The organism is Amedibacillus sp. YH-ame6 (assembly GCF_053848845.1).
Genome location: NZ_JBSPEZ010000002.1, coordinates 1 through 348,382, shown reverse-complemented (window position 1 = coordinate 348,382; position 348,382 = coordinate 1). Strand labels below are relative to the sequence as shown.

At 34.2% G+C, this 348,382-nt stretch carries 336 protein-coding genes, 1 other RNA gene, 1 pseudogene and 2 other annotated features; of the genes and pseudogenes, 255 read left to right on the top strand and 83 right to left on the bottom strand.

The window, feature by feature from the left end; genetic code table 11:
• Positions 1-200: 200 nt before the first annotated feature.
• The 6 genes from ACWG0P_RS03395 to ACWG0P_RS03370 form a co-directional block, all read right to left on the bottom strand.
• Positions 201-1,496 (bottom strand): RNA-binding domain-containing protein, encoded by a 1,296-nt coding sequence (locus tag ACWG0P_RS03395; RefSeq protein ID WP_455800486.1) that lies wholly within the window; start codon positions 1,494-1,496, stop codon positions 201-203.
• A gap of 96 nt (positions 1,497-1,592) precedes the next feature.
• Positions 1,593-2,450 (bottom strand): 16S rRNA (cytidine(1402)-2'-O)-methyltransferase, encoded by an 858-nt coding sequence (rsmI, locus tag ACWG0P_RS03390; protein ID WP_455800485.1) that lies wholly within the window; start codon positions 2,448-2,450, stop codon positions 1,593-1,595.
• A 9-nt stretch (positions 2,451-2,459) separates the two neighbouring features.
• Positions 2,460-3,344, bottom strand: a complete 885-nt coding sequence (gene ricT / locus ACWG0P_RS03385; protein ID WP_455792344.1) for a regulatory iron-sulfur-containing complex subunit RicT — start codon at positions 3,342-3,344, stop codon at positions 2,460-2,462.
• Positions 3,341-4,318: a DNA polymerase III subunit delta gene (locus tag ACWG0P_RS03380; RefSeq protein ID WP_455800484.1), complete on the bottom strand. Its 978-nt coding sequence runs from the start codon at positions 4,316-4,318 to the stop codon at positions 3,341-3,343. Before ACWG0P_RS03380 ends, ricT begins: the two co-directional genes overlap by 4 nt.
• Positions 4,311-4,943, bottom strand: coding sequence for a dTMP kinase (gene tmk / locus ACWG0P_RS03375; RefSeq protein ID WP_455792340.1), 633 nt, complete (start codon positions 4,941-4,943; stop codon positions 4,311-4,313). Before tmk ends, ACWG0P_RS03380 begins: the two co-directional genes overlap by 8 nt.
• A gap of 218 nt (positions 4,944-5,161) precedes the next feature.
• Positions 5,162-6,478, bottom strand: a complete 1,317-nt coding sequence (locus ACWG0P_RS03370; RefSeq protein ID WP_455800483.1) for an esterase/lipase family protein — start codon at positions 6,476-6,478, stop codon at positions 5,162-5,164.
• A gap of 153 nt (positions 6,479-6,631) precedes the next feature.
• Between ACWG0P_RS03370 and ACWG0P_RS03365 the strand changes: the two genes are divergently transcribed.
• The 4 genes from ACWG0P_RS03365 to ACWG0P_RS03350 all read left to right on the top strand — a co-directional run bounded on the left by ACWG0P_RS03365 (position 6,632) and on the right by ACWG0P_RS03350 (position 9,816).
• Entirely contained in the window at positions 6,632-7,615 is a 984-nt protein-coding gene (locus tag ACWG0P_RS03365; RefSeq protein ID WP_455792336.1) for a diaminopimelate dehydrogenase, read from the top strand.
• Between the two features lie 91 nt (positions 7,616-7,706).
• Positions 7,707-8,309 carry a peptidylprolyl isomerase gene (locus ACWG0P_RS03360; RefSeq protein ID WP_455800482.1) on the top strand — a complete coding sequence of 201 codons (603 nt, stop codon included), beginning with the start codon at positions 7,707-7,709 and terminating at the stop codon, positions 8,307-8,309.
• Between the two features lie 16 nt (positions 8,310-8,325).
• Positions 8,326-9,144, top strand: a complete 819-nt coding sequence (locus ACWG0P_RS03355; protein WP_455800481.1) for a pseudouridine synthase — start codon at positions 8,326-8,328, stop codon at positions 9,142-9,144.
• Positions 9,145-9,171: 27 nt separating this feature from the next.
• Positions 9,172-9,816: a YggS family pyridoxal phosphate-dependent enzyme gene (locus ACWG0P_RS03350; protein WP_455792330.1), complete on the top strand. Its 645-nt coding sequence runs from the start codon at positions 9,172-9,174 to the stop codon at positions 9,814-9,816.
• Positions 9,817-9,862: 46 nt separating this feature from the next.
• Here ACWG0P_RS03350 and ACWG0P_RS03345 read toward each other — a convergent pair whose 3' ends face one another.
• The 10 genes from ACWG0P_RS03345 to mutS all read right to left on the bottom strand — a co-directional run bounded on the left by ACWG0P_RS03345 (position 9,863) and on the right by mutS (position 21,167).
• Positions 9,863-10,633 carry a MurR/RpiR family transcriptional regulator gene (locus ACWG0P_RS03345; RefSeq protein WP_455792328.1) on the bottom strand — a complete coding sequence of 257 codons (771 nt, stop codon included), beginning with the start codon at positions 10,631-10,633 and terminating at the stop codon, positions 9,863-9,865.
• Between the two features lie 93 nt (positions 10,634-10,726).
• Positions 10,727-12,052 carry a 6-phospho-alpha-glucosidase gene (locus tag ACWG0P_RS03340; protein ID WP_455792694.1) on the bottom strand — a complete coding sequence of 442 codons (1,326 nt, stop codon included), beginning with the start codon at positions 12,050-12,052 and terminating at the stop codon, positions 10,727-10,729.
• A gap of 25 nt (positions 12,053-12,077) precedes the next feature.
• Entirely contained in the window at positions 12,078-13,646 is a 1,569-nt protein-coding gene (locus tag ACWG0P_RS03335) for an alpha-glucoside-specific PTS transporter subunit IIBC (protein ID WP_455800480.1), read from the bottom strand.
• Between the two features lie 187 nt (positions 13,647-13,833).
• Positions 13,834-14,151: a zinc-ribbon domain-containing protein gene (locus tag ACWG0P_RS03330; protein ID WP_455800479.1), complete on the bottom strand. Its 318-nt coding sequence runs from the start codon at positions 14,149-14,151 to the stop codon at positions 13,834-13,836.
• Between the two features lie 20 nt (positions 14,152-14,171).
• Complete coding sequence (locus tag ACWG0P_RS03325; protein ID WP_455800478.1) at positions 14,172-14,543, bottom strand: DUF2085 domain-containing protein; 372 nt, start codon at positions 14,541-14,543, stop codon at positions 14,172-14,174.
• Between the two features lie 6 nt (positions 14,544-14,549).
• Positions 14,550-14,855 carry a zinc-ribbon domain-containing protein gene (locus tag ACWG0P_RS03320; protein ID WP_455800477.1) on the bottom strand — a complete coding sequence of 102 codons (306 nt, stop codon included), beginning with the start codon at positions 14,853-14,855 and terminating at the stop codon, positions 14,550-14,552.
• Between the two features lie 153 nt (positions 14,856-15,008).
• Positions 15,009-15,734, bottom strand: coding sequence for a tRNA threonylcarbamoyladenosine dehydratase (locus tag ACWG0P_RS03315; protein WP_455800476.1), 726 nt, complete (start codon positions 15,732-15,734; stop codon positions 15,009-15,011).
• Position 15,735: 1 nt separating this feature from the next.
• Positions 15,736-16,647: a tRNA (adenosine(37)-N6)-dimethylallyltransferase MiaA gene (gene miaA / locus ACWG0P_RS03310; protein WP_455800475.1), complete on the bottom strand. Its 912-nt coding sequence runs from the start codon at positions 16,645-16,647 to the stop codon at positions 15,736-15,738.
• A 1-nt stretch (position 16,648) separates the two neighbouring features.
• Positions 16,649-18,619 (bottom strand): DNA mismatch repair endonuclease MutL, encoded by a 1,971-nt coding sequence (gene mutL, locus ACWG0P_RS03305; protein WP_455800474.1) that lies wholly within the window; start codon positions 18,617-18,619, stop codon positions 16,649-16,651.
• 19 nt (positions 18,620-18,638) lie between these two features.
• Positions 18,639-21,167: a DNA mismatch repair protein MutS gene (gene mutS / locus ACWG0P_RS03300; RefSeq protein ID WP_455800473.1), complete on the bottom strand. Its 2,529-nt coding sequence runs from the start codon at positions 21,165-21,167 to the stop codon at positions 18,639-18,641.
• A gap of 190 nt (positions 21,168-21,357) precedes the next feature.
• On the opposite strand from mutS, the gene ACWG0P_RS03295 reads away from it, so the two are divergent.
• The gene (locus ACWG0P_RS03295; protein WP_455800472.1) at positions 21,358-22,572 is read left to right on the top strand and encodes an FtsW/RodA/SpoVE family cell cycle protein; all 1,215 of its coding nucleotides are present in this window, start codon (positions 21,358-21,360) and stop codon (positions 22,570-22,572) included.
• A gap of 22 nt (positions 22,573-22,594) precedes the next feature.
• Here ACWG0P_RS03295 and ACWG0P_RS03290 read toward each other — a convergent pair whose 3' ends face one another.
• The gene (locus ACWG0P_RS03290) at positions 22,595-23,392 is read right to left on the bottom strand and encodes an NAD kinase (RefSeq protein ID WP_455800471.1); all 798 of its coding nucleotides are present in this window, start codon (positions 23,390-23,392) and stop codon (positions 22,595-22,597) included.
• A gap of 36 nt (positions 23,393-23,428) precedes the next feature.
• Between ACWG0P_RS03290 and ACWG0P_RS03285 the strand changes: the two genes are divergently transcribed.
• Positions 23,429-23,977: a CYTH domain-containing protein gene (locus ACWG0P_RS03285; RefSeq protein WP_455800470.1), complete on the top strand. Its 549-nt coding sequence runs from the start codon at positions 23,429-23,431 to the stop codon at positions 23,975-23,977.
• Positions 23,974-24,222, top strand: coding sequence for a DUF1294 domain-containing protein (locus ACWG0P_RS03280; RefSeq protein ID WP_455800469.1), 249 nt, complete (start codon positions 23,974-23,976; stop codon positions 24,220-24,222). The genes ACWG0P_RS03285 and ACWG0P_RS03280 overlap by 4 nt, the downstream gene beginning before the upstream one ends.
• Here ACWG0P_RS03280 and ACWG0P_RS03275 read toward each other — a convergent pair.
• From ACWG0P_RS03275 to dnaA, 23 genes are all read right to left on the bottom strand, one after another.
• Positions 24,214-25,158, bottom strand: coding sequence for a hypothetical protein (locus ACWG0P_RS03275; protein WP_455800468.1), 945 nt, complete (start codon positions 25,156-25,158; stop codon positions 24,214-24,216). The two genes, ACWG0P_RS03280 and ACWG0P_RS03275, sit on opposite strands and share 9 nt — an antisense overlap.
• An 82-nt stretch (positions 25,159-25,240) precedes the next feature.
• Positions 25,241-26,344 (bottom strand): mannitol dehydrogenase family protein, encoded by a 1,104-nt coding sequence (locus tag ACWG0P_RS03270; protein ID WP_455800467.1) that lies wholly within the window; start codon positions 26,342-26,344, stop codon positions 25,241-25,243.
• 10 nt (positions 26,345-26,354) lie between these two features.
• Entirely contained in the window at positions 26,355-27,131 is a 777-nt protein-coding gene (locus ACWG0P_RS03265; RefSeq protein ID WP_455800466.1) for a glucose-6-phosphate isomerase family protein, read from the bottom strand.
• Positions 27,132-27,140: 9 nt separating this feature from the next.
• The gene (locus ACWG0P_RS03260; RefSeq protein WP_455800465.1) at positions 27,141-28,904 is read right to left on the bottom strand and encodes a class I mannose-6-phosphate isomerase; all 1,764 of its coding nucleotides are present in this window, start codon (positions 28,902-28,904) and stop codon (positions 27,141-27,143) included.
• A 75-nt stretch (positions 28,905-28,979) separates the two neighbouring features.
• Complete coding sequence (locus ACWG0P_RS03255; RefSeq protein ID WP_455800464.1) at positions 28,980-29,996, bottom strand: zinc-dependent alcohol dehydrogenase; 1,017 nt, start codon at positions 29,994-29,996, stop codon at positions 28,980-28,982.
• Position 29,997: 1 nt separating this feature from the next.
• The gene (locus ACWG0P_RS03250; protein WP_455800463.1) at positions 29,998-31,269 is read right to left on the bottom strand and encodes a PTS transporter subunit IIC; all 1,272 of its coding nucleotides are present in this window, start codon (positions 31,267-31,269) and stop codon (positions 29,998-30,000) included.
• A 17-nt stretch (positions 31,270-31,286) separates the two neighbouring features.
• Complete coding sequence (locus ACWG0P_RS03245) at positions 31,287-31,592, bottom strand: hypothetical protein (RefSeq protein ID WP_455800462.1); 306 nt, start codon at positions 31,590-31,592, stop codon at positions 31,287-31,289.
• Position 31,593: 1 nt separating this feature from the next.
• The gene (locus ACWG0P_RS03240) at positions 31,594-32,067 is read right to left on the bottom strand and encodes a PTS sugar transporter subunit IIA (protein ID WP_455800461.1); all 474 of its coding nucleotides are present in this window, start codon (positions 32,065-32,067) and stop codon (positions 31,594-31,596) included.
• 71 nt (positions 32,068-32,138) lie between these two features.
• Complete coding sequence (locus tag ACWG0P_RS03235; RefSeq protein WP_455800460.1) at positions 32,139-35,012, bottom strand: sigma 54-interacting transcriptional regulator; 2,874 nt, start codon at positions 35,010-35,012, stop codon at positions 32,139-32,141.
• Between the two features lie 139 nt (positions 35,013-35,151).
• Entirely contained in the window at positions 35,152-35,742 is a 591-nt protein-coding gene (gene recR / locus ACWG0P_RS03230) for a recombination mediator RecR (protein WP_455800459.1), read from the bottom strand.
• Complete coding sequence (locus ACWG0P_RS03225) at positions 35,743-36,051, bottom strand: YbaB/EbfC family nucleoid-associated protein (RefSeq protein WP_455792660.1); 309 nt, start codon at positions 36,049-36,051, stop codon at positions 35,743-35,745.
• A 4-nt stretch (positions 36,052-36,055) separates the two neighbouring features.
• Positions 36,056-37,843 carry a DNA polymerase III subunit gamma/tau gene (gene dnaX, locus ACWG0P_RS03220; RefSeq protein ID WP_455800458.1) on the bottom strand — a complete coding sequence of 596 codons (1,788 nt, stop codon included), beginning with the start codon at positions 37,841-37,843 and terminating at the stop codon, positions 36,056-36,058.
• Positions 37,844-37,924: 81 nt separating this feature from the next.
• Positions 37,925-38,380: a tRNA adenosine(34) deaminase TadA gene (tadA, locus tag ACWG0P_RS03215; RefSeq protein WP_455800457.1), complete on the bottom strand. Its 456-nt coding sequence runs from the start codon at positions 38,378-38,380 to the stop codon at positions 37,925-37,927.
• A 13-nt stretch (positions 38,381-38,393) separates the two neighbouring features.
• Positions 38,394-38,492, bottom strand: an RNA gene (gene ffs, locus ACWG0P_RS03210) — signal recognition particle sRNA small type.
• A 275-nt stretch (positions 38,493-38,767) separates the two neighbouring features.
• Positions 38,768-40,054 carry a serine--tRNA ligase gene (serS, locus tag ACWG0P_RS03205; protein WP_455792657.1) on the bottom strand — a complete coding sequence of 429 codons (1,287 nt, stop codon included), beginning with the start codon at positions 40,052-40,054 and terminating at the stop codon, positions 38,768-38,770.
• A 40-nt stretch (positions 40,055-40,094) separates the two neighbouring features.
• Positions 40,095-40,307: a binding site (T-box leader), on the bottom strand.
• A gap of 8 nt (positions 40,308-40,315) precedes the next feature.
• Positions 40,316-42,835, bottom strand: coding sequence for a DNA gyrase subunit A (gene gyrA / locus ACWG0P_RS03200; protein WP_455800456.1), 2,520 nt, complete (start codon positions 42,833-42,835; stop codon positions 40,316-40,318).
• A gap of 18 nt (positions 42,836-42,853) precedes the next feature.
• A complete protein-coding gene (gene gyrB / locus ACWG0P_RS03195; protein WP_455800455.1) occupies positions 42,854-44,797 on the bottom strand; it encodes a DNA topoisomerase (ATP-hydrolyzing) subunit B in 1,944 nt (647 codons plus the stop codon).
• A gap of 13 nt (positions 44,798-44,810) precedes the next feature.
• Positions 44,811-45,911: a DNA replication/repair protein RecF gene (recF, locus tag ACWG0P_RS03190; protein WP_455800454.1), complete on the bottom strand. Its 1,101-nt coding sequence runs from the start codon at positions 45,909-45,911 to the stop codon at positions 44,811-44,813.
• A complete protein-coding gene (yaaA, locus tag ACWG0P_RS03185) occupies positions 45,908-46,111 on the bottom strand; it encodes a S4 domain-containing protein YaaA (RefSeq protein ID WP_455800453.1) in 204 nt (67 codons plus the stop codon). Before yaaA ends, recF begins: the two co-directional genes overlap by 4 nt.
• Positions 46,112-46,535: 424 nt before the next feature.
• A complete protein-coding gene (locus ACWG0P_RS03180; RefSeq protein WP_455800452.1) occupies positions 46,536-47,159 on the bottom strand; it encodes an alkaline phosphatase family protein in 624 nt (207 codons plus the stop codon).
• A 29-nt stretch (positions 47,160-47,188) separates the two neighbouring features.
• Entirely contained in the window at positions 47,189-47,443 is a 255-nt protein-coding gene (locus ACWG0P_RS03175) for a hypothetical protein (protein WP_455800451.1), read from the bottom strand.
• Between the two features lie 39 nt (positions 47,444-47,482).
• On the bottom strand, positions 47,483-48,601 hold the full coding sequence (dnaN, locus tag ACWG0P_RS03170; protein ID WP_455792649.1) for a DNA polymerase III subunit beta: 1,119 nt from the start codon (positions 48,599-48,601) through the stop codon (positions 47,483-47,485).
• Positions 48,602-48,745: 144 nt separating this feature from the next.
• Positions 48,746-50,101 (bottom strand): chromosomal replication initiator protein DnaA, encoded by a 1,356-nt coding sequence (dnaA, locus tag ACWG0P_RS03165; protein WP_455800450.1) that lies wholly within the window; start codon positions 50,099-50,101, stop codon positions 48,746-48,748.
• A 612-nt stretch (positions 50,102-50,713) separates the two neighbouring features.
• On the opposite strand from dnaA, the gene rpmH reads away from it, so the two are divergent.
• The 6 genes from rpmH to mfd all read left to right on the top strand — a co-directional run bounded on the left by rpmH (position 50,714) and on the right by mfd (position 57,009).
• The gene (gene rpmH, locus ACWG0P_RS03160; RefSeq protein ID WP_083781332.1) at positions 50,714-50,848 is read left to right on the top strand and encodes a 50S ribosomal protein L34; all 135 of its coding nucleotides are present in this window, start codon (positions 50,714-50,716) and stop codon (positions 50,846-50,848) included.
• A gap of 79 nt (positions 50,849-50,927) precedes the next feature.
• Complete coding sequence (gene rnpA, locus ACWG0P_RS03155; RefSeq protein ID WP_455792696.1) at positions 50,928-51,254, top strand: ribonuclease P protein component; 327 nt, start codon at positions 50,928-50,930, stop codon at positions 51,252-51,254.
• Between the two features lie 35 nt (positions 51,255-51,289).
• On the top strand, positions 51,290-52,282 hold the full coding sequence (locus ACWG0P_RS03150) for a YidC/Oxa1 family membrane protein insertase (RefSeq protein ID WP_455792698.1): 993 nt from the start codon (positions 51,290-51,292) through the stop codon (positions 52,280-52,282).
• 11 nt (positions 52,283-52,293) lie between these two features.
• Entirely contained in the window at positions 52,294-52,902 is a 609-nt protein-coding gene (locus ACWG0P_RS03145; protein ID WP_455792700.1) for a Jag family protein, read from the top strand.
• Between the two features lie 106 nt (positions 52,903-53,008).
• Positions 53,009-53,569: an aminoacyl-tRNA hydrolase gene (gene pth, locus ACWG0P_RS03140; RefSeq protein ID WP_455800449.1), complete on the top strand. Its 561-nt coding sequence runs from the start codon at positions 53,009-53,011 to the stop codon at positions 53,567-53,569.
• A gap of 8 nt (positions 53,570-53,577) precedes the next feature.
• Positions 53,578-57,009 (top strand): transcription-repair coupling factor, encoded by a 3,432-nt coding sequence (mfd, locus tag ACWG0P_RS03135; RefSeq protein ID WP_455800448.1) that lies wholly within the window; start codon positions 53,578-53,580, stop codon positions 57,007-57,009.
• Between the two features lie 37 nt (positions 57,010-57,046).
• On the opposite strand, the gene ACWG0P_RS03130 is transcribed toward mfd, so the two are convergent.
• A complete protein-coding gene (locus ACWG0P_RS03130; protein ID WP_455800447.1) occupies positions 57,047-57,772 on the bottom strand; it encodes a GntR family transcriptional regulator in 726 nt (241 codons plus the stop codon).
• Positions 57,773-57,915: 143 nt separating this feature from the next.
• On the opposite strand from ACWG0P_RS03130, the gene ACWG0P_RS03125 reads away from it, so the two are divergent.
• Genes ACWG0P_RS03125 through ACWG0P_RS03100 form a run of 6 tightly spaced genes read left to right on the top strand, consistent with a single transcriptional unit; the run spans position 57,916 to position 62,260 of the window.
• On the top strand, positions 57,916-58,329 hold the full coding sequence (locus ACWG0P_RS03125) for a PTS sugar transporter subunit IIA (protein WP_455800446.1): 414 nt from the start codon (positions 57,916-57,918) through the stop codon (positions 58,327-58,329).
• A 13-nt stretch (positions 58,330-58,342) separates the two neighbouring features.
• Positions 58,343-59,086: a BtpA/SgcQ family protein gene (locus ACWG0P_RS03120; RefSeq protein WP_455800445.1), complete on the top strand. Its 744-nt coding sequence runs from the start codon at positions 58,343-58,345 to the stop codon at positions 59,084-59,086.
• Positions 59,083-59,553, top strand: coding sequence for a PTS sugar transporter subunit IIB (locus ACWG0P_RS03115; RefSeq protein WP_455792708.1), 471 nt, complete (start codon positions 59,083-59,085; stop codon positions 59,551-59,553). The genes ACWG0P_RS03120 and ACWG0P_RS03115 overlap by 4 nt, the downstream gene beginning before the upstream one ends.
• A gap of 12 nt (positions 59,554-59,565) precedes the next feature.
• Positions 59,566-60,336: a PTS mannose/fructose/sorbose/N-acetylgalactosamine transporter subunit IIC gene (locus ACWG0P_RS03110; protein WP_455792709.1), complete on the top strand. Its 771-nt coding sequence runs from the start codon at positions 59,566-59,568 to the stop codon at positions 60,334-60,336.
• A complete protein-coding gene (locus ACWG0P_RS03105; RefSeq protein WP_455800444.1) occupies positions 60,320-61,144 on the top strand; it encodes a PTS system mannose/fructose/sorbose family transporter subunit IID in 825 nt (274 codons plus the stop codon). The genes ACWG0P_RS03110 and ACWG0P_RS03105 overlap by 17 nt, the downstream gene beginning before the upstream one ends.
• A 3-nt stretch (positions 61,145-61,147) precedes the next feature.
• On the top strand, positions 61,148-62,260 hold the full coding sequence (locus tag ACWG0P_RS03100) for an S-methyl thiohydantoin desulfurase domain-containing protein (protein ID WP_455800443.1): 1,113 nt from the start codon (positions 61,148-61,150) through the stop codon (positions 62,258-62,260).
• Between the two features lie 68 nt (positions 62,261-62,328).
• Here ACWG0P_RS03100 and ACWG0P_RS03095 read toward each other — a convergent pair whose 3' ends face one another.
• Positions 62,329-62,985, bottom strand: coding sequence for a GyrI-like domain-containing protein (locus tag ACWG0P_RS03095; protein ID WP_455800442.1), 657 nt, complete (start codon positions 62,983-62,985; stop codon positions 62,329-62,331).
• A gap of 131 nt (positions 62,986-63,116) precedes the next feature.
• Here ACWG0P_RS03095 and ACWG0P_RS03090 point away from each other — a divergent pair, with 131 nt between their 5' ends.
• From ACWG0P_RS03090 to ACWG0P_RS03065, 6 genes are all read left to right on the top strand, one after another.
• Positions 63,117-63,947 carry a PRD domain-containing protein gene (locus ACWG0P_RS03090; RefSeq protein ID WP_455800441.1) on the top strand — a complete coding sequence of 277 codons (831 nt, stop codon included), beginning with the start codon at positions 63,117-63,119 and terminating at the stop codon, positions 63,945-63,947.
• Between the two features lie 128 nt (positions 63,948-64,075).
• Positions 64,076-66,010 carry a beta-glucoside-specific PTS transporter subunit IIABC gene (locus tag ACWG0P_RS03085; protein ID WP_455800440.1) on the top strand — a complete coding sequence of 645 codons (1,935 nt, stop codon included), beginning with the start codon at positions 64,076-64,078 and terminating at the stop codon, positions 66,008-66,010.
• Entirely contained in the window at positions 66,000-66,983 is a 984-nt protein-coding gene (locus ACWG0P_RS03080) for an ADP-ribosylglycohydrolase family protein (protein WP_455800439.1), read from the top strand. Before ACWG0P_RS03085 ends, ACWG0P_RS03080 begins: the two co-directional genes overlap by 11 nt.
• Before the next feature lie 112 nt (positions 66,984-67,095).
• Positions 67,096-68,268 carry a methionine adenosyltransferase gene (metK, locus tag ACWG0P_RS03075; RefSeq protein WP_455800490.1) on the top strand — a complete coding sequence of 391 codons (1,173 nt, stop codon included), beginning with the start codon at positions 67,096-67,098 and terminating at the stop codon, positions 68,266-68,268.
• A 98-nt stretch (positions 68,269-68,366) separates the two neighbouring features.
• Positions 68,367-68,861 carry an AbrB/MazE/SpoVT family DNA-binding domain-containing protein gene (locus ACWG0P_RS03070; RefSeq protein ID WP_455800438.1) on the top strand — a complete coding sequence of 165 codons (495 nt, stop codon included), beginning with the start codon at positions 68,367-68,369 and terminating at the stop codon, positions 68,859-68,861.
• A gap of 30 nt (positions 68,862-68,891) precedes the next feature.
• Positions 68,892-69,170, top strand: a complete 279-nt coding sequence (locus ACWG0P_RS03065) for an RNA-binding S4 domain-containing protein (RefSeq protein ID WP_455800437.1) — start codon at positions 68,892-68,894, stop codon at positions 69,168-69,170.
• A gap of 39 nt (positions 69,171-69,209) precedes the next feature.
• Here ACWG0P_RS03065 and ACWG0P_RS03060 read toward each other — a convergent pair whose 3' ends face one another.
• Positions 69,210-70,097: a DMT family transporter gene (locus tag ACWG0P_RS03060; protein WP_455800436.1), complete on the bottom strand. Its 888-nt coding sequence runs from the start codon at positions 70,095-70,097 to the stop codon at positions 69,210-69,212.
• Positions 70,094-70,924: an AraC family transcriptional regulator gene (locus ACWG0P_RS03055; protein ID WP_455800435.1), complete on the bottom strand. Its 831-nt coding sequence runs from the start codon at positions 70,922-70,924 to the stop codon at positions 70,094-70,096. The genes ACWG0P_RS03060 and ACWG0P_RS03055 overlap by 4 nt, the downstream gene beginning before the upstream one ends.
• Before the next feature lie 144 nt (positions 70,925-71,068).
• Here ACWG0P_RS03055 and ACWG0P_RS03050 point away from each other — a divergent pair, with 144 nt between their 5' ends.
• The 11 genes from ACWG0P_RS03050 (at position 71,069) to ACWG0P_RS03000 (ending at position 79,723) form a co-directional block, all read left to right on the top strand.
• Positions 71,069-72,808, top strand: coding sequence for an ABC transporter ATP-binding protein/permease (locus ACWG0P_RS03050; RefSeq protein ID WP_455800434.1), 1,740 nt, complete (start codon positions 71,069-71,071; stop codon positions 72,806-72,808).
• Entirely contained in the window at positions 72,801-74,456 is a 1,656-nt protein-coding gene (locus ACWG0P_RS03045; protein ID WP_455800433.1) for an amino acid ABC transporter ATP-binding/permease protein, read from the top strand. Before ACWG0P_RS03050 ends, ACWG0P_RS03045 begins: the two co-directional genes overlap by 8 nt.
• Positions 74,440-74,769, top strand: a complete 330-nt coding sequence (locus tag ACWG0P_RS03040; RefSeq protein WP_455800432.1) for a nitrous oxide-stimulated promoter family protein — start codon at positions 74,440-74,442, stop codon at positions 74,767-74,769. Before ACWG0P_RS03045 ends, ACWG0P_RS03040 begins: the two co-directional genes overlap by 17 nt.
• Positions 74,766-75,125 (top strand): YbaN family protein, encoded by a 360-nt coding sequence (locus tag ACWG0P_RS03035; RefSeq protein WP_455800431.1) that lies wholly within the window; start codon positions 74,766-74,768, stop codon positions 75,123-75,125. The genes ACWG0P_RS03040 and ACWG0P_RS03035 overlap by 4 nt, the downstream gene beginning before the upstream one ends.
• 94 nt (positions 75,126-75,219) lie before the next feature.
• Positions 75,220-75,879 carry a response regulator transcription factor gene (locus tag ACWG0P_RS03030; RefSeq protein ID WP_455792730.1) on the top strand — a complete coding sequence of 220 codons (660 nt, stop codon included), beginning with the start codon at positions 75,220-75,222 and terminating at the stop codon, positions 75,877-75,879.
• Between the two features lie 81 nt (positions 75,880-75,960).
• Positions 75,961-76,881 carry an ABC transporter ATP-binding protein gene (locus ACWG0P_RS03025; RefSeq protein WP_455800430.1) on the top strand — a complete coding sequence of 307 codons (921 nt, stop codon included), beginning with the start codon at positions 75,961-75,963 and terminating at the stop codon, positions 76,879-76,881.
• Positions 76,871-77,623, top strand: a complete 753-nt coding sequence (locus ACWG0P_RS03020) for a hypothetical protein (protein ID WP_455800429.1) — start codon at positions 76,871-76,873, stop codon at positions 77,621-77,623. Before ACWG0P_RS03025 ends, ACWG0P_RS03020 begins: the two co-directional genes overlap by 11 nt.
• Positions 77,624-77,642: 19 nt before the next feature.
• On the top strand, positions 77,643-78,545 hold the full coding sequence (locus ACWG0P_RS03015; RefSeq protein WP_455800428.1) for a sensor histidine kinase: 903 nt from the start codon (positions 77,643-77,645) through the stop codon (positions 78,543-78,545).
• A gap of 137 nt (positions 78,546-78,682) precedes the next feature.
• Positions 78,683-78,985 carry a sporulation protein YabP gene (gene yabP / locus ACWG0P_RS03010; RefSeq protein ID WP_455792737.1) on the top strand — a complete coding sequence of 101 codons (303 nt, stop codon included), beginning with the start codon at positions 78,683-78,685 and terminating at the stop codon, positions 78,983-78,985.
• On the top strand, positions 78,985-79,455 hold the full coding sequence (gene yabQ, locus ACWG0P_RS03005) for a spore cortex biosynthesis protein YabQ (protein ID WP_455800427.1): 471 nt from the start codon (positions 78,985-78,987) through the stop codon (positions 79,453-79,455). Before yabP ends, yabQ begins: the two co-directional genes overlap by 1 nt.
• A complete protein-coding gene (locus ACWG0P_RS03000; RefSeq protein ID WP_455792741.1) occupies positions 79,379-79,723 on the top strand; it encodes an FtsB family cell division protein in 345 nt (114 codons plus the stop codon). Before yabQ ends, ACWG0P_RS03000 begins: the two co-directional genes overlap by 77 nt.
• A gap of 19 nt (positions 79,724-79,742) precedes the next feature.
• Here the strand turns inward: ACWG0P_RS03000 and ACWG0P_RS02995 are convergent, their stop codons facing one another.
• On the bottom strand, positions 79,743-80,789 hold the full coding sequence (locus tag ACWG0P_RS02995) for an HNH endonuclease (protein ID WP_455800426.1): 1,047 nt from the start codon (positions 80,787-80,789) through the stop codon (positions 79,743-79,745).
• Between the two features lie 125 nt (positions 80,790-80,914).
• Here ACWG0P_RS02995 and ACWG0P_RS02990 point away from each other — a divergent pair, with 125 nt between their 5' ends.
• From ACWG0P_RS02990 to ACWG0P_RS02970, 5 genes are all read left to right on the top strand, one after another.
• Positions 80,915-81,601, top strand: a complete 687-nt coding sequence (locus ACWG0P_RS02990; RefSeq protein WP_455792743.1) for an AT hook domain-containing protein — start codon at positions 80,915-80,917, stop codon at positions 81,599-81,601.
• 126 nt (positions 81,602-81,727) lie between these two features.
• Positions 81,728-82,345: a manganese efflux pump gene (locus tag ACWG0P_RS02985; RefSeq protein WP_455800425.1), complete on the top strand. Its 618-nt coding sequence runs from the start codon at positions 81,728-81,730 to the stop codon at positions 82,343-82,345.
• A 298-nt stretch (positions 82,346-82,643) separates the two neighbouring features.
• Positions 82,644-84,470: a beta-glucoside-specific PTS transporter subunit IIABC gene (locus ACWG0P_RS02980; RefSeq protein WP_455800424.1), complete on the top strand. Its 1,827-nt coding sequence runs from the start codon at positions 82,644-82,646 to the stop codon at positions 84,468-84,470.
• Position 84,471: 1 nt separating this feature from the next.
• Positions 84,472-85,935 carry a glycoside hydrolase family 1 protein gene (locus ACWG0P_RS02975; RefSeq protein WP_455800423.1) on the top strand — a complete coding sequence of 488 codons (1,464 nt, stop codon included), beginning with the start codon at positions 84,472-84,474 and terminating at the stop codon, positions 85,933-85,935.
• Positions 85,936-85,949: 14 nt separating this feature from the next.
• Entirely contained in the window at positions 85,950-86,789 is an 840-nt protein-coding gene (locus tag ACWG0P_RS02970; protein ID WP_455792750.1) for a PRD domain-containing protein, read from the top strand.
• Positions 86,790-86,817: 28 nt separating this feature from the next.
• Here the strand turns inward: ACWG0P_RS02970 and ACWG0P_RS02965 are convergent, their stop codons facing one another.
• Both ACWG0P_RS02965 and ACWG0P_RS02960 read right to left on the bottom strand, forming a co-directional pair.
• Positions 86,818-87,195, bottom strand: a complete 378-nt coding sequence (locus tag ACWG0P_RS02965; protein WP_455800422.1) for a Fur family transcriptional regulator — start codon at positions 87,193-87,195, stop codon at positions 86,818-86,820.
• A 104-nt stretch (positions 87,196-87,299) separates the two neighbouring features.
• Positions 87,300-88,793: a catalase gene (locus tag ACWG0P_RS02960; protein ID WP_455789765.1), complete on the bottom strand. Its 1,494-nt coding sequence runs from the start codon at positions 88,791-88,793 to the stop codon at positions 87,300-87,302.
• A gap of 162 nt (positions 88,794-88,955) precedes the next feature.
• Between ACWG0P_RS02960 and ACWG0P_RS02955 the strand changes: the two genes are divergently transcribed.
• The 4 genes from ACWG0P_RS02955 to gpmI all read left to right on the top strand — a co-directional run bounded on the left by ACWG0P_RS02955 (position 88,956) and on the right by gpmI (position 92,093).
• Positions 88,956-89,564, top strand: a complete 609-nt coding sequence (locus ACWG0P_RS02955; RefSeq protein WP_455800421.1) for a TetR/AcrR family transcriptional regulator — start codon at positions 88,956-88,958, stop codon at positions 89,562-89,564.
• Positions 89,565-89,690: 126 nt separating this feature from the next.
• Positions 89,691-90,167 (top strand): hypothetical protein, encoded by a 477-nt coding sequence (locus tag ACWG0P_RS02950; protein WP_455800420.1) that lies wholly within the window; start codon positions 89,691-89,693, stop codon positions 90,165-90,167.
• 2 nt (positions 90,168-90,169) lie between these two features.
• The gene (locus ACWG0P_RS02945; RefSeq protein WP_455800419.1) at positions 90,170-90,391 is read left to right on the top strand and encodes a hypothetical protein; all 222 of its coding nucleotides are present in this window, start codon (positions 90,170-90,172) and stop codon (positions 90,389-90,391) included.
• Positions 90,392-90,518: 127 nt separating this feature from the next.
• Positions 90,519-92,093: a 2,3-bisphosphoglycerate-independent phosphoglycerate mutase gene (gpmI, locus tag ACWG0P_RS02940; RefSeq protein WP_455800418.1), complete on the top strand. Its 1,575-nt coding sequence runs from the start codon at positions 90,519-90,521 to the stop codon at positions 92,091-92,093.
• Between the two features lie 43 nt (positions 92,094-92,136).
• Here gpmI and ACWG0P_RS02935 read toward each other — a convergent pair whose 3' ends face one another.
• Together ACWG0P_RS02935 and ACWG0P_RS02930 are read right to left on the bottom strand one after the other, a co-directional pair.
• Positions 92,137-92,427: a Dabb family protein gene (locus ACWG0P_RS02935; protein ID WP_455789770.1), complete on the bottom strand. Its 291-nt coding sequence runs from the start codon at positions 92,425-92,427 to the stop codon at positions 92,137-92,139.
• Between the two features lie 106 nt (positions 92,428-92,533).
• Positions 92,534-94,930: a PRD domain-containing protein gene (locus ACWG0P_RS02930; RefSeq protein ID WP_455800417.1), complete on the bottom strand. Its 2,397-nt coding sequence runs from the start codon at positions 94,928-94,930 to the stop codon at positions 92,534-92,536.
• 351 nt (positions 94,931-95,281) lie between these two features.
• Here ACWG0P_RS02930 and ACWG0P_RS02925 point away from each other — a divergent pair, with 351 nt between their 5' ends.
• The 34 genes from ACWG0P_RS02925 (at position 95,282) to ACWG0P_RS02760 (ending at position 125,317) form a co-directional block, all read left to right on the top strand.
• Positions 95,282-96,325, top strand: coding sequence for a zinc-dependent alcohol dehydrogenase (locus ACWG0P_RS02925; protein ID WP_455800416.1), 1,044 nt, complete (start codon positions 95,282-95,284; stop codon positions 96,323-96,325).
• 39 nt (positions 96,326-96,364) lie between these two features.
• Complete coding sequence (locus ACWG0P_RS02920; RefSeq protein WP_455789773.1) at positions 96,365-97,195, top strand: class II fructose-bisphosphate aldolase; 831 nt, start codon at positions 96,365-96,367, stop codon at positions 97,193-97,195.
• On the top strand, positions 97,195-98,034 hold the full coding sequence (locus ACWG0P_RS02915; RefSeq protein WP_455800415.1) for a Cof-type HAD-IIB family hydrolase: 840 nt from the start codon (positions 97,195-97,197) through the stop codon (positions 98,032-98,034). Before ACWG0P_RS02920 ends, ACWG0P_RS02915 begins: the two co-directional genes overlap by 1 nt.
• 5 nt (positions 98,035-98,039) lie before the next feature.
• Positions 98,040-98,831 carry an HpcH/HpaI aldolase family protein gene (locus tag ACWG0P_RS02910; protein ID WP_455800414.1) on the top strand — a complete coding sequence of 264 codons (792 nt, stop codon included), beginning with the start codon at positions 98,040-98,042 and terminating at the stop codon, positions 98,829-98,831.
• 1 nt (position 98,832) lies between these two features.
• Positions 98,833-99,762 (top strand): phosphoglycerate dehydrogenase, encoded by a 930-nt coding sequence (locus tag ACWG0P_RS02905; protein WP_455800413.1) that lies wholly within the window; start codon positions 98,833-98,835, stop codon positions 99,760-99,762.
• A gap of 5 nt (positions 99,763-99,767) precedes the next feature.
• Positions 99,768-100,751 (top strand): NAD(P)-dependent oxidoreductase, encoded by a 984-nt coding sequence (locus tag ACWG0P_RS02900; protein ID WP_455789777.1) that lies wholly within the window; start codon positions 99,768-99,770, stop codon positions 100,749-100,751.
• A gap of 12 nt (positions 100,752-100,763) precedes the next feature.
• Entirely contained in the window at positions 100,764-101,471 is a 708-nt protein-coding gene (locus ACWG0P_RS02895; protein ID WP_455800412.1) for an RraA family protein, read from the top strand.
• Between the two features lie 9 nt (positions 101,472-101,480).
• Entirely contained in the window at positions 101,481-102,434 is a 954-nt protein-coding gene (locus tag ACWG0P_RS02890; protein WP_455789779.1) for a D-2-hydroxyacid dehydrogenase, read from the top strand.
• A gap of 66 nt (positions 102,435-102,500) precedes the next feature.
• Positions 102,501-103,670: an iron-containing alcohol dehydrogenase gene (locus tag ACWG0P_RS02885; protein WP_455800411.1), complete on the top strand. Its 1,170-nt coding sequence runs from the start codon at positions 102,501-102,503 to the stop codon at positions 103,668-103,670.
• A gap of 23 nt (positions 103,671-103,693) precedes the next feature.
• Positions 103,694-104,371 carry a fructose-6-phosphate aldolase gene (locus ACWG0P_RS02880; protein ID WP_455800410.1) on the top strand — a complete coding sequence of 226 codons (678 nt, stop codon included), beginning with the start codon at positions 103,694-103,696 and terminating at the stop codon, positions 104,369-104,371.
• Positions 104,372-104,841: 470 nt separating this feature from the next.
• Positions 104,842-105,825, top strand: a complete 984-nt coding sequence (locus tag ACWG0P_RS02875) for an NAD(P)-dependent oxidoreductase (RefSeq protein ID WP_455800409.1) — start codon at positions 104,842-104,844, stop codon at positions 105,823-105,825.
• Positions 105,826-105,854: 29 nt separating this feature from the next.
• Positions 105,855-106,514: a bifunctional 4-hydroxy-2-oxoglutarate aldolase/2-dehydro-3-deoxy-phosphogluconate aldolase gene (locus ACWG0P_RS02870; RefSeq protein WP_455800408.1), complete on the top strand. Its 660-nt coding sequence runs from the start codon at positions 105,855-105,857 to the stop codon at positions 106,512-106,514.
• Between the two features lie 62 nt (positions 106,515-106,576).
• Positions 106,577-107,062, top strand: coding sequence for a PTS system mannose/fructose/N-acetylgalactosamine-transporter subunit IIB (locus ACWG0P_RS02865; RefSeq protein WP_455800407.1), 486 nt, complete (start codon positions 106,577-106,579; stop codon positions 107,060-107,062).
• A gap of 107 nt (positions 107,063-107,169) precedes the next feature.
• Positions 107,170-107,925, top strand: a complete 756-nt coding sequence (locus ACWG0P_RS02860; RefSeq protein ID WP_455800406.1) for a PTS mannose/fructose/sorbose/N-acetylgalactosamine transporter subunit IIC — start codon at positions 107,170-107,172, stop codon at positions 107,923-107,925.
• A gap of 1 nt (position 107,926) precedes the next feature.
• Positions 107,927-108,754 (top strand): PTS system mannose/fructose/sorbose family transporter subunit IID, encoded by an 828-nt coding sequence (locus ACWG0P_RS02855; protein WP_455800405.1) that lies wholly within the window; start codon positions 107,927-107,929, stop codon positions 108,752-108,754.
• Between the two features lie 63 nt (positions 108,755-108,817).
• Positions 108,818-109,231: a PTS sugar transporter subunit IIA gene (locus ACWG0P_RS02850; protein ID WP_455789787.1), complete on the top strand. Its 414-nt coding sequence runs from the start codon at positions 108,818-108,820 to the stop codon at positions 109,229-109,231.
• Positions 109,232-109,252: 21 nt separating this feature from the next.
• On the top strand, positions 109,253-109,759 hold the full coding sequence (locus ACWG0P_RS02845) for a hypothetical protein (RefSeq protein ID WP_455789788.1): 507 nt from the start codon (positions 109,253-109,255) through the stop codon (positions 109,757-109,759).
• Positions 109,760-109,808: 49 nt separating this feature from the next.
• Positions 109,809-110,441 carry a ketohydroxyglutarate aldolase gene (locus ACWG0P_RS02840; RefSeq protein WP_455800404.1) on the top strand — a complete coding sequence of 211 codons (633 nt, stop codon included), beginning with the start codon at positions 109,809-109,811 and terminating at the stop codon, positions 110,439-110,441.
• A 1-nt stretch (position 110,442) separates the two neighbouring features.
• Positions 110,443-111,393 (top strand): phosphoglycerate dehydrogenase, encoded by a 951-nt coding sequence (locus tag ACWG0P_RS02835; protein ID WP_455800403.1) that lies wholly within the window; start codon positions 110,443-110,445, stop codon positions 111,391-111,393.
• 152 nt (positions 111,394-111,545) lie between these two features.
• Positions 111,546-112,724 (top strand): mannitol dehydrogenase family protein, encoded by a 1,179-nt coding sequence (locus tag ACWG0P_RS02830; RefSeq protein ID WP_455800402.1) that lies wholly within the window; start codon positions 111,546-111,548, stop codon positions 112,722-112,724.
• Between the two features lie 11 nt (positions 112,725-112,735).
• On the top strand, positions 112,736-113,878 hold the full coding sequence (locus ACWG0P_RS02825; protein ID WP_455800401.1) for a mannitol dehydrogenase family protein: 1,143 nt from the start codon (positions 112,736-112,738) through the stop codon (positions 113,876-113,878).
• Positions 113,859-114,560, top strand: a complete 702-nt coding sequence (locus tag ACWG0P_RS02820) for a ribulose-phosphate 3-epimerase (protein ID WP_455800400.1) — start codon at positions 113,859-113,861, stop codon at positions 114,558-114,560. Before ACWG0P_RS02825 ends, ACWG0P_RS02820 begins: the two co-directional genes overlap by 20 nt.
• Positions 114,557-115,204 (top strand): ribulose-phosphate 3-epimerase, encoded by a 648-nt coding sequence (rpe, locus tag ACWG0P_RS02815; RefSeq protein WP_455789794.1) that lies wholly within the window; start codon positions 114,557-114,559, stop codon positions 115,202-115,204. Before ACWG0P_RS02820 ends, rpe begins: the two co-directional genes overlap by 4 nt.
• A 44-nt stretch (positions 115,205-115,248) precedes the next feature.
• Complete coding sequence (locus ACWG0P_RS02810) at positions 115,249-116,376, top strand: CdaR family transcriptional regulator (protein WP_455800399.1); 1,128 nt, start codon at positions 115,249-115,251, stop codon at positions 116,374-116,376.
• Positions 116,377-116,493: 117 nt separating this feature from the next.
• Positions 116,494-117,477 carry a mannitol dehydrogenase family protein gene (locus ACWG0P_RS02805; RefSeq protein WP_455800398.1) on the top strand — a complete coding sequence of 328 codons (984 nt, stop codon included), beginning with the start codon at positions 116,494-116,496 and terminating at the stop codon, positions 117,475-117,477.
• A 9-nt stretch (positions 117,478-117,486) separates the two neighbouring features.
• Complete coding sequence (locus ACWG0P_RS02800) at positions 117,487-118,065, top strand: histidine phosphatase family protein (RefSeq protein ID WP_455800397.1); 579 nt, start codon at positions 117,487-117,489, stop codon at positions 118,063-118,065.
• Between the two features lie 185 nt (positions 118,066-118,250).
• The gene (locus ACWG0P_RS02795; protein ID WP_455800396.1) at positions 118,251-118,739 is read left to right on the top strand and encodes a PTS system mannose/fructose/N-acetylgalactosamine-transporter subunit IIB; all 489 of its coding nucleotides are present in this window, start codon (positions 118,251-118,253) and stop codon (positions 118,737-118,739) included.
• A 41-nt stretch (positions 118,740-118,780) separates the two neighbouring features.
• Positions 118,781-119,548, top strand: coding sequence for a PTS mannose/fructose/sorbose/N-acetylgalactosamine transporter subunit IIC (locus tag ACWG0P_RS02790; protein ID WP_455800395.1), 768 nt, complete (start codon positions 118,781-118,783; stop codon positions 119,546-119,548).
• The gene (locus ACWG0P_RS02785; RefSeq protein WP_455800394.1) at positions 119,535-120,398 is read left to right on the top strand and encodes a PTS system mannose/fructose/sorbose family transporter subunit IID; all 864 of its coding nucleotides are present in this window, start codon (positions 119,535-119,537) and stop codon (positions 120,396-120,398) included. The genes ACWG0P_RS02790 and ACWG0P_RS02785 overlap by 14 nt, the downstream gene beginning before the upstream one ends.
• A gap of 105 nt (positions 120,399-120,503) precedes the next feature.
• Complete coding sequence (locus ACWG0P_RS02780; RefSeq protein WP_455800393.1) at positions 120,504-121,484, top strand: NAD(P)-dependent oxidoreductase; 981 nt, start codon at positions 120,504-120,506, stop codon at positions 121,482-121,484.
• Positions 121,485-121,499: 15 nt separating this feature from the next.
• On the top strand, positions 121,500-122,207 hold the full coding sequence (locus ACWG0P_RS02775; RefSeq protein WP_455800392.1) for an RraA family protein: 708 nt from the start codon (positions 121,500-121,502) through the stop codon (positions 122,205-122,207).
• An 8-nt stretch (positions 122,208-122,215) separates the two neighbouring features.
• A complete protein-coding gene (locus ACWG0P_RS02770) occupies positions 122,216-123,082 on the top strand; it encodes a class II fructose-bisphosphate aldolase (RefSeq protein WP_455800391.1) in 867 nt (288 codons plus the stop codon).
• A 20-nt stretch (positions 123,083-123,102) separates the two neighbouring features.
• The gene (locus ACWG0P_RS02765; protein ID WP_455800390.1) at positions 123,103-124,260 is read left to right on the top strand and encodes an iron-containing alcohol dehydrogenase; all 1,158 of its coding nucleotides are present in this window, start codon (positions 123,103-123,105) and stop codon (positions 124,258-124,260) included.
• 13 nt (positions 124,261-124,273) lie between these two features.
• A complete protein-coding gene (locus ACWG0P_RS02760; RefSeq protein WP_455800389.1) occupies positions 124,274-125,317 on the top strand; it encodes a zinc-dependent alcohol dehydrogenase in 1,044 nt (347 codons plus the stop codon).
• A 54-nt stretch (positions 125,318-125,371) separates the two neighbouring features.
• Here the strand turns inward: ACWG0P_RS02760 and ACWG0P_RS02755 are convergent, their stop codons facing one another.
• Complete coding sequence (locus tag ACWG0P_RS02755; protein ID WP_455800388.1) at positions 125,372-126,295, bottom strand: hypothetical protein; 924 nt, start codon at positions 126,293-126,295, stop codon at positions 125,372-125,374.
• A 211-nt stretch (positions 126,296-126,506) separates the two neighbouring features.
• Here ACWG0P_RS02755 and ACWG0P_RS02750 point away from each other — a divergent pair, with 211 nt between their 5' ends.
• Genes ACWG0P_RS02750 through dapA form a run of 6 tightly spaced genes read left to right on the top strand, consistent with a single transcriptional unit; the run spans position 126,507 to position 131,162 of the window.
• Positions 126,507-126,938 carry a PTS sugar transporter subunit IIA gene (locus ACWG0P_RS02750; protein WP_455800387.1) on the top strand — a complete coding sequence of 144 codons (432 nt, stop codon included), beginning with the start codon at positions 126,507-126,509 and terminating at the stop codon, positions 126,936-126,938.
• Positions 126,939-126,958: 20 nt separating this feature from the next.
• Positions 126,959-127,567, top strand: coding sequence for an SIS domain-containing protein (locus ACWG0P_RS02745; RefSeq protein ID WP_455800386.1), 609 nt, complete (start codon positions 126,959-126,961; stop codon positions 127,565-127,567).
• 14 nt (positions 127,568-127,581) lie between these two features.
• Positions 127,582-128,532 (top strand): phosphoglycerate dehydrogenase, encoded by a 951-nt coding sequence (locus ACWG0P_RS02740; protein ID WP_455800385.1) that lies wholly within the window; start codon positions 127,582-127,584, stop codon positions 128,530-128,532.
• Complete coding sequence (locus ACWG0P_RS02735; protein WP_455800384.1) at positions 128,522-129,310, top strand: HpcH/HpaI aldolase family protein; 789 nt, start codon at positions 128,522-128,524, stop codon at positions 129,308-129,310. The genes ACWG0P_RS02740 and ACWG0P_RS02735 overlap by 11 nt, the downstream gene beginning before the upstream one ends.
• A gap of 1 nt (position 129,311) precedes the next feature.
• On the top strand, positions 129,312-130,262 hold the full coding sequence (locus tag ACWG0P_RS02730) for a D-2-hydroxyacid dehydrogenase (RefSeq protein ID WP_455800383.1): 951 nt from the start codon (positions 129,312-129,314) through the stop codon (positions 130,260-130,262).
• A 12-nt stretch (positions 130,263-130,274) separates the two neighbouring features.
• Entirely contained in the window at positions 130,275-131,162 is an 888-nt protein-coding gene (dapA, locus tag ACWG0P_RS02725; protein WP_455800382.1) for a 4-hydroxy-tetrahydrodipicolinate synthase, read from the top strand.
• 25 nt (positions 131,163-131,187) lie between these two features.
• Here dapA and ACWG0P_RS02720 read toward each other — a convergent pair whose 3' ends face one another.
• Positions 131,188-132,039 (bottom strand): MurR/RpiR family transcriptional regulator, encoded by an 852-nt coding sequence (locus tag ACWG0P_RS02720; RefSeq protein ID WP_455800381.1) that lies wholly within the window; start codon positions 132,037-132,039, stop codon positions 131,188-131,190.
• A gap of 189 nt (positions 132,040-132,228) precedes the next feature.
• On the opposite strand from ACWG0P_RS02720, the gene ACWG0P_RS02715 reads away from it, so the two are divergent.
• Positions 132,229-133,356 (top strand): CdaR family transcriptional regulator, encoded by a 1,128-nt coding sequence (locus ACWG0P_RS02715; RefSeq protein WP_455800380.1) that lies wholly within the window; start codon positions 132,229-132,231, stop codon positions 133,354-133,356.
• A 162-nt stretch (positions 133,357-133,518) separates the two neighbouring features.
• Complete coding sequence (locus ACWG0P_RS02710) at positions 133,519-134,649, top strand: glycerate kinase family protein (protein ID WP_455800379.1); 1,131 nt, start codon at positions 133,519-133,521, stop codon at positions 134,647-134,649.
• A 94-nt stretch (positions 134,650-134,743) separates the two neighbouring features.
• Here ACWG0P_RS02710 and ACWG0P_RS02705 read toward each other — a convergent pair whose 3' ends face one another.
• Both ACWG0P_RS02705 and ACWG0P_RS02700 read right to left on the bottom strand, forming a co-directional pair.
• Positions 134,744-135,466, bottom strand: coding sequence for a PD-(D/E)XK nuclease domain-containing protein (locus tag ACWG0P_RS02705; RefSeq protein ID WP_455800378.1), 723 nt, complete (start codon positions 135,464-135,466; stop codon positions 134,744-134,746).
• Positions 135,467-135,470: 4 nt separating this feature from the next.
• Entirely contained in the window at positions 135,471-136,655 is a 1,185-nt protein-coding gene (locus ACWG0P_RS02700) for an AAA family ATPase (protein WP_455800377.1), read from the bottom strand.
• A gap of 296 nt (positions 136,656-136,951) precedes the next feature.
• Here ACWG0P_RS02700 and ACWG0P_RS02695 point away from each other — a divergent pair, with 296 nt between their 5' ends.
• The 41 genes from ACWG0P_RS02695 to ACWG0P_RS02495 all read left to right on the top strand — a co-directional run bounded on the left by ACWG0P_RS02695 (position 136,952) and on the right by ACWG0P_RS02495 (position 176,198).
• Positions 136,952-138,919: a BglG family transcription antiterminator gene (locus ACWG0P_RS02695; protein WP_455800376.1), complete on the top strand. Its 1,968-nt coding sequence runs from the start codon at positions 136,952-136,954 to the stop codon at positions 138,917-138,919.
• 15 nt (positions 138,920-138,934) lie between these two features.
• Positions 138,935-139,384, top strand: a complete 450-nt coding sequence (locus tag ACWG0P_RS02690) for a fructose PTS transporter subunit IIA (RefSeq protein ID WP_455800375.1) — start codon at positions 138,935-138,937, stop codon at positions 139,382-139,384.
• A gap of 134 nt (positions 139,385-139,518) precedes the next feature.
• A complete protein-coding gene (locus ACWG0P_RS02685; RefSeq protein WP_455800374.1) occupies positions 139,519-139,830 on the top strand; it encodes a PTS fructose transporter subunit IIB in 312 nt (103 codons plus the stop codon).
• Between the two features lie 12 nt (positions 139,831-139,842).
• Positions 139,843-140,937 carry a PTS fructose transporter subunit IIC gene (locus ACWG0P_RS02680; RefSeq protein ID WP_455800373.1) on the top strand — a complete coding sequence of 365 codons (1,095 nt, stop codon included), beginning with the start codon at positions 139,843-139,845 and terminating at the stop codon, positions 140,935-140,937.
• 35 nt (positions 140,938-140,972) lie between these two features.
• A complete protein-coding gene (locus ACWG0P_RS02675) occupies positions 140,973-141,827 on the top strand; it encodes a class II fructose-bisphosphate aldolase (protein ID WP_455800372.1) in 855 nt (284 codons plus the stop codon).
• Between the two features lie 19 nt (positions 141,828-141,846).
• Positions 141,847-142,716 carry a ketose-bisphosphate aldolase gene (locus ACWG0P_RS02670; protein ID WP_455800371.1) on the top strand — a complete coding sequence of 290 codons (870 nt, stop codon included), beginning with the start codon at positions 141,847-141,849 and terminating at the stop codon, positions 142,714-142,716.
• Between the two features lie 135 nt (positions 142,717-142,851).
• Entirely contained in the window at positions 142,852-143,748 is an 897-nt protein-coding gene (locus ACWG0P_RS02665) for an ROK family protein (protein WP_455800370.1), read from the top strand.
• Positions 143,749-143,972: 224 nt separating this feature from the next.
• A complete protein-coding gene (locus ACWG0P_RS02660; RefSeq protein ID WP_455800369.1) occupies positions 143,973-144,656 on the top strand; it encodes a Fic family protein in 684 nt (227 codons plus the stop codon).
• A gap of 156 nt (positions 144,657-144,812) precedes the next feature.
• Complete coding sequence (locus ACWG0P_RS02655; protein WP_455800368.1) at positions 144,813-148,358, top strand: SpaA isopeptide-forming pilin-related protein; 3,546 nt, start codon at positions 144,813-144,815, stop codon at positions 148,356-148,358.
• A gap of 251 nt (positions 148,359-148,609) precedes the next feature.
• Positions 148,610-148,924 (top strand): YdcP family protein, encoded by a 315-nt coding sequence (locus tag ACWG0P_RS02650; RefSeq protein WP_455800367.1) that lies wholly within the window; start codon positions 148,610-148,612, stop codon positions 148,922-148,924.
• 19 nt (positions 148,925-148,943) lie between these two features.
• The gene (locus ACWG0P_RS02645) at positions 148,944-149,321 is read left to right on the top strand and encodes a YdcP family protein (protein ID WP_455800366.1); all 378 of its coding nucleotides are present in this window, start codon (positions 148,944-148,946) and stop codon (positions 149,319-149,321) included.
• Between the two features lie 64 nt (positions 149,322-149,385).
• A complete protein-coding gene (locus ACWG0P_RS02640) occupies positions 149,386-149,733 on the top strand; it encodes a hypothetical protein (protein WP_262067479.1) in 348 nt (115 codons plus the stop codon).
• Positions 149,734-149,809: 76 nt separating this feature from the next.
• The gene (locus ACWG0P_RS02635; protein WP_455800365.1) at positions 149,810-151,207 is read left to right on the top strand and encodes an FtsK/SpoIIIE domain-containing protein; all 1,398 of its coding nucleotides are present in this window, start codon (positions 149,810-149,812) and stop codon (positions 151,205-151,207) included.
• A gap of 191 nt (positions 151,208-151,398) precedes the next feature.
• Positions 151,399-152,607: a MobT family relaxase gene (gene mobT / locus ACWG0P_RS02630; protein WP_455800364.1), complete on the top strand. Its 1,209-nt coding sequence runs from the start codon at positions 151,399-151,401 to the stop codon at positions 152,605-152,607.
• A 4-nt stretch (positions 152,608-152,611) separates the two neighbouring features.
• Complete coding sequence (locus tag ACWG0P_RS02625) at positions 152,612-152,752, top strand: DUF3789 domain-containing protein (protein ID WP_455800363.1); 141 nt, start codon at positions 152,612-152,614, stop codon at positions 152,750-152,752.
• Positions 152,749-152,970: a hypothetical protein gene (locus tag ACWG0P_RS02620; protein WP_455800362.1), complete on the top strand. Its 222-nt coding sequence runs from the start codon at positions 152,749-152,751 to the stop codon at positions 152,968-152,970. Before ACWG0P_RS02625 ends, ACWG0P_RS02620 begins: the two co-directional genes overlap by 4 nt.
• Before the next feature lie 118 nt (positions 152,971-153,088).
• Positions 153,089-153,592, top strand: coding sequence for an antirestriction protein ArdA (locus ACWG0P_RS02615; RefSeq protein WP_455800361.1), 504 nt, complete (start codon positions 153,089-153,091; stop codon positions 153,590-153,592).
• A gap of 216 nt (positions 153,593-153,808) precedes the next feature.
• Positions 153,809-154,801, top strand: a complete 993-nt coding sequence (locus tag ACWG0P_RS02610; protein WP_455800360.1) for an AbiH family protein — start codon at positions 153,809-153,811, stop codon at positions 154,799-154,801.
• Positions 154,802-154,868: 67 nt separating this feature from the next.
• On the top strand, positions 154,869-155,267 hold the full coding sequence (locus ACWG0P_RS02605) for a conjugal transfer protein (RefSeq protein WP_455800359.1): 399 nt from the start codon (positions 154,869-154,871) through the stop codon (positions 155,265-155,267).
• Complete coding sequence (gene tcpF, locus ACWG0P_RS02600) at positions 155,245-157,695, top strand: conjugal transfer ATPase TcpF (RefSeq protein ID WP_455800358.1); 2,451 nt, start codon at positions 155,245-155,247, stop codon at positions 157,693-157,695. The genes ACWG0P_RS02605 and tcpF overlap by 23 nt, the downstream gene beginning before the upstream one ends.
• Complete coding sequence (locus tag ACWG0P_RS02595; protein WP_455800357.1) at positions 157,695-159,848, top strand: CD3337/EF1877 family mobilome membrane protein; 2,154 nt, start codon at positions 157,695-157,697, stop codon at positions 159,846-159,848. The genes tcpF and ACWG0P_RS02595 overlap by 1 nt, the downstream gene beginning before the upstream one ends.
• Entirely contained in the window at positions 159,845-160,852 is a 1,008-nt protein-coding gene (locus tag ACWG0P_RS02590; protein ID WP_455800356.1) for a bifunctional lytic transglycosylase/C40 family peptidase, read from the top strand. Before ACWG0P_RS02595 ends, ACWG0P_RS02590 begins: the two co-directional genes overlap by 4 nt.
• 15 nt (positions 160,853-160,867) lie before the next feature.
• Entirely contained in the window at positions 160,868-161,761 is an 894-nt protein-coding gene (locus ACWG0P_RS02585) for a conjugal transfer protein (RefSeq protein WP_455800355.1), read from the top strand.
• 143 nt (positions 161,762-161,904) lie between these two features.
• On the top strand, positions 161,905-162,615 hold the full coding sequence (locus ACWG0P_RS02580; RefSeq protein ID WP_455800354.1) for a response regulator transcription factor: 711 nt from the start codon (positions 161,905-161,907) through the stop codon (positions 162,613-162,615).
• A 1-nt stretch (position 162,616) separates the two neighbouring features.
• Entirely contained in the window at positions 162,617-164,044 is a 1,428-nt protein-coding gene (locus tag ACWG0P_RS02575; protein ID WP_455800353.1) for a sensor histidine kinase, read from the top strand.
• Between the two features lie 126 nt (positions 164,045-164,170).
• Positions 164,171-164,782, top strand: coding sequence for a methyltransferase family protein (locus tag ACWG0P_RS02570; protein WP_455800352.1), 612 nt, complete (start codon positions 164,171-164,173; stop codon positions 164,780-164,782).
• A gap of 144 nt (positions 164,783-164,926) precedes the next feature.
• Positions 164,927-165,589, top strand: coding sequence for a phage head-tail adapter protein (locus tag ACWG0P_RS02565; protein WP_455800351.1), 663 nt, complete (start codon positions 164,927-164,929; stop codon positions 165,587-165,589).
• Positions 165,590-165,810: 221 nt separating this feature from the next.
• Positions 165,811-166,245, top strand: coding sequence for an RNA polymerase sigma factor (locus ACWG0P_RS02560; RefSeq protein ID WP_455800350.1), 435 nt, complete (start codon positions 165,811-165,813; stop codon positions 166,243-166,245).
• Complete coding sequence (locus ACWG0P_RS02555) at positions 166,232-166,480, top strand: helix-turn-helix domain-containing protein (protein ID WP_455800349.1); 249 nt, start codon at positions 166,232-166,234, stop codon at positions 166,478-166,480. The genes ACWG0P_RS02560 and ACWG0P_RS02555 overlap by 14 nt, the downstream gene beginning before the upstream one ends.
• 480 nt (positions 166,481-166,960) lie before the next feature.
• Entirely contained in the window at positions 166,961-167,812 is an 852-nt protein-coding gene (locus ACWG0P_RS02550; RefSeq protein WP_455800348.1) for a metallophosphoesterase family protein, read from the top strand.
• A 59-nt stretch (positions 167,813-167,871) separates the two neighbouring features.
• Entirely contained in the window at positions 167,872-168,030 is a 159-nt protein-coding gene (locus tag ACWG0P_RS02545; protein ID WP_455800347.1) for a hypothetical protein, read from the top strand.
• An 85-nt stretch (positions 168,031-168,115) separates the two neighbouring features.
• A complete protein-coding gene (locus ACWG0P_RS02540; RefSeq protein ID WP_455800346.1) occupies positions 168,116-169,729 on the top strand; it encodes a recombinase family protein in 1,614 nt (537 codons plus the stop codon).
• Positions 169,680-170,225 carry a Fic family protein gene (locus ACWG0P_RS02535; protein ID WP_455800345.1) on the top strand — a complete coding sequence of 182 codons (546 nt, stop codon included), beginning with the start codon at positions 169,680-169,682 and terminating at the stop codon, positions 170,223-170,225. The genes ACWG0P_RS02540 and ACWG0P_RS02535 overlap by 50 nt, the downstream gene beginning before the upstream one ends.
• A gap of 240 nt (positions 170,226-170,465) precedes the next feature.
• Complete coding sequence (locus ACWG0P_RS02530) at positions 170,466-171,488, top strand: Gfo/Idh/MocA family protein (protein WP_455800344.1); 1,023 nt, start codon at positions 170,466-170,468, stop codon at positions 171,486-171,488.
• Between the two features lie 40 nt (positions 171,489-171,528).
• Positions 171,529-172,005, top strand: coding sequence for a PTS sugar transporter subunit IIB (locus ACWG0P_RS02525; RefSeq protein WP_455789800.1), 477 nt, complete (start codon positions 171,529-171,531; stop codon positions 172,003-172,005).
• A 21-nt stretch (positions 172,006-172,026) separates the two neighbouring features.
• The gene (locus ACWG0P_RS02520; protein WP_455800343.1) at positions 172,027-172,791 is read left to right on the top strand and encodes a PTS mannose/fructose/sorbose/N-acetylgalactosamine transporter subunit IIC; all 765 of its coding nucleotides are present in this window, start codon (positions 172,027-172,029) and stop codon (positions 172,789-172,791) included.
• Between the two features lies 1 nt (position 172,792).
• On the top strand, positions 172,793-173,614 hold the full coding sequence (locus ACWG0P_RS02515; RefSeq protein ID WP_455800342.1) for a PTS system mannose/fructose/sorbose family transporter subunit IID: 822 nt from the start codon (positions 172,793-172,795) through the stop codon (positions 173,612-173,614).
• Positions 173,615-173,678: 64 nt separating this feature from the next.
• Positions 173,679-174,089: a PTS sugar transporter subunit IIA gene (locus ACWG0P_RS02510; protein ID WP_455789803.1), complete on the top strand. Its 411-nt coding sequence runs from the start codon at positions 173,679-173,681 to the stop codon at positions 174,087-174,089.
• Between the two features lie 11 nt (positions 174,090-174,100).
• On the top strand, positions 174,101-174,499 hold the full coding sequence (locus ACWG0P_RS02505; protein ID WP_455800341.1) for a hypothetical protein: 399 nt from the start codon (positions 174,101-174,103) through the stop codon (positions 174,497-174,499).
• Between the two features lie 8 nt (positions 174,500-174,507).
• Complete coding sequence (locus tag ACWG0P_RS02500) at positions 174,508-175,158, top strand: HAD family hydrolase (RefSeq protein ID WP_455800340.1); 651 nt, start codon at positions 174,508-174,510, stop codon at positions 175,156-175,158.
• A gap of 146 nt (positions 175,159-175,304) precedes the next feature.
• Positions 175,305-176,198, top strand: coding sequence for a MurR/RpiR family transcriptional regulator (locus ACWG0P_RS02495; protein WP_455800339.1), 894 nt, complete (start codon positions 175,305-175,307; stop codon positions 176,196-176,198).
• A gap of 79 nt (positions 176,199-176,277) precedes the next feature.
• Here ACWG0P_RS02495 and msrB read toward each other — a convergent pair whose 3' ends face one another.
• Entirely contained in the window at positions 176,278-177,264 is a 987-nt protein-coding gene (msrB, locus tag ACWG0P_RS02490; protein ID WP_455800338.1) for a peptide-methionine (R)-S-oxide reductase MsrB, read from the bottom strand.
• Between the two features lie 132 nt (positions 177,265-177,396).
• Between msrB and ACWG0P_RS02485 the strand changes: the two genes are divergently transcribed.
• Entirely contained in the window at positions 177,397-177,705 is a 309-nt protein-coding gene (locus tag ACWG0P_RS02485) for a hypothetical protein (protein WP_455800337.1), read from the top strand.
• Between the two features lie 150 nt (positions 177,706-177,855).
• Here the strand turns inward: ACWG0P_RS02485 and ACWG0P_RS02480 are convergent, their stop codons facing one another.
• Complete coding sequence (locus ACWG0P_RS02480; protein WP_455800336.1) at positions 177,856-179,130, bottom strand: replication-associated recombination protein A; 1,275 nt, start codon at positions 179,128-179,130, stop codon at positions 177,856-177,858.
• A gap of 164 nt (positions 179,131-179,294) precedes the next feature.
• Here ACWG0P_RS02480 and ACWG0P_RS02475 point away from each other — a divergent pair, with 164 nt between their 5' ends.
• The 6 genes from ACWG0P_RS02475 (at position 179,295) to ACWG0P_RS02450 (ending at position 185,088) form a co-directional block, all read left to right on the top strand.
• Entirely contained in the window at positions 179,295-180,152 is an 858-nt protein-coding gene (locus ACWG0P_RS02475) for a hypothetical protein (protein ID WP_455800335.1), read from the top strand.
• 144 nt (positions 180,153-180,296) lie between these two features.
• Complete coding sequence (locus ACWG0P_RS02470) at positions 180,297-180,716, top strand: GNAT family N-acetyltransferase (protein ID WP_455800334.1); 420 nt, start codon at positions 180,297-180,299, stop codon at positions 180,714-180,716.
• 4 nt (positions 180,717-180,720) lie between these two features.
• Positions 180,721-181,653 carry a ribokinase gene (rbsK, locus tag ACWG0P_RS02465; protein WP_455800333.1) on the top strand — a complete coding sequence of 311 codons (933 nt, stop codon included), beginning with the start codon at positions 180,721-180,723 and terminating at the stop codon, positions 181,651-181,653.
• Positions 181,650-182,570, top strand: a complete 921-nt coding sequence (gene rihC / locus ACWG0P_RS02460; protein WP_455800332.1) for a ribonucleoside hydrolase RihC — start codon at positions 181,650-181,652, stop codon at positions 182,568-182,570. Before rbsK ends, rihC begins: the two co-directional genes overlap by 4 nt.
• Before the next feature lie 18 nt (positions 182,571-182,588).
• Positions 182,589-184,004, top strand: coding sequence for a C4-dicarboxylate transporter DcuC (gene dcuC, locus ACWG0P_RS02455; RefSeq protein WP_455800331.1), 1,416 nt, complete (start codon positions 182,589-182,591; stop codon positions 184,002-184,004).
• 67 nt (positions 184,005-184,071) lie between these two features.
• The gene (locus ACWG0P_RS02450) at positions 184,072-185,088 is read left to right on the top strand and encodes a LacI family DNA-binding transcriptional regulator (protein WP_455800330.1); all 1,017 of its coding nucleotides are present in this window, start codon (positions 184,072-184,074) and stop codon (positions 185,086-185,088) included.
• A 36-nt stretch (positions 185,089-185,124) separates the two neighbouring features.
• Here ACWG0P_RS02450 and ACWG0P_RS02445 read toward each other — a convergent pair whose 3' ends face one another.
• On the bottom strand, positions 185,125-185,688 hold the full coding sequence (locus tag ACWG0P_RS02445) for a manganese efflux pump MntP (RefSeq protein WP_455800329.1): 564 nt from the start codon (positions 185,686-185,688) through the stop codon (positions 185,125-185,127).
• 222 nt (positions 185,689-185,910) lie between these two features.
• The gene (locus tag ACWG0P_RS02440) at positions 185,911-186,684 is read right to left on the bottom strand and encodes a DUF6612 family protein (RefSeq protein WP_455800328.1); all 774 of its coding nucleotides are present in this window, start codon (positions 186,682-186,684) and stop codon (positions 185,911-185,913) included.
• Between the two features lie 317 nt (positions 186,685-187,001).
• On the opposite strand from ACWG0P_RS02440, the gene ispF reads away from it, so the two are divergent.
• From ispF to ACWG0P_RS02380, 12 genes are all read left to right on the top strand, one after another.
• Entirely contained in the window at positions 187,002-187,478 is a 477-nt protein-coding gene (gene ispF, locus ACWG0P_RS02435) for a 2-C-methyl-D-erythritol 2,4-cyclodiphosphate synthase (RefSeq protein WP_455800327.1), read from the top strand.
• Positions 187,479-187,490: 12 nt separating this feature from the next.
• Positions 187,491-188,420: a CPBP family intramembrane glutamic endopeptidase gene (locus ACWG0P_RS02430; RefSeq protein ID WP_455800326.1), complete on the top strand. Its 930-nt coding sequence runs from the start codon at positions 187,491-187,493 to the stop codon at positions 188,418-188,420.
• Between the two features lie 226 nt (positions 188,421-188,646).
• A complete protein-coding gene (locus ACWG0P_RS02425) occupies positions 188,647-189,036 on the top strand; it encodes a Fur family transcriptional regulator (RefSeq protein ID WP_455800325.1) in 390 nt (129 codons plus the stop codon).
• Positions 189,037-189,081: 45 nt separating this feature from the next.
• Positions 189,082-189,621: a rubrerythrin gene (gene rbr / locus ACWG0P_RS02420; RefSeq protein ID WP_455800324.1), complete on the top strand. Its 540-nt coding sequence runs from the start codon at positions 189,082-189,084 to the stop codon at positions 189,619-189,621.
• 187 nt (positions 189,622-189,808) lie between these two features.
• Positions 189,809-191,719 (top strand): BglG family transcription antiterminator, encoded by a 1,911-nt coding sequence (locus ACWG0P_RS02415; RefSeq protein ID WP_455800323.1) that lies wholly within the window; start codon positions 189,809-189,811, stop codon positions 191,717-191,719.
• Entirely contained in the window at positions 191,716-192,768 is a 1,053-nt protein-coding gene (gene ypdE / locus ACWG0P_RS02410; RefSeq protein WP_455800322.1) for an aminopeptidase, read from the top strand. Before ACWG0P_RS02415 ends, ypdE begins: the two co-directional genes overlap by 4 nt.
• Before the next feature lies 1 nt (position 192,769).
• Complete coding sequence (locus ACWG0P_RS02405) at positions 192,770-193,093, top strand: PTS lactose/cellobiose transporter subunit IIA (protein ID WP_455800321.1); 324 nt, start codon at positions 192,770-192,772, stop codon at positions 193,091-193,093.
• Positions 193,090-193,425: a PTS sugar transporter subunit IIB gene (locus tag ACWG0P_RS02400; protein ID WP_455800320.1), complete on the top strand. Its 336-nt coding sequence runs from the start codon at positions 193,090-193,092 to the stop codon at positions 193,423-193,425. The genes ACWG0P_RS02405 and ACWG0P_RS02400 overlap by 4 nt, the downstream gene beginning before the upstream one ends.
• A gap of 30 nt (positions 193,426-193,455) precedes the next feature.
• Positions 193,456-194,787, top strand: coding sequence for a PTS sugar transporter subunit IIC (locus ACWG0P_RS02395; protein ID WP_455800319.1), 1,332 nt, complete (start codon positions 193,456-193,458; stop codon positions 194,785-194,787).
• A 124-nt stretch (positions 194,788-194,911) separates the two neighbouring features.
• Positions 194,912-196,108 (top strand): MalY/PatB family protein, encoded by a 1,197-nt coding sequence (locus ACWG0P_RS02390; protein ID WP_455800318.1) that lies wholly within the window; start codon positions 194,912-194,914, stop codon positions 196,106-196,108.
• Positions 196,105-196,797, top strand: coding sequence for an RDD family protein (locus ACWG0P_RS02385; RefSeq protein WP_455800317.1), 693 nt, complete (start codon positions 196,105-196,107; stop codon positions 196,795-196,797). Before ACWG0P_RS02390 ends, ACWG0P_RS02385 begins: the two co-directional genes overlap by 4 nt.
• Positions 196,798-196,810: 13 nt before the next feature.
• On the top strand, positions 196,811-197,029 hold the full coding sequence (locus tag ACWG0P_RS02380; protein WP_455800316.1) for a hypothetical protein: 219 nt from the start codon (positions 196,811-196,813) through the stop codon (positions 197,027-197,029).
• A gap of 932 nt (positions 197,030-197,961) precedes the next feature.
• Here the strand turns inward: ACWG0P_RS02380 and ACWG0P_RS02375 are convergent.
• A complete protein-coding gene (locus tag ACWG0P_RS02375) occupies positions 197,962-198,585 on the bottom strand; it encodes a hypothetical protein (protein WP_455800315.1) in 624 nt (207 codons plus the stop codon).
• Between the two features lie 284 nt (positions 198,586-198,869).
• On the opposite strand from ACWG0P_RS02375, the gene ACWG0P_RS02370 reads away from it, so the two are divergent.
• Entirely contained in the window at positions 198,870-199,361 is a 492-nt protein-coding gene (locus ACWG0P_RS02370) for a helix-turn-helix domain-containing protein (protein ID WP_455800314.1), read from the top strand.
• 51 nt (positions 199,362-199,412) lie between these two features.
• On the top strand, positions 199,413-199,889 hold the full coding sequence (locus ACWG0P_RS02365) for a DUF5626 family protein (RefSeq protein WP_455800313.1): 477 nt from the start codon (positions 199,413-199,415) through the stop codon (positions 199,887-199,889).
• A gap of 1,336 nt (positions 199,890-201,225) precedes the next feature.
• Here the strand turns inward: ACWG0P_RS02365 and ACWG0P_RS02360 are convergent.
• A complete protein-coding gene (locus tag ACWG0P_RS02360) occupies positions 201,226-201,762 on the bottom strand; it encodes a GNAT family N-acetyltransferase (protein WP_455800312.1) in 537 nt (178 codons plus the stop codon).
• Between the two features lie 25 nt (positions 201,763-201,787).
• Positions 201,788-202,495, bottom strand: a complete 708-nt coding sequence (locus ACWG0P_RS02355; protein ID WP_455800311.1) for an ATP-binding protein — start codon at positions 202,493-202,495, stop codon at positions 201,788-201,790.
• A gap of 85 nt (positions 202,496-202,580) precedes the next feature.
• Between ACWG0P_RS02355 and ACWG0P_RS02350 the strand changes: the two genes are divergently transcribed.
• Positions 202,581-203,231, top strand: coding sequence for a Crp/Fnr family transcriptional regulator (locus ACWG0P_RS02350; protein WP_455800310.1), 651 nt, complete (start codon positions 202,581-202,583; stop codon positions 203,229-203,231).
• Between the two features lie 240 nt (positions 203,232-203,471).
• Here the strand turns inward: ACWG0P_RS02350 and ACWG0P_RS02345 are convergent, their stop codons facing one another.
• Positions 203,472-204,146 carry an HAD family hydrolase gene (locus tag ACWG0P_RS02345; RefSeq protein WP_455800309.1) on the bottom strand — a complete coding sequence of 225 codons (675 nt, stop codon included), beginning with the start codon at positions 204,144-204,146 and terminating at the stop codon, positions 203,472-203,474.
• 143 nt (positions 204,147-204,289) lie between these two features.
• On the opposite strand from ACWG0P_RS02345, the gene ACWG0P_RS02340 reads away from it, so the two are divergent.
• From ACWG0P_RS02340 to ACWG0P_RS02315, 6 genes are all read left to right on the top strand, one after another.
• The gene (locus ACWG0P_RS02340) at positions 204,290-205,594 is read left to right on the top strand and encodes an Mbeg1-like protein (RefSeq protein ID WP_455800308.1); all 1,305 of its coding nucleotides are present in this window, start codon (positions 204,290-204,292) and stop codon (positions 205,592-205,594) included.
• Between the two features lie 70 nt (positions 205,595-205,664).
• Positions 205,665-206,216, top strand: coding sequence for a PadR family transcriptional regulator (locus ACWG0P_RS02335; protein WP_455789839.1), 552 nt, complete (start codon positions 205,665-205,667; stop codon positions 206,214-206,216).
• Between the two features lie 42 nt (positions 206,217-206,258).
• Entirely contained in the window at positions 206,259-206,708 is a 450-nt protein-coding gene (locus ACWG0P_RS02330; RefSeq protein WP_455800307.1) for a DUF3784 domain-containing protein, read from the top strand.
• Between the two features lie 430 nt (positions 206,709-207,138).
• Positions 207,139-207,432, top strand: a complete 294-nt coding sequence (locus tag ACWG0P_RS02325) for a hypothetical protein (protein WP_455789841.1) — start codon at positions 207,139-207,141, stop codon at positions 207,430-207,432.
• A gap of 74 nt (positions 207,433-207,506) precedes the next feature.
• Entirely contained in the window at positions 207,507-207,968 is a 462-nt protein-coding gene (locus tag ACWG0P_RS02320; RefSeq protein ID WP_455800306.1) for an S-ribosylhomocysteine lyase, read from the top strand.
• 225 nt (positions 207,969-208,193) lie between these two features.
• Positions 208,194-209,453, top strand: a complete 1,260-nt coding sequence (locus ACWG0P_RS02315; protein ID WP_455800305.1) for a S8 family serine peptidase — start codon at positions 208,194-208,196, stop codon at positions 209,451-209,453.
• A gap of 51 nt (positions 209,454-209,504) precedes the next feature.
• Here the strand turns inward: ACWG0P_RS02315 and ACWG0P_RS02310 are convergent, their stop codons facing one another.
• From ACWG0P_RS02310 to ACWG0P_RS02300, 3 genes are all read right to left on the bottom strand, one after another.
• Positions 209,505-210,002: a hypothetical protein gene (locus ACWG0P_RS02310; RefSeq protein ID WP_455800304.1), complete on the bottom strand. Its 498-nt coding sequence runs from the start codon at positions 210,000-210,002 to the stop codon at positions 209,505-209,507.
• 136 nt (positions 210,003-210,138) lie between these two features.
• Positions 210,139-210,507 (bottom strand): hypothetical protein, encoded by a 369-nt coding sequence (locus ACWG0P_RS02305; protein ID WP_455800303.1) that lies wholly within the window; start codon positions 210,505-210,507, stop codon positions 210,139-210,141.
• A 5-nt stretch (positions 210,508-210,512) separates the two neighbouring features.
• The gene (locus tag ACWG0P_RS02300) at positions 210,513-210,722 is read right to left on the bottom strand and encodes a hypothetical protein (protein ID WP_455800302.1); all 210 of its coding nucleotides are present in this window, start codon (positions 210,720-210,722) and stop codon (positions 210,513-210,515) included.
• Between the two features lie 120 nt (positions 210,723-210,842).
• Between ACWG0P_RS02300 and ACWG0P_RS02295 the strand changes: the two genes are divergently transcribed.
• Positions 210,843-211,367 (top strand): TetR/AcrR family transcriptional regulator, encoded by a 525-nt coding sequence (locus ACWG0P_RS02295; RefSeq protein WP_455800301.1) that lies wholly within the window; start codon positions 210,843-210,845, stop codon positions 211,365-211,367.
• Positions 211,368-211,406: 39 nt separating this feature from the next.
• On the opposite strand, the gene ACWG0P_RS02290 is transcribed toward ACWG0P_RS02295, so the two are convergent.
• Both ACWG0P_RS02290 and ACWG0P_RS02285 read right to left on the bottom strand, forming a co-directional pair.
• Positions 211,407-211,772 (bottom strand): DUF6483 family protein, encoded by a 366-nt coding sequence (locus tag ACWG0P_RS02290; protein ID WP_455789848.1) that lies wholly within the window; start codon positions 211,770-211,772, stop codon positions 211,407-211,409.
• A 12-nt stretch (positions 211,773-211,784) separates the two neighbouring features.
• A complete protein-coding gene (locus tag ACWG0P_RS02285) occupies positions 211,785-212,765 on the bottom strand; it encodes a Gfo/Idh/MocA family protein (protein WP_455800300.1) in 981 nt (326 codons plus the stop codon).
• A gap of 118 nt (positions 212,766-212,883) precedes the next feature.
• Between ACWG0P_RS02285 and ACWG0P_RS02280 the strand changes: the two genes are divergently transcribed.
• The 18 genes from ACWG0P_RS02280 (at position 212,884) to ACWG0P_RS02195 (ending at position 231,462) form a co-directional block, all read left to right on the top strand.
• Positions 212,884-213,678, top strand: coding sequence for a Tim44 domain-containing protein (locus tag ACWG0P_RS02280; protein ID WP_455800299.1), 795 nt, complete (start codon positions 212,884-212,886; stop codon positions 213,676-213,678).
• Positions 213,644-214,033, top strand: coding sequence for a (deoxy)nucleoside triphosphate pyrophosphohydrolase (locus tag ACWG0P_RS02275; protein ID WP_455800298.1), 390 nt, complete (start codon positions 213,644-213,646; stop codon positions 214,031-214,033). The genes ACWG0P_RS02280 and ACWG0P_RS02275 overlap by 35 nt, the downstream gene beginning before the upstream one ends.
• A gap of 16 nt (positions 214,034-214,049) precedes the next feature.
• Positions 214,050-214,679, top strand: a complete 630-nt coding sequence (locus tag ACWG0P_RS02270; protein ID WP_455800297.1) for a hypothetical protein — start codon at positions 214,050-214,052, stop codon at positions 214,677-214,679.
• Positions 214,680-214,793: 114 nt separating this feature from the next.
• Complete coding sequence (locus ACWG0P_RS02265) at positions 214,794-215,975, top strand: PstS family phosphate ABC transporter substrate-binding protein (RefSeq protein ID WP_455800296.1); 1,182 nt, start codon at positions 214,794-214,796, stop codon at positions 215,973-215,975.
• A 35-nt stretch (positions 215,976-216,010) separates the two neighbouring features.
• Positions 216,011-217,240 carry an HD domain-containing protein gene (locus tag ACWG0P_RS02260; protein ID WP_455800295.1) on the top strand — a complete coding sequence of 410 codons (1,230 nt, stop codon included), beginning with the start codon at positions 216,011-216,013 and terminating at the stop codon, positions 217,238-217,240.
• Positions 217,241-217,307: 67 nt separating this feature from the next.
• Complete coding sequence (locus tag ACWG0P_RS02255) at positions 217,308-217,628, top strand: PTS lactose/cellobiose transporter subunit IIA (protein ID WP_455789854.1); 321 nt, start codon at positions 217,308-217,310, stop codon at positions 217,626-217,628.
• A gap of 201 nt (positions 217,629-217,829) precedes the next feature.
• Positions 217,830-220,586, top strand: a complete 2,757-nt coding sequence (locus ACWG0P_RS02250) for a sigma 54-interacting transcriptional regulator (protein WP_455800294.1) — start codon at positions 217,830-217,832, stop codon at positions 220,584-220,586.
• Positions 220,587-220,690: 104 nt separating this feature from the next.
• Complete coding sequence (locus tag ACWG0P_RS02245; protein WP_455800293.1) at positions 220,691-221,092, top strand: PTS sugar transporter subunit IIA; 402 nt, start codon at positions 220,691-220,693, stop codon at positions 221,090-221,092.
• Positions 221,093-221,101: 9 nt separating this feature from the next.
• Entirely contained in the window at positions 221,102-221,599 is a 498-nt protein-coding gene (locus ACWG0P_RS02240) for a PTS system mannose/fructose/N-acetylgalactosamine-transporter subunit IIB (protein ID WP_455800292.1), read from the top strand.
• Positions 221,600-221,609: 10 nt separating this feature from the next.
• Positions 221,610-222,365, top strand: a complete 756-nt coding sequence (locus ACWG0P_RS02235) for a PTS mannose/fructose/sorbose/N-acetylgalactosamine transporter subunit IIC (protein WP_455789858.1) — start codon at positions 221,610-221,612, stop codon at positions 222,363-222,365.
• Positions 222,366-222,367: 2 nt separating this feature from the next.
• On the top strand, positions 222,368-223,195 hold the full coding sequence (locus ACWG0P_RS02230) for a PTS system mannose/fructose/sorbose family transporter subunit IID (RefSeq protein ID WP_455800291.1): 828 nt from the start codon (positions 222,368-222,370) through the stop codon (positions 223,193-223,195).
• A gap of 14 nt (positions 223,196-223,209) precedes the next feature.
• A complete protein-coding gene (locus ACWG0P_RS02225) occupies positions 223,210-224,418 on the top strand; it encodes an amidohydrolase (protein WP_455800290.1) in 1,209 nt (402 codons plus the stop codon).
• Positions 224,408-225,787, top strand: coding sequence for an NADP-dependent phosphogluconate dehydrogenase (gndA, locus tag ACWG0P_RS02220; protein ID WP_455800289.1), 1,380 nt, complete (start codon positions 224,408-224,410; stop codon positions 225,785-225,787). The genes ACWG0P_RS02225 and gndA overlap by 11 nt, the downstream gene beginning before the upstream one ends.
• A gap of 214 nt (positions 225,788-226,001) precedes the next feature.
• On the top strand, positions 226,002-226,466 hold the full coding sequence (locus tag ACWG0P_RS02215) for a DUF2798 domain-containing protein (protein WP_455800288.1): 465 nt from the start codon (positions 226,002-226,004) through the stop codon (positions 226,464-226,466).
• A 94-nt stretch (positions 226,467-226,560) separates the two neighbouring features.
• Positions 226,561-227,118: a TetR/AcrR family transcriptional regulator gene (locus tag ACWG0P_RS02210; RefSeq protein WP_455800287.1), complete on the top strand. Its 558-nt coding sequence runs from the start codon at positions 226,561-226,563 to the stop codon at positions 227,116-227,118.
• Between the two features lie 252 nt (positions 227,119-227,370).
• Positions 227,371-228,603, top strand: a complete 1,233-nt coding sequence (gene purD / locus ACWG0P_RS02205) for a phosphoribosylamine--glycine ligase (RefSeq protein ID WP_455800286.1) — start codon at positions 227,371-227,373, stop codon at positions 228,601-228,603.
• Between the two features lie 11 nt (positions 228,604-228,614).
• Entirely contained in the window at positions 228,615-230,285 is a 1,671-nt protein-coding gene (locus ACWG0P_RS02200; protein WP_455800285.1) for a formate--tetrahydrofolate ligase, read from the top strand.
• A gap of 124 nt (positions 230,286-230,409) precedes the next feature.
• Positions 230,410-231,462: a PD-(D/E)XK nuclease family transposase gene (locus tag ACWG0P_RS02195; RefSeq protein ID WP_455800284.1), complete on the top strand. Its 1,053-nt coding sequence runs from the start codon at positions 230,410-230,412 to the stop codon at positions 231,460-231,462.
• Between the two features lie 32 nt (positions 231,463-231,494).
• Here the strand turns inward: ACWG0P_RS02195 and ACWG0P_RS02190 are convergent, their stop codons facing one another.
• Positions 231,495-232,385, bottom strand: coding sequence for a LysR family transcriptional regulator (locus tag ACWG0P_RS02190; RefSeq protein WP_455800283.1), 891 nt, complete (start codon positions 232,383-232,385; stop codon positions 231,495-231,497).
• A 165-nt stretch (positions 232,386-232,550) separates the two neighbouring features.
• On the opposite strand from ACWG0P_RS02190, the gene ACWG0P_RS02185 reads away from it, so the two are divergent.
• The 4 genes from ACWG0P_RS02185 to ACWG0P_RS02170 all read left to right on the top strand — a co-directional run bounded on the left by ACWG0P_RS02185 (position 232,551) and on the right by ACWG0P_RS02170 (position 241,168).
• A complete protein-coding gene (locus ACWG0P_RS02185; protein WP_455800282.1) occupies positions 232,551-234,290 on the top strand; it encodes an ABC transporter ATP-binding protein in 1,740 nt (579 codons plus the stop codon).
• Positions 234,287-236,155, top strand: coding sequence for an ABC transporter ATP-binding protein (locus tag ACWG0P_RS02180; RefSeq protein WP_455800281.1), 1,869 nt, complete (start codon positions 234,287-234,289; stop codon positions 236,153-236,155). Before ACWG0P_RS02185 ends, ACWG0P_RS02180 begins: the two co-directional genes overlap by 4 nt.
• Before the next feature lie 440 nt (positions 236,156-236,595).
• A complete protein-coding gene (locus tag ACWG0P_RS02175) occupies positions 236,596-236,769 on the top strand; it encodes a hypothetical protein (RefSeq protein WP_455800280.1) in 174 nt (57 codons plus the stop codon).
• 742 nt (positions 236,770-237,511) lie between these two features.
• Positions 237,512-241,168: a DUF7507 domain-containing protein gene (locus ACWG0P_RS02170; RefSeq protein ID WP_455800279.1), complete on the top strand. Its 3,657-nt coding sequence runs from the start codon at positions 237,512-237,514 to the stop codon at positions 241,166-241,168.
• A 181-nt stretch (positions 241,169-241,349) separates the two neighbouring features.
• On the opposite strand, the gene ACWG0P_RS02165 is transcribed toward ACWG0P_RS02170, so the two are convergent.
• Both ACWG0P_RS02165 and ACWG0P_RS02160 read right to left on the bottom strand, forming a co-directional pair.
• Positions 241,350-243,020 (bottom strand): aryl-sulfate sulfotransferase, encoded by a 1,671-nt coding sequence (locus tag ACWG0P_RS02165; protein WP_455800278.1) that lies wholly within the window; start codon positions 243,018-243,020, stop codon positions 241,350-241,352.
• Positions 243,021-243,040: 20 nt separating this feature from the next.
• Positions 243,041-244,525 carry a DUF1846 domain-containing protein gene (locus ACWG0P_RS02160; protein WP_455789880.1) on the bottom strand — a complete coding sequence of 495 codons (1,485 nt, stop codon included), beginning with the start codon at positions 244,523-244,525 and terminating at the stop codon, positions 243,041-243,043.
• A 265-nt stretch (positions 244,526-244,790) separates the two neighbouring features.
• On the opposite strand from ACWG0P_RS02160, the gene ACWG0P_RS02155 reads away from it, so the two are divergent.
• The gene (locus ACWG0P_RS02155; protein WP_455800277.1) at positions 244,791-246,053 is read left to right on the top strand and encodes a UDP-N-acetylglucosamine 1-carboxyvinyltransferase; all 1,263 of its coding nucleotides are present in this window, start codon (positions 244,791-244,793) and stop codon (positions 246,051-246,053) included.
• A 272-nt stretch (positions 246,054-246,325) separates the two neighbouring features.
• Here ACWG0P_RS02155 and ACWG0P_RS02150 read toward each other — a convergent pair whose 3' ends face one another.
• Both ACWG0P_RS02150 and ACWG0P_RS02145 read right to left on the bottom strand, forming a co-directional pair.
• Entirely contained in the window at positions 246,326-247,447 is a 1,122-nt protein-coding gene (locus tag ACWG0P_RS02150; protein ID WP_455800276.1) for an NlpC/P60 family protein, read from the bottom strand.
• 254 nt (positions 247,448-247,701) lie between these two features.
• Positions 247,702-249,561: a transglycosylase domain-containing protein gene (locus tag ACWG0P_RS02145; RefSeq protein ID WP_455800275.1), complete on the bottom strand. Its 1,860-nt coding sequence runs from the start codon at positions 249,559-249,561 to the stop codon at positions 247,702-247,704.
• Positions 249,562-250,392: 831 nt separating this feature from the next.
• On the opposite strand from ACWG0P_RS02145, the gene ACWG0P_RS02140 reads away from it, so the two are divergent.
• The 5 genes from ACWG0P_RS02140 (at position 250,393) to fba (ending at position 255,458) form a co-directional block, all read left to right on the top strand.
• Entirely contained in the window at positions 250,393-250,803 is a 411-nt protein-coding gene (locus tag ACWG0P_RS02140; RefSeq protein WP_455800274.1) for a DUF1934 domain-containing protein, read from the top strand.
• Entirely contained in the window at positions 250,800-252,443 is a 1,644-nt protein-coding gene (argS, locus tag ACWG0P_RS02135) for an arginine--tRNA ligase (RefSeq protein WP_455800273.1), read from the top strand. Before ACWG0P_RS02140 ends, argS begins: the two co-directional genes overlap by 4 nt.
• Before the next feature lie 14 nt (positions 252,444-252,457).
• Entirely contained in the window at positions 252,458-252,793 is a 336-nt protein-coding gene (rpoE, locus tag ACWG0P_RS02130) for a DNA-directed RNA polymerase subunit delta (RefSeq protein WP_455800272.1), read from the top strand.
• 615 nt (positions 252,794-253,408) lie between these two features.
• Positions 253,409-254,410, top strand: coding sequence for an Rpn family recombination-promoting nuclease/putative transposase (locus ACWG0P_RS02125; RefSeq protein WP_455800271.1), 1,002 nt, complete (start codon positions 253,409-253,411; stop codon positions 254,408-254,410).
• A gap of 181 nt (positions 254,411-254,591) precedes the next feature.
• Positions 254,592-255,458 (top strand): class II fructose-1,6-bisphosphate aldolase, encoded by an 867-nt coding sequence (fba, locus tag ACWG0P_RS02120; RefSeq protein ID WP_455800270.1) that lies wholly within the window; start codon positions 254,592-254,594, stop codon positions 255,456-255,458.
• A 45-nt stretch (positions 255,459-255,503) separates the two neighbouring features.
• Here the strand turns inward: fba and ACWG0P_RS02115 are convergent, their stop codons facing one another.
• A complete protein-coding gene (locus ACWG0P_RS02115) occupies positions 255,504-256,190 on the bottom strand; it encodes a VanZ family protein (RefSeq protein ID WP_455800269.1) in 687 nt (228 codons plus the stop codon).
• A gap of 199 nt (positions 256,191-256,389) precedes the next feature.
• Here ACWG0P_RS02115 and ACWG0P_RS02110 point away from each other — a divergent pair, with 199 nt between their 5' ends.
• The 9 genes from ACWG0P_RS02110 to ACWG0P_RS02070 all read left to right on the top strand — a co-directional run bounded on the left by ACWG0P_RS02110 (position 256,390) and on the right by ACWG0P_RS02070 (position 266,343).
• On the top strand, positions 256,390-257,877 hold the full coding sequence (locus ACWG0P_RS02110) for an RDD family protein (protein WP_455800268.1): 1,488 nt from the start codon (positions 256,390-256,392) through the stop codon (positions 257,875-257,877).
• Positions 257,878-257,977: 100 nt separating this feature from the next.
• A complete protein-coding gene (locus ACWG0P_RS02105) occupies positions 257,978-259,222 on the top strand; it encodes an MFS transporter (RefSeq protein WP_455800267.1) in 1,245 nt (414 codons plus the stop codon).
• Between the two features lie 13 nt (positions 259,223-259,235).
• Positions 259,236-260,291, top strand: coding sequence for an ArsR/SmtB family transcription factor (locus tag ACWG0P_RS02100; RefSeq protein ID WP_455800266.1), 1,056 nt, complete (start codon positions 259,236-259,238; stop codon positions 260,289-260,291).
• Between the two features lie 55 nt (positions 260,292-260,346).
• Positions 260,347-260,546: a binding site (T-box leader), on the top strand.
• A gap of 37 nt (positions 260,547-260,583) precedes the next feature.
• The gene (gene metG / locus ACWG0P_RS02095) at positions 260,584-262,536 is read left to right on the top strand and encodes a methionine--tRNA ligase (protein ID WP_455800265.1); all 1,953 of its coding nucleotides are present in this window, start codon (positions 260,584-260,586) and stop codon (positions 262,534-262,536) included.
• A gap of 153 nt (positions 262,537-262,689) precedes the next feature.
• Positions 262,690-263,064: a GntR family transcriptional regulator gene (locus ACWG0P_RS02090; RefSeq protein WP_455791119.1), complete on the top strand. Its 375-nt coding sequence runs from the start codon at positions 262,690-262,692 to the stop codon at positions 263,062-263,064.
• Positions 263,057-263,950, top strand: a complete 894-nt coding sequence (locus ACWG0P_RS02085; protein WP_455791120.1) for an ABC transporter ATP-binding protein — start codon at positions 263,057-263,059, stop codon at positions 263,948-263,950. The genes ACWG0P_RS02090 and ACWG0P_RS02085 overlap by 8 nt, the downstream gene beginning before the upstream one ends.
• The gene (locus tag ACWG0P_RS02080; RefSeq protein ID WP_455800264.1) at positions 263,931-265,310 is read left to right on the top strand and encodes a hypothetical protein; all 1,380 of its coding nucleotides are present in this window, start codon (positions 263,931-263,933) and stop codon (positions 265,308-265,310) included. Before ACWG0P_RS02085 ends, ACWG0P_RS02080 begins: the two co-directional genes overlap by 20 nt.
• Before the next feature lie 120 nt (positions 265,311-265,430).
• Complete coding sequence (gene rpmE, locus ACWG0P_RS02075) at positions 265,431-265,634, top strand: 50S ribosomal protein L31 (protein WP_455791122.1); 204 nt, start codon at positions 265,431-265,433, stop codon at positions 265,632-265,634.
• Between the two features lie 115 nt (positions 265,635-265,749).
• Positions 265,750-266,343, top strand: coding sequence for a thymidine kinase (locus ACWG0P_RS02070; protein ID WP_455791123.1), 594 nt, complete (start codon positions 265,750-265,752; stop codon positions 266,341-266,343).
• Positions 266,344-266,358: 15 nt separating this feature from the next.
• Here ACWG0P_RS02070 and ACWG0P_RS02065 read toward each other — a convergent pair whose 3' ends face one another.
• Entirely contained in the window at positions 266,359-266,994 is a 636-nt protein-coding gene (locus ACWG0P_RS02065) for a transaldolase family protein (RefSeq protein WP_455800263.1), read from the bottom strand.
• 204 nt (positions 266,995-267,198) lie between these two features.
• Between ACWG0P_RS02065 and ACWG0P_RS02060 the strand changes: the two genes are divergently transcribed.
• Positions 267,199-268,317, top strand: coding sequence for an iron-containing alcohol dehydrogenase (locus ACWG0P_RS02060; protein WP_455800262.1), 1,119 nt, complete (start codon positions 267,199-267,201; stop codon positions 268,315-268,317).
• On the top strand, positions 268,307-269,125 hold the full coding sequence (locus ACWG0P_RS02055; protein ID WP_455800261.1) for a Cof-type HAD-IIB family hydrolase: 819 nt from the start codon (positions 268,307-268,309) through the stop codon (positions 269,123-269,125). The genes ACWG0P_RS02060 and ACWG0P_RS02055 overlap by 11 nt, the downstream gene beginning before the upstream one ends.
• Before the next feature lie 96 nt (positions 269,126-269,221).
• Here ACWG0P_RS02055 and ACWG0P_RS02050 read toward each other — a convergent pair whose 3' ends face one another.
• Positions 269,222-270,712: a BglG family transcription antiterminator gene (locus tag ACWG0P_RS02050; protein ID WP_455800260.1), complete on the bottom strand. Its 1,491-nt coding sequence runs from the start codon at positions 270,710-270,712 to the stop codon at positions 269,222-269,224.
• A 170-nt stretch (positions 270,713-270,882) separates the two neighbouring features.
• On the opposite strand from ACWG0P_RS02050, the gene ACWG0P_RS02045 reads away from it, so the two are divergent.
• The 3 genes from ACWG0P_RS02045 to ACWG0P_RS02035 all read left to right on the top strand — a co-directional run bounded on the left by ACWG0P_RS02045 (position 270,883) and on the right by ACWG0P_RS02035 (position 274,241).
• Positions 270,883-272,478, top strand: a complete 1,596-nt coding sequence (locus tag ACWG0P_RS02045; RefSeq protein ID WP_455800259.1) for a PTS transporter subunit EIIC — start codon at positions 270,883-270,885, stop codon at positions 272,476-272,478.
• 10 nt (positions 272,479-272,488) lie between these two features.
• Positions 272,489-273,652, top strand: coding sequence for an amidohydrolase family protein (locus ACWG0P_RS02040; protein ID WP_455800258.1), 1,164 nt, complete (start codon positions 272,489-272,491; stop codon positions 273,650-273,652).
• 229 nt (positions 273,653-273,881) lie between these two features.
• On the top strand, positions 273,882-274,241 hold the full coding sequence (locus ACWG0P_RS02035; protein ID WP_455800489.1) for an Arm DNA-binding domain-containing protein: 360 nt from the start codon (positions 273,882-273,884) through the stop codon (positions 274,239-274,241).
• 508 nt (positions 274,242-274,749) lie between these two features.
• On the opposite strand, the gene ACWG0P_RS02030 is transcribed toward ACWG0P_RS02035, so the two are convergent.
• The 4 genes from ACWG0P_RS02030 to ACWG0P_RS02015 form a co-directional block, all read right to left on the bottom strand.
• Positions 274,750-275,433: a Fic/DOC family protein gene (locus ACWG0P_RS02030; protein WP_455800257.1), complete on the bottom strand. Its 684-nt coding sequence runs from the start codon at positions 275,431-275,433 to the stop codon at positions 274,750-274,752.
• Positions 275,433-275,603: an antitoxin VbhA family protein gene (locus tag ACWG0P_RS02025; RefSeq protein ID WP_455800256.1), complete on the bottom strand. Its 171-nt coding sequence runs from the start codon at positions 275,601-275,603 to the stop codon at positions 275,433-275,435. Before ACWG0P_RS02025 ends, ACWG0P_RS02030 begins: the two co-directional genes overlap by 1 nt.
• Before the next feature lie 565 nt (positions 275,604-276,168).
• On the bottom strand, positions 276,169-276,855 hold the full coding sequence (locus tag ACWG0P_RS02020) for a YitT family protein (RefSeq protein ID WP_455800255.1): 687 nt from the start codon (positions 276,853-276,855) through the stop codon (positions 276,169-276,171).
• Positions 276,827-277,540 carry a ribulose-phosphate 3-epimerase gene (locus tag ACWG0P_RS02015; RefSeq protein WP_455800254.1) on the bottom strand — a complete coding sequence of 238 codons (714 nt, stop codon included), beginning with the start codon at positions 277,538-277,540 and terminating at the stop codon, positions 276,827-276,829. The genes ACWG0P_RS02020 and ACWG0P_RS02015 overlap by 29 nt, the downstream gene beginning before the upstream one ends.
• A 219-nt stretch (positions 277,541-277,759) precedes the next feature.
• Between ACWG0P_RS02015 and ACWG0P_RS02010 the strand changes: the two genes are divergently transcribed.
• Positions 277,760-278,245, top strand: a complete 486-nt coding sequence (locus ACWG0P_RS02010) for a PTS sugar transporter subunit IIA (protein WP_455800253.1) — start codon at positions 277,760-277,762, stop codon at positions 278,243-278,245.
• A gap of 16 nt (positions 278,246-278,261) precedes the next feature.
• Here the strand turns inward: ACWG0P_RS02010 and ACWG0P_RS02005 are convergent, their stop codons facing one another.
• Positions 278,262-279,800, bottom strand: a complete 1,539-nt coding sequence (locus ACWG0P_RS02005) for a BglG family transcription antiterminator (protein WP_455800252.1) — start codon at positions 279,798-279,800, stop codon at positions 278,262-278,264.
• A 91-nt stretch (positions 279,801-279,891) separates the two neighbouring features.
• Here ACWG0P_RS02005 and ACWG0P_RS02000 point away from each other — a divergent pair, with 91 nt between their 5' ends.
• The 15 genes from ACWG0P_RS02000 (at position 279,892) to ACWG0P_RS01930 (ending at position 296,457) form a co-directional block, all read left to right on the top strand.
• Positions 279,892-281,184 (top strand): Sapep family Mn(2+)-dependent dipeptidase, encoded by a 1,293-nt coding sequence (locus ACWG0P_RS02000; protein ID WP_455800251.1) that lies wholly within the window; start codon positions 279,892-279,894, stop codon positions 281,182-281,184.
• A 109-nt stretch (positions 281,185-281,293) separates the two neighbouring features.
• Positions 281,294-282,883, top strand: a complete 1,590-nt coding sequence (locus ACWG0P_RS01995; RefSeq protein ID WP_455800250.1) for a PTS transporter subunit EIIC — start codon at positions 281,294-281,296, stop codon at positions 282,881-282,883.
• Between the two features lie 40 nt (positions 282,884-282,923).
• The gene (locus ACWG0P_RS01990) at positions 282,924-283,436 is read left to right on the top strand and encodes a hypothetical protein (RefSeq protein WP_455800249.1); all 513 of its coding nucleotides are present in this window, start codon (positions 282,924-282,926) and stop codon (positions 283,434-283,436) included.
• 161 nt (positions 283,437-283,597) lie between these two features.
• A complete protein-coding gene (locus ACWG0P_RS01985) occupies positions 283,598-284,527 on the top strand; it encodes a hypothetical protein (protein ID WP_455800248.1) in 930 nt (309 codons plus the stop codon).
• A gap of 111 nt (positions 284,528-284,638) precedes the next feature.
• Positions 284,639-285,190 carry a helix-turn-helix domain-containing protein gene (locus ACWG0P_RS01980; protein WP_455800247.1) on the top strand — a complete coding sequence of 184 codons (552 nt, stop codon included), beginning with the start codon at positions 284,639-284,641 and terminating at the stop codon, positions 285,188-285,190.
• 17 nt (positions 285,191-285,207) lie between these two features.
• Positions 285,208-285,345: a hypothetical protein gene (locus ACWG0P_RS01975; RefSeq protein ID WP_455800246.1), complete on the top strand. Its 138-nt coding sequence runs from the start codon at positions 285,208-285,210 to the stop codon at positions 285,343-285,345.
• 785 nt (positions 285,346-286,130) lie between these two features.
• Positions 286,131-287,204 (top strand): peptide chain release factor 1, encoded by a 1,074-nt coding sequence (gene prfA, locus ACWG0P_RS01970; RefSeq protein ID WP_455800245.1) that lies wholly within the window; start codon positions 286,131-286,133, stop codon positions 287,202-287,204.
• Positions 287,204-288,058, top strand: a complete 855-nt coding sequence (gene prmC, locus ACWG0P_RS01965; RefSeq protein WP_455800244.1) for a peptide chain release factor N(5)-glutamine methyltransferase — start codon at positions 287,204-287,206, stop codon at positions 288,056-288,058. The genes prfA and prmC overlap by 1 nt, the downstream gene beginning before the upstream one ends.
• Positions 288,059-288,241: 183 nt before the next feature.
• Positions 288,242-289,222, top strand: a complete 981-nt coding sequence (locus ACWG0P_RS01960) for a hypothetical protein (RefSeq protein WP_455800243.1) — start codon at positions 288,242-288,244, stop codon at positions 289,220-289,222.
• A gap of 19 nt (positions 289,223-289,241) precedes the next feature.
• Positions 289,242-290,969 (top strand): Hsp70 family protein, encoded by a 1,728-nt coding sequence (locus ACWG0P_RS01955; protein WP_455800242.1) that lies wholly within the window; start codon positions 289,242-289,244, stop codon positions 290,967-290,969.
• Positions 290,966-292,288, top strand: a complete 1,323-nt coding sequence (locus ACWG0P_RS01950) for a J domain-containing protein (RefSeq protein ID WP_455800241.1) — start codon at positions 290,966-290,968, stop codon at positions 292,286-292,288. Before ACWG0P_RS01955 ends, ACWG0P_RS01950 begins: the two co-directional genes overlap by 4 nt.
• A 75-nt stretch (positions 292,289-292,363) precedes the next feature.
• Positions 292,364-293,116, top strand: a complete 753-nt coding sequence (locus ACWG0P_RS01945; protein ID WP_455800240.1) for an inositol monophosphatase family protein — start codon at positions 292,364-292,366, stop codon at positions 293,114-293,116.
• A gap of 31 nt (positions 293,117-293,147) precedes the next feature.
• On the top strand, positions 293,148-295,007 hold the full coding sequence (gene mnmG / locus ACWG0P_RS01940) for a tRNA uridine-5-carboxymethylaminomethyl(34) synthesis enzyme MnmG (RefSeq protein WP_455800239.1): 1,860 nt from the start codon (positions 293,148-293,150) through the stop codon (positions 295,005-295,007).
• 81 nt (positions 295,008-295,088) lie between these two features.
• Positions 295,089-295,709 (top strand): cytidylate kinase-like family protein, encoded by a 621-nt coding sequence (locus tag ACWG0P_RS01935; RefSeq protein WP_455800238.1) that lies wholly within the window; start codon positions 295,089-295,091, stop codon positions 295,707-295,709.
• Positions 295,710-295,896: 187 nt separating this feature from the next.
• Positions 295,897-296,457: a beta-glucosidase gene (locus tag ACWG0P_RS01930; RefSeq protein WP_455800237.1), complete on the top strand. Its 561-nt coding sequence runs from the start codon at positions 295,897-295,899 to the stop codon at positions 296,455-296,457.
• Positions 296,458-296,496: 39 nt separating this feature from the next.
• Here the strand turns inward: ACWG0P_RS01930 and ACWG0P_RS01925 are convergent, their stop codons facing one another.
• Positions 296,497-297,351, bottom strand: coding sequence for a MurR/RpiR family transcriptional regulator (locus ACWG0P_RS01925; RefSeq protein WP_455791172.1), 855 nt, complete (start codon positions 297,349-297,351; stop codon positions 296,497-296,499).
• 255 nt (positions 297,352-297,606) lie between these two features.
• Here ACWG0P_RS01925 and gnd point away from each other — a divergent pair, with 255 nt between their 5' ends.
• The 10 genes from gnd to ltrA (ACWG0P_RS01875) all read left to right on the top strand — a co-directional run bounded on the left by gnd (position 297,607) and on the right by ltrA (ACWG0P_RS01875) (position 309,286).
• A complete protein-coding gene (gnd, locus tag ACWG0P_RS01920) occupies positions 297,607-298,512 on the top strand; it encodes a phosphogluconate dehydrogenase (NAD(+)-dependent, decarboxylating) (protein ID WP_455791173.1) in 906 nt (301 codons plus the stop codon).
• 17 nt (positions 298,513-298,529) lie between these two features.
• Positions 298,530-299,291, top strand: a complete 762-nt coding sequence (locus tag ACWG0P_RS01915) for a PTS mannose/fructose/sorbose/N-acetylgalactosamine transporter subunit IIC (RefSeq protein ID WP_455791174.1) — start codon at positions 298,530-298,532, stop codon at positions 299,289-299,291.
• A 16-nt stretch (positions 299,292-299,307) separates the two neighbouring features.
• The gene (locus tag ACWG0P_RS01910) at positions 299,308-300,237 is read left to right on the top strand and encodes a PTS system mannose/fructose/sorbose family transporter subunit IID (RefSeq protein WP_455791175.1); all 930 of its coding nucleotides are present in this window, start codon (positions 299,308-299,310) and stop codon (positions 300,235-300,237) included.
• Positions 300,238-300,251: 14 nt separating this feature from the next.
• Positions 300,252-300,668: a PTS sugar transporter subunit IIA gene (locus ACWG0P_RS01905; protein ID WP_455800236.1), complete on the top strand. Its 417-nt coding sequence runs from the start codon at positions 300,252-300,254 to the stop codon at positions 300,666-300,668.
• A gap of 21 nt (positions 300,669-300,689) precedes the next feature.
• Positions 300,690-301,178, top strand: coding sequence for a PTS system mannose/fructose/N-acetylgalactosamine-transporter subunit IIB (locus ACWG0P_RS01900; RefSeq protein WP_455791178.1), 489 nt, complete (start codon positions 300,690-300,692; stop codon positions 301,176-301,178).
• Positions 301,179-301,190: 12 nt separating this feature from the next.
• Positions 301,191-302,168 (top strand): D-isomer specific 2-hydroxyacid dehydrogenase family protein, encoded by a 978-nt coding sequence (locus ACWG0P_RS01895; RefSeq protein WP_455791179.1) that lies wholly within the window; start codon positions 301,191-301,193, stop codon positions 302,166-302,168.
• Positions 302,169-302,873 (top strand): HAD family hydrolase, encoded by a 705-nt coding sequence (locus ACWG0P_RS01890; RefSeq protein WP_455800235.1) that lies wholly within the window; start codon positions 302,169-302,171, stop codon positions 302,871-302,873.
• Between the two features lie 15 nt (positions 302,874-302,888).
• Positions 302,889-303,470 carry a hypothetical protein gene (locus tag ACWG0P_RS01885; protein WP_455800234.1) on the top strand — a complete coding sequence of 194 codons (582 nt, stop codon included), beginning with the start codon at positions 302,889-302,891 and terminating at the stop codon, positions 303,468-303,470.
• A 325-nt stretch (positions 303,471-303,795) separates the two neighbouring features.
• Entirely contained in the window at positions 303,796-307,089 is a 3,294-nt protein-coding gene (locus ACWG0P_RS01880; RefSeq protein WP_455800233.1) for a LamG-like jellyroll fold domain-containing protein, read from the top strand.
• Between the two features lie 805 nt (positions 307,090-307,894).
• Positions 307,895-309,286, top strand: a complete 1,392-nt coding sequence (ltrA, locus tag ACWG0P_RS01875; protein ID WP_455800232.1) for a group II intron reverse transcriptase/maturase — start codon at positions 307,895-307,897, stop codon at positions 309,284-309,286.
• A gap of 70 nt (positions 309,287-309,356) precedes the next feature.
• On the opposite strand, the gene ACWG0P_RS01870 is transcribed toward ltrA (ACWG0P_RS01875), so the two are convergent.
• From ACWG0P_RS01870 to galU, 3 genes are all read right to left on the bottom strand, one after another.
• Positions 309,357-312,557 carry a UvrD-helicase domain-containing protein gene (locus tag ACWG0P_RS01870; RefSeq protein ID WP_455800231.1) on the bottom strand — a complete coding sequence of 1,067 codons (3,201 nt, stop codon included), beginning with the start codon at positions 312,555-312,557 and terminating at the stop codon, positions 309,357-309,359.
• Positions 312,550-315,213, bottom strand: a complete 2,664-nt coding sequence (locus ACWG0P_RS01865; protein WP_455800230.1) for a PD-(D/E)XK nuclease family protein — start codon at positions 315,211-315,213, stop codon at positions 312,550-312,552. The genes ACWG0P_RS01870 and ACWG0P_RS01865 overlap by 8 nt, the downstream gene beginning before the upstream one ends.
• Before the next feature lie 77 nt (positions 315,214-315,290).
• Complete coding sequence (gene galU, locus ACWG0P_RS01860) at positions 315,291-316,166, bottom strand: UTP--glucose-1-phosphate uridylyltransferase GalU (protein ID WP_455800229.1); 876 nt, start codon at positions 316,164-316,166, stop codon at positions 315,291-315,293.
• Positions 316,167-316,424: 258 nt separating this feature from the next.
• Between galU and galE the strand changes: the two genes are divergently transcribed.
• From galE to ltrA (ACWG0P_RS01710), 30 genes and pseudogenes are all read left to right on the top strand, one after another.
• Positions 316,425-317,429 (top strand): UDP-glucose 4-epimerase GalE, encoded by a 1,005-nt coding sequence (galE, locus tag ACWG0P_RS01855; protein ID WP_455800228.1) that lies wholly within the window; start codon positions 316,425-316,427, stop codon positions 317,427-317,429.
• 512 nt (positions 317,430-317,941) lie between these two features.
• Positions 317,942-318,916: a hypothetical protein gene (locus ACWG0P_RS01850; RefSeq protein ID WP_455800227.1), complete on the top strand. Its 975-nt coding sequence runs from the start codon at positions 317,942-317,944 to the stop codon at positions 318,914-318,916.
• A 12-nt stretch (positions 318,917-318,928) separates the two neighbouring features.
• Positions 318,929-319,303 (top strand): annotated as a pseudogene (locus tag ACWG0P_RS01845) (phage tail sheath subtilisin-like domain-containing protein); the annotation flags it as partial.
• Positions 319,304-319,312: 9 nt separating this feature from the next.
• Positions 319,313-319,660, top strand: a complete 348-nt coding sequence (locus ACWG0P_RS01840) for a phage tail sheath C-terminal domain-containing protein (protein WP_455800488.1) — start codon at positions 319,313-319,315, stop codon at positions 319,658-319,660.
• Positions 319,661-319,680: 20 nt separating this feature from the next.
• Entirely contained in the window at positions 319,681-320,115 is a 435-nt protein-coding gene (locus ACWG0P_RS01835) for a phage tail protein (protein WP_455800226.1), read from the top strand.
• 319 nt (positions 320,116-320,434) lie between these two features.
• Positions 320,435-321,604, top strand: coding sequence for a MerR family transcriptional regulator (locus ACWG0P_RS01830; RefSeq protein ID WP_455800225.1), 1,170 nt, complete (start codon positions 320,435-320,437; stop codon positions 321,602-321,604).
• A 59-nt stretch (positions 321,605-321,663) separates the two neighbouring features.
• Entirely contained in the window at positions 321,664-322,554 is an 891-nt protein-coding gene (gene rfbA, locus ACWG0P_RS01825) for a glucose-1-phosphate thymidylyltransferase RfbA (protein ID WP_455800224.1), read from the top strand.
• Positions 322,554-323,126 carry a dTDP-4-dehydrorhamnose 3,5-epimerase gene (gene rfbC, locus ACWG0P_RS01820; protein WP_455800223.1) on the top strand — a complete coding sequence of 191 codons (573 nt, stop codon included), beginning with the start codon at positions 322,554-322,556 and terminating at the stop codon, positions 323,124-323,126. Before rfbA ends, rfbC begins: the two co-directional genes overlap by 1 nt.
• A gap of 6 nt (positions 323,127-323,132) precedes the next feature.
• Complete coding sequence (rfbB, locus tag ACWG0P_RS01815; RefSeq protein WP_455800222.1) at positions 323,133-324,161, top strand: dTDP-glucose 4,6-dehydratase; 1,029 nt, start codon at positions 323,133-323,135, stop codon at positions 324,159-324,161.
• 36 nt (positions 324,162-324,197) lie between these two features.
• Positions 324,198-325,049: a dTDP-4-dehydrorhamnose reductase gene (gene rfbD, locus ACWG0P_RS01810; protein ID WP_455800221.1), complete on the top strand. Its 852-nt coding sequence runs from the start codon at positions 324,198-324,200 to the stop codon at positions 325,047-325,049.
• 109 nt (positions 325,050-325,158) lie between these two features.
• Positions 325,159-326,559: an MBOAT family O-acyltransferase gene (locus ACWG0P_RS01805; RefSeq protein ID WP_455800220.1), complete on the top strand. Its 1,401-nt coding sequence runs from the start codon at positions 325,159-325,161 to the stop codon at positions 326,557-326,559.
• A gap of 11 nt (positions 326,560-326,570) precedes the next feature.
• Positions 326,571-327,704: an alginate O-acetyltransferase AlgX-related protein gene (locus tag ACWG0P_RS01800; RefSeq protein WP_455800219.1), complete on the top strand. Its 1,134-nt coding sequence runs from the start codon at positions 326,571-326,573 to the stop codon at positions 327,702-327,704.
• Positions 327,705-327,974: 270 nt separating this feature from the next.
• Positions 327,975-328,883 carry a glycosyltransferase gene (locus ACWG0P_RS01795; RefSeq protein ID WP_455800218.1) on the top strand — a complete coding sequence of 303 codons (909 nt, stop codon included), beginning with the start codon at positions 327,975-327,977 and terminating at the stop codon, positions 328,881-328,883.
• 74 nt (positions 328,884-328,957) lie between these two features.
• Positions 328,958-330,310 carry an exopolysaccharide biosynthesis polyprenyl glycosylphosphotransferase gene (locus ACWG0P_RS01790; protein WP_455800217.1) on the top strand — a complete coding sequence of 451 codons (1,353 nt, stop codon included), beginning with the start codon at positions 328,958-328,960 and terminating at the stop codon, positions 330,308-330,310.
• Positions 330,311-330,514: 204 nt separating this feature from the next.
• Entirely contained in the window at positions 330,515-332,401 is a 1,887-nt protein-coding gene (locus ACWG0P_RS01785; RefSeq protein ID WP_455800216.1) for a polysaccharide biosynthesis protein, read from the top strand.
• The gene (locus ACWG0P_RS01780; RefSeq protein WP_455800215.1) at positions 332,394-333,002 is read left to right on the top strand and encodes a sugar transferase; all 609 of its coding nucleotides are present in this window, start codon (positions 332,394-332,396) and stop codon (positions 333,000-333,002) included. The genes ACWG0P_RS01785 and ACWG0P_RS01780 overlap by 8 nt, the downstream gene beginning before the upstream one ends.
• Positions 333,002-333,652 (top strand): acetyltransferase, encoded by a 651-nt coding sequence (locus ACWG0P_RS01775; protein ID WP_455800214.1) that lies wholly within the window; start codon positions 333,002-333,004, stop codon positions 333,650-333,652. Before ACWG0P_RS01780 ends, ACWG0P_RS01775 begins: the two co-directional genes overlap by 1 nt.
• The gene (locus tag ACWG0P_RS01770) at positions 333,652-334,779 is read left to right on the top strand and encodes a DegT/DnrJ/EryC1/StrS family aminotransferase (protein ID WP_455800213.1); all 1,128 of its coding nucleotides are present in this window, start codon (positions 333,652-333,654) and stop codon (positions 334,777-334,779) included. Before ACWG0P_RS01775 ends, ACWG0P_RS01770 begins: the two co-directional genes overlap by 1 nt.
• A 5-nt stretch (positions 334,780-334,784) precedes the next feature.
• Positions 334,785-335,957 carry a glycosyltransferase family 4 protein gene (locus ACWG0P_RS01765; RefSeq protein WP_455800212.1) on the top strand — a complete coding sequence of 391 codons (1,173 nt, stop codon included), beginning with the start codon at positions 334,785-334,787 and terminating at the stop codon, positions 335,955-335,957.
• Complete coding sequence (locus ACWG0P_RS01760) at positions 335,944-336,987, top strand: polysaccharide biosynthesis protein (RefSeq protein ID WP_455800487.1); 1,044 nt, start codon at positions 335,944-335,946, stop codon at positions 336,985-336,987. Before ACWG0P_RS01765 ends, ACWG0P_RS01760 begins: the two co-directional genes overlap by 14 nt.
• Positions 336,987-338,141 carry a polysaccharide biosynthesis C-terminal domain-containing protein gene (locus ACWG0P_RS01755; protein ID WP_455800211.1) on the top strand — a complete coding sequence of 385 codons (1,155 nt, stop codon included), beginning with the start codon at positions 336,987-336,989 and terminating at the stop codon, positions 338,139-338,141. The genes ACWG0P_RS01760 and ACWG0P_RS01755 overlap by 1 nt, the downstream gene beginning before the upstream one ends.
• Positions 338,134-339,258, top strand: coding sequence for a non-hydrolyzing UDP-N-acetylglucosamine 2-epimerase (gene wecB / locus ACWG0P_RS01750; RefSeq protein WP_455800210.1), 1,125 nt, complete (start codon positions 338,134-338,136; stop codon positions 339,256-339,258). Before ACWG0P_RS01755 ends, wecB begins: the two co-directional genes overlap by 8 nt.
• Entirely contained in the window at positions 339,259-340,455 is a 1,197-nt protein-coding gene (locus ACWG0P_RS01745; RefSeq protein WP_455800209.1) for a hypothetical protein, read from the top strand.
• 77 nt (positions 340,456-340,532) lie between these two features.
• Positions 340,533-341,693: a glycosyltransferase gene (locus ACWG0P_RS01740; RefSeq protein WP_455800208.1), complete on the top strand. Its 1,161-nt coding sequence runs from the start codon at positions 340,533-340,535 to the stop codon at positions 341,691-341,693.
• Positions 341,690-342,748: an EpsG family protein gene (locus tag ACWG0P_RS01735; protein WP_455800207.1), complete on the top strand. Its 1,059-nt coding sequence runs from the start codon at positions 341,690-341,692 to the stop codon at positions 342,746-342,748. The genes ACWG0P_RS01740 and ACWG0P_RS01735 overlap by 4 nt, the downstream gene beginning before the upstream one ends.
• A gap of 90 nt (positions 342,749-342,838) precedes the next feature.
• A complete protein-coding gene (locus ACWG0P_RS01730; RefSeq protein WP_455800206.1) occupies positions 342,839-343,774 on the top strand; it encodes a glycosyltransferase family 2 protein in 936 nt (311 codons plus the stop codon).
• Between the two features lie 12 nt (positions 343,775-343,786).
• Complete coding sequence (locus tag ACWG0P_RS01725) at positions 343,787-345,232, top strand: lipopolysaccharide biosynthesis protein (protein ID WP_455800205.1); 1,446 nt, start codon at positions 343,787-343,789, stop codon at positions 345,230-345,232.
• A complete protein-coding gene (locus ACWG0P_RS01720) occupies positions 345,232-346,338 on the top strand; it encodes a DegT/DnrJ/EryC1/StrS family aminotransferase (protein WP_455800204.1) in 1,107 nt (368 codons plus the stop codon). Before ACWG0P_RS01725 ends, ACWG0P_RS01720 begins: the two co-directional genes overlap by 1 nt.
• A 41-nt stretch (positions 346,339-346,379) precedes the next feature.
• Positions 346,380-346,952 (top strand): acyltransferase, encoded by a 573-nt coding sequence (locus tag ACWG0P_RS01715; protein WP_455800203.1) that lies wholly within the window; start codon positions 346,380-346,382, stop codon positions 346,950-346,952.
• Positions 346,953-347,584: 632 nt separating this feature from the next.
• Positions 347,585-348,382 (top strand): group II intron reverse transcriptase/maturase (ltrA, locus tag ACWG0P_RS01710; RefSeq protein WP_455800202.1); only part of this gene is annotated, 798 nt, incomplete at its 3' end.

The window sequence follows — 348,382 nt, the reverse complement described above, 5'->3', positions numbered from 1 at the left end:
GATTCCCTCATCACCGATTACTGATAATGCCTTTATCTATGATGATCTGCCATTTTAGTGAGAGATTTTATTTTCGCTTATGTTTCATCTTTTTTGAGACATTTTCAAAAACGGTTGACACAATTTTTTTGAAATTTCTTGAATGAAATTTTTACAAAACTACAGAAACACGCATAAACAAAGGCTTATTTATATATAATTTATCCAATAAAATACACCGTTTGTTTTCCTTTACCCTTTTTATTTATAACATTTCGTTCGATTAAACTTCTTAAATTATTGATTACAGTTGCTTGTGATACCTGCAAGAAATCCTGAATATCTTTCCGCCGCATTTCCTTAGATTCTAATAAGAGCTTCACGATTTCGCTTTCATACTCATTCAGATTTTGTTGCGTTATGATGGTATTATTTCTGTTTGGTAATGTTATTTTGAATGCATTTTCACTAAGTTCAATAAAAGGTTTTACATTTGAATTTCGATAGCTCTCCTCAATTTTAGGTATACCAGTTCCGTATGCTTCCACCCATTGTAAACGATAGAATAAGTTTGATAAATATTCGTTTCTTAATAAAGATACTCCTACTCTTAAATCATCTTTACTAATCCCTTTCATCAAACATCCTAATGAAACTATCTCTATTCGATCATCAAAAATAGAAAGTAGTGTACTTCCTCCTAAAGAATAATCACGATGCACAATAGCATTAATGATAGCCTCACGTATTGCGACTTCTGGATAATCGAAAGTATCTATCCTTTTTAAACTGTCATAGGTAGATTTCTTTTTATTATACTGTTGTACATACTGCATTGTCTTCTTCATTTGATTTATAATAGAGCCCTCAAAAATTTGGTGATCCAAGAAGTTTATTTTTGATTTTCCTTCAAAAACAGCACATTTTGTTGTAGTAGGGCATTGATCTGATATCAAATAAGCTAGATTACTATAGATACTATCGTTTGTATAGAAATGTAGAGTTTTCATCTGATTTTCTTTCATTGGAAGTTCCATATCTTCGCAAGCTGTCATGAACGATGTGAATGATAGCTCTTGATTTAAGGAACGTTTCTTTTCAAAACTTTCACCATCAGATTCCACAATCATCTTCTTTATCATAAGCTCGCTTGCACACACACTTGACGCTCCTTGACGAACATAAACACCGTTAGACTTAAGACCCTTATTTTTTAAATAGTAAGGTTTTGAATCTCCCTCTTGAACAAGGATTTCTATTATCATTTTCGAATCCATTTCTTTTATCAAACATTTCGTGTACATAGTCGCATCTGGTGAAATACTTTCTCGAATAGAATTCGTTATTTTTAACATGACATCATCTATTTCTTCTTTTTTAACACCACTAACACTGCCATCATCTTCCATACCAACAAATATGGTTCCACCCTCACTATTAGCAAAGGCTACAATCGTCTTTTTCAAATCGTCTACGTATTCTCTTTTAAATTCTGTGTACATATCTTCTTTTTTCATGAATTCACCTTTCTAATACTTTCTAATATTATTATAATAATTCTAATATTAGAAAGCAAGAGAAAAGGCAGAGTATTTCTACCCTACCTATTTATACTAATTTAGTCCATGATATTCTTTATAAATATCATTCTTCGATAAGCCTCTTTCTTTAGCGACTCTTTTTATTGCTTCATTGGTTGTCAAACCATCTTCTACATAGGTATTAATTTGATCATGTAACAAAGGCATAGCAGACAGTTCTATATCCGCTCTATCTTCTCCACAACCTTCTACAACAATCACCATTTCTCCCTTTAAGTCGTCCACAATTTCAAGGACTTCTTCTATGGTACCACGAATAAATTCCTCATGTTTCTTAGTAAGTTCTCTAGCAAGGCAAATCTGACGATTCCCAAGCACTTCTAAGGCACTATTCAACATCTTTTTGATACGATGTGGAGCTTCATAAAAAACCATGGTAAATGGATAATATTTCAAATCAAAGAGTTCTTTAATTCTCTCTTTTTCTCCTGATTTCAAAAAACCATAAAACAGAAAATGCTCTGTAGACAATCCACTAGATACAAGTGCATTTAACATTGCATTACATCCTGATATAGGAACTACATTAAACCCTGCTTCCATAACTTTCTTAGAGACAATAGAACCAGGATCTGATATCAAAGGATATCCGGCATCACTTACAAGGGCTACATCATTTCCCTTTTGTAATAATTCCAACAATCCATTTGCACTCTGCGCTTCGTTATGTTGATGATGCGCTATCAATCGTGTCTTAATACCAAAATGAGATAATAGCTTCATGGTATTTCTCGTATCTTCTGCCGCAATCACATCAACGCTTTCAAGTATACGAATAGCACGTGGTGTCATCTCACCAAGGTTTCCAATGGGAGTTGCGACAACATACAATGTTGGTTGTTCATTTTCAAAACTTTTTTGACGAATCATGCTTTTCACCTACCGATCAGAAAAATCCATATCCGGCCATAATTCTTTAAAGCTTAAAAACTGTACATCTTCTCTATTTTCAATTTTGACCTGTTGAAGAAGTACATTCATACTTGTAATACGATATCTATTCCCTTTATATTCAATTTGTGAATTCATTTTAGGAAGACCATCTCTTAAGCGTTTGTATTGTTCATCTTCAAATTTTAAACAACACATTAATTTTCCACATTGTCCACTCAACTTTTGAATGTTCAATGCCAATAGCTGGTTCTTCGCCATATTAATAGAAACAACATCAAAATCATTTAAGAATCTTGAACAACATGTTTCCATTCCACAACTTCCTAGTCCTCCAATGATCTTAGATTTATTACGAGGTCCAATCTGACGAAGTTCGATACGACACTTAAAGATACCTGCTAATTCTTTTAGTAATTCTCTGAAGTCTACACGTTCATCCGCTACATAAACAAAGATAATTTTACTACAGTCTAGTGTGTATTCTGCTTCGATAAGATTCATATCTAACTTGTACTTTTCAATACAGTCATTGCATATCTTCATTGCTTTCTTTGCTTTTTCTTCATTCTCCGCAACTTGTTTTAAGTCTTTTTCACTTGCTTTACGAAGAACGGGTTTTATTTCCATTCCATTGGAGAAGAAAGCTTCACTTTCTTTTACAATTTCACCAAGTTCTAATCCACGCACAGTTTCCACTACGACTAAATCACCTACATGGTAATCATCGTGATCTGTACCAAACGTATAGATTTTCTTGGATTCTTTAAATGAAACAAACGCTACAAATTTATACATACGAGGAGGTTTTTTATCCTCGTGGCGTGTGTCATTTTTATGATCTTGAAATTTCTGTTTATTTTCCTGACTCATCTTGTCACCTCTTTCATTTGATACAGCATCTTATCCAACAATAGCTGTATATTTACAGAACGCAATAATGTATCTTTGGTCTGCATAAGTATTTGCAATAGTTTTACATAATCCATGTGTTTGCTTTGTATGACACTCATTTGCTTCAAGTACCATTCATCACTTGTCTCACGATTATCTTTCATACAATCTTTGAAAAGCAAGTGCAACATATCTACGATATATACAAGCGATTGTTTTCCATATTTTTTCTGTTTCGCAGGAAACCCGTCAACTTGCATGAATAGCAATGCTTTATCTGGTGATACGCAAAATCTTTCTACCATACCCTTGAACACATAAAGTGAATGTTGGTAATCTTCGGATTCACTCGCTTCTAGTATATCTTGTTTTGCACGAATCAAATTGCTAAGTATATAAGCGTCTAGTTCACTGACTTCTTCGTGCACTGCTTGATAGCATTGTTTCGCGTTCAAAGCAGTAAAAGGAATGTTTTGACATCTTGAAACAATGGTAGGTAATACTCTATCAATTTGTTCCACAATAAGGATTGCGATCATGTCGTTGGTTGGTTCTTCCAAAAACTTTAATAAACTATTTAACGCATCTGGAGTAGCATTCTCCGCATGATCAAGAACATAAATTTTCTTACCTTTTGTTTCCAATCCAGTTTTATTAAATGCGACCTGTAGCTTTAGGATTGCATCTTTCTTTATAGAAACGCTTGTTCCATCGATGTATATCATATCTGCATATTCATTATGCAATACGCGCATACAAGTATCGCATGTTTCACAAGCAAATCCTGTTTCATCACATAGTATACTTTGCGCTAACAAGTATGCAGTTTCTTTCTTTGGTGTTCCACTTGGTCCACTAAACATATATGCATGTGCAAGCTTATCACTTTCTAGAGCATTCTTTAATGTGTGATATACCACAGGTTGCTGTTCCTTCAAAACATCTTTAAACATGAGGTTCAATAATCTCCAATAAAGCATTTACAGTATCTGTTAATACCGTATCAATATCTTTATTTGCATCAATCACATGCATACGATCTTTGAATTTTTCTTTTACGATTTCATATCCTTCCGCAACTTTCTTATGAAATTCATTGCTTTCGTTATCTAATCGATCAAGATTACCACGATTGCTAACTCTAGATAATCCTGTCTCTAAACTAACGGATAAGAAAATTGTTGCGTTTGGGATATGTCCTTCAATTGCAAATTCATTGATTTGATAGACTTCATCAAAACCAATTCCTCTTGCGATTCCTTGATATACTAAAGAACTATCTACAAAACGATCGCATAATACGATTTTATTTTCTGCTAATGCAGGAAGAACTTTTTCTATCAAATGTTGACGACGACTTGCCGCATACAACAAAGCTTCACATCTAGGATCCATTGCTGTATTTTTTGGATCAAGGATGACATGGCGTATTTGCTCGGCAATATCAATTCCTCCAGGTTCTCTTGTATATATTACAGGATATCCTGCTTCTTTTAATTTTTCATATGCTAATTTAGAAATGGTTGTTTTACCACTTCCATCATTTCCTTCAAATGTAATAAATAGACCGTTGCGCATCTTCAACACTCCTAACCAATCTAACATATTATATCATAATCAAAGGGTATCACACAAAGATTTTAATGTTTAGAACACTTGTGAACTACGCAAAATGTATACCTTTTCAAGATATATCATATACTACCAATAGGGAATTGCTTCATTCCCTTCTATATACAGGTGGTTTTCCACATAAAAAGGAACGATTTCTATGTGAGTCGTTCCTTTTTATATGTTTAAAATCCTTTTTCTTTTAACTCGTGTACAAGTTCTACATAGAACTCACGCACATCAAAATCATCTATATTTTCTCGGTTCAAATCAATCATATCACCATGTGATATACCCCTGTTTCCTTTTGTTGTAAGAAAGCGGAAGTTTTCTCCCCATGGAAACGAAGTTTCTGCGACTAATCCATCGTTAGGTCCATCAAAGTAGGATACCAATTGCATTGAGAAGTTTAAGGGAAAGCGACCATCTCTTGCTCGATTTAACTTAGAACCTACACTTTGATAATACACATTTTCCTTATCTACTACAAGTTCATTAAAATTTGTACATGAGGAAGCCGTTAAATCGTTTACGGAAGATAAGAAATCGGGATTAAAATCGCCCATCTTTTTTAATGTTGCGTTGTACATATCCGCTACTTGTTCTTTCACTTTCACTGGTATTTTATGTAATAGATAGTCCGCAAACACACATCCCTTATGTGGTGTATTTATGGTCGTTAAAGAAGCTACATAGGGGGCCATACCCAACTGTGATATCGCATATCTACTATCTAATCCACCTTTTGAATGTGCAATAATATTTACTTTTTTACTCCCTGTTTCTTTTCGTATTGCCTGAATCCTATCTGCCAATTCCTTTCCACTATCCGCAATAGCTGCGGCGGATTGATGGTTTCCATAATATAGGATTGCGCCATTACGCTCTAATTCTTTTGGAATCCTCCCCCAATAGTTAAAGTATTTGAAATCCCTAAAAAAGACACCGTGTACCATAAGAATTGGATATTTTGTTTCGCAAATTTTATCTTTTGATCGCTCTTTGTTGATGATCATCTTTTTACTTTCGAAGATGCTTTCCTTATATGTAATACGAATGATATAGTACAAGGCAATGAATTGCGCAATTGGAATCCAACCACATATGATTCCAATCACACGCCATTTTAGCTTCAATTGATATGAGGTCGTATACACACGTATAATTCCATTCCAGAAAACTACCGCTTCTATTATAAATACACATAATAAATGAAGAAGCCAGCCTCTCCAATCTGTACGTTGAAGATCATAAATTAGATACATCGTACTTGCGATTGTAGATAATAGAAACACAATCAAAAGCTCACATCCATCTGCACAGATTCTTAATCGCCATGTTGTCATCCAACGATTCGTAAATGTTGGAAAGATATTAATCCATACAAAAAGTAGTACAAAAAGAAACAACACTACGTTGCGATTATCAAATAGTGGGAAACAAATAAAATTGGCGACACAGAATATAACACTCGCGTCTATGATTCGCATACAATATTTCATATAAATACCCCTTGTTTAGATTTATTTTATCATAAATAGTCACTTTAATGCTTACACTTATAAAAATTATATAAATATTGGAACAAATTAAGTGCATTTTCAGAAAATAAATGATAAAATATGAAAGAATTTATAAAACAAGGAGGCTTATATATGATTAGAGTTGGAATTATCGGATATGGTAACCTCGGTCGAGGTGTAGAATGTGCTTTAGCAAAAGCAAAAGACATGGAATTAGTTGGAATTTTCTCAAGACGTGATCCAGCCACTGTAACACCTCATGACAGCGCGACTCCTGTATATACAATGGAAGATGCAATGAACATGAAAGATCAAATTGATGTCATGATTCTTTGCGGAGGTAGTGCAAATGATCTTCCTGAACAAACAAAGGAAATGGCAAAGTATTTCAATGTAATTGATAGTTTTGATACGCATGCTAAAATTCCTGCACATTTTGAAAATGTGGATGCTTCTAGTAAAGCAGCAAAGAAAATCTCTATTATTTCTTGCGGTTGGGATCCAGGAATGTTCTCCTTAAACCGTTTATACGCTAGTGCAATCCTTACAGAAGGTAAAGATTATACATTCTGGGGAAAAGGTGTATCTCAAGGACACTCTGATGCTGTACGACGCATCGAGGGTGTGAAAGACGCAAAACAATATACAATTCCTGTGGAAGCTGCATTAGATGCAGTACGTAGTGGAACAAACCCTGAACTAACAACACGTCAAAAACATACAAGAGAATGTTTTGTAGTTGCTAAAGAAGGTGCAGACTTAGCACAAATCGAGCGTGATATTGTGACTATGCCAAACTACTTTGATGAATATGATACAACAGTACATTTCATTGATGAAGAAGAGTTCAAGCGTGATCATAGTGGAATTCCACATGGTGGATTCGTTATTCGTAGCGGAAGCACTGGTTGGAACAATGAACATAAACATGTGATTGAATATCAATTAAAGTTGGATTCCAATCCAGAATTCACATCTAGTGTATTAGTTGCTTATGCAAGAGCAGCATATCGCATGCACCAAGAAGGAATGAGTGGATGTAAAACCGTATTTGATATTGCACCTGCTTATCTACACCCTGAATCAAGCGAAGAACTACGTAAACATATGTTATAAAACAGACCCACAGGAGCCAACTCTTGTGGGTTTTTATTGTCGTTTCATGGGGTTTGCGTTACAATAGATACATACGCAAAAGGAGATATTTATGAAGAAGATTATAAAGACTATGTTTATACTAACATGCATGATTACACTAGCTGCATGTGGAAGCGATAAGGAAGAAACAAAACCAAAAGATGAAAACTTATTAAGTGGAAAGCATAACGTAGAGATCGTTGTAAAAGATATGGGAACTATGAAAGTTGAATTAGATGCGGATACAGCTCCTATTACAGTTACAAATTTTATAGACTTGGTAAATCAAAAGTTCTATGATGGATTAACGTTCCATCGTATTATTGATGGATTTATGATTCAGGGTGGAGACCCAAATGGAAATGGGACAGGTGGCTCTGATAAAAATATCACTGGAGAATTTGCGAACAATTCCATTGAAAACAATATCAAACATGAACGTGGAGTACTTTCTATGGCTCGCTCAAATGATAATGATTCCGCTAGTTCACAATTCTTTATTATGCACGCAACTGCACCACATCTTGATGGTGACTATGCAGCATTTGGACATGTAACAGAAGGTATGGATATTGTAGATAAAATTGTAAGTGAAACATCTGTATTAGATGAAAATGGAACTGTTGCGAAAGCAGATCAACCTGTAATTGAAACTATCCGTGTCATAAAATAGGAAGGAACTATTTCCAATGAAGAAAGCATTCCAGATTGAAAAAGATCGAAAAGAAGATACATCTGGCATTATCCAACACGAAAAAAAAGAAGCTATTCGTTTAAACAAATACATCAGTAGTTCTGGATACTGTTCTAGAAGAGAAGCAGATCGATTGATAGAAGCACACAAGGTTACCATTGATGGAGAAATCGCAACACTTGCGACGAAAGTCGAAGCACATCAAAAAGTTATGGTTGAACATACATTGATCGAACATAAACAAGAGATGTTGTATATTGTTTTGCATAAACCTGTTGGTATCACGTGTACAACAGACACTGCAATTGATGGGAATATGGTTGATTTTATGAACCATAAAGAGTCTATCTTTCCAATTGGTCGTTTAGATAAAGAATCCAGTGGTTTAATACTACTCACCAATGATGGAGATATTGTAAACAAAATATTGCGTTCTGTAAATCAACATGAGAAAGAATATATTGTAAAAGTAGATAAGCCTATTCAGGAAGAGTTCGTACAAGAATTACGCAAGGGCGTTAAAATCTATAATGCTGTTGCGAATACTTATCAAATAACAAAGCCTGCAATTGTAGAACAAATTGACACCTTATCTTTTCGTATTATTTTAACAGAAGGATTAAATCGTCAGATTCGAAGAATGTGTACTGCATTTCAATATAAGGTTGTAAAACTAGTACGTGTTCGAATCATGAATATACATTTAGAACCGCTCAAAGTTGGACAATGGAGATATTTGCACGCAGATGAATTGCGTACCTTAAACAGTTTAATACAAGATAGCAAATCCTTTGATGAGGATATTGAAGAATAGATTTATAAAAAGAAAAAGGGTGAGCGTATGAATAAGAAAAAATTAAATGAAATACGAAATGGATTACCAGAAAATGTAACTCTCATTGCAGTTAGTAAGATGCATACAAAAGAAGAAATAGCAGAAGCTTATGCATGTGGTTGTACCATCTTTGGTGAAAATAAAGCACAAGAAATGGTACAGAAGTATCATCCAGATTATGAATGGCATTTTATTGGTCACCTACAAAGAAATAAGGTCAAAGATGTTGTTCCTTTAGCAAGTATGATTCAAAGTTTGGATAGCTTACGTTTAGCAGAAGAAATTGAAAAACAATGTGCAAAAATTGATAAAGTAATGCCAGTACTTGTAGAAATAAATATTTCACGTGAAGTAAATAAAACTGGAATTTTATTCGAAGAATGCTCTAGTTTTATCAAACACTGTATGCAATATCCTCATATAGATATTCAAGGCTTGATGTGTGTAGGACCACTTGAAAAACCCGAAACTACAGAAGAATGTTTTGAAAAGATGAATGTTCTTTATCGTAAGATGCAAAGTGAATATGGAGAAGATAAAATCCATACCTTATCTATGGGGATGAGCTCTGATTATCAACTTGCCATTCAGCACGGTTCTAATATGATACGATTAGGAACTATTATCTTCGGAAATCGTAATTATAACTAAATCATTAGTTCATGAAGCCTTATAAAAAGTAAGTGAGAAAATTCACTTACTTTTTTGCATCTTCTTTTTCTTTGTATTGAGAGTATCTTAGGAATAAAATCTCCGCAAGTATAAAAAATAAGTTGGCTGCTTCGTGTAAAATATGTTCTCCAATCATTACCTTTGATGTGGTGATATAAATGCTTTTCGTACACACTTGTGCCAAATCATTATTTTTCAGTCTTGTTATCGAGATGGTAGATACATTTTTAGATCGTAATCTAGATGCGAAATCTGTAATAAGATCTCCTTCTCCACGGAGTGAAATAAGAATCACAACATCACTAGATTCTAAAAACGGTAAAACCATTTCTGTTTCTTTCTCACCAGAAAGTACATATACTAATTCCCCACAATATAAAAACATCCGTTGTAATTCATTGGCAACTGAATTCTGTAGTGCACCTGTACCATAAACAAAGATTCGCTTTGAACGATATAACAAAGCGCAGATATCTGTAAAATCACGTTCTCTTATCTCATCAATAGCATACTTACACGTATCACAAACCTTATCCACAAGTTCAGGATCAATTGTCGTGGTTTGTGTTGGTCTTTGTTCCCAATTTAGATACACCTTTAATTCACTGTATCCCTTTAAGGAAAGCTTCTGTGCAAAACGAAGTATGGTCGTCTTAGAAACATGACAGCGATCTGCTAATTCATTGATGGATAAATTAGCACATTCTTTTTGATGTTCTTGTATGTAATTCCAGATATAAATATCGTTTGATGATAATTCATTATAATGTGCATTTACCAGTTCTGCAATTTTCATGTTGTTCACCTCAGTATTTTGATTATAACACGAAATTAAGATACTTTGATACGATGTAAAAAAAAACTGTATGTTTTGACATACAATTTTTTCTTATTTAAGAACTGGCCAAAAGTCTTTGTTTGCTTCGATTAAATCATCTAAAATGGCTTTCGCAACACCTGCACTAGGTACTGTTTTACTTAACGTAAGTGCTTGCCAAAGTTTCAAATAACTTTGTTCTGCCCATGCATCTACAACTAATTTCTCAACAGATACTTGTTGTTCCATAAGACCTTTTTGAAATTGAGGGATACTTCCAACACAAATTCTTTCAGGTCCATTTTTACCTACGATACAAGGAATTTCTACCATTGCGCTCGGATCAAAATTCTCAACTGCACCATTGTTTTCTACAATCAATAACATTTTTTCTTTTGTATTATATGCCAATGCACATGCTAAATCTACGATATAAGAAGCATGTTCATCAATGTGTAAATCTGCACCTTCACTGCTTTGGTTTTCTGCTATTTTTTTACACTCTCCAAATACAAATTTTTCTCTTCCATCCATAACTTGATTTGCTCGTGTATAGGTAGGATCTGTATGTTCTACTACATAATCTGGATATAAATAGTATTTCAAATACGTGTTTGGTAATGTTTCAGGATCAAGGGCATACACATCTCTTGCCTTAAGGAACGTATCGTTCCAACTTGGATCTGAGTGCTGATACATTTGTGTATCTACATTATATCCGTTTTTAGAGATATGTTTCTTTAATTCAGGCATTAAATCATTTCCATCTAAATCTTTAACACTTGTCCACCAACCGAAATGATTTAAACCATAATATGTAATATCTAGTTTTTTACGATCTTTGATTCCTAATATTTCTGCCATATGACGTTCAATACCAATTGGCATATCACAGATATTTAAGATTTTTGCGTTTGGACGTAGTTTACGTGTAGCTTCTGCAACGATTGCTGCTGGATTTGAGTAGTTTAACATCCAAGCATTTGGAGAGTATTGTTCCATATAATCTACAAGTTCTAACATAGCACCAATAGAACGCATACCATAAGCAATCCCACCAGGTCCACATGTTTCTTGTCCAACTACATTATATTTCATTGGAATTTTTTCATCTAATTCACGCATTGCATATTTACCTGCACGAATATGTGCCATTACAAAGTCAACATCTTCAAATGCTGTTTTTGGATCTGTTGTAGCCATGAATTCAATTTCTGGGTTACGTTCTCTAATAAGCACTTCACATGCATCCGCAACTATTTTTTGACGCTGTGCATCGTTATCATAAAACTTAATAGAACGAAGTGGAAAACGCTCTAAGTGTGACAATAACATTAAGACGATACCTGGAGTATATGTACTTCCTCCTCCAGCAATTAAAACTGAAAATTTCTTCATATTAAGTTCCTTTCTAAGATAGATTTTATATTCTACCTAATGTAAGTTCCATGCTTTCTCTAACCTTTGGAACATCTAACCCAATGATTACTTGGATAGAATCTCCATTTTTTACTAAACCAATTGCTCCATATTTCTTAAATTCATCTAAACTTTGAATTTCTTTTTCATCTTTTACAAGCAATCTTAATCTCGTTGCACAGTTACTAATTTCAAGAATGTTGTCTCCACCACCAAGGCAAAGAATCAAACCATCAACATCATATTTATCTTTTGATTTAACTTCCCCATCTTTTAACATTTGATATTCGTCTTTGGTAAGTAGTTTTACATCTTCATCAATTTCGCGTCCTGGTGTTTTATAATCAAACTTTAGGATCATGAACTTAAACACATAGTAATAAATGAAGATAAATGCAATACCTACCACAAACATCATAACGTACATCATGACATTGTTTTTAAATAATGGGACAAGGTTCAAGAATATAATGTTTGGAATTCCTTGACCGAAGTTACCAACAACCCCAACCGCAAGCATTGCGACTGCAAGTACAGCAGATAACACAGAGTAAACGATATAAAGCATAGGCGCAACAAATAGGAATGTAAATTCTAATGGTTCTGTAATTCCAGTCATCATCGAAGTAAGACATGCAGGAATCATTAATGCGATAACCATTTTACGTTTCTTTGGATTTGCTGTTTTATAGAAGGCTAACGCGACTCCAATAACACCGAAGATTTTCGCAAGTTCACCATTTGAGAAACCACCTAATGGATACACTTCTACAAGTGGTTTTGTTGAGTTTACAAACTCTGGAAGGTGTTGTGCCCAATATCCGATAGTTCCACCCTCTACCAATACATTATCAAATAGTACTGGTGCATATATAAAGTGGTGAACCCCGAAAGGTAATAATAATTTTTGTAGTATATTATAAGAGAACAAACCAAAGTAACCAGATTCTTTAAAGAATCCCTGTACACCTAGTAATAGCGTTTGAAAATGTGGCCATATCATCGCTACTAAGATAGCAACAGGTATCATCACAAAGAATCCAATCATAACAACGAAAGCAGATCCTTTAAAGACACCTAAATAATCTGGCAAGTCTTTTTCATAGTATCTATTGTGTAAGAAAATTGCTAAACCAGCGATAATAATTGCACCTATCATACCAGTATCTAATGTTTTGATACCTGCAATCATAGCTAGACCACTCGTTCCACCAACATCTGCAGTAAAGTCTACACCAATATTTGTACCAAATTGATTTAAGAACTCACTTAAGAAATAGTTGAATGTGATATAGATTACGAAGGTTTCCATACAAGCTCTTGCATTTTGTTTCTTAGCTAATGCAATTGGTAAGGATATGGCAAATAATAATGGTAGTTGATTGAATACAGTGTTTGCTCCTGCACTAATCATGGACCAAAATTTAAACCAAATGGATTCTGGATTTGCTAAGTCTCCTACAATTTGCGGATTCATACAAGTTGTTGCTAAACCAACCATGATACCAGCAAATGCAAACAGTAGAACTGGAGTGAACATTGCACCTCCAAATTTCTGAATTTTCTGTTTCATAATACTTCCTTTCTCTCCCTGAATGTAATGGGTTTCAATTACATATTTTATTATAGATACCCCTATGTATGAAAACAAGATAGATGGTCACTTCTGTCCCAATATCCTTGTTTGGTACATTTTCCCTTTTTGTGGACTTTTTCCCATAAGAAAAGAATCGAGAGTTTCCTTCCGATTCTTTCGTTTCTTAATAGTAATAATACATGCTTGATCTTGCCATACCAAGTGCAAATAGAAAGAAGAACACATAGAGTGCTACAATACTTAACACCCCTACGATTGCTCCTATACCTGCATTTTTTGATGATTTAGGCTTTGTATCTTTCCATACAAGAAAAAGTATTAAACCAACAACTGGAATACAGCATCCTAAAACGCCCCATCCGAAATTACCATCATCTTGGCTTTGTGTTTTAGTCAATTCATTTTGTGAAATTGCCACTCCGCAATTAGGGCAGATTACTGCTTTATCATCTATCTCTTTACCACAATTTCTACAGTACATAAAAATCTCCCTTTTCTAAACTATGCTTTCTTTGCTTGCTCTACTCCATATGCATAACCTAAGCCATAAACATAGGCTACACTTTTGAAAAACAAACAGCATAGCGCGTATCCAAATAAGAACCCTGTAATAAATCTACGCCAATTCTTACTCTCATACTTCGTCAGTAATTGTATAAAACCATCCAACAACATTGGAACCATTAGACATACTAATATAAGTATAGATGGTACAAAAAACCAATAGGATACAATAGCTACTAAAATGCCGACCAATTCACCAGTACATCTTGCACAAATAGGAAATTTCTTTCCATGATAATGAAATGATCGTTCATCTCTTCCATGGCATCCAAAAATAATTGGAAGCCATTTATAAAGAAATTTTAACATTGACTATTAATAATAACCTGAACTTCCTTCGCTAATTCCTACCATAAATAAGAATGCGTAGAATATTACGATAAGAATAACAGATATAAGTGCTCCTATTCCTGCTGCTTTTGATGTTCTTGGTTTTGTTTCTTTCCACACTAGGAACAAAATTAAACCTACTAATGGAATACAACATCCAAGAAGACCCCATCCAAATCCACCGTTGTCAATAACACCAGGTGTTGCTGCTTTCGTTTCCTGAGAAACTCCACAATTAGGGCAGATTACTGCCTGATCATCAATCTCTTTACCACAATTTTTACAATACATAATTCTTCTCCTTTTCAAAACTGGTTATTCTTTACGACCCTTCCCAGTAGGTAAATTTTAACACGTATTGCAAAGATTGTCTATTCTGCATAGATTTTGAATAGACAATTGGAAATTTAATTGATTTTTTTTAAAATTTAAAGGGAATTTGTCTCATATCCGTTTTAAGAGGATTTTAACAGCATAAGAGGCAATCGCAATCCCCGCTGCTGTTGGTACAAATGGAGAACTTGCTGGTGGCATTTTCTGTTTTCTAGTAACACCATCTTCATTGATAATACTTGTTTGTACACTTGGATGTTCACTTGAATATACCACTGGTATCTTTCCTTTGATGCTATTCTTGCGTACAAGATTACGCATCACTTTCGCTACTGGATCATAGCTAGTTTTCATAAGTTCTGTAATTTCAATCTTTGTAGGGTCCATGCGATTTGCCATTCCCATACTAGATATAAAGTTAATCTTATGTTCTAAACAATAACGGATTAGTGCTAACTTAGATGTCATTGTGTCAATCGCATCTACTACAAAATCCACATGTTCTTGAAACAATTGTTCATTTTTACTTTCATCATAAAACATATCATATCGTACAATCTCACAATCCTTACGATACGTTTCAATACGTTCTTTCATCACTTCAGTTTTTGAACGACCTACTGTTTGAAAAGTCGCATGTATTTGACGATTCAAATTACTTAACGCAACTTGATCTCCATCCACAAGAATCAATTTTCCTACTCCACAACGAGCTAGTGATTCTGCACTATAAGAGCCAACACCGCCAACACCTACCACCATAACACACGCATTTTGAAGTGTATCAATTCCTTCTTTTCCAATCAATAATTCCATTCTTTGTAATGGTGTTTCCATATCAGTTTTCTAACCACTCTTTCACATCTGAAACTACACATTCAGGATACCCATTCGCTTCGATATCATACCAATGCACTTGCATTTGATTTCGAAACCAAGTATATTGACGTTTCGCAAAATTACGTGAGTTCTTCTTGATTTTTTCTACACATTCTTCGATTGTCGCAGAACCCTCAAAGTATTCTTTCCATTCTTTATATCCAATCCCCTGGAAACTTTGTAGTTCCCATATATTTTCATGAGAGGATACAAGCATTTTTATTTCCTCCAACAAATCCTCTTCCATCATTTGATCTACCCTTTGATTAATGCGTTCATACAGGCGCTCACGATCCATTGTCAACCCTATGATATATGCATCATAAAGCATTGTGTGTTCTTGAGACTCTATAATATCGCTCTTTTTTTCACCTGTATGTGCCATATATAAAGCACGTACAATACGTTGACGATTATTCTGATGAATGCTTTCACATACTTTAGGGTCTACTACCTTTAACATACCCCATAGCTCATCGTTACTTCTTTCATTTAAAAAACTCATAAATTCTTCATCTTTTTCCTGTTCAAGAAAACGATAATCATAAATAGCTGATTTGATATATAACCCTGTTCCTCCACATATGATTGGAACACAACCCTTGTCATGTATTTCTTTTACATGCTTTCGTGCAATTTCTTGAAACATCATAACGTTATAATCGTCTATGAACGAAAAACAATCCACAAGAAAATGAGGAACATCCCTCATTTCCTCTTTCTTTATTTTTGCGGTACCAATGTCCATGTTTTTATATACTTGCATGGAATCTCCGCTAATAATTTCACCATGAAATGTTTGTGCCATAGAAATACTTAGGCTTGTTTTTCCTACTCCTGTAGGTCCAGCTATGATTAACACTTTCTCCATATTAACCTCTTTCAAACTCTTTAATCAATGCTTTATCTTCCATACAAATCAAAGTAGGTCTTCCATGTGGACAATGAAATGGTTGTTCACATTTACCTAAATCATCAATTACCTGCTTCATTTCTTCAAGTGTTAGAGACCGATTAAAGCGTATGGAACTATGACAAGCCATTGTCGCAATCGCATGTTTTCGTAGTTTATCAATACTGATTTCAGCGTCTCTTTCCCAAATATCAATCATATCTGTAAGAAATGCTTCTTCTGCGATATCTTTCATCCAAATAGGCAGTTCTCGACATACCAATGTCGTGTTACCAAATGCCTCTAAATGTATTCCTAATTGTTCTAACAATGCATTTAGTTCGTCAATTTGTGAAACTGCAGAGATGGTACTTTCAATTGTAATCGGTAACAATAATGGTTGTGCATCCGTAATACCTTTTAAAATCTGTTCTCGTATAATTTCATAATGATATCGTTCTTGTGCTGCGTGTTGATCAATAATATAAAGTCCTTTTTCTCCTTCCGCTAAAATATAACAGTTGTGAAACTGTCCTATTACACGAAGCTGAGGTAGACTTGGATGGATTGGTTTCTTAACGACTATTGCTTCTTCTTGAGCAGGTATTATAAGTTCTTCTGATACAACCTCATCTTTGAAAAGAGTCTCGCTTTTTTGCGTTTCTTCTTTTGTAGTCACTTCATAATTGGAAGGTGTATCTTCTACTTGATTCTGTTTAATCTCTATGGTATATTCCTGTCTTGGTAAATCTATCGTTTGTTGTTTTAATTCTTGTTTCTTTTCTTCAATCTTTACTTTTAACTCTTCCATATCTAGAGGTGCTTGTTTTTCTGGTTGTGTAAAAGTTTCGTTTACTTCATCGTGAAGTTCTTTAACTTTTTCTTCTCTATCGTAAGTAAATTGTAAAGAAGGCATTTCTATTTTTTCTTTAATGGTATCCTTTTTTATATCTACATTTGGTATTTCCATTTGTTGCATCAACGCTTGACGAATGGTTTCATATACCAATTTTTCTAATTGTTTTTCTTTTGATAAACGAATTTCCCATTTTGATGGATGTACGTTTACATCTACAAGTTGTGCATCCATAATCATATCAACAATGACAATTGGATAGCGATCCTTTGGCATATAGGGTGAATACGCATCTAAAATGGCTTTCTGTAAATGAAAGTTACGTACCATTCTTCCATTGATATATAAAAGCATATAATATTTTGTAGCACGTTGAAATTGCGGCTGCATTGCATATCCGACAATTCTATAATCGCTATCTTCATTATCTAATTTAATTGCGGTTTTCGCAGTTTCTCTTCCGTATATTTGCATCAACACTTCTAGTAAGTTTCCACTACCTTTGGTTTTAAATATTTCTCTTCCATCGTGTGATAGATTGAAACTGATATCCGGATGGGATAATGCAAACTTTTGTACTACATCTGATATCAAAGAAAACTCATATTGTGGACTTTTCAAATGTTTAAAACGAGCTGGTGTTTTTTGAAATAGGTTCTTGATTTCAATCATGGTTCCTTTAGGAGAACCCGCTGGTTTTGCCTTCACGAGTGTACCATATGATATTTCTACTTCACTACTATCGGCACCATTGTTCGTCCTCATTAACACATGAGAAACAGAGGCTATTGAAGGTAATGCCTCCCCACGAAACCCCATTGTATTAATTTTCCAAAGATCATCTACATCTTTGATTTTACTAGTTGCGTGTCGTTCAAAAGCCAAGGTTGCATCCTGTGCATCCATGCCATCCCCATCATCAATAATTGTAATCGTATCGATTCCACCTTGTGCTATTTGTATTTCTACATGATGTGCATTCGCATCAATACAGTTTTCTACAAGTTCTTTTACAATACCTGCTGGTCTTTCAACCACTTCACCTGCTGCGATCATATTTGATAAATGCTCATCTAATTGATGAATACGTCCCATGAATCAACACCTCCTTTATTTATAGCTTATCTTTGATTTCATATAAGAATTGCATTGCTTCAATTGGTGTCATCTTATTTACATCTACTTCTTGTATTTTATGGACGATACCTTGATACAATGGATTCTCTTTTTCAATTACTACTGGTTGTTCAATTTGTGCAACCATATTCGGTTGTAATTCTAAATTATCTAAGATTTGCTTCGCACGATCTAGTACAGAATTTGGAAGATGAGCAAGTCTAGCAACGTTGATACCATAAGACTTATCTGCTTTTCCATCAACTACACGATATAAGAAAGTAACCTTGTCATCTTCTTCGTGTACTTCTACATGAACATTACGAATACTTGGGTTCTTTTCCTCCATCTCAGTTAATTCATGATAATGAGTAGAGAATAAAGTTTTTGCTTTAATGTTACGGATAATATATTCTAACATTGCTTGTGCTAGTGCCATTCCATCATATGTAGATGTCCCTCTACCTATTTCATCGAATAAGATAAGTGAATTTTCAGTAGCATTTTGTAATGCATTATTTGCTTCTATCATTTCCACCATAAATGTTGATTGTCCAGACATGATATCATCACTTGCTCCAATACGTGTAAAGATTTGATCAAAAATTGGCATGTGAACACTCTTTGCAGGAACGAAACAACCAATTTGTGCCATAATCACAAGAAGTGCAGTTTGACGCATATAGGTTGATTTACCACCCATGTTAGGTCCCGTAATCATAAGGACATCATTTTCTTTATTCATGGTTAAATTGTTTGATACATAACGTGTAGTTTTCATAACACGATCCAATATTGGATGTCTTGCCTCTTCCATATGAATTGCATGTTCTTCATCAAACATAGGTCTAGTATAGCCATTTTCACTTGAAATATCAGCTAAGGCATATAACGCATCGATTGTTGCCAAGGTAGTTGCCACATCATGAAGTTTTGGTAAGTATACTTTGATATGGTTCAATAGATTGTTAAACAACTCTACCTCTAAACGTATACTTCTTTCTTGTGCATGTAAAATTGCATCTTCTTTTTCTTTTAATTCTTGCGTAATAAATCGTTCTGCATTTGATAATGTTTGTTTACGAACATATCCAAATTCTTCTTTTATCTGTTCAAGATGCGCATTCGTTACTTCGATATAATATCCAAATACACGATTGTATCCAATCTTTAAGGATTTAACCCCTGTTCTTTCTCTTTCTTTATTTTCTAATTCAAGAATCCAGTTCTTGCCATTCTTTCCAATAGAACGAACTTGATCCAGTTCTTCATTATAGCCTTCTACAAAAATTCCACCATCTTTTAATGTCAATGGAGGTTCCTCTACGATAGCGCCATTGATCATATCATACAATTCTTGGCAAGGGTCTACATTTTGAAACTGCGCATAGGCACTACAATCTTTGAATAGTTCAAAAATGATAGGAGCATGTTCTAATGTTTTGATCAAACGAAGGATATCTCTTGGATTTGCACTACCATATGCAACACGTGCAGATAAACGTTCCATATCATATACGAAAGATAGATGTTCCCGTAGTTCATCTTTCGTAATAAAATTATCATTCAAGTACTCAATTGCGTCTAATCGTTGATTGATAGCTTTAGGATTTACCAAAGGATACTCAATCCATTTACGTAACAAACGAGAACCCATTGAACTACGACATTTATCTAGGAAGTTCCATAATGTCATAGAACGTGAATGATTACGAATACTCTGTGTTAACTCAAGGTTTTGTTTCGTAGAAAAATCCATTTGTAAGAACTCGTTCTCATACACCATTTCCACATGATTCAAATGTGCCATACTTCTTTTTTGAGTTTCATTTAAGTAGTTTGTTAAAATACCAAACGCATGTTGGATTCTTTCGTCTTCTACATCATGAATCAAATGATTATACTCTTCTTTAATTGCACTTTCATTTTCATATGAAATCGTGATAACCTGCATTTCTTCAATCATCTTCACAATTTTTTTATCAAACTTTTCTTGTAAGACAATTTCACGTACGTTATTCCCAAGTAATACTTTCTGTATCGCCATAACTTGTTTATCAATTAATTGTGCGCGCATTTCTCCTGTTGTCATTTCACATAAAACAACAGCAAGACCAAATTGGTAATCATGCATACTAGCGATATACACAGTTGCCTTTTCATCTCCAACTTCATCCATAATTGTTCCAGGAGTAACTATTTTAATTACATCTCTTTTCACAAGACCTTTCGCAAGAGAGGCATCTTCCAACTGTTCAACAATCGCAACTTTATATCCCTTTTGGATCAATCTTTGAATATATCCATTTGCTGCATGATGAGGAATTCCACACATTGGAACTTTCTCCTCTACACCTGCACTTCTTCCCGTTAAAACTAAATCTAATTCGCTTGATGCTGTTTTTGCATCCTCAAAAAACATTTCATAAAAATCACCTAGACGATAAAAAATGATCGCATCTTCATTCCTTGCTTTCACTTCTAAGTAATGGTTCATCATCGGTGTATAAGTAGCATTTTTTGCCATAATATCAACTCCTGCTTCTAAGTATATATTATAACAAAATTTTCTATCTTATTGTAGGATTTTCACTGTTAAACCTGAAGATTTCCTGACAATTCGATTTATGGTAACATAAGAATCCTATTACGTGTTATAATAAATACGACTTTGTATACAATCGCAAAATTGCGATAAAATAAATGGAGTGATGCTAATGAAAATGGGATTATCGAAAGCGAAAAATCCTGCAAAAATTGATTTCCTTTTACTGATATTATTACTACTTATGGCAGCCGCTAGTTTATTATCAATTTATTCAACTTTTGGGTTGACTGGTGCAGATGGTCCAGGATACTTGATACGTCAAGTTATGTGGTATGTTATTGGATTTATTGCCATTGCCTTTATGGTGTATCTTGGAAATGATAGTATTATGGATTTCGCAAAAATTGCATATTGGATTTTAATGGTTTGTTTAATAGCGTTGTTGATGGGTCAGATTTATTATCGACTTAGAGGTGAAACTATATTTTTAAAAATTATCGCAACGAGAAACGGGGCAACCTCATGGTTTGAATTCCCTTCACCACTTGGACAATTTCAACCAAGCGAGTTTATGAAAATTGTCTTAATTATCATTACTGCAGGCATCATCGATAAACATAACAAAAACAAAACCACTGAATCTTATGAAATGGATTTCTCTTTATTCGTAGAAGTTGCGAAATGGGCAATTCCTCCTATCATTCTGATTTTACTTCAACCTGATACTGGTGTTGTTATTATTATAGGACTATCCTTATTGGCTATGATTATATGCTCTGGAATAAAGCGGGAGTGGTTGATCATACTTGGTGTTACGATTACAGTAGCACTACTTCTATTCTTCTATATGTATTACTTTCATTTTGATGTATTAAACAATATGATTGGTGGAACAAATGGTTATAAATTAAAACGTGTTACAACCTGGTTAAATCCAGAAACCGATATTAGTGGAGATGGTATGCAATTATATACTGCACTTATGGTGATGGGTTCTGCTGGGCTTACAGGACATGGTGCCGGAATGAGTTTAGTAGCAATTCCTGAAGCGCATACTGACTTTATATATGCGATTGTTGGGCAAAGCTGGGGTCTTATTGGATGTCTTGTTATTCTATTTCTTTGTTTAATGTTAGATATTTATTTATGTAGGATTGCGGCCAATTGTAAGAATATGTTTGAGAAGTATCTCATCTGTGGAATATTGGGTATGCTGCTTTATCAACAAATACAAAATATTGGTATGATTGTTGGACTTATTCCTATTACTGGAATTACACTTCCTTTGATTTCTTATGGTGGTTCTTCTATGTTATCTTATATGGTTGCATTTGGAATCATAATGAATGCTAGTGCGAAAAATAAAGCAAATGAATTCACATAAAAAAGGAACTTTCGTTCCTTTTTTAGTATAAATTTTTCAATCTCTTTAGATAACTATATTCTTTATAACGTGCAAACTTTACTTTTAGAGTAGACATTTCACAAACAATCTCTTGTGTGTTCTCTAATGAGAAATTTAAATGATCATAACATAATACTGCGGTATCAAATGTATCACTGCGCATTTTTATTACACGATTATCCATCATAACATATGGATTTGCTAATGAGCGGTGTTTTGAGTGCTGTATTGGGGTGATTTCTGCTAATTGCAATAAGGATAATCCACTATCAATCACGGCACCATCCAAGCTTCTATTGTATGCAGTAGAGCCTGCTTGCGTAGATAAACAAACACCCGATCCTCGACATGTCTCAAAGAACTCATCATCAATATATACATCCACTCTTTGTGATTTTATAATATTTTCTATACGCATTTCATTTAATGCATAAAAAGGCTCTTTTACATTATCCAATTGAATCCTCAACAACTTTGATTCAAATGTTACATGTTGTTTGTGAAGCAAGTCTTGGATAAAGTCTTCAATTTGTGATTCTGTATAATCGGTAAAGAATCCTAGCGTTCCTGTATGCACACCTATAAAATGAATCTCATTGATGCAACGTAAATATTGATGCACCGCATAAAGAAGTGTTCCATCTCCACCTACACAAATAACTAGTTTTGGTTTTTCTTTATCATAAACCCAACCCTCTGCGTTCAAGCGTTCTTTTACGATATTCTCAATTTCATAAGATTTCTCATCTTTTTTTGCCACTATGGAATAATTCATCGCAAAATCACTTCCTTTTATCATGTACCTATTGTATCATATCTTAAAGGGTGATGAAAGATGAATGAGAATATTGAATTAGAATACAAAGTTCTTTTAAATAAGAACCAGTTTGAAAAGCTTACTTCTAGATATCCAAGCTTGAAATTTAAGAAACAAGTAAATACCTATTATGATACAAAAGATATGCAAATACGATCAAAAAAGGGTGCTATGCGTATTCGAGAAATCGATGACACTTGTATCTTTACTTTGAAAATGCATAAGGGAAATGATTTGTTGGAGTATGAGTGCAAGGTACCAGAAAACAGTACAAAGGCTCTATCTTCAGAGGAAATTATATCCCTATTAAATAAGTATGAATTAAGTGGTCCTTTTCATGTACTTACAAGCCTTACCACCTATCGTGCTATGATAATTACGGAATATGCAGAAATCTGTTTTGATAAGAATCATTATGGAAATAACGTTGATTATGAAATAGAATACGAATATAAAAAAGATCATGGTGGTTTAAAAGAGTTTCAAACGATTCTTGATTTTATTGGAGTTACTTATACACAGAATTGTGATTCTAAAATCAAGCGTGCACTTGATCAACTATTATGATGATGTTCCTAATCGTATGGAATATCATAACCTTTACTATGATGGGAATAGATAAATGGAAAGCAATTCATAAAGGAATGAGAATATCAGAAAAAATGTTATTGTCTTGTTCTTTGCTTCTTGGATCCTTAGGTACTCTTTTAGGAATGATTGTTTTTCGTCATAAAATAAGAAAACCTTTATTCTACATCAGTGTTCCTGTGATGATTATTGTCCATAGTTTGATAATTTTAAGGCTAGTCTAAATCGACTAGCCTTATTTCATATCGTATATGCATTGCGTCTAATACTTCTTTTATTTCATGTGAAATCTCTTGATTAAACAACATGATTGCGATTATTTCATCCCCATACATACTCTTTTCTAAATAACCATGATATAACATATAATGTCCTAGTACATACTGAAGTTTCTTTTGAAAATCATTTGAATTTACAATGCATGGAAGATAGATTTTTATAATACTATCTTCTATTTGTATATACTCACTTTTAGCATCACTGATTGTTCTTGTATTCGAATTATCCTTCATACAAATTTGTATATACTTATATAGTCTTGACTCATCATAGCTACTATAGTAACTAGAACGAATTTTTTCATAGATGTTTTGTATCGTTTGAATTTGCGCATCCTTCATAAACGTAACTTCTTTTTGTTCTTGGAATAAATTTGACCACATATCTACTCCAAAGTTTTCTGCTACTTTTAAAATCTTACTAGTATTTAACATATCTTCTTTATCAATATAAATATAACTTTCTATTTTATTAGAAATTTCCATTCCAATTTCACTTAGGTATACAGGGTATTGGAAGAACACAACTTCTTCCAATAATAGACAGTTTAAATAGTCTGGTATTTTATGATTCTTTGTGACTTTCATTATCGCTTCTTGTAATGCATCTTTTGTGGGATAACCATTTTGTGTGCCATACTTTGTCCACATCTGTGAAAAGGATAAGGTATAACTCTTTTTAAACTTTCCATACCCTATCAATCCCTTTTCCTTTTTACTTCCCATTTCACTACCTTTTGCTAGAAAGAAAAGTAAATCTCCAGCATTAAGTGAACTTATTTTCTTTGCATTACTTGGTTTCCAAAAGTTGATAGAATGGTTTCCATTTAAGCGATGAAACTCAATCATATTTTTATCTGTTACATATGCAATTGATGCCATTCATATCCCTCTTTTCTATATGTATATTGTACCATGCTTCTTCTCTAGCTACAAAACAAAGAAACGCCAAAATAGCGTTTCTCTATAACCAATTATCTTTGCATGTTTTAAATAATGCTTCTCCTTCAGTATTCACACACCAAATATCTTTTAATCGACTCATAGTCTCTTCTTTTGATAATCCTTCTTTGACTGATTGACTGAAAATGAGTTCATATAAAATTGGTATACCTCCTTGTATATCAACATCATATTTCATTAATTCTAAAAGTGGACATACAAAGCGTTCGCCTATGTTTAATTTTTCCCACAAATTACGTGCTACAGTATCTAGATTTCTAGGAATTTTACTATTACATAACCTATTTCTATAAACATCAAACCATTCCTGAGATTCTTGATATGAAACATCAAATTGATAGTAAAGTACGTCCATTAACAACTTGATATATGGTTGGATTTGTAACTGTAATTCTTTATCTTTAGCACACTCATATAAATATGTATGTCCTTTATTTTTTCCAATGAATGCTATCGCATCTGCATATGTGTTTAATAGATATCGTTTACGATAGAAGTGTGCTTTAATGTGTTGAACAGCTGGAATCATTTCCAAATTTGTATTTAAAACCATTTCTCCATCTACACTGCATTCATGAAATTTTTCACTCACAATCTCTTCTATATTTTCTTTAACAGCACAAATTCTATCTACGATAGTATCTGGAATAAGTAAAGGAGAAAAATGAGCTTTTTTATCTTCATCTACATTTTCTAATAATAAACTTTTGAAATATGAGCCTATACCTTCAACATTTTCACAACATACCACCATCTTCTCGGAAACATCTACATCATTCCACGCCTTTGCTAATACTTTAGCAACATGAATTAAATTCTCTTTACGTACTGATGTTGAAACTATTGAACATTCTTTCAAATATTTGATTAATTTTTCTTCATCCTCAAGAGGTGATATAACATCTTCGATAGGGATAATTTCAACTGGTCTTTTTTCATCATCGCTAATTTGTAGTTTATAACTTCTTTGATTCTTCAGATAGGAAATTAGTCTTTTATCTGTATCAGCCACTACTACTTGGCAATGACTATAGTAAAACATAGGGATTACCAAACCTCTACCAAGCGCCCCAGCACCAAAATGCACAACTATTTTTCTTTTCATTTTTATTCTCCTACGGTTGAAAATTTTCCCAAATTTTATTTGCAGTAGCTGGTTTCGTAACAAATGTGAATTTATCTGGATCTTCTTCATATTGTGTATAAATAGGTATTCCCTTTTTTAAGCCAAATTCAGGATATTCTCTGGCTTCTTTGATTTTAATTTCACCTGAGCAATACATTGGATTCTTCACGAATTTTATTTTATTATTCTCTACTTTTGGGAAATACGCAACTCCCTTATGACTTCTTACACCATTATAATTAAAACCAAAATCTCTTATACACCATGCACCAAATAGCATAGGTTGTGATGGATCTGCATTAATTGTACAATGCGCCCAACTCGGTGGCACAATTACAACATCCCCAGCTTTTGCATGTACCGCAACACATTGTCCCGGATTGTCTTCTGCAGTTTCTTGCATATATATGTATGCTTCGCCAGACCATATTTCATACACTTCACATGTTGAGGAATTACAGCTTTTTGATATCGCATGAATATGACCTTGTGATCGTACTGGTTCCTCTCCAACAAAACCTTTTTCAAAAATCATAGCACCGTACAGAAGATTACGTTCTTTTAGATCATCTAAATCTTTTTCCTTACCTACATCCATCGCAACAGAATATACTATACTTGGACCATTTACAGAAGGATCACTCAAACTTCCTCGGATATCATCCAATTTGCGTTTCTCACTTTTTGGCCCAAAGCAACCTTCTGGATATATAAATTCAAGTTTTTCTAAATCAACCTCTAAATTTAATCCTGTATACATTTTCATAGATTCCTCCTATACTCTTACAGATGCTTTAATAAGACCTATCTGTTTTCCTTCTGACTTTCCATATGGTTCAACTGCATACTTCTTAACACTCTCTGGTAGAATAAATGTCTCTGCATAATGAACTATAAATGGATCAAAGCTATTATCTAAAGATAAGATTCTTGCCTCTTCTCCTTCTATTAGATTTAGCATATTTACAGATTCATCACAGGTGAATTCAGTATATGTATCAAACCAATATCTTCTTGTTTCTATAAATTCTAATTCATGTAATCCGGTTCTCTCAACTTTAATATGTTCTTCTTCTTTTATCGTTTGAATATTTTCTATTAATTGTTTTTTACACCATTCACTCGTTCGATCATAACGAATAGATGCAGCACCCCTTTCCACATTAATTGGTCTTGGTTTACCATCTAAACCAACTCTTCCCCAATCCCATAATTTCATTGTAAAGATATAAGGTGTAGCACTGATTTCTAATACCATCGCACCACTTCCTGAACAATGTATTGTGCCTGCTGGAATGAGCACATGATCATGTTTTTTTATCGGAAAACAATTTATGTATCTTGAGTCATCAAAGATTTCTTCTCCATTTTGAGCTTTTTGTAGTGCTGGAATTAAAGTATCATTTGTTATCCCATCTTTTACACCCAAATATACACATGCATCATCTGTAGCATCTAAGATATAATAACTTTCATCTTGTGTATACTGCATACCAAAGTTCTGTTTGATATACTCTGTTGATGGATGAACTTGAAGGGATAAATTTCCACCTCCCATTGTATCTAGAAAATCAAATCGTATCGGAAACTCAGCACCAAATCTTGAGAACACTTTTTCGCCCAATAATTCTACAGGTTTCATTTTCACTAGATTCATAGCAGGTAACTCTACACTGATACCATTGACCTCTGCACGAATTGAATTTTCTTCAGGCACTCCATCAAAACACCAAGCATAGTTATGTTCTTTCTTTTTCAAATCACAAACTTCTTCCATCCATCTACCTCCCCATATTCCTTCGTCAAAATAGGGAACAAGTCTAAATGGTTGACTTGAAAATTTATTTAAAATTTGATCCAATGCTTTCTTAGAAATCATTTTAGGCTCATTTTTAATATTTGTATCAATCAAATAATCAATATCGTCAAAAATATTTACTTTATGACGATCTAGCATTCTCCATTCTACAAAGTATCCTCTTTTATATTTTCGAAGGATGTCTTCTTCGTAATTGCCAACACCCCAATTATCTAGTTCCTTTGAACGATAACGTAATTGTATTTCCCATCTACTTAAATCACCATATACCAATAGATCCCCTTTTGTTACCAAAGAAGCACCAACACCATAAATAACAATTACCCCTTTGATTTTCTTTACTTCGTCCTGTAATTTATTTAATTTTTCTTCATCATAAAAATCTGTCATTGTTCTTGTACTTAAAACACCAAAAACTCTATCCTCACTAATTTCATGTTTCATCTTTTCATATAAAATGTTTTCTGGTAATTTAGCAACTTCTGAAAATATAATTCTATCTGCGCAAAGAGGCTCGATTAAATTTTTTAAAAGTTCCACACTTCTAGTTCCATGGTAATAATCGATAACAATTTTAAAAGATTCATTCTTATTCTGAGAAATCTTATGTTTTAAATGCCGAACGATATGTTCATATCCATCATAAGCTTGTCCATCCTCGCATTCAATTTTTAATGTCGGAATTTTATCATAATTACTTCGTCTATTTTCAAAATACATTCTTTCATCCTTCCTTTCCTTTGAAAAATAAACCTGTGAACGAAAACATTCACATCTTCCTCCACAGGTTCTCATTTACTCAAACATAATAGCAATTTTTATATTGTGTTTTGTATCCATCGCTTCAATAAAAGCCTTTTGTGATTCAACAAATGGATAATATTTTGTAATAATTTGTTTAAAACGCAATCCGTTGTCCTTATAGATTTTCAACAACTTTTCATATGTATTTGTATATCGATAAGACCCTATAAGTTCTACTCCTTTGTAAACAATATCTTTACAACTTAACGAGATTTCTTGATTACTAACTCCAACTAGAACAACTCTTACTCCATATACACTATGATTGATATATCTCTTTATAACATCAGCGACACCAGTAGTATCTATGATATGAGTAAATTCTTGTATTGCTTTCAAGTCATATGCAGATCCTATCAAGAAGTTCTTTTTATCGATTCCTGCTACTACCCCTAATTGCATCTTTTCGTCAAACTGATCAATGAGATGATATTGTATATCTGGATATATACTTTTCACCAATAACCCTATCAATATTCCTATTGATCCAGCTCCTAATATAGCTAGATGAGAATCTTTTGATAAATCAAGTTTTTCTATGGCGCTATATGCTACAGATAGTGGTTCTAACAATGCTCCTTCTTCATAAGTCATATTATCATATATCTTATAAACATTTTCTGCAGGCCAATGAATATATTCTTGCATAGCTCCATCCAACCCTTTGCTAGCCATAAATTTCAAGGATTCACAAAAATTATACTCTCCTCTTTCGCAGTAATTACAAGTGTGGCAATATTGATTGGGTTCTATTGCAACTCGATCTCCGATACTAAATTTAGTAATATTTTTACCAACCTTAACGATTTTCCCAGCAACTTCATGACCCAATATCAACGGATAATTTAAGTTGTGAGGCAGTGATTCTGCTCTATAATAGCTGATATCAGAACCACATATGGTCACAGCTTTTACTTGTATTAATACTTCATCATCATTAAACAACTCTATATCTTTTGAATTATTGATTACTAAAGATTCACGATTTTCTAAGATAACTTGTTTCATCTTAGCCTATTCCAAAGAATTGTCCTACTTGTACAAATACCCATAATAAGATATTTCCGCCTTCATCCCAGTTTGTAAACATTGCACCATTTTTGATTTGTTCAACAAATAATCCAGTGTTATTACATAAATCTGTACAAATTCCTGCAAGTGAAGAAGCAATCAAGGTTGCCGGGATAATCCATAGAGTTGCGCATATTACTGTATGTACAATATTCCCTTTTGTATATGGTACCATACCACCTATCCAATAAGGTAATGCTGCAAGTGATGCTATCGGTAAAAAGTTCGCCCCTGGTAGAATTGCTGCAATCATTACTGAAATTGGATACATTAAGATTACTGTCGACATTACAGATGGATCTCCTAGCAAGATTGCTGGATCAACTGCAATATATAATTCACGATCTGGAAATTTTTCTCGCATAAATTTTGACAATGCATTTGAAATTGGAATAATACCTTCTGCAATAATTGATAACATTTTAGGAAGAATTACTAATACAGCAGCTAATTTAATTGCAAGCTGAGAAGTATTGATGATATCAAAACCAGCTACAACTCCCATTACGATACCCATGATTGCTCCGATTACAGACATTTCTCCAAAGATACCGAATTTTTCTTTGATCTGTTCACTTGATGCTTTAATATCTCTTAGGCCAGGAATCTTATTGATTATCCACATAACGCCTTGTGCCCATGATGCAGTAAATGTACCAGATGTAGCTACAACAGATATACCTTCTAATCCATTGAATTCTTGTATTTTCTTCGCATGATAATCCGCAAGTTTCATATTGATTACTAATAACGCAAGTCCACTTGCGACTCCGATATACACATTACCTGTAAATGCCCACATCATTCCTGCAACAAATTCTCCATGCCAGATATTCCACATATCAACCCACAGTGTTTTTGTCCATTTTAACATAACAAGTACGAAATTGATTACAATGATTCCTATAATTACCCATACTACACCAGGCCATGCCCATGCTGCACTAACATTACCATAACCTATGTCAATTACATTAAAATTTAGTCCAAGATTATTACATAATGCTTCAGTAACAGGCGTCATTGCTGCTACAGAATAATCAACTATCAATCCTAAACCAACAAGCCCCACACCCATATATAATGCACTACGTAAACTCTTTGTTAACCCACCTTTAAAAACCATACATAATGTAAACATGATAAGAGGTACAAACACACTGCTTCCTAATGCGAAGAACCAATCAAAAAAACTTTGTAATGTTTCCATATTTTTCTCCTTTTCTATTATTTATTATTTTCTTCGTTCAATATTTCTGCTACTTTATCGATGACACGATTTTGACCATCTTCATCTCCAGTTAAAAATGAAATAGCATTCAAAACTGGAAAGTCGTAAGTTTGTCTAACATTCATAGATGCCACAAGAACAGTGATTCTATCTGCATATCTTCCAATGTCATCCAATCTTCCAACTTTTATTTCATAATCTTTAACTCCTCTTTTTTTCAAACCTTCTTCAACGCCTTGACTTGCAACTACAGATGTTAAAGTTCCTGCGCCACACACAACAAGCACCAATGCTTTACTCATTTTAATCTCCTCCCGATATACGTTTTTTCACTATATCTACAATTTTTTCTTCACTTTTGGCTTGTATCAACTCGTCAATTACCTTTTCATCTTGACACATGGATATAATTTTACTTAATATCTCTACATGTGTATGTGATTGATTCAAAGCCAGAAGCAACACAATATCTACGTCTACAATCTCTTCGCAATTATCCATACGATAAAATGGAACTTTTCTTTTTAAAGTCGCAATTGCAATACTTGGAACATTTACATATTGTGGTTCGGTATGAGGAATAGCAATGTTATACTTTCCAATTTTTAAACCAGTTGGAAATTTTTCCTCTCTTTTCAAAACTTCCTCTTTATACTCATTTTTTACATATCCATAATTTTTTAACTTTTCACTTAATGCGCAAATGATTTCTTCTTTTTCATTTGATTCTGTTTGTATGAGTATACATTCTTTTTGAATTTGAATTTCTCCTCGCAAGTGATACACCTCCCTTCTTTATCAATTTGTGAAGTTGTCCTTCACCCTTTATATAGCAAAAACCGTGCCAACTAAGTGGACGGTTTTGTATGTTTTTTTATTTCCTGGATTACATCTTCTGGATTTTCGCAATGCGATAATGATTGTATCAGCTCTTTATTAGAACAAATCTGGAAAATACCATTTGAGTAATTTATGTTCTCTTCCTGTAAGGCAGGCATCATAATAATTTTAGTTTTAAAATCTTCTTCCCACACTATTGGTTCATTTAGAGTTAACAATGCAATGGCAGGTTTTGTGACATGTTCTGTAAAACCATGCGGGATAGCAACATACTTCATGATTGTTCCACCCATCGCCTCTCGTTTATATACATCCAAGAGATATTCTTCACTTACATATCCCCCATCAATCAACATTTTCACAAGCATTTCCAAGATATCATTTTTATTTAATACATCTTTATTACAACAACAAATTAAATTTTTATCTAGTAACTCTATAATTGGATTATTTTTAGAAACTATTTTTTCTTTTATTAATGAAATTAGGTGCTCTTGAGTTTCCTTATTCATAAACTGCGAAGTAGATAAAAATGGAACTTCGCAATATTCAACTTTAAAGTTACTAACAATGGCTAATATATTATAATTTCTTTGAAGTTGATCTAATTCAAATGCAACTCCTTTTTCATTTATAATTCCTAGTGTAATTATTCGTATTGATAGTTTTGCTGCATTTAATATTTTTTGAATTTCTGACTGGATTAAGATAGCACTTCCTTTTCCTGTGAGACAAATAGAGACAATTACATTCTCTTTTTCCTTTAGTTCAATGTTCCCGTGGAAATTTATTTCCTTTTCTGCATTTAAAGCACATTCCAATTCTTCTAATGTAGTCTCATCTAAAAGAGCTCTTCTAATTGCTTCAATCACCATAACAGTATCTACTCTTGAAATAGTTCTAACATCAATTCCTGTTCTTTGGGTTATTATTTGACCAAATGTTACAAGAGATCCCATATCTGTTAAAAGTAAACAGCCTTTCTCTTGATTCAAATATTCAACAGCTCTTTGTACTTTTTCTAAAGCATCGCTTGGTGCTTCATCCAAATCACATTTCATTCCAATTGCATAATTTGTATTTAACAATTCATTTGCAACTTTAACCATTTCCATTCCTACATTGCCATGTGTTAATACAATAATTCCTATACGTCCTTGATTTTGCTTTTCTTCATTTGAAAAAGTTTTTATATACATAGCAATAAACGCAATTTCATCTTCTAAAAGATTTACATTCAACTCACTTTGTAATTCCTCAGCAATTCTTTTAGCTGCTAAAAATTCTTTAGGATACCCGTTTTTTATTTTGTTTAATTGTGGATTTATGATTGCTTTACCTATTTTTAATCTCTCATAGCTTGCACTGATATGTAAACATAATGGATAAATAATATTTGCACTGATACCTGGAATATCCTTTACAATGGTTTTCAAAGAAGAACGAACAACTTTTATTATACGTTCTCCTACAATTTCCTCAAGACGTTTCATATCGTAATTTTTATATTTCATATTCTCGAAATAATTTTCCATTTCATGATCAAGCTCTTTACCAAGTAAATTATATATTTCTTTTTCATCATCTAGATTTTCTTTCAGTTCTTCGTATCTTCCTTCAACGAACTGATATACATTTGGTTCAGTGTTGTTTTGTTTTTCCTTGTTCTGAATATTTGAAATAATCAAATCACTCTCATAGTATTTTCTAATTGAATTCAATCTATTATTTTCAATATATTCAAATGCATGTGCTGGTACATCGTCCTTACTAACTATCAATTGCTCTTCTCTTGCGGTAATACATTTTAAAAAACTCTTTGCGCATGAAACTTGTATATCACTTCTAAGCTGCCCAATATTGCCTGGGCATGAATAACTCAGCAATAACTTTAATGCCTCTTTTTCAATTACTATTCTACGATCCAATCGTAATGCTTCTTTATGAAAAAATGATTTCATAATAAAATATCTTTCACTTATTGGCCTTTCACTTAATGGAGGTAAATCAATTACCATTGGTATCCTTCTGCGAAAGGTAGTTAAAAGATAGGAATTCAAATCCTCTGTTGTTGCTGCAATAATTAATAGCTGTGCTTTTCTAGTAGATTCACTGTCTCCTAGTTTTCTATACAATCCATGATCAATTAAATAGAATAACATTTCTTGTCCTTCACTAGGTAATCTGTGAACTTCATCAAGGAACAAGATACCACCATTTGCTTTTTCTACTAAGCCTGCTTTTTCACCAACCGCACCTGTAAAAGCCCCATTTACATAACCGAATAACTGCGACATTAGTAACTCTGAATTATCAGCATAATCAGCACAATTAAAAATTATAAAAGGACTGTCCTTCCTCAAAATTCCAGATTCCACTGCAAAATTATGCATTGATTCTGCAAGTTGACTTTTACCTACACCACTTGGACCATGAATTAGTGTATGTAAACCTCTTGGAGGATATAAAACTGCAGCTTGTGCTTGAGATATTTGTAATTTCATACTACCATCATAACCAATAAGATGACGGAAATAAATATCAGGTTCGATATCTAATTTTGGGGCATCTTTTTCAATTTCTTTAAATCCTATTATTTCTGACTTGATTGCGTGTGCGACAAATCTAGATATATCATATCCTCTTTCGTTTAATATTTGTGTTAGTTTTCGATCTGAAATTTCTCCCTTTTCCCTTAATATTTCTTTTATTTCAGGGATCAATATTATTCTTCTTCTCTCTCTTGAATCTACTATCCCTTGTTGTTGTCTCAGTATTGTAACTTCCTCACGACTCAAATTACAGATTTCTGCAATTTTCTCATCTGTATAAGGATTTTTCTTATCTTCATTATCAATGAGATGCGAAATATCATATCTCATAACCTTCTCCTAACTCCCCATATTTCCCCAAGTATGTAAAGTTGTTCCATGTATCATTATATCTTCCTTTCTCATGAAAAGATAGTACGAAATTATGGAAAAATATATCAAATAAAAAAGAAGCATGAAATTCATACTTCTACATTTTCTTTCTACCTTCGAATGCTTTGATTAATGTTAGTTCATCAGCGTAATCCAAATGCCCTCCCATTGGTAAACCATGTGCTATTCTTGTAACGTTTACTTCATGTTTTTCAAGAAGCTTTGATAAATACAAAGCCGTTGTTTCTCCTTCAACTGTTGGATTAGTTGCGATAATAACTTCTGATGTATGTTTATCTATACGATTTAATAAACTTTCTATATTGATATCCTCAGGAAGTATCCCTTTTGATGTTGATATAACACCGTTTAGGACATGATATACACCTGAGTACTCACGCATCTTTTCCATCGCAATAACATCTTTAGCGCTCTGCACTACACAAATCATACCTGTATTTCTAGATGAATCCTTGCATATATCACAAAGTTCATCTTCTGCTAGGTTACCACATATATCGCATTTTCTTATACCGTCTTTCACATTGACTAGAGCATCAATAAATTCTGTAATAGTTTCTCCGCTCCATTCAATTGACTCAAAAGCATAACGTTCTGCAGTTTTTAATCCTACACCAGGTAAACGGCGATAAGCTTCTACTAATGATTCAAACTTCTTTGGATACATTTAGAAGCCTCCAGGCATCTTAATTCCACCAGTAATTGCATTCATTGTTTTTTCTTTATCTTCGTTTGCCTTTGCAAGAACTTCATTGAATGCTGAGATTAACATATCTTCTAAATCCTCTTTACTATCTTTTTCAAGTAAATCCTCATTAATCTGTATAGATTCAACAGTAAAATCACCTTTTACAACAACCTTCACAGCTCCTCCGCCCATGCTAGTTTCATAAGTCTTGCTACTTAGTTCTTGTTCTTTTTCTGCCATATCTTTCTGCATTTTCTGCGCTTGTTTTAATAATGCTTGCATATTCATAATTTTATTCCTCCGTAATAGTTATGTTTTCTTCTCCAAAGAGACTCAATATTGTTTCTTCTTGCGTTGGTTCTACAACCGTCTTATCTTCAACTGCTACATCTTCTATTTTCAATGGTTCAGGTAATGTTCCATTGATCATTCTATCTTTGAATTCTTGAATAACAACATTTTGTTGTGCTTTTGAAATACCAAATATTTTTTTGTTCTTTCCAAGTAATTCAACGATAAACTCTTGGAATTCATTGTTACTATCTACTTCATTGATTTCGTTTGCTTCTGCTTTACTATCTACACCAATAACAATGTAGTTATTTCCACTACCTACGATTGTAGCATTTCTTAATAAGCTTGCAAATCTAGCCCACTTTAAATCCACTAGATAGTCCGATATCGTGCTAAATTTGTCCATATCATATGCTTTTTCAGGCTTTGTTGCACCAACTAATAGTCCAAGCACAAAATCATTATCTAATGATTTCATAATTTTTGATGTACTTGGGATTACTTCTGTAGCTGGTTTACTTTCTTGTTTCGCCACCTGAGCTACAGGCTCTGGCTTAACTTCTTCGATAATCATTGGAATATCTACTTCTTCTGTAGTATTAGTAGCCTCGAATGTTTCACGTGAAACATTTTGAGGTTGCGGAATCTCTTTGACAGGTTCCTTTTTGGTAATAACAGGCTCTGCTACAACTTTTTCAGTAGTATTTGTAGTACTTACATCTAACATCTCTAGAAGACACACTTCAAAATACGAACCCACATTAGCTGCAAATCTATATTTATCATATGCTCCCATCAGTAAATCTATCATTTTAAATTGAGTTTTTATAGTACAACCCTTTATAATCATAGAGGCTTCTTCATTACTTAAATCATGCAACAAGCTTGCATCTTTAGTATATTCAAATATGATAGATTCCTTCAATAGTTCGATTAGATCCTCTGTTAATCGCTTTATATCAACGCCTTTTTCAATGAAATCATCAACTTTATCAAGTAATACTACTGGCTCTTTATTAAATATACTATGGAATAGTTCTAGTTTTTCCTGCACGGTAGTTATTCCATAAATTTCATTGATATGATGAAGTTCTACATGGTCTTTTGCATATGCAATACATTGATCAAGTATAGATAGAGCATCTCTTAATCCCCCATCAGCTAACTGTGCAATCAACTTAATAACATCCTCATCACATTGTATATTCTCTGCTTTTAATACAGTATGTATACGCTCAACTATTTCTGGTCTAGAAACTTTTGTAAAATCGAATCTTTGGCATCTAGATATAATTGTAGGTAATACCTTATGTGGTTCAGTTGTCGCTAAAATGAAGATTACATGTGCTGGAGGTTCTTCGATAGTTTTTAATAGAGCATTGAATGCACCTGTTGACATCATATGAACCTCATCAATAATATAAACTTTATATTTACCCTTTAAAGGAGCATATTTAACTTTCTCTATCAGAGTACGTACTTCTTCAACACCATTGTTACTAGCCGCATCTATTTCTATAATGTCTGGATGTGATCCTTCTTGTACAGATAGACAGTTATCACATTTCAAACAAGGTTTAACTTCCTCATTTTCACAATTTATAGTCTTCGCAAATATCTTTGCAATTGAAGTTTTACCAGTACCTCTAGGGCCGCTAAATAAATATGCATGAGCAATTTTGTTCTGTTCAACTGCATTTTGAAGAGTTTGAACAACATGTTTTTGTCCTGCAACTTCTTCAAAACTATTAGGTCGATATGTACGATAAAGTGCTTTATATCCCATATGACACCTACTTTCTCTATTGATAATTATATCATGCTTTCATAATAAAAAAACAAATACTTTCACTTAAAGAAGTATTTGTTATCTGTTTTTCTTACGCTTTTCTTTGAAAAAATTAGTAAGCATCAGCCCACATTCTTCTTCCATAATACCGCTCGTTATTTCAGGATAATGATTGAATCCTTTGATATTATACATATTCATACAACTTCCCATACATCCACCTTTTGGATCCTTAGCACCAAATACAACCCTCTTAATTCTTGATTGTAAAATAGCACCACTGCACATTGGGCATGGTTCTAAAGTAACATATAATGTACAGTCTTCTAATCTCCATGATCCAACTTTCTTACAAGCCTTTTGTATAGTTATAATTTCTGCGTGAGCAATCGATTGTTGTTTCTTTTCTCTTAGATTATATCCTCTTGCGATTATCTTGTCATCTTTTACAATTACACAACCAATAGGAACTTCATCTTTGGCTAATGCTTTTTTTGCTTCTTTGATTGCCTCTAACATAAATCGTTTATCCACAAGATTTACCTCCGAATATAATAAAAGCTACCACACATGATAGAGCTCCCTTAAGGCTGCTTCGTTCCCAATCTGACCTAATTCAGTAGATACCATTGTAGTAGCTATTATATTATAACATAGATTATAATTTTTTCAACTATTTCCTGAAGAACCTACTAACTCAAAATGTTTCACGTGAAACATTCTAAAATTAAAAAACAATCGTTTTGTGAAATGCTTCGAGATTAGTAAGTATCTGTCTTTTTATTTCTCATTGCAAATTAGAAAACACTATTTTTATATAAAACAGTCATAAAATACGATAAATAAAGGATATTTTCAACATATATACTGAACTGAAATAGGTGTCTGAAATTAAAAAAAAATGATGAAATTCATCATTTTTTACTGTTTTGGCATTAAAATTTTTGTTCCACCCATATATGGTTGTAAAACCTCAGGAATGTTCACACTTCCATCTTCATTTAAATTATTTTCTAAAAATGCAATCAACATTCTTGGTGGAGCAACAACCGTATTGTTTAATGTGTGCGCAAAATATTTTCCGTCTTCACCTTTTACACGAATTCCTAATCTTCTTGCTTGAGCATCAGTTAAATTTGAACAACTTCCAACTTCAAAATATTTTTGTTGACGTGGGCTCCATGCTTCAACATCAACTGATTTACATTTTAAATCCGCAAGATCACCAGAACAACATTCTAAAGCACGAACTGGAATATCTAAACTTCTAAATAAATCAATTGTATTTGTATATAATTTTGTAAACCATTCTTTACTTTCTTCTGGTTTACATACAACAATCATTTCTTGTTTTTCAAATTGATGAATACGGTACACTCCGCGCTCTTCAATACCATGTGCTCCTTTTTCCTTACGGAAACATGGAGAATAACTTGTATAAGTATATGGAAGTTTCTTTTCGTCTAAAATTGTATCAATAAACTTTCCAATCATAGAATGTTCACTAGTACCAATCAAATATAAATCTTCTCCCTCAATTTTATACATCATTCCTTCCATTTCCGCAAAACTCATAACTCCGGTAACTACATCACTGCGAATCATGAAAGGTGGAATTACATAAGTGAATCCTCTGTTAATCATAAAGTCACGAGCATAAGAAATAACTGCAGAATGAATTCTAGCAATATCACCCATTAAGTAATAAAAGCCGTTTCCTGCAACTTTTCTAGCTCCATCTAGGTCAATTCCATCAAAACGTTCCATAATATCTGTATGATATGGAATTTCAAAAGAAGGAACAACAGGCTCTCCAAACTTCTCTAGTTCTACATTTTCACTATCATCTTTTCCAATAGGAACACTATCATCTATGATATTTGGAATCTGCATCATAATGTTCTTTATTTTAGAAGTTAATTCCGACTCTTTTTCTTCGGTTAACTTCATTTCATCAGCCATAGCTTGAACTTTTTCTTTTATAGCTTGTGCTTCATCTTTTTGGCCTTTTGCCATAAGGGCACCAATTTCTTTACTTAAAGTATTGCGTTGTTGTCTTAAATCATCACCTTTTTGTTTTAATGAACGATTTTCAACATCAAGAGCAATTACTTCATCTACCAAAGGTAATTTCTTATCCTGAAACTTCTTCTTCATATTCTCTTTTACAATTTCAGGATTTTCTCTCAAAAATTTCATATCTAGCATGTTATTTTCCTCCAAAGAAATAAAAAAGAGGTATTGTCCATAAAGGGACGATACCTCGTGTTGCCACCCTTTTTAATTTATGAATAATAAATTCATAAACTATCTCTAAGCGATAACGGGTCTACCGGAATGCATTACTCAATTCATACATTCACTCCAAGGTTGATTTCATATTGTTCTATTGATAACTTCCACCATCTGTTATCTCTCTATAAATAGAAACAATATTACTTATCCTTTTCAACGATTTACTATTTTATATCATTCTTCATCTTTGTTGTCAATGATTTCTTCTTTTGCTTCATCTACAACAGTTTCTTCGGCTGTATTTTCTACAACTGGAACTTCGTCTTCAATTTCTTCTTTTTCAACGATTGCAACCTTAGCTACAGATTCTTCATCACCAACATTAATTAACTTAACACCTTGCGTATTTCTGCTATAAATACCAATCTTATCAACAGCAATACGTATGATAATTCCAGTGTTTGTCACAATCATCGCATCTTCTTCACCAGTTACTGCACGAACAGATACAAGTTCTCCTGTTTTTGGAGTAATATTGATAGTCTTAACACCTTTTGCTCCACGTGTTGTTAATCGATATTCATCAATCGGTGTTCTCTTACCATATCCATTCTCACTAACAGATAATAAGTATGATCCATCTCTTGATGTCGCAATACCAACAACGATAGCACCATCTACATTAAATCCTTTAACTCCACTAGCTGTTCTTCCCATTGGACGAACACCATCTTCATGGAATCTTACGGCTTTACCATTTGAACCAGCAATGATAATTTCATCATCACCAGTAGTTTCTTTCACACCTACTAATTCATCATCTTCACGAAGTGTAATCGCAATTTTTCCATTTTGACGAATAGAATCAAATTCTGAAGATGCAACACGTTTTACTAAACCATTTTTAGTAACGAACATCAAATATTCTGATTCACTCTCTTGTTTAACAGGAACAAGTGCTTTTACTTTCTCTTCTTTATCCAAATTCAATAGATTGACTACTGGAAGTCCCTTCGCTGTTCTTGAAGCATTTGGAATTCTATATCCCTTAATACGATATACTTTACCAACATTCGTAAACAACAATAAGAAATCATGTGTAGACATTGGAACGAGCATTTCTACGATATCATCCTCGTTTGTTGTCATTCCCTTGATTCCTCTACCTCCACGGTTTTGTGTACGATAAGTATCTGTAGGAATACGTTTAATATAACCATTTGTTGTCATAGTAATAACGATATCTTCTACTGGTATTAAATCTTCATCATCCATACCAAAATCAGCTTCACTAATTTCCGTACGTCTTTCATCACCAAATCTATTTTTCACTTCGCTTAATTCATCACGAATAATTTGTAGAACTCGATCATGATTAGCTAGAATATCTCTTAAATCAAGGATAAGCGTCATTAACTCATTATACTCATTCTCAATTTTATCTCTCTCTAATCCAGTTAATCTACGCAATCTCATTTCTAGGATTGCATTTGCCTGAATTTCAGATAACTTATACTCTTCCATTAAACGTGATTTAGCGATTGCATCAGTTTCACTAGAACGAATAATATGAATAATTTCATCAATGTGATCTAACGCAATACGTAAACCTTCTAATATATGAGCACGATCTTCTGCTTTTTTTAGTTCAAACTTTGTTCTTCTTACTGTAACTTCAATCTGATGATCAATGTAATATTGAAGCATCTCCTTCAATCCCATTTGTTTTGGTGCACGATCATGCAAGGCAAGCATATTTACACCAAATGAAGTTTGAAGAGATGTCATTCTAAATAATTGATTTAAGATAACATCTACTTGAACATCTTTTCTTAATTCAATTACAATACGAATTCCTTCACGATTAGATTCATCATTTAGATATGTAATACCATCAATTTGTTTATCTCTTACTAAATCCGCAATCTTAGTAATAAGGTTTGCTTTATTTACTTGATATGGAACTTCAGTAACAACAATTCTAGTCTTACCATTATCCATTTCTTCTATATGATGTTTACATCTTATAAGTACAGATCCACGCCCTGTTTCAAATGCTTGACGTATACCAGATCTACCTAAAATGATACCACCTGTTGGAAAGTCTGGACCCATAATATAGTTTTCCATCAATTCCATAATAGAAATTTCGGGATTATCCATTACCGCAAGTGCAGCATCAATTGTCTCTGATAAATTATGTGGAGGAATGTTTGTTGCCATACCAACCGCAATACCCACAGAACCATTCACTAAAAGATTTGGAAAACGAGATGGCATTACTGCTGGCTCACGTTCTTCACCATCATAGTTATCAATAAAATCAACAGTATCTTTATTAATATCTTTGATCATTTCCATGGCAATTTTACTCATACGTGCTTCCGTATAACGCATAGCCGCAGCTCCATCACCATCCATAGAACCAAAGTTTCCATGACCTTGAACTAACATATAACGATAACTAAAATCTTGTGCCATACGAACCATGGCATCATATACAGCTGTATCCCCATGAGGATGATACTTACCAATAACTTCTCCGACGATACGTGCGGATTTTTTGAACGGCTTACTAGCAACAATACCTAATTCGTTCATTGCATGTAGAATACGTCTATGAACTGGTTTCAATCCATCACGTACATCAGGTAAAGCACGTTCCACAATTACTGACATAGAATAATCAAGGAATGATGTTTTCATTTCCTTAGAAATATCTACTTGAATCAACTTATCTCTATTGATATCCATTTTGAAAACACCTCTCTCTTAAACATCCAATGTTGCATATTTTGCATTTTCTTGTATAAAATCTCTTCTTGGTTCTACTTCTTCACCCATTAACATTTCAAATATAGAATCCGCTTCTAAAGCATCTTCAATATTTACTTGTTTTAATGTTCTAAACGCTGGGTCCATGGTTGTCTCCCATAACTGCTCAGGATTCATTTCCCCAAGACCTTTATAACGCTGTACATTCACGTTATCACCCATTTCAGAGCGCACACGTTCCATTTCTTCTTCTTTATATACATATTCTATACGATTACCTTTTGCTACCTTAAACAAAGGTGGCATAGCGATATATACATATCCACCTTCAATGATAGGTCTCAAATAACGATAGAAGAAGGTTAACATCAATGTACAGATATGAGCACCATCGACATCGGCATCGGTCATGATTACAATTTTATGGTAACGTAGCTTACTAACATCCATTTCATCACCAATACCACAACCAAATGCAGTAATCATAGAACGTATTTCATTGTTTTCAAAAATTCTTTGTAATCTTGCTTTTTCAACGTTTAAGATTTTTCCGCGTAATGGCAATATCGCTTGAAACTTAGAATTTCTTCCTTGTTTTGCACTACCACCGGCAGAATCCCCTTCGACAATATAAATTTCGCATTCACTTGCGTCTTTTGAAGAACAGTCTGCTAATTTACCTGGCAACGATGTTATTTCAAGAGCACTCTTACGTCTAGTAAGTTCACGTGCTTTTTTCGCAGCCATACGAGCTTTACTTGCTATAATTGCTTTATCAACAATAATCTTTGCTGTATTTGGATTTTCCATGAAGAAACGTTCCAATTGATCTCCTAAGATTCCAGATACAATTCTACGAACTTCAGAATTTCCTAATTTTGTTTTTGTTTGTCCTTCATATTGAGGATCTGGATGTTTTACAGAAATGATTGCTGTCAATCCTTCTCTTACATCATCTCCAGCTAGTGTTTCATCTTTTTTAATCATATTTTGCTCTCTAGCATATGAATTAATAATTCTAGTTAATGCAAGACGGAATCCATCTTCATGTGTTCCACCTTCCATCGTATTAATATTATTACAGAAAGAATAAATATTAGGAATATATCCATCATTATATTGCATCGCTATTTCTGTTAAAATACCATCTTCCAATCCTTCTACATAAACAACTTCCTCATGTAAAGAAGATTTATTTTTATTAAGATATTCTACATATTGACGGATACCACCATCATATTTGTAATCTATTCTTCTTGGTTTTTCTTCTCTTTCATCAATCAATACAAGACGAATTCCCTTATTTAAGAATGCAAGTTGGCGAATACGAGTATTTAATGTATCAAAATCATATACTTGAGTTTCCGTAAAGATTGTAGAATCAGCTTTAAACCTTACCATAGAACCATGTGTGTCACTACTATCTACAACTTTCAAAGAATCAACAGCATTTCCACCATTTTCAAAGCGTAAAAAATGCTTCTTACCATCTTGATTAACATATACTTCTAACCATTCTGACAAAGCGTTTACAACACTGGCACCTACACCATGCAAACCACCAGAAACTTTATATGCTCCTCCACCAAATTTACCACCTGCATGAAGAACAGTAAAGATAGTTTCAACACCAGAAATACCAGTCTTTTCAACGATACCTACAGGCATACCACGACCGTTATCCTCAACACGAATAATATTATCTTTTTCAATTGCAATTTCAATATCTGTAGCAAATCCAGCAAGTGCCTCATCTATTGAATTATCTACAATTTCCCATACTAAGTGATGAAGCCCTCTTTCACTCGTAGATCCGATATACATACCTGGTCTTTTACGTACGGCTTCTAATCCCTCTAATACCTGAATGTCATCTGCAGTATAAGAGTGGTCCACTTTATTTTCCATCTCTTCTATCGCCTTCATCTGTTTTTCATCCATTGGCAAATCCTCCTTACATTTCCTTTATAATTCCATCTTCCACATTCCATATTGACACTTTTCTATCAGTATCTATATTTACAAATTCTTCGATATCTGTAGTAGATATAAATATTTGTACAATCTGTGGAAGAGAATATAACAGCTCTTTTCTTCTATAAGAATCTAATTCAGAAAATACATCATCTAATAATAATACTGGATATTCTCCAATAATATCTTTTATCATATAAATCATACCAATCTTCAAAGCTAACAAGATACTCCTTTTTTGCCCCTGTGAGGCATACGTAGCAACTTCTTTATCATTCATCTTAAATACATAATCTTCTTTGTGTATTCCAACCGTCGTTTGTTTTAAAAACATATCACGATCCAATGACTTTTTATATTTTTCTTTCAACTCATTCTTCCACAACTCTTCATCTTCATAAAAAGGAACACAACTTTCATACTGTACAGATATTTTTGTATGATCACTTGATAACCTTTCATAAAATGTTTGAGATTTTTCAACCAATTGTTGAAGGAAGAAATATCGTTGTTTCATTACAATGATTTGAGACTCCACTATCTGATCTGTTAGAACATCAAGATATTCTCTATTTACACTTTCACTTTTTAAACATGCATTACGCTCTTTTAAGAGCTTTTGAGCAATAAACAAAGTATTCATATACTTCTTACTTACTTTACTCAATTCCATATCTATAAAGCGTCTTCTGACTCTTGGAGAGGCATTAAATAATGTCATATCATCTGGACAAAACATAACTGCATTAAATTCCCCAATAAAATCACTTACTCTATTCACAGGATTCTTAAACAAAAACAAATTTTTACCTTTATCATTTACAGTTATTTGCAATTCCTTTTTCCTACCTTGTTTTTCAATGGTAGCTCTCAAAAAGAAAGCATCACAACCTTCTTTTATCAAGTCTTCATCATCATTGGTACGATGAGATCGAGTTGTCGATAAATAAAGGATAGATTCTAAAATATTTGTTTTTCCTTGAGCATTCTTTCCAGATAAAATATGAATTCCCTCTTGGAAAGATAAATCAAGATTCTCATAATTACGATAATTATGTAATCTGATATTTTTTAATATCATGAAATCTTAATCGAAGTTCCTTCTATCACGAGTTCATCCCCTTTATAGAGTTTCCGTCCTCTGCGATTTTCAGGCTCTCCATTCACATTAATACTCATTGATTTAACAGCAAATTTTGCTTCTCCACCACTTTGAATAAAGTCTGCTTTTTTTAGCAATTGCCCTAATGTTATGTATTCTCCAGTTATCTTTATATTCATAGAAAAACCTCTTTCATATACTTTTCTATTATATCATAAATTCTACCTTTTTTATAGTTTTTTAGTGTCTTATTTCCCTTTTTTTCGACCTTGTTTTACTTTATTTTTTACAATTCAAAATGTAAATTTTATTTTTTATTTTATGTGAATATAAAATAAAAACATCCTCTAGTAAAGTAGTTAGATTTATTGCTTTGTTAAGTGCTATAAACAACCACACATTTGGATGTAATTTATATATTATTCTGTTGGATATAGTATCAATGGTATTTCAATTTCTTCATCACTCATACCAGCATGATTACCTTTTAGTTTTAAATCTTTATCATACTCAATTTGAATATTATGAAAAGCACATGCTATAAAATCACCAATTAAAGAATCAAACTTATCGTTCTTTTCACCTATACCAAATAAATTACTTTTATATACTTCCTCTTTTGATAATAAATAAAAGTCTTCTCCAAAATACTTTTATAAATAATTTTTCAAATAATTTTTTCTTATCTTCTTTTATAAAAAAGTTAATCGTCCTTGGTTCAAAAGAAGGAAGTACCCTTAGACAATCTATGATATCAGGATAATCAATCAAAAACTTACATTCTACATCAATATGACCGTGATCCGCTATGATCATCAATCCCGTTCCTTCTTCTAAATCTTGCATTGTATTTTCTAATATTTTATCAAATCTATTTAACATTTTTATACTCTCGTTATGTGATGCTCCATAATCGTGCATACAGGCATCATATTCATCCCAATATGCATATATAAATTTATTATTTTTATGCTTACTCTCTTTTACAATTCTATTGCATAAATCTTGAAAATCAACTGCTCCATTTTTTCTCCAGGACGGAAATATAGAATCTGCTTTTATTCCTTTTTTATTACATTCATCAATCATAGTAGATATAGGAAATTCTTCATAAGAAAAATTTCTTTTAATTTTTTTATTATTATCATAAAAATCTTTATTAGAAAACATCTGTACATGAAAATCATATTCAGATATATATTGTTGCCAACCAGTACTACAAGGCATTCTTCCTGTTAATATAGATGTCGTTTCCGCTACTGTTGTAGGAGGATAAAATGTATCAATTTTTTTATTCTATGTGTGTTTAGAAAACCATTTTCATCACAATATTTATGGATTTGGTAATCTCCCATACCATCTATCAATAATACTATGATTTGATCAAAGGTATGTTGATCAATCCAATTTTCTATATCATTATCAAAAGTATGATATGTAGTAATACCATAATTTTTCCTAATTGTATTCATCACTTGCACAATACTATGCTCATAATTAGGAATTCTCATATTATCCTCCATTCAAAAAAAAGCGAAACTTAATTCGCTTTATGCATATGTTCTTACTGGTAAAACTAATTGTAAAATTTTATCATCATCCAAAGATGTAATAATAAATGGTTTCATTTCACCACATAAGCTAAATTTTACTAAATTTCCATTAATGGCCTTAATTGCTTCAAATACATAACGTCCATTACAGCTTATTTCAAGAGAATTCCCTTTAAATTCAGCGCTATTTAATACTTCTGTAGAAGATCCAACTTCAACAGATTTACTTGATAATACACATTCATTTTCACTTAAAGTAAATTTAATGACACTTACACCATCATTTTTGATGAAACTAGCACGATCGATTGCACTTAATAAATCTCTTGAATCAATTGTTAATTCATAATCAAACTGTAAAGGGATTAAACGATTTGTTTCAGGATATGCTCCATCAATTAATCTTGTTTGAATAATCGTATCATGTATAATAAACTGCGCTTTTTTATCATTTACAGCAATTTCTACATTACCTTCTCCTTCTAAAGTTTTCACAACTTCCTGTAAAGATTTAGAAGGTATTGTAATATTAAAATTTAAACTTTCGTTAATCATAATAGATTTTTTTGCTAAACGGTAAGAATCGGTTGCTACACAATGAAGTTCATTTCCTTCACAATGAAAATTAACACCTGTTAATACAGGTCTTGTTTCTTTATCACTTGTCGCAAAACTAGTTTGTGTAATTACTTTTTTTAGATTTTCTTCAGATATTGTAAAAATTTCTTTTGGTTTTGAAAAATCAATAGAAGGATATTCATTTGATTTCATACCATTAATTCTAAATTCTGCAGTATTACCTGAAATTTTAGATAAAGAACCATCCATCATTTCAAATTCAATTTCTTCTGCATCTGTTTTACGAACAATCTCAAGTATATATTTTGCTTCAATAACAATAGATCCCATATCTCTAATTTCTAATACACAATCATCTGACTTCTTTAATGTAGTTTGAATAGATACATCGGAATCACTTCCTGTTAATACAAGGCTATTCTCATTTGCATCAATCTTAATTCCTGAAAAAGCAGGTAAAGGTGAGAATGTTGAAATAGCTCTAGAAGCTACTGATAAAGCGTTATAGAAATTTTTTTTAGATACTTTGAAATACATGGATAAAACCCCTTTCTTTTATATTTATTTAAAATAAATAATAATAAGTATGTGGAAAATGTGGAAAACTCATGAAACTCCTTTATTCATACATATATTTTAACAATTTTTAGTGTGTATGAAAAGTGGAAAGATGTTGAAAACTTATTTTATTCCTAAATTGTTTTCAATTTGAAAGAGTGCTTGTTGGAAAATTTCTTTTTCTTTTAGAAACTTTACCATTTTTTCATAAGAGGACATTACAGTGGAATGATCTCTATTACCAAACTCTAATCCAATCTTTGCAAAAGGCATATCTAAATGCTTTCTACATAAATAAATAGCAATATGTCGTGCATTTGCGATGTTTTGTGTTCTAGACTTAGATTCAATCTGTGTTTTAGTAAGTCCATAAAATTCGCAAACCTCTTTTTTTATTCGTTTTACGGTAAGTTCATCATCTCGTTGTATTAACGGATTTTCTTTGAATATTTCTCTCGCAAACTTTAAATCTATTTTTTCTGGATTATATAATATTGATTTGAAGAATAATTCATTTAATGCTCCTTCTAATTTACGAACATCTTTAGAAAATCTTGTTGCTATGTAATCTAAAACATCATCTTCTATTAGAATATCATCTTCTCTACCTTCCATCTTTTTTTGAAGGATAGCTTTTGAAGTCTCAAATTCAGGAGATCCGATAGAAACGGATAAACCACTACTAAATCTTGATATTAATCGGTTTTCTATACCTTTTAATTCAGATGGATGAATATCACTGGTAATGACAATTTGTTTATTATCATTGATCAATTTGTTATACATGTTAAAGAATAATTCTTGTGAAGTACTCTGTTTAAGCCTTTGTATATCATCTATTAATAGAAAATCTACGGAACAAATTTTTTCTTTCACTTCTTCAACCGTCTTATTTTTCATAGCTTCAATTAATAAAGTTACAAAATCCTCACTATAAATATATAAGACTTTATCATCAGGACGGTTTTGTTTAATATAATTTCCAATTGCATGTAACAAATGGGTTTTACCTAAGCCGGAATTACCAAATATAAACAAAGGATTATTAAATTTACCAGGATAATAACATGTGGATAAAGCCGCTGCATGAGCTTCTCTATTATTCTTACCTACTACATAACTATCGAATGTATAATCATCTTTAATTTTATCTTCAAATAATAAATCATTTCTTCTATTCACAGCCATTGTGGTTTGTATCATATCCACTTCACTGTTTAATAAGATTTGACAATCCACTTGATGATCCAGTACAGATGATAATTTTTCCTTTATGATATCGATAGAATCCATCATAATTTGTTTATTTATTTTATATGGGACGATAATAATTGCTAAATCATCTTTTATATCATATAAATGAGAATCTTCCTTAAACCACGCATTAAAAACTGCGTCATCGAAGTGAGCACTTTCATTAATTAATGTTAATGTTCTTTGCCAAATTTGATCTAATTGTAATGCTGCGTAATTGGACATATCTAAACTCCTTAGTTGCAAGTTATATTTTACTATAAATTGTGGAAAATTTCTATGTGAAAAATAAATAGGATGACTTTTCCACCATGAAAATATGAATGTAAGCGTTAATTCTACTATAATAATAAAGTTTTCCACATCTTTTGTGTTGAAAATGATAGGTGTTTTCCACAGACTACTTTTTCCATATGTGGAAAAGTAGAAAACATAAGTATTATAGAGATGTTTTAAACAATAATAAAACCTTAAATATATGATAAATAAAGGATTATAATAGGTTTTCAACGCTTTCAACAGTCGGTGGAAAACTATATGATTTTGGGTGTGGAAAAACGGTGGAAAGTTGCAATCCAACTAAACAAGTATGAATATGTGGAAAGATTTGTCACAAATTTTAAATAAATACTATAAAATCATCATACTTTTCCACAATTCCACTATAAATTGTTGAAAACTTTATGAATTTTCATATATTATAAAGATAGAAAGAAATAAAGTGTGGCTAATTTTGAATATAGATAAACTCGTTATTGACTTTAATTATGAATTTATGTATAATTTACAAGCAATGCTCAATTTGTATAAAGTAAAAAAGAAGTGGAGGTGGCTCTTGTGAAAAGAACATATCAACCGAGCAAAAGAAAACACCAGAAAACTCATGGATTCAGAGCCCGTATGGCTACTGTTGGAGGACGTCGCGTTTTAGCACGTCGTCGTAGTAAAGGTAGAAAAGTGTTATCAGCTTAAAAAATCGCCTTCGGGCGATTTTTTTGTCGTAATGAAGTAGTAACAAACATTCATAATCTGAAAAGTCAGGAGGTAGAGCATGAAGAAAGAATATCGTATTAAGAAAAATGATGAATTCGCCAAAATCATGAACTACAAGAAATTTTATACATGTCCTTCCTTTTCTGTTTATGTAAAACCAAGAATTGAAGAGCACGCGAGAGTTGGAATTTCTGTTGGAAAAAAATTAGGAAATGCAGTTGCACGTAATAAAGTAAAGCGCCAGGTACGCGAAATGGTTCACGATATTTACAGTTTTCAGGAGAAATTTGACACAATTATCCTAGTTCGAGTGAAATATCATGAAGAAAGTTATGTAAACAACAAAAAACTCTTGGAAAGATTGGTTAAAAACGTTAGAATATAAAGGTAAACAAAATTTAGCGAGGAGAGAAGTGCAAGATGAAAAATTTTTTAAGAAGTAAAAAGAAATTTCTTGCGGTAATCATGGTTATGGTATTTGTCTTAACTGGTTGTAGTAACCCACGTGGTGAAAACGGTAAGACATATGTAAATTCTATTATTGCTGTTAAGGATGAAACTGTTAAGCGTAAAGAAGTAGATATTCCTAATGACAAAAAAATTCAGGAAAAATATAAAGGTCTAAAGGACGATGATACAATCTCCATTAAAAAGACATCTTTTTCTGAAGCACTAGATGAAGGATGGTTCAATGGTTTAATTGTATGGCCAATTGCACAGTTGATCAATATTACATCTTCATGGACGGATGCAGGTATGGGTATCATTATTACTACGTTCCTTATCCAGTTATTGATTTTCTTATTTTCTATTAAGTCTCAGGTGGCTAGCCAGAGAATGCAATCGATTCAACCAGAAATCAATAAAATTCAGGCAAAATATGCAGGTAAGAGCGATGATCGTTCAAAAATGATGCAAGCACAAGAAATGCAAGCAATCTATAAGAAATATAAAATTAATCCATTTGGGACATTGTTAACAACATTTATCCAATTCCCAGTTATCTTCGGTATGTACTATGCAACGATGAGAGCATTCGCTGTTGTAAGTGGTACATTCTTTGGAGTAAAACTAACATTAACACCTTTGGAAGGATTTAATGAAGGAAGCGTTTGGCATGTTGTTGTATTCTTATTGATGGTTGTGTTCCAACTTCTATCATTCAAGATGCCACAATGGTTACAAGCACACAAGAAGAAAAAAGATAACGTTAAAGAAAAGAAATATGCAGAACCTACGAAAAAAGCAAGTGGTATGATGGGTTCTATGAATATGATGATGTATATGAGTACAGCAATGATTACGATCTTCGCAATCAACTGGCCTCTAGCTATGTCTTTCTATTGGTTAGTAAACTCAGTTTTCCGTGTAATACAAAATATTGTTATTCACAAGTTCTTTATTAAAGACTAGGAGAAATGACTATGAAGACATATACAGGAAAAAATTTAGAGGAAGCTTTAAAAGTAGCAGCTGAAGATAAAAATGTAAATGTTGAGAATCTAACATATACAGTAACAGAAGAAATTTCAGGATTCCTAGGACTAGGTAGTAAAGTAACCTTAACTGCTTATTGTACAAAGGATATCGAGGATTTCATGAAATCTTATATGGATGCATATTTTGCAAATATTGATATGCAGGCAACTGTAGAAGTAGTTGAAGATGCAGGATTCTTTCACGTAAATATCGATGCAGATAACAATGCTATTTTGATTGGTAAAAATGGTCAAACATTACAATCTATGAATATGGTATTGAAATCAGCAGCATCTAGTGAATTTAAGAAAAGAGTTGGTGTCTTAATTGATATTAATGGTTATAAAGAAGAGAAATATCAGAAAGTTTGTTTATTGGCGAAACGTGTTGCGAAAACCGTACAACGTACAAAAACAGACGCAACTCTTGATCCAATGCCAGCAGATGAGCGTAAAGCTATCCACAACTGTTTAACAGATATGAAAAATGTCGTAACAGTTAGTGAAGGTGAAGGAAATCAGAGAAGACTCAAAATTTGTTACAAAGCAGACTAACAAGTAAGACAGGAAGAAATTCCTGTCTTTCCTTTCTAATAAATAAGCATTCCGTTATTTTATTCTAAAATTTGGTATAATAGTAAACGTAAGTGAGAGTGATTGTATGAAATTAATAGTAGGATTAGGAAATCCAGGAAAACAATATGAAAATACCAGACATAATTCTGGTTTTAAAGTTTTAGATGCCATTGCGAAGGATAACAATGTAGATATTACACAGAATAAGTTTAAATCTTTGATTGCACAAACTAGAATTGGAAATGAAAGTGTATTATTAATGAAGCCACAGACATACATGAATTTGTCAGGTGAAGCGCTTATTCAAGCGGTGAACTTTTATAACATAGAAACTAAAGATATTCTTGTGATTTATGATGATTTAGATTTACCTGTGGGTAAAATAAGATTAAGAGAAAAGGGAAGTGCTGGTGGACAAAATGGTATGAAAAACATTATTCAACACCTACACACACAAGAATTTCCACGTATACGAGTTGGTATTGATAAAAATCCTAGAGTTCCAGTTGTAGATTGGGTACTTGGTAAAATTAGAAAAGAAGATGTAGAAAACTATGAGAAAGCAATACAAGACGCAAGAGATGCGGCTATTTACAGTTGTTCCCATAGTTTTACGGATACCATGAGTCATTTTAATAAAAAATAGGAGAATCCATGAAGCTAATACTAAATGAGTTAAAAGAAAATGAAGCATTACAAAGCATACTAAAAAAACAAAGTGTTCTAGGTAATCTATCATTAACAGAAGAAGCTTTATTATTAGCAAGCGCATTTCAACAATCCCCGCGTAGCATGCTTGTAATAAAAAACACTTCCTATTCAGCACAAAAACTATATGAAAGAGTATATTCTTTTGTAGAGGATGATGTGTTGCTTTTTAACGTGGAAGAATCATTACGAGTAGAAGCTATCGCTTCATCTCCTGAAATAAAGGCAACCCAAATGGAAGTAATGGCGAAATTACAAGAACATAAGCCATGTATATGTATCTTAAACACAGCTGCAGCTATGCGCTTACTTCCAAAACCAGAAATCTTTAAAGAATATTGTATACACATTCAACAGGATCAAGAAGTTCATTATGAATCCTTAAAGACACGACTGTTTGAGGCTGGATATTCACATGTAAATCGAGTAGACCAACCATTATGTTATGCAGCACGTGGTGGAATCATCGATGTTTATTCTATGAATTATGAATATCCTTTGAGAATTGAATTCTTTGATAATGAAATTGATAGTATACGTTTCTTTGATATATCAACACAACGTACAATACAAATAGTAAACGAAGCCACCATCATTCCAGCTACAGATTTGTTATTTACAAATGAAGAAATTAAAACGATTGTAGAGAAAGCAAATGAGGAATTAGGACATACTAGTGCGTTATCAAAACAAGCCAAGGAGAGATTAGAAGAAACTATCAATGAAGAGTTGGATGCGATTTCTAATCGTCGTATGGAAAGCAAATTTTATCGCTATCATGCACTCTTACACCAACATCATACAATCTTAGATTATGTAGATGATGCAATTGTATTTGTCTCCAGTAAAGAAGAAGTAAACGATGCACAAAAACATATCCAAGAAGAAACAATCTCTTATATTCAAGAATTATTCCAAGAAGGATTAGGATTATGTAAGTTCGCTGTATTCGCTGATATTTCGCATACTCTTGGAAAACAAGAAGTCGTGGAATTTGGAATGTTTGTTGATTATAAGAAACCTATATCATCACAGATTTTAACGATGTCTCTAGGAGATATCAACCTAGAAAGAACCATTCATGAAATTATTGAGGAGGCACGAAAACGTAAAGTTTTATTATGTCTTGAAGAGAGTGAATGTAAACAAGTAAAAGAATTATTAAATAATGAGAATATACATTTTCGTACCATACAGGAAGAGGATACTCTAGAAGTAGGAATACAATTTACACATCATAAACTAGTGGAAGGTTTTACTTGTGTAAAAGAAAACATCAGTGTTTATACAAGTAAAGAACTATTCCATACACGCCAACAAGCAGTTCGTTATAGTAATAAATTTAAAGAAGCAGAAGTGCTTCATGATTATCAGGAACTGCATATTGGAGATTATGTTGTGCATAATCAACATGGGATAGGAAAATATCTAGGAATTGTTAATAAAGTAATTGATGGAGTACATAAAGATTTCTTACATATAGCATATAAAGGTGATGATATCCTATTGGTTCCTCTGGAACAATTCCGATTGATCCGCAAATTCGTATCGAAAGAGGGAGCTTCTCCTAAGTTAAGTAAATTAGGTAGTGGTGAATGGGAAAAAACAAAACGTAAAGTCAGTGAAAAAATTGCGGAATTGGCAGATCGTTTGATACACCTATACGCAAATAGAGATGAAAACATAGGATTTGCTTATCAAAAAGATAGTGAAATGCAACAGCAATTTGAAAATGACTTTGACTATGAACTTACGCTAGATCAAGCACAGGCAGTAAAAGAAATTAAGCAGGATATGGAAAAAGCGAAACCAATGGATCGTTTATTATGTGGAGATGTAGGTTTTGGTAAAACTGAAGTTGCGGCACGTGCTGCTTTTAAAGCAGTAATAGATTCAAAACAAGTTGCTTTCTTATGTCCAACGACCATCTTATCTTTACAACACCATAAAACCTTTATAAAGAGGTTTCGTAACTTTCCAGTACGTGTAGAGGTTGTTAATCGTTTTATAACACCGGCAGATCAAAAAAGAATCCTTCAAGATTTAAAGGATGGAAACATAGATATCTTGATTGGTACCCATCGTTTATTATCAAAAGATGTCGTATTCAAAGACCTTGGATTTCTAGTAATTGATGAGGAACAACGCTTCGGAGTGGAACATAAAGAAAAAATTAAAGAGTTAAAAAATAGTGTGGATGTATTATCTTTAAGTGCAACACCTATTCCAAGAACGTTACAGATGTCTTTGATTGGAATTCGCTCTTTATCACAATTAAATACGCCTCCTATGAATCGTATGCCAGTACAAACCTATGTCATCGAAAAAAACTTCTCTATGGTAAAGGAAATAATCCAGCGAGAACTTGGACGTAATGGACAAGTATTTTATCTCTACAACAACGTAAAAGAAATATACAATGTTGCTAGGAAATTAAGAGAAGCTCTTCCAGATATTGAAATTGGGGTAGCTCATGGGCAGATGGCTAGAGATGATATCGAAGATGTTATGATGCAGTTTACACAAAATACATATCAAGTTTTAGTTTGTACGACCATCATTGAAACAGGGATAGATATACCTAATGCCAATACCATCCTAATTGATGGTGCAAATCATTTTGGTTTATCTCAACTCTATCAGATTAAGGGACGTGTAGGTCGAAGTGATCGATTAGCCTATGCATATTTGATGTATTCTCCAAATCGACAATTAAGTGAAATCGCAATGAAACGACTTAAATCTATCAAAGAGTTTACACAACTTGGAAGTGGATATAAAATCGCAATGCGTGATTTAACAATCCGTGGTGCAGGAGATATGCTAGGACCCCAACAAGCTGGATTCATCGATACCGTTGGTATTGATATGTACATTGAAATGTTGAATTCCGCAATTATGGAGAAAAAGGGTATCAAAGTTGAAGAAAAAATAGAACTTGCAAAGGCAAATATAAAAGTAGATGCGTATATTCCAAGTAAATTTGCGACAGAGGACTATGAGAAAATCACGTTGTATCAAAGAATGGATGCCATCACTACAAAGAAAGAACTGTTAGCGATGATGGAAGAAATCAAAGATAATTATGGTAAACTTCCTAAAGCAGTACAACTCTTATTTGAGAAAAAGAGATTGGATATCTTCATTAATGAACCACATGTGGAATCCTTTAAAGAATTACAAAATGAGGTTGAAATTACATTTAGTGATACATGGTCAAATTCTATTGATGGTGTAAAATTATTTGAAATGATGACCACAATTTCTAAAGACATCGTAATACGTTATAAAAACAATCGCATTACGATGCGATTATCAAAAATTAAAGATTGGTTATATATCATTCTAGAAGTATTAGAAAGAACAGAGAAGTTTTAAAAAAATAGTGATGGAGAAATATTCTCTTTCACTATTTTTATTTGGCAGATCTTACTGCATAAACGTATTTCGTTGTAAGGATGTACTGCTTGTTAATATAAATCACAGTATCATCTTCGCACATAACACTTTGCGTTACTTCAAGAAGTGGTGTACTGGTTGGAGTATTTAATAATTTAGCATATTGTTTGTCCGCAAAACTTATTTGAAAATGATCTTCAAATTTCGAAGGTATTAAATTGGCTTCTTGTTGAACCAATTTTAATAAAGATTTATGTTCTAAGTTTTCCTGCATCAAAAAAGTGAAACTTGCAGGGAAATAATCAACTTCAACGATACAAGGAACTTCATCCACTAGGCGAACGCGTGTAATTTCGATAAGCATTTCACTGTCTGTCTGAAGTTTTTTTATGAGTTCACTATCACCCTTACATAATCGACATTCAACGATTTTTGTAGAAGGTTTCGCATGCATACGAAGGCAGGTATCTGTAAAACTACCGCCAGAGAATATCTCTTCTGTATGAATTGGTGTTTTTACAAACGTGCCTTTCCCATGTTTTTTAATTAGGATGTGCTCATCTACAAGTTGTTGAATGGCATGTCGTACAGTTACTCGACTAATGTGGTAGATTTCACTTAATTGTAATTCTGGTGGGATACGATCTCCAGGTTTATACTTTCCTGATTTAATTTGTTTATATAGTTCTTGATATAACTGTTCCTGTAAGGTAACAGCACTTAACTGTTTAAAGGTTTCCATAAAATTTCTTCCTTTCCCAAATACTACTACTGTTATTATAGGTAAAATAATCCTTATTGGCAACCATAGTTTGACAACGCTTTCATGTTGTGTTACTATGTATTTAGTTAATACAAGTTAATACAACACGAAAGGAGAGAGGAATGGAAAGAAAAATCATTGTGGCAACTCATGGAGATGCGGCAAATGGTATCACAGATTCAGTTCGTATGATATTGGGAGAAATAAAAGTTCAAATTGAAACATTCACTTTGAAGCCAGGGGAGAATACGAGAGATTTTGTAGAAACTATCAAAACAGAGATTGAACAAAATAAAAACACGGAATATGTAATCTTAACAGATCTTTATGGCGCAAGTGTATGTTCTTCTATGTATTCATTGGTGGTGTTTGAGAATGTATGGTTATTCTCAGGCGTAAATGTAGGTATGTTGTTACTGATTTGCGTTGATTATCCAAACAAGTTATCAAGTAGCGATGCGGATAAAATTGTTAAAGATACTTGTAATGGAATTCGTTATTTAAAACATGAAAAAGAAATCGAAGAGGATTTCTAAAGGAGGAATTATATTGGAACGAAAATTTTTAGATTTATTCGCGCATAAGAAACCTATTCTAGCGATGCTTCATCTTAAGGGAGAAAATGATGAAGACATTATGAATCGTTTAAAAAAAGAAGTTGAAACCTATGTACAAGGGGGAGTTGATGCAATTATTGTAGAGAATTATTTTGGAAAGTATGATCAATTAGAGAAAGCTCTGGCCTATGTGAAAAGCTTACAACTTTCTATTCCTTATGGTGTAAACTGTTTAAATGTAGATACTATGGGATTTGAATTAGCAATACGATATCAAGCTTCTTTTGTACAATTGGATTCTGTTGTAGGACACGTACGTCCACGTGATGAACAAACCTTGGAAGCATTCTTTAAAATGTATCGTGAACGATATGATGGATGCATTCTAGGAGGAGTGAGGTTTAAATATCAACCTGTATTGTCGGAAAACAGTGTAGAAGAAGATCTGAAAATCGCAGAAACAAGATGTGATGCAATTTGTGTAACACAAGATGCTACTGGACAAGAGACATCCTTAGAAAAAATAAAACAGTTTAAAGATACACTTTGTGATTTTCCACTTATCGTTGGTGCTGGCATAACACCAGAAAACATTGAAGAACAATTTAAGATTGCTGATGGAGCAATCGTTGGAAGTTATTTCAAAGATAGTTATAAGGATGATGGTGAAGTAAGTAAAGAGCATGTAGAAAATATTATGAACGCAGTACGAAAAATCAGAGGTGAAGAAAAATGATAAAAGCAGTTCGTGTGGATCATCGATTACTTCATGGACAAGTAGCATTTGCTTGGACAAAAGTATTACAAACAGACTGTATTTTAATTGCAAATGACGCTGTTTCTAAAGATCAATTGAGAATGTCTGCACTGCGCATGGCGAAACCAGATAGCGTAAAATTAGTAATGAAAAACATCGAGGATTCTATACTTGCTTTGAATAGCGGAGTAACTGATAAATACAACTTATTTATCATTGTTGAAACGATCGAAGATGTATATCGTCTTACAAAAGGATTTGCAAGTATCAAAGAAGTTAATCTAGGTGGTACAAAATCAACAGAAGAGCGAAAACAAATTTCAAAAGCCGTTTTTGTCTCTGAAACAGACTGCGAAAGAATAAAAGAAATGAATGATCATGGTATAAAAGTTACAGTGCAAATGGTACCAGATGAACCAGCACAAAATGCCATAGATTTAATTTAGGAGGGATAGCATATGATGCTACAAACATTATTGATATTTTTGGTTGCGATTATTGGATATTTAAATAGTTTCTTAGCAAGTTCTATGATCTGTCGTCCTATGGTTATGGGAATGCTTGTTGGGGTTGTTCTTGGGGATATTGAAACAGGTGTTAAAGTAGGTGCTACATTAGAACTTGTATGGCTGGGAGCGATGGCAATAGGTGCTAGCAATCCACCAGATATGATATCAGGCTCTATCATTGGTACTGCTTATGTAATTGTTACTGGTTCTAATATTTCAAACTCAGTAGCACTTGCTGTTCCTGTATCTATGCTTATGCAAACTCTTTGGAACTTTATGATGATGGTAATTGTTCCAGTACTTGCTGCGAAAGCTGATCATTATGCACTAAATAATCAACCTAAAAAAGTTGATGCAATGCATTATTTAGCAATTGGAATACAAGTTAGTATTTTATCTGTGTTAACGGCAATTGGCTTCTATGTAGGTTCTGCAGTCATGGAATCTTTCGTAAATAGCATTCCAACATTTATTACAAGTGGTTTGAATTATGCAATGGGTATTATTCCAGCAATTGGTTTTGCAATGTTAGTACGTATGATTGTAAACAAGAAATTGGCTTGTTTCTTATTCTTAGGATTCTTATTGGTAGCGTATTTCCAATTAAGTATTGTCGGCGTAACTTGTATTGCAATTGTACTTGTGGCAATCCTTCTACTTAATGTAAATCAAGGTGTCACAATGAATAAGGAGGTTCTTGAAGATGACAACGAATTCTAATACAAAAAAGTTAACAAACAAAGAACTACGACAAGTTTTCTGGAGATCATGTCAACTTGATGTATCATGGAACTATGAAAGACAACAAAATCTTGGATACTCTTATGCAATGACACCAGTTGTTCGTAAATTGCTTCATGACGATCCTGAAAAGGAAAAAAGAGCGCTTCAACGTGGATTAGATTTTATGGCAATAACACCTCAATTATCAACATTATTGATGGGAATCAATGCTGCAATGGAAGAAGAGAACGCAAACAATCCTGATTTTGATGATACCACAATTGCTGCTGTAAAAACATCTCTTATGGGACCCTTAGCAGGAATTGGAGATTCTTTGATTGCTGGTACTTTACGTATTATCGCAACAGGAATCGCGATTAGCTTTGCATCAAAAGGGAATATCCTTGGTCCTATTTTATTCCTATTGATTTATAATGTACCAGGATTCTTGATTCGTTATTTTTCATTAAAATTCGGATATAAATATGGCGCAAGCTTTATTACAAACGCAGAGAAAAATGGCTTCATGGAGAAAGTCACATATGCTGCAGGAATTATCGGTCTTATGGCAATCGGAGGTATGATTGCAAGCTTTGTTTATTTTGATTTATCTTTCATTACAATTGGTTCAGGAAAATTTGCAGAATCTATTACAAACTATCTAGATATGGTAATGCCTTGTCTTGTACAATTAAGTTTATTTGGATTTATGTATTGGTTGTTAGGAAAGAAGGTAAAAACAACCTATATCCTCATAGGAACGGTTGTGTTCTGTATTGCATTCTGTTGGATCTTTGGTTTGTAGAAGATGAAGTTAAAAGAAAAGGATATCTTAGCCATACTAGAAGGAGCTTCTTTTCTTGCTGGAGGAGGTGGGGGAGCTTGTAAAGATGCACATATTCTTCTAGAAGCATTTAAGGAGAAATACCCAAAGGAACCTATTGAAATAGATTTGATTTCTATAGAAGAAATGGAAGATGAAAAGAAAACAGCGGGAATTGCAGTAATGGGTGCCCCGACAGGAGGTACAAGCTTAGATATTACTCCATGTATTGTAAATGCGTTTGAGAAATTAAAATCCTATGAAAAAGAGGTTACAATTTCTTATACTTTACCTCTAGAATTAGGAGGGTTCAATACATTTGTACCAATCCTAATTTCACTGATAGAGAAAATCCCAATGATAGATGCGGACTGTTGTGGTAGAGCGGTACCAGGTCTAGATACAACGATTGCGTATATTAATGGTTGTACAACAGGTCCTATTGTTATGGCTGATACAGATAATAATACAGTTATATTAGATATACAAGACAACCATGATGCAAAAAAGTTGGAACAACTAGCTCTACCAATTGTTGAACAATTTCATCAAAATGCAGGTATTGCAGGATGGATGTACACCAAGAAAGATATGCAAGGAAACATCCCAAAAAAAACAATTTCACTATGTTTGCGTATCGGCAGGATCATAATGGAAAAAGAAGAAGATATTTTTCAAGTATTACAAATACAAATGGGGATAAAATCAAGGTGCATTGCGAATAAATTTCAAATAAAAGATTTTCATTCTGAACAGTCTGGTGGATGGGATATTGGTACTATTGAGTTGAGTAATGATAAAGAGGTTTATTTTGTAGCATTCACGAATGAGAATCTAGCATTATTTAAATCTGTAGAGGGAAAGAAACAGATAGTAGCTACAGTACCAGATATTATTACCTTGTATGATACTAATGAACATAAAGTCTTAACAAATGAAGATCTTATGGAGCTATATCATAAGAATACGTTATTTGCACATACTGTATCTGTTGGAGTTGTAAGAGCGGATGAATTATGGTATCAAAAGAATACAGAGGAAATATGGGATACATATTTTGATTTAATACATTATCAAGAAGGTGTTTTCACTATTTAAGAGTACTCAAATACATATAAAAAGATGAAAGGAATAGAGATTCTGATTAGCTCCCTTTCATCTTTCTTTTACTGTTTCTTAATAGGATGACGAATGACTGTTTTTAGGTTCTCAGGTTTGCATTTACGAGGATCACATAGGTATATTTCATGATGCATACGATTTTGCCCAGTTATCATCTTGGAATGAAAATCCAAAACGTATCCTTGTTCTTTTATATAGGAATGCATTTTCTCTACACTTGCTGGTTCATCATCATAAGAACCCTTATGCATGATTTGTACACAAAAACCTTCCTCTACTTCCATATAGGTAGTGCTGGATACATCCATTTCTGGATGTTTTTCATGATAGGATGTACATGCCCAATCAAATACCTCTTTGTTTACAAATTCAGGAAGACGAATCATGGATATCCAAGAAAATGTATCCTTATGTAAAAAATCAGGCATTTCATAACCATCCATCCACCAAAAACCTTCCAGAGGAGGTACTACATAATCAAAGTATCCATCAAGGGATTGTTTTGATAATTTACTCATCTTAATGGTAAAACTTATCCCATAAAGAATTTGCATTGCGCGTTGATATTCACCACCTTCTTCATTTGGATTGCCTTTCCCTTTCACTGTCACATAAAACATTCTAGGTACTTCAATGATCATCGGTGAGGTCTTGGGAAGATATAAATCCTTGTATGCTTTTTTGTAATCTAACTTTTCCATAATGTCCCTTCTTTCATAGAAATCATAGCATAGTTAATATGACAGCAATGTGTCATATTAAATTAACCTTGACTTTTGATATTTATAGTTTAGAATGTAAGGGGTAACACAATTGAAGTTAGGTGGTTAACTTGTTTCAAATAAAAAAGGTATTTAATAACAATGTAGTATTAGTGAATGATTCTAAAAATCTTGAAAGAATTCTTATTGGAAGAGGCATTGCTTTTAAAAAAAACGCTGGGGAATATGTAGACTTAGATAAAATAGAGAAAACATATATTGTGGAATCTAGTGAAATTACAGAGCGATTCGTTCAATTGGCTAATGAAGTGCCTATAAATCATTTGGAGTTGGTAACAAAAATTGTAAATGATGCGGAAAAAGAATTAAGGTATAAGTTTGATCAAATAACTTATATTGGGTTGGCAGACCATATTAATTACGCATTAAGTAGGTATAAAAAAGGCTATAAAATTCAAAACGCTTTACTACATGAGATTAAAAGACTTTATCCATCACAGTTCAAAGCAGCAATGAAAGCTCTAGAAACAATTGCTTATTATGAATCTGTAGAACTTATGGAGGATGAAGCAGGGTTTATTGCATTGCACTTTGTAAATGGGGAACAAAATGGGGATATAGATTATACAATGAAAATAACCGAGACATTACAAAAAATTATTCTTTTATTGGAGGATAATTTGATGTTGGAGTTGAATGAAAACTCATTGAATTACCAACGGTTTATAACGCATTTAAGATTCTTTATGAAAAGAATTTCAAATGAAACAGATCGTGACGATGAATTTCCAGAGATGTATGATTTAATTATTCAATCGTATCCTAAAGCAACATCATGTGTAAATACCATTATTGAGTATTTACAGGAAACAATGCATTGTCAAATATATCCTGAAGAAAAAATGTACTTGATATTGCATGTGCAACGATTAATTAAATAAAAGGGATTGTAACTGGTAAGCAGGCAACACCCAAGTAGGAGAAGCTTTGTTCTCTTATTTTGGATGTGTCTGCTTTTTTGTTTTAAAAACCACTGACTTCATACACAAAGCAGGAAAGGAAGATATACATGAAGAAATATCAAAAACTCGTCGAATTTATCGTACAAAATGTTGGAGATAAAGAAAATATTCTAAGCGTTACACATTGTATGACAAGACTTCGTTTTACATTAAAAGAGGATAAAAAAGTAAATGAAAAAGAACTCCTTACTTCATCAGAAATTATGACCGCGCAATATGCTGGAGGTCGATTTCAAGTAGTTGTAGGGACACATGTAGCAGATGTTTTTCAAGAACTCCAAGACTTTATAGGAAATCAAAATGAACTATTCGAAGAAAAGAAAAAAGGTATTAATGGTCTTATAGAAATCATCACAAAAGTAATTACACCTATACTAGGCATCTTAACAGCATCAGGTTTATTGCAAGGTATTTTAGCAATATTAACGGTTACAAATGTGTTGAATACAAATGATGGTGCCTACATTGTATTGCATGCGATGGGTCAAACAGCATTTTATTTCTTACCTGTTGTATTGGGATATACAAGTGCAAAAGCGTTCAAATTAAACCCTTTTGTTGGAATGATGTTAGGAGCTTCTTTAATTATTCCAGAACTACTTAGTAATTTAACAACAGAAGAAGCGCTTTACACACTATTTCAAGGGACAATTTTTGAAACTCCAGTATATAAGACCTTCTTTGGAATTCCAATGCTATTTCCAGCGAATGGATATCAATATACAGTTATTCCGATTATCCTTATCACATATGTAGGATCAAAAGTAGATCGTTTATTAAAGCATATCATACCAGATTTACTTGCGCATAATCTAAACGCGTTTCTTACAATTCTTATTACTGTGCCCTTATCTATTCTTGCGATTGGGCCTATTACCAATGTGTTAAGTGCCATTATTGGCGCTACTGTTTCTGGTTTATATACAATCTCTCCTATGATTACATCGGTGGTTGTCGCACTGTTATACCAACCATTAGTAATTTTTGGGTTGCATTGGCCAATATCAGCGATTGGTATTAGTAATCTAGCAATGCATGGTTCTGATTATATCTTTCCAATGTCTTTTACAGCAAACTTTGCACAAACAGCTGTTGTACTTGCGATATTTTTAAGAACAAAGTCTAAGCAACAAAAAGCGTTAGCAATTCCAGCAATGGTTTCAGGAATTTTCTGTATTATTGAACCAGCAATATACGGATTTAGCTTGCCAATCAAAAAGAGGTTTGCATTTTCTATGATAGGTGGTGCAGTCGGTTCTATTATTATCGCAATTTTTTCCGCGAGAATGTATACATTCTCCTTTGGTGTACTAGGGTTTGTATCTTTTATTGATCCAAAAACAGGAAGTATGAGTGGCCTATTTGTGGCAATTATTGCCACAATTGCTACAAGTGTGGTAGCATTCTTACTTACTTATCTAACATTCAAAAAAGAAGATGATATAGAAGATCAAGAGAAAAGCAAATTAATCATAACGGAAGATATCGTTTCTCCTATGAAGGGAACCTTATTAGCGATAGAACAATGTAATGACAAAACATTTGCTTCCGGGAAAGTAGGAATGGGTATTGTAATACATCCCGATGAAGATGAAGTATATTCTCCTATAACAGGAATTGTAGAAACAGTTTTTCCTACTGGTCATGCGATTGGTATTATTAGTGATTCAGGTATCGAAGTGTTAGTACATATTGGAGTTGATACAGTAGAATTACAAGGCAAAGGGTTTCAATTACATGTAGAAAAGGGTCAAAAAGTAAAACAAGGAGACATTTTAGCTAGCGTAGATTTGAAGTCCATTGAAAAAGCAGGATATTCTACAGAGACGATAGTAGTGATTACAAATACAAAAAACTATTTAGATATTATTCCTGAACAAAAGGATCATATCAATGTTGGTGAAAAAATACTAACTGTAATGCCATTTAGAAATACCAAGAATCAAGAGGTATTTTTGGAGGAAGAATTGTATGAGAGATAACATATGGGGAGTCCTTGTTGGAGGGGCATTGGGAGATGCGATGGGAATGCCAACAGAATGTTGTACACAAGAGACTATAAGACAGAATTTTCCAGATGGTGTCACCAAACTATATCCATCAAATGATCAGGATGTGTTTGCTAGAAGATTAGAAGCTGGATCAATCACTGATGATACTATTAATACATTGATGATCCTAGATATGATTATAAATAATAAAGGTGTCGTAAAAGTTCAAGAGTATGTTGATAAATTAAGAGATTGGAACACAAATTCAGGTGTTTCCGCTTATGTTTCTGGTCCATCGACTTTAAAGGCATTGGAGAAAATAGAAAATGGCGTACCAATAGAAGAGACAGGAATAAGTGGAACAACCAATGGCGCTGCAATGAAAATAGGTCCCATAGGATTGGTTAGTAATTACATGAAGATGGATGAACTTGTAAGAAATGTGCATCAAATTTGTATGCCTACCCACAATACAAAAATTGCCATCGCAGGAGCTAGCGCAGTAGCCGCGGCAATCAGTTATGTGATACATGGAGGTTCTTCTATTGAAGAAATTTGGAATTTGGCATATAAAGCAATTGAAGCATCGGCTCCATATGGATATGATTTCCCTAGTGCTTCCTTAGCATATCGGATGAAACAAACACAGAACATAATTGCAGAAGAAAAAGATGAAAAAGTCATCTTAAAGCGGTTATATCAAGAAATAGGTTCAGGTATGGAGTCCATTGAAACAATTCCTTGTGTTTTCGCAATTGTTGAACTCGCAGATAAAAATCCATTAAAAGCTGCACAATTGAGTGCTGAAATAGGTTGGGACACAGATACAATAGGTGCGATAAGCTGTAGTATTTGTGGAGGAATGAATCCGGAATTTCCAGAAGATTATATTCAATTAATAGAAAAAGTAAATGGTCTTGACTTTCATAAATTTACGGAAGATATCTATCCATATGTAAAATAAGAAAGGAAAAACATATCTTATTTTGATGATGTCTAACACCCGCATTTGTTTTAGTTGTAAATTGTAGTAAAACACGCTAAAATAAACATATCAAAAAGTGAGGTATAAGATGATGTTACATAAACAATTTTTTACTTCCGAATCAGTTACGGAAGGACATCCAGATAAAATTTGTGATCAGATCAGTGATGCAGTATTAGATGCGATACTGGCACAAGATCCAACAGCACGTGTAGCGTGTGAAACTTGTTGTACAACAGGTATGGTTATGATTATGGGAGAAATCTCAACAAATTGTTATGTGGATATAGCAAGTATCGCAAGAAATGTAGTACTTGATATAGGATACGATCGTGCAAAATATGGATTTGATGGAACAACTTGTTCTGTATTAACATCCATCGATGAACAATCCAAAGATATCGCATTAGGTGTTGACCATTCATTTGAATCGAAAGCAGGTGGAGAAGACAACCATGGTGCAGGGGATCAAGGAATGATGTTTGGATATGCAAGTGATGAGACTCCAGAATATATGCCATTACCAATTTCTTTAGCGCATCGTTTATCAAAACAATTAACAAAAGTGCGTAAAGATGGTACGTTAGAGTATTTACGTCCAGATGGAAAAACACAGGTTACGATTGAATATGAAAATGGAGAACCAAAACGAGTAGATGCTATCGTTATTTCTACACAACATTCGGAAACAGTAGAGTTAGATACCATTCGTGAAGATCTAAAGAAACATGTTATCGATGTAATTGTAGATGTGAACTTAATGGATGAAGATACAAAAATCTTTATCAATCCAACAGGTCGCTTTGTAATTGGTGGACCTCAAGGAGATAGTGGACTAACAGGACGTAAAATCATTGTAGATACGTATGGTGGAATGTCGCGTCATGGAGGAGGAGCTTTCTCTGGAAAAGACCCAACGAAAGTTGATCGTAGTGCAGCGTATGCAGCTCGTTATGTAGCAAAAAATATTGTTGCGGCAGGACTTGCGAAAAAATGTGAAGTACAACTTGCGTATGCGATTGGAGTTGCGCAACCAGTAAGCTTACTGGTGGATACATTTGGTACAGGAAAACTGGAAGATGACGCAATCGCGGAAATCGTTCGTAAAGAGTTTGACTTAAGACCAACAGCAATTATCAAAGAATTGGATTTACGTAAACCAATTTATCGTCAATTAGCATCTTATGGCCATTTTGGTAGAGATGATTTGAATGTAAAATGGGAAAGTCTAGAACCAGCAGAAAGATTGAAAAAATATTTATAATCCTGTGAAATTTGCAGGATTTTTTATGTTTATTATTAGTTAATCATGTATAATCCAATGCCTGTTGACAATACTATCATTAGTAAAGGAGTGTCTATATGAAAGCAACAGGAATCGTACGAAGACTTGATGATTTGGGAAGGTTGGTAATTCCCAAGGAAATTCGAAAACAATACCGTTTAAAAGAGGGAGACTCTATTGAATTCTTTATAGATAACGATAAGATTGTAATACAGAAATTTGATATGATGTCACGACATATGGAAGAAATTAATATCATGTGTGAGACATTAACCGCAATCTATCAAAACACAGTGCTTTTCATTCAAGAAGAGTGGTTAGAGCGATATGATCGTAAAATACGTGAAGAATTTATAGAGTTAACACATATTCATAGAATGAGAATGTTTGAAAAAGAAGTTGTATTTCAAGATAGTGAGGATGCATCAAAAGGGATTATATATCCAATTACTGCATATGGAGACTGGTATGGTGCTTTTGTGGTAGTTTATGATAAAAAGGATTTAGAAAAAGAAGAACTCTATGCATTAGAAGCGTTTGTACAACTTTTATCTCGCCAACAACAACAATAAATGGTAAACTTATTGGTAGAGGTGAACATCATGCGTTTAGATAAATATTTAAAAACAGCACGTATACTGAAAAGAAGAACAGTATCAAAAGAACTCGCGGATAATGAACGAGTTTACGTGAATGATAAAATCGCAAAACCATCTACCGATGTAAAGATAGGAGATATCATTAAAGTAATATTTGGGTATCGAGAACTTACGGTTCGTGTATTGATGTTGTCAAAGCAAGTGAATAAAAATGATGCGGCTTTGATGTTTGAAGTGATAGAAGAAAAATTGATAAAAAAAGAAGATACGGCTATCCTATAAGGAAATGGTATCTTCTTTTTTGTATTGATAGATTGTGTTTTATTTTTTTCTAAAACAAGTACTCTCTGATAGAAATAGACCTAAAATTGTTAAACCTGCTCCTATCCAAGTGATATAGGTCACATTCTCTCTTAAAATTAGAAATGATGTAACAATGGTAACCACTGGTACTAAATAAATATAAATGCTAGTTTTTAAAGCGCCTAATGTTTTCACAGCGAAATTCCAAGTGACAAAGCATGTCGCAGAGGCACCTAATCCAAGATAGATAAAATTAAAAGTATTCGTGATATTAAAAAAGGCATCTATATTTGGTGAAAAATCCAAGAAGAACAATGCAGGAATAATACAGATAAGTCCATACGTAAAGATTCTTCTAGTCATTGGTATGGTAGCATATTCATACGTGCTTAACTTCTTTGTGAGTAAGGAGTAACATGCCCATACAAAGGAAGCACCCAATGCAAGTAAATCACCCGTTATATCAAAATGCAAACTAGAACCATTGAAACTAATAATACAAATACCAGCCATGGCACAAAGAAACCCTATAAAAAAATTCGCATGTAAGGATTTATCCGTAGGGAAAAAGATTCTAGATAGAATTGCGGTGAAGAATGGTGCGATGGAAATAATGACTCCAATATTCGATGCGAGAGTATAGGTAAGGGCAATGTTTTCCATTAAAAAATACAAACAAATACCACAAAGTCCTGCCAAGAAAAATAAAAGTTCTTGTTTCTTATCTTTGACATGTAGAAGGCGTGGATAAGCAATCCATAGGGAAATAAACCCAATGACAAAACGAATAAACAAGATTTCAACAGGAGTGAAATCGCTTAGTAATACTTTTGTTGAAATAAAGGTTGTACCCCATAGCACAATGGTGAAAAAGGCCGCAATATGGCCTGTTGTTGATTGTTTCATAAATCGTTCTCCTTGTCTTGGTGGAAGATGTTACGATAGGCTCCAGGAGATATACCAAGAAATGTGCGAAAGAAATTTGTAAAATGACTTTGATCAAAAAAGCCAGATGCACTAGATGCCTCTAAGACACTAGCACCCTTTTCTAAAAGCTCTTTTGCCTTATTTACACGGATAACTTCTAAATATCGATAGGGTGTAATCCCTTTTTCTTTTGTAAATGCACGTAATAAGGTAGAAGAACTCATAGAACTAAGATCACATAGTTGTTTTAAGCGAATCTGTTCACGATAATGAAGTTGCATATAGTCACATACAACTGCGAGTTCTTGACTATGATTTTCTTCATGATAGGTATAAGGGGAGCTGTTCTTATCAAGTAATTCTGTAATTAGGAACAACAAGGTTTCTTCTTTTTCAAATTCTTTGCTGTTTTCTACAATCATGCGATGTACATTATGTAGGTACGTAGCGATTTCTTCATCTTTTAGTACATTTTTATGGAATTGAGGAAGACGATCTACGCCACTGATATCTTTTGCGATAGAACGCATGGTTTCTTTTGGTATATTTAATGCTCGATAATCTAGTAATTCATTATCCAAAGGTGCGCAGTCATGATTTTCTCCTGGATTGAAGATAATAATATCCTGTGCCACCAGATGATATTCTACATTTTTACAAAGGAGACGACGTTGTCCATGCTCGATAAAACCAATCACATAGTATTCATGGAAATGGTTCGGAAAAGGTTGCATGATACCTTTAAATTGATAGGCTTCTAATTGCAAATCCTCATCATAATAAAATTCACGGCTTTCAGTTTTCATATAGGCACTCCTTTTGAGTATTATTTTACTACAAAAGTACTCAAAAGACTTGTATAAAATCGTCAGGAATATGCTTGACGCAATAAGTTAACTATGGTAAACTTCTCGTGTGTTAAGTTAGACTAAACTAACTAAGGAGCTATTATGATTGATAAAAGATTACTAAAAGAAATGTCAGAAGCAAAAAAATACGTAGTAAGACAGGTTGCTATGCAATGGATTTCCCTATTGTGTAACATTGGATTTGTCATGCTCATTGCATGGGTACTTGTTTGTCTATTTGATAATGCAATACAGATTCAACAATTATGGTTTATGGTAGGTGGATCTATCGTATTGTTAACGATTCGCATGTATTGTACGAAGAAAGCAAGTGACTATGCACATCTTGCCTCATCGCAAGTAAAAGATCATCTTCGGAAACGTTTATATGAGAAATTACTTTCTATGAAAAATGCTTACCAAGACTATATTTCAACAAGTGAACTTGTGCAGTTAAATGTAGAAGGTGTTGAACAACTAGAAACTTATTTTGGGCGATATCTCCCTCAATTTTTCTATAGTATGCTAGCACCAATTACTTTGTTTTTAGTTTTGGTATGGATGGATGTACAAAGCTCTCTTGTATTATTGATATGTGTTCCACTTATTCCTCTTTCTATTATCGCTGTTCAAAAATTTGCGAAAAAACTATTATCGAAGTACTGGAAAAGTTATACAACTCTTGGAAATAGTTTTTTGGAGAATTTACAAGGTTTGACCACATTAAAAATCTATCAAGCAGACGAATATAAAAATGTGAAAATGAATGAAGAAGCAGAAAATTTCCGCAAGATAACAATGAAAGTCTTAACGATGCAACTCAATTCTGTTAGTGTTATGGACCTCATTGCATATGGAGGTGCAGCGATTGGAAGCATTGTTGCAATCCTTGGTTTTACCAATGGCAGAGTAAGTTTATTTGCTGTACTTTGTATTATTTTGTTATCTTCAGAATTTTTTATCCCGTTGCGACTTTTAGGATCCTTCTTCCATATCGCAATGAACGGTATTGCGGCAAGCTCTAAAATATTTAAAATTTTAGATATGCCAATTGAAGAAGAAGGTAAAGAATGGTTTAACGAACAAGAAATTGATATATCTTTTCAAAACTTAAACTTCTCATACGATTCAAAACGCCAAATTTTACATGATATTACGCTGAACGTGCAACCAAAACAGTTTATAGGAATTGTTGGAGAAAGTGGTTCAGGCAAGAGTACCATTGCGAAGATATTAGCTGGTTTTACTAGTACCTATGAAGGCTCTATCACTATGCAGGGTATCGAACGTAAACATATGAATGATAAAAGCTTTTATGATCGAGTGCTATATGTAACACACAAACCAATGATTTTTAAAGGAAGTGTAAAAGAGAACTTGTGTATCGCAAAAGAAAACGCAAGCGATGATGAATGTTGGGAAGTTCTTAAGAAAACCTGTTTAAAGGAATTTATTCTTGAACAAGGTGGATTACATATGAAACTATTAGAGAATGGTTCTAATCTTTCTGGAGGACAAAAACAACGCTTATCTATAGCACGTGCACTTTTGGCAGATCGAGAAATTTATATTTTTGATGAAGCCACTAGTAACATTGATGTAGAGAGTGAAGAAGCAATCTTACAAGTTATTTTACAACTAGCAAAAACCAAAACGATTCTTATGATTACCCATCGTTTACATAATATCGAACAAAGTGATCAAATCTATGTACTTGATCAAGGACATTGTGTAGAACATGGTACTCATATAGAGTTGATGAAACATCATCATAAATATTATGAAATGTATACCACACAATCGCAATTAGAACAAATGGAAGGAGATGTTGCATATGCGTAAAGATAGTAATCTAAGGATTATGTTGAAGATGTCTTACCTTGTAAAACCACTTGCCTTTCCTATGCTCGTGGCAGTGGTACTAGGCGTCGTTGGGTTTCTATGCGCTATATTTATACCATATTTTTGTGCCTTGTTAATTAGTCATATTGCCATTCGTGCGAATAATTTCCCCATCCAAGTATTCTTTGTGATGTTGGTAGTACTTGCTGTTTTAAGAGGAGTTCTACACTATGGAGAACAGGCATGTAATCATTATATCGCCTTTAAATTATTAGCCCTTATACGAGATAAAGTATTTAAAACATTAAGACGTTTAGCTCCAGCAAAATTAGAAGGAAGAGATGCAGGAGATTTAATCTATCTTATCACAAGTGATATTGAGGCATTAGAAGTATTTTATGCACATACCATTTCTCCAATATTGATTGCGATTATAACCTCCATCATTCTATTATTTCAATTCTATAGTATGCATCCAATATTTCTTATCATTGCTCTTGTCGCTTATATATTTACAGGGGTCTGTATTCCTTATGTAATAACTAGAATAGGAAAAGAAGATGGAAAAATAGCAAAAGAATCCTTTGGAGATATGAGCAGTTATACATTAGAATCTCTTCGTAATCTACAAGATATTTTACAATACAAAAACGGAGATATACGCCTATCCCAAATGCAACAAAAAAGTGCACGTGTCAATGAACACCAGAAAAAACTAAAGGAACACGAGGGAACAAGTTCTTCACTAGGAACCTTTGCGGTAATGATATTCTCTCTTGTTATGTTTGTGAGTGGAAGTATACTGTACATCCAAGGAAGTGTATCCTTTACAACCGTATGTATGTCTACGGTATTGATGTTATCAAGTTTTGGTCCAGTATTAGCTCTATCTTCTTTATCAAATCACTTACTACTTACTATGGCAAGCGCTAGAAGAGTATTGGGACTGTTAAGTGAAAAAGAAAGCGTAGAAGATCTTCATGGGAAAGAAGAAACAGTTTTTGAAGACCTTTGTGTGGATGGTGTCCACTTTGCATATGAAGATGAAAAGATTCTACAAGATATCAACTATGAATTCAAAAAAGGTGAAATCACAGGGATATTAGGAAAGAGTGGTAGTGGGAAAAGTACTCTTTTGAAATTGATGATGCGTTTCTTCCACAACGATGAAGGTACGATTAAAATTGGGGATAAATCCCTCCAACAAATAAACACAACCAACCTACGTGATATGCAAAGTTATGTAACACAAGATACCGTGTTATTTCAAGATACCATATTCAATAACGTACATATCGCAAACTTACAGGCTTCAATAATCGATGTTGAAAAGGCATGTAAACAAGCAAATATCCATGATTTCATTATGTCTTTACCCAAAGACTACGCTACTCCAGTATCGGAATTAGGAGATTCCTTATCCGGAGGAGAAAAACAAAGAATTGCATTGGCTCGTGCGTTCTTACACAACGCAAACTGTATCTTACTAGATGAACCAACAAGTAACTTAGATGCATTAAATGAGGCTATGATTTTAAGAAGTCTTCAACAACAAAAAGATAAAACCATTGTATTAGTATCTCATCGACCAGGTACTTTAAAAATTGCAAACAGAATTTTATCTTTGGAGAATGGACGTGCCTGTTAAAGTACAACAGAAGCGTGCACAAGAAAAAGAAACCATTGAGTATATGATTGCCTACTATTGTCATAAAAAGCATAAACAAAAAACCCTCTGTGAAGAATGCAATACTTTACTAGAATATGCTAAACAACGCATTGATTATTGTCCTTTTATGGAAAGTAAAACATTTTGTTCCAATTGTAGTGTACACTGTTATCAAAAGGAAAGGCGTATACAAATACGTAATGTAATGCGTTTCTCAGGACCAAGAATGTTATTTCATAAACCAATCATGGCATTACGCCATGTCTACTATGAAAGAAAGGAGAGAAAATGAGACTTTTATATTTTATAATTGCGTGTATCTTTATGTTATTAGGAATGATTGGAGTCATTCTACCCGTATTACCTACTACACCTTTTCTTCTCGTATCCGCATATTGTTTTGCGAAAAGCTCAGAAAGATTCCATCAATGGTTTATCCATACTTCATTATATCGAAACCATTTAGAGTCTTTTGTGAATCATCGAGAAATGACAAAGAAAACAAAAGTACGATTATTGTCATTTGCTAGTACGATGATTTTATTAGCCATGTATTTTATGGATTCTATACATTTAAGAATATTTCTATTTGTACTTATGGTTTTTAAATATTACTATTTTATATTTAGAATTAAGACAATATCCTAGGAGCGATGATAGCTCCTTTTTCTATGCTGTAGGAAAGCACCATTTTTATTTCAAATAAATTGTGATACTATAGTATATGAAATGAGGGGATAGTATGGCTTTAATTTTACTTGTAGAAGATGATATGAGTATTCATCAAATGATGAAAGAATATTTAGAAAAACAAAGAGAAGAATGTTTGAGTGCTTTTTCTGGTACAGAAGCTTTATTACAATTACAACTACATACACCAGATGTAGTTATTTTAGATTTGATGTTACCAGGAATGAATGGGGAAGATTTAATTGTTAAGATAAAAGAGCAGTATTCCAACTTACCTGTTATTATTGTTTCTGCGAAAAGCAATTTAAGTGATAAAGTAGAACTATTAAACAAAGGTGCGGATGACTATGTATGCAAACCCTTTGCATTAGAAGAACTATATGCTCGTATACAAGTACAATTACGAAAAACAACCACACGTCCTTCCAATGAACTTACCTATAAGCACATCAAGTTAATGAACGATCAAAGAACACTTAAAGTAAACGATACAGATATTATTCTTACAAAACATGAATATCGAATAATGGAATTATTAATGTCCCATCCACATCAAGGATTTACAAAAAAAGAAATCTATGAATATGCATGGGAGGATTTTTATGCGGCAGATGATAAAACCATTCACGTGCATATTAGTAATATACGCAACAAATGCAAAGAAGATATCATCGAAACAATATGGGGTATCGGATTTAAGTTAAAATCATAATCTTTAAACTTTCTTTACCTTTTCTTTGCTGTTTCTAAAAGCTTAAGAGGTAAACTATGGTTGTAAGAAAGGAATGAGAGTATGGTAGAAAATATTATTGAATGTAACCAACTTAGTAAAGTTTATAAGAAACAAAGAGCTTTGGATTCTTTAAACTTAAATATTACGAAGGGGGAAATATTCGGACTTATTGGACAAAATGGTGCAGGTAAGTCTACAATGATGAAATTATTAGCTGGTTTGATTCATCCAAGTGAGGGAACCTTTAAATTATTTGGAAAAGACCCTATAGAGGATCCATATATTTATCGAAGAATCGGAACCTTAATTGAACAACCTGGTTTATATGGAAATATGACAGGAATTCAAAACATGCATATCAAGGCATTAGCAATGGGATGCGACAATGAAGAAGAATTAAGTGCATTAATGCAAATTTGTGGATTGGACGCAAAGTTAAAAAAGAAAGTTAAATCTTATTCATTAGGAATGAAACAACGTTTAGGACTTGCGTTATCTATGATTGGAGACCCAGAACTCTTAATACTTGATGAACCAGTGAATGGATTAGATCCACAAGGGATTACAGATATTCGTAATGCAATCTTACGCGTCAATCAAGAACGCAATGTAACAATACTATTAAGTTCTCACATTTTAGAAGAACTTAGTAAAATTGCGACATCTTATGGCATCATAAAAGACGGTGTCTTGATTCAACAAATGAGTCGTGAAGAATTGGATCAAAGCTGTAAAGATTATTGTTTACTACAAGTTCATGATGTGAAAAAGGCAGCTGTTGTCTTAGAAGAAACATGCCACATTAAAGAATTCAAAACAATCGATCAAAATTGTATCCATATATATGAACAAGTAGATACAAGTGAAGTAAATGAAATATTAGTAAAACATGGAGTTCGTGTGTCAGAAATTATGATGCATAAGCAAAATTTAGAAGCTTACTTCCTAAGTATTACAGGGGGTGAATCTCATGTGGAATAATCTAAAGAGTGATTTGTATAGAACCTTTCATATGAAAGCATTCTATGTAACGTTGATATTAGCGGTAGCTGCGTTTATGATGATATTAGGAGAATTTGGATTACAAAGCAATACTCCATTTGCAACTTTTCATAGGGGAAAAGATACCTTTGTACAGTTTCTATATTACACACCAAAATCAATGATGTATTCTTTACTAGTATTGATTTTTGTAGGAATTTTCTCTACTGATGAGTATAACTGTGGGTATGTAAAAAATACGTATCCATTACAATCTCATAAATCCACATTAGCGATAGCTCGTTATTTCTATTGTGTCATCATATGTACGATATTTCTAATAGCGATCCTTGTAGGAACTTGTTTATTACAAATAATTATCCCTATTTCTGTGGGTAGTTTCAATCTCTTAGATTATCTTCCATTTGCGATAGTGCAAGTGTTGACGATGGCTGCGGCATCCTCTTTCTCGATGTTGTTGTCAAATATCACAAAGAGTAAAGTGCTTGTAATCTTATATTCCATTGGATATGGTATGATAATTTATATGACAGTCTGTATGATGTTGGGATTTATGTTTCACGATATAAGTGCCTCAGAATGGATGATGTATGTATTATCCTCAAAATTACCTTATACTTTCCAAATGGAAGCCTATCGAGGCGCAATTCTTGTGTTGATCGGGAATACATTGTTGTATAATGGAATCAGTTATTTAATACTTAAAAAACAAGACATCTAAAAAGGAAGGAGGTAAATGTATGGCATATCTTGTGATAATTTTAACTGTGCTATTATTTATCTCCTTATTTCTATATTTACAACTTCGTAAGGAAGTAAAAGAAGTCGCAAAACAATTACGCTATACAAGAGATGAAAAAAGTTCGTTTCATTTCTTCACCACCTCTTCGGATCGTTATATGAAAGAGATTGTTGAAGAAGTAAATATCATACGTGAAGAAAATCAAAAGAATAAGTGTGGTTTTTTAGATAGTGAACGTAAGAGTGAAGAGATGATTGCGAATATATCACATGATATTAGGACACCTTTAACATCTATTCAAGGCTATGTAGAAATGATGCAAACTAGCAATGACGCTACAGAAAGAGAACGATACTATCAAATTGTTACCAATCGTTTACATGATTTAGAAACCATGTTGGATGAATTCTTCGTGTATACCAAATTGATTAATATGCATGAAGATTTGATTATGGAAGAAAAAGCAATCTATCCTATTCTTTGTAAATCATTATTGAATTATATCGATCTATTGAAGGCGAATGAATTAGAACCAGAAGTTATTTGTGAAGATGAAAGTATTTGTACACTTGTACATGAGGAATCTTTACAAAGAATTTGTATGAATTTAATTATTAACACGATTCGTTATGGGAAAGCTCCTTATCGAATAGAACTTAAAAGAAAAGAGAATGAAATTGAACTTGTTTTCAATAATACATGTGGACGTGGAGAAGAGATAGATACACAACACATGTTTGATCGCTTCTATAAGGGCAACCAAGCAAGAACACAGAAGGGAAGTGGATTGGGGTTAGCCATTGTATCTGAGCTGACACAACGGATGAATGGAAGCTGTGAAGCCTCCTATAAAGAGGATGTACTAAGCATTACCATTCATCTTCCTATACACCATGAGTAGAAAGAGAGAATTTCAAAGTTCTCTCTTTTTTTCGCTCACTTATGAAAAGGATTCTTTATCTAGTACAATTGCATGGAAATACGTTCTAATGAGTCTTGTCGAATCATAAAGTATAGTGTAAAAAAGGAGGTATTTATATGGAAGAAAATACAGTGAATCCACTTCGATTCGAAACGAATCCGTACCATAATGTAGTGATAAAAGATCGTAAGGTGATGGAATTAACAGGCGTAAAACAAATCGATAGTTTTGATGCGAATGAATTTTTATTAGAGACAGCACAAGGATGGATGTTGATTCAAGGGAAAGACTTAAAACTTGGTAAGTTGGATACTGATCGAGGAGATGTTGTCATCAATGGCGTTATTGAAGCCTTGTCTTATGTATCAAATAAAAAGGGGAATGGAAAGGAATCCATGATGTCTAAAATCTTTAAATAATGTTGTTGCCAGTACAGATACAATCTATCTTATACCACTTTATGATGGGATGGATGTATGGATTGGGATTTAGTTTTCTTGTTACGTTCATTAAGTATCTGCGCTTTCCACTCATCAAAGGATTCTTAGAAATCCTTTATCATGTTCTTTTCACATTCCTTATGTTTTATGGCTTGTATAACATCAACGGTGGTATCACTAATCTTTATTTAGTCGTTATCTTTATGATTGGAGTACTTATATATTATGCTTTCTATTTGCATGTCTTTATAGGCTTATTCTCAAGTATAAAAAAATTTTTGCGTCCATTTCTTAAGAAACTCAGGGTTGTAAAACAGAAAATACTTGCTATAATAAGAGTACCAAAGAAGAAAATGCAAAGGAGGAGAGCAAATGTCAGAAAACGAAAACTTGAAACGCACGACCACAAAAAAAAGACGCAAGAAACGTCCATTGAAAACAGCGTTTAGTGTATTTGTAATATTTATTGCTTGCTTCCTAATTTATACAGCAGCACAAGATGTATTAATGACTATCAAGTTAAGAAAAGAAATTTCTGCATCACAAGAAATGGTAGACGAATTAGAAAGCCAAAAGGCTTCTTTGACAAAAGAAAAAGCGAATCTAGAAAATCCGGATTATGTAAAACGATTTGTTAGAGGTAGATATTTAGTTAGTAAACCAGGTGAACAAGTATTTATTTTACCATCAAAAAATGATAAAGACGGTGAAGAATAAGCAGCCATTTGGCTGCTTTTTACATGCTCTTCTTTAGGATGTGTTCTCTGTGGTATTGTAAGAATAAACGCCTATTCTTTGTAAGATAGATTTCGTTCAATCGATAATTCTTATGTATGACAAAGGATGTTTCTAGATTGTTCATATTAAGTAGTTCTTCACTGATAATAATGTACCCACGATCATCAAAAGAAATATAGCCTTGGTCAAATAAGTAATCATGATTACGACATAACAATAAACCATTGTTATGGTCGATAGCTTCAAAGATGTGGGCACAATCTCTAAAAGGTTTTATATGCGAAGCGATTAACATATGAGCAATGGATATATTGCATATAGGACACGCATGATCAAACTCATGGAAAAGGGTATCTTTATAGAAAGATTGTAGTGCTTTTGTTTCATCACGATCATGAGGAATTCCCTTTCTAGGAATAATACTTAAGATAACATGCTTTGCCTCATAATCAATCATCTTTGCATTTGTGTTTTTATAATCAATACGTAAATCTTCATGTGCTACGATAGTCGATGTATAAAGTGCGGTAAGTGTTACAGAGACAAGAGGTGGTTCTTCATTACGGTACTCTTCTACTATATCTTGTATGCCTCTCATTAGTTTTGGATGGAAGCGAATTTGATCTTGTTCATATTCAAAAAGGGAAGTCTGTGTCATAAATTGAAAGCTTTCATGATCAATATAACGAAGAACTTCATCTCGATTTATGAACTTATTCTCTTTTGCTTGTATTTGATAAAATGAGAAAATTTGTTCATCATGAATAAAGGATTCAAAGATCGACAATGCCTCTAATCCAGAATTTTGATTACTCTTAGCATATACAGTCGCAGCTGGGGATAAATCAATTCCATTACTAGAATCTTTAAGTAGTTTTTTCTGTTTGAGAAAATCTAATATTTGTTTTATCTCCTCCATCTTCATAGAGAAGTACTCATTTGCTAGTGCATCATATACTTTAACAGCCGCATCCTTATAGGCGATTCCCTGTATTTCAATCGCATCTAATATGGAAAGAATTTTCTTGAATTGTAACTTTCTCATGCCTTCACCACTTTCTATACTTTTATTATACACGAATTTTTGATTTTTTATTGAATCAGTCAAATTCTGCGTGCATTCGACAAAACAAAACATTTACAATGTAGGCAATAAAAGGAGAGTGTAAAATGAAAGGACCAGGAATTAAAGATTACTTACAAGTAATTGAGACGTTAAAAAAAGATGCAAAGAAAGATGGTAAAGCATTTGTTGAGGTAAACTCAAAGGAGTTACATGCCAGTGTATCTCCAAATCATGCAACGATGCCAACATGTTGCCAAGCAATTTACAAATTGATGTTGGATGGAGATGAAATATTACGTAAACCTAAAGGGAATACAGGGTTTGGTTCTCATTTAACTGTTCGTTTTTACATAGAGCAAATGGAAGGCAGAGAAAGAATGTTCCCAAATAAAAAAAGAGGTAGACCTGCAAAGAGTGAAGAAGAAAAATTAGCCGCAAGAAGAGCTAAGATGAAGCGCAATACAGAAGATTTATCAAATCTTATCAAATCTTGGTTGGCAGAACATGGTTGGGAATATATTGAAAATAAAGAAGTCATTGATGCTCATAATGAAAATCAAAGATGGGTAATCAATGTACAAGGAATAAGAAGAGGAAGAAAGCAAACACTACCGGTGAAGTTAAGTGAAGTCATTAAACATATCGATGATACAAAGACACACTATAGTCTTGCGTTCAATGATTCTTTAGCATATCGTAGACAATGGAATGAGATCCCAGAAGCTGTGAAAAGCAGTTTGAATATGAGTGTAATATTAGCTGATAAAAAGGGTAATATTGTAGAATTATAAAAAGATGAAAAAGGATGATACCAATGTAGAAATAGGTGTTATTCTTTTTTTATCGAAAAAGGATTTCAACTAGACAATGAACCTTTCGTGTATGTGCGAATACACTGATAAAGGGGAGTTGGTAGAATGTTTCAGTCTTTGTTGTTGGTAATTGCTTTAAGTATTGATAGCTTTTTAGCATCATTAGCCTATGGTACAGAAAACATACGTATCCCTTTACGTTCCGCTATTTTAATTGCGAGTATCGGTGTATTATTTTTAGGAATTTCTTTATATACAGCTACATTTATTCAATTGTTTATTCCAAAAGACGTGTGTAAATGGATATCTTTTACGATCTTTTTTATAGTTGGAATGGGTTCTATATTTCAAGGAACAATCAAACGGTTTTTAAGGAAATCAAAACAAAAACAACTCACATTTGCATATAGTGGAATCTCTTTTGTAATTGATGTTTATTTGGATGAAACAAAGGCCGATGTCGATCATAGTAAATACTTGTCTTTGAAAGAGGCTATCTATTTAGCAATCGCTTTATCCATTGATTCCTTAGGGAGTGGGTTTGCCTTAGGGGTTAGTATTCATAATCCAATATCAGTTTTAATCATAAGTTTTTGTGTAGGAGTTTTAGCGGTACTTGGAGGTTCTTTATGTGGAGAGCATTTTATTTCTAAAGCAGATTATGACTTCTCTTGGGTGAGTGGGATTTTGTTTATTTTCCTAGGTTTTAGCAGGATTTTATAAGGGATAAGGTGAATGTTTATAACCTAAACGAAGTATAAGATATGTTGTAATATGATGTTATACGATATCGTCTTGGTTTTTGTTTGTAAGAAAATTTATTTTATTTTGTGTGTTGACAAAGCGCTTACACTTGTGTATTATAGGAATTGTTAAAAGACATGTAACTGGTAATGCAGGCAGGATCTTACAATATATTCAAACGAAGGTTTATACCTTATTTTGGATTTTGTAATGTCCTGCCTTTTTTGTGATATTGGCCAATCAGTGATACCGAAACGTGTAAGAGAGGAGAATCGTTATGGATTTTAAAAAAAGTGCTTCTGAAATACTAAATTGTATAGGAGGAGAAGCAAACATCGTCAACTTGGAACATTGTTCAACAAGACTTCGCTTTAGTTTGGTAGATAAAGAAAAAGTAAATGAAGCAGAATTAAAAAAGATACCTGGAGTAATGGGTGTAATTATGAATGCTCAGGTACAGATTGTAATTGGAAATTCAGTTATTGAAATGTATGATGAATTAATAAAAATTTGTAATCCAAAAGGAGTAAGTAGTGCAACATCAGAAAAGAAGAAAATAGGGATGCTAGTACTTGAATTCGTCGTTGGCATTTTCCAACCTCTTGTTCCTGCAATTGCGGGCGCTGGGGTATTAAAATCTTTATTGATTTTATTATCAACATTTGGAATTGTATCTGCAACGGACGGATTATATGTAATATTAGCTTCTATTAGTGATGCGACATTCTATTTCTTGCCATTAATGGTGGCAGTAACAACTGCATCAAAAATGAATGCGAATAAATTGGTTGCGCTTGTTGCAGTGGGCGTGTTACTACTCCCTGCCAATGTAGCACTATTACAAGAGAACTTCACAATACTTGGGATTACCGTTAAAAATGTAGCCTACAACTCACAAGTATTTCCTGCAATTCTTGTTGTATTATTCTTAAGTTTTATGGAAAAAGGCTTAAACAAAGTTTCCCCTAAAGCAATTCGTGTATTCTTTGTACCTATGGTTGCATTAGCAATTACAATTCCAGTTGCGTTCTTATTGTTAGGCCCACTTGGTTATACACTTGGTGAATACTTAACAACAGCGATTTTATTCTTATACGATAAATTAGGGTTCTTAGGAATTGCTCTTCTATCTGGTATCCTTCCATTTATGATTGCGACTGGAATGCACAAGGCAATGGTTCCATATGCAGTCTCTACATATGGAAAACTAGGATATGAAATGATGTATTTACCTGCATCTTTGGCACACAATATCTCTGAATCAGGTGCTTGTTTTGCAGTAGCGATTAAAGCAAAAGACAAACAAACAAAATCTGTAGCAGCATCTGCTGGTATATCTGCTCTTATGGGGATTACAGAACCTTCATTATATGGTGTTACACTTCTAAATAAAAAAGTCTTATATAGTGTAGTAATTAGTAGTTTTATCACTGGTGGATTTGTAGGCTTGATGGCATTAAAGAGTTTTGTTATTGCTGGACCTGGTTTAGCAAATATTACAATGTTTATCGACCCAGATAACAGTATGAATTTGATCTATGGTATTGCGGGGTTTGGTATTGCACTTGTACTTTCCTTTGTATGTACATTGATTCTTTGGAAAGAAGAATCAACAGAACAAACGAGTGTTATGAATGATCAAGAAGAATCTGTAATTATGAGTCCTTTAAAGGGAGTTGCAATTTCTTTAGGTGAAGTTAAAGATGAAATGTTTTCAAATAAAGCTTTAGGTGATGGTGTAGCCATCATTCCTGAAATTGGTGAACTAAGAGCACCAGCAGATGGTGTAATAAAAATGGTATTCGAAACAAAACATGCGATAGGAATGGAAACAACAAATGGTACAGAATTATTATTCCATGTAGGTATTGATACAGTAGAATTAAATGGAAAATGTTTTGAAGCTCACGTGACTTCTGGAGATCATGTAAAACGCGGTGATTTATTATTATCATTTGATATAGAAGAAATAAAAAAACTAGGTTATGATGTGACAACTCCTGTGATTGTAACAAATACAACAGATTATGAAGTAGTTCATGGAGAAGTTGGAGTTTTAAATGAACAAAGTGTCTTGATGAAATCAGAAAGGAAAATAGCTTAATATGAAGAAATTTCCAGATGGATTTTTATGGGGTGGTGCTACAGCAGCAAACCAGTTTGAAGGTGGTTGGAATGAAGGTGGAAAAGGATGGAGTGTATCAGATTGTGCCAGAGCGAAGTTTGATGTAAGTGTACAAAACTACGATAAGCATAATGAAATACATACAAGTGATATTGAAGAAGCATTGGCACATCCAGAAGATATTACAAACTATCCAAAACGTCATGGGAGTAATTTTTATCACCGTTATAAAGAAGATATTGCTTTGATGGCAGAGATGGGATTTAAAGTGTTCCGTATGTCAATCGCGTGGAGTAGAATCTTTCCAAATGGTGATGATCAAGAACCTAATGAAGCAGGACTGCAGTTTTATGATGATGTATTTGATGAACTGCATAAGTATGGAATTGAACCTTTAGTAACCATGTCTCACTATGAACCACCATTAAACTTAGTTTTAAACTATGATGGATGGTATTCTAGAGAAGTAGTATCGTTTTTTGAACGATATGTTAAGGTTATTTGTGAGCGATATAAGAACAAAGTAAAGTACTGGTTAACATTTAATGAAATTGATAGTATCATTCGTCATCCTTATACAACAGGAGGTTTGATTGAAGATCGTTTCCCAAATAAAAACTTCGAGGAAGTATGTTATCAAGCAATGCATCATCAATTTGTCGCAAGTGCATTAGCTACGAAAATATGTCATGAAATTATTCCTGATTCTAAGGTAGGCTGTATGATTACAAAATTATCTTACTATCCTATGACTTGTAAACCTGAAGATATTTTGAAGGCACAACAAAAAATGCGTAATATTTACGCATACTCTGATACACAAGTATTTGGAGAATATCCATCTTATCTATTAAGTTATTATAAAAATCATGATATTCATATTCATAAAGAAGAAAATGATGATAAAATTATGAGAGAGTATCCTGTTGATTTCGTTTCCTTTAGTTACTATATGTCTAGTTGTGTGGCAGATGATGAAACGGGTATGGAAACAACAGCAGGGAATACCGTTATGGGATTAAAAAATCCATATTTGAAATCCAGTGATTGGGGATGGCAAATAGATCCAATTGGACTTCGTATCTCTATGGTAGAACTATATGATCGTTATCGTAAACCATTGTTCATAGTAGAAAATGGGTTAGGTGCAAAAGATGAATTGATGGATGGAAAAGTACATGATGAATATCGTATTGATTACTATCGCCAACATTTCAAAAGCATGCTTGATGGTATCGTAGAAGACGGTGTAGAGTTAATGGGATATACTTCTTGGGCTTGTATCGATTTGATTAGTGAGTCCACAAAACAGATTTCAAAACGTTATGGGTTTGTTTATGTAGATATCGACGATAATGGAAATGGAAGTTATGATCGTTATCGTAAGGATTCCTTCTATTGGTATAAGAAAGTAATTGAGAATAATCATCTAAATTTTGAATGAACGGAGGTGAGTGCATGATTAAAATTAAAAAGGTATTAAATTCTAGCGTTGTCTTAGCGGAAGATGCAAATAACAAAGAATTTATCCTTTTGGGAAAAGGGATTGGTTATAATCGCAAACAAGGTGAAGAAATAAAAGAGGATCATGCACAATATCAACAGTTCATTCCTGTTAGCAATACAAAGTCTTTACAGATTGCGGAAATGCTAGGTTCTATTACGGAGGAAGTGTTAGAAGTTACAAGTGAAGTAATTCAGCTAGCAAAGAAAGAATTATCAACTAGTTTCAATGATAACTTATACTTTTTGATGGCGGACCACTTGAACTTTGCAATCGAGCGTTTTCAAAAGAATATGGTGATTACAAATCGATTAAGTTGGGAAATACAAAACTTTTATCCGAAAGAATATCAAGTCGCCTTAGAATGTTTGAATTATATAAATGAAAGATTAAAGATCAGTTTATCAGAAGATGAGGCTGTGAATATTGCCTTTCATCTTGTAAATGCACAAGCTACGAACAATCCAGAGTACGATAGTGCACGCTATTCAAAATTGATTGGCGATATTGTAAGTCTTGTACGCTATTCTTTGAATAAAGACTTTCATAAAGATAGTATTCATTATTTGCGTTTTGTAACACATATACGCTTCTTCGTAGAACGTTTCTTTACGGATAAAATGTTAGAAGATACAGAACATAACTTCTATATGAATCAAAAGAATGTATACCATAAAGAAGCAGAAGTTGCGAATAAAATTAAAAACTTCTTATATGATAAATATCAGATGTTGATAACGGATGAAGAAATGTCATTTCTAATCATTCATATCAATCGATTGATGAGAGAATAGAAAAGAGCAGGTTATTGACTAACCTGCTCTATATTTTTGATTTGCACTCTTTGCATATTCCGCGAAAAATCATATCCTTACTAAGGATGACACCATGGGTTGTTTCTTCCACTTCTTTATTTATATTTTTTAGTGTGTCTAAAGAAAAGTTTTGAATAGTTTCACAGGTTTCGCATATAAAATGATAGTGTTCATAATCAATTAAATCATAACGTACACCTTGTTTTTCAACACTGATTTCACGAAGATGATTCATTTTCACCAAGCTTTTTAAATTGCGATATACAGTTGCGATACCAACCTTATCATCTAATGTTTTTAGATAAGTATAGATTTCTTCTGCTGTAGGATGCGCATTTGGATGGTTTATAAAATATTCGTAAATGAGTTGTCCACGTTTTGTCATAGTTGTACATTCCTCTCTTTATTAGTTGTAATCGTATCATATTTCATGATTTGAATCAATTCTACAAAGAGAGGAAATGCACATGTTTTTACTTAGTTTTTGGCTTAGACTAAATCTTTGCCTTCATTTTCTAAATAAGATTTGTAATCGTCCATAGAAATTCCAAGGGCATTACGAACACCCTCTCCATAGGCTTCATCACACTTGTAGCAATGCATTACATGGCGAAGTTTAATATGTAGTGGGGCATCTCCCATTGCACGTCCAGTATTGCCAAATAATACTTCTTTTTGATCATCTTTCATAATATGGAATAAAGCTGCTGCTTGTGAGAAGTAATCACTATCATCTTCAGCGAAATCATATTCATACGCATGTCCAACAACCTCAAATGCTGGTTCTTTTACATTGTGATCATCTTCCCATTCTCCATAAGAGTTTGGTGAATATCCAGTTGTTGCGCCATAGTTTCCATCAACACGCATAGCACCATCACGATGGAATGAGTGAACAGGGCACTTAGGAGCGTTTACAGGTATAGAGTTATGATTAACTCCTAAACGATAGCGTTGAGCATCTCCATAAGCAAACAATCTTCCTTGTAACATACGATCTGGTGACAATGAAATACCTGGAACTAAATGAGATGGTGAGAATGCGGCTTGTTCAACATCTGCAAAATAGTTTTCTGGATTACGATTTAATTCTAATACACCAACTTCAATCAATGGGAAGTCTTTTTGTGACCATGTCTTTGTTAAATCAAATGGGTTGAAAGGCATTTTCTCAGCAGTTTCTTCACTCATTAATTGTACAGCCATTGTCCATTTTGGAAAATCTTTGCGTTCAATCGCATCAAATAAATCACGTTGATGACTTTCACGATCTTTTCCAACCAATTCTTCTGCTTCCATATCTGTAAGGTTCTTAATTCCTTGTTGAGTTTTAAAGTGAAATTTACACCAAATACGTTTATTATCTTGATCTAGGAAGCTATACGCATGACTTCCAAATCCATGCATATGACGATAGCTCGCTGGAATACCACGATCACTCATAGTGATGGTGATTTGATGAAATGCTTCTGGTAAGCATGTCCAAAAATCCCAATTATTTTTAGCACTACGCATATTTGTTTTTGGATCACGTTTTACGGCATGGTTTAAGTCTGGGAAGTTCTTAGGATCTCGTAAAAAGAATACTGGTGTATTATTACCAACTAAATCCCAATTTCCTTCTTCTGTATAAAACTTCATTGCGAAACCACGAATATCACGTTCTGCATCTGCAGCTCCACGTTCTCCAGCAACCGTAGAGAAACGAACAAAGACAGGAGTTTTCTTGCCTACTTCTTGGAATAGTTTTGCTCTTGTATATTTTGTGATTTCTGTGTTTGTTACTGTAAAATCTCCAAATGCACCACTACCTTTAGCATGCATTCTTCTTTCTGGAATTACTTCACGATCAAAGTGCGCTAGTTTTTCCATGAACCAATGATCTTGTAACATCATAGGGCCACGTTTACCAGCTGTTTGTGAGTTCATGTTGTCGCCAACTGGGGCTCCAACTTCATTCGTTAGCTTTTTGTTATCTTTCATTTAATTTCCTCCGTATGATAATGATTATCATTTTCAATTCAATCTTACGCCTTTCTAGATGCTTATGCAAGTAAAATGATAAAAGGTACTAATATATGCACAACAAAAAGAAGAAGCGTGATATAATGTGAAAAGCTAAATTGGAAAAAGGAAGTGTGTGTTATGCCATTAAAATCTTACTCAAAAGAACAACGGGAAGAGTTAAAAATTCAATTGTTAGAGAATGCTTTAAGTTTGTATTCTAAACATGGAATTAAAAATGTACGCTTGATGGATATTTTAAAAACAGTGGGGATATCAAAGCCTTTTTTCTATACATTTTACGATAGTGTACAAGATTTTGTAATTCAAGTGATCGATTTTCAATGGAGGAAAATTGATGCAATTGTGGAAACATTAATAAATTCAAAAGGATATACTCCAGAGGAAAAAATGAGAAAGTTGCTTTATCAGGTATTGAATTATAAAGATCATGGACTCTTGGTTATGACACAAGAAGAAGAGGTTTGGGTTCGAGAACGTATTCGTGATGAAGAGTATATAACATTTATGGAATCGCAAATTAATTTCTTTGAGAAATTATTAGTAATGTGTGAAGTAGCTCAAGAAAAAATAAATGTAAAAGCATTTGGAAATATGATTATCACGACAATATTAATACATAATTCCGCTAAAAAATCGTTGCCATTTATATATTTAGATGTGCTTGATGAAACTGCAGACTTACAAATTGAAAGCTTACTTACATATTTGAATACATTGAAAGGGTAATCACGAACGTTGTGATTGCTTTTTTTGTTGAAGTAAATTATGAGTTATGATACTATATATTTGAAATAATTACTTTTGTTGTGTGAAAAGTAATTATTATATAACAAAAGAGAAAGGATGTACACTATGGGATTATTTGGTATAGGAAAAAAGAAGGAATGGGATTTAGAAAAAAGTAATGAGAACAAAAAAAGAATGCATACCTTGTTTCATCAAGTCGTAGAAGACGCGGATACATATGAAATTTTATATGCATATACATCTGATGTGAAAACATCGAATTATGTAATTGCGCGAAAGACTACGTATTTATATGGTAGCTTGATCTTAGGTTATCGTTCGAGCGATATGAGTATAGTATTGGTTGATACATCTCCAGAATTAGATGGATGTGGTGAACCAAGGATTTATAAAAGAAATGATTTGAAAAAAGTAAAAATTGTACAAGGACAATTCACATTGTACAATCAAGGTGGCATTATGGCTGGTTACACACAATTTTGTGTTGCGAACAATTACGATGAAGATTATTTTGCGTATGTTGAACAAACTGAGGAAGCCGCAAAATTTGATGAATTTTGGCCAGTTTATATGAAGGGATAAATATGGATATCGTTTTATACTTCATAGGAGGTATTATAATTAGCTTCATAGGTGTACATTTATGGGTGTGGATAGTTGACACTTTTTTCAAAGGATTGAAGATGTTAATTCCTTGGCGAAAGAAAAAAACACAAGCATGGCATACATTAAATGAAGAAGGCACAAAAGATGTAACAAAAGACACAAGAATCAAAGATGATCACATCTATGAAAATGTAGAATAGTAGAAAAGGGATGATAAAATCTCTTTTTTCTTTTGAAATACTGTTTTATCGCGTATTTTGAACAAAACAGTTTCTAAAAATCTTAATTAGTGTTATATTTATAAGGTAAAATCAGGAGGTAACCTTTATGAGTAAAAGACCAGTAGTATTAGTAGTAATGGATGGAGTTGGACTTAGCGATTCACAGTTTGGAAACGCTGTGAAAGCTGCATATACACCTACATTAGACAACTTGTGGAACAATCATCCACACACAGAAATCAAAGCACATGGATTGGCTGTAGGGCTTCCTAGTGATGAAGACATGGGGAATAGTGAAGTAGGACACAACGCATTAGGTTGTGGACAAATTTACTCACAAGGAGCTATGTTAGTAAATGAAAATATTGAATCTGGAGAATTGTTTAAAAACGATACTTGGAAAGGTTTAGTAAAAAATTGTGAAGGTGGAAAAATGCATTTCATGGGATTGTTATCTGATGGAAATGTTCACTCTCATATTAACCATTTAAAAGCATTGGTAAAAAATGCAAAAGAAGATGGAGTAAAAGAAGTTCGTCTTCATATCTTATTAGATGGTCGTGATGTACCAGAAACAAGCGCATTGATTTATGTAGAAGATATTGAAAACTACATGGCAGAATTAAACGATGATAACTTCCACGCATGTATCGCAAGTGGTGGTGGTCGTATGAATATTACGATGGACCGTTATGAAGCAAACTGGTCTATGGTTGAAAAAGGATGGCACATCCATGTACTAGGTGAAGGTAGAATGTTTGCTAGTGCAAAAGAAGCTATCGAAACTTACCGTAATGAAACTGGAGTTGTAGATCAAGATCTTCCAGGTTTCGTTATTGAAAAAGATGGAAAAGCAGTGGGAACAATTGAAGATGGAGATAGCGTTGTGCTATTCAACTTTAGAGGGGACCGTGCACAGGAAATTTCTTTGGCATTTGATCATGCGGACTTTGATAAGTTTGATCGTGTTCGTACACCAAAGGTTATGTATGCAGGTATGCTTCAATATGATGCAGACTTAAATATTCCAAACAACTTCTTAACTTATCCACCAAAAATCAAACACACATTAACTGAAGAATTGTGTAAATATGGAATTCGTGAGTATGCAATTAGTGAAACTCAAAAATTTGGTCACGTGACATATTTCTGGAATGGAAACCGTTCTGAAAAATTTGATGACAAATTAGAAGACTATGTAGAAATCAAGTCTGATGTAATTCCATTCGAACAACGTCCTTGGATGAAATCTGCAGAAATTACAGATGTATTAATGGCTGCGATCGAATCAGGAAACTATGACTTCATTCGTACAAACTATCCAAATGGAGATATGGTTGGACACACTGGGAACTATGAAGCAACAATCATCGGTGTAGAATCTGTAGACTTACAATTGGCTCGCGTTAAGAAAGCTGTTGATGCAGTAAATGGTATTATGATTGTTACTGCAGACCATGGTAACGCAGATGAAATGTATGAAAAACAGAAAAAAGAAGATTCACCTATTAGAGCAAAAACTTCTCATACATTAAATAAAGTTCCATTTATTGTTTATGGTGCAGATGTAACATTAAAACAAGAAGCTGATTTAGGACTATCTAATGTGGCTGCTACAGTAGCTGATTTATTAGAAGTTGCGCCTAATGAAAATTGGAACGCAAGCATTATTAAAAAATAGTAATATAAAAGCATGTTCTTAGAGAGAGCATGCTTTTTGTATATTAAAATTCGTAATCTACAGTTGCGGAACCGCTTCTAACTTCATGGATGTATGGTTTCACTACATCTGCGTGATATGGGTTGCTTTGGTAACGTTCTAGATCAGCTGGGCTATCTACTGTAAGTTCCAATACGATATCATAAGAACGATCGGAATGTAAGTAATCGATTCCTACTTGTAAATCCCTAACAAAATCAATACGTTCCTTCATTGTTAGAAATAATGCTTTTACCTTTTCACAAGCTTCAGGACTGTTGTCTTTCATTTTCACAAATAAAACATGCTTTACCATTTGTTATTTCCTTTCCGTACATAGGTACATTTTAAATCTTTTTATATGATACATGGATAATAATTTTTATGCAAGCATACACACAAATTACACTCTTAATAGTGTGTTAGTTAGTGTGTTTCGCTTCTTCAATTGTTTGGAATTCTAAGTAGTTATAAAAGATTTGTGATAGTACTGCGATTTCTTCATCCGCTATGGAGAGGGTCAAGAAGTCTCGTACTTGATGTAATCGATTTTTAATACATGTAAATAAATAGTCATAGGTTTCTAGATATTGATCTAAAAGGTGAAAATGAATTTTTTGTTTTGTAGTGCATCGCTCTAACATACAGTTTCCATGAAATAAGAAAGAGATGATTAAATCATTCGTTACAGAAATATTTAAAGTTCCACAAACATCTACCAGAACTTGATACAACGATTCATTTGATTTCGCGGTATTGATATGTGGAAATGATTTTATAAACTTAGCTAAAATTGGACTATTAGAACGCTCTGATTTACTCATATACGTTGATTCTTTTAGAAATTGTTTATGTTCTCGTTTATTGTTAATGACTTTTGTAAGCAGAATACCAAGATGCATCGTTTTTAAGTTCACCAATTCACTTGTATCATATAAGAGTGGTAAAGAGAGTGGGTATAAAGAGAACGCAGGAATATTTGTTTCTGCCACAATGGATTTATCCAAGGTAGTAAGAGGATCATAGTCACCAATCAATAATACACCTTTTCCTAAATCAATATAGTTCATCAGCTTATAAATTTTTTCATTGAATTCTTTTATATCGTGCTGTTGATAGTAGAGATTATAATCAAAGGAGAAGAAAGAACGATTTTGAATCACCCTATTTAAATGTTGGGCATAGTTCTCCGCAAGTCGTTCTCCATGCGCAATAATCAGTGTTGTAATACTATCATAGCGAATCGATTTCAATGCATAGTAAATATAATTTCTGATATAGCTCGCATATACATCTAGCATGTGTATTTGAAATTTATTCTCAATAATTGCGATGATATTATTGGAGACCTCCATGGATTGGGTGCTTTCTTTATAGCTTAAATCGTCCAATGAAAAATTATAAGCGAAAGTATTGTCCAGCATGTTCTGGATTTTTTTATACAACAAACTCATCAATTGCTTGTCATATTTCATCTTAGTTTTTGCAAATACAGGAGTCAATACCTGGTACAGTCTTGAATGCATTTCAATACTGGAAGAATCCAATAATTTTGTACGTGCATTTTCAACGTCTTCACTTGCTTTTTCAGTGATGGTAGAAAGCTTAGGAGTAATAAACATCGTGCTTGCTAACTGTGTATTTCGTAGTGTTTTCAATGGTTCACATTCTTTTCCTGGATAAAAATCAATGATTTCTGGAATGAGTTGTGATAAGGATGTCTGTACTTGTTCATAGAAAGAAACATCCGACGAACTATTATTTTTCATGATGTTTTTTGATACATTTTCATGCGTTAAAATAATAGGATCATGACCACTTAAAGATGCTGAATATAAGTTATTAGAGATGGAGTAAATAATCTCATTCCTTAATTGAAATAAATTGTATGTATATTCTGCACATATAAAGGATGCAATCGCATTGCTTGTAACTTTTATTTGGAAGTTGATGTTATCTGCTTCTTCTTGAATAAAGGTCAAGACAAGTTCAATCATTTCCTTGGCAGTACGTTCGCGTATGTTTGGGTATTGTACAAAGTAAGGCGTCAATTGCGAGAAGTACGCAAAATTATCGACACTCTTATCGACAAGAAACATAAGAATCGGCATCTGCCGGTTTTCATTTCTAAACATATGAAAGATATCATTCCTTAATCGGTAGATATCATTCTCTGAGAACTTTGTGAAGATTTCAATCACAATAATAGATATACTTCGTAGACTAATTTGTTCTTTAAAACCCTCTAAGTTTTCACAAACACTACGATAATCTATGGTATAAATTTTATTTTTTTTTGGGAATCGTTTTGTTTTGATTCCTAAATCAAATAGTCTTGAACAAAAGTATTTTTTACCAACACCCTTTTCCCCTTGTATCGCAATCAATAAAGGATTGCTTTGATGAAAATAAATCGCTGGTGAAAGTTTCCCGATGAGGGAGGATAAAGATTCCTCAAATCCATTTCCAATGATATCAAGATCATTACGCAACACGGGTTCCTCACTAGGCGTGTTGAAAACAAATAGATTTTTCAGACTTTCGCGATTTGTGATTATCTGAGGGATATTATTGAAGTGAAACTGTCCACTTATAATTTCCTTCGATAAGTAAAGCGTAGGTCTACCTTCTACTTTAATAAGCAAAAATTCGTTAAAAAGCTGATTCAGTATTCTGGATACATTTGATCGATCAAGCTTGTGATCTAAGGCAATGTCAAACGCATTACACTGATCAAAGTTGAACGTGTTGTTTAGAATGCCTTCGCTGGTATACTTGCGAACAGATTCTAAAATTAAATCTCTCCTCGTTTTTTCCATTTCCTTCGCCCCTTCTTAGAAATTATATACATTTTGGTGTCAAATCACGTGTTTTTTATGACACACTATGCAGATTTATTCTATCACAATTAGAATAAATGTACACTCTATGTTACACAATGAAGTAAAAATATAAAATTCTATAAAAATCTTGTAAAAACCCTCTTACATCGCGAACACGTGTGTGACACACAGGAACAGTTTTTGTCAATTTGACTATGAAACCGTTTTCTATATGATTATAAATGAACAGAACACGAATTACAACTGGAAAAATATGAATTAGTATCTCAACGGTAAGAACCGTTTCATAGGGATATAGCGTTTGTGAAATGAGAGGAGGAAAACGGAATGAAAAAAGCAAAGACGCTACTGATTAAAAACAAAGATGAATTGGAGTTTGTAGATTTACAGATGCCAGTACTAAATGACTACGAGGTATTGTTTAAAACAAAGTATTGTTCATTGTGCACAGTGGATCGAAGAACTTACAAAGGGACAAGGAATTATGGATATCCATTTCTAGGAGGACATGAATGTAGTGGTGTAGTAGAAGCAGTTGGAAAAGGTGTCGTAGAAATAAACCCTGGGGATCATGTGATTTTCACATCTGGATATTGTAACCAATGTGAACTCGACCGAAGTGGAAGAGGAACACAGTGTAAAAACAAAAAGCAAATGCCTAAACGTGCGAATGTAGATGGAAATATATTAGGTGGAGGTTTGAGTGAATATCTAGCAATACCGGCATGGCAAGTGATCAAACTTCCTGAGGATGTTAATATGGCACATGCTGCATTAACAGAACCCCTTGCATGTTGTATTCACAGTATTGAAAAGGCCAGAATTGAATTAGGAGATACGGTTGTGATTATAGGTATGGGAATTATGGGTTATTTTCAATTGAAGCTTGCTCAAATGAAAGGCGCAAGAGTGATTGTGTCTGAAATGGATGAAGCGCGGAAAAGAAAAGCAATTGGACATGGAGCTGCTTATGTTTTAGATCCATCAAAAGAAAATGTTGTAGAACGTGTGAAAGAGCTAACCAATGGTTTAGGGGCCGAGGTAGTCATTAATACAATTCCTACAGCATCTGTTTGGGGAGATGCCATTGATATGTTAGCACCTTATGGGCGATTGATTGCCTATAGTTCACAAGATAGCAAAGATAAGATTGGAGTAGATTTTGGTCTTATCCATAGTAAGGAAATTGAATTGATTGGAACATTAAATCCAAATATTGATGATAATGAACGAGCAACACGTTTGATACGTTATCAAATGATTAATATGGATGAAGTAATTGATGAAACTTATACATTTGAAGACGGTATGAAGGCATTTGAAAAAGCATGTGAGCCTAATACATATCGTGTCATGATTCGTTACGACTAAATCAGAAAGGACGATGAAGAATCGCTTAGGGAAAAGAAAATGTTAGTTACACTTCAAGATGTTTTAACAAATGCAAAGAAAGAAGGTTATGCAGTACCAGCTACGAATATCGACAATGAACATAATCTTCGCGCTGCCATAGAGGCAGCAGAGGAGATGAAATCTCCTCTCATTTTAAACACAACGCCTATTGCCAATCCAGATATTGTAGCATTTGGACAAAGTGTGATAGCCATGGCTAGTAATGCAAGTGTTCCAGTTGTGTGGAACTTAGATCATGGAAAGACGTTTGAAGAATGCATGTTAGGATTACGTGCAGGATGTACGAGTATTATGATTGATCGATCACTTTGTGAATATGAAGACAATATTGCTCAGGTCAAAGAAATGGTACGTATCGCTCATGCACTTGGTGTAAATGTAGAGGCAGAATTAGGTCATGTTGGTTTTGGTGAACAATATGTAATTGATGGTTCACAAGCACTTACACAAGTAAAAGAAGCAAAAGAATTTGTAGAAAGAACAGGTGTAGATGCACTTGCAGTTGCGATTGGAACAGCACATGGAGTATACAAAGGAACTCCAAATATTCGTTTTGATTTACTACATGAACTCCGTGATGCATTAAATATTCCATTGGTGTTACATGGAGGAAGTGGTACAGGAGATGAAAACTTAGCACGTTGTGCACGAGAAGGTATCAACAAGATTAACTTGTCGAACGATTTAAAACGCGCTGCAATTGAGAATTTAACAAATCGCGATTTAAGTGGAAATGCTGTATATGATATGTATCCATTATTGGCTGAGGGTTTTAAAGATAAAATCATGCATTATATAGCACTGATAGGTTGTGCGGGGAAAAAATAATGGACATTAAGCAAATAAAATACGTCTTCGTTGATTTGGATGGAACTTTATTACAAGATGATAAAAAACTCCCTCCTACAGTGATCGAAACGATCAAAAGATTTCGTACGATGTATCATATCCCATTTGGTATTGCGACAGGTCGTGCGTTAAGTTCCTTGTTACCACTTCTTAAGGCAAAGGGTTTATTAGATTACATAGATGTTATCGTTGCAAATAACGGTGTAGATCTTTATATTCCAGCACAACAAAAGCTAGAAAGAAAGTATATGTTGGATAAGACGGTGATAGAAAAGGTCCTAAAAGCTTTTGAAGGAGAAGAAGATGTGAATGTTTGCTTTCATAATCCAGGTCTATTCTATGCTCAAAAAGTAACAAAGCGGGTATCCAATATTTTAAAGATCAATCAAATCGATGTAGTATTTCATCCAAACTATTGTAACGATTATACACAAACTCCAAGAGTCATGTTGCTCTTTGATCCAGCGAATAGGGAAAAAATCAATACGCTGATTGAGAAGGTTCATATTGATGGAGTGCGTGGTATACAAAGTGAACCTGATATTTATGAGTATGTGGATGAACGTGTCTCTAAGGTTGTAGGAATACAAGAGTATGTAGAATCTTTCCAAGATACACTAGATCAAGTCTTGGTTATAGGAGATTCCTATAATGATATCGAAATGCTTCAACATTGTGGCATTGGAGTCGCAATGAAAAATGCAGATGAACAGGTAAAACAGTATGCAGATATGATCAGTGAATACACCAATAATGAAGATGGTGTTGCACATATCCTGTCATCTTGTTGGAATCTTGATACGAAAGAAAGAGGATAAATGAAATGAAAAACACAATTAGAGAAGCTTTAGACAACAAAGAATTTGTAATCGCAACACGAGTGAATGCAACTTGGCCACTAATCGAAGAAGTGGTAGGTTGTGCTGGTGCTTATGATTATGTTGAGTTTTTAGGGGAGTATGCTCCTTTTGATCAGTACGATATGGAAAATATGTGCCGAGCTGCAGAGTTGCATAATATTGGAATGATTATCAAAGCTGATTATTACAATCGCACGTATGTTTCTCAAAAGGCTATGGCAGCAGGTTTTCAAGGGATTTTATTTACTGACCATACCACTGCAGAGGAAGTAGAAGAAACGATTCGCTCTATTACTCCTGCAACTCCTCAATTAGGTGGGAAGATGGGATTTGTAAATCGTCGTTGGATTCGCAATGCAGATTTATCTTCTCAAATGGAATATGCTGCGGATGTAAACAAAACAGTCAAAGGTTTTATGATTGAAAAAGTCGAGGCTGTAGAAAATATTGATGCAATTTGTTCCGTACCTGGTGTAGATTTTATCCAGTTTGGAGGAGCAGATTTCTCAATGAACTGTGGTGTAGATCGTAAAAATCAAGAAGCATATGTAAAAGAAGTAGAAAAGAAAGTGATTGAAACTGCAATTAAACATGGTGTAAGTGTTCGTGTAGAAATAAAGACTGCAAAAGAAGCTGATTATTATTTAGCAATGGGTGTAAAACACTTTGCTTTAGGAACTGACTTGCGTATCTTAAAAGACTTCTATAAAAAAGAAGGGGAAGAACTTTTAGACGCATGTACAGGAGGTAAATAATATGAAGGTGCTAGTAACATCAAAATCTTTTGCTTCATGTAGTGATGAAGCGCTTCATATCTTAAAAGATAAAGGGTTTGAAATTATTCCCAATCCCAAAGGTAGATTATTAACAGAAGAAGAAATGATGGAATATATCCAAGGAGTTGACGCAGTCATTTTAGGCACAGATGTATTTAGTCAAAAGGTTATTGATTGTGCAGATAAATTAAAGATTGTATCTCGTTATGGTGTTGGCTTGGATAAAGTAGATTGTGAATATCTGAAAGAAAAAGGGATAGAGTTGAAGATTGCGGCAAATGCAAATACCAATTCTGTTGCGGATCATGCAGTAGGTTTGATGTTATCTGTTTGTCATAATATTACACGTTGTGATCGATATATTCATAATGGTGAATGGAAGAAACCAATGGGAAAAGATTTGTATCAAAGTACGGTTGGGATTCTTGGACTTGGTGCTATTGGTAAGAGTGTAGCTCGAAGATTACATGGCTTTGATTGTAAAATATTAGCATTCGATAAATTTTACGATGATGCTTTTGTAGAGGAATATGGAATTCAAAAGGCAAGTATTGATGAAATATTCGAACAAGCAGATTTCATTACCTTACATATGCCTGCATTACCAGAATTTACACCACTTATCACAAAAGAGACCTTTGCTAAGATGAAGGATGATGCAGTATTAATCAATACTGCAAGAGCAAAACTTATTGATCAAGAAGCCTTATATGAAGCGATTGAAAAGAATCAGATTTATGGATTTGGTAGTGATGTACATTACCAAGAACCTAACATCGATGAAAAGTTAATGCAGAGTGAAAATGTAGTTGTTACTCCACATATCGCTGCTTCTTCTATTGATTCTATAAATAATATGTCAAGAATTGCAGCACAAAACATAGTTGATTACTTTGAAGGGAAGGAATAAAAAGTATGAGTAAAATTGCCGTTGTAAATGTAAACAGTTTTGCGAAACGCTATCCAGAGCATGTTACAGAATTAGAAATGAAAATAGGAAAAGTAGATCGTTTTAAAGTGGATGAACACATTGATAGTATTGAGTTAGCAAATATGCTACAAGGATACCAATACATTATCTTGGGAACAACTCCTCCGATTACAGAAGAATTCTTTGAGCACCAAAAAGATGTACGCTTGATTACACGTCATGGAATTGGATATAATCACATCGATTTAGAGGCAGCACGAAATCATAATGTGTTTGTTTGTAAAGAACTTGGCATCATCGAACGTGATGCCGTTGCGGAACAAGCTGTGTGTTTATTAGGGACAGTTGCGAAACGCATTGATCAAGGAAATTGGATGGTACATAACAAAGAATGGTCTATACGAAGAGAACGTGTTATGGGATATCAAATGTCCAATAAGACGACAGGTATTATCGGGTATGGAAATATTGGAAGTCGCTTTGCAGAGATTATGAAGTTTGGTTTCCGTAATCGCATCCTTGCCTATGATCCTTTCTTAACACAGGAACAAGCAGATTCTTATAATATCGAAAAAGTATCTTTGGAAGAACTTCTAAAAGAATCTGATTTTATATCTATCCATGCAAATTATACAGAAGAGGCACATAATTTAATCAATGAACAAACCTTAAAACTCATGAAACCAGAAGCTATCTTAATCAACACAGCACGTGGGAAATTCATTGATGAGAATGCTTTGGCATGTGCACTACGTAAACGTCATTTAGCTGGATTTGGTGCTGATGTTATGGTAGAAGAACCAATGCTGGATGATCACCCATTGTTGGAATGTGAATATGCAGTATTTACACCACATGTTGGAGTATATAATGAAATTTGTCTTAGAAATATGGATTTAAAAGTTATGGATGATATCTATCTAGTAGAAGATGGACAACGTCCTTTGGAAATTGTGAACGGACTATAGGAGGAGAAAAAAATGAAAAAAGATGAACGATTAGAGGAACTTAAGAAATTTGATACACCATCCATTACCAATGTAGTGGCAACCTATCCTGAAAAGGATTACTGTTTAGGATTATATCACCCTTGGCTTGGGCAATGGTATACCGATGAAAAAGCAAAAGTTATGTATCCAGAGCTTGGCAGAACCGTAGGATATGCAGTAACATGTACCTATGGAATGCCAGACCCTAACTTTGAATGTTTAAAATTTGCAGATGTATTGCGTGCAGTTGCGGAAATGGATAAACCCGTTGTTCTTGTGTTAAAACAGGATTTTCCAGAAGAAGTGAAATGTCGCAATGGTTTGTTAGGGGGAAATATGATGACAGCTTTACGTTCTGTTGGTGTGGTGGGGGTTATTAGCGATGGACCATCTCGTGATGTCGATGAGATTCGTCCTTTAGGAATGCAATATATGTTGAGTGGAGTAACTGCAGGTCATGGAAAATGGGCAGTGCAATCTGTAAATACAGGTGTTGAAGTATTTGGAATGCAGGTTACACCTGGAGAAATTATTCATATGGATGAAAATGGTGCAGTGAAATTTCCTGCGAAGCATATTGATGATGTAATTGAAAAATGTAATCATTTAGCTGAGTTTGAAGAGAAGAGACAACGTCTTATGCGCGAGAGTGATGATGTTGAGGAAATCATTCGTATCATGAGTGGAATTTACGACTAGGAGGTTGTTATGGAAATCGTTATATTAGATGGGTATTGCGAAAACCCAGGAGATCTTACTTGGGAAGGATTTGAAAAGATTGGAAAAGTGACCTATTATGATCGTACAAAGGATGAAGATGTTATTGATCGTATAGGAAATGCACAATGCATCATTATCAATAAGACTAGAATTACAAAGGAAGTAATGGAAGCTTGTCCTGCGTTAAGATACATTGGTGTTCTTGCGACGGGGTATGATGTTGTTGATGTAGAGGCAGCAAAAGCCAAAGGAATCGCATGTACCAATGTGCCAGGGTATGGAACAGATACCGTTTCACAGTATGCAATCGCAATGTTGTTGGAAGTGTGTAATCGCGTTGGTCATCACAATGATGAAGTAAAAAAACAACGTTGGTCAAATAGTGAGGACTGGTGTTTTTGGGATTACCCACTAATTGAGTTGGCAGGAAAAACAATGGGTATTGTTGGTTTTGGTAGAATTGGTCAGGCAACTGGAAATATTGCTCGTGCATTAGGAATGAACGTTGTGTATTATGATGCGTACGTAAAACCAGAATGTGTTCCAGGATACACTTCATTATCGCTTGAAGAATTACTCGCAAGTAGTGATGTAGTTGCGCTTCATTGTCCGCTTACAAAGGATAATGAACAAATGATGAATAAGAATACATTTGCACTCATGAAGAAAAATGCTATCTTAATCAATAATGCGAGAGGTCGATTAATCCATGAAGAAGATTTGGCACAGGCATTGCGTGATGGCGTTATTTATGCGGCAGCACTTGATGTAATGTACACTGAACCAGTGGCTTTTGATAATCCATTATTGTCTTGTGATAATTGCATTATCACACCACATATTTCTTGGGCTACGAAAGAAGCAAGAAGTCGTATTATGAATTGTGCACAAGACAATTTACAAGCATTTTTAAATAATGAATCTGTAAATCGTATCGTTTAATGAAACTGCGTAAGGTAATCCTTGCGCTTTCGTATTATAATAGAAAGGTAAATAGGAGGTAGAAACATGAGTTTTAAAATGCATATACCAACAAATTTGTTATTTGGTGAGGGTACTTTGTCACAACTTCATGAACAGAAGATGCCAGGAAAACATGCATTAATCCTTATCACGAATGGGAAATCCACTAGAGTTAACGGTTATCTAGATCGTCTTTCGATGGAATTAGATAAAGCAGAAGTTACATATGATATCTTCGATAAAATACAGGCTAACCCATTAAAGTCAACCGTTATGGAAGGTGCAGCCTTCGCAAGAGAACATCGTAGCGAATTTGTTGTGGCACTAGGTGGAGGAAGCGTTATGGATGCAGGTAAAGCAATCTGCGCGATGGCAACAAATGAAGGTGATCTTTGGGATTATATAGGGAATGGCACCGGCAAAGGAATGCCACTACAACATAATCCGCTTCCACTAATTGCAATTTCTACAACTGCAGGAACAGGCTCTGAAATTGATATGGGTGCAGTAATTACCAATGAAGAAACCTATGAAAAAGCTGGATTCATCCACCCATTAAACTTTCCTGTGTTATCTATCGTTGATCCCTCCCTAATGTGTAGCGTTCCACCAAAGTTTACTGCATTTCAAGGATTTGATGCTTTGTTTCATAGTTTGGAAGGATACATTTCCAACAAAGCAAATCTATTAAGTGATATGTATGCACTTACTGCAATTGAAAAGGTAGCAAAATACTTACCAGCTGCAGTCCATGAAGGAAAGAATATGGAAGCAAGAGAGAATATTGCTTTTGCGAACACATTGTCGGGTATCGTTATGGTTGTGGGATCCACTACCAGTGAACACTCTTTAGAGCATGCATTGTCCGCATATCACCAAGAGTTGCCACATGGAGCTGGTTTGATTATGATAAGCAAGGCATACTTTACCCATTTCATTCAACAACATGTGTGTGATGAACGATTTATTAAAATGGCACAAGCTATGGGGAAAAGTGATGCTAGTGATCCTATGGATTTCATAGAGGTATTGGATCAATTACAAAAAGCATGTTATGTAGACGATTTGAAAATGTCGGATTATGGTATTAAACGCGAAGAATTTGATACCTTCGTGAAAAATGCAAAATCTGCGATGAGTAGATTATTTGCGAATGATCGTGTAGCATTATCCGATGAAGATTGCAAAGCAATCTATGAAGCATCTTATAAGTAAATAAGTTAGGAAGGAAATAGAATATGAAAATTTTAATTGATCATGCAGATATAAATGAAATTAAACGTTTGTATGATATATACCCAATTGATGGAGTAACTTGTAATCCAACGATTTTAAAAGCAGGAGGTAAACCTCCCTATGATGTACTAAAGGAAATACGTGAGTTTATAGGGGATGATGCTCAGCTTCATGTACAAGTTATTTCAAGTAAAGCAGAGGATATGGTAGAAGAAGCACATCATATTCAAGAAGTATTAGGAAAGAATACATATATTAAAATTCCTGTAATACCTCAGGGCTTGAAGGCTATGAAAATATTATCTAAAGAAGGCGCGAATATTACAGGTACTGCGATATATAATCAAATGCAAGGGTTCCTGGCAGCGAAAGCAGGTGCACATTATGTGGCACCATATGTAAATCGTATCGATAATATGGGGTATGATGGTGTCAAAGTCGCAAAAGATATTCATGATGTATTGACAAAGTCAGGTTTGAAATGTGATTTGTTGGCAGCGAGCTTTAAGAACTCTCAACAAGTATTAGAACTTGCTACTTATGGTGCAGGAGCTTGCACCATTGCGCCAGATGTTATCGATGGTTTGATTCGCATGGATGCTGTTACTGCGGCAGTGGAAGCATTCACAAAAGATTTTGAGACCTTATGTGGTGAACATAAGACAATGAACAACATTTAATAAATAGACTAAAAAGGAAAACGCAAATGTTCTCCTTTTTTTTGTTATAGAATAGAAAACATAAGAAAAGAACAAATTCAAGGGTAATAACTTACCAATATTTACCAAGTTAAAATTATGAAAATACATGCTATACTCAAAGAAATTAGAAATATGTAGAAAATATCAAATATTATAGTGTCAAAAAATTTAAATACATAACACATTGATGACACGAATCGTTGTGAAATGTGTTTTTTTTATAACACACATCCATATTTTTAAATCTTATTAGAAATTACAAAGAAGCAAAAAATTTATAGAAGATGAATAAAACCCTTAAAACAAGGGCTTTCTATTATTTTGCAGTGTGACACACAAGAGGTATTTGTGTCAGTTTGACATAGAAAGCGTTTTCATTAAGATGATAAGTGTAACGAGTGATAGGGCTTACATATGTTTACACGAGTCACTTATTTTGGAGGGATGAAATGGAGAAAATAGCAGTCATCAATATTACGAGCTTTGGCCGAGAGTTCCCAGAGTATATAGAAGAACTCGAATCAAAAGTTGGTAAGGTTGATAAATTCTTACTTCCAGCGGATATGGATGGGGCTACACTCGCTGAAAGGTTGGATGGTTACTCCTATATATTATTAGGCAACTATCCTCAACTTGACGAAACATTCTTCTCATTACAAAAAGATGTAAAACTCATCGCAAGACATGGAATTGGTTACAACAACATTGATTTGGAAAGTGCAAAGCGTCATGGTGTATTTGTAACAGTGATTCCACATGTAGTAGAAGAAGATGCAGTCGCAGAACAAGCAGCGGCATTATTAATGGCAGTATCTAAGAATATTGTACGTGCGGATCAAAAAGTGCACATTGGGCAGTGGAACATCAACCGCCAAGAAATCATGGGATATCAGTTGCGGGATGGTGTAACAGGAATTATAGGTTGTGGACACATAGGAAAACGTATGGCACAAATTATGAAATATGGATTCCATAATAGAATACTTGCATATGATCCTTATTTGAGTAAGGAAGATGCAGATCTTCTGGGTGTTGAACTTTGTGACCTCATAACGTTATTACAGACTTCCGACTTTATAAGTCTACATGCAAATCTAAATGAAAATAGTAGACATCTTATCAATGCGGAAACATTACAACATGTTTCCAAACATGCCATTTTGATCAATACAGGGCGAGGTGGTTTGATAGATGAAGAAGCACTTGCGGACGTATTAGAACAAGGACAGTTAGCAGGATATGGCGCAGATGTTGCAGGGTATGAACCAATGGATGTAAATTCAAGACTGCTAAAGATGGCAAATGTTACCATCACACCACATTCGGCAATTTACAATCGTACTTGCATGTCTCATATGAATCGTAAAGTCATGGAAGATGTGTACTTGGTTGCAAGTGGGAAGCGACCAAATGAAATTATCAATGGATTATAGAATGAATAGAAAGCGTAGGGAAAACACATATGAAGAAAGAACAAGTAATTCAGACAATTGAAAACGAAAAAATTGTAGTTATCACTAGAGGTATCCTAGGAGAAGATTTAATGAAGTTGGCAAAAGCATTATATAAAGGAGGCATTCGTTGTTTTGAAATAACGTATGATCCTGCAGATCCAAATACTTGTGAAAGCGTAAAAGAAAACATTCAAGCATTAGATGCCGAGTTCAAAGGCGATTTGATGTTGGGTGTAGGAACTGTACTTACAAAAGAACAGGTTCAAAATGCGAAAGATGCTGGTGCGAAATTCATCGTATCTCCAAACTTTGATCCAGAAATTGTGGCAGAGACAAAAGCACTTGGATTGGTATCCATGCCAGGATGTATCACACCTTCAGAAATATGTGCAGCAGATAAAGCGGGAGCGGACTTCATCAAATTGTTTCCTGCAGGAACCCTTGGTATTAAATACTGTAAAGACGTATACGCTCCCATCCATCATGTGAAATATATCGCAACGGTAGGTGTAAGTGAAGAAACCTTTAAGGAATATTTAGACTTAGGATTCAGTGGAGCTGGTATTAGTTCACAATTAGTAGATAAAAAATGTCGAGATGCAGGGAACTATGAAGAGTTGACAAGAAGAGCACAACGCTTTGTAGACATTGCTAAATCATATAAGTAAGTACACGCAGATAGACGTGTAACATACACTCGCTGATGCAAAGCGAAAAAGGAGATCATAATATGGAAAATTTAAAGCTTACAAGAATTGACTTTCGTCTCATTCACGGTCAAGTAATGACTCGTTGGGTAGCAAAGTACAACATTGAAGACATCGTTGTTATCGATGATCGTTCTTCAAAAAGTCCGATCTTAAAGAAAATCTTATTAGGGGCAGCACCTGCAGGTGTAAAAGTAGAAGTAGACTCTATTGAAGAGGCTGCGGCTAAATGGGCAGATGGGAAATTACCAAAACGTAATCTTCTTATCCTATTTAAGAACACGACGCAAGCACTTACTGCATGGAATGCAGGAATCAAATTCCCTGCTTTACAAGTAGGTGGAATCGAAGGAAGTGGCGACAAGAAAAACATTTATAAAAATGTAGTTATGTCAAAAGCGGAAATGGAAGAACTAAAGGTTATGAACGATGGCGGTGTTGAAGTCTTCATGCAACCTATTCCAGAAGACAACCCATATCCGTTTAAAGATGTAGTTTCAAAATTCTAGAAGCTACACATATAAATAAGAAAGTGAGTGGTGTAGAAAGAACAAAATGTAAAGGGAAAAAGAATGATTTAAACAAAGATTTGTACATATAAGGAGGAAAATAAAATATGGTACAAGCACTATTAATGGGTCTGCTTGCATTTGTAAACGGTATTCAAGGACCTTACCACTGGTATTTCTTTAGAGAACCAGTTATGGCAGGTTTCTGGGTAGGTTTAATCTATGGAGATCCTGTTCAGGGGACAATTATTGGGGCAACAATCAACGTTTCATACTTAGGATGGATTTCAGCTGGTGGAGCAAATGCTTCTGACTTATATTGGGCTGGTCTATTAGGAACATTCGTAGCAATCAAAGCAGGTATGTCCATAGAGACTTCCGTAGCATTTGCTGTTCCAATTGGATTATTAGGTAACTACGTACATGTTGCGTACATGACAGTGGCTTCTATTTGGCCAGTACGAATGGATGCTCTGGCTGCCAAAGGTAACTGGAGAGGAATCCGTAGAATTCAGTTCTTAGGTGGTCCAGCAATCGTACTATGCTTACGTGCTATTCCAGTATTCTTAATTGCATTATATGGTAGTGAATATATTCAAACATTGATCAACTCTATCCCTACATGGGCAATGAGTGGATTAGGGGCTGTTGGTAAATTATTACCTGCATTAGGTATGTCAATGCTTATGAAGTTTATGTACAAGAAATCATTATTACCATTCTTTGTACTTGGATTTGGTATAGCAGCTTACTCTGGAATGACGGACTTATTGCTATATGCATTGATCGGTGTATGTTTGGCATTCATCTTAATCAAATTAGGATTCAATAAAGAAACAGAAGAAAGTGAAGGAGCTGAATAGTATGGCAGAAAATAAAAGAGCACTAACTAAAAGAGATGTCCAGAAAACAGCCTTCTTCTGGCACATGACATCACATATGACGTATAACTACCAGCGTTTACAGGCAGGATCACTTGCATCTATCATGGGTCCGTTATTTGAAAAATTATATCCAAATAATCAAGAAAAAATGATTGAAGGTTTACAACGTCATATGTTGTACTTCAACACAGAACCACGTTGGGGAGCAGTACTTCCGGGTATCGTAGTAGCATTGGAAGAAGGTCTTGCAAATGATGAAAGTGGCGATATGGATGCTTTTATCATCACAGAAATTAAAACAGCGTTAATGGGTCCTTTGGCAGGAATCGGTGATACGGTTTGGGCAGGACTTGTAAAACCTATCATTCTAAGTGTTACCCTTGGTTGGGCAATGCAAGGATATGTATGGGGTGCATGGGTATATGGTATCGGAGTTACCTTATTAGATTTTGCAGTTACATACTTTATGTTTATGCGCGGTTACCAATTAGGTATGGATTCTATCGATAAGTTCTTAGAAAGTGGATTCGTTAAGAAAATTACAACGTTCCTCGGTATTGTCGGTCTATTCTGTCTTGGCGCAATGATTGTAAAATACGTTAGCATCAATGCCGTGTTAGAAATAACAATGAAAACAGGTACCTTGAAACTCGGAGAAATTATGAACAAAATCTTCCCTTGTTTAGTACCATTGTCAGTTACATTATTTGCATATTGGTTGCAAGTAAAAGGTAAAAAAATAACAACTGTATTAATTGCATTATTTATCATCGGATTTATCGGTGGAGCAATTGGACTGTTAGGTTAGTAAACATCAATGGAGAAACCTAAAGTAAAGGTTTCTCCATATTTAAAAAAAGGAGATATTTATATGATCAAGTTAATGATAGTAACACATGGGCCATTAGCAGATGCCTTGAAGGAAAGCTCTGCCATGTTTTTTGGAAGTATGTCAAACGATGTAGAAACAATTGGACTATATCCAACGGAAAATCCAGAAGAATTAAAAGAAAAAATCTGTGAAAAAGTAGAAAGTTTGGATGATGGAGATGGTGTCATGATTTTCGTGGATATCTTTGCAGGATCTCCATTCAATATGACAGCGTTGGCAATTGATGAATTAAAAGGTGCACATAAAATACAATGTTTTACAGGAGTGAATATGCCATTTTTAATGGAGGCATTATCTAGCTGCCAAAGTATGAAGATGGAAGAATTGACAAAACACTTAACTTCGATTGCGAAAGATACAATCGTAGATTTAAGACTTGCTCTAGATTTATAAAAAGAAAAGGAAGTACACATTATGGTAAACGGATGGAACGTAGAAGCTTTTCATGATAAACGAAATAGACGACTTTTACATCTTAAGAAACAAGATATATATTATCAGTTGAATGAGAAAGATGAGAAGTTTGTTACGCTACTAAAAAACAACGAGATCAATGCAGTATCTATAGCAGCAATTGCTGGATATTTTTTGAAACTGCATCCAGTATGGTGGATCGTGATTATGGCAGTCATATATGGAGCGTATTTATGGTTCTTTAATGCAAAAGTGTTACCAAAGCTATCCACCGTTAAGAACAAAAAAATAGAAAAGAAATTGGAGAAATCATCATCTTCTAAAAGTACATTATTCTTTGGAATAGGATTTTTCGTAATAGCGATTGGTCTTGTTCTATGTATTTTCCTTGACCAAGTACAAAATGATTTTGAAATGTACATGGTCATAGGATTCTCAATCTTTGCCTTTGTTATGGGGGCAATGCAAGTACGAAAATATTTCAGTACAAGAACAGTAAAAGCATAACAACAGAATAGGAAAATAGAATGTCGATTGACATTAGGAGGATATACAAATGTTCAAAGCAGAAACAATCTGTAGAATTAAAAACACAGGAATCATGGGAATTGTTCGTGTAGAAACGATTGAACGTGGGATTGAAATTGCAAAAGGATGCATTGAAGGTGGTGTTGATGTATTGGAAATTAGTTACACCAACAACAATGCAGGAGAGGTTATTCGCGCATTGAAGAAAGAATTTGGAGATAAATTATTGGTTGGCGCAGGAACTGTTTTAGATCCTACAACAGCACGATTAGCAATCATGGATGGTGCAGAATTTATCATTGCGCCTACATTCGATAAAGCAGTACAAGAAATGTCGAATTTATATCAGATTCCTTATGCACCAGGGTGTACTTCTTATTCAGAAATGATGGATGCTTTAAAAGCTGGAGCCTCTTTCATTAAAGCATTCCCAATATCAAATTATTATGGACCAGATTTGGCTAAAACATTTAAAGTACCTGTTCCATTTATGCCGATTTTAGCAAGTGGAGGAGCTACTTTTGATAACCTTCACCAATGGTATGAAAATGGAGTGGATAGTGTTGGAATTGGTGGGTTACTAACAAAAGGAAGCAGTGAAGATATCGCTAAAAATGCGAAAAAGTTGCGTGAAATCGCTGTAAAGACAAGAGGATACTAATATGAGCAAAGGTAGTATTTTAGTAACGCCTAGAGGATATGCGAAATACGGAGAAGAAGCAGAAAAACGTCTCGTTGCATTAGGATATGAAATGAATGTAAATCGTACGGGAAAACCAGTCTCAAGAGAAGATTTTGTACGTATGGCGAAAGAGTCTACAGGAATCATTGTAGGAGTGGATGAACTAGATGGTGATTTACTTAGAGAATGTAAACGATTAAAAGCAGTTGTTAAATTTGGTGTAGGAACTGATAACATCGATTTAGATGTCGCAAAAGAGTGCAATATTAAAGTAGGACGTTGTGTTGGTTCTAATTCCAATGCAGTTGCGGAATTAACGATTGGGATGATGTTTGCGGCTGCGAAATGGATTGTTTCAACCAATGTGGATATACGTCAAGGTGGTTGGGGAAAACCAACTGGATATGAATTGTATGGAAAAACGATTGGTATTATTGGATTTGGAAATATTGGGAAACATGTTGCACGTATTGCACGTGGGATTGGAATGCAAGTACTTGCATTTGATGTGTTTGATATAGATGCCAAAGTATTAGATGAATATGGCGCTAAACAAACCAGCGTAGATGAAATTCTAAAGACCGCTGATTTCATATCTTTACATACGCCACTTACAGAAGAAACAAAAGATATGATCCATACTGAACAATTTAAAATGATGAAGCCTACCGCAATCCTAGTGAATGCTGCGCGTGGTGGAATTGTAAATGAAAAAGCGCTTTATGAAGCACTAAAGAACAAAGAAATATTTGCGGCAGCATCGGATGTATTTACAAGTGAACCTCCAATAATGGAAGAGGAATGGGTGAATGAATTGATACATATGGATAACTTCATCTTAACTTCACACATCGCTTCTAGAAGTGTAGAGGCAGAAGCAAATACAGTCAATATTGCGACAGAACAAATGATTCAATTATTAGAGGACTAGCGTGATGATCTCCAAGATACGATTGACCATACAATCGTATCGCTAGCACACTACAGATGAAGCAGTGTTCTACACTGCCCATCTGTTTTGTACATGAAGGAAGACGATGCGCAATATATCGTCATGAAGATATGACAGAAAGTAGGTATATTATGAATGTAATGATTTTAGGGGCAGGACGTATAGGACGCGGATTTATTGCGGAGTTGATGACATTGAATGGAGAAGATATCACATTCTTTGACGCAAGTCAGGCAATGGCAGATAAACTGAATGAAAAGAAAGAATATATGATTCATGTCCTAGGTAATGAAGACATGAATGTAGAGATGCACAATGTAAAAGCAAACTTCTTCTATGATGGAGAAATGTTAGCTGATTGTTGGGCAAAGAGTGATTTTATCTTTACTGCTTGTGGTGGTAAAAACATGGCTAATGTTGGAGAAACTTTAGCTAAAGCATTTAAAGTAATGGTGAAAAACAATTCCGTACATACAGCAAATATTGTTACTTGTGAAAACTGGATTGATCCAGCGAAAGATTTAAAAGACAATATCGTAAAAAATTTAACTCCAGAAGAAGTAGAGCTATTTGAGAAGTATATCGGAGTAAGTGAATCCGTTATTATGTGTACAGGAACAGGCGCACCTGATCCTAGCAAAGTAACGAATGAGATGGATACATGGGTACAAAATCTTCGCTATTTACCAATTGATTTTGACCGCATGAAAGGAGAGGTACCAAATTGGCAATATATTGAATTTGTACGTGACTTTGGTGATCTATTAAAACAAAAAATCTATACAAACAATACCAGTGTTGCGACAGTATCCTACCTTGGTAAATTAAAAGGATTAACATATGTTGCGGATTCTTCTAATGATCCTGAAATTGAACCAATTTTAGATCAAGTATATGAAGAAATAAATGGTGCATTGATCAAAGGGATGGGAATTGATGAAGCAAGTCAATTGAAATTCTCTAAAACAGCAAAAGCAAAATATACGGATCGTGCGATTGTAGACTTAGTGGATCGTATCGCTCGTGATCCAATTCGTAAACTCGGACCAGAAGATCGCTTCATTGGACCAATGAGCATTGCTTTACAAGCAGGTGTAACACCTAAAGCAATTGCACTAGGTGCAGCTGCCGCATTATATTTTGATAACCCAGAAGATGAAGATGCGAAGAAGTTGAAACTTATGCGTGAAAGTAAAGGCGTAGATTATGTATTAGAAAACATATCCAAAATTGATCCAAATGGAGACGTTGCGCTTTTGATTAAGGAAGCCATTAAAGAATTAAAAGCCAAGGGCTGGATCAAAGAATAGGAGGAGAATACATGAAAAAAGCAGTTGTTATAGGTGCAGGTCAAACAGGGAGAGGATATGTAGCACGCTTCCTTTTCCAAAGAGATTATGAGATTACCTTTATTGATAAAAATGAAGAACTTGTACGTATGTTGGATGAAGATAAAGCATTCTGTATTCACTTTTACAAAAGAGATCGTACCCCTATCTATATCCATGATTTCAAAGCATATACTACATATTCAAGCGAGGCAACACAAGCAATCAAAGAAGCAGATTTCATCTTTACTTCTACAGGAGAACAAAACCTAGGTGATGTGGCAAATCAAGTGAAAGATGCGATGAAAGGGAAAACGAAAAAAACAGTATTCCTTACTGCAGAAAATGGTATCAATCCTGCACGCGTCCTTCGTAACCATTTGATAGATGCTGGTATAGATAGCGAATACACAGTAACGCAAACAGCTGTCTTTACCTCTACTGTAAGTATTCATGATACACGCTTAGATACGCTATCCATGAATGAATCTTATTTCCCATATGATGCGGATGAATTGGATGAATTAGATTTTGAAGGTGCATTACCAGTTCATAACTTTGAAAAATTCTTTAAACGTAAAATTTATACTTATAACTGTTTAGCAGGTCTTATTTCTTATTGTGGATACATCAAAGGATATGAAGTGTATGGAGATGCAGCATGTGATTCAGATGTAGATGAAACCATGATGCGTTTGATGGAAGAATTAAATCCAGCACTACAAGACTATTTCCAAATCACTAAGGAAGACCAAGAAGCATTTACAGAGCGTGCTTTAGCAAAATTCAGAGATAAGAGTATCCTAGACTACAATATAAAAAATGGACGTGCACCAATGCGTAAATTAGGTCCAACGGAACGCATCATGTCACCAATGCAAATTCTATTAGATCACGATAAAGATCCACGTATCCTAGAATTTGTTGCGGCAGCAGCACTCGTATATTGGGAAGAATTACAAGGAAAGAGCGAACCTAAACTAGAAAAAGACTTAATCACAACCTTCTGTGAAATCAATGATTTAAGTGGTGATGAAGATGTCGTAAAACATGTAAAAGAATACTTATACGAAATCAAAAAACATCGTGATAACATCAATATCATAGATATTGTGTTTGGGAAAAAACATGCATAGTGTAAACTATGATCACCCCATTTTAGTAAGCGGTTCTTTATCTTGTATCAATGTAATGAACATAGAAAAAGCGATACAAGAAATCAATGAAAGTGAACTATCTTTTCTACATTATGATGTTGTCGATGGACGCTTTAACAATTGCTTTGTATTTGGTGATTTGATTCTAGAGAAGCTACGTCCACATACCGATAAACCAATCGAAGTACATTTGGCGGTAGAAAACGTTGAAGTTTATATCGAACCATTTATCAAAGCAGGAGCTGACTATATCGCCGTACACTATGAGACAAAATGCAATCATAAAGAAGTATTCGCGAAGATACGTGAACTTGGCGCAAAACCAATATTAGCATTTCGTTGTGATAGCGAAGTACCTGAAAATTTTATTTCCCTAGCAAAAGAAGTGGAGTGGATTTTAAAGCTTACCGTAAATCCAGGATATGCAGGACAGAAGATACAACCACAGGCAATTCAACATATCAAAGTTATGCGTCAACAGCTACAACAACATGGATTAACTACAAAAATACAAGCAGATGGAAATATCAATTCTGAAACGATACCACTTGTGGTAAAAGCAGGTGCAGATATTTTAACTGGTGGTACATCAGGATTATTCCAAAAAGGAAAAACTGTTCAAGAGAACTTAGATAATATGAGAAAGGCGGCGATTTTATGAGTTTGTTGTGTCCAAGCATGATGTGTGCAGATTATGGCGCATTGAAACAACAGATTATAGAGTTAGATGAAGCCGGGTGCGATATCTTTCATTGTGATGTTATGGATGGTTCATTTGTACCCAATATGACAATGGGTATTATGGATATAAGTACCATTCGTAAGTACACAAAAAAGATGGTGGATGTGCACTTGATGATTGAACAACCATCTACCAAAATAGATTGGTTTATAGAAGCCGGTGTAGATTTAATTTATATTCATCCAGAGGCAGAACGATACCCAATTAAAACCTTGTCTTATATCAGAGAAAAAGGAAGACTTGCAGGAATTGCGATCAATCCAGATACGAGTATTACCATGATTGAAGAAGTACTTCATGTATGTGATTATATTTTGGTAATGAGTGTAAACCCTGGTTTTGCAGGTCAAAAATTTATTGACTTTACAGATGATAAAATCAAAAGACTCATTGAAATGAAAAACACATATGGCTTTAAGATCGTGTTAGATGGAGCTTGTTCACCAGACATTATTCAAACATATTCAAAACTAGGAGTCGATGGTTTTGTATTAGGAACTAGTGCACTCTTTAAAGAAAACGTGAGCTATAAAGAAGCAATCGATCAATTAAGAACATTATAATTCTATATGGTTGATGAGGAACCATATAGTGCGAGGGACTATCTATGCAAATATCTACGAAGACAGCAGCACAGATCATTTCAGAAATAAATAAGGTAATTCCTTATAAAATCAACATCATGAACCATGATGGTTTGATTATCGCAAGCAGTGACACATTGCGCATCCATGAGATTCATATGGGTGCGCGTTATCTGGTGGAACACCACCTAGAAGAACTACCCGTAACACAAGATAACGAATACGATGGAGGAAAACCAGGGACCAATCTTCCCATCGTTGTACGCAATGAAATCGTAGGTGTCATTGGGATAACAGGTGAATATGAAAAGATACGTCCCTACGCACAGATTATCAAGCGTATGACAGAAATCCTCGTTATGGACGATCTGTTAAAAAGTGAACAAATGCGCAAGACCTATCAAATGAATAGTTATCTGTATGAATGGATACATTCACAATCCTCTGTACAAGAAAAAGAACTCTATGAAAGAGGCCTCTTAATTGGTATTAACATACGATGCAAACGTAGATTCTTGCAAATGAAACCAAGTCATTCACTCTTTGAAGAACAGATGCAAATACTAGAACAAATCCTACAACAGAAATTATATGGGGATCATGATGCCTTTTTCTTAAGAATGTCATCTTCCTATTTAATTGGTGTACATGAATGTACAGATAAAGGAGTGGAAGCATGGATTCAAATGTTACATATGGAAATACAGGATAAATTAGGATGTGGAATCTATGTAGGAATTGATCAAAAAAACAACAAACAAAAACTTGTATATGAACAATATAAACAAGCGAAAAGAGCTTTACGAGCAGGCATTGCACAAGAGAAAACAATATATTTCTATAAAGATATTTCAATGGATATCTTCATGGAAGAAATCGCATCCACTACGAAGAAGGAATTTATTCAAAAGGTATTTAGAGACTATGAGAAAAGTGAACTAGCAGATATTATTCCGTTACTTGAATGTTATTATCGATGGAATGGTTCTATTCAACAAGCGAGTCAAGAGATGTATCTACACAAAAACACCTTACAGAATAGATTGAATAAAATAAAAGATCGAACTGGATATGATCCACGTTCATTAAGTGATATCCCTCTGTTTGTAATGGCGATTCATTTCTATCGGTTTCTAGAGACAAAAATATAAAAGTGACGATAGCACGATTGATATAAAATCGTGCTTTTCTTATTATTAATAAAATAAAATGATATAAAATTCCACATTATATATTGATAAAGCAGAAAAATATGCTAATATAATGATATGAAAAATACATTGATAATTGGCGCAGGTGCCATTGGTAAAGGTGTAATTGTACCTTTGTTTCAGAATCATGATATGAATATTGTATTGGCTAATCGTACAAAAGGAACCATTGTAAATCCTGAAACAAACTCATATCGTATATATTCACAAGAAACATGGAAAGAGATGAGTGGCTTTATATATTGTGAAATAAATAATTCTATTTTTATCGATTCATTAGATTCTGTTGATATCATTGTTTTAACACTACAAGAGGAAGCATTCATAGAGATTACAAAACATATTGCAAAAGAGATTTTGAAACGTTATACGTGCGGAAGTATGAAGAAGTTAACGATAATTATTTGTAGTAATAGTAAGAATGCAAAAAAAAATTTAGTGTATGCACTGCAAGAAAAAGTAGATAATGATTGGCTGAAAAATCATGTAGAAGTACTGCATATGTTAGTTTTTGTAGGCGCTCGCCGCTATAGTTCAAATCCTTATGATATTGAATTAAATTCGAAGTACTCTTTTCTAGAAATGGAAAAATCATCATATAGCAATATATCGAATTGGAAGGAAATTAGATCAATAAAGAATGCAGAGCATCGATTGCTAATCAAGCTTTCTTTAATCAATCGTGTCCAGCTCTATCTTGCTTTATTAGGAGATCAGGCAGGTTATACAACCTTTGAAGAGTGCTTTGTGGATCATGATATTCTGTATAGGGCAAGGATGTCCTATGTTGAATGCTTCCGTTGCTTAGAGAAATATTTTATTGGTGAAATCGATGAAGAATTTGTTGAACTTTTATGGCAGCGTGTACTCTATGGAGATAAGGAAAATATTAATAGATTTCTTAAAAATATTGAAAAAAAGCTGTTACCAGAGGAAAGGATATGTTTCCCATTAGGAATTGCTAGAGAATATAATATGCCATGTAAATTTATGGAAGAGGGATATCGACTAGCAATCGAGTTTTTAGAAAAAAGAAAGTGAGATGATAGTATGTACATGTATATTGTACGTCATGGAGAGACTGAATGGAATTGTACTGGACGTGTACAAGGAATTTCAAATAATCCAATAAACGAAAATGGGATAAGGCAAGCTCAATCAGTTTCAAGTTTTTTTGATGGCTTTGAGTTTGAAGCTGTAATCACTTCGCCATTAGAGAGAACAAAACAAACTGCAGATATTCTTTGTGAACATGCCTCCGTCATGTTCTACAGAGAAGATGCAAGGGTTATTGAGAAAAATTTTGGTATTTGTGAAGGCATGATAATTGAACAACGCCATAGAGAATACCCCTTTGGTCATGCCGAGGGAGAAGAATCCTATAAGGAAGTGCGTAAACGTATGTTTCAAGCTATACGCGATTATGCAATGGAGTACAAAAAAGATATTTTAATCGTTTCACATGGAGGAGCAATTGCAGCATTATTGAAGGAATTGGATAAAAGTTATGAAAATGAGTTTGTAAGAATGGATAATTTATCTATTACTATCGTAGATGAAAACCTAAAACTTCACGGTGTAAATCTTAATCTTGATGAAGCAATGAAATGGAAAATAAGCAATAAATAAAGGTTTATTATGATTTTAGGGCGATTAATTTCGTCTTTTTTTCTGCTATAGAGAAAGAAATATATTATTTAAATGAAAAAATATTCTAAAATAATAAAAAATATATTGACATTTTATTCCGCTTGCAATATGATTGAGTTAGTAAATGAAAGCGCTTTGTTAGTGCTTCGTAAGGAGGAATATATATGGCAGATGTTAAACTCGTTCGTGTCGATTTTAGACTTATGCATGGGCAGGTTATTGCTAACTGGATGAATCAAGTAGATGGAGATTCAATCATGATTATCAATAAAAAACTTGCAAATGATCCATTTATGGGGAATGTTTACAAAATGGCAGCTCCAAAGGGTGTCAAGGTTAATATTATGGATCTTGATAAAGCAATGGAACGAATTCAAAGTGAAAAGTATGCAACAAGAAAATTGGTAGTTTTATTTAAATCTGTAAAGGATGCAAAGGAAGCATTTGAACGAGGGTTTCCTATGAAAGAACTTCAAATCGGAGGTTTAGGATCTGGTGAGAATCGCGTCCAAATTACAAATCAGATTTATTTAAATAGAGCTGACACAGACATGCTTCTAGATATCAGCGGGAAAGGAGTGAAGGTGTATTTACAGGCAGTGCCAAAAGAGGCAGCCATAGGGATTGATAAAGCAGCGTCTAAATTGGGATAAATGTGTTAGAAAAAAGAAAATAAAAAAGGAGAAAATTAAGTATGGACAATTTGGTTCAAGCATTATTGATCGGTATCGTCTATTGGATCGGAACGAATCGTCTCTGGTATGGTACGACAACCGTTATACGACAGCCAATCGTTATGGCAGTTCCTCTAGGACTTATCATGGGAGATCCTGCAAAAGCAATGATTATTGGTGGAACATTACAGCTTATTTACTTAGGGGCAATTGCACCTGGTGGAAACATTCCAGCGGATGAAGCATTTGCATCATGTGTAGCAATCCCTATTGCAATTAAAACAGGCATTAGTGCAGAAGTAGCAGTTTCTTTAGCGGTTCCAGTTGGATTGCTAGGAGTATTGTTGGATACAGTTCGTAGAACATATGCATCAGCGTTTGTTCGATTAGCTGATAAAGCAGCATCAACAAATGATCGAAAAGGTTATCGAAGAGCATGTTTCTGGTATCCATTTATCTGTGCAATTCCATTACGTATTGGTCCTGCGTTTGTTGCAGCATACTTCGGGGCAGATGCAGTTCAGGCATTTATGTCAGCAATACCTACTTGGGTTACGAATGGATTGAGCGTTGCTGGTGGGCTTCTTCCGGCCTTGGGATTTGCGGTTACGATGATAGTTATTGGTAAGAGAAACTTATTACCTTATTTCATGGTAGGTTTCCTTGTTATGGCATATTCAGGAATTAGTACAATTGGTATTGCAGCATTAGGTTTATGTATTGCATTATTACAAAGTAATTTTGCACCGATGATGGCTATGAGCGGAGGTGACGATGATGACGACTAATGAAAATACAGCTCGTAAATTATCTAAAAAAGAAGTTGTTAAGGCGTGGACTCGTTATTATACAGTAACAGAAGTAGGGAATAGTTACGAACGATTAACAGCTTTAGCATTTGGTTTTGGGATGTCTCCAATTTTGGAAAAATTATATGGAGATAATGAAGAAGAACTTCGCGCGGCATATACTCGTCATTGTTCATTTTATAATTCAGAGGGAACATGGGGATCATTGATATTGGGGATTTCAATGGCACTTGAGGAAGAACATGCAAATGAAGTAGCAAAACCAGATTATGATCCAGAAGATACAGCTGAATTCACAGATATGGTTACAAATATCAAAATCGGTTTGATGGGACCTTTAGCTGGTATCGGAGATTCAATCGATATGGGGACTGTACGTCCAATCATCTTATCACTATTTGTACCAGTTGCAGCAGCAGGAAATATTCTAGGTGGAATTGGACCATTAATTCTATTTGGAGCATATATGTCATTTCTTGCGTATTTCCTTGTTCGACAAGGCTATTCATTAGGACGTGACTCAGTAGCAAATGTTTTACAAACTGGAGCAATCAGCAAATTGATAGACTCAGCAGGCGTTATGGGATTGTTTATGATGGGGGCGCTAAGTGCATCTTATGTAAAATTAGCAACGAAACTAGTTATTACAACAGATGGTGGTGAATGGGCAATTCAAAATACATTAGATGGCATGATGCCTAAACTCTTGTCACTAGGAGTAGTATTCCTGATTTATTTCTACATTAAAAAGAGAGGTCCAAAATACCTTCGTATTGTTGGGGCAATTATAGGATTGTCATTATTATTCTCCTTCTTGGGAGTTGTATAGAATACGCAACAGAATGTGAGATAAAAAAAGACATAATAAAAGAAAAACAGGTATATGTCTCTGACATATACCTGTTTTAAGATAACTAACTAGAGAGGAAATAGAATGAGAAAAATAGCGATTGTAAATGCAAATAGTTTTGCTCGTTATTATCCAGAATTTATTACAAAACTGGAAAACGAAGTAGGGGAAGTTAAAAGATTTACTGTAGGAATTCATATTCAGGCAAAAGAATTAGCGAAAGAACTTCAAGGATATTCATATTTAGTTGTAGGGACTACACCTATATTCAATGAAGAATTCTTTAAAGAGTGTCCTAGTATTGAATATATTGCACGTTTTGGGATTGGGTATAACAATGTCGATGTTCTAGGTGCAAAAAAATATGGAGTTGTAGCATCAAATATACCTGGATATTTAGAAAAGGAAGATGTTGCAGAACAGGCAATTGGATTATTGATGTCTTTAGCAAAACATACTCCTGATGGTAATATGGCGGTTCATAATGATGAATGGAATACAGATCGAGGCAGATTTTTAGGGACTAGGTTAAAAGGAAAAAAAGTAGGTATCTGTGGCATGGGAAACATAGGATCAACATTTGCGAGAATTATGAAACATGGATTTGAATGTGATGTATTAGCGTATGATCCTTATCTTAATGAAGATGAGATAAAAGCTCGAGGAGCAAAGAAATGTGAGTTAGATGAGCTTTTAAGTTGTAGTGATGTTGTTTCATTGCATATCAATTTAACCAAAGAAAATTATCATATGATATCAAAGGAACGTTTGACTAAAATGAAAAGCACAGCGTATCTAATTAATACTGCAAGAGGTGAACTTGTAGACGAAGTGGCAGTAGCAAAAGCCCTTGAAAAAGGAAAATTGGGTGGCTATGGTGCAGATGTTATAGAAGATGAACCTATCAAAATGAATCATCCTTTATTAGAACAAAAGAAAGCGATAATCACACCACATCTAGGGACATACAATTACGAATGTAATCATCAAATGTGTCAAAGTATAGTAGATGATATTATCCGTGTTTATCACAATGAAAAACCAAGTGTTGTACTTGAAAAATAAAAGGAGACCAAACATATGAACGATATGAAAAAGTTAGAAAAATTAAAAGAATTTGATACACCTAGCATTACTAATGTTGTTGCTACTTATCCAGATAAAGATTATTGCTTAGGTTTATATCATCCATGGAAGGGAAAATGGTATACAGATGAAACACTAAAATGTATGTATCCAGAATTAGGAAGAGTGGCTGGATATGCAGTAACATGTACATATGGACTACCTGATCCTAACTTTCCAAATCTAAAATTTGCTGATGTATTGAGGGCAGTTAGCAAAATGAAAAAACCAGTGGTATTAGTTTTGAAACAAAATATGCCTGATGAAATTAAGAAAATAAATGGACTACTGGGTGGAAATATGATGACGGCCTTAAAATCTGCTGGAGTCGTTGGTGTGATTTCTGATGGTCCTTCAAGAGATGTAGATGAAATTCGTCCATTAGGAATGCAATATATGTTAACTGGAGTTACAGCAGGTCATGGTAAATTTGCAGTTGAAACTGTAAATACACCTGTTGAGGTTTGTGGTATGCAAGTCGCTCCTGGAGATATCATTCACATGGATGAAAATGGAGCGGTTAAATTTCCAGAAGAATATTTAGATGAAGTTATTACAAAGGTAACAGGATTACAAGAGATTGAAGCGAAGCGTCAAGAATTAATGAGAAATACAGACGATATAGAAGAACTAATAAAAATTATGAATGGGCTGTATGATTAGGTGCCTATATGCTAGTACAATTAAGTGAAATACTAAAGGAAGCACAACGTAAACATATCGCAGTAGGAGCGTTCAATATAGGAAATCTAGATATTTTTGAAGTTATTGTTCAAGCGGCAGAAGATGAGGTCTGCCCTACAATTATAGAGTGTTCTGTACCAGAATATCGTTATTTAGGAAAAGAGTTTTTTAGCTATGTTAAGAAACGCTTAGAAGATTCCCATGTTCCTTTTGTTCTTCACCTAGATCATGGTAATGATTTGGATATCATCAAAGAAGCGATATCAGCTGGATTCAATTCAGTAATGATCGATACATCATCGAAACCCTTTCAAGAAAATGTTGCATATACAAAAGAAGTAGTTTCCTATTCCTATGCACACCAAGTAAATGTAGAGGCAGAATTAGGGACTATTGGTAGTACAGAGAGTTCTAGCTGTTGTGATGGAACGGATACAAAAATAATTTATACAGATCCGGTAAAAGCAAAAGAGTTTGTTGAACTCACAGGTATTGATGCATTAGCAATTGCAATTGGCACGTCACATGGGATGTATGCACATGGACAATATCCTAAATTAAGGTTAGATATTTTAGACAAGATACGAGAGTTAACATCTGTTCCATTGGTTTTACATGGTGGATCTGGAAATGCTGATGAAGAAATCAAGGAAGCCATAGCACATGGAATTTCAAAGATTAACATATCAAGCGAAGTTAAGGAAGCATATTTTTGTAGTCTTAAAGAATACATGGAAAGTCATCCAAAAGAATGCAAAACACAAATTATTTTCGCGCCTGCAAGAAAAGCTGCATATGAAGTTGTAAAGAATAAAATGTTGCTCTTCAAATCAAACGCAACTCAAAATGCATAGGATGCTTTAGAGGAGGAAGAATGGAAAATTTTATTTATGATATACCTACGAAAGTATACTTTGGGAAAGATCAATTAAAATCTTTGGGTCACGAGATTCATCCTTACGGAAAAAGGGTTTTACTTATTTATGGTGGAGAAAGTATACGTCGTAATGGTATTTATAATGATGTATGTGAAATTCTTGAGAATGAAAATATATTATATTGTGAACTTTCGGGTGTCAACGCAAATCCAAGAATAGAAACAGTACGTGAAGGTGTTAAACTTTGTGAAGAGAACGATATTGATGTGGTGTTACCAGTAGGTGGAGGTAGTGTGATAGATTGTGCAAAAGCAATCGCTGCATCTTTTGCCTCAAAGGTAGATGCATGGGAGTTATTAGACGATTTTAATAAGATTTCAAAAGTCTTGCCCATCATTGCTGTGTTGACGATAGCGGCAACAGGAAGTGAAATGGATGGGATTGCAGTTATTTCAGATTTAAATACGCGTGAAAAACGACCATTAAAACATCCCAAATTACGACCACAAATAGCAATCTTAGATCCCACATATACATTTACAGTTTCCATGGATCAGACTGCTGCAGGAATCGCCGATATCTTGTCGCACTTAATGGAAACCTATTTCTCTAATGTTGAAGGATATATGCAAGAGAAGCTTTGTGAAGGGCTTATGAAAACCTGTATACATTGTGGAAAACAAGCATATATTGATGGCACGAATTATGAAGCTAGATCTAATTTGATGTGGTGCGCATCTTGGGCAATAAATGATTTCTTAAAGATGGGAAGACCTGTTACATGGTCAGTTCATGCGATAGAACATCAGCTTAGCGCCGTATATGATATTACACATGGTGTAGGACTAGCAATTTTGACTCCTCACTGGATGGAGCATGTTTTGAATGAAAAGACAGCTCCTAAGTTTGCTCAATTTGCAAGAGAAGTATGGGATGTTAATGAAGCTTCAGATGTAGAAGCAGCGAAAATAGGAATACAGTGTATAAAAGATTTCTTTAGGTATTTACAACTTCCAACAACGTTAAGAGAAGTTGGTATTCATGAGGATCTTTACTACGAAGAAATGGCGAATAAAGCATTGCCATATTTGAATGGAGTATTTTTCCCAATCAATAAAAACGATATCATTGAAATTTATAAAAAAAGCTCATAGGAGGGTGATACATATGATAAAATCAAATCTCGCAGTTGTTTTAACAGGAGAAGGACAAGTTGAATTACAAAACAAACCATTACCTGATATATGTGATGATGAGGTATTGGTTCAGGTTAAAGCATGTAATCTGTGTACATCAGAATATGGAATTTATACGGGCGCTAGAAAAGCAGATTTCCCTTATATGTTTGGACACGAGTGGTCTGGTATAGTGATAGACACAGGAAGTAGAGTTACTCGTTTTCAAAAAGGAGATTTTGTTGTAGGTTGTTATGAATATGACGCTTCTTCCTTAGAGGCACAACTAGGAAATAGTAGTTGTGCTCCGAGATTATATGCATTCGATAAAATGAATCCAGACGGCTTTTATGGACGTTTTAGAGCTTGTGCTCAGTATGTTACACAGAAAGAAGTCTCTACCTTTCATATGTCTTCAAAGATTGATGCAAGTGAGGCAGCTTTCTTAGAACCTCTAGCAACAGTAGTCTCTGGTATACATAAATTACAATTAAAACCGAGCGATAAAGTCCTTGTCATCGGAGCAGGAACAATGGGGATTTTAAATGCACTAGTAGCCAAAGTGTATGGATGTAGTGTATATCAAAGTGAAATGATGGAGAAAAAAATAAAAACAGCTAAAGAACTAGGTATTCAAGTTATTGACGTCTCAAAAGGAAATAGTGTTGAAACTATCAAGAGAGAAAGTGGTGTTGATGGATTTGATGTAGTTATTGTAGCGGTTGGTGTTAGTGCAGCCTACAAGCAAGCCTTTGAATTATTAAAAGAAAAAGAAGGAACAGTGCTATTCTTTGCTGCTGGTTTCCCTGAACCAGAAATAAATATAGGACCTAACGAAATACATTACCGCAAAATGACAATTGTAGGGACTTATACTGCAAACTTTCAAGATTTTGAAGAAGCTACGATGTTGTTAAGTGAACGCAAAATTGATGTTTCAAAACTAGTAGAGAAGAAAATCGACTTTGAACGTTGTAAGGATGCATTTGAAGAAGCTTCAATTCCTGGTGCATTCCGTGTTAGTATGATATTTTAAAAAAGCCACTATGAAGTGGCATGAAGGAGTTTGCACATTTGTGTAGACTCTTTTTTAAAGTATATTGCATATTTGATCGCTGATATATTGAATTCTATCTGGGTCTATATTCATGTCTTGGCGTGTATTTACATGTGGGACTATAAGTGACTCATTTTTTACTAGTCCATTGCTAAAAACGATTGTATTTGGATAAAGATGAGCAATATTGTTTTCATTACTCATTGGGAAACGGTGAATTTGTTTATCTAACTTACAAGCAGTAGATTCTAACGATGGACTATAACATACTCCCATATCTTCATTATTACCAATGCATTCAAGAAGGATAAACTCCTTTTTGTCATATGTATTTAAATACGCCTTAAGCATTTGATCACCTAAATGATTTATACACCCAAAGTCTGTTAAGACAAATGCAGTTTTTTCCTTTTGCGCATCATCCAATGATTTTGCTAGATTCAATACTGCTAAAACTCCGGAGGAATTTCTATCCAGATTTCTACCATTAGGAATTCCCCTAGCGTAGCGAACGATGAAGATGATACCAAGTAAATAAACAAGTATAAGGGCAATATCACTCCAATGAAATATCCCTTTCATCCATTCGATTTTTAAATACATGGTAGAGAAAACAAAACACAGAGTAGATACTACAAGAAGAGGAACGGCTGTAGTTAGGAGATAATAAATATTTCGCTTGCGCAAATCAAAAGGCTTATATGAGTACAAATAAAAACTTTTAACTGGAGTATCGTAAGAGCTAATGATGATTTTTTTTGCTGTTTTTACATCTCCGATTAAAAGGTCTATTGCTTTTCCTTTTGATCCCCGCGGAGATAATATCTTAGTTGCATATCCCATAGTTTTAAATTCTTGTTCGATATTTTTTATAAAACGTATCTTTTCTTTGCGATAAAACCTACGTCTAGCAATGATCCCATAATCTAATATCCAATTTTTGAAATATTTTTCCATTAATAATCTCTCCTTATAGACAAATTATATCATCTTATAGAGTATAAATAAAGGAAAATTACTTGAAAAACGATATAAAATTCTATTTTATATAAATTTATATTGAAAAATAATTTCATTTGCAGTAAGATGAGGGTGGATGTAAACGCTTTGAATTAATCTTTCCAAAAGGAGCGTTGCGTCGATCATGAAAAAAGAAAGGAGGATTTTTATGATTGGTGTATTAATTGTTACACATGGAAAATTGGCAGAGGGTTTTGTGGATAGTGCAAGTATGATTATGGGTGATCAAGAGCAACTAGAATGTATCGGATTATTCCCTGACTCAGATCTTGAATCTTTTGCTACAACGGTCAAAGATGGAATGCTAAAAGTTGATAGTGGTGATGGCATTCTTGTATTCGTTGATATGTTTGGTGCTTCTCCATGTAATTTTGCTGCAGCAAATATTGCAGAACTGATCGAAGAAGACAGAAGAGTTCGTATTGTTACAGGATTGAATTTAGCTATGTTAATTGAATCTTTAAGTATGCGCACATTTATTGATGAACTTGATGAGTTGTATCGTAAAACACTTGTAACTGGAAAAGATGGAATCAAAGAACTTTTAGATACTTTAAGCTCACAAGAAGATGATGAATAAAAATTCTACAGGAGGATAGAATGGATAGAAAAAAACTAGAAGGGTCACTAAATCAGTTTAAATCATTGACTGAAATTGAATTGAAAGAATTTGTTAATGATTTATCACTCGATGTTTATCAGAAAGCATTTGGATACATAAAAGATGCAAAAGAAAAAGGAAATCGTTTGCACATCACAGGTATTGGTAAACCATCCTATGTTGCAGGATATATAGCATCTTTATTCTCATCCACGGGAACTCCAGCATATGTGTTGCATGGAACTGAAGCAATACATGGTTCAAGTGGGCAAGTAAAAGCGGGGGATGTAGTAATAGCTATTTCAAATAGTGGGGAAACCGAGGAACTTAAGAAGACAGTTGTAACGCTAAAAAATAATGGGGCATTTATAATTGCTGTAACTGGGGGAAAGGATTCTTGGCTTGTGAAGAATGCAGATGCATTCTTATATGCAGGAGTAGTCGAAGAAGGTGGTCCTTTAAATAAGGCACCTAGAATATCTTATCTTGCAGAGACGATTGTGCTACAAGGACTCTCTATACTGTTACAAGTAGATGAAGATATTACGTTAAAAGAATACAAGTGTTGGCATCCTGGAGGCGCATTAGGGGCGTCTATTAAGGATTAAAGAGGAGGAATATTATGTTAGGTAAAATATTAGTAACACCTAGGGCATTTGCAAAGAGTGGAATGCAACAAATAGAAAATTTAAGAAAGAGTGGATGGGATGTACATGTAAATGAAACAGGTAAATCTTATACACGTGAAGAATTTTTGGAACTTGCAAAAGATGTAGATGGAATTATCATTGGAGTTGATATTGCAGATAAGGAAATGTTGAACTCTTGCAAAAATTTAAAAGCAATTGCGAAATATGGTGTTGGTGTAGACAATATTGATATGAAAGTTGCAAAAAAGAATGGTATTAAAGTATCAAGAACAATTGGTTCTAATTCAGTATCGGTGGCTGAGCATGCAATGGGATTGTTATTCAGTATTGCAAAAAATGTTTGTGCTGCAAATGCCGAAGTAAAAAATGGTGAATGGAACAAAAATTATGGATTTGAATTAAATAATAAAACTTTAGGAATTATAGGGTTTGGAAACATTGGAAAACTTATTGCGAAAATGGCACAAGGAATGAATATGAAGATTATGGCACATGATGTATTTCCTATTGATGAAGCATATGCGAAAGAACATAATATTCAGATTGCATCATTTGAGGAATTGATATGCAGTAGTGATGCAATCACGGTTCATCTTCCATTAACAGAAGATACGAAAGATTTAATCAATAAGGATGTGTTTGAAAAAATGAAGAAATCTGCTGTATTAATAAATGCTGCAAGAGGCGGAATTGTAAATGAAGAGGATTTATATGATGCATTAAAAAACAAAACTATTGCTGCTGCTGGGTTTGATGTATTCTCAAGTGAACCACCAAAGAAGGGTGAAATACTTTTAACACTTGATAATTTTATTTTGACACCACACACAGCTAGTAAAACGAAAGAAGCGGATGCAAATACGATTCAGATGTCTGTGGATAATATTTTAAAAGACTTGGGAGGATCTACATATGAAAAATAGACTACGAGAATGTTTAGAAAATAAAACTGAAATAATGGCAACACGAATCAATAGTGCCTGGCCTATGGTGGCTGAAGTTGTTGGTGCTACAAATAAATACGACTATATTGAATTTTTAGGAGAATATGCTCCATACAATCAATATGATCTTGAGAATATCGCAAGAGCATGTGAGTTGCACGACATGTCTTGTATTATCAAAACAGATTGGGCAAATCGTGAATATGTTGCTCAAAAGGCTTTAGCATCAGGTTTTCAAGGAATCTTGTTTACGGATCATACAACAGCAGATGAAGTGAGAGAAACATTAAAAATGGTAAAACCAGCAACTCCAAGTCATGGTGGTAAACTAGGGTTTGTAAATAGACGTTGGTATAAAAACGAAGGATTCGCAAATCAACTTTCTTATGCAGACGATGTATCAAAATGTGTTATGGGTTTTATGATTGAAAAAGCAGCAGCAGTTGAAAATATTGAGGATATTTGCCAAGTTGAAGGTGTTGATTTTGTTCAATTTGGTCCAGCAGATTTCTCTATGAATTCAGGATTTAATTCAAAGGATGAAAAAGAGAAAGTGAAAGCTGCAGAAGAGAAAGTGATTAAAACTGCATTAAAATACGGAGTTAGCCCACGTGTCGAATTGAATAGCGCAAAAGAAGCACAACGTTATTTAGATTTAGGTGTTACGCACTTTGCTTTAGGTTCGGAATTACGTATTGAGAAAGTTTATTGGAGCGAAGAAGGAAAAGAACTTCGTGAGATGATGCAGGAGAAATAAGATGAAAATCGTTGTATTGGATGGTTATACTGAAAACCCTGGTGATCTAAGCTGGGATAAACTGAAATCATTAGGCGAACTAACGGTATACGATCGTACTCCTTTGAAGGAACGTGTATCTCGTATTGGAGATGCAGAAATCGTCATCGTCAATAAAACTCCAATTGACAAGAATGTCTTTGAGGAGTGTACGAATATAAAATGTATTAGTGTTTTAGCAACAGGATATGATGTTGTGGATATAAAAGAAGCCCAAAAAAGAGGAATACCAGTATGTAATGTACCAGCATATGGGCCGTATTCCGTAGCACAATTCGCAATATCTTTATTACTAGAAGTATGTAATCACATCGGACATCATAATCAAGCAGTCCATGAAGGTGCTTGGGAGAATTGTCCAGATTGGTGTTTCTGGGAAAAGCCACTTATGGAATTGCAAAATAAAACTATGGGTATTATTGGGTATGGAAGAATTGGACAAACTACGGGAACTATTGCTCGCGCATTAGGTATGAGAGTTGTTGCATATGATGCATATCCCAATTTGGATTTAAAAGATGTAGCATATGTATCTTTTGATGAACTATGCAAACATAGTGATGTTGTCGTATTGCATTGTTCTTTAAATGAAAGCAATAGAGAAATGATCAATAAAGAATCCATTTCATTGATGAAAAAACATGCCATTATCATAAATAATGCCAGAGGGCCACTTATCAACGAATCAGATTTGGCTAAAGCATTAAATGAAGGTGATATTTATGCTGCAGCAGTAGATGTTGTAACAAGTGAGCCAATTCATAAGGATAATCCTTTATTAACTGCTAGAAACTGTATTATCACACCACACATGTCTTGGGGATCTTTAGAAGCTCGTTCAAGAATTATGGAAATGACTTTTGAAAATATTAAATCATTCTTAGATAACAACATTATAAACAGAGTAAATTAGGAGGAAACTAAAATGAAAATAGAAGGAATTATAACTCCGATTGTCACTCCATTTCATAGAGATGATGATCAAACAATAAATTATGAAGCATTAAAAACCTTAATTGATCAGTTGATTGAAAAAGGGGTCAATGGTATCTTCATACTTGGAAGTAATGGTGAATTTCATGTTGTAAGCCATGAAGAAACAGTTGAATTTACAAAAAAGACAGTAGAAATTGTTAATCATCGTGTTCCTGTATATGTTGGAACAGGAGGAAATAGCACGCAAGAGGTCATAAGATTATCTAAAGAAGTTGAAATGGCCGGCGCGGATGCACTATCTGTTATCACACCATTCTTTATCTCGCCTACCCAAGAAGAACTCGTGGATCATTATAAAAAAATTGCAGAATCTACATCATTACCGATTGTTTTGTATAATATTCCAAAATCTACTAAGATTAACCTATCGAAAGAAACAGTTGCAAAACTAGCTAAGATTGAGAATATAAAAGCGATCAAAGATAGTTCTGGCGACATGCAAAATTTAAAAGATTATGTTGATGCAGTACAAGGTAGTGATACCGTTGTACTTGTTGGTTCAGATTCAAAGATTGCTCCAGCAATTCGTTTAGGGGCAGTTGGGGCAATTGCGGGAACAAGTAATGTAATCACGGATCATGTTGTTGGTTTATATCAAGACTTGATGAACGGTAATGATAAAGCAGCGGATGAAAAACAGGCAGATATAGAACATATCCGTAATGTAATTACATTAGGAACAGTTCCATCTGTTATGAAAAGAGCTGTAGAATTGCTTGGCATCTCTGTAGGACCAGCGCGCCTACCTGTGAAAGAATTAGACAGAAAAGAAGATGAAAAAATCATAAAAATGCTGCAAGCTTATGGTTTACAATAAACCAATCAACCTACAGCATTTAAGACTATTGCTTTTTCAATTCTTTTAAGAGTTTTCTAGCTTGTATTACACGGGTTTTGATTTGTTCAATGTCACCCTGAATAGTACCTAGATAAAGTAGATCGGTGATGATGGTACAGGAAGTTCTGGATGCCAATGAGCCGATCTTTCTTTCGTTTTCCAACGCTGGTACAAAGAGAGGAACCGTTGATTTTTTTGTAAGGTATGAATTTGCATTTTGAGATATTGAAATGGAAGGAACATTTAATTGATTTGCTCTTTTCAATGCCAATGTAGCAAGTTCAGTCAAACCAGAATAAGTGATTGAAATAATACAATCCTCTGGAGTTAAGTTGTTCACTTGTGTTAATTGTGTATGCGCATCGTCATAACAACATGAGTCCAGTCCCACAATGATAAACTTATGACATAAATCTTGTCCAACTAGCAAGGAAGTTCCTTCTCCAACAATACAGATTTTTTTAGCACTTGTTAATATTTGAATTGCTTTTTCTAATTTCTTTAAATCTAAATATTCAAATGTTTTATTGATAGTATTGATATAAAAATTACGCATAGTAGATATCATATCTGGTAGCGCATCATATTTACTAATATCATCGATTAATTGATCAGAATCTAAAAAATCTGTTTCAGATTCCTTTGCAAGATCAATACGAAATTGTGTATAACTTTCGTACCCTATTTTCTTGGTGAATCGCATAATACAAGATGGCGTTGTTCCAGAAAGTTCTGCTAAATCCTTTACAGCCAAATCATATACATCAAGATTATTCTCGAAGATGTAATCCGCTATTTTTTTCTCATTCTTGCTTAATGTTGTGTAACTTTCCCTAATTCTTAATAAGCAGCTCATTTTATGTAAGCCCCCTTTTCTTTAGATGTTTATGTATATAAAAGTAGAGTATTATATAAATACATTATATATGGAAATGGTGTTTTATACAACTTTTCACAAATAATAACAGTAAAAAAAAGGAAATATTTAAAATAAGATTTTATATGTATAGTTTCTAAGATTTATATCATATAGGAGAAGATGTCCATGAATATTTCAAAACAGATGGCAGCACAGATCATTTCAGAAATAAATAAGGTAATTCCTTATAAAATCAACATCATGAACCATGATGGTTTGATTATCGCAAGCAGTGATACATTGCGCATCCATGAGATTCATACGGGTGCGCGTTATCTGGTGGAACACCACCTAGAAGAACTACCCGTAACACAAGATAACGAATACGATGGAGGAAAACCAGGGACCAATCTTCCTATCGTTGTACGCAATGAAATCGTAGGTGTCATTGGGATAACAGGTGAATATGAAAAGATACGTCCCTATGCACAGATTATCAAGCGTATGACAGAAATCCTCGTTATGGATGATCTATTAAAAAGTGAACAAATGCGTAAAACCTATCAAATGAATAGCTATCTGTATGAATGGATACATTCACAATCCTCTGTACAAGAAAAAGAACTCTATGAAAGAGGTCTCTTAATTGGTATTAACATACGATGCAAACGTAGATTCTTACAAATGAAACCAAGTCATCCACTCTTTGAAGAACAGATGCAAGTACTGGAACAAATCCTACAACAGAAATTATATGGTGATCATGATGCCTTTTTCTTAAGAATGTCATCTTCCTATTTAATTGGTGTACATGAATGTAGCGATAAAGAAGTAGAAGCATGGATTCAAATGTTACATATGGAAATACAGGATAAATTAGGATGTGAAATCTATGTAGGAATTGATCAAAAAAACAACAAACAAAAACTTGTATATGAACAATATAAACAAGCGAAAAGAGCTTTACGAGCAGGCATTGCACAAGAGAAAACAATATATTTCTATAAAGATATTTCAATGGATATCTTCATGGAAGAAATCGCATCCACTACGAAGAAGGAATTTATTCAAAAGGTATTTAGAGACTATGAGAAAAGTGAACTAGCAGATATTATTCCGTTACTTGAATGTTATTATCGATGGAATGGTTCTATTCAACAAGCGAGTCAAGAGATGTATCTACACAAGAACACCTTACAGAATAGATTGAATAAAATAAAAGATCGAACTGGATATGATCCACGTTCATTAAGTGATATCCCTCTGTTTGTAATGGCGATTCATTTCTATCGGTTTCTAGAAACAAAAATATAATCATATAAGAGCGCAATCTGTTAGGTTGTGCTTTTATATGATGTTATCTAACACAAATAGATGTGTTGATATGTGTTTTCTGTAACCTAGGCTACTACAAGGCAATACCTTATAATTTTATTAGGATAGAGTGAAGATACAATTGTATCTAAGAGGTGAGGTATGAAAGTTGTTGTTTCTGTGGATTCCTTCAAAGGAAGCTTATCATCCATGCAGGCAGGAAATGCGATCAAAGAAGGTATTGAGAAGTGTTCCAATGCAGAGGTAGTGATTTATCCATTATCTGATGGTGGCGAAGGCTTTGTAGAAAGCTATATGTCTTATAGGGAAGGCGTTAAGCGATTTGTAGAAGTAAAAGATGCGATGAATAGGGATATCAGTACATCTTATATGCTACAAGAGAATCCACAGATGGCGATCATGGAAATGGCGAGTATGTGCGGTATTGATCGTATCGATAAAGCAAAAAAAGAGGTATTATATGCGACGACGTATGGTCTTGGACAGATGATATTGGATGCGTTAGATCAAGGATGTCGAAGCTTTGTAATTGGAATCGGTGGAAGTGGAAGTAATGATGGTGGTAGTGGCATGCTACAAGCACTAGGGTATGAGTTGTTGGATGCGCAAGGGAAAGATATTCCATTGGGGGCGATTGGGTTATCTCAATTACACCGTATTCAAATAGAAAAAGCGGATGACCGATTGAAAGAATGCGAGTTTAAAATAGCATGTGATGTGAAAAATCCTTTGGTAGGAATTAATGGATGCAGTGCAATCTTTGGACCACAAAAAGGTGCAGATAAAGACATGGTCATAGAAATGGATACATGGATGAAATCTTATGGTGATATCGTTTCACAGACAATTGTTGGTGGAGATTCAAAAACGCAAGGAAGTGGTGCTGCTGGAGGTTTAGGGTTTGCTTTTTTATCCTTCCTAAAGGCAGATTTGATATCTGGAATACAATTGATTATGGAGAAGCAACATATCCGAGATTCCATTAAAAACAGTGATTATGTAGTAACTGGAGAGGGTTGTTTGGATGCACAAAGTGTGATGGGAAAGGCTCCTACAGGAATTGCGAAATTGGCTAAGATGTTCCATAAACCAGTTATTGCATTTGCGGGAAATGTATCCAGTGATGCAGATCTTTGCAATACGCAAGGAATTGATGCTTTCTTTTGTATACAAAGTGGACCATGTACATTGGAAGATGCTATGTGCACAGATAATGCATATCGTAATTTATCCAAAACAGCAGAACAAGTATTTCGATTGCTAGAAAAATAGGAATGCATTATAAAAGCAATGAACTCAGCATATTTTGTGCGCGATGTTCATTGCTTTTATTAATTTCATAGTGAAGATATTCTTTCTTATAGGTTTATGGTTGATACACAATGGTACATATATGCTTTCCATCAAAATCTCGATTAAAGTTTTTTAAAAAGGTATAGGAATCCTTTATTTTTCTCTCTTTATCATAGATGTAAAAGTATATAAAACTCGTCCTATAATGAACGATATCAGCTTCTATTTCTTCAATAAGTTTTTTATAGGACATGTTCTCTCGAGTACATTTCATTTCAATAATGCCATCCATTTCAGGCAACTTAATATCACTCCTAATGGTAGCTACACCTGAGTCTTCACTCACTTCCTTTCTTGCATCTTTAAAAATAGGCTTTAGAGTAGCATAAAGGATATGCTGCAAATCATATTCGTTTTTAATTTTTAATTCTTGCAACTTAGAGGATGTAAGAGATGCTCTTTTATCAGGTTCAATTTCTTTCAATAATTTGAAGAATAAATGAAACTCGTTTAAATATTGTTTTAAGAAAGCTTGGGGAGAGTTTCCTAAAAATATGCATTGATTAGTATTATACAGTTTTAAATGATCAATTATACGTTCTTTTGCACTACGCATATTTTCCAATGTAGATTCATCAGAAAATTTATTTTTTATATATTTTCCTTTTTCCTTTACAGCGTGAACTAGTGATAAATCAAAATTATCTTTTATCAAAAATTCGGGTAAGCTCAAAACATATTCATCATATTCACTAATAGTATCAATCATTGCTAATTCTTTGATATATTTATCCACTGTATTATTCATTTTTCATACCCCATCTCAAGAAAAACAAAAATAGAGGGTCTACAATATATAACTTGCCATCTTTCCATTCGATAGCTCTATATATTTCTTCTTTACCACTTATCAAACCATGCAAATTATTTAAATGATTTTTAACAGATTGTTTATCAGGGATATCTTTTTTTTCTGTAATAAGACCATTGATTCTGTCAAGAACCATTTCGAAATCTAATTCCATATTCGGCGGATTTTTAGCAATTGCCCCTACTATTAGCCCATATAAATCAAGCTCTCTTCCATCTCTTGTTTTATATAAATTTCTTTTTTTACCACGTGGATTGGGTCCTTTTAACATGACATTTGTAACGTCATGATAATTTAGATTTATAGTTGTAAATTTATATGCCTTTTCCAATATTTTAGATTGCACAGAATTTTCTGAATTTGCTTCAAGTAATGTACAAATGCTAAGACATATATATTGCATTAACTGTGGAGAAGTTAAACACTCGACTGCTAATTTTTCTGCTACTTCATCAGTGATATTATAATTGAGTTTCGCAAAGCCCATAATTGCAATTTCTTTTAAATCTTCTTTTTTCCATGTTTCAATATTGATTAGACTTAATCTTCCAGATAAATCTGCATTTTGCCGTATTGCATCATCTGATCTATGAGGAAGGGAGACCACGACCACTTTCATTTCTCTACGTATTGCGTCTTTCAATTGATGAGCTATCTTTATTTGCATATCATGAGTAGCATAGTGAAAATCATCGATAACTAAAACTTTCCCTTTTTCTTTATAATGTTGAATAATTTTATCTTTTGTAAGCATATACTTTTCGTTTACACTATCTTTTTCTTGATGTTGTTCTAGTAGAGTTTCTCTTTCTTTGGTAATTTCACCTGCATAAGGAATTCCAACCTTAGCAGCAACTACTGACCAAAAATCTGTTTCTCCATTGAAATCGGCTCCTGATACTTCAACGATATTATCAAATCCAATGACCTTTTCGCATAATATTGTTTTTCCCATTTTAGAAGGACCAATTAATGAAGTCAAACAACCTGAGGTTCTTAACGCTTGTTGTAAGCGTAATTCATAAGATATTCCAGTATCTTGGTAATTTCTAGATACATATGTATACTCAGGATATGCACCTGGTTTAAACACATTCTCTGATTTTAATGTCATTATAATACCTCCTCGTATTCTATATTGTAATTATAGCACATTTGTCTAATTTTTATACAGTTTCGCATAATTTTATATATATTGTTATATATTGTCCATAATTGATATAAATTATATGTCTATATTAATTTTTATAATATTTTAGTAATTAACAATATTATATGTATAAAAAATACCTTATTTATCTTCCCTTAATTTTAACAAGGGAAGATTTATCATATGGTACACTTGAACTGTAAAAGGAGGAATGTATGAATATCAAAAACAATATATGAGTGGGGAGTAAGGAGAACTAAATGAAGTCTACAAAAGAAAATTATTACATTAGGATTATTTTAAAAATTCTTCTTGAACGAGAAATTGTTGCGACGAGTGAGATTGCACAAATGATATCATTATCTGAAAAAGCAACTCGTAATAAACTCGAACATATTCAACAATATCTTCTAGAAAATGATTTGGGTTCAATTGAAAAGAAACCTCGTATCGGTCTTAAACTGAAAGTTGATGAACAACAAAAAGAAAAGATACTACATATCATTCACCAAAGTGAACATGTAAATATTGGCTATAACAGTACAGAGAGAACTAGAGAAGCTCTTCGTATCATGTTTAAGTTAATGCCAAGAGAAAGCATTACTACACAAAATATGGCAGATGATCTTTATTTAAGTACACCCACCGTTTTGAAAGTTATTAAAGATTGCGAAGAATGGTTGAAGCCTTATCATGTGCAAATTATCAATGAACGCAATCGTGGATATGCATTGGGGTGTGAAGAAACAAATTATCGCATCGCCTTAAAGGATTATATGATGGCAAATGGGAATATGGAGGATACAAGAAAAAATACACAGTATTTTTTCTCCAATATCGATATAGACCTTATTAAAAAAGCGATTATAGAAACAGAGAATGAATGGAATTATCGTTTTACGGATACCTCATTCTATGAGATATTGATTTATTGTTGTCTGGCGTATCAACGCAAGGATTTCAGTATTCCAGCGCGAATCAATAAGGAAGACCAGGAAATTCTAGAACGATATAATGAATATCCATTTACCATTGCTATTTTTAAGAAGTTACATGATAAGTTACACGTAATATTTTCAAATGAAGATGTTTTGTTTCTTGCGACACAAATTTTATGTTCAAAATTTATAGGAGTAGATAACAGCGATGATGTAATATCTAATATCTCAAAATATGATCAAAAGATATTAGATTTTATAGATGAAATGCTCTTGAATTTAGGACACATTCTTGAAGTTGATCTAACGAAAGATAGAAAGTTAAGGGAAAGTCTAATCTTTCATTTAAGACCTACGATCTTCCGTCTTCGTTATGGATCACCACAATCAAATTCTTTGGTGAATTTTATTAAGAATGAATATAAAAATGTATTCCGTGCAGCATGGTCGATATCCATCATGTTTGAGAAATATTTTGGCTTACAGATTACAGAAGATGAATTAGGATATATCGTACTTTATATTCAATCTTCCCTCGAAAGAAGAGATCACAATTATAAGGCCGTATTATTAGCAGAATCGAATTTAGGACACGCTCAACTATTGAGTGAACGTATTCATAAAATGGTTCCAGAGATTGAAAAGCTAGATGTCATAAGCCATCATGATTTTAAACTATATGAACATATAGAGGCAGATATCATAATTACATCTATACCACTTATTGAAAAAGATAAACGAATCGTTGTAATTCCAAATTTATTAAGCGAAGGAGGTATTCAAACTCTACGCAATTTCATGGATCATTTGAACTTAGGAAAAAGTGAAGATAAGAATCCATTCGCACCGATTTGTTTCCAATTATTCTCGCCTGAACTTATTTTCATGCATCAATCTTTTGCATCTAAAGATGAAGTGCTTCAATACATGTGTGAGCGTATGGAGTCAAAAGGATATGTAACTGCAAGATTTTATGATTCCGTTATGGAACGAGAAAAAGCGACAACAACAAGTATTGGCAATCAAGTTGCTTTACCACATGGTGCAATGGGAGAAGTAAATGAAAACCATGTCGCTATTGCGATACTTAATGAACCGATTTTATGGGATGACGATGAAAAAGTAGATGTTGTTTTCTTATTAGGATTTAAGATGGGAACACATGAAGAAATAAAACGTATTCAAACATTTTATAAGCAGTATATTGCGTTAATTGAAACAGATGAAAAAGTAAAAATCATTCGTAGTAAAACATCAAACATTGAACTGTATCGTTATTTGATACAGTAGCAGGAGGAAAAATATATGCAAGTCATAGATGTATTAGATGAAAGAATTATTGATTTACATGCACAGGCTAAAAACAAAGAAGAAGTATTGACGTATTTAGCAACAAAATTAAAAGAGGCTGGATACATTGGTGATATCGAAGAGTTTAAAAAAGATATTTATCAAAGAGAAAGCGAGGGCTTGACTGGTATTGGTAATTATATCGCAATACCGCATGGGAAAAGTGATTCTGTAACACAAGTAGGAATTGCGATAGCAAAATTAGAGAACGAAATAGAATGGGAAACCTTGGATGAAAAAGGAGTTCGTCTAGTGTTCTTATTTGCCGTATCAAATGACCATGAGTACGCAAGAAATCATATGTTGTTGTTAGCAGATATTGCAAGGCGTTTAGGAAATGATGAAGCAGTTGAAGAATTGTTAAAGGTTACTACGATAGAAGAACTGAAAAAAGTATTCATTTAAAAAATACCATATTTATCTTCCCATTATATTAATGTAGGAATTAAAAAGTGCCGTTTTAAAAAGCCCATTATTAATCCGTAGAAGGAATGATCTTCCTCTACAATATAGATAGATGAAGAGAAAGGAGACATAGTATGAAGATTGTTGCAGTAGCAGCGTGTACCTCAGGAATTGCGCATACGTATATAGCGAAAGAAAAGCTAATTCGTGCAGCACAAGCTCTAGGTCATAGCATCCATGTGGAGACACAAGGTACCATCGGAACAGAAGATGAATTGAGTGCTGAACAGATTAAACAAGCAGATGTCGTGATTTTTGCGATCGATATTGCGATTACTGGCACAGAGCGATTCAAAGATAAAAAAATAATTCAGGTACCAACAAATGTTTGTGTAAAAGCACCAAAACAATTATTACAAAAAATAGAAAGTGAACTTGAAAAATAGGAGAATAAGTTTATGAAAAAGATGAAAATAGGGGCAGAATTAAAACGTCATGCATTAACCGCAATTTCTTATATGTTGCCATTGGTAGTGGCATCAGGCTTATTAATAGCAGTTGGAAATCTAATGGGTGGAGAAAACCTTACCTCATTAGACAATATGACAATTCCTAGTGCATTAACTTCATTAGGGGTTATGGGTATGGGATTGTTACCATCCTTTATCGCAGGATATATTTCATATTCTATCGCAGATCGTCCAGGTATTGCGCCAGGGTTCTTGATGGGACAGATTGCTTCCTTCTTAGGTGCTGGTTTCCTTGGAGGAATGATTGGTGGTTATATCGTTGGTTATATTGCTCTATGGTTAAGAAAAACATTAAAGGTTCCTCACTGGGCAGAAGCATTGATGCCTATGATGATTATTCCAACATTGTCCGCAATCGTTGCAGGATTATTGATGTTCTTTGTAGTAGGTACACCAATTGTTTGGTTAACAGATGGACTTACAAACTTTATTACTGGATTAGATAGTTCTTCAAAAGGTTTATATGGGTTTATTATTGGAGCGTTAGGGTGTCTAGATTTTGGTGGACCAATTAGTAAGGTGCCAAACTTAATTTGTGATGGATTGTTATTAGAAGGGATTTTAGAGCCAGAAGCAATTAAAGTTTTAGCCGCAATGGTTCCTCCACTAGGCATCACACTATCATTGGTACTATCTATGTTTATGAAAAAGAAAATCTATACAAAAACGGAAGTAGAAAATATCAAAGTCGCATTCCCAATGGGATTATGTATGATTTCAGAAGGTGTTATTCCAATTGCGATGAATGACCTTATCCGTACGGTTATTTGTACAGCTACAGGGTGTGGAGTTACAGGTGCTGTAAGCTTTATGTTGAATGTAGGAAGCTCTGTACCAAGTGGTGGAGTCTTCGTAATCCCTGCTATGACTGCTCCATTATCTGCTGTAATTGCTTTACTTGCAGGAACATGTGTCACTGCAGTTATGTTGGTTTTGATTAAGAAAAGAAAAACAGATAAAGATGATGAACCTGTGGAAGAAGTAGAAGAAGAAATGGACCTATCTGGTTTAAGTTTTAAATAATCATTATATAAATTGGGAAAGAAGGAACTGAATACATGTATGTATCAATGAAAGGTATGCTAACAAGGGGTCATGAAGGAAATTATGCAGTACTAGCAATCAATTGTTTCAATATGGAAACAGCAAGGGCAGTGATAGATGCAGCACAAGAATTGCGTGCTCCTATCATTGTCAATATCGTACAAGAACATATGGTAAATCATTGTGATAGTGAACTGATTGCACCGATTGTTAAGATGTTGGCCAATCGTGCTAGTGTGGAAGTTGCGTTGAACTTTGATCATGGAGAAGAAATTGGTTTACTAAAGAAAGCGTTACATGATGGTTATTCTAGTGTAATGGTGGATGCCTCTCGTTTTGATTTGGAAGGCAATATCAAAATGACAAAGGAAATCGTAGAATTTGCGAAGCAGTTTGATGCATCTGTAGAAGGAGAAATAGGGTGTATGGGTGGTAGCGAAGGTGGCAACTATACAAACGAGCAAATGAAAAGTGATCCCCAACAAGCATTACGTTTTGCATTAGAAACAGGAATAGACGCATTGGCGATTTCCTTCGGCTCCTCTCATGGAAATTACCCTGAAGGATATGTACCAGAGTTTGATTTCGAGCGGTTGAAAGAAATAAAGTCTCTCACAAATATGCCATTGGTATTACATGGTGGAAGTGGTTCTGGAGATGATAATATTCGAAAATGCGTTGCATATGGCATCAATAAAATCAATATAGGTTGTGATTTTATGAATGCCAATGTAAGAAGTATAAAAAAACATTTAAAGGATAATCCAGATATCAACTATTGGGTTATGATGCATCAAGTGGAAATAGATAGTCGTGAAGAAATAAAACGTTATATTGAACTATCAAAATCTGCAGGGAAATCGTTATAAATAAAAGGAGAACATGAACATGTTAATGAATATGAAGGATTTACTAGAAGTAGCACAAAAGCATCACTTTGCTGTACCAGCATTCAATATAGGATCTGATCAGTTATTAAAGGCCGTAATGAAAAAGGTGAAAGAGTGTAAATCACCAGTTATTTTAGAAATGAGTCCAGATGAATTTAATTTCGTTGGTAATGCACAAATTCAAGCTATGATTTATGAGGCAGCACATACAGATGTGCCAGTTTGTATCCACTTAGATCATGGTGATACATATGAAACAGTAGTACGTGCTATTCAAGCAGGAATGACTTCTGTTATGATCGATGCTTCTCGTTTGCCATATGAAGAAAACGTTGCTATTACTAAAAAAGTAGTTGAATCTGCTCATATCGCAAATGTTTCAGTAGAGTCTGAACTTGGTACGATTGGAACTACAGGAAACTCTATCGAAGGGGGAACTGAAGGTATTATTTATACAAAACCAGAAGAAGCAAAAGCTTTTATCGAAGATACTGGAATTGACACATTTGCAGTTGCGATTGGAACGGCGCATGGAATTTATCCTAAAGATATGAAGCCTAAATTACGTATCGATATTCTAAAAGATATCACAAAAGAGATAAAAGTGCCTTTGGTACTTCATGGCGGTTCAAGCAATAAAGATGAAGAAATTGCTTCTGCTGTAGAGAACGGAATTTGTAAAATTAATATCTCTAGTGATATTAAAGTTGCATTCTATACAAAATGTCGTGAGATTTTAGAAAAAAATCCTGGTTATCGTGAACCATTGGAAATTTATCCAGAGTGTATGGAAGCCTGTGGTAAGGTCGTTGAAGAAAAAATGCGTTTATTCAATTCAAATGATAAAGTTAAATATTACTACGAGTAACCTATAAAAGAGTTCTCCTATGAATCGTTCGATGGTACGCATAGGAGAACTTTTTCTTAATTTGAAATTACATAATGTATTTGGCAAGGCGTTCAAATACATGGTATGCTTATCCTATAGACAAGGAGCAATTATATGACATATACAGTAGGAATTGATGTAGGTGGTACAAATACACGAATCGCACTTATTAACGATGAATATCATATTGAAAATAGAGTGCAGTTTTCAACAGATACACAAGATCCAATAAGTACTATTCAAAGAATAAAAGAAGCGATAGATTCTTTCGGTGTCGATATACAAGGCGTAGGCTTATCTTGTCCTGGACCATTAGATTTAATTAATGGGGTAGTTTTAACCACACCTAATTTATCGGGGAAATGGCATGGTTTTGCGGTTAGTGAAGAATTACATAAAGCATTAGGTGTTCCTGTATACTTAGAAAACGATGCCAATTTAGCCTGTCTAGCAGAAGCTGTTTTAGGACAAGGTAAAGATTATAGATACGTACAGTTTATGACGATTTCAACGGGTGTTGGATCAGGCTTTGTAATCGATAAACAAATTTATCAAGGGGCACATGGGTTTGCGCATGAAATAGCCAATATACCTTTGTGGAAAGATGGACCAACGCATGGAAGTATTTATCCAGGTGGGGTAGAAGCAATCTGCAGTGGAACTGCGATTACATCTAGGGCAAACCAAAAAGGATTGCAAGTAAGCCATGCGGGAGAAGTACATGATCTTGCGAGTAAAGGAAATGAAATGGCAGTGCAAATCATGGATGATGCAATGGAGTACCTAGCCAATACAATTTCTATTATATATGCATTTATGGATCCTGAAATTGTTATTTTAGGAGGAAGTGTTGCGTTAAAAATTGATGGTTTTGTGGAAGAAGTAAAAAAACGAGTGATTGATAAAGTGTATCCAAATGTAAAAGAATTGGTACATATCGTTCGTACGGATTTAGATGAAGATAGTGGACTTTTAGGAGCTGCCTGTTTAGCATTTTTAAAAGAAAAGTAGGATAAATAAAATTTAAAGTGTCAAACAACTTTATCAAAATTAAGTGCTCATAAATTATTTGAGTGCTTTTTTTTATGGGGAAAGAAAATGATGGAAATTCATGGTAAAATAAAAGAATTAATTGAAATAACGAGCGCATTTTTTAAATGTTATTTCAACAAAACGTTGATTAGTTGAAATAAGAGGCATATAATAGACTTATAATTTCAAAATGAGGTGAAGTCATGAATCTTTCAGGAACTTATAAATCAAATCTATCCGGTGAAATGATGTATACATCATTTTTACCTAACGTTTTACCACCAAATCCGCCACTTTTATTAGATGAAACTCTTTTGGAGTTGTTGGTAAAAGCGAATATTTCTATTGCAAAACTGGAAGCAATTAGCTCTAGATTGCCAAGTGTTCCTTTGTTTGTGTCTATGTATGTACGAAAAGAAGCCCTTCTATCCTCTCAAATCGAAGGCACACAGGCAACTCTTGATGATATACTAGATCCACATATAGAAAAAAATATCAATCAAAATATATCAGAAGTAATAAACTATATCAAGGCAACGGATTTTGCGATAGAAAGACTTAAAACATTACCCCTATGTTGTCGCCTTTTATTAGAAACTCATGAGATACTTTTGAGCGATGGGAGAGGAAGAGAAAAGAATCCTGGTGAATTTCGCCGAAGTCAAAACTGGATAGGGTCACAAGGAAGTACATTAAAGAGCGCAAGGTATATTCCACCATCGCCAGAGGATATGAAAAACGCAATGTCAGATTTAGAAAAGTATATCAATGAAATTGACAAAACCGATCCATTGATTAAGATTGCGTTAATTCATTATCAGTTTGAAACAATTCATCCATTCTTAGATGGGAATGCCACACAGAGATACCAAGTAAATATGGCATAACAGCAACAAACAACTTCATATCACACTCTTTATACAAAAATTGAATAGAATAAATAGATATAAGAACACGAAAAATACATTGTGTTCTTTTTTTGTTGCCAGCCGTTCAGAAATGGACGGCTATTTTAATACCCAAAATGAAAGGAACTTTTATATATGAAGAAAATACTTAAAAGGTTGCTCACTGCCACAATGACACTAGCAACCCTTTTCACTTCTTTACCAGCTACACAGGTGCAGGCTTCCTCAAACAGCGTTGTCCGTTTGGAAAAGCACCCACAATATGGTTATCAGTTTGACAATAGTTATCCTGCACCGTTTTCAAGCTCCACCGCATACAAGGACTGGTGGACGTTCCATATGAATGTCAATGGCAGTGGAACAGAAAAGATTGTGTATTGTATTCAGTATCATATCCCCTGTAATACAGGCGATAGATACAATCACCAAGATACACACCCAGACATAAGTCCAGCACAACAGAAGCTATTACAGCGTGCTTTAGTGTTTGGATATAACGAGAATACAGGCAACTTATACGGTGGCTCATGGCTCGATAACGCTATGGCAACACAAGCAATGGTTTGGGTCATTACTGGCGGTCAATATGGTACGTCATGGGAAACACAGATTGCAGACAATCTTTTACAAGACAATCCAACCGCACGCAGTATCTACAATCAAATCCGTAACAACATGGAAAGTTACAGCACTATCCCCAGCTTTACAGCTCCCAGTGCTTCCCGTGCCAAAGATTATGAAATGAAGTACAACATGAACTCCGGCAAGTTTGAGCTTACTTTAGAGGACGGCGACAATGCTTTGAAATACTTTGACTTCTCCGCTTCTGGTGTAAGTGTTCAGCGAAATGGTAACAAGCTGACCTTATCTGCACCAACCGAAAAGCAATTTGACACTATCACATTAAAGGCAAATAAGAACCTGCCTAAAGATGTATTGCCGTCTTTGATTTCTGGTACTCCCGAATTTTGGCTAAACCCTACACAACAGAACTTTGCTTCCTTAGATGTTAGCGGTTCTCGTGAAGCCGTACCAGCCTATTTCAAGCTACACACAGAAAAAATCGGACATATCAAGCTAAAGAAAACGTCCGAAGATGGCAATGTAAGCGGATTGCGTTTTCAGATTACAGGAAACGGCATTGACCGTGTTTACACCACCGATACAGACGGCAACCTACCTATCAAAAATCTTGTTGCTGGAGAATACATCATCAAAGAGGTAGACACTCCCAACAAATATGTACAGCCACAGACGCAGGTGGTCTATGTGAAGCCTGCCGAAACGACCGCCGTTGATTTCAGTAATATCTTAAAGAAATTCAATATCAATATTACAAAATCGGACGAAGAAACAGGAAATACCTCACAAGGTGACGCTACCCTTGATGGTGCAGAATATGATATTTACGACAGTCAAGGCAATCTTGCAGACCATATGAAAGCGGACGGCAAAACCGCTACAAGTAAATTGCTGGTATTAGGCACATATAAGATTTATGAAACCGTACCGCCAACAGGCTACTCCATAAACAATGAGCCTGCCACGGTCACTGGTGACTTTGAGGGGCAGACCGTAGAAATCGGACGAGCTGACACAGGTATCACCGATAGAGTGATAAAAGGTCAAGTGGCTGTTACAAAATTTGCAGACAAGCCATTGACTGGAAGCAGTGAGGACGGCGGTATCAAACAGCCGTTAGAGGGTATCGAGTTCACCTTGACCCTAAAAAGCACAGGTGTAGAAGCCTGCAAAATTATCACAGACGTAGACGGTTATGCAATTACTCCGTTACTTCCTTATGGTGTCTATCATATCGAGGAAACCAAAGGTGCAGAGGGTTACAGAAAGATTGAGCCTTTTGACATCAAGATTGACAGTAACGGCAAGATTTACAAATATATCTTAGAAAATACAGTCTATGAAACAGACGTAAAAATTGTCAAGAAAGACGCTGAAACAGGCAAGGTCATTCCTTTAGCTGGTACACAGTTTAAAATCAAGGACAGCTCCGGCAACTGGGTAACACAGAAATATAACTATCCGAAGCCAACGACCATTGACACCTTTTCTACTGCCGAAGATGGAACGCTGGTACTGCCACAGTCTTTACCTGCTGGCAATTATGAACTTTACGAAGTAAAAGCACCATACGGCTATACGATTTCAAAAGACCCTATCCCATTCACGGTATCAGCCATTGAACCATCAACCATGCTGGAAGTCGCAAGCAAAAACAAACCAGCGAAAGGCAACGTCACGATTGAGAAGCAAGGCGAACGCTTTGTTGCCAGTGACAATATCGGTACAGAATTAGGTGTACTGTACTCACCTATTTACGAGTTACAGAATTTAGAGGGCGTGACCTTTGATATAGTCGCAGTTGAGGACATTAAAACACAGGACGGCACAATCCGTTATAAAAAAGGTGAAACCGTTGATACCATTACCACTGGAAAAAACGGTAAAGCCACATCAAAAGCACTGTACTTAGGAAAGTATCAAGCCATAGAAATAAGTACCTTAAATGGCTTTGTATTAGATGGTACGGCTCACCCATTCGAGCTTACTTATAAAGACCAAGATACAGAAATCGTTACACCGTCCATGACCCTTGAAAATGCAAGACAGAAAGCAAACGTATCATTGTTCAAAGAATATGAAACGGTAAGCGGTCAAGAATACAATCCGTTATCAGAAATCAAGTTCGGATTGTATGCAAGAGAACATATCCTTACTGCCAGTGGTGATGTTGGTATTGAAAAAGGTTCATTGATAGAGGTCATTTCCCTTGATGAATTAGGAAATGGAGCTATCAAAACTGACTTGCCAGCAGGTAGCTACACGATTAAAGAGGTGGCAACTGGAAAAGGGTATCTGCTTACTGAAAAAGCCTATGACTTTGATTTTAATTACATGGGGCAGGACGCTCCCTATATTCCTATCCACATCAATGACGGCAAGCCTATTTTAAATAAGCTCATGCGTGGAAATTTTGAAATCACAAAAACTAGTGAGGACAAAAAGATTGAGGGTATCAGCTTTAAAGTGACTGGTACAACTGAAATCGGTACGGCATATGAAGAAATCTTCAAGACAGACGAGGACGGAAAAATCGTAATCAAAGACCTGCTAATTGGTACATATGAAGTATCAGAGGTCGTAAACGATTTGACAGTCGGATATATCACACCAGAAAATCAGTCCGTTACAGTAACGCATGATGAAACTGCACAGGTGGAAATGGAAAATAAACTGATTCACGGTGGCTTCAAACTGCTAAAAACAGGCGAGGACAAGAAGCCATTAGCTGGTGTCAAATTTGGTTTATACAAGGAAGACGGCACACAGATAACAGAGTTTATCACAGGCGAAGATGGTACATACAGTATGACAGATTTATTGTATGGTGACTATTACCTTAAAGAGCTGGAAACCGTGAAAGGCTATGCGTTTGACAAAGAAGCGGTCTATGCGTTCAGTGTTTCAAAAGACGGTGAAATCGTGAAAATAACAGCCGTAAACAACAAGATACCAGAACAGCCAAAAGTACCACAAGATACACCGAAAACAGGCGACACAAGCAATCTCGCAACAATGTTAGCGTTGTTAGGAGTATCGGCGGTATCTCTTGCTGGTATTGGTATCATGCAGTACCGCAAAAAGAAAAAACCTGAATAGCAAGCGGTGAGAATATGAACCCTACACGCTCCCCACCCAAAAGAACTGAAAAGCACAGCCACACATGGCTGGTAACACCCTTACTTCTGCTTAGTGACCGCCTTTCAGTATGACGGTAGCTTGTCAAGGGTGCTGAAAGCACAACGCTTGCCCTTGATAAGATACAGGCAGACCGGTACTCTCCGTCACGCAGAAGAAAGAAACACAACTAAATATTACAATCCAATATAGAAAGAAAAGAGGAAATTTATATGCAATTAAAATATGTAACACCCAATATGAAAGAAACATTCGGAACATTAGAATATGCAGGTGAAGCAAAGGTTGAACAGCGTAGGATCAACGGACGCTTGACGGCAGTTACCCGAAGCTTCAACCTGTATTCTGATATTCAAAGAGCAGACGACATTATTGTTATTTTGCCAGCCGAAGCAGGCGAAAAACACTTTGCCTTTGAGGAAAAAGTACGCCTTGTCAATCCTCGTATTGTCGCAGAGGGTTACAAGATTGGCACTAGAGGATTCACAAACTATATCCTGCACGCAGACGATATGGTAAAAGCATAAGGAAAGAGAGGAAAAAAACATGAGATTAGCAAACGGAATTATTACAGACAAAGAAAAGACATTTGGGAAATTAAAGTTTTCTGCATTAAGACGTGAGGTGTTCGTCCAGAATGAGGACGGTACAGCCAGTACAGAGGTGAAAGAAAGAACCTATGATTTGAAATGCAAAGAGCAAGGCTGTATGATACAGGTTTCCATACCTGCCAGCGTTCCATTAAAGGAATATGATTACAATGCAGAAGTGGAAATCATCAATCCTGTGGCAGATACGGTGGCGAGTGCTACCTATATGGGTGCAGATGTTGACTGGTATATCAAGGCTGATGATATTGTTTTGAAGAATGGCAAACAGCCAACAACTCAACCGCACCAAAATAAAAATGGCGAGAACAAATAAGATTGTGAATTGCCTATGATTGAGGTATAATATCCCTATAAATTAGAATTTGTGGAGGTGCTTTATGTTTAATGAAATATGCATATATGAGGCAAAACTGACCAAGTTAGATGAAATTGAAGAACTGATGAGGGAAGTAGCGGAATTTTACTTGGAGCAAGATGGTGTTATTGATGTACACTATATAAAACGTACTCACCGACAAAAAGATTTCAATGCAGTTAAAGAGGGAGAATTACCTGTTCGTCTTACAAGAAATGTAGGTAAGGTAACATATGTCTTGTATTGGGTGCTGGAAAATGAAGAAGTTCATGCAAGAGTTGGAAAACTTGGTATAGAAAAATTCTATAAACGTTGGAATAGGTGTTTAACCACAATGCCCAAAATAATCTTAGGTGAGAATATTGTTTGATTTACAAATTCCAGTTTGTCGAGCAGTTAGTCTTAAAGGATTGACTGCTTTTTCTATACCCTCGAAAGGAGCATAAATGAAATATTATAATTATAAAGGTAAGCGGATAAGAGCCAGTGATAAATCACTGGTTTTTCGCTTCTATACTGGTACACTCCTATCTCTCTTTACAGTGGTTTTATTACTGCTAAACAGCGGACAGCTCATGCGTACCGATTGGGAAGCTATCAGCTTGCGAAACGGCATGACATTTACACTAACACCCTACCATGTGTTTACGGTCATTGCTTCCAGCTTAGTATGTTGCTTACTGGCATACCTGTATTGTCGCTTTTGCTTCGATTACAGAAAACAGATACAGCATCGTCAAAAGCTGGCACGTATGATACTGGATAATCGCTGGTATGAGTTTGAAAGCGTACAAGGAAACAGTTTTTTTACTGACCTGCCATCAAGCAAGACAAAAGAGAAAATCACCTATTTTCCCAAACTCTACTACCGCATGGAAAAAGGCTTGCTTCATATCCAGTGTGAAATCACATTAGGAAAATATCAAGACCAGCTTTTGAACCTAGAAAAGAAGCTGGAAAGTGGCTTGTACTGTGAATTGACTGACAAGATACTACATGACAGCTTTGTGGAATACACGCTACTCTATGATACAATCGCAAACCGTATCAGTATTGAGGACGTAAAGGCTGAAAATGGAAAGCTCCAGCTTATGAAAAATGTGCATTGGGAATATGATAGCTTACCACATATGCTGATTGCTGGTGGTACTGGTGGCGGTAAGACCTACTATATACTTACCATTATTGAAGCACTGTTACACACCAATGCAAAGTTGTACATTTTAGACCCTAAAAATGCCGATTTGGCTGACTTACAGACCATCATGGCAGACGTTTACTATCGCAAAGAAGATATGACTTCCTGCATAGATAAATTTTATGATGATATGATGGCACGTTCCGAAGCAATGAAGCTCATGCACAACTACAAAACAGGTGAAAACTATGCCTATCTTGGACTTGCACCACATTTCTTGATATTTGATGAATACGTGGCATTTATGGAAATGCTCGGCAACAAAGAAAATATCGCAGTTTTAAACAAGCTGAAACAGATAATCATGCTAGGACGACAGGTAGGTTTTTTCTTGATACTTGCCTGCCAACGACCAGACGCAAAATACTTAGGTGACGGTATTCGTGACCAGTTTAATTTTAGAGTTGCACTAGGTCGTATGTCGGAGCTTGGTTATTCCATGATGTTTGGTGAAACAGCAAAACAATTTTTCTTAAAGCCCATCAAAGGGCGTGGCTATGTTGATGTAGGAACAAGCGTCATATCAGAATTTTATACTCCCTTAGTGCCAAAAGGTCATGATTTCTTACAGACCATAGGTGAACTGGCACAAAGCAGGCAGGACGAACAGGTGGCGTGCGAAGCGAAAGCCACAGGTACGGACTAGCCTTGCGTTGGTGTGGCGAAGCCACGCCAACACGATAAACCCCTCGTATCTAACAGAGGGGTACAAACAGACAAATATCACACGCAAAAATCAAATAAACCCTTTATCTCATAAGGGATTTTCAAGATTTATGGCGGTTGTCCGATTTCATCAAAAATCCGACAATCGCCTTTTTGATTGGAGGAATGTAATTGAATGAAGAAACAAGCTCATTTGCGGACGCGCTGAAAAACAAGCGTAAGGCATATGGGATTTCACAAAACAAGCTGGCTGTTACAGCTTCACTCCCTCGCCAGTATATCAGTGAGGTTGAAACAGGTAAGACCATACCGCCAGCAGATAAGCAGGAGCTAATCAATACCGCACTGGAAAAGCTCAACCCAGAAGCACCGCTCACCATGTTGTTTGATTATGTACGCATACGCTTTCCCACACTGGACGTAATGCATATTGTACAAGATGTGCTGAAACTTAATCTTGATTATATGCTCCATGAGGACTACGGTTTTTACTCCTATACAGAGCATTACGTCATGGGTGACATCTTTGTACTGGCTTCACCCGACCTTGAAAAAGGTGTCCTGTTGGAATTAAAAGGACAAGGGTGCAGACAGATGGAAAGCTACCTAGAAGCACAAGAGCGTTCATGGTACGACTTCCTACTGGATTGTCTGGTTGAGGGTGGTGTAATGAAGCGTCTTGACCTTGCAATCAATGATATGGCAGGTATCTTGAATATCCCAGAGCTGACAGAAAAAGGCATGAATGAGGAATGTGTTTCTGTATTCCGCACATTCAAGTCCTATCGCTCGGGCGAACTGGTAAAGTCCAGAGAACAGGACAAGCTGGGTATGGGTAACACGCTATATATTGGCTCATTAAAAAGTGAGGTCTATTTCTGTATCTATGAAAAGGACTATGAGCAGTATGTTAAATATGGCATACCCATTGAGGACACACCTGTCAAAAATCGGTTTGAAATCCGATTGAAAAATGACAGAGCCTATTATGCGGTCAAAGACCTGCTGACCTATCAAGACGCAGAACGTACCGCTTTTGACATTATCAACCGCTATATTCGTTTTGCGGATAAGGACGAAAGCAAGGAACGCTCCGACTGGGAAACGTCCGCAAGCTGGCAGTGGTTTCTTGGTACTGACCGTGGGCGGTTACGGTTAACCACGAAGCCAGAGCCTTATACCTATCAGCGTACCTTGCACTGGTTAAACAGGCAGGTAGCACCGACCTTAAAAATGGCTATGAAGCTGGATAAGCTCAACGGTACAGATTACATTGATTCCATGCTGGAACAGGCAAAACTGACCGAAAAACATGAAAAAATTCTGCAACAGCAATCTGCCCAAATGCAGGACATCATCACCAAAGAAAGCGAGGAATAAAAAAATGTGGTATCTCATAAAAGATTTGCTTCTGATAAGCCTTGGTGCTGGGATTGGCATTGTGCTAATAGCAATCGTACAGGCTGGAAGCATGGCAGACAAAAGAATGGAAGAACTAAAAACAGAAAGGAATGAAGAAAAATGAACTTCGGACAAAATTTATATACATGGTTTTTAAGCAATGCACAATCATTGGTACTTATGGCGATTGTCGTTATTGGTATTTACTTAGGATTTAAACGAGAGTTTTCAAAACTAATCGGCTTTTTGGTCGTTGCACTGGTTGCCGTAGGTCTTGTATTTAATGCTGGCGGTGTGAAAGATATTCTTCTTGAATTATTCAATAAAATCATTGGAGCTTAATCAAAGAGTTTGCACCGCAAACTTTCCTATCCCCCTGTGGGAGTTCGGGCATAGGGGGAATGACAAGGGGGTCAAGGAATGGTACAGGAATAAGGAAAACGAAAGGACGTGAAAAAATATGGAAAATATGCGTGTTTACATAGAATGTTACAGTGAACACAGAAAAACAGAAAATGCAGGTGCATGGTTTACGCTTCCCATTGATGAAGATGAATTTCTGGAACTCTTAGGTGTAGACGCTTATTCAAACGATTATACAATCAAAGAAAGTGATATGCCTATTGATGTTGATTTAGACAACTACCCGACCATTGAGGATATAAACATTCTCTTTGACAACGTGCAGGAATTACCAGAAGAAATACAGGAAGAAATATCAGAACTAAAACATTATTTCGGAAGCATTGAGGAACTGTGCAACCATGCAGACGACATTATTCTATACTCGCATTGTGACGATATGGCAGACGTGGCTCAATATTATATCGAAGAAACAGGAGCATTAGGGGAAATCCCCTCTTATCTGCAAAACTACATTGATTATGAAGCCTTTGGACGTGCCCTCTACATAGAGGGAAATTTCCTAGAAACACGCCATGGCATATTTGAAATCTTGTATTAACAATCTTGTTGAAAGAAGCCTGTCGGATCTAAATACGGCAACGCATTTTTCCGGTAGGCTATCCAATTAGGATAGTGTAAGAATTTATTTATAGTTGTCACCAGTATTAAATAACTGTATAATATTTCTATACATTTACGGTGATTTTTTGTCTCCCACAGCATTATCAAAATAATGTAAATGCTAAATCACTATTTTTGCGCTAGGAGGAAGTCAATGAATGGAAATACTTTATATATAATTGGTAATGGGTTTGATTGTTTTCATGGATTAGATACAGGAGTAGATAGGTTTAAAGCGATATTACGAACATATGATATTTATAATGAAATCGAAAACGCTGAAGTGATTTTTGAAGGATATGGTGTACTCTGGGGTAATTATGAAGATTCATTATCAGAAATTGATTTGGACAGTATTGCTGAAGAGAATATAATTGCACCAGATTACACGTCTGACCATGAATATGACAGAGATGGTGGTATATTCAATATGAATGAATATACCAATAGTTTACACTCCGCAGTTCAAAACAGTTTAGCAACGATGGTTGAGCAGGCAAATGAAGAATTAATAAATATTAATTCTAAGTCAATTAATTTTTTAAATTCTGGAGATGCGGTATTAAATTTTAATTATACATCTACTTTGGAATATCTATATAACATACCAAAAGATGTACCAGTATTACATATACATGGATGCTATGAGTTAGGAACCCCCTTGCTATTTGGCTTTTCTAATGGCATGAGTTATGAGGAGTTTAATAATAAAGAAGATATAAATAGATTACAGAAAAAAATCAAAGAAATTGAAGAAAGCAGAGATTTATCTGATGCAGATAAATCGGAGGAAATATTTTACTACAAGCAATGTTATGATGATTTGACTAGTGACTGTGATTTTTATATAGAGTCACAGAAAGAAACTATTTACGACTTTTATAAATCATTGAAAAAAGAACTTCAATTGCAAAAACTTAAATATTTTTTGAACGATTTTCAAAAAATAGAAAATGTTGTTGTTATGGGGCATTCAATGAGTGTTGTTGATAGTGAGTATATGGAAATAATAGATAAAATACTTCATCCTCAAAGATGGCTCATTTCTCAGTTTGATGGCGACCCCTCACAGCATACTATCAACAAATATTCTTTTGCCAATAGAGTTATGTTTTATTCATTAAATTCCATTTTATCAAGCAGTTAGTCTATATGATTGACTGCTTTTTTAATACCTAGAAATAGGCGTTTATTAAAGAAAGGAGCAATCCAGCTTGAAGAAAATAAAAAGCTATACAGGTATCTGGAATGTAGAAAAAGTATTGTACAGCATTAACGATTTCAACCTACCATTTCCGATTACCTTTACACAAATGGCATGGTTTGTCATGACAGAATTTATCATCATTCTGTTTGGAGATTTGCCACCATTGAACATGATAGAGGGTGCATTTTTGAAATACCTCGGTATTCCTGTTGCTCTCACATGGTTTGTATCGCAAAAGACCTTTGATGGAAAGAAGCCTTACAGTTTCCTAAAGTCAATGGTTACTTATGCACTACGCCCTAAAATCACTTATGCAGGTAACGCCGTGAAACTGCATACACAGTCTATGACTGAAACCATCACGGCAGTTAGGAGTGAAATTTATGTACCCGATACGATACATTGAAAATAACCTTGTTTGGAACAAAGACGGTGAAGTATTCGCCTATTATGAGCTGATTCCCTACAATTACAGCTTTCTAAGTGCAGAACAGAAATTCATTGTACACGATAATTTCAGACAGTTGATTGCACAGAGCCGTGAGGGGAAATTGCACGCATTACAGATAGCAACGGAAAGCTCTATCCGTGCCACACAGGAAAAAGCAAAGAAGCTGGTGACTGGCAAGCTCCGTGATGTGGCTATTCAAAAGATTGATGAACAGAGCGAAGCACTGGTTTCCATGATAGGTGATAATCAAGTCGATTATCGCTTTTTTATTGGCTTCAAACTCATGGTAACAGAAAATGATTTAAGCCTTAAAAGCATGAAAAAATCTGCTTTTGTGAGTTTTAAGGAATTTTTAAATGAAGTCAATCACACTTTGATGAATGATTTTGTTTCCATGAGCAATGATGAAACCAGCCGTTATATGAAAATGGAAAAACTGCTGGAAAATAAAATATCCAGGCGTTTCAAGGTTCGCCGTTTGGATAAAAATGATTTTGGTTATTTAATCGAACACCTCTATGGCAAAGACGGTGTGGCATATGAAGATTATGAATATATACTGCCTAAGAAAAAGTTAAAAAAGGAAACATTGTTAAAACGTTATGACCTTATTCGTCCGACACGTTGCTTGATTGAGGAAAGCCAGCGACATATTCGTTTGGAGCATGAGGAAACAGAAAACTATGTGACCTATTTTACGGTCAATGCCATTGTAGGTGAATTAGACTTTCCGTCCTCTGAAATCTTTTACTTTCAGCAACAACAATTCACCTTTCCCATTGATACATCAATGAATGTGGAAATCGTGGCAAATAAAAAAGCTCTTACCACAGTAAGAAATAAGAAAAAGGAATTGAAAGATTTAGATAATCACGCCTATCAAGCTGGAAGTGAAACCAGCAGTAATGTAGTAGACGCATTAGACAGCGTAGACGAACTGGAAATCGATTTAGACCAGACAAAGGAAAGTATGTATAAGTTAAGCTATGTTATTCGGGTGTCCGCTCCCGACCATGACGAGCTGAAACGCCGTTGTGATGAAGTTAAAGATTTTTACGATGACCTCAACGTAAAGCTGGTGCGACCTGCTGGCGATATGCTGGGATTGCATGGCGAATTTCTACCAGCCAGCAAACGCTATATCAATGACTATGTGCAGTATGTCAAAAGTGATTTTCTGGCAGGTCTTGGATTTGGTGCAACTCAACAACTCGGTGAAAGTACAGGTATCTATATTGGCTATTCCGTAGACACAGGACGCAATGTTTATCTACAACCCGCTCTTGCCAGTCAAGGGGTCAAAGGTTCTGTTACCAATGCGTTAGCTTCTGCTTTTGTGGGTTCACTTGGTGGCGGTAAATCCTTTTCAAATAACATGATTGTTTACTATTCTGTATTATTCGGTGGACAGGCAGTTATCCTTGACCCAAAAAGCGAACGTGGAAACTGGAAAGAAACACTGCCAGAAATCGCTCATGAAATCAATATTGTGAACCTTACCAGCGATAAGGAAAATGCAGGACTACTTGACCCATTCGTGATTATGAAAAATGAAAAAGACGCAGAAAGTCTGGCAATCGACATACTCACCTTTTTAACAGGTATCAGCAGTCGTGACGGTGAAAAATTCCCAGTATTAAGAAAAGCAATCCGTTCTGTAACACAAGGTGAGCGTAAAGGGTTGCTTCTTGTAATTGATGAATTACGAAAAGAAGATACCCCTACTTCACGCAATATCGCAGAACATATCCAAAGTTTCACTGATTACGATTTTGCACACCTACTTTTTTCTAATGGCAACGTACAGAATGCTATCAGTCTTGAAAAGCAGTTGAATATCATACAGGTTGCGGATTTGGTACTTCCCGATAAGGACACAACATTTGAGGAATATACGACCATAGAACTACTGTCTGTTTCCATGTTGATTGTCATTAGTACCTTTGCATTGGATTTTATTCATAGCGACCGCAGTATCTTTAAAATTGTTGACCTTGACGAAGCATGGGCGTTTCTTAATGTGGCACAAGGTGAAACATTATCTAATAAATTGGTGCGTGCTGGACGAGCCATGAATGCAGGTGTTTACTTCGTTACACAATCTTCTGGTGATGTGGCAAAAGACAGCTTGAAGAATAATATCGGTTTGAAGTTTGCATTTCGTAGTACGGATATAAACGAGATAAAGCAGACCCTTGAATTTTTCGGAATTGATAAGGAGGACGAAAACAATCAGAAGCGATTGCGTGACCTAGAAAATGGACAATGCTTACTTCAAGACCTTTACGGTCGTATCGGCGTGGTACAGATACACCCTGTCTTTGAAGAATTATTGACAGCCTTTGACACCAGACCACCAGTACAGAGAAATGAGGTGGAATGATGGACTGGAAACGTGCAGGCAAAAAACTGCTCCGCTTCTTAGGAATTGCTGTTGTGGTAATTATCGTTGCCATTATCCTGCTTGCATTAACTGGCACAGTGGCACATGCAGCAGGATTGGTTGACGACACCATAGACGCTGGAAATCTGTATTCAAAATATCCACTTTCCAATTATCAGCTTGATTTTTATGTTGATAATTCATGGGGGTGGTTGCCGTGGAACTGGGCGGACGGTATCGGAAAATCCGTGCAATATGGCTTATATGCAATCACCAATTTTGTATGGACAATAAGCCTTTATCTATCCAATGCCACAGGGTACGTGATACAGGAAGCATACAAATTAAATTTCATCAATGATATGGCAGACAGTATCGGCAAAAGCATTCAGACCTTAGCAGGTGTCACGAAAAGCGGATTTTCCAGCAGTGGCTTTTATGTGGGCTTCCTGCTTCTCATTATCCTAGTAGTGGGTATCTATGTTGCTTATACAGGACTGATAAAGCGAGAAACAAGCAAGGCACTTCATGCAGTTATCAACTTTGTGGTGGTGTTTCTGTTATCTGCTTCCTTTATCGCCTACGCTCCCGATTACATCAAAAAGATAAATGATTTTTCAAGTGACATCAGCACCGCTTCACTGGATTTAGGTACTAAGATTTTAATACCCAATTCAGACAGTCAAGGCAAGGACAGTGTGGACTTGATACGTGACAGCTTATTTGCCATACAGGTTCAGCAACCGTGGCTACTGTTGCAATTTGGTAATTCCAATGTGGAGGAAATCGGTGCAGACCGTGTGGAAGCTCTGGTATCAGCCAATCCCTCTGACGAAGATGGTGCAACCAGAGAGAACATTGTAAAAGCAGAAATCGAGGATAAGGACAATGACAATCTAACAATACCACAGGTCATTAACCGCTTGGGTATGGTGTTCTTCTTATTGATATTCAATCTTGGTATAACAATTTTTGTATTCCTACTTACTGCCATGATGATATTTTCGCAAATATTATTTATCATTTTCGCTATGTTCCTGCCTATCAGCTTCTTGCTTAGTATGATACCAAGTTATGAGAGCATGGCGAAGCAGGCTATCGTTCGGGTATTCAACACCATTATGACACGTGCTGGTATCACACTCATTGTAACCGTGGCATTTTCCATATCCAGTATGTTCTACAACCTATCTGGCACGTATCCATTCTTTATGGTCGCATTCTTGCAGATAGTGACATTTGCAGGAATTTATATGAAGCTGGGTGACCTTATGAGTATGTTCAGTTTAAATGCTGGGGATAGCCAGAGCATGGGGCGTAGAATGTTCCGCCGTCCATATATGTTCATGCGACACCGTGCAAGACGCATGGAGCGTAGGGTTGCAAAAGCGGTGGGTGCTGGCAGTGCCAGTGGAAGCAAGGCAGGTGCAGTGGCAAATTCTCTACTAAATAATACCAAAGCAAAACAGAGTTCAGCAACTAAACAAACCAGAGAAAATACGGCTACTTCCAGTATAGGAAGCCGTGCAGGTGCTTCTGTTGGGGCATTTGTGGACACAAAGAATCGTATTAAGGACAAAGCAACTGAGGTCAAAGATAACATCAAAGATATGCCGACACAGGCAAGTTATGCTTTACATTCTGCCAAAGAAAAGGTAAAAGAAAATGCTTCTGACTTCCAGCGTGGTATCGTGCAGGAACAAACGACCAGACAAACTGGACGTAAGGAAAAGCAACATCAGCACAGACAAAGTGTAGCAGATAAGCGTATGGCACTTCAAAAGGCACAGGAAGCAAAACAGTCTGAACGAAAACAGAATGGATCAGCAACGAAGTCCATGGACGCAGGTGCTACCCATTCTCATGAAAGACCAGTTGCAACTTCTAAGCCTGCACTAAAAAGTAAATCCATGACGCAGGATAAAGTACGACCTGCCACTACTAGTAAGACAGTACAAGTACCAGAGCAAAAGCATACCATACAACGACAATCTGTTAAGGGTGCAGAGAAAACACCTGCCATCAAGCCATTGGAAACAAGGCAGAATGTAAGGACGGAGCAAACGAAAAAAAATCAGCAGACCCGCCAGCAAAGTAATCATATTTCAGCAAAGAAAATCACAATCAATAAAAAGAAAGGACGTAAAAAATGAGAATAAGGAATATTGCTATCATTGGTAGCCTGTTTCCTATTCTCTTTGCCATCGTGCTGTTTTTTGGAATTATTGTTTCCAGTGCGGAGGAAGACGATACTGCCGGTAATGGTGGTTCATTAGTTACAGGCATGAACCTGTCAGCCGAAGTCCTCAAGCACCAGCCTATGGTAGAAAAATATGCAAAGGAATATGGCGTATCCGATTATGTAACCTATCTGCTTGCGATAATGCAGGTAGAAAGCGGTGGTACTGCTGTGGACGTTATGCAGTCCTCGGAAAGCCTTGGATTGCCACCGAATACCCTAGATACGGAAAGTTCCATCAAGCAAGGCTGTAAATACTTCTCGGAATTACTGAAATCCGCAGAAGCAAAAGGCTGTGATATAAACAGTGTGGTACAGTCTTACAACTATGGCGGTGGCTATATCGGTTATGTGGCTGGAAATGGAAAAAAGCATAGCTTTAGCCTTGCGGAAAACTTTTCTAGGGATAAGGCAGGCGGAATAAAAGTCACTTATACCAATCCAATCGCCGTAGCAAAAAATGGTGGTTGGCGTTACAACTATGGCAATATGTTTTATGTGGAGCTTGTAAACCAGTATCTTACTGTTACAAACTTTGATGATGAAACCGTCCAAACGATTATGGACGAAGCATTGAAGTATCAAGGCTGGAAGTATGTGTTTGGTGGAAGCAACCCCAATACCAGCTTCGATTGCAGTGGTTTGACACAATGGTGCTTTGCAAAAGCTGGAATCAACCTGCCACGTGTCGCACAGGCACAATATGATGTTACCCAGCATATACCACTTTCGCAGGCAAAAGCTGGCGACCTCATATTTTTCCATTCTACATATGACAGTGGAAGTTATGTAAGTCATGTGGGTATTTATGTTGGTGACAATAAAATGTTCCATGCCGGTGACCCCATAGGTTATGCAGATTTAACCAATGCTTACTGGCAACAGCACTTAATCGGTGCAGGACGAATTACAAAATAGAAAGGATTTGAAACTATGTTCAAGAATAAAGAAAAATTACCTAAAGAGAAAAAAGTGCGTACTGTAAAAATCGGTACGCATAAGAAAGCGGTCATTGCCCTATGGATGGTACTTATAAGCAGTATCAGCTTTGGCGTATATAAAAATTTTACCGCTATTGACCAGCACACCACCCATGAAAAGGAAATAATCGAGCTACGGCTCAATGACACCAACGGTATAGAAAATTTCGTCAAGAACTTTGCGAGGTCTTACTATACATGGGATAACAGCAAAGAAAGCCTTGAAAAGCGTACTGATTCTATCAATCAGTATCTTACAAAGGAATTACAGGACTTGAATGTCAATACGATACGTTCAGATATACCGACCAGCTCTAGCGTGAGTGATGTACAGATTTGGAGCGTGGAACAGTCTGGAACGGACGAATTTATCGCTACCTACGAAGTAGATCAACAGATAAAAGAGAACGACCAGACGAAAGCGGTCAAAGCAACATACCTTGTCCGTGTCCATGTGGACGCAGACAATAAGTTGATTATCGTACAGAACCCTACTCTAGCAAAAACACCAGATAAATCAACTTATGAACCAAAAGCACCAGAAGCAAACGGAAACGTTACTGCTGATACAATCACAGACGCAACCGCCTTTCTGGAAACATTCTTCAAGCTATATCCAAACGCAACCGAAAAGGAACTTGCCTATTATGTACAGGACAATGCTCTTGAAGTGATAAATGGTGATTATTTATATTCAGAATTGTTAAATCCTATATTCACACAGGACGGTGAAAATGTGAAAGTCAATGTATCAGTGAAATACATAGATAATCAGACAAAGGCTATACAGATTTCACAGTATGAATTGAACTTGCAGAAAGGTGATAACTGGAAAATTATAGAATAATTAACACATTATAAACTTCAATCTACATCACAAAATTTCATAACAATAAACATCATATTGTGATTACTCATTTAAACATATATAATAACCTTAAGTGAAGAAATACAAATTCATTTTTTATATTATGATAGGAGAAGATACCAATGAATATTTTGATTGCTGAGGATGAATTAGACCTTTTGGATTTATTAAATGACAATCTTATACGTGAGGGACATACTGTTTATACTGCGGAGAATGGAAAGTATGCATGGGACATTTTTTTAAATGAAGAAATAGATTTATGTATTCTTGATGTTATGATGCCAGAAATAAATGGTTTAGAGTTAGTACAAAAAATTCGTGAAAGAAGCAAAACACCTGTGATTTTTTTAACTGCACGTGGCGATGAAATAGATCGTGTGCTCGGGCTTTCACTAGGCGGAGATGACTATTTAGTTAAACCATTTAGTATGGCTGAATTAAAAGCAAGAATTCAAGTTCAAAATCGTCATATTCAAAATAATAAACAAAGTCAATCAGCGGACAATGAAAAGAGTAACATTTTATTATGTGGTAATTTAAAGTTAAATGTTAATAATGTAGAATGCATGAAGAATGGAACACTCATTTCATTAAATGCGAAAGAATTTCTCCTGTTAAAATTCTTTATGGAAAATCAAGGACGAGTATTTACAAAGAAACAACTTTATAGCGCAGTATGGGAAGATAGTTATCTTTATGATGATAATACAGTTACTGTTCATCTTAGTCGATTACGTTCAAAGATTGAAGATGACCCAAAACATCCTAATTATTTGATAACTATTAAAGGAATCGGCTATAAGTTAGCGTCATTTGAGGAAGTAAGCTAGTATGAGTAGGACAAAGAACAATAAGGGTAGTATATCGAAACAATTAGTAAAAAGTTACCTTTTCTTATTCCCTTTTTTTCTATTATTGATAGGTGCTATTGCTATAATTGGCTCAATTATAAGTCATAGCTTGTTAGCGCCTCTTTTACCTACTCATGAATTTAATCTTGAAGAATATATGAAAGATGATATTTCTAAAATTGATATAGCAAGTCTTATAGATTCAGATGGTGGAGGAGCGATTGTTTTTGGCGATGGTGGTATCAAAGAATTAGTTGGAGATAGTATTTTTGATAAAACACACATTACAAAAAAAGAATGGACAGAATTTCTAACAGATATTTCTGACCCAACTAATAAAGAAATTTATAGCATTGCATATAATGAGAAAGAAGATTTTTGGCTGGTTGTTTCTACCCCTGTTCCATTGCGACTATACATATCATTGACAGGAAACACAAATTCTTCAAACTTTATAACAGCCTTAATCTTTTACTCTGTTTTAATAATAGCAATTTTCCTATTGCTTTTGGTTGGCATCTTATTATATGCAAAGAAATCATCGAATTCTTTTGTAGTACCACTTAGAAAGTTGTGCGAAGTAGTAAATAATATTTCCAATGGAAAATACGATAATGAAACAGATAACAATTATAGTGGTGAGTTTCTTTCATTAAGTAATGATATATATAAGCTATCAGCTGAATTGAGGCAAGAAAAAATCTTGCGTGAAAAATTAGAAAGTGATAAAAAACAAATTCTTTTAGATATCTCGCATGATTTGCGTAATCCTCTTGCAACTATTATGGGATATGCAGAAACCCTTAAAGATGCCAATGTGACTGAAACAAGTAAACAGGCGCACTACTTAGAAGTGATATACAATAATAGCATTCGCGCAAACCATTTAATGGATGAGTTATTCGTGTATACAAAATTAGATGCTCCTACGTTTAATCTTGTATTGGAAGAATATGACATAAGTGAATTTTTAAGAGAACAAATATCCTTATTCTTACCTCAATTTGAGCTAAATGGTATAAATACAAGATTTGAAATTCCAGACAAAGAAATATATATCAAAATAGATAAAGTTTTATTATCACGAGCTTTTTCAAATCTTATTGGTAACTGTATTAAGTATAATAAAGCACCAATTACATTTACATTGTTGTTAGAGGATAAAAACGAAGAAATACAAATCATTCTGATTGATGATGGAATTGGTATTGATGAGAAATTTAAAGAAATAATTTTTGAACCATTTATTAGAGCAGACGCATCTAGAAATTCAAAGACTGGAGGAAGTGGACTTGGACTTGCAATTGTTAAAAAGATAATAACTGCCCACAAAGGAAGTATTGCCCTTGATACAAAGCTTGGTAAAGGATGTATATTTACAATAAAGCTTAAAAAGGAATCGTCATGATTTCAATATGACACTATATTAAAAGTAACCAATTATTATTTAAGGTTAATTTAATGTTTAGAAAAGTTCTCTGTAATGTTGAAGATTTATAATATGAACGTAATATATTACAGGAGGAACAAAATAATGGAAACTTTAGAAAGTCATTTTCACAATTGGTTTGGCGTTATATTCTTTATGTTTTTGTATGGTTTAATCTTGTTTTTCATCCCCTTTTATAAAAAAATGGGAAATAAACCGAAAGGAACATATTTAGCATTTGTATTAGCATTTGCAATCGAAATGCATGGAATACCATTTTCTATGTATATACTTTCATGGGTACTTGGTAAAAATCTACCTGAAGGTATCCTATGGGGACATACATTATTCCCGTATATTGGATATTGGGGTATGTATATTAACATCCTTTGTGCCATCATCGCTGTCATTATGATTATGAATGGTTGGTATCATATTCATCATAATTACTGGTCTAAAGAAAGTGGACAAGGTGCTTTAGTTACAAAAGGAATTTATAAGTATATTCGACATCCACAGTATACTGGACTGTTACTTCTCTCTTTAGGGATGTTGATTGAATGGGCAACACTACCATTGATTATTTTCTACCCTATTATGATTATAGTATATCTAAAACTTGCAAAGCGTGAAGAAAACGATATGTTAGCTGAGTTTGGAGATGAATACATCCAGTATAAAAAACGCACAAAAATGTTTATTCCATTTATTGTGTAAAAGGTAAAGGCTACAAAATGAGCAAATCGAAAATAACAGATGCAAAAAACTATCTTTATCTTTCATTAATTCATTTTGCCAGACTAAGGTAAATAGAGTAAGCAAAGCAAGAAACTGTTACATTAGAATTTTAGGAGGCTATATATGCTTAATAAGGAATGGTCAGAAGCCAACAAATTAATACAAATACAAATAAAAAAAGAAGCAACCTTTAACGAAGGGATTGCTACACTTTTGAAATTACGCGAAACCTTATTTAATGAATTGCTTCGTTTTAAAAACGAATTAACAAGAGAAGAGTTTAATTTAATCCCTTTTATCAACGCTGATGGTTATCATAATAAAACAATTGCTTATTCTATTTGGCATACTTTTCGTATTGAGGACATTGTAGCACATACACTTATTGCACAAGATGAGCAAATTTTCTTTTTGGGTAATTATCAAAAAATAATAAAGTCGCCTATTATCACAACTGGGAATGAACTTAGAAAACAACAAATTGCTGATTTTTCAAAAACATTAAATATAGATGCATTATATCAATATGTTAAGGCTGTAAAAGATAGTACAGACGACATATTAAAAAGACTTACATTTGCAGATATAAAGAGAAAAATAAATGATAAAAATAAGGAGCTATTAAAATCATTAAGAGTAGTTAAAGAAGATATACATGCTTACTGGTTGATAGATTACTGGTGCAATAAGGATGTAAAAGGACTTATTCAAATGCCATTATCACGCCATTGGATAATGCATGTTGCAGCAAGTATACGTATTGAAGAAAAACTACATAAAGGATAATAAATTTGATTTTATATATAGTATAGGAAACAGATAATCTTCATGTATAAATATATTTAGAGAAACTCAAAAAGGGTCATTCCTTATTTGAGTTTTTTTAATGCCTATAAACTTTTTTTCCAAACATTGCCAAACCACCACCTGCCATTCGTACTAATGGCGGAAAGGGGGAAGGAATGGTTGAAATCACCGCCTTTTGAAAAACGGAAGGAGGTGAAAACGTGAAAAAAGCCACTTCCCTTGAAGAAGAAAAACAGTTTACTTTTGACTGCTACTGTAAAAGAGTTCTGAAACATGAAGCGATTGATATACAAAGGAATAATCAATTCCTTTTATCTACGCAGGTATCAATTTCAGAGCTTACACCAGAACAGCTTAGTGAACTTTGTACCTATGATGTCTATTCCACAGATTACAGCAATTTCAAGGTATTAGAGTATGACATTGCTGTAAAGGACGAATTGCTGGCAGAAGCACTGCAACAGCTTCCAGAAAAGAAGCGTGATATTGTCCTGCTGTCTTACTTTCTTGATTACAGTGACGTTGAAATATCTGAATTACTTAATATCGTCCGCAGAACAGTAAACGACCAGCGAAACAAAGCACTAAATGATTTAAAAAAGAGAATGGAGGAAAGCCAGTATGATAAAGAATAAAGCCGTACATAAGGGAAATGGACTACTTCCATATCCTGTCATTGTATCAGCTTCACTAGGCGATATTATGGCTATGGATATTGTTTTAAGCCACTATGAGCCATATATTGCAAGGTTGTCAATTAGAACCGTCTTTGACGACTATGGAAATCCGCACACCCGTGTTGATGATGATATGCGTCGTCGATTAGAAACGAAACTGATTTCAAGTATTCTTGAATTTCAGGTTGCGTAATTTGTAATTCTGCTCTTTCAGAGTGACACACAATACCCCTTTCCTGTGTCCTCTGTCTGCGCTGTTTTATCACTCTGTCAAAGTCTATTTGAAATCAAATGGATTTTGATAGGCTGATAAGCCGTTATGTTCTTTGACAACAGAATAAAGCAGACAAACACGTTTGTTATACAGTGAGCCAGCGATATTGCACGCCATGACCTTTCCAATGGAAAGTGAGCGAGTTCATGCAATGATCAGCGAGCGACTATTGGAACAGTCGCCAGCCATGACCTGCTATAACAGAATAATGATACATTCGCATGGTGCGGTTCTCTCATAGGTATGAGGAATGGTGGAAGTCCAATGGAGCTTGTCCAAAGCCGTTTATCTGCTTAGAAATATGCTTTCTACTGATAACTGCTATATGACGTGATATAATGAGTTTATTATTGCATGAAAAGCGGATTTGAATAGAAAGTTAAAGGAGTGAGAAGTTTTATGAAGTTATTGTATGTGACAGATTTACATGGTGATAAGGATAAATATAGTAAACTTTTGGAAGTTGCTGTTGATGGCGGTATAAAACTTATAGTGAATGGTGGCGATATGCTACCAAAACAATGCGACAGGCATAAAGCACAACCAATATTCATCAATGAATTTCTAAGAGAGTATTTCCATAAATTAGAACAAAACGATATTGATTATTTGGTAATGCTGGGAAATGATGATTTGCTAACCTTAGACGATTTGTTTGCTGATGTCTGTAATGAGTTTGGCAATGTTTATAATATTGCAGGAACTAAAGCAATTATGAATGGATATGAGTTTATAGGCATGAATTATATTTTAGACCACCCTTTTGGGTGCAAGGATAGAGTTGTAACGGAAAAGCATTATATACCTCAACAACAACTTAGTGCTGTAGCTGGAATATCGAATAGAATTGACTATGATAGAATCTACAACTGGCTGGAATATTCCACAACAAAGTTACCACAGATGTGTGATATTCTAAAGCGGTTACCAATACCCAAGAATCCAAACAAAACAATTTATATTACACATATGCCACCAGCCGGACTACGATTGGGTCAATTACGTTATCAAGACCTTGATATAGGGTCAGTAGATATTTATGAGTTTTTAAAACAAATGCAACCATTATTGTCATTACATGGACATATACATGAAAGTCCAGATACACAAAAAGGTAGGTGGATAAATCAGATACTTAATACCACGTGCATTCAGACAGGACAAACAGAATTACACGACAATGTATTGATTTATGCTGAAATTGATTTGATAAGCAGAACATATGAACGCAAGACAATTTGTATAAGATAAAGATTTTTAGAAAACACCAGAGATGGTGTTTTTTTGATAAGTGAAGTGGAGGTGGACGAGTGTCAAAAGTAGAGCAAAGAAACATGATTTATATTGGTAATACATCATTTTATGTTATTTCAAAATTCACTGGTACAGTGGAATTACAACACTTAATTAAAAGGTTGATTCAACAAGAAATAAGGCAGAAATGCTTTGAATTTATTAAGGAACAGTAGAGAAAATAGCTGAAATCTCCATCAAAATATGGTATAATTATATTATGATATAAGTTGTTTGTTTGCTGTTGGAGAGGAGAACAAAATGTCAAAACAGCAAGCAAAATTAAGAGTTAGATTATATGCAAGATTATCAAAAGATGATGGAGATGCAGATAAAGAAAGTAATAGTATCAGTAATCAGCTTCAAATGTTGAGGTATCATTCAAAAGAAAATGGATTTGAGGTTATTGATGAGTATGTTGATGATGGTTACTCTGGAACGACATTTAATCGACCAGACCTAAACCGAATGATTGAGGAAGCTCTGGCAGATACAGAGCCAAGCGGAATTATCGTAAAGGATATGTCACGATTTGGACGTAACAATGCTATGTTCATGTATTATGTAGAAGAAATCTTCCCTAATAGCAATATTCAGTTTATAGCGTTGAATGATGATGTTGATACGAGATATGATGACAATGAAATGATGCCTTTTAAGTCTATCATGAATGAGTATTATGCTCGTGATACATCTAAGAAAATCCGAAGCGTGAAGAAAACAACAGCATTAAGCGGTGGCTTCTGTGGTTCGTTTGCACCATATGGGTATGTTGTAAATCCAGATAACAAACGACAATTACTGATTAACCTAGAAACCGCACCTACTGTTAAGCGTATTTTTGAATTATCTCTGCAAGGAAACAGTGTTCATCAAATTGCCAGAACGTTGTGCGAAGATGGGATTTTAATACCTAGAGCATATCGGGCAATGAAAAATGGCACACTTGAAAAAAGTACAGGCTTTAAATATCCTACGGATTGGGTTGGAAAAAATGTAAAGATGATTTTAGAAAATCAAGTTTATCTAGGTCATATGGTGTCGCATAAATCTCAAACAAAGTCATTCAAAAACAAGAAACTTGTGAGTATACCAAAAGAGGATTGGATTGTGGTAAAAAATACCCATGAAGCAATCATAGATGAAGAAACCTTTTCACTGGTACAAAAATTCATCAGCGTAAAAAAGCGACCAAACAAAACAGGGAAACCGAATATGTTTGTAGGTCTGGTAAAGTGTCCTGATTGTGGACGTAACATGGCATACTCAAATCCTAATGGTAGAGAGCCTAGATTTCGTTGCAGAACATATGTAAGGAATAGTAATCTTTGTACAACACATGCGATTTCATATGACGCATTAACCAGTATTGTCATGAATGATATTCAAAGGCACATTCAAAACATGGAAGCGTTAGGCGACCAGTTCCTTGAGGAAATGCGAGAGTTAAGCGAAACAGGTGGAAATGAGAAAATCCATCAATTTAAGAAAGAGCTGGCAATAGTAGAAAAACGTTTTGATGAACTTGATAGTATTATCATGAAACTCTTTGAACAAAATGCGTTAGGTATAATTACAGATGAACGATTTGTGAAAATGTCTGCTACTTATGAAGATGAACAATCAGAAATAGGTAAAAGGTATGAAAACTTAAAATCTAAGATAGAAGCCGAAGAAATAAAAAGTCAAAACACCAACCAGTTTTTAGATACTATTCGTAAATACCAGAATGTAACAGAATTAAATCGTACTATGCTTTGTGAACTCATTGATTGCATTTATGTATATCAAGCAGAGGGAATAGGCAAAGAACGGCAACAAAAAGTTGAAATCAATTACAGATTTCTGGCAGGGTCTCAATGTGGTATTGCCTGATGGGAATGGTAGAATTGGGCGATTGATGATCAATCTGTTTTTAAAGGAAAATAGAGTACTTACTTTTCCAACCCTTTATATCTCATATTATTTAAAACGTAATCGCATCGAATATTACGATAGGTTGAGTGAGGTAAGAGAAAAAGGCACTTTCGAACAATGGGTTATATTCTTTTTACAAGGCATCTATGAATCCGCAGAGGATTCCATTGAAACTATTGATGCGTTGGTGGAATTGCATGAAAATAATCTAGCGATTATAAAAGAAACAGATACACGAACAGGGATTTTGAAAAAACTCTTTTATTACTTAGAGCAAACTCCTATTATCGATATCAAAAAAACTGCCATCGCACTTGGAAGTTCATATAACACAACCTCAACTGCGGTGAAAAAACTTATGGAACAAGGTATCCTTGTTCAAGTAGATAATAGTAAGCGGGAACGTTGTTTCGCATATGAAAAATATTTGGCAATTTTACGTAAGGATACGTAATGCTGAAATCATTTGATTAAATAAGATTAGTAAAATAATATGTAATTCTATTGAATAGTTCTTCTATGTGTTTCTTAAAGTACATCTAGAAGAGCTTTTTTTGTATCCTTTTTTACAGTTTTTGCTATGATTACTACGACAAAAAGAAGTAAAACTACAAAAATACAAAAAACTATTGAAGTATTACTTCTTATATGTTATATTCAATGTAGCAATACTACAAAAGGAAGGAGAGGTTTTATGAAGAAACTAAATGTTGCGGTTGTAGGTGCTGGTATCTATGGGAAAAATCATCTTGATGCCTACACATGCAATCCTAATGTAAACCTTGTCGCAGTATGTGATTTAAAGAAAGAAATAACAGATAAGGTTGCAGAAGAATATCATGTGAAAACTTACAATGATATCGATGAAATGTTAAACAATGAGGAGGTTGATGCAGTATCTGTTGCGACACCGGATCCATATCACAAAGATCCAGTGATGGCCGCAATACGACACAAAAAAGATGTATTGGTAGAAAAACCACTTGCGACATCTTCTGTAGATGCTTATGAAATCATCGAAGCTGCAGAAAAAGCAGGTGTTCGTGTTATGGTTGATTACCATAAAAGATGGGATATGGCCAGCATTGCGGTTAAGAATAAATTAGCAGATCCTACGACAGGAAAGCCGGTACGTGGATATATGCGCATGGATAATATTTATGATGTAGCATTAAATTGGCTAAATTGGTCTGCCGATTCAAGTCCAGTGCATTTTGTAGGAACACATTGTTACGATTTGATTCGCTGGTATATGGGGTGTGAAGTTGTACAAGTATATGCAGTTGGACACAAAGGAATTTTAAAATCAAAAGGTGTAGATACTTATGATAGTATTACGGCAATCTTAGAATTTGAAAATGGATGTACTTGGACGGTTGAAAATGCTTGGATTTTACCGAATGGGTTTGCGAAAGCAGATGATGGATGCTCAGAAATTCTTTGCGAAAACACGTTGATTCGAGTAGATTCTCAAAAACGAGGAGTTGAATTCTTCGATGAACATAAACAACATACGCCAAATGTTAATTTTATACAAAATCATAATGGAAGAGCTATCGGGTTTGGTATTGATCCATTGAATGACTTTGTACGTTGTATACAAAATAATGAGCCTTTTATTGCAAACTTAAACGATGGTTTAGAAGCAGAGTTGATTGCGGAAGCTGTACATAAGAGTGCGGATACTAGACAAGTAGTGAAAATTCAAAGAAAATAAGGAAGGTCATTGACCCTAAATATAGAAAGGAGGAGTTATTATGGGTAAATTAAATATGGTACGTATCGATTATCGTATGGTACATGGACAGATTGTCGCAAAATGGATAAAGTTTCGACCAGTAGATCGCTTGATTTTAGCTGATAATGCATTGGTGGATGATCCATTTATGGGAGATATCTATCGAATGGCAGTTCCTGATCGTGATGTGGATATCGTGAAAGTAGACGAAATTCAAACTGCAATTGATCGTAAAGATGATACAGTCTTATTGATTTTTAAAGATGTGGATACGGCTTATACTGCATATAAAAATGGGTTGCAGTTACCAGAATTAAATGCAGGGGCAATTCAAAATAGTGCACAACGCAAATCTGTTGTTCAAGGTGTATCTCTATCAGCGGAAGAGTTTGATAAATTAAAAGAGATGAAAGCTGCTGGTGTACATGTCTTTTTACAACCGATTCCGGAGAACGATCCAGTTAGTTTAGAATCAATTGAAAAGAAAATAAAATAAAAGGAAAGAGGAGTAAATTCTATGAGTGGTACACAATTAATAGTTATGGCATTAGCTATGGGGATCATGTATTGGGTGGCTCGTGGTATGATTGGTGGATATTTTGCATTCTTCTTCATCGCAAGTCCGATTGTTGTTGGGGTAGTTGCAGGTTTAATTTATGGAGATTTAACGAAGGGATTGATCATTGGTGGAGGTATTGCCGCTGCATTCGCTGGTATTATAGCGCCAGGTGGAAACTTACCTACCGATTCTGCACTGGCCGCGACCACGGTGATTCCGATTGCATTGGCGACTGGTCTTACTGCGGAACAAGCAATCGCGTTCGCAGTACCTATGGGATTATTAGGATCTTTTGTTACAAATCTTCGTAAGATGGTAAACGTTATTTTCGTACATAGAGCAGATGAATTTGCACAAAAAGGAAACTTAGCAGGAATTACAAGATGTGCAATTATTTATCCTCCATTGATTGAGATTCCATTATTATTCTTACCAGTTTTCTTAATTGTTATGTTTGGACAAGACGCAATGCTCACCTTTATGAATTCGGTTCCTGCATGGGTAATGCATGGATTAGAAGTAGCAGGTGGTGTTATGCCTGCCATTGGATTTGCATTGATTATGAATATGATTGGAAAACCAAAAATGATTCCATTTACAGTGTTAGGTTTTATCATTGTAAAAGCAGTTGGATTGAATACATTAACGGCTGGTTTAGTGGCAGCTTGTGTAGCAGTACTAATTATTTTAGAGAAACGTGATCGAGAAAAGGAGACTGCATAGTATGGCTGAGGAAAGAAAAGTATCACTAACAAAAAAAGATGTCAATAAAGTAATTGCTAGATGGTATATTACTACCGAAATGTCTTTGAACTATGAACGTATGCAGTCAATTGCATATACCTATTCTATGATTCCAGCATTTAAAAAGCTTTATCCAAATAAGGAAGATATGATTCCTGCGCTACAAAGACATTTAGAACTATTTAATACAAATGCTACAGCTGGCGGTTTGATCCTAGGTACAACGTTAGCGATGGAAGAAGAAAAAGCAAATAATCCAGAAGCAATTCCTTCAGAATCCATCGTTGCAGTAAAAACAGGGTTGATGGGACCAGTAGCAGCTTTAGGAGATTCCTTTAGTGCTGGTACAATTACTACTTTATTTATTCTAGCTTCTTGTTCACTAGCGCAATCTGGTTCCATAGCGGGATTCTGGTTATTGTTGTTAGGGACTATGTATACATTAGGAGAATTGATCGTCTTTACAAAATTGACATATTCTAAAGGAAGATCTGCAATCAAAGATATTATGTCTTCTAAATTGATGTCAAATATTATTGAAGGTGCGAATATTCTTGGTATGGCGATGATGGGAGCATTGACTGCTTCTATGGTAAGCTTAAGTGTTGCGCTTACTGCTAACTTTGATGAAGCTACTTTGAGTGTACAAGAAAAAATTGATGGAATCATGCCAGGCATTTTATCCATTGGAGTACTATTTATCTATTACTATTTAATCAATAAAAAACACGTAAGTGTCGCAAAATTAGTATTCTTTACTATCGTTATTGCTTTGCTATGTGCAGCAGTTGGATTGTTCTAAATAAAAGAATACAACACTATGGGCATCGTAAGATGCCCATAAAGTGTATACACAGGAGGTTAAAATGAAAGGAATTATAATAGCGAGCCATGGTCGCTTGGCAGAGGGGATGTTGGATACCCTACAAATATTTTCAGGAGAGCAAAAACAAGTAAAAGCGTTATGTTTATTACCTGAAGAGGATGTGCAAGAATTCCTAGGGAAACTACAAAGTGCACTTCAAGAAGTGGATACAGGAGAAGGGGCTATCATATTCTGTGATTTATTGTTTGGGACACCTTGTAATTGTGGTGCTAGAATTTTAAGTGATCCATTGAATACTGATAAGATAGGTGTTATTACAGGAATGAACTTACCAATGATAATGGAATATATGGGTGCTAGAGAAGTAGGGATGGAACGAGAAGCATTAGTAGAAACAGGAAAAGCAGGTATTGTAGATTTTAATAAAATGTTGGCTGAACGCAATCAGTAAGAGGTAGAGGTATGAAAGAAAATGATATCCGAGCACTTGTGCTAAAACAACACATGAACTTTGCTCAACATGGAACTATATGGGCAACCATCATTCCAGATGTGGGAGCTTATCATCACGGATTTGGGAATATGATGTATACAATGAAAGATCATATTTTACATATCAATCAAGAAGGTATTGCAATATTTGCAGTGGATGATATGAAGGGTGTGGCAAAAGAGGATACTCTTATTTTTATACCGCGTGGTGAAATAAAAACATCCAACATACAGGCAAAGCTAACAAAATTTATTTTTACAATGGAAACTGATAAGGGCAGAATTCGATATAAAATTAGAAAAAGTATTTTAGGCTGTCCTTGGCATAAAGAAAATTTATCATTTTTACTATTGGGAACAGGAGGCTAATGTATACTATGAAAAAAGGTGCGATTTTCGATATGGACGGGTTACTGTTTGATACGGAATTGGTGTACAACCAAGCATGGCATGAAGTAGCAAAACAACATAAGCTTTCTATTCATCCTGAAATGTTAGATGCAATACGTGGAACAAATGGTGTTTTCATGCAACAGATTGTAAATTCTTATTGGCCAGAAGTGCATGCTGAAAAGCTCATAGATGAAGTTTTTGAAAACTCAAGAATTATCTTATCACAAAGTGTTCCAATGAAACCTGGTGTACACGAACTTCTAGACTATATGAAGAGTAAGAATATAGTACTCGCACTCGCAAGCAGTGCACCTCTAGATTTTATCTACAGCAATTTGAAGATAGCAAATATCTTTTCTTATTTTGATATTATTGTGAGTGGTGAACAGGTAACTTGCGGAAAACCTGCACCAGATATCTTTTTGTTGGCTGCAGAGAAATTGCGTCTTAACCCAGAAGATTGTTATGTGTTTGAAGATGGGTTGCATGGTGTTCATGCGGGCATACAAGCAGGGTGTGCTACGATTATGGTTCCAGATCTTGTAGCGCCTACAGAGGACCTTTATGAATCTTGTATCGGAATCTATGACAGCTTAGTAGATGTAAAAAAAGCCATGGAAAATGGTAAATGCTGAATTCCTATAGGGAAATAGACGCAATCCATGTTTTTCCATGGAAATCATTGCAATTTCACCATTCCGTTGGTAGAATGAGGTATAATAGGACTTAGATAATGTTCATAATCATAACAATTATGTATAGATCATAGTGAGGAGGACTTATGCAGGCAGTTAATATTATTCTGAATATAGAATCGCTCATGCCGTTTCTATCTGCAAAAGAAAAAAAACTTGGGGAGTTTATTTTAAATAATCGAAAAGAAATTCTTTCATTAACTTTAAAAGATTTGTCTTTACGTGCTGAAGTGAGTGAAGCAACAGTGATTCGTTTTGCACGCAAGCTAGGCTGTGAAGGATATTCTGATTTTAAACTTTCATTATCCGCAAATCTATCCGTTGATCAATACAACGAAAATTCTGATTTGATTCTTAATGAAATTTTACCATCGGATACACCTGAATCGGTCCTAAAAAAATTAAGTGCATTTATTATTACTTCTATTCAATCTACTGTGGATATTGTAAATCCTGTAGAATTAGATAAGGCAATAAAAATGATACGTAAAGCAAATGAAAAAAACCACAAGATTTACTTGAGTGGTTCTGGAGCAAGTAGCACATTAGTAAAACAGCTACAGATTAAACTCATGCGTTTGAATATTCCTGTCATTTATTATGAGGATGCCCATTTGCAACTAGAATCTACTTTGAATATGGAAAAAGATGACCTACTTATTTGCTTCACCACGTTAGGGAAATCTGTTCAATCTCATCAGTTTATCGATATTGCGAATCAGAAAAAAGCCAAAATCATTTTGATAACTCAATTTGGTAATCAAGAATTAGCAAGTAAATCAACGGTAACACTATTTGTATCTGCAGTTGAAAACAACTTGCGTTTAGCAAGCCACGCTGCACTAATTGTACAATCATTTATCGTCGATACAATCTTCTTGTCATTGGCTCTTGGTGAGTTGTCAAATATTCAAAAGGGTGTAGCAGAAAAGAATCGAATCTTTTCAGAACTTGGTTATTCAGCCAACGACTATAAATAAAAATGAGCGATAGATAGAAATATCTAGCACTCAATTTTTTTAATTATAAGAAGATGTTTGTATCCAAAATAGAAAAGAATTACTTATCCATAAGATATAGATAGTCGCCATATCCATATTCTTTCATTTTATCTTTAGGAATGAAGGTTAAGGAAGCACTATTGATACAATAACGTAATCCACCCTCTTCAATAGGACCATCATTGAACACATGACCTAGATGGGCATCACCTAGTGAACTTCTTACTTCTATTCTTTCCATACCATGACTTTGATCACGTTTTCCTTTGATTGCTTTTCTTTGTATAGGCTTTGAAAAACTAGGCCATCCACATCCTGCATCAAATTTATCACTTGATACAAATAAAGGTTCTCCAGTGGTGATGTCGATATAAATTCCCTCTTGAAATTCATTCCAATAGTCATTTTCAAAAGGATGTTCTGTCATGCTTAATTGAGTAACTTTATATTGCTCATCTGTTAAGATATGACGTAATTCTTCATCACTTCGCTTTTGAAAACGTTGTTCATTGTCATGTTGTAAACAACATTTCGCAGACTTTGCGCTTTCAAATTTTGTAGTAGGGATATGACAATATCCATTTGGATTCACATCTAAATATTTTTGATGATAATCTTCTGCTAAATAAAAGTTTTTTAATGGAGATACCTCAATTGCTAGTTTTTCTGAATACTTCTCTTGTAGCTTTTTCAAAGATTCTTCGATTACCAACACATCTAGTTTTCTTGTGTAATAGATTCCACTTCGATATTGTGTTCCTCTATCGTTTCCTTGTTTATTAATAGAAGTTGGATCCACTACCTCATAAAACATATTCAATAAAAAATTTAAAGATACTATGGAAGGGTCATATACAATGTGTACACACTCTACAAAATTTGTTGTGCCTTCACATACTTGTTCATATGTTGGATCTACTCCATTCCCATTCGCATATCCAACTTCAGTTCTACGGACGCCTGAAATACAAGAGAAATATTTTTCAACTCCCCAAAAACATCCGCCTGCTAAATAAATATCATGTTCACGACTTACATTACACATAGAATCACTCCATTTCTATTTTTATTATAACTTCATGTAGTCGCTTTCATCCACTCATATACCCTTTTTTAGGGGGATACTCGAAAAGGTAAATTTTCCCAAATCTTTTATTACAAGATTGTATCTTGTTTTATGAATGCTAAAAGATATAATGAAGACATAAAAATAGCAAATGATATTTCTCTTGGAAAACATATCAATTGCAGCGCAAAGATGGCATTTATGCGATTTAGAAACAGCAATAGAATGGGTATACAATGCTCCATGGATAATTACAAAATGATTGAAATTGTAAAATACGTTGCGGCTATTATGGTGATTATCATTAGCATTGCTGTATGGATAGTTTCATATTGGAACTTATTATCATCTTTGGTATATCCCGGCAAGGATACTATCAATATTTTTGCTGGATTATTTACTAAAATATGTTTCCTATAAACGGTTGTTTTTCCTTTTGAAAGCAAATGATGTATTGATTAAATTTGAGCTGATACCATGCCTGTGGGTTTGTTTTAGTATCGTGATATGGGGAAGCATTGTGAACGTACTGTATAAGAGAAAATATATAGCATGATGAAAAAAAAGAACTTATTTCTTATGTTCTTTTTTTAGTTGTGCAAGATTGTTTGTGCGTTTCACACTGCGTATTTTTTCTAGATTTTTAGCAAGAACAGATTCATAACTTGAATTTGTTTGTGCTTCATAAAAAGTTTCATTTCGTAATTTGTTTGGAAGATATTGAATTTTGTTCCAAAGATCTGGACGATTATAATCATATTTATCTTCCTCCTTCATAGAGACAGGGGTAAATCTTAAATAATCTGGAACACTATAGGAACTCATATGTAGCTTTTGCATAACAGAATCGATTGCATTTTCTGCACTTTTCGATTTAGGAGATAACGTTAAATCAATGACTGCAACAGCAAGTGGAATCCTTCCTTCTGGAAATCCAACGCGCTTTGCGACATCTATGGCTTGTACACAACGAGCAACAGCAGCAGGGTTTCCCAAACCTACATCTTCATAAGCAGTCACAAGAAGTCTTCTTTCAATACTATCTATATCGTTGGCTTCTATCATGATACCAAGATAATAGAGGGCCGCATCTACATCACTACCACGGATCGATTTTTGAAATCCACTTAGTACATCATAGTAACCATCTCCACTACTATCCATTCCCATATTCGGTATCTGAGAATATTGTGATACAAGATCTTTTGTGATATGTCCAGTAGAAGCAATCGCACATATTTCTAAAATGTTTAAGGAATAGCGAATATCTCCATTGCTATGTCTTGCGATAATATCCAAGGCATCTTCATCAATGCTTACTTCATTTCGTAATCCTTTTTCAGAATGAATGGCATTCATCAAAGCTTTTTTTATATCGTTTTCCGTTAATGCTTTCACTTCAAATAAATGACAACGAGAACGTATAGCTGGATTGATGGCATGAAGTGGATTAGAAGTAGTCGCACCAATCATCACAATGGAGCCATCTTCTATATGAGGCAACAACAAATCTTGCTTATCTTTGTTTAAGCGATGTACCTCATCCACAATTACAATTAAGCCTGGAAAATATTTTGATTCTTCAAAGATGATATCTAAGTCTTTTTTATTTCCACTTACTGCGTTGAATAAACGATAAGGTTTATTGAGTGTATTCGCTAGTACCATGGCTAGAGTTGTTTTTCCTGTACCAGGTGGACCATAAAAAATCATAGAAAATATTATTTCATTTTCTACGCATTTACGTAATACATTTCCTTCTCCTATTAGATGTTCTTGTCCAATCACTTCTTCAAAAGAGGTAGGACGCATGGAGAATGCTAGGGGTTCTGTTCTTTTTTCCATAGTACTATTTTACCATATTTGTTCCATCTATATATACAATATTATTTCTTCTTACACAGAACGTAATGTTATCTGTCATAAGTGGGATAAATGTTGCTTTTATAAAAGAACTCCCTTTTTTGAATGAAAAATGATACACTAGTCTTACGAAAGAAGGGGTTGTAATGAAGAAGTTATGGAATTCTATTTTGGCAAGCGTGTTAATAGTGTTTTGTATGTTGACTTGTATGAGTCATCTAGCGAATAAATTTTTCATAAAAGATATAGGAACGATCGTAATTGGAGAGATAAATCTAAAGCAACATATCCAAACATTATTTGAACAAATAGAGACTTATGTGCCGGATTTAGATCGAGATGCATTCCTTAATTTGAAAGATGAAATTGAAAACAATGCAGAAGCAAATCGTATAGTGGGTGAAGCTAGTAAAGATATGCTCAATGATATCGTAAATGGTTCAACAACAAACCAAGATATGAAAGCAGTCTTAAAGGATTTGCTGTATAGTTATGATAATGAAATTGAAAAAGTGCTCGAGCCACTTGTGACGAAGGGGCAAGTACATGAGTTTATTGATCAAGGAATTACATACACTCCTATTCAAGAAGTATATGATATAACCGTCAATTCTTTTCAAGAAAGCATTCCAACGAGCTATATGAAAATGATGAAGTTCGTAAACTTTATTTCCCAAGAAATAATTTTTATAGGTTCTGCGATAGGCGCAATCCTTATTGTTATGGTGTTGATGCTATTGAATCGCCATCGATTCAAGTGGTGTTTTTCAGTTGGAATGGGTGGCGTGATAAGCGGTGTTGCCTTATTGATAGTAGGACAAATCGTTCCACGTGTTTATCATGGGATGTTACAACAACTGGATTATGTGTTGTCAGAAGTAAGCGCAAGTGATTTCAGTATGATTACGAATTATGGGGTTTCCTACTTTGTAATTGGATTGTGTCTTTGCGTTGGCGCGTTTGTAATTGCACGCAGTGAGAAAAATAACAATATTATCAAGTAGCTAGAATGAGCAGCGGAAGACGTTGCTTTTTTTAATTTTCAAAAAGATAAAACGTTTTATCAAATTATTGTTGACAACGCTTACATCGCATGATAAAGTAATATTGTAAAGTTGGTAAAACGTTTTATCATGTGGAGGTATCTGATGGTTTCTGTTGTGGATAACAGCTTAAATGAAAACATTTATCGTCATTTAAGAAGTAAAGTTAATTTCAAAGAGTATAGTGATGAGGATGTTACCATCGCGATTGAGAACTCTTTATATACCGTCGTTGTTTATGATGAAGAAGTTCCAATAGGAATGGCACGTTTGGTTGGAGATGATCGCGTTTGCTTCTTTTTAAAGGATGTGGTTGTCGATCCACTTTACCAAAAACTCAAAATTGGAAAGATGATTATGGAGCATTTATTTGCGTACATTGATACAAAAGCTTGTGATGGTGCGTATATAGGGTTATTGTCTACACCAACATGTGTATCTTTCTATGAAAAGTTTGGATTTTTAGAAAGACCTTGTGAGAATATGGGGCCTGGAATGATAAAGTTTTATGAGAAAAAGAGGTGAAGGAATGAAGAAAGTAATTGTATTAGGAAGTTTGAATATGGATTTAACAATTTGTGCAGATTGTATGCCACAACAAGGGGAAACGATGAATGGATATGACTTTTTTATCAACCCAGGTGGTAAAGGAGCTAACCAAGCTGTTGCTGCAGCAAAATTGGATGCTCAAACATATATGATTGGAAATGTTGGAATGGATATGTTTGGAGAATTATTGTTAGATGCATTAAAAGAATATGGGGTTCATGCGGAAGAGGTGTGTCAAGAGGAACATGTCGCTAGTGGAGTAGCAATGGTTTTGCGTAGTGAGGGTGATAATCGTATCATTTTAGGGAATGGAGCGAATCATACCTTACGAATTCAAAATGCAAAACAAGCAATGGATCGATTGGTGAATCCAGAAGATATATTTCTAACACAGCTTGAGAACTCGTATGAAGTTGTTAAAGAAGCGTTGTTATATGCGAAACAAAAGAAGATGTACACTATTTTAAATCCTGCACCAGCTAGAGCATTGGATGATCAAATTTATGCAGCTGTAGATATGCTTGTTGTAAATCAAAGTGAGTGTGAAATGCTTTCCGGCATATATCCTAAAGATTTAGAAAGCTATGAAAAGGCAATCGCTTATTTTGAAACAAAGAAGGTGCAAGTTATTATTACGTTAGGAAAAGAAGGAAGTGTCTTCAAAGAGAATGATGAGACCATACTAATTTCATCACCGAACGTAAAAACAGTGGATTCTACTGCAGCAGGCGATTCTTACATTGGAGCGTTATGTGCAGAATTATCAAAAGGTAGCAGTTTACATGAAGCATTGATGTTTGCAAGTGATGTTGCGGCACTCTGTGTTACAAGAAAAGGTGCACAAGTATCCATACCTTACCGACAAGAAGTATACGACACATTTCATAACAAATATAAAGGAGAAGGCAAATGAAAAAAAGACCGATTATAATTGACACAGATCCAGGAATTGATGACGCACTCGCCATTGCCATTGCACTATTTGATGAAACATTAGATGTAAAGTTAATCACAACTGTTGCTGGTAATGTAGGAGTAGACAAAGTTACATACAATACGCTTCGCTTGTTGAAATACTTTCAAAGAGAAGATGTATCAGTAGCTGTTGGTGCCGAATGCCCACTCATTCGAGACTATGAAGATGCATCAAGCGTTCATGGGAAAAGTGGTATGGAAGGTTTCGACTTTGAAGAACCTACGCAAACCCCGTTAAAAGAAAATGCAGTAGACGCAATGCGTCGTGTGCTTATGGAAAGCGAAGAACCAGTAACTATTATTCCAATTGCACCATTAACAAACATTGCTTTATTATTAAAGACTTATCCTGAGACAAAAAGCAAAATTAAAGAAATCATTCTTATGGGTGGAAGTGCAAGTAGAGGAAATAAAGGCGTTATGTCGGAATTTAATATTGCTCTAGATCCAGAAGCAGCTCATATCGTATTCCATAGTGGACTTAAGCTAACAATGGTAGGTTTGGATGTTGGATTAAAAGCACTTGTATATCCACAAGATAGTGAAGAAATTAAAGATATGAATAAAACAGGATATATGGCGTATTCTTTATTCAAACGTTATCGTGGTGGAAGCTTTCAAACAGGATTAAAGATGTATGATGCTACAGCTATTGCATATCTATTAAATCCAGAGCTTTTTGAAAGTGAGTATACAACATTGGATGTAGAATTATCCGGAAGTATGACTGCAGGTTGTACACTGGTTGACTTACGTGGTTATCTAGGGAAAGAAAAAAATGCTACCGTATGTCTTGATATCGATGGGGATCGATTCCGCGAATGGTTTAAAAATGCAATTCGCAAATGTATATAAAATAGAGGAGAATAAAATATGAATTCAATTATTATGTATGGGTCTGCAATCATTGCTGTATTCATTGTAGGCTGGATGTTAATTAAGAAAATGGATATTAAGATTACGTTATTTTCGATTGGTATTGTATTGATGTATGTAGCAGTACTTATGGGAAATGAAATTGCAATAGTAGATTTTCAATCTACAGGAGTTGTTTGGTTTGATCCATTAAAGGCAGTCATAGATCAGTTCAAACAAATGATGCCTGCGGCAGGGTTTATCATTATGATTTTAGGTGGTTATTCTGCTTATATGTCAAGTATTGGTGCGAATGAAGTAACGGTGAATGTATTAACAAAACCGATAGCAAAAATTAAGTCTGTATATATTCTAGTAGCAATTGTATTTATTTTAGGAAATGTTTTATCATTAGTTATTCCAAGCGCATCTAATTTAGCAATCATTTTACTAGCAACTTTATACCCAGTACTTCGTAAAGCTGGTATGTCTACACTTACAGCTGCGGCAGTTATTGCGACAACAGCAACCGTTATGCCAACACCTCTTGGTAGTGATAATGTAGCAATCGCTGAAGCATTGGCAAAAAGCACAGAGTACGCAGGAATTACGGTAACACAATACGTGTTCAACTATCATGCTATTGTATCTATTCCAACTATTCTAGTAATGGCAGTCGCACATTCTCTATGGCAAAAGTTCATGGATAAAAAATCAAAAGCAGTAGAAGTGGATAATATAGAATTAAAAGAAGTGAAAGAAATTAAAGGTGGAAACTTCTATAAAACGATTTATACCTTATTGACAATCTTCCCAATCATTCTTGTAGTTATCGTTTACTTATTAGATATGTTTGCGGGTGTTACAATCAACTTAAGTGTAGAAGTAGCAACTATTATCTCTTTCATTCTTGCAGTTATTTGTGAATTGTTCCGTACCAAAGGGGATAAAAAAGTATTGGTTCAAACAGAAGATTTCTTCAAAGGAATGGGGAATGCATTCCCTATCGTAGCATTAACTGTAGCAGCATCTGTATTCGTAGTTGGATTACAATCATTAGGTTTAATTCAAGAACTACAAAGCGCAATGTTAGGAATTCAAGGTTCAGGTTTAGGATTTGTACTACCATTGATTCTTGTATTGTTATCTATCGCGATTGTACTATTAAGTGGTTCAGGAACTTCTTTGTTCTTTGCTATGGTACCATTGGTAGTTCCATTAGCAACCGCTGCAGGAATCTCTGCAATCGCAATAAGTGTACCTATGGGTATGGCTGGAAACTTGATTCGTGCAGTATCACCAGTTGCAGCCGTTGTCATGATTGTCGCTGGTTCAACAAAACAAAATCCATTGGATATCGTAAAACGTACATCTGTACCAATGTTCGTAGGTGTTATATTTATGTTCATTGTTAGTATGATCGTGTTCCTGTAAGATTGTATTTGTGATAAAATAAAGGTGATTATTTAGGTAATCATCTTTTTCTACAAAGGGGGTAATCATGAAGGTTACTATTAAAGATATCGCAAAAGAAGTGAATGTAAGTGTAAGCACTGTTTCACTTGTACTAAATGAAAAGCCATGTAGGGTATCTAAGGATACCAGAACTGCAATTTTAAATGTGGCAAAGAAGTATAATTATCAAGTGAATCAAGCTGCGAGAAGTTTAGTCACAAAGCGATCTAATATCATTGGTATTATCATACCAGACATCGAGAACTTATTCTTTTCTTCACTGTGTAAAAAATTAGAAGAATGTTGCTTAGCAAAAGGCTATATGTTAATTATTGTAAACTCCAATGATAAAGAAGAAGAGGATTTACGTTTATTAAATATGTTAGTTTCAAGAGGGGTGGATGGCATATTTATTACTCCTAGTAATGAAGCTTTGGTAAGAGGTGAACGTTTACCTCAAGCTTTAGAAAATTTAACGACTCCTTATGTTGTAGTCGATCGACCTTTTGAAAACATGGATGCCTGTAGTGTCTCTTTTGATAATAAAGAGGGGGCACAATTAGCAATTGCATATCTAATTGAAAAAGGACATACAAAGATTGGTTGTATTGGTAGTCGTGTATCTGCGAATCACAATGGCTCAACAAGGGTACAAGGATATCTTGAAGCGATGAAACATGCAGGTCTAGAAGTTTATGACCGTTATATCTTTGAAGGAAATTATCGACATCAAGATGGCTATGAAGCAGGTGTTAAAATTATGGAGAGTGATTTAACTGCAGTCTTTATATGTAATGATATGATGACACTTGGGTTTATACAATGTTTAAGTGATTATCAAAAAACATATCCTAAAGATTACTCCATTATAAGTTATGATAATATGATTAACCCTTATATTGTAGGAGATAAAATAACAGCTGTTTCTCAGAATGTAATGAACTTAGCACAGACCTCTTGTGAATTGATGTTTGATTTAATCAAGCACAAAGAAGTGAATAAAAAGAACTATAAATTAAAACCTGAATTGATTGAGGGAAAAAGTGTTTTAAAAAGGAAATAAGCTATAAAAAACTCGCAAGTTGTTCTGCGAGTTTTTCTATCCCAATAAATGTTCTACTAAAATTTTTAAACCTATGAAAATCAAAATACAACCACCTAGAATACCAGCATATTTCTCTAGTAAGTCTCCTAGTTTATTGCCTATAAAGGTTGCGATAAAACTAAATACAAACGTTGTACAACCAATAATCAGAATCGCTTGTAAAATATCTACCTTTAAAAATGCAAAGCTAATTCCTACTGCCAATGCATCAATACTAGTCGCAATCGCAAGAATGGTAATAGCTTTTATGGTAAGTGAGGAAGAGTCACTCTCTTCTTTTTCAGGATGTAAAGATTCTTTGATCATATTGAAACCAATTAGACCTAATAAGATAAACGCAATCCAGTGATCGATGCTAGAGATAAGAGATTGAAAATAACTGCCAAACCACCAACCTAGTAGTGGCATCCCAGCTTGAAATACTCCAAAAAACAATCCAAACAACAAGGCATATTTTAATACCTCATGTTTTTTTAACGACATACCTTTCGCGATACTCACTGCAAATGCATCCATGCTTAATCCAATACCTAATAAAAATAAAGACCAAATATTCATACGTTCCTCCTAAGAAATAAAAAGAGACCATATACGAAAAAATCGCATATAAGTCTCGCCATTTCATGCATAAGCCAGATTCCAATGGAATCATTATGTTGACTTATCAACTCCTATTTGAGCCGACTACTCCCTTACATAATGTAATTATTTTATCAAATAATACTATGTAATTCAAGTGTTTTTTAGAAATGAAAAGGTATCCGAAGATACCTTGATGGATTACATAAATCCATCTAATAAACTTGTTTCAGTTTCAATATAATCACTAAAGTCTGGGAATTTTATTGGAGTAGTCTTGTTAATATTTTTGAATTCGATATCGATATCTGCTGAAGTGGTTTCCTTTTCTCCTGCAACTGTCTGCGTAATATCCATAGAAATCGTTGTTTTCTTCATTACATCATCCTTTAGTTCCATTACAAGATTCAACTTGTTAATGGTTGTGTTTGCGGATAATTGGCTTGTTGAGGAACCAGACTCTTTAGAGACATCCATAATTTTTTTACAATCAAATACCATTGTTAATGTATCGCCTTTTAAGGATGCTTCTTTAAGATATTTTTTTAATTCATCTTTTGGAAGTTTAAAAGTATCTGCAGCAGTATCAAGAGGTGGTAATTCTTCTGTAGGTAACATTCCCGCTAAAGATTGCTTTTGTTTCATAAATTCCATTAAATTAAGATACATATAATCTCCATCAATATAGAATTGAATAGCATCTTCCTGTTTTTCATTGTCCATTTCCATAGACAAACTAGCACTTAGTAAAGGTTTTGCATTTTGAAGGTTGTAGGAACCTTCTAATGTCATCTTTTGATCCCCTTCTTTATTTGTTGCGTCCATCGTTAATACATAATCTGCAGATTTCATTTTTGCCATGTTTTGAATGACAGCTTCAAATGCATCTAGTGCATCATCGCTAACCTTTGAACCACATGCTGTTAATGAAAATAGCATAGCAATACAAAATAATAAACTAGTTAATTTTTTCATAATATTCTCCCTCTATAATATATACATAAATGGTATCATGAAATAGTGCTTTTGTAGATATTTTATGAAAATTTTAGAAATTATTCCTATATTTTTTGTTTTCAATCTTAAATATGGGGGAGTTTAGTCGCATTTCGTGTTATGTTCATATAGAATGCCCTATCTTATAGAAGAGAGTTTCAAAAATGAGTAAGTATTTGGCGATTTTTATATGGTAAAACATAGTTGTTTTAAAGTCAAAGGAAGTAGATTATTCGCAAGACAAAACATATGAAGTGTGTTACACTTTTCGTATATGATTGTAAAGGAGAATGCATATGTTTAGAATAGGACAATCCACTGATATTCATCAGCTAGTAGAGGGTAGAAAATTAGTCTTAGGTGGTGTTCATATCGAACACGATAAAGGATTATTGGGTCATAGTGATGCGGATGCGCTTCTCCATGCTGTTGCGGAAAGTATTTTAGGTGCTTTAGCATTAGGTGATTTAGGAAAACATTTTCCAGATACAGATCCAACATTCAAAGATATGGATTCTTTATGGATGTTGAAAGAAGTATATAAAAAAATGGATGAAAAAGGTTATCGTATCAATAATTTGGATGCTTTGATTTTGATTGAACGACCTAAAATGGCGCCTCATATTGAAACTATGCGAAACAATATTGCACAAGCAATGCACTGTGAAGTTGATCAAGTAAGCGTAAAAGCAACCAGAGGAGAAAAGATGGGGTTTGTTGGAAAGGAAGAAGGCGTACAGGCGCAATGTATCGTATTATTGTCTGACAAATAAGGAGGGAAAATTATGTTTGAACTGTTTCGTAAAGAAACAAAGATGCTCAAAGAAACAATGAATTGTAAAAGAAACATAAGTGTATCGGCTATGGTGCTTGTCACTTTGTTGATTTTATTATGTACTGAGATTGTATCTGCTCTTGTAATGATATTTATTCTAGCCTTACAAGGTGTAGAGTCAAACTCATTAGATATTATATTAAGCAATCCTACGGATTCATCACAGATTTTACAGCTGTTCATGACAGCAATTCCTATCATAGGTTTCTTATTTGCTAGTAAGCATCTCTTCAAACGTTCAAGAGTCTCTTTAGGACTTACGAAGGAACACCTACTGAGAGATTACCTCAAAGGTTTGGGCATAGGTTTTGTGATGATGAGCAGTGTGGTGTTGACTGCTTATTTCATGAATGGTTTACGTTTTGAAGGGTTTAATAATTTTTCAATCATTGTAATATTTGCTTATTTTATTGGCTTTATGGTTCAGGGGTTTAATGAAGAACTGATGTTAAGAGGTTTCTTTATGAACGCAATAGCCGCTAGAAAGACGACGGTATATGCCGTACTGTTAAATTCCATCCTATTTGCCTTGTTGCATTTATTAAACGATGGAATATCCGTGATAGCATTTATTAACTTGATTCTAGCAGGCGTTACATTTTCACTTATGGCCCTTTACCATGATAATATCATTGTATGTAGTGCAGCTCATACCATATGGAATTTTGCACAAGGAAACCTATTTGGAGTACTTGTGAGTGGAATGTTTTTACCAACGAGTGTAGCGCGATTTGCAAGTGTAGAAAATTTAGCATTTATCAATGGTGGTAATTTTGGTTTAGAAGGTGGAATAGCAGTTTCCATTGTAGAAATAGTTACGATAGGAATCTATTGTTATTTATATAAAAGAAAAAACAATCATAATTGTTATGATCATTAGATAGCAAAACACGCTCATCAATTAGATGTATGTATTTTGCTTTTTATATGTGATTTAGGTGGGGATTTTTTGTGTAGAATTTATAGAGTGTATTTACTATACATTTGCCAGATGAATTTACATAGGAAGGTTCTTACTCAAAATAAAAAAAGTATAGGAAAAGGTATTGACAAAACAGAAACTAAGAAGTATACTAAGAATAGTTCTTAAGATTGGAGGTGAAACTATGATTCGTAAATCTTCGAAACAACGTGATATGATTATGGATTACATGAGAGGTATTGACGGTCATGTGACACCTGAACAGGTCTATCAGGATTTGAATAAGGATGGAAGTTCTATCTCGCTAGCTACGGTTTATCGTAATTTAAATATTTTGTCTGAGATGAATGAAATAAAAAAAATTGCCCATCCTATAGAAGGATATCAATACGATAAAACATGTATGCCTCATTATCATCTACATTGTACAAAGTGTGATAAGATATTGGATTTAAACATACCTTATGATGAAAGCCTAAATGAAATGATTACTAAAAAAACTGGCCTTCAAGTGAACACACACACAATGATGGTAGAGGGTATATGTGAAGACTGTACGAGAAAACAATCTTAAAAATGGTTTGGTTGAACACTTAAATAGAAAACGGAGGAAATTACAATGGAATTAAAAGGATCAAAAACAGAACAAAACTTAATGGCAGCTTTCGCAGGTGAATCACAGGCAAGAGGAAAATATACTTACTATGCTCAAATGGCACGTGAAGAAGGTATGGAACAAATCGCAGATATCTTCGAAGAAACTGCACGTAATGAACAAGAACATGCTAAATTATGGTTCAAAGCACTTCACGGTGATAAAGTACCAACAACTGCAGTTAACTTAGAAGATGCTGCTGCTGGCGAAAACTATGAGTGGACTGATATGTATAAAGGATTTGCAGAAACTGCAAAAGAAGAAGGTTTTGCAAAAATCGCATTCCAGATGGAACAAGTAGCAAAAATCGAAAAACATCATGAAGAACGTTACTTAGCATTATTAGACAACGTTAAAAATGGTAAAGTATTTGAAAAAGCAGAACCAACTACATGGATTTGTGATATCTGTGGATATCGTCACGAAGGTACTTCAGCGCCTAAAGCATGTCCAGTATGTGGTTACTCTGGAGCTCACTTCGCAGAAGAAGCTACAAACTACTAAAATTTTAACTTAGTAAATTAAAGCACTGATTTCGTTCAGTGCTTTTTTTGGTCGAAAAGATACTCCTTTATAAATAGAAAAATTTATTAAGTTCTAAATTGCGCGTATTTATGAAATTGTTAATCTTTTCTTAAATATAGGTGCATTATATAATGAAGCCACAATACAACATAAAAAGGAGGAAAGTATGAGATTATATCAGATTATAGAAGAATTACTTCAAGCACATGATTACTTATCTCTTTATTATCTAATGAAGAAAACAGATGTATCAAAGAGAACCTTACAAAATGATATTTCATATCTCATGCAAGTATCCTCAAGAAAAGGTTATCAAATACATATGCGTAGGGGAAGTGGTTACCTTTTAGAAGTCACAAATCATGAATTATTCTCTGAATTTATTACGGAATTGAAAGAAGATAGCGGGTATGCCACGAAAAATAGAGCAAATGATATTCTTGCGTACTTAGCAATACAGGATGGCTACATAACAATGGATATGATTGCGAATGAAATGTCTATTAGTCGAACTTCTGTAAAAAACTATATGAACGATGTAGAGCAAATTGCCCATCACTACCATGTTCAATTAGAACGCAAAAGTCACTATGGAGTGCGCTTGGATGGAGATAGTTTACACTTTAAAGGAATGTTGTGCGAATTGTATTTCAATGAAAATACATTCATAGTAAAACAAATGGAAGACATCGAGAAAAATTTTGATTTTGTTAAAGATATTTTGATTCGTGAAATAACGAAAGAAAAATTGAATATTAATTATAATGAACTTAGAAATGTTATGGTATGGCTTCAAGTAAATGTGTTTTATATCACCCATTTAAATAAGGGTGAAAAGAAGTCTGGAATTCTAGATATAAAAATTAACCAATCAGTGAGTAATATTGCAAAAGCGGTTAAGGAAGCTATGGAAACTATTTATGATATCCAAATAAAAGAAACTTGCCTATGTGAAATGAAAGAAATTTTACAGAAAAACTTGCGGTTAAGAGAATCTAGAATTATCTTTGGTGATCGACTTGAAGAGGATGTACGCCAATTTTTAAAAGAAGTGGATACTATCTATAACACTAATTTTCAAAAAGATGAGGACTTTTGTAAGCTTCTATTGGTTCATGTATCTTTGCTTATTGATCGATTACATCAGAAAATTTCTTACAAGAATACGTTGGCTGATGAAATCTGTATACGGTATCCAATGATCTTCAATCTAGCAATACAATTTGCGGATATGTTGAAAGAAAAATATGGAGTCGTTGCAACTCATGATGAAATTGGTTTTGTAGCAACTCATTTTGCAGCCCATATGGAAAGAGAATCAATTAACAAAATACGACGATTCAATAAAATAGGAGTTGTTTGTTCTAGTGGAGGTGGCGGTGCATATTTGATTAAAATGCAGATACAATCCATATTCCCAAATGCAGAAGTAGAAACATTCAGCTTTCTCAACTTGAACTTATTGGAAGAGTTTCATCCAGATTTGATTTTCACAATTATGCCTTTGATTCAGGAAATTGATGCACCTATCATTTACATAAAAGAGCTATTAAATGAAGATGATTTGATGCGTATAAGGCAAATCCTTCAGTATGATAATTACAATACAATATCCATAAAAGATGCAAATGATTATATATTCAAAATATTTCAACGTGAGCATTTTTCGATGGTGGATAAGGGGGAATATAGGGATATCATCAAAGAAATGGCTGAGCAAATTGAGCGTGAAGGATATGGTGGAGAGCACTATGTGGACTATGTACTAGAACGTGAATCTTACATGAGTACCGTGTATCTAAATGGAGTTGCGATTCCACATCCTATTCAAATGTGTTCGAAGAAAAATCTTGTATCTGTGGTGATTCCAAAGCATGAAGTATATGTGAACGATAAAAGAGTAAATATTATTTTTATGATTGCTCTTACAAAAGATGATTATGAAATGCATAAGGATATTACAAAGCGGTTATATCAACTTATGCAAAATGAAGTACAGTTGCAACGCGTAATATCTGTTAATACATTTGAAGAATTGATTATTGTCCTAAATGAAACGAATGGAGGAACTGTATGAGTTTTGAACTACTAAAAGATTTATGTAATGCAGATTCAATAGCTTCTAAAGAAGAAGAGGTTAGAGGACTCTTGAGGAATGTTTGGAAAGAGTACAGTGATGAAGTTTTCTATGATACCTTAGGCAGTATGATAGCAAAGAAAAAAGGTGTAGATGACAATTCATTAAACATTATGTTTTGCGCACACATGGATGAAGTTGGATTTGAAGTACGTCATATCTCTGATATAGGGTTTCTATATTTGATTGCGATTGGTGGAGTGCAGGATCGAAGCAAACATATGCAAAAAGTAAAAGTTACTACACAATCAGGTAAAAAAATATATGGAATATTAAATGCAGTTATGGATGGAGCAAATATCAAAGATGTGTATGTTGATGTCGGGTGTGAAACAAGAGCAGAAGTAGAAGCGTTGGGTATACAAATAGGAGATATGGTTACATTTGCGAGTGAAGCGTTTTCTATGGAAAATGAAAAGATTATTGCGGGTAAAGCAATGGATGATCGCAGTGGTTGTTATGTATTGAGTGAGGCACTTAAAAGATTGCAGTCTTTAAAGCATAAACACAATGTATATATGGCTTTAACGAGTAGTGAAGAAGTTGGGGTGCGCGGTGGAAAACTAGTTGCTCATAAAGTACAACCTGATATCGTATTCGCTATTGATGTAGCAAATCATCCAGAACTCGATAGAGGGTATACCAATCATCGTAAAATCGGACAAGGGTTTATGATTGTGCATTATGATAAAACATTAGCAGTTAATGAAAAGTTATTGGAATATGTAAAATCACTCGCGAATGATTTGGGTTTGCATTTCCAAAGCGATATGTTTAGCGGTGGTGGAACGGATGCAGGCAATGCGCATTTAGAAGCTGGAGGAAGACTAGCAATGGTGCTAGGAATTCCTTTAAGGATGTGTCATGGTGCCTATTCACTTGCACATAAAGATGACATCAATGGAGTCATAGAGTTTATTTTGAAGTTTGTGCAAACTATAGAAAAAGAAGATTATATATCGTTTATAAATTTTACAGGAGGAAAATGATATGACAGAAATCGAACAAAAAATTGTAAGTATGATTTCATCTGCGGGTGAATCAAAGGCGAAGGCATTTGAAGCTTTAAAATATGTGAGGGAGAGTCGTTATGATGAGGCAAGAAAAGTATTAGATGAAGCCCGTGAAATTGACTTAGCCGCACATAAAGTACAGACACAGCTTATTACGGCTGAGATGTCTGGCGGTGAAGACCGTCCTGAAATTGGGTTATTAATGGTTCATGCGCAGGACCATTATATGACTTCTCAATTAGCTAGAGACTTAATTGAGGAATTAATATCCGTGTTTGAAGCAAAGGAGGTAAGAAAATGAAAATTGTATTATGTTGTGCTGGTGGCTTCTCTACCACTATGTTGATGGACAGTATGAAAAAAACGATTAAAGAAAGTAAAGCATTGAATGCTGAAGATTTCAATATTATGGCAATTCCAGTAGATGTTTTACAAAGCGAAGTAGAAGATACAGACGTTTTAGTGATTGGTCCACAGATTGCACACCGATTAGAGTACATCAAGCCAATGATAGACCCATTTCAAATACCATACGTTATAGTTGATCAAGATACTTATGGGAAAATGGATGGTGCTACTGTTGTGAAAATGGCATTGATTGCTCGTCGTAAAGCAGATTTGGATAAGAAATAAGTAGTAATAAAAGAAAGGAAGAAAAATTTTATGTTTAATAAGTTTGAAGTATTTATGAACAAATATTTAACTCCAATCGCAAATAAGATGGATAAACAAGTTCATCTAAGTGCAATTAAAAAAGCGATGGTAGCAATGACTCCATTGTTAATTATTGGTAGTTTCTGTTTGATTCCTGAGGCAATACCTAATATGATCGGTGTTGATAACCCGATTTCTCAATGGATTTTAGCAAACCTTGATATTATTTATATTCCATTTAATGTTGGTATGAACTTAATGTCTGTATATGTAACAGTAATCATTGCATATCACTTAGCTAATTCCTATAAACTGGATGTGCCAGGTTGTGTTTCCATGGGGTTGATTTCATTTTTAATGATGGCTATAGAATATACAGAAGATGGTGGTATTTCAGGGAAGTTTCTAGGAACAAAAGGATTGTTTGCGGCAATGTTTGCAACTTTGATTGCTGTAGAATTGTATCGTTGGTGTAAAAAGAAAAAAATTACAATCAAAATGCCAGAATCAGTACCTGATTTTGTATCAAGATCATTTGAAATGATTCCTATTTCTGTAATTATTATTGGATTCTTCTTAATTATCCGTGTAGTTTGTGTAAATGTACTTCATACGATTCCACCGATGATTTTTACAAATATGTTAGCTCCACTTGTAGGTTCTATGGATAATCCATTAGCGTTTACTTTCCTACAGATGGTTTCATGTTTATTGTTCTTCTTTGGGATTCATCCTTCTGTATTGAGTCCTATCACAAGTCCTATTTCTACACAGTTCTTAGCAGAAAACTTAGCAAACTATCAGGCGAAACTACCTCTTGAACATTTCTATACAGGAGGAGCTATCTCTGCGTTTGCAAACTTTACCGGAACAGGTGTAACGATTGGTCTTGTATTCTGGTGTCTACTATCTAAATCAGTAGCTCAGAAGAAAGTTGGTCGTGTAGCAATTATTCCAGCATTATTCGGTATCAACGAACCGATCTTATTTGGGGCACCTATTGTATTGAATCCAATCTTCATAATTCCTTATGTTATTGGTGGTGCAATCCTAGGTACTTTCCCACATTGGTTAATGAGTATGGGATTATTAAACATGCCAGTATTCAATCCTCCATATGTAGGTGTTTTCTTAGAAGGATGGTTGGTAAACCTTGACTGGAGAACAATTGTTGTAAATGCAGCACAGATGATTGGCTCTATCTTATTGTGGTATCCATTCTTTAAGATTTACGAAAAACGTGAATTAGAAAATGAGAGACGAATGGAAAACAAAATAACGAACGAGAAAAAATCATTAGAGGGCGAAGATTTAATCAATGATTTAGGTCTAGATTTCTAAAAATACATACTTTATCCAAGACAGATTATCTGTCTTGGATAATTCTATAAATGATTATGAATTGTTCTATATCTTAATCCTTTAGGATATAGAAGAGGTACATAATTAGACAAGGAGAAAATATATGAAGCATAATTTTGATGAAGTAGTTAACAGAATGGGAACATATTGTACACAATGGGATTATATCCAAGATCGTTTTGGCGAAAAAGATGTATTACCATTTTCTATTTCTGATACAGATTTTAAAATACCAGAAGTAATTACACAAAAAATTATCGACCTTGCTAAACACGAGGTATACGGATATACAAGATGGAATCATCATGATTTCAAAAGCTCGATCACTACTTATTATGCAAGACGTTTTCATTGCATAGTTAAGATGGATTGGATTTTATATAGCCCATCTGTTATGTATTCTGTATCTTTATTAATTCGTCTACTGAGCAATAAAGGAGATAGAGTTCTAACGTTTAATCCGATGTATGATGCATTCTTTGATGTAATTCAAGAAAATGAACGAGAGTTATGCAGTGTAGATTTGAATAAGGATAAGGACTCTTTCTTCATCGATTTTGAAAAAGTGAGAAAAGAATTGAAAAGCTGTAAGATTTTGCTTCTGTGTTCTCCACACAATCCTACGGGAAGAATTTGGAGTGAAGAAGAGCTTAAGAAACTGCTTGCGTTATGTAAAGAAAATAATGTATATGTCATTAGTGACGAAATACATATGGACATTCAACTGCGTGGACAACATTTACCTATTTTGAAATATTACGAAGAGTATCAACATTTGTATTTGGTGTCATCTTGTAGTAAGACATTGAATGTACCGGGATTGATTGGTTCCTATGCAATCGTGCCAAATAAGGAAATATATGAAGCATTTTTGAAACAAACACGAAAGAAAGATTTTTTAAATTCCGCTAGTATCTTTGGAATGTACGCAACGATGATTGGATATAGTGAATGTGACTACTATATTGACCAATTAAATGATTACATTAAAGAGAATATGAAAATAGTGGAGAGTTTTATTAAGACAGAGTTGAAAGATGTAAAATTCAAAATGCCTGAGGCAACTTATCTAGCGTGGATCGATATGCGTGATGTACCATTTACTAGTGTAGAAATTCAGGATGCGTTAGTGCATGTAGGGAAGGTTGCGATTATGAAAGGGGAAACCTATGGTGAAAATGGAAATAAATTTTTGCGTTTGAACTGTGGTTGTCCTAAATCGAAGTTAGAAGATGGATTACAACGCTTTAAAAAAGCGATGGAGTATTTATATACCAATAAAGGAGGAAATACAAAATGAGTTCAAAGCTAACAAGCTTATATTTTAAACTTTATAGTATAACGGATCATACACCATGTGATGTAGATCATCCAAAGAGGATTTGGGGTTATATCTTGGATTGGGTCATAGGAGGAATTTTAACAGGACTTCCAGCAGTATTTATGTATGGAGGGGTGACTGGAAGGAATGATATGTTTTCAGATTTATACGTATTTCAGGCATTAGGGTTTTCAAAAAGCTATGGTGTGATTGCGGGAATATTATGTATACTATGTGCCATGTTTTATTATATTTATGTTCCATTTAAAATTTACCCAGGACAAACATTAGGAAAACATTTAGCAGGATTCAAAATTGTAAAGAAAAATAATGAACCTGTTGATTTAAAGACCTTGGTAGTAAGACAAGTGTTAGGGATTTTCTTGATTGAAGGAGCTGCACTTATCGTTTCCAATTATATTCGCCAGCTGATTTCCCTATCTTTAAATTTCTACGTAGATTATTACTGGGCGTTGATAGGAATGGTGATTACACTAATTTCGGTTATTTTGGTGATAAAAACGGATTCTCATCGTGCATTACACGATTATCTAGCGAAGACAAAACTGGTTCTTGTGGAAGCTAAAGAAAGTGATGCTACTTCATCTACAACAAAAGAAAAAGTAACTCCTAAATATAAAAATAATAAAAAATCAAAGAAAAGATAAAAGAGGGATATTTATGAAAATTCTTGTAGGAAGTGTTTTAAAAGCAGACGTGATCAAAGATACAATGCTATCGATTGAATCTATTGAATTTGTGTATGAAGGTAAGCAGGGGATGAATATGGTGTTCTCCTGTGATTGTGTAGATGAAAAAGCGACTGTTCGTCTTGTCAAAGACATCTTAAAAGAAAGAGACGAATTAGGAGGATTATTCTATAACGTATCGGTTGAATAAGTAGCGTATAAAAAAAGGCTTACGCCTTTCAAACTGTTGACAAAATCGAAAGAATAGGTTGGTAGTTGGTTCTTTAACATCTTGTATTCGTAGATAAAAATCAATACTGCAAGAGCAAAACTGATTGCCTGAAAAAATTTTGTTTAACAATCCTCCAACAATAGAATGAAGAAAACTATCAAAGGAGGACTTTTATATCTATTAATACTATGTGCTATGCGCGTGGTCAGACTTTAAGTGAAAGAAAGGTATCTAAAAATGAAAAAACACCACCATGTTATAATTCAATAGGTTTGGCGACCACAGAAAATAACAGGAGGTGCTGTTTACGAAAGAAACAGAAACATTATCACATACAAGCTACGTTTGTAAATATCACGTTGTGATATTATCAAAATATAGTTAAATGGTAATTTACACCAGTCTATGAAAAGACATAGGAAACACCATATTTTCAAAGCCTAATCACGATAATTGCAATACTATAGATCAGTTAATGTTGCCAATAGATATTTCAAAAAAATAATAAAAATAATTCAGATGTATTCTTTGGCAAAGCTAAGAAAGGTTTGACCTTACATTCGTGTGTGGAAAAAGTATGTATAGGAGCAATCAACCAAGGGTGTTTTTTGAAATCTCGGTATATATCGCAAACCTTATGGGATTAAATTAGTATAGTGCATTGGCGAGTCAAAATTTGAAGCAAATGCATATAAACTTCCATTTGAAAAGGAGATCTACAAAAAACCATGAGTTCTCCTATTTGTACTTTTTAAAAATACTAGGAGAAACAACTCCAACTGCAATTAATATAGACCCTAAGATGAAGGTATGCCTAATTATGAGAAGCCATAATCCAATGATCAATAAGGCCAAAGAAATTCTATGATTTTCAAAATAAGCATTAAATGCTTTCCATAATCTCTTAATCATTATACAACTGTGTGTAGTTTCTGTGGAGATGTCCATACAGATTTAGTTCCTGGAACTACAGTAGTATAACCTGAATTTGTATAGTAAGTTGTCTTCCATCTTTGTTCTACCCATCCATGCCATATTCTAGTTTGCCATTCTCCAATATAATAAGCTTCAGGGATCATTCTGCCTGCAATCCATGAGGCAACGGTTACCAAAACACCGGTAACTGGAGATAATTTTGAAATTGCTGCTATAACACCAACAATCATTCCTGCATCTCCAATAGTAACTGATCCCTTCCCTTTTCCTTTTTGATTCGTTTTCCAAGCAGTTTCTGACGGAATATTATATCTAGGTGATGCTGAAATAGCAATAGCTTCTCCCTCTGAAATTTCTGTATTTTGGACCTCTCCTGTAGTTTCATTTTTGATTGTCAGCTCATTCATGTCAGCATTAATGGTATAGTCGCCATCTTCCGTTTCCACATGGACCGTATGTTGTTCTGCACTCATGTTCTCATAGGTCAGTGTTGACAGGGAATCATCTAAATCTGTAACTTGATATTTATTCTCTCCTATTTGAATTACCTTAATTTCTTGTTGCTCTGTTGCATTTACAGGAAGGGTAAGTCCTCCCATTAATAACAGAGTTGTTAATATTGAACATACTATTCTTTTCATGTGATATCCTCGCTTTCTTCTGTTCACTCTATGAATCGAATATTACCAAACTACCAAGCAATTTTAAACCTCTGTGATAGTCACCTCCTGAGAATACTATTACACGAAACAAGCAAACATGAAAGCATCAATCAGTTTACATTGTAACTTTTTAGTTTACATTATAAAATAATTCGTATTAAATATGAAGTTGAAATCGCTAAATATTTTTGTTATACTGTCCAGGGAATGGGGTGGCACTAATGCATGGTGAGAAGTTAAAGGAAGCTAGAATAAGTAAAAATATGTCGCAGAGCGATGTAGCTAAAGAATTAAACATATCAAGGCAATCAATTTCGAAGTGGGAAAATAATAAAAATACTCCAGATTTGGAGAATTTAATACTTCTTGGGAAGTTATATCAAATACCTATAGATAAACTGATAAATGGAAATAATGAGTTAGATATAGAAGACAAGCTTAATAAAGCAGAAATTACAATTGATAACAGTAAAACCGAGAATTTTCTATGGGTTTTATTATTATTCTTATGTTGTTTCACAGTGATTATTGCACCGCTGGGATTAATTTTAATTCCTTTTATTATATATAAAAACAGAAATAATAAAACTTTCAAAATTCTAATTTTTTCTATAAGTATCTTCTGTACAATAATCAATATTTATCAATTATGTATGATTTATGGAGATCATCAGAAATCAGAGCAAATGATAATGATTGAAGAGATCGAATGAAGTTTGCTTTATTTGCCTTAATACTTTTAAAATAACATCGAGGAGAAATCTATGAAAAAGAAATTTATTAAAATTATAATAGCAGTTTTCACAATATTTGCAAATATAGGGATTATATCTGCAAATGATAGTTTGAATGATAAAGAAATGGAGGTTAAATTTAACTTATCGCAAGATGGCTTAAATACTGAAATATTTGTAGATAAAGAAGGTATACCCGTTACAATAAAGGTTGAAGAAATAATTGGAATACCGAGGTCTATAGAAAATAAAACATATAAAATTTCTACTCAAAGGTCAGGATCATGGAGTGCAAGTTATTATGTCACAGTTTATAACTATAAATTTACTTCTGTGAGTAACGCCACGTCAATTGCATACACTGGTTCATTTGTAAGTAAGAATTTAGTTGTCAATTCATCTCAAATGGTCACTTATTATCTTAAGAGAAAGATAGGCATAGTGATTACGAATTTGTATGTGAGAACGGAAATAGTTAATAAAAATCTGATTGTATCTGTAAAATAAGATGAGTTTTGTAAATTCCTTGTGTTCTTTGGAAGTCTAAAATAAATTGGTATTCCCATAAAAATAGAATAGAATTGAAATAGGGATAGCGTACTCCAATTCACTTTTACGGGAGATGTATTTCATGGCGTTTTAAAAAGGTAATATAATAGAGTGGTTAATCAACAGAAAAAACAGGGAAATGAGTACTATGAATCAACCATAGAATGCTCAGATACCTGTTTTTTTATATGCCGAGAAATAAATATGCACTATGTTATTTAGATTTGTAATTATCTTTTACTTTTTTATCTCGTTAGTCAATTTTAAGACAATTGTTTTTCGAATAAAACACATGTGGATTTAAAGCTAAAACACATCTTGTTCTGAACTGAGAGAAGTTATTGATTCCATTCGAAATATTGAGATACGAACGGATTTGTCCGTTTATGTTTTCACAAAGTGCATTACTTAGTTTTTGTTATCAAATGGGCGCTTAAAAGAATTGAAATTTTAATTCTCCAATTTATCAACATAGATACAAACTCATTATATTCAGATATTCCAGATTTATTAAAAGCAACAATGATTGAATCTATCCAATCCATACGATCATTTTCTTTAGTAGTTTTATTAAAATGCAAATACATTTCTTTAAGATGAAATCAAAAAACTAAAGATTCACTAATCTTAAGAATCATATCCAGCAACTGCCGTTTATCCATTTTTTCAATAAGACCATTCCAAGATTTTAAGAATCTATAGCTATGACTTCCATATTCTACTTGATACATTATATTTAAACAAATACGACGAAAAGCATCCATCAGATATTTCATCACATGGAATGAATCTACAGCGATTATTGCGTTCTTCTAAAGGGATTTTATTAAAGTAATTAGATAAATCTACTTTGGAGCGGTATGGAAGAATTTTAAACAAGGAGCGCTACTTATTGTCAACTAACACACATAAGTAAGCAGAACCTGATCTTCTAGTCATCTTAAAGTGGATTTCATCGCTGCCATTCAATCTAATATTTCCTATGAGCATTCTCTCGGGTTGTGCTGTATTTCTTCTTGTAAATGCACATCATAAACAAATAAATCGCTAGAATTAACATCATAAGATGCAGAGACGGATATATGAAAAGTTGCGTGCGCTATCTCAGTATTAATGAATAACATACAGATAAGAAGAATAATAATTCTTAGTTTCTTAAATATCGGCATAGATACAACTCTTATGTTTATAAATGTAAGTGCTTGTTAATATGATTATAGTTTTATGTATAAATTAGAAAGTGTCTAGTAAAAAAATGAAACCCTTTCATATGAGAAGAGTTTCGTTTATTTTTCTATTTCTGCGATTGTTCAAATGTCAAACAGTTTATATGTTCTGTTTTTATTTCATTCAATAGTTTACAATCTACATTCTCAATGGTGCGTACATATTGAAAACCGCATTTTTCTTGTGTACGTTTTGATTTTTCATTTCCATCATAATAACCACACCATACTTTTTTCATATGGAGATCTACAAATGAATAACGTAACAACTCTTTCACTGCTTCTGGAATATATCCTTTTCCCCAATGTGGACTACCAATCCAGAATCCTATTTCTGCTTCATCCTCAGGGATTGAAATATGACTGTTTTTCCCGATCATCAATCCGATACTTCCAATAACTTGTTTTGTTTCTTTTAAAACAACTGCATAAGTTTCTGGAACCGCAAGTATATTACGGATGATTTCAAGGCTGTTTTCTACACTTGTATGAACTGGCCATCCAGCACTAGGACCAACGAGTGGATCTTTGGCATATTCATATAAATCCTGTGCATCACTATCTAACCATGGACGTAATATCAACCTTTCTGTTTCAAAGTTCATAAATATCCCTCCTTTATTAGGGTGATTATACCATAGAGGAATCTAGAATACTACCATCGGTAGATATGGTTACCACACTCCATGGGATGAATTTACCACTTGTTTGTAAAGCGGTTTTTACTGCGTGTTCAATTCCACCACAACATGGTACTTCCATTCGTACAACACAAACACTTTGAATGTCGTTGTTGTGAATGATTTCTGTTAATTTTTCTGCGTACTCGATTTGATCTAATTTAGGACATCCTATGAATGTAATTCTATTTTTCATAAAACGGTTATGGAAATCTCCATACGCATAGGCAGTACAATCTGCCGCAATCAATAGATTGCTGTTTTTAAAATATGGGGCTTGTATAGGTGCTAACTGTATTTGCACAGGCCATTGTTGTAAAGCTGAAGAGGCTGGAGCAAGTGCTTTTTCACTTGGACTTCTTTGAAACTGTTGTGCATGTGTGGAAGGACATCCACATGGAAGAGGTTCCTGTTGTTTCTTTGTTTCCATATGTTTACGAACGGATACTTCATCATATGCCAAAGCTTCTCGTTCGACAAAAGAAATTGCTCCTGTTGGACATGTAGGCAAACAATCTCCTAACCCATCACAATAATCATCACGCAGTAGTGTGGCGATTCCATCCACCATGCCAATGGCACCTTCATGACATGCATCTACACAAATTCCACATCCATTGCATGCTGCTTTATCTATCTGAATAATTTTTCTTAACATTGTTGTATCCTCCTTGTGATTACAACACAATCTTACTATACTATTAGGGAAAGATATGTTGTAACTACAACATATTGGTGAAATTATGAAAACTTCAATGATAGAATCCTTTGCATTATTTCAACATATTCAAGAAACAGAGTTGGAACATGTACTACAAAACTTACAAGCATACACTAAGAGTTACGAGAAAGGGGATTTTATTCTGTATACAGGCGATTATGCACCTTCTATGGGGATTGTGTTGTCTGGTGATGTTTCTGTCGTACAGAGGGATGTATGGGGGAAAGAAAATATATTCCATCAAATTCATGAAGGAGGTATGTTTGCGGAAACCTATGCATATCTAGAACACGAACCCCTTATGGTAGATGTAATTGCCAATTGTAAAAGCGAAATCCTCTTCCTAAATATACGTGCGCTATGGGAATTACCAATGAATAAGACAAATGCAAGTTTGATGAAGAATCTAACTCATATACTTGCGCAAAAGAATTTACATCTATCAAGAAAAATAGAACATATTACACCAAGAACGATACGAGAACGTGTATTCTCTTATTTACAAGATCAAAGCATTAAACAAAATACAACCCATGTTCATATTTCATTTGATCGTCAACAGCTTGCGGATTATCTTTGTGTAGAACGAAGTGCATTATCGCATGAACTTAGCAAGCTACAAAAGGAAGGAAAAATCAAATTAGAGAAACATTTTATAGATTTGATTATATAAAAAAATATCCATCTATTTGACGGATATCTAGAAAATATAAAAAAAGTGTTAATGCTATCGATCTGGGGGAAGATATACTGACTTACCTATATGGGTGGGGGAAGAAAGAATAAGCCAGCTGATAGCATTAACATAATAAATATACAGTATAATTCCAAAGAAATCAATACATTTCACCAGAAATTGAATCTTTTTATTTTGTATACCACTTTTATTTACAAATAATGTATAAATTTCTAATTATTCTTTGAAAATCGACATATCAAATGAACGATAATCTGTAATCACTTGATTTACACCAGCTAAGTTTTCATATTCCTCAATTTTTTCTAAGCTAGTAATCGCGATGATGTTTGCGGCATGTACTGCATGTGCATATTTTATACCTGATAAAGAATCTTCAATAATCAAACATTCTTCTACAGGAACTTGTATAGCTTTTGCGCCATCTTGGAACATGCTAATTTTATTTGCATGTGTTCCATCATCGTAAATGATATTATCTATACAAAACCAACGCCCCAATTGAAATCTTTGAATAAAGAATTCGATATTCTCCTTTATAGAAGCAGAACAAATCGTCATTGGAATATTTCGTGCTTTCAATTCATCTAAGACCTCTTCAAGACCTTCTACTAAATGATAGTCATCTTTTAAGTTTGTACATATTTCACGATAAAGAGCTTCTTTATCTTTTGATAATTGTTCATTCTCTTCATCACTTACACTATCTTTTAATAGTAACTCTATAATTGTTTTATTGGTTCTACCATGCATTTGTTCCATTTCTTCTTCACTAATATCAATTCCACGATATTTCTTTGAGAAGACACCCCATGCTTTTTTATGTTGTGGACTATCAAATACCATAGTTCCATTAAAATCAAATAAAACACCCTTTACATTATGTACCATATCCTATTCCTCCATTGTACCCATTGTATTGCGAGTTACAAAAAAAGACAAGAACTTCCTTACAAAAATGATATCTCTATTCATATGAAGTTCCTTGTAATTTTGATGAAAAGATTTATAATGATTCATAAAAGGGTGAGAGTATGCTAAACGAAAAAACATTTTATGATGTATCCTTGTTATCGTATTTTGATTGTTATGAAATTGGTGAAAGTGTTGCGGATTTCATAGATTATATTTTACAAGATGAACAGTTAAGAAAAGATTATGAAAGTATGATTGATTTTTCTTGTAACTTACAAATGGTAGAAAATATACAACGCGATTTATACGAAACGATGTATGTAAAAGAATGCTTCAATGACAATGCACAAAGTGGTGTAGTTTACTATGTGTTTGAATGCGAAGAAGCACTTATCTTTGCGATTCGAGGTAGCGAAGCATTGGATCATGTTCACCAGACATGTGGATGGGAAGATTGGATGGATAATTTCAGAATGTTTTTGAAGAATCCTACTTACCAACAAGTACTCACTTTACATCATATTCAAAATACAACGATAGATAAGCCATTTTATTTATGTGGGCACTCCAAGGGTGGAAATCTAGCTTTGTTTTGTGCATTAACGATGAAGGATGCTTTGGAAGAGAAATTGATGGGTGTTTGTAGCTTTAATGCGCCTGGAATTACTCGTTCCATTTTATCGGTATATCAACGTCGTGCGAAGGATCCACAATTTCTAAAGAAACTTACTATTTTTGAGAATGAAAATGATACTATCTCTTCTTTCTTCGAACATCTGAAAGAACCAAATTATATAAAATCATGTTATCCATGTAACAATTTGATCCAGCTTTATCACAATCATAATTTATATGCGATGGATTTTGAAGAAAATCTATATTTATTAGCTGAAAAGAAAACAGGTATGCCAAAACTGGTATATCATTTTGTGAATGATTTCTTTGTGAATCTGAAACAAGAACGTTTGGAATCGATTGTTCATCATATGGATGATTATTTTATGAGTGGTTTATCGATGAATGAATTATATAAAGTGCTAATTTATCATATAAGTAAGTATACTTCTTTATTTGAAGATATTAGTTATGAAGAAGTAGGGAATATCTCCTTCCAGGATTTAATTGATCGAAGAAAAACAAAATTACTCACAGCGAAAATCAAGGATTTACAACCAATGGATTCTATTTCTAAAATGGCAACTGAGTTAAAGGCAAATAATCCAATTGCTAAGTTAAATGAAATAGATGTGAAGGAAGTTACATTAGGAATCATAGAGAATTATGAACTGTTAATGAAAGAAAAAGCGAAAGATATTCAAAACTTCGTAGTAGAAAATAATGAAAAAATTATACAAGCGATTAAGTCTATAAGAAATAGAGAAACACCTAGTGAAATTGAACAAGAAGCAGAAGAACTGGAGTAGGGTTGCATAATTTTGTCATCTGATGTATTCTAATAGTAGAATATCACAACATTAGAAAAGAGGAAATGATATGCCTTTAAAACATGCAATTTTGGGTTTATTAAATTACACGGATATGACAGGCTATGATATTGATCGCTATTTCAAATCATCGATAGCGTTCTTTTGGCATTCCCAGACATCACAAATTTATAAAGAATTAAATACGTTGAGTGATTTGCATTGGGTTACTAGTGACATTGTGTATCAAAGCGATAAACCAAATAAGAAACTTTTCCATATTAGTGAAGAAGGGAAAGTAGAACTTCACCGTTGGTTGGCAGATGCCAATTTAGAAGATATCATGAAATATAAGAATCCATTGTTAATTAAGATTTTCTTCTCTAGCAATATTGATATCGATCAAACAATGCGTTTATTAGAGAAATATATTCGTAATTGTTCAGACATTATCGATGAAATGAATGAGGATATCAATAGAATCCCTGAGTTTGAAGAGAAGATTCATAAAGATAATGAATCCTTCTTTTGGGGAATGACTATGACGTATGGCTTTATGTATTATCAAAATGAAATTAAATGGGCAAACTGGTGTATTGATAAACTAAAAGAAAAAATTTAATCTAAACTTAAAAAAAATAAAGATGATCTAGGAGGCGCGCATATGGCACTCATGTGGATACTTGTAGTTGTATTTGCTATTATGACTGTGATATTTTATATGGGAAAAGGTGCATTTTTAATCGCAGGATATAATACTAGTTCTCAAGAAGAAAAAAATAAAATCGATGAAAAAAAATTGTGTCATGTAGTGGGAAATGGAACATGTGTTATTACATTAACAATACTTGCGCAAATTCTTTTAGAAGATGTTCTTCCTGTCTGGTTCTTTATGGCAGTCATGGCAATAGATATCGTATATATATTAGTGGCAGGAAACACAAGGTGCAAACGTGATTCCTCTGAGCCATTACCAGAAACAAATACCAAAAGCAAGAAGATATCCATAACAGTAAGTATCATAATTGGTGTTGCGACTTTGCTCATCGTAGCGTTCTTTTTGATGAGTGGAAATGTTAGCATCGAAGTAACAGATACCAATTTAATTGCGTAAGCAACCCTGGTAGAAAGTAAAAAAGTTAAATTTAGCGATATTCAAAAAATAGAACTAAAAGAAGACTTAGATTTAGGCAGTAGAAAAAATGGTCTAGGTGATTTCAAAGTAAGTGCTGGACACTTTAAAAATGAAGCATATGGACGATATATGTTATACATCTTTAAGGATTGTAAAACAAACATACATTGTTCTCACTCTAAAGGATCATTCTATCCTTGTGGTAAATGAAAAAACAGAAAAAGAGACAAAGCAGCTATACAATACATTAGAAAAGAGGATTCCATAACCATTCATTAAGTTCCTATTGAACCTAACTTGCTGCCAATATGTTCCATGGCTGAAATCTTTATATTTTTTCTAAGGTATTTTGACTATCGAACAAATAGTGCTATAATAAAAGTGTAAATTAACGAAAAGGAGAAGTACCATGGCAAAATTACAGATGCAGGATTACTTGGATTGTTTACAGGCTAAAAAACAGGAAGCGCATGATAAACAATGGTTGTACATTGAAGTAAATGCAAAAGATTTACTTGAAGAATGTGAACCAGGGATTAAAAATCAAAATGTATGTTGTAAAGCAATGCTAGATGCAATGCTAGAAGGTGATGGTTTTATCGTAGAACCAAAAAACAAAAGCAAATGTGCAGCTAGTCTAACTGTTCGTTATTATGTAGATAACCTTAGCCCTGAACGTAGAAAATACGCAGAGGTAAACTAATGTAGTAAGTGAGGCAACCATTGAGGTGGTTGTTTTTCTTTGTTTTATGGTAAACTATAGAGGAGGTGAAAGAAATGAATAAAATAACAAGCTTTTGTATTGATCATGATATATTAAAGAAAGGAATGTATGTATCTAGAATCGATGGAGATGTCATAACTTATGATTTGCGCATGGTAGTACCTAATGCTGGAACATATCTAGAAAATGATGGACTACATACCTTTGAACATTTGTTTGCGACTTACGTTCGTAATTCAAAATATAGTGATGCAATTGTATATGCAGGTCCAATGGGATGTCGTACAGGGTTTTATTTTCTTACAAGAGATAGCATTTCAAAGGAAGAAGCAATTCAACTTATCAAGGATACGATGAATTTTATTAGGGATTTTGAAGGTGATATACCTGGTGCACAAGAATCAAAAGAATGTGGAAATTACTTAGATCATAATCTAGCAAAGGCAAAGGCATATGCAAAAGATTATGCGAATGTACTTCGTAACTGGAAGGTTGGGCAATTGGCATATAAATAATAAAAAGATTCAGTTCATAGTTAAAATTATGGATTGATTTTTTTATTTCTAAGTGAGTGTATTTTATAGTTGATGTACGATATGTATAAAACACGCGATAGTATTTGACAACTTTTTAAATAGGTTTACTATAGTAAGTAAAGATGAAGTTATAAAAAGAGTTTTGAAATAATATGAAGTTTGTATAATTAATAAAGAAAACTAAAGAAAGAGGGAGGGTATTTTATGAAACGTTTCTTTATGAAACTGCTTAGTTTATGTACATGTATTGCACTTGTTGGTTGCCAAAATACAGTAGATAGCGAAGATTTGAAAGGGTATAGTGCACAGGTTGATTTGAAAAAATTAGCAGAAGGGACACCACAGTTTGCAGTGGATAATGTATTGCCTTATCAATGGGAAGTAGAAAAACCAGATACATTGCCAGAAATTGAAGAAGATGGTATGGGATGGGATTTACGTCATAAAGATCTTCGTGCATTTGATTTACGTGATAACAATAATTTTTCGTATGTTACATACGATTTAGCTACCTTATGGCCTCAACAACTTCCTGATAACTATGATCCAAAAAGCATTATGGAAATAGGAAAAAATCCAGGATTAGGAATACGTGCTCTTCATACGCAAGGAATCACTGGGAAAGGTGTTAATATTGCGATTATTGATCAAAATTTACTTTTGGACCATATTGAATATAAAGAAAACATTCAAATGTACGAAACCATTAATTCTTATGAAGAAAAGAGTGCTTCGATGCATGGACCAGCAGTAACTAGTATTGCGGTAGGAAAAACAACTGGTGTTGCGCCTGATGCAAAGGTCTATTATATTGCGACAAGTTTAAGTGATTTAAAAAAAGATAGTAATGGAGAAACTGTATATGATACGAATTTAAGCTATATGGCAAAAGGTATTGAGCGTGTGCTAGAAATTAATAAAGCATTGCCTGAAAAGGACAAAATTCGTGTGATTTCTATTTCTAGAGGGTTTGCGGATTTAAGTAAAGAAGATGAAAAAATGGTGTATGATGCAATTGAAAAGGCAAAAAAAGAAAACGTCCTTGTGATTACAACAAGCATGGAGATGAATTATGGTATTGGATTATTTGGGTTAAATCGTTTACCAATGGGGGATGCAGATGATACAAATACATATAGTTTAGGTTCTTGGATGAATCCTCGTTATATTAATAACTTCAATACTATTTATGCACCTATGGATTGTAGAACATATGCAGGATTTACTTCAAATGATGACTATAGTTATGGAGCAGTAGGTGGTTTGAGTTGGACATGTCCTTGGTTAGCTGGAATGTATGCATTATGTTTACAAGTGAATCCCAATCTAACACCTGATACATTTTTATCCTTAGCAAGTAAAACAAGCATAGAGCTATTGGATGAAAATGATTCTACAAAGATATTGAAATTAAATGTTGTAAATCCTGAGGCACTTATAGAAAAAGTAAAAGCAATGAAATGATAAAAGCAACTCCTTTGTTCATGTAGAATGTTACATGATGAGGAGTTGTTTTTATGTAGTGAACCTTTTAAATATCATATAGATGCCAAATGTTATGAAACAAAGACTTACGACCATACCAAGAAGCGAACTGCTTGTGGAAGCATAAGTAGATTTTTGCATAGTTAGTAATGCACATTGTATTGCGACAATCGATACGCAAGCATCCGCAAAATTAATGATTTTAATAACAGAAAACACTGGTTGTTTTTTACCTCGTGCTTGAAGGACTCCATAAATCGCAAAGCCGATTTTATAAAAAGCGATTGCAGCAACACCAAACACAATATACTGCGGATAGGCGATTACTTGATTATAGGTATACATCCAAATACAGCATAAGAGATAAGAGATCCCTAGTGCACCCATAAAATAGCCGCTATGATGATATATTTGAATTTGTTTATCGTAAGAAGAGGATTCTCCTTGATTACGCATGAACTTAGCACAACGATGTAATACATGTGCTTTACTTATACAAATGGTTAGGTAGTAAAGAGAAGTTATCATGAACCAATAAGATGATAACAAAAGACCGATCCATAACTTAACAATCGCAATTCCTAGGTTCAATAACGTGGAACATAAGGTGAATGAAAAGGTTCTATGGGATGAATACTTTTTTAACAAGAACAACATGTGTAGCTTATTTTATTTTGACGCAGAAAGGCAACAAGCCTAATAATAGTAGGATTCCTACTATACCAATACAACTTCCTAGAAGTATTTGTTCATACACCATAGATATACTCATACCAGCACCAAAGCATAGGATGCCAAAAATACATAAGATGAAAAGTAAAATTGCTTTTCCATTTATGTGTATGGGTGTCATTTGTTCCATTCTGCGATAGACAAGAATCATAATGAATAAGACGATAAGTCCAACCACACCCATTACGATACCTTGGTTGAAAAGGTTCCACTCAGGTAGTAAACACATACACATTCCTAAACCTAACAACAAAATTCCAAGCGTACCTAATATTAAGGATACATACGTACTTTTCTTCATATCTTCTACCTACTTTCCTCTTTGTTCTGTTTTTCTTTCTTTAATCGTTCTTTTGCGTCTTCAATAGATTCGCCATCATGCGTTAAATAGTTGTCCACAAATTTATCTTCAATTTTTGTGTAACCTTCCACTACTTCAGATTCAATTTTTTTATAGCAATTGATCACGGCCTTTTCGATTTTTTTGTTTGCTTGAATAAGTTTTGATTTTGCCATATAAATATACCTCCTATAAACCAACACTTGTTGTAATATTACAATTACAGTATAATTTCATTAAGCGTAGGTTTCAATCATCAAAAACGCAACATTTGTTGGAATAATGGAGGATATGTTATGAATATAGCGAACAACGCAAGACGAAAAGCATCTCAAAAGAAAATTGAAAATGCTTTTATTGAGTTGATTCAGGATAAAAAAGTAGAGGATGTATCAATTACTGACATTTGTTCGATTGCAAAAGTTAATCGTTCTACGTTTTATGCAAATTATGTAGATATATATGATTTAGTGGAAAAGATACGAGAAAGAATGTTGAATGATTTCTTTTCATTATATGAGGATGAAATGAACCATAAGTATAATTCAAATGACTTTTTAAAACTATTTCAGCATATCAAAGAAAACCAAATGTTTTATCATACGTATTTCCATTTAAACTTTGATTTGGACAATATAATTACTGCCTATGATACTGATGCTGCAAAGAGGTACTATAACAATGAGTTTATAGAGTATCATATGAATTTTTTTAGAGGGGGAATTACCTCTATTATCAAAATGTGGTTAGCAAACGGCTGTGATTTGAGTTGTGAGGAAATGTTCCGTATTATTAAATCGGAGTATCAATATAAGGGATGAAAAAAGCATCTTCTTCTCAATCGAGAAGAGGATGCTTTTCTATAATTGAATACCAAATTGATCAGTGATAAATGATAAATCGTTATATAACTGATTTCTAGAATATCCACTGTTTGTTAATTCGCTTTCTGTTCTTGCGTTGATTTGATCAAAACAAGATAGGGCAACAGATAAGAACTCCATATTTCCATCTTCAAAATCATCTTTGATTAAGGTCACAGCTTCTTTATATTTCCCTTCATCAATTAGCTTTCTTAATTTACGAAGATAGTTTTTTGCTTTTTCGTCACTTAATTCTTCTTCTTGCACTTCTTTTGATGCTTGTCTATGGAGAAACACTTTCCCTATCATTCCAGTGATATCTTCAATTTGACGCATGATAAAATCATTTTCAAATATGCTCATAGGGTTGCCATATTAGTTTTCATCTGTTGGAAATACAATATTTCCATCTTTACGTAAAGCAGTGTATACTTCCATAACATTACGACTATAAACAAGATGTTCATGACATTCTTCTAGAGCATTTTCTTCAAATTGTTTTTTGAAGTCTTGTAATTCATAGAAGAGTGAAATTTCATTTTGTTTCACAGATATTTCTTCATCAGTACCATTTACATGAATGGTAAAGCTAGCACATTTGCTTGTTTCAGAATGTAATGTGATATATCCTTTTTCACCTTGTATTTGTGAAATGCATTTACTCTTAGTATCTTTACATCCTACACATACTGCTTTAAAACCATCGTATTCTAGAATGGATACGCCACTTGTATCGATTCCATTAGGATGTTTATTAGGGAAGTAGTGAAGGTCTTGTGGTTTTCCAAATAGACCAATTACAAAATGTAAGTTATAAATCCCAATATCCGCTAATGCACCACCTGAAAAAGCAGGGTTAAATACATTTGGAGTTTCACCAGCAAGTAGTTTATCATAACGACTAGAGTACTGTGAAAAATTACACTGTACCATACGAATGGTTCCTAATCGTTTGATTTGTTCCTTAATTAGTTTATAGTTTGGCATATGTGCAGTAACGATTGCTTCATGTAAGAATAAAGAATGTTCTTTTGCATATGCAAACAGAGTATCAAATTCTTTTAGAGTAGAAGCGAAAGGTTTTTCACAAATGACGTGTTTCCCAGCCTTCATTGCTTTGAAGGAATGTTCATAATGTAAACTGTTTGGGGATGCGACATAAATAAAATCAATATCTTCCCTAGATAACATCTCATCCAAATTCGTATAAATATCCGTAATATGATATTTTTCCGCAAGATTTTTTGCATTTTCTTTGTTACGTGAATACATTGCCACACATTCTATATCGTTTTGTGTAGCGGCATTTAAGAACCAGTCAACAATCATACCAGTCCCAATTGTTGCGACTTTCATAAAAACACCTCCTAGTACCAATACTATAGCATATTTTAAGTTAAGAATATAGTAAGGATTGTTTCATTTACATACTGGAAAGGCTTCGTTATAATGTAAGTAGACAAAGGGGAAAGTTATGAAGAAAGTAAACAAAATAATATATTGTATCATCATGATGTTGTTATGTATCGTTCCAATCCAAGGTAGAGCAGGAGGTGGAGGCTCTGGAGGAAGCGGTGGAAGTGGTGGCTCAGGAGGATCAGGGAGTTCATCGTCTTCTGGATCTTCATCTTATGGTGATTCAAGGGATGGAATATTTATTAGTATAGGATTTGTTGGACTTATGATTTTTGGGGCAGGATCTTCTGCTTATTATTTTCGTTATCAAGTTTATAAAAAGAAAAGAATAAGTGGAAAACTTTTAAAAGAACTGGACGATATAGATGAATTCTGGGATGAACGTCGTATACAAAAACAAGTGGAAGAAATTTTCTATCAAGCACAAAGTGCATGGACAAATAAGAATATAGAGATTTTAAAACCATATGTAAGCGAAGACTTGTTTGAGAATTGGCGTATGAAAATTGATTGGATGGATATACGCAAAGAACGCAATATATTAGATAAGGTAAAACTATTATCAAGCCATGTTGTAAGTATTTATGATTCCAAAGTAAATGAACATGATATGTTTTGGGTGTGTATTAGAGGGAAGATGGTAGATTTTAAAATCGATGAAGTAGAGGAGGTTATCATCGAAGGAGATAAAAGATCACACGAGTTTTTTGAATATTGGAAGTTCATTAGAAAGGATAATACAATTTTATTAGATGAAGTACGACAAAAAGATGAATTAGATCTTCATACGCTAGTTGATCTTAGTGAGGAGTTACATGATGAAGACGATACAAGTAGTTTGCGGAATCATTAAACAAAATGGTAAATATTTGATCGCAAGAAGAGGAAAAGGTGTACGTGAAAATATATGGGAATTTCCAGGTGGTAAAGTAGAGGCAAATGAATCTCTTGAAGAAGCAGTTCAAAGAGAAATCAAGGAAGAACTAGAAATCGATGTGAATGTAATGCGTCATGTACTAGATATTATAGATGAAAGGGAAGATATGATACTACAGGTATCTGCATTTCTTTGTGAGTTTGTATCTGGTGAGATAAAGTTACACGCTCATCATGAAGCTTGTTTTGTACGGGCGAATGAACTTACTGCGTATTCATTTGAAGAAGCAGATCAACCAATCTTGCAGGCAATTATAGAGAGTTCATATTGAAGTAGGGAGAAAGAATATGGGAATGATAAAAAAAGTTTTTCGGTTTCAAAAAGATGTATTATCAATTAAGCCTGATATGTATATAGGTGGAAGAGAGTGGTTATTCTGTTTCATGTTTTGTTTTATTAATTTACCAGTTGCGCTAGTTGTGTGCGTTTGTATTTTTATGTTCAAAATATATGATACTGAAGACTCTGTATTTTTAAAAGCTTCAAAAAAATTTAAAATATTCAATGTTTATTTAAGTGGTTATATTTTGTTTGGACTTACTATGTTGGTTTTCTTTTGTATATTTATGCTTATTGGATTACCATTGCGCTTAATTACTACAGGAAACCTGGATGGTGTATTTTCCGAAATGTTTATGTTCACAATGAAAGATAGTATAGAAATACTATTTTGTATTTGTCTTTATCAGTTTTCAGTGTTTTATATGCTTGTGATGAAGAATAAAAAGGATTTTACAAATACCTGGAAACTAAGGTTATTTATGATGCTATTAAGTTGTTGTGGACTCGTATTCTTTTTTGCTAGGATATGGATTTTAGAAAATGATGTAGCACTAAATATGATGTATGCACTTGTTTGTGTAAGTGTTTTCGCCTTACCAATAACAGCCTGTACATTCAATGATAAAATCGTTTGATATCTTAGTAAAGTCCAAATTATCATTCGTATAAATTTATCTGAAATGCTTCAATGTTTTAAATAACCAAGGTATCATGAATATAGAGAAGATCACTCTATTGAAGGAGAATCTATGAAGAAAAATACAAAAATTAATATTGCATTGATTGTAGTAACATTTATATTAACTATAATATCGCTTCCCCAAACAATAATATTTTTGCTATATTCAGCGTGGTCTTCTACCCATGTGTATATGCAATATGTAGCCGTTATCCTAAGTGTATCTGTTTATGGAATCGTTTGGTTAATGGTTATAAATTATGTTGTTCATCAAAAGATGGCAAAGTTTAAAATTCTGGCTGTTTTCCTATTCCCTTTGATTTTGAGTGGAGCTACTTATGCAGGTACACTTGCATATGATGCATATCAAGATCGTTATGTGAAGGTTTCAACAGAAGTTGATTTAGAACAATATAGACCATTTCAAAGTAAGCTATTAGCCACGTTAGATCAAAAGGCAAGTCTTCAAATAGAAGAACCAGTGATTACATTGGATGGAGCTACTGCATTTTATCCTGTATATGCATCGTTTGCACAGGCAATCTATCCTGAAAAAGAATATCCTTTATATGATGGGGATGTTACTTGTTATACAACCCCTGATGCTTATCGACGATTGTTAGAAAAAGAAAGAGATATGATTTTTGTATTTGAACCAAGTAAAGAACAACAAAGTGATTTTGACAATGCGAATGAAACGATGGTGAAAACACCAATCGGTAAAGAAAGTTTTGTATTTTTCGTGAATGCGGCTAATCCAATAGATTCCTTAACAAGCGAACAGATACGCGATATTTATAGTGGAAAGATAACAAACTGGAAAGAGGTCGGTGGTAAGGACGAAACCATCAAAGCATATCAACGACCAGAAGGTAGTGGTTCTCAAACAGCATTGTTAAGTATGATGAAGGATACACCAGTGATGCAGCCCATAGAAGAAAATGTGGTACAAGGAATGGGGGGAATCATTTCACAAACCGCAGATTATCAAAATCGTGAAAATGCGATTGGGTATTCATTTCGATACTTTGCAAAGGAAATGGTAAATAATAAAGAAATAAAACTTTTGAAAATTGATGGAATATCACCAGATAAAGAAAATGTACGTAATGATAGTTATCCGTTTATATTTCCATTCTACGCGATCCACTTAGAATCCAATCAAAACGAAAGAATAGATACGTTATTACAATGGATTACTTCCTCACAGGGAAAAGAGCTGATTGAAGAAAGTGGCTATGTTACGTACTAAAAACGTAGTATACTATAGAAAAGGGGCGTGAGATTATGTTAAAGACGAATGAAACCAAGGTCATGAGAGATCCAATTCACGGATATATCCATGTGGACTTACAAGTGATATGGGATTGTATCAATGCTAAGGAGATGCAAAGATTACGCCGGATTCATCAATTAGGTGGAGATTTTCAGGTATATCATACTGCAGAACATTCACGTTTTTCACATTCTTTAGGGGTGTATGAAATTGTACGACGTATGGTAGAGGAAATTGATTCCTTAAGTAAAGAATTAACGGAATATGAAAAAGCTTGTGCAATGTTAGCTGGACTTTTACACGATATAGGACATGGACCTTTTTCTCATGCATTTGAAGGCATCAGTGTATATAAGCATGAAGAATATACAGTAAAGATAATTATGGAAGATAGTGAGATTCATGATATTCTAATGCGTTATGACCCTAAACTTCCTTCTGATGTCGCAAGTATTATTTTGTATCAACATCCTAAAGAATGTATGAACCAATTGGTAAGTGGACAATTGGATGCGGATCGTATGGATTATTTATTACGTGATGCTTATTTTACGGGTACAAGTTATGGGAATTTTGATTTGGAAAGAATCCTAAGAACAATCCGTGTGAAAGATGGAAGAATTGTTGTGAAAGAAAGTGGTATTCATAGTGTCGAGGATTATATTATGGCGCGATACCATATGTATTGGCAAGTTTATTTACATCCTGTAGCACGTAGTTATGAAGCTCTTTTATCCATTATGTTTCAACGTATGAAAGATGTCTATACGCTTCACCCAGAAATCTTGAAGGATGTGCCAATGTTTGAACCATTCTTAGCTGGTGAAGAGGCTAGTATTCATGACTTACATCGTCTTGATGAATCTGCAGCTTTATATGGATTTGCATTACTCCAAAACTGTGAGGACTTCACATTAAGTGATCTGGCTTATCGATTATTGAATCGTCATCTGTTTGAATATATTAGTAGTAATGATCCTGCGGATGTGGAAAGAATCCGTGAAAAAGTAAGAGAAATGGGATACGATGATACGTATTATGTATTTCAAGATGCTGTTTCACAAAAGCCATATTCACCATATGCAGGAAAAGAAGGAACACATAATATTTGGGTATTAAGTGATAGTGGAGAAGTGAAAGAGTTATCGAGTGCGAGTGATATTGTACAAGCTTTAACAAAGGTAGATTTGAAAGAAGAGGCAAAAATTTACTTCCCAAAGGAAAAAATATCTATTTCCTAAATTCGTAGTAAAATGTTTTCTTAAAGTATGATACAATAGGGACACAGATTGACGCGAGGTGAGAGCGATGGTAAGTTCAGAATTAGAGATTTTGGAAATCATTTCTTCTGTAGGGCAAGCACGAAATTCTTATATTCAAGCTATACAGGAGGCAAAGAGTCATAACTATGAAATGTGCAATACATTGGTTAGGCAAGGGAATGAAATGTATGCGAAAGGACATCGTATTCATCAACAGTTAATTCAACAAGAAGCTGGTGGTGAAAAGGTTGAATTGAATATTTTATTAACCCATGCGCAAGATCAATTGATGAGTGCAGAATGTTTTAAAATTCTTTGCGATGAGTTTATGGATTTATATCGCCGATTGGATGAAATGCACGCTTAAACACTTCATTAATTTTGGAGTGTTTTTTTTACATCTTGTAATTCACATGAATTAGACAGAGCGAATATGTATGAATAACCAATATTTGGAAGTGCTTTATTTTGACATTTATACATATATCATCTATAATCGGAAGTTAGAAGATATATGTATGATGATGATTGTGAATAAGCGTAAAAAAAGAAAATTGGGGTGCATGAAATGTTAAGAAAATCTAGGATTTACGACTGTTTAAAACGTCTCTGTCAGGATATTACACAGCAGCAAATAGAGCAAGGATTCGATGGTATTACTGCTGCTGAGATTGCACAAATACTTGATCTTGATCGAGCAAACACAAGTAAGGAATTAAATCAGCTACAGCAGGATAAAATGGTTATCAAAACAATGGGTCGTCCTGTTTATTATTTCGATGTAGAATGTATGGAGCAACTATTGCGTAAGAAAATTACCCAATTTGAAACAGACTCTCTACATGATTTATTAGGGTTAGATTCGAATAGTGTAGATGATTTTTATCATGTAATTGGTAGTGAAGAAAGTCTGAAAACAGTGATTAAGAAAGCAAAAGCAGCAATGATTTATCCTCCTTTTGGATTGCACACATTGTTAGTAGGACCGACGGGTTCAGGGAAAACGATGTTTGCGGAAATTATGTTTCATTATGCAGTTTCATATGGAGTATTAGATAAGGGAGCACAGTTTGTTATTTTTAATTGTGCGGAATATGCAGATAATCCTCAGCTATTGTTGAGTCAACTATTTGGATATGTAAAAGGTGCCTATACAGGAGCTGATGTATCCAGTGATGGATTGGTGGAAAAAGCTCGTGGTGGTGTTCTCTTTTTGGATGAAGTACACCGTTTACCTCCAGAAGGACAAGAAATGTTATTCATGTTAATGGATCGTGGAGAGTATCGAAAATTAGGGGCGAATGAGAATGTAGAACTTAAAAAGATATTAATCATAGCCGCAACTACAGAAAATTTAGAGAGTTCTTTATTGCAAACGTTTTTAAGACGAATTCCAATGAATATTACAATGCCCTCCTTGGATGAACGTTCCATGCAGGAACGTTATGATTTAATTGAGAAATTTTTCCGCCAAGAATATAATCAGGTACGTATTCCTATCCATGTGAATCATAAAGTTATATGTGCTTTACTTTCCTATGAATGCAAAGGTAATATTGGGCAGCTAAAAGCAGATATTCGCTTATTGTGTGCAAATGGTTTTTTAGCATTTAAAATGAAGGATTATGAAGAAATCAAAATTACAACGAATATCTTACAAGATCATATATATAGAGGATTGTTAAATTCAACAAAGCAGAAAGAAATTAAGGGATTTTTAAAGTTGCATGATAGTACTACTTTGATATACGATAAAGAAACATCTGAAGAAAATTATGATCGTAAATTTCAAGATATTTACAAAGAAATCAATCATAAATTTCATGAATATGAAATTCATGGAGTAAGCGCAAAAGAAGCAAATGATAACATCCAGTACTACATCAACCAATATACACAGTCTTTGTTTGATAAAGCACAAGCAGAAGAGGAAGAAGATGTTTTGCATAAAATTATTCCTTTACATATTTATCATGCGACTGAAATAGCTTTACAATTAGCTGGTCAAAAACTACGTAGGACGATTTCACAAAGAGTTTGTATTGCAATGGCTCTTCATATATCAGCACTTATGGAACATAAGAGAGGAAGTAGCGAACTTACATCTAATGTTCAAGAAGTGTTGCGTGAAAATCCAAATGAGTATATCGTAGCAAAAGAAATACGTGCATATTTGGAAAAAGAATTAGAAATAATGTTTGATGAACAAGAATTAATTTTCTTTACTATGTTCTTATGTATCGGAAAAGAAGAAAAGATATCACAAAACATAGCATTACTTGTAATTGCTCATGGCAATGGTGTTGCGCGTAATATGGTAGATGTTGCAAATACCCTTTTACATACAAGACATGGACATGCACTCGATATGAGTTTACATCAAAATGTAGATGAATTTTTGACAATCGTTACGGATAAGGTAAAAGAAATCGATGAAGGTAAAGGTGTTTTGTTATTAGTAGACATGGGGTCTTTGTTGTCGTTTGGTGAGATGATTATGAAAAATACTGGAATTGCTATTCGTACTATAGATATGGCAACAACACCATTTGTTTTGGAAGCTTTGCGTAAGACAATGTTAAGTGAATATGAATTAGATGCGCTATATAAAGAGCTTAGAAGCTATACACCCTATATTGGAAAATTGTACACCAAAGAGAAAAGAACAAAAGAAAAATTCGCCATTATCACAACGTGTATCACTGGCGAAGGTGCTGCTATAAAATTAGGAGACTTGATTCGCTCTGCGTTACCATTAATCAAAGATTATCTGATAGAAATCATTCCATGCAATAAGGAAACATTTTATCAAAAAGATATTCTAAATAAGACGATACTAGCGGTTGTAGGGGCAATCGATTTGCAATTACAAGATGTTATATATATTTCTAGTGATCGATTAATTCTTGAAGATGGATTGCCTCAACTGAATCAAATCCTACAGACAACAATTGGAGTGGAAGCTGATAATTTGATTCCACCAAATTTTATGACCAATAATTTTCTAAAAGAGTCCTTAATTTTTCTTGATCCTTCGAAAGCAGATGTATCCATTCGTAAATCCTTCAAAATGATTTCAAAAATGTATCAAGTGGATGATTATAATCGTGTATTGATTGGATATATGCTACATGTTGGCTGTATGATTGAAAGATGTGTCCGTAGACAAGAAATGGAGTATGATGACTATAAAACAAGAATTCAAAGAAATGAAAAATTATATAGAATAATTCGCACAGGGATGAAAGTTATTGAAGACGAGTTCCAAATTGTGATTTCTGACACAGAAGTAACATATATTATGGACATCTTTGACACAGAATAACACGCTATAAAATAAAGTGTAAAAAACGCCGTAACTATGGCGTTTTTTATTTTGGCACGGAATTTGCTATAAGAAGGGTGAGTTGGCTTGAAAGGAGATTAAGCATGAAAGATATCAAAATATTTGTTTGCTCTCATGGAAAGTTTTGTGAAGAACTTATAAAATCAGCTGAAATGATTGCAGGCAAAGTAGAAAATGTGTTTGCATTTCCATTGCTACAAGGGATGCCACCAGAAGATTACAAAATGCTGCTAGAGGAAGAACTGAAGAAGGGCCCATCAAAAGTTCTATGTCTAGTTGATTTGTTTGGAGGTACGCCCTGCAACACCTGTGCAATATTGTCAAAAACATATGACATGGAAGCTATCACAGGTTTGAACTTAGCAATGTATTTAGAAGTAACATCACAGATGATGCAAGTACCATTTAAGGAATTAAAAGAGATTGGTATTTGTACACTTCAAGAAAGTGGAAAAGATGTATTAAAGATTTTAAAAGAAAGGTAAGTGAAATGTATGGCAGATATCAAATTGATTAGAATTGACTTCCGTTTAATTCATGGACAAGTAGTAACAAAGTGGGTGAAAGAAGCAAATGCAAATCGTATTGTCATTGTAAATGATGCATTAGCAAAGGATGATTTTCTAGGAAGCGTTTATAAAATGGCTGCACCTTCCAATGTGAAAGTTGATATTTATACGGTTCAAGAAATGGCTACAAGTTGGAAAGAAAACCAGCTTGGAGAAGGAAATGTGCTTTTATTGTTTAAAGGAGTTAGTGATTGTAGAGCCTTACAAAAACTAAATTTTCCAATGAGTCAAATTCAAATAGGTGGATTAGGTGGTGGAGCGGGACGTGTCGGTACATCATCTGGAATTTCTTTTGATGCTTATGACGTAAGCCTAATAAAAGAAATGTGTGCAGAAGATAAACATGTGTATATCCATGTAGTTCCGACACAACAAAAAATTGAAATAGAGAAAGTAATCGAAAAGTTACAATTCGATAATTAGGAGGAAAATGATGGATACAAATTTAATTATGATTGCCTTGTTCTGTGGATTATGGCAGTTTGTTTCTACGACAGACTTTGGATACACGCTAAGTGATACTTTAGGACAACCTGTACTGGTTGGTGCATTATTAGGTATATTAACTGGTCAAGTAAAAGAAGGGTTATTAATTGGGGGATCTTTGGAGCTAATGTATTTGGGAATTATCTATCCAGGGGGAACTGTTCCTGCATGTGCATCAAGTGCAGCATTAGTAGCAATTCCAATTGCATTAAGGACAGGCTTAGATGCTCACGCTGCGACTGTACTTGCTGTTCCATTTGGTATTTTAGGATCAGTTTTATGGAATTTAAAATATTCAATTAACTCAACGTTTACTATACGTGCAGAACGTGCTGTAAAGAAAGGAAACTACAAAGGATTAAATAGAAATGCTACCATATATCCATTACTACTAACGTTTCTATTAACCGCTGTTCCTATTTTCTTAGCGAATATTTTAGCACCAACAATTGTGCAAAGTGCAATCGAGGCAATTCCAGATTGGGCAATGCATGGTGTTGAAGTTGCCGGAGGTACTTTACCTGCAATAGGTTTTGCGATGGCTGTTTATACAATTGGAAAAAGAGAATTTCTACCATTCTTTGTAATCGGTTTCTTCACAGTAATTTACTTGAATGTACCGACGATGGGGATTGCTGTATTCGGAGTATGTATTGCTGTTTTATATTTATTCTTAATGACGAAAAAGAAAAATGAGGTGTAATTATGGCAGAGGTTAAAAAAACAGGTAAATTAACTAATAAAGATTTATTTCGCGCATACAACACATGGTATTGGATTTGTGAAGTATCGCATTGTTATGATCGTATGCAGTCCTTATCATTTTGTGCAAGTATTCAGAATGCGTTACGTAAAATTTATCCAAATGATGAGGATTACCAAAAAGCATTATTACGACATCTACAATTTTTCAATACAGAGGGAACTATAGGTTCTGTCATTCAAGGTATATCATTGTCTTTAGAAGAAGAAATGGCAATCAATGAAGAAGAGATGTCGGATGAAATGATTGTCGCATTAAAGACAGGACTTATGGGGCCTATTGCGGGTATTGGAGATACGCTGATTTGGGGAACAATAAAACCAATTTGTTTGGCATTAGCCACAACTTTAGCATTATCAAACAACTTACTTGGTGCATTCTTTGTACTACTGTTTCCAATTTCAGGGTACTTTATTGGCCTGTACATGAGTAAACTAGGGTATACATTAGGAAGATCTGCCATTAGCAAGCTTATTCAAAGCGGATTAATGAATCATATCATCGATGCATGTAGTATTTTGGGATTAATGATGATGGGAGCACTTTCCGCTGGATATGTATCTTTGACAACTACAGCAGGATTCAAACTGGAAAATAGTGATCCAATCTTATTACAAGATATTCTTGATGGCATTTTACCAGGGTTATTACCGTTTGCACTTATTTGTGGGATTTACTTTTACATGAAGAAAAAAGGGCAAAAATATGGAGGAATTTTAATTGGAATTATCATTGCAAGTTTAATCTTATCTTTCTTTAAAATTGTTTAAGGTGTCATTTGCTTATGAAACTTAAAGATATCAAGCAGCTATGCACAGAGACAATCGACCAAGAATTTGAAGGGTTATGGAACATTGCGAACTATCTGTTTGAGAATCCTGAAGTAGCCTTTGCAGAAAAAAAAGCTTGTGCAGCACTATGTGAGGAATTAGAGAATCATGGGTTTGCGATTGATAAGAACGTTGGAAAATTACCAACCGCATTCCGTGCTCGTTTTGAAAAAGGAAATGGTCCTCATATTGCCGTTTTTGCGGAATATGATGCACTTGAACATATGGGACATGCTTGTGGACATCATTTGATTGCAAGTAGTGCGCTAGGGTGTGCTTATGCTGTAAAAAAAGCATTAGAAAATAGTGATTTAAAGGGAACCATTGAAGTATATGGTACACCTGCTGAAGAAGATGGCGGTGGAAAAATCATCATGTTAGAGCATGGCGAATTTGATCACCTAGATGCAGTATTTCTTATGCATCCAACGAGTGCTATGACACGAATTGGCGGATCATGTGCAAGCTTCTGTGATCTTTCGATATCGTTTGAAGGGAAAAGTGCACATGCGCAGAGTCATCCAGAGGATGGCATCAATGCTCTTGATGCTGCATCGTTATTTTATCAAGCGATTGGATTACTTCGTCAGCAACTTCGCGATGATGTACACATTTGCTGTATTATAAGTGAAACAAATACTGACCTCGGCAGAATAAGTGATCACGCAAAATTAGAAGTTGAAATTTCAACGATGGTTGCATCTAATATATCTATGATAAAAACAAAGATTCGAAATATAGCAAAAGGGATGGGATTAGCAACGGGCTGTCGAGTATTTATGGAAGAGTTAGGTGGATACCTTGGTAGAACACCTAATGCTGTACTTGGTGATTTGAGTCGAAACGAACTGCTCGCACTTCATGAAGGAGTGATGGATGGTATGCCTAGTGATGCTGGTGGAGAGGATCTAGGGAATGTATCACGTGTTATTCCTTCCTGTAATATATATGGAACCATATTACCTGAAAAAAAGATTTCAGGACATACGGAACAATTTCGAGAATTATCTATTAGTGAAAATGGAAAGCATTGCTTGGATGTAACTTCAAAAGCTATGGCAAATGCTATTGTTGAGCTTTTTAACAATCCATCATTAATCGAAGATGCAAAAATAGAATTAAAGAAAAGAATAAAAGAAGAGGAAATGATGTATGGGAAATAAAATAGGCTTATATGGCTTAGGTGTCATGGGTCAATCTTTGGCAAGGAATATTCACTCTAAAAATCATAGCATCAGTGTCTATAATCGAAATAAAGAGGTACTTCATACGTTTGTAAACACATATCAGGGAATAGAAGGGTTCGATACATTAGAAGAGTTTGTGCAAAGCCTTGAAAAACCGCGAAAAATTATACTTATGGTAGCGGATTTTGCGGTAGATGATGTTATCAAAGCTTTGATTCCTCTACTGCAAAGGGGAGATATTTTATTGGATTGTGGAAATACGTTCTATAAAGAAACGCAACGGCGTCAAGACGAACTTGAATCGGTTGGAATTCATTTTATAGGAAGTGGAGTGTCAGGTGGAGAAATGGGGGCTTTGTTAGGGCCAAGTATCATGCCTTCTGGAAATGCAGAAGCATATCAATCAGTAAAAGAAATTTTGGAGAGCATAGCTGCTCATAATGAAGATGGAAGTGCATGTTGCACTTATATAGGGAAAGGCGGATCTGGTCATTTTGTAAAAATGGTACATAATGGAATCGAATACGCTGATATGCAAGTTATTGCGGAAGCTTATGAAATACTAAAAGACAATCTTCAGTCGCAAGAGGAAATAATTCAAGCATGGGACGTTTTGCGAAGTGGTAAATTAAAATCATATCTAATGGATATTACATATGAAATTCTTTGCCATAAAGAAGAGGGTGAGTATTTATTACCATATATAAGCGATCTTGCTCGACAGAAAGGGACAGGAAAGTGGACATCACAAATTTCTTTTGATTTTGCTCTTGCAATACCGAGTTTAACTGAAGCAGTTCAAGTTCGCTTTCTATCGAGTGAAAAGTTAATACGTGAACAACTAAGCGAGCACTATAAAAAAGATGCTTATATACCCTATGAAGGAGATTTATTGCAAGATTTAGAAGATGCTTTATATACGGCTAGGATTTCTACATATGCACAAGGACTTCACTTGATTCATAAGGTATCATTAGAAAATGATTATCAAATTGATATGAAGGAAGTTGCACGTATTTGGCAAAATGGCTGTATTATCAAATCGGTGTTTCTTCAAGAAATTATTAGGGCTTATATGAAAGATGCAAAGCTTGAACATTTATTATTATCAGATGTACTTTCAAAAGAAATCAAACAATGTAATGATGGGGCTAGACGAGTACTTTTACATGCTATAAAAAACAAGTGTTTTACACCTGTGTTAAGTAGTTCTGTTCAATACTTAGATGGAATGTGTACAAAGTATTTAAGTACAAATCTATTGCAAGCTCAACGTGATTTCTTTGGCGCTCATACATATGAAAGAACCGATAAAGAGGGAACCTTTCATACAAAATGGGAATAAGAAGCAATACAGTGCTCTTTGCAATTCTTTATCATGTACATTCATGATTGAGAAGGGCCTTGAGCACTTTTTATATAATGTAAAATAAATACTTACATAGAATAAAAAAATATGATATTATCTACGACGGTGTATAAAAGTATTTTGGTATAAATTAGAAACCGCACAAGTTGCGTGAAACAACACAATATACGGTACAATAGGAGGTTTCTTTATGCCAAAAACAAAATTACAAAGCTTTATTTTTACGCTTGCCATGGCGTTTATCATGGTGTACGCAATGATATGTTATAATATTTCCCTTGCACTTGGTGGAATGTCAAATCAAGTATTCATACTTGCGTTTCATGAAATGATGATTATGTGGCCGATTGCGATTATACTTGAGTTCTTTATCATTGAAAAACTAGCAACTCACATTACGTTCAAACTTGTAGACCCTAAACAAGATCGTCCATTTTTTATTCGTTTGGTGTTATGTTCTGTAATCGTATGTCTTATGTGTCCCATCATGAGCTTTATCGCAACGCTTTTATTTAAGAATGCAGGTGTAGAAATCATTGGTGTGTGGCTACAAACAACCGCAATGAATTTTCCAATGGCGTTAGGATGGCAAATATTTTTTGGTGGAGCATTCGTTCGATGGATGTTTCAAAAGATTTCCCAAGCAAAAGCATAAGATACAAACAGATTGTGGATAAAACATTCCTACTATACTTCAATCTTAAGTGTGCTATACTATATGCATATTTCAGGAACAAGGAGATGGTTCAATGTCCACAACTACCAAAAAAGCACTAGCTTCATCATTGAAAAACAAGCTCATAGAGAAGCCATTAGATAAAATTACAATCACAGACTTATGCGAAGAATGTGGAGTCAATCGACAAACGTTTTATTATCACTTTCAAGATATATACGATTTGATTGAATGGATATATACCGATGAAGCTAGTAGAGTGATTGCGGATAAAAAATCTTATCGTAACTGGGAAGAAGGATATCTACGTATTTTTGAATATGCACTAGAAGAGAAAGATTTTGCGATAAGCACATATCACTCAATCAGTCGTGAACATTTAGAAAACTTTTTATATCGTGAAACGTATCAAGTTCTTTATCATGTGATAGAAGAAATGAGCAAACATCTTTCTATACGCGAAGAGGACAAAGCGTTTATTGCGAACTTTTATAAGTATGCTTTTGTTGGAATTATACTTGATTGGGTGAGACGGGGAATGGTAGAAAATCCACAATATATTGTGAAAGAAACTGCTATACTTATGGATGGGAATGTTGCTCAAGCAATCAAACGGTTTTGTACGAAATAAATGCTTTTTATGAACATAGTAAAGTCTTTGTAGAATTTGTACAGGGACTTTTTTTAATCATAGGAGTAAAAAAGTGTATAGGGTATTTGTCTTAGAGAAAAGAAGATTTCTAGCTTCTATTAGATAAATGTGATAGGAATGCATTTACCTTATCCGATTTCATTGTAAAGTTTCATGAAATAAAGTAAAATAATAATGTATTTTGAATTGAAACTATATAAACTAAAATGAATTGGAAAGGATATGAGGCAAATGAAAGTATTGGTAATTGGTAAGGGCGGAAGAGAACATGCTCTTGTTCATGCAGTTAGTAGAAGTGCACGTGTAAAGAAAATTTATGCAGCTCCTGGAAATCCAGGAATGGCAAATTTGGCAGAGTGTGTTAATATCGCGGATAATGATATCGAAGGATTAACAAAATTTGCGAAAGAAAATGAAATTGATTTGACCATTGTTGGTCCTGAACATACCCTATCGTTAGGTGTTGTAGATGCGTTCCAAAAAGAGGGGTTAAAGATTTTTGGACCTACGAAGGATGCTGCACAAGTAGAATCAAGCAAAGATTTCTCAAAACAAATTATGGATAAATACGGAATTCCAACAGCAGCATATCAAACGTTCCATAACAAAGCAGATGCTATTTGCTATGTGGAAAAACATGGAGCTCCAATTGTTATAAAAGAAGATGGATTGAAAGCGGGAAAAGGTGTAACCGTTGCGCAGGATATTCAAGAAGCAATTGAAGCACTTGATATTGCTTTTGATATTCCAGGAAATAAGGTAGTATTAGAAGAATGTTTAGTAGGGTTTGAATTTTCTTTAATTTGTTTCGTATGTGATGATTTAGTACTTCCTTGTGAAATTGCACAAGATCATAAATGTGCATATGATGGAGATAAAGGACCTAATACTGGGGGTATGGGAGTATATTCACCAGTCAAAAAGATTACTGAGGACATCATTGATGAAGCTATGAATAATGTTATGATTCCAATGGCAAAAGCAATGGTGAAAGAAGGACATCCATTCACAGGGTTCTTGTATGGTGGAATGATGTTAACTAAACACGGTGTAAAAACGATTGAATTTAATGCTCGCTTTGGAGACCCTGAGGCAGAAGTTATCTTGCCTCGTTTAAAAACAGATATATGTGATGCAATTGAAAATATCATGAATCATAGTAAAACAGAATTAGAATGGGATAAAAATGTAACGCTTGGCGTTGTTATGGCAAGTGAGGGATATCCTGCTAGTTCAACAAAAGGTGCTGTTATTGAAGGCTTAGATAAGATAGATTCTATGGTCTTCCATATGGGAACCTCAATGCATGATGGAAAGATTGTAACGGATGGAGGGCGTGTATTAACAATAACTGCTAGTGCACCTACATTAGAAGAAGCGTATGATAAAGCATATGCAGATGTTCACGCTATAGCATGTGATAAATTATTCTATCGTAATGATATCGGAAAGAAAGATATGTAGGAGGGGCTTTTATGTTTAAGACAGATTTAGAAATTGCGCAAGAATGCAAGTTAGAAAACATCAAGGATGTTGCCGCAAAAATTGGCGTAGAAGAAAGTGATTTAGAATACTATGGAAATTATAAAGCTAAAGTTTCTTTAGATTTATTGAATCGCAATGTGGATAAAGAAGATGGGAAATTGATTTTAGTAACTGCAATCAATCCAACAAAGGCTGGAGAAGGAAAATCTACAACAACCGTTGGATTGGGAGATGCTTTAAATAAAATTGGTAAAAAGACAATGATTGCCTTACGTGAACCTTCTTTAGGACCTGTTTTTGGTCTAAAGGGTGGAGCTGCAGGTGGAGGATATGCACAAGTAGTTCCAATGGAAGATATCAACCTTCACTTTACAGGAGATATGCATGCGATTACTACTACAAACAACTTAATAAGTGCATGTTTAGATAATCATATTCATCAAGGAAATGAATTGGATATCGATATTGAAAATATTACTTGGAAACGTTGTTTAGATATGAACGATCGCTCACTTCGCTCTATTGAAATAGGACAAGGGCCAAAAGCAAATGGTGTAGAACGTCATGATGGATTTAATATTACAGTAGCTTCTGAAGTAATGGCTGTATTGTGTTTATCAACATCTTTGATGGATTTAAAAAGACGCTTAAGTAATATGTTGATTGCTTATAATAGCAAAGGTGAACCTATTTATGTAAAAGATTTAGGAATCGAAGGGGCACTTGCGATGGTATTGAAAGATGCTATTAAACCGAATATGGTACAAACATTAGAACACAACCCAGTGTTGATTCATGGTGGACCATTCGCAAATATAGCACATGGATGTAATTCTATCCTAGCAACAAAAACTTGTTTAAAGTTAGCAGATTATACAGTAACAGAAGCTGGATTTGGTGCAGATTTAGGTGCAGAAAAATTCTTAGATATTAAATGTCGTTTCGGTGGTTTAAAACCAAGTGCAGTTGTGATAGTTGCGACCATTCGTGCATTGAAACAACATGGTAATGTTGCATATGAAGATTTAAAAGAAGAAAATGTAGAAGCAATGTTAGAAGGATGTTCCAACTTAGCAAAACATATCGATACTGTGAAACAATTCGGATTGCCTTATATTATCGCAATCAATGAATTCGCAACAGATACAGCAAAAGAAGTGGAAGCGTTAGAAAATTGGTGTAAAGAAAACAACCATCCAATGTCATTGTCTCAAGTTTGGGCAAAAGGTGGAGATGGCGCGATTGATTTAGCGAACCAATTGATTGAACTATGCGATAAAGAAAATAGTTTCGCTCCATTGTATGATGTTGAACAATCTATTGAAGAGAAAATAGAAACCATTGTAAAAACAGTATATGGTGGAGATGGTGTTGAGTTTAGTGAAGAAGCAAAAGCACAAATTGAACTTTATAATTCCCTTGGTTGGAATAAGATGCCAATTTGTATGGCTAAGACGCAAATGTCTTTAAGTGATAATGATAAATTATATGGAGCACCTACAGGATTTATAATTACAGTTCGTGAACTTCGTCCATCACTTGGTGCAGGATTTATTGTTGCTTTGACTGGAAGAGTGTTAACGATGCCAGGGCTTCCAAAGCAACCAGCAGCATTAAACATGGATATCAACGAAGAAGGACACATTGTAGGATTATTCTAGGCGGATCGAAAGATTCGTCTTTTTTTTGAATTAATTTAACAAATACGTAAAAATTTTAGGATTTTTGGAATTTATTTCGTATATACCTATGGAAGGGGTATATCCTTTCCAAGGAGGAATCATAATGATGATTACAAAAACTAAAGAAGTAAATTTTCGTAATGATGTATTTTTCAAGTATGCATTAAGCGCAGATGATGAAACATCGAAATTCATTCGTCATACCATCATTGAAGAACTTACGGGAATTCATCCCAAAGAGAGCAAAGTTTTAAATCCGATTATGGATGCGAAAATTATCGGTAAGAAGGGAGTGATATTGGATGTTCATGTGAAAGATGAACAAGGGAACGAATATGATATCGAAATGCAGACAACGTATATCGGATCCGTGGATAATAAAAGATTTCAATTGTATTTGAGTAGAATGTTATCAAATCAGTTGAGAAAAGGCGATAATTACAAAAAACTAAAACATGTATATCAAATAGTGTTTGTAGATGCAATTGCCTTATGTAACGAGAATTTAATTAATAAGTATGAATTAATGAATAAAGATGGATATCCTATGGGTGGTGATTCTCTTTTAAAAAGCATTTTTATTCATTTACCAGTCATTAATCGTATAGCGAAAGAAAAAGGAACTTTACATATGAGTGGATTTGAACAGCTTTGTTATCTATTTAAAAATAGTAGAAATCGTGATATACTGAAATCAGATGAAAGGTTGGTGAAAGCAATCGTGGAAAAATATCAACATATGCAAGATGATGAAGATCTTTGGTCTGTCGCAATGGCAATTGAAATGGGAGAAATGAGAGTTGAAAACCAATTAGAAGAAAGAACACAGATAGCTCTAGAGCAAGGTATGAAAAAGGGAATGAAAAAGGGAATGAAAAAGGGAATGGAAAAGGGAATGGAAAAGGGAATGGAAAAGGGAATGAGGGAAGGACTTGAAAAGGGTGTAGAGATGGGAGTTCAACAAGGCATTGAGATTGGTTCTCGTAAAGGTAAAGAGGAAGCATACCTTGTTATTGTTGCGGATTTGATTATGCAAAAATATGAAACTGATGAAACTGCATGGTTGTCTACATTAACCTATGAACAATTATTAGAAATAACAAAAGTGTTTATATCTTGTGAAACACTATCTGAATTAAAAGGGAAAATCATGTAATACACACGTGCGGCAACTAGCTTTTTTAGTGGTTACTGCACTTTTTTTATAGCTAAATTTTTTACGAAATACTTGATATAGTCCTCTTTTACACCACTGCGATAAAGAACACCATATTCGATTGTGGTTTCTTCGACAATTGGTAAAATAGCCATATCCTTCATAGGAGCTGGAATACAAAAATCAGGTAATATCGCGATTCCATAGCCACTTCGAGCAAGTAAAATAGCAGCCTGATCATTTTCACAACGGATATTGAAGTGGGATTGAGAATGTAATGCTATCTGTTCTTGAAGCTTATTGCCGTATTGAAATGGAATGAAACGAGGGTGAAGTGTAATAAGCTGGTAATCTTTTAGTAGAGAAAAATTGATCGGTTGTTGCGTTTGTGCTAGGATGTGGTCTGTTGTCATAAGGGCATAAGATGACACATCTTTTATTTTTTTAAACACACCCTGTTGAATGTCTTTGGTCATTTCCTTAGAAGCGAGTAATACATCGAGTTGATGCTCGTTGAAAAGCGTCTTTAGTCTAAAAAAATCATGAATAGATATATGTGGTAGTACTTGAGGAAAAGTATGGTGTAGTTGTGTCAAACAGTCTTGGATTGTTAAAAGCTCCGTATTACTAGTACAGCCAATTCGCAAGATGGAGACTTTTTGTTTTTCTACTTTTTGTGCTCTTTTTTGAGATAAATCTATCTTAGATAGGATTTCCTTTGCATCACTATAAAATGAACTACCAGACTCTGTCAATTTTACCAGTTTGGATGTACGAATAAACAAAGTCACTTGTAGCTCTTCCTCAAGTGATTTTATATGGTGAGATACAGTTGGTGTGGATAAAAATAAAATTTCTGCAGCCTTTGTAAAGTTCAGTGTATCGGCGACACAGACGAAGCATTGTAATTGCTGAGTGTTCATAAAATTTCTCCTTTAATAGATCTATATAAATTCATGAATCATTTCGCACTTTCGTTAGAATTTATCTAATGACGTTGCGATTTTTGTAATTCCATTGTAAAGCATTTAGTGATAAAATGCGACTATTATTTCAAATAAATGAAGTAATTTAAGGAGGAATGAAAGATGATAAAAACATTATCAAAATCTATTCGCGAATATAAGAAATCAAGTCTTCTTACACCTGTATTTGTAATATTAGAAGTATTGATGGAAATTTTAATACCTATGATTATGGCGATAATGATTGATGTGGGAATCGGTGAGAAAGATGAACAGATACTTACAAGTTATGGAATGATATTGCTTGCTTGTGTGTTGTTGGGTTTGTTGTTTGGTGTATTATCAGGAGGGTTTTGTGCAAAAGCATCATCTGGGTATGCCCAAAATCTAAGGAAAGATATGTACTATAAAATTCAAGACTATGCATTCGCAAATATTGATAAGTTTTCTACTTCAAGTATTGTAACTCGTTTAACAACAGACGTTACAAATGTACAAAATGCATACATGATGATTATACGTGTTGCGGTAAGAGCTCCAATTATGTTGGTATTCTCACTTGAGGCTGCTTTTATGGTAAATACACAACTCTCGCTTTTCTTTTTAATCGCTATACCAGTGCTAGGAGTTGGTCTGTACATTATCGTAAAGAGATCTCACCCTTATTTTGAAAAAGTATTCACAATATATGACGACTTAAATGGTGTTGTGCAGGAAAATTTAACTGGAATACGCGTTGTAAAGTCATTTGTACGAGAAGATTTTGAGAAAAAGAAATTTAAGAAAGTTTCGAACAAAATATATCAGGTATTTCAATCGGCTGAAAAAATAGTGGCATGTAATATGCCTCTTATGCAGTTTGTTGTGTATGCGTGTTTGTTAATGCTAAGTTGGTTTGGAGCTAAAATGATTGTGATGAGTGGAGCTACTACCTTAACAACAGGAGAACTCTCTAGCTTAATAGCATATGCAATGAATATATTGAACTGTTTGATGATGTTGTCGATGGTTTTAGTTATGATTAATATGGCAAGAGCTTCAGCGGAAAGAATCGTAGAAATTTTAAATGAAGAAAGTGCATTGAAAAACAATGAACATCCAATTTACGCAATCCATAATGGAGATGTGGATTTTCAACAAGTATACTTTTCATATTCACCCGATAAGGATGAGTATTGTTTACATGATATATCTTGTCATATTGATTCAGGTTCCACCGTAGGGATCATTGGAGGAACAGGAAGTGGAAAAAGTTCACTTGTTCAATTGATTTCTCGACTTTATGATGCAACGAGTGGTAATGTTAAAGTCGGTGGAATGGATGTCAAAGATTATGATATATTCACTTTAAGAAATGAAGTCGCCATGGTTTTGCAAAAGAATGAGTTATTCTCTGGAACTATTAAGGATAATTTGAAATGGGGCAACAAAAAAGCAAGTGATCAAGAATTGCGTCATGCATGTGAACTCGCGCAAGCGCATTCCTTTATTGAAACTTTTCCTAAACAATATGATACCTATATTGAACAAGGTGGTACGAATGTATCAGGAGGACAAAAGCAACGCTTATGTATCGCAAGGGCTTTATTGAAAAAACCTAAAATCTTAATATTGGATGATTCAACGAGTGCGGTTGATACAAAAACGGATGCTATGATTCGTAAAGCATTTCGTGAAGAAATACCAGAAACAACAAAGATTATTATTGCACAGCGTATTTCATCCATTGAAGATGCAGATGCGATAATTGTGATGGATGCAGGCCATATTCATGGTTATGGAACGCATGAAGAATTGTTAGAAACAAATGATATTTATAGAGAGATTTATGAATCACAAACGAAAGGAGAGGAACAAGAATGAAAAAAAATAAATACGGTTGGACAGTTTGGAAACGTTTATTAGGATATATCGTGGGAGAACATAAGCTCTTATTTGCAAGTGTGATAGTGTGCATCTTCTTAAGCTCTTTCGTTGTAGTTGTAAGTGCGTTGTTTTTGGAAATCTTAATTGATGATTATATAACTCCTTTATTGTTGGAAAATGCACCAGTATTCACAGGATTATTTTGGACCATATGTGGAATGGCAATGATCTATTTTGTTGGGGTCATTTCAACCCTTGTGTATAATCAATTGATGATAAAAATATCTCAAGGTACATTAAAATCAATCCGAGATGATATGTTTGCACATATGGAAAAGCTTCCTATAAAATATTATGACACGCATACGCATGGAGATGTTATGAGCCATTTTACGAATGATACGGATACACTTCGTCAGTTCATATCACAAGCACTTCCGCAATTTGTGTCTGCAGTTGTAACGGTAGTGGTAATCCTGATTTCTATGATTATGAGTAATGTTATGCTTACAATTTTAGTGTTAATTGTTGCATGTCTTATGGGAGTTGTAACGAAAATTGTTGGTGGAAAAAGTGCGAAATACTTTATCAAACAGCAAGAAACATTAGGAAATGTAAGTGGGTTCGTGGAAGAAATGGTCAATGGGCAAAAAGTAATCAAAGTATTTTGTCATGAAGAAGAAGCGAAACATGCGTTTGATAAACATAATCAATCGTTATGCCAAGATGCAACAAAAGCAAATGCTTATGGGAATATATTGATGCCTTCTATTATGCAACTGGGAAATTTGCAATATGTTTTGATTGCGCTTGTTGGAGGTTATATGGCGTTAAAAGGAATAGGAGCAATATCTGTTGGAATGATTGTAGCTTTCTTAAATCTTTCGAAGACATTTTGTATGCCAGTTTCTCAAATTGCACAACAGATGAGTATGATGGCGATGGCAATTGCAGGCGCAGAGAGAATTTTTGATTTAATGGATGAAGAGATAGAAGAGGATCATGGATATGTTACATTAGTGCATGCAACATATGATAAGAGTCGAAACTATGTGGAATCAATAGATGTAAAAGATCCATGGGCATGGAAGCATCCTCATCATGATGGCACAACCACCTACGTGCCACTGAAAGGTGATATTGAATTTTGCGATGTAGATTTTGGTTATAGTGAAGAAAAAATGGTCTTGCATAATATTGTGTTGGATGCGACCGCAGGTGAAAAGATTGCATTTGTTGGCGCAACGGGTGCAGGGAAAACAACAATTACCAATTTAATCAATCGCTTTTATAACTTGGCAGATGGAAAGATACGCTATGATGGAATTAATATCAATAAAATAAAAAAAACCGATTTACGGCATTCTTTAGGGATTGTGCTTCAAGATGTCAATTTGTTTACAGGGACTATAATGGATAATATTCGATATGGAAAATTAGATGCGAGCGATGAAGAGTGTATTGAGGCTAGTAAATTATCGAATGCACATGAGTTCATAACACATCTTCCAGATGGTTATCAAACGGTTCTAACACAAAATGGTGCAAGTTTATCACAAGGGCAGCGACAATTGATTTCTATTGCACGAGCTGCAGTCGCAAATCCTCCTGTAATGATTCTAGATGAAGCTACTTCCTCTATTGATACAAGAACAGAACGTCTTGTACAAAAAGGTATGGATAATCTAATGAATGGTAGAACGGTATTTGTAATTGCTCATAGATTATCTACGATACGCAATGCGGATGCGATTATGGTGTTGGAACAAGGTCGTATTATTGAACGTGGAACACATGAAAGCTTACTTCAGAAGCATGGGGTATATCATAGTTTATACACAGGCGCATTTGAATTAGAATGATGTAGGATATCAAAATCACATAGCATAATTAGTTCTGTAATGTTACGAGTAGATCCTCTTAAATACTTTTTCGCTTTTTCAATACGGACAATGTATATAGTGTGGACATGTCATGCTGTATGCTTGATGAAAATACCTAGAGAAGTAAATCCATCTATTAACGAACTTTTGAAAATGTAAGAAAAGGGTAATGAAATTCTTTTTCTAAGTCATGAATGACATATAGTCTAAGGGTAAGAACTTACAGGTATGGAGGATTTTGACTATGGATAAAGGTTTTGGGAAGCAGCGTTATCTAGGTATTGAATTGGGATCCATTCGTGTCAAAGTTGTACTGATCAATGCGCATTATTGAATGACTGAAGAAAGTACTTGGAATAGAAGAAGCAAGAGGAATATTTCCAATTAATATAAATAAGGGATGTTTTCATAAGGTGATGATGGATAGCTTCGATGAACTTGTTGCGCCATATGCTTTTGATTGGAAGCTGAAGGGTCTTGTGCCTGAAGTTCTTTCTGCGAAAGATGATGCAGATGTGTTAAGCGAGAGTGGAGCTTTAGGGGATGAACTGTGTTGTGTAAGGGGAGAGTTGCTACAAATTCTGTGCATTTAAATGCCAAAGAATATCATGATTAAGAGGAACTATGAGCTATCCTTTTGAATGCTATCTAGGATCAACACTTTTCTTGTGGATTTCAACATAATTATATAAAAAGATACGTGCAAAACAAGGGATGCATGTATTTTTTTGGTTTTATAGGTTGAAATTACATGAGTAGATCATACTACTAAAAATTTTTTTATCCGACAGAACAGTATACACCATTCCCTTTTTCCAAACTTCGTCCCTTTGTAATTGTAGTATATGCCACTGGCTTATGCTTGGTGCATATATAAGTAACCTCAAAGAGAATCATGAATGAAAAGTTTGTAACGCTTTAAGAGAAATACATATACTAGTGTAGAGCTACAATGTCGTTTTATAGGATTCTATATATAAAAGAGTAGCTCTCATATTCATTATTTTTTAGGAGGTTTTTATTATGGATATGTTCGTGATTTAGCCCAGCACGATCCTCAGTGAGAAATCAGTAGTAGAGATAATCAGTTCCATTACCGAAAGTAGAGTGGCATTGCTCACATCTTTGATGCGAAAAGTGAGGAAACGGTGAGTCATCGTCTATTCATCTGATGAAATCGTCGAATTAAGTGGCAATCAACCGCTTGGTAAAAAACGTAATTGGCACAGAAATACAACTGAAGAATGCACTTGAAAACAAACTCTCTGTATGTTCTGACATGATCTGTCAGATTAGCTTAATTGCTACGAATTATAAAAAAAAGGAGTTAAACTTATGCCTAATATTAGTGGTCATGTATATTACGATCAAACCAATTTGTTGACGCCGGGCATCGGTATTGCGAATGTTCCGGTTGCACTTTTTGATCCAGCAGGTCTTCTTAGTGCCACAGCACTGACTGATGCAAATGGCGCTTTTGGATTTACAAATGTTCCCAATGGTAGTTATCAGGTTATTGAAGCTTGGGGGGCAGCGGGAGGGATTGCCACTCCTGTGAACTATACGGCTTCTGCGGTTCCTACAGCGATAGCTCCTACAGAGAAGGAGCCTCCTCTTTCCGCATTATCTGTTGTACCACCAGCTATGGCCGACATGCTCAATGCGCTTACCCCCAACCTACTGAATATCATTGTCTCTGGCAGTGATATCACGAATTTGGTGTTTTTTGATGGACCAGTTGGTGATAAGCCATTAGTTTTAACTGGTATCAATATGGTGGGGCCAAACCTAATTACGGTTGCCGATAATGGTACCTTTGGTAGTTACCCTGCTGGAACACCAGGAACCACGATTCCACCAGTTGCACCTTATCCTGGTGTTACTCCTGGATTTATCTATTCTACCATTCAGGCACCACCAGATGGATTTTACACGATATTCAATACCACCACAGGGTATGCTACTAGTCCTTATTGGATAAGTTCCGACCACACAACTGGTTTAGAAACAGGTCGCTTTCAATTTGTAAATGGTGATAATCCAGGCTCAGCAATGTTTGAGCAAGTGGTGAACGTTACGCCTAACACGAATTATGTGCTTAGTGCTTGGGTTATGAACCTAATTAATCGGCAGACAGGATTCGCGGATCCTTCCCTCGGTATTCAGGTACGGGATCAAAACGGAAATGTTATAATCTCACAGAGCGTAAATCCCATTCCTGCTCAGCAACTCGCCGTTTGGTTTCAAAATGGCTTCCTGTTCAATAGCGGTACGAATAGTACGTTGACTGTACAAGTCATCAGTCTTGGGCCTGCAGCAAGAGGAAATGATTATGTGATTGATGATGTGGCGATGTATGAGGCGCAATTTGTAGATCTATTGACTCAAACAAAGACCATAACCCCATCCACAGTCTATTCTCAAACTGGTGTGGGTGATTCTGTTACGATTTCTGTTAATATTCAAAATCCTAGCACTCAAACCATCAACAATGTATTTTTCCAGGATGTGTTGGATAGCCATCTGCAATTTGTACCTGGAAGTGTTACTGTAAATGGTAGCGGTATCGGGTTTGCAACAGCAGATCCTAATGTGGGGTTCTCTCTTGGGAATATGGCAACAGGTTCGGTTAATTTGGTACAGTTCCAAGCGACAACAACAAGTGGACCTGCTAGCGTTGCCAATACTGCTCAGGTTTCTTATGATGCCATCACCAGCGGAACTGGCGATATCATTCGCGCCACCTTCCCTAGCAACACAGCCAACGTAGATATTGTTGTCAACAATGCTGTTGTCGCAATAACTAAAGCGGTAAATAAAGCGTATGCGAATGTGGGTGATGTTCTAACCTATACGCTTACGCTGAACAACACGGGAAATGTTCCTGCAAACAATGTAAATTTGACAGATGCAATTCCAGCTGGTACCACCTATGTGGCAGGCTCACTAACTGGTGCTAGTGGAACTTTTCCAAATCTAACGTTAAATGCGTCCATTGCTGCAGGCGGTTCTGCGATTGTAACATTCCAGGTATTGGTCGAAAATGCAATTCCGAGTCCAAATCCAATTCCCAACAATGCTACTGCTGCCTACACTTTTACTATTGATCCAACAAATCCAAACGGAGCATCTAGCACTGCTACGAGTAATACGGTGAACACGGAGGTAAATAGCGCTATCGTTACCACCCTCAAGGAGGCCGACTTAGCTTTTGCAGCTCCTGGTGACATTATCACCTACACAATCACACTTACAAATAGTGGCAACACCTCTGCTGATAATGTGGTCCTTACTGATATAATTCCGGCCGGTACAACCTTTGTTGCTGGAAGCCTGAGTGGGGCGACTGGTACTTTACCGACGCTTACACTGCTCGCACCGATTCCAGCTGGAGGTAATGCTACCGTGAGCTTCCAAGTGCAGGTTGGCGCGACTATTCCAAATCCAAATCCGCTTTTGAACAGTGCCACTGCTGCTTTCACCTATACAGTTGATCCATCTAATCCTGATGGTGTGAGTGGTTCTAGCACAAGCAACACGACGAGCACAAAGGTTAACGGTGCAATTGTGAGTACCGTTAAGTCGGTAGACAAAGCCTTTGGCGAACCAGGTGATGTCCTAACCTACACCTTGGTGTTAACCAACACCGGAAACACCTCAGCTGATAATGTGGTTATTACGGACTCAATTCCTACAGGAACAACCTATGTGGCAGGCTCTGTCACTGGTGCAACCGGAGTCCCACCAACGCTAAATCTTACGAATCCTATTCCTGTAAATGGCTCTGTAACTGTGACCTATCAAGTATTGGTGGGCAACAGCTTCCCAGTGCCTAATCCAATTTCGAATACAGCATCCACAGTGTTTACATTCACTATTGATCCAGCTGAGCCGGATGCTCGTACTGGAGATAGCACAAGCAACACTGTAACCACCCAAATCAATAGTGCCATTGTCACTATTGAAAAGACAGCTACACCTGCATTCTCAGATGTGGGTGGTACGGTGAAGTACACTATCACTCTTACAAATAGTGGTAATGTGGCAGCTACGAACGTGGTTCTTACGGATACGATTCCTACAGGCACGACGTTTGTTGCAGGCTCCCTAGTGGGCGCAACTGGCACACCACCGACACTAATACTTGCGAATTCAATTCCTGCTGGTGGTAGCTCCACGATCACCTTTGATGTATTGGTAGGTAACAGTGTACCAAATCCCAACCCAATTGAAAACAGTGTTAGTGCTGTATTTAAGTATACCGTTGATCCTGCACAGCCAAATGGTGTGAGTGGCAGTGCAACTGGAGGACCTGCTGGTACACAGGTGAACACGGCCAAGTTGGTACTCACAAAAGGTAGCGATAAGTCAATTTCCTATATTGGGGATATCATCGCCTATCAGATTTCTGTGAAAAACACAGGCAATGTTGCTGCCGATAACGTAGTACTCACTGATTTGTTAGCTACTGGTACAAGCTATGTAGCAGGATCTCTGGTGGTGAGTGTACCTTATAGCGGCACACTAGCATCTGGACTTTCGCTAACTGGTGCTATTCCTGCAGGTGGTACGGTTACGCTATCCTTTAAGATAAAGGTGAATATGATTCCAAATCCTAACCCAATTCTCAATAAGATGACAGCGACTTATGCCTACACCGTTGATCCTGCAGCACCTGATGCAATCAGCGCTACAGCATCTAGTAACATCGTGAGTACGATTGTATTCCGTTATAACTTTAGCCAACAGATTTCTGATCTTATTGAGTCTGTTGCCCTAGAGCAGGCAGCCCTTGCTGCAATTGCGCAGGCAGAGGGTGCCAAAATTCAGAAGATGGTTGTCATGGACGACGTCACAACCCAGGAACTTCTGTGTCTTAACAAGAGTGTTTCTGAAATGATGGACTCCCTTGCTATGTTAGAGGCTGTCCTCAAGCAGAAACTGAATATTGCAAATTGCCAGATCGATGGATCTGGAGCAGGGTGCATGTAAAATCATTTAAATTGAGTCAATTATTTGCTCCAATGAATGCGGGATGCCTCTTTTAAAGGAAGCATCCCATATTTTTAATAGGAAGATTCTATTTTTTGACAGGTCATTAAACCCCTGAAATCTTTATTAAGTAGAAAGGAAGTATAACTATTCGTAAGATTTAATTCCTTCATTCTTGGATTTATTTATGAAAGTAGAATCCATCAAATGTATATTTATAAACTCGATAAATGAAGTTTTCCGCATCCATATCAAAGGATTGTATAAGAACATGGTTACTATCATATTCTTGAAAATTCATCGCAGTACCACTATTCACAAGGGTGTTTGTACTTGTATCTTGAGCGCTTGATACATAGCTTGAAAATGGTACATCGAAACTATCTACTAAGGTATAAGTTTTCGCATTCTCATCCACAAGATACTTATAATATTTACTAACTGCGCTGTCGTCAGGCTTGCTAGAGACGCAACCTTCTATTTGACTCCAATCATAAGTTGTATTTGTTGTACTGTATCCGTAATTGTTATTGAACATATAAAGATAATATTGACCATCTTCTAAAGAAGCGTCTTTCACATAAGTAACTGAGTGTTGACCAGTTTGTGAATCGAACTCGCCTACTTTACTTAACAATAAGTCCGCATAAGAGGTATCTTCCCAGAAAGTATCCTCACCAATCATATAGTCCATTTGAATGTCGCTATAAATATTCTTTAATTTCATAATTGTTGATGTTTCTCTAGAACTTACAACAATCTGTTCATCACCAAGCCATTGAATGGTATTTAAGTGGGCCCAATCCCATGTACCATCCACTTTTGAAGTAGATGCTTTATAATCGGGTAACAAGTCACCTAAATCACACACAAGAGTTACTTCTTTTGTGGTTACGTTTAGTTTTATAATGAAATCTTCTTCTGTATCAGATGTTGTATCTGTTGCAAGAATCAACAAGTTTCCATCGTCATCAAATACATAATCATGATGTAGTTCGTAATCACCCAAATCATAAGTATTTGTTATTTGTCCTAATGCGTTCATTTGCGCTATTTTGGTTTTGTTGTAACTATAATACATGACATCATCTTTAAATACTAAACGATGAGATCGATATTCTTCAATTGGAACTTCTCCACGTAAGGTTCCATTTTCATCATAGAAGTACATGAAATCTTCTTCGCTGCTATCATTTCCTAGGATGACATAAAGTCCATCGCTCACTTCTTCACTTGAAGTTCCGTCGGTTTTTTCTAATTGTACTTCTTCATTGCCTAACAAACCACCCATGATATAGGAATATGAATACTCTTTTGTAGTTCCATCTTCATAAGTCAACTGGAAGGTTATTGTATTATCTGTATGTGGAATAAGCCCAATGAGCTGTGCTTCATGTATGGTCGTATATGATCCATCAATGGTACGAGTGAAGTTTTTAATGGTATCATCACTGACATGAATTGTGTAAGATACTTTAGCAGGGGTGCCTGTCGTAAAATATGCGTACATAGAAAGTGTGTTGGTGCCATACGGGTTATAGATCAATAGCGGAGAAGTTTCGTCATAAGTAGTGGAAGCCTTCATGTTCTCGATGTTATCCTCAATTTCAATTTGCACAGACGTGTCGTAAATGGTACTTACATTTTCGCTCGTTTCATAGGATTTTGCATAAATGATACCATTATCTTTTTCAAAGAAGCTAGGGCGTAAGGCCCACGCTCCTATACATACTGCGGCAGCTACTAACATAACTGCAATTTCCTTTTTCTTCATTTTCATCACCATAGATATTGTAGCAATACAATGTGTTGGCTGTTTGAAGATAGATTGAAGGATGTTTGAATAGAACATGAAAAAAAGCGCATGCGCGCTTAATGATGATACAATTTTTTTGTTTGGTACTTGTTTTCGCATGTAAGATTCATATGTAATTTACGGAATGTATTCGCATCTACGGATGATAAGATAACCGTGCTATGTGCTTCACAACTAGCAAGACGATCCAACATTTGAAGTGCTAAATGAGATACTGGATTTGTTGTGGCAGAAATAGATAAAGCGATTAAGACTTCATCGGTATGTAATCTTGGATTAGAGTTTCCCAAGGTATTTACTTTTAATTTTTGAATAGGCTCAATAATATTAGGAGAAATCAAAGGTATTTCATCGTTGATATTTCCTAATGCCTTTAAGGCGTTTAATAATGCGGCAGAACTTGCTCCTAATAAAGAAGTTGTTTTACCTGTAACGATTCTTCCATCAGGAAGTTCGATAGCCACTGCAGGAGCACCTGTTTCTTCTGCTTTTTCAAGTGCTGGAGAAACAACTTTGCGTTGCATTGGTGTAATGTTTGTTTGAGACATAATCATTTCGATTTTCTTAATCGTATCTTCTGTTGTATGTCCCTTTGTATAATCTACTCTTGCTTTATAATAACGACGAGTGATTTCATCCACACTAGCTTCTCTTGCGGCATCATCATCAAAAATACAATAGCCAACCATATTCACACCCATATCGGTAGGAGATTTATAAGGGCTCTTTCCTAAAATCTTCTCAAACATTGTGTTTAATACTGGGAATATTTCCACATCACGATTATAGTTTACGGTCGTTTCACCATATGCTTCTAAATGGAATGGGTCAATCATGTTAATATCATTTAAGTCTGCGGTTGCGGCTTCATATGCTAAGTTTACAGGATGTTTTAATGGTAAATTCCAAATAGGGAATGTTTCAAATTTCGCATAGCCTGCTTTTACTCCACGTTTATGTTCATGGTACAACTGGGATAGACATGTTGCCATCTTTCCAGATCCAGGACCAGGTGCTGTCACTACTACCAAAGGTTTGGTTGTTTCAATATATTCATTTTTTCCATATCCTTCATCCGATACAATTAAAGGAATGTTGTTTGGATATCCAGGAATGATATAATGCAAAAAGACTTTGATTCCAAGATGTTCTAATAAAGATTTGAATGCTTCCGTAGAAGTTTGGTTTGTATATTGTGTAATAACTACACTTCCTACATACAATCCTGTATCTCGGAAAGCATCAATTAATCGAAGAACTTCTACATCATAAGAAATTCCCATATCACTACGAATTTTATTCTTTTCAATGTCATATGCACTAACTGCGATGACAATTTCAACTTGTTCTTTCAGTTCCAATAACATTTTTAACTTGCTATCAGGTTGGAAACCAGGTAATACCCTCGAGGCATGGTGGTCATCAAAAAGCTTTCCTCCAAATTCCAGATATAACTTGTCTCCGAAACTACTGATACGCTTTAGGATATGTTCAGACTGAAGTTTTACATATTTTTCATTATCAAAAGCACGCTTTTTCATTTAACCACTCCTTCTCTCTATAAATCTGTTATATTATATCAAAATTATACTGCTTTTACTAATCAAATATTAAAAAAATTAGGAAAATCTTGATATCGTTTCAATGGTAAGAAAATATGAAAAAAAATAGCTATATCTGTTCAAATGCTTTATAATATAAATGCAGTATTTGATGAAAAAAATGTATAAATTCATAAATTCCTATAGAATAGGCACAATATTCATACAGGATCTATAAAATAGTAGTAGTGGAAGGAGAATATAAATGGAAGAAGTAATAAAAATTGAAGGAAAACATAAATTAAATGGGACGGTGAGAATCAGTGGATCGAAGAATGCGACGGTGGCTTTGATACCGGCTGCTATTTTATCAAATGGTCCTGTTACCATTTGTGGTGTACCAAATATATCAGATGTTCAATCTTTATCAGTATTATTGAGAGAACTTGGAGTTGAGGTGGATATTCGTTCTTCGGATACAATTGTCATTGATCCTAATGAAATGGAAAATAAGCCTGTTATTCATGAAGCAGTAAATAAGCTTAGAGCTTCTTATTACTTTATGGGTGCATTGTTAGGAAAATATGGACACGTGGAAATCAAAATGCCAGGAGGCTGTTATTTAGGACCTCGTCCTATCGATCTTCATTTAAAAGGATTTGAAGCATTAGGCGCAAGTGTGAAATACGATCATGGATCTTATATATTACATGCAGATGAGTTGGTAGGCACCAATATATTTTTGGATATTGCTAGTGTAGGCGCAACAATCAATATTATGATGGCTGCAGTATATGCAAAGGGAAGAACAACCATTGAGAATGCGGCGAAAGAACCTGAAATTATAGATGTGGCAACACTGCTTAATAAAATGGGTGCGAATATTCGTGGAGTTGGTACGAATGTTATCATTATCGATGGAGTGAAAGAGTTGAGTGGATGTTTCCATGAAATTATTCCTGACCGCATTGAAGCTGCGACGTATATTGTGATGGCTGCGGCTGCAGCAGATGATGTTGTTATTGATAATATCATTCCACATCATTTAGAAGCTTTATTATCAAAATTGAAGGAAATTGGGATTACAATGGAAATCGGTGTAGATAATGTGCGTATTACCAAAAGTGAAAACATTATAGCAACAGATATAAAAACATTGCCTTATCCAGGGTTTGCGACAGATATACAACAACCATTAACGACCTTATTAACACAAGCTACTGGACAATCCATTATAACAGAGACAATTTATACAGAACGTTTTAAGCATTGTCATGAATTGAATAAAATGGGTGCTAATATCAATGTTATGATACCTAGCTCCTTTGTGAGCGGACCTACACCATTATCTGGAGCGGAAGTATGCGCAACAGATTTACGATGTGGGGCTAGTCTTGTAATTGCTGGGTTAATTGCGGATGGTGTTACAACCATACGTAACATCTATCATATCGAAAGAGGATACGAACATATTGATGATAAACTCTTAGCTCTTGGGGCAAAGATTTGGAGAGAAACAATCGAATAATAACAAAAAGAAGACCATTCGCGAGTATAGAATGGTCTTCTTTTTGTGCATGCTACAAAAGGAAAATATTTGCAACTGAGGGTTGCATAGAAACAAATGCTTTTAAATTCATTTTAAGCGTCTTTCATTATATGGGGGTAATCAAAGTGTGCGACTGACTAAAATATCTCTTAAAACGCTTAAAAAGTGTAATTCTTTCTATTTAATTCCTTAAGAAATGTTAAGAAATGGTTAAAAAAGAAAAAAAGAAGGAAATTTTCCTTCTTTTCATGTTATCCACCTACACGAATATATGTTGGAGAACCACTAATGTAAACTGAAGCTACAACAGTTTGGTTTCCTAAATATCCACCGTGTACAGCTTGACCATTACCGATATAAACGGCAATATGTCCTGGGTAGTAAATCAAGTCTCCTGGTTGAGGATTACTTGTAACTGATCCTAATGAAAGGTAATCAGCTGGCCAACCATGGAAATTAATTCCTACAGAAGCTAATGAATTTGAAGCTAAAGCAGTACAATCCTGGTAAACACCAACCTGAGCTAATGCTGCACCAGCAATACCACCTTTTGCGGATGGAAGATTTGCACTAGAGCTAGATCCAGTAGAACCTCCATTAGAATTTGTAGTTTTTGTTTCTTTGATTTCAGTAGCAACACCGTCTGCATCGAATTCATAACCTGCATATTCAGTGTCTGTAGCTGCAAATCCTTGTTTGTTGAAGTAGTATTTCTTTCCATCGATTTCTTTCCAACCATGAATCATATTTCCATAGTCATCACAATAAGCTTTTTCATCACCGATTTTTTTCCAACCTTTTGTGATTGTTCCATCATCGTTGAAGTTATACTTTTGTCCATCAATTTCAATTTCACCTGAAGCTAATGCTCCATTGTTGAAATAAACTTTTTTACCATCTACAGTTACCCAGCCTTGCTGTAATTTACCAGCATCGCCGAAATTGTATGTTTTACCATCAATTGTTTGAACACCTGTAAGTTCTGCACCAAATTCGTTATAGTAAGAATCGTTTGTTTTGTTCCAACCTTGTGGCAATACACCATCTTTTTGGAAGTAATAACGTTTCCCATCAATAATTTGAGTTCCTGAAACTTTTACGCCATCAGCGTTAAAGTAATATTTAGCACCATTGATAACTTTCCAAGCACTAGTAATAGGATGTCCACTTGCGTTTACATAGTAAGCACCGTTTTCATCAAATACCCAGCTATTTACTTTTTCTTTGCCTTCAGCAATAAACACTTTCTGAGATCCAGTTCCGTGCCATCCTTCAGCATTTTGAGCAGCAAATACTGTTGTTACACCTGATGCAGCTGTAGCTACACAGACGATCAACGCTACTTTTTTTGTATTTCGTTCGATAAAATTCATCTCATCACCTCGATATCAACGTCCTCATTGTAACAAAGCAAATTTTTAATTGCAACCCCTAAATTTTGAAATCTTTCATTTTCGTAAGATTCCTGGAGGTCTTCAATTCGGTCCTCGGCTTTTGTTTATAGGCTCATATGACGTTTTAGAAATATTTAAAAATTTTTTAATTTTTTTTTGAATTTTATGCAAAATTGGGTTATATTTGTCGATTATAGTATATATTTGGGTGTTTTTTGCTTTATATACCTCACTTATTTTAGGAACCAATAGGTAGAACCATCATTTTTTTCTTCTCCACTAATAGGATCTACGGTTTTTGCGATGATTTCATCGCTAGGTTGATACCATACACCTGTGCGTGATGTATATAATGCATTGAATGTATCCTTGAATATAGATTTGCTCAGTTTAAAGTATTGGGTACCTAATTCTCGATTGTCATCGAAACCCGTCCAAATACCAACGGTATATTCTGGGTTGAAACCAATCACTAAGGAATCCCAATCACTCGTGCCAGATTTTACAGCGACTTTCACATCTGGTTGATATCCATACATACTTGGCCATGTATAGGATTTGTTTTTGATATCGTAAGTTGCGGTTAGCATTTGATCAAGAACCAGTGTTTCATCACGATTCAATAATCGTTTAGGTTCTTCAGGTTTCTTATAAATGACTTTGTTCTTATTGCTGATCTGTTTAATCATGGATGGTTCTGTATACAAGCCCTCACTTGCGAAGGTGTTATAGATACGACTCAGTTGTGCTAAGGACATGCTGACTGTGCCCAATGCTTGTGAAGGTGTGGGAGTAGATTGTTTAATTCCAAAATCTAGAAGTGCATTATGCAATGTGTTGATTCCCAAAAACATGTGTGTTTTTTCCGCATATATATTATCCGATAAAGCGATTGCATTAATCATGGATATTTTTCCATTCGCATAGACATCTCCATAATTGGTGGGTGAGTATTCTTCGTTTCCGTCTAAATGAAACTGTGTCCTTTCTGATGTGAATTGGGATGCAGGAGTAAATCCATTTTGTAAGGCACAGTAATACAGAAGTGGTTTAATAGTACTTGCGACTTGCCTAGAACTATTCAATGCTCGATTGTACTGAGAGATTGTATAATCCTTTCCTCCAGATATTGCTAAAATGTTTCCGGTGAATGGCTGTGTAATAATACCAGCAGCTTCGATATCACTATCCATAGATACATTATTCTTAATGGCGTCGGTTAATGTTTGCTGTACTTCAGGATCATAATATGTGTATATGTGTAGCTCCTGGTTAAAATCAAGATCCATCTTACTGATTTGTTGAATAATCGAATCAATGTAATACTGATCGATTCCGATTGATTTATTTTTTGTTGAGTCCGCAAGATGGAGTGTTTCACTTAGCGCCTTGGCTTTTTCTTCAGAAGATATGACACCGTTATTTTCAAGAACACCTAGAATTAATTGCTGTCTTTTAATCGCGTTATCTAAATGTAGAAACGGGGAGTAGATACTTGGGCCATTTGGAATGCCAATAAGCATTGCCGTCTCTGCGATAGAGAGTTCATCTAACGTTTTATCAAAGAAATACTTTGCTGCAGAATTCACACCATATACTCCATGGCCAAAGTAAACGGTGTTCAAATAACCTTCAAGAATTTCTTTCTTGCTATATTGCATTTCTAGTCGAGCAGAGTACAACATCTCTTGTACCTTACGTTGGACATTTTGTTCATTGGTTAGAAATAGGTTCTTTGCATATTGCTGTGTAATTGTCGAACCACCTTGCAATATATCACCATGCGATATATTTGTAAGTAGAGCTTTTGAAATTCTTATGGGATCTATACCTGCGTGATATTCAAATCGTTTGTCCTCAACACTGACAAATGCGTTTTGTACAAACTGCGGTATTTTTGAGATAGGGGTCCATTGCATATCTTTCTTGAAATTTGATTCATACATTACATTCCCATTTGTATCATAGATGGTAATGTTCTTACGTTGTTCATCCAAGGATAGTCGATCAACGAACGCATATATATAAATACCTCCGATGATTGATAAGATAGCAAAGATAACGACAAAGGAAACTTTTCTAAAGACTTTCATAGCATCACCCCTTATGCTTATAGTTTGAACAGTCTTTATGATTTTAAACAAAAGATGGAATAGAATCCAAATTATAATTATACAATATTCTACTTTTATAATATTATCTCTTGAAAAGAATTAAATAGCTATAAATGTATTTAATTCTATAAGATTTAATACTGTGAAAAAATTTCACAAGAAGTGCAGAAATATTTTATAATCTAAGCAAGTTAATCTTATATTACAAAAGTGGAATATACAAAAATTATAATTTATAATGAAAAGTACATTAAAAATATAAGTGGTATATTTGTCTAGTATCATATGGAATAATCAGTAACAAATTTGTGTTTTTTTGCTATATATAATATAAGGAAGAGTTTTACGAAAATAGGGCCATTTTTTGCCAGTGCAAATGAGGTGTGTTTTTTCAGAAAATTTTAAAGAATTATTGCTATATATAATATAAGGAAGAGTTTTTGTATTTTTGGGCATTTTTGACATAAAAATATACTGATTTTTTTGATCCAAAAACATACACTAGAAAGGTATGCTTGAAAAAATAGCATCACAACGATAAACGTCTGATAAAAAATAAAGGTTTACGAACAAAACTTAATACTCTACTTTTGGAGTATAAAGAGTGTTTGTTGCATTATGTTCTAAGTGAAAACTATATTCCAAAATGGTAATATAGTTGTGCATAATTTTAAGAAATAGTTTCAAATAAAAAGTGAATTACTATACGATATAAAGTATTTTTAAGCATAGGATAAAGAAAAACAAGAAAAAAAGAAAATAAAATGGTAAAAAAGTATTGCACGATATGATAATTCTGCTATAATGCTCATGATAAGTGGTGAAAATGTGAAAAAACAAGCGATTGTAAAGCAGAAAAATTTGAATACACAAGATAAGTCCATCATGTATAAAGGAACCATCAATTATGTACATACAAATTCATGCACATCTCTATCATATCTTGAATATGATGACAGTGCAGAAGTGAATGTTGAAGCAAGTGAAAACATGTTGATAATCAGAAGGAAAAGTGATGTCTCTTCTGAACTGTGCTTTGTTTGTAATGAACTTACACAGGGTACACTAATGACAGAATTTGGAATTATAGAAATTGAAATAAACACACACAAGTATATTAGGAAAGATAAAACAATTGCTATTGAATATGATATACTTCAAAATGGTATGATATTAGAAAGCTATCGCATTATATGGGATATAAAGGAGGAGACAAAGTGAATCAAATCGAGAGTAATTTAAAGAAGGCACTGTCTTCAGCAGTATTAAAAGTATTTGAAATCGAAGTAGATATGGACACAATCGTGATTGAAATTCCAAAGGATAAAGATCATGGTGATTACTCAACGAACATTGCTATGCAACTCACAAGAACATTGAAGAATAATCCACGCGTAATTGCGCAGTCTATCATTGATGCATTAAACTATGAAGAAGCTTCTATTGAAACATGTGAAATTGCAGGTCCAGGATTTATTAACTTTGTGATCAAAAATACATCCTTGGCTGAAATTATTCAAAAAGTTTTAATTGAAGGTGATGCATTTGGTTCTAGTGACTCTGGGCAAGGTATGAAAGTGAATGTTGAATATGTATCTGCAAACCCTACAGGTGATTTACATTTAGGTCATGCACGTGGTGCAGCTTGGGGGGATAGTATCACTCGTTTGATGAATGCTAGTGGATACGATGTTTGTCGTGAATATTATGTAAATGATGCAGGGAATCAAATTGTTAATTTAGGATTGTCACTACAAGCTAGATATCGTGAATATCTAGGATTGCCATTTTCTTTACCAGAAGATGGGTATCATGGTGAGGATGTAAAAAATATCGCAATTGAAATTGCGAAAGAGTATAAAGATACTTATGTTGAAGAAACACAAGAACATATAAAATTCTTCAAACAAAAAGGAATTGAATTTGAATTGGATAAGATTAAGAGAGATCTTGATTATTTCCGTGTTCATTTTGATGTATGGAGTAGTGAACAAAGTATTCGTGATGACGGTAAAGTGGAAAAATCTTTGGCTCTTCTTGAAGAAAAAGGATTACTCTATGAAGAAGAGGGTGCTCTTTGGTTTCGTACAACAGACTTCAAAGATGATAAAGATCGTGTATTAAGAAAAAATGATGGTTCTTATACATATCTTGTACCTGATATTGCATATCATAAGGATAAGTTAGATAGAGGGTATGATTTATTAGTGGATTTGTTAGGTGCAGATCACCATGGCTATATCCCTCGTTTAAAGGCAAGTATAGAGGTGTTAGGCAATGACCCAGACAAACTACAGGTGGACATCATTCAGATGGTACGTCTAGTGGAGAACGGGGAAGAGGTCAAGATGAGTAAACGTCTTGGTAATGCTGTTACGATTCGTGAGTTATGTGATGAGGTAGGAGTGGATGCGGTACGTTACTTCTTTGTACAAAGAGCAGTTGATACACACCTAGACTTTGATCTTGGTCTTGCGAGAAAACAAAGTAATGATAATCCTGTGTATTATGCACAATATGCGCATGCACGTATTTGTTCCATTCTTCGTCAAGCTCCTGATATGAAAGAAGCAACGAGTTTTGAATTATTAACACATGAAAAAGAAATTGCTTTAATGAAGTATATCAATGAGTTCACAAATGTTGTAAGCGATGCTGCACGCAATCGTGCTCCGCATAAGGTTTGTAACTATATACAGAAACTGGCACAGCATTTCCACAGTTTCTATAATGCTTGTAAAGTTATCGATCAAGAACACGAAGAATTATCTTCACAGCGTCTTGCTCTTTTAAAAGCAACTAAGATTACACTAAAGAATGCGTTATATCTTGTCGGTGTAGATGCCATAGAGAAAATGTAGGAGGAAAAATTCTTATGAAAAAGGCAATGATTGATGTAGCTTATGACTTAATGAAACCTAAGAAAAAAGCTATCGTATTTATAAAATTATGGGAAGAAGTATGTCAGATAATGGCATTTACAAAAGAACAAGAAGAGGATAATATCGCTCAGTTCTATAGTGATTTATCATTGGATGATCGTTTCGTAAATGTAGGAAGCAATCAATGGGATTTAAGAGAGCGTCATACGTATAAAGAAGTTGTCGTAGATACAGAAGAAATCTTAATTGATGAATCTGACGATGATGATAGCGATAGTTATGATGATTCTGAAGAAGTAGAAACAAAAGAAAAAGATGACGAATACTAACGCACGATTGTGCGTTTTTATTATATATTAAGATATTGGTTTCATCACCAAACAATTTAAGGCATTGATTAAGAGATGTTTTAGAAGTATAAGAATAGAAAAAGGTAATAATGAATTGTACGAAAAAAGATGATCAGGAATATGTAGCATTAAAGGATGAATGAAGTCAATTGCTTTATCTTTAGTAAGATTTTTTCATTTTTATGATTATATTAAAACCGCAAAAAAGGATTGTCTTTTCTAGAGTGTTCAATAATTCTATTTTCCGTTATAGTAGGATTAGAGTCACATCGTATGCAATAATTCGCACATCTATTCATATCTTTACTATGTTTGTGTTGATTGTTTTCTGGATTATCTTGCATCGTACGAGTATAAACATAAATTCATTATCCTGTTCTTTGTATATTTAATTTTGAAGAGATTTAAAAGAAGAAACAAGGGGGTCTTTGAGTAGCCTAAAAAATTCATATGGAAATATAGTATGAATTTTTTTAATTTACTATCCATTTTGTTTACTTTTACATATGTATTATAAAGTTTGTTAATTTTTTAGGATTTTTAAAATTCATCTCGTATATGTAAAGTGTAAGAACAAAAAAGGAGATGATACATATGGCTACAAAAGATGTAACTAAAGTAAGCTATAAAAATGATGTGTTCTTCAAATTCGCTCTATCTTCACAAGATGAAGATTCCAAAATGATTCGTCACTTTATGATTAAGGAGATTACAGGGATTGATCCAGTGGATAGTATTGTGGTAAATCCTGAAATGAATCCGGAAGAACTTGCAGGAAAGAAAATCATATTGGATGTACACGTAAAAGATATCCATGGAAATGAATATGACATGGAGATGCAAGTGGAAGGATTACTTACAAATCTAACGAATCGATTCGAGTATTATGGCGCAAAGATGTTAGAGAAACAACTAAAGGAAGGTGAAGATTATTTAGATTTAAAACCAGTGTATCAAATTATCTTTATGGATAACTATTCTGAAGATAAAGGAAAACTGATTATGAAGTATCAAATGAGAAATGAAGAGGGAAAGGTAGAAAGCGCACACGCCTTAATACATAGAACGTACATTCACTTACCTGTGATAAACGATATTGTAAAGGCTAAAAAGATGGAAGAATTAACTGGTTTCGAACAAATGTGTTATCTCTTTAAAAACAATGAAGACGATGATATAATAAAGACGACGGAAAGCGTGGTGAGAAAGCTTATGGAAAAACATGAAAGAATGTCTAATGATGAACAGATATGGACACTTGCAGAACAAATCCAGATGGCAGAAGCACAACAAAAAGCCATTCAACAAGGATATTATGATGAAGGATTGAAAATAGGAGAGGAGAAAGGCAAAGAAGAAGGGCTAAAAGAGGGCAAAGAGGAAGGGTTAAAAATAGGAGAGGAAAAAGGACTAGAGAAAGGCATTGTAATTGGATTAAATAGTGGTTATAGTAAGCTTTTGAATCAACTTATGCAAACAAAATTTGATATAGATGTGTCTTCTTGGTTATCGACATTAAGCATGGAACAACTGCAACAAGTATCCCAATTGCTAATGAGTGCACAAACCTTTGAAGAAATAAAAAACGCTATTTAGACAAGACACGATCTTGTCTTTTTTCATGAGTCTAAGAAAAAAATGAGAAAAATAGAGAATCACAAGCCTATGAAAGTCTTTACATTGCATAATAAACTAAGAGAATATTAAAATAACCTTTTCAAAAAGGTAAAAATGAAGTAGAATAAGAGTGTAAAAATGATAAAAGGAGGAATTATTTATGGCATTAGTTTCAGCAAAAGATATGATCGATAAGGCTCATGCTGGTCATTACGCAGTAGGAGCATTCAACATCAACAACATGGAATGGACCAAAGCTATTCTACTTGCAGCAGAAGAATCAAAATCACCAGTTATGTTAGGTGTTTCTGAAGGTGCAGGAAAATACATGTGTGGATTCAAAAGCGTCGTTGCAATGGTGAAAGAAATCCATGATTTCTTAGGAATCACTGTTCCAGTTGCAATTCATTTAGATCACGGTTCTTATGAAGGTGCAAAAGCTTGTATCGAAGCTGGTTTCACTTCAGTAATGTTTGATGGTTCTCACTATGCATTTGAAGAAAACTTAGCAAAATCAAAAGAAATGATCGAACTAGCTCACTCAAAAGGAATCTCTATTGAATGTGAAGTTGGTGGAATCGGTGGTGAAGAAGATGGTGTTACTTCTATGGGTGAACAAGCAGATCCTAAAGAATGTGCTACTATCGCTGAATTAGGTGTAGACTTCTTAGCTGCTGGTATCGGAAATATCCATGGTAAATACCCTGCAGACTGGAAAGGTCTTAACTTTGAACGTTTAGGAGAAATCCAAGAAGCTACAAATGGTAAACCATTAGTATTACACGGTGGTTCAGGAATCCCTGCTGATCAGATCGCAAAAGCAATCGATTTAGGTGTTTCTAAAATCAACGTTAACACAGAATTACAGTTAGAATTTGCTGCAGCGACTCGTACATACGTAGAAGCTGGTAAAGACCAAGAAGGTAAAGGATACGATCCACGTAAACTTTTAAAACCAGGTGCTGATGCAATTCAAGCTAAAGTTACAGCTATGATGAAAGAATTCGGTTCTACAGGAAAAGCTTAATAACGAAAATTAGAGTTATAAAAAGAAGGTTGGAAAACCTTCTTTTTAACGTATCATATCCATTCCTTTACGAAGGAATGGAATTTTTAAAATGCAAAAGACGCTCATAGAACCAACCACATTTAAAATGAAATCATCAATATCCATTGCCCCAGTTCCACTTAGAAATTGAAGTATCTCTACACATGCGACTAAAACACTTATAATTCCTAAAAACCGCAAGAAGGTTATATTTTTATGTATGACCTTTATGAAGAATGCAAAGGGCATAAATGCAATCAGATTTCCAAATATATTAATGAATGAATATTGTCCATATGCTTGATCATTATAAACCGTTAACATATCATCGATAGAAGAAAAAGGTTTCAGATTTACACCATATTCCCATGTGTATCGTAGATATGATAGGTATTCATCTAAACTTTGAACATACAATCCTCTTCTATTAAAGTTTTTGGAAAAAAATAAGAGATATGCCAAGAATATCAAATAGATAATGAAGATGAAGCGCCACATATGTTTTTTTTGAATATGGATGGAACTATTTTCATGGAGAAGGTAAACCGATAAGAATGTGAATACTGTAATAAGTATTGCTATATTGATAAAGATAGATGTATGAACATAATCATTTATATGAAAAATAAACAAGTAAAAATATAGGAGGGTAAAGCTAATGGCAGCTATGCAACATACTGCAGTGGATATGTTTTTTCTAGATGTTTTCATAAGCTACCTCCTTTGTTTTCTTATCATACAAAATATCAATTAACTTAACAAGAACAAAATGCTTAACATTTCCTTAATAATAGAAATGGCATATACAAATTGCGATTCTGTAGTATAATATCATTGTATATTATGTTCAAAATCATAATTATATATGATTTTACATACGTTAATAAATGAAAGCAAACAGGTGATCCATATGAAACAGAAAGAGAAATCTGCTAATTCCATGAACATAAAGCAGTACTATGAAGAAAAAGGCTACCGATTGTTAAATAAGTCTGATCTGGTCAACCGTTTCTTTTCTTTTGCAGTAGATGTTATTGTGATGTTGGCGCCTATTATGATATGGGATATTATCATGATGGCAGTTCTAGGAAGTATCGTAAGTGTTTCTGGAATTGTAATTGTGAATATTATCATAGGTATCTTATTGGTATGTACAATCCTTTGTCTAAATGCTTATATATATACGCAAACAGAGGGACAAAGCCTAGGTATGCGGATGTTCAAGTACAAAGTAATATCAAAAAACGGAAAGAATGCTTCAAAAGGGAAATTGATTTTAAGAGAAGTTGTTGGATTTGATATTCCATTTGTTGTGTTAATGATTTTCTTTAATGCTTTTGGAGTTGTGTTTTATTGGGGGATTAATGCAATTATTTTAATCCTAAATAACAAACAACGAACACTTGTAGATTTTATCTTTGGTACTCGTGTTGTAGGTCTTATGGAAAATGTACAAGTTACCAAGAGATCAGTTGAAGGTACACAGGTAATCACTCCAAAGAAAGTGGTTATGGAAAACTGTCGATTCGATCTTCATTTGCACTCGAACTTTAGTGTAAATGGGGAATATAATATAGAAGAAATTTTCCAGATGGCTGCGAAGAAAAACTTAAAAACTATTTCAATTACAGATCTTGACTGTGCAAAACAAAACAGCATTGCGATGCGTATGAGTAAACTGTACCATGTAAACTATGTTCCAGGTATTGAGATTAACTGTGATTTACATGGATACCGTATTCGTGTATTAGCATATTTTATCCAATACAATAATGAATTATTCGCAACTATTGAAAATGAAAGCTTAGTAAATGAAAAGAATGCAAGTATCGAACGTGTGCGTAAATTTGAAAAACTACTAGGTCAACGGATTGATATTAATCGCTTATTAAAAAACAATCGTTTCCAAAAGATTCCTGGAGAACTTATCGCAAAACATGTATTAACTCGTTCAGAGTATGAAGATTGTCCACTTTTACAACCATATCTTATGGGAAGTAAAAAAGAGCAAGCGGTACGCAATTTGGTGAAGGATTTCTTTGCCTATGGAAAACCTTGTTATGTAGCAGTAAAATATCCATTGTTGGAGGATGTGTTAGATGTTATCCATTTAACAGAGGGTGTGGCAGTACTTGCATATCCAGGAAAACTATTAACAAATGGAGAACAGTTAATGAATGAAGCAATTGGTATGGGCATCGAAGGTATTGAAGTATTCCATCCAGCTCATAGCAAAAAAGAAATGGCAGACTTGTTGCAATATGCAATGAAACATAAACTATTTATTACTGGTGGTAGTGGATTCTACAATCAAGATGGCGGCGTTCAAATGGGAGAATTTCATTGCCCTAAAGATGCGCAACGAGTAATAGAAGAATTTATAGAAGCCAAAGCATAGGATGATGAAATATTCATCCTTTTATTTATCTAATAACGATGTTTGACATTCATCGAATATATGATATTATATAGGTATCTAACATTGGAGGTAGATGAGTATGAAACAGGGATATCGTATTATATTTAAACAAAAATTATTCATGCGAAGTATTTGTGCGAACTTAATCAATCGCTTTGGAGATTCTGTGGACGCAATTGCGTTTAGTTGGCTCGTCTATGCAATTACAAACTCTGCAGCATGGTCTGCTATTGTGCTTGGTGTTAACTTATTGCCAAACATTGTTGTACAACCAATTGCTGGTGCCATTGTAGAACGCCTATCTAAGAAAAGAGTAATTGTTGTTTGTGATATTGCACGAGGAATTATGACTGCGTTCATTCTGATACTTTACCTGGGAAATAACTTATCTCCATGGGTATTACTTGGAATCACGTTTATAAATAATACATTTGAATCCTTCCGTAGTCCTGCGAGTACTTGTTTTGTACCTATGATATTGAAAGAAGAACATTATGAATTCGGATTATCATTTAATCAATCTAGCTCTCGTGTTTGTGAACTTGTGGGAATTGGGCTAGCTGGTGTGATCATTGCGGCTTTTGGTATTCAAGGAGCTATCATTATCGATATGTTAACGTTCCTCTTATGTGCCGCTATCATTGCGAGCATTCCTGTAAAAGAAGAACTACAAAGAACAGCGAATACGGTTCTTAATAGTATAAAGGTATGTATTTCAGATTTGAAAGATGGTCTAAAGTATCTTATAAAATCAAAAATCGTTTTTATGATTAGTATTATTGCGTGTATCATCAATATGGCGCTTGTGCCTATTAACTCCTTTCAAGCACCATATATTAGTGGTACATTAAATGCTCCTGTCTATGTCTTATCTATGATGTCGATGGGAATGAGCATTGGGATTGCAGTTGGGGCATTCTTATATCCTTACATTCATAAGGCTATTAGCAATCGTATGATATTATTGGGAGGGGGAGTTGCGATTGGAAATTATTATGTAGGACTTTCAGGGATTGCGTTGATGGATAGTTTAATTTTAGTAATGACTTCAATTGTTGTGATCAATTTAATCTTTGGAGTTTTTATAGGTGCAATGATTGCGATGAATGGTGTTGTTTTTATGGAATATGTGGAAAAGACATATCTTGCGAGAGTAAGTGCTATCTATGGAGCACTGGCAATGTTAGGAATGCCAATACTTTCTTTCATAATGAGTGGAATAAGCAATTATGTGGATGTATCTACAATATTTACGATATTCGGTATATTTACAATTCTAATCTTTATTGGTATGATGTTCGTGAAGTCTATTAAAGACATATAGTGAGGTAAGTATAATGACAGAGTATAGTATGCAGACTCAAATCATATATGAGTGTGTGAGTTATATAGAACAATTTATAAATCCTGGAGAAAACTTTCATGGACTTGAACGCTATTGTATCAACGATCAAGAAAAAATGACAATCCAACAGTTACGAGAGGTTTGTAAGTGTATAGGGGAAATCTTCATGAAGAAATATGCAGAACAAGTATTTCTGTTTACCTATATTAATCCAGAAAAATGTATATCTCCAGTAAAGGCACTCTTATTTGGTCAGCTGGATTTTTTAGGTACGGACTATAAGAAACAACTACAAGATTTACAAGCATACTATCTAGCATCACCACAACGTGTATTAGATGAAATTATTGAAAGTGAAAAAGGGCAACCTGTTGAAGAAAACATGGATATGTCTCAATATATGCAAGCAATGAATGAATTGTTGATAAGTGATGAAACAAAATGGAAATTATATTCCTTACAAAATGAAATACCTCAAATCTTTATACTTCTAAAAGATATGGTAGAATCAAGTGTTTCAATCCTAGAAGAACATCAAGATATTTATGATAGATTTTTAGTTTTGTATAGAGAAGAACTAAAGCAAGCTGATGAAAAAGGATTTTTTGAAACCCTGACGCAAGCGATTGGTTACTATACAAATAATGAGAATATTTATATGATTCCTTCTGTAGCAGCGTGTAAAACCATCAGCTTTGTAGATCGAAAAGAAGGAAAAGAATGTGTACTATATGGAATAGGCACCTATCGTAGAATTTGTGCTGATGCAAATATTAGTGATGAAGATATTTGTAGTACGTTGAAACTGGTTAGTGATAAAAGCAAGTTTGATATTTTACGTTTTATCGCACAAGATAAAGCATATGGAGCACAGATTGCACAAGAGTTGAAACTATCAACTCCAACGATTTCATATCATATGCAAGCACTCTTATGTGCACAACTTGTAACTTATGAAAAAAGTAACAACAAACTCTATTATGATTTAAATAGGGATTATCTAAGAACTTTCCTACAACAAGTAAAGGAACGTTTATTAAACGAATAAGCACAAGAAATCCATATTTATCTTGTGTTCTTCATAAGAATTCTATATAATACTGTTAAAGGTAAAGATAGGAAGAGTATTTCTAAAACATTGCGTAGAGAGTGGATATTTGGTGAAAGTCCAACATTGTGATAGAGAGAACATGGGCCTAGAACTGTTTTTCTGAATAATTAAGAAAGAACGTATATCGGCGTTAACGATTAGAGGTATGCTTGCATACGAATAAAGGTGGTAACGCGAACTTTCGTCCTTTGGCGGAAGTTTTTTTATATCTAATAAGGAGGTAATGATTATGTGTAATGAATGTAAAAAAGGGAAGTATTATATCACAACAGCAATCGCTTATACGTCAGGTAGACCGCATATTGGGAATACATACGAAATTGTTTTGACGGATGCAATTGCAAGATACAAACGTCAACAAGGGTATGATGTGTTCTTTCAAACAGGAACAGATGAACATGGACAAAAAATTGAAGAGAAAGCAAAAGAAGCTGGCATCACACCAAAGGAATTTGTGGATGGTGTCGCAAAAATTGTAAAAGATAACTTCGATATGATGAATACATCGTATGATTATTTTGTACGTACGACAGATGATTATCATGAACTACAAGTTCAAAAAATCTTTAAGAAGCTTTATGAACAAGGAGATATTTATAAGAGTAAATATGAAGGAATGTATTGTACTCCATGTGAATCTTTTTGGACGGAGAGCCAACTTGTGGATGGAAAGTGTCCCGATTGTGGAGGAGAAGTTCATAAGGCAACAGAGGAAGCGTACTTTTTCAACTTACAAAAATATGCAGATAAATTGATTCAACATATTGAAGAACATCCTGAATTTATTCAGCCAGAATCTCGTAAGAATGAAATGATCAATAACTTCTTGAAACCAGGATTACAAGATTTATGTGTTTCTAGAACATCTTTTAAATGGGGAATCCCTGTAGATTTTGATCCTGATCATGTAGTCTATGTTTGGATTGATGCATTAAGCAATTATATTACATCTCTTGGTTTTGATGTGGATGGTAATCATGGAGAGAACTATAAGAAGTTCTGGCCAGCGGATGTGCATATCATAGGAAAAGATATCTTACGCTTTCATACTATCTATTGGCCAATTATGTTAATGGCATTAAATGAACCACTTCCAAAACAAGTATTCGGTCATCCATGGCTATTAGTTGGAGATGGAAAAATGTCAAAATCCAAAGGAAATGCCATTTATGCCGATGAACTTGTAAAATACTTCGGAGTAGATGCTGTTCGTTACTTTGTATTGCATGAAATGCCATTTGCACAAGATGGTACTATTACATGGGATCTATTAGTAGAACGTATCAATTCAGATTTAGCAAATGTTCTTGGTAACTTAGTAAATCGTACAATCTCTATGCAGAATAAATACTTCAATGGAGTTATTTCCAATCCAATGGAAGGTGATCCATTAGATGCAGAATTGATTGAACTTGCGATTGCGACAGTACACAATGTAGAAGAAAAGATGGATGGACTTCACGTTGGAGAAGCTATTGATGAAATCTTCACATTATTAAAACGTTGTAATAAGTATATCGACGAAACGACTCCTTGGGCACTTGGAAAAGATGAGGCACAAAAAGATCGTTTAGCAACTGTACTATATAATCTGTTAGAAAGCATTCGTTTTGCGGCAGTCTTGTTGCATAGCTTCATGCCAGAAACATCAGAGAAGATTCTAGAACAATTAAGTACTTCTAGAGATAGTGTGGATTCTTTAAAAGAGTTTGGACAATTAGAATGTGGTCATACCGTTGAGGCAAAACCAAGTATTCTATTTGCTCGTATTGATCCAAAAGAATTTATGGACACATTAGAAGCTGATCATAAACAAGCTGAAACTAGTGCGAAACCTGAAAAGAAGGCACCTAGCAAAGAGGAAATCACAATCGAAGACTTTACAAAAGTAGAGTTGAAAGTTGGGACAATCTTATCCGCAGAAAAGCATCCTAAAGCAGATCGCTTGTTAGTGGAAAAAATTGATCTAGGTGATGAAGTACGTCAGATTGTAAGTGGGATTGCGGGAACTTTTACTGCTGATGAAGTTGTTGGTAAGAAAGTAATTGTTGTCACAAATTTGAAACCAGTTAACTTACGTGGGGTAGAGAGTCAAGGAATGATTCTTTGCGCGAGTACAAAAGAAGACTTGGATATTGTTACGATTTTAAAAGATCTTCCAAATGGAACAAAAGTTAGTTAAGTAAAAATGCAGAATTTTCTGCATTTTTTTTACTCTCTTTAGGCATAATTCCTGTGATTAAAAATTCGAGTTGAATATTAATGTTGACACATCTTGAATAATAGTGTACTGTATTAGTGTAAGTAGTACACTAATACAGTTGGAGGCGATACTATGTTTGTTGTTGATACGCACAGCAAGCTTCCCATTTTTGAACAACTTAAGAAACAAATTTTGGAGTTCATATCCATCGGAATTTTATCCGCTAATGATCAATTACCAAGTGTACGATCTTTAGCAACACAGATAGGTGTAAATCCCAACACAGTTTCAAAAGCATATCAAGAATTGGAAGAACAAGGTTATATCTATACAGAAAAAGGCAAGGGATGTTTTGTTAGTGATAACGAAACAGGCCAATTGATTAAGGCGCAAAAACTCCTTGATTTTCAAACTTCTGTAAAAGAAATGAAACAGCATCATATTCAAAAAGAAGAATTACTAAATGTAATTCAAGATGTTTATAAGGAGGGGATAGAGAATGATTAAGGTACGTTCATTAACAAAGAATTTTGCAGAATCAGTCGTACTTTCAGATGTAAACTTAGAAATAAAAGAAGGAAGTATCTATGGCTTGATTGGTCCAAATGGTGCAGGCAAATCTACTCTTTTAAAGATTATGGCAGGAATCATTAAACCAGAGATTGGAAATGTTTTGATTGATAATGAGGTTGTCTTTGATAATCCAGAGGCTAAGAAAGAGATTATGTTATTAAGCGATGATCCATTCTTCTTCATGAATGCGACCATAAAGGATATGAAAGACTTTTATCAAGCTTGGTATCCTTCCTTTGATGAGGACGCTTATAATCGCTATATTCAAACATTTCGTCTGAATGAAAAAAAGCAGATGAAGAATTTTTCCAAGGGAATGAAGCGTCAAGCATTCATTGCGATTGCATTAGCAATTCGTCCTAAGTATTTATATCTAGATGAAGCATTTGATGGGTTGGATCCAATGATGCGTTTAATCTTCAAACGCGCAGTTGCGGAGCTTTTGGAAGATTCCAATATTACGATTATCATATCTTCCCATAACTTACGTGAACTAGAAGATATCTGTGATACCTTCGGTATATTAGAAAATGGGCAAATTAATACTTCTGGATATATTGATGAAGCAAAAGATAATCTGCATAAGATTCAACTTGCGTTTAAAGAAGAAGTGAAAAAAGAAGATTTTTCAGAATTGGATTTATTATCCATTCAGATACAATCACGTGTTGTAAATATTGTGGTGCGTGGAAATATAGAAAAAATAAGCAATTATCTAGATTCTATGCATCCACTTATGAAAGAGGTTCTAGATGTAAACTTAGAAGAGTTATTCTTATATGAAATGAAAGAAAAGGGGTATGGCGAATATGACGAATGAAATTAAGCGTTATGTAACGTATTTTGCGAAGAGCAATCTTAGAGTCTTCATTCTTGAAATGATTATCATGTTTATCCTTATTCCATTTGTTGTATATAACGAAGCGAATTCTTTGAGGGATTTGAGTCATGGAAGAGAATACTTTACTACAATTGCATCTATGTCGATTTTCATTATGTTTGTACTTTCCATAGGGACTCCGCTTTATATCTTTCGTTACTTGCACAGGAAACAAAGTTGCGACTTATACTTTTCCTTGCCAATTAAAAGAAGCCATCAATTTATAGTACATTATATACTTGGTGCAGTATTGGCACTTATTCCCTTGTATATCAATGGATTTGTGGCAACATTTATTGTATGTATAGGAAATCCTAACTTAATTATTTCTGCATTAGGTTTCTTTGGTACATTAACAATTTCGTTTTTAGTCCTATATTCATTCTTTACCTTTTTAGTTCTAAAATGTAATAATTTATTAGACTCTATTATTATTTCAGGAGCTTATGTTGTCTTGCCAATTTTTATGATTATGTCCCTAGGGATATATTTAAGTTCTAACTTCTTACAAGTATTCGTAAGCTATATTAATATCGCTAATGAACTAGTTTTTGCTGAAAAAATTATCACCTTTGTATTATATCCTTTTTTGGCACTCTCTTATTGTATAGAAGGTAATAATTATTTATTATCTATTACGACAATAGAAATAATTATGTATTCTATATTATGGACATTGATAGGTGTGTTTGTTTTCTATATTGCTAGAAAGGCATACATTGCACGTAGAGAAGAAGATGCAGAACAACGATCAACGGCATTATGTACGTATCCATTTGTGATTATGGCATCAACGATTTCTTTTGTATTACTCGCGTTTGCCTTAGATGTATCCATAGTTGCGCCTACGATTATCATATTTATTCTATATATCATTATGATATTCTTTGCGAATCGTAAAATCAAATTACGCTTAAAAGATATCTTATTCTTTGGCTGTATTTGTATATTCATCTTTGGTTTTAGCTTTATGTTTCAACAAACGAAGGCGTTTGGTTTGGTAAAAGAAGTTCCATCTATTGGAAATGTCACTTCCGCGGGAATGGAAATTAATGATTATTCTGAAGAATCCAATGGAGATTTTTATGATTTTAAAGTGACATCTCAAAAAGACATGCCTGAATTTTTGGATTTACATGAAAGACTATTGAATGATAGTAATAGGGAAGAGGGAAATGAATACTTATTTATACGCATTGAGTATAATTTGAAAGATGGAAGAGAAATCTATCGAAATTACAGTATGGATAAAACCGAATTAAAAAATTTATTGAATACCATTGAAGAAATAAAGAAATAGTATCGATATTTTGACTTCAAATTATGATAAATTCCTCTTGCGTAATTTTATAAGTGTTGTTATAATGATATAGCACTTACTTTAAACCCACCTGAGGTTTAAGGCGGAAGGAGAATACTTATGAAAAAAGGAATACATCCAGAATACAACCGTATCATTGTAAAATGTACAACTTGCGGAGCTGAATTTGAAACAGGATCTATTGCAAAAGAATTACGTGTAGATACTTGTTCAAACTGCCACCCATTCTTCACTGGTCGTCAGAGATTTGCTGCTGCACAGGGACGTATCGAGAAGTTTAACGCAAAATACGGAATGAAATAAGAAAAATTTACAGGAAATGGAAGATCGATAAGGTCTTCTTTTTTTCTTTTCATTTAACTTCAAATATAGGGTTAAATCCGTTATAATAGATAACGATGAATATGAGGTGAAGAAGATGTACCAACAGTATAAAGAAGGATGGTTAGAAGTAATCTCTGGTTGTATGTTTGCAGGGAAAACGGAAGAGTTAATTCGTAGAATTAAAGTGTTGGAATATGCACATAAAAAAATTGCAGTATTCAAACCAAAGATTGATAATCGTTATGATGAAAGTTGTGTTGTTTCCCATTGTGGAAGTATTGTAGATAGCTTTTCCATTACAAAAGCAAAAGAGATCTTTGATTATATCGATGATAGTTATGATGTTATTGCGATTGATGAAGTGCAATTCTTTGATGATGAAGTAGTGGATATTTGTGATTATTACGCTGATAAAGGAAAGCGCGTTATGGTAGCTGGTTTGGACATGGATTTTCGTGGAGAACCATTTAGTGTTATGCCGAAGTTATTTACACACGCTGAGTTTGTCACGAAACTGACTGCAGTTTGTATGAAGTGTGGAGCACCTGCAACTCGTTCACAACGTTTGATTGATGGAGCTCCAGCCAATTATAATGATCCTATTATATTAGTAGGCGCTAGTGAACAATATGAGGCAAGATGTCGTCATTGTCATGAAGTACCAGGAAAAGTTAAGATAAAAAAATAGAGTCCGTAATGGGCTCTATTTATATGATTGAAAGTCTTTGATAAATGTTTCTGCGCCACTTTCTGTAAGTGGGTGAATAAGTGATTTCATATATAAATCATATGGAATCGCAGCATAATCAATATGTAAGTTTGCCAATTGCTCTAAGTGGTGAAGGTGCTTAATAGAAGCCCCTACAAGCTTTGTCTTATATCCTTTCGCAACAATTAAATCTTGAATATCTGCGATTATGGATAAAGCATCCACACCAATTTCTTCATTTCTACCGATAAAGAAAAAGATATAATCACACCCTGCATTGATTGCGGCAAGTGCCTGAGACATATTAAATACGAGTGTTAATGCAGTAGATACACCTTGTTTAGACAATGTGTTTGTTAAACGCAAACCATCTTTTGAGAAATTGATTTTGATAACGATGTTAGGGTTTTTCGCAAGAAATGCTTGTGCTTGCGCTAACATTTCTTCATAGGTACCAATGACCTCTGCACTTAAAAAGGGTACTTCATAATGTTGAACTTTTTCGATGAAATCTTGAATCGAGATTTCTTCTTTTTTATACATACTTGTATTTGCGGTAATTCCACATGCTCCTAAAGATAAAGCATCTTCGATATGTGAAATGTTCGCATCATCAATGAGATATAACATATACATCCCTCCTAGCATAACTATACCAAAAAAGAAGAAGGGAAAGTTCTTCTACCGTGAGAGCTTTCTACCTCAATGAAGCGGTAAAATATACACACTGTTCTTTTTTTCCTTAATGATATGGAAACAGACTCATTCTTTATCCATCACTTTCTTGGCATTTGTTTATTATAATGAGTATGTAAAAGAATGAGGAGGTATTGTATGTTTCATTATTATCAACCAACAAAGTTACATTTTGGTGCAGGCATCTTAGAAGAACTAGGGAATGCTTGTAAACAGTATGGAAGTAAATGTCTTTTGGTAACGACACCAGATGAACCGCTTCAACCATTGTATAAAAGAGTAAAAGGATTATTGAGTGATGCTGGAATTGATGTTGTACATTTTGATCAAGTAGCACCAAATCCAACCGTTGAAATTGTAGAACAAGGTCGTGAGGTTTTACGTCAACACGCGTTTGATTTTGTACTTGCGTTAGGTGGAGGAAGTTCTATTGATACTGCGAAAGCAATCGCATTTACCAATGGAATTGAAAGCCTTAATTGGGATGATTTATTTGCATTTGATTCCCCATTTGGTTCTTATCCATCTTATAGTGATAAGCATTTACCACTTTTGAGTATACCAACGACATCAGGCACTGGTTCTCAAGTAACACAAGCAGCGGTAATTACGAAGGGAAAAGAAAAGTTAACATTCTTCCATAATGATAACTTTTCAAAAGAATGTTTTATTGATCCTGAATTGATGACAACTCTTCCAAGAAGAATGAGTGCCGCAACAGGTTTTGATGCTTTTACACACGCATTTGAAAGTTATATCAATGCACGTGCATCACACTATAGTGAAATGGATTCTTTGGAGGCAATGAAACTTGTCATCGATACACTACCAAATGTATTAGAAGATTTAGGGAATGTAGAATATCGTACAACCATGTGTCTTGCGGATACATTAGCTGGACGTGCTTTAGCAAATTCAGGTGCTAGTGCACCACATCCACTATCTGAAATTATTGGTGGTATTTGTCATATTACACATGGTGAAGCACTTGCTGTTGTCTTCCCTCCATTTATCAAACAAATGGATGCTAAGTATCATGATAAATTTCAAAAGGTTGCGAAATTATTTGGACAGGAAGATCTTTATGAAGCTATGGTTTCCTTCTTGAAAACCATTGGATTGTATAAAACACTTGTTGATTGTGGTGTTGATGAAGAAAGTTTCCAAGAAATCTTAGCATGTCCTGTTCTTGACCATCTTCCATTTGGCACAAGAGAGGAATTAGAAGCTATCTTAAAAGAGGCTTATGGAAAATAATATCCGTGTTATCGGTTTAGATTTAGATGGCACACTGTTACAAAGAGATAGAACAATAAGCGAAGAAAATAAAAAAGCAATTAGGGAATGTTTAGATAAAGGAATCCAGGTGTATTTGGTAACAGGGAGACCATATTGTTTTGCGAAAATGATTGCTCACTTAGTCGATGATCGTATCAAAGTGATAGCTGGAAATGGCGGTATATACGAGATAGGGAATCGTTGTATCGAAACAGCGATTGATGCAGAGGCCTTAAAAGAAATTGTATCTGTACTACAAAAGTATCAGATGCATGCATTTCTCAAAGGTAAACATTTCATATATACACAGGAATCCTATGATGAACGGTTTTTATACGATCATATGAACGAGTGTTTTCAAGATGATTATAAAATAAAATCCTATACGCAAATACCATGGGATGAACTTGCAATCGTTGCGAAGGATGTTTTGAAGATATTGGTCTATCATAAGGACGAACATCTTCTTGAACAAGCAAGAAATGAAATAGAATGTATAGAGAATTGTGACATAACAGATTATCAAAAAATCAGCTTTGATATTACTGCTAAAGGGATACATAAAGGAAACATCATAAGAACAGTCTTAAAAGAAAACGGATTTACAAAAGAGAACTTCATGGCGATAGGCGATGGGAATAATGATATTCCTATGTTTGAAGAAGCTAGTATTGCTGTTGCGATGAAAAATGCAACAGAAGAAGTAAAGAAACATAGTAGTTATGTAACAGAGCATTATCTAGAAGATGGTGTAAGTAAAGCCATTCATCATTTTATAAACATATAGGGCGTTTTGAATCTTAAAAAAGTACATCAAATCCAAAGGGATGAGGTGTACTTTTTCTGTTCTAGTAAGAAGATGGCACATAAATATATCATGTATTTATCGACGTTGCTTTACGAATAGGTTACGCACTTCATTTCTTAATTTAGAAATGAAGTTCTTACTTGGTATCATAGGAATAAGAAAGATAGGAGTATCCTTTATTGGTGGTAATTGAAAAGTCGTGAATATAAGGTTATATTCATAAGTATCTTGCATAATAAAATCTTGATAACGGATCTTTTCAATAATAACTACTTCTGCAATATGAGCTTCAATCAATGAACAGGCATATTTTAATTCACTAAAACGATGTTCATATAAAAAGAGTACACGTAGTGGTTGGAGTGTTTTTTCTATAGCAGAGGCGATATGAATCGCAATATAGGCGATTTCATCATCTGGAAGTATAACATTACATAGTTCCTTTGTAATTGGATTGATGTTGGCTGCTAAAGCATAGGGTTCATGAAAATCCTTTTTAATTTGTTCGCAAAAGGGATTGTAGTGATCATAGTAAAAGGCAGTTTTCTCTAGTATTTTTGAAAGATGATAGAATAGTCCGGATTCAAAATTTTCTTTGTCATTGATCGCATAGACGCTGTAAATGATAGAAGCAAATTTCTCGATTACTTGTTTTGCTTGCTTATTTACTAATGAGGAATTCACGATTTCCGTATTTGTGAATTTTAAGGTCATAAATAAGGATGTTAAATAATAGATTTCTTCATCATAGATTTTAATATGAAACAAGGATTCTAGAGTATGCTTAGAATCGGATAGTTTTCGTATGAAAGAGAAGGATTGAAGTTTATCTTTGTCGTGTTGGGAAAAACTAACATGTCCACCTTGTTTTATACGATCTATTGAAATATAAAACATAAGACGTAAGTACGATTTGTCATCAATAGCGAATACGATGTTATTTTTTTCTTCAAACTTTGTAAGGATAGATAGTATTTTCTTATTTGTGCTGTTTGAGGAATAAGCATTTTCTATATATTGCCTGAAGTCATTTTGAATGATTGTAATCTTGTTTGTGTGAATGAAATGAAGAAGTTGATACAAAGCTTTTCGTCTTCTTTTCTCACCCTCACTTAGTTGGATACCTTTTTTATGATGTACAGTTAATTCTAAATCAAAATCTTTTAAAAAGATATTTGCTTTTTTAATATCTTGATAAAGAGAACTTCTTGATACATAAAGTTCAGATTCTAGTTGATGCATACGGATAGGATAGGAGTTGTGCAAGACTTTAAATAAAAGATAGTACACACGTTCTGCTGGGAGAGATTTTACATTTTCCGCAATCTTCTTATGAAGGTGATGTTGTAATAGCAAAAGTTGATCTTGATTCCCCAATAAAGTGTAGCCAGAACCTGGTTTACTTATCAATTCCACATGAAAATCAGTCAATACTTCTTGCGCATAAAGTAAATAATTACGAACTGTTTTTTCTGAAATATTAGAACGTTCAGCAATTTCTTTTGCGCTTATGTAATCACTATAAAGGATTATATCTAGAATCTTATAAAGAATCGTGCTTTTCATAGTATCCTCCATCTTGCTACTCTTGAAAATTATACTAATATCATCTATTCTTAGTATAGCATAGAATTCTATAAACTTGTTTGTACAGTTTTACCTTATCGTAATGGTAATTATTGAATAATACAAACGCTTACAATTATATATAATGGGATTATCAGGAGGATAGTTTTATGAAAGAAAAACTTAAAGGAGCATTTCAACAATTTGCTGGTGCAATGATGGTTCCTATTATTGTACTCGTTATGGCTGGATTCTGTGTAGGATTCGGTGCACCACTTTCCAATATTTTATTGGAGAAAGGAAGCTTTCTTCAAATCATTTTCTCTATGATTTCAAATATAGGAAGTATGGTAATGAAGAATTTACCGTTTTGGTTTGTCATTGGTATATCCTTTGGTTTAGCCAAACAGGAAAAGGGATGGGCAGCTTTCTCTGGATTTATCATGTATATGTTGGTCAATGTATGTATCAGTACATATGCAGGAGCAAATGGTTTCACAGCAGAAAGTGTTACTGTAAAAAATCTAGTGGATACAATGGGATATACTGTAAATGAAGCTAAAGATTTCTCAAGTTTATGGACACAAATAGGGGGTATTTTTACCTTAGATATGAGCATCTTTGGAGCGTTGGTTATCGGTATTGTGACAGGGATTGTGCATAATAAAATGTATGCATTAAAACTACCGAACTTCTTATCCTATTTTGCAGGACCACGTTCTGTTATTATGATTGCGCCACTTATTGCGATAGTTTTAGGGATTATGTTCTATTATGTATGGCCGTTCATGGCAAGTATCATGCGTATGTTAGCTACTTTGATTTCAACATCGGGACTGTTTGGAACATTCTTATATGGAGCATCCGATCGTGCCTTGTTGCCTACGGGACTACATCACTTGATTACCTTACCATTACGATATACTGATTTAGGTGGAAGTATGATGGTGGATGGAACCTTGTATGAAGGTATTAACTCTATCAATATGGCGCTTACTTCTTCCGTTGATGCGACTGGTTATTTGATTCGAGATTTTACATCTGGAAGAATCTTATCTAATTTTGGTTCTTTGCCTGGTGCTGCCCTTGCGATGTACGTTTGTGCACGAAAAGAAAATCGAAAGAAAGCGGCAGCTATCTTGATTCCTGTAGTCGCAACTGCATTTCTAGTGGGTATTACAGAACCAGTAGAATTTACAATTTTATTTGCAAGTCCATTGCTTTACTTCCTTGTACATGTTCCACTTTCAGGGTTAGCATTTGTCCTAACAGAACTTACAAAAGTATCTATACAAGGATTTGCTACTGTATTTATGATACCGAATCTATTACAACCAGATAAGGTTCATGCTATGTCTTTACTTGTTTTAATTCCACTTTTCTTCGCAATGTACTTCTTTATCTTCCGTTGGGCAATCTTGAAGTTTGATATTAAGACTCCAGGAAGAAAAGAAAAAGAAGGATTCAAACTTGTAGGGAAAAAAGATCTAAAAAAAGATACCTTAGAAAATAAAGATATTGATATTAGAAGTATGGAGATTACAGAAAACTTAGGTGGAAAAGAAAACATTGTACTTGTGGAAAACTGTGCGACTCGTTTGAGAGTGAGTGTAGTAGATAGTACGAAAGTTTCACCAGATGAAGTTTGGATGGAATCACTTGGGGCAATGGGTGTTGTGAAGTTCGATACAAAATATCAGATTATATTTGGACCACAGGTAATCAGTATTGCCTCAGATTTAAAGAAATATTTAGGCATAAACTAGGAGGTAGATTATGATATATGCTGTAGTTGGAGATAACATGTTCAATGGATTAGAAATTATAAAGGATTTTTATTTCATTGTTGAAGATGGAAAAATTCTAGAAGTAGGAAATCGTGTTGGTAAAGAGTTTCAAAATATAGAAGTCATAGATGTAAAGCATCATTTGGTAACACCTGGATTGATCGATTGTCATGTGCATGTATGTGCGGATCCTTATAATTTTGGTTTTCATAGCACACCATTAGAAATGCTGAATATAGTAGATACCAATCTAAAAACATTATTAGCTCAAGGCATTGTATATATTCGTGATGTAGGAGCACCAGAAGAAGTAACATTCACTGCAAAGCGTTTATTAGCAGAAAAGAAACTATCTGGTCCAGATATGAAAATCAGTGGACAAGCGATATGTGCCACTGGTGGTCATGGTTGGCAAATGTCTTTGGAAAGTGATGGTGTTGAAACGGTTAGAAAAGCAGTTCGTACCAATGTGAAAAAGGGTGTTGATCTTATCAAACTTATGGTAACTGGTGGGATTAATACAAAAGGGAATGAATTAGCTCCATTGGAGCTCTCTGAGGATGAAATTGGTATCGCCGTAGATGAAGCCCACCGTAGAGGCAGAAAAGTTGCTGTACATACACATGGACGCACAGGCATTGCATTATGTTTAAAACATAATGTAGATTCTATCGAACATGGTTTATTGATGGATGAAGAGTTGGCAAAGATAGCAAAAGAAAAAGGAATCTATCTTGTCCCTACCTTATCTGCTCCCTATTTTGCGACCATGCGAGGATTGAAAAAAGATCCTACATCAAAAAGTTTTTTGAAATCTAAAGACGTTATGGAAGTACATAAAAAAAATGTATTATATGCATATAAAACGGGTGTAAAAATGGCAATGGGTTCTGATAGCGGAACTCCATTCAACGGTTTTGACACGGTGTTAGAAGAACTTGTATTATTGTATGAAAATGGAATCGACGCCTTAGATGTATTACGTATGGCAACCTATTATGCAGCAGATCTAATGGACATTACACAGACACACGGATCTTTGGAAGTAGGAAAAGTAGCATCCTTCCTCATCTTTGAAAACAATCCGCTTACAGACATGAAAAATATTCATAGTTTAAAGAATGTATACAAAGATGGTATTAAATGGCATTGAATGGATTCATAGTAAACTCCTTTTCGAACATTGAGTAAACTAGATACTTAATCGTTCAAATCCATTTGTGTAAGAGCATATCTATTCCCAAGGTAGAATGCTCTTTTTATATTTTAATAAAGAATTACATTGTCATTTGAAGTAGGAAAAGATATTTGGGGTAAAGAAAGACGCAATGGGATGATCCTTTAATGCGCATGAAAGTCATCATGTATAATGGTTTTTTTACATCATTACGTGTATTCACATCCTTTCAGAGCTTTATATACAACACAACAAAAGAGGTACCATTCCAGTAAGTCCAGTAAAAAATGATGACACGTGGCTTTTCACAACTCATTTAGTCGACCCTAAGACTGGTGATAGGATTCATAAAACAAGAAGAGGTTACAAATCGCTCCAAGAGGCAGAAGAAACGGAATATAAATTTAGAAGGGAATACTTCAAAGCAAAAGTAGAGGGTTGTCAAATTACATTCAAAGAAATGTTCATCAAGTATATGACATCAAGAAAACAAAAAATCAATCCTACGACTTATAAAAAATGGCTGAATCTGCACCCTATGGCGCAAAAAAAGATTCTCATTTGAGAACCTGTGTTTATATATGGTAGGGGTGGCAGGAGACGCAAGGTCGACAATCGATTCATCTTTTTTTAAAGGCTATGCGCAACACACTCTGCAACCGTGGGATAATCTAGTGTTGTGAGTTGATTACACATTTTCCATAATTTCTATTATTTTCGCTACCAAAGTGACGATTTTTAGTGTTTGCACTCAAAATGTACATCATTAGCAGTTTTAAAGTTTTTTATTTGAATTAGCATTTAACTTTAAAATTATTATTTTTTCAAAAACTTGATTACCACGTTCAATCATGAGATGTCTTTTGCTCTTTGTTATCTCATCGCTTACTTGCTTTTTTGTCAATCTGTATGTAACAACGAGACCTATTATAGAAACCTAAGATGGAATGATTATTGATAAAATAGCAGAATTATCATTTAATACTTCTAATTGTATAGGTTCAGTTAAAATTATGAAATTAGTCCTCCGAATAATGTTGATTTGAAATACATATTAATACTGCATTTCTAAATCATTGAAGATAATGTAGTAGTTTTTCTACCATTGTTTTTTCTAAAACTATTTCATTAATGAATGTGATTTGTTGATCTAGTGATAAAATTTTATGGTTATTCAAAAAAAATTCATGCATTAAACTTATTTTTCCATTGTTTGCCTCATGACTTGCAACAATCATATCATCTTGGCTTATTGGTGATAAATCCAAATCAATGCCTATTACTTTAGCAAGGCATTCAATAAACTCTCGCTGCGTTCTTCCATTTCCCTCACGAAAAGGATGCATTGCATTTATATCAGCAAATAGTTCGACTAATTTCTTAATTTTCGTTTGAGTGTCGTTTCTGAGATAATAATTCTCATTTTGAAGTTTTGTAAAGATGTCCTTTGCATATGATTCTATAAACTGCGGTAAACAAAACATATCCGTTTTAGCAATTGCAACCGTTCTTATATCGCCAGCCCAATAATAGATATCATGAAATAAAAATTTATGGATATCTTGTAAATGTTTTAAATCGAAATTACCTTTTACGGGATTTTCAATTAATTGATATTGACGTATTGCTACAGTCTTCTTCTCAACTTCATGTAGCTTGTTTACATCATGTATACCCATTTTATTGATTAGCGCTTCACTATCTGAATAGCAATAATTAGGAGTTTTTTCATAATCATATTTGAATTTAATGTCCATTACTTATTCTCGCTGTACTGATTGATAATCATCGCAATCTCTTGCTCAGGGGTGCTGATACCATCAATGCATCTTCTTAACATGGCTTTGTCATCCTCTGTTAATGGCATACCTTCCATTGCCATGGTACCATTGACTTTGCGAATTATTTCTTCTGCTTTTTGGCCCATAATATCAACTCCTTACTATATATAGTATACCATTTTAAGATGTTATTTTCTATGGGTTAAAGCAAAATCTGCTTATCATATGAGAATTTATTCTTCTAGAAATTAATTGTATTTATTTGCACTCCACTACTTGTAAACACATCCTTTCAGAGTTTTAAATACAACACAACGAAGGAGGTGCTTGCCATGTCAGTAAGCTCAGTAAAAAATGATAATACGTGGCTTTTTACAACTCGCACCAAGAGGAAGAAGATGTGGAATATGAATTTAGAAGAGAATACTTCATAGTAAAAGTAGAGGGTTGTCAAATCACATTCAAAGTAATGTTCATCAAGTATATGACATCAAGAAAACAAAAAATCAATCCTACGACTTATAAAAAATGGCTGAATCTGCACCCTATGGCGCAAAAAAAAGATTCTCATTTGAGAACCTGTATTTATATATGGCGAGGTGCCAGGAAGCTTCATATAAAAAGATTCAATCCTAAGACGGATAGAATCTATTCAAAGTTCTAGTAGGATAAAAAAACGAGCTCTTAACTCGTTTTCTTTACCCTATTCGTTTAGGCACTTTTCTTGTTCTTAGTGATATATGATATTGTTTGAATAATAATCAATAAAGATAAGAAGCTAAATAAGGATATAAATACACTGTTTGTAATAACTCCTGAGGCAATGACCACAGAACCATCTAATACAAATAGGATAACACTAATCTTTAGAAACTTGAATACATGTTGTACTAGTAAGGCAATTACATCTGTTCCTCCTGTTGCACATGCATGATTCAAGGCAATACCAATGGCACTACCTACAAGTACTCCTCCTAATATCCCAGCAACGATAAGTTCTAGTATAGGATGAATATCCTTTAAGAATGCAGTGGTATGGATATTAGGAATGAGTTGCATGAAGAGTGGTGTTACTAGAGTGATATATAATGTTTTAATACCAAAGCTTTTTCCAAGAACAATTGTGCTTAGAACAAGCAATGGAATGGATATACAAAGTGACATTGTGGAAACAGGAATTCCAATGATCGTAGAGCATACTAAGGATAATCCTGTAATTCCTCCTGGTGCAAGTCCTGTTGATGTGAAAAAGAAATTAACGGCAAGCGCCGTTATAGCAGCGGCAAATGTGATCCATGCATAATCTATGACAAAGGCACGGATCTTGTCTTTTGTAAAAGAACTCTCGATGGGAGAGTCCTTTATAGGATTATAGTCCAAATTTTTCTGCTGCTGCATCGATTGCAACTCTACATTCTTTCACACCTGCTGCTGCGCTCTCAGGATGTTTAAAAATGGCAGAAGATAATACGATTACATCTGGATTACATTCGATTAATTTATCCATGTTATCACTACGTAAACCACCATCTACAGCAAGTTCACATCTTGGATTTTTCTCATCAATCATTTTACGTGCTCTTTGTACTAAATCAATTGCACTTTTTCTCCAACCCCAGTTGTCTTTTCCATCGGTTTCATCAACACCGTGTGTTACGATATGTAAACGATCGATATCATAAATACTTTCTTCTACAAAGCAAAGTGGTGTGTAGCATCCTAAAGTTAATCCAACTTTTAAGTTGTGTTCACGGCACCAGTTGATAATATAAGCAAGTTGTGCACCGATGAAATGTTCTGCAGGGATAATTAACATATTCGCTCCTGCTTCTGCAATTTGTTCGATGAACATACGATCCATACTTACTGTATAAATATGACATTCAATATCTTTATCTGTTTCTGGACGGATACCAGCAATGATTTGGTGACCTCCCATAAGCTTCATATTTTGAAGGTCATGCATATCAGCTGCATCTGAGTGAATATAATCAACTCCTGCGTCACTTACCTCTTTTACTAAATCTGCAATTCTTCCATAATTTACATGTGCTAAACCAGCGGCAATTTTTATGTGTTTCATACGTTAGTCCTCCTCTATCTCGCACCCTTATTGTACGCTTTTATAAGGGGCTTTCGCAAGATATCCCTCGATGTAACATTATCCATATCAATAAGGTAAATAATCAACATTCGCGTAACCAATTACCACAATTAAAAGGTAACGCTTTTTCTTATGAAAGCATTGTAATAACCATTATAATTGTATAAGATAAAGATATCAATTTAGGAGGTAATGAAAATGTTCGGATTTAAGAAGAAAGTAGCATCAAGAAATGAACTTTTAGCGGTTGTGGATGGTACATTGATATCCATTGAAGATGTAAAGGATCCTGTATTCTCACAGAAAATGATGGGGGATGGATTCGCGATAGAATCAACGAGTGATACAATTTACGCATGTGCGGATGCGAAAGTAACAATGTTATTTCCAAGTAATCATGCGATTGGTTTAGAATTGGAAAATGGTATGGAAATCTTAATCCATGTGGGTATTGATACTGTGAATGAGAATGGAAAAGGTTTCTCTTGTATGTGTAGCCAAGGTGATATGGTAAAAGAAGGACAACCTTTATTAGCTATGGATCGTGCATATTTATTAGAAAAAGGATATGACTTAACTGTCATTGTTATCTTTACAAATAAGGATTCCTATAAAGAATTTGAAAAAGAAAGTGTTACAAAAGTAACTGGTGGAGAAGACGTAGTCGTAACATACACTGTATAAAAAAAGGGCATTGCAACTAGGTGTGCAATGCCGCTTTAGAATTTAAGGGATCATTTTTCAACTTATAGAGTTCTTTAATCGCATCTTGTAGATGATGGATATCATAATCACGCAATAAGGAATTTACTTGAATACAAACAATGTTTGCTTTTAGGTTCAATTCAATTGTGGTAATAATTAAATCGATATCATCTAGTTTTTTCTCATAAATGGAGAAAAAGGATTCTTGGGATACAATGTGAACTTCGGGTATTTGTGCGCTAATCTTTTCTTGAAGTAGATTTCCTGCACCATTTCCACTATGGGCAACAAGTATTGTGTTCAAAGGCTTTTTCATTCGTTCGATAGAACCCGCAAGGTGAAGTGCTAAATAGGCAATTTCATCTTTGCTAATGGTACAGTGGAAATGTTCTTCCATGAAATGCATGCTTTTCTTTGTAATTTCAAAGGTATTTGCATAAAGGTTAAGTATTTCTGGTAATAATGGATTTTCATTAGGAATACCATGGCGAAAGCGCATGATTGCTGGACACATATGGGTATAGATAGCAGTACGAAGCTTGTCATCTTTGTTAAATGGAAGTTGTAGGGTTTCACTCCATGTGTGTAATAAGCGATCGGTTAATTGCTTTGCTTCTTCTTTTTCTTTGATGTTAAAGTTATCACTGCTTTGTAGTGCTAGAAAATATACTTGTAAATAACGGATTTCCATTTCTGGAAATTTGATATTGTAATGATTACCTAAGCGATCACAAAGTGCTCTTGTTTCTTCGTAAAAAGGTTCGCCTTTTAGTTCCGTTAAGAAGTCATCGGAAAGATGTACATAATGTTTGTCTTGGATACGAAGATACGTAACAAACATACGAAGAAGAGCAGGAATGAGGGATTGAAAGGTAAGCGATTCAATGTAGCGATTATTTGAAGAGAGTACACAACGCATGAAATCATGGATTTCATCATCACTTACTTCAAGTCCTGGAAATACCAAAGTTCCATCACATGCATGATGCTCATTTCGGATAATGTCTAGAAATAGTTGATACCCATTATCTCTTAACATCAATTCTAATAAGAAACTACGAATATGGCGTTCCTTTCCTTCCAGTATAAGCCCGTTGTTGTTCTTACGGTGGAGTTGTAATGTGTACGTCGTTAATAAATCATCCAAAGATAAAATATCTTTATGGATGGTTGCTCGAGATACAAATAGCTGTTGACTTAATTCATATATTCGACAGTTATCATAGGAACAAAGTTGCATACCAATGAAAATCTTTCGAGATTGTGGAGAATAGTCCACCATGGTATTATTCTTCTCATTGATTTTTTCCATCACATGTAGCTTTGCGCTTTTAGAACCTTCGATAAGGATACCTACTCCGGTTTTCTTAATCAGTGAAAGTTGATTTTCTTCCAACCATTCACCAACAAGTTGTAGGTCATTACGTATCGTTTTATTTGATACTTGAAGCACTTCACTTATCTTATCGATTGTTATATAAGAATCTTGTTTTAAAAGAGCATCTACAATTTTTATCACTCGTTTATTTAACATTGGCATCCTCTTCTTTCTAAAGAAACTATACGAGGGAAGTAGAATCTTGTCAAGAGTACATACCATAGGAATCAACTTATAGGAGGTTATTATGAATAAAGAAAAACTTTTTAAAGTAAAAGAACAAATGTTGCAAGATATAGAAAAATTAGTTGCGATAGCATCATTGCCAGACGAAAATAGCAAAACTGATAATGCACCATTTGGAAAAAATATTAGAACATGTTTTGATGTATTTAAGGAAATTGCAGAAGATAAAGGATTTTGTGTAGAAGATGATCAAGGATATGCGATGAGTGCAAGCATTGGCGAACAAGAAGAATATATTGGAGTCCTTGGACATTTGGATGTCGTAGAGGCTGGAGATGAAGCTTTATGGGATACTCATCCTTTTCAAATGGTAGAAAAAGATGGCATTCTTTATGGAAGAGGAGTGAACGATGATAAGGGACCACTTATTGCGGTACTTTATGCTGCTTGGTTGATTAAAGAAGAGCAACTTCCTTTACGTTATGCGATACGTATTATCGCAGGTGGCGCTGAAGAAACTACTTGGGAGTGCATGGAACATTATTTTCAATCACATAAACAACCTGTTTATGGGTTTTCACCAGATGGAAATTTTCCTATTGTAAATGGTGAAAAAGGAATCTTACAAATACGATTTACCTTTCCAATCACCAAGGATATAGAAATTCATGCAAGAGAGAGATACAACTATGTGTGTGATGAACTACAAGTAAACTATCAAGGAGACACAAAAACTTATAAGGGTAAACGTGCTCTTTCAAGAAATCCTCAGCGAGGAGAAAATGCAATTTTTGCATTTGTCCATGACTATAAGACACAACAGATGAACAGTGGTGCACAATCATGTATGGATATGATACATGATGTATTCTTGGATGATTTTTATGGAGAGAAAAGCGGGTTATATAGTGAGGATACAGAAATGGGGACAACGTCTATTTGTCCTATGTCTTTGACATGTGATGATTCTTTATTCGAATTATGTGTGGATGTTCGTTATGTAAAATCTACGAGTTATGAAAAGATTTGGGAACGTCTACAAGAGATAGCCTCTACATATGGAGCAACTCTAGAGTGTATAAAACATAAACGTTTATTGTTTGTGGAAGAAGATAGTCCTCTTATTAAGGGATTGAAAAATGCTTACGAGCGTGTGATGCATGAAGAACCTGAGGTACTTACCAAAGGTGGAGCTTCTTATGCAAGGGTGTTGGATCGTGGAATCGCATTTGGAGCTACTTTCCCAGATGAAGATCCAAAACCGCATATGCCAAATGAATGCATGCCAATCGATTCTTTATTAAAGGCATGTGAAATTTATTATGAAGCATTGTGTGAACTAGCATTAAAATAAATTGATTAAATTTTACCACATTGATACAGTAATGTACTCATTCATTCCTACCTAGCTTTGCCTTTCTTTGATGCTAAAATGAAAGCGTAAACAAAAAGGAGGATACGTTATGAAACACATTCAGGCAAAGCTTCAAACATTTGCCGGGGCAATGATGGTACCAATTATTTTGTTAGTTTTGGTTGGTTTCTTTGTAGGTATTGGTAGTGCATTTACGAACTATATTTTACCTGAAGGAAATATCTTGTACAACCTATTCACCATGATCACGAACTTGGGATTCATGTTCATGAACAACTTGCAATTATGGTTTGCGGTAGCAATTGCCTTCACACTAGCCAAGAAGGAAAAGGGATGGGCAGCATTCGCTGGACTCATCATGTTCTTCTGCTTCATTAGGGGTATCGAAGGTTGGGCAGCATTAGATGGGTGGAACGCAGAAACCACAACGGTAGAAGCACTTGTAAAGAGTGGTTATACAGAACAAGCTGCATTAAACTTTAACGCATTATGGAGTTCTTCATTAGGGATTTATTCTTACAACATGGGGATCTTCTCAGGTATTGTGACAGGGTTATTAACTGCAGCTATTCACAATAAGTTTGTAGATACAAAACTTCCAGCGATGTTCGCATTCTTTGCAGGGACAAAGATGGTCATCATCATGGTTACATTGATTTCAATTCCAGTAGCAATCGGCTTCTATTATATTTGGCCATTTATTGCTGGTGGATTACAGAACATTACTACATTTATTCGCTCTAGTGGACTCTTTGGAACCTTCGTGTTTGGTACATTAGATAAGATGTTATTGCCATTTGGTATTCACCATTTGATCGCATTCCCAATTGAATATACTAAAGTTGGTGGAACGATGATGATCGATGGTGTTATGTATGAAGGTGTTAAAAACATTATGAATGGACAAGCTGCAAGTGCAGATGCTACAGGATACCTTGTTAGAAACTTTACAAATGGACGTTTATTATTCCAATTAGCTGGACTTCCAGGTGCTTCTTTTGCGATTTATCGTTGTGCGAAAAAAGAAAACCGTAAAAAAGTTGCAGCACTATTGATACCATCTGTATTTACATTAGCAATGGTTGGTATATCAGAACCAATTGAGTATACATTCTTATTCGTTGCGCCAGCATTGTATTGGTTGGTGTATGCACCATTATGTGGATTATGTTATGTGGTTGCAGAACTTACAAATATTTCTATCAATGGTACAGCATTATTCTTCATGATTCCAAACTTGTTTCAACCACAGAAAGTGCATGCACTACATGCATTATGGTTGTTGCCAGTAACATTTATTGTATATTACTTTGCATTTAAAGTATGTATCTTAAAATTCAATTTAAAAACCCCAGGTCGTGGAGATGACAATGATGACATCAAATTGATGAGCAAGAAAGAGTATAACGAATTAAAAAATAGTGAAACAGGAGATTCTTTTGAAGCTCGTATTATTGAAGCCCTTGGTGGAAAAGATAATATTGAAACAGTAACTTGTTGTGCAAGTAGATTGCGTGTTACTCTAAAAGATGACAGCCTTGTTGCATCAGATGACAATTGGAAAAATTATTTAGAAGCAATGGGTGTTGTAAGAGGTAAAAACTCCATTCAAGTAATTTATGGAGTACGTGTTGGTAACATTACAACAGCTGTAAAAGATTTATTACATTTAGATTAAACAAACAGAAGGAATGCCACATTTCAAAATGGAGGTTATCATGAAAAAAAGAGAGATTGTAAAACAGAAAAATAAATCAAAGACAACGAATAACTTTAAATATTTGAATTATGCAAAGAATGCATGTATCATTATGATTGTTTTATTCCTTGTCTATGTAGGAAGCTTAGCAAATGTTGGGAACACTTCTATGGAGTTGTTGTTAACGAGCAATCCAATCGTAATCACAGGATTTATCATCTGTGGTGCGAACTTATATATTTGGTATGTACTAAAATGGTTCATCAAAGATATTCATAAGTTAGAACATATAGAAAGTGCACGTATAAATATTATCGTAATGATCATTGCACAATTTATATTGATGAACTTTATCTCTGCAATTCTCATGATTCTCTCCTTAGTAAAATATTTTCAATGGAATCAATTTTCATTGAAAAAGGCACTAAAAGAAATAAAGAAAGAAGGACAATTGGTTGTCTTAGTAGTAAGTATCGTTGTTCTAATTATGTTTATCTCTCTTGTATTTGGAATCTATTTCTCTGTACGATAAGTTATAAATGTTCATCTTCATTTATGGAAAAAATCTGCATGTATTGCAGGTTTTTTCTATAGATGATGTTCAAAAAAACAAGTTGATATAATCCTTCATGATATAATAGAATTATATCAATGAAAAAGTACATTTCAAGGATGATAAAATAAGAGGGAATTATGAAGAAACCAATGAAGAAAGTTATGTTATCGATAGCAATTGTACTTGCTGTTTATGGGGGTGTGTTATCGTGGCTAGATTTACGTGGGAATTTTTTTGATATGATAGTTTTGTTGATGTTTCTTGGGGTGCTATGTTTCACAATATTATTGATTTTATGGTTACCAGAATTAAGAGTTCACTGGAACTCAAAAGAGTATAAAAAGAAAATGGCAACATTAAAACCTTCTTTATTGACACGTATATGTATGTGGAAGGTACTTTGGATGAAATGTATCTATCAATATGTTTGTTTATCTTATTTGAAAAAGAAACCACATCATACACAAGCTATGATGGAAGATGTATTGTTTCTAATGCAATATGAATCTATAAAGAAACACTATGTACCAATGTTGTATTATAAAATACATATAGTTAAGGAACAAATATACGTATCTTTTTTAAGCGATTTAATGAGTGTAAAAGATTTGAAGGATGTTTGTGTATATTATCGTAGGCTTCCTGATTATAGTAAATTTATGCCACTATATAAGAATATGTTGAGAAAATATCAAAAGCTTACACAAGAGGAATTACGTGAAAGAGTTCTAGATATTTTAGAAAAGGAAACATTAGATACAGATTTCTTTTGTATGAAAGAATGTCAGAGTGATAAACATCTAAGAAAGGCAAGAAAGGTAACGTTCGAAGAAGAACATCCAGTAAAAGATTCTCTCCATATGATTCTTATGTGGATGACATGGATGTATATGTGTGCTTATGTGTTTCTTGTTTTTGGTTGCATTCTTCTCCATGATAATAGAGTTTTCTTATTGTTGAAAGCTTTTCCTTTGGTTGTTATATTTGCTTATATTATATATGTCTATGATGTATATAAATTTCGGAAACCTACGGAATTTGAAAAGGCTGAAAAAGTAAATGAATAATTTTTTACATATCATATAGAGGTATCTTTAACAGGCTTAAACCGTAAAATATACGGTAAAATATCATTGTATTACCGAATAATTTACGGTATAATGTGATTGGTGATATAAATGAAGAAAAAAAATTATATTTTTCCTGAGCATTTAAAAGGGATAGAGATAAAAAGAATTAGAATGCAACTTCATATGACACAGAAGGAATTTGCGTCTCTTTTAAATGTGGATGTAAGAACTGTTGAAAAATGGGAAACCAAGAAGGAACCGATAAAGGGAGTTATAGTTGTCATGATAAAAACATTACAATTATATCCTCAAATAATAGAAAAGGTTCGTATACCCGATATGGAATATCCACTTCGTTTGTTTTTTATGCATCATGAGGATATTTGTACAATCATTGATATCGATGAACGAAATCATAAAGTTAAAGTAGTGAATTATAATCCAAGCTTTATTTATTCAGCGTTTGGTAATAATCATAATCCGAATTATGAGGATTATCTTGAGTTTTTAAAATCACGGTGTTTTCCGTCTGAAAGAAATCATATGAAAGCAATATTAAAAGATTTAGATTTGCCATTTTATGATCCATATTTAATAATTGAGAAGACAGAGGGTAGAATGGCAGAAGATGATTTTTGGATTAAGATAGAAAGGATGTAAATACATGGTAGAGCTTTTTGAACAAGATATTAGAACACTTGATCGACAGTCTTCTAAAGGAAATTAATCCAAATGGCGTAATCGTGATTTATGGTATAAGGCAGATTATACTGGTTATGAAGGATTTAGTGAATATGTTGTTTCAGAACTTTTAAAATATTCTTCTTTAGAAGAGAATGAGTATGTATCTTATGAACCAGAAGAAATCAGATATAAAAAACAATTATTTTTAGGATGTAAGAATTTAAACTTTTTGCCAGAGGGATGGCAAATTATCACTCTAAGAAAGATTATTTGAAAATTATTTTGGACAAAGTTTATATAAGAGTATATATGGTATACAAAGCAGCGAAGAGCGAATTAAATTTATAGTTGAACAAACAAAGAGAATTACGGGTTTAAAAAATTTTGGAGTCTATTTAAATAAACTCATAACAATTGATACAGTATTCTTAAATGAGGATCGACACACACATAATATAGCAGTTCTATTAGATGAAATGGGCATCTTCCATTTATGTCCAATATTTGATAATGGTGCCACATTGCTATCTGATACGACTTTAGATTATCCATTGAAAGACTCTATATTTAAACTTATGAAAGAGGTAAAGGCAAAGACGTTCACGAGCAAATTTGACGATCAACAAGACGCAATGGAAAAATGTATGGGTATCAAGTATCATTTTCCTTCACTAAGAAGGATGTGATTGAAATTATTGACAATGATAAAATCTATGATGTAGCTATAAAAGAGAGAGTGAAAAATATTGTTTTGTATCAAATGGACAAATATTCTTATTTGTTCCACTAAATAGAAGCCTTGTGCTTCTTTTTTCTTTTCAATTCAAGCATTCAATGGTATAGTATATGAGGATATTTATGCCATTTTTGTGTGCATAATATAAATAGTAAAACGAGCGTAACTGGAGGTATTTATATGAGCGTTATGATAGAAAGATTAGAAGGTATGGTGAATCGTTATCATGAAATTAATGAAATGATGATGTCGCCAGAAATTGTATCCGATAGTAAACAGTTGGCGAAACTTGGAAGAGAACAAGCCGATTTAACACAAGTTGTGGAAACTTATCAGGAATATAAGAGTAGAGCAGAGGCTTTGGAAGAAGCGAAAATCTTATTAAGTGAAGATGATAAAGAAATCAAAGAAATGGCAAAAATGGAAATCGAAGAATTAGAACCAAAGATTGAAGAATATTTGGAAAAATTAGAGATTCTTTTGATTCCAAAAGATCCTAACGATTCTCATAATGCGATTATGGAAATACGTGGGGCAGCTGGTGGAGATGAAGGAAATATCTTCGCAGGTGATTTGTTCCGTATGTATAGTAGATATGCAGAGAGCCAGGGATGGAAGGTTGAGATGATTGACAGTGAAGTCTGTGAGGCTGGAGGTTTTTCTCTAATTTCTTTTATGGTGAAAGGAAATGATGTATATGGGAAGTTTAAGTTTGAATCAGGTTCTCACCGTGTACAACGTGTACCTAAGACAGAAAGTCAAGGGCGTATTCATACATCCACTGCGACTGTTTTAGTATCTCCAGAAATCGAAGCTGAAGATTTTGATATCGATATGAACGATTTAGAAATTGAAACTATGCGTGCAAGTGGAGCCGGTGGACAGCATGTCAACAAGACCGATTCTGCAGTACGAATCGTACATAAACCAACGGGGATTCAAGTAAAATGTCAAGATGGTAGATCACAACATGAAAACCGTGCGACAGCATTGATGACAATTCGTTCTCGTATTTATGAGGAACAACAACGTAAATTAGAAGAAGAACAAGGGGCAGAGCGCCGTAGTAAAATTGGAACGGGAGATCGTTCTGAAAAAATCCGTACGTATAACTACCCTCAAAATCGTGTGACAGATCATCGCATAGGGTATAACGTCAATCAGTTAGATCGTATTATGGAAGGTAGAATGCAAGATATGTTGGATGCTTTGATTAGTGCAGATCAACAAGCTAAAATTGCAGGACAACAATAATGAGTACGTATCGTGAAGTATTAAAAAAAGCGCAAGCGCAAATGGAAGAGGCAGATCGTGGTGAACAGTCTGCATTTCTATATTTATTAGAACTAACGAATAAAGAAGCACACAATCTTTATATGGAATATGATGAAGAAATGCGTGAAGAGGATATAAAGACTTTTGAAGATGGTATCCAACGTCTTGTGAAGGGTGAACCACTAGGGCATGTCTTAGGCTTTGAATGGTTTTATGGATATCGTTTCACTGTGAATGAAGATGTGTTGATTCCACGTCCAGAAACAGAAGAATTAGTTGCGAATATATTGGCGTCTTATGATGAATATTTTTCAGGCGCTACGAATGTAATTGCAGTTGATGTAGGGACAGGGAGTGGAGCCATTGCGATTTCTGTAAAGAAAGAAGAACCAAACATTCATATGATTGCGACGGATATTAGTGAAAAAGCTACAACGGTTGCGAAAATGAATGCACAACAAAATGATGCAATTATTACGACGATGGTAGGAGATATGTTAGCTCCGCTAATTGATCGTGATATTAAAGTTGATATTCTTATTAGTAATCCACCCTATATTCCTAGCGGAGAAACGATGGAAGATAGTGTCGTTAATTATGAACCTCATGTGGCTTTGTTTGGTGGAGAAGATGGACTTAAATTTTATCGTATGATATTTGAAAATGCACACAAGGTTTTGAAAGAAAAAGCGTTTATGGCATTTGAAATGGGATATGATCAAAAAGAACGTTTAAGTGCACTAGCTAGCGAATACTTTCCAGAGGCAAAAATTGAAGTAATCAAAGATTTGAGTGGAAAGAATAGAATGTTATTTGTGTATGTAAATTTATAGAGTGGAAACACTCTATTTTTTTTTGTTATTCAATAAAAATATGGGGAAATCTATGAATTTTAAAAAAAAGTAAACACATAGACGAATATATATTATAATTAGCTAGATAGAATAAATGGAAATTCAAAGAAAGGGAAATTTAATTCTTTGGTTATTTCTAAGTTATTAGATAGGGGATAAATTATGCAATTTATTGGATTAGATGAAGCTTTTTATGAGAAAAGAATGCAACATAAAATACCTTTTGAAAAGAAATTCAAACGTCAGCGTTTGGCAATAGGATTTGCTGTTGCTAGTATGATAGCAGGTATGATTTTATATTCCTTTGTACCGATTACAAAAGGAAATGTAATCGTAATTATCTTTGTGTCATCTGCTATTCTTGGGATTGCTTGTCTTTCCTTAGGTTTATATACATCTTATAAAGACATGAAGCCTTTTTGGAATTTAATGAAATTATACAATCAACCAGATCAGATTACGGTGTTTCCAGATTTTCATATGGAAATAAAATCGTATACGGGTAATTATATTGATATGAGTTATGTTCGTGCCTTTCATAAGAATACTGTTCATGATTCCTTAACAGTAGAGTATTCATACGGTAATCAAGGTGGAAATTGTCCTTTGACATATGAAATATCTTATGGGATGAAAGATTTGGCAACCATAGAAACTTTGTTAAGATTTAAAATTAAATTACAGAAGAGCGAGAAATTTGCGAATGATTCTATGAAAAAGATATTTCAAATGGAACCATCACTACGTAATCGTTTGTTTGTAGATGAATTGAATTCTGGAGACTTATTGATGCCGATTCGTTTGGTAGAAAAATCAGAATATAATGAACACTGCATGCTTTTGTTTAATGATATTTATGTGAAGTATGAAATTGATGATCAAGGCTATCTTTGCATGTATACATCTAGGCAAGAAATGAGTAAACAAACACTTCAAGAATACCCACAAAGTGTTCATGTGAGTGTCAAACATGTTTATTCTCTCCTTACTCAGAATTATTCCTCAATATTCAATGAATCAAATGCTGACTTTTTTATAACCATTAATCGACATAATGAAAAGGTAAATTTAAGTAGAGTTCAATTAAGTAAGATGTTACTGATACAAGAACAAGATAAAGTATCACAGTTATATAGAGCGTGATGAAAGGGAAAAACAATATATGGCAATTATAGGAATAGATTTAGGAACTACAAATTCTTTGGCAGTAGCGTTTCAACAAGATGAAGTAGTAATGATACCCAATGTATATGGTGATTATTTAACACCTAGTGTGGTAAGTGTGGATGATGATGGACAAATCATCGTAGGCAAATCAGCGAAACAACGCCTAATTACACATCCAGAAGATACCACATCCTTATTTAAAAGAAATATGGGAACAAAAGAAAAAGTAAGACTTAAGAATCAGGAATATTTACCAGAGGAGTTATCTGCATTCGTTGTGAAGCAATTGATTTCAGATGCAAAAACATTTCTTCAAGAAGAAGTCAGTGAAGTTGTTATTAGTGTTCCAGCATATTTTGATAACGAACAAAGAAGCGCAACGAAAAGAGTTGGAGATATCTTAGGAGTAAAAGTAGAACGTTTGATCAATGAACCAAGTGCTGCTTCCATTGCTTGTCATTATGGAAACAAAGAAGATGAAGCATTTGTCGTATTTGACTTTGGTGGAGGAACACTAGATGTAAGTGTTGTGGATTGTTTTGATAATGTTGTAAGCATTTGTTCTATTGCTGGAAACAATAAACTTGGCGGAAGTGATTTTGATAAAGTAGTTGCCTTGGATTTTTGTAGAGAACATAACCTTTCTTTTGAACAGTTAGAAAAGAAATATCAAGAAAGTTTATTGTTTAATTGTGAGAATGCAAAAATCGCATTGCAAAACCAAAACGAAACTACCATTGAAATGTATTTGAATGAGAAACATTATACGTATATACTAACGAATACAAAACTAGAAACATTAGGAACGCAGTTGTTTAATAAAATGAAAGCAGTTATTGCGGAAGCAGTAAATTCAAGCGGATTTGATAAAGATGAAATAGATAAGATTGTTATGGTAGGTGGGTCTTGCCATATGCCAATAGTTTCTAACTTTTTGATTAAATTGATGAAAGTTGATGTGTATGAAAATGTAGATAAAGATTATATGGTCGCGAGAGGTTTAGGTATTTATGTAGGGATTAAACAGAGAAGTACAAGTATTAAAAACTTAGTGCTTACCGATATATGTCCTTTCTCTTTAAGCAATGCCGTTTATAATAGTGATAATTTAGCTCGTGATTTATCTTCTGTTATCATTTCGAAAAACAGTGTGCTTCCTGCCGTTAAAACAAAACCTTTTCACACCATTGATAAATCACAAAAAGAGGTCAGAGTTTCCATTTATCAGGGAGAGGGTATTTATGCAGATCAAAATAAGTTATTGGCAGATCATACAATTAAGTTACCTAATAATGGAAAGATAGAAGAATTTGATATCACCTTCATTTATGATATAAACTCCATACTATGTGCAGAAGTTCGTTTACATTCTACAGGACAAGTGTATACATTTGGAGTTGGTGATACGTATGTTTCAACGGAAAGCATCAATAGTATCAAAAATGCTTCTCTGAAATTGACGCTTGAGCCAGAATTGGAATATATCAATGAACAAGTTGCTCGAATTATGGAGGAAAGTTCTGTACAAACTCAAGAATGGGTAAGGGAGAGATTCCTTGAATTTACAGGATTGATGAACCAATACCAAAATAATCTACGAAAAAGAGCGATCCTTATGAAGAGAATGCAAGAAATAATTGATAATCTAAAAGAAGAGATGAATCATAATGAATTCTTCAATGTGGAGGGTGAAGATGAAGAACCAGGAGGATACCTTTCATGAAGGATGCATGGGAATTATTAGGGATTGCACCTACTGAGAATAAACGAGCAATAAAAAAAGCTTATGCGAAAATGCTGGCGAAATATCATCCAGAAGAGTACCCAGAAGAATTTATAGAAATACAAAATGCATATCAAAGCATTATGAATTCTCTTGAACGAGATTACAAAAAACCTGAAAGTCTTTCTAGTGATTTAACAGAAGGATTTCATAAAAAAGATACTATCTATTTGAAGACTCCTTTTGTCGAACAAGATACAAGGAGTGATTTTGACAAAGAGTTACCACAACAAGATATTTTTCCTGATTTAGATATTGAAATCATACATGAAGAACAACCTAAACAAGAAGAAACTATCTATGATGATTTTGATTTATCTTGGTCGTTTCAGAATCAAGATACTAAACTAAAAAAGGAACATGTAATATCTGATTTAGACATTGAAATCATTCATGGAGAAAAACCTAAACAAGAAGGTGAAACACTCTATGATAATCCAAATATACCTGTAAATCAGAATACAAAAGCCAAAAAGGAATATGTAAAAGAAGTTTACAAGCAAGAAGATATTGAAGTTAAACAGGACAGTGAAGAGCAAAATCTAAAAGAATATTTATATCTACGTTTTGCAGAACGTATAAAGTTTTCATGTAGAGCGGATGTTATGAAAGATCTAATTCTCAATCAAACCTTCTTTGATGCGATAGGTGATGAACAGTTTTATATCAAAATTTCAGCACTTATACGAACAAATTATGCTCGTTTTGATAGTATTACGAGATCCTTTTTATACGATGCATTTGATTATATTGAAAAAAGTTTTAAGTATTCAAATTCTGATGAAAACAGTATTACAAAGTTTATTTTTGTAGAGAATACTCGTAAGCAAAAAGAGCACGCTGCAAAACAAAAAGCAACGAAAAGAAATACGTTTATTTATGTAATGTGCATGATTTTAGTATTCTTCGCAGTTCAATTTATTCGAAAAGGGGAACAAACGAAAAAGCAAGAGCAACAAAAACAGATGCAAGATTCCTATCTGCAACAAAAAATAGAAGAAAATAAAGAAAAAGAAGAGATAAAAGAAGCAATGCGTCTGAATGAAGAAACATTGGAATCCTATATGTTAGAAACACATAATAGTGCATATACTTGCACATTGTTCGATTTAGCATATAAACCGAATTCTTTTATATTTTTCAATTGCGCGGAAGAACAGAATGCTGAAAATAGGAAAAATGGACGTGTTAAAATTGGTGAAGATCGCTTGATTACAGAAATCAATGCGTTTGATGAATTTTTAACCACAGAGGAATAGTCAGAATTTACTTTGACTATTCTTTTTACTTCTATTTTATGGTATCCTAGATAAGAAAAGAAATGAGGCATTTTAATGATAGAAAAAGTAAAAGAAATCGCACTTCAGGCAGGCACCATGATGTTGCAAGGATTTGAACATATAAATGAAAAAACAGATGTCGCAAATATTGTGACAAACAAAGATATTGAAATTCAAGATTTCATCGTAGAAACGTGTAAAAAGATTCTTCCTGAGGCAACTTTCATTGCGGAAGAAGATGAAGTTTACCAAGAACAAGATGGTTATCAATGGATCATAGATCCAATTGATGGGACAACAAACTTCGCATATGATTTTCATCATAGTGCGGTATCCATAGGGTTATTAAAAGATCATGAAGTTATCTTAGGGGTATGTTATAATCCATATTTAAAAGAAATGTTTTATGCACAAAAGGGTATGGGTGCATATTTGAATGACAGAAGTATCCATGTGAGTAAACAGTCGCTTTCAAAGGCATTGGTGTTATGTGGAACATCACCTTATTATAAAGAAAATAGTGATAAGACATTCTTACGTATGAAGAAAATATTTATGGCTTCTAGGGATATTAGAAGAGGTGGAAGTGCGGTACTTGATTTGTGCTATGTTGCAGCAGGTAGAGCGGATGCTTATTATGAAGAAGTATTATCACCATGGGATTATGCGGCAGCATCTTTGATTCTACAAGAAGCTGGTGGAGATATGTTTATCATGAATGGGAAGTGGGGATTTAACGCACCATTAGGTATGATTGCAGGAAACAAAACAATTGTAGAAGAAATACGTGAATTGATATGCTTTTAAAGTGCTATTGTAGGCAGAGAGGAGAACTTTTATGATAGATGTAATAGTAATTGGTGGTGGACATGCAGGTGTAGAAGCAGCATTAGCTTGCGCTAGATTACAAAAGAAAACTGTATTATATTCTATGCATATCGATATGATTGCCTCTATGCCATGTAATCCAAGTGTAGGTGGTCCTGCGAAAGGAATCGTTGTTCGTGAGATTGATGCCTTAGGAGGAGAAATGGGAAAAGCTGCAGATGCGACTGCTCTACAGTTTAAAATGTTGAATACTACAAAAGGACCAGGAGTACAATGCCTTCGTGTACAATCTGATAAAATAGCCTATAAGAAATATATGCAAGATAAAGTACTGCATCAAGAGAACTTAGAAGTGCGCGAAATGTGTATACAAAAGATACTTGTGAAAGATGGTAAGGTTACAGGAGTTTTACAAGCAGATGGAAATGTGATGGAATGTAAAACCATCATTTTGACATCTGGTACTTATATGAGCAGTAGTGTTTTGGTAGGACATACTTCTACATCCATTGGACCTGAAGATGAACCTACTACAAATGAACTTTCACAAAGTTTACGTGATTTAGGGATTTCAACATTCCGTTTAAAAACGGGAACACCCGCAAGAGTATTAACATCCTCTATTGATTTTAGTAAGACGCAACCCCAACCAGGAAGTGAAGACTTTATTTCATTTTCTACTGAGACAAAAGAAATTCGACCATTTGAAAAACAGGTCTTATGTTATTTAACTTACACTTCTCCATTAACACATCAAATCATCCATGGCAGTTTAGATAAGTCTGCTATGTATTCTGGACTTGTAAAGGGAGTTGGACCTCGTTATTGTCCAAGTATCGAAGATAAATTGGTACGCTTTGCGGATAAAGAACGTCATCAAATTTTCCTTGAGCCAGAGAGTGAATCCTTGAATACAACCTATGTGCAAGGGTTCTCTACATCTATGCCCCATGATGTACAAGAAGATATGTTACATTCTTTGCCAGGGTTAGAAAATTGTATCATTGAAAAATATGCTTATGCGATTGAATACGATGCAGTAGATCCACTTCAGTGCAAAGCAAGTTTAGAAAATAAAATAGTAGAGAATTTATTTACTGCAGGGCAAATCAATGGAACAAGTGGTTATGAAGAAGCTGCAGGGCAGGGATTAATGGCAGGTATCAATGCTTGTTTGAAGTTAGATGGAAAAGAACCATTGGTATTACATAGAGATGAAGCATATATCGGAGTATTAATTGATGATCTTGTGACGAAAGGAACTTTGGAACCTTATCGTTTATTAACGTCACGTGCAGAATATCGTTTGTTGTTACGTCACGATAACGCAGATCAAAGATTGATGGAATATGGACATGAAATCGGTCTTATCAGTGATGAACGATATGACGGATTTAAGAAAAAAGGTCAGGATATAGAAGAAACGATTGCTTATTTATCTTCTATTCGTTTTACTCCAAAGTCGCAAATTAATGAACATTTAAAAACACTTGGCTATGAAGAACTAAAAGAAGGTATCAGTGCACAAGAATTATTAAAACGTCCAAGTATAACGATGGATGTTTTACGACCTTATTTGGATAGAGATATCAATGAGCATTTGGCAAAACAAATAGAAATTGAAATTAAGTATGAAGGCTATATTAATAAAGCGAAACGAGATGCACAGCATTTACATCAAATGGACAATGTAAGGCTTCCAGAAGATATGAATTATAATGAAGTAGTAAACTTATCTTTAGAGGCAAGACAAAAGCTTACAAAGATAATGCCTATGACGATGGGACAAGCATCCCGTATATCTGGGGTAAATCCAGCAGATATTGCAGTCTTGGCTGTATATTTAGAACAGAAGAGAAGGGAATCCTAACTCTTCTTTTTGATGGGAAACATTGATGAAACCCATTTCGTGGAGTATAATAAAAGTAACAAAGACAAGGAGGTCATTTCTATGGGAAACAAGACCATTATTACCATCAGTAGAGAATTTGGAAGCGGCGGTCGTGAAATTGGACAAATGATTGCGAAACAACTTAACATTCCATTTTATGACAAAGAATTGATTGAGATTGCGGCTAGAGAAAGTGGCATTGATAAGGAGCTATTTGAAGAAAATGATTCTAGAACAAGCAAAGGATTTCATTTGCTTGGGGCACTTGGATATTCACTAGGTGGACCATTATCAACAATCACGGAACTATCATTAAACGATCGATTGTTTATGGTTCAATCACAAGTTGTAAAACAGGTCGCAGATCAAGGACCATGTGTGATTGTAGGACGTAGTGCGGATTACATTCTTAGAGATCGTGATGATGTATTGAACGTATATGTGCATGCGAATATGAAAGATCGTAAAGAAAAAGCAATACATTCTTATGATGTAGATACGCGTGATATTGAAGGTTCTATCAATAAGATTGATAAACGTCGTGCAAATTATTATGAATACTACACCGATCGCAGATGGGGACAAGCTGAGAACTATGATATTTGTATCAATTCTAGTACGTTTGGACAAGAAGGTACTGCGGCAATTATTATCGATTTAGCAAAGAAGAAAACAATATAATATTCATGAGGCAGGTCAAATGACCTGTCTTTTTAAATGAATTGTGACGAAAATCTGTCGAAATACGGAAGGAAAAATGAAGATTATAAAGGATTGTCCAAATACCATAATTTCACAAGATTATTTGACATATTATAGCTTGGAAAGATGCTATACTACGAGTAGAGGTACACAAGGAGGTTTCTACATGCAATGGAAATTGACTCACAAAAATCAAAGAGAATGTATTGAAAATGAAGGTGGTAAAACATTAAGCTATGATCCTAATTTAGGTATTAAGATTATAGAACGGGATGGATATGCATTTAAAGATTTGAATAATAATGGAGAGTTGGATCCTTTTGAAGATTGGAGATTGCCCTTAAGTGAGCGAGTAAAAGATTTTACAACAAGGTTTCATCTATGGCAAGAAGGAGAATGCTTATACTATAAAAAAGGAAAAATTGCGTTGGATGAAAATTTCTGTGAGTTTATGACGATTTATCAGAATACAGAAATTATGCAAGAATTATTAACTATCAACGAAGAAGATAGAGCGTATTTAAAAGAGAATTCAATTGTAGCGATGTTATTGTTGATGTTTGATAATGACTATGACACTGGAAAAGAAGACTATTTATTACAGTTGATTATGCAAAGTATGGACTTGGGTGTATTGGAAAATATTCTATATTCTGTAATGGAAGCATTGAAGAAGTTTATTCAAAAAGGCTACCAACAGAGCTTACATTCAATTGTTATACAATAATGAAAAGGAGATGTTATCGATGATAATATCTCCTTTGTTTTATGAGTTTTCGTTTTTAGTTGGATAAATAACACCACGTACACGGTGTAAGGATTCACTCGTTCTGTTTTCATCGTGAAACATTAAAATAACAAAGAGTGCATCTATAATTGCTAGTTGTGATATACGACTGGATAAAGATTCTGATCGATATCCTGTTTCTTCAGATGTTGAAATAAATACAATGTCTGCCATTTTCGCAAGTGCAGATAAAGGATAACTCGTAATGACAATCAGTTTTGCGTTGTTCTTCTTAATAATTTCTGCAAGATGAATAGCTTCATTTGTTAACCCAGTGTGGGATATAAGCACTGCACAATCTTCTTCATTTAGTAAGGAAGCTTGCATAAGTTGCATATGGTAATCCTGTGCATGCTGTGTACGTACAGGAGATCTTAAGAACTTATGGTAAGCATCAAAGGCAACTACATTAGATCCACCGATTCCAAAGAATGTTACCATACGTGAATTTTGAATTTTATCTACAGCGTCTGTTAAGTCTTTTAAATCTAATAAATTCTCTGTATCATTAAGTGCTTGTATACTGGATTCAAATACTTTTCTGGCCATAGAAAGAGCATTGTCTTCTTTTGTGATGTTCTCATGAACTGATATTTCTGCATCATATTCTTCTGTAAGTAAATCATTTCGAAAATCACGGTATCCATTATATCCAAGTTTACGAGTAAATTGAAAGAGCGTAGAATCAGCCATGCCTAATTCATTGGCTATTTCATTGATGGTACTTCTTGATACCTTCTTAGGATTATCTAAAAGATAGTCCGCAATGATTTTCTCTTTCTTACTTAAATCACGGTAAATTGTCTTTATTTTTAGGCGAATTGATTGTTGCATATAGTAAGCCCCCTTTTCTTAATAATAAAAAAATATTTTTTTTATTATGTCTTAAATTCCGTTAATAATTCGGTTTCTATATGTTTAGAATATCATATATTCCATAAAAAGTAAATGCGAAAACACGATAAGTAAAGGCTTATTATGGAGTTGTCAAGCAATTTGCAATTAAAAAAATATTTTTTTATTAAAATCTATTTACAAAAAAATAATTTTTGATATAATGTGAGTGTAATGATTGGAGGCGCTTACATTATGGAAATAGCTTTAATAGGTCTAGGGAAGATGGGCTCGAATTTAGCACAGAACTTAAAAGACCATGGACAAACAGTAATTGGTTTCGATTTAAATGAAACTGCTCGAACTCAATTACAAGAATTAGGGATTGAAACTGCTTCATCCATAGATGAGCAATTGGGTAGGATGCATGGAAAAAAAATAGTTTGGATGATGTTGCCAAGTGGAAAGCCAACGGAAGATACGATTTTGTATCTGATGGATAGAATGTCAAAGGGAGATATTCTGATAGAAGCAGGAAATTCAAATTATAAAGATTCTATGAGAAGAGCTGCCCTCGTTTCAGAAAAAGGAATTCAATATTTAGATGTAGGGACATCAGGAGGAACATCCGGTGCACGTAATGGTGCTTGTCTAATGATTGGAGGACCAAAAGAGGCCTATGATTATATGGCCGACATATTCACTTCAATATCCGTAGAAAAGGGATGCACATACGCTGGTAAAAGTGGAGCGGGTCATTTTATGAAAATGGTTCATAACGGAGTTGAGTATGGAATGATGCAAGCCATTGGTGAAGGTTTTCAGATTATGGAAGAAAGCGAGTTTGGGTATGATTTACAAGCGGTCGCAGAAAATTGGAATCATGGTTCAGTTATAAGAGGTTGGTTGATGGAAATCATGGAAGAAAAATTTGGTGATCAGCCACATCTTGAAAACTATCGGGGAATTGTAGATGCATCGGGTGAGGCAAAATGGACGGTTGAAACTGCACTAGAAATGGAAGTGCCAGCACCAGTGATTGCATTATCACTTATGATGCGTAATCGTTCAAAAGAAGAAGACAGCTTCTCAGGAAAAGTAGTTGCTGCACTTCGAAATGGATTTGGCGGACATGCATTTGTTGCATCCGAAAAAAAATAAGAAAGGGATAAATGATTATGGAACTTACAGTTATTCAAGCATTATTGATTGCTATTTGGGTAGCCTTGATTGAATCAAGAATTCTAGGGTATGCTACCTTAACACTTCGTTTCTCACCATTGATGACAGGATTTATGTGTGGACTTATTATGGGAAATATTCCAGATGCAATGGTTGTCACAGCTGCTATACAGTTGATTTACATGGGAGCCGTTGCTCCTGGAGGGACACTTCCAAGTGAACCTTGTATTGCTGCTGCTATTGCAGTACCAGTTGCACTTCTTGGAAATTTAACACCTCAAGAAGCAGTTGCAGTTGCTGTACCAGTTGGTTTATTAGGAAGTTACTTGTATCAATTCCGTTTCTTCTTAAATACATTCTTTACAAAGTTCATGGACAAATATGCTGCAGAAGCAAATGACAAAGGATTAACATTCTCAATCATGGGAATACCTGCTATCATTTCTTTCTCCCTATTTATTCCATTGGTATTTATCGCATTATATTTTGGAGCTCCAGTAATCTCATCTGCAATTAATACAATTTCAAGTGGACCACTTATTCATATCCTAGAAGTTGTTGGTGGAGGATTAGCTGCTCTTGGTATCGCGGTTATCATGCATGTTATTGGTAAGAAGAGCCTATTGATTTTCTTCTTCTTAGCATACTTCATGAGCGTATCATTTGCGACACTTAAAATCAATACTGTTACATATGCAATCTTTGGATGTATCTTAGCAGCGATGTATATTCTGTTTACATCAAAAGAAACAGAATAGAAGGGAGGATAAATCAATGAGTAATGTAAATATTAGTGAAGATGTAAAACAATACATGGATGAAGATGGTACCATCATAGCGGACGTGTCTGTTATGACAAAAGAGGAAAATAAACCTGATCCGATTACCAATAAAGATTTATTAAAATCTTGGTTTCGTTGGTGGTGGGCAAATGAAGTTCCACATACATTCGATAGAATGTTAGCTCCTTCTTTCTTGTTTGGTATGATGCCATCATTAAAGAAACTATATAAAGATAAGATTATGCGTGCAGAAGCATATCAAAGACATTTAATGTTCTTTAACACACAGGCAGTATGGGGTGGAGGTACATTAACTGGTATCGCTATTTCATTAGAAGAATCACGTGCAAAAGCATTGCATGAAGGAAACGTTGATGAAGCAGTAGATAAAACTTTAATTACAAATACCAAAGTTGGTCTTATGGGTCCTTTGGCTGGAATTGGAGATGCGATTGACTCAGGAACTATTCAATATATCTTTATCGCAATCTTCTTACCTTGGGCGCAAGATGGTAATGGATTAGGTGCTTTACTTCCATTTATCTGCTTTGCAACCGCAACCTTCGTATATGGATACTTCTTTACAAAAATGGGGTATTCTATGGGACGTAGTGCTGCGAAAGAAATCATGACAGGAAATAAAATCAAATCCATTATCAATGGATTGGGTGTACTAGGACTCTTCATGATGGGAATTATGGCTGCACAGTACGTTAAATTATCAAGTGCATTAAAGTTTACAATCAACGCCAAAGAATTTGTTATTCAAGATATTTTAAATACAATCCTTCCTGGTTTGATTCCACTTGTTGCTGTACTTGCACTTTATTTCTACTTTGATCGTAAGGGATTAAAAATTACAAGAGGTATGATTTATTTAACAGTTGCGTTGATAGTGTTAGCAGCAATTGGTATACTGTAAGGAGAAAGAACAATATGGCAAATCGTGGGTTACTCGTGATTACACATGGCAAGTTTGGAATTGAAATTGTAAAAAGTGCGGAAATGATCATGGGTCCTCAGGATGATGTACATGCATTGGCTTTGCGTCCAGGTGATTCTGTAGATGATTTAAGAGCACAAGCATTTCAAGTAATTGAAGATAATGCGCAAAAGGGTTTAGAAACCATTGTCTTATGTGATTTATTAGGAGGTAGTCCTTCTAATGTAGCATTATCTTGTATGTCGAAAGGTGACATCCGTATCTTTACGGGTGTTAACCTACCGATGTTAATTGAAATGTTACAATGGTACAAAACAGAAGAGGATTTAGAAGTACTATTAGGGAATGTTAAGAAAACAGCGGAAGAGGGAATCCGCATTATTGATCGAAATTTCTTGAAAAACAGATAAGCTAAATAGGAGGCAATCATCATGGGAAAAATTAATTTAATGAGAGTAGACGACCGTTTAATTCATGGACAGGTAATGACAAAGTGGTCCAAAGGTATGGGCACAAATGCAATTTACGTTATTGATGATGTAACTGCAGCTGATGACTTTATGAAGGATATTTATATTTCTACCAATTCATCCGCAAGTTTAAAAATTAAAGTATTTAGTTTGGATGAAGTAATTGAAGAATGGAATAAAAATGAATTTGGAAATGATAAAGTAATCTTATTATTCAAGCACATTAAAGATGCGAAAAAAGTAATTGATGCTGGTATACATACCGATACATTAAACATTGGTGGTATAGCAAAGAAAGCAGATGCAACCTTTGTAATATCCACTGTAGGTTTGACACAAGCAGATGGAGAATTGTGCAAAGAAATTCAAGCAAATGGTGTGGAAGTATATTTCCAAATAGTGCCAGATACTGCGAAAGTATCTCTTAATGAAGCACTGAAGAAGTTATAAGAGGGCTTCCTTATGGAATACAAAATTGCAATCGTCAATTCTAGTAGCTTTGCCACTCGTTTCCCTTCCCAGATGAAACGTTTAGAAACGATTGGCAGTGTGAATAGAATCAATGTATCAGGTACCATGCATGGAAAAGAATTAGCAGAGGCATTGAAGGATTATAACATTATCATTAGTAGTGTTACTCCTTTCTTCGATGCGGAATTCTTCGAACATAAAAAAGACGTATTGATTATTAGTCGTCATGGTATCGGTTATAACAATGTTGATATCCAAGCAGCTAAAAAGGCAAATACGCATGTTACTATTGTTTCGCCATTGGTGGAAAGAGATGCAGTTGCGGAAAATGCGGTCGCAAATCTTATGGCAATTATGCGCCAGGTTACTAGATCATCAAAAGCAGCAAGTGAAGATCGCTGGGTGGATCGTGCTCAATTTGTGGGACACAATATCACTGGAAAAACAGTAGGTGTAATTGGTTGTGGAAACATTGGAAGTCGTGTTGCGGAAATTCTAAAATTTGGTTTCAACACACGTGTTCTAGTTTGTGATCCCAATGTAGATAAAGAGTGGGTAAAGAAATTCGATATGGAAGTTTGCGACCTAGATACACTAGTACGTAACGCGGATATTCTTTCATTGAATGCAGCTTTGAACGAAACTTCTTTCCATATTTTATCGGATGAGTGTTTTGATAAAATGAAAAAAGGTGTTTATATAACGAATACTGCGCGAGGAGATTTGCTTGATGAGGAAGCTGTCTGTAGAGCGCTAGATAAAGGAATATTAGCAGGTCTTGCGGTGGATGTAATGCATGAGGAACCAGCTTCTAATACACATCCTTATTTCGCTTATGAGAATGTCATCGTGACACCTCACACATCTGCCTATACCATTGAGTGTTTAGAAGGTATGGGAGAAAAATGCGTGAGTGATGTAGAGCATGCGGTGAAGGGTGAACCATTGGAATGTTTGGTGAGTCGATAGATGAGTGGTTACAAATTCGTTATCTTTGACATGGATGGTTTGATGTTTGAAACAGGAAGATTAGCTTATGAAGCTTATCTACGTTCGGCACAACATTATGATTATGAGATGACACATAATGTATATTATTTACTAACTGGAAGAACCAATCATGATATCATAGAAAGCATGAAAGAATTATATGGTACACAGTACGATGTAACATCATGGCGTGCTTTGATGGTAGAAGAGAAGGCAAATATTCTAGAAGAACAAAAACGTGTTTATAAAAAAGAAGGTCTTGTGGAATTGTTGGAGTATCTTCATACACAACGTATTCCTTGTGCAGTAGCTTCCAGTAGTAAGCGAGAAATCGTTGAACGCTATTTGGAAGTTGAAGAATTAACAGGACAGTTTGATTATATACTTGCGGGGGATGAAGTCCATCAAGGAAAACCATCGCCAGAGATATTTTTAAACTGTTGTAAAAAAGCAGGAGTAAGTGCACAAGATACATTAGTTTTAGAAGATTCTATTGTTGGGATTGAGGCAGCACTTGCGGGGAACATGCACTGTTGTTTGATCCATGATGATATTACAGATATGCCAATACGTCATGCTGGTATCCCTCTAAAAAAGGATCTTCGTGTAATACCGAAAGAAAACGTGAACCCAACCTATCAAAAAGATTCATTATTAGATGTCATAGAAATATTAACATCATAAGAAAGGCGAATTATTATGAAAGAGGAATATATTGTACGTGAGGATATTGGGAAAATATTAGCAGCAATTCTTGTATATACATTATTTGTTGCAGGTCTTGTTGTAATCATCCTTGTAAAAAGCTTACCTATTTTGGGAGTGATGCTATTGGCATTACTCGCTGGATTGTTAAGTTTAGTGATTTTCTCCAATGTTCGTAAACTTCTACACCCTGCAGATATGTACAAAATCTGTAAGGAAGGAATTTATGATTATACAAAAGAACATGAACCCCTCTTTCTAACTTGGGAAGAAATCATGAAGGTGGAAATGTTAGCGAATAACTCTTCTTTGCAAATAGGGATTCTAGCAAGTAAAACACTAGAAGAGCGAGAAGAAATGAACAAACGAATGAAAGAAAATCTGCGTGAAAATGGAAATCGTGTCTTTTATTCTATCATGCTAGATGGCTTTCAATTTCATAAAAAGCATTTTCAGGAAATCTATCAGGAAATTAAAAGATTCGCCATTATTGGTAATCCAAATATCGTTTGTATCGATTATGAGGATCCTATCTTAAAAAGGAAAAAGAATAAAAGTAGTAAGGGAATATTATAGATGTATAGAGAATGAGGACTCCAATAGGGGTTCTTTTTTTGTATGTGTAGAGTATGAGTAGTTTTCCACAAAATGATTTCGTGACTAAAAAGTAAAACAGTTAGTGCAACTTTTATGAACTGTTTGTAATCTTTTAGAAGGAGCAACATTTTACAAAATAGTTTTTTATAAATGTGAAAGCGATAAAAACGAGACGTAACTCCTTGGTTATCACACATGCGTTTAAAATATAATTTCATACAAAGTATACAGAACGTTCACTTCCAATTTACCCTCATGAAGTCATCCAAATGTTAGTATAAAGTGGGGTTATAGGAGGTATTATATGAGATACATGAAGCAAGTTAAAAGGGGTATTTGTGCAAGTCTTTGTATGCTACAAATGTTTGCGGTACAAGGAAGTTTATGTTTTGCTCAAGGCGAAACAAAGGTTGTAGAGGCAATGACACAGGAAAAAATTGATGAGGCAAATAACGCCTATAACAATGTAGAAACAAAAGTTGAATTCTTAACGATGTCAGATACGGAGTTTATGGCGAAGCCTAGTAATCCTAAGGATAGTCAACAAGTAAATGTGGAACAACAAAATTATTTGTATGAACGTATTGCTAATTGGGCGCAATCGAAATCGTTTGATGTACAAGCAATTATGGTAAATGGGGATGTCGTAGGATGCAACGATCCTGAAAACACTGCTCATAATAAAGGGGATGATACCATGGTAGAAGGATGGTATCGTGCAGTTGATCAAGTACTAAGTCAGAACTTTGGGGATGATGTAAAAGTCATGTTATCAAGTGGTAATCATGATATTGCAGATGTTATGGGAGATGTATTTGATGAAAACCATAAGGATGATGACACATGGTTTTATGGAGATAGTGATAGTAAATATGTAGGAAATTTTCACACGGATGTGAATGGGTTTGATTTCATTACTTTGGATTATAATGGAGAATACAACTATGGTTATACTGGACAAAGAAAAGGATATCAAGACTTTTTGAAACAGACATTACAATCCATTACATCTGATGCAGATTATGATGTATCAAAGCCTATTTTTATACAGGCACATAGTGGATATGCTGGAACATCTTTGGGAGGAGAGTTTCATTCGGATTATGATACGATGGGAAATGATTTACAAACCATTTTAAAAGATTACCCACAAGCAATCATATTTTCTGCACATACACATTTTTCTGTAGAACAAGAAACATCTATTTATCAAAACAAGTTTACATTTGTAGAAAATGGATCTATGAACTATATGTACTTAGATACACCAGCTGACTTTGTGGAAGGTGGTTACTTTAATTCAAATACAGGGAATAAAGATACTACGGAAAGAACTTGTAATTTTATTTCTATATTGGAGGATGGCTCTACTGTTATTCGTCGTTTTGATGTATCTAATCAACGTTGGATCGGAATGCCATGGGTAGTAGAAACAGCAAAAGGCAAAGAAGGCTTTCAATATACCAATGATACTCGTAGTACAATCGCACCTTGGTTCGATGAATCAGCAAGCATTACGACACAAGAAGTTCTTGAGGAAAGTGTTGTTTTAAACTTTTCGCAAGCATATGATGATGAACTTGTAAATTACTATGAAGTTCAAATTACAGATGCAGCAACGAATAAACCTGTAAAAGTTAAGGTTCGTCAATTACCTGATAAAAGTAATACAGCTACAAAAGCATTTGAAGGAACTTTCAAAGCATATTCAAGATTCTATTATCGTCCGAATGATATGAGTTTTGATATAGAAGGGCTGGAACCTGGAAAAACTTATCAAGTAGTGGTGAATGCAATTGATGATTTTGAAAATCGAAGTAGCGTAGCTTTACGAGGTGAGTTCAAAACCGCTGGAACAATTTCACTACCTTCTGTAGATGGGCCTTCATCCTTACCAGATAACATTGAAGAAGGGAAATATCTTGATATGAACTTCGATGGGGATTTGAAAGATAGTACATCGAATACTACAACAGCAATCGCAAATGGAAATATTTCTTTCGTGGATAGTTTTCATAAAGAGGGTAAGGCAGTTCGTATAGGAAGTACACAAAAAGATTACATTGATCTTGGCAAAAGAGAAGAATGGAATCTAGGAACAGATAAAGATATTACAATTAACTTTTGGTTAAAACTAACAAATCATAATGGATATGCGGCTATTCTAAGTAATAAAAACTGGGCGAATTATTATCGAAAAGGAATCAATATAGCGCCAGAAGCTACCAATACATCAAAACTAGAATTTGCTTTAGGTGATGGAACAAATGGAGTTTATTCTACTGGAGTTGTGGAGAATTATAAAGGGAATTGGCACATGATGAGTTTCAGTATTGATCGCGAAGCACAAATCATGCGTACGTATTATGATGGTGTTATGGTAAAAGAAATGAGTATCCAAAATATAGGTGACGCAACAAGTAATCTAAATATGATGATTGGTACGGATGCTACAAAGAGTTATGGGAACATAGGGTTTGATATGGATGATCTTTCCATGTGGAGCCGTTCACTAAGTAGTGATGATATTCTTGCATTATATAATACATCTTTAAATTATAACGATGACATTCAACAAGCCATTATGGTTGGCAAGAATTTACAAGATGAAATCAAAAGGAACCAAGATAACGGTCAAGTATATGAAGAAGCGGTTTTAACTGAATTAAATGACGCACTTAAAATGGCAGAAGAAGATATCAATGGTACGTTGTCTGTATATGTCCAATTAAAAAATGCCATCGAGGCAGTACAAAAGCAAGCAGTATATTATAAAGTGCAAGTAAGCGCTATTCATGGAAGTATTACTCCTCAAAGTACAAAGGTAGAAAAAGATGGTACTGTAAGCTTTACATTAACACCACAAGATGGATATCATATCGAGCAACAACAAATCATCCTAAAAGGAAATCAAGCATTTGAACTAGCTGGGAATACGGTAACTGTTAAGAATGTTAATGCTGCTGTTGATATGACAGTAACTTTTGTAAAAGATAAGGATGAAGTAAATGAGCCTGATGAAGATGAAGAGATTTATCGTGTCTTAGAAAGTGGTGATAAAAAAGTACAAATCGAAGGAATGTTTGATAAGGACATCACTTTAAATGTAGATACTATATCAAATGAGGCAATGCAAGAAATTTTAAAGGGAGATAAAGATTTAGTTAATCTTAAAACGTTAGCAGGTTATAATATCAAATTGAATAAACAAGGAAAGACTTTACAACCTAGCGAAGATATTGTAATTCGTATAGCATCAGAAGAAACATGGAATAAAGAAAAGCTTGCGGTCTTACATATTGATGATAATGGAATATGGAGCTGGTTAGAGACAGAAGTAAAAGATGGCACTGTGGCCTTTAAAACAGGTAGTTTGTCTAAATTCTTAGTGGTGGAAAAGGATGCGATAAGTTCAAATCCTTCGGATGAAAAGGATAAAATTGAATCTGTTCCTAATGAGAAAGCAGAGGAAAAGAAAGACAAGGTCTCTACATCGGATACTACCAATATGAACTTGATGATACTGGCTCTTGGTATTTCATCATTCGCAATCATTTTGATTTATAAAGTATCAAAGAAGAAACAAAATCTTTTATAGGAATAATAGACCTATTTCATTTATCACAAGAAGTACAGCGCTAAAAAGTGTTTGTGCTTTTTTTGTGATAGGATGTAAATTTATAAGAATGGTGGAATGTCTTGATATAAAATTTTTATTGATTTACAGTTTACATAAGATGACAAGAAAAGAGAGGAAGATGATTTTGAAACAGTTTGGAGTTCTGTGTTTGATTTAAAGGATTGTATGATTTATCGTGCGGAAGGTGATCCAAGAAAAAAGAAGTTTATCGAGGACAAAAGATTACATGATGTTATAAATAAAAGAAAGTAGGATATCAATGATAAATCCTATATATGTAATCGTGAGTAAGTATTACCCAGGAAATAAGACTATAAGAGTGTAATCTTATAGTCTTATTTGTATGTGTGCCACGCATGGCATATTTCTAGGTGGTGAAAGTCCACTGTGGAGGTCTGTAGTTGCCAACCACTAGCTAAAGGCAAGGGTCTAGCCGTGAGGAAGATACCGGAGGAAGCCCTAGGCAAATTTCCGACCCAAGGAACACGAACATTTTGAGGCAGTGAGTCTGGATGAGATTGCATAACAAATCGAAGTCCTAAAACTACACAGAAGACGAACCTGTAGAGAATGTGGGTACATGGAATGAAAGAGATATGTCTTACCGTGGGAGGTCTTGTGGACATAGTGAGATAACTGTATTGAACTATGGTCGAAAACGGTTTATCACAAGAAGTCAGCCGAAGTCGTAGTAGTTACATAAATGTGTGTAACGAGGGACTGAACAGTATGAGGTGGATGAGATGAAAGGAAGTGATGATGAATGAAATACAGCCAACTTCAATTCGAAGACTTAGTGATGGAGAATAGCACGGAATGTGAAGGTAAGTCACAAGTGTACAATTCATCATTGAAACCTTCTTCAAACAACACCAACAGGTTTGTAGTAAAAGAGCAGATGTTAGAGAAAATTCTAGACAAGAACAATTTTCGAATTGCGATGAATAGAGTAATCAAAAACAAAGGAGCGCAAGGAGTAGATGGAATGCATGTCGATGAACTTCGAGACTTTCTAAATACAAATTGGGAACAGTTAAAACAAATGCTCATGGATGGTAAGTATCGTCCAAGTCCTGTTCGAAGAGTAGAAATACCCAAGGACAATGGAAGTAAAAGGAAATTAGGAATACCAACGGCAGTAGATAGAGTAATACAACAAGCAATAGCTCAAGTATTAACACCAATCTATGAACCATTGTTTTCAGAGAATAGCTATGGCTTTCGTCCAAAAAGAAGTGCACATGATGCCATAAATAAATGTAGGGAACATTTAGATGAGAACTACAAATATGTGGTGGATATGGACTTAGAAAAGTATTTTGAAACAGTGAACCATGATATGCTTATCACACTGTTGTCAAAGACAATTCATGACGGAAGAGTTATCTCACTAATTCATCGTTACTTGAATGCAGGAGTTATGATAAAAGACAAAAAGGAAGAGACGACCATTGGCGTACCGGCTGGTGGAAATCTTAGTCCAATCTTGTCGAATATCATGCTTAATGAACTTGATAGAGAGTTAGAGAAAAGAGGTCATCGCCACGTTCGTTTTGCGGATGATGTGATGATATTTTGTCGTACATCAAGAGGAGCAGAAAGAGTAAAAAAATCTATAACAAACTTTATTGAAGGAAAATTGAAATTGAAAGTTAATAAGGAGAAAACGGTTGTGGCACATGCGACGAAAGTTAAATTTTTAGGCTTTGGATTTTATTTCAGTAAAGGTGCTAAGGTAAGGATACACCAGAAATCGCTAAAGAAGATGAAGAACCAAATCCGATATTTATTAAATAAATCGAAAGGAAATGTCTCAAACGAGGAATGTCCAATTAGGCTTAGAAGATATATTATGGGATGGGTAAATTATTTTAAGATAGCAGATATGAGGAAACTACTAAAGCAAATAGATGAATGGATGCGAAGTAAGATAAGGTGCCGAATATGGAAACAATGGAAGAAAATAAAGACAAGGTGCAAAAACCTTATCAAACTAGGTATGAGTGAAAATGAAGCATATCGTAATGCGAATACAAGAAAAGGCTATTGGCGAATCGCAAATAGCCCTGTTCTCAAAAAGACATTAGGAAATGAATGCATTAAATCACTAGGATATATTTTCTTTACAGATTACTATAAACAAGTAAAATACTGAACCGCCGTATACGAGACCCGTACGTACGGTGGTGTGAGAGGGACGAAATAACATTAATGATTATTAGTCTCTACTCGATCATGTTATGTAGATGGAAGGAATAGATATAGAGTTGAACTTGTTTGTTTGGATAAATAGTTTTCATTGCTTTTTGATACGTATGAAGTTGTTCTTGGTAGCGTTCTATAAAGTCAGCTTCATTTGGTAATGCATCTGTTTTAAAATCAATAATGGTGATCTCATTTTCATCAAGTGCTACAAAGTCCATGTATCCGTGTAATATTTCAGTTCCATGTTGCGCTGTAAAGGGAAGCTCATAATAGCATTCTTTTTTAGACGCAATCATGTAAATTTCATTCTTTTGAAGATTAAGCAATGCCTGAATATCGTTAGGACGTATATCGAAAGATATATCATCTGCGATGTGTTTTATATCTTCAGATGAAAGTGCCTGATTCTTCATGATTTCAATCATTTTATGCATGTGAGTTCCATAAAGGCTTCCATTCAACACTTTGTCTAATGTGAACTCGGGAACTTCTATCCCTTTTGCTTGTGATGCGGTAGAGAACTGAAGTGGGGTGAATGGATGTTGGTATAGCGATATCGATTGATATGGAACTTCTTCCATCGGCTGTATTTGATTTTCCCACAAATGATGAACTTCACGAATCGTGAATAGAGGGCTTGGATGAGTGAGATATGTTTGTAGAATCCAAGAGGTATATCCATTTCGATTGTATACTTCAGACATCGTTAAAGGATGACGATAGGTATCTAGAGATAAAATACAATCTACAATGTGCATCTGTTGTTGAGCACGTGTTGTAGCTACATATAGAATACGCATTTCTTCTTCTAATTCTTCTTTATCTTTTTTGTGTTCCATCGCAATTCTTTGGATTGTAGTACGAATATATCGTTGTGGTAGATCCATCACTTTCATGGCGATTCCAAGATCACTATCTGCAATGCAATAATCTTTAAATTCTATAGGTGTTTGATTATCAGTAGACCATAGAAATACCACAGGGAACTGTAGCCCTTTTGATTGGTGAATACTCATAACACGAACAACATCAGCTTCACTACCAACAGGGATTGCCTCTGCTGTTTGTGCATCTTTGATTTGTTCAATTTGAGCTAAGAAGGATTCTATGCCACTGGCAAAATCTTGTTCAAATTGGACGGCTTTTTCAAACAATAAATCCAAATTTGTTTTTTCTTGAATGGTCGTGTGATTTGTATAATAGTTTTCCACATTATATAAAGCGTTCAACATTTCACTTAAGCGGAAAGTGTTGGCATGTTCTCTTAGGGTTTTGAAGTGTTCAAAAGATGGGAAAGGGTGTTCTTTATAGTATGCATAATAGGATTCTTTTTTATCTTTTTCTAATTTTGCTTGTGCTAAATCCTGTGCACTTCTTTGAAATAGTGGAGACATCATCAAAGCAACAAAAGGAATGTCATCGTGTGGATTACATAAGCATTTCAATGCGGATAACATAATCTGTACGGAGCTTGATTGATAGAATCCGTACTTGATATCGATAAAGTAAGGGATGTGCAATTCATCAAAGGCTGCCTTTAAGTTATCTTTTCTTGCATTTCCACGTACCAAAACAACGAAGTCTTTCCATGAACGTTGTTCTTTGTTTTTTATATCGATGATTTGATTCGCGATATAATTTGCTTTTAATGTATTCTTCGCAATGATTAGGTGTTCTTCTTCTTTTATTTCATCATGGAATATCGCATGAAAACAAATAGGTACATTGTGTTCATTTTGTACAGGAACACCGGTATCTACATCATCTTCTTTCGCATAGCTACAAGAGAATCCATCCATATTCATCAATTGTTTAAAGAGTTCGTTGTTAAAGTCTACAATCATTTTCTTTGAACGGTAGTTGTTGGATAGATAGATGACTTCATCATAATCTCCACGATTATCGATAAGCCCACGCATCAATTGAGGTTTGGCATGTCGAAATCCATAAATGGATTGTTTGATATCGCCTACGCGAAATACATTATCCTTTTTACAAATAAGATTTACTAAATCATTTTGTACATCGTTACTATCTTGGAACTCATCTACCATGATTTCGACAAACTGTTCACGATAAATATGAGCAATTTGTCCATCGTTAGCACGAAGGATTTCTAAAGCAAAATGCTCCATATCATCAAAATCGATACAATCATTTTTTTCTTTTAGCGATGCATACGCATGACGGTAGTCTTTACACATTTCCACAAGTTTCTCAATGTAGGGTTGTAGCTTTGCGATATCTTTCATAAACTCATCTTCTGTAAATAAATTCGCGAGCATGCGATCTTCAATCGCTAGAATATCTTTACGCAATTTCGCGTACTCCTTATCTTCTTTATCTGGACAAGGTGGGACAACCGCATGGGAAATGTTTATGAATTCCTGACGGAACTGTGTATAGTCTTTTGTTTGTAGAAAAGTGAATAGATTAGGGAGAGCTAGTATTTTCTGTTGTACGATCGTATGTTTTTTTACATCTTCATTATATTTTACGATATATAATTCATTAATTTTTTGGATATTCTCTTCATATCTTCTACATTCTACAAGTAAATATTCAAAGAAATTTTCTTGTAGGTCAATACTTAAATCTTCGATACGATGAATATTTTGATATGCGGTCGATAAAGAAGACAGCCATACATCACTGTTGGATTTACTAGATGCTAATGTCGCTAGTGTGACAATCATGGATTGTAAAGCTTCGTTATTTTCAGGACGTGCAGAAAACATCTGTGTAAGATTCACAAATACTTCTTCTTGTTTTTTATATTGAATTTGAAATGCTTCTTCCATTGCGAGGGCTTGGTATTGTGTCATTTGTCCATTGTCCATGACATGAGTAATTCGTTCTGCGCGAATACCAACCATGTAATAATAGTTTTGTAGAATTGATAAACAGAAACTATGAATGGTTGAAATATGGGCAGTTTGAATACTTGTTAATTGTTTGGATATAAAAATCTTTTCTTCTTCATTTGCATTTTGGTAAGCTTTTTGTAGCTCGCTTGCCAGACGCTTTTTCATTTCATTTGCGGCAGCTTCTGTAAATGTCATAGCACATATGGCATCAATAGAAACATGATCATGCATTACCAAATCCATCAAACGGGCGATAAGGACTGTAGTTTTTCCACTTCCAGCGGATGCAGAAACAAGGATGTTTTTATGTTTTGTATGGATTGCTTTAAGCTGTTGTTCATTCCACTTAGGCATTTTCATCCTCTCCTTTCTGATATAGATCATCTTCTGGTTCTACCCATTGTACTTTATCTGTATAGTATCCTTTAAAGCGACAAATTTCATGATAATCACAATACGTACACGCATCTTCTAAAGGAGTTAAGGAGATATCTCCATGTAAAATTTTATGTCCAATCATTTGATACATCTGTGTAAAATATTTTTGTATGCTATGCAAATCGTATAATTTACGAGCTTTTATAAGACCATCTTTACTAGCACTGATACCTACAATATGGCTCGCGTCATCATCGATTTGCGCAACTTCTTTATGCATGGTCCAACCGTTGAAACGTCTTGCTTTTTTGCGTTCAATCTCCATATCGTCTTTGCTATTGATATTGTGCGTTACGGGTTTGCGTCTAGACATACTTCCTGCTGGATAGGTAATATTCTCATTCTTTAGTGAAATGTAATATGCACCTAAGATATCTTTTCCGCTTTCTTTTGCGATGACCATAGAGTATGTTAAAAGCTGTAATTGGAGAGCCGCAAATACATTGGTTTCTGATAACGTTTTAACGGAACTCTTGTAATCAAGAATACATGCAAATTCTCTAGATTCATCAATTCGATCAATATATCCATGAAGAGCGAGTACGTAATCACCTAATGGAATTTCATAATCAAAAGGCATCTCACATCGACTTGGAGATAAGGAAGAGTGTTTTTCATAATCGTCTAAGACATGAATTGTTTGTATCATAGACTGTAATAAACGGAATTTCACGTTTGTCAACGCATCTTCCATAGATGGAAATAAAGTTTGTAATGCTCCAACTTCACTTGCGATGATATTGGAAATGATTTCTGTAGCATTTTCCGTATAGCGTTTACCTGATGTATTGATGAGTGTTTCTAGGGTATAATGCGATAATGTTCCTGCATAGGAATCGGGAAATCCAGGTTTCATTGGTTCGCGTAAGGATAAACCATAACGAAGGAAATATGAAAATGGACATTTTACATAGCGTTCTAAGGAAGAAATTGAACCATGTAATGTGTTATCTTTGAGAAATAGTTGATGAGCAGTTTCTTCGTCAATATGATCTTGCAAAGGGATTTCCATATAGTTTTCATGTACCGGATATGGAATGGAATCTACATTCATAAACTGTTCAATCTCTAATGCGCATTCCAATCCTTTACCTTCATACGTTCCAGATGCATAGGATATGATAATGTTTGAAGAGGTACACAATAATTTTGATAATTGTTGTTGATGATGTTGAAAACGTTCTTCCATAGATGGATACCCTTGAATGAGCGCATAATAAGGTTCATCGAAAATACCTTTCTTGACTTGGAAGGCAGGATAGTTGGATTGATTTGCACCTAATAGGAAGTGATGCTTTTTGTTTATGATTTCATCACTTAGAGAGTGAACAAGGATCCCTTGATACTCTTTTGGAGTTTGTGATACATTCATTTGCTCAATAAAGTATAGCATAAAGGAGATATCTTCATCACGTTCTATATAAGGGTGAAGTTCTTGAAGAAGCGTGGTGATTTGCATAAACATGGCACGATCTTCTGTGGAAGTTAAGGTTTCTTTGATGATGTTCACGATTTCTATCAATAAGGAAGAGATAGAATGAGCGTTTTTTATGGATGTTAGAGTATTCCATAATTCTTCTTGTACTTCCTTTGCTTGCATTTCCAGTTGCTTTAACTTTTCTAAAGTAATTTCATCAATCACATTCCCACGTTCTTGAATTTCATTTACATGATGAAATGGGGTGTCAAAGGCACAAGAGAATACTTGTAGATATTCGCGCAAGGCATGGGTGTGTTTATGTAGAAATAATCCTGCATCAAAACACGTAAGAAGATGTTCATTATCATAGTTCAAATACAGCTTGAATAATGACAGAAAACGATTTACGATAGGAGATGTATGTTGTTGATGTAATAATGTAATCGGGATTTGATATCGTTCAAAAATTTGTTTTAATAATGGTTGGTAAGTAGTATCGCACAATGTTATATGAATATCTTCTGCTTGTAGGTTTGAGTGGATAATATATTGTGCACATGCTTCTACTTCTTGGCGCTTGTTCACTGCGTGGTAGAATCGTTTCTCACAAGTATATAATGTCTGTTCAATGAGCTTTGCATTCTTTGTGAGCAGTTTTTGGATAATCTGTTGATCCTCTAGTGAATAGTAAGTATCTATGATATATACTTGATGAAAGGAAAGGGAGTCTATCTTATCTAAAAATGAAACATATTTATGCGCAGGTACTTGAATATCTTCGAATGTTTTTAAAATCTCATATAGTTCCTGTTGAGCTTGGGTGTTTTGAGGCAATTGTTTGATTGATATATTCCAATATGTAATCGCATTATAGAATTGGTAACATTCTTCTAAAAATGGCGCAGTTTCTGCGATGCTAGGATATGTCTTCATATGCGCTTTTAATGGAGATATGTGTTTCTTTATAGTGAAAAGTGAAGAATGCATAGAAGGGATTTCTTCATAGGAATAAGAGGATATAAATTGGATAGGTGAAAAAATACGTAGTCCCACCATGCCTTTTTTTTCTTTTACGATTTGTTCTCTAATTAGCGCATGCATATGGGATGGCGCGATAAGTATGCTATTCATTGGTAACTGTGTGAAATCCATATAAAATTCCTCCCATTTTCTCTTTTTATATTATATCTTTTTCATAAGAAAAAAGATAGCCGAAGCTATCTAAGGAATTATTTAACATCTATGTTTTTTATGATATCAACCATTGCATCGTGTAAATCTTCACGTTCTAAAGCAAAGTCAATTTGTGCTTTTAAGAAACCTACTTTATCGCCAACATCATAACGAATTCCTTCGAAATCATATGCATAAACAGATTCTTTTTGTGTTAGTCGATCAATCGCATCCGTTAACTGAATCTCGTTCCCTTTTCCTGGTGCTTGTGTTTCTAGCAATTCAAAAATGGCTGGTGTAAGAATATAACGACCAAGGATTGCAAAATTACTTGGAGCGTCTTCTAATTTAGGTTTTTCAACAAAACCTTTCACGCTTGAACAACGTGGTGTTAAGTTTTCTTGTGGATCAATCACGCCATATTTATGCACTTGTGAATCCGCAACACGTTGTACACCGACAACACTTCCATTATATTGTTCAAACGTTTCTACTAATTGTTGAGTTGCGGTTTTTCCACCTTTATGAACGACGATGTCATCTCCTAACAAGATGGCAAATGGTTCATCTCCAACAAATGATTTTGCGCACAATACAGCGTGCCCTAATCCTCTAGGGTTTTTCTGACGAACGCTATAGATATTTGCCATATCTGCGATTCCTTTTACCATCTCTAAATGTTCTTGATCACCACTTGCCTCTAATTTTCTTTCTAATTCAAAGCTTGTGTCAAAGTGATTTTCGATACATGACTTATAACAGTTTGTAATGATTAAAATTTCTTCAATACCACTAGCGACTGCTTCCTCAACGATGTATTGAATGGTTGGTTTATCCACGATTGGTAACATTTCTTTTGGTACTGCTTTTGTAGCTGGTAAAAATCTTGTCCCAAAACCAGCGGCAGGAATGATTGCTTTTTTGATTTTCATAAGTTGGTCTCCTTTAAACGTTAACTTTATTGTAACATATATAAATATGTGAACAAGGTGTATTTACAAATTCGCCTTGTATATAATATTGGAGATTTTGCTATCTTAGGATCATATCTCGGTGTAAATCCTTGATTCGTTTAAAAATTACTGGTAAATTCTTACGATTTTGTTACAGATTTTTGATGTTAACAATATCTTAATTGAAAAAACTTGGCAAGAAGCATATAATAAGGAGGAACAAAAGGAGAAGGAACTATGAAAATTTTAGTGACTGGTGGTACAGGTTTTATTGGAAGCCATACATGTGTTGAACTTATTGAAGCAGGACATGATGTAGTAATTATTGATAACTTGTATAACTCTCAAATCGAGGTAGTTAAGAAAATTGAAGATATAACAAAAAAGAAAGTTGCTTATTATGAAGAAGATTGTTGTAATGAAGCAGCTTTAGAGAAGATTTTTAATGAACATACAATTGATGCGGCAATCCATTTTGCAGGGTATAAAGCAGTAGGTGAATCTGTACAAAAACCAATTATGTATTATGAAAATAATCTAATGAGTACATTAGCATTGTGTAAAGTAATGGCTAAGCATAATTGTAAACGTTTGGTATTCTCTTCCAGTGCAACTGTTTATGGAAATCCGGCGAGTGTACCAATCTTTGAAGATTTCCCATTAGGACCAACAACAAATCCTTATGGAACAACAAAACTAATGATTGAACAAATTTTAAAAGATTTATACGTATCAGATAACGAATGGAACATTGCATTACTTCGTTATTTTAATCCAATTGGAGCACATAAGAGTGGGTTGTTAGGAGAAAGTCCTAACGATATTCCAAATAACTTAATGCCTTACATTGTAAAGGTTGCGAATAAAGAACTTCCTTATCTTCATGTGTATGGAAATGACTATGATACACCAGATGGAACAGGTGTCCGCGATTACATCCATGTTGTAGATTTGGCTAAAGGGCATGTGAACGCAGTTAGCAAAGTAATGGAACCAATTGGTGTGGATGCTTATAACTTGGGAACAGGGATTGGATATAGTGTTCTTGATGTAGCGAATACATTTGCGAAAGTTAATAACGTAGAAGTACCTTATCAAATAGATCCAAGACGTCCAGGTGATATTGCGACTTGTTATGCAAGTACCGAGAAAGCATTAAAAGAATTAGGTTGGAAAGCGGAAAAGAATTTGGAAGATATGTGTAAAGATGCTTGGCATTTTTTACAAACTACGAAAAAGTAAATCTTGCATTGTATAAAAAGGTATCAACATAAAAGCAAACATGAATTTTTGTTGAATAATTGACAAGTTTGACTGGATCATCCATTAGGATTAGTTTCTGTGCTAAACAGGAGTTAATCCTTTTTAATATTGTAGTTATTCTTTGCTAGAATTTTGATTGATCCATGGTGGAGTTTAAAAATACAATATGTCTAAAGGAATGTATTTCAAGTATTTATAATAATGAAATAGAGTAACCTTTTAGGAGTGAAATAAAGAAGTAACCACATTTTATATTGAACCAAAGATAGTACATCTTAGTATAAATAATAAATATATGTTTGCAATCGAGAACTATCAAATTTTATAGCAAAATGATAATATATTCTTATATAGCTCTATTATATAGATTGTTTAATGCATAAAATTTAATCAATCTTGAAAAGAAAAGGATTTATTTACTTTATCTCCTAAGATGAGCAAGCGCAGTTTGAAAGTTATGTTGTTGGGTGATACCCAGAAAGGGATGTATTATGGCAGAATATTTAGCACCAGGGGTTTATGTAGAAGAATTTGATAGTGGTGTAAAAGCAATGGAAGGGGTGAGTACTAGCATAGCTGGTTTTATAGGACTTGCGCAGAGAGGGCCAACCATTAAAAAGCCTATTTTAGTCACAAGTTTTGCAGAGTTTCAAAGAATGTTTGGCACATATTTATCTAGTGTGTATAAGGAACAGCGATATCTCGCGTATAGCGTTGAACAATTCTTTAATAATGGAGGTAGTTCCGCCTACATTATGCGTGTAGCTGGAAAAGAGGATGCTTGTGCAGTTTGTGATATAGAAGGGGATGTAGGGATTCATGTAGAAGCCGCAAATGTTGGTGCATGGGGGAATAATCTGCAAGTAAGAATTCGTAGAAAATATGAAAAGAATACGATTATTTTAGAAGATGGACCTACCAAACATAGTTATATTGTGGAGAATGCAAGTGTATTTCAAGTTGGAGAGCTTGTTGAAGTGAGTGATGGAGAAGGTACATATGCGTTTTATACCATTATGGCAATACAGGACCAATGTATCACATTAGACACTTCTATAGAAGGTGAGTATAAGGCCGATGGACCTTTATCAAAGTATAAACTGTATGCAGTGCAATATGATGTATGGGCAGGTTTTGATGGTGTTGTAGAATCTTATCTTGGAGTATCCATGCAAAAAAATATGCCAAATGGATGGGATCGTGTCCTTGTAAAATCTCAATTGATCAAAGTGACATTCTCTGATACAGAAGCTTCGAAAGAAGCATACCAAGAATTAGACAAGAACATTTGTAAACAAAAAGAGTACATTATAAACTTTTCACAAGGAGTAACGAATCATATTGAGGATGAACCTTCATTATTTTTAGGAGAGGATAAGGGACCTGGAAAAAGAAGTGGACTTGCAGCTTTCCAAGAAATTTCCGATGTTAGTATTATGTGTATTCCAGGAATTTCGAATCCGTAAGTTCAATCTGCATTAGTTGCATTTTGTGAAGGTAAATCAAGCTGTGTTGCAATTTTAGATATACCGATAACATCAACAAGTGTTGATGAACTACTAACCCATCGTTCTTACTTTGATTCTAGTTATGGAGCAATTTATCATCCATGGTTAGGGTATTTCGATGTTTTGGAAGAGCGTAACTTCTTCTTGCCACCATCTGGAGTTATGGCGGGTGTGTATGCACGTTGTGATATTTCTAGAGGAGTGCATAAAGCTCCAGCAAATGAGACTATTCGTGGTTGTACTAGCTTATCCATTACATACAATGAAGTAGAGCAAGCAAAGTTAAATCCCAAGAGAGTGAACTTAATTCGTAGCATTCCAGGAAATGGCTTCCGTGTATGGGGTGCTCGTACTATGAGTTCTGATTCTAGCTGGAAGTATATCAATGTTCGTAGATTATTTATTTATATAGAAGAAAGTATTCGTGCGAATACCAATTGGGCAGTATTTGAACCAAACGATGAAATTCTATGGTCAAGAGTACAAGGGACAATTACAATGTTTTTAACAACACTTTGGAGAGATGGAGCTCTAGCTGGAAGTACGCCAGATGAAGCATTCTTTGTCAATATTGGGAAATCAACAATGACACAAGATGACATCTTAAATGGTCGAATGATTTGCGAGATTGGGGCTGCACCAGTTCGCCCTGCAGAATTTATCATCTTTACAATTATACAGAAAATGGAAGATGCGTCATAACGCAAAAGGAGGAAACAACTATGGCAACCGTATATCCGTTAAAAAAATATAACTTTAAAGTAAAATTTGGTACGTTAGCAATCGCAAGTTTCTCAGAAATTTCAACAGGTGATATTTCCAGTGATGCGATTGATTATCGTACAGGGGATTATCCAAAAAATACAATGATGAAATTTAATGGCTTAATAAAATATGGTAATGTTACCTTTAAAAATGGTATGACTGAAAATATGGATTTATTCAATTGGATTTCAAAATTAGATACTGGAACGATGGTTCCTCTTACAATAGAAATATCTTTATATGCAGATGATCGATCTACACAACAAGCGGGTTGGACAATTGAGAATGCTATTCCAGTAAAGTATAGTATTCCTGATGTGAAGGGTGATGGAAATGAAATTGCGATTAAATCGATTGAAATTGCTTGTAATGGAATCAAGCGTACGAAGTAGGTGAATCTATTGGGATATATAGAGTGAATTTTCATTTAAACTACTGAAAGGATATCGTGATGCGCAAGGATAAATTCATAAAGAAGGTGTGGTCGTTTAGCGACTGCCACAGATGAAGTCATTCCTATGAAAGATATACGTGTACAAGATAATTCAGAATATCTATAGATTTTGAGAATCTTGTTTATGAGGAATTATGTAATTACAAAAAACTTTATAATTACATCTTCGATATTTAGAAGATAAAAAAAATATGAGAAATTAGGCGTAATTGAAATAAACAATTGAACGTTCAAGTGGTATTGTTTATAATGAACGTATGAAGAAATACTATACAACTGGTCAATTTGCCAAACTTGCGAATGTGAGTGAGAGAACGATACGATATTATGATAAAGAGGGTTTGTTAAAACCCTCTTTCATCATGGAAAATGGCTATCGTAAATACAGTGAAGAAGATCTTATAAAACTTCAACGAATTCTTTCTTTGAAACAATTAGGTTTTTCTTTAGATGAAATCAGAGTTATGAATCAAACTGATAATAAGCAAGCATTTTTGAATTCTTTATCTCTTCAAATCGATTTATTAGATAAAAAAATAAAACATACGCAATCACTAAAGGACTCCCTAATTCAAACAAAAAATTTATTGGAGAATAATAAGAAAAATGTAGATTGGAATAAGGTAGTAGAAGTCATTCATATCAATTCACAAGATGAAAAAATAATTGAACACTATCGGAATGCAAACAATCTATCCGTACGTATACAATTGCATGAGAAATATTCATTAAATAAAATTGGATGGTTTCCATGGTTATTTTCAAAAATTGATTTTCTTGGAGTAAACAGACTTTTGGAGTTAGGTTGTGGAACGGGGGAACTATGGAAGGAACATACTGTTAATTCTAGAAACCGTGAAATTTTTCTTTCGGATATATCAGAAGGCATGGTGGAAACTACACGTAAAAATCTTGGGGAAGATTTTAACTATATGGTTATTGATGCACAAAAAATACCATTCAAGAATGGTTATTTTGATGCGGTTGTTGCGAATCATATGATGTTTTATCTAACAGATATATCAAAAGGGATTGAGGAAATTTCAAGGGTGTTAAAAAAGGGTGGAAAGTTTTATTGTAGCACTTATGGAAAAAATCACATGAAAGAAATCGGTGAACTCGTTAAGGAGTTTGATGAACGCATTGCATTATCGGATACAAGTTTATATGAACGATTTGGATTAGATAATGGAATCAATTATCTTGGTGAATATTTTAGAAGTATAAAAAAGGTAACATATGATGATAATTTAATTGTTACAGACGCGCAAGCTTTGTTTGATTATATTATAAGTTGTCATGGAAATCAGTTAGAACTATTAAGTAATAGATTGGATGAATTCAAAAAATTTATTGAGAATAAACTAAACAGGGAAAAAGGATTCTACATTACAAAAGATGCTGGATTATACATTTGTGAAAAATAGAGTTGACCCTTACGTAGCGTAAGGGTTTATAATTTTTATGAATAAGCAGGAGGTGCTTTATGAAAGGTATTATTTTAGCTGGTGGAAGTGGGACACGTTTATACCCATTAACCAAAGTAACAAGCAAACAATTACTTCCAATTTACGACAAACCAATGATTTACTATCCTATGAGTATTCTAATGAATGCTGGGATTAAAGATATTTTGATTATATCTACACCTGATGACACACCACGTTTCCAAGAGTTGTTAGGAAATGGACATCAATTTGGTGTTGAACTTAGCTATGTAGTACAGCCATCACCAGATGGGCTTGCACAAGCCTTTATTTTAGGTGCAGACTTCATTGGGGATGATTCTGTTGCGATGGTATTAGGAGATAATATATTCCATGGTCATGGATTAACGAAACGTTTACGTACAGCCGCAACGAATGAAAAAGGTGCTACTGTATTTGGATATTATGTAGAAGATCCAGAACGTTTTGGTGTTGTAGAATTTGATGAGAATGGAAAAGCGATTTCCTTGGAAGAAAAACCAATAGAACCAAAATCAAACTATGCAGTTACGGGTTTATATTTTTACGATAACAAAGTTGTAGAATATGCTAAAAATTTAAAGCCAAGTCCAAGAGGAGAATTAGAGATTACAGATTTGAATCGTATTTACTTAGAAAATAACGAATTAAACGTTACTTTATTAGGAGATGGTTTCACATGGTTAGATACAGGAACTCATGAATCTTTAGTAGATGCGACAAATTTTGTGAAAACCATTGAAGAACATCAACATCGTAAGATTGCATGTCTAGAAGAAATAGCTTATGACAATGGATGGATTACATCAAATCAGTTGTTAGATACTTATGAGATTTATAAGAAGAATCAATATGGAGCATATTTAAAGAAAATTATAGATCGAAGATATGTGGATAAAGGAGTTAAATAATGAATGTTATCAAAACAGAAATCGAAGGAGTTTTGATTATAGAACCGGATGTACATGGAGACCATAGAGGATACTTTATGGAAACATACAGCAAACAGAAATACTTAGAAGCAGGGATTTCTGTAGAATTTGTTCAAGATAATATGTCCTTTAGTGCTCAAAAAGGAACATTACGTGGGCTTCATTGGCAAAATGCACCTATGGCACAATCCAAACTTGTGAGTTGTACAAAAGGAACTGTGATTGATGTTGCAGTAGATATTCGTAAAGGAAGCCCTACTTATAAAAAATGGGTATCTGTTGAATTAAGTGCAGAAAACAAACGTCAATTTTTTATACCTCAGGGATTTGCACATGGATTTTTAACATTAACGGATGATGTTGAATTCCGCTATAAGGTAGATAATTTCTATTCAAAAGAACACGATAGAGGGATCCGATTTGATGATCCAACAATCTGTGTGGATTGGGGAACATTATTAAATGGTATTGAACCAGTATTATCAGACAAAGATAAGAATGGTCTATTGCTTGATGAGAGTGATGCGAATTTTACATACAAAGGAGAATAATCAATTATGAAAATATTAGTAACTGGAGGAGCTGGATTCATTGGAGGAAACTTTGTACATTATATGGTAGAAAAATATCCTGAGGATATAATCGTGAATCTTGATAAACTTACATATGCAGGGAATTTAGAAACGTGTAAACCTGTTGAAAACAAGGCGAATTATAAATTTATCAAAGGAGATATTGCGGATCGTGATTTCATTTTTGATTTATTTGAAAAAGAAAAATTTGATGTGGTTGTAAACTTTGCGGCAGAGAGTCATGTAGATCGTTCTATTGAGGATCCTGAAATATTTGTGAAAACAAATGTTATGGGGACAACTACATTATTAGATGCATGTAATAAATATGGTATTCAACGTTATCACCAAGTATCGACAGATGAAGTTTATGGAGATTTACCACTAGATCGTCCAGATTTATTCTTTACGGAAGAAACTCCACTTCATACATCAAGTCCATATAGTAGTGCAAAAGCAAGTGCAGACTTATTTGTATTAGCGTATCACAGAACATTTGGTCTTCCTGTTACAATTTCCCGCTGTTCAAACAATTATGGGCCATATCATTTTCCAGAAAAATTGATTCCATTAATGATTGCGAGAGCATTAGCAGATGAAAGTCTTCCAGTATATGGCAAGGGAGAAAATGTGCGTGATTGGCTACATGTATATGACCACTGTGTTGCAATCGATTTAATTGTACGCAATGGACGCGTTGGAGAAGTGTATAACGTTGGTGGACACAACGAAAGAACAAACTTAGAAGTTGTTAAAACAATCCTTACTGCTTTGGACAAACCAGAAAGTTTAATAAATTATGTAGAAGATCGTAAAGGACACGATATGCGTTATGCAATTGATCCAGAAAAATTGGAAACAGAACTAGGCTGGAAACCAAAATATAACTTTGATACAGGAATCCAACAAACGATTCAATGGTATTTAGAAAATAGAGAATGGTGGCAGAATATTTTAAGCGGAGAGTATCAGAATTATTTTGATCAAATGTATAAAGAAAAAGGAAGAGTGTAGCCTGCTAATGCAGGTTCTCTTTTTAGGAGGAGCAATATGAAAATTTTAGTAACTGGAGTCAAAGGGCAGCTTGGTTATGATGTAGTAAACGAGGCATATAAAAGAGGTATTCAAGCGGTAGGTGTGGATATAGATGAAATGGATATTACAAACCGTTCACAAGTACATCATGTAATTTGTGAAGGTGAATATGATGCAGTTGTTCACTGTGCAGCGTGGACCGCAGTAGATAAAGCAGAAGATATGGAAGATGTATGCCGTAAGGTGAATGCAGAAGGAACACGAAATATTGCGAATGTATGTGAACAGTTAAATATTCCAATGATGTATTTCTCTACGGATTATGTATTTGATGGAAAAGGTGAAACACCTTGGAATGAATACGATGAACGGCATCCATTAAATGTATATGGTCAAACAAAATATGAGGGAGAATTAGCAGTAGAAAAGCTTAAGAAACATTTTATTATTCGTATTGCATGGGTATTTGGTAAAAATGGGAATAATTTTATTAAAACAATGTTGCGTTTAGGAAAAGAACGTGGGGCAGTTAGCGTTGTGGATGATCAAATCGGTTCTCCAACATATACATTTGATTTAGCAAAACTTGTAGTTGATATGATTCAAACAGATAAATTTGGAACTTACCATGCAACAAATGAAGGGATAAGTAGTTGGTATGAATTTGCTTGTGAAATTTTTAAACAGGCAGGAATGTCTGAGGTTGAAGTTACACCAGTAGATAGTTCCGCTTTTCCTGCAAAGGCAAAACGTCCCAATAATAGTAGAATGAATAAAACAGAATTAGATAAGCATGGATTTCATCATCTGCCTACTTGGCAAGATGCACTAGGGAGATATTTAAAAGATTTAGAAAAAGATATTTAAAGATTTACATTTGCAATTTAAATAGTCTAAGGAGTATGATCAATACTATTAAATAACGTGTCAACTATTAAAGGTAAATCTAAAAAAATATTGAAAGAGGATGATTAAAATGGAATTCAATACATTATTTTTTATTACAGTTTTTTTCCCACTTGTATTTATTAGCTATTTTTTGATTAAGGATCGATTTAAAAATATTTGGCTACTATTGTTTAGTCTTCTTTTCTATGTTTGGTCGGGGATCGAAGGGATGATAATATTCCTTGTAATTTCAATTCTTAATTTTATTTGGGGACGTGTAGTGCAAGTTAAGCATACAAAGAAGATTTTAATTATAGGTATTATATTTAATGTCATGGTATTGGGCTACTTCAAATACACGAATTTCTTTTTGGATAACTTTAATAAAATATTCGGTATGAAGTTTGAAATATTATCTATCATAATCCCTATTGGTATTTCTTTTTTCATTTTCAAGGCAATTTCTTATCTTGTAGACGTATATAAAGGTAAAACGGAGGCAGAAAATAATTTTATAGACTTCATTCTATATATGATGTTTTTCCCACAAGTTCTTTCAGGTCCTATTGTGCGTTATATAGATATGAAAAACGAATTGAAAAATAGGATCATTGAAATAGATGATGTGAGATATGGTTTTATGCGATTTATTACAGGGTTGGGAAAGAAAGTATTTATTGCTAACAATTTAGGAGCATTAGCGGACTCTATATGGGTTATACCATTAACTGAAATGCCTATGGCAGTTGCTTGGCTCGGCTCTATCGCTTATACTTTGCAAATTTATTTTGATTTTTCTGCTTACAGTGATATGGCAATAGGGCTAGCTCGAATGTTTGGCTTTCATTTTCTTGAAAACTTTAATTATCCATACACATCGAAGTCGATTACTGAATTTTGGAGAAAATGGCATATTTCTCTTTCCACATGGTTCAAGGACTATATTTATATCCCTTTAGGAGGAAACCGAAAAGGAAATGTATATTTTAATATTTTCATTGTATTTCTAATAACTGGTCTATGGCATGGAAGTGCGTGGCACTTTGTTGCATGGGGACTATGGAACGGTGTGTTTAACGTAGCTGAGAAGTTTATATCTTCAAAAGGGTATACAGTTGGAACAGGGAATATGATGCAAAAGTTTTGCTGCTACATATATACTATATTTGTAGTTAATGTAGGTTGGGTGTTCTTTAGGGCAGAGGGATTGTGGCATGCGCTACAGTATATACAAGCAATGTTTGGAATGAGTTCAATAGACAAACCAGGTTTTGATATAACATGGTTTCTATCTAAATTCAATATATTTATTGTACTACTTGCCATTATATTATGTGTACCGTACCTTATAAATTTTTATAAGAAACATGTAAAAGATGGATGGTTACGATTAATTATGGAGAATGTATTGTTGGTTGTACTATTTGTGCTTTGCATGATAGGTATTGTTTCATCTTCGTATAATTCCTTTATTTACTTTCAATTTTAGGAGGTTGACTGATGAAGAAAAAAATAAATGTTTTTTTTATTATAGTTGTTTTGATTATAGCGATAGTTCCTCTAGTTTTCGCTAATAAGAAAAAAGCAATATCGTTAGCAGAGAATAGGCCTTTAGCGGAATTTCCGATGGTATTCAATGAGAATGGAGATATAAATAAAGGCATTAAGAGTGAATTTTCGAGTTGGTTAAAAGATAACATTGGTTTTAGAGATTCCATGATTAAAATCAATACCGCAGTTAATTATCATTTATTTGACAAAGTTAGTATAAATGATCATTATTTAGGAAAAGATAAGATATTAAATTATGCAACTAAAGATATGATACGAGATTATCAACATAAGAATTTATATACAGAAGCTGATCTAAATATAATAGCCGACAGTTATAGTACAATTGATACATATCTTGAGAAACAAGGTATACAAGCCTATTACGTACAATGTTACGACAAGCATTCTATTTACCCGGAATGGTTTATGAAAGGTATAAATCAGTATGGTAACTTAAGCAAGACGAAACAAGTGGCAAAGGCTTTGGAAGAAAAAGATATAAATTACATTTCTTTGTACGAAACATTAATGGATGGCAAAAATCAAGAAGAAGTATTTAGTAAATTTGGGGATGCTTCGCATTGGAACGATACTGGAGCCTATTTAGGTTATCGTAGATTGATGGACGATATTGTTAAAAATAATTCTAATGTTAATATTCTCGAAAAGGATGATTACAATATTGTAAATCAAGATACGGGCGCATCTCTTAATAATATCGTCCATGTAGAGGATTTTAATGATATTTTTTCAATAAAGGATAAAAAGGCCATAGAAATCAATAATAATGGTGAAAAAGAGTTAGGTGAGTTTGGCACAGATCCAAGAAATCGTCATTTTGTCAATTCTGAAACAGGGAATGATCTCAAAATTCTGGTGGTATGTGATAGCTATATAGGAAACTTTTTAATTGAGGATATTGCGGAGAGTTTCAATGAGACTTGGATGGTCTGGGGAGACTATATTACGAAGTTACCCACTATGCTTGAACAATTTAAGCCTGATATAATTTTGTTTGAAAATGCGGAAAGAGTTAACAGATTTCCAAGCATGATTGATTTAGCAAATTCATTAAAATAGCGTTTTAGGATTTTCTGAGGTCAAGTGAATCGCTCAAAGTATCAAACGACCCCCCGTATCTATTTGTAAACTCTCTTTTCTTTTATCTTTCTAATAAACAATTATATATACGAGGAGGAGCAATATGAAAATTTTAATAACAGGTGTCAAAGGACAACTTGGCAAGATGCACTGGGAAGATATTTGAAAGAATTGTGATAATTATTTACTGTTTCACTCAATAAAGCTATAATATATAGATAAAACATAAAGCTATTTGGAGGTCATCCTATGAAAGACAAGATATTAGTACTTATTTCAACATATAATGGAGAAAAAAGTTTAAAAACTCAATTAGAAAGTATCTATGCACAGACAATTATTGATAAAGTAGATATTTTAGTTAGAGATGATGGCTCTAAAGATAATACATGTGCTATTCTAGAACAATTTAGTCACAAGGAAAATTTTTCATATATAAAGGGTGAAAATGTTGGATATAATGCTAGTTTTTTAACACTTTTAAATACCGCGGGAAACTATAAATATTATGCTTTTTGTGATCAAGATGATATATGGTTTCCTAACAAATTAGAAAGTGCTTATCAAAAGCTTGAGGAATACAATGACAATCTTCCGTTATTGTATGGTTCTTGCACACAGTTGGAAAGTGGAGAGGGAGAAGTTTTAGGTGTTACGCAGCAGAAGAGGCGAGAATTCGGTTTGAATAATGTGCTTTTTCAGAATATTTTACCAGGACATACACAAGTTCTTAATTTCAAATTGAAAGAATTGTTGAATAAACCAATGGATTATAAAAATATTCATGTATATGATTCATTCGTCACCCTCTGTGCTTGCTGTTTTGGAAATATAATTTTTGATAACAATGTCTATACTCACTATATTCAACATAGTGGTAATTCGTATGGTTACGGAAATGGCATTGTAGATTGGATCAAAATCAGGATTGCTAGAATGAAAAAAGGTGAAACAAAATCTTTTAAATCGCAGAATAAAATGTTTTTGGATTTATTTATGGATGCTTTAAATATGGAACAGTTGGATATCATTATAAATACAGTAAAAGATAAAAATTTCATACAAAGAATTCGATATATTTTAAAATATAAACCCTATCGTCAAAAAGTATTTGAAACATTTCTTCTTTATATTTTGATACTACAAAATAAGTATTAACAAAGGAAAAAGGAAGTTGTTAATTAACTTTAGACAATTTGTATAAACTAATATATAATAGGGTAGGTGATTTGATGAAAGAAAATATATTAAATTTTAAAAGAACAATCCTTTTATTGATACGTTTTTTGAATTTTAGCATAATGATTGCATTGTTTGCATATGCATGGTATAGCTATTATTCAGATCTTGGAATGTTGATGACGGTTACTGGCTTCTTTAGAAAAGGGGATATTTTGCTTGTTGCAGTTTATGCAATTTTGTTAATTGCTTTTACGCAGCTCAACGGAGGATATAAAGTAGGGGACTATCGCATTAGCGAAATGATGTACTCTAATGCAATTTCAATTTTATTTATAAATGCAATCTACTACTTATTTATCTCATTGATTTGGAGGGGGTTTCCAAACCCAATGTTCTTAGTAATTACCACATTTGTGCAGTTCTTTTACGCAGGAATTTGGTCTATATACTCCAATCGATTGTATTACAAATTATACAAAGCTAGGAAAATAATCTACTTTTATCAAGGGGATGAACCTAGTTCAACCATTAAAAAGCTAAAGAGGTATAGAGGAAAGTATAATGTAAAGGAAATCGTACAAGTGAATGATGAGTATGATTTCGATGAACATATAAAAAGTTTTGAAGGCGTGTTTATTGATAGTGTCGACCCTGACATTAAAAGAAAATGTATTCGAGCATGCTATACATATAACAAACGATTATACTTAGTTCCTTCAATAGAAGACATTATCCTAGAGAGTAGTGCGATGATAAATCTACTTGATTCACCATTGTATTTAATGCGTAATCGTGGATTGTCATTAGAGCAGCTATTAGTAAAACGAATTGTAGATTTGATTATCTGTGTTCCTATATTTATAGTAACATTACCAATTATGCTAATTACGGCAATTGCAATTAAAGCAGAAGATCATGGTCCAGTTTTTTATAAACAGACACGATTAACATTGCATGCTAAGGAATTTAAAATCATAAAATTTAGAAGTATGAGAATAGATGCTGAAAAAGATGGTAAAGCGGTATTGATGCAAAAAAATGATGATCGAATTACAAAAGTTGGTAAATTCATAAGAAAATGTAGGATAGATGAATTGCCACAATTGTTGAATGTAATCAAAGGCGATATGACTATCATTGGTCCTAGACCAGAACGTCCTGAGATTGCAGATGAGTACTATAAAACTATGCCAGAATTTAAGTTTCGACTTAATGGTAAAGCAGGAATTACTGGCTATGCACAGGTAATGGGGAAATATAACACAACACCTTATGATAAATTATCTTTCGATTTGATGTATTTAGAGAATTATAATCTAATGTTTGATGTGAAAATAGCATTATTAACACTTAAAACGTTATTTGATATAGACGCAACAGAAGGTGTAGATGAGAACAAATAGTTCAAATTATTTATTTCCTAGAGGATCATTTTCTGAATATATGGAAATGATCCTCTTTTCTATAATTATGCTAATTATTATATTATACTGGGGCAAATTAGTAATTATTAGAAAATAACCATAATTTGTTAGTATAATTTTAATGATATGTTAGAAATTTGTGACTACATGTGGTAAAATATTACATTGAAGGGGAGTGGATGTGTGATAGATAAAATGTTTCAAAACAAATTTTATTTAAACCATAGAGAATTGATGTTAATCGCTTTAGACTTATGTACAGTATTTATATCCTTTCTATTAGCGTACTGGATAAAGATAGAATTTAGATTTCCTAATTTTCAGCAAATGGATATTATAAAAGTTGCTTCGGCCATGATTGCTGTTTTTATAATATACTATATTTCTTTTATGCTGTTTAAGATTCACAAAAGTTTGTGGAAATATGTTGGGCCTATAGAAACAATGCGTATTGGTGTTTCTGTTGTTTGTGCAACATTTTTGTTGTTTTTAGGAGCTATGCTTATTGGATTAAGTCGTTCATACTTAAGTATCATTGCAACAGGAGGACTATTGACTGCATTGTTAATGTTCAATACAAGAGTGTGTTATCGATTGTATAGAAGATACACTATGAAAGCAGATGGTAAGGATTTGGATAAGGCTATTATCATTGGTGCTGGAGATGCAGGATATATCTTGATGAAAGAACTAGTACAAAATGATAATTATAGTATAAATATTGTAGGTTTTGTAGATGACCGTAAAACTCGTAATGAAGTTTCTGGGTATAGAGTTTTAGGGGACACATATGATATTCCTGAAATTGTAACAAAGTATGGAATAAAAATTGCATTTATTGCAATGCCAAGTGCAAGCAAAGAAGCTGTTCGTAGAATCTATGATTTATGCCAAGCATCAAAATTAGAGACGAAAATAATGAAAGATACAGATTATTTGTTGTCAGATGAAAATCGTTCTAAAAAGAAATATCCTATAGAAAACATTAGTATTGAAGACCTATTAGGTAGAGGAGAAATATACCTTGATCAAACAGAGATAAAAAGCTATATCGCGGATAGAGTTGTTCTAGTAACAGGAGCAGCAGGTTCTATCGGCTCCGAGTTATGTCGTCAAATTGTCAAGTTTAATCCAAAACAGTTAATTATGTTGGATATTAATGAGAATTCATTGTACATGTTGGAACAAGAATTCGATCGAAATCGAGAGCATGGAACATTGAACCCCAAGATTGAAATCTTGTCGCTCATTGCAAGCATTCGTGAATATAGTGCAATTCTTGACATTTTCAAAGAGAATGCTCCAGAGGTTGTGTTTCATGCGGCAGCACACAAACATGTACCACTTATGGAAACGCGTCCTATAGAAGCGATAAAGAACAATGTATTTGGCACAAACAATGTCATCAATGCGTGTATTAAACATAAGGTTTCTAGATTCATCATGATTAGTACGGACAAAGCTGTCAATCCTACCAATGTAATGGGGGCAACAAAACGTATGACAGAAATAATTTTACAAGCAAATGGTAATAATGGTGTTACGAAGATGGCAGCCGTACGTTTTGGCAATGTGTTAGGCTCAAATGGTTCCGTAATCCCAATTTTTAAACAGCAAATTGCAGAGGGCGGTCCAGTCACTATTACAGATAAAAGCATTATTCGATATTTCATGACGATTCCAGAGGCCACTCAACTTGTATTACAAGCTGGTTTCTATGCGGATAAGGGAGAAATTTTTGTGCTCGATATGGGACAACCTGTAAAGATTCTTGATTTAGCAGAGAAAATGATACGTATGTCTGGCTATAAGCCATACGAAGATATTGAAATAAAAGAAATTGGTTTGCGTCCTGGAGAGAAGATGTTTGAAGAACTTCGTCTTGACGGAGAAACTACTATAAGAACGAAAAATGATTTGATATTTAAGAATAATGCGATGAAGATTAGTTTAGATGAAATTAATGATAAATTGGATGCTTTAAAAACTGTGATGCTTAATGGGGCTGTTTTGGAAATAAAAGAGGAACTTTTAGACTTAATTCAAACTATGGAGAAAGAAAATGTATAAAGTGTTTATAAAGCGAACGTTTGATCTATTCCTTTCATTATTTGCTTTGATAATATTCTCACCTATATTCCTAATTGTAGCAATCCTCGTTAGAACAAAATTAGGTTCTCCAATCATTTTTAAGCAAGAACGACCTGGGAAAAATGAAAAAATATTTAGAATGTATAAATTTAGAACTATGACAAATGAAAAAGATGAACTAGGTAATTTATGTTCTGATGAAATAAGGCTGAATAAATTTGGAAAGTTATTGAGATCTACTAGTTTAGATGAAATTCCTGAATTAGTAAACATTCTAAAAGGCGATATGAGCATCATTGGACCTAGACCCTTATTAGTAAAATACTTACCATTGTATAGTGATTCCCAAAAGCATAGACATGATGTGCGCCCTGGTTTGACAGGTTTGGCGCAAGTAAAAGGTAGAAATAGTCTATCATGGAATGAAAAATTTGCTTTAGATATTTATTATACAGAGAATCTATCATTTTTATTAGACTTCAGGATTTTCCTTTTGACTGTGTTTAGTATAATAAAAAAAGAAGGAATAGATAGTGGTACTTGTGTAACAATGGAAGAATTTAAAGGAAGTGAAAGTTGATGGAAGATATTGTTATTATCGGATCAGGCGGATTTGGAAAAGAAGTCGCATTCCTTATCGAAAGAATTAACGAAAAACAAAATAATTATAATATATTAGGTTTTTTAGATGATAATGTTAATGTTACTACATCTATTTATGGATATAATGTTATTGGTAAGATAGAGAGTATAGCTAATATGAACGACGTAAGTGCTGTGGTTGCTATTGGAAACGCAATTACTCGTTATCAAATAGTGAAAAAAGTAAAAAGTTACAATTGTAATGCAAAGTTTCCAACATTAATTGATCCTTCTGTAATTAGTGGGAGCCAAAAAGCACTTGGAATCGGAAATATAATTTGTGCTGGGAATATATTAACTATAGATTATAGCATTGGAAATTTCAATATAATTAACTTAAGTTGTACAGTAGGGCACGATGCTATTATATCCGACTATTGTACATTATACCCTAGTGTAAATTTATCAGGAAATGTGAATGTTAATAATTTTGTTGAGATTGGAACAGGTAGTAAAGTTATACAAGGAATAAAAATCAATGAAAATGTAATCATTGGTGCAGGATCTGTAGTAATAGAAGAAGTTCAAAAAAATTGTACTGCGGTAGGGGTCCCTGCCAGAGTAATAAAGAATAGAGAGGAAAGTTAATGGAAGAGAGAATATATCTATCTTCACCACATATGGGTGGTGAGGAAATGAAATACATAGAGGAGGCATTCGAAACAAATTGGATCGCTCCACTTGGTAAGAACGTTGATGAATTTGAAACCGAAATGAAATCTTATCTAGGAATGGAAAACGCATTAGCACTATCATGTGGAACGGCTGGTATACATTTAGCTTTGAAGTTGCTTGGTGTAAAAGAGAATGATTATGTTTTTTGTTCTTCATTAACATTTTCAGCAAGTTGTAACCCTATCTGTTATGAAAAAGCAACTCCAGTTTTTATAGATTCAGATGAATCATGGAATATGTCCCCAGTGGCTTTGAAAAAGGCTATGGAATGGGCTATGTCAAATCATAAATTACCAAAAGCAGTTATAGTCGTTGATTTATATGGACAAAGTGCGAAGTGGGATGAAATCCAAGCAATTTGTACCGAGTATAATGTTCCAATTATAGAAGATGCTGCTGAAGCATTAGGTTGTTCTTATAAAGGAAAACCATGTGGTAGTTTTGGGGAAATGAGTATAATTTCATTCAATGGTAATAAAATTATTACAACATCGGGTGGAGGCATGATGTTTACAAAAACACAGGCAGAAAGAAATTTAGCATTTAAATGGGCTACCCAGTCTAGAGAAAATGAAAGACATTATGAACACAAAGAAATTGGTTATAATTACAGAATGTCAAATGTATGTGCTGGTATTGGTAGAGGACAACTTAAGGTATTAAATGAACGAGTGAAAAAAAAGAATCAAATTTATGATATTTATAAGCAAGAGTTAGCTATGCTGCCATTGAAAATGATGGAGGAACTTCCAGATACAACACCTACTCATTGGCTAAGTTGTTTCACTATAAATGATGATATAAATGTTTCTCCTGATGATATTATTACGGCTTTAGAAAGCGAAAATATTGAATCTAGACCTGTTTGGAAACCAATGCATCTACAACCCATTTTTAAGAAATGTAAATTCTTTTCGCATTTAGAAAATGGAAGTGTATCCGAAAATTTATTTGTAAAAGGAATATGCCTACCAAGTGATACAAAAATGACTCTTGAGCAACAAAATAAAATAATTAATATAATAAAAGGATTATTTTGATTATTATGAATGTATTATACTTAAGTATAAGGTTCAAATGGGATAATGCAGATGTACACTCAGATTTGATTAAGACGTTATCACAAAGAGGTCATAGGGTAACTGTTGTGACCTGTGGTAACAAAGAAAATAACAACTTAATAGAAAAGTTGGATAGTAACGTTAGTTTACTCAATGTAAACACAGGAAATCAGTTTACTTCAAACTTAATTGTAAAAGGGATTAACATGATCACTTTTGAAAACAAAATGATTAAGGCGATTAAACGTAGTTTGAAAAGTGAAAAATATGATCTAATCTTATATTCAACACCACCAATAACTTTTGAAAAGGTTATTCGTTGGTGTAAGGCTCATTATAAATGTAAAACGTTTCTTGCTTTAAAGGATATATTTCCTCAAAATGCCGTAGATTTAGAAATGTTTTCAAAAAATAGTATAGTGTACAAGTTTTTTAGGAATAAAGAGTCAAGACTTTATTCTGTTTCAGATAAAATAGGCTGTATGTCAAAGAAAAATATTGAGTATATAATTAATCATAATTCAGAAGTTGACAAAAGTAAACTTGTGTTATTCCCTAATGCTCATCTGATTCGAAAGTATGAAGTAAAGTCAAAACTTGGTGAAGAAACTACGTTTATATTTGGTGGAAACCTAGGGAAACCACAGGGTTTAAAAAATCTATTAGCAATAATAACCAAACTGGAAAATTATCCTCATGCAAAATTTGTAGTTATAGGCAAAGGTAGCGAAGATTATTTGTTTAAAGAAAGTAAATTTAAAAATCTGCAGTATCACAGTATGTTACCTAAAGAAGAATATGACAATTTTGTAGAAAAAGCAGATGTGGGCATTATTTCTTTGGATACGCGTTTTACAATTCCTAACATTCCTTCTAAAATGCTGAATTATATGGAAATCAGTAAACCTATACTTGCGATTACAGATGTAAATACCGATGTTAAAGAGATCATAGAGGAGGCAAATTGTGGTTGGTGGTTAAATGGTGATGATATAGATGGTGTGATAAATGTTATAAAAAACATATGTAATGATAAACAATCACAAATAGAAAAAGGTAAGAATGCGAAAAAATGCTTGAAAGAGAATTTTGATGTAATTGAAAATGTAATACAATTAGAAAGTTTTGTTCAAAATGGAGGAGATAAAAATGTTTAAAAATAAAGTGTTAATGATAACAGGTGGTACAGGGTCTTTCGGTAATGCGGTACTCAAAAAATTTATTGAAACAGATATTAAAGAAATTCGAATTTTTTCAAGAGATGAACTAAAACAAGACAATATGCGTCACGAGCTACAAGTGAATTATCCTAATGAAGCAAGTAAGGTTAAATTTTATATAGGAGATGTTCGTGACATCGATTCAATAAAAAATGCAATGCATGGTGTAGACTATATTTTTCATGCAGCGGCGTTAAAGCAGGTTCCATCATGTGAGTTCTTTCCTGTTGAAGCAGTGAAAACAAATGTTTTAGGTACGGAAAATGTTTTAACTGCAGCTATAGCATGCAATGTAAAAAAAGTTGTTTGTTTAAGTACAGATAAAGCAGCATATCCTGTGAATGCAATGGGAACAAGTAAAGCAATGATGGAAAAGGTAATTGTAGCAAAATCTAGAACAGTGGATCCTGAAAGAACAACAATTATGTGTACAAGATATGGAAATGTTCTTGCTTCAAGAGGATCAGTAATACCATTGTTTGTGAGCCAATTGGATGCAGGAAATCCTCTCACAGTAACTGATCCAACTATGACACGTTTTGTAATGACTTTAGAAGAGGCTGTCGACCTTGTATTATTTGCATTTGAAAATGGAGAGAGCGGGGATATCTTTGTACAAAAAGCCCCTGCTTGTACAATTGAGGTTCTTGCAAATGCTACAAAAGAATTATTTAAATCAAATTCAGAAGTAAAGGTTATTGGCATTCGACATGGTGAAAAAATGTATGAGACTTTATTAACTGACGAAGAATGTTCAAATGCAATTGATATGGGAGATTTTTATAGAGTTCCTGCTGATAAAAGAGATTTAAATTATGATAAATTTTTCTCCGAGAGTTATACAAAGACGGCATTGACTCAGTTCAATTCAAATAATGCAACGCTTATGAACGTTGAAAAGGTCAAAGCCAAATTATTGGAAGTTCCCTATATAGTTGAGCAACTAGAAAAAAGAGGTCTTAAGTAATGAAGATATTAGTTACTGGTTCTAAAGGTTTTGTAGGAAAGAATTTAGTATCTACTCTTAATGCAATTCAAACAGGTAAAAGCAATACATATGATATTTTAATCGATGAAGTATATGAGTATGATATAGACAATACAAAAGAAGATTTGAAAAAGTTCTGTCAAGACTGTGACTTCGTTATTAATCTTGCTGGTGTAAATAGACCTCAAGACCCATCAGAGTTTTACGACGGGAATAAAGGCTTCGCAGAAACATTATGTAGCTATCTAAATGATGCTAATAACATAGCTCCAATTTTATTATCTTCATCTATCCAAGTTGGAAGAGACAATGATTATGCAAAAAGTAAAAAAGAAGGTGAAGCTTTACTTCAAACATTTGGTAATGACAATGGTAATAAAATATATATATATAGATTCGCAAACCTTTTCGGAAAATGGTGTAAACCTAATTATAACAGTGTTACTGCTACATGGTGTTACAACATAGCGAATGGGAAAGACATTCAAATCAATGATCCCAACGTAGAATTACCTTTATGTTATATAGATGATGTTGTGGAAGAAATCATTCATTGCATGATGGGCGATGCATTTGAAGTTTCAGATGATTGTTATGGTGTTAAAAATACATACAATATTTCATTGGGCGATTTAGCATCATTGTTGAAATCATTCAAAGATTCTAGAGTTACATTAAATGTAATAAATCAAAACGATGAACTTACTAAGAAATTGTATGCGACTTATTTAAGTTACCTTCCAGAAAATGAATTTTCTTATACTTTGAAAATGAATAAAGATGAAAGAGGAAGTTTTACAGAATTTTTAAAAACTAAGGAGTATGGACAGGTTAGTGTCAATATTTCAAAGCCAGGAATTACCAAGGGCAACCATTGGCATCATACGAAAAACGAAAAGTTTCTTGTTGTTAGTGGTACAGGGTTAATACAGTTTAGAAAAATCGATGAAGGAAAAATTTTTGAATATAGAGTAAGCGGTGAAAAACTTGAAGTAATCGATATACCAGTTGGCTATACGCATAACATAATCAACTTAGGTGAACAAGATATGGTCACTATTATGTGGGCAAATGAAACATTTGATCCTAATAAACCAGATACATATTATGAAGAGGTGAAGAAAAATGCATAAATTAAAGCTTATGACAATTATTGGAACTAGACCTGAAATTATACGATTGAGTGCTGTAATCAAGTGTGGAGACAAATATTTTGATCAAATATTAGTACATACAGGGCAAAATTACGACTATACTTTAAATCAAGTATTTTTTGATGATTTAGGTTTAAGAGCTCCTGACTATTATCTTGAAAGTGTTGGAAATTCTTTAGGAGAAACAATGGGAAATATTATTGCAAAATCCTATGATATCATGGTTCAAGAAGAACCTGATGCAGTTTTACTGCTAGGTGATACCAACAGTGCTTTATCAGCAATTAGTGCAAAACGTTTAAAAGTTCCAATTTTTCATATGGAAGCAGGTAACCGATGTTGGGATTGGAATGTTTCTGAAATGATTAATAGAAAAATTGTAGATCATATATCAGATATCAATTTACCTTACACGGAGCATTCAAGAAGATATTTAATTAATGAAGGCATAGATGGCAAAACAATATTTGTTACTGGATCACCAATGAGAGAAGTATTAAGAAATCATGAAAAAGAAATCGAAGATAGCAATGTACTTGAAACTCTAAATCTTGAAAAGAACAAGTATATTCTTGTATCAGCTCATAGAGAAGAAAACATTGATAATGAAGAGCATTTCATGTCTTTGATGACATCAATAAATGAAATCGCTGAAAAATATAAAATGCCAGTTATTTATAGCACGCACCCACGTAGTAAAAAGTTTATTGAGCAACGAAATTTCAAGTTTCACGAATTAGTAAGAAGTATGCAACCTTTTGGATTTATGGATTATAATAAACTACAAAAGAATGCATTCTGTGTGTTGAGTGATAGTGGAACCCTATCAGAAGAGAGTGCTATGTTGGGCTTTCCAGGAGTACTTATTAGAACGAGTACGGAACGGCCTGAAGTTCTAGATAAAGGTACAGTAGTCATTGGTGGAATAGAATCTACGACAATGGAGCAATCACTTGAATTAGCCGTATCTATGGCTAATAATAATGAAGAGGTGGTTATGGCTGAGGATTATGCAGATACAAATGTTAGTGTGAAAGTAGTAAAGATTATTCAAAGTTATTATAGTATTGTGAATAAAACAGTTTGGATGAAGTAAATGAAAAAGAATGTTTTAATTGTATCAAATAATCAACTTTCCACAACGGATTCAAATGGTAAAACATTATTATCATTATTCAATCCAAGCAAATTCAATATAATGCAATTTTATGTTATTCCCTCTTCAACTCCATATGAGAAAGTTGTTGCAAGTCTGTGTATTAATGATTTAGATGTTTTTAAAAAAAAAGATACTAAGAAGGTAGTGCTTGAAAGTAATTCTAGAATAAAGAAAAAGAGTCCTTCAAAGCATTTGCTTAGAGAGCTGTTATGGAAAACATCAAGATATCAGTATTTTAAAATAGAGGAATGGCTTGAAAATTTGAATTTTGACGCAATATTTTTTTTGATGGGTGATTCGCTCTTTATGTGTGATATTGCTAAATTTATAATTGCTAAAACCAATCTTCCTTTATTAACATATGTCACTGATGTATATACGAATAATTTGAAATTAATTAATCCAGTTGATTATTTGATTAAGAAGCTAATTTTTAAAAAACAGGTACAGATTATCAACTTATCTTCAAGTTTTTATACGATTTCTGAAATGATGAGTAGATATTATAAAGAAATATTTAATGTTAAAAATGAGTTACTGAGAAATATAACAAAAGTAAGAATAGAAAATAGAGATAAAAATAATGCATTTATTTATGCTGGTAATTTATACTATGGACGTGATATAGAACTAATTAAATTTTCTCAGGCTCTGAAAGCTTATAACGAAAAATATGATACATGTTATGAGATATTTGTTTATTCAGGTGGAATTACGGAAGCACTACAAAAGGAATTGCAAACAAATGGATATCTAGCATATAAAGGTAAAGTTTCATTTTCTGAACTAGAAGATATTTTGAATGAAAGTAAGTATGCATTATTTGTTGAATCATATAAAAAAGAAAATTTAGAAAAGATAAAGTATTCTTTTTCGACGAAAATAACAGAACTCGCAAAACTAGGAAAGTGCATTTTGGCTATGGGGCCATCTTCAGCATCATCAATTATCGAACTATCAAATTTTTCATATATGATTTACGAAAACAAAAATGTTTTAGAGGAACTTGAAATATTCTTTACACTGGATTATAAATTATTTGAGGATAATGCTTTGAAATATGCAGAGATAAATTACAATGAGGAAAAACAGGCAAGTGATCTAGAAAAAAAAATAAATAAATTGTCAGAGTAGAAGAAATTCAAATCATGGACTATTGAGTCGATTGTATGTGTAGATTTAGAAATTATTGAATTTAGAGAGGTAGTATAATGAATAATATAACTTATAAAGAAAAAAGTGCCCTTATTGTTGGGTATATTGTTCCAGGGGGATTTCAGACATTTTTAGTAAATATCTTGAATATTCTAAAAGATAGAAATGTAAATATAGATATTTATTATTTCGAGATTCCAAATGAAATATTAATAAAATTTCCGATGTTTAACTATATTAAAATGTCTCCTATAAAAAATTCTCATAAGTTTTTTTCTATATTACACAAAAGGACTTTGTATAATTTTGTTAAGAAGCATATTGATAAAGATTATGAAAATAAATTTTATTGCTCATATTTAAGTTGTTTAGCAAAGTATCAGTGTAAAATTTTTGATAGTTATGACAATGTATTTAGCTTGTCGGAGCATTTGAATTTATATTTGAATATGAATTTTATCAATGCAAAAAATAGGTATTGTTGGATTCACCCTAATTATAGGTTAGCCAAAATGGATAATGAAATTGATTTTCGTTATTTGAAAAAATTCACAAAGATATTTGCAGTATCATCTGAAGGCTGCAAAGTTTTGAAAGAAATATTTTTTGACATGAGAGAGAAATTTGATTATATAGAGAATATAATCGATATAAATAGTGTACTTGATAAAGGGGAATATCCAATAGAGAACCCTTTTGAGGATGGTTTAAGGATACTAACGGTATGTCGTATGACAAATCTTTCAAAGAGGGTCGATAGAATGCTAGAAATAGCATACGATCTAGAAAAATCAGGATATAGATTTTCTTGGGTATTTGTCGGCGATGGAATTGATTTACCAAGTTATAAAAAGTATATAGAAGAAAAGGATCTTAAATGTGTTAAATTCATGGGATCAATCAACAATCCATATCCGATTTTTAAAAAAGCAGATTTGTTCGTTTTGCTTTCAGATTACGAGGGAAATCCGTATGTTTTGAAGGAATCTAGGATTTTTAAAATACCTTACTTAATTACAGATTTTGATGAAAACCTTATAAATGAAAATCTTAATTGCTTTGGACTTAAGAATGATAAATATTTGATTAAAAATGCGGTTTCTTTTATCAAAGGTTTTAGTAAAACAAGAAATCTGAACAACATAAGCCAAGAAAATGATATAAGAAAATTAATAGAATGTTTTACAACCAGTAATGATGAGGCGGGGGATATATGAAAATTTTCTTATTACTTAACTTTGTATTCTTGATATACATTTTAATGTGTGTGGAAACAAAAAATAAAAAAATCATTTGCTATACTATCTTTTTTGTATTACTTGCATTTATCACCTCTAAAATAATTTTTACTGATCCAACGTATGATATAAATGTGTATATAAAGGATTTGCAAAACTATAGAATCAATGGTTTGATCAAAGGCTTTTCAATGAGCGAATATAATGGTTACCCAGCTATAAGTATGCTATTTTGCCTAATGAGTTTATTCCCGAATGAAGCATTACAGGTTGTTAGTGCATTAATATGCTATGGTATAATTGTGTTTTTATTAGATAAAATTGACCTCCCAAATAAATTAGATAAATTCATGTTAATAGTTTATATTTTAGTATCAATAGATTTCGTTAGTTCAATCAATGGAATTAGAAGTATTATGTGTTTTTCATTTATAGCTTTAGCTTTATATTTAAAATTTAAAAATTCAAAATACTATTTTATACCATTTCTCATTTCTCTAGGAATACATTCTTTCTCTGTTATTTTTATAGTAATTTGGTTGCTAAAGAAAAAAATTAATTATAAAGTCATCATAACGGGCCTATTGATATTGGTTTTCTTCAAACTGAATCCAGATATAACTTTGCCTTTTGAGGGGATACCATTTATAGGGTCTCTTTTATTGAGAGTTAGGTTATATTTGTATTCTTCATTTACACTCAATAGCACTGTTATATATTGTATTTCTATTTTTTTATGTGGAATATTTTTAAAATCATTATTTATAAGTAAAAATGATATCGACTATGATATAAAAAATTTAATTATTGGACTATGCATAGTATGTTTAGGCCTATTTATCGTTGATATAGCTGTATTAAAAAGAGTATTAATATTTATGCCTTTTATTGTTCTTGCTATTGCACCATATTATAAAGAGCGCATAAGTACGTGCAAAAGGACTATTTATTTGTTAAATACACTATTAATGCTGTATTATTTTCTCTCTTTCTTGATGATGTGCTATACTTCATATATGTTGATTATATTCTAGTGTTCTAAGTAAAAAAAGTATTTTTAAATATGAATAGAGGAGATTTATTTAAAAGTAATAAATCAAGTTTAATTTAGAGGAGGTAGTATCATGTATACACAGGAGAATCCAGAAGTTTCGATCTATTGTACTGCATTCAATCATGAAACATATATAAAAAAAACCTTAGAAGGATTTGTATCTCAAATTACAAATTTTTCATATGAAGTTTACATACATGATGATTGTTCCACTGATAGAACTGCAGAAATTATCAAACAATATCAGTGCCAGTATCCTAACTTGATAAAGCCAATTCTTCAAACAGAAAATCAATATTCAAAAAGTATACTTATACCTGATACATTTATTTTTCCTAATCTTCAAGGAAAATATATATGTATATGTGAGGGAGATGACTATTGGTGTGATGAAAATAAATTACAACTTCAATACGATTTTATGGAGAGAAATCAAGATTATGTAGCTTGCGTTCATAATACTTTAAAATCGAGTGATAATGAACCAATGTTTCCTTCGACTGGGGATCATGATCTTGTATTTTTAGATGTCATAAAAGAAGGCGGTAATTCTTACCATACCAGTTCGATAATGTTTCGAAGAGAGTTTTTATTTAATCGTCCGAAATTTTTTGAAATAGAAAAAAAAATTGGTATTGGTGATTATCCTCTTGCAATCTATCTTTCATTGAATGGGAAAATAAGGTTTATAGATAAAAACATGTCTGTATACACTATAATGGCAAAAGGATCTTGGTCAGAAAAAAATGTTAATAAAGAGAACATTTTAAAAGTGTATGAAAAAAAAATAGAAATGTTAACAGATGTAAATAGATATTCAAAGTTTATGTATGAAGAATTAATTCAAAAAGTAATACTTCAAAATGATTATAAGAAAAATGAATTACTTGGTAATTACAATATGTTACGTAGTAAAAAGTATAAAGGAATTTGGAAAGATGAAAAAATTCTGTTTAGATTCAAAAGAAAGATTATAGCATATTTTGGAAAAGTATTTCGAAAATAGAAAGGAGGATTCATGTCTAAATCAAATGTAAAGCAAGCAACGATCTCTGGATTTTTTTGGAGATTTGCTGAAAGATGTGGTGCTCAAGGTGTGACGTTTTTTGTATCTATAATTCTTGCAAGAATTCTAGATTTGGAAACTTATGGTACACTCGCATTAATTACTGTATTCATTACTATTTTACAAGTTTTTGTAGATAGTGGTATGGGTAATGCGTTAATACAAAAAAAGGATGCGGATGATTTAGATTTCTCGAGTGTATTTTTCTTTAACATCATTTTTTCGGTTTTATTATATCTAATAATGTTTTTTATATCACCTTATATTGCGGATTTTTATCATAATGCTGATCTTACATTGGTACTTAGAGTTTTATCAATAACGATCATTATTGCAGCATTGAAGAATGTACAACAAGCTTATGTTTCAAAGAATCTAATGTTTAAGGTTTTTTTCTTTTCAACTTTGGGAGGAACCGTTGGTGCAGCTTTTGTTGGAGTATTTATGGCATATATGGGGTTTGGTATATGGGCGCTAGTATTTCAACAAATCTTTAATCTCTTGGTTGATACTATGATATTATGGGTTAAAGTTAAATGGCGGCCTAAACTGTTATTTTCATTTGAAAGACTAAAAATACTTCTCTCTTTTGGTTGGAAACTACTATTGTCATCAATTATAGATACAATATATAACAATATTCAACAATTAGTTATTGGAAAATGGTATTCACCTGTGGCACTTGCAAGCTTTAATCAAGGAAATAAGTTTCCAGCAATCATTGCGACGAATATCAATGCATCGATTGATAGCATACTATTACCAGTTCTTTCTAATGAGCAAGATAATTTATCTAAAATTAAGTCAATGACAAGAAGATCAATAAAAACAAGCAGTTACATGATATTCCCATTGATGATTGGTATGGTTGTTATAGCAGAGCCTCTTGTTAAAATCGTTTTAACTGAAAAGTGGTTGCCTTGTGTTCCCTATTTAAGAGTATTTTGCTTATGTTTCTCATTTTACCCTATCTTTACAGCAAACCTAAACACGTTTAAAGCTTTAGGTAGAAGTGATATTTATTTGAAATTGGAGATATTGAAGAAGTTCATGGGGATAATAATTTTCTTAATTAGTGTACCATTTGGTGTGTTTGCAATTGCATTAAGTATGTTAATAACAACATTGGTTAGCCTATTTATCAATGTTATACCTAGTAAAAACTTGTTCAATTACAATATCGTTGAGCAAATAAAAGATATTTTTCCTCCATTTATTATTTCTTGTTTGATGGCTATTGTTGTCTATCCACTGACATTTTTCATAAATAATGCGTTGGCCTTATTGATATCGCAAATTATATTTGGAATGTTTGTTTTTATAACATTATCCTATATTTTTAGGATTGAAGCGTTTTTTTATTTAATAAAATACATTTTTAAAAGGAGAATAAAATAATGAATGAAAAAATTTTAGTAACGAGATCTTCTATGCCTGAATTCCAAGAGTATATTGACGAAATATCTGATTTATGGGACTCACACTGGCTAACTAACATGGGGAAACACCATCAAGAGTTAGAAGAGAAATTAAAAAAATATCTAAAAGTAGATGGTGTTTCTTTGTTTTCAAATGGACATATGGCGCTTGAACTTGCTCTTCAAGCTCTTGAATTGGATGGGGAAGTAATTACTACGCCCTTTACATTCGTGTCAACCACGCATGCAATTGTAAGAAATGGACTGAAACCTGTATTTTGTGATATAAATAAAGATAACTATACTATAGATGCTAATAAAATTGAGGCGTTGATTACAGATAAAACAGTAGCGATACTACCTGTACATGTCTATGGCAACATTTGTGATGTGAATAAGATAAATGAAATAGCAAAAAGAAATAATATTAAGGTGATATATGACGCAGCACATGCTTTTGGAATAACAGTTGAAGGAAAAGGAATTTGTGAATATGGTGATTTATCAATGTTGAGTTTCCATGCAACAAAGGTATTCAATACTATAGAAGGAGGAGCAATTTGTTATAATCAAATTTTACTAGGCGAAAAATTGGCAGGTTTAAAGAATTTCGGAATTCGTGATGAAACAACCGTTGATTGTATTGGCGCAAATTCAAAGATGAATGAATTTCAAGCTGCGATGGGAGTATGTAACTTGAGGCATATAGACGGTGAAATTTTAAAAAGGAAAAGAATTGTAGAAAGATACAAAAGTAATTTATCAAATATAGATGGCATTATTCTTATGAAAGAATATCCCCAAATAGAATCTAATTATGCATATTTTCCTGTGCTTTTTAATGAGGAAATATTAGGGTTCAATAGAGATGATGTTTATGAACTTTTAAAAGTAAACGATATTGTTGGACGTAAGTATTTTTATCCTCTAATCAATGATATGGATTGCTATAAATATTCATACTCATCCAAAGATACCCCAATTGCAAAGTATGTTGCTGAAAGAATATTGACCTTACCTCTTTATGCTGAATTGAGTGTCGATGTTGTTGACAAAATATGTGATTTAATTAAAAGTATGTTTTAATAGATGATTATATGTAAAATATAGAAAATGAGAGGTAGAAAATGAGAAAAGGATTTTATGAATTAGATGAATTAAGGGAAATGGGATTTAAATCATTAGGGGTAAATGTACTTATTAGTACATATAGCATAATATTATCTCCCGAGGCTATAGAAATAGGAAATAATGTAAGAATTGATGCATTTAGTATACTTTCTGGAAAAATAGTTATACATAATAATGTACACATTGCCGTAGGGTGTTCGTTATTTGCAGGTGATGCAGGTATAGAATTATGCGATTTTACAGGTCTTTCTAGTAAGGTTTCTGTATATGCTGTATCTGATGATTATAGTGGCGACTATCTAACAAATCCTACTGTTCCTGAAAAGTTTAAACATGTCAAATCTGAAAAAGTCTGTTTTGAAAAACACACGCTTATTGGTGCAAGCTCTGTAGTCTTACCGGGGGTTGTTGTTGGTGAGGGAACTTCAGTTGGAGCAATGTCTTTAATAGTAAAATCACTTGATTCATGGGGGATGTATGCCGGTATCCCAGTAAGAAAATTAAAATGTAGAAGTAAAAAACTTTTAGAACTCGAAGAGCAATATCTGAATGAAAATAATAAAAAATAGCAATTGCTTTTTATTATGGCCCTCTAAACTTTCATAGGGAATTAAAAAAATAGCCTCTAAACTTTTGTAGGGTGAAGGGGTACCTATAAACTTTCGTAGGGTCAAGAAGGCACGTCATTTTGTAATGATATGCCTTTTTCGTGTGCCGGGCATGGCATACATCTAAGTGGTGAAAGTCCACTGTGGAGGTTTAGTCGCTAACCACTAGTCGAAGACAAGGGTGTCCATCGTGAGATGGAATCTGAAGGAAGTCCTAGGCGAAATACCGACTTGAGGGACACGAATCACATCAGGCGAGGCAAGTAGGACGAGTATGCGAAACAATACAAATCCAAAAGACTATGAAAGAAAAGAAATGCTTGGAGCGTAAATGTGGCAGGTACATGGTAGGAAAGATGTATGACCTTACCCCGGGAGGCCTTACTAGCGAAATAGTAGTAACAACGAATAGTAAGGAGTCAGCAAGTGTAGTAGTAGCTATGAAGTTACGGTAATGCGTAATGAGCAAAGGACACTACAGTATAGAAGTATACAAAAGATTTAATTGCGAGTATTACCTCAAAAGTGTTAGGTTTAGCCAAATGTGCTATGATACACGGTAATACATGACGAAAGAAAGGAAGGTATGCAATATGGAATTACTAGAAGAAATCTTAAGTGATGAAAACCTAGATAAGGCGATTCAACAAGTCGTAAAGAACAAAGGAACAAATGGGGTAGACAAGATGTCAACCATGGACCTAAAGAACGTTATGACGAGTGAATATCGAGAACAGTTAAAAGAAGAGATACGCACAAGAACATACAAACCAAAACCAGTGAAGCGAGTAGAGATACCAAAAGCAACTGGAGGGAAACGTATGTTGGGGATACCAACAGTGATAGATAGAATGGTACAACAAGCGATATCACAAATACTAACACCGATATATGAAGAGCAGTTTAGTGAAACAAGTTACGGATTTCGACCAATGAGAAGTGCGCATATGGCAATCGAAAAAGCATTGGAGTACATGAATCAATATCGAGAATGGATAGTAGATATTGACCTAGAGAAATTCTTTGACAAAGTGAATCATGATAAGCTAATACAGATTGTATCAGATACCATAAAAGATGGAGATGTTATATCGCTTATACGAAAATATCTACAAAGTGGAATCATGATAAACGAAGAATATAAGGAATCAGTAATAGGAACACCCCAAGGCGGAAATCTATCTCCGCTACTAGGGAACATTATACTAGATAAACTTGATAAGGAACTAGAGAGTAGAGGACTCCCATTTGTGAGATACGCAGATGACTGTTTAATCTTCGTAGGAACAGAGAAAGCTGCAAATAGAGTGATGAAAAATGTCACTTATTTTCTAGAGAAAGAACTGCGCTTGAAAGTGAATGTCACAAAGAGCAAAGTAAGAAGACCAGAA

What these genes read in the sequence shown, in the direction of transcription:
- ACWG0P_RS03145 (WP_455792700.1), top strand. Translation starts at nt 52,294, where the DNA reads ATGAAGACATATACAGGAAAAAATTTAGAGGAAGCTTTAAAAGTAGCA.
- fba (WP_455800270.1), top strand. Translation starts at nt 254,592, where the DNA reads ATGGCATTAGTTTCAGCAAAAGATATGATCGATAAGGCTCATGCTGGT.
- ACWG0P_RS02030 (WP_455800257.1), bottom strand. Translation starts at nt 275,433, where the DNA reads ATGGACATTAAATTCAAATATGATTATGAAAAAACTCCTAATTATTGC.
- ACWG0P_RS02985 (WP_455800425.1), top strand. Translation starts at nt 81,728, where the DNA reads ATGTTTCAGTCTTTGTTGTTGGTAATTGCTTTAAGTATTGATAGCTTT.
- ACWG0P_RS02810 (WP_455800399.1), top strand. Translation starts at nt 115,249, where the DNA reads ATGCAAATATCTACGAAGACAGCAGCACAGATCATTTCAGAAATAAAT.
- ACWG0P_RS02140 (WP_455800274.1), top strand. Translation starts at nt 250,393, where the DNA reads ATGATAAGTGGTGAAAATGTGAAAAAACAAGCGATTGTAAAGCAGAAA.
- ACWG0P_RS02690 (WP_455800375.1), top strand. Translation starts at nt 138,935, where the DNA reads ATGCAAGTCATAGATGTATTAGATGAAAGAATTATTGATTTACATGCA.
- ACWG0P_RS01840 (WP_455800488.1), top strand. Translation starts at nt 319,313, where the DNA reads ATGAGTTCTGATTCTAGCTGGAAGTATATCAATGTTCGTAGATTATTT.
- ACWG0P_RS02510 (WP_455789803.1), top strand. Translation starts at nt 173,679, where the DNA reads ATGAAAGGAATTATAATAGCGAGCCATGGTCGCTTGGCAGAGGGGATG.
- galE (WP_455800228.1), top strand. Translation starts at nt 316,425, where the DNA reads ATGAAAATTTTAGTGACTGGTGGTACAGGTTTTATTGGAAGCCATACA.
- ACWG0P_RS02315 (WP_455800305.1), top strand. Translation starts at nt 208,194, where the DNA reads ATGAAACGTTTCTTTATGAAACTGCTTAGTTTATGTACATGTATTGCA.
- rfbA (WP_455800224.1), top strand. Translation starts at nt 321,664, where the DNA reads ATGAAAGGTATTATTTTAGCTGGTGGAAGTGGGACACGTTTATACCCA.
- ACWG0P_RS01800 (WP_455800219.1), top strand. Translation starts at nt 326,571, where the DNA reads ATGAAGAAAAAAATAAATGTTTTTTTTATTATAGTTGTTTTGATTATA.
- ACWG0P_RS02975 (WP_455800423.1), top strand. Translation starts at nt 84,472, where the DNA reads ATGAAGAAATTTCCAGATGGATTTTTATGGGGTGGTGCTACAGCAGCA.
- ACWG0P_RS02405 (WP_455800321.1), top strand. Translation starts at nt 192,770, where the DNA reads ATGACAGAAATCGAACAAAAAATTGTAAGTATGATTTCATCTGCGGGT.
- ACWG0P_RS03100 (WP_455800443.1), top strand. Translation starts at nt 61,148, where the DNA reads ATGAAGTTAAAAGAAAAGGATATCTTAGCCATACTAGAAGGAGCTTCT.
- ACWG0P_RS02385 (WP_455800317.1), top strand. Translation starts at nt 196,105, where the DNA reads ATGAGTTCAAAGCTAACAAGCTTATATTTTAAACTTTATAGTATAACG.
- ACWG0P_RS02330 (WP_455800307.1), top strand. Translation starts at nt 206,259, where the DNA reads ATGGCACTCATGTGGATACTTGTAGTTGTATTTGCTATTATGACTGTG.
- ACWG0P_RS03250 (WP_455800463.1), bottom strand. Translation starts at nt 31,269, where the DNA reads ATGGAAACATTACAAAGTTTTTTTGATTGGTTCTTCGCATTAGGAAGC.
- dnaX (WP_455800458.1), bottom strand. Translation starts at nt 37,843, where the DNA reads ATGGGATATAAAGCACTTTATCGTACATATCGACCTAATAGTTTTGAA.
- ACWG0P_RS02830 (WP_455800402.1), top strand. Translation starts at nt 111,546, where the DNA reads ATGAATGTAATGATTTTAGGGGCAGGACGTATAGGACGCGGATTTATT.
- ACWG0P_RS01755 (WP_455800211.1), top strand. Translation starts at nt 336,987, where the DNA reads ATGAAGATATTAGTTACTGGTTCTAAAGGTTTTGTAGGAAAGAATTTA.
- ypdE (WP_455800322.1), top strand. Translation starts at nt 191,716, where the DNA reads ATGAGTTTTGAACTACTAAAAGATTTATGTAATGCAGATTCAATAGCT.
- ACWG0P_RS01730 (WP_455800206.1), top strand. Translation starts at nt 342,839, where the DNA reads ATGTATACACAGGAGAATCCAGAAGTTTCGATCTATTGTACTGCATTC.
- ACWG0P_RS02080 (WP_455800264.1), top strand. Translation starts at nt 263,931, where the DNA reads ATGGCGAATATGACGAATGAAATTAAGCGTTATGTAACGTATTTTGCG.
- rihC (WP_455800332.1), top strand. Translation starts at nt 181,650, where the DNA reads ATGAAAAAAAGACCGATTATAATTGACACAGATCCAGGAATTGATGAC.
- ACWG0P_RS03315 (WP_455800476.1), bottom strand. Translation starts at nt 15,734, where the DNA reads ATGGAAACACCATTACAAAGAATGGAATTATTGATTGGAAAAGAAGGA.
- ACWG0P_RS01740 (WP_455800208.1), top strand. Translation starts at nt 340,533, where the DNA reads ATGAATAATATAACTTATAAAGAAAAAAGTGCCCTTATTGTTGGGTAT.
- ACWG0P_RS02655 (WP_455800368.1), top strand. Translation starts at nt 144,813, where the DNA reads ATGAAGAAAATACTTAAAAGGTTGCTCACTGCCACAATGACACTAGCA.
- mutL (WP_455800474.1), bottom strand. Translation starts at nt 18,619, where the DNA reads ATGGGACGTATTCATCAATTAGATGAGCATTTATCAAATATGATCGCA.
- ACWG0P_RS02415 (WP_455800323.1), top strand. Translation starts at nt 189,809, where the DNA reads ATGAGATTATATCAGATTATAGAAGAATTACTTCAAGCACATGATTAC.
- ACWG0P_RS02880 (WP_455800410.1), top strand. Translation starts at nt 103,694, where the DNA reads ATGAAAATTTTAATTGATCATGCAGATATAAATGAAATTAAACGTTTG.
- ACWG0P_RS02900 (WP_455789777.1), top strand. Translation starts at nt 99,768, where the DNA reads ATGAGTAAAATTGCCGTTGTAAATGTAAACAGTTTTGCGAAACGCTAT.
- ACWG0P_RS02200 (WP_455800285.1), top strand. Translation starts at nt 228,615, where the DNA reads ATGTTTAAGACAGATTTAGAAATTGCGCAAGAATGCAAGTTAGAAAAC.
- ACWG0P_RS02305 (WP_455800303.1), bottom strand. Translation starts at nt 210,507, where the DNA reads ATGAAGAAAAGTACGTATGTATCCTTAATATTAGGTACGCTTGGAATT.
- dnaA (WP_455800450.1), bottom strand. Translation starts at nt 50,101, where the DNA reads ATGTCCAATTACGCAGCATTACAATTAGATCAAATTTGGCAAAGAACA.
- gpmI (WP_455800418.1), top strand. Translation starts at nt 90,519, where the DNA reads ATGAGTAAAAGACCAGTAGTATTAGTAGTAATGGATGGAGTTGGACTT.
- ACWG0P_RS02570 (WP_455800352.1), top strand. Translation starts at nt 164,171, where the DNA reads ATGGAAACTTTAGAAAGTCATTTTCACAATTGGTTTGGCGTTATATTC.
- ACWG0P_RS02190 (WP_455800283.1), bottom strand. Translation starts at nt 232,385, where the DNA reads ATGAACACTCAGCAATTACAATGCTTCGTCTGTGTCGCCGATACACTG.
- ACWG0P_RS02100 (WP_455800266.1), top strand. Translation starts at nt 259,236, where the DNA reads ATGACAGAGTATAGTATGCAGACTCAAATCATATATGAGTGTGTGAGT.
- ACWG0P_RS02660 (WP_455800369.1), top strand. Translation starts at nt 143,973, where the DNA reads ATGAATCTTTCAGGAACTTATAAATCAAATCTATCCGGTGAAATGATG.
- ACWG0P_RS02245 (WP_455800293.1), top strand. Translation starts at nt 220,691, where the DNA reads ATGAAAGATATCAAAATATTTGTTTGCTCTCATGGAAAGTTTTGTGAA.
- ACWG0P_RS02480 (WP_455800336.1), bottom strand. Translation starts at nt 179,130, where the DNA reads ATGGAAAAAAGAACAGAACCCCTAGCATTCTCCATGCGTCCTACCTCT.
- ACWG0P_RS03285 (WP_455800470.1), top strand. Translation starts at nt 23,429, where the DNA reads ATGAATGAGAATATTGAATTAGAATACAAAGTTCTTTTAAATAAGAAC.
- ACWG0P_RS02850 (WP_455789787.1), top strand. Translation starts at nt 108,818, where the DNA reads ATGATCAAGTTAATGATAGTAACACATGGGCCATTAGCAGATGCCTTG.
- ACWG0P_RS02710 (WP_455800379.1), top strand. Translation starts at nt 133,519, where the DNA reads ATGAAAGTTGTTGTTTCTGTGGATTCCTTCAAAGGAAGCTTATCATCC.
- ACWG0P_RS03055 (WP_455800435.1), bottom strand. Translation starts at nt 70,924, where the DNA reads ATGAAAACTGAAAGCCGTGAATTTTATTATGATGAGGATTTGCAATTA.
- ACWG0P_RS03365 (WP_455792336.1), top strand. Translation starts at nt 6,632, where the DNA reads ATGATTAGAGTTGGAATTATCGGATATGGTAACCTCGGTCGAGGTGTA.
- serS (WP_455792657.1), bottom strand. Translation starts at nt 40,054, where the DNA reads ATGCTAGATATGAAATTTTTGAGAGAAAATCCTGAAATTGTAAAAGAG.
- ACWG0P_RS02225 (WP_455800290.1), top strand. Translation starts at nt 223,210, where the DNA reads ATGAAACTTAAAGATATCAAGCAGCTATGCACAGAGACAATCGACCAA.
- ACWG0P_RS01890 (WP_455800235.1), top strand. Translation starts at nt 302,169, where the DNA reads ATGAGTGGTTACAAATTCGTTATCTTTGACATGGATGGTTTGATGTTT.
- rfbB (WP_455800222.1), top strand. Translation starts at nt 323,133, where the DNA reads ATGAAAATATTAGTAACTGGAGGAGCTGGATTCATTGGAGGAAACTTT.
- ACWG0P_RS02540 (WP_455800346.1), top strand. Translation starts at nt 168,116, where the DNA reads ATGTCAAAACAGCAAGCAAAATTAAGAGTTAGATTATATGCAAGATTA.
- ACWG0P_RS02270 (WP_455800297.1), top strand. Translation starts at nt 214,050, where the DNA reads ATGGGAATGATAAAAAAAGTTTTTCGGTTTCAAAAAGATGTATTATCA.
- ACWG0P_RS02635 (WP_455800365.1), top strand. Translation starts at nt 149,810, where the DNA reads ATGAAATATTATAATTATAAAGGTAAGCGGATAAGAGCCAGTGATAAA.
- ACWG0P_RS02325 (WP_455789841.1), top strand. Translation starts at nt 207,139, where the DNA reads ATGGCAAAATTACAGATGCAGGATTACTTGGATTGTTTACAGGCTAAA.
- ACWG0P_RS03255 (WP_455800464.1), bottom strand. Translation starts at nt 29,996, where the DNA reads ATGAAACAAGTTATCTTAGAAAATCGTGAATCTTTAGTAATCAATAAT.
- ACWG0P_RS02020 (WP_455800255.1), bottom strand. Translation starts at nt 276,855, where the DNA reads ATGCAGCAGCAGAAAAATTTGGACTATAATCCTATAAAGGACTCTCCC.
- wecB (WP_455800210.1), top strand. Translation starts at nt 338,134, where the DNA reads ATGCATAAATTAAAGCTTATGACAATTATTGGAACTAGACCTGAAATT.
- ACWG0P_RS03105 (WP_455800444.1), top strand. Translation starts at nt 60,320, where the DNA reads ATGACAACGAATTCTAATACAAAAAAGTTAACAAACAAAGAACTACGA.
- gyrB (WP_455800455.1), bottom strand. Translation starts at nt 44,797, where the DNA reads ATGGATGAAAAACAGATGAAGGCGATAGAAGAGATGGAAAATAAAGTG.
- rbsK (WP_455800333.1), top strand. Translation starts at nt 180,721, where the DNA reads ATGAAGAAAGTAATTGTATTAGGAAGTTTGAATATGGATTTAACAATT.
- ACWG0P_RS02935 (WP_455789770.1), bottom strand. Translation starts at nt 92,427, where the DNA reads ATGGTAAAGCATGTTTTATTTGTGAAAATGAAAGACAACAGTCCTGAA.
- ACWG0P_RS02795 (WP_455800396.1), top strand. Translation starts at nt 118,251, where the DNA reads ATGGCAGATGTTAAACTCGTTCGTGTCGATTTTAGACTTATGCATGGG.
- ACWG0P_RS02260 (WP_455800295.1), top strand. Translation starts at nt 216,011, where the DNA reads ATGTTAAAGACGAATGAAACCAAGGTCATGAGAGATCCAATTCACGGA.
- ACWG0P_RS02345 (WP_455800309.1), bottom strand. Translation starts at nt 204,146, where the DNA reads ATGGTACATAATGTAAAGGGTGTTTTATTTGATTTTAATGGAACTATG.
- ACWG0P_RS01955 (WP_455800242.1), top strand. Translation starts at nt 289,242, where the DNA reads ATGGCAATTATAGGAATAGATTTAGGAACTACAAATTCTTTGGCAGTA.
- ACWG0P_RS03340 (WP_455792694.1), bottom strand. Translation starts at nt 12,052, where the DNA reads ATGAAGAAATTTTCAGTTTTAATTGCTGGAGGAGGAAGTACATATACT.
- msrB (WP_455800338.1), bottom strand. Translation starts at nt 177,264, where the DNA reads ATGTGTAATGTAAGTCGTGAACATGATATTTATTTAGCAGGCGGATGT.
- ACWG0P_RS02980 (WP_455800424.1), top strand. Translation starts at nt 82,644, where the DNA reads ATGGATTTTAAAAAAAGTGCTTCTGAAATACTAAATTGTATAGGAGGA.
- ACWG0P_RS02870 (WP_455800408.1), top strand. Translation starts at nt 105,855, where the DNA reads ATGAAGAAAGAACAAGTAATTCAGACAATTGAAAACGAAAAAATTGTA.
- ACWG0P_RS02700 (WP_455800377.1), bottom strand. Translation starts at nt 136,655, where the DNA reads ATGACATTAAAATCAGAGAATGTGTTTAAACCAGGTGCATATCCTGAG.
- ACWG0P_RS02285 (WP_455800300.1), bottom strand. Translation starts at nt 212,765, where the DNA reads ATGAAAGTCGCAACAATTGGGACTGGTATGATTGTTGACTGGTTCTTA.
- ACWG0P_RS02765 (WP_455800390.1), top strand. Translation starts at nt 123,103, where the DNA reads ATGGAAAATTTTATTTATGATATACCTACGAAAGTATACTTTGGGAAA.
- ACWG0P_RS03020 (WP_455800429.1), top strand. Translation starts at nt 76,871, where the DNA reads ATGTGGAATAATCTAAAGAGTGATTTGTATAGAACCTTTCATATGAAA.
- ACWG0P_RS02665 (WP_455800370.1), top strand. Translation starts at nt 142,852, where the DNA reads ATGACATATACAGTAGGAATTGATGTAGGTGGTACAAATACACGAATC.
- ACWG0P_RS02065 (WP_455800263.1), bottom strand. Translation starts at nt 266,994, where the DNA reads ATGTTATATCTCATTGATGATGCGAACATTTCACATATCGAAGATGCT.
- ACWG0P_RS01725 (WP_455800205.1), top strand. Translation starts at nt 343,787, where the DNA reads ATGTCTAAATCAAATGTAAAGCAAGCAACGATCTCTGGATTTTTTTGG.
- ACWG0P_RS02445 (WP_455800329.1), bottom strand. Translation starts at nt 185,688, where the DNA reads ATGAATATTTGGTCTTTATTTTTATTAGGTATTGGATTAAGCATGGAT.
- ACWG0P_RS03270 (WP_455800467.1), bottom strand. Translation starts at nt 26,344, where the DNA reads ATGAAAAGAAAAATAGTTGTGCATTTTGGTGCTGGGGCGCTTGGTAGA.
- ACWG0P_RS02685 (WP_455800374.1), top strand. Translation starts at nt 139,519, where the DNA reads ATGAAGATTGTTGCAGTAGCAGCGTGTACCTCAGGAATTGCGCATACG.
- ACWG0P_RS03355 (WP_455800481.1), top strand. Translation starts at nt 8,326, where the DNA reads ATGAAGAAAGCATTCCAGATTGAAAAAGATCGAAAAGAAGATACATCT.
- ACWG0P_RS03065 (WP_455800437.1), top strand. Translation starts at nt 68,892, where the DNA reads ATGCGTTTAGATAAATATTTAAAAACAGCACGTATACTGAAAAGAAGA.
- ACWG0P_RS02250 (WP_455800294.1), top strand. Translation starts at nt 217,830, where the DNA reads ATGTTAAGAAAATCTAGGATTTACGACTGTTTAAAACGTCTCTGTCAG.
- ACWG0P_RS02300 (WP_455800302.1), bottom strand. Translation starts at nt 210,722, where the DNA reads ATGGCAAAATCAAAACTTATTCAAGCAAACAAAAAAATCGAAAAGGCC.
- ACWG0P_RS02010 (WP_455800253.1), top strand. Translation starts at nt 277,760, where the DNA reads ATGTTCGGATTTAAGAAGAAAGTAGCATCAAGAAATGAACTTTTAGCG.
- ACWG0P_RS02395 (WP_455800319.1), top strand. Translation starts at nt 193,456, where the DNA reads ATGTTTAATAAGTTTGAAGTATTTATGAACAAATATTTAACTCCAATC.
- ACWG0P_RS01715 (WP_455800203.1), top strand. Translation starts at nt 346,380, where the DNA reads ATGAGAAAAGGATTTTATGAATTAGATGAATTAAGGGAAATGGGATTT.
- ACWG0P_RS02755 (WP_455800388.1), bottom strand. Translation starts at nt 126,295, where the DNA reads ATGGAAAAATATTTCAAAAATTGGATATTAGATTATGGGATCATTGCT.
- ACWG0P_RS03110 (WP_455792709.1), top strand. Translation starts at nt 59,566, where the DNA reads ATGATGCTACAAACATTATTGATATTTTTGGTTGCGATTATTGGATAT.
- ACWG0P_RS03115 (WP_455792708.1), top strand. Translation starts at nt 59,083, where the DNA reads ATGATAAAAGCAGTTCGTGTGGATCATCGATTACTTCATGGACAAGTA.
- ACWG0P_RS01770 (WP_455800213.1), top strand. Translation starts at nt 333,652, where the DNA reads ATGGAAGAGAGAATATATCTATCTTCACCACATATGGGTGGTGAGGAA.
- ACWG0P_RS02530 (WP_455800344.1), top strand. Translation starts at nt 170,466, where the DNA reads ATGAAGAAACTAAATGTTGCGGTTGTAGGTGCTGGTATCTATGGGAAA.
- ACWG0P_RS02380 (WP_455800316.1), top strand. Translation starts at nt 196,811, where the DNA reads ATGAAAATTCTTGTAGGAAGTGTTTTAAAAGCAGACGTGATCAAAGAT.
- ACWG0P_RS02730 (WP_455800383.1), top strand. Translation starts at nt 129,312, where the DNA reads ATGAAAATCGTTGTATTGGATGGTTATACTGAAAACCCTGGTGATCTA.
- ACWG0P_RS02775 (WP_455800392.1), top strand. Translation starts at nt 121,500, where the DNA reads ATGAACGATATGAAAAAGTTAGAAAAATTAAAAGAATTTGATACACCT.
- ACWG0P_RS03045 (WP_455800433.1), top strand. Translation starts at nt 72,801, where the DNA reads ATGCGTAAAGATAGTAATCTAAGGATTATGTTGAAGATGTCTTACCTT.
- ACWG0P_RS01745 (WP_455800209.1), top strand. Translation starts at nt 339,259, where the DNA reads ATGAAAAAGAATGTTTTAATTGTATCAAATAATCAACTTTCCACAACG.
- ACWG0P_RS02475 (WP_455800335.1), top strand. Translation starts at nt 179,295, where the DNA reads ATGAAGAAGTTATGGAATTCTATTTTGGCAAGCGTGTTAATAGTGTTT.
- ACWG0P_RS03370 (WP_455800483.1), bottom strand. Translation starts at nt 6,478, where the DNA reads ATGAAATATTGTATGCGAATCATAGACGCGAGTGTTATATTCTGTGTC.
- ACWG0P_RS02735 (WP_455800384.1), top strand. Translation starts at nt 128,522, where the DNA reads ATGAAAAATAGACTACGAGAATGTTTAGAAAATAAAACTGAAATAATG.
- ACWG0P_RS02175 (WP_455800280.1), top strand. Translation starts at nt 236,596, where the DNA reads ATGGATAGCTTCGATGAACTTGTTGCGCCATATGCTTTTGATTGGAAG.
- ACWG0P_RS02840 (WP_455800404.1), top strand. Translation starts at nt 109,809, where the DNA reads ATGTTCAAAGCAGAAACAATCTGTAGAATTAAAAACACAGGAATCATG.
- ACWG0P_RS02895 (WP_455800412.1), top strand. Translation starts at nt 100,764, where the DNA reads ATGAAAAAAGATGAACGATTAGAGGAACTTAAGAAATTTGATACACCA.
- ACWG0P_RS03030 (WP_455792730.1), top strand. Translation starts at nt 75,220, where the DNA reads ATGGCTTTAATTTTACTTGTAGAAGATGATATGAGTATTCATCAAATG.
- ACWG0P_RS02910 (WP_455800414.1), top strand. Translation starts at nt 98,040, where the DNA reads ATGAAAAACACAATTAGAGAAGCTTTAGACAACAAAGAATTTGTAATC.
- ACWG0P_RS02715 (WP_455800380.1), top strand. Translation starts at nt 132,229, where the DNA reads ATGAATATTTCAAAACAGATGGCAGCACAGATCATTTCAGAAATAAAT.
- ACWG0P_RS03350 (WP_455792330.1), top strand. Translation starts at nt 9,172, where the DNA reads ATGAATAAGAAAAAATTAAATGAAATACGAAATGGATTACCAGAAAAT.
- ACWG0P_RS02360 (WP_455800312.1), bottom strand. Translation starts at nt 201,762, where the DNA reads ATGAACTTTGAAACAGAAAGGTTGATATTACGTCCATGGTTAGATAGT.
- ACWG0P_RS02055 (WP_455800261.1), top strand. Translation starts at nt 268,307, where the DNA reads ATGGAAAATAATATCCGTGTTATCGGTTTAGATTTAGATGGCACACTG.
- ACWG0P_RS02640 (WP_262067479.1), top strand. Translation starts at nt 149,386, where the DNA reads ATGTTTAATGAAATATGCATATATGAGGCAAAACTGACCAAGTTAGAT.
- ACWG0P_RS02115 (WP_455800269.1), bottom strand. Translation starts at nt 256,190, where the DNA reads ATGAAAACATCTAGAAAAAACATATCCACTGCAGTATGTTGCATAGCT.
- ACWG0P_RS02865 (WP_455800407.1), top strand. Translation starts at nt 106,577, where the DNA reads ATGGAAAATTTAAAGCTTACAAGAATTGACTTTCGTCTCATTCACGGT.
- ACWG0P_RS02290 (WP_455789848.1), bottom strand. Translation starts at nt 211,772, where the DNA reads ATGAGCATATTTGAAAATGATTTTATCATGCGTCAAATTGAAGATATC.
- ACWG0P_RS02770 (WP_455800391.1), top strand. Translation starts at nt 122,216, where the DNA reads ATGCTAGTACAATTAAGTGAAATACTAAAGGAAGCACAACGTAAACAT.
- ACWG0P_RS02160 (WP_455789880.1), bottom strand. Translation starts at nt 244,525, where the DNA reads ATGAAAAAGCGTGCTTTTGATAATGAAAAATATGTAAAACTTCAGTCT.
- gyrA (WP_455800456.1), bottom strand. Translation starts at nt 42,835, where the DNA reads ATGGATATCAATAGAGATAAGTTGATTCAAGTAGATATTTCTAAGGAA.
- ACWG0P_RS03320 (WP_455800477.1), bottom strand. Translation starts at nt 14,855, where the DNA reads ATGTATTGTAAAAATTGTGGTAAAGAGATTGATGATCAGGCAGTAATC.
- prfA (WP_455800245.1), top strand. Translation starts at nt 286,131, where the DNA reads ATGAGCGTTATGATAGAAAGATTAGAAGGTATGGTGAATCGTTATCAT.
- prmC (WP_455800244.1), top strand. Translation starts at nt 287,204, where the DNA reads ATGAGTACGTATCGTGAAGTATTAAAAAAAGCGCAAGCGCAAATGGAA.
- ACWG0P_RS02170 (WP_455800279.1), top strand. Translation starts at nt 237,512, where the DNA reads ATGCCTAATATTAGTGGTCATGTATATTACGATCAAACCAATTTGTTG.
- ACWG0P_RS01830 (WP_455800225.1), top strand. Translation starts at nt 320,435, where the DNA reads ATGAAGAAATACTATACAACTGGTCAATTTGCCAAACTTGCGAATGTG.
- ACWG0P_RS03330 (WP_455800479.1), bottom strand. Translation starts at nt 14,151, where the DNA reads ATGTACTGTAGAAATTGTGGTAAAGAGATAGATGATAAAGCAGTAATC.
- ACWG0P_RS02585 (WP_455800355.1), top strand. Translation starts at nt 160,868, where the DNA reads ATGTTCAAGAATAAAGAAAAATTACCTAAAGAGAAAAAAGTGCGTACT.
- ACWG0P_RS02580 (WP_455800354.1), top strand. Translation starts at nt 161,905, where the DNA reads ATGAATATTTTGATTGCTGAGGATGAATTAGACCTTTTGGATTTATTA.
- ACWG0P_RS02210 (WP_455800287.1), top strand. Translation starts at nt 226,561, where the DNA reads ATGTCCACAACTACCAAAAAAGCACTAGCTTCATCATTGAAAAACAAG.
- ACWG0P_RS03085 (WP_455800440.1), top strand. Translation starts at nt 64,076, where the DNA reads ATGAAGAAATATCAAAAACTCGTCGAATTTATCGTACAAAATGTTGGA.
- ACWG0P_RS02800 (WP_455800397.1), top strand. Translation starts at nt 117,487, where the DNA reads ATGTACATGTATATTGTACGTCATGGAGAGACTGAATGGAATTGTACT.
- dcuC (WP_455800331.1), top strand. Translation starts at nt 182,589, where the DNA reads ATGAATTCAATTATTATGTATGGGTCTGCAATCATTGCTGTATTCATT.
- ACWG0P_RS02995 (WP_455800426.1), bottom strand. Translation starts at nt 80,789, where the DNA reads ATGAGAAAGTTACAATTCAAGAAAATTCTTTCCATATTAGATGCGATT.
- ACWG0P_RS01980 (WP_455800247.1), top strand. Translation starts at nt 284,639, where the DNA reads ATGAAGAAAAAAAATTATATTTTTCCTGAGCATTTAAAAGGGATAGAG.
- gndA (WP_455800289.1), top strand. Translation starts at nt 224,408, where the DNA reads ATGGGAAATAAAATAGGCTTATATGGCTTAGGTGTCATGGGTCAATCT.
- ACWG0P_RS03175 (WP_455800451.1), bottom strand. Translation starts at nt 47,443, where the DNA reads ATGAGAATTCCTAATTATGAGCATAGTATTGTGCAAGTGATGAATACA.
- tcpF (WP_455800358.1), top strand. Translation starts at nt 155,245, where the DNA reads ATGTACCCGATACGATACATTGAAAATAACCTTGTTTGGAACAAAGAC.
- ACWG0P_RS02720 (WP_455800381.1), bottom strand. Translation starts at nt 132,039, where the DNA reads ATGAGCTGCTTATTAAGAATTAGGGAAAGTTACACAACATTAAGCAAG.
- ACWG0P_RS02675 (WP_455800372.1), top strand. Translation starts at nt 140,973, where the DNA reads ATGTATGTATCAATGAAAGGTATGCTAACAAGGGGTCATGAAGGAAAT.
- ACWG0P_RS02215 (WP_455800288.1), top strand. Translation starts at nt 226,002, where the DNA reads ATGCCAAAAACAAAATTACAAAGCTTTATTTTTACGCTTGCCATGGCG.
- ACWG0P_RS01720 (WP_455800204.1), top strand. Translation starts at nt 345,232, where the DNA reads ATGAATGAAAAAATTTTAGTAACGAGATCTTCTATGCCTGAATTCCAA.
- ACWG0P_RS02255 (WP_455789854.1), top strand. Translation starts at nt 217,308, where the DNA reads ATGGTAAGTTCAGAATTAGAGATTTTGGAAATCATTTCTTCTGTAGGG.
- ACWG0P_RS02550 (WP_455800348.1), top strand. Translation starts at nt 166,961, where the DNA reads ATGAAGTTATTGTATGTGACAGATTTACATGGTGATAAGGATAAATAT.
- rbr (WP_455800324.1), top strand. Translation starts at nt 189,082, where the DNA reads ATGGAATTAAAAGGATCAAAAACAGAACAAAACTTAATGGCAGCTTTC.
- ACWG0P_RS03000 (WP_455792741.1), top strand. Translation starts at nt 79,379, where the DNA reads ATGTCAGAAAACGAAAACTTGAAACGCACGACCACAAAAAAAAGACGC.
- ACWG0P_RS02515 (WP_455800342.1), top strand. Translation starts at nt 172,793, where the DNA reads ATGGCTGAGGAAAGAAAAGTATCACTAACAAAAAAAGATGTCAATAAA.
- ACWG0P_RS03025 (WP_455800430.1), top strand. Translation starts at nt 75,961, where the DNA reads ATGGTAGAAAATATTATTGAATGTAACCAACTTAGTAAAGTTTATAAG.
- ACWG0P_RS03070 (WP_455800438.1), top strand. Translation starts at nt 68,367, where the DNA reads ATGAAAGCAACAGGAATCGTACGAAGACTTGATGATTTGGGAAGGTTG.
- ACWG0P_RS02790 (WP_455800395.1), top strand. Translation starts at nt 118,781, where the DNA reads ATGGACAATTTGGTTCAAGCATTATTGATCGGTATCGTCTATTGGATC.
- ACWG0P_RS01850 (WP_455800227.1), top strand. Translation starts at nt 317,942, where the DNA reads ATGGCAGAATATTTAGCACCAGGGGTTTATGTAGAAGAATTTGATAGT.
- ACWG0P_RS01915 (WP_455791174.1), top strand. Translation starts at nt 298,530, where the DNA reads ATGGAACTTACAGTTATTCAAGCATTATTGATTGCTATTTGGGTAGCC.
- metG (WP_455800265.1), top strand. Translation starts at nt 260,584, where the DNA reads ATGTGTAATGAATGTAAAAAAGGGAAGTATTATATCACAACAGCAATC.
- ACWG0P_RS02905 (WP_455800413.1), top strand. Translation starts at nt 98,833, where the DNA reads ATGAAGGTGCTAGTAACATCAAAATCTTTTGCTTCATGTAGTGATGAA.
- ACWG0P_RS02505 (WP_455800341.1), top strand. Translation starts at nt 174,101, where the DNA reads ATGAAAGAAAATGATATCCGAGCACTTGTGCTAAAACAACACATGAAC.
- ACWG0P_RS03125 (WP_455800446.1), top strand. Translation starts at nt 57,916, where the DNA reads ATGGAAAGAAAAATCATTGTGGCAACTCATGGAGATGCGGCAAATGGT.
- ACWG0P_RS01960 (WP_455800243.1), top strand. Translation starts at nt 288,242, where the DNA reads ATGCAATTTATTGGATTAGATGAAGCTTTTTATGAGAAAAGAATGCAA.
- rsmI (WP_455800485.1), bottom strand. Translation starts at nt 2,450, where the DNA reads ATGATTCGTCAAAAAAGTTTTGAAAATGAACAACCAACATTGTATGTT.
- ACWG0P_RS02295 (WP_455800301.1), top strand. Translation starts at nt 210,843, where the DNA reads ATGAATATAGCGAACAACGCAAGACGAAAAGCATCTCAAAAGAAAATT.
- galU (WP_455800229.1), bottom strand. Translation starts at nt 316,166, where the DNA reads ATGAAAATCAAAAAAGCAATCATTCCTGCCGCTGGTTTTGGGACAAGA.
- ACWG0P_RS02500 (WP_455800340.1), top strand. Translation starts at nt 174,508, where the DNA reads ATGAAAAAAGGTGCGATTTTCGATATGGACGGGTTACTGTTTGATACG.
- ACWG0P_RS02625 (WP_455800363.1), top strand. Translation starts at nt 152,612, where the DNA reads ATGTGGTATCTCATAAAAGATTTGCTTCTGATAAGCCTTGGTGCTGGG.
- ACWG0P_RS03275 (WP_455800468.1), bottom strand. Translation starts at nt 25,158, where the DNA reads ATGGCATCAATTGCATATGTAACAGATAAAAATATGATTGAGTTTCAT.
- ACWG0P_RS02000 (WP_455800251.1), top strand. Translation starts at nt 279,892, where the DNA reads ATGAATAAAGAAAAACTTTTTAAAGTAAAAGAACAAATGTTGCAAGAT.
- ACWG0P_RS01910 (WP_455791175.1), top strand. Translation starts at nt 299,308, where the DNA reads ATGAGTAATGTAAATATTAGTGAAGATGTAAAACAATACATGGATGAA.
- ACWG0P_RS02085 (WP_455791120.1), top strand. Translation starts at nt 263,057, where the DNA reads ATGATTAAGGTACGTTCATTAACAAAGAATTTTGCAGAATCAGTCGTA.
- ACWG0P_RS02925 (WP_455800416.1), top strand. Translation starts at nt 95,282, where the DNA reads ATGAAAAAAGCAAAGACGCTACTGATTAAAAACAAAGATGAATTGGAG.
- metK (WP_455800490.1), top strand. Translation starts at nt 67,096, where the DNA reads ATGTTACATAAACAATTTTTTACTTCCGAATCAGTTACGGAAGGACAT.
- recR (WP_455800459.1), bottom strand. Translation starts at nt 35,742, where the DNA reads ATGTATCCAAAGAAGTTTGAATCATTAGTAGAAGCTTATCGCCGTTTA.
- ACWG0P_RS01990 (WP_455800249.1), top strand. Translation starts at nt 282,924, where the DNA reads ATGAAAAAAAGAGAGATTGTAAAACAGAAAAATAAATCAAAGACAACG.
- ACWG0P_RS02855 (WP_455800405.1), top strand. Translation starts at nt 107,927, where the DNA reads ATGGCAGAAAATAAAAGAGCACTAACTAAAAGAGATGTCCAGAAAACA.
- ACWG0P_RS02145 (WP_455800275.1), bottom strand. Translation starts at nt 249,561, where the DNA reads ATGAAAGTCTTTAGAAAAGTTTCCTTTGTCGTTATCTTTGCTATCTTA.
- ACWG0P_RS02365 (WP_455800313.1), top strand. Translation starts at nt 199,413, where the DNA reads ATGAAAAAGAAATTTATTAAAATTATAATAGCAGTTTTCACAATATTT.
- tmk (WP_455792340.1), bottom strand. Translation starts at nt 4,943, where the DNA reads ATGCGCAACGGTCTATTTATTACATTTGAAGGAAATGATGGAAGTGGT.
- ACWG0P_RS01905 (WP_455800236.1), top strand. Translation starts at nt 300,252, where the DNA reads ATGGCAAATCGTGGGTTACTCGTGATTACACATGGCAAGTTTGGAATT.
- ACWG0P_RS02425 (WP_455800325.1), top strand. Translation starts at nt 188,647, where the DNA reads ATGATTCGTAAATCTTCGAAACAACGTGATATGATTATGGATTACATG.
- ACWG0P_RS02670 (WP_455800371.1), top strand. Translation starts at nt 141,847, where the DNA reads ATGTTAATGAATATGAAGGATTTACTAGAAGTAGCACAAAAGCATCAC.
- ACWG0P_RS03380 (WP_455800484.1), bottom strand. Translation starts at nt 4,318, where the DNA reads ATGTTTAAAGATGTTTTGAAGGAACAGCAACCTGTGGTATATCACACA.
- ACWG0P_RS02680 (WP_455800373.1), top strand. Translation starts at nt 139,843, where the DNA reads ATGAAAAAGATGAAAATAGGGGCAGAATTAAAACGTCATGCATTAACC.
- ACWG0P_RS01935 (WP_455800238.1), top strand. Translation starts at nt 295,089, where the DNA reads ATGGGAAACAAGACCATTATTACCATCAGTAGAGAATTTGGAAGCGGC.
- ACWG0P_RS03095 (WP_455800442.1), bottom strand. Translation starts at nt 62,985, where the DNA reads ATGGAAAAGTTAGATTACAAAAAAGCATACAAGGATTTATATCTTCCC.
- ACWG0P_RS02090 (WP_455791119.1), top strand. Translation starts at nt 262,690, where the DNA reads ATGTTTGTTGTTGATACGCACAGCAAGCTTCCCATTTTTGAACAACTT.
- recF (WP_455800454.1), bottom strand. Translation starts at nt 45,911, where the DNA reads ATGATATTAAAAAATATCAGATTACATAATTATCGTAATTATGAGAAT.
- ACWG0P_RS01995 (WP_455800250.1), top strand. Translation starts at nt 281,294, where the DNA reads ATGAAACACATTCAGGCAAAGCTTCAAACATTTGCCGGGGCAATGATG.
- ACWG0P_RS02760 (WP_455800389.1), top strand. Translation starts at nt 124,274, where the DNA reads ATGATAAAATCAAATCTCGCAGTTGTTTTAACAGGAGAAGGACAAGTT.
- rfbC (WP_455800223.1), top strand. Translation starts at nt 322,554, where the DNA reads ATGAATGTTATCAAAACAGAAATCGAAGGAGTTTTGATTATAGAACCG.
- ACWG0P_RS03245 (WP_455800462.1), bottom strand. Translation starts at nt 31,592, where the DNA reads ATGAGTAAAGCATTGGTGCTTGTTGTGTGTGGCGCAGGAACTTTAACA.
- ACWG0P_RS02355 (WP_455800311.1), bottom strand. Translation starts at nt 202,495, where the DNA reads ATGTTAAGAAAAATTATTCAGATAGATAAAGCAGCATGCAATGGATGT.
- ACWG0P_RS02340 (WP_455800308.1), top strand. Translation starts at nt 204,290, where the DNA reads ATGCTAAACGAAAAAACATTTTATGATGTATCCTTGTTATCGTATTTT.
- ACWG0P_RS02930 (WP_455800417.1), bottom strand. Translation starts at nt 94,930, where the DNA reads ATGGAAAAAACGAGGAGAGATTTAATTTTAGAATCTGTTCGCAAGTAT.
- ACWG0P_RS02485 (WP_455800337.1), top strand. Translation starts at nt 177,397, where the DNA reads ATGAATGCTAAAAGATATAATGAAGACATAAAAATAGCAAATGATATT.
- ACWG0P_RS02180 (WP_455800281.1), top strand. Translation starts at nt 234,287, where the DNA reads ATGAAAAAAAATAAATACGGTTGGACAGTTTGGAAACGTTTATTAGGA.
- ACWG0P_RS02890 (WP_455789779.1), top strand. Translation starts at nt 101,481, where the DNA reads ATGGAAATCGTTATATTAGATGGGTATTGCGAAAACCCAGGAGATCTT.
- ACWG0P_RS02960 (WP_455789765.1), bottom strand. Translation starts at nt 88,793, where the DNA reads ATGAAAGATAACAAAAAGCTAACGAATGAAGTTGGAGCCCCAGTTGGC.
- ACWG0P_RS03225 (WP_455792660.1), bottom strand. Translation starts at nt 36,051, where the DNA reads ATGAATATGCAAGCATTATTAAAACAAGCGCAGAAAATGCAGAAAGAT.
- ACWG0P_RS02105 (WP_455800267.1), top strand. Translation starts at nt 257,978, where the DNA reads ATGAAACAGGGATATCGTATTATATTTAAACAAAAATTATTCATGCGA.
- ACWG0P_RS02005 (WP_455800252.1), bottom strand. Translation starts at nt 279,800, where the DNA reads ATGTTAAATAAACGAGTGATAAAAATTGTAGATGCTCTTTTAAAACAA.
- ACWG0P_RS02645 (WP_455800366.1), top strand. Translation starts at nt 148,944, where the DNA reads ATGAGATTAGCAAACGGAATTATTACAGACAAAGAAAAGACATTTGGG.
- ACWG0P_RS02335 (WP_455789839.1), top strand. Translation starts at nt 205,665, where the DNA reads ATGCCTTTAAAACATGCAATTTTGGGTTTATTAAATTACACGGATATG.
- ACWG0P_RS03040 (WP_455800432.1), top strand. Translation starts at nt 74,440, where the DNA reads ATGGACGTGCCTGTTAAAGTACAACAGAAGCGTGCACAAGAAAAAGAA.
- ACWG0P_RS01950 (WP_455800241.1), top strand. Translation starts at nt 290,966, where the DNA reads ATGAAGGATGCATGGGAATTATTAGGGATTGCACCTACTGAGAATAAA.
- ACWG0P_RS02155 (WP_455800277.1), top strand. Translation starts at nt 244,791, where the DNA reads ATGGAAGAAGTAATAAAAATTGAAGGAAAACATAAATTAAATGGGACG.
- ACWG0P_RS01895 (WP_455791179.1), top strand. Translation starts at nt 301,191, where the DNA reads ATGGAATACAAAATTGCAATCGTCAATTCTAGTAGCTTTGCCACTCGT.
- ACWG0P_RS02265 (WP_455800296.1), top strand. Translation starts at nt 214,794, where the DNA reads ATGAAGAAAAATACAAAAATTAATATTGCATTGATTGTAGTAACATTT.
- ACWG0P_RS02590 (WP_455800356.1), top strand. Translation starts at nt 159,845, where the DNA reads ATGAGAATAAGGAATATTGCTATCATTGGTAGCCTGTTTCCTATTCTC.
- ACWG0P_RS01880 (WP_455800233.1), top strand. Translation starts at nt 303,796, where the DNA reads ATGAGATACATGAAGCAAGTTAAAAGGGGTATTTGTGCAAGTCTTTGT.
- ACWG0P_RS02835 (WP_455800403.1), top strand. Translation starts at nt 110,443, where the DNA reads ATGAGCAAAGGTAGTATTTTAGTAACGCCTAGAGGATATGCGAAATAC.
- ACWG0P_RS02525 (WP_455789800.1), top strand. Translation starts at nt 171,529, where the DNA reads ATGGGTAAATTAAATATGGTACGTATCGATTATCGTATGGTACATGGA.
- ACWG0P_RS02650 (WP_455800367.1), top strand. Translation starts at nt 148,610, where the DNA reads ATGCAATTAAAATATGTAACACCCAATATGAAAGAAACATTCGGAACA.
- ACWG0P_RS02440 (WP_455800328.1), bottom strand. Translation starts at nt 186,684, where the DNA reads ATGAAAAAATTAACTAGTTTATTATTTTGTATTGCTATGCTATTTTCA.
- ACWG0P_RS02965 (WP_455800422.1), bottom strand. Translation starts at nt 87,195, where the DNA reads ATGACAAAACGTGGACAACTCATTTACGAATATTTTATAAACCATCCA.
- ACWG0P_RS02025 (WP_455800256.1), bottom strand. Translation starts at nt 275,603, where the DNA reads ATGGGCCAAAAAGCAGAAGAAATAATTCGCAAAGTCAATGGTACCATG.
- miaA (WP_455800475.1), bottom strand. Translation starts at nt 16,647, where the DNA reads ATGGAGAAAGTGTTAATCATAGCTGGACCTACAGGAGTAGGAAAAACA.
- ACWG0P_RS02165 (WP_455800278.1), bottom strand. Translation starts at nt 243,020, where the DNA reads ATGTTCTATTCAAACATCCTTCAATCTATCTTCAAACAGCCAACACAT.
- ACWG0P_RS02565 (WP_455800351.1), top strand. Translation starts at nt 164,927, where the DNA reads ATGCTTAATAAGGAATGGTCAGAAGCCAACAAATTAATACAAATACAA.
- ACWG0P_RS02825 (WP_455800401.1), top strand. Translation starts at nt 112,736, where the DNA reads ATGAAAAAAGCAGTTGTTATAGGTGCAGGTCAAACAGGGAGAGGATAT.
- ACWG0P_RS03360 (WP_455800482.1), top strand. Translation starts at nt 7,707, where the DNA reads ATGAAGAAGATTATAAAGACTATGTTTATACTAACATGCATGATTACA.
- rpe (WP_455789794.1), top strand. Translation starts at nt 114,557, where the DNA reads ATGAGTTTGTTGTGTCCAAGCATGATGTGTGCAGATTATGGCGCATTG.
- ACWG0P_RS01985 (WP_455800248.1), top strand. Translation starts at nt 283,598, where the DNA reads ATGAAGAAACCAATGAAGAAAGTTATGTTATCGATAGCAATTGTACTT.
- ACWG0P_RS02230 (WP_455800291.1), top strand. Translation starts at nt 222,368, where the DNA reads ATGGCAGAGGTTAAAAAAACAGGTAAATTAACTAATAAAGATTTATTT.
- ACWG0P_RS02955 (WP_455800421.1), top strand. Translation starts at nt 88,956, where the DNA reads ATGCCATTAAAATCTTACTCAAAAGAACAACGGGAAGAGTTAAAAATT.
- dnaN (WP_455792649.1), bottom strand. Translation starts at nt 48,601, where the DNA reads ATGTATTTCAAAGTATCTAAAAAAAATTTCTATAACGCTTTATCAGTA.
- ACWG0P_RS02750 (WP_455800387.1), top strand. Translation starts at nt 126,507, where the DNA reads ATGATTGGTGTATTAATTGTTACACATGGAAAATTGGCAGAGGGTTTT.
- ACWG0P_RS02945 (WP_455800419.1), top strand. Translation starts at nt 90,170, where the DNA reads ATGGATATCGTTTTATACTTCATAGGAGGTATTATAATTAGCTTCATA.
- rfbD (WP_455800221.1), top strand. Translation starts at nt 324,198, where the DNA reads ATGAAAATTTTAGTAACTGGAGTCAAAGGGCAGCTTGGTTATGATGTA.
- ACWG0P_RS02310 (WP_455800304.1), bottom strand. Translation starts at nt 210,002, where the DNA reads ATGATAACTTCTCTTTACTACCTAACCATTTGTATAAGTAAAGCACAT.
- ACWG0P_RS02045 (WP_455800259.1), top strand. Translation starts at nt 270,883, where the DNA reads ATGAAAGAAAAACTTAAAGGAGCATTTCAACAATTTGCTGGTGCAATG.
- ACWG0P_RS02470 (WP_455800334.1), top strand. Translation starts at nt 180,297, where the DNA reads ATGGTTTCTGTTGTGGATAACAGCTTAAATGAAAACATTTATCGTCAT.
- ACWG0P_RS02860 (WP_455800406.1), top strand. Translation starts at nt 107,170, where the DNA reads ATGGTACAAGCACTATTAATGGGTCTGCTTGCATTTGTAAACGGTATT.
- ACWG0P_RS02015 (WP_455800254.1), bottom strand. Translation starts at nt 277,540, where the DNA reads ATGAAACACATAAAAATTGCCGCTGGTTTAGCACATGTAAATTATGGA.
- ACWG0P_RS01885 (WP_455800234.1), top strand. Translation starts at nt 302,889, where the DNA reads ATGAAAGAGGAATATATTGTACGTGAGGATATTGGGAAAATATTAGCA.
- ACWG0P_RS02400 (WP_455800320.1), top strand. Translation starts at nt 193,090, where the DNA reads ATGAAAATTGTATTATGTTGTGCTGGTGGCTTCTCTACCACTATGTTG.
- pth (WP_455800449.1), top strand. Translation starts at nt 53,009, where the DNA reads ATGAAATTAATAGTAGGATTAGGAAATCCAGGAAAACAATATGAAAAT.
- ACWG0P_RS03235 (WP_455800460.1), bottom strand. Translation starts at nt 35,012, where the DNA reads ATGAGATATGATATTTCGCATCTCATTGATAATGAAGATAAGAAAAAT.
- ACWG0P_RS02990 (WP_455792743.1), top strand. Translation starts at nt 80,915, where the DNA reads ATGAAAGGACCAGGAATTAAAGATTACTTACAAGTAATTGAGACGTTA.
- ACWG0P_RS03080 (WP_455800439.1), top strand. Translation starts at nt 66,000, where the DNA reads ATGAGAGATAACATATGGGGAGTCCTTGTTGGAGGGGCATTGGGAGAT.
- gnd (WP_455791173.1), top strand. Translation starts at nt 297,607, where the DNA reads ATGGAAATAGCTTTAATAGGTCTAGGGAAGATGGGCTCGAATTTAGCA.
- ACWG0P_RS02390 (WP_455800318.1), top strand. Translation starts at nt 194,912, where the DNA reads ATGAAGCATAATTTTGATGAAGTAGTTAACAGAATGGGAACATATTGT.
- ACWG0P_RS02740 (WP_455800385.1), top strand. Translation starts at nt 127,582, where the DNA reads ATGTTAGGTAAAATATTAGTAACACCTAGGGCATTTGCAAAGAGTGGA.
- rnpA (WP_455792696.1), top strand. Translation starts at nt 50,928, where the DNA reads ATGAAGAAAGAATATCGTATTAAGAAAAATGATGAATTCGCCAAAATC.
- ACWG0P_RS01900 (WP_455791178.1), top strand. Translation starts at nt 300,690, where the DNA reads ATGGGAAAAATTAATTTAATGAGAGTAGACGACCGTTTAATTCATGGA.
- yaaA (WP_455800453.1), bottom strand. Translation starts at nt 46,111, where the DNA reads ATGAATATAAAGATAACTGGAGAATACATAACATTAGGGCAATTGCTA.
- ACWG0P_RS03395 (WP_455800486.1), bottom strand. Translation starts at nt 1,496, where the DNA reads ATGAAAAAAGAAGATATGTACACAGAATTTAAAAGAGAATACGTAGAC.
- ACWG0P_RS03280 (WP_455800469.1), top strand. Translation starts at nt 23,974, where the DNA reads ATGATGATGTTCCTAATCGTATGGAATATCATAACCTTTACTATGATG.
- ACWG0P_RS01930 (WP_455800237.1), top strand. Translation starts at nt 295,897, where the DNA reads ATGCAATGGAAATTGACTCACAAAAATCAAAGAGAATGTATTGAAAAT.
- ACWG0P_RS02275 (WP_455800298.1), top strand. Translation starts at nt 213,644, where the DNA reads ATGAAGACGATACAAGTAGTTTGCGGAATCATTAAACAAAATGGTAAA.
- ACWG0P_RS02240 (WP_455800292.1), top strand. Translation starts at nt 221,102, where the DNA reads ATGGCAGATATCAAATTGATTAGAATTGACTTCCGTTTAATTCATGGA.
- ACWG0P_RS03265 (WP_455800466.1), bottom strand. Translation starts at nt 27,131, where the DNA reads ATGAAAATGTATACAGGATTAAATTTAGAGGTTGATTTAGAAAAACTT.
- ACWG0P_RS02150 (WP_455800276.1), bottom strand. Translation starts at nt 247,447, where the DNA reads ATGAATTTTATCGAACGAAATACAAAAAAAGTAGCGTTGATCGTCTGT.
- ACWG0P_RS02620 (WP_455800362.1), top strand. Translation starts at nt 152,749, where the DNA reads ATGAACTTCGGACAAAATTTATATACATGGTTTTTAAGCAATGCACAA.
- ACWG0P_RS01835 (WP_455800226.1), top strand. Translation starts at nt 319,681, where the DNA reads ATGGCAACCGTATATCCGTTAAAAAAATATAACTTTAAAGTAAAATTT.
- ACWG0P_RS02875 (WP_455800409.1), top strand. Translation starts at nt 104,842, where the DNA reads ATGGAGAAAATAGCAGTCATCAATATTACGAGCTTTGGCCGAGAGTTC.
- rpmE (WP_455791122.1), top strand. Translation starts at nt 265,431, where the DNA reads ATGAAAAAAGGAATACATCCAGAATACAACCGTATCATTGTAAAATGT.
- ACWG0P_RS02885 (WP_455800411.1), top strand. Translation starts at nt 102,501, where the DNA reads ATGAGTTTTAAAATGCATATACCAACAAATTTGTTATTTGGTGAGGGT.
- ACWG0P_RS03260 (WP_455800465.1), bottom strand. Translation starts at nt 28,904, where the DNA reads ATGTATTTTGAAAATAGACGAAGTAATTATGATAAAATTCCGACATTA.
- ACWG0P_RS03290 (WP_455800471.1), bottom strand. Translation starts at nt 23,392, where the DNA reads ATGATAAAAGGAAGTGATTTTGCGATGAATTATTCCATAGTGGCAAAA.
- ACWG0P_RS02845 (WP_455789788.1), top strand. Translation starts at nt 109,253, where the DNA reads ATGGTAAACGGATGGAACGTAGAAGCTTTTCATGATAAACGAAATAGA.
- ACWG0P_RS01945 (WP_455800240.1), top strand. Translation starts at nt 292,364, where the DNA reads ATGATAGAAAAAGTAAAAGAAATCGCACTTCAGGCAGGCACCATGATG.
- ricT (WP_455792344.1), bottom strand. Translation starts at nt 3,344, where the DNA reads ATGAGTCAGGAAAATAAACAGAAATTTCAAGATCATAAAAATGACACA.
- ACWG0P_RS02040 (WP_455800258.1), top strand. Translation starts at nt 272,489, where the DNA reads ATGATATATGCTGTAGTTGGAGATAACATGTTCAATGGATTAGAAATT.
- ACWG0P_RS01925 (WP_455791172.1), bottom strand. Translation starts at nt 297,351, where the DNA reads ATGCAACAATCAATTCGCCTAAAAATAAAGACAATTTACCGTGATTTA.
- ispF (WP_455800327.1), top strand. Translation starts at nt 187,002, where the DNA reads ATGTTTAGAATAGGACAATCCACTGATATTCATCAGCTAGTAGAGGGT.
- ACWG0P_RS01805 (WP_455800220.1), top strand. Translation starts at nt 325,159, where the DNA reads ATGGAATTCAATACATTATTTTTTATTACAGTTTTTTTCCCACTTGTA.
- ACWG0P_RS03050 (WP_455800434.1), top strand. Translation starts at nt 71,069, where the DNA reads ATGATTGATAAAAGATTACTAAAAGAAATGTCAGAAGCAAAAAAATAC.
- ACWG0P_RS02375 (WP_455800315.1), bottom strand. Translation starts at nt 198,585, where the DNA reads ATGGGAGGACTTACCCTTCCTGTAAATGCAACAGAGCAACAAGAAATT.
- ACWG0P_RS02350 (WP_455800310.1), top strand. Translation starts at nt 202,581, where the DNA reads ATGAAAACTTCAATGATAGAATCCTTTGCATTATTTCAACATATTCAA.
- rpoE (WP_455800272.1), top strand. Translation starts at nt 252,458, where the DNA reads ATGAAAAAGGCAATGATTGATGTAGCTTATGACTTAATGAAACCTAAG.
- ACWG0P_RS02125 (WP_455800271.1), top strand. Translation starts at nt 253,409, where the DNA reads ATGGCTACAAAAGATGTAACTAAAGTAAGCTATAAAAATGATGTGTTC.
- ACWG0P_RS02495 (WP_455800339.1), top strand. Translation starts at nt 175,305, where the DNA reads ATGCAGGCAGTTAATATTATTCTGAATATAGAATCGCTCATGCCGTTT.
- ACWG0P_RS02280 (WP_455800299.1), top strand. Translation starts at nt 212,884, where the DNA reads ATGAAGAAAGTAAACAAAATAATATATTGTATCATCATGATGTTGTTA.
- ACWG0P_RS01865 (WP_455800230.1), bottom strand. Translation starts at nt 315,213, where the DNA reads ATGGATTTCACACAGTTACCAATGAATAGCATACTTATCGCGCCATCC.
- ACWG0P_RS02430 (WP_455800326.1), top strand. Translation starts at nt 187,491, where the DNA reads ATGTTTGAACTGTTTCGTAAAGAAACAAAGATGCTCAAAGAAACAATG.
- ACWG0P_RS02370 (WP_455800314.1), top strand. Translation starts at nt 198,870, where the DNA reads ATGCATGGTGAGAAGTTAAAGGAAGCTAGAATAAGTAAAAATATGTCG.
- ACWG0P_RS01775 (WP_455800214.1), top strand. Translation starts at nt 333,002, where the DNA reads ATGGAAGATATTGTTATTATCGGATCAGGCGGATTTGGAAAAGAAGTC.
- ACWG0P_RS03335 (WP_455800480.1), bottom strand. Translation starts at nt 13,646, where the DNA reads ATGAAACAGAAAATTCAGAAATTTGGAGGTGCAATGTTCACTCCAGTT.
- ACWG0P_RS01795 (WP_455800218.1), top strand. Translation starts at nt 327,975, where the DNA reads ATGAAAGACAAGATATTAGTACTTATTTCAACATATAATGGAGAAAAA.
- ACWG0P_RS03325 (WP_455800478.1), bottom strand. Translation starts at nt 14,543, where the DNA reads ATGTTAAAATTTCTTTATAAATGGCTTCCAATTATTTTTGGATGCCAT.
- ACWG0P_RS03035 (WP_455800431.1), top strand. Translation starts at nt 74,766, where the DNA reads ATGAGACTTTTATATTTTATAATTGCGTGTATCTTTATGTTATTAGGA.
- yabQ (WP_455800427.1), top strand. Translation starts at nt 78,985, where the DNA reads ATGTTGTTGCCAGTACAGATACAATCTATCTTATACCACTTTATGATG.
- ACWG0P_RS02785 (WP_455800394.1), top strand. Translation starts at nt 119,535, where the DNA reads ATGATGACGACTAATGAAAATACAGCTCGTAAATTATCTAAAAAAGAA.
- ltrA (WP_455800232.1), top strand. Translation starts at nt 307,895, where the DNA reads ATGAAATACAGCCAACTTCAATTCGAAGACTTAGTGATGGAGAATAGC.
- ACWG0P_RS02520 (WP_455800343.1), top strand. Translation starts at nt 172,027, where the DNA reads ATGAGTGGTACACAATTAATAGTTATGGCATTAGCTATGGGGATCATG.
- ACWG0P_RS02185 (WP_455800282.1), top strand. Translation starts at nt 232,551, where the DNA reads ATGATAAAAACATTATCAAAATCTATTCGCGAATATAAGAAATCAAGT.
- ACWG0P_RS01765 (WP_455800212.1), top strand. Translation starts at nt 334,785, where the DNA reads ATGAATGTATTATACTTAAGTATAAGGTTCAAATGGGATAATGCAGAT.
- purD (WP_455800286.1), top strand. Translation starts at nt 227,371, where the DNA reads ATGAAAGTATTGGTAATTGGTAAGGGCGGAAGAGAACATGCTCTTGTT.
- ACWG0P_RS02575 (WP_455800353.1), top strand. Translation starts at nt 162,617, where the DNA reads ATGAGTAGGACAAAGAACAATAAGGGTAGTATATCGAAACAATTAGTA.
- dapA (WP_455800382.1), top strand. Translation starts at nt 130,275, where the DNA reads ATGAAAATAGAAGGAATTATAACTCCGATTGTCACTCCATTTCATAGA.
- ACWG0P_RS02195 (WP_455800284.1), top strand. Translation starts at nt 230,410, where the DNA reads ATGATGATTACAAAAACTAAAGAAGTAAATTTTCGTAATGATGTATTT.
- ACWG0P_RS02695 (WP_455800376.1), top strand. Translation starts at nt 136,952, where the DNA reads ATGAAGTCTACAAAAGAAAATTATTACATTAGGATTATTTTAAAAATT.
- ACWG0P_RS02610 (WP_455800360.1), top strand. Translation starts at nt 153,809, where the DNA reads ATGAATGGAAATACTTTATATATAATTGGTAATGGGTTTGATTGTTTT.
- mfd (WP_455800448.1), top strand. Translation starts at nt 53,578, where the DNA reads ATGAAGCTAATACTAAATGAGTTAAAAGAAAATGAAGCATTACAAAGC.
- ACWG0P_RS02745 (WP_455800386.1), top strand. Translation starts at nt 126,959, where the DNA reads ATGGATAGAAAAAAACTAGAAGGGTCACTAAATCAGTTTAAATCATTG.
- ACWG0P_RS02555 (WP_455800349.1), top strand. Translation starts at nt 166,232, where the DNA reads ATGATAAAGAATAAAGCCGTACATAAGGGAAATGGACTACTTCCATAT.
- ACWG0P_RS02320 (WP_455800306.1), top strand. Translation starts at nt 207,507, where the DNA reads ATGAATAAAATAACAAGCTTTTGTATTGATCATGATATATTAAAGAAA.
- ACWG0P_RS02235 (WP_455789858.1), top strand. Translation starts at nt 221,610, where the DNA reads ATGGATACAAATTTAATTATGATTGCCTTGTTCTGTGGATTATGGCAG.
- ACWG0P_RS01735 (WP_455800207.1), top strand. Translation starts at nt 341,690, where the DNA reads ATGAAAATTTTCTTATTACTTAACTTTGTATTCTTGATATACATTTTA.
- ACWG0P_RS01780 (WP_455800215.1), top strand. Translation starts at nt 332,394, where the DNA reads ATGTATAAAGTGTTTATAAAGCGAACGTTTGATCTATTCCTTTCATTA.
- ACWG0P_RS02450 (WP_455800330.1), top strand. Translation starts at nt 184,072, where the DNA reads ATGAAGGTTACTATTAAAGATATCGCAAAAGAAGTGAATGTAAGTGTA.
- ACWG0P_RS02595 (WP_455800357.1), top strand. Translation starts at nt 157,695, where the DNA reads ATGGACTGGAAACGTGCAGGCAAAAAACTGCTCCGCTTCTTAGGAATT.
- ACWG0P_RS02110 (WP_455800268.1), top strand. Translation starts at nt 256,390, where the DNA reads ATGAAACAGAAAGAGAAATCTGCTAATTCCATGAACATAAAGCAGTAC.
- ACWG0P_RS02060 (WP_455800262.1), top strand. Translation starts at nt 267,199, where the DNA reads ATGTTTCATTATTATCAACCAACAAAGTTACATTTTGGTGCAGGCATC.
- yabP (WP_455792737.1), top strand. Translation starts at nt 78,683, where the DNA reads ATGGAAGAAAATACAGTGAATCCACTTCGATTCGAAACGAATCCGTAC.
- ACWG0P_RS02070 (WP_455791123.1), top strand. Translation starts at nt 265,750, where the DNA reads ATGTACCAACAGTATAAAGAAGGATGGTTAGAAGTAATCTCTGGTTGT.
- ACWG0P_RS02970 (WP_455792750.1), top strand. Translation starts at nt 85,950, where the DNA reads ATGATTAAAATTAAAAAGGTATTAAATTCTAGCGTTGTCTTAGCGGAA.
- ACWG0P_RS03060 (WP_455800436.1), bottom strand. Translation starts at nt 70,097, where the DNA reads ATGAAACAATCAACAACAGGCCATATTGCGGCCTTTTTCACCATTGTG.
- ACWG0P_RS02780 (WP_455800393.1), top strand. Translation starts at nt 120,504, where the DNA reads ATGAGAAAAATAGCGATTGTAAATGCAAATAGTTTTGCTCGTTATTAT.
- ACWG0P_RS03345 (WP_455792328.1), bottom strand. Translation starts at nt 10,633, where the DNA reads ATGAAAATTGCAGAACTGGTAAATGCACATTATAATGAATTATCATCA.
- ACWG0P_RS03295 (WP_455800472.1), top strand. Translation starts at nt 21,358, where the DNA reads ATGAAAATGGGATTATCGAAAGCGAAAAATCCTGCAAAAATTGATTTC.
- ACWG0P_RS02615 (WP_455800361.1), top strand. Translation starts at nt 153,089, where the DNA reads ATGGAAAATATGCGTGTTTACATAGAATGTTACAGTGAACACAGAAAA.
- ACWG0P_RS01870 (WP_455800231.1), bottom strand. Translation starts at nt 312,557, where the DNA reads ATGCCTAAGTGGAATGAACAACAGCTTAAAGCAATCCATACAAAACAT.
- mutS (WP_455800473.1), bottom strand. Translation starts at nt 21,167, where the DNA reads ATGGCAAAAAATGCTACTTATACACCGATGATGAACCATTACTTAGAA.
- mnmG (WP_455800239.1), top strand. Translation starts at nt 293,148, where the DNA reads ATGATAGATGTAATAGTAATTGGTGGTGGACATGCAGGTGTAGAAGCA.
- ACWG0P_RS03150 (WP_455792698.1), top strand. Translation starts at nt 51,290, where the DNA reads ATGAAAAATTTTTTAAGAAGTAAAAAGAAATTTCTTGCGGTAATCATG.
- ACWG0P_RS03015 (WP_455800428.1), top strand. Translation starts at nt 77,643, where the DNA reads ATGGCATATCTTGTGATAATTTTAACTGTGCTATTATTTATCTCCTTA.
- ACWG0P_RS02920 (WP_455789773.1), top strand. Translation starts at nt 96,365, where the DNA reads ATGTTAGTTACACTTCAAGATGTTTTAACAAATGCAAAGAAAGAAGGT.
- ACWG0P_RS02805 (WP_455800398.1), top strand. Translation starts at nt 116,494, where the DNA reads ATGAAAAATACATTGATAATTGGCGCAGGTGCCATTGGTAAAGGTGTA.
- ACWG0P_RS02950 (WP_455800420.1), top strand. Translation starts at nt 89,691, where the DNA reads ATGGGATTATTTGGTATAGGAAAAAAGAAGGAATGGGATTTAGAAAAA.
- ACWG0P_RS03180 (WP_455800452.1), bottom strand. Translation starts at nt 47,159, where the DNA reads ATGCCTTGTAGTACTGGTTGGCAACAATATATATCTGAATATGATTTT.
- ACWG0P_RS03130 (WP_455800447.1), bottom strand. Translation starts at nt 57,772, where the DNA reads ATGGAAACCTTTAAACAGTTAAGTGCTGTTACCTTACAGGAACAGTTA.
- ACWG0P_RS01790 (WP_455800217.1), top strand. Translation starts at nt 328,958, where the DNA reads ATGAAAGAAAATATATTAAATTTTAAAAGAACAATCCTTTTATTGATA.
- ACWG0P_RS02050 (WP_455800260.1), bottom strand. Translation starts at nt 270,712, where the DNA reads ATGAAAAGCACGATTCTTTATAAGATTCTAGATATAATCCTTTATAGT.
- ACWG0P_RS02915 (WP_455800415.1), top strand. Translation starts at nt 97,195, where the DNA reads ATGGACATTAAGCAAATAAAATACGTCTTCGTTGATTTGGATGGAACT.